This is a genomic window from Pseudoroseomonas sp. WGS1072 (genome assembly GCF_049340465.1).
GTDB lineage: Bacteria > Pseudomonadota > Alphaproteobacteria > Acetobacterales > Acetobacteraceae > Pseudoroseomonas.
In genome coordinates this window covers 2,825,617-3,210,000 of record NZ_JBMPSU010000001.1, presented here as the reverse complement: position 1 = coordinate 3,210,000, position 384,384 = coordinate 2,825,617, and the positions used below count along the sequence as shown (strand labels likewise).

352 protein-coding genes, 4 tRNA genes, 3 pseudogenes, 1 CRISPR repeat array and 1 other annotated feature (2 of these 361 cut by a window edge) are annotated in these 384,384 nt (G+C 70.9%); of the genes and pseudogenes, 180 read left to right on the top strand and 179 right to left on the bottom strand.

Translation table 11 applies throughout. From position 1 onward, the window contains the following. Positions 1-2,111: the 5' portion of an ATP-dependent chaperone ClpB gene (gene clpB / locus ACF3NH_RS15075; RefSeq protein WP_422923860.1), read on the bottom strand. Its footprint begins 457 nt before the window's first position; only the first 2,111 of its 2,568 coding nucleotides appear in the window; its start codon is at positions 2,109-2,111; its stop codon lies off the left edge, out of view. A 140-nt stretch (positions 2,112-2,251) separates the two neighbouring features. Between clpB and ACF3NH_RS15070 the strand changes: the two genes are divergently transcribed. After that, entirely contained in the window at positions 2,252-3,013 is a 762-nt protein-coding gene (locus ACF3NH_RS15070) for an MOSC domain-containing protein (protein WP_422923858.1), read from the top strand. Positions 3,014-3,074: 61 nt separating this feature from the next. Here ACF3NH_RS15070 and ACF3NH_RS15065 read toward each other — a convergent pair whose 3' ends face one another. The 8 genes from ACF3NH_RS15065 to ACF3NH_RS15030 form a co-directional block, all read right to left on the bottom strand. After that, positions 3,075-3,515, bottom strand: coding sequence for a DUF4167 domain-containing protein (locus tag ACF3NH_RS15065; protein WP_422923856.1), 441 nt, complete (start codon positions 3,513-3,515; stop codon positions 3,075-3,077). Between the two features lie 224 nt (positions 3,516-3,739). Continuing rightward, entirely contained in the window at positions 3,740-4,609 is an 870-nt protein-coding gene (gene prmC, locus ACF3NH_RS15060; RefSeq protein ID WP_422923854.1) for a peptide chain release factor N(5)-glutamine methyltransferase, read from the bottom strand. Beyond that, a complete protein-coding gene (prfA, locus tag ACF3NH_RS15055) occupies positions 4,602-5,669 on the bottom strand; it encodes a peptide chain release factor 1 (protein WP_198367948.1) in 1,068 nt (355 codons plus the stop codon). The genes prmC and prfA overlap by 8 nt, the downstream gene beginning before the upstream one ends. Further along, positions 5,666-6,988, bottom strand: coding sequence for a histidine--tRNA ligase (gene hisS / locus ACF3NH_RS15050; RefSeq protein WP_422923851.1), 1,323 nt, complete (start codon positions 6,986-6,988; stop codon positions 5,666-5,668). Before hisS ends, prfA begins: the two co-directional genes overlap by 4 nt. A gap of 5 nt (positions 6,989-6,993) precedes the next feature. Continuing rightward, positions 6,994-8,118 carry a flavodoxin-dependent (E)-4-hydroxy-3-methylbut-2-enyl-diphosphate synthase gene (gene ispG, locus ACF3NH_RS15045; protein WP_422923849.1) on the bottom strand — a complete coding sequence of 375 codons (1,125 nt, stop codon included), beginning with the start codon at positions 8,116-8,118 and terminating at the stop codon, positions 6,994-6,996. A 76-nt stretch (positions 8,119-8,194) separates the two neighbouring features. Beyond that, on the bottom strand, positions 8,195-9,196 hold the full coding sequence (locus ACF3NH_RS15040; protein ID WP_422923847.1) for a helix-turn-helix domain-containing protein: 1,002 nt from the start codon (positions 9,194-9,196) through the stop codon (positions 8,195-8,197). Between the two features lie 167 nt (positions 9,197-9,363). Beyond that, positions 9,364-10,413: an NAD(P)H-dependent flavin oxidoreductase gene (locus tag ACF3NH_RS15035; RefSeq protein ID WP_198367952.1), complete on the bottom strand. Its 1,050-nt coding sequence runs from the start codon at positions 10,411-10,413 to the stop codon at positions 9,364-9,366. Next, on the bottom strand, positions 10,413-11,648 hold the full coding sequence (locus ACF3NH_RS15030; protein WP_198367953.1) for an aspartate kinase: 1,236 nt from the start codon (positions 11,646-11,648) through the stop codon (positions 10,413-10,415). The genes ACF3NH_RS15035 and ACF3NH_RS15030 overlap by 1 nt, the downstream gene beginning before the upstream one ends. A 151-nt stretch (positions 11,649-11,799) precedes the next feature. On the opposite strand from ACF3NH_RS15030, the gene ubiG reads away from it, so the two are divergent. Continuing rightward, a complete protein-coding gene (gene ubiG, locus ACF3NH_RS15025) occupies positions 11,800-12,540 on the top strand; it encodes a bifunctional 2-polyprenyl-6-hydroxyphenol methylase/3-demethylubiquinol 3-O-methyltransferase UbiG (protein ID WP_422923844.1) in 741 nt (246 codons plus the stop codon). 16 nt (positions 12,541-12,556) lie between these two features. On the opposite strand, the gene ACF3NH_RS15020 is transcribed toward ubiG, so the two are convergent. The 3 genes from ACF3NH_RS15020 to ACF3NH_RS15010 form a co-directional block, all read right to left on the bottom strand. Next, positions 12,557-13,015, bottom strand: coding sequence for a DUF1178 family protein (locus ACF3NH_RS15020; protein WP_422923842.1), 459 nt, complete (start codon positions 13,013-13,015; stop codon positions 12,557-12,559). Between the two features lie 54 nt (positions 13,016-13,069). Then, complete coding sequence (gene grxC, locus ACF3NH_RS15015) at positions 13,070-13,330, bottom strand: glutaredoxin 3 (RefSeq protein WP_198367956.1); 261 nt, start codon at positions 13,328-13,330, stop codon at positions 13,070-13,072. Positions 13,331-13,404: 74 nt separating this feature from the next. Beyond that, entirely contained in the window at positions 13,405-14,211 is an 807-nt protein-coding gene (locus ACF3NH_RS15010; RefSeq protein WP_422923840.1) for a ComF family protein, read from the bottom strand. A 77-nt stretch (positions 14,212-14,288) separates the two neighbouring features. On the opposite strand from ACF3NH_RS15010, the gene ACF3NH_RS15005 reads away from it, so the two are divergent. Further along, on the top strand, positions 14,289-15,188 hold the full coding sequence (locus tag ACF3NH_RS15005) for a methyltransferase domain-containing protein (RefSeq protein ID WP_422923838.1): 900 nt from the start codon (positions 14,289-14,291) through the stop codon (positions 15,186-15,188). Between the two features lie 80 nt (positions 15,189-15,268). Further along, positions 15,269-16,075, top strand: coding sequence for a type I methionyl aminopeptidase (map, locus tag ACF3NH_RS15000; RefSeq protein ID WP_198367959.1), 807 nt, complete (start codon positions 15,269-15,271; stop codon positions 16,073-16,075). A 50-nt stretch (positions 16,076-16,125) separates the two neighbouring features. On the opposite strand, the gene ACF3NH_RS14995 is transcribed toward map, so the two are convergent. Both ACF3NH_RS14995 and ACF3NH_RS14990 read right to left on the bottom strand, forming a co-directional pair. Then, positions 16,126-17,499 carry an ABC1 kinase family protein gene (locus ACF3NH_RS14995; RefSeq protein WP_422923836.1) on the bottom strand — a complete coding sequence of 458 codons (1,374 nt, stop codon included), beginning with the start codon at positions 17,497-17,499 and terminating at the stop codon, positions 16,126-16,128. Beyond that, positions 17,492-19,327: a M3 family oligoendopeptidase gene (locus ACF3NH_RS14990; RefSeq protein ID WP_422923834.1), complete on the bottom strand. Its 1,836-nt coding sequence runs from the start codon at positions 19,325-19,327 to the stop codon at positions 17,492-17,494. Before ACF3NH_RS14990 ends, ACF3NH_RS14995 begins: the two co-directional genes overlap by 8 nt. Positions 19,328-19,506: 179 nt before the next feature. On the opposite strand from ACF3NH_RS14990, the gene ACF3NH_RS14985 reads away from it, so the two are divergent. Continuing rightward, a complete protein-coding gene (locus ACF3NH_RS14985; RefSeq protein WP_422923832.1) occupies positions 19,507-21,213 on the top strand; it encodes an AMP-dependent synthetase/ligase in 1,707 nt (568 codons plus the stop codon). A 19-nt stretch (positions 21,214-21,232) separates the two neighbouring features. Here ACF3NH_RS14985 and ACF3NH_RS14980 read toward each other — a convergent pair whose 3' ends face one another. Together ACF3NH_RS14980 and ACF3NH_RS14975 are read right to left on the bottom strand one after the other, a co-directional pair. Further along, complete coding sequence (locus tag ACF3NH_RS14980; RefSeq protein WP_422923830.1) at positions 21,233-21,385, bottom strand: hypothetical protein; 153 nt, start codon at positions 21,383-21,385, stop codon at positions 21,233-21,235. Positions 21,386-21,657: 272 nt separating this feature from the next. Beyond that, positions 21,658-23,058, bottom strand: coding sequence for an MFS transporter (locus ACF3NH_RS14975; RefSeq protein ID WP_422923828.1), 1,401 nt, complete (start codon positions 23,056-23,058; stop codon positions 21,658-21,660). 192 nt (positions 23,059-23,250) lie between these two features. Between ACF3NH_RS14975 and ACF3NH_RS14970 the strand changes: the two genes are divergently transcribed. Further along, positions 23,251-24,228 carry a Bug family tripartite tricarboxylate transporter substrate binding protein gene (locus ACF3NH_RS14970; protein ID WP_422923826.1) on the top strand — a complete coding sequence of 326 codons (978 nt, stop codon included), beginning with the start codon at positions 23,251-23,253 and terminating at the stop codon, positions 24,226-24,228. Between the two features lie 36 nt (positions 24,229-24,264). Here the strand turns inward: ACF3NH_RS14970 and ACF3NH_RS14965 are convergent, their stop codons facing one another. Then, positions 24,265-24,567: a DUF2312 domain-containing protein gene (locus ACF3NH_RS14965; RefSeq protein WP_198367965.1), complete on the bottom strand. Its 303-nt coding sequence runs from the start codon at positions 24,565-24,567 to the stop codon at positions 24,265-24,267. 342 nt (positions 24,568-24,909) lie between these two features. Next, positions 24,910-25,218 carry a DUF1244 domain-containing protein gene (locus ACF3NH_RS14960; RefSeq protein WP_198367966.1) on the bottom strand — a complete coding sequence of 103 codons (309 nt, stop codon included), beginning with the start codon at positions 25,216-25,218 and terminating at the stop codon, positions 24,910-24,912. Positions 25,219-25,373: 155 nt separating this feature from the next. Here ACF3NH_RS14960 and ACF3NH_RS14955 point away from each other — a divergent pair, with 155 nt between their 5' ends. After that, positions 25,374-26,387 carry an LLM class flavin-dependent oxidoreductase gene (locus tag ACF3NH_RS14955; protein ID WP_198367967.1) on the top strand — a complete coding sequence of 338 codons (1,014 nt, stop codon included), beginning with the start codon at positions 25,374-25,376 and terminating at the stop codon, positions 26,385-26,387. A gap of 48 nt (positions 26,388-26,435) precedes the next feature. Here the strand turns inward: ACF3NH_RS14955 and ACF3NH_RS14950 are convergent, their stop codons facing one another. Beyond that, positions 26,436-27,620, bottom strand: a complete 1,185-nt coding sequence (locus tag ACF3NH_RS14950; protein WP_422923823.1) for a pyridoxal-phosphate-dependent aminotransferase family protein — start codon at positions 27,618-27,620, stop codon at positions 26,436-26,438. Between the two features lie 166 nt (positions 27,621-27,786). Between ACF3NH_RS14950 and ACF3NH_RS14945 the strand changes: the two genes are divergently transcribed. The 4 genes from ACF3NH_RS14945 to ACF3NH_RS14930 all read left to right on the top strand — a co-directional run bounded on the left by ACF3NH_RS14945 (position 27,787) and on the right by ACF3NH_RS14930 (position 34,627). Then, complete coding sequence (locus ACF3NH_RS14945; RefSeq protein ID WP_422923821.1) at positions 27,787-30,705, top strand: FAD-binding and (Fe-S)-binding domain-containing protein; 2,919 nt, start codon at positions 27,787-27,789, stop codon at positions 30,703-30,705. Continuing rightward, positions 30,702-31,277 (top strand): DUF924 family protein, encoded by a 576-nt coding sequence (locus ACF3NH_RS14940; protein WP_422923819.1) that lies wholly within the window; start codon positions 30,702-30,704, stop codon positions 31,275-31,277. Before ACF3NH_RS14945 ends, ACF3NH_RS14940 begins: the two co-directional genes overlap by 4 nt. A 395-nt stretch (positions 31,278-31,672) precedes the next feature. After that, entirely contained in the window at positions 31,673-32,875 is a 1,203-nt protein-coding gene (locus ACF3NH_RS14935; protein WP_422923817.1) for an OmpA family protein, read from the top strand. 84 nt (positions 32,876-32,959) lie between these two features. Beyond that, entirely contained in the window at positions 32,960-34,627 is a 1,668-nt protein-coding gene (locus ACF3NH_RS14930) for a carboxylesterase/lipase family protein (protein WP_422923815.1), read from the top strand. Positions 34,628-34,654: 27 nt separating this feature from the next. Here ACF3NH_RS14930 and ACF3NH_RS14925 read toward each other — a convergent pair whose 3' ends face one another. Beyond that, positions 34,655-34,879 carry a hypothetical protein gene (locus ACF3NH_RS14925; protein WP_422923813.1) on the bottom strand — a complete coding sequence of 75 codons (225 nt, stop codon included), beginning with the start codon at positions 34,877-34,879 and terminating at the stop codon, positions 34,655-34,657. A 172-nt stretch (positions 34,880-35,051) separates the two neighbouring features. Between ACF3NH_RS14925 and ACF3NH_RS14920 the strand changes: the two genes are divergently transcribed. The 5 genes and pseudogenes from ACF3NH_RS14920 to ACF3NH_RS14900 all read left to right on the top strand — a co-directional run bounded on the left by ACF3NH_RS14920 (position 35,052) and on the right by ACF3NH_RS14900 (position 40,253). After that, positions 35,052-35,807, top strand: a complete 756-nt coding sequence (locus ACF3NH_RS14920; protein WP_422923811.1) for a DUF1194 domain-containing protein — start codon at positions 35,052-35,054, stop codon at positions 35,805-35,807. A 97-nt stretch (positions 35,808-35,904) separates the two neighbouring features. Beyond that, a complete protein-coding gene (locus ACF3NH_RS14915; protein ID WP_198367975.1) occupies positions 35,905-37,257 on the top strand; it encodes an MFS transporter in 1,353 nt (450 codons plus the stop codon). A 32-nt stretch (positions 37,258-37,289) separates the two neighbouring features. Then, positions 37,290-37,523: pseudogene (locus tag ACF3NH_RS14910) on the top strand (DUF3253 domain-containing protein); the annotation flags it as partial. A 67-nt stretch (positions 37,524-37,590) separates the two neighbouring features. Then, positions 37,591-39,324 (top strand): ABC transporter ATP-binding protein/permease, encoded by a 1,734-nt coding sequence (locus tag ACF3NH_RS14905; RefSeq protein ID WP_422923809.1) that lies wholly within the window; start codon positions 37,591-37,593, stop codon positions 39,322-39,324. Between the two features lie 92 nt (positions 39,325-39,416). After that, positions 39,417-40,253 (top strand): VOC family protein, encoded by an 837-nt coding sequence (locus tag ACF3NH_RS14900; RefSeq protein WP_370592083.1) that lies wholly within the window; start codon positions 39,417-39,419, stop codon positions 40,251-40,253. Here ACF3NH_RS14900 and ACF3NH_RS14895 read toward each other — a convergent pair. Next, positions 40,243-40,974 carry a GntR family transcriptional regulator gene (locus ACF3NH_RS14895; protein ID WP_422923807.1) on the bottom strand — a complete coding sequence of 244 codons (732 nt, stop codon included), beginning with the start codon at positions 40,972-40,974 and terminating at the stop codon, positions 40,243-40,245. The two genes, ACF3NH_RS14900 and ACF3NH_RS14895, sit on opposite strands and share 11 nt — an antisense overlap. 175 nt (positions 40,975-41,149) lie before the next feature. Between ACF3NH_RS14895 and ACF3NH_RS14890 the strand changes: the two genes are divergently transcribed. The 4 genes from ACF3NH_RS14890 to ACF3NH_RS14875 are packed head-to-tail and all read left to right on the top strand — an operon-like array spanning position 41,150 to position 45,652. Then, the gene (locus ACF3NH_RS14890) at positions 41,150-42,109 is read left to right on the top strand and encodes a 2-hydroxyacid dehydrogenase (protein ID WP_422923805.1); all 960 of its coding nucleotides are present in this window, start codon (positions 41,150-41,152) and stop codon (positions 42,107-42,109) included. Positions 42,110-42,125: 16 nt separating this feature from the next. After that, positions 42,126-43,877, top strand: a complete 1,752-nt coding sequence (gene araD / locus ACF3NH_RS14885) for an L-arabinonate dehydratase (protein ID WP_422923803.1) — start codon at positions 42,126-42,128, stop codon at positions 43,875-43,877. A 34-nt stretch (positions 43,878-43,911) separates the two neighbouring features. Continuing rightward, entirely contained in the window at positions 43,912-44,631 is a 720-nt protein-coding gene (locus ACF3NH_RS14880; RefSeq protein WP_422923801.1) for a ribonuclease activity regulator RraA, read from the top strand. 40 nt (positions 44,632-44,671) lie between these two features. Then, entirely contained in the window at positions 44,672-45,652 is a 981-nt protein-coding gene (locus tag ACF3NH_RS14875; protein ID WP_422923799.1) for a Bug family tripartite tricarboxylate transporter substrate binding protein, read from the top strand. A gap of 46 nt (positions 45,653-45,698) precedes the next feature. On the opposite strand, the gene ACF3NH_RS14870 is transcribed toward ACF3NH_RS14875, so the two are convergent. After that, positions 45,699-47,189 (bottom strand): amidase, encoded by a 1,491-nt coding sequence (locus tag ACF3NH_RS14870; protein WP_422923797.1) that lies wholly within the window; start codon positions 47,187-47,189, stop codon positions 45,699-45,701. Positions 47,190-47,251: 62 nt separating this feature from the next. After that, positions 47,252-48,874, bottom strand: coding sequence for a gamma-glutamyltransferase (gene ggt, locus ACF3NH_RS14865; protein WP_422923795.1), 1,623 nt, complete (start codon positions 48,872-48,874; stop codon positions 47,252-47,254). A 132-nt stretch (positions 48,875-49,006) separates the two neighbouring features. Between ggt (ACF3NH_RS14865) and ACF3NH_RS14860 the strand changes: the two genes are divergently transcribed. Both ACF3NH_RS14860 and gpt read left to right on the top strand, forming a co-directional pair. Then, entirely contained in the window at positions 49,007-49,348 is a 342-nt protein-coding gene (locus ACF3NH_RS14860; RefSeq protein WP_198367985.1) for a tRNA-binding protein, read from the top strand. 2 nt (positions 49,349-49,350) lie between these two features. Further along, on the top strand, positions 49,351-49,830 hold the full coding sequence (gpt, locus tag ACF3NH_RS14855) for a xanthine phosphoribosyltransferase (protein WP_198367986.1): 480 nt from the start codon (positions 49,351-49,353) through the stop codon (positions 49,828-49,830). Positions 49,831-49,929: 99 nt separating this feature from the next. Here the strand turns inward: gpt and ACF3NH_RS14850 are convergent, their stop codons facing one another. Next, positions 49,930-50,922, bottom strand: coding sequence for a D-2-hydroxyacid dehydrogenase (locus ACF3NH_RS14850; protein WP_422923792.1), 993 nt, complete (start codon positions 50,920-50,922; stop codon positions 49,930-49,932). Positions 50,923-51,196: 274 nt separating this feature from the next. On the opposite strand from ACF3NH_RS14850, the gene ACF3NH_RS14845 reads away from it, so the two are divergent. Then, on the top strand, positions 51,197-51,934 hold the full coding sequence (locus tag ACF3NH_RS14845) for a prephenate dehydrogenase/arogenate dehydrogenase family protein (protein ID WP_422923790.1): 738 nt from the start codon (positions 51,197-51,199) through the stop codon (positions 51,932-51,934). 4 nt (positions 51,935-51,938) lie between these two features. Here the strand turns inward: ACF3NH_RS14845 and ACF3NH_RS14840 are convergent, their stop codons facing one another. After that, positions 51,939-53,120 carry a beta/alpha barrel domain-containing protein gene (locus ACF3NH_RS14840; RefSeq protein ID WP_370592079.1) on the bottom strand — a complete coding sequence of 394 codons (1,182 nt, stop codon included), beginning with the start codon at positions 53,118-53,120 and terminating at the stop codon, positions 51,939-51,941. A gap of 10 nt (positions 53,121-53,130) precedes the next feature. Continuing rightward, on the bottom strand, positions 53,131-54,510 hold the full coding sequence (locus ACF3NH_RS14835) for a class II 3-deoxy-7-phosphoheptulonate synthase (RefSeq protein ID WP_198367989.1): 1,380 nt from the start codon (positions 54,508-54,510) through the stop codon (positions 53,131-53,133). Positions 54,511-54,649: 139 nt separating this feature from the next. Here ACF3NH_RS14835 and ACF3NH_RS14830 point away from each other — a divergent pair. Beyond that, positions 54,650-55,867, top strand: a pseudogene (locus ACF3NH_RS14830) (amidohydrolase family protein); the annotation flags it as partial. Positions 55,868-56,019: 152 nt separating this feature from the next. Here ACF3NH_RS14830 and ACF3NH_RS14825 read toward each other — a convergent pair. Beyond that, positions 56,020-57,468, bottom strand: coding sequence for an N-acyl-D-amino-acid deacylase family protein (locus tag ACF3NH_RS14825; protein WP_198367991.1), 1,449 nt, complete (start codon positions 57,466-57,468; stop codon positions 56,020-56,022). Between the two features lie 150 nt (positions 57,469-57,618). Here ACF3NH_RS14825 and ACF3NH_RS14820 point away from each other — a divergent pair, with 150 nt between their 5' ends. The 3 genes from ACF3NH_RS14820 (at position 57,619) to ACF3NH_RS14810 (ending at position 61,921) form a co-directional block, all read left to right on the top strand. Then, entirely contained in the window at positions 57,619-58,380 is a 762-nt protein-coding gene (locus ACF3NH_RS14820; protein WP_198367992.1) for an IclR family transcriptional regulator, read from the top strand. 110 nt (positions 58,381-58,490) lie between these two features. After that, positions 58,491-60,869, top strand: coding sequence for a penicillin acylase family protein (locus ACF3NH_RS14815; protein WP_422923787.1), 2,379 nt, complete (start codon positions 58,491-58,493; stop codon positions 60,867-60,869). Between the two features lie 71 nt (positions 60,870-60,940). Then, complete coding sequence (locus tag ACF3NH_RS14810; RefSeq protein ID WP_422923785.1) at positions 60,941-61,921, top strand: aldo/keto reductase; 981 nt, start codon at positions 60,941-60,943, stop codon at positions 61,919-61,921. 7 nt (positions 61,922-61,928) lie between these two features. On the opposite strand, the gene ACF3NH_RS14805 is transcribed toward ACF3NH_RS14810, so the two are convergent. Then, entirely contained in the window at positions 61,929-62,417 is a 489-nt protein-coding gene (locus tag ACF3NH_RS14805; protein WP_422923783.1) for a YaiI/YqxD family protein, read from the bottom strand. A gap of 161 nt (positions 62,418-62,578) precedes the next feature. Here ACF3NH_RS14805 and ACF3NH_RS14800 point away from each other — a divergent pair, with 161 nt between their 5' ends. Next, positions 62,579-63,619: an amino acid ABC transporter substrate-binding protein gene (locus tag ACF3NH_RS14800; protein ID WP_422923781.1), complete on the top strand. Its 1,041-nt coding sequence runs from the start codon at positions 62,579-62,581 to the stop codon at positions 63,617-63,619. A 42-nt stretch (positions 63,620-63,661) separates the two neighbouring features. On the opposite strand, the gene ACF3NH_RS14795 is transcribed toward ACF3NH_RS14800, so the two are convergent. After that, entirely contained in the window at positions 63,662-64,933 is a 1,272-nt protein-coding gene (locus tag ACF3NH_RS14795) for a hydantoinase/carbamoylase family amidase (RefSeq protein ID WP_422923779.1), read from the bottom strand. Beyond that, entirely contained in the window at positions 64,926-65,714 is a 789-nt protein-coding gene (locus ACF3NH_RS14790) for an SDR family oxidoreductase (RefSeq protein WP_198367998.1), read from the bottom strand. The genes ACF3NH_RS14795 and ACF3NH_RS14790 overlap by 8 nt, the downstream gene beginning before the upstream one ends. Before the next feature lie 174 nt (positions 65,715-65,888). Here ACF3NH_RS14790 and ACF3NH_RS14785 point away from each other — a divergent pair, with 174 nt between their 5' ends. Genes ACF3NH_RS14785 through ACF3NH_RS14775 form a run of 3 tightly spaced genes read left to right on the top strand, consistent with a single transcriptional unit; the run spans position 65,889 to position 68,525 of the window. Then, the gene (locus tag ACF3NH_RS14785; RefSeq protein WP_422923776.1) at positions 65,889-66,872 is read left to right on the top strand and encodes a 2-hydroxyacid dehydrogenase; all 984 of its coding nucleotides are present in this window, start codon (positions 65,889-65,891) and stop codon (positions 66,870-66,872) included. 6 nt (positions 66,873-66,878) lie between these two features. After that, entirely contained in the window at positions 66,879-67,847 is a 969-nt protein-coding gene (locus ACF3NH_RS14780) for a 2-hydroxyacid dehydrogenase (RefSeq protein WP_198368000.1), read from the top strand. A gap of 33 nt (positions 67,848-67,880) precedes the next feature. Then, entirely contained in the window at positions 67,881-68,525 is a 645-nt protein-coding gene (locus ACF3NH_RS14775; RefSeq protein ID WP_422923774.1) for a flavin reductase family protein, read from the top strand. Positions 68,526-68,549: 24 nt separating this feature from the next. Here the strand turns inward: ACF3NH_RS14775 and ACF3NH_RS14770 are convergent, their stop codons facing one another. Together ACF3NH_RS14770 and ACF3NH_RS14765 are read right to left on the bottom strand one after the other, a co-directional pair. After that, positions 68,550-69,581 (bottom strand): AbrB family transcriptional regulator, encoded by a 1,032-nt coding sequence (locus tag ACF3NH_RS14770; RefSeq protein ID WP_370592081.1) that lies wholly within the window; start codon positions 69,579-69,581, stop codon positions 68,550-68,552. 217 nt (positions 69,582-69,798) lie between these two features. After that, complete coding sequence (locus ACF3NH_RS14765; protein ID WP_198368002.1) at positions 69,799-70,857, bottom strand: glycosyltransferase family 4 protein; 1,059 nt, start codon at positions 70,855-70,857, stop codon at positions 69,799-69,801. 131 nt (positions 70,858-70,988) lie between these two features. On the opposite strand from ACF3NH_RS14765, the gene ACF3NH_RS14760 reads away from it, so the two are divergent. The 6 genes from ACF3NH_RS14760 (at position 70,989) to ACF3NH_RS14735 (ending at position 78,477) form a co-directional block, all read left to right on the top strand. Then, the gene (locus ACF3NH_RS14760; protein WP_422923771.1) at positions 70,989-72,794 is read left to right on the top strand and encodes an ABC transporter ATP-binding protein; all 1,806 of its coding nucleotides are present in this window, start codon (positions 70,989-70,991) and stop codon (positions 72,792-72,794) included. Positions 72,795-72,810: 16 nt separating this feature from the next. After that, positions 72,811-74,223, top strand: coding sequence for an alpha,alpha-trehalose-phosphate synthase (UDP-forming) (locus ACF3NH_RS14755; RefSeq protein ID WP_422923769.1), 1,413 nt, complete (start codon positions 72,811-72,813; stop codon positions 74,221-74,223). An 80-nt stretch (positions 74,224-74,303) separates the two neighbouring features. Next, positions 74,304-74,864, top strand: coding sequence for a nucleoside 2-deoxyribosyltransferase (locus tag ACF3NH_RS14750; protein WP_422923767.1), 561 nt, complete (start codon positions 74,304-74,306; stop codon positions 74,862-74,864). A 102-nt stretch (positions 74,865-74,966) separates the two neighbouring features. Next, entirely contained in the window at positions 74,967-75,449 is a 483-nt protein-coding gene (dps, locus tag ACF3NH_RS14745) for a DNA starvation/stationary phase protection protein Dps (RefSeq protein ID WP_198368005.1), read from the top strand. Positions 75,450-75,573: 124 nt separating this feature from the next. Next, the gene (parE, locus tag ACF3NH_RS14740; protein ID WP_422923765.1) at positions 75,574-77,547 is read left to right on the top strand and encodes a DNA topoisomerase IV subunit B; all 1,974 of its coding nucleotides are present in this window, start codon (positions 75,574-75,576) and stop codon (positions 77,545-77,547) included. A 264-nt stretch (positions 77,548-77,811) separates the two neighbouring features. Further along, positions 77,812-78,477: a hypothetical protein gene (locus tag ACF3NH_RS14735; RefSeq protein ID WP_099095918.1), complete on the top strand. Its 666-nt coding sequence runs from the start codon at positions 77,812-77,814 to the stop codon at positions 78,475-78,477. Positions 78,478-78,740: 263 nt separating this feature from the next. Here ACF3NH_RS14735 and ACF3NH_RS14730 read toward each other — a convergent pair whose 3' ends face one another. Next, positions 78,741-78,974, bottom strand: a complete 234-nt coding sequence (locus tag ACF3NH_RS14730) for a hypothetical protein (RefSeq protein WP_099095917.1) — start codon at positions 78,972-78,974, stop codon at positions 78,741-78,743. A gap of 112 nt (positions 78,975-79,086) precedes the next feature. Between ACF3NH_RS14730 and ACF3NH_RS14725 the strand changes: the two genes are divergently transcribed. Further along, positions 79,087-79,407, top strand: coding sequence for a hypothetical protein (locus tag ACF3NH_RS14725; protein ID WP_141563148.1), 321 nt, complete (start codon positions 79,087-79,089; stop codon positions 79,405-79,407). A gap of 444 nt (positions 79,408-79,851) precedes the next feature. On the opposite strand, the gene ACF3NH_RS14720 is transcribed toward ACF3NH_RS14725, so the two are convergent. Further along, entirely contained in the window at positions 79,852-80,214 is a 363-nt protein-coding gene (locus ACF3NH_RS14720) for a hypothetical protein (protein WP_099095914.1), read from the bottom strand. A 200-nt stretch (positions 80,215-80,414) separates the two neighbouring features. On the opposite strand from ACF3NH_RS14720, the gene ACF3NH_RS14715 reads away from it, so the two are divergent. Then, complete coding sequence (locus ACF3NH_RS14715; protein ID WP_232477424.1) at positions 80,415-80,693, top strand: SOS response-associated peptidase; 279 nt, start codon at positions 80,415-80,417, stop codon at positions 80,691-80,693. Positions 80,694-80,820: 127 nt separating this feature from the next. On the opposite strand, the gene ACF3NH_RS14710 is transcribed toward ACF3NH_RS14715, so the two are convergent. After that, the gene (locus ACF3NH_RS14710) at positions 80,821-81,426 is read right to left on the bottom strand and encodes a hypothetical protein (protein WP_099095913.1); all 606 of its coding nucleotides are present in this window, start codon (positions 81,424-81,426) and stop codon (positions 80,821-80,823) included. After that, positions 81,423-81,617 carry a hypothetical protein gene (locus ACF3NH_RS14705; RefSeq protein WP_141563147.1) on the bottom strand — a complete coding sequence of 65 codons (195 nt, stop codon included), beginning with the start codon at positions 81,615-81,617 and terminating at the stop codon, positions 81,423-81,425. The genes ACF3NH_RS14710 and ACF3NH_RS14705 overlap by 4 nt, the downstream gene beginning before the upstream one ends. A gap of 216 nt (positions 81,618-81,833) precedes the next feature. Between ACF3NH_RS14705 and ACF3NH_RS14700 the strand changes: the two genes are divergently transcribed. From ACF3NH_RS14700 to ACF3NH_RS14685, 4 genes are read left to right on the top strand one after another with little or no spacing between them, the layout of a single operon-like run. Then, the gene (locus ACF3NH_RS14700; protein ID WP_099095912.1) at positions 81,834-82,256 is read left to right on the top strand and encodes a PadR family transcriptional regulator; all 423 of its coding nucleotides are present in this window, start codon (positions 81,834-81,836) and stop codon (positions 82,254-82,256) included. 55 nt (positions 82,257-82,311) lie between these two features. Continuing rightward, positions 82,312-83,775 carry an FAD-dependent oxidoreductase gene (locus ACF3NH_RS14695; RefSeq protein WP_404700455.1) on the top strand — a complete coding sequence of 488 codons (1,464 nt, stop codon included), beginning with the start codon at positions 82,312-82,314 and terminating at the stop codon, positions 83,773-83,775. Next, entirely contained in the window at positions 83,772-84,998 is a 1,227-nt protein-coding gene (locus ACF3NH_RS14690) for an MFS transporter (protein WP_176559832.1), read from the top strand. The genes ACF3NH_RS14695 and ACF3NH_RS14690 overlap by 4 nt, the downstream gene beginning before the upstream one ends. A 33-nt stretch (positions 84,999-85,031) precedes the next feature. Next, positions 85,032-85,604: a GNAT family N-acetyltransferase gene (locus ACF3NH_RS14685; RefSeq protein ID WP_007002444.1), complete on the top strand. Its 573-nt coding sequence runs from the start codon at positions 85,032-85,034 to the stop codon at positions 85,602-85,604. 193 nt (positions 85,605-85,797) lie between these two features. Here ACF3NH_RS14685 and ACF3NH_RS14680 read toward each other — a convergent pair whose 3' ends face one another. After that, positions 85,798-86,202 carry a MerR family transcriptional regulator gene (locus tag ACF3NH_RS14680; RefSeq protein WP_007002445.1) on the bottom strand — a complete coding sequence of 135 codons (405 nt, stop codon included), beginning with the start codon at positions 86,200-86,202 and terminating at the stop codon, positions 85,798-85,800. Positions 86,203-86,287: 85 nt separating this feature from the next. Between ACF3NH_RS14680 and ACF3NH_RS14675 the strand changes: the two genes are divergently transcribed. Together ACF3NH_RS14675 and ACF3NH_RS14670 are read left to right on the top strand one after the other, a co-directional pair. Then, positions 86,288-86,668, top strand: a complete 381-nt coding sequence (locus ACF3NH_RS14675) for a mercuric transporter MerT family protein (protein ID WP_245538228.1) — start codon at positions 86,288-86,290, stop codon at positions 86,666-86,668. A 7-nt stretch (positions 86,669-86,675) separates the two neighbouring features. After that, positions 86,676-86,909 (top strand): GDCCVxC domain-containing (seleno)protein, encoded by a 234-nt coding sequence (locus ACF3NH_RS14670; protein WP_081798710.1) that lies wholly within the window; start codon positions 86,676-86,678, stop codon positions 86,907-86,909. Between the two features lie 37 nt (positions 86,910-86,946). On the opposite strand, the gene ACF3NH_RS14665 is transcribed toward ACF3NH_RS14670, so the two are convergent. The 7 genes from ACF3NH_RS14665 to ACF3NH_RS14635 all read right to left on the bottom strand — a co-directional run bounded on the left by ACF3NH_RS14665 (position 86,947) and on the right by ACF3NH_RS14635 (position 93,920). Continuing rightward, complete coding sequence (locus ACF3NH_RS14665; RefSeq protein WP_007002448.1) at positions 86,947-87,924, bottom strand: arsenic resistance protein; 978 nt, start codon at positions 87,922-87,924, stop codon at positions 86,947-86,949. A gap of 307 nt (positions 87,925-88,231) precedes the next feature. Further along, on the bottom strand, positions 88,232-88,870 hold the full coding sequence (locus ACF3NH_RS14660; RefSeq protein ID WP_007002449.1) for a cation diffusion facilitator family transporter: 639 nt from the start codon (positions 88,868-88,870) through the stop codon (positions 88,232-88,234). A 232-nt stretch (positions 88,871-89,102) separates the two neighbouring features. After that, positions 89,103-90,002, bottom strand: coding sequence for an MBL fold metallo-hydrolase (locus ACF3NH_RS14655; RefSeq protein WP_007002450.1), 900 nt, complete (start codon positions 90,000-90,002; stop codon positions 89,103-89,105). Between the two features lie 194 nt (positions 90,003-90,196). Next, positions 90,197-90,934: a cytochrome c biogenesis CcdA family protein gene (locus tag ACF3NH_RS14650; RefSeq protein ID WP_007002451.1), complete on the bottom strand. Its 738-nt coding sequence runs from the start codon at positions 90,932-90,934 to the stop codon at positions 90,197-90,199. 13 nt (positions 90,935-90,947) lie between these two features. Then, positions 90,948-91,466: a signal peptidase II gene (lspA, locus tag ACF3NH_RS14645; protein ID WP_007002452.1), complete on the bottom strand. Its 519-nt coding sequence runs from the start codon at positions 91,464-91,466 to the stop codon at positions 90,948-90,950. Further along, positions 91,459-93,651, bottom strand: coding sequence for a heavy metal translocating P-type ATPase (locus tag ACF3NH_RS14640; protein WP_457485300.1), 2,193 nt, complete (start codon positions 93,649-93,651; stop codon positions 91,459-91,461). Before ACF3NH_RS14640 ends, lspA begins: the two co-directional genes overlap by 8 nt. Before the next feature lie 23 nt (positions 93,652-93,674). After that, positions 93,675-93,920 carry a heavy-metal-associated domain-containing protein gene (locus ACF3NH_RS14635; RefSeq protein ID WP_007002454.1) on the bottom strand — a complete coding sequence of 82 codons (246 nt, stop codon included), beginning with the start codon at positions 93,918-93,920 and terminating at the stop codon, positions 93,675-93,677. Positions 93,921-94,010: 90 nt separating this feature from the next. Between ACF3NH_RS14635 and ACF3NH_RS14630 the strand changes: the two genes are divergently transcribed. Further along, on the top strand, positions 94,011-94,427 hold the full coding sequence (locus ACF3NH_RS14630; protein ID WP_007002455.1) for a MerR family transcriptional regulator: 417 nt from the start codon (positions 94,011-94,013) through the stop codon (positions 94,425-94,427). 74 nt (positions 94,428-94,501) lie between these two features. On the opposite strand, the gene ACF3NH_RS14625 is transcribed toward ACF3NH_RS14630, so the two are convergent. The 5 genes from ACF3NH_RS14625 to ACF3NH_RS14605 form a co-directional block, all read right to left on the bottom strand. Next, positions 94,502-95,599: a YncE family protein gene (locus ACF3NH_RS14625; protein ID WP_007002456.1), complete on the bottom strand. Its 1,098-nt coding sequence runs from the start codon at positions 95,597-95,599 to the stop codon at positions 94,502-94,504. Between the two features lie 188 nt (positions 95,600-95,787). After that, positions 95,788-96,525: an arsenical resistance protein ArsH gene (gene arsH / locus ACF3NH_RS14620; RefSeq protein WP_099095909.1), complete on the bottom strand. Its 738-nt coding sequence runs from the start codon at positions 96,523-96,525 to the stop codon at positions 95,788-95,790. A 52-nt stretch (positions 96,526-96,577) separates the two neighbouring features. Next, positions 96,578-97,891, bottom strand: a complete 1,314-nt coding sequence (locus tag ACF3NH_RS14615; RefSeq protein ID WP_099095908.1) for an arsenic transporter — start codon at positions 97,889-97,891, stop codon at positions 96,578-96,580. 108 nt (positions 97,892-97,999) lie between these two features. Further along, positions 98,000-98,425, bottom strand: a complete 426-nt coding sequence (arsC, locus tag ACF3NH_RS14610; protein ID WP_099095907.1) for an arsenate reductase (glutaredoxin) — start codon at positions 98,423-98,425, stop codon at positions 98,000-98,002. Further along, the gene (locus tag ACF3NH_RS14605) at positions 98,422-98,775 is read right to left on the bottom strand and encodes an ArsR/SmtB family transcription factor (RefSeq protein ID WP_099095906.1); all 354 of its coding nucleotides are present in this window, start codon (positions 98,773-98,775) and stop codon (positions 98,422-98,424) included. The genes arsC and ACF3NH_RS14605 overlap by 4 nt, the downstream gene beginning before the upstream one ends. Before the next feature lie 265 nt (positions 98,776-99,040). Between ACF3NH_RS14605 and ACF3NH_RS14600 the strand changes: the two genes are divergently transcribed. The 11 genes from ACF3NH_RS14600 (at position 99,041) to ACF3NH_RS14550 (ending at position 110,372) form a co-directional block, all read left to right on the top strand. Next, positions 99,041-100,269 (top strand): IS3 family transposase gene (locus ACF3NH_RS14600; protein ID WP_422921654.1). Its coding sequence is split into 2 segments (ribosomal slippage): positions 99,041-99,338 and positions 99,338-100,269, totalling 1,230 coding nucleotides; the frame shifts between segments, so codons are not numbered across the junction. Beyond that, positions 99,325-99,441, top strand: a sequence feature (AL1L pseudoknot). (Overlaps the previous gene by 117 nt.) Before the next feature lie 1,385 nt (positions 100,270-101,654). Continuing rightward, positions 101,655-102,814, top strand: a protein-coding gene (locus ACF3NH_RS14595) for an IS3 family transposase (protein ID WP_422924805.1) whose coding sequence is annotated in 2 segments (ribosomal slippage) — positions 101,655-101,916 and positions 101,916-102,814 — 1,161 coding nt in all. Because the reading frame shifts where the segments join, the coding sequence is not laid out codon by codon here. Between the two features lie 255 nt (positions 102,815-103,069). Then, positions 103,070-103,639 carry a cupredoxin domain-containing protein gene (locus ACF3NH_RS14590; RefSeq protein ID WP_099095904.1) on the top strand — a complete coding sequence of 190 codons (570 nt, stop codon included), beginning with the start codon at positions 103,070-103,072 and terminating at the stop codon, positions 103,637-103,639. A 45-nt stretch (positions 103,640-103,684) separates the two neighbouring features. Continuing rightward, positions 103,685-105,640 (top strand): copper resistance system multicopper oxidase, encoded by a 1,956-nt coding sequence (locus tag ACF3NH_RS14585; RefSeq protein WP_109517868.1) that lies wholly within the window; start codon positions 103,685-103,687, stop codon positions 105,638-105,640. 5 nt (positions 105,641-105,645) lie between these two features. Continuing rightward, entirely contained in the window at positions 105,646-106,401 is a 756-nt protein-coding gene (locus tag ACF3NH_RS14580) for a copper resistance protein B (RefSeq protein WP_109517882.1), read from the top strand. Beyond that, complete coding sequence (locus ACF3NH_RS14575; protein WP_109517867.1) at positions 106,365-106,871, top strand: plastocyanin/azurin family copper-binding protein; 507 nt, start codon at positions 106,365-106,367, stop codon at positions 106,869-106,871. The genes ACF3NH_RS14580 and ACF3NH_RS14575 overlap by 37 nt, the downstream gene beginning before the upstream one ends. After that, positions 106,852-107,619 carry a response regulator gene (locus tag ACF3NH_RS14570; protein WP_109517881.1) on the top strand — a complete coding sequence of 256 codons (768 nt, stop codon included), beginning with the start codon at positions 106,852-106,854 and terminating at the stop codon, positions 107,617-107,619. The genes ACF3NH_RS14575 and ACF3NH_RS14570 overlap by 20 nt, the downstream gene beginning before the upstream one ends. A 41-nt stretch (positions 107,620-107,660) precedes the next feature. After that, positions 107,661-108,851, top strand: a complete 1,191-nt coding sequence (locus ACF3NH_RS14565) for an ATP-binding protein (protein WP_422923753.1) — start codon at positions 107,661-107,663, stop codon at positions 108,849-108,851. Positions 108,852-108,861: 10 nt separating this feature from the next. Next, positions 108,862-109,335: a DUF411 domain-containing protein gene (locus tag ACF3NH_RS14560; RefSeq protein WP_109517865.1), complete on the top strand. Its 474-nt coding sequence runs from the start codon at positions 108,862-108,864 to the stop codon at positions 109,333-109,335. A gap of 179 nt (positions 109,336-109,514) precedes the next feature. Beyond that, positions 109,515-109,841, top strand: coding sequence for a hypothetical protein (locus tag ACF3NH_RS14555; RefSeq protein ID WP_109517864.1), 327 nt, complete (start codon positions 109,515-109,517; stop codon positions 109,839-109,841). Between the two features lie 168 nt (positions 109,842-110,009). Further along, positions 110,010-110,372 carry a hypothetical protein gene (locus ACF3NH_RS14550; protein WP_099095897.1) on the top strand — a complete coding sequence of 121 codons (363 nt, stop codon included), beginning with the start codon at positions 110,010-110,012 and terminating at the stop codon, positions 110,370-110,372. Positions 110,373-110,462: 90 nt separating this feature from the next. Here the strand turns inward: ACF3NH_RS14550 and ACF3NH_RS14545 are convergent, their stop codons facing one another. Then, positions 110,463-110,666 carry a heavy-metal-associated domain-containing protein gene (locus tag ACF3NH_RS14545; RefSeq protein ID WP_099095896.1) on the bottom strand — a complete coding sequence of 68 codons (204 nt, stop codon included), beginning with the start codon at positions 110,664-110,666 and terminating at the stop codon, positions 110,463-110,465. 164 nt (positions 110,667-110,830) lie between these two features. Between ACF3NH_RS14545 and ACF3NH_RS14540 the strand changes: the two genes are divergently transcribed. Further along, positions 110,831-113,197, top strand: coding sequence for a heavy metal translocating P-type ATPase (locus tag ACF3NH_RS14540; protein ID WP_109517863.1), 2,367 nt, complete (start codon positions 110,831-110,833; stop codon positions 113,195-113,197). Between the two features lie 408 nt (positions 113,198-113,605). Here ACF3NH_RS14540 and ACF3NH_RS14535 read toward each other — a convergent pair whose 3' ends face one another. Further along, on the bottom strand, positions 113,606-113,839 hold the full coding sequence (locus ACF3NH_RS14535) for a hypothetical protein (protein WP_099095894.1): 234 nt from the start codon (positions 113,837-113,839) through the stop codon (positions 113,606-113,608). A 202-nt stretch (positions 113,840-114,041) separates the two neighbouring features. Between ACF3NH_RS14535 and ACF3NH_RS14530 the strand changes: the two genes are divergently transcribed. The 7 genes from ACF3NH_RS14530 (at position 114,042) to ACF3NH_RS14500 (ending at position 119,764) form a co-directional block, all read left to right on the top strand. Then, positions 114,042-114,299: a four-helix bundle copper-binding protein gene (locus ACF3NH_RS14530; protein ID WP_422923749.1), complete on the top strand. Its 258-nt coding sequence runs from the start codon at positions 114,042-114,044 to the stop codon at positions 114,297-114,299. Positions 114,300-114,396: 97 nt separating this feature from the next. After that, positions 114,397-115,926, top strand: coding sequence for an IS21 family transposase (gene istA, locus ACF3NH_RS14525; RefSeq protein WP_419900794.1), 1,530 nt, complete (start codon positions 114,397-114,399; stop codon positions 115,924-115,926). After that, on the top strand, positions 115,916-116,698 hold the full coding sequence (gene istB / locus ACF3NH_RS14520; protein ID WP_419900795.1) for an IS21-like element helper ATPase IstB: 783 nt from the start codon (positions 115,916-115,918) through the stop codon (positions 116,696-116,698). The genes istA and istB overlap by 11 nt, the downstream gene beginning before the upstream one ends. 858 nt (positions 116,699-117,556) lie before the next feature. Further along, on the top strand, positions 117,557-118,090 hold the full coding sequence (locus ACF3NH_RS14515) for a hypothetical protein (protein ID WP_099095876.1): 534 nt from the start codon (positions 117,557-117,559) through the stop codon (positions 118,088-118,090). Positions 118,091-118,176: 86 nt separating this feature from the next. Further along, a complete protein-coding gene (locus tag ACF3NH_RS14510; RefSeq protein WP_141563146.1) occupies positions 118,177-118,686 on the top strand; it encodes a hypothetical protein in 510 nt (169 codons plus the stop codon). Positions 118,687-118,854: 168 nt separating this feature from the next. Then, complete coding sequence (locus tag ACF3NH_RS14505) at positions 118,855-119,148, top strand: hypothetical protein (RefSeq protein WP_141563145.1); 294 nt, start codon at positions 118,855-118,857, stop codon at positions 119,146-119,148. 127 nt (positions 119,149-119,275) lie between these two features. Beyond that, positions 119,276-119,764 (top strand): hypothetical protein, encoded by a 489-nt coding sequence (locus tag ACF3NH_RS14500; protein WP_099095873.1) that lies wholly within the window; start codon positions 119,276-119,278, stop codon positions 119,762-119,764. A gap of 221 nt (positions 119,765-119,985) precedes the next feature. On the opposite strand, the gene ACF3NH_RS14495 is transcribed toward ACF3NH_RS14500, so the two are convergent. Further along, on the bottom strand, positions 119,986-121,914 hold the full coding sequence (locus tag ACF3NH_RS14495; RefSeq protein ID WP_099095872.1) for a competence protein CoiA family protein: 1,929 nt from the start codon (positions 121,912-121,914) through the stop codon (positions 119,986-119,988). A 282-nt stretch (positions 121,915-122,196) separates the two neighbouring features. Beyond that, on the bottom strand, positions 122,197-123,273 hold the full coding sequence (locus tag ACF3NH_RS14490) for an IS5 family transposase (protein WP_422922789.1): 1,077 nt from the start codon (positions 123,271-123,273) through the stop codon (positions 122,197-122,199). Between the two features lie 178 nt (positions 123,274-123,451). Here ACF3NH_RS14490 and ACF3NH_RS14485 point away from each other — a divergent pair, with 178 nt between their 5' ends. Further along, on the top strand, positions 123,452-123,745 hold the full coding sequence (locus ACF3NH_RS14485) for a hypothetical protein (protein ID WP_099095871.1): 294 nt from the start codon (positions 123,452-123,454) through the stop codon (positions 123,743-123,745). Between the two features lie 40 nt (positions 123,746-123,785). On the opposite strand, the gene ACF3NH_RS14480 is transcribed toward ACF3NH_RS14485, so the two are convergent. Then, the gene (locus ACF3NH_RS14480) at positions 123,786-125,462 is read right to left on the bottom strand and encodes a hypothetical protein (protein WP_099095870.1); all 1,677 of its coding nucleotides are present in this window, start codon (positions 125,460-125,462) and stop codon (positions 123,786-123,788) included. Between the two features lie 270 nt (positions 125,463-125,732). Between ACF3NH_RS14480 and ACF3NH_RS14475 the strand changes: the two genes are divergently transcribed. The 8 genes from ACF3NH_RS14475 (at position 125,733) to ACF3NH_RS14440 (ending at position 139,053) form a co-directional block, all read left to right on the top strand. Then, the gene (locus tag ACF3NH_RS14475; RefSeq protein ID WP_422923744.1) at positions 125,733-127,709 is read left to right on the top strand and encodes an SIR2 family protein; all 1,977 of its coding nucleotides are present in this window, start codon (positions 125,733-125,735) and stop codon (positions 127,707-127,709) included. Continuing rightward, the gene (locus ACF3NH_RS14470) at positions 127,693-129,477 is read left to right on the top strand and encodes a hypothetical protein (RefSeq protein WP_109517857.1); all 1,785 of its coding nucleotides are present in this window, start codon (positions 127,693-127,695) and stop codon (positions 129,475-129,477) included. Before ACF3NH_RS14475 ends, ACF3NH_RS14470 begins: the two co-directional genes overlap by 17 nt. A gap of 698 nt (positions 129,478-130,175) precedes the next feature. After that, positions 130,176-130,547 carry a DUF6634 family protein gene (locus ACF3NH_RS14465; RefSeq protein ID WP_099097337.1) on the top strand — a complete coding sequence of 124 codons (372 nt, stop codon included), beginning with the start codon at positions 130,176-130,178 and terminating at the stop codon, positions 130,545-130,547. A gap of 4 nt (positions 130,548-130,551) precedes the next feature. Further along, entirely contained in the window at positions 130,552-132,768 is a 2,217-nt protein-coding gene (locus ACF3NH_RS14460; RefSeq protein ID WP_146201917.1) for an AAA family ATPase, read from the top strand. 373 nt (positions 132,769-133,141) lie between these two features. Next, positions 133,142-133,906, top strand: coding sequence for a hypothetical protein (locus ACF3NH_RS14455; RefSeq protein ID WP_109517855.1), 765 nt, complete (start codon positions 133,142-133,144; stop codon positions 133,904-133,906). After that, the gene (locus ACF3NH_RS14450) at positions 133,903-136,146 is read left to right on the top strand and encodes a hypothetical protein (protein WP_146201916.1); all 2,244 of its coding nucleotides are present in this window, start codon (positions 133,903-133,905) and stop codon (positions 136,144-136,146) included. Before ACF3NH_RS14455 ends, ACF3NH_RS14450 begins: the two co-directional genes overlap by 4 nt. A 5-nt stretch (positions 136,147-136,151) precedes the next feature. Next, on the top strand, positions 136,152-137,183 hold the full coding sequence (locus ACF3NH_RS14445) for a TniB family NTP-binding protein (protein WP_181378191.1): 1,032 nt from the start codon (positions 136,152-136,154) through the stop codon (positions 137,181-137,183). A gap of 31 nt (positions 137,184-137,214) precedes the next feature. After that, positions 137,215-139,053 (top strand): TniQ family protein, encoded by a 1,839-nt coding sequence (locus tag ACF3NH_RS14440; protein WP_181378190.1) that lies wholly within the window; start codon positions 137,215-137,217, stop codon positions 139,051-139,053. Positions 139,054-139,520: 467 nt separating this feature from the next. Here ACF3NH_RS14440 and ACF3NH_RS14435 read toward each other — a convergent pair whose 3' ends face one another. Together ACF3NH_RS14435 and ACF3NH_RS14430 are read right to left on the bottom strand one after the other, a co-directional pair. Continuing rightward, positions 139,521-139,940 (bottom strand): hypothetical protein, encoded by a 420-nt coding sequence (locus ACF3NH_RS14435; protein ID WP_109517850.1) that lies wholly within the window; start codon positions 139,938-139,940, stop codon positions 139,521-139,523. A 21-nt stretch (positions 139,941-139,961) separates the two neighbouring features. Next, positions 139,962-140,372, bottom strand: a complete 411-nt coding sequence (locus ACF3NH_RS14430) for a hypothetical protein (protein ID WP_146201915.1) — start codon at positions 140,370-140,372, stop codon at positions 139,962-139,964. A gap of 268 nt (positions 140,373-140,640) precedes the next feature. Between ACF3NH_RS14430 and ACF3NH_RS14425 the strand changes: the two genes are divergently transcribed. Together ACF3NH_RS14425 and ACF3NH_RS14420 are read left to right on the top strand one after the other, a co-directional pair. Further along, positions 140,641-141,093: a helix-turn-helix domain-containing protein gene (locus ACF3NH_RS14425; protein WP_181378189.1), complete on the top strand. Its 453-nt coding sequence runs from the start codon at positions 140,641-140,643 to the stop codon at positions 141,091-141,093. A 21-nt stretch (positions 141,094-141,114) separates the two neighbouring features. Continuing rightward, complete coding sequence (locus ACF3NH_RS14420; protein WP_109517847.1) at positions 141,115-141,696, top strand: PIN domain-containing protein; 582 nt, start codon at positions 141,115-141,117, stop codon at positions 141,694-141,696. A gap of 18 nt (positions 141,697-141,714) precedes the next feature. Here the strand turns inward: ACF3NH_RS14420 and ACF3NH_RS14415 are convergent, their stop codons facing one another. Together ACF3NH_RS14415 and ACF3NH_RS14410 are read right to left on the bottom strand one after the other, a co-directional pair. Beyond that, positions 141,715-142,629 (bottom strand): hypothetical protein, encoded by a 915-nt coding sequence (locus ACF3NH_RS14415; RefSeq protein WP_422923738.1) that lies wholly within the window; start codon positions 142,627-142,629, stop codon positions 141,715-141,717. A 45-nt stretch (positions 142,630-142,674) separates the two neighbouring features. Further along, positions 142,675-143,874, bottom strand: coding sequence for an IS256 family transposase (locus ACF3NH_RS14410; RefSeq protein WP_422921854.1), 1,200 nt, complete (start codon positions 143,872-143,874; stop codon positions 142,675-142,677). A 271-nt stretch (positions 143,875-144,145) separates the two neighbouring features. Between ACF3NH_RS14410 and ACF3NH_RS14405 the strand changes: the two genes are divergently transcribed. Further along, entirely contained in the window at positions 144,146-144,625 is a 480-nt protein-coding gene (locus ACF3NH_RS14405) for a hypothetical protein (RefSeq protein WP_198368135.1), read from the top strand. A gap of 506 nt (positions 144,626-145,131) precedes the next feature. Here ACF3NH_RS14405 and ACF3NH_RS14400 read toward each other — a convergent pair. After that, positions 145,132-145,569, bottom strand: a complete 438-nt coding sequence (locus ACF3NH_RS14400; RefSeq protein ID WP_099097328.1) for a hypothetical protein — start codon at positions 145,567-145,569, stop codon at positions 145,132-145,134. Between the two features lie 213 nt (positions 145,570-145,782). Here ACF3NH_RS14400 and ACF3NH_RS14395 point away from each other — a divergent pair, with 213 nt between their 5' ends. The 3 genes from ACF3NH_RS14395 (at position 145,783) to ACF3NH_RS14385 (ending at position 149,329) form a co-directional block, all read left to right on the top strand. Next, positions 145,783-146,805, top strand: a complete 1,023-nt coding sequence (locus ACF3NH_RS14395) for a TniQ family protein (RefSeq protein WP_422923736.1) — start codon at positions 145,783-145,785, stop codon at positions 146,803-146,805. Positions 146,806-147,464: 659 nt separating this feature from the next. Next, positions 147,465-148,679, top strand: a complete 1,215-nt coding sequence (locus ACF3NH_RS14390; RefSeq protein ID WP_422923734.1) for an MFS transporter — start codon at positions 147,465-147,467, stop codon at positions 148,677-148,679. Positions 148,680-148,708: 29 nt separating this feature from the next. After that, the gene (locus tag ACF3NH_RS14385) at positions 148,709-149,329 is read left to right on the top strand and encodes a GNAT family N-acetyltransferase (protein WP_422924802.1); all 621 of its coding nucleotides are present in this window, start codon (positions 148,709-148,711) and stop codon (positions 149,327-149,329) included. A gap of 27 nt (positions 149,330-149,356) precedes the next feature. Here ACF3NH_RS14385 and ACF3NH_RS14380 read toward each other — a convergent pair whose 3' ends face one another. Further along, on the bottom strand, positions 149,357-150,286 hold the full coding sequence (locus ACF3NH_RS14380) for a LysR substrate-binding domain-containing protein (protein WP_422923732.1): 930 nt from the start codon (positions 150,284-150,286) through the stop codon (positions 149,357-149,359). 105 nt (positions 150,287-150,391) lie between these two features. Here ACF3NH_RS14380 and nhaA point away from each other — a divergent pair, with 105 nt between their 5' ends. After that, positions 150,392-151,597, top strand: coding sequence for a Na+/H+ antiporter NhaA (gene nhaA, locus ACF3NH_RS14375; RefSeq protein WP_422923730.1), 1,206 nt, complete (start codon positions 150,392-150,394; stop codon positions 151,595-151,597). Positions 151,598-151,610: 13 nt separating this feature from the next. Then, on the top strand, positions 151,611-152,636 hold the full coding sequence (locus tag ACF3NH_RS14370; RefSeq protein ID WP_422923728.1) for a class 1 fructose-bisphosphatase: 1,026 nt from the start codon (positions 151,611-151,613) through the stop codon (positions 152,634-152,636). Positions 152,637-152,706: 70 nt separating this feature from the next. Here the strand turns inward: ACF3NH_RS14370 and chrA are convergent, their stop codons facing one another. After that, positions 152,707-153,960 carry a chromate efflux transporter gene (gene chrA / locus ACF3NH_RS14365; RefSeq protein ID WP_422923726.1) on the bottom strand — a complete coding sequence of 418 codons (1,254 nt, stop codon included), beginning with the start codon at positions 153,958-153,960 and terminating at the stop codon, positions 152,707-152,709. 270 nt (positions 153,961-154,230) lie between these two features. Between chrA and ACF3NH_RS14360 the strand changes: the two genes are divergently transcribed. The 4 genes from ACF3NH_RS14360 to ACF3NH_RS14345 all read left to right on the top strand — a co-directional run bounded on the left by ACF3NH_RS14360 (position 154,231) and on the right by ACF3NH_RS14345 (position 158,542). Next, positions 154,231-154,617: a CoA transferase gene (locus tag ACF3NH_RS14360; protein WP_422923724.1), complete on the top strand. Its 387-nt coding sequence runs from the start codon at positions 154,231-154,233 to the stop codon at positions 154,615-154,617. 79 nt (positions 154,618-154,696) lie between these two features. Beyond that, positions 154,697-156,304, top strand: a complete 1,608-nt coding sequence (locus ACF3NH_RS14355; protein WP_422923722.1) for a carboxyl transferase domain-containing protein — start codon at positions 154,697-154,699, stop codon at positions 156,302-156,304. A 10-nt stretch (positions 156,305-156,314) separates the two neighbouring features. Then, positions 156,315-156,521 carry a Clp protease/crotonase-like domain-containing protein gene (locus ACF3NH_RS14350; RefSeq protein ID WP_422923720.1) on the top strand — a complete coding sequence of 69 codons (207 nt, stop codon included), beginning with the start codon at positions 156,315-156,317 and terminating at the stop codon, positions 156,519-156,521. Between the two features lie 14 nt (positions 156,522-156,535). Then, a complete protein-coding gene (locus ACF3NH_RS14345) occupies positions 156,536-158,542 on the top strand; it encodes an acetyl/propionyl/methylcrotonyl-CoA carboxylase subunit alpha (RefSeq protein ID WP_422923718.1) in 2,007 nt (668 codons plus the stop codon). 378 nt (positions 158,543-158,920) lie between these two features. Here ACF3NH_RS14345 and ACF3NH_RS14340 read toward each other — a convergent pair whose 3' ends face one another. Then, positions 158,921-159,403: a DUF4347 domain-containing protein gene (locus ACF3NH_RS14340; RefSeq protein WP_198367845.1), complete on the bottom strand. Its 483-nt coding sequence runs from the start codon at positions 159,401-159,403 to the stop codon at positions 158,921-158,923. A gap of 235 nt (positions 159,404-159,638) precedes the next feature. Between ACF3NH_RS14340 and ACF3NH_RS14335 the strand changes: the two genes are divergently transcribed. From ACF3NH_RS14335 to ACF3NH_RS14325, 3 genes are all read left to right on the top strand, one after another. Then, positions 159,639-160,589, top strand: a complete 951-nt coding sequence (locus ACF3NH_RS14335) for an ABC transporter substrate-binding protein (RefSeq protein WP_198367846.1) — start codon at positions 159,639-159,641, stop codon at positions 160,587-160,589. 67 nt (positions 160,590-160,656) lie between these two features. Next, entirely contained in the window at positions 160,657-161,430 is a 774-nt protein-coding gene (locus ACF3NH_RS14330) for an ABC transporter permease (protein WP_232477398.1), read from the top strand. Continuing rightward, on the top strand, positions 161,430-162,221 hold the full coding sequence (locus tag ACF3NH_RS14325; RefSeq protein WP_198367848.1) for an ABC transporter ATP-binding protein: 792 nt from the start codon (positions 161,430-161,432) through the stop codon (positions 162,219-162,221). The genes ACF3NH_RS14330 and ACF3NH_RS14325 overlap by 1 nt, the downstream gene beginning before the upstream one ends. Here the strand turns inward: ACF3NH_RS14325 and ACF3NH_RS14320 are convergent. The 3 genes from ACF3NH_RS14320 to ACF3NH_RS14310 form a co-directional block, all read right to left on the bottom strand. Continuing rightward, on the bottom strand, positions 162,163-164,769 hold the full coding sequence (locus ACF3NH_RS14320; protein WP_422923714.1) for a PAS domain S-box protein: 2,607 nt from the start codon (positions 164,767-164,769) through the stop codon (positions 162,163-162,165). The genes ACF3NH_RS14325 and ACF3NH_RS14320 overlap by 59 nt on opposite strands. Before the next feature lie 64 nt (positions 164,770-164,833). Beyond that, positions 164,834-165,049 carry a DUF1289 domain-containing protein gene (locus ACF3NH_RS14315; RefSeq protein ID WP_255528794.1) on the bottom strand — a complete coding sequence of 72 codons (216 nt, stop codon included), beginning with the start codon at positions 165,047-165,049 and terminating at the stop codon, positions 164,834-164,836. Positions 165,050-165,118: 69 nt separating this feature from the next. Beyond that, complete coding sequence (locus tag ACF3NH_RS14310; RefSeq protein WP_422923712.1) at positions 165,119-165,670, bottom strand: putative glycolipid-binding domain-containing protein; 552 nt, start codon at positions 165,668-165,670, stop codon at positions 165,119-165,121. Between the two features lie 86 nt (positions 165,671-165,756). Between ACF3NH_RS14310 and ACF3NH_RS14305 the strand changes: the two genes are divergently transcribed. The 7 genes from ACF3NH_RS14305 to ACF3NH_RS14275 all read left to right on the top strand — a co-directional run bounded on the left by ACF3NH_RS14305 (position 165,757) and on the right by ACF3NH_RS14275 (position 171,498). Continuing rightward, positions 165,757-166,530, top strand: a complete 774-nt coding sequence (locus ACF3NH_RS14305; RefSeq protein WP_422923710.1) for an SDR family oxidoreductase — start codon at positions 165,757-165,759, stop codon at positions 166,528-166,530. Continuing rightward, entirely contained in the window at positions 166,527-166,916 is a 390-nt protein-coding gene (locus tag ACF3NH_RS14300; RefSeq protein WP_232477401.1) for a dihydroneopterin aldolase, read from the top strand. Before ACF3NH_RS14305 ends, ACF3NH_RS14300 begins: the two co-directional genes overlap by 4 nt. 489 nt (positions 166,917-167,405) lie before the next feature. Next, positions 167,406-169,472, top strand: a complete 2,067-nt coding sequence (gene uvrC / locus ACF3NH_RS14295; protein WP_370592076.1) for an excinuclease ABC subunit UvrC — start codon at positions 167,406-167,408, stop codon at positions 169,470-169,472. A 1-nt stretch (position 169,473) separates the two neighbouring features. After that, entirely contained in the window at positions 169,474-170,109 is a 636-nt protein-coding gene (pgsA, locus tag ACF3NH_RS14290; protein WP_198367854.1) for a CDP-diacylglycerol--glycerol-3-phosphate 3-phosphatidyltransferase, read from the top strand. A gap of 58 nt (positions 170,110-170,167) precedes the next feature. Continuing rightward, entirely contained in the window at positions 170,168-170,779 is a 612-nt protein-coding gene (locus tag ACF3NH_RS14285; RefSeq protein ID WP_198367855.1) for a hypothetical protein, read from the top strand. 2 nt (positions 170,780-170,781) lie between these two features. Further along, the gene (moaD, locus tag ACF3NH_RS14280; protein WP_198367935.1) at positions 170,782-171,033 is read left to right on the top strand and encodes a molybdopterin converting factor subunit 1; all 252 of its coding nucleotides are present in this window, start codon (positions 170,782-170,784) and stop codon (positions 171,031-171,033) included. 3 nt (positions 171,034-171,036) lie between these two features. After that, on the top strand, positions 171,037-171,498 hold the full coding sequence (locus ACF3NH_RS14275; protein ID WP_422923706.1) for a molybdenum cofactor biosynthesis protein MoaE: 462 nt from the start codon (positions 171,037-171,039) through the stop codon (positions 171,496-171,498). Between the two features lie 13 nt (positions 171,499-171,511). On the opposite strand, the gene ACF3NH_RS14270 is transcribed toward ACF3NH_RS14275, so the two are convergent. From ACF3NH_RS14270 to ACF3NH_RS14250, 5 genes are all read right to left on the bottom strand, one after another. Continuing rightward, the gene (locus ACF3NH_RS14270; protein WP_422923704.1) at positions 171,512-172,357 is read right to left on the bottom strand and encodes an SDR family oxidoreductase; all 846 of its coding nucleotides are present in this window, start codon (positions 172,355-172,357) and stop codon (positions 171,512-171,514) included. After that, positions 172,354-173,694, bottom strand: a complete 1,341-nt coding sequence (gltX, locus tag ACF3NH_RS14265) for a glutamate--tRNA ligase (protein WP_198367858.1) — start codon at positions 173,692-173,694, stop codon at positions 172,354-172,356. The genes ACF3NH_RS14270 and gltX overlap by 4 nt, the downstream gene beginning before the upstream one ends. Next, positions 173,691-174,089 carry a hypothetical protein gene (locus tag ACF3NH_RS14260; RefSeq protein ID WP_422923702.1) on the bottom strand — a complete coding sequence of 133 codons (399 nt, stop codon included), beginning with the start codon at positions 174,087-174,089 and terminating at the stop codon, positions 173,691-173,693. The genes gltX and ACF3NH_RS14260 overlap by 4 nt, the downstream gene beginning before the upstream one ends. A 4-nt stretch (positions 174,090-174,093) precedes the next feature. Continuing rightward, a complete protein-coding gene (locus ACF3NH_RS14255; RefSeq protein ID WP_422923700.1) occupies positions 174,094-174,891 on the bottom strand; it encodes a hypothetical protein in 798 nt (265 codons plus the stop codon). Positions 174,892-175,465: 574 nt separating this feature from the next. Beyond that, complete coding sequence (locus ACF3NH_RS14250; protein ID WP_422923698.1) at positions 175,466-176,377, bottom strand: EamA family transporter; 912 nt, start codon at positions 176,375-176,377, stop codon at positions 175,466-175,468. Positions 176,378-176,618: 241 nt separating this feature from the next. On the opposite strand from ACF3NH_RS14250, the gene ACF3NH_RS14245 reads away from it, so the two are divergent. The 4 genes from ACF3NH_RS14245 (at position 176,619) to ACF3NH_RS14230 (ending at position 179,150) form a co-directional block, all read left to right on the top strand. Further along, entirely contained in the window at positions 176,619-177,122 is a 504-nt protein-coding gene (locus ACF3NH_RS14245) for a type III secretion system chaperone family protein (RefSeq protein ID WP_198367861.1), read from the top strand. Next, positions 177,119-177,952, top strand: coding sequence for a pyrroline-5-carboxylate reductase (gene proC, locus ACF3NH_RS14240; protein WP_422923695.1), 834 nt, complete (start codon positions 177,119-177,121; stop codon positions 177,950-177,952). The genes ACF3NH_RS14245 and proC overlap by 4 nt, the downstream gene beginning before the upstream one ends. A 74-nt stretch (positions 177,953-178,026) precedes the next feature. After that, positions 178,027-178,650 carry a TetR family transcriptional regulator gene (locus ACF3NH_RS14235; protein ID WP_198367863.1) on the top strand — a complete coding sequence of 208 codons (624 nt, stop codon included), beginning with the start codon at positions 178,027-178,029 and terminating at the stop codon, positions 178,648-178,650. Between the two features lie 68 nt (positions 178,651-178,718). Then, positions 178,719-179,150, top strand: coding sequence for a phasin family protein (locus ACF3NH_RS14230; protein ID WP_422923693.1), 432 nt, complete (start codon positions 178,719-178,721; stop codon positions 179,148-179,150). A gap of 43 nt (positions 179,151-179,193) precedes the next feature. Here the strand turns inward: ACF3NH_RS14230 and ACF3NH_RS14225 are convergent, their stop codons facing one another. From ACF3NH_RS14225 to ACF3NH_RS14215, 3 genes are read right to left on the bottom strand one after another with little or no spacing between them, the layout of a single operon-like run. Next, a complete protein-coding gene (locus ACF3NH_RS14225; protein WP_422924800.1) occupies positions 179,194-180,579 on the bottom strand; it encodes an ATP-binding protein in 1,386 nt (461 codons plus the stop codon). Positions 180,580-180,590: 11 nt separating this feature from the next. Beyond that, entirely contained in the window at positions 180,591-181,328 is a 738-nt protein-coding gene (locus ACF3NH_RS14220; protein WP_198367865.1) for a response regulator, read from the bottom strand. Then, entirely contained in the window at positions 181,325-181,879 is a 555-nt protein-coding gene (locus ACF3NH_RS14215) for a MarR family winged helix-turn-helix transcriptional regulator (RefSeq protein ID WP_198367866.1), read from the bottom strand. Before ACF3NH_RS14215 ends, ACF3NH_RS14220 begins: the two co-directional genes overlap by 4 nt. 115 nt (positions 181,880-181,994) lie before the next feature. On the opposite strand from ACF3NH_RS14215, the gene ACF3NH_RS14210 reads away from it, so the two are divergent. The 3 genes from ACF3NH_RS14210 (at position 181,995) to pyk (ending at position 185,733) form a co-directional block, all read left to right on the top strand. Continuing rightward, positions 181,995-182,903 (top strand): branched-chain amino acid aminotransferase, encoded by a 909-nt coding sequence (locus tag ACF3NH_RS14210; RefSeq protein ID WP_422923690.1) that lies wholly within the window; start codon positions 181,995-181,997, stop codon positions 182,901-182,903. Positions 182,904-182,970: 67 nt separating this feature from the next. Further along, complete coding sequence (locus tag ACF3NH_RS14205) at positions 182,971-184,254, top strand: glycerate kinase type-2 family protein (RefSeq protein ID WP_422923688.1); 1,284 nt, start codon at positions 182,971-182,973, stop codon at positions 184,252-184,254. Between the two features lie 45 nt (positions 184,255-184,299). Next, positions 184,300-185,733 (top strand): pyruvate kinase, encoded by a 1,434-nt coding sequence (gene pyk / locus ACF3NH_RS14200; protein WP_198367869.1) that lies wholly within the window; start codon positions 184,300-184,302, stop codon positions 185,731-185,733. A gap of 12 nt (positions 185,734-185,745) precedes the next feature. Here the strand turns inward: pyk and ACF3NH_RS14195 are convergent, their stop codons facing one another. Beyond that, entirely contained in the window at positions 185,746-186,327 is a 582-nt protein-coding gene (locus tag ACF3NH_RS14195; RefSeq protein ID WP_422923685.1) for a tetratricopeptide repeat protein, read from the bottom strand. Positions 186,328-186,588: 261 nt separating this feature from the next. Between ACF3NH_RS14195 and osmF the strand changes: the two genes are divergently transcribed. From osmF to ACF3NH_RS14175, 4 genes are read left to right on the top strand one after another with little or no spacing between them, the layout of a single operon-like run. Next, complete coding sequence (osmF, locus tag ACF3NH_RS14190) at positions 186,589-187,545, top strand: glycine betaine ABC transporter substrate-binding protein OsmF (protein ID WP_422923683.1); 957 nt, start codon at positions 186,589-186,591, stop codon at positions 187,543-187,545. 1 nt (position 187,546) lies between these two features. After that, positions 187,547-188,749: an ABC transporter permease subunit gene (locus tag ACF3NH_RS14185; RefSeq protein ID WP_422923681.1), complete on the top strand. Its 1,203-nt coding sequence runs from the start codon at positions 187,547-187,549 to the stop codon at positions 188,747-188,749. Next, positions 188,746-189,678, top strand: a complete 933-nt coding sequence (locus ACF3NH_RS14180; RefSeq protein WP_422923679.1) for an ABC transporter ATP-binding protein — start codon at positions 188,746-188,748, stop codon at positions 189,676-189,678. Before ACF3NH_RS14185 ends, ACF3NH_RS14180 begins: the two co-directional genes overlap by 4 nt. After that, entirely contained in the window at positions 189,675-190,397 is a 723-nt protein-coding gene (locus ACF3NH_RS14175; protein ID WP_422923677.1) for an ABC transporter permease, read from the top strand. Before ACF3NH_RS14180 ends, ACF3NH_RS14175 begins: the two co-directional genes overlap by 4 nt. Positions 190,398-190,412: 15 nt before the next feature. Here the strand turns inward: ACF3NH_RS14175 and ACF3NH_RS14170 are convergent, their stop codons facing one another. From ACF3NH_RS14170 to ACF3NH_RS14145, 6 genes are all read right to left on the bottom strand, one after another. After that, complete coding sequence (locus tag ACF3NH_RS14170; RefSeq protein WP_422923675.1) at positions 190,413-191,414, bottom strand: branched-chain amino acid ABC transporter permease; 1,002 nt, start codon at positions 191,412-191,414, stop codon at positions 190,413-190,415. Between the two features lie 3 nt (positions 191,415-191,417). Continuing rightward, a complete protein-coding gene (locus ACF3NH_RS14165) occupies positions 191,418-192,305 on the bottom strand; it encodes a branched-chain amino acid ABC transporter permease (RefSeq protein WP_198367875.1) in 888 nt (295 codons plus the stop codon). 63 nt (positions 192,306-192,368) lie between these two features. Next, positions 192,369-193,622 (bottom strand): ABC transporter substrate-binding protein, encoded by a 1,254-nt coding sequence (locus tag ACF3NH_RS14160; protein WP_198367876.1) that lies wholly within the window; start codon positions 193,620-193,622, stop codon positions 192,369-192,371. A gap of 125 nt (positions 193,623-193,747) precedes the next feature. Continuing rightward, entirely contained in the window at positions 193,748-194,452 is a 705-nt protein-coding gene (locus ACF3NH_RS14155; protein WP_198367877.1) for an ABC transporter ATP-binding protein, read from the bottom strand. Next, complete coding sequence (locus tag ACF3NH_RS14150) at positions 194,445-195,221, bottom strand: ABC transporter ATP-binding protein (protein WP_198367878.1); 777 nt, start codon at positions 195,219-195,221, stop codon at positions 194,445-194,447. Before ACF3NH_RS14150 ends, ACF3NH_RS14155 begins: the two co-directional genes overlap by 8 nt. Positions 195,222-195,350: 129 nt before the next feature. Beyond that, positions 195,351-195,806, bottom strand: a complete 456-nt coding sequence (locus ACF3NH_RS14145; protein ID WP_422923672.1) for an RrF2 family transcriptional regulator — start codon at positions 195,804-195,806, stop codon at positions 195,351-195,353. Between the two features lie 46 nt (positions 195,807-195,852). Between ACF3NH_RS14145 and cysK the strand changes: the two genes are divergently transcribed. Both cysK and ACF3NH_RS14135 read left to right on the top strand, forming a co-directional pair. Continuing rightward, entirely contained in the window at positions 195,853-196,842 is a 990-nt protein-coding gene (gene cysK, locus ACF3NH_RS14140; protein WP_198367880.1) for a cysteine synthase A, read from the top strand. Between the two features lie 85 nt (positions 196,843-196,927). Continuing rightward, the gene (locus ACF3NH_RS14135) at positions 196,928-198,403 is read left to right on the top strand and encodes a methyl-accepting chemotaxis protein (protein ID WP_198367881.1); all 1,476 of its coding nucleotides are present in this window, start codon (positions 196,928-196,930) and stop codon (positions 198,401-198,403) included. Between the two features lie 45 nt (positions 198,404-198,448). On the opposite strand, the gene ACF3NH_RS14130 is transcribed toward ACF3NH_RS14135, so the two are convergent. From ACF3NH_RS14130 to ACF3NH_RS14095, 8 genes are all read right to left on the bottom strand, one after another. Next, a tRNA-Pro gene (locus ACF3NH_RS14130) sits at positions 198,449-198,525 on the bottom strand. A 79-nt stretch (positions 198,526-198,604) separates the two neighbouring features. After that, complete coding sequence (locus ACF3NH_RS14125) at positions 198,605-199,030, bottom strand: MerR family transcriptional regulator (protein ID WP_198367882.1); 426 nt, start codon at positions 199,028-199,030, stop codon at positions 198,605-198,607. Positions 199,031-199,085: 55 nt separating this feature from the next. Further along, complete coding sequence (locus ACF3NH_RS14120) at positions 199,086-199,397, bottom strand: integration host factor subunit alpha (RefSeq protein ID WP_198367883.1); 312 nt, start codon at positions 199,395-199,397, stop codon at positions 199,086-199,088. A 170-nt stretch (positions 199,398-199,567) separates the two neighbouring features. Further along, positions 199,568-200,131: a GNAT family N-acetyltransferase gene (locus ACF3NH_RS14115; protein ID WP_198367884.1), complete on the bottom strand. Its 564-nt coding sequence runs from the start codon at positions 200,129-200,131 to the stop codon at positions 199,568-199,570. Positions 200,132-200,165: 34 nt separating this feature from the next. Further along, positions 200,166-201,476, bottom strand: coding sequence for an RsmB/NOP family class I SAM-dependent RNA methyltransferase (locus ACF3NH_RS14110; RefSeq protein WP_422923668.1), 1,311 nt, complete (start codon positions 201,474-201,476; stop codon positions 200,166-200,168). Positions 201,477-201,485: 9 nt separating this feature from the next. Then, a complete protein-coding gene (gene guaB / locus ACF3NH_RS14105; RefSeq protein ID WP_198367886.1) occupies positions 201,486-203,009 on the bottom strand; it encodes an IMP dehydrogenase in 1,524 nt (507 codons plus the stop codon). A 154-nt stretch (positions 203,010-203,163) separates the two neighbouring features. Then, positions 203,164-203,847 carry an RlmE family RNA methyltransferase gene (locus ACF3NH_RS14100; protein ID WP_422923665.1) on the bottom strand — a complete coding sequence of 228 codons (684 nt, stop codon included), beginning with the start codon at positions 203,845-203,847 and terminating at the stop codon, positions 203,164-203,166. A gap of 29 nt (positions 203,848-203,876) precedes the next feature. After that, positions 203,877-204,956, bottom strand: a complete 1,080-nt coding sequence (locus ACF3NH_RS14095; protein ID WP_422923663.1) for a Ppx/GppA phosphatase family protein — start codon at positions 204,954-204,956, stop codon at positions 203,877-203,879. A gap of 191 nt (positions 204,957-205,147) precedes the next feature. Here ACF3NH_RS14095 and ACF3NH_RS14090 point away from each other — a divergent pair. Then, positions 205,148-205,221: transfer RNA gene (locus tag ACF3NH_RS14090), tRNA-Gln, on the top strand. A 39-nt stretch (positions 205,222-205,260) separates the two neighbouring features. Here ACF3NH_RS14090 and ACF3NH_RS14085 read toward each other — a convergent pair. Genes ACF3NH_RS14085 through ACF3NH_RS14075 form a run of 3 tightly spaced genes read right to left on the bottom strand, consistent with a single transcriptional unit; the run spans position 205,261 to position 208,000 of the window. Then, the gene (locus tag ACF3NH_RS14085) at positions 205,261-205,632 is read right to left on the bottom strand and encodes an AtuA-related protein (protein WP_422923661.1); all 372 of its coding nucleotides are present in this window, start codon (positions 205,630-205,632) and stop codon (positions 205,261-205,263) included. Further along, positions 205,629-207,014, bottom strand: coding sequence for an acyclic terpene utilization AtuA family protein (locus tag ACF3NH_RS14080; protein WP_422923659.1), 1,386 nt, complete (start codon positions 207,012-207,014; stop codon positions 205,629-205,631). Before ACF3NH_RS14080 ends, ACF3NH_RS14085 begins: the two co-directional genes overlap by 4 nt. A gap of 5 nt (positions 207,015-207,019) precedes the next feature. Beyond that, on the bottom strand, positions 207,020-208,000 hold the full coding sequence (locus tag ACF3NH_RS14075) for a Bug family tripartite tricarboxylate transporter substrate binding protein (protein WP_422923657.1): 981 nt from the start codon (positions 207,998-208,000) through the stop codon (positions 207,020-207,022). A gap of 396 nt (positions 208,001-208,396) precedes the next feature. On the opposite strand from ACF3NH_RS14075, the gene ACF3NH_RS14070 reads away from it, so the two are divergent. Further along, complete coding sequence (locus ACF3NH_RS14070) at positions 208,397-208,669, top strand: hypothetical protein (RefSeq protein WP_422923655.1); 273 nt, start codon at positions 208,397-208,399, stop codon at positions 208,667-208,669. A gap of 100 nt (positions 208,670-208,769) precedes the next feature. Here ACF3NH_RS14070 and ACF3NH_RS14065 read toward each other — a convergent pair whose 3' ends face one another. Continuing rightward, positions 208,770-209,795 (bottom strand): hypothetical protein, encoded by a 1,026-nt coding sequence (locus tag ACF3NH_RS14065; protein ID WP_422923653.1) that lies wholly within the window; start codon positions 209,793-209,795, stop codon positions 208,770-208,772. A 190-nt stretch (positions 209,796-209,985) separates the two neighbouring features. On the opposite strand from ACF3NH_RS14065, the gene ACF3NH_RS14060 reads away from it, so the two are divergent. The 3 genes from ACF3NH_RS14060 to ACF3NH_RS14050 are packed head-to-tail and all read left to right on the top strand — an operon-like array spanning position 209,986 to position 212,175. After that, a complete protein-coding gene (locus ACF3NH_RS14060) occupies positions 209,986-210,657 on the top strand; it encodes an amino acid ABC transporter permease (protein ID WP_422923651.1) in 672 nt (223 codons plus the stop codon). 10 nt (positions 210,658-210,667) lie between these two features. Next, positions 210,668-211,318 carry an amino acid ABC transporter permease gene (locus ACF3NH_RS14055; protein ID WP_198367895.1) on the top strand — a complete coding sequence of 217 codons (651 nt, stop codon included), beginning with the start codon at positions 210,668-210,670 and terminating at the stop codon, positions 211,316-211,318. 29 nt (positions 211,319-211,347) lie between these two features. After that, on the top strand, positions 211,348-212,175 hold the full coding sequence (locus ACF3NH_RS14050) for a transporter substrate-binding domain-containing protein (protein WP_422923649.1): 828 nt from the start codon (positions 211,348-211,350) through the stop codon (positions 212,173-212,175). A 74-nt stretch (positions 212,176-212,249) separates the two neighbouring features. Here the strand turns inward: ACF3NH_RS14050 and ACF3NH_RS14045 are convergent, their stop codons facing one another. Next, positions 212,250-212,498 (bottom strand): hypothetical protein, encoded by a 249-nt coding sequence (locus tag ACF3NH_RS14045; RefSeq protein WP_198367897.1) that lies wholly within the window; start codon positions 212,496-212,498, stop codon positions 212,250-212,252. Positions 212,499-212,910: 412 nt separating this feature from the next. Between ACF3NH_RS14045 and ACF3NH_RS14040 the strand changes: the two genes are divergently transcribed. The 6 genes and pseudogenes from ACF3NH_RS14040 to ACF3NH_RS14015 all read left to right on the top strand — a co-directional run bounded on the left by ACF3NH_RS14040 (position 212,911) and on the right by ACF3NH_RS14015 (position 219,270). Next, complete coding sequence (locus tag ACF3NH_RS14040) at positions 212,911-213,888, top strand: Bug family tripartite tricarboxylate transporter substrate binding protein (RefSeq protein ID WP_422923647.1); 978 nt, start codon at positions 212,911-212,913, stop codon at positions 213,886-213,888. Positions 213,889-214,038: 150 nt separating this feature from the next. After that, positions 214,039-215,316, top strand: a complete 1,278-nt coding sequence (locus ACF3NH_RS14035; RefSeq protein ID WP_422923645.1) for an ABC transporter substrate-binding protein — start codon at positions 214,039-214,041, stop codon at positions 215,314-215,316. Then, positions 215,316-216,251: a carbohydrate ABC transporter permease gene (locus ACF3NH_RS14030; RefSeq protein WP_198367900.1), complete on the top strand. Its 936-nt coding sequence runs from the start codon at positions 215,316-215,318 to the stop codon at positions 216,249-216,251. The genes ACF3NH_RS14035 and ACF3NH_RS14030 overlap by 1 nt, the downstream gene beginning before the upstream one ends. Beyond that, positions 216,248-217,081: a carbohydrate ABC transporter permease gene (locus ACF3NH_RS14025; RefSeq protein WP_422923642.1), complete on the top strand. Its 834-nt coding sequence runs from the start codon at positions 216,248-216,250 to the stop codon at positions 217,079-217,081. Before ACF3NH_RS14030 ends, ACF3NH_RS14025 begins: the two co-directional genes overlap by 4 nt. Positions 217,082-217,104: 23 nt before the next feature. Further along, a complete protein-coding gene (locus tag ACF3NH_RS14020; protein WP_422923640.1) occupies positions 217,105-218,190 on the top strand; it encodes an ABC transporter ATP-binding protein in 1,086 nt (361 codons plus the stop codon). 84 nt (positions 218,191-218,274) lie between these two features. Beyond that, positions 218,275-219,270, top strand: a pseudogene (locus tag ACF3NH_RS14015) (Bug family tripartite tricarboxylate transporter substrate binding protein). A 45-nt stretch (positions 219,271-219,315) separates the two neighbouring features. Here the strand turns inward: ACF3NH_RS14015 and ACF3NH_RS14010 are convergent. From ACF3NH_RS14010 to ACF3NH_RS13980, 7 genes are all read right to left on the bottom strand, one after another. Next, positions 219,316-220,734, bottom strand: coding sequence for an amidohydrolase family protein (locus ACF3NH_RS14010; protein WP_422923638.1), 1,419 nt, complete (start codon positions 220,732-220,734; stop codon positions 219,316-219,318). After that, entirely contained in the window at positions 220,718-221,575 is an 858-nt protein-coding gene (locus ACF3NH_RS14005) for an ABC transporter substrate-binding protein (RefSeq protein ID WP_422923636.1), read from the bottom strand. The genes ACF3NH_RS14010 and ACF3NH_RS14005 overlap by 17 nt, the downstream gene beginning before the upstream one ends. Before the next feature lie 66 nt (positions 221,576-221,641). Continuing rightward, positions 221,642-222,526 carry a polysaccharide deacetylase family protein gene (locus ACF3NH_RS14000; RefSeq protein WP_422923634.1) on the bottom strand — a complete coding sequence of 295 codons (885 nt, stop codon included), beginning with the start codon at positions 222,524-222,526 and terminating at the stop codon, positions 221,642-221,644. Then, complete coding sequence (locus ACF3NH_RS13995; protein ID WP_198367907.1) at positions 222,513-223,337, bottom strand: ABC transporter substrate-binding protein; 825 nt, start codon at positions 223,335-223,337, stop codon at positions 222,513-222,515. The genes ACF3NH_RS14000 and ACF3NH_RS13995 overlap by 14 nt, the downstream gene beginning before the upstream one ends. Before the next feature lie 12 nt (positions 223,338-223,349). Continuing rightward, a complete protein-coding gene (locus ACF3NH_RS13990) occupies positions 223,350-224,141 on the bottom strand; it encodes an amino acid ABC transporter ATP-binding protein (protein ID WP_422923632.1) in 792 nt (263 codons plus the stop codon). Further along, positions 224,138-224,989 carry an amino acid ABC transporter permease gene (locus ACF3NH_RS13985; RefSeq protein ID WP_422923630.1) on the bottom strand — a complete coding sequence of 284 codons (852 nt, stop codon included), beginning with the start codon at positions 224,987-224,989 and terminating at the stop codon, positions 224,138-224,140. Before ACF3NH_RS13985 ends, ACF3NH_RS13990 begins: the two co-directional genes overlap by 4 nt. A gap of 4 nt (positions 224,990-224,993) precedes the next feature. Beyond that, positions 224,994-225,947, bottom strand: a complete 954-nt coding sequence (locus tag ACF3NH_RS13980; RefSeq protein WP_422923628.1) for an N-carbamoyl-D-amino-acid hydrolase — start codon at positions 225,945-225,947, stop codon at positions 224,994-224,996. Positions 225,948-226,216: 269 nt separating this feature from the next. On the opposite strand from ACF3NH_RS13980, the gene cysS reads away from it, so the two are divergent. After that, on the top strand, positions 226,217-227,650 hold the full coding sequence (cysS, locus tag ACF3NH_RS13975) for a cysteine--tRNA ligase (RefSeq protein WP_422923626.1): 1,434 nt from the start codon (positions 226,217-226,219) through the stop codon (positions 227,648-227,650). 27 nt (positions 227,651-227,677) lie between these two features. Here the strand turns inward: cysS and ACF3NH_RS13970 are convergent, their stop codons facing one another. Next, entirely contained in the window at positions 227,678-228,658 is a 981-nt protein-coding gene (locus ACF3NH_RS13970; RefSeq protein ID WP_422923624.1) for a protein-methionine-sulfoxide reductase heme-binding subunit MsrQ, read from the bottom strand. Positions 228,659-228,859: 201 nt separating this feature from the next. Between ACF3NH_RS13970 and copM the strand changes: the two genes are divergently transcribed. From copM to ACF3NH_RS13955, 3 genes are all read left to right on the top strand, one after another. Beyond that, entirely contained in the window at positions 228,860-229,228 is a 369-nt protein-coding gene (gene copM, locus ACF3NH_RS13965) for a CopM family metallochaperone (RefSeq protein ID WP_422923622.1), read from the top strand. A gap of 73 nt (positions 229,229-229,301) precedes the next feature. Continuing rightward, positions 229,302-230,135: an RNA methyltransferase gene (locus tag ACF3NH_RS13960; RefSeq protein WP_198367913.1), complete on the top strand. Its 834-nt coding sequence runs from the start codon at positions 229,302-229,304 to the stop codon at positions 230,133-230,135. Between the two features lie 52 nt (positions 230,136-230,187). Beyond that, positions 230,188-231,789: an ABC transporter substrate-binding protein gene (locus ACF3NH_RS13955; protein ID WP_422923620.1), complete on the top strand. Its 1,602-nt coding sequence runs from the start codon at positions 230,188-230,190 to the stop codon at positions 231,787-231,789. A 36-nt stretch (positions 231,790-231,825) separates the two neighbouring features. Here ACF3NH_RS13955 and ACF3NH_RS13950 read toward each other — a convergent pair whose 3' ends face one another. The 3 genes from ACF3NH_RS13950 to ACF3NH_RS13940 all read right to left on the bottom strand — a co-directional run bounded on the left by ACF3NH_RS13950 (position 231,826) and on the right by ACF3NH_RS13940 (position 235,009). Next, complete coding sequence (locus tag ACF3NH_RS13950) at positions 231,826-232,014, bottom strand: hypothetical protein (RefSeq protein WP_198367915.1); 189 nt, start codon at positions 232,012-232,014, stop codon at positions 231,826-231,828. Positions 232,015-232,024: 10 nt separating this feature from the next. Beyond that, positions 232,025-233,386, bottom strand: coding sequence for a glutathione-disulfide reductase (gene gorA / locus ACF3NH_RS13945; protein WP_422923618.1), 1,362 nt, complete (start codon positions 233,384-233,386; stop codon positions 232,025-232,027). Positions 233,387-233,530: 144 nt separating this feature from the next. Next, the gene (locus ACF3NH_RS13940; protein WP_422923616.1) at positions 233,531-235,009 is read right to left on the bottom strand and encodes an NAD-dependent succinate-semialdehyde dehydrogenase; all 1,479 of its coding nucleotides are present in this window, start codon (positions 235,007-235,009) and stop codon (positions 233,531-233,533) included. 194 nt (positions 235,010-235,203) lie between these two features. Between ACF3NH_RS13940 and ACF3NH_RS13935 the strand changes: the two genes are divergently transcribed. Beyond that, positions 235,204-235,356: a DUF3309 family protein gene (locus tag ACF3NH_RS13935; protein ID WP_198367917.1), complete on the top strand. Its 153-nt coding sequence runs from the start codon at positions 235,204-235,206 to the stop codon at positions 235,354-235,356. A gap of 24 nt (positions 235,357-235,380) precedes the next feature. Here the strand turns inward: ACF3NH_RS13935 and ACF3NH_RS13930 are convergent, their stop codons facing one another. The 3 genes from ACF3NH_RS13930 to glmU form a co-directional block, all read right to left on the bottom strand. Continuing rightward, positions 235,381-235,809, bottom strand: a complete 429-nt coding sequence (locus tag ACF3NH_RS13930; RefSeq protein WP_422923614.1) for a hypothetical protein — start codon at positions 235,807-235,809, stop codon at positions 235,381-235,383. Positions 235,810-235,949: 140 nt separating this feature from the next. After that, on the bottom strand, positions 235,950-237,773 hold the full coding sequence (gene glmS, locus ACF3NH_RS13925) for a glutamine--fructose-6-phosphate transaminase (isomerizing) (RefSeq protein ID WP_422923612.1): 1,824 nt from the start codon (positions 237,771-237,773) through the stop codon (positions 235,950-235,952). Continuing rightward, entirely contained in the window at positions 237,773-239,095 is a 1,323-nt protein-coding gene (gene glmU, locus ACF3NH_RS13920) for a bifunctional UDP-N-acetylglucosamine diphosphorylase/glucosamine-1-phosphate N-acetyltransferase GlmU (protein WP_422923610.1), read from the bottom strand. Before glmU ends, glmS begins: the two co-directional genes overlap by 1 nt. Positions 239,096-239,185: 90 nt before the next feature. Between glmU and ACF3NH_RS13915 the strand changes: the two genes are divergently transcribed. Then, the gene (locus tag ACF3NH_RS13915; protein WP_422923608.1) at positions 239,186-239,836 is read left to right on the top strand and encodes an HAD-IA family hydrolase; all 651 of its coding nucleotides are present in this window, start codon (positions 239,186-239,188) and stop codon (positions 239,834-239,836) included. Here the strand turns inward: ACF3NH_RS13915 and ACF3NH_RS13910 are convergent. Then, positions 239,822-240,607, bottom strand: a complete 786-nt coding sequence (locus ACF3NH_RS13910; RefSeq protein WP_422923606.1) for a DUF3108 domain-containing protein — start codon at positions 240,605-240,607, stop codon at positions 239,822-239,824. The two genes, ACF3NH_RS13915 and ACF3NH_RS13910, sit on opposite strands and share 15 nt — an antisense overlap. A 98-nt stretch (positions 240,608-240,705) precedes the next feature. On the opposite strand from ACF3NH_RS13910, the gene ACF3NH_RS13905 reads away from it, so the two are divergent. Continuing rightward, positions 240,706-240,780 (top strand) — tRNA-Val (locus ACF3NH_RS13905). Positions 240,781-240,916: 136 nt separating this feature from the next. After that, positions 240,917-241,855 (top strand): hypothetical protein, encoded by a 939-nt coding sequence (locus ACF3NH_RS13900; RefSeq protein ID WP_198367922.1) that lies wholly within the window; start codon positions 240,917-240,919, stop codon positions 241,853-241,855. Between the two features lie 108 nt (positions 241,856-241,963). Here ACF3NH_RS13900 and ACF3NH_RS13895 read toward each other — a convergent pair whose 3' ends face one another. Both ACF3NH_RS13895 and ACF3NH_RS13890 read right to left on the bottom strand, forming a co-directional pair. Continuing rightward, complete coding sequence (locus ACF3NH_RS13895; RefSeq protein WP_422923603.1) at positions 241,964-242,449, bottom strand: EF-hand domain-containing protein; 486 nt, start codon at positions 242,447-242,449, stop codon at positions 241,964-241,966. Positions 242,450-242,563: 114 nt separating this feature from the next. Beyond that, positions 242,564-243,748: a D-alanyl-D-alanine carboxypeptidase family protein gene (locus ACF3NH_RS13890; protein WP_422923601.1), complete on the bottom strand. Its 1,185-nt coding sequence runs from the start codon at positions 243,746-243,748 to the stop codon at positions 242,564-242,566. A 362-nt stretch (positions 243,749-244,110) separates the two neighbouring features. On the opposite strand from ACF3NH_RS13890, the gene ACF3NH_RS13885 reads away from it, so the two are divergent. From ACF3NH_RS13885 to ACF3NH_RS13865, 5 genes are all read left to right on the top strand, one after another. After that, entirely contained in the window at positions 244,111-244,695 is a 585-nt protein-coding gene (locus ACF3NH_RS13885; protein ID WP_198367925.1) for a phasin family protein, read from the top strand. A 315-nt stretch (positions 244,696-245,010) separates the two neighbouring features. After that, entirely contained in the window at positions 245,011-245,376 is a 366-nt protein-coding gene (gene clpS, locus ACF3NH_RS13880; RefSeq protein WP_232477408.1) for an ATP-dependent Clp protease adapter ClpS, read from the top strand. Positions 245,377-245,562: 186 nt separating this feature from the next. Beyond that, on the top strand, positions 245,563-247,914 hold the full coding sequence (gene clpA / locus ACF3NH_RS13875) for an ATP-dependent Clp protease ATP-binding subunit ClpA (protein WP_422923599.1): 2,352 nt from the start codon (positions 245,563-245,565) through the stop codon (positions 247,912-247,914). Positions 247,915-248,265: 351 nt separating this feature from the next. Beyond that, entirely contained in the window at positions 248,266-249,096 is an 831-nt protein-coding gene (locus ACF3NH_RS13870; protein ID WP_232477409.1) for an aspartate dehydrogenase, read from the top strand. A 79-nt stretch (positions 249,097-249,175) separates the two neighbouring features. Next, positions 249,176-250,447 (top strand): M20/M25/M40 family metallo-hydrolase, encoded by a 1,272-nt coding sequence (locus ACF3NH_RS13865; protein WP_422923596.1) that lies wholly within the window; start codon positions 249,176-249,178, stop codon positions 250,445-250,447. A gap of 22 nt (positions 250,448-250,469) precedes the next feature. Here ACF3NH_RS13865 and ACF3NH_RS13860 read toward each other — a convergent pair whose 3' ends face one another. Together ACF3NH_RS13860 and greB are read right to left on the bottom strand one after the other, a co-directional pair. Further along, positions 250,470-251,405: a DMT family transporter gene (locus ACF3NH_RS13860; RefSeq protein WP_422923594.1), complete on the bottom strand. Its 936-nt coding sequence runs from the start codon at positions 251,403-251,405 to the stop codon at positions 250,470-250,472. A gap of 105 nt (positions 251,406-251,510) precedes the next feature. Further along, positions 251,511-252,050 carry a transcription elongation factor GreB gene (gene greB, locus ACF3NH_RS13855; RefSeq protein ID WP_422923592.1) on the bottom strand — a complete coding sequence of 180 codons (540 nt, stop codon included), beginning with the start codon at positions 252,048-252,050 and terminating at the stop codon, positions 251,511-251,513. 122 nt (positions 252,051-252,172) lie between these two features. Here greB and pip point away from each other — a divergent pair, with 122 nt between their 5' ends. Continuing rightward, on the top strand, positions 252,173-253,120 hold the full coding sequence (pip, locus tag ACF3NH_RS13850) for a prolyl aminopeptidase (protein WP_198367930.1): 948 nt from the start codon (positions 252,173-252,175) through the stop codon (positions 253,118-253,120). Positions 253,121-253,145: 25 nt separating this feature from the next. On the opposite strand, the gene ACF3NH_RS13845 is transcribed toward pip, so the two are convergent. Next, on the bottom strand, positions 253,146-254,957 hold the full coding sequence (locus tag ACF3NH_RS13845; protein ID WP_422923589.1) for an ABC-F family ATP-binding cassette domain-containing protein: 1,812 nt from the start codon (positions 254,955-254,957) through the stop codon (positions 253,146-253,148). Between the two features lie 181 nt (positions 254,958-255,138). On the opposite strand from ACF3NH_RS13845, the gene ACF3NH_RS13840 reads away from it, so the two are divergent. After that, positions 255,139-256,248: an NAD(P)/FAD-dependent oxidoreductase gene (locus tag ACF3NH_RS13840; RefSeq protein ID WP_198367932.1), complete on the top strand. Its 1,110-nt coding sequence runs from the start codon at positions 255,139-255,141 to the stop codon at positions 256,246-256,248. A 130-nt stretch (positions 256,249-256,378) separates the two neighbouring features. On the opposite strand, the gene ACF3NH_RS13835 is transcribed toward ACF3NH_RS13840, so the two are convergent. Genes ACF3NH_RS13835 through ACF3NH_RS13825 form a run of 3 tightly spaced genes read right to left on the bottom strand, consistent with a single transcriptional unit; the run spans position 256,379 to position 258,623 of the window. Next, the gene (locus ACF3NH_RS13835; RefSeq protein ID WP_422923587.1) at positions 256,379-257,755 is read right to left on the bottom strand and encodes a TolC family outer membrane protein; all 1,377 of its coding nucleotides are present in this window, start codon (positions 257,753-257,755) and stop codon (positions 256,379-256,381) included. A 29-nt stretch (positions 257,756-257,784) separates the two neighbouring features. Beyond that, entirely contained in the window at positions 257,785-257,985 is a 201-nt protein-coding gene (locus tag ACF3NH_RS13830) for a hypothetical protein (RefSeq protein WP_198367240.1), read from the bottom strand. An 11-nt stretch (positions 257,986-257,996) separates the two neighbouring features. Then, entirely contained in the window at positions 257,997-258,623 is a 627-nt protein-coding gene (locus tag ACF3NH_RS13825) for a TetR family transcriptional regulator (RefSeq protein ID WP_422923585.1), read from the bottom strand. Between the two features lie 99 nt (positions 258,624-258,722). On the opposite strand from ACF3NH_RS13825, the gene ACF3NH_RS13820 reads away from it, so the two are divergent. The 3 genes from ACF3NH_RS13820 to ACF3NH_RS13810 all read left to right on the top strand — a co-directional run bounded on the left by ACF3NH_RS13820 (position 258,723) and on the right by ACF3NH_RS13810 (position 264,514). Further along, entirely contained in the window at positions 258,723-259,868 is a 1,146-nt protein-coding gene (locus ACF3NH_RS13820) for an efflux RND transporter periplasmic adaptor subunit (protein WP_198367242.1), read from the top strand. 3 nt (positions 259,869-259,871) lie between these two features. Further along, complete coding sequence (locus tag ACF3NH_RS13815) at positions 259,872-263,045, top strand: efflux RND transporter permease subunit (protein WP_422923582.1); 3,174 nt, start codon at positions 259,872-259,874, stop codon at positions 263,043-263,045. A gap of 125 nt (positions 263,046-263,170) precedes the next feature. After that, positions 263,171-264,514 carry an NAD(P)/FAD-dependent oxidoreductase gene (locus tag ACF3NH_RS13810; protein WP_198367244.1) on the top strand — a complete coding sequence of 448 codons (1,344 nt, stop codon included), beginning with the start codon at positions 263,171-263,173 and terminating at the stop codon, positions 264,512-264,514. Between the two features lie 27 nt (positions 264,515-264,541). Here ACF3NH_RS13810 and purU read toward each other — a convergent pair whose 3' ends face one another. After that, entirely contained in the window at positions 264,542-265,426 is an 885-nt protein-coding gene (gene purU / locus ACF3NH_RS13805) for a formyltetrahydrofolate deformylase (protein WP_422923580.1), read from the bottom strand. A 124-nt stretch (positions 265,427-265,550) separates the two neighbouring features. Here purU and ACF3NH_RS13800 point away from each other — a divergent pair, with 124 nt between their 5' ends. Continuing rightward, on the top strand, positions 265,551-266,795 hold the full coding sequence (locus ACF3NH_RS13800; RefSeq protein ID WP_422923578.1) for a BaiN/RdsA family NAD(P)/FAD-dependent oxidoreductase: 1,245 nt from the start codon (positions 265,551-265,553) through the stop codon (positions 266,793-266,795). A 9-nt stretch (positions 266,796-266,804) separates the two neighbouring features. Here the strand turns inward: ACF3NH_RS13800 and ACF3NH_RS13795 are convergent, their stop codons facing one another. Further along, a complete protein-coding gene (locus ACF3NH_RS13795; protein WP_198367247.1) occupies positions 266,805-269,135 on the bottom strand; it encodes a mechanosensitive ion channel family protein in 2,331 nt (776 codons plus the stop codon). 373 nt (positions 269,136-269,508) lie between these two features. Here ACF3NH_RS13795 and ACF3NH_RS13790 point away from each other — a divergent pair, with 373 nt between their 5' ends. Beyond that, positions 269,509-270,903, top strand: a complete 1,395-nt coding sequence (locus ACF3NH_RS13790; protein ID WP_422923576.1) for an ethanolamine ammonia-lyase subunit EutB — start codon at positions 269,509-269,511, stop codon at positions 270,901-270,903. Continuing rightward, on the top strand, positions 270,900-271,661 hold the full coding sequence (gene eutC, locus ACF3NH_RS13785; RefSeq protein WP_422923574.1) for an ethanolamine ammonia-lyase subunit EutC: 762 nt from the start codon (positions 270,900-270,902) through the stop codon (positions 271,659-271,661). The genes ACF3NH_RS13790 and eutC overlap by 4 nt, the downstream gene beginning before the upstream one ends. An 18-nt stretch (positions 271,662-271,679) precedes the next feature. Here eutC and ACF3NH_RS13780 read toward each other — a convergent pair whose 3' ends face one another. From ACF3NH_RS13780 to ACF3NH_RS13770, 3 genes are all read right to left on the bottom strand, one after another. Next, complete coding sequence (locus ACF3NH_RS13780) at positions 271,680-272,480, bottom strand: DUF2272 domain-containing protein (protein WP_422923572.1); 801 nt, start codon at positions 272,478-272,480, stop codon at positions 271,680-271,682. A gap of 124 nt (positions 272,481-272,604) precedes the next feature. Next, positions 272,605-273,267 (bottom strand): DedA family protein, encoded by a 663-nt coding sequence (locus tag ACF3NH_RS13775; RefSeq protein ID WP_422923570.1) that lies wholly within the window; start codon positions 273,265-273,267, stop codon positions 272,605-272,607. 169 nt (positions 273,268-273,436) lie between these two features. Then, complete coding sequence (locus ACF3NH_RS13770) at positions 273,437-275,002, bottom strand: glycosyl hydrolase (protein ID WP_422923568.1); 1,566 nt, start codon at positions 275,000-275,002, stop codon at positions 273,437-273,439. A 924-nt stretch (positions 275,003-275,926) separates the two neighbouring features. On the opposite strand from ACF3NH_RS13770, the gene ACF3NH_RS13765 reads away from it, so the two are divergent. After that, on the top strand, positions 275,927-276,700 hold the full coding sequence (locus ACF3NH_RS13765) for an SH3 domain-containing protein (RefSeq protein WP_422923566.1): 774 nt from the start codon (positions 275,927-275,929) through the stop codon (positions 276,698-276,700). A gap of 28 nt (positions 276,701-276,728) precedes the next feature. Here ACF3NH_RS13765 and ACF3NH_RS13760 read toward each other — a convergent pair whose 3' ends face one another. Next, positions 276,729-277,370 (bottom strand): TetR/AcrR family transcriptional regulator, encoded by a 642-nt coding sequence (locus ACF3NH_RS13760; protein ID WP_422923564.1) that lies wholly within the window; start codon positions 277,368-277,370, stop codon positions 276,729-276,731. 77 nt (positions 277,371-277,447) lie between these two features. Here ACF3NH_RS13760 and ACF3NH_RS13755 point away from each other — a divergent pair, with 77 nt between their 5' ends. After that, the gene (locus tag ACF3NH_RS13755) at positions 277,448-278,617 is read left to right on the top strand and encodes an efflux RND transporter periplasmic adaptor subunit (protein WP_422923562.1); all 1,170 of its coding nucleotides are present in this window, start codon (positions 277,448-277,450) and stop codon (positions 278,615-278,617) included. Positions 278,618-278,620: 3 nt separating this feature from the next. After that, entirely contained in the window at positions 278,621-281,809 is a 3,189-nt protein-coding gene (locus ACF3NH_RS13750; RefSeq protein ID WP_422923560.1) for an efflux RND transporter permease subunit, read from the top strand. Between the two features lie 42 nt (positions 281,810-281,851). Here ACF3NH_RS13750 and ACF3NH_RS13745 read toward each other — a convergent pair whose 3' ends face one another. The 7 genes from ACF3NH_RS13745 to ACF3NH_RS13715 form a co-directional block, all read right to left on the bottom strand. Next, positions 281,852-282,466 carry a 2-dehydro-3-deoxy-6-phosphogalactonate aldolase gene (locus ACF3NH_RS13745; protein WP_422923558.1) on the bottom strand — a complete coding sequence of 205 codons (615 nt, stop codon included), beginning with the start codon at positions 282,464-282,466 and terminating at the stop codon, positions 281,852-281,854. Between the two features lie 10 nt (positions 282,467-282,476). Continuing rightward, positions 282,477-283,427, bottom strand: coding sequence for a 2-dehydro-3-deoxygalactonokinase (locus ACF3NH_RS13740; RefSeq protein ID WP_422923556.1), 951 nt, complete (start codon positions 283,425-283,427; stop codon positions 282,477-282,479). Positions 283,428-283,450: 23 nt separating this feature from the next. Then, positions 283,451-283,846: a hypothetical protein gene (locus ACF3NH_RS13735; protein ID WP_422923554.1), complete on the bottom strand. Its 396-nt coding sequence runs from the start codon at positions 283,844-283,846 to the stop codon at positions 283,451-283,453. A gap of 149 nt (positions 283,847-283,995) precedes the next feature. Continuing rightward, positions 283,996-285,333 (bottom strand): oxygen-independent coproporphyrinogen III oxidase, encoded by a 1,338-nt coding sequence (gene hemN / locus ACF3NH_RS13730; RefSeq protein ID WP_422923552.1) that lies wholly within the window; start codon positions 285,331-285,333, stop codon positions 283,996-283,998. Next, on the bottom strand, positions 285,330-285,461 hold the full coding sequence (gene cydX, locus ACF3NH_RS13725; protein ID WP_198367261.1) for a cytochrome bd-I oxidase subunit CydX: 132 nt from the start codon (positions 285,459-285,461) through the stop codon (positions 285,330-285,332). Before cydX ends, hemN begins: the two co-directional genes overlap by 4 nt. Positions 285,462-285,473: 12 nt before the next feature. After that, positions 285,474-286,622, bottom strand: a complete 1,149-nt coding sequence (cydB, locus tag ACF3NH_RS13720; protein WP_422923550.1) for a cytochrome d ubiquinol oxidase subunit II — start codon at positions 286,620-286,622, stop codon at positions 285,474-285,476. A 25-nt stretch (positions 286,623-286,647) separates the two neighbouring features. Further along, a complete protein-coding gene (locus ACF3NH_RS13715) occupies positions 286,648-288,231 on the bottom strand; it encodes a cytochrome ubiquinol oxidase subunit I (protein WP_422923548.1) in 1,584 nt (527 codons plus the stop codon). Between the two features lie 142 nt (positions 288,232-288,373). Between ACF3NH_RS13715 and cydD the strand changes: the two genes are divergently transcribed. Further along, positions 288,374-290,158, top strand: a complete 1,785-nt coding sequence (cydD, locus tag ACF3NH_RS13710) for a thiol reductant ABC exporter subunit CydD (RefSeq protein WP_422923546.1) — start codon at positions 288,374-288,376, stop codon at positions 290,156-290,158. After that, positions 290,155-291,819: a thiol reductant ABC exporter subunit CydC gene (cydC, locus tag ACF3NH_RS13705; protein ID WP_422923544.1), complete on the top strand. Its 1,665-nt coding sequence runs from the start codon at positions 290,155-290,157 to the stop codon at positions 291,817-291,819. Before cydD ends, cydC begins: the two co-directional genes overlap by 4 nt. Here the strand turns inward: cydC and ACF3NH_RS13700 are convergent. Further along, complete coding sequence (locus ACF3NH_RS13700; protein WP_422923542.1) at positions 291,780-292,553, bottom strand: helix-turn-helix domain-containing protein; 774 nt, start codon at positions 292,551-292,553, stop codon at positions 291,780-291,782. The genes cydC and ACF3NH_RS13700 overlap by 40 nt on opposite strands. A gap of 116 nt (positions 292,554-292,669) precedes the next feature. Here ACF3NH_RS13700 and ACF3NH_RS13695 point away from each other — a divergent pair, with 116 nt between their 5' ends. Then, positions 292,670-293,671: a 2-hydroxyacid dehydrogenase gene (locus tag ACF3NH_RS13695; RefSeq protein WP_422923540.1), complete on the top strand. Its 1,002-nt coding sequence runs from the start codon at positions 292,670-292,672 to the stop codon at positions 293,669-293,671. A gap of 107 nt (positions 293,672-293,778) precedes the next feature. Then, the gene (locus tag ACF3NH_RS13690) at positions 293,779-294,174 is read left to right on the top strand and encodes a hypothetical protein (RefSeq protein WP_422923538.1); all 396 of its coding nucleotides are present in this window, start codon (positions 293,779-293,781) and stop codon (positions 294,172-294,174) included. A gap of 27 nt (positions 294,175-294,201) precedes the next feature. Here ACF3NH_RS13690 and ACF3NH_RS13685 read toward each other — a convergent pair whose 3' ends face one another. Then, positions 294,202-294,339, bottom strand: coding sequence for a hypothetical protein (locus ACF3NH_RS13685; RefSeq protein WP_198367269.1), 138 nt, complete (start codon positions 294,337-294,339; stop codon positions 294,202-294,204). Between the two features lie 197 nt (positions 294,340-294,536). Between ACF3NH_RS13685 and ACF3NH_RS13680 the strand changes: the two genes are divergently transcribed. The 8 genes from ACF3NH_RS13680 (at position 294,537) to ACF3NH_RS13645 (ending at position 301,337) form a co-directional block, all read left to right on the top strand. Then, the gene (locus tag ACF3NH_RS13680; RefSeq protein ID WP_422923536.1) at positions 294,537-294,749 is read left to right on the top strand and encodes a hypothetical protein; all 213 of its coding nucleotides are present in this window, start codon (positions 294,537-294,539) and stop codon (positions 294,747-294,749) included. A gap of 72 nt (positions 294,750-294,821) precedes the next feature. Continuing rightward, positions 294,822-295,184: a hypothetical protein gene (locus ACF3NH_RS13675; protein ID WP_422923534.1), complete on the top strand. Its 363-nt coding sequence runs from the start codon at positions 294,822-294,824 to the stop codon at positions 295,182-295,184. Positions 295,185-295,381: 197 nt separating this feature from the next. Beyond that, on the top strand, positions 295,382-297,607 hold the full coding sequence (locus ACF3NH_RS13670) for a DUF3141 domain-containing protein (protein ID WP_422923532.1): 2,226 nt from the start codon (positions 295,382-295,384) through the stop codon (positions 297,605-297,607). A gap of 77 nt (positions 297,608-297,684) precedes the next feature. Then, a complete protein-coding gene (locus ACF3NH_RS13665; protein ID WP_459077147.1) occupies positions 297,685-298,572 on the top strand; it encodes a phosphate acetyltransferase in 888 nt (295 codons plus the stop codon). Next, positions 298,569-299,765, top strand: a complete 1,197-nt coding sequence (locus ACF3NH_RS13660) for an acetate/propionate family kinase (RefSeq protein WP_422923528.1) — start codon at positions 298,569-298,571, stop codon at positions 299,763-299,765. Before ACF3NH_RS13665 ends, ACF3NH_RS13660 begins: the two co-directional genes overlap by 4 nt. Beyond that, the gene (fabI, locus tag ACF3NH_RS13655) at positions 299,762-300,553 is read left to right on the top strand and encodes an enoyl-ACP reductase FabI (RefSeq protein WP_198367274.1); all 792 of its coding nucleotides are present in this window, start codon (positions 299,762-299,764) and stop codon (positions 300,551-300,553) included. The genes ACF3NH_RS13660 and fabI overlap by 4 nt, the downstream gene beginning before the upstream one ends. 40 nt (positions 300,554-300,593) lie before the next feature. Then, positions 300,594-301,055 (top strand): hypothetical protein, encoded by a 462-nt coding sequence (locus ACF3NH_RS13650; protein WP_422923526.1) that lies wholly within the window; start codon positions 300,594-300,596, stop codon positions 301,053-301,055. Positions 301,056-301,145: 90 nt separating this feature from the next. Next, entirely contained in the window at positions 301,146-301,337 is a 192-nt protein-coding gene (locus ACF3NH_RS13645; protein WP_198367276.1) for a hypothetical protein, read from the top strand. Positions 301,338-301,355: 18 nt separating this feature from the next. Here the strand turns inward: ACF3NH_RS13645 and ACF3NH_RS13640 are convergent, their stop codons facing one another. Then, a complete protein-coding gene (locus ACF3NH_RS13640; RefSeq protein WP_422923524.1) occupies positions 301,356-302,330 on the bottom strand; it encodes a Bug family tripartite tricarboxylate transporter substrate binding protein in 975 nt (324 codons plus the stop codon). Between the two features lie 45 nt (positions 302,331-302,375). Beyond that, complete coding sequence (locus ACF3NH_RS13635; RefSeq protein ID WP_422923522.1) at positions 302,376-304,022, bottom strand: thiamine pyrophosphate-binding protein; 1,647 nt, start codon at positions 304,020-304,022, stop codon at positions 302,376-302,378. 69 nt (positions 304,023-304,091) lie between these two features. On the opposite strand from ACF3NH_RS13635, the gene ACF3NH_RS13630 reads away from it, so the two are divergent. Continuing rightward, positions 304,092-305,054, top strand: coding sequence for a LysR family transcriptional regulator (locus ACF3NH_RS13630; protein ID WP_422923520.1), 963 nt, complete (start codon positions 304,092-304,094; stop codon positions 305,052-305,054). A 210-nt stretch (positions 305,055-305,264) separates the two neighbouring features. Here ACF3NH_RS13630 and ACF3NH_RS13625 read toward each other — a convergent pair whose 3' ends face one another. From ACF3NH_RS13625 to ACF3NH_RS13560, 14 genes are all read right to left on the bottom strand, one after another. Next, positions 305,265-305,624, bottom strand: a complete 360-nt coding sequence (locus ACF3NH_RS13625) for a DUF4440 domain-containing protein (protein ID WP_422923518.1) — start codon at positions 305,622-305,624, stop codon at positions 305,265-305,267. Between the two features lie 340 nt (positions 305,625-305,964). Continuing rightward, positions 305,965-308,220, bottom strand: coding sequence for a CRISPR-associated endonuclease Cas3'' (locus ACF3NH_RS13620; protein WP_422924797.1), 2,256 nt, complete (start codon positions 308,218-308,220; stop codon positions 305,965-305,967). Between the two features lie 132 nt (positions 308,221-308,352). Beyond that, a CRISPR array of direct repeats spans positions 308,353-313,681; the repeat unit is 32 nt; unit sequence GTTTCGATCCACGCTCCCGCACGGGGAGCGAC. Positions 313,682-313,910: 229 nt separating this feature from the next. Next, positions 313,911-314,201: a CRISPR-associated endonuclease Cas2 gene (cas2, locus tag ACF3NH_RS13615; protein WP_198367281.1), complete on the bottom strand. Its 291-nt coding sequence runs from the start codon at positions 314,199-314,201 to the stop codon at positions 313,911-313,913. A 10-nt stretch (positions 314,202-314,211) separates the two neighbouring features. Continuing rightward, positions 314,212-315,243: a type I-C CRISPR-associated endonuclease Cas1c gene (gene cas1c / locus ACF3NH_RS13610; protein WP_422923515.1), complete on the bottom strand. Its 1,032-nt coding sequence runs from the start codon at positions 315,241-315,243 to the stop codon at positions 314,212-314,214. A gap of 11 nt (positions 315,244-315,254) precedes the next feature. Then, positions 315,255-315,896, bottom strand: coding sequence for a CRISPR-associated protein Cas4 (cas4, locus tag ACF3NH_RS13605; RefSeq protein WP_422923513.1), 642 nt, complete (start codon positions 315,894-315,896; stop codon positions 315,255-315,257). 4 nt (positions 315,897-315,900) lie between these two features. Then, on the bottom strand, positions 315,901-316,839 hold the full coding sequence (cas7c, locus tag ACF3NH_RS13600) for a type I-C CRISPR-associated protein Cas7/Csd2 (RefSeq protein ID WP_422923511.1): 939 nt from the start codon (positions 316,837-316,839) through the stop codon (positions 315,901-315,903). Next, positions 316,832-318,667, bottom strand: coding sequence for a type I-C CRISPR-associated protein Cas8c/Csd1 (cas8c, locus tag ACF3NH_RS13595; protein WP_422923509.1), 1,836 nt, complete (start codon positions 318,665-318,667; stop codon positions 316,832-316,834). Before cas8c ends, cas7c begins: the two co-directional genes overlap by 8 nt. Beyond that, complete coding sequence (gene cas5c, locus ACF3NH_RS13590) at positions 318,664-319,341, bottom strand: type I-C CRISPR-associated protein Cas5c (RefSeq protein ID WP_422923507.1); 678 nt, start codon at positions 319,339-319,341, stop codon at positions 318,664-318,666. The genes cas8c and cas5c overlap by 4 nt, the downstream gene beginning before the upstream one ends. 612 nt (positions 319,342-319,953) lie before the next feature. After that, a tRNA-Glu gene (locus ACF3NH_RS13585) sits at positions 319,954-320,029 on the bottom strand. Between the two features lie 106 nt (positions 320,030-320,135). Further along, the gene (recJ, locus tag ACF3NH_RS13580; RefSeq protein WP_422923505.1) at positions 320,136-321,932 is read right to left on the bottom strand and encodes a single-stranded-DNA-specific exonuclease RecJ; all 1,797 of its coding nucleotides are present in this window, start codon (positions 321,930-321,932) and stop codon (positions 320,136-320,138) included. After that, positions 321,925-322,905, bottom strand: a complete 981-nt coding sequence (gene glpX, locus ACF3NH_RS13575) for a class II fructose-bisphosphatase (RefSeq protein ID WP_198367288.1) — start codon at positions 322,903-322,905, stop codon at positions 321,925-321,927. The genes recJ and glpX overlap by 8 nt, the downstream gene beginning before the upstream one ends. A gap of 52 nt (positions 322,906-322,957) precedes the next feature. Then, entirely contained in the window at positions 322,958-324,256 is a 1,299-nt protein-coding gene (locus tag ACF3NH_RS13570; RefSeq protein WP_422923503.1) for a homoserine dehydrogenase, read from the bottom strand. Beyond that, positions 324,253-325,491 carry an LL-diaminopimelate aminotransferase gene (locus ACF3NH_RS13565; RefSeq protein WP_198367290.1) on the bottom strand — a complete coding sequence of 413 codons (1,239 nt, stop codon included), beginning with the start codon at positions 325,489-325,491 and terminating at the stop codon, positions 324,253-324,255. Before ACF3NH_RS13565 ends, ACF3NH_RS13570 begins: the two co-directional genes overlap by 4 nt. An 82-nt stretch (positions 325,492-325,573) precedes the next feature. Beyond that, positions 325,574-326,134: a hypothetical protein gene (locus ACF3NH_RS13560; RefSeq protein ID WP_422923500.1), complete on the bottom strand. Its 561-nt coding sequence runs from the start codon at positions 326,132-326,134 to the stop codon at positions 325,574-325,576. A 313-nt stretch (positions 326,135-326,447) separates the two neighbouring features. On the opposite strand from ACF3NH_RS13560, the gene ACF3NH_RS13555 reads away from it, so the two are divergent. After that, positions 326,448-328,265 carry a PHA/PHB synthase family protein gene (locus ACF3NH_RS13555; RefSeq protein WP_422923498.1) on the top strand — a complete coding sequence of 606 codons (1,818 nt, stop codon included), beginning with the start codon at positions 326,448-326,450 and terminating at the stop codon, positions 328,263-328,265. 45 nt (positions 328,266-328,310) lie between these two features. Here the strand turns inward: ACF3NH_RS13555 and ACF3NH_RS13550 are convergent, their stop codons facing one another. Then, positions 328,311-329,678 (bottom strand): DEAD/DEAH box helicase, encoded by a 1,368-nt coding sequence (locus tag ACF3NH_RS13550; RefSeq protein WP_422923496.1) that lies wholly within the window; start codon positions 329,676-329,678, stop codon positions 328,311-328,313. Between the two features lie 338 nt (positions 329,679-330,016). Between ACF3NH_RS13550 and ACF3NH_RS13545 the strand changes: the two genes are divergently transcribed. Then, positions 330,017-331,027 carry a tripartite tricarboxylate transporter substrate binding protein gene (locus ACF3NH_RS13545; protein ID WP_232477263.1) on the top strand — a complete coding sequence of 337 codons (1,011 nt, stop codon included), beginning with the start codon at positions 330,017-330,019 and terminating at the stop codon, positions 331,025-331,027. A gap of 5 nt (positions 331,028-331,032) precedes the next feature. After that, on the top strand, positions 331,033-332,010 hold the full coding sequence (locus ACF3NH_RS13540) for a hydroxyacid dehydrogenase (protein ID WP_198367294.1): 978 nt from the start codon (positions 331,033-331,035) through the stop codon (positions 332,008-332,010). Between the two features lie 96 nt (positions 332,011-332,106). On the opposite strand, the gene ACF3NH_RS13535 is transcribed toward ACF3NH_RS13540, so the two are convergent. After that, entirely contained in the window at positions 332,107-332,580 is a 474-nt protein-coding gene (locus ACF3NH_RS13535) for an Hsp20 family protein (protein WP_198367483.1), read from the bottom strand. A gap of 212 nt (positions 332,581-332,792) precedes the next feature. Beyond that, positions 332,793-333,023 (bottom strand): 50S ribosomal protein L31, encoded by a 231-nt coding sequence (gene rpmE / locus ACF3NH_RS13530; protein ID WP_160939158.1) that lies wholly within the window; start codon positions 333,021-333,023, stop codon positions 332,793-332,795. A gap of 197 nt (positions 333,024-333,220) precedes the next feature. Between rpmE and ACF3NH_RS13525 the strand changes: the two genes are divergently transcribed. Together ACF3NH_RS13525 and pdxY are read left to right on the top strand one after the other, a co-directional pair. Further along, complete coding sequence (locus tag ACF3NH_RS13525) at positions 333,221-333,973, top strand: SDR family oxidoreductase (RefSeq protein WP_422923493.1); 753 nt, start codon at positions 333,221-333,223, stop codon at positions 333,971-333,973. A gap of 26 nt (positions 333,974-333,999) precedes the next feature. Next, entirely contained in the window at positions 334,000-334,860 is an 861-nt protein-coding gene (gene pdxY / locus ACF3NH_RS13520; RefSeq protein ID WP_198367296.1) for a pyridoxal kinase PdxY, read from the top strand. A 12-nt stretch (positions 334,861-334,872) separates the two neighbouring features. Here the strand turns inward: pdxY and ACF3NH_RS13515 are convergent, their stop codons facing one another. The 8 genes from ACF3NH_RS13515 to ACF3NH_RS13480 form a co-directional block, all read right to left on the bottom strand. After that, the gene (locus tag ACF3NH_RS13515; RefSeq protein ID WP_422923491.1) at positions 334,873-336,459 is read right to left on the bottom strand and encodes an ABC transporter substrate-binding protein; all 1,587 of its coding nucleotides are present in this window, start codon (positions 336,457-336,459) and stop codon (positions 334,873-334,875) included. 72 nt (positions 336,460-336,531) lie between these two features. Continuing rightward, positions 336,532-338,496 (bottom strand): methyl-accepting chemotaxis protein, encoded by a 1,965-nt coding sequence (locus ACF3NH_RS13510; RefSeq protein WP_422923489.1) that lies wholly within the window; start codon positions 338,494-338,496, stop codon positions 336,532-336,534. 49 nt (positions 338,497-338,545) lie between these two features. Then, on the bottom strand, positions 338,546-339,202 hold the full coding sequence (locus tag ACF3NH_RS13505; RefSeq protein ID WP_422923487.1) for a hypothetical protein: 657 nt from the start codon (positions 339,200-339,202) through the stop codon (positions 338,546-338,548). Between the two features lie 80 nt (positions 339,203-339,282). Beyond that, positions 339,283-339,831 carry a gamma carbonic anhydrase family protein gene (locus ACF3NH_RS13500; protein ID WP_422923485.1) on the bottom strand — a complete coding sequence of 183 codons (549 nt, stop codon included), beginning with the start codon at positions 339,829-339,831 and terminating at the stop codon, positions 339,283-339,285. A gap of 60 nt (positions 339,832-339,891) precedes the next feature. Then, positions 339,892-340,896, bottom strand: a complete 1,005-nt coding sequence (gene argC / locus ACF3NH_RS13495; protein ID WP_422923483.1) for an N-acetyl-gamma-glutamyl-phosphate reductase — start codon at positions 340,894-340,896, stop codon at positions 339,892-339,894. 126 nt (positions 340,897-341,022) lie between these two features. After that, a complete protein-coding gene (gene rpsI / locus ACF3NH_RS13490) occupies positions 341,023-341,526 on the bottom strand; it encodes a 30S ribosomal protein S9 (protein WP_198367302.1) in 504 nt (167 codons plus the stop codon). Positions 341,527-341,530: 4 nt separating this feature from the next. After that, a complete protein-coding gene (gene rplM, locus ACF3NH_RS13485) occupies positions 341,531-342,001 on the bottom strand; it encodes a 50S ribosomal protein L13 (protein ID WP_198367303.1) in 471 nt (156 codons plus the stop codon). A gap of 113 nt (positions 342,002-342,114) precedes the next feature. Further along, positions 342,115-342,831: an extensin-like domain-containing protein gene (locus ACF3NH_RS13480; RefSeq protein WP_422923480.1), complete on the bottom strand. Its 717-nt coding sequence runs from the start codon at positions 342,829-342,831 to the stop codon at positions 342,115-342,117. Between the two features lie 111 nt (positions 342,832-342,942). On the opposite strand from ACF3NH_RS13480, the gene ACF3NH_RS13475 reads away from it, so the two are divergent. From ACF3NH_RS13475 to ACF3NH_RS13465, 3 genes are read left to right on the top strand one after another with little or no spacing between them, the layout of a single operon-like run. Then, positions 342,943-344,130, top strand: a complete 1,188-nt coding sequence (locus ACF3NH_RS13475) for a M20 aminoacylase family protein (RefSeq protein WP_198367305.1) — start codon at positions 342,943-342,945, stop codon at positions 344,128-344,130. A 4-nt stretch (positions 344,131-344,134) separates the two neighbouring features. Beyond that, positions 344,135-344,467, top strand: coding sequence for a DHCW motif cupin fold protein (locus ACF3NH_RS13470; protein WP_198367306.1), 333 nt, complete (start codon positions 344,135-344,137; stop codon positions 344,465-344,467). Between the two features lie 2 nt (positions 344,468-344,469). Further along, on the top strand, positions 344,470-345,186 hold the full coding sequence (locus tag ACF3NH_RS13465) for an SOS response-associated peptidase (protein ID WP_422923477.1): 717 nt from the start codon (positions 344,470-344,472) through the stop codon (positions 345,184-345,186). Here the strand turns inward: ACF3NH_RS13465 and ACF3NH_RS13460 are convergent. The 3 genes from ACF3NH_RS13460 to ACF3NH_RS13450 are packed head-to-tail and all read right to left on the bottom strand — an operon-like array spanning position 345,180 to position 347,880. Next, positions 345,180-345,962 (bottom strand): phytanoyl-CoA dioxygenase family protein, encoded by a 783-nt coding sequence (locus tag ACF3NH_RS13460; protein WP_422923475.1) that lies wholly within the window; start codon positions 345,960-345,962, stop codon positions 345,180-345,182. The genes ACF3NH_RS13465 and ACF3NH_RS13460 overlap by 7 nt on opposite strands. A gap of 22 nt (positions 345,963-345,984) precedes the next feature. Beyond that, entirely contained in the window at positions 345,985-346,434 is a 450-nt protein-coding gene (locus tag ACF3NH_RS13455) for a hydroxyisourate hydrolase (RefSeq protein WP_422923473.1), read from the bottom strand. 3 nt (positions 346,435-346,437) lie between these two features. Next, positions 346,438-347,880: a SidA/IucD/PvdA family monooxygenase gene (locus tag ACF3NH_RS13450; protein WP_422923471.1), complete on the bottom strand. Its 1,443-nt coding sequence runs from the start codon at positions 347,878-347,880 to the stop codon at positions 346,438-346,440. A 326-nt stretch (positions 347,881-348,206) separates the two neighbouring features. Between ACF3NH_RS13450 and sugE the strand changes: the two genes are divergently transcribed. Further along, positions 348,207-348,521: a quaternary ammonium compound efflux SMR transporter SugE gene (gene sugE, locus ACF3NH_RS13445; RefSeq protein ID WP_198367311.1), complete on the top strand. Its 315-nt coding sequence runs from the start codon at positions 348,207-348,209 to the stop codon at positions 348,519-348,521. A gap of 15 nt (positions 348,522-348,536) precedes the next feature. Here sugE and ACF3NH_RS13440 read toward each other — a convergent pair whose 3' ends face one another. The 4 genes from ACF3NH_RS13440 to ACF3NH_RS13425 all read right to left on the bottom strand — a co-directional run bounded on the left by ACF3NH_RS13440 (position 348,537) and on the right by ACF3NH_RS13425 (position 353,093). Continuing rightward, a complete protein-coding gene (locus ACF3NH_RS13440) occupies positions 348,537-350,378 on the bottom strand; it encodes an FUSC family protein (protein ID WP_422923469.1) in 1,842 nt (613 codons plus the stop codon). Continuing rightward, positions 350,375-350,845 carry a MarR family winged helix-turn-helix transcriptional regulator gene (locus tag ACF3NH_RS13435; protein WP_422923467.1) on the bottom strand — a complete coding sequence of 157 codons (471 nt, stop codon included), beginning with the start codon at positions 350,843-350,845 and terminating at the stop codon, positions 350,375-350,377. The genes ACF3NH_RS13440 and ACF3NH_RS13435 overlap by 4 nt, the downstream gene beginning before the upstream one ends. Before the next feature lie 65 nt (positions 350,846-350,910). After that, positions 350,911-351,495, bottom strand: a complete 585-nt coding sequence (locus tag ACF3NH_RS13430) for a YcbK family protein (RefSeq protein ID WP_422923465.1) — start codon at positions 351,493-351,495, stop codon at positions 350,911-350,913. After that, the gene (locus tag ACF3NH_RS13425; RefSeq protein WP_422923463.1) at positions 351,495-353,093 is read right to left on the bottom strand and encodes a L,D-transpeptidase family protein; all 1,599 of its coding nucleotides are present in this window, start codon (positions 353,091-353,093) and stop codon (positions 351,495-351,497) included. The genes ACF3NH_RS13430 and ACF3NH_RS13425 overlap by 1 nt, the downstream gene beginning before the upstream one ends. 150 nt (positions 353,094-353,243) lie before the next feature. Here ACF3NH_RS13425 and ACF3NH_RS13420 point away from each other — a divergent pair, with 150 nt between their 5' ends. Continuing rightward, complete coding sequence (locus tag ACF3NH_RS13420) at positions 353,244-354,569, top strand: aspartate aminotransferase family protein (protein WP_422923461.1); 1,326 nt, start codon at positions 353,244-353,246, stop codon at positions 354,567-354,569. Between the two features lie 12 nt (positions 354,570-354,581). Here the strand turns inward: ACF3NH_RS13420 and ACF3NH_RS13415 are convergent, their stop codons facing one another. From ACF3NH_RS13415 to ACF3NH_RS13405, 3 genes are read right to left on the bottom strand one after another with little or no spacing between them, the layout of a single operon-like run. Then, positions 354,582-355,055 (bottom strand): GNAT family N-acetyltransferase, encoded by a 474-nt coding sequence (locus tag ACF3NH_RS13415; RefSeq protein WP_422923459.1) that lies wholly within the window; start codon positions 355,053-355,055, stop codon positions 354,582-354,584. A 17-nt stretch (positions 355,056-355,072) separates the two neighbouring features. After that, a complete protein-coding gene (locus ACF3NH_RS13410) occupies positions 355,073-355,618 on the bottom strand; it encodes a glutathione peroxidase (protein ID WP_198367318.1) in 546 nt (181 codons plus the stop codon). Continuing rightward, entirely contained in the window at positions 355,611-356,309 is a 699-nt protein-coding gene (locus ACF3NH_RS13405) for a sulfite oxidase-like oxidoreductase (RefSeq protein ID WP_422923456.1), read from the bottom strand. The genes ACF3NH_RS13410 and ACF3NH_RS13405 overlap by 8 nt, the downstream gene beginning before the upstream one ends. A gap of 107 nt (positions 356,310-356,416) precedes the next feature. Here ACF3NH_RS13405 and ggt (ACF3NH_RS13400) point away from each other — a divergent pair, with 107 nt between their 5' ends. Both ggt (ACF3NH_RS13400) and ACF3NH_RS13395 read left to right on the top strand, forming a co-directional pair. Next, the gene (gene ggt, locus ACF3NH_RS13400; RefSeq protein ID WP_422923454.1) at positions 356,417-358,126 is read left to right on the top strand and encodes a gamma-glutamyltransferase; all 1,710 of its coding nucleotides are present in this window, start codon (positions 356,417-356,419) and stop codon (positions 358,124-358,126) included. A 97-nt stretch (positions 358,127-358,223) separates the two neighbouring features. Continuing rightward, a complete protein-coding gene (locus tag ACF3NH_RS13395) occupies positions 358,224-358,568 on the top strand; it encodes an antibiotic biosynthesis monooxygenase family protein (RefSeq protein ID WP_198367321.1) in 345 nt (114 codons plus the stop codon). Positions 358,569-358,697: 129 nt separating this feature from the next. Here ACF3NH_RS13395 and ACF3NH_RS13390 read toward each other — a convergent pair whose 3' ends face one another. Next, positions 358,698-360,380 (bottom strand): thiamine pyrophosphate-dependent enzyme, encoded by a 1,683-nt coding sequence (locus ACF3NH_RS13390; RefSeq protein WP_422923452.1) that lies wholly within the window; start codon positions 360,378-360,380, stop codon positions 358,698-358,700. Positions 360,381-360,601: 221 nt separating this feature from the next. On the opposite strand from ACF3NH_RS13390, the gene ACF3NH_RS13385 reads away from it, so the two are divergent. From ACF3NH_RS13385 to ACF3NH_RS13375, 3 genes are all read left to right on the top strand, one after another. Beyond that, entirely contained in the window at positions 360,602-360,856 is a 255-nt protein-coding gene (locus tag ACF3NH_RS13385; RefSeq protein WP_198367323.1) for an Lrp/AsnC ligand binding domain-containing protein, read from the top strand. A gap of 116 nt (positions 360,857-360,972) precedes the next feature. Then, positions 360,973-362,043: an amino acid ABC transporter substrate-binding protein gene (locus ACF3NH_RS13380; protein ID WP_198367324.1), complete on the top strand. Its 1,071-nt coding sequence runs from the start codon at positions 360,973-360,975 to the stop codon at positions 362,041-362,043. Positions 362,044-362,146: 103 nt separating this feature from the next. After that, on the top strand, positions 362,147-362,434 hold the full coding sequence (locus tag ACF3NH_RS13375; protein WP_422923449.1) for a hypothetical protein: 288 nt from the start codon (positions 362,147-362,149) through the stop codon (positions 362,432-362,434). Between the two features lie 79 nt (positions 362,435-362,513). Here the strand turns inward: ACF3NH_RS13375 and ACF3NH_RS13370 are convergent, their stop codons facing one another. Continuing rightward, positions 362,514-363,236 carry a GntR family transcriptional regulator gene (locus ACF3NH_RS13370; RefSeq protein ID WP_198367326.1) on the bottom strand — a complete coding sequence of 241 codons (723 nt, stop codon included), beginning with the start codon at positions 363,234-363,236 and terminating at the stop codon, positions 362,514-362,516. A gap of 122 nt (positions 363,237-363,358) precedes the next feature. Between ACF3NH_RS13370 and ACF3NH_RS13365 the strand changes: the two genes are divergently transcribed. After that, positions 363,359-364,558, top strand: a complete 1,200-nt coding sequence (locus tag ACF3NH_RS13365) for a CaiB/BaiF CoA transferase family protein (RefSeq protein ID WP_198367327.1) — start codon at positions 363,359-363,361, stop codon at positions 364,556-364,558. Positions 364,559-364,630: 72 nt separating this feature from the next. Here the strand turns inward: ACF3NH_RS13365 and ACF3NH_RS13360 are convergent, their stop codons facing one another. Continuing rightward, complete coding sequence (locus tag ACF3NH_RS13360; protein WP_422923445.1) at positions 364,631-365,083, bottom strand: DUF3597 domain-containing protein; 453 nt, start codon at positions 365,081-365,083, stop codon at positions 364,631-364,633. Between the two features lie 235 nt (positions 365,084-365,318). Between ACF3NH_RS13360 and ACF3NH_RS13355 the strand changes: the two genes are divergently transcribed. The 5 genes from ACF3NH_RS13355 (at position 365,319) to ACF3NH_RS13335 (ending at position 371,332) form a co-directional block, all read left to right on the top strand. Continuing rightward, positions 365,319-366,530 carry an NADP-dependent isocitrate dehydrogenase gene (locus ACF3NH_RS13355; RefSeq protein ID WP_198367329.1) on the top strand — a complete coding sequence of 404 codons (1,212 nt, stop codon included), beginning with the start codon at positions 365,319-365,321 and terminating at the stop codon, positions 366,528-366,530. 117 nt (positions 366,531-366,647) lie between these two features. Then, positions 366,648-367,352: a DUF599 domain-containing protein gene (locus ACF3NH_RS13350; protein WP_198367330.1), complete on the top strand. Its 705-nt coding sequence runs from the start codon at positions 366,648-366,650 to the stop codon at positions 367,350-367,352. A gap of 321 nt (positions 367,353-367,673) precedes the next feature. Then, the gene (locus ACF3NH_RS13345) at positions 367,674-369,467 is read left to right on the top strand and encodes an ABC transporter ATP-binding protein (RefSeq protein ID WP_422923442.1); all 1,794 of its coding nucleotides are present in this window, start codon (positions 367,674-367,676) and stop codon (positions 369,465-369,467) included. 128 nt (positions 369,468-369,595) lie between these two features. Beyond that, the gene (locus tag ACF3NH_RS13340) at positions 369,596-370,714 is read left to right on the top strand and encodes an NAD(P)/FAD-dependent oxidoreductase (protein WP_198367331.1); all 1,119 of its coding nucleotides are present in this window, start codon (positions 369,596-369,598) and stop codon (positions 370,712-370,714) included. Positions 370,715-370,774: 60 nt separating this feature from the next. After that, the gene (locus ACF3NH_RS13335; RefSeq protein ID WP_198367332.1) at positions 370,775-371,332 is read left to right on the top strand and encodes a hypothetical protein; all 558 of its coding nucleotides are present in this window, start codon (positions 370,775-370,777) and stop codon (positions 371,330-371,332) included. A 63-nt stretch (positions 371,333-371,395) separates the two neighbouring features. On the opposite strand, the gene ACF3NH_RS13330 is transcribed toward ACF3NH_RS13335, so the two are convergent. After that, positions 371,396-372,283 (bottom strand): LysR substrate-binding domain-containing protein, encoded by an 888-nt coding sequence (locus ACF3NH_RS13330; protein ID WP_422923439.1) that lies wholly within the window; start codon positions 372,281-372,283, stop codon positions 371,396-371,398. 128 nt (positions 372,284-372,411) lie between these two features. On the opposite strand from ACF3NH_RS13330, the gene bla reads away from it, so the two are divergent. Continuing rightward, complete coding sequence (gene bla / locus ACF3NH_RS13325) at positions 372,412-373,254, top strand: class A beta-lactamase (RefSeq protein ID WP_422923437.1); 843 nt, start codon at positions 372,412-372,414, stop codon at positions 373,252-373,254. A 106-nt stretch (positions 373,255-373,360) separates the two neighbouring features. Here bla and ACF3NH_RS13320 read toward each other — a convergent pair whose 3' ends face one another. Next, positions 373,361-374,836, bottom strand: coding sequence for a helicase HerA domain-containing protein (locus ACF3NH_RS13320; RefSeq protein ID WP_198367334.1), 1,476 nt, complete (start codon positions 374,834-374,836; stop codon positions 373,361-373,363). A 336-nt stretch (positions 374,837-375,172) separates the two neighbouring features. On the opposite strand from ACF3NH_RS13320, the gene ACF3NH_RS13315 reads away from it, so the two are divergent. Continuing rightward, on the top strand, positions 375,173-377,563 hold the full coding sequence (locus ACF3NH_RS13315) for an EAL domain-containing protein (protein WP_422923435.1): 2,391 nt from the start codon (positions 375,173-375,175) through the stop codon (positions 377,561-377,563). Between the two features lie 31 nt (positions 377,564-377,594). Here the strand turns inward: ACF3NH_RS13315 and ACF3NH_RS13310 are convergent, their stop codons facing one another. The 6 genes from ACF3NH_RS13310 to ftsH all read right to left on the bottom strand — a co-directional run. After that, positions 377,595-378,788: a phosphoserine transaminase gene (locus ACF3NH_RS13310; RefSeq protein WP_422923433.1), complete on the bottom strand. Its 1,194-nt coding sequence runs from the start codon at positions 378,786-378,788 to the stop codon at positions 377,595-377,597. Positions 378,789-378,847: 59 nt separating this feature from the next. After that, positions 378,848-379,696, bottom strand: coding sequence for a PhzF family phenazine biosynthesis protein (locus ACF3NH_RS13305; protein WP_198367337.1), 849 nt, complete (start codon positions 379,694-379,696; stop codon positions 378,848-378,850). A 72-nt stretch (positions 379,697-379,768) separates the two neighbouring features. Then, a complete protein-coding gene (thiD, locus tag ACF3NH_RS13300) occupies positions 379,769-380,584 on the bottom strand; it encodes a bifunctional hydroxymethylpyrimidine kinase/phosphomethylpyrimidine kinase (RefSeq protein WP_198367338.1) in 816 nt (271 codons plus the stop codon). Next, positions 380,584-381,984, bottom strand: coding sequence for a phosphoglucosamine mutase (glmM, locus tag ACF3NH_RS13295; RefSeq protein ID WP_422924795.1), 1,401 nt, complete (start codon positions 381,982-381,984; stop codon positions 380,584-380,586). Before glmM ends, thiD begins: the two co-directional genes overlap by 1 nt. Before the next feature lie 137 nt (positions 381,985-382,121). Next, complete coding sequence (folP, locus tag ACF3NH_RS13290; RefSeq protein ID WP_198367340.1) at positions 382,122-383,171, bottom strand: dihydropteroate synthase; 1,050 nt, start codon at positions 383,169-383,171, stop codon at positions 382,122-382,124. A gap of 81 nt (positions 383,172-383,252) precedes the next feature. After that, positions 383,253-384,384, bottom strand: the 3' portion of a protein-coding gene (ftsH, locus tag ACF3NH_RS13285; protein WP_422923430.1) for an ATP-dependent zinc metalloprotease FtsH. It continues 794 nt past the right edge of the window; only the last 1,132 of its 1,926 coding nucleotides appear in the window; its start codon lies off the right edge, out of view; its stop codon occupies positions 383,253-383,255.

The following is a 384,384-nucleotide window of genomic DNA, read 5'->3' as shown; positions in this document are numbered from 1 at the left end:
GTCCGCCCCTGCCCGTCCGTCAGCCGCCCATCATCCAGCACCTGCAGCAGGACGTTGAACACGTCCTCGTGCGCCTTCTCGACCTCGTCGAAAAGGATCACCTGATAAGGCCGCCGGCGAACCGCCTCGGTGAGCGCGCCGCCCTCCTCATAGCCGACGTAGCCCGGAGGCGCGCCGATCAGGCGACTGACCGCGTGCTTCTCCATGTACTCGGACATGTCGATCCGCAGCAGCGCCTTCTCGTCGTCGAAGAGGAAGCTGGCTATGGCCTTGGTCAGCTCGGTCTTGCCGACACCGGTCGGGCCCAGGAAGAGGAAGCTGCCGATCGGCCGGTTCGGATCCTGCAGGCCGGCGCGAGCACGGCGCACCGCCTTGGAAACCGCCTCCAGGGCCTCCTCCTGCCCCACCACGCGCTGCCGGAGCGAGTCCTCCATGCGCAGCAGCTTGGCGCGCTCGCCCTCCAGCATCTTCTCGACCGGGATCCCGGTCCAGCGGCTGACCACCGCGGCGATGCCCTCCTCGGTCACCGCCTCGTTGACCAGCTTGCCGCCCTCGCCTCCGGCCTCGGCGATCTGCCGCTCCAGTCGGGGAATGACGCTGTAGGTCAGTTCGCCGGCGCGGGCATAGTCGCCCTTGCGCTGCGCCACCTCCACCTCGGTGCGGGCGCGGTCCAGCTCCTCCTTGGCCTTCTGGGCCGAGTTCAGCTTGTCCTTCTCCGCCTGCCAGGACGCCGCCATGGCATCGGACCGCTCCTCCAGATCGGAGATCTCGCGCTCCAGCTTGCCCAGGCGATCACGGCTGGCCGCGTCGTCCTCCTTCTTCAGTGCCTCGCGCTCGATCTTGAGCATCATCAGCCGCCGGTCGACCTCGTCCAGCTCCTCCGGCTTGCTGTCCACCTGCATGCGCAGGCGGGATGCCGCCTCGTCCACCAGGTCGATGGCCTTGTCGGGCAGGAAGCGGTCGGTGATGTAGCGGTTGGACAGGGTCGCCGCCGCCACCAGGGCGCTGTCGGCGATCCGCACACCGTGGTGCAGCTCGTACTTCTCCTTGATGCCGCGCAGGATGGAGATGGTGTCCTCCACCGTCGGCTCGCCGACGAAAACCGGCTGGAAGCGCCGCGCCAGGGCGGCGTCCTTCTCCACGTGCTTGCGATACTCGTCGAGCGTGGTGGCGCCGATGCAGTGCAGCTCGCCCCGGGCCAGGGCCGGCTTCAGCAGATTGGCCGCGTCCATCGCGCCATCGGCCTTGCCCGCCCCCATCAGCGTGTGCATCTCGTCGATGAAGAGGACGATCTCGCCCGCCGCGCTCTCCACCTCGGACAGCACGCCCTTCAGCCGCTCCTCGAATTCGCCGCGATACTTGGCGCCAGCCACCATGGCACCGAGGTCGAGCGCCAGGACGCGCTTGTTGCGCAGCGCCTCCGGCACGTCGCCATTGACGATGCGAAGCGCCAGGCCCTCGACGATGGCCGTCTTGCCGACACCCGGCTCACCGATCAGCACCGGATTGTTCTTGGTGCGCCGGGCCAGCACCTGGATGGCGCGGCGGATCTCCTCGTCGCGGCCGATCACCGGATCGAGCTTGCCCTCGCGCGCGGCGGCGGTCAGGTCGCGGGCATACTTCTTCAGCGCGTCGAAGCTCTGCTCTGCGCTGGCGCTATCCACCGTCCGGCCCTTGCGGATGGTGGCGATGGCGGCATCCAGCTTCTGCGCCGTGGCGCCGGCGGCGACCAGCGCCTTGCCCGACGGGCTGTTGCTGGCCGCCAGCGCGGTCAGCAGCCGGTCCTGGGCCACATAGGCGTCGCCCGCCTTTCCGGCCTGCTGCTGCGCGGCGTCGAGAACGCGGACGATATCGGGCGTGAACTGCGGCTGCCCGGCGCCCGCCCCTTCGACGCGCGGAAGCCGGTCCAGCTCCTGCTGCACCGCCGTCTGAACCGGCTTCGGATCGGCGCCGGCGGCGCGGATCAGCCCGGCCGCGGCGCCCTGCTCGTCGTCGAGCAGCGCCTTCAGCAGATGCTCAGGCGTGATGCGCTGATGGTACTCACGTATGGCGATGGTCTGTGCGGCCTGCAGAAAGCCCCGGGCGCGCTCGGTGAATTTCTCGATGTCCATAGAATCTGGTCCCTCCACATGAGGCAACCGTCGCCCGGTGTCCCGCAAGGCAACACCCGGTGCGGCATCCTGTCCGGGATGTGGTAAGGGAAGCGACGCGCCTTCAAGGGGTTGGCGCCAAAAAAGCAGGAGCTGAACCGATGCGTGTCGAGCATCTCTACCGCTATCCGGTGAAGGGTCTTTCGGCCGAGGCGCTGGAGCAGGTGGAGCTCCGGGAGGGGGAATGCATCGCCCATGACCGGCAATTCGCCCTGGTGCAGGGCGACGCGCCCTTCGACCCGGCCGCACCGCGCTTCCTGCCCAAGCAGAACTTCGCCTGCCTCATGGTCAATGCCCGCCTGGCGCTCGTCGCCTCCGCCTATGACGGGCGTAGCGGGCAGCTCTCGCTTTCCGTTCCGGGCGCGGCGCCGCTGCTGGCGGATACGCGCAGCCCCGAGGGGCGCGCCAGCATCGCCGCGCTGCTCAGCCGCTACATGGCCGATGAGGCGCGGGGCAACCCCTACTTCACGGAGGCGTCGGCGCACAACTTCACCGACCAGAAGACCAAGGGCATCTCGCTGATCAACATGGCCAGCCTGGAAGCCCTGGAGGCCGCCGTCGGGCAGAAGCTCGACCTGCTCAGGTTCCGGGCCAATCTCTATTTCACCGGCCTGCCGGCCTGGGCGGAGTTCGACTGGGTGGACCGGGAAATCCTGGTGGGCGGCGCGCGGCTGCAGGTGTTCAAGCGAACGGTGCGCTGCCCGGCCACGCAGGTGAACCTGCGGACCGGCGAACGCGACCTGGATATCCCGCGCCTGCTGCGCCAGCACTTCGGCCATGCCGATCTCGGCGTCCATGCCCGCGTGCTGGAAGGCGGGCGCGTCGCGCTGGGAGACTCCCTGGAGGCACCCCTCGACGCCTGAAGCGGCCCCCGCCGGCGAGGCCGGCGGTCACACCGCCCGGCCCCGGACGACGGGCTCCGGCCTACTGGATGGTCTCGCGCTGATCGGCGTCGCTGGCATCGGCGTCGCCTCCGAAGCCGGACTGGGAGTGGCCGTTCATCTCGCCCTCCCCCTCACCGCCTTCGCTGCCCTCGCCATTCGAAGCCCGGCGAGGCTGGCCCTGCTGGGCCGCGGCGGCCGCCTGGGCCATGGCGTTGAGAATGCGGAAATAATGCTCGGCGTGCTGGAAATAGCTCTCGGCCATGACCCGGTCACCGGAGCCGGTCGCGTCCCGGCCGAGCTGAAGGTACTTCTCAAAAAGCTGCTGCGCCGTGCCACGCAGCCGCATGTCCGGACCGCTGGAGTCGAAGACATGGTTGCGGTTCATCGGCTGATGGCTGGGCTGGCGGAACTGTCCGCCCCCGCCGCTGCCGCCGCCACCATGGCGATGGCCGCCACGGCCGCGCATGCGTTTCATATTCATCGGTGTTGCGTTCGCCGTCTCATGCTCGCGCCATGCAGCGCATCTGTCCAAAGGGACAAGCACACCGCGGGGCTTGCTGATGGTGTTGCATCGCTGCGGCGCCGGAGAAGGGCATGGCCAGTCTGCCATGCCAGATCATCCCGGCGGGTCCAGCCGGGGGACTCAACCGCCCGGGGCCGCCTCGGCACCCTAGCCGCGCACCGCAGCGCAGCCAAACGGTTTTTTCACCGTCTGGCCAGAACCAGGGCACGCTCGATGCCCGAGAGATCGGTTCTGATGTCGCGAATCGCAAGCCCCGCCCTTTCCGCCAGGGTGGAAACCGGCCTGGCCTGGCCTTGCCCCAACTCCAGCACGGCGCAGCCTTGCGGTGAGAGCAGGGCCGGCAACGCGCCGGTCAGGCTCCTGTAGGCCTCCAGCCCGTCCGCGCCGCCATCCAGCGCGCGTGGCGGCTCATGTTGGGACACCTCGGGCATCAGGGCGGCCAGCGCCCCGCTCTCGATATAGGGCGGGTTCGACAGCACCAGGTCGAACCCGCCCCTCAGCGATGCCGCCCAGTCGCCGGCCAGGAAGGCGGCGCGGTCCGCCAGCCGGTTGCGGGCGGCATTGCGGGCCGCCAGCGCCGCCGCCCCCGGCGAAAGGTCCACGCCGACGCCGAAGGCCAGGGGCCATTCGGACAGGACGGCCAGGAGCAGGCAGCCCGTCCCGGTCCCGAGGTCCAGCACGCGATGAGCGCCGGCCGGCATCGCGGCCAGGGCGGCCTCGACCACCGCCTCGGAGTCGGCGCGGGGGATCAAGGTGTCCGGAGACACCTCGAGGTCGAGGCTCCAGAAGCCCTGGTGGCCCAGGATGAAGGCCATCGGCTCGCGTGTCAGGCGCCGCCGCAGCATGGCGGCGAAGCGGCCGGCCGCCGCCGGCGGCACCGGGGCGCGGGCCATGCCGAGCAGCGCCGCCGGCTCCCGGCCCATGGCCTCGCCCAGCAGGAGGCGGGCTTCCAGCCTGGGATTCTCGATGGCGGCGGCGCGAAGATGCTGGCCGGCGCGGCAGAGGAAGGCGCCGACCGACCCCGCGGGATCGGCGCAGCCGCCGTCAGACATCCGCCGCCGCCAGCCGCGCCGCCTCGTCCTCGGCGGTCAGCGCGTCGATGATGTCATCGAACTCGCCCTGCATCACGCGGTCGATCTTGTGCAGCGTCAGCCCGATACGGTGGTCGGTGACGCGGCCCTGGGGGAAGTTGTAGGTGCGGATGCGCTCGGAGCGGTCGCCGGTGCCGACCTGGGAGCGGCGGTCGGAGGAGCGGGCGCTATCCGCCGCCGAGCGCTGTTGCTCGTAGAGCCGGGCGCGGAGCACCTTCATCGCCTTGGCGCGGTTCTTGTGCTGGCTGCGCTCCTCCTGCATCGCCACCACCGTGCCGGTCGGCAGATGGGTGATGCGGACGGCGCTGTCCGTCTTGTTCACGTGCTGCCCCCCGGCGCCAGAGGCGCGGTAGGTGTCGATGCGCAGATCGGACTCGTTGACCTGCACATCCACCTCGGCCGGCTCCGGCAGGACGGCCACGGTCACGGTCGAGGTGTGGATGCGGCCCTGCGTCTCGGTGGAGGGAACGCGCTGCACGCGGTGCACCCCGCTCTCGAACTTCAGGCGGGCGAAGACCCCCTGGCCCTCGACCTCGGCCACCGCGCCCCGGATGCCGCCCAGCTCGGACTCGTCGTATTCCAGCACGCCGAACCGCCAGCCGCGCTGGGCGGCATAGCGCTGATAGGCGGCGAAGAGCTCGGCGGCGAAGAGGCCGGCCTCATCGCCGCCCGCGGCGGGGCGGATCTCCAGGATGGCGCTGCCGGCGTCGGCGGCGTCGCGCGGCAGCAGCAGCAGGCGGATCTCCCGCTCCAGCGCCGGCACGGCGTCGCGCTGGCTGTAGAACTCGGCCTCCGCCAGCTCGCGCATCTCGGGATCGGCCAGGAGCTGCTCGGCCTCGTCCCGCGCCTGTTCGGCGGCGCGCAGCGCCCGCACCTTGGCGACCACCGGCTCCAGCTCGGAAAGCTCCCTGGCCAGGGCGCCGATCTGCGTGCCCTCCGCCGTCTCCAGCAGGGCGCGGATCTCGTCGGCCCGGTAGAGCAGGCGATCGAGCTTGCCGGCGAGCGTGCTGCCGCCGCTCATTCCTCGCCCGGCTCGTCATCCTCGGCGGCGAGTTCCAGCCCCTCCACCACCTGCTCAAGCATGGCATCGACCACGCCCGCGGCGGCGAGGGCCGAGAGCAGCCCCGCCGTGCCAACCCGCTCCTGCGACCCGTCCGCAAGGTTGCGCACCAGCACGACGCCCTCCGCCACCTCGCTCTCGCCCAGGATCACTGCCGCCTGGGAGCCGATCCTGTTGGCCCGCTCCATGCGCCGCTTGAGATTGCCCTTGTAGGCGATCTCGGCCGGGACGCCGGAGGCGCGCAGCATCTGCAGCAGCTCGATGGCCGGCGCCTCCTCCGCCTCGCTGACCGGCAGGATGGCGACGGGCCGCGTCGGCTCCGGCGATTCCGCCAGAAGCTCGGCCAGCCGCTCGACCCCCGCCGCCCAGCCGACCGAGGGCGTGGGCGGCCCGCCCATCTCGCTGACCAGCCCCTCGTAACGGCCGCCGCCCATCACGGTGCCCTGGGCGCCCAGGCGATCGGTGACGAACTCGAAGGCGGTGTGGCTGTAGTAATCCAGCCCGCGCACGATCCGAGGGTTTCGGCGGTAGGGCACGCCGAACAGGTCCAGATAGGACAGAACCTTGTCGAAGAAGGACTTCGCCTCGGGCGTCAGATGCGCATCGATGGTCGGCGCGGCCGCGACCAGCTTCTTGTCACCCTCATCCTTGCTGTCCAGGATGCGCATCGGGTTCTTCTCGAGCCGCGCCTGGCTGTCGGCGGAGAGCTGCCCGGCATAGGCCCGGAAATAGGCGACCAGGGCGGCGCGATAGGCATCGCGGCTCGGCGTGTCGCCCAGCGTGTTGATCTCCAGCACCACGCCGTCATCGATGCCCAGCTGCTGGAGCAACTGCCAGCCCATGGCGATCACCTCGGCGTCGGCCAGCGGCTCGGCGGCGCCGAGCACCTCGACGTCGATCTGGTGGAACTGCCGGAAGCGACCCTTCTGCGGCCGCTCGTAGCGGAACATCGGGCCGGTGTAGAACACCTTGCGCGGCAGGCCGCCCTGGGTCAGCCCATTGGAGACCAGCGCGCGGCAGATGCCGGCCGTGGCCTCGGGCCGCAGCGTGATGGAATCGCCGCCGCGATCCTGGAAGGTGTACATCTCCTTGCTCACCACGTCGGAGGTGTCGCCCAGGGACCGGGCGAACACCGCCGTGTCCTCGAAGATCGGCGTCGCCCATTCCTCGAAGCCGTAGAGGCCACTGACGTGGCGCGCCGTCTCGACGATGTGGTGGTGGCGGCGGAAGGTTTCGCCGATCAGGTCCCTGGTGCCGCGAACCGGCTGCATGCCGCTCAAGGTGCTTACTCCGCCGCCTGCTTGGCCAGAGCCTCCGCCGCCTGGATCTCGGCGGCCTTCCTCTCGACCAGTTCCACGATGTGGTCGACCATCCGCGCATCCTCCACGGTATGATCGGTCCGGCCGGCGCTATAGACCATATGGCGGCCGGCGCCACCGCCCGTGACGCCGAGATCGGTCATCAGCGCCTCGCCCGGCCCGTTGACGACGCAGCCGATGATGGAGAGCGTCAGGGGCGTCTCGATATGCGCCAGCCGCTCCTCCAGGGCCTCTACCGTCCGGATGACGTTGAAGCCCTGCCGCGCGCAGGACGGGCAGGAGATGATCTTCACCCCGCGATGCCGGATGCCGAGCGACTTCAGGATATCCCAGCCGACATGCACCTCCTCCTCCGGCTCGGCGGAGAGCGAGACGCGCAGCGTGTCGCCGATGCCGGCCCAGAGCAGCGAGCCCAGGCCGATCGAGGACTTCACCGTGCCGGTGCGCTTGCCGCCCGCCTCGGTGATGCCGATGTGCAGCGGGTGGTCGCAGGCCTCCGCCAGCTGCTGGTAGGCGGCGACGGCCAGGAACACGTCCGAGGCCTTCACGCTGATCTTGAACTCGTGGAAGTCCAGCTCCTGCAGGTGCGCGGCGTGCCAGAGCGCGCTTTCCACCAGCGCCTCCGGATTGGGCTCGCCATACTTCTCCAGGAGATGCTTCTCGAGGCTGCCGGCATTGACGCCGATGCGGATCGAGCAGCCGTGGTCGCGGGCGGCCTTCACGACCTCCTTCACCCGCTCCTTGCTGCCGATATTGCCCGGGTTGATGCGCAGGCAGGCGGCGCCGGCCTCGGCGGCCTCGATGGCCCGCCGGTAATGGAAGTGGATGTCGGCCACGATCGGCACGTTCACCTCGTGCGCGATCTCCTTCAACGCCGCCGTCGCCTCCTCCGTGGGGCAGGAGACGCGGACGATGTCGACTCCGGCCAGTTCGGCCCGGCGGATCTGGGCGATGGTCGCCTCGGCATCCTCGGTCGGCGTATTGGTCATGGTCTGGACGGAGAAGGGCGCATCCCCGCCCACCGGCACCTTGCCGACCCAGATCTGGCGGGACTTGCGGCGCTGGATCTGCTGATAGGGACGATAGGACATTGGCGGTCAGGCCTCCCGCTTCGGCATGCCGCCGATATGGCAGCATGCCGGCCGGTGGCCAAGCGATAACCGGAATTCAGCGGAAGGGAAGCTGCCCCGGCGGCGCCGCGCGGAGGCGCTCCGCATCCAGCGCGACATCACGCCGGACGCCGGTCAGCCCCTGGGTCGCGGCCGAGGCGACGCCGCCGACCTGGATGGCCAGCGCCTCGATGCGGCCGGTGTTGAGCAGCAGGCCGGGGGGCTCGGGCGGCACCTCGAAGGTCTCCCCCGGCTGCAGCAGGCGGCTCAGCAGGATGCGGCCCGAGCGGGGATCGCGGATCTGCACCCAGCACTCCTGCTCCGCTCTCAACACCACGGCATTGGGCGCCGGGGTGGCGTGCGTCTCGGCGCCTACGGCCGGTCCGGCGGGAGCCCCGATGGGAGTCCCGGTGGGCGCCGGCGGCGCGGGCGCGGCCGGCGGCTCAGCGGGCGGGGCGCCGGAGGGGACGGCCGGCGCGCCCTGAGGGGGCGGCGCGACCGGCGCCACGGCGAGCGGCGGCACGGAGACGGGGGGCGCGGCGGCGAGCGGCGGGGCGGAAGGCGCCGGGGCCACGCCCCCGCCGCCCGGCGGCACCTGTGGGCGAGGCAGCGGCGGCTGTCCCGCCTGCCGCGCCGTCTCCTCGAGGCGCGGCGGCAGGTCGGGGACGGCATCCACCGTCCGGAGGCCGGCGCCGTTCCATTGATACCAGGCGAAGTAGCCACCACCGGCCAGCAGCGCGCCCAGCAGGATCAGGAGGCCGGTCGGGACGCCGCGGTCCGGGACCGGCTCGGGGAAGATCAGCTCGCGACCCTGCTGCGGCGCTCCGGCCGCCTCCCGGAAGCGGCGCACCAGATCCGGCGCGTCCAGGCCCATGGCCTCGGCATAGCTGCGCACGAAGCCGGCGCCGTAGGCGGTGCCGGGCAGATCCTCGGGCCGTCCCTCCTCCAGCGCCGCCATGTAGCGCATGTTGATGCGCAGCCTCTGGGACATGTCCTCCAGGCTGAGGCCGAGCGACATCCGGGCCTCGCGCAGCGCCTGGCCAACGCGAGCCGCCTCCATGCCGGAGGCTTCCATCCGGGTCTGCCGCTTGCTGTCCTGAAGCACGGGACGAATGACCTCAGCGCTGGGCGGAAAGGCGATTCCGCATACACGCATGAGGCCATGTCTTGGCGGTGGCCGCAACCTCAAGCCATGCGGACCCGCGCCCGCGGCGGCCCCGCGGAGACTTAGTGGCCCGCGGCGCGCGCCGCCACGGCCGCTTCCGCCTGATCGAGCAGCTCGCCGATGATCTCGGCCACCGGCTGCTCCCGCGTCACCATGCCCACGCTCTGGCCGGCCATGAGGGAGCCGTTCTCGACGTCGCCGTCGATCACCGCCCGGCGCAGGGCGCCGGCCCAGAAGTGCTCGATGTCGAGCTGGGCGGCCTCCCGCGTCAGCTCTCCCCCCTTGTAGCGCCGGATCACCTCGGCCTGATGCGCCAGGAAGCGCTTGGTCCCGTCATTCTGCAGGGCGCGGACAGGAATGACCGGAAAGGCGTCGTCCAGCTGCACGGTGGGCATGGCGTCCCGCGCGGCGCCGCGCAGGAAGGCCCGCTTGAAGTTCGGATGCGCGATGCTCTCGGTGGCGCAGACGAAGCGGGTGCCGATCTGCACGCCGGCCGCGCCCATCTCCAGATAGGACAGGATGGCCTCGCCCCGGCCGATGCCGCCGGCCACGAAAACTGGCACGTCGCGGATGTGCGGCAGGATCTCCTGCGCCAGCACGGTCAGGCTGACCGGGCCGATATGCCCGCCGGCCTCGGAGCCCTCGATGACCAGGGCATCGGCGCCGGAGCGGACCAGCTTCTTCGCCAGGGCCAGGGCCGGGGCGAAGCAGATCACCTTCGCGCCGCCTTCCTTCGCGGCCTTGATGGCCGGGCCCGGGGGAATGCCGCCGGCGAAGACGACATGGCCGACCTTCGCGTCCAGGCAGACCTGCACCAGCTCCATCAGGTTCGGATGCATGGTGATCAGGTTGACGCCGAAGGGCCGGTCGGTCAGGGCCTGGGTGGCGGCGATCTCCTCGGCCAGACGCTCGGGCATCATGGCCCCGCAGGCGATGACGCCGAAGGCCCCCGCATTCGACAGGGCGGCGACCAGGTTGCGCTCGCTGACCCAGCTCATGGCGCCGCCGAGGATGGCGTGGCGCGAGCCGAGGAAGGCCGCGCCGCGCGCCATCAACGCCTCGACGGAGCCGGGCCGCACCGCGGCGGAACCGGCCTGCTCCTGGAGGGCCATCAGCCCTCGGCGTCCAGGCCGTAGGCGGTGTGCAGGGCCCGCACGGCCAGCTCGGTGTACTCGGCGCCGACCAGCACGCTGGTCTTGATCTCCGAGGTCGAGATGACCTGGATGTTGATGCCCTTCTCCGACAGCGCCTTGAACATCGTCGCCGCGACGCCGGCATGGGAGCGCATGCCGATGCCGACGATGCTGATCTTGGCGACATCCGGATCGGTCAGCATGGCCTCGAAGCCGATGGTGGCGCGCGCCTTCTCCAGCACGTCCTTGGCGCGCGGCAGATCGGTCTTGCCGACGGTGAAGGTCATGTCGGTGGTGCCGTCCGCGCCCAGGTTCTGGACGATCATGTCGACATTCACATTGGCGGCCGAGAGCGGCACGAAGACCTCGGCGGCGACGCCCGGCTTGTCCGGCACCCGGCGCAGCGTCACCTTGGCCTCGTCGCGGGAATAGGCGACACCCGTCACCAGCGGCTGTTCCACGATCTCATCCTCATCCACGACCAGAGAACCAGGGAGGGGCTCGCCCGGCTTGTCCTCGAAGGAGGACAGCACCTGCACCCGCACCCGCTGCTTCATCGCCAGCTCGACCGAGCGGGTCTGCAACACCTTGGCGCCGACCGAGGCCAGCTCCAGCATCTCCTCATAGGCCACCGCCGGCAGCTTGCGCGCGCGCGGCACGATGCGCGGGTCGGTGGTGTAGATCCCGTCGACATCGGTGTAGATGTCGCAGCGGTCGGCCTTCACCGCGGCGGCGACGGCGACGGCGGAGAGATCCGACCCGCCGCGCCCCAGCGTGGTCACGCGATTGTCCGGCCCGACGCCCTGGAAGCCGGCGACCACGGGCACCTGGCCCATCCGCATCCGCTCGATCAGGACGGCGCCCTCGATCTCCTCGACCCGCGCCTTGCCGTGCGCGGCGTCCGTGCGGATGGGGATCTGCCAGCCCTGCCAGGAGCGGGCATCGACGCCGATGGTCTGGAGCGCGATGGCCAGCAGGCCGATCGTCACCTGCTCGCCGGTGGCCACCACCGTGTCATACTCCCGCGCGTCATGCAGCGGCGAGAGCTCCTGGCACCATTTCACCAGCTGATTGGTGACGCCGGACATGGCGGACACGACGACGGCGACCTCGTTCCCGGCGTCGACCTCGCGCTTGACCCGGTTGGCGACGTTGCGGATACGGTCCAGATCGGCGACGGAGGTGCCGCCGAACTTCATCACGATACGGGCCATGCGGGTCTGAAGGATCGCTTCCGGTGGGGCTTCGGGGGCCGGCCACGGTTGCAGCCGGCGAAGGGCTGGGACAGATAACCAAGGCCGCGCCCCGCCGCAACCTGCAACCGCAGGCCGCCGCCGCGCCGGCGCCATGTCCGGAGGCCCTGCCATGCCCGCCAGCAATACCGCCAGCAATACCGCCATGGCCGGCGAGATCGCCAAGTTCGACGCCCTGGCGGCGCGCTGGTGGGACCCGGCGGGGCCGATGGCGCCGCTGCACCGGATGAATCCGCTGCGCTGCGGCTGGATCGCCCGCCGCCTGGCCGCCGCGACCGGGCGCGCCGGCGAGGATCTCTCCGGCCTGGCCATCCTGGATGTCGGCTGCGGCGCCGGGCTGGCCAGCGAGGGGCTGGCGCGGAAGGGCGCGGCGGTGACCGGCCTGGACGCCGCCGGCGAGGCGCTGGCGGCGGCCCGCGCCCATGCGGCGGCGGGCGGGCTCTCCATCGACTACCGCCAGGGCCTGCCGGAGGATCTCGCCGCCGAGGAGCGGCGTTTCGATGCCGTGGTGGCGCTGGAGGTGATCGAGCATGTGGCCGACCGCCCGGCCTTCCTGGCGGCCCTGGCGGCGGTGACCAGGCCGGGCGGCATGGTCTTCCTCTCCACCCTGAACCGCACGCCGAAAGCCTTTCTTTTCGCCAAGCTGGGGGCCGAGTACCTGCTGCGCCTGCTGCCGCGCGGCACGCATGACTGGCGGATGTTCGTGACGCCGGCCGAGGTGGGCGCCGAGGCCCGCCGGGCCGGCCTGCGGACCACCGACATCGCCGGCATGGTGCCCGGCCTTCCGCGTCAGGAATGGCGGGAGAGCCGGGACGTCTCGGTCAACTACATCGTGGCGATGCGCCGGGACTAGCGCGGCGCCGGGGGCCTCAGCCGTCCGCGCGCGGCACCCAGGGGAGCCGCGCGATCTCGATGCCCTCGTCCCGCAGGGCCTCGGCCTCGGCGTCCGAGGTCTCGCCGTAGATGCCGCGATGGTCGCTTTCGCCCCGGCGCATCCGGCGCGCCTCCTCCGCGAAATCGGCACCGACGTCCTCGCAGTGCCGCTCCACCTCGGCGCGCATCCTCTGCAGCAGGGCGAGCATCTGCGCCGGCATGGGCCCGGCCACGGCGGGCGCGCCGGCCTTGGGAGCCACGGGGGGCGGAGGCGCTGGCTCGGCCACCTGCCCCTTGCCGATGGCGGGCGCCATCAGGGCGCGCGAGACCCTGGTGCCGCCGCAGACAGGGCACTCGATCAGCCCGCCGCGGGCAAGCTTCTCGTAGGCCTGGCTGTCCTTGTACCAGCCATCGAAACCGTGGTCCTGATCGCAGCGCAGCTGATAGTGGATCATGCCTTCGCCAAGCCAATGACAGGGAGGAAGGGGCGGCTGCCGCCGGGACCGGCCTCAGCCGCCCTGCAGCATGGCATCGAGCTTGCCGGTACGGTCCAGCGCGAAAAGATCGTCGCAACCGCCAATCGCCTCGCCGTCGATGAAGATCTGCGGCACCGTGCTGCGGCCGCCGGAGCGCCGGATGGCTTCCTGCCGCTCCGCCGAGCCGTGCGGGGAATCGTATTCCCGGAAATCGACGCCCTTGCGGCCCAGCAGCAGCTTGGCGCGGGAGCAGTAGGGGCAGAAGGCGGTGGTGTAGATTTCGACCTGGGCCATGCAGCACAGATCGTCTCGCTCCAGGCGACGGTCAAGGGCGTTTCACACCCGTGGCCACACTGGAGCACGGGCTGTCACTGCCCCGCCGCGCGGGACGCCGCGGTGCGCGACGCCGCCAGCACATCCACCGAGGCGGCGCCGGCGGCCAGCAGCAGCCGCGTGCAGCCCCCCACCGTCGCGCCGGAGGTCAGCACGTCATCCACCAGCAGCAGTCGGCGGCCCTCGATCCGCCGTGCCGCCCCGGCCGAGAGGGTAAAGGCCCCTTCCAGCACCAGGGCGCGCTGCGCCGCGCCGAAATCGGCCAGCGGCGGCGTGCGCCGGGCGCGGAGCAGCAGATCCGGCGCCCAGGGCCGGCCGGAGAGGCGCGACAGGCGGCGCGCCAGCAGCGCCGCCTGGTTGTAGCGTCGCGTCAGCAGGCGGCTGCGGTGCAGCGGCACCGGGAGGATCAGCTCCGCCTCCGCCAGCAGTTCCCGCCCGGCCCGGACCATCTGCCGCGCCAGCAGGCCGGCCAGTTCGGTGCGGTCGCCATATTTCAGGGGCAGGATGAGCCGCCGGGAGCCCTCGTCATAAAGAAGAGCCGCACGGGCACGGCCGTAATCCGGTGGCCGCACCAGGCACTGCGCGCAGGCGAGCCCCTCCCCTTCCGCCGCTGGCAGGCCCTGGCCGTCATGCTGGAAGGGCAGACCGCAACGGTCGCAACAGGGCGAGTTGATCAGCGTCGTGGCGCGGAAGCAGGCGGTGCAGAGCGTGTCGTGGTCGAGCACCGGCTCGGCGCAGGCCATGCAGCGGGGCGGGAGCAGCAGGTCGATCGCGGCGGCGCCCAGGCGGCGCAGACCGGTGGAACAGGCGGGCGCGACCCAGCGGCGAAGCGTATTCACCATTTTGTGAGATTAGGCCTGCATCCCGATGGCGCACAAGCCGCCTTGCACGTCGCCGCTCCCGAGGGCATCTGCCCGGCATGGCGGATGCGATGCAGGTTTTCGATCGGGCTCTGGTGCGCCGCCGGCGGGACCGCGCGGCGGGCGGGATCGGCGCTGTCGCCCCCATCCTGGAGGCGGCGGCGGCCCTGTTGCTGGATCGGCTGGACGACACCACGCGCCGCTTTCACCGCGCGCTCGACCTCGGCGGCCGTGGCGTGGTGGCTCCCGCGCTGCGCGCGCGCGGCATCGGGCAGGTGGTGTCGATGGATCTCTCAGCCGCCATGGCGCGCCGGCCGGAACCGGAGGAGGGCATCCTGCCCCTGGCCGGGGATGAGGAGTGGCTGCCCTTCGCACCCGGCAGCTTCGACCTGGTCCTGGCCAACCTCTCCCTGCACTGGGTGAACGATCTGCCGGGCGCCCTGCTGCAGCTCCGCCGCGCCATGGCGCCGGATGGCCTGTTCCTGGCCAGCCTGCCGGCGCTCGGCACCCTGCAGCCGCTGCGCGAGGCCCTGGCCCGCGTCGAGAGCGAGCTGCGCGGCGGTCTCAGCCCGCGCGTCTCGCCCTTCCCGGAGCTGCGCGATGGTGCTGCGCTGCTGCAACGGGCCGGCTTCGCCATGCCGGTCGCCGACCGGGACCGGCTGGACCTGCGCTACCGCAGCCCGCTCGCGCTGCTGCGGGATCTCCGCGCCGCCGGAGAGGGCAATGCGGTCCTGGCGCGCGACCCGCGCGTTCCGCCCCGCGCGCTGTTCCCCATGGCGCTGGCGGCGCTGACCCCCGGCCCGGATGGCTTGGCCATGCCGCTGGAGATGCTGATCCTGACCGGCTGGGCCCCCGGCCCGGACCAGCCGCGCCCTGCCCCCCGCGGCAGCGCCGGCCTGCGCCTCGCCGATGCACTGGGGACGGTCGAGCACGGGACCGGCGAGCGGCCCGGGAACTAGGAGCGCATTCCTGCCGCCGGTGGCAGCCCTGCGCAGGCATGGCTTGCAACACTGCCCGTTGGCGCGCATTTTTCCCCGTCATGGAACAGTCTGGTGCAGAGGCGCGGCGGATCACCCTGCACGCGCCTGAGGATTTCGAAGGGATGCGGCGCGCGGGGCAGTTGGCCGCGGCCACGCTCGACATGATCGCCCCGCATGTCCGGCCGGGGGTGAGCACGGGCGAGTTGGATCGTCTCTGCGATGCCTTCATCCAGGAGAACGGCGCGGTCTCGGCCTGCCTCGGCTACCGGGGCTATCCGAAGTCGGTCTGCATCTCGCTCAACCACGTGGTCTGCCATGGCATCCCGGGCGACCGGGTCCTGGTGGACGGCGACATCCTGAACATCGACGTCACCGTCATCCTCGACGGCTGGTACGGCGACACGAGCCGCATGTATGTCGCCGGCACGCCCAGCACCAAGGCCCGGCTGCTGATGGACGTGACCTATGAGAGCCTGCTGCGCGGCATCAAGGTGGTGAAGCCCGGCGCCCGGCTTGGCGATATCGGCCACGCGATCCAGAGCTACGTGGAGAAGAACCGCTTCAGCGTGGTGCGGGATTTCTGCGGCCACGGCATCGGCCGCACCTTCCACGCCTCGCCCAACGTGCTGCATTTCGGCCGCCCCGGCGAGGGGCCGGTGCTGAAGCCCGGCATGTTCTTCACCATCGAGCCCATGGTGAACATCGGCCGCCCGGAGGTGAAGGTGCTCGATGACGGCTGGACCGCCGTGACGCGGGACCGCAGCCTCTCCGCCCAGTTCGAGCACATGGTGGGCGTCACCGAGACCGGCTGCGAGGTCTTCACCTTCTCCCCGGCGGGGCTCGACAAGCCGCCCTACGCCGTCTGAGCGGCGGGTGGAGCCCCAGGCGGCTCCGCCCTGCTCCCCTCAGCTCCCCCTCAGGGCGCGGTGGCCGGCACGCCGGCCTCGCGCAGCGCCTCGGCCTGGCGCGCCGCCAGTTCCTGCTCGTTGAAGTCGGCGATCAGCTCCTGGAACAGGCGGTGCCAATTGAGTTCGGCGCGCAGCCGCATGAAGGCGCTGCCCAGGCCGACCGCGCCACGATCCACCAGCACGAATTCGCGCGGCGGCTTGACCCCTCCGGTGCGCTTCAGCCCGGCATGCACCTCGGCCGCGACCTTGCGGCCGAAATCCGGGTCGTCCACCTCCTGGATCGGCCGCACGCGGTCGTCGAGCAGGGGTTCGTGCAGGAACCGCGCCCAGAGGCCGAGCACCTCCATCTTCTCCTTCGACAGGTTGGTGAAGCCCCAGATCCGGTAGGCCTCGGCCGCCTTGTCCCGGTCCTCGTCGCGCAGCGCCTCGTACAGCATGATGACGCCGCGCAGGAAGGCGGGGGGGAAGACCCGGATGGCGCCGAAGTCGAGGAGGTTGATGCCCGCCGGCCCCTCCTCCGAGGGCTGCCGCACCTGGTAGTTGCCGAGGTGCGGATCGCCATGGATCACGCCGTAGCGGTAGAAGGGCAGATACCACGCCTTGAACAGCGCCGTGGCATAGGCGTTCCGCTCCTCCTGCGAGGGCTCCTCCGCCAGCCGCTCGAGGATCGGCCGGCCGTCGAGCCAGCTCATGGTCAGCAGGCGGCGGGTGCAATACCCCTCGACCGGGCTGGGCGTGCGCACCTCCGGCACCGGCGCCAGCATCCGGTTGTAGAGCCGCATCTGCGCCGCCTCCCGGCCATAGTCCAGCTCCTCCCGCAGCCGGTCGCACAGCTCGACATAGACATCGTCGTGCTGGATGGCATCGTCCATCCGCGCGAAGATCCCCATGGCCAGCTTGAGCTGGCGGAGGTCCGCCTCCACCACGCTGGCCATGTCGGGGTATTGCAGCTTGCAGGCCACCAGCCGGCCATCGGGCAATGTCGCGCGATGCACCTGGCCGAGGCTCGCCGCCGCCGCCGCCTCCTGGCCGAAGCTGGCGAACTTCGACTGCCAGGCCGGCCCCAGCTCGGAGGACATCCGGCGGCGCACGAAGGCCCAGCCCATCGGCGGGGCATTGGCCTGCAGCGCGGCCAGCTCCTGCGCATATTCCGGCGGCAGGGCATTGGGCACGGTGGTCAGGAACTGCGCCACCTTCATCAACGGGCCCTTCAGCCCGCCGAGCAGCGCCTTGAGGTCGCCCGCATGGGCATTGCGGTCGGTGCGGATACCGAGGAACCGCTCCCCCGCCACCCGTGCCGCGATGCCGCCCACCGCGCCCGAGGTGCGTGCCATGCGGCGGATCTCGCCAAAGAGGCTGCTCGCCTCGCGGTCGTCAGCCATCGGCACGCTCCAGTTCGTCGATGAAGCCGGAAATGACGTTCAGCCCCTTGTGCCAGAAGGCCGGGTCCGAGGCATCGAGGCCGAAGGGCGCCAGCAGCTCGCGATGCCGCAGGGTGCCGCCCGCGCGCAGCAGTTCGAGATACTTGCCCTGGAAGTCCGGCACGCTGCCCTCCTGATAGACGCCGTAGAGCGCGTTCACCAGGCAATCCCCGAAGGCATAGGCATAGACATAGAACGGCGTGTGGACGAAATGCGGCACGTAGGACCAGAAGATCTCGTAGTCCGGCGTGAACTCGAAGGCCGGGCCGAGGCTTTCGGTCTGCACCTGCATCCAGAGCGCGCCGATCTCCTCGCGCGAGAGCTCGCCCCGGCGGCGGGCGTCGTGCAGCAGGGTCTCGAAACGGTAGAAGGCGATCTGCCGCACCACCGTGTTCAGCATGTCCTCGACCTTGCCGGCCAGCAGCGCGCGGCGGCGGCGCGGATCGGTCTCGGCGTCCAGCACGGCGCGGAAGGTCAGCATCTCGCCGAAGACGCTGGCGGTCTCGGCCAGGGTCAGCGGCGTGCCGGACATCAGATAGCCCTGCTTCGCCGCCAGCACCTGGTGCACACCGTGGCCCAGCTCATGCGCCAATGTCATCACGTCGCGCGACTTGCCGTGGTAGTTCAGCAGCAGATAGGGATGCGCCGAGGGCACCGTGGGGTGGGCGAAGGCACCGGAGGACTTGCCGGGGCGCAGCGCCGCGTCGATCCAGGGCCGGTCGAAGAACTCTCGCCCGACGCGGCCGAGCTCCGGGCTGAAGGCGGAATACGCCGCGAGCACGCGCTCCCGCGCCGCGTCCCAGGGGATCCGGCTGTCGTCCTCATCCGGCAGGGGCGCGTTGCGGTCCCAGTGCTGTAGCTTCGGCAGCCCCAGCCACCGCGCCTTCATGGCGTAGTAGCGGTGCGACAGCGCCGGGTAGCTGGCCGTCACGGCCGAGACCAGGGCGTCCACCACCTCGTCCTCGACCATGTTGGCGCGGTTGCGGCTGCTGCCGGGCCGCGGATACTTCCGCCAGCCGTCGATGATCTCCTTGTCCTTGGCGAGGGTGTTGGTGATCAGGGTGAACAGCCGCGCCTTGTCCCCGAAGGCGGCGGCGACGCCCTTCGCGGCGGCCTCGCGCACCGATCGGTCGCGGTCGGAGAGCTTGTTCAGGGCGCCGGAGACGTTCAGCGTCTCGCCCTTCACCGTCACCTGCATGGCGGTGATGGTCTCGTCGAACAGGCGGTTCCAGGCGGAGCGCCCGGTCACCTCCTTCTCGTGCAACAGGCGCTCGACCTCGTCCGAGAGCTGGTGCGGACGGAAGACGCGCAGGTCGCGCAGGAAGGGCCGCCAGTGGCGCAGGGCGGCCGAGCCGGCGAACTTCTCCTCCAGCCTCGCCTCCTCGAGCCGGTTCAGCTCCAGCGTGAAGAACAGCAGATGGGTGGAGATGCCGGTCACTCGCTCCTGCATGTCCTGGTAGAAGCGGCCGTTGGCGGGGTCCTGGGAGTCTCCCGAGAACAGCAGCTGGGCGAAGGACATCACCCGTCCCAGCACCTCGTCGATTCGCTGGTACGTCGCGATGGCCTCGGCCAGCCTGTCGCCGGAGAGGCCCTGGAGTTGCCCGGCATGCCCTTCGGCGAAGGCCCGGGCCTCGATCTCGGCGCGGGCGAGATCGGCCTCCAGCGCCGGGTCCGCGGTGCCGTCATAGAGGTCGGAGAGATCCCAGACCGGCAGCCCCGCCGCATCCTTTCCCCCCTGGGAGCGGGCGGCGGTGTCTCGGGTCGGATGGCGGAGAGAGTGAAGCTGCACGGGAGGCCCTGCGGTTGTGAGATTTGCTCCCGTGGATATAAGCCCATGGATGGGGAGGCCAAGCGCCCCCCGTCCGATTGCCGCCCGCCGCCAACCGACGCGCGCGCCATGAAGCCGGCCGCAGATCGGCTGCGCCCCGATTCCGACAGGCCCATCTCTGACAGGACGCTGGACGACCCATGCCCGAGCAGGACAAGAGCCACAGCATCCCCGCGCTGCTGCTGAACCAGGCCCGCCGCTGGCCCGACAGGCCGATGCTGCGCTACTGGCGCGACGGCGGCTGGCGGCGGATGCGCTGGGCCGAGTTCGCCCTGCAGGTCGCAGCCGTGGCGGCCGGGCTGCGGAGCCACGGCGTCGCTCCCGGTGACCGGGTGCTGCTGCTGGCGGAGAACCGTCCGGAGTTCCTGATCGCCGATACGGCGCTCATGGCGATCGGTGCCGTCACCGTGCCTGCCTACACGACCGGCACGGTCGCGGATCACGGGCATATCCTGCGGGACGCCGGGGCGCGCTGCGCCATCGTCTCCACCGCCAGGCTCGCCGCCAGCCTGCGGGAGGCCGCCGGCGCTGGCGGCCTGGATCTGATGGTGACCATGGAGCCTGTCGAGGAGGCTGTGGACTGGTCCGATCTGGCGGCGGCAGGCGGCGACCTGGCCATGCTCGCCGCCGAGGTGGATCACATCCCCGATGGCCGCCTGGCCTGCCTGATGTACACCTCCGGCACCGGCGGCCCGCCCAAGGGCGTCATGCTTCCGCATCGCGCCATGCTGGCCAACCGCCGCGGCATCGAGAGCTTCATCCGGCGGCTGAACCTGCCCGAGGATGGCTGCTACCTCTCCTTCCTGCCGCTGTCGCACGCCTATGAGCACACGGTGGGCTACCTGCTCTGCTCCTTCGGGATCGAGCTGGTGTTCAGCCGCGGCGCCGAACGGCTGGCCGCCGAGCTGACCGAGATCCGCCCGCATATCGTGACCGCGGTGCCACGGCTGTTCGAGGTGCTGCGGGCCCGCATCCTGGCCGCCGCCGAGAAGCAGCCGCCGCGGCAGCGGATGCTGTTCGAGGCGGCGCTCCGCCTCGGGCTGCGGCGCCTGGACGGGCCGGCGCTCGGCCTCTGGGAGCGGCTGCAGGACGCGGTGCTGGACCGGCTGGTGCGCCGCCGCATCCGGGGCCGCTTCGGCGGACGCATGATGGCCCTCGTCTCCGGTGGCGCGCGCCTCGACCCGGACCTGTCCGGCTTCTTCCTCGCCCTCGGCCTGCCGGTGCTGCAGGGCTACGGGCAGACGGAGGCCGGGCCGGTGGTCAGCGTCAACCTGCCCTGGGACAACGACCGGCACAGCGTCGGCCGCCCCCTGCCCGGCGTGACCCTGCGCATCGCCGAGGATGGCGAAGTGCTGGTCCAGGGGCCGCTGGTGATGGATGGCTACTGGGGCAATGCCCAGGCCACCGCCCAGGCGCTTCGCCCCGATACCCCGGAGGGGCCGCCCTGGCTGCACACCGGCGACACCGGCCGTCTGGAAGGAGGCCGGCTCTACATCACCGATCGCAAACGGGATTTCATCAAGACGGCGGGGGGCGAGATGATCAGCCCGGCCCGCATCGAGAGCCTGCTGATGGCCGAGCCGGAGATCCAGCATGCCGTGGTCGCCGGCGAGGGACGCCCGGGCATCGTCGCCCTGATCGTCCCGGCCGAGAAGGTGCCGGAGAAGGCGGTGGAGCAGGCGGTGGGGCGGGTGAACCGCAGGCTGGGCGGGCCCGAGCGGATCCGCCGCTTCGCGACCGTGGAGCCCTTCCGGGTCGAGGACGGGCTGCTGACCCCCACCATGAAGATCAAGCGCCGCGCCGTCCTGCAGGCGCGGGAGGAGCTGATCGCCAACCTCTATCGCTGAGGCTGGCGCGCCGCTGGCCTCAGCCGATGGTCTCGAGCACCAGGCGGCGGATCTCGGCCTGGCTCATCGAGGGGCGCGGCTTCGCCTGCCGCAGCAGGGCGGCGGGCAGGCCGGTCTGGAGGATGGAAGGGGTATGGGACGTGTCGTTGTTGTTCTTGTGAATCATGGTCACGCTAGTCATCTTTCCTGGCGCCCGCCGCAGCGGGCCGCCATGTCATCAACAGGTTAAGGATCGTCCTTCGGCCCAGGGGCCGGGATCCGTGAAAAGCCGCGGGTCCCGCGCAGGTTTCAGCGCGGACGCACGGCACCGACATCATCTTCGGGAGAAGGGCCGATCCGCCGCGACAGGCGCGGACAAGGCAAATGCCAGGGGCAGATGCCCGGGAGCGGCCTGAAACGGAGACGGATCAGACAGTATCTACTTGGCACTCCTGATCCGGGATATCAAGCCTGCCGGTCGGTTTCGCCGGCCGGAGCGGCAGCGGGCCGGCCCGGCGGGGCCTCGCCGTCTTCTGCCACCGTGCCGGCCTCCTCCGCCTGGGCGATCTCCTCGCGCTCCACGGCGGCCTCCTGCGCCACCGCCACGAGTTCGGTGCTGACCGGCTGCACCGGCATGACCAGGAAGTCCTCCTTCGCCTCGGGCGCGCTGCGCTGGCGCATGCGGTAGAGGCCCCAACCCGCGATCAATGCCTGCGCCGAGAGGATCAGCCAGCCCAGGCCGGACGGGCCGAGGCGCCCCATGGCGAGGCCGCCGGCGAAGGGCCCGAGGGCCGAACCGGCGCCCCAGAGGATCAGCAGCCCGCCCGAGGCGGCAGCGAATTCGGAAGGCGAGACATGGTCGTTCACATGCGCCAGCACGAGGCTGTAGGCCGGGATGACCATGGCCCCGAAGGCGGCGACCAGGCTGTAGGACAGCCAGCGCGGCGGATGGTCCGGCACCAGCAGGATCATGGCGAGCAGCGCCATCGCCGCGGCGCCGGCCAGGCTGACGACAAGCAGGCGGCGGTCGATCCGGTCCGAGAGCCAGCCGGCGGGCCAGGTCGCGGCGAAGCCGCCGAGCGACCCGCAGGCCATGAAGATGGCGACCGAGCCGGCATCCAGCCCGATGCGCTGCGCGAAGAGCGGGCCCAGGGAGTAGTAGGCACCCGTGCTGACGCCGATCAGGAAGGCCGCGACCACGCCGAAGGGCGACTGCTCGTAAAGCCGCCGCAGGTTCAGCTCGGCGGCGCCCTCGGCCTGCGCCGGCGCCTGGGCGCGGGAGAGCACGACCGGCACCAGGGCGAAGGAGATGATCATGGAGATCAGGCAGAACAGCACGAAGCCCCGTGGCGGGGCGGCGGTCAGCAGCATCTGGCCGCAGACGCCGGCGATCATGCCGGTCATGCCGTAGATGCTGAGGATGCGGCCGCGCACCGCCGAGGCCGAGGCCCCGTTCAGCCAGCTTTCCACCACGATGAACAGGCCGGCGAAGCAGAAGCCGGTCAGCGCCCGCCCGACCGGCCAGAGCCAGGGATGGATCAGCATCAGATGCAGCAGCGGCACCGAGGAGGCGATCGCCGCCAGTGCCGCGAAGGCCCGGGTGTGCCCCACCACCCGCACCAACTGCCCGCCGCGCAGCGAGCCGAGCATCAGCCCGATGTAGAACCCGCTGCCGACGAGGCCGATCTGCGTCGCGGTGAAGCCCTCCAGCCCGCCGCGCACCGTCAGCAACGAGGATTGCAGCGTATTGCCCATCTGCAGCATGGCATAGCCGAACAGCAGGGCGATGACCGGCGCCAGCGTGGCGGAGAGCGAGGCCACCGGCGCGGTGGCCATGGCGGGGGAGGAAGAGGAGGTAGAGGCCACTCGGCACTCCGCGGGCAGAGGGTGGATACCGCGGGCGGGGTCGCCCGGCGGGTCGCGGCCCGGCCGGCATAACCAGGGACGACCGGCACTTCAAGCCGCGGCCCTGACCACCTCTCGCAGGGTTGCGGATTGGGCCATCGCCGATAAAACCCTGGAAAATTTCCCTGGAAAATAAAAGGAAGGAAACGTCGCATGATCCGCTGGACCACCGGCCGCCGCGCCACGCTCGCGCTGCCGCTCCTCGCCCTCGCCCGCCCCGCCCTGGCCCAGGCGGCCTGGCCCGCGCGCGCGGTCTCGATGGTGACGGGCTATGCCCCGGGCGGCCTGACCGATGTCACGACCCGCGCCATCGCCCAACGGATGGAGCAGGAGCTGGGCCAGCCCATCGTGGTGGAGAACCGGGTGGGGGGCGCCACCTCCGTCGCCGCCACCTATGTCGCCCGCGCCGCGCCGGATGGCTACACGCTGCTGATGGGCGCCTCCTCCCTGGCGATCAACCCGGCGCTGCAGCCTGAGTTGACGCCGCGCGATCCGCAGCGGGAGCTGGAGGCGCTGGGCCTCGCCTACCGCAGTGCCTTTGTGCTGCATGTGCATCCCGACCTGCCGGTGCGCAGCACCGCCGAGTTCATCGACTACGCCAAGGCCAATCCCGGCAAGATCAACTTCGGCAGCAGCGGCACGGGCGCGGTGAATCATCTGGCGCTGGAACTGCTCCGCAAGCGGGCGGGAATCGATGTGCTTCATGTGCCCTATCGCGGCGGCGTTCCGGCCCTGACGGACCTGCGGACCGGCCGGATCCAGGCGATGTTCCAGGCGGCGCTGGAGGCGATGCCGGTGATCCGCGAGGGCGTGACGCGGGCCATCGCGGTGAGCAGCGCGCAGCGGATGGCACTGTTGCCGGACGTCCCGGCTGTGGCGGAGACCCTGCCCGGCTTCGACGCGGTCTTCTGGCAGGGCCTGTTCGCGCCGCCCGGCCTGCCTCCCACCGTGGTCGCGCCCCTCTCCGCCGCGCTGACGGCCGCCACCGAGGACAAGGGGCTGCGTGCGCGGATGGCCGAGCAGGGCGTCGCCATCGAGACCGGCGACGCGGCGGTCATGCGCCGCATCCTGGCCGAGGACAGCACGCAATGGGGCACGCTGATCCGCGAAGCCGGCATCCGGCCGGAATAGCCGAGAGGCCCGCCGTCACGGCGGCGGGCCCGGCCCTCACATGCCGAGGGCGCGGCGGTACAGATCGAGCAGCGTCTCCTGCTCCTCGATCTCCGCCGGCTCCTGCTTGCGCAGGCGGATCAGCTGCCGGACGACCTTGACGTCGAAGCCAGCGGACTTGGCCTCGGCGAAGATGTCCTTGATGTCGTCGGCCAGCGCCTTGCGCTCTTCCTCCAGCCGCTCCACCCGCTCGATGATCGAGCGCAGGCGATCGACGGCGATGCCGCCGACCTCGGATTCGGGATCGGCGGCCTGACGGTCACGGCTGGCCTTGGCGTCCTGCTCGTCGAAATCGCTCATCAAGGGTCTCCGGGCTGCCGAACACGACCGGCTCCAGGAAGCGGGCCGGGGCGGCGGCATATAACCGGCGGCGCCAGCGGGGGCAAATCCGGGCGCATTCAGATGGCGCCCCTCAACCCTCAGTCATCGCCGACGCGATTTCCGCCAGGAACGGTGGCCCAGCCGCCCTGCGCCAATAAAGAACGCGATGCAGGCAAGTTCCTGTTGTCCGCCCCTTCTGGCGGTCCTGGTACATCCCCGGGCGTCTGGTCACTCCATCTTCACGCCTCGGCCTGTTCCGCCGCTGTCCGGCTCCACGTGACTTCCGGGAGACTTCCATCGGGCATTCCGGCGCCGGGGATGTCAGTGCCCCGGGCTGGTGGCGGCGAACCTGGCCTTCTGCTCGGGCGTCGCCTCCTTCTGGTGGAGGGCCTGCCACTCCTTGTAGGGCATGCCGTAGACGATCTCGCGCGCCGCGGGGTCCGGCAGGTCCAGCCCCCGGGCCTCCGCCGCCTCCCGATACCAGCGGCTCAGGCAGTTGCGGCAGAATCCGGCCAGATTCATCAGGTCGATGTTCTGCACATCGCTCCGCTCGCGCAGATGTTCCAGCAGGCGGCGGAAGGCCGCGGCCTCCAGCTCCGTGCGGGTGGCGGGGTCGTTGACATCGGTCATGGGCGGGCCCTCCTTCCACCCCAAGGTGGGGTCGCCACCGCCCCTCTGCCAAGCCGGCCGCATCATCGCCCCTGCCTTTGCCTCCCCCGCCTCCCATATGCCCCGTGACCGCCCTTCCCCAGGGCCCGCCTCACACGCAGCCGGGAGACCGCCGCATGATCCGCTATTCCGTCCTGGACCTCGCCCCGATCAATCAGGGCGAGGAGGCCGCCGACGCCTTCCGCCATTCCGCCGACCTCGCGCGCCATGCGGAGGACTGGGGCTACCACCGCTTCTGGCTGGCCGAGCACCACAATATGCCGGGCATCGCCAGCGCCGCCACGGCGGTGGTCATCGGCCACGTCGCCGCCGCCACCCGCCGCATCCGCCTGGGCTCGGGGGGCATCATGCTTCCCAACCACGCGCCGCTCATGGTGGCCGAGCAGTTCGGCACCCTGAACGCCCTCTTTCCCGGCCGCATCGACCTCGGCCTCGGCCGCGCCCCGGGCACGGACATGCGCACCGCCCGCGCGCTGCGCCGCAATCTCTCCGGCGACGCCGACAGCTTCCCGCAGGACGTGGTCGAGTTGCAGAACTGGTTCGCGCCCGTGCAGCCCGGCCAGCCGGTGCAGGCCGTGCCCGGCGGCGGGATGGAGATCCCGATCTGGATCCTCGGCTCCAGCCTCTACGGCGCGCAGCTCGCCGCGATGCTGGGCCTGCCCTTCGCCTTCGCCTCGCATTTCGCGCCGCAGATGCTGGACCAGGCACTGGCGGTCTATCGCGAGGGCTTCCGCCCCTCCGAGACGCTGAAGCGGCCCTACGCCATGGCGGCGATGAATCTCTTCGCCGCCGCGACCGATGCCGAGGGGGAACGCCTCTTCACCTCGCTGCAGCGCCAGTTCCTCAACCTGCGGCGGGGCACGCCGGGCAAGCTGCCGCCGCCGGCGGAGGATATCGCCGCCCTGCAGCAGGAGGCGCGGCTGGCCGGGGTCGGCCACAGCCTCTCCTGCTCGGCGGTCGGCGCGCCCGCCACGGTACGCGCCGCCATCGAGGGCTTCCTCGAGCGGACCGGCGTGGACGAGCTGATGCTCACCGGGCAGATCTTCGACCATGCCGCGCGGCTGCGCAGCTTCGAGATCGGCGCCGAGGTGTGTCGTGCCCTGGCGCGGGAGCCGGCGGCCTGCGGCTGAGGCGGGCGAAAGGGGGAGCCGGCCAGGCCCCCCGCCGCCGCGGACGTGTCAGGCGTTGCCGGAGAGATAGTCCATGGCCGCCTTCACGCCCGCATCCTCGTGCGGCACCCCGGCGATGCGCAGCCCCATCTCGACGCCCGACAGCGTACCCATCAGGGTCAGGTCGTTGAAATCGCCCAGATGACCGATGCGGAAGACCCGGTCGTTCAGCCGGCCGAGCCCGTTGCCGAGCGACATGTTGAACCGCTCCAGGATGGCGGCGCGCAGCGCATTGGCCGAATGCCCCTCCGGCAGGCGCACCGCGGTCAGCGCCGAGGAATAGTGGCGCGGCTCGGCGCACTGCACCTCCAGCCCCCAGGCGCGCACGGCCCGGCGCGTGGCCTCGGCATGGCGGTCGTGCCGGGCGAAGACATTCTCCAGCCCCTCGGCCAGCAGCATGTCGAGCGCGGTATCGAGCGCGTAGAGCATGTTGGTCGCGGGGGTATAGGGAAAGTAGCCGGTGGCATTGGAGGCCAGCATCGGCTTCCAGTCCCAGAAGCTGCGCGGCAGCCGCGCCGTCTCGCTGGCCTTCAGCGCCTTCTCCGAGATGGCGTTGAAGGACAGGCCCGGCGGCAGCATCAACCCCTTCTGACTGCCGGCCACGGTGACATCGACGCCCCATTCGTCATGGCGGTAGTCGATCGAGCCCAGCGAGGAGATGGTGTCCACCAGCAGCAGCGCCGGATGCCCGGCCTCATCCATGGCGCGCCGCACCTCGTCGATGCGCGAGGTGCAGCCGGTGGAGGTCTCGTTGTGCACCACGCAGACGGCCTTGATGGCGTGGCCCCTGTCGGCGCGCAGCCGCTCGCCGATGGCCTCGACATCGGCCGCGCGGCGCCAGTCGGTCTGGATCAGCTCCGGGCGCAGGCCCAGGCGCTCGGCCATCTCGCGCCAGAGGAAGGCGAACTGCCCGGTCTCGCACATCAGCACCGTGTCGCCCGGCGAGAGCGTGTTGACCAGCGCCGCCTCCCAGGCGCCGGTGCCGGAGGCCGGGTAGATGATCACCGGCTGCCGCGTCGCGAAGACCGCCTTGACCTTCTCCAGGATCTGCGCGCCGAGCTTGCCGAAATCCGGGCCCCGATGGTCCATGGTCGGGTTGTCGAGCGCGCGCAGCACGCGGTCCGGCACGTTGGTCGGGCCCGGGATCTGCAGGAAATGGCGGCCGGCGGTGGGCCTGGACTGGAAATAGGCCATGATGGTTTCCTCCTCGGGGTCCGATGCGCCGAGGGTTAGGCGTAATCCATGCGTTTCGCCAATGAGTTCGCGTTGTCGGATTGATGAGCATTATAGATCGGACAGGCCTGCCGGCGCGCGCTAGACAGGGGCAGGACGAGACGACCGGAAGCGCCAGGAAGCCAAGATGAACGCCATTCACCAGTCCCGGGTGCGGCCGGGTGATACTGCCCTGGCGGCTCGGCTGCGCCGGGAGACCGCGGGCGAGGTGAAGTTCGCCCCGGCCGATCGTGGCCGCTACGCCACCGATGCCAGCATCTACCAGGTGGAGCCCATCGGCGTGCTGGTGCCGCGGAGCATCGAGGATGTGGCGGCGGCGCTGGCGATCTGCCGCGAGGCCGGCGTGCCGGTGCTGCCGCGCGGCGGCGGCACCAGCCAGTGCGGCCAGACCGTCAACCGCGCCCTGGTGATCGACTGCACGAAGTTCCTTCGCGAGGTGATCTCGGTCGATGCCGCGGCGGGCATCGCGCGCGTGCAGCCCGGCATCGCGCTCGGCGCGCTGAACGACGCGCTGAAGGCGCACAGGCTGTTCTTCCCGGTCGATCCCTCCACCTGGGCGCGCTGCACCATCGGCGGCATGGCGGGCAACAATTCCTGCGGCAGCAAGTCGATCCGCTACGGGCTGATGGCCGACAACGTGCTGGCCATCGACGCGCTGCTGGCCAGCGGAGAGCGCTTCACCTTCCGCGAGCTGGGCGACAATCTGGGCGATGACGTCCCCGCCGATGTCGCGGCGCTGATCCAGTCCCTGCGGGCGCTCGGCGCGCGCGAGGCGGAGGAGATCGCGGCGCGCTTCCCGCGGCAGCTCCGCCGTGTCGGAGGCTACAATATCGAGGCGCTGACGCCGGCGGCGCGGGCGGCGGGGCGTGGCAATCTCGCGCGGCTGCTGGTCGGCAGCGAGGGAACGCTGGCCTTCTCCGCCACGCTCGACCTCAAGCTCTGGCCGATCAAGCCGCGCAAGGTGCTGGGCATCTGCCAGTTCCCCACCTTCCGCGCCGCCATGGCGGCCAGCCAGCATCTGGTGACGCTCGACCCCGAGGCGGTGGAGCTGGTCGATCGCACCATGATCGATCTCGGCCGCTCCATCGCCCTCTATCGCGACACCATCGAGCGCATCCTGATCGGCGAGCCCGACAGCCTGCTGATCGTCGAATTCCATGGCGACGACGACGCGGCGCTGACGCGCGATCTCGACCGCCTGGAGGAGATGATGGGCGATCTCGGCTATCCCGGCCAGGTCGTCCGCGTCACCGACAGCGCCTTCCAGGCCAGTGTCGCCGAGGTGCGCGAGGCCGGGCTGAACATCATGATGTCGATGAAGGGCGACGGCAAGCCGGTCTCCTTCATCGAGGACACCGCCGTCGATCTCGCCGATCTCGCCGACTACACCGAGCGGCTGAACGAGGTCTTCGCGCGGCACGGCACCAAGGGGACGTGGTATGCCCACGCCTCGGTCGGCTGCCTGCATGTGCGGCCGGTGCTCAACATGAAGGACGGCGCGGAGGTGGCGAAGATGCGCGCCATCGCCGAGGAATGCTTCGCCCTCGTCCGCGCGTACAAGGGCAGCCATTCGGGCGAGCATGGCGACGGCATCGTGCGCTCGGAGTTTCACGAGCCGATGTTCGGCGCCCGCATCGTCCGCGCCTTCGAGGCGGTGAAGGACAGCTTCGATCCCGACGGGCTGCTCAATCCCGGGCGGGTCGTGCGCGCGCCCCGCATGGATGACCGCAGCCTGTTCCGCTACCCACCCGGCTACCGCGCCGAGGAGGGCATCAGGCCGGCGCTCGACTGGTCCGCCTGGCCGGGTCCGCAGGGCGGGTTCCTCGGCGCCGTCGAGATGTGCAACAACAACGGCACATGCCGGAAGTTCGACGCCAACGTCATGTGCCCTTCCTTCCGCGTCACGCGGGAGGAGCAGCACCTGACGCGCGGCCGCGCCAACACGCTGCGCCTGGCGCTGACCGGCCAGCTCGGCGCGGACGCGCTGGCCGGCGACGAGGTCGCGGAAGCCATGTCGCTCTGCGTCTCCTGCAAGGGCTGCAAGCGCGAATGCCCGACCGGCGTGGACATGGCGAAGATGAAGATCGAGGTGCTGCACGCGCGGGCCCGGCGCCACGGCATCCGGCTGAAGGACCGCCTGATCGCCGAATTGCCGCGCTGGGCGCCCTGGGCCGCGCGCCTGCCCTTCCTCGCCAATGCGCGGGACAGCATTCCCGGCCTTCCCGGCCTGACCGAGCGCTGGCTCGGCCTCGCCGCCGGGCGCAGCCTGCCGAGGTTCCGTCGCGACCGCTTCCGGGATGCCGAGGCGGTGCGGGAGGGGCCGGGCCGCGAGGTGCTGCTCTTCGCCGACACCTTCAACCGCCATTACGAGCCCGAGGTGCTGCGCGACGCGGTGAAGGTCCTGGCCCATGCGGGCTACCGGCTGCGTCCCGCCGCCGCGCCGGACGGGCGACCGCTCTGCTGCGGCCGCACCTATCTGGCCGCCGGCATGGTGGAGCGCGCCCGCGCCGAGGCGCGGCGGACGCTGGAGGCGCTGTCGGCCAGCGACGCGCCGGTGGTCGGGCTGGAGCCTTCCTGCCTGACCACGTTGCGCGACGAGTTCCTCTCGCTGCTGCCCGGTGCCGCGGCCGAGAAGCTCGCCGCCCGCGCCTTCCTGGCCAGCGAATTCCTGGAGCGCGAGGGCGCCGCGCCACCGCTGCGCGAGATCGGCGCCGCGCGGGCGCATATCCATGGCCATTGCCATCAGAAGGCCTTCGGCGCCTTTCCCGCGGCGGTGAAGGCGCTGCGCCGCATCCCGGGACTGGAAGTGACGCCGATCGCCTCCTCCTGCTGCGGCATGGCGGGCAGCTTCGGCTACGAGGCAAAGAACCTCGAGACCAGCAAGGCGATGGCCGGTCTCTCCCTGCTGCCCGCGGTACGCGCGGCGGCGCCGGGAGATGTGATCGTTGCCGACGGCACCTCCTGTCGCCACCAGATCGGCGACCTCGCCGGTCGCGAGGCCGTGCATTCCATCCGGCTGCTGGCGCGGGCTATCCCCCCCGCATGACCCAGCCGAACGACATCCTCGACTTCTGGTTCAGCGAGGGCCTCGACACCCCCCGCGCCGCCTGGTTCCAGCGCGACGATGCCTTCGACGCCGACATTCGCCAGCGCTTCGGCGATCTCCTCGCCCCGGCGCGCGAGGGCGCGCTGGACGGATGGACGGCGCGGCCCGAGGGCACGCTGGCGCTCCTGGTCCTGCTCGACCAGTTCCCACGCAACCTGCATCGCGGCCGGCCGGAGGCCTTCGCCAGCGATGCCAGGGCGCGCGAGGTCGCGCGCCAGGCGGTGCTGGCCGAGGCACAGGATCTGCGGCTGCCGCCCGCGGCGCGGAGTTTCCTCTATCTGCCCTTCGAGCATTCCGAGGCGATGGTGGACCAGGATCTCTCCGTCACCCTGTTCGAGGGGCTGCGCGACGAGCCGGCCTCGCGCGCGGCGGGCGGCAGCATCGACTATGCCTGGCGGCACTGGCGGGTGATCCATGCCTTCGGTCGCTTTCCGCACCGCAACGCGGCACTGGGCCGGGCCAGCACGGCGGCGGAAGAGGTTTATCTCACCCGCCCCGATGCCGGATTCTGAAGGCGCGCGGAAATCCGGGACCGGCCGGTTTCGGCGGGTCTCTTCACAAGTGAGTGCGTGGATGGACGCCCTGGGGGCCCGCTCCCTCCGTTAAAGGCGCAATCCGGCCCCTGACCAAGCCGATCGGCCCCGCGCGTGTGTTGCCGCCTGCCTCATCTATCGAAAGCTTTACCGCCGAGCCTCTGCCATCCGAAGGATATTCCATTTATCAAGGATTTGCGGGCGGTTTCCGGCGGCCACCCGCGACGGAGAGGTTCCGCCGCCCCGACCACCTCAAGTCTGTGTTCTTTCTGCCACAGTTCGCCGCGATTGCAGGAGGGAACCGCAACCTGGACCTGCAACCCCGGTTTTCTCGTCGCCCGCTCCAAAGCGTTGCGTTTCAAGGGACCACAACAATGACGCTTCGTCGCATCCTGCTTGCTGCCACCATTCTTTCCGTGCCGGGTGCCGCCATGGCGCAGGACGCCTGGTATTCGCCGACCTCCTGGCTGCCCACCGCCGCTGCTGAGCCGATTCAGGGCGTCTATCTCGGTGCCGGCGCCGGCTGGAACCATTCCGATCGCCGTGGCCTGACGGCACAGGGCGGAGCGGCCAACTACTTCGACTCCACCTTCAGCAACCGTCAGGGCAAGCTGGGCTTCGAGGAAGGCGCCATCGGCGTGCTCTCCCTCGGCTACGGCTTCGGCAACGGCTTCCGCACGGAGATCGAGGGCAGCTACCGCTACAACAGCGTCGACCGCATGGGCGGCTTCCAGAACCGCATCGGCGGCCAGCCCGGCGTGGCGATGAACAGCATCGACGGCGAGCAGCACCAGTACGCCGTGATGGCCAACCTGTTCTACGACTTCCAGCTGCCGCGCTGGTTCCCGAACATGCCGGTGGCCGTGGTGCCCTATATCGGCGGCGGCGTCGGCTATATGTGGACCGACATCAACAGCAGCGGCACGCAGATCGGCGCCGCGGGCAACCGCGTCGTGGTCGATGACAGCGCCGGCTCCTTCGCCTACCAGGGCATCGCCGGCCTGTCCTTCCCGATCACCGCCGTTCCGGGTCTGTCGATCACCGCCGAGTACCGCTACACCGGCGCCCTGCAGACCAAGTTCGACGGCAACGTGACCAGCCCGACCGGCGTGCGCTCGAACGGCAAGTTCGAGATGGATCAGGCGCACAACCACTCCGCCCTGATCGGCGTGCGCTACGCCTTCAACCAGCCGGTCCCGCCGGCCCCGGTTCCGGTCGCTCCGGCTCCCGCCGCCGCCCCGGCCCCGGCCCGTACCTATCTCGTCTTCTTCGACTGGGATCGGTACAACCTGACGGAGCGCGCCCGCCAGATCATCGCCGAGGCGGCGCAGAACGCCGGCCGCGTGCAGACCACCCGCATCGAGGTGGCCGGCCACGCCGACCGTTCGGGCTCGCCGCAGTACAACCAGCGCCTGTCGCAGCGTCGCGCTGACGCCGTGGCGGCCGAGCTGGTCCGCCTGGGCGTGAACCGCTCCTCCATCATGGTCGAGGCCTTCGGCGAGAGCCGCCCGCTGGTGCCGACCGCCGATGGCGTGCGCGAGCCGCAGAACCGCCGCGTCGAGATCGTGCTGCGCTAAGCAGCACGCTTCGATCGGAGCTGGAGGGAAGCGCCACGCGGCGCTTCCCTTTTTTCATGCGCCCTCTCCGGATAAAGGCGAGGCATGCCTTCGCGTCCTTCCGCCGGACCCCGTGCCCTCATCCGGGGCCGCCTGGCCGGCCTGGCCGGCCTGCTGCTGCTCGCCGCCTGCGGTCCGGACCCGGCGGCCGTGCCTCATCTCACCCAGGCCGTCGACGCCCGGCCCCATGTGGTCCCGACCCGGCAGGGACCCGTGCGCGGCGTCGCCACCCCGGAGGGGCAGGCCTTCCTCGGCATTCCCTTCGCCGCCCCGCCCATCGGAGAGCGGCGCTGGCGCGCACCCGGTCCGGCCGAGCCCTGGACGGCGGAGCGCGACGCGACGCAGCTCGGCCCCGGTTGCCTGGAGAACTACAGCCCGGCCTATCAGCGGGGCGGCTCCTCGCGATGGCTGATCCGGGGCGACGAGGACTGTCTGAACCTCAATGTCTACGCCCCCGCCTCCGCTCGGCCCGGCGACCGCCTGCCGGTCATGGTCTGGCTCTATGGCGGCGGGCTGGTGCTGGGCAGCAACAGGCAATACGATCCAAGCCACCTGGCCCAGGCGCAGCGGGTTATCGTCGTGGCGCCCAATTACCGGCTCGGCACGCTGGGCTTCCTGGCGCATCCCGGGCTGCGTGGGGAGAACGGCACGGCCAATGCCGGGCTGCTGGACCAGCAGGCGGCGCTCCGCTGGGTTCGCGACAACATCGCCGGCTTCGGCGGCGATCCGGGAAATGTCACGCTCTTCGGCGAATCCGCCGGAAGCTGGAGCGCCTGCTTCCAGATGGCCTCGCCCGGTGCCGCCGGGCTTTTCCACCGCATCATCCTGCAGAGCGGCGTCTGCACCCTGCCGATCTCGACCGTTCCCCTGGCCCGCGCCGAAGCCGCCGGCGCGGCCCTGGCGCGGGAGCTGGGGTGCGGCGAGGGCGAGGCGGGCGTGGCCTGCCTGCGCCGCAAGCCGGCGGCGGAGTTGGCGGCGGCGGCGGCGCGCACGCCTGGCATGCTGGGGGTCAGCAGTTGGGGGCCGGCGCACGGCGATGCCGTGTTGCCCCTCGCACCCGGCGAGGCCTTCGCCCGGCCGGACTTCCATGGCCCCCCCGTCATCAACGGCACCACGCGGGATGAGGGCCGGCTCTTCGCCGCCTTGTATCGAATGACCGGCGCGCTTTTCACCGAGGCCAGCTACGAGGCCGCCGTGACCCGCCTGCTCGGCGACCGCGCCGTGGCGGCGCTGCGGGCCTACCCTTCGTCACCCTCGGGCGGGCCGGCGCTCGCCTTCGCCCAATTGGTGACGGACGGCATATTCGCCTGCCCGGCCCTGCGCCTGAACCGCCTGCTGGCGGCCCGCCTGCCACTGCGTGCCTATCAGTTCGCCGATCCCAGCCCGGTCTCCAGCCTCCCGGCCCTGCCCTTCCTGCCGCCGCTCGGGGCGTATCACGCCTCGGAGATCCCCTTCATCTTCCGGACCCGCTGGATCCTGGCCGATCCGTCGGAGTTCTCGCCCGCGCAGCACGCCCTGGCGGAGAGGATGCAGGCGGCCTGGGGGCGGTTCGCCCGGAGCGGCGACCCCAATGGCGGTGACCTGCCGGCCTGGCCCCTCTATCGGGAGGATGAGGACACCACCCTGGCGCTTCGGCCGGCCGGCATCGGGCTGATCGGGCCGGATCTCTGGCAGACGCACCGCTGCGGCGTCTGGGAGGCCCTGGGCCTCTAGGTCCGGGCTCCCGGTGCGCGCGGGAGGTCAGACCCGGATCGGAGGCTCCAGCGGGGGATCGCCCACCGGGGGGATGTCCGGCGCGTCGGGCGTCGGTTCGTCGGGGCCCGGCGGGTCCTGGATGGGCGGCTCCGGCAGGTCCGGGCCGGGGGGCTCCGGCGGCATGGGCGGCACCGGGCTGGGCGGATCGCTCGGCGGAATGGGGATCTGCGCCCGCAGGGCGTCAGGGGCGGCGTCGGCCGGCGCGGTCATGGCATGCCCTCTCCTTCTTCGTCTCGAAGGGAGAAGAGGGGCAGGGCCCGTGAAGTTGCCAAGGCGTCCCCACTCCCTGCGATGCGGCAGTTTTTGTTGCAATGCACAATCCGCTTCGTCATAGAGTTGAAAAGGGAGGAACCCGTCCGCGGCTCCGCAAGCGGAGGTTCCCATGCGACGACGAAGTCTCCTGTGTCACGTCTCGGCCGGGCTGCTGGCCGCCCCGGCCCTTCTCCCCAGCGGCCGTGCCCGCGCGGCGGAGCCGGTGGATGTTGAGCTGGTCCTGGCCGTCGATGTCAGCCGGTCGATGGACAGCGAGGAGCAGGAGATTCAGTTCCAGGGCTATGCCCGGGCCTTCCGCGACGCCCGCCTGATCGACGGCATCGCCCATGGCGCGATCGGCGCCATCGCCGTCTGCTTCTTCACCTGGTCCGACTGGAACGTGCAGGAGCTGCTGGTGCCCTGGCGGCGGATCGACGGCCCGGCCAGCGCGGAGGACTTCGCCCGCGCCATCGAGGCCGCACCCCGGCGGACCCACCTCTACACCTCGATCTCCGCCGCCATCGACTACGCCTCCGGTCTCTTCGGTCAGGGCTATGAGGGCACCCGGCAGGTGGTCGACATCTCCGGCGACGGCGTCAACAACTCGGGCCGCCCGCTCGATCTGGCGCGTGCCGAGGCCCTGCGGAAGGGCATCGTGCTCAACGGCCTGGCGGTGCTGGACCACACCCCGCCCTCGCCGCAGTTCGCCGCGCTGCAGCCGCCGCTGGACGAGTACTACCGCGACCAGGTGATCGGCGGGCCCGGCGCCTTCCTGATGGTGGCCGAGGGCTTCCAGGCCTTCGAGGGCGCCGTCCGGCGCAAGATCATCCGCGAGATCGCCGCCCGCCCGGCGCCGGCCCCCCTGGTGGAGCGCGCCACCGCCTGACGCGGCGGCGGATGGCTGCCCTGCCCTCACCCCCCCTGGCGCGCCGCCGTGCCCCGGCGCAGTTTTCCGCCTGGACGACAAGGGACTCAGGGGCGGAATGGAGCGGGACACGGACGGGCTGCCGCAGCCGGAGCGGTTCTGGGCGGTGCTGGCGCTGGCGGCCTCGATCGCCCTCTCGGTGATGGACAGTTCCATCGCCAACGTGGCCCTTCCCGCGATCGCCGCCGACCTCGGGGTGGCGCCCGCCGATGCCATCCTCGTGGTGAACGCCTACCAGATCGCCGTGGTCATGTCCCTGCTGCCGCTGGCCTCCCTGGGCGAGCTGCTCGGCTACCAGCGGGTCTATCGCGCCGGCTTGGTGCTGTTCATCGGCGCCTCCTGCGCCTGCGCCCTGTCGGAGTCGCTGACCGGGCTGACCATCGCCCGCGCGGCCCAGGGGCTCGGCGCCGCTGGGTTGATGAGCGTCAACACCGCGCTGGTGCGCTTCATCTATCCGCAGCGCCTTCTCGGCCAGGGCATGGGGGTCAACGGGCTGGTGGTCGCGCTGTCCTCGGCGCTCGGGCCGACGGTCGCGGCCGGCATCCTGAGCGTGGCGCACTGGCCCTGGATCTTCGCGGTGAACATCCCCATCGGGCTGGTCGCCCTGGCGCTGGCCTGGCGCTTCCTGCCGCAGACGCCGCGGGCCAGCCGGCGCTTCGATGCCGCCAGCGCCCTGCTCAGCGCCGCCACCTTCGGCCTCTTCATGACCGGGGTGGAACAGGGGACGCGCGGCGGCGGCTGGCTGTCCGCGCTGCCGCTGCTGGGCGGCGGCATCCTGGCCGGCTTCCTGCTGGTCCGGCGGCAGGCGGGGCGGCCGGCGCCGCTGCTGCCCGTGGACCTGCTGCGAATCCCCATCTTCGCCCTGTCCGTCCTGACCTCGATCAGTTCCTTCGCGGCGCAGATGCTGGCCTTCGTCGCCCTGCCCTTCTTCCTGCAGCACGGGCTGGGGCGGAACCAGGTCGAGACGGGGCTGCTGATGACGCCCTGGCCGGTCATGCTGGTCATCATCTCCCCCCTCGCCGGACGCCTGTCGGACCGCATCTCCGCCGGCCTTCTCGGCGGCATCGGGCTGGCCGTGATGGCCTGCGGCCTGTTCCTGCTGGCCGGGCTGCCGCCCGCGCCGACCGCGCTCGACATCGGCTGGCGGATGGCCCTCTGCGGCCTCGGCTTCGGCCTGTTCCAGAGCCCGAACAACCGCGCCCTGCTCTCCTCCGCCCCGCGCGAGCGCAGCGGCGGCGCCAGCGGCATGCTCTCGACCTCGCGCCTGATCGGGCAGACCACCGGCGCCGCGCTGGCGGCGCTGGTGCTGCGCCTCTCGGGCACCGACGGCACCGGCACGGCGCTCACCGTGGCCGGCGGCATCGCCGCGGCCGCGGCCCTGATCAGCTTCAGCCGCCTGCGCGCCGGCTGAACCCCTCCCGCCTCTGCAACGGATCCCTGCCCATGTCCTCTGATACTCCGCAGCCTTCTCCCGAACTCCTGGCGGCCGAGATCCTGCGCCAGACGACGGCGCGCGGGCTGGAGAAATCCGTCTGTCCCAGCGAGGTCGCCCGCGCCCTGGCGCCGGGCGAGGCGTGGCACGGCCTGATGGGGCCGGTGCGGCGCGCCGCCATCGCGCTGGCCGAGGCGGGGCGCATCGAGATCCTGCGCAAGGGCAAGCCGGTACCGCCCGAGGCGGTGCGCGGCGCCCGCCCCCCGGCTGCCCCCCCCCCCCCCCCCGCCCGCGGGAAGGAGCCCCCCGCCGATGGCCATCCCCCGCTTCCCCTTCCTGCGCGACGCCTGGGCCCTCGCCCGGCCCTACTGGAGCAGCGAGGAACGCTGGCGGGCGCGCCTGTTGCTGGCCGTCGTCGTCGCGCTGAACCTGGCGCTGGTCGGCATGGGCGTGCTGCTCACCTTCTGGAACCGCCAGTTCTACAACGTGCTGGAGGCCCGGGACGCCGAGGCCTTCGGCGCCCTGCTGCTCCTCGGCCACCGCGGCGCCGGCGGCTTCATGCCGGGATTCGCGGTGATCGCCCCGCTGTACATCCTGGTCGCGGTCTATGCGCTCTACCTGCAGATGGCCCTGCAGATCCGCTGGCGCCGCTGGATGACCGAGAAGCTGATCGAGGGCTGGCTGGAGCACCGCGCCTATTACCGCATCGCCCTGACCGATCGCGGCACCGACAATCCCGACCAGCGCATCGCCGAGGACACCCGCCTCTTTGTCGATGACACGCTGAGCCTCGGCCTCGGCCTGATGAACGCGGTGGTGACGCTGGTCTCCTTCGTCTTCGTGCTCTGGAGCCTGTCGGGGCCGATGGAGATCCTGGGCGTCAGCATCCCCGGCTACATGGTCTGGGTGGCGCTGCTCTATTCCGTCATCGGCACCTGGCTGGCCCATCTGGTGGGGCGACGGCTGATCCGGCTGAATTTCCTGCAGCAGCGGGTCGAGGCGGATCTGCGCTTCGCCCTGGTGCGCTTCCGCGAGAACATGGAGGGCATCGCCCTCCAGGGCGGCGAGGCGCGGGAGCGGCAGGGGCTGCTGGCGCATTTCCACGCGGTGCTGGAGAACTGGTGGGGCATCATGCGCGTCACCAAGCACCTCACCTTCTTCACCGCCGGCTTCACGCAGGTCGCCATCGTCTTTCCCATCCTCGTCGCCGCCCCGGCCTTCTTCGCCGGGCGCCTCGACCTCGGCGGGCTGATCCAGACCTCCTCGGCCTTCCAGGAGGTGCAGGGCTCGCTCTCCTGGGCGATCAACAACTACGGCCAGCTGACCGGATGGCGCGCCACGGTGGAGCGGCTGACCGGCTTCAGCCGGGCCATCGCCCTCGCCCACGCCGCCGCCGGGGAAGGGCCGCGCCGCGTGGCGACGCCGGGGCCGGGGCCGGAGCTGCGCGCCGAGCAGCTCGACATCCATCTCCCCGATGGCCGCAGCCTGACGCGGCAGGCACGGCTCTTGGTGCGGCCGGGCGAGGCGGTGCTGATCACCGGCGCCTCGGGCAGCGGCAAGTCCACCGTGTTCCGCGCGCTGTCCGGCATCTGGCCCTTCGGTTCGGGCGAGATCGCCACCCCGCCCGGCGAGGCGCTGTTCCTGCCGCAGCGGCCCTACCTGCCGCTCGGCACGCTGCGCGCCGCCGTGACCTATCCGCGCGACCCGGCGGAAGTGCCGGAGGCGCGGCTGCGCGCGGTGCTGGAGCAGGTCGGGCTGGGGCGGCTCCTGCCCCGGCTGGACGAAGCCGAGACCTGGGACAAGCGGCTCTCGGGCGGCGAGCAGCAGCGCCTGGCGATCGCCCGCGCCCTGCTGCTGCGCCCGCGCTGGCTGTTCCTCGACGAGGCCACGGCCAGCCTCGACCCCGAGGCGGAGGAGGCGCTCTACGCCCTGTTGCGGCGGGAACTGCCGGAGACGGGGATCCTGTCCATCGCGCATCGCCCCGCCGTCGCGCGGCATCACGACCGCGTGTTGCGCCTGGAGGAGGGCGTGCTGCGCCCGGTTTGACGCCGGGCATCGCCGGAGGGGGCTTCGCGGCACCGGAAAAGCCGTCCATAGCTGGGGCGCCTGCCGCGCGAAGGAGCCTCGCCTTGAGTGCCGTGCTGACGCCTGTCATCGATCATGTGGTCGTCTCCGTCGGGGACCGTCTGGACGAGGCGGCCGAGACCTATCGCCGCCTGGGCTTCACGCTCACCGAACGCGGGCACCACAGCCTCGGCTCCAGCAACCACCTGGCGGTCTTCGGCACGGACTATCTGGAACTGCTCGGCCACGAGCCGGCCCGGCTGCAGGGCGCCGCGCCGCCCTGGCAGATGCCCGATGGCCTCGGCGGACTGGTCTTCAAGCCGCTGCCGACGGAGGACTTCGCCAGGCGGATCGCCGAGGCCGGCGTGCCGGTCGGCGAGTCCCGCGACTTCGCGCGCCCCGTCGCGCTGCCCGGCGGCGGCGCGCGGGAGGCGCGCTTCCGCGTCACCCACCTCGCGGCCGGGGCCAGCCTGGGCGGCCGCGTCTTCTTCTGCCACCACCACACGCCCGAGCTGGTCTGGCGGCAGGAATGGCAGCGCCACGACAACGCCGTGACCGGCGTGGCCGAGTTCGGCGTGACGAGCGGCGAGCCGGCACGGACGGCGGCGCCCTACCGCGCGCTGTTCGGCAAGGCCGTGGCCGAGATCCCCGGCGGCGTGGCGATCGCCGCGGCGGGGGCGCGGGTGTTGATCCTGACACCGGAGGCCGCGCGGGCCCGCTGGGGCCGGGCCCTGCCCCGGCTGCCGTCGGACGGCCGGGAACGCATGGTGGCCCTCGGCCTGCGCAGCGCCCGCCTCGAGGACAGCCGCGACCTGCTGCGGCGGTCCGGCTTCCGGCCCCGTGAGAAGGAAGGCCGCCTGTTGCTGCCCGCCGCGGAAACCGGCGGCCTAGCGCTCAGCTTCAGCGGCTGAGGGGCGCCTCGCTGGCCTCGGTGAAATAGCCGGCATGCCGGGCCTGGATCTCCGCGATCCGGCCCAGCGTGTCCGAGAGGTGGCGGCGCAGGCCGGCCACCGCCGCCTCCACCCGCCCCGCCAGGATCGCGCCGGCCAGCGCCTCGTGCTCCGCGAGGATCGCGGCGGCCTTCCCCGGAGCCGGCAGATGGAGGCGGCGCAGCCGGCGCAGGTGGCCGCTCCGGGCCTGCGCCAGATCCCAGAGCCCCGCGACGCCGGCGGCGGCATGCAGCTCGGCATGGAAGGCGTCGTCGGCGGCCGCGAAGGCATCGTGATCGCCCCCCTCGAGCAGCCTCCGCTGCTCCCGCAGATGCTCCTGCAGGCCGGCCCGCAGTCCGGTCGGGGGGGCCTCCGCCAGGTGCCGGACCGTCTCCAGCTCGATCGCGCGGCGCAGGAAGAGGGCCTCGCGGGCGCTGGCGAGATCGATCCGCGCCACCCGCGTCGAGGCGCTGGGCACCACCTCCACCAGCCCCTCGGCCTGCAGCCGCATCAGCGCCTCGCGCACCGGGGTCTGGCTGAGGCCGAGCTGCGCGGCGAGGGCGGCGCGCGACAGCACCGCGCCGGGCGCCAGGGTGAGGACCAGGATCGCCTCGCGGAGTGCGCGGTAGGCGAACTCTCCCGCCGAGGGCGGGCGGCCGAAGGGTCGCAGGGCGGCGATCGGCAGAGGCGCGTTCTGGTCCATGGCCCTTTATATCGTTCTTTACCGAAATCCGAAATATCGGCTGCTTGCCTGACAAGCTGATGTCCGGTATCAGGAACGGCAAGGCCCTGCTGCCAAGGGCCGATCATTGGGGGATGGACGTCAGGACGGTCCCGCGGGCCCACTGGCACCCCTGCCCTGCGCCGAGGAGTCCGCCATGCCCCTGCCCCGCATCGTCGTCGCCCGCCGTATCACCGAAGCCGCCGCCGCCCGTGCCCGCCAGGACTTCGACGCCCTGATGGCCGAGCACGACATGGACGCCGCGGAAACCATCGCCGCCGCGGCGGCGCACCGCGCCGAGGCCATCCTCATCGGCGGCACCTCGAAGCTGGACGCCGCCGCCATCGCGCAACTGCCCGATCATGTCCGGCTGATCGCCAACAGCAGCGTCGGCTACGACCACATGGACGCCGCGGCGGCCAAGGCGCGTGGCATCCTGGTCACCAACACGCCGGACGTGCTGACCGACTGCACCGCCGATCTCGCCTTCATGCTGCTGCTCGGCGCCTGCCGCCGGGCGCATGAATACGACGCCCTCATGCGGGCCGGCTGGCGCAAGAAGCTGGGTCTGCCCGACATGCTGGGAGTGAAGCCCTCGGGCAAGGCGCTGGGCATCGTCGGCATGGGGCGCATCGGCCGCGCCATGGCCCAGCGCGCGCGCGGCTTCGGCATGACGGTGCTCTACCACAACCGCAACCGCCTCCCCCCGGAACTGGAGCAGGGCGCGCGGTACTTCGCCGACCTGCGGGAGATGCTGCCGCATTGCCAGATCCTGTCGCTGCACCTGCCGGGCGGCGCCCCCAGTGGAACGATCATGACGCGCGAGACCTTCGCCCTGCTTCCCCGCGGCGCCGTCTTCGTCAACACCGCACGCGGCTCGCTGGTCGATGAGGAGGCGCTGCTGGAGGCCCTGACGAGCGGCCAGCTCTTCGCCGCCGGGCTCGACGTGTTCCGCAGCGAACCCGACTACGACACGCGCTTCGCCGAGTTGCCCAATGTCCTGCTGGCGCCCCATGTGGCCAGCGCCACGATCGAGACACGCGACGCCATGGGCTTCCGCGCCCTCGACAACATCGCCGCCGTCACCGCGGGCCGCGCCCCGATCGACCCTGTCTGAAGCCGGGATCCAACCCATGAGCCAGTCTCCCCTGCCCCGCGTCAAAACCGTCGAGGAGTTCCGCAGCCGCCGCTGGTTCGGTCCGGCCGACCTGCGCAGCTTCGGCCACCGCTCCCGCGCCATGCAGATGGGCTACGCGCCCGAGGAATGGACCGGCAAGCCGGTCATCGCCATCGTCAACACCTGGTCCGACCTGCAGCCCTGCCACGCGCACTTCAAGACCCGCGTCGATGACGTGAAGCGCGGCATCCTGATGGCTGGCGGCTTCCCGGTCGAGCTGCCGGCCATCTCGGTTTCCGAGAGCTTCGTCAAGCCGACCACCATGCTCTACCGCAACATGCTGGCCATGGAGACGGAGGAGCTGCTGCGCTCGCACCCCGTCGACGGCGTGGTGCTGATGGGCGGCTGCGACAAGTCGACCCCCGCCCTGCTGCTGGGCGCCACCAGCATGAACATCCCGGCGATCTTCCTGCCGGCCGGCCCGATGCTGCGCGGCAACTGGCAGGGCAAGGTGCTGGGCTCGGGCTCAGATTCCTGGAAGTACTGGGACGAGCTGCGCGCCGGCAAGATCACCGACCAGGACTGGCTGGGCGTCGAGGGCGGCATCGCCCGCAGCTATGGCACCTGCATGACCATGGGCACCGCCTCGACCATGACCGCCATCGCCGAGGCGGTGGGCATGGTGCTGCCGGGCGGCTCCTCCGTCCCCGCCGCCGATGCCGGGCATATCCGCCTGGCCAGCGAGAGCGGGCGGCGCATCGTCGAGATGGTCTGGGAGGACCTGACGCTGCAGAGGATCCAGACGCGGGAGGCCTTCGAGAACGCCATCGCCGTCGCCATGGCCATGGGCTGCTCGACCAACGCCATCATCCACCTGATCGCCATGGCGCGCCGCGCCGGCCAGGAGATCGGCCTCGACGACTTCGAGCGCTTCAGCCGCAAGGTTCCGGTCATCGGCAATGTGCGCCCCTCCGGCAATGCCTACCTGATGGAGGACTTCTTCTATGCCGGCGGCATCAGGGCGCTGATGGGCAATATCCGCGAGCACCTGCATCTCGACTGCCTGACCGTGACCGGCCGCAGCCTCGGCGAGAACATCGAGGGCGCGCGCGTCTACAACGACGATGTCATCCGCGGCACCGCCAATCCGATCTATGGCGAGGGGTCTCTGGCGGTGCTGAAGGGCAACCTCGCTCCCTCCGGCTGCGTCATCAAGCCGGCCGCGATGGACCAGAAGTTCCTGAAGCATTCCGGGCCGGCGGTGGTCTTCGACGACTATCCCTCGATGAAGAAGGCGGTGGAGGACGAGAGCTTCCCCTTCACGCCCGATACGGTGATGGTGCTGCGCAACGCCGGCCCGCAGGGCGGCCCCGGCATGCCGGAATGGGGCATGCTGCCGATGCCGAAGAAGCTGCTGAAGATGGGGCTGCGCGACATGCTGCGCCTGTCGGACGCGCGCATGTCCGGCACCAGCTATGGCGCCTGCGTGCTGCATGTCGCGCCCGAATCCTATATCGGCGGCCCGCTCGCGCTGCTCCGCACCGGCGACATCGTCGAGGTGGATGTCGATGCGCGCAGCATCAACATGCGGGTCCCGGACGAGGAACTGGCCCGCCGCCGCGCCGAATGGGTGCCGCCGCCGGAGCGCTACGGCCGCGGCTATGGCTGGATGTTCTCGAAGCATATCCGCCAGGCCGACGAGGGCTGCGACTTCGACTTCCTGAAGACCGAGTTCGGCCCGCCGGTCCCCGAGCCGGCGATCTTCTGACCGCCACGCCCCCTTTCGCCCGGAGCAACCAACGATGAGCAAACTCAAGCCCGAGACCCGCGACAAGCTGAAGCAGGTCAGCACCGCGACCCTGGCCACGGCGCTGTTCAAGCGCGGGCTGCGCAACCAGATGATCCAGGGGGTGCAGCCGCTGCGCCCGATGGCGGAGAGCATGGTGGGCGAGGCCTTCACCCTCCGCTACATGCCGGCACGCGAGGATCTCAACAGGATCGACGTCTTCCGCGACCGCGCCCACCCGCAGCGCAAGGCGGTGGAGGAGTGCCCGCCCGGCGCCGTGATGGTGATGGACAGTCGCAAGGACCCGCGCGCCGCCTCGGCCGGCGGCATCCTGGTGACGCGGCTGATGAAGCGCGGCGTCGCCGGCGTCGTCACCGATGGCGGCTTCCGCGACAGCGCCGAGATCGCCTCGCTCGAGATGCCGGCCTTCCACACCCGCCCCTCGGCGCCGACCAATCTGACGCTGCACCAGGCGATCGACATCAACGTGCCGATCGGCTGCGGCGACGCGCCGGTCTTCCCGGGCGATGTCATCGTCGGCGACAATGACGGCGTCATCGTCATCCCCGCCGAGCTGGCCGACGAGCTTGCCCAGGAAGCGACGGAGATGACGGCCTTCGAGGACTTCGTCACCGAGCAGGTGCGCGGCGGCCGCTCCATCCTCGGCCTCTATCCGCCGACCGACGAGCAGTCGCTCGCCGATTTCGCCGCCTGGAGGAAGGAGAAGGGGCGCTAGCCGCCGCCTCCCGCTTCCACGTCCGAGGAGATCAAGAAGAATGCACCGTCGCACCCTGCTGCGGGCCGGCTCGCTCGCGCTGCCGGCCCTGATCCTGGGCCGCCAGGCTCACGCCCAGGCCTGGCCGAACCGGCCCACCACCATGATCGTGCCTTTCGCCCCCGGCGGCTCCTCCGACATCATCGGCCGGGCCGTGGCGCAGCGCATGACCGAGGCGCTGGGCCAGCCGGTCGTGGTGGAGAACCGCCCGGGCGCGGCCGGAGAGGTTGGCGCGCGGCAGCTTGCCCGCGCCACGCCGGATGGCCACACGCTGCTGGCAGCGCCGATCAGCACCTTCGCCATCAACAAGGCGCTGCGGCCCAAGCTCGGCTACGATCCGGAGACGGATTTCACCAACCTGACGCTCTCCGTGACCACGCCGAACGTTCTGGTGGTCAATCCGAAGCAGGTTCAGGCCAACGACCTGAAGGCCCTGATCGCCTGGCTGAAGCGCGCGGGGGCGCAGGATTCCTACTCGACCAGCGGCGTCGGCTCGTCCGATCATCTCACCATGGAGCTGTTCAAGCAGCTCACCGGCACCCATGTCGCGCATATCCCCTACGCCGGCGGCTCGCCCGCGACGACCGACCTGATCGCCGGCAATGTCCAGCTGTCCTTCCAGAACCTGGGCTTCATCACGCCCTTCATCCAGGACAGGCAGGTCAAGCCGATCCTGGTGACCTCCGAGAAGCGGCATCCGCTGCTGCCGGACGTCCCGACCGCCGCGGAGGCCGGGCTCGAGGACTTCGTCGTCTATTCCTGGCAGGCCATGGCCGGGCCGCCGAAGATGGAACCGGCGCTGATCCAGCGCGTGCATGCCGCCATCGTCGCCGGGCTGAAGCACCCCGAGACCGTGAAGCAGATGGACCGTATCGGCTTCAGCGTCGTGGGCAACAGTCCGGAGGAGTTCCAGGCGTTCCAGCGCAAGGAGATCGCGCGCTGGACCGATGTGGTGAGGCGCGGCAACATCGAGGCCGCCTGACCCTCCGGAGGTTGAGGGTGGGCCGTGCGCCCCGCCCACCCTCCCCTCAGTCGAAGCTCAGGAAGCCCGGCATCTCGCGGATCGGCCGGGCCGCCTTCAGCTTCGCCAGATCGGGCACCGGCCGCGCGAGGGTGGCGTCGCCGCTCACCGCCGCCTCGATGGCCGCCGCCACGGCGATGACCTGCGCATCCGCCCCGCGCGCGCCGACGATCTGCAGCCCGAAGGGCATGCCGGCGCGGTCGACGCCCAGCGGCAGGCTGATCGCCGGATGCGCCGGAAGGGTCACGGCATAGGCCAGGGCCAGCCAGTGGAAGTAGCTCTTGGTCGGCTGGCCGTCGATCTCGGCCGGATAGAGCTCGCTCCACGGGCGCGGCGAGAGGGTGATGGCCGGCGAGAGGATGACATCCACGCCGGTCTCGAAGAAGGCCTGCCAGGCGCGGTAGATCCGGGTCTGCAACACCGAGGCGCGCGCCACGTCGCTGGCGCTGTAGCCCCAGCCTTCCTCGACATTGGCGCGCACGTTCGGGCCCACATCCTGCGGGCGCGCGCGCACCTTCTCCTCATGCCCCGCCAGGAAGCTCAGAGCCCGCAGGATGGCGAAGGCCTCGTCGTAGCCGCCGCATTGCGGGTGCTTCTCCTCGACCCCCGCGAAGAGCGGGCCGAGCGCCTTCACGCGCTCGGCGAAGACCTCGCGGATATGCCGCTCCGTCGGCGCGAAGCCGAAATCCGGCGTGGCGGCGACGCGGATCGTCGAGAGGTCGATCGCCTCATGCAGCGCCATGCCGCGCCGCACATCGATGTCGGGCAGCGTGTAGGCCAGCGGGTCGACGCCGTGGTCGGCCGCCATGGCGGAGAGCATCAGCGCCAGATCGCCGGTGTCGCGCGCCATCGGGCCGAGCACCGAGAGGGCCGACCAGCCCAGGGCCCGCCGCTCGGCCGGCACCACGCCGGGGCTCGGGCGGAAGCCAACGATGCCGTTGAAGGCCGCCGGATTGCGCAGGGAGCCTCCGGTGTCCGAGCCACTGGCCAGCGGCACCATGCCGCAGGCCAGCGCCACGCCTGATCCGCCCGAGGAGCCGGCCGCCGAGCGGGCCGGGTCGAAGGGATTGCCCGTCGCGCCATAGACGGCGTTGCGGGTATTGGCCCCGGCGCCGAACTCCGGCGTGTTGGTCTTGCCGAGGACGATGCCGCCGGCCTGGCGCAGATCCGCCACCATCGTGGAATCGCGCTTCGGCACGTTGTCGCGAAAGATCGGGCTGCCGAAGGTCGTGGCCAGCCCCTCGGTGTCGTCGAGATCCTTGATGCCGAGCGGCAGGCCGTGCAGCAGACCGAGCGCCTCGCCCCGCATGACCGCGGCCTCCGCCGCCTTGGCCTCGCGCCGCGCGCGGTCCTCATCCATCGCCACTATGGCGTTCACGGCATGGTTCACCGCGCCGATGCGGGCGATGCAGGATTCCAGCAGTTCGACGGGGGAGAGCTTCTTCTCGCCGATCAGGCGGCGGGCGGTGACGGCGGAGAGGTCGCAGGCTTCGGTCACGCGGAACGTCCTTCGGGCAAAGCGGGTGGGGAAGCGGGGCGCGCCGGGCGCCCCGCCGGAGTTCAGTAGCCGAGCGCGCAGCCATCCTTGCGCGGGTCGGATCCGCCGATCAGCACGCCGCGCCGGTGATCGATCAGGATCGCCTGGCCGCCGCCATGCGGCTTGTTGATGAACTCGCACTGGTGACCCATGCGGTTCAGCCGGTCGATCACCGCGGCCGGGATGCCGCGCTCCACCTGCACCTTGCCCTGGTAGGGGAAGAGCCGCGGCAGGTCGAGCGCCGCCTGCACGTCGAGGCCGAACTCGAAGTGGTTGGAGAGGAAAAGCGTCTGGCCCATCGGCTGGAAATGCCCGCCCATGACGCCATAGGGCATCAGCGCGCGGCCGTTCTCCATCACCATGCCGGGGATGATGGTGTGCATCGGCCGCTTGTTCGGCGCGATGCAGTTCGGGTGGCCCTCCTGCAGGCGGAAACCGAAGCCGCGGTTCTGCAGCATGACGCCGCTCTTCTCGGCCAGGATGCCGGAGCCGAAGCTCTCGAAGAGCGAGTTGATGAAGGAGCAGGCATTGCCCTCGGCATCGACGACGCAGAGATAGACCGTGTCGCGGTGCTTCGGCAGCATCTCCGCCATGCCGGCCGGCGGCAGCTCGCGCATCGCGACATCGTCGCTGATCAGCGCGCGCAGCTTGCGGGTGTAGTCCTCGCCGGTCAGCTTCGCCACCGGCACCTCGACCTGCGAGGGATCGGCCAGGAAGCCGTCCCGGTCGCGATAGGCGAGGCGCGCCGCCTCGACGTGGCGGTGCAGGCGCTCGGTGGAGAGCGGCCCCTGCTCGGGCGTCTCGAACTGACCGAGCACGCCGAGCATCTGCAGCACCAGCAGGCCCGAACCGTTCGGCGGGCACTGATAGACGTCGAGCCCGCGCCAGCGCGTCTGAATCGGCTCGACGAACTCCGCGACGTCGAGGCCGCGGGCGAAGTCGGCCTCGGTGTGGGTGCCACCGGCGGCGCGCAGGGTCGCAACCATGTCGGCCGCGACCTCGCCCTCGTAGAACGCCTTCGCGCCCTGCTGGCCGATGGCGCGGAGGGTGCGGGCCAGCGCCGGCTGGGCGAAGATGTCACCGATGCGGAAGGGCTTGCCGTCCTTCAGGAAGTGCTGCGCGGCCGCCGGATGCTTCGCCAGCTTGCCCACCGCCGCCTCCCAGTCCGAGGCGACGCGCGCGTGCACCGGGTGGCCCTCCTCGGCGAGCTTCGCCGCCGGCTCCAGGATCTCGGCGAGCGACAGCCGGCCGTGCGCCGCGTTGAGCTTGGCCCAGGCCGAGACGGCCCCCGGCACCGTGACCGAATGGGCCGAGGTGTTGACCATGGCGGTCAGGCCGTCGGCGCGCAGCTTCTCCGGCGTGGCGCCGGCCGGGGCGCGGCCGGAGCCGTTCATGGCCACGACCTTGCCGCCGCCCGCCGGGGCATACAGGCAGAAGCAGTCGCCGCCGATGCCGGTGGACTGCGGCTCGATCACCGCCAGCACGGCGGCGGCGGCGATGGCGGCGTCCATGGCGTTGCCGCCGCGGCGGAGAATGTCGATCGCCGTCAGCGTCGCCGCGGGCATGGAGGTGGCCGCCATGCCATGGGTCGCCAGGACCGGGCTGCGGCCAGGGGCATGGAAATCGCGGGTCGGGTAGTCGCGCATTGTTCTCTTTCGCGTCGGACGTTGAGGCACAGCAGCTTACCGCGCCCCGCCGGCCACCACCACCTGCGCGCCGGCACGGCGGGGGATGGCTTGCCACTTCCCTCGCCCAGCCCGCCGCGCTATCCGGAGACCATGGCAGCCACCGCAACGATCGAAGATTTCGACCGCCTCGACATCCGTGTCGGCACGGTGGTCGACGCGCAGCTCCTGGAGGGGGCGCGCAAGCCGGCCTACCGGCTGGAGATCGATCTCGGCCCGGAGCTCGGCCTCCGCCGTTCCTCGGCCCAGATCACGGCGCATTACAAGCCCGACCAGTTGATCGGCCGGCAGGTGCTCTGCGTGGTGAACTTCCCGCCCCGCCGCATCGCCGGCTTCGAGAGCCAGGTGCTGACCCTTGGCCTGCCTGACACCGAGGGCGCCGTCGTCCTGCTCAGGCCCGATATCGCCGTGCCCAACGGCGGCAGGATGTTCTGAGCATGGCACCGCGCTACTACACCGTCACCTGGGACCAGCTGCACCGCGACGGCAAGGCGCTGGCCTGGCGGCTCATCGCCAAGGGGCCCTGGAAGGGCATCGTCGCCATCACGCGCGGCGGGCTGATCCCGGCCGCCATCGTGGCGCGCGAGCTGGACTGCCGGCTGATCGAGAGCGTCTCCATCGTCACCTACGACGAGGAGACGCGCGGCGAGCCGGTGGTGGCCAAGGCGCCCGCCGCCGCCGGGGATGGCGAGGGTTGGCTGGTGCTGGACGATCTGGTGGACACCGGCACCACCCTCAGGGTCGTGCGCGGGCTGCTGCCGAAGGCGCATTACGCCACGGTCTACGCCAAGCCGGCCGGCAATCCCCTGGTCGATACCTTCATCACCGAGGTCAGCCAGGACACCTGGATCCTCTTTCCCTGGGACACCGAGCCGCAATTCGTGGCGCCGATCGCGCGCTCGGCCCCGCCGCAGTGAGGCGACCGGGGGCCGGCGGTCCCCGGCGCGGCACCCGGAGCAGATCCTGATCAGGTGGAAGCGCCTGATCGGGTGAAGCTGCCCGCAAAAACAAATGCTCTAGTAGCCGCGGTCCGGCCGCACCTGGTTCGGCCAGCCCTGGCCGGCGCGATGCGCCCGGATGTTCTCGAACAGGATGTCCAGGCTGATGTCGTTGTAGGTGTCCGGATTGTCCGAGGACATATGCGGCGTGACCAGCAGGTTGGGCGCCCGCCAGAGCCGGTGCTCCGGCGGCAGGGGCTCCGGCGTGGCCACGTCGGTCACCGCCCCACCGAGATGGCCGCCCTCCAGAAGGTCGCACAGCGCGTCCTGGTCCCACAACGCGCCACGGCCGATATTCACCAGCCGCGCGCCCGCGGGCAGCAGCGCGAGGCGGCGGCGATCCATCAGGCCGCGCGTCTCGGGCGTCAGCGGGCAGGCCAGCACGAGGTAGTCGGCGCGCGGCAGCACGCTGTCCATATCGCCCTGCGCCACGACCTCGTCGCACGACTCGTGCGGCGTCGCGCGGCTGCGGACCCCGATCACGGTCATGCCGAAGCGCTTCGCCCAGCCCGCCACGGCGCCGCCCAGCGTGCCGAGGCCGACGACGCAGACGGTGCGCCCCGCCAGCAGGGTGGCGAAGCGCGGGCGCCACTCGCCCCGCTGCTGCGCCTGGGCGAAGGTCGGGATATGGTTGGCCAGCATCAGCAGGGCCATGATGCCGTATTCACCGGCCTTGGCCCCATGAGTGCCGCGGTTGTTCAGCAGCGCCGTCCGCGCCGGCAGCCAGTCCATCGGCAGCAGTCGGTCCACCCCGGCGGAGGTGCAGAAGATCGCCTTCAGCCCGGGCGCGCGCTCCGGCGGCAGCTTGCCCTTCAGGCGCCGGTCCACCTCGGAAACCCAGGTGAGAAGGATGTCCGCCTCGCCCAGGCCGGCGGCGAAGCCGGCATCGTCATCGGCGAAGCTGACGGTCAGGCCGGTCATGTCCGGATGGCGGGTCAGCGCCTGGCGCCACTGCGCCTCCGTGATCGGAAACAGGGTTTCGCCGGCGGGATTCTGGACGTGGATGCGCATGGCGCGAAGCCTCGCATGGCGGGCGGCCACGTCAAGGCCGTTGCACAGGCGGAAGGCCTCCGGCGCGCCTGCCCTCGACGGTCCTTCCCGCGGCGGCTTTGATGCGGCCATGACCCCGGCCGCGCCCGCGCTGCGATCCTATTACCGGCTCTCCGCATAGAGAGCGGCCCGGTCGTCCCTGCCTTGAACGAGACACCCTGCCGCCCACCGGGCGGCAGTGTCATTTCGGACCCCTGGCCTTTCCGGTGGCGGCGCCAGCCCGCCGAGGATGCCAATGTCCCGCCTTCCCCGCCTCCGCTTCGGCCTGATCGGCCTCGGTGCCTTCGGCGCCTTCTGCCGGCCGCATCTGGAACGTCTCGGCCCCGTCGCCGGGCATGATCCCGCCTGGCCCGGCTCGGACTCCCTGGCCGAGGCCGCGAGCCGGGATATCGTGGTGCTGGCCGTTCCCGTCGCCCGGCTGGCCGAGGCGGCCCGTGCCATCGCGCCGCATCTGCGGCCGGGCGCCGTGGTGGTCGAACTCTGCTCGCTGAAGACGCGCCCCCTGGCGACGCTGCGCGCCCTGCTGCCGCGCCATGTCCGCGTCCTGGGGCTGCACCCCCTCTTCGGACCGCAAAGCGCGCGGGACGGGATCGTCGGGCTGCGCGTGGTGGTCGATCCCTCCGGCGGCGCCGCCGCCCGCCTCGCCGCGCGGCTGCTGCACCGCCTCGGCCTCGCCGTGGTCTGGATGACGGCCGAGGAGCATGACCAGCAGATGGCCTGGGTGCAGGGGCTGACCCATCTGCTGGCCCGGCTGGTACAGGGGCTGGACATGCCCGAACTGCCACACCGGACCCGCAGCTTCGATCGGTTGATGGACGCGCTCGGCATGGTCTCGCAGGACAGCGAGGCGCTGTTCCGCACCATCACCGAGGAGAACCCCTTCATGCCCGAGGTGAAGGCGCGGCTGCTGGCCGGGGCCGAGGCGCTGCTGCGCGCGCCCGCGGACCAGGGCGAGGACACCCTGGCCGCGTGAGGCCTCAGCCTCCCGAGTTCCGCTGCCGCTCCCCATGGCGGTGCAGCAGGAACTCGCGCCCCAGCTTGACCCGCGCCACGCCGTCATAGGCGACGATATCGGCGGTGGCGTAGGTCTCGCTCCAGGTATCGGGGATGAAGCTGCCGGTGCCGACCACGTCGATCGGCGCCCGGGCCTGCTGCATCACCCGGCACTTGCCGACGCCGAAGCCGGAGGAGGCGACGATCCGCACGCGGGGGAAGCCCGCCTCGTCCAAGGCCTCGCGCATGCGCCAGATCGCCGCCGCTGAGACGCCGGTGCCGACCAGGTGGCGCAGCTCGGTCTCCGAGCGGTAGCGGCGGATGGCGCCGGGCGCGTGCCGCTCCAGCACCGCGTAGGAGGCCGCCGGGTCCAGCCCTTCGAGGAAGCGGCCGCCATGGGTGTCGATCCGCACCGAGAGCCGCCCCTCCGCCGCCAGATCCGGAAAGCGCTGGCAGAGCGCCAGCGTGTCGGTCACCTCGCGGCCGAAATAGTCGACCAGCACGGTGAGCGGCTCGTCGGGGAAGGTCTCGTGGAACATCTCGGCGGCGCGTACGGTGCTGCGGGCATAGCCGATCAGGGCATGCGGCATGGTGCCATAGCCCCGCCCCTGACCGAACCAGTGCGCCGTGGCGTCATTGGCATTGCCGATGAAGCCCTTGGCCCCCTCCCGCTGCGCCGCGCGGCTGCCGACCGAGGCGGCATAGGCCATCATCTCCTGCATCTCGGCCCCGGCGCAGTGCCGGGCCTCCATGGCCAGGAAGGCGGCGCCGGGCAGTTCCAGGCACATCTGATAGGCGTTGTGCGCCGCGACGCAGGGCGGGCCGAGCTTCTGCAGGTAGAGCGTCTCGAGGTCGCCCAGCTGCACCAGGGAGCCGGTCAGGTAGAGGATCGGATCGCCCGCGCCGATCCACTCCCCTTCCTTGTGCATCAGTTCGATGCCGATCTCGATGCCGCGCGCCGCCGCCACGCGCTCCAGCCATTCGACCATCAGCCGCGGCGCCGAGACCACCGGCCGGCGCATGAAGACGGCATAGGTGACGCGGGCATCGCCGAAGCGGGCGACGATGGCCTTGGTGCGGTTGAAATAGGCGTCGGTGAGGCCGGCGATGGCCTCATCCGACGTCATCGAGCCGTGCAACGGCCCGGCCCCGGGGGGCTTGGTCATGAGGCCTCGCTCACTGCGCCGCGATGGAGGGGAAGGCCACCCCCTCCGGCCGCCGCGCCTTCAGCTCCTCGGCGACCAGGAAGGCTAGCTCCAGCGCCTGCTCGGCATTGAGGCGGGGATCGCAGAAGGTGGCGTAGTTGGCGGAGAGGTCGGCCTCGGTCAGCCGGTGCGCGCCACCGACGCATTCGGTGACCTCGCTGCCGGTCATCTCGACATGCACGCCGCCGGCCCAGGTGCCCTCGGCCTGGTGCGCGTCGAAGAAGCCGCGCAGCTCCGCCAGGATGGCGTCGAAGGAGCGGGTCTTGTAGCCGCCGGCGGTGTGGGTGTTGCCGTGCATCGGGTCGCAGATCCAGACCACCTCGCGCCCGGCCCGCTTCACCGCGCGCAGCAGCGGCGGCAGCTTCTCCATCACCTTCTGCGCCCCCATGCGGCTGATCAGCGTCAGCCGGCCGGGGCGGTTCTCGGGGTTCAGGATCTCGGTCAGGCGCACCAGCTCCGCCGCGTCGGTGGTCGGGCCCACCTTCAGGCCGAGCGGGTTGCGCACGCCGCGCAGGAACTCGACATGCGCGCCGTCCGGCTGCCGCGTGCGGTCGCCGATCCAGAGGAAGTGGGCGGAGCAGGCATACCAGTCGCCACTGGTGGAATCGACCCGGGTCAGCGCCTGCTCATAGGGCAGCAGCAGCGCCTCATGGCTGGTGTAGAACTCCGTCTCGCGCACCTGCGGCGCGTTCGACATGCCGCAGGCGCCCATGAAGCGCAGCGTCTCGTCGATGCGGGCGGCAAGGTCCTGGTAGCGCTCGGCCAGCGGCGAGCGGGCGACGAAGCCGAGGTTCCAGCGGTGCACCTCGTGCAGGTCGGCGTAGCCGCCCGTCGCGAAGGCACGCAGCAGGTTCAGCGTACCGGCTGACTGCATATAGGCGAATTCCATCCGCCCCGGATCGGGCACCCGCGCCTCGGCGGTGAATTCCGGCCCGTTGATGATGTCGCCCCGATAGGAGGGCAGCGTCACGCCATCGACCGTCTCGGTGTCCGAGGAGCGCGGCTTGGCGAACTGGCCGGCCATGCGCCCGAGCTTCACCACCGGCAGCGAGCCGCCGAAGGTCAGCACCACGGCCATCTGCAGCAGCACGCGGAAGGTGTCGCGGATGGTGTTGGCGCGGAAATCGTTGAAGCTCTCGGCGCAATCGCCGCCCTGCAGCACGAAGGCCCGCCCCTGCCCGGCCAGGGCCAGGGACTGCTGCAGCCTGCGGGCCTCACCGGCAAAAACCAGAGGGGGAAAGCTCGCCAGACGGGATTCCATGGCATTCAACCTGGCCTGGTCCGGATAGTCCGGGACTTGCCGGATCGGCATCTCCCGCCAGCTTCCGGGCTGCCACCCGCGCACCGTCATGACACTGAGCGTCCTCACTAGAGTTTCTGGCCGGCCAGAATAGACCGAGCCTGCCCCGCCGGGCTACGCCCCATCCGCAACCCAGCGTCCTGCCGGCTATTATGAACCGCGGTTCATTCAACAGGAAGGCAACTCCCCCATGCATCTGAGCCGACGCGCCTCCATGCTGGCATTGACGGGGCTGTGCCTGGCCTCGTCCCGCCCCGCGCGGTCCCAGCCCATGCCGCCCACCGCCCTGACGGGCGCGCGGCCTTTCGATGGCGAGCGCCTGGGGGAGCCGGCGACCGTCCTCATCCAGGACGGGCTGATCCGCGCCATCGGCCGCGAGGCCCCTCCCGAGGGCGCGCGGCGCGTCGACCTCACAGGGCATTGCCTGCTCCCCGGCATGACGGCGGATCACATCCACATCGGCCACACGGCCGGCGGGGCCTCGGGCCGGCGCTTCTACACGCGGGAGAACGTGCAGGCCCAGCTGGAGCTGTACCGCAATTTCGGCGTCACCAACGTCGCCGCCCTCGGGCTCAACCCGCCGCCCTTCCATGCGCTGCGGCAGGACAGCCGGGAGGGACGCCTGCCGGGCGCCCGCTTCCTGGGCGCCGGGCCCGGCATCGGTGTCCCCGACGGTGCCCCGCCCTCCGGGCCGATGCAGCTGTCGGAGGACCAGGTGGCGCGGCCGGACAGCGTGGAGGCGATGCGCCGCGCCGTCGATGCCATGGCGGAGCAGGGTGTGGATCTCATCAAGATCTGGGTGGACGGTCTGGGCGGCACCCTGCCGCAGATGCCGCCCGAGATGGTGCGCGCCGCCGTCACCGCCGCCCATGCGCGCGGGCTCAAGGTGGTGGCGCATATCCACGACCTGTCGCAGGCGCGGCTGGCGGTCGAGAACGGCGTCGATATCCTGGGCCACGGCATCCGCGACCGCGAGGCCGACCCGCCGCTGATCGAGGCGATGCGCCGTCAGGGCACATGGTACATTCCGACCATCCAGATCGACGAGGCCGAATACATCTACGCCGATCGGCCGGAGCTGCTGGAGGATCCCTTCTTCCGCGCCGCCGCCAATCCCGCTCTGATGGCCCGCCTGCAGGACCCCGACTGGCGGCGGAGCCAGCTGGAGAAGGCCGGCCCGCGCCGGGCCGCGGTGCGGATGAACCAGCGCAACCTGAAGCTTCTGCACGAGGCCGGCATCCGCATCGGCTACGGCACCGATTCCGGCGCGACGCCGCTGCGGGTCCAGGGCTTCGCCGAGCACCGCGAACTCGAACTGATGGTCGAGGCAGGCCTGACGCCGGCCCAGGCTCTGCGCATCGCCACCCAGGAGGCGGCGGCCCTGCTCGGGCTGGAGGATCGCGGCGCCCTGCGGCCCGGCCTGCGGCGGATCTGGTGGTGCTGGCCGCCGACCCGACGCGGGACATCCGCGCGACGCGCCGCATCCGCGCGGTGTGGCAGGGCGGGCAGGAGGTGGCGGGCCCCCTTGCCTGAGGACGCGGCGGGCCCGGAGCCGGTGGCTCAGCGCCCGCGCGTCACCACCCGCCCCGGCTTCTCCCCTGTTTCCCGGCCCCTGGCGAAGGTCGCCACGCCATTGGTCCAGACCTCCTCGATGCCGACGCTCATCTGCACCGGATTCTCGAAGGTGGCATTGTCCATCACCGTCGCCGGGTCGAAGAGCACCAGATCGGCATAGGCGCCCTCGCGCAGTTCGCCACGGTCCACCATGCCGAAGACCTGCGCCGCCCGACCGGTCATCTTGTGGATCGCCGTCTCCATGTCGAACAGGCCGAGCTGGCGGGTGTAGAGGCCGAGCACGCGGGGGAAGGTGCCCCAGAGGCGCGGATGCGGCTTCTCGTCATGCGGCAGCCCGTCCGAGCCGATCATCGAGAGCGGATGGCGCATGATGCGGCGCACATCCTCCTCGTCCATCTGGAAGGTGACGGCGCCGGCGGGCGTCAGCCGCTCAGCGGCGGCACGCAGATCGGTGTTCCAGCCCCGCGCGATCTCCGAGAGGTCGCGCCCCGCCATCTCCGGATAGGGCACCGACCAGGTGATGATGACACGGGTCTCGTCGCGCACCTTCTCCGGCATCAGCACGGTGGAGCCGGCGGGATAGGGATAGACGTCGAAGGCCACCTCCTGCATCGCTGCAGCCGCGCCGATCAGCGCCAGCGTCTGGGTGCTGCGGCCGTAATTCTCCGGCATCGAGCACTTGTGGTGGCTGATATGCACCGGTACGCCGATCCGGCGGCCGATCTTCAGCGTCTCCTCGATCGAGGCGCAGACCTTGTCGGCCTCGTCGCGCATGTGCGTGACGTACATGCCACCCGAGGCGCGCAGCGCCTCGCCGACCGCGATCACCTCCTCGGTCGTGGCCTGGGCGTTCGGCGGGTAGTAGAGGCCGGTCGAGAAGCCGGAGCCGCCCTCGGCCAGCGCCTGCTTCAGCCGCGTCTGCATGCGCAGGATCTCGGCATCCTTGGCCGGGCGGTAGACATCGCCGCCCATCGCCTCCATGCGCAGCGTCTGATGGCCGATCAGGGCATAGGTGTTCACCTCGCAGCCCTGGCTCTTCAGGGTCCGGGCATAGTCGCCGAAGCTGTCGAAGGTCCACCAGCTCTCGTCGCCCAGCAGGTCGAGCGGCGGCGGCGGGCGCCGGCTCATGCGCGCCGGCGAGAGGCTGATGCCGCAATTGCCGACGACGACGGTGGTCACCCCCTGGCTGACCTTGCAGAGCATGCATTGCGGCCCGCAGAGCACGGCGCGGTCGTCATGCGTGTGCGCGTCGATGAAGCCGGGCGCGATGGCCTTGCCGGTGGCGATCACCTCGCGATCGGCGCTGGCGCCGCCGAGGTCGCCGACGCCCACGATGCGGTCCCCGCTGACGCCGACATCACCGAGCCGTCGCGGGCCGCCCGTGCCATCGAAGATCGTCGCGTCGCGGATGATGAGGTCGCAGCGGAGCGCCATGCGGGCAATCCTTCACCGGTGCAGGGGAGAGGACAGGGATCATGCCCCGTCCCGGCCCTCCGATCCAGCCGCCGCCGGCGGATTTGCCACGCCCCGGCCTTGCGCCCGGCCCGCGCCAGCCTCAAGACCCTGCCAGGAGGAGGCTGCGCCATGGCGGAGGACCGGCTGTTCGTGCAATCGCTGCAGAAGGGGCTGGCCTTGCTGGAGGCCTTCGGGCGCCAGCCGGGGGAACTCAGCCTGAACGAGCTGGCGCATCTCTCCGGCATCGACCGCAGCTCGGCGCAGCGCATGGCGCACACCCTGCTCAAGCTCGGCTACCTGGAGCGCGGTGCCAACGGCCGCGGCTACACGCCCGGCCGCCGGATCCTGGACCGTGGCTTCGATTTCCTGCGCAGCCGCCCGCTGATCGAGCGCGCCAGCCCGGTGATCAACGAGTTGCAGCGCAACACCGGCGAACGGGTGGATCTGAGCCTGTTCGATGACGACACCATCGTCTATGCGCTGCGGCGGCAGAGCAAGCGCGAGACCTTCTATGCCACGCTGGTCGGCCGTCGCCTGCCGAGTTTCAGCACCACCGGGGGCCGTGCCTGCCTGGCGCAGCTGCCGCGCGACGCGGTGGCATCCTTGTTGCAGCGCACCACGTTGCGCCCGCATACGCCCAAGACCATCCTCGACCCCGATATCATCATGGCGCGCATAGACCAGGCCCGGCGCGAGGGCTTCGCCATCGTGCTGGAGGAGATGCTCATCGGCGAGATCGTCGTCGGCGCCGCGATCGTCGACCATGCCGGCCGGCCGGTGGGCGCCATACACCTCGCCGGCTCGCTCGCGGAATGGCCGGCGGCGCGCTTCGTTCCCCGCTTCGCGCCGCTGGCGGTCGAGGCCGCCCGCGCGCTGAGCGGCCTGCGCTGACATCGCGATGCGATACCACCCCGGCCGATCTGTGCCGGCGTGGATTGCGCGCGGCGCCCGCGGCTTCTAGCCTCCCCGGCTTCCGCGACCAGTGAGGGACGTGCCGGAGCATGATCGATTCCGCCAGCCAGGACGAGACCATCGCGCTGGAAGGATTGCGGCAGCCGGCCTCCATCCATATCGACCGCTGGGGCGTCGCGCATCTGCGCGCCGAGAACGAGCATGACCTCTTCATGCTGCAGGGCTTCAACGCGGCGCGCGACCGGCTTTGGCAGATCGACCTCTGGCGCAAGCGCGGCCTCGGGCTGCTCGCCGCGGATTTCGGTCCCGGCTACCTGGCGCAGGACCGCGCCGCGCGCCTCTTTCTCTATCGCGGCGACATGGAGGCGGAGTTCACCGCCTATGCTCCCGATGCCCGCGCCATCTGCGAGGCCTTCGCCGCCGGCATCAACGCCTATGTGGCGCTGACCGAGGCCGAGCCGCACCGCCTGCCCGTCGAGTTCGTCGCCATGGGCACGCGGCCGGCGCGCTGGGCGGCGGAGGATGTCGTGCGCATCCGCAGCCACAGCCTGACGCGCAACGCGATCTCCGAGGTGCTGCGCGCCATCGTGCTGTCGCGCGCCGACCTGGCGACCGACCTGCTGCGCAAGGATCTCGAGCCGATGCGCGAGCCGGTCCGCGCCGAGGGCCTCGACCTCTCTGCCCTCGGCACAGAGGTGCTGACGCAGTTCAGGCTCGCCACCGCCGCCGTCACCTTCTCCCCGGAGCGGCTGGCGGCGCCGCTCGAGGCGTGGCGCCGCTGGACCGGCATCACCGATCTCGGCGAGGTCGTGCAGGGCGCCGAGATGGAGGGCTCCAACAACTGGGCGATCCATGGCAGCCGCACCGAGAGCGGCCGGCCGATCCTGGCCTCCGATCCGCACCGCGCCCATGCCGCGCCCTCGCTGCGCTACATCGTTCATCTGGAGAGCCCGGGCTTCAACGCCATCGGCGCCGGCGAGCCGGCGGTGCCCGGCATCTCGATCGGCCATAACGGCACGGCCGCCTTCGCCCTGACCATCCACGGCGCCGACCAGGAGGATGTCTACGTCTACGAGACCGCGGCGGAGGACCCTGACCTCTACCGCTACGGCGACGGCCAGGAGGCGATGACGGTGCTGCGCGAGCGCTTCGCCGTGAAGCATCATCCCGACCAGGAGTTGTCCCTCCGCTTCACCCGGCACGGGCCCGTCATCGCCGAGGACCGCGCGGCGCGGCGCGCGGTCGCCATCCGCAGCGTCTGGTCCCTGCCCGGCTCGGCCCCCTATCTCGCCAGCCTCACCGCCATGCGGTCGCGCAGCCTCGAGGAGTTCCGCGCCGCGCTGCGCCGCTGGGGCACGCCCTCGGTGAACATGGTCTACGCCGATACCGGCGGCACCATCGCCTGGTCGCCGGCCGGCTACGCGCCGCAGCGGCCGAACTGGGACGGGCTGCTGCCGGTGCCGGGCGATGGCCGCTACGAATGGTCCGGCCTGCTCGACCCGGCGGAGCACCCCTGGCGCGTCGATCCGCTGGAGGGCTTCGTGCACAGCGCCAATGAGCAGAACCTGCCGCCGCACTGGCCGCATGCCGAGAAGACCTATGGCTATGAATGGACCGAGGCTTCCCGTGCCCGGCGCATCCGCGAGGCGCTGACGCGCGGCCCGCTGCTGACGCTGGAGGATTCGGCGGCGCTGCAGACCGACGTGACCTCGCTGCCGGCCCGCCGCCTCTGCGCCCAGCTGCTCTCGCTGCCCCGCGGCGGGGCGCCGGAGCTCTGGGCGGCGCAGACCCTGCTGGAGGACTGGGATCACCGGCTGGACGCCGACAGCCCCGCCGCCGCGCTCTTCGAGGTCCTGCTGACCCGGCACCTGAAGCCGCGCCTGCTGGCCGCGCTGGTCCCGGACGAGTCGCTGCACCCCCTGCTGGTGCCGCAGGACATGGAGAGCCTGCTGCGCGCGCTGGAGCAGCCCGATGACCGTTTCGGCCCCGATCCCGCCCGGGCGCGGGACGCGCTGCTGGCCGAATGCCTGATCGCCGCCTTCCGCGATTGCGAGAGCCGCATGGGCCTCTCGCCGGAGACGTGGCAATGGGGGCGGCTGCATCATGGCTATTTCAGCCATGCCCTGACCGGGCTGGCCAGCGAGAGGGCGGGCTCCCTCGCCGGGCTCGATGTCGGCCCCTACCCCGTCGGCGGGAGCGCGCAGACGCCGATGCACACCGGCTACCGGGCCACCGACTTCCGCTGCAACTACGGCGCCTCGGTGCGGCTGGTGATGGATGTCGGCGCCTGGGACAACAGCCTCTGCATCAACGCGCCCGGCCAGTCGGGCGACCCGGCCTCGCCGCATTACGCCGACCTGGCGCCGCACTGGGCGCGTGGGGAGTACGTGCCCCTGCTTTATACGCGCGAGGCGGTGGACCACATGGTGATGCGCTGCATTCACCTGGAGCCGGCCGGTCCGGACTGACGCTCCGCGACGCAACCCGGGGGCCGGCCTGGGTGTCTGCACCGCAGGAAGTCCCGCAGAGGAGTCACCCCATGGCCACGACACGCTTCGCACCCCCGGGCCCGCTCGGCTTCGGCGGCGCCCCGCTGGGCGACATGTTCGACAAGGTGGACGAGGCCACCGCCCAGGCCACGCTGGAGGCGGCCTGGGACAGCGGCATCCGCTACTACGACACCGCGCCGCATTACGGCGCCGGCCTGTCCGAGTTCCGCTTCGGGCAGATGCTGCGGCAGCGCCCGCGGGACGAGTATGTGCTCTCGACCAAGGTGGGGCGCCTTCTGGTGCCGGACGTCGAGGGCGAGATCGCGCATCCCTTCCGCTCCGCCATGGCCTTCCGCCGCGTGCAGGACTACTCCGCCGCCGGCGCCCGCCGCTCGGTGGAGGACAGCCTGCAGCGCATGGGCATCGGGCGGATCGACATCGTCTACGTCCATGACCTGGCCGCCGACCACCTGAGCGATGCCTGGGAGGAGGCTTTCGCCACCGCACGCGAAGGAGCCTTCAGGGAGCTGATCCGCATGCGCGAGGAGGGGCTCATCAAGGCCTGGGGGATGGGCGTCAACCTCACCGAGCCCTGCATCCGCGCGCTGAAGGAGTCCGACCCCGACGTCTTCCTGCTGGCCGGGCGCTACAGCCTCATCGACCTGGCCGGGCTTGACGAGCTCTTCCCGCTCTGCGCCGAGCGCGGCGCCCATATCGTCGTCGGCGGGCCCTACAATTCCGGGCTGCTCGCCGGCGGCACCACCTTCAACTATGTCGAGGCCGCGCCGGCAGAGGTCGAGGCGCGCAACCGCATCGCCGCCGTCTGCCAGGAGCTTGGCGTCGATCTGCGGGCCGCGGCCTTGCAGTTCTGCGCCGCGCATCCGGTGGTGGCGGCGGTCATCCCCGGCGCCAAGCACCCGGACCGCGTGCGGCAGAACGCGGCGCTGATGCGGGCCCGCATTCCCTCCGCCTTCTGGGCGGCGCTGAAGGCCAAGGGGCTGCTGCCGGAGGATGCACCCACGCCGGGCTGAGGATGGCCTAGTCCCAGTCCGTCAGGGGGCGCCAAAGGGTGATCGGCGGCGCGGCGGCCTCGCGGATCGCCGCCTGCACCTCGGTCTCCAGGGCGGCGAGAAAGCGCGAGCGGTCCGATCCGGCCATCGGCGCGGGCCCGCGCGTGGCGGCGCCGATCTCGCGCAGGTGGCGCGCCACCTCCCGCCCCGCCAGGGCGCTGCCGATGTTGTCGCGTGTCCAGACGCGGCCGTTCGGGGCGAGCGCGCGCGCCTGCCGCGCCAGGCAGCGCGAGGCCAGCGGAATGTCGGCGGTGACGCAGACATCCTGGGCGGCAATATGCTCCGCGATCCAGTCGTCCGCCGCATCGGCCCCTTCGGCCACGATGACCCGACGCACCCAGGGCACGTCCGGCAGGCGGATGCCGCGCGAGCCGTTGGAGACGACGTGCACCACGCGGCCGAGCCGCCCGGCCACGCGAAAGACTTCCTCCCGGACCGGGCAGGCGTCGCCGTCCACCCAGATCTCCGGGCCTTCCCGATCCGCATTCATGACCCGCAGGCATAGACGAGGAGCCGCCACGGGCCAAGCGGGCGGATCCGGGATGTATCTGGCCCGATCATTGCTTGGCCTTCATCAACCAACGCCACCCACACGGGCTCTCCATCAGGGATGCCCTCATGCTCCGACTGCGTCTGCCTGCCCTCGCGGCGCTGCCTCTCCTCGCCACCATGGCGCTGGCTCCCCCGATCCAGGCACAGCCTGCCCCCGCCGGATCAACCCTGGCCGCCGTGCGGGCCAAGGGGCTGCTGGATTGCAGCGCCAACCAGGGTTCGCAAGGCTTCGGCGTGCCGGACAGCCGGGGAGAGCAGCAGGGGCTGGACCCCGACATCTGCCGCGCCGTCGCCGCGGCCGTCCTCGGCCCCGACGCCCGCATCCGCTGGACGGTGCTGACCAGCGCGACCCGCGTCACCGCCCTGCAATCAGGGCAGGTGGACCTCGTCGCCCGTACCTTCACCTGGACCCATGCGCGGGAGATCAGCGCCGGGCTGCAATTCGGCCCCGTGACCTTCTATGACGGCCAGGGCTTCATCGTGCCGAAGCGCAGCGGCGTGAAGCGCGCCGTGGAACTGGACGGCGCTTCGATCTGCGTCAGCGCCGGCTCGACCAACGAGCTGAACCTGGCCGACTGGGCACGCACCAACGGGGTGCGCGTCAACCCCGTGGTCTTCGAGAACCCCACCGACACCCGCTCCGCCTACACCAACAGCCGTTGCGATGCCTATACGCTGGATGCGAGCCAGCTCGCCGGCTTCATCACCAGCCTGCCGCGCGACGAGCACGTCATCCTGCCCGACATCATCTCGAAGGAGCCACTGACCCCGGCGGTGCGCAAGGGCGACGGGCAGTGGTACGACATCGTCCGCTGGACCGTCTTCGCCCTCATCCTGGCCGAGGAGCACGGCATCACCCGCGCCAATGTGGATGCCATGCTGGAGAGCCAGAACCCGGAAGTGCGGCGCCTGCTCGGCGTGGCGGGGGATCACGGGCCGGCCATGGGGCTGGACCGGCGCTGGGCCTACCACGCCATCAAGGCCGTCGGGAATTACGGCGAGATCTTCGAGCGGCACCTCGGCCAGGATTCGCCGCTCGGGCTGGAGCGCGGGCTCAACGCGCTCTGGAACAAGGGAGGGCTGATGTACGCGCCGCCCATCCGCTGAAGCCGGCGCCGGAGGGCGGCCACCGCCGCCCCCCGGCCCGTCTCAGGCCGCGGCCTCGCGCAGCCACTCCGTCATCACCCCGCAGGCGGCGGAGAAGTCCTCCATCCGCATCGCCTCGTGCGGATTGTGGCTGCCGTTCTGGTTGCGGACGAACAGCATGGCCGCCGGAATGCCGGCCGCGGCGAAAGCGGCCGCGTCATGTCCGGCGCCCGAGGCCATCTCCAGGCTCGCGACCCCCGCCGCGCCGGCCGCCCGGGCCAGGGCGGCGCGCAGATCCGCATCCATCGGCGCCGCCACGGAGCCGGTCTCGGGGCCAAGCTCGAAGCGCACGCCGCGCCGCGCCGCGATCGCCGTCACCTGCCGGGCCAGCTCGTCGAAGATGGCATCGACACTGGCCGGGTTCACGCTGCGCACATCCAGCATGAAGGTCGCCTCGCCGGGGATCTTGGTGAAGCCCGCCTCGGCGGTGGTGGCCAGGGTGCAGAAGGTGCAGACCAGCCGGTGGCCCTCCGCCTCCAGCGCGGCCCAGCGGTCGTCCAGCGCCACGGCCAGCTCGGCCAGCGCGATGGCGGCGTCGCGGCGGTAGCGGCGGGGCGTGGCGCCCGAATGGTTGTACTCGCCCAGCACACGGCCCTGGCGCAGCCGCCGGCTGCCCGGAATGCCGGTGACGATGCCGAGCGGCACGCCCTCGCCCTCCAGCACCGGGCCCTGCTCGATATGCAGCTCCAGGAAGGCGGCGGTGTTCTCGGGCGTGATCACCGCCTCGCCGCGCGCGGCGAAGCCGGGATCGAAGCCTTCCTCACGCATGTGCTCGGCCAGGCTGCGGCCGCTGTCCTGGCGCTTCAGCTCGAGCTCGGCCGCCTTCAGCCGCCCGAGCGCGCCACGGCTGCCGGGATAGGAGGTCGGGAACCAGGCCCCCGCCTCCTCCGCCCGCAGCGCGATCACGGTGATGTCGCGCGCCGGCCGGAAGCCGCCCCGCTTCAGCCCGGCGACGGCGGCGAGCGCCGAGAGCACCCCCGCCGCGCCGTCGAAGTTGCCGCCATTCGGCACGGAATCCATATGGCTGCCGAGCAGCAGGCGCTTCGCCGCGCGATCGGCGCCCGGCAGCGTCATGTGCAGGTTGCCGACCGGATCCGCCGAGACCTCCAGCCCCAGGGCCCCGGCCTCGCGCCGCAGCACCTCATGCGCCATGCGCTCGCCGGGGCCATAGGCCTCGCGGGTGATGCCGATGCCGTCGAAGCTCCGCTCGCGCAGCTCGTCGAAGAGCCGCGCGGCGAGGCCGACATCCGGCACCAGGTTCAGCCGTTCAGACACAGCGCACGGCTCCGCCGTCGATGATATGGACGCGGCCGGTGGTGTAGGCGGCGCGGTCCGAGGCCAGGAAGGCGCCCATCGGGCCGAACTCCCGGGGCTCGCCGTAGCGTCCCACGGGAATGGCGGCGGAACGCTCGGCGACCAGGGCCTCGATGCTCTTGCCCGTCTTCTGCGCCGCCGCCGCCAGGGTCTCGCGCGTGCGGTCCGTGGCGAATGCGCCGGGGGCCAGGATGTTGCAGGTGATGCCCTCGCCGGCCAGCTCGGCCGAGAGCGTCTTGTTCCAGCCGACGATGGCGGCGCGCAGCGTGTTGGACAGCGCGAGACCCGGCAGCGGCTGCACCATGCCGGTCGAGCCCACGGCCAGGATGCGGCCCCACTTCCGCTCGCGCATGGCGGGGAGCAGCCGGTTGGCGATGCGGATCGGCGAGAGGACGATGCGCTGGAACCAGGTGACGAGGTCCTCCTGCTTCATCTCCAGCGCCGAGCAGGTTGGCGGGCCGCCATGGTTGAGCACCAGGATATCGACGCCGCCCAGCGCCGCCACGGCCGCATCGGCCAGCCGGTCCATCTGCGCACCCTCGGCGACATCGGCCGGAATGCCGACGGCCTGCGGCGCGCCCAGCGCCATCAGCTCCGCGGCCACGCGATCCAGGCTTTCCTGGCTGCGGCCCGAGACGGCGACCGCCACGCCTTCCGCCGCCAGCGCGTCGGCAATCGACCGGCCCAGCCCCTTCGAGGCCCCCATCACCAGGGCGCGCCGCCCCTGCAGACCCAGATCCATGGTCCCGCTCCTCATCGCGTGTTTCGCGCCGGACCCTGGACGCTTCGCCGCCACCTGACAACTCCCCTTCGTTTACAATCCTCTCCGGTCCCGCGCCCTCCCGTCCCAACGCCTCTGGCCAGATGCCGGCCGGCGGGTAAGCTGGACGACAAGCCTCGGGAGGAAAGAGAGACCATGGGAGCCACCGCCATGCCGCGACACCGGCTGGTCTGCGTCCGCCGCCTGCCGCCCGCCGTGGCCGCCAGGGCACGCGCGGAATACGACGCCGTGCTGTTCGACGATCGCGACATCGGGCGGGAGGAGTCGCTGGAGCTGCTCGCCGGCCGGGGCGCGGAGGCGCTGCTGTTCAGCTCCGGCTTCGCGCTGGACGCCGCCTATATCGCCGCCCTGCCCGACAGCGTGCGGGTCGCCGCCACCTGCTCGGTCGGCTTCGACCATGTCGACGTGGTGGCGGCGAAGGCGCGCGGCCTCGTCGTCACCAACACCCCCGACGTGCTGACCGGCTGCACCGCCGACCTCGCCTTCTCCCTGCTGCTCGCCGCCGCCCGCCGCCTGCCCGAGGCCGACCGGATGATGCGGCAGGACGCCTGGGGCCCCCGCTCGATGGGCGACTTCCTGGGCACCCGCGTCTGGGGCAAGACGCTCGGCATCATCGGCATGGGGCGCATCGGCCGGGCCGTGGCGCGGCGGGCGCGCGGCTTCGACATGCGCGTGCTCTATCATGACGTCGCCCCCCTGCCCCCGGCGCTGGAGGAGGGGGCGCATCACGTGCCCGACCTCGCCGAGCTGCTGCGCCGCAGCCAGTTCGTCTCGCTGCACTGCCCGCTGCTCCCCTCGACCCGGCATCTCCTGAACCGGGAGACCCTCGCCCTGCTGCCACCCGGCGCCATCGTGGTGAATGCCGCGCGTGGCGGGCTGATCGAGGAGGCGGCGCTGATCGAGGCGCTGCGCGAGGGCCGCCTCGCCGCCGCCGGGCTCGATGTCTTCGAGGGCGAGCCGCGCTTCGACCGGCGCTTCATCGACCTGCCCAATGTCGCGCTGGCGCCGCATATCGGCAGCGGCACGGTGGAGACGCGAGACGCCATGGGTTTCCGCTGCCTCGACAACATCGCCGCCGTGCTCGCCGACCATCCCGCCATCGACCCGCTCTGGAGCTGACCCCGCATGAGCAAGCCCGTCCTGCTTCTGACCCGGCGCTTCCCCGAGGCCGTCGAGGCCCGTGCCCAGCGCGACTACACCACCATCCCCAATCCGGCCGACACGGTGATGGACGGCCCCGCCATCCTGGCCGCGGCGCGTGACGGCGCGGCGGAGGGCATCCTCTGCGCCGCCGGCGACCCGCTCTCGGCCGAGACCATCCAGGCGCTGCCGGACAGCGTCAGGATCATCGCCACCTTCAGTGTCGGCACCGACCATATCGACCTGGCGGCGGCGAAGGCGCGCGGCATCCATGTCACCAACACGCCGGACGTGCTGAGCGTCGCCACCGCCGAGATCGCCATGCTGCTGATCCTGACCGCCGCCCGGCGCGGCGGCGAAGCGGAACGGATGCTGCGCGCGCGGGAATGGACGGGCTGGGCGCCGACGCAGCTCATGGGCGTGACGCTGGAGGGCAAGACGCTCGGCATCCTCGGCATGGGGCGCATCGGCCAGGCCCTGGCCCGGATGGCGCGCGGCTTCGGCATGGCGGTGCACTACCGCAACCGCAGGCGCCTCTCCCCGCAGGAGGAGCAGGGCGCGGTCTATCACGACAGCGACGAGGGCTTCCTCGGCGCCATCGACGTGCTGTCGATGCACATCCCGGGCGGCGCTGCGACGCGGCACTGGCTGAACGCGGAACGCATCGCACGGCTGAAGCGCGGCGCCATCGTGGTGAACACCGGCCGTGGCACCACCGTCGATGACGCCGCCCTCTGCGCCGCGCTGGAAGCGGGGCATCTGCGCGCCGCCGGGCTCGATGTCTTCGCCGGCGAGCCGCACATCTTCGAGGGCTACCACACCACGCCCAACCTGGTGCTGCTGCCGCATCTGGGCAGCGCCACCATCGAGACCCGTGACGCCATGGGCTTCCGCTGCCTCGACAATCTGGACGCCGTGCTGCGGCGCGGCGCGGCGCCGCTGCACCCCGCCTGACGGCCCCCTCCCCTCCCTGAACAGGACGCCCGCATGCTCTTCGACTTCGACAGGATCCCGACCCGCGAGGCCTACAAGCTCATGGTCTCGACCGTGGTACCGCGCCCGATCGCCTGGGTCGTCAGCCAGGACAAGGCCGGGGTGGTGAACGCCGCCCCCTTCTCCTTCTTCAACGCCTTCGGCGACGATCCGCCGGTGGTCGGCTTCTCCTGCGGCCCGCGCCCCGACGGGCCGGCGGCCAAGGACACGCTGAGCAATATCGAGGCGACCGGCCAGTTCGTGGTCTGCCTGGTGAACGAGGCGATGGGCGAGGCGATGAGCGCGACGGCCGCCGATTTCCCGCCCGAGCTGGACGAGCTGGCCGAGGTCGGCCTCACCGCCGTGCCGAGCACGCGAGTGGCGCCGCCGCGCATCGGCGAAAGTCCCGTGGCGATGGAATGCGAGACCTTCCAGATCGTCCCGGTCGGCCATCACCGGCTGATCCTCGGCCGGGTGCGGGCGCTGCATGTGCGGGACGACTGCGTCTCCAACCCCGAGAAGTACTATATCGACACGCCGAAGCTGGAGCTGCTGGGCCGCATGCATGGCCGTGGCTGGTATGCCCGCACCACCGACAGGATCGATATCCCGCGCGTCAGCTTTGCCCAGTGGCAGGAGAGGAAGGCCGGCAAGGGCTGAAGCCGCCCCCCGGCGCGCCGCCTCTCAGGGCCCGCGCTTCGTCGCCGCCGGCAGGCGCGCGGCGACGAAGCGCGCGATGGCCGGGCTGACCAGCATGACGATGAGGAAGCGGGCTGTCTGCATCGCCATGACGAAGGCGAGGTCGGCGCCGCTGGCGGCGGCGATGATGGCCACCGAATCCAGTCCGCCCGGGCTGGTGGCGAGATAGGCGGTGAGCGGGTCGATCCCCATGACGGCGCTGAGCAGCAGGCCGAAGGCGCCGCAGAAGGCGATGAGCGCCAGCATGGACGCTGCGATGCGCGGCAGGGCCCGCGCGACATGCAGCAGGATCTGCCGGGTGAAGCGCAGCCCGATGCTCCAGCCGATGGCGGCATAGCTGATCGCCAGCAGCCAGGGGGGCAGGACGATGGTCAGCATCCCGGCCGATTGCAGCGCCGCCGCCAGCGCCATCGGCAGCAGCACCGGGCCGGCGGGAATCGGCAGCACCTTCCCCAGCGCGGCGCTGCCCAGCCCGACCGCCAGGACGGCGGCGAGGTCCGCCGGGTCGACCGCGGGGAACCAGGGCACCGCCGCCACATCGGGCACCGGCAGGGCCCAGAACCGCGCCACCAGGGTGGCCGCCAGAGCGACCAGCACGACCCGCAGATAGATCATCACCGCCACCAGGCGGACATCGGCGCCATGCGCCTCCGCCATCACCATCATGGCGGAGGCCGCGCCGGGCGCCGAACCCCAGACGGCGGCGGTGCCCGGCAGGACCTGCCGCCGCGCCAGGAGCCAGCCGAGGAAGCTGCTGGCGCCGATGGCCGAGAACACGCCCAGCAGGAAAACCGGCCAGTCGGCCGCGATCTCCCTCAGGATGTCCGGCGTGATGGCACGGGCGATCAGGCAGCCGATCACCCCCTGGGCCAGGGCGAAGGGCCAGGGGCCGAGGCGCAGCCCGGTATCCCCCATGGCGACCAGGATGGCAGCGCCCATGCAGCCCAGCAGCATCGCGGCCGGCAGCCCCAGCAGCTCCAGCATCAGCACCACCGGCACCGAGACCAGGAGCAGCACGGCCCACTGCCCCGCCAGGGGAAGACCGCGAAGGCTGGGGAGACCGCCCTGTCTCAAGAGGACGGCGCCTCAGCGCGGGGCCGAGGCGGCACGGGGCACGCGGCTCAGGCAAGGGGTCATGAGGGTATCCAACATCCGAAGGTCGGGCCGCCCGGTATGCTGCGCCGCACACCGGACGGTCAAGCCTGGCCCCTTCCTCCCCCCTTGGAGGGGCGGCTCAGGCGCCGATGGCGCGCAGCCTCGGCTTGCGGCTGGCCTCGATCAACTCCTCATAGACGGAGACATAGTCCTCGGCCATGCGGCGGGCGGTGAAGCGCTGCTCGAAGCGGGCCCGCACCTGGCCGCGGTCCAGCGAGGGGATGCGGGCGACCGCCGCCACCGCCTCGTCCTCGTTCTCGACGATGAAGCCGGTCAGCCCGTCCTCCATCACCTCGGGCACCGAGCCCCGACGCATGGCGATGACCGGCGTGCCGCAGGCCATGGCCTCGATCATCACCAGCCCGAAGGGCTCCGGCCAGTCGATCGGGAACAGCAGGGCATGGGCGCCGGAGAGGAAATCGGGCTTCTGGCAGTCGCTGATCTCGCCGATGAACTCGACATGGCCCTGGCCCAGCAGCGGCGCGATCTCGCGCTCGTAATAGGCACGGTCGGCGCTGTCGATCTTGGCGGCGACCTTCAGCGTCACCCCGGCGCGGGCGGCGATGCGGATGGCCTTGTCCAGCCCCTTCTCCGGCGAGACGCGGCCGAGAAAGGCGAAGTAGCTCTGGTCGACCGGCTGCGGCGTCAGTCGGTCCTTCGGCATGCCGTGCAGCACGGTGCGCACCCAGTTCAGATCGGGGATCGGCAGGCGCTGGTGATCGGAGATGGAGACATAGGGCGTGTGGCCGTAGGTCTCGTAGATCATCTTGAACTCGGGCAGATCGAGCCGGCCGTGCAGCGTCGTCAGGAAGGGCGTGCGCTGACGGTCGAGCAGGCCCAGCGGGAAGTAGTCGATATGGGAGTGGATGACGTCGAACTCGCCGGCGCGCTGCGCCACCTGCTCGACCATGCGCATGTAATGCGCCACCCAGTCCTTCACCGTCGGGTCGAGACGCAGCGCCTCGCCGCGCATGGCGGCGAGCTTGGCCGCCGTCACGGAATCCCCGCTGGCGAAGAGGGTGACGTCGTGGCCCATGGCCACCAACTCTTCCGTCAGCGAGGACACCACCCGCTCGGTGCCGCCGTACAACTTGGGCGGAACGGCCTCGAACAGCGGCGCGATTTGAGCGATACGCATCTAGCGATCCCTTTTTCTCAGCACGGAGACTACCGTTACTTGAAACAGGCGCCGTTTGACTTGACCGAACGGGAGACTACCTGTACTCAGCCGGTAAACTACAAATCCAATATGGCGAAAAGTGGGCTGTCTTGACTGCGATCCCACCCCTGCGGCGCTCGGCCACGGCCTTCCTCCTCGACTATGTGGCCCGCCGGAAGGCGGGACATGCCCTGGTGTTCGGGACGGTCCTGGCCGCCATCCTCTGCGCGGTTTCGACGCAGTATGGGCTCAAGCACCTCATCGACCGGCTGGCCGCCGGGCCCGTCGGGTCCCTGGATGGAATCTGGCCCGCCTTCCTGTTCCTCTGCGCCCTGATCCTGGCCGACAGCCTGCTCTGGCGCCTGGCCGGCTGGGCGGCCGCGCGCAGCTTCACCGCCGTCGGCGGCGATATCCGCCGTGACCTGTTCGGCCATCTGGCCGGCCAGGACCCCGGCTACTTCGCCGACCGGCTTCCCGGCGCCCTGGCGGCGCGCGTCTCCGCCACCGCCCAGGCCGCCTTCACGGTGGAGAACACCCTGGCCTGGAACGTGGTTCCACCGCTCGGCGCGATTCTCATCGCCATCGGCTTCACCGCGACGGTCCATCCGCCCCTGGCCCTCGCCCTCGGGCTGCTGGCCGGGCTGATCGCCGCGCTGATGTACCGCCTGGCGCGGCGTGGCATGCCGCTGCACCGCCGCCTCGCCTCGCGCAGCGCCATGGTGGACGGGGAACTCGTGGATGTCGTGGGCAACATCGGCACCGTGCGCGCCTTCGGCGCGCTGGGGCGGGAGAAGGCGCGCCTGACCGGCTTCATCGGCGCCGAGATCGCCGCGCACCGGGCCAGCCTCTACAACATGGAGAGGCTGCGGCTGGTTCATGCGCTGCTCACCGCCCTGCTGACCGCCGCCGTGCTCGCCGCCGCGCTCGCCCTCTGGCAGCAGGGCCGCGCCAGCATCGGCGACGTCGCGCTGCTCGCCACCCTGTCGCTGACCATCCTCAACGGCACGCGCGACATCGCCGTGGCGGCGGTCGATCTCACCCAGCAGATGGCGCGGCTGGCCGAGGCCACCGAGACGCTGCTGATCCCGCATGCCCTGGCCGAGCGGCCGGACGCGGTGCCGCTGCGCCGTCCCGCTCTCCCGGATGCCCTCCCTGGCGCGGTCCCTGGCGCGGTCGCCTTCGAGGCGGTGCGCTTCGCCTATCCCGGGCGGCCCGCCGTGCTGGACGGGCTCAGCCTCGCCATCCCCGCCGGGCAGCGCGTCGGGCTGGTGGGCCATTCGGGCGCGGGCAAGTCCACCCTGCTCGCCCTGCTGCAACGCTTCCACGACCCGGCCGCGGGCCGTGTCATGATCGACGGGCAGGATCTGCGCGGTGTGACGCTGGACAGCCTGCACGCCGCCCTGGCGGTGGTGCCGCAGGACACGGCGCTGTTCCACCGCTCGGTGCTGGAGAACATCCGCTATGGCCGGCCTGGCGCGGACGAGGTGGCGGTGCGGCAGGCGGCCGAGGCGGCGCAATGCCTCGGCTTCATCGAGGCGCTGCCGCAGGGCTTCGACACGCTGGTCGGCAATCGCGGCGTCCGGCTGTCGGGCGGGCAGCGCCAGCGCCTGGCCATCGCCCGGGCGCTGCTGAAGGACGCGCCGATCCTGCTGCTCGACGAGGCGACCAGCGCGCTGGACAGCGAATCCGAGCGGGCCGTCCAGGCGGCTCTGGACCGGCTGATGCGGGGCCGGACCGTCATCGCCGTCGCCCACCGCCTCTCGACCCTGCAAAATTTCGACAGAATCATCGTGATGAATGCCGGCAGGATCGAGCAGGACGGCGCTCCCCAGGAGCTGGCCGGCCGGCCCGGTCCCTATCAGGAATTGCTGCGGCGGCAGCAGGCCGGCCTCCTGCCGGAGCTGCCCGCGGTCTGAGGGACGAGGCACGCGCATGTCGCGACTGGTCGTGGTTTCCAACCGTGTCGCCCCGATCACCGAGGGCGAAGCCACCGCGGGCGGCCTCGCCGCCGGCGTGATGGACGCGCTGCGCCACAGCGGCGGCTTGTGGTTCGGCTGGTCCGGCAACACGGTGCCGGACGTGGTGCCGCCGGGCACCCTGCCCCCCGGCCTGCCCCCGGCCATCGCCCGCAGCGGGCCGGTGACGCTCTACACCACCGACCTGACGCGCCGCGACTACGATGACTACTATCGCGGCTTCGCCAATGGCACGCTCTGGCCGATCCTGCACGACCAGACGGCGCTGTCCCGCTTCGATCGCGGGGAGTTCGCCGGCTATCGCCGGGTCAACGCGCATTTCGCCCGTCATCTCGCCGATCTCATCGGCCCGGAGGACGTGATCTGGGCGCATGACTACCACCTGCTCGGCCTGGCCGAGGCGCTGCGCGCGCTGGGCGTCACGAACCGCATCGGCCTGTTCCTGCACACGCCCTGGCCGGCTCCCTCCGTGCTGATGGCGGTGCCGGCCCATGCCGAGCTGCTCCGCGCCATGACGCATTATGACCTGATCGGTTTCCAGACGGAGCGCGACCGCCAGGCCTTCGGCGATTACGTCCGCCGGGAGATGGGGGGAGAGGAGCTGCCGGGCGGGGTGTTCCGCGTCCGGGAGCGGAGCCTGCGGACCGGCGTCTATCCGATCGGCGTGCAGGTGGAGGCGCTGCGCGCCGAGGCGCGCACCGCCGGGGCGGAACGGCTGCCGGCGCTGCGCGCCAGCCTGGCCGGGCGCTCCCTGGTGATGAGCGTCGACCGCCTGGATTACTCGAAGGGGCTGCGGCAGCGCTTCCGTGCCTATGAGCGCTTCCTCGCCGAGCACCCGGACTGGCACCGCCGCGTCGAGTTCCTGCAGATCGCCCCGCCCTCGCGCGCCGATGTCGAGGCCTACCAGGTGATCCGCCGCGAGCTGGAGGGCGAGGCCGGGCGCATCAACGGGCGCTTCGCCGAGCTGGACTGGACGCCGCTGCGCTATCTGAACCGGAGCTTCCCGCGCAACGCGCTAATGCCGCTCTACGCCGCCGCGCGGGTCGGACTGGTGACGCCGCTGCGCGATGGCATGAACCTCGTGGCCAAGGAGTATGTCGCGGCGCAGGACCCGGAGGACCCCGGCGTGCTGGTCCTCTCGCAGTTCGCCGGCGCGGCCTGCGAGATGGCCTCGGCCCTGCTGGTCAATCCGCATGACGAGGCGGGCGTCGCCGCCGCTCTGGAGCAGGCGCTCGCCATGCCGCTGGGGGAGCGGCGGGAGCGGCATGCCGATCTGCTGGCGGTGATGCGGCGGAACAGCCTGGAGCGCTGGCGCGACCGTTTCGTAGCCGATCTCCGGGGCCTTCCCACAGCGGCCCAGGCCGCCTGAAACCGCCATCCGGCGGGCGCCATGTTCTTTTTTTGATCCCTCCCCTGGCCGGCCGGCGAAGGCCGGGGCAAAGTGCCGGCATGCGCATCTATCTCGCCGGCCCCGACGTTTTCCTGCCCGATGCCGCCCTGGTGGCGGCGCAGAAGAAGCGTATCTGCGCGGAGCATGGCGCGACGGGCGTCTTCCCGACCGACCCGGTCGAGGACGCCGCCGCCGATGCCGCGACCGAGCGGTTTCTCGAGATCTATCTGCGCAACGAGGCGCATATCCGTGCTTGCGATGCGCTGATCGCCAACCTGACCCCCTTCCGCGGGCCCTCGGCCGATGCCGGGACGATCTATGAACTCGGCTTCATGCGCGCCCTCGGTCGGCCGGTCCATGGCTATGCCAATGTCGCGCAGGACTTCACGTGCCGCACGCGCGCCTTCCTCGGCCCTCTGGCGCGGCAGGATGCCACGGGCCGCTGGGTCGATGAGGAAGGGCTCCATCTGGAAGACTTCGGCTGCCACGACAATCTGATGATCGATGGCGGCATCCGCGCGGCGGGCGGCGCGCTGTTCGCCCGGGCGGTGCCGCCGGAGCGCCGCTGGCACGATCTGGAGGCCTTCGAGGCCTGCGTGCGCGTCCTGATGGAACGCTGACCGCGAATCATCACGCGCCTCCCGCCATGGCCCCCCTGGCATCGCCGCAAGGCAACTCCATCTGAGCTTCAGCGTTACATTGTTCAAAGAGGAGTATCGCTCATGGCCCTGCATGCCACCCGCAACGACCTCGGCGAGAATGCCAAGAAGGTCGCCGTCAATGTCCTAAATGGCACCCTGGTCGACATGAACGACCTGACCAACTGCGTCCGCATGGCGCACTGGACGATGAAGGGTCCGAACTTCATCGGTCTGCACACCATGCTGGAGGGCTTCTACAACGAGCTCTTCGCCGGCGCCGACGACGTGGCGGAACGGATCGTCCAGCTGGGCGGCACGCCCGACGGCACCAGCCAGCTGATCAGCGACAAGAGCCGGCTCAAGCCCTATTCGCAGGCGACCACCTACACGATGGACCATGTGAAGGAGCTGGCCGACCGTTTCGCCGCCTTCGCCAAGTCCGTCCGCGAGGGGATCGACAGCACCGATGAGGCGGGCGACGCCGACACCGCCGATCTCCTGACCGCCCTGTCGCGCGACATCGACAAGAAGCTCTGGATGCTGGAAGCGCATCTGGAGAAGTAAGGCGGCACCCCGCCGCGGGCGGACGCGTCGAGGGGCCGGGGATTTCCCCGGCCCCTTTTTCCTGCCGGGGTTGCGGGGTCCGGCCTCCCTTCGCTAGTTTGCCCGGCGAAGGTGTGAACAAGACATGAACGATCTCTTCGGCGGCCGCGGCGCCAAGTCCCAGCCAGGCACATCCTACTCGGCCAAGGACATCGAGGTTCTGGAGGGGCTGGAGCCCGTGCGGCGCCGGCCGGGCATGTATATCGGCGGCACGGACGAGAATGCGCTGCACCACCTCGCCGCCGAGGTGCTCGACAACGCCATGGACGAGGCCGTGGCGGGCCACGCCGACCGCATCGAGGTCACGCTCGAGGCTGGCAATCTGTTCACCGTGCGCGACAACGGGCGCGGCATCCCGACCGACCCGCATCCGAAGTTTCCCAAGCTTTCCGCCCTGGAGGTGATTCTCACCACCCTGCATTCGGGCGGCAAGTTCTCCGGCAAGGCCTATGACACCTCCGGCGGGCTGCACGGCGTCGGCAGCTCTGTGGTCAATGCCCTGTCGGAGCGGCTGGAGGTGGAGGTGGCGCGCGACCGCACCCTCTTCACCCAGGCCTATGCGCGCGGCAAGCCGCTGGGGCCGTTGAAGAACGCCGGGCCGGTGCACAACCGGCGGGGCACCACCATCCGCTTCCGGCCCGATCCGGAGATCTTCGGCGCGCAGCAATTCTCGGCGACGCGCCTGTTCCGCCTCTGCCGCTCGAAGGCCTATCTCTTCCGCGGCGTCGAGATCCGCTGGTCCTGCGATCCGGCCCTGGTGAAGGACGACACCCCGTCACAGGCGATCCTGCACTTCCCGGGCGGCCTCTCGGACTTCCTGGCGGCCGCGGTCGAGGCCGCCGGCACCGTCATCCCCACCCCCTGGGCTGGCGAGACGAGCTTTCCGGGCGGCGCCGGGCGGGCCGAATGGGCGGTGACCTGGCTGGAACGGGGCGAGGGCTTCCTCCACACCTACGCCAACACCATCCCGACGCCGCAGGGCGGCACGCACGAGGCCGGCCTGCGCGCGGCACTGGTGAAGGGGCTCCGCGCCTATGGCGAGCTGAAGAAGGAGCGGCGCGCCGCCAGCGTCACCGCCGAGGATATCCTGGGCGGCCTGGCCGGCATGCTGTCGGTCTTCATCCGCGAGCCGCAGTTCCAGGGCCAGACCAAGGACAAGCTGACCTCGCCCGAGGCGGCGAAGCTGGTCGAGGCCGGCCTGCGCGACCACTTCGACCACTGGCTGGCGGGCGATCCGGCCACCGCCGGCAATCTCCTCGCCTTCGCCATCGAGCGGGCCGAGGAGCGCATCCGTCGTCGCGAGCAGAAGGACACGCCCCGCAAGACCGCGACCCGCCGCCTGCGCCTGCCCGGCAAGCTCGCCGACTGCTCGCGCGAGTCGGCGGACGGCACGGAGCTTTTCCTGGTCGAGGGCGATTCGGCCGGTGGCTCGGCCAAGCAGGCGCGCGACCGCGAGACCCAGGCGGTGCTGCCCCTGCGCGGCAAGATCCTGAACGTCGCCTCGGCCAGCGCCGACAAGCTGCGGCAGAACCAGGAGCTGAAGGACCTGATCGAGGCGCTGGGCTGTGGCGCCGGCGAGCGCTTCGACCTCGCCCGCCTGCGCTACGGCCGTGTCGTCATCATGACCGACGCCGATGTGGACGGCGCGCACATCGCCGCCCTTCTGATGACCTTCTTCTACAAGGAACTGCCCGAGCTGGTGCGCCAGGGCCGGGTCTATCTGGCGCAGCCGCCGCTCTACCGCCTCGCCACCGCCGGCAAGACCCTCTACGCCATGGATGACGCGGAGCGCGAGAAGCTGCTCAGGAAGGCGTTCAAGCCGAACCAGAAGGTCGAGGTGAGCCGCTTCAAGGGCCTGGGCGAGATGCCGCCCGCCTCCCTGAAGGAGACCACCATGGATCCGCGCAAGCGGACCCTTCTGCGGGTGGTGCTGCCGCCGGAGGAGCGGGCCGCCACCTCCGAGCTGATCGAGGCCCTGATGGGCCGCAGGCCCGAGCTGCGCTTCCGCTTCATCCAGGAGAATGCCGCGCGCCTGGACCTGGAGGCGGTGGACGCCTGATTATAAGCGCGCACCAAACGGGAGACTCCGGCGCCATTCAGTAGACTGGCGCTCTCCTAACCCGTTGCTTTCATTGACAAAGGGCGCGGAATCCTCGCGCCCTTTTTGCTTGCCGAAACGCGGCGAGACCCTGCGCAAGCAGAGTCACCCGGCGCTGGCCTTCCGCCCAAGGAAAACGACAGGTTTCACCCTGCGCGTGCTGCAACCGGCGCCAGAGTCTCCCGTTTACCTTGCGTTATGGGAAGCAGCTCTGAACCCGGCGCCGTGATCGCCAATGAACTCGACGCCCTGCTCGCCAGCGTCCCCCCGCTGTTCGCCGAGGGCATCTCGACGTTTGCTTATGAAGTGGTCGAGCTCGAGATGGAGCAACTGGCTGCAGCGCGGGCGAAGGCGACGGCGTGGCTTGAGAAGGCACGTATCCGCAACGACGGTAACGATGTGGCATGCATTGCGGCGATTGCGGTCCTGGATGCCCGACAGGCACGAGTTATGGAGGGGCTCCGCACCCTATTGCGGCTGCAAGCGTACCTCGAGCGCAGGCGCGACCACATTGTGCCGCCATCGTCGGTGTCGCCCAAGAGCAAGCCTGACAGCAAGAACAGCCGCGTGCGAGATCGGGTCGCCGCCATCCTTGCAGAAGGCGGCCCGACACACCGGACGGAGCTCCTCAAGGTCGTACTGGCGGACGGTCTCCTGGGTGCGGAGCAACGCCCCATGAATCGACTGGCATCAATTCTGGCCAGCAATGGCCACCTATTCGGCTCCGACTCCAGGGGGACATACTTCCTGTTGAGCCCCGAGCCCGAGGAACAGACCCGGTCGCCTAGTCGTACCGGTCTGTCAGCGGGACGCCGCCCGGCGTTTCCCACGTCGCAACCGGAGCAAGGAGATGATGGCCATGCGAGCGCGTGCGCCGTTTATAATACCTAAGGCGGGCCTTCCCGCCTGAAATCCAGACTGTAGCCGCAGACTGAACGCAAGAAGGCACCCCTACCTGGATCTGACCATCCAGGTAGGGGCACCTCTTGTCTTAGCGCCTAGTCGCACCGTCATCAGAACGTGGCCAGGATCCCTTGGGTTGCACAGATGGCACCGGCAACCCGGTTCCTGAGGTTCTCCGGACAACCTGACGCGCCACCTCAATCATGTGGTGACTGCACCTCGTCCCATCTTCGCTGCCGCAGCCCGGCCCGCTACTCGCGCCAGTACGCCCAGGCGAGCCACAACAGCCCGGCTATTCCGCCCGCCGTCGCCGCCGACCCGGCCACCGTGAACACCACCACGGTCGCGGCCTGCCCCACGGTGGCGCCCGGATCCACGATGCCGTCCAGCCAGCCAGCAGGCATTGGCTCACCGCCGAAGACCAGAATCGCAGCGGCTAGCGCTGACACAGCCGCCATCTTCAGTGTGTAGGTTGCCAGCCCCATCGGTCGCTCCCTTGCCCCTGGCATCGAAACGTCCGGGCAGCATAGGAGGTTCATTGCCGCTTGCCAGGGCTCATGGCACCGGGGCTAGGCTCGGTCCGCAGGAGGACCGCCCATGCCGCCCTACCCAAGTGACCCAGCCATCCAAGCCGAGGCCCGGCGCCTCGCCTCCGAAGACCTGGACCGTGACCTTGGCGCCGTCGCCGAGATGCTGGCCGAGCGTGGCCATCATGGTCCCGATGGCAGGCCATACGCCGCACGCACCGTGGCCAACTTGCTCGACGAGGAACTCGTCCATAGGCGCGAGGACCGACAGCGGGCGCTCAGGGCCGAGGCAGGTGCCGACTTCAACCGCTGGCTTGCCCAGCATGGCCAGGGGTTCGTCGCGGGTGGTGCGGATGCCTTCCTTCAGAAGGCAGCCTCGCCCGAGCGCTGATTTCCTGACCTCCGACGAGGCCCTTGTCTGGCGGCGTGACCATCCCGTCCTGCACGATCTCGTCGCCGGTCGACTGGTCCGCCTGCCAGGTACGAAGCAGGCCGAGCTCCGGGAGGTCCCGGCCACCCTCGCCGCCGCGGTGTGGATGGTGGCGAGCCACCTCACGGCGAGCCGTCGGTGGGTGGCGCGGCCAAAGGACGAGTTTGGCGCCGTGCCACTCGGCGTGGCGGCGAAGGACTGTAGCGGTCTCACGCAGTTGCTGCGGTTGCCGGAGGCGATCTGGCCCGGCTGCACCGCTCCAACCCCGTTATGGCGCCGTTCGAGGTAGGCTTCCCGGGCGCCAGCTTGCTACGGGACAGCGGACGCTTTGCCGCTGTGGAAGTTCACCGCCGCTAACGAGTCGAGACGCTTGCGCCTTCGGCTCCGATGACGAGGGTCACACCCTCAATCAAGCGAGTACATCGTCATCGTATCCCTAGCGGACGCCTTCACCTCCAAGCTTAACCTCGAGCTCGCCACGAAGGAACGAATGACCCGCTTGGCAAACTCCTCATCCTCGAAGCCGTCCCGATAGAGCGCGCCAATCGCGGTCACGGCCATGATGGACTTCGCAGAGGGGCGGGAGACGCCAACGTCTGACATGCGCCATTCAAAGCTTGTCTGCGAGCCGTCTATCGCCGCCTGCAAAGTGGCGTCGTCACCATCCCGCTGCACCACGAAGATCTCGCTCCAAAACTCGTTCGCAGCGGCGAAGGCCCGAGGATACTTGTCCTCGCCCTTCATGAGGGACCCAATCACGTCCAGCATCTACACCTTCCAACGGCTCAGCCCAAGCAATGGAGATGGGGGGCAGCTTTGGCGCTTTCAATGAACACGTGCGCGACGGGCAAGTCTTCACATGGTCCAGTCTGGGCCACCTTCTGCTTCCGGAGGGTACGACCTCGTACTCGGCTCGTGCTCCTCGCTCGCGCCTCTTCAACAGCGTGGGGCAGTGAACCCAGGCATCGGTGACCGATGCGTGCGGTGCGGCCTATCCGGGCGCCGGATCCGCCCGGTTCCCCCTCGACACAATGAGCATGTCGGCATCCGGCAGTGGCCTCTGGAGTTGCTGGGCGACATCCCAGGGCGCCATCCACCTCAAGGCGATGCCGGTGATGCTGACGACACCGGACGAGATAGACACTTGGCTGCAGGCGCCGTGGGGGATCGCCCGCGAGCTGCAGCGACCATTGCCGGACAACGACATGCTCATCGTGAGCAAGGGTAACCGCAAGGATCCGGCCTAGCCTGGCGCGACCTGATTGGCGGGTCGTCTGGCTGGCAAGCGGCGACTGCACCTCCACACCACCCCTCGGTCATCCACGGATTCCGATTCGGCCCGGCTCTCAGGCGAACGCACCTTGAAGGTAGCAGTCAACGCGGCAGGAACAGGCCCTTGATGCAGGCGGAATTGCAGACGGCAATCTGGGTATGGGTCTTCAAGTAAAAGCCTCCGTCCGGGTAGACGGGCTCGCCTTCGGTGAGGAGACCGCGGACGGTGTCGAACGGGCCCGGCTTCTCGCTTCCGGCAGGCAGATCGTAATCCTCCTCCAAGATGGCATGGAGGCGGCGGATCACGGCGCAGTCCAGGTTGCGGAGCAGCTTGTCGTTGGTCGTGCTGCCCCTGACATCCCTATTACGAGGCAGCGCCTGCCCGCTCTTCTCCCGCGTGGCCACCAGACTGTCATAGGCGTTTCTCAGGAGATTGAGGTTCTCGCGGACCAGAAGGTCCAAGCAGTTGCCCAGGTCGATGACGGCACCCAGAACAAAGGGCTTCTTGTAATCGCCACGGGCGACCTTGTCCTCGGCCCACTCCAGTGCGCGTCCGGGATCGCCCTCCCAGAAGTAAACACCGGGGCCGAGCCAATCATAATCTTTCTCACTCCGCAGCAGGTTCACCTCACCTGCAAGGGCCTTCCTGCCCACCTTCTCATCGCAGTCGTGGTAGCCCAATACGAAGGAAGTGGCGTAGCGACTCAACTACGAGCTGCGGTTGGCTTCTTCGACGGCTTCTTCGGCGCCGGGCCACCGTATTCGGGGGCAAGACGACCATCGGCCGTCCGGATGCCCTCGCGGACCAGCGCTTCACGGGCAACGGCACGGGTGGTCGTGTTCACCTCGGTGTACCGCCTCGCCATGATCTCGAAGGTCTTGCGCTGGGCTTCCGTCATCTACCGCTCCTGTTGCCGGATAACCTAGTGCGCCCCAAGGCTTGAAACGACATCCGCGAGGCTTCCCCCGCAGCCCCACTCCGGGCGCAGGCGGTAACGGGCGTGCAAGGTATAGGACTGATTCAGCGGTGTCTCGCGCCATCCCAGGCGCCAGAGTCGCCCATCACTGTCCAATGTAGCCTTGATACCTCGCCCTCCAAGGCATAGGGTTCCGACATGTCGAAGGAACCCACCCTCCGCGCCGTCGCCCGACCTTCCCCGGACTTCACGGACCGGGCCTACTGGGCCGGGACCATCAAGATGGCGCTCAGCCGTTTCTTCGTCCTCCAGGTGCTGCACGACGGCCCGGCGCACGGCTACGACATCGCCCGTGCCGTCGAGCGGACCACCAACGGCTGCTGCTCGCCCTCCGAGGGTGCCCTCTACCCGACGCTGCGCGAGTTCGAGCAGGGCGGCTACCTGACATCCGCTTCGGAAATCGTCTCCGGTCGCGAGCGCAAGGTCTACACGCTGACCGACAGGGGCCGCGACGCCTTCAAGGTCGGCCTGGAGGCATGGATGGACGCCACGGCGGCCCTGACCGAGACCGACCGCGCCGCTGCTGCCCGCGACCAGGCCAAGGGTGCCTGCCGATGCTGACCGTTGGCTTGCCCACATACATCGCCCACCGAGGCATACCCAAGGGGAACGTCAAATGACGTCTTGCTGCTCCGCCACGCCGCGCCCTCAGAACAGGGCCTCTGAGGGCCACGCCGCCCTCGGATCGCTACCTGTCGCCATCATCGGCGGCGGTCCGGTCGGCCTCGCCGCCGCAGCGCATCTGCTGGAGCGTGGCCTCGAGCCGGTCATCCTGGAAGCCGGTCCCTCGGTCGGCACGGCGCCGCTTGCCTGGGGCCACGTCCCCATGTTCTCCCCCTGGCGCTACAACATCGACCGGGCGGCCCAAGCCCTGCTGGAGCGGCACTGCTGGATGGCGCCTGACGCCGATGGCTTCCCGACCGGACGCGAACTCGCCGACGACTACCTGGCGCCGCTCGCCGCGCTGCCGGAGATCGCTGGCCGCCTGCGCCTGAACACGCGGGTGACCGGCGTCGTCCGGCAACGCGTGGGCAAGGTCCGCGACGCCGGGCGCGAGGACCAGCCCTTCGAGGTCAGGTTCCAGGCCGACGGACGCGAGGGCCGCCTCCTCGCTCGCGCCGTCATAGTGGCCACCGGCACCTGGGGCAGTCCCAGCCCGGCCGGTGCCTCCGGTATGCCCGCCGTGGGCGAACGCGAGGCCGCCGAGCGAATCCGCCACGGCATGCCGGACGTGCTGGGCGCCGACCACGGCCGCTACGCGGGCAAGCGCGTCCTCGTCGTCGGGTCGGGCCACTCGGCCGTTGGCACCCTCATCGACCTCGCCCGCCTGGCCGAACAGGCGCCGGGCACGGCTGTCCTGTGGGCGGCCCGCGGCGCCGACCTGACGCGGGCCTACGGCGGTGGCGCCGCCGACCAGCTGCCGGAGCGCGGCGCCCTCGGCCAACGGCTGCGGCGCCTCGTGGAGGCCGGTGCCGTCGAGCTGCTCGCGCCCTTCGCGGTGGATGAGGTTCGCCGGGGCACCGGTGGTTCCCTGCAGGTCAAGGGTCTCGAAGGCAGGACGGTGGCGGCGGACGAGATGGTGGTCGCCACCGGCCTACGGCCCGACCTCGGAATCCTTGGCGAGGTCCGCCTGGACCTGGACCCGGCGCTGGAGTGCCCGCGCGTGCTGGCGCCGCTGATCGATCCCAACCTGCACTCCTGCGGCACCGTCCGGCCGCACGGCGCCTTCGAGCTCCAGCAGCCGGACAGCGGGCTTTTCCTTGCCGGGATGGCCAGCTACGGGCGGGCGCCCACCTTCCTGCTGGCCACCGGCCACGAGCAGGTGCGCTCCATCGCCGCCTTCCTCGCGGGCGACCTCGAGGCCGCGCGCCGTGTCGAGCTCGATCTGCCGGAGACCGGCGTCTGCAGCTCGAGCCGCGTGCTGCCCGGCGCCGCCGACGTGGTGTCCTCTTGCTGCGCTCCCGCGGCACCCCCGGTCGCCTGCTGCTCCTCGCGGCCGGAGCAGGAGCTGGTCAAGGAAACGACGTGCTGCGGGACCAACACCGCGCGGGCGACCGTACCGTCCGAGCCCGCCGAATGAGCCAGGCCACGACACCGGGAAGCGCCCTTGCCGGTGCGGCAGCAGGCCGCAACCGGCTGACGGTCGTCTCGGCCATCGGCGTCGGCCAAATCCTTGCCTGGGGTTCCTCCTACTACCTGCTAGCCGTCCTGGCCGGACCGATTGCCGCGGACACCGGCTGGCCGCTCACCTGGATCATGGGCGCCCTGTCTATTGGCATGCTGGTGTCCGGCTTGGCTTCGCCGCGCATCGGCCACCTGATTCACCGGCACGGCGGCCGCCCCGTGCTCGCCGCCAGCGCCGTCCTGCTCTCCGCGGGCCTGCTGCTGCTCGGGCTGGCGCCGAGCCTGCCGGTGTTCGTAGTCGCCTGGGTGGTGCTCGGGCTGGCCATGGGGGCCGGGCTCTACGACCCGGCATTCTCGACGCTGGGGCGTCTCTGTGGCGAGCAGGCGCGCTCGGCCATCACCCACGTCACCCTGTTCGGCGGCTTCGCCAGCACGGTCTGCTGGCCGCTCAGTGCCTTCCTGGTTGACCACCTGGGCTGGCGCGGCGCCTGCCTGACCTACGCCGCCATCCACCTCGCCGTGGTGCTGCCGCTCTACCTGTTCGGCGTGCCGCGCGAGTTGGCCAAGCCCGCTGCGGCACCCACGGCCGCCAAGGCTGCCGTGGCGCCAGGCCATGTGCAGGCGGGCCAGCGCTACGCCTTCGTCGTGCTGGCAGCGGGGTTCACCCTGGCGGCGGTCATCATGACCGTCATCTCCGTCCACCTGCTGACACTGCTGCAGTCGCAAGGGCTGGCGCTGGCGGCGGCCGTCGCCTTGGGCACGCTGATCGGCCCGGCGCAGGTCGGCGCCCGCGTGCTGGAGATGCTGTTCGGCAAGAAGGCGCATCCCATCTGGAGCCTGGTCGCGTCCGCGGTGCTGGTGGCGGTCGGCCTGGGCATGCTGGTGGGTGCGCCCGGCGTCGTGGCCGCAGGCATCGTCATGTACGGCATGGGCAGTGGCGTCCGCTCCATCGCCCGCGACACGGTGCCCTTGGCCCTGTTCGGCAAGGAGGGCTACGCCGTGCTGATGGGCCGCATCGCCATGCCGACCCTCATCGCGCAGGCAGCCTCGCCCTTTCTCGGCGCCTGGCTGCTGGACAGCTTCGGCACGCAGGCGACGCTGGCTATCCTGTGCGGGGCAGCGATGCTGAACATCCTGATGGTGCTGGCACTCGTGCCCAATGCGCTCCGGCGTTCCTGACAGTCATCCTCCATCCAAGAAAACGAGGTTCCCGTGCCTGAACTGATCACAACCGCCCTCACCAATCAGCCCGCCGAGGTGACCATCCGGCCTGCCAGAGAGGCCGACATGGACGCTGTTGCCACCATCTATCGGCACCACGTGCTCCATGGCACCGCCACCTTCGAGACAGAGGCACCGACGGCCGAAGATATGCGGCAGCGACGCATCGCCATCACCGAACGCGGGCTGCCCTACCTGGTGGCCGAGGACACCGATTGTCGCGTGCTCGGCTACGCCTACGCGGGCGCTTATCGGCCCAGGCCTGCCTACCGGAATACACTCGAGAACTCGGTCTACATCAGCGAGGAGGCCCGAGGGCGCGGCATCGGCCGCCGCCTGCTCGAGGCCCTCATCCAGGAGTGCGCCGCACTCGGCTACCGGCAGATGGTGGCCGTCATCGGCGACAGCGCGAACGAGGCGTCCATCCGCCTGCACAAGGCGTTCGGATTTCAGCCGATCGGCACCTTGCGCTCGGTTGGCCGCAAGCACGGGCGATGGCTGGATACTGTGCTGATGCAGTTGGCTTTGGGGGACGGTGACGAGACGGCACCCGAGGTGGAGTAAGGGCCTTCCCCCTGACATCCTTCGCCAGCAAACTGGCGAAGGCGGTACTCGGCATGGTGGGAACCAGCCTCCGCATCAGCAAATGCAGATCAGCTTGGCGACGCTGCCGATTTGGCCGCTATGCCCGACGCAATGGCCGCCACGACCACTCACAGCAATCGACTGCTAGCCCATGGCCCTCCTTGCGCTGCGCCTAGGTAGTGGCCGCTGTTCCCGACAAGGTCTCAATCAGTGGGCATGTGGCCTGCTCCCCGGATTGACATTGCTGCACGGCACCATCCAGTACACGCTCCATCGCCTGGAGGTCGGCAATTCGGGAGCGGACATCCGCGAGGTGTGCTGCGGCGATGCCATGGACCTCGGTGCAGGCGCCTGCACCAAGTTCGAGGAGCGCGCCCACCTCGTTCAGGGTGAAGCCAAGCTCCCGCGCGCGCCGCACGAACCTCAGCCGCCTGATGTCCTCCTCACCGAAGAGGCGGTAGCGCCCCCGGCGGGCCGGTATTGGAAGCAAGCCAATCCGCTCGTAATAGCGGATCGTCTCGATGTTGCAGCCCGTCCGCCGCGAGAGTTCACCGATGGCAACGCCGCTCTGCCCCATCCCATGCGCCTCCTCAGAAAGGACTTGAGTCTGTAGTCGCTACAGACGGTAGGTAGGCTGCATAGCTGAGACAAGGAGGCCGACCGTGTCCGACACCCAAGTGAATGCTACCCCGGCACATGGGGCGGTCCAGGAAGCCGGTGCGATGGTGCTGACGACGACGGGCATCGCCGCAGCCTTCGGTGCGGCCTCCTGCTGTGCGCTGCCGATGCTTCTTGGCTCCCTCGGGCTGGGAAGCGCTTGGCTCTTCGGGCTGGCGGTCCTTCTGGGGCCGTACCGCACGATCCTGCTCGCCGCCGCAGCCGCGTGCCTGGCTGGCGGAGCGGTCCTGCTCTGGCGCCAGCGGGCAGCGGTTGCCTGCGAGCCGGGCTCCGCCTGCTCCCCCAACCCAGCCCTCCGGCTTGTCGTTCCGGCAGGTTTGGCGGTCGGGATCATCCTGTTGGTGCTCGGTTATGCGTACGTGTGAGGACCCGATGATCCTGGAGTCGACAATCACCTGCCCGCACTGCGGCACGGCGAGAACCGAGACAATGCCGACCGATGCCTGCCAGTACTTCTATGACTGCACCGGCTGCGGAACGCTGCTCCGGCCCAAGCAGGGCGACTGCTGTGTGTTCTGCTCCTACGGCACGGTGCCGTGCCCGCCTGTCCAGGTGGACGGGAAGGGTTGTTGCCACGCGGAAGATCCGCCGCCAGCGGCTGGCTGACCCTTTCCCCGCGTGGTCGGCAACGGCGGGATGACCGTCACTCCGCAGCAAGGCCGGGGTTGGCGGGCACCAGCCTCGGCACCCAGCGGATGTAGACCAGCATGGCGACGAGTTCGACGAGCGTCTGCGTCACCACCGCGGCAGGCAGCAGCGCACCGGCTTCCGGGATAGCGAAGGCCAGCGGCAGGACGACCAGGGAGTTCCGGGTGCCGCCGCTGAAGGTGACCGCCCTCGCCGCGCCCGCCTCCAGGCCCGCATACCTGGAGATGACGCTACCTACGACCGGCATCAGCGCGGCGAAAGCGACGTAGACCGGCACCAGCATGGCGACGGAGCCTGCCTGGGCCGCCACGTTCGGGGCAACGGCCGCGATGACCACCAACAGCACCACGGCCATCAGGGGAACGGGCAGCCATCCCATGGCGTCCGCGACCGCCTTCCCGGCGCCGAAGCGCGCCGCCCACGCCTGAGTGGCCGCGGCGAGAGCCAGGGGCACGGCGATCAGCCAGACGAAGGCTTCGATGAAGGGACCGGGCTGCATCATCGCCATGGCCCGCTCGCCGATGAACAGGCCGAGGTAGACGGGGAGCAGCAGCATCTGCGCCACCAGCAGCACCGGCGTCGCCGCCAGGATGAGGCGGGCGTCCCCGCGGCCGAGGTGGGTGAACACGACCACGTAGTCGATGCAGGGCGCCAGCAGCACCATCAGGACACCCAGGCGCAGCACCCATTGCTCGCCGGGCAGCATGGAAGCCAGGGCGAACGCCACCAGGGGCGCGGCAACGAAGTTCACCGCCAGCAGCGTCAGCAGGAAGCGCCCGTTGGCCAGGCTCCTTCGCAGGTCCGCCAGCGGCACCTGGAGGAAGGTCACGTACAGCAGGGCCGCGAGGGCGGGGTTGATGACCGCCCCCCACGCCGCGCCGGGCGCGGCGACGGCCGCGATCGCGCCCGCCACGACGGCGGCGAAGTAGATGGCGACTTGGTTCTCTTCCAGGCCGGTGCGGGTGATGGCCAAGTTGTCGGCTCCTCCGTGGTGAGCGGGCAACCGATGTCACGCCGCGGGTGTGGTGACGTGGTTAGGCTCGCCAGCCGCAGCAGGCAGCCCGCTTTGCAAGGACCGGAACGGAAAGGTCTTCCAGGAAGGTGCACCGGCTGGCCGGGCCCCGGCGCAAGCCGCCGTGCCATACCCCAGGAAGCCGCGCCCTCGCTGTGGCGCCTGCCCACCTGCTGCTCCTGCCAAGGGCAGCAACGATGGGCAGCGCCGTTATCATCATGCCTGTTGCATGCACCACCAAGCAGGCAAGCTGATAAGTTGATGGCGGCTATCGGTCGGACTGCTGTTCTCCCTGGCCTGCCTTATCAAGGTCGCTACGAGCATCACGGATGATTGCCCAGGCGGATTGCAGGAACAGCCCGGCGATGACGAACGCCACGGCGAGGTCTGGCCACGCAGTTTCGGTCCACCAGACCAGGCCCGCCGCGACCACCACGGCCAGGTTGCCGATGGCATCGTTGCGACTGAACAGCCAGACGGCCCGGACGTTGGCGTCGCCCTCGCGGTGCGGCATGAGGACCGCTGCGGAGGCCACGTTCACCACCAGCGCGACGGCGCCGAAGAGGCCCATGAGCTCGGCCTCGGGCTGGTTCAGCACCAGCACCCGATAGCCGGTGGTGGCGAGCACGCCCACGCCAAGCACGGCAAGAAACAGGCCCTGAATGAGGGCGGAGCGGGCACGCCAGGCGAGGCTCCAGCCGATCGCCAGCAGGCCAAGGAAGCTGATTAGGCCATCGCCGAGGAAGTCGAGGGCGTCCGCCTTGAGCGCCTGGCTGCCGGAGATGAAGCCGCCGACCATCTCCACCAGGCCATAACCGACATTGAGGCCGACCACGATCCAGAGCGCCCGGCGGTAGGCGGGCGTGATGTGGGCGAGGTCCTTGGGCAGGTCGTCGTCGTCGCTCATCCGATGCTCCCGAGCCAAGACCGTACCGATACGTTCAGGGGGTGCCGGATCTGAAATAGCGGACCGGCGCGGCGCCCATGGCCATCAAGATGTCGCGTGCTACGAGGTGACGGGCGCCTTTCGTACATTGGAAAGACCTCAGCACCGCCACCCAGATGCACGGCCCAAGATGACCGTGAGCTCAATGCTGGGATCGCTGGCCGCTTCGGAGAGGCCGTCCAAAACCGGCCGATCATTCTGCGTCCATCGCCCTGGCAGCGCTCGTTCGAAAGCGGTCAATCGGCAGCTTCAGGTATGAGGTGCCATTCGCTTCCGGCTTCGGCAGACGTCCGCCGCGGAGGTTCACTTGCAATGCAAAGAGCATCATCGCTGGCAGAGGAAGCGTTCGATCACGTTCCTCCCGCAGCCGAACGAACCCGTCCTCTCCGCCGCTGTCCCGTAGGTGAATGTTGGTTGCCCGCTGCTCCGCTACGGTGGACTCCCAACGCGGTTCGCGCCCGCCCGGACGGTAATCGTGGCCGGTGAAGAGGCGTGTCGTCGGTGGCAACGCGAGGATGCTCTGGATGCTGCGGTACAAGGCCCGCGCGTTACCACCAGGGAAGTCGGCTCGTGCCGTGCCCGCATCCGGCATGAAGAGGGTGTCATGCACGAACGCGGCGTCGCCAACGACGTAGGTGACCGAGGCCGCGGTGTGGCCTGGGGAAAAAATCACCCTCACTTCCGAGGCGCCAAGATTGAAGCAGTGACCATCTGCAAACATGTGGTCCCAATAGTCGCGGCCACCGACCTCGAGATCGGGGATGTTATAGATGTCCGACCAGATCGCCTGAACTGCGAGGGTCTGTTCGCCAATGCCTGTTGGCACGCCAAGGCGCTCGCCCAGGTAGGCGACGGCAGAAAGGTGGTCAGCATGCGGGTGGGTGTCGAGCACCCATTCCGGGATCAGTCCGCGCTCCCGGATATGGGTGGCAATCTCGTCGGCTGGCTGGGTCGCAAGGCTGCATGAATTGCGGTCGAAGCTTAACAAGGGATCGATAACCGCGCATTTCTTTGTTTGCGGATCCGCCACGACGTAGGAGACGCTTCCGGTCTGATCATCGTAAAAGCCCCGTACGATCGGCTGAGACGGCATTCTGTTCTCCCTGTTTTTGCGCGGTGTCGCGGAAGCCGCGATGGTGGCCACCTTGGGACACCGAGCACGATGTCTTTCGGCAAGGGCGCACCCGGCGAGGGCCGAGGAGCGCTAAACCCAGCCGGGCGGAGTTGCATGCTTCGCGGTGTGGCTGACGGCGTATTAGGCGCGCTTCTTAGAATCCGCGGCGCCGCTCATCCGATGCTCCCGAGCCAGGGGAAGAGTTGGAGCATCAGGATGGCGAAGTCAGTCAGGTGGCCGGTAATCATTGCCACCCCCATCGCCACCATGATGCCACCCGCCACGATCTGAAGAACGCGCCCGACGCGTCGCAGGCTGCGGAACGGGCCGCGTAGAAAGGCGTCGGCGAAGGCGGCCACCAGCAGGAAGGGCACGCCCAGCCCGGCCGCATAGGCGGCCAGGAGCATGATGCCGAGGTGGCTGATTTCGCTGGTGGCGGTCAGCGCCAGGATGGCGCCCAGCACCGGACCGATGCAGGGCGTCCAGCCGAAGGCAAAGGCCAGCCCGAGCACGTAGGCGGAGAGCGGCGTGCCGCCGCTGAGAGTCGGCATGAAGCGGAGGTCGCGTTGTAACGGCATCAATCGCAGAACACCCGCAGTCATCAGGCCGAACAGGATAACGACCACCCCGCCCACGATCCCAGCCTCGTAGCGGTAGCGCAGCAGGGCTTGGCTCAGCGCCGAGGCGCCCGCGCCCATCGCCACGAAGACGGTCGCGAAGCCCAGGACGAAGCAGAGGCCGAGGCCGACCGTGGCGAGGCGATCCGGCGCGGTGCGCTCGGCGGCGACCGAGCGCCCGGCGACATAAGAGACGTAGCCGGGCACCAGCGGCAGCACGCAGGGCGAGAGGAAGGAAACCATCCCCGCCAGGAAAGCGGTCAGGAGGCCGGACATCTGGAGGAGCGGGTTCACGCCGGTCCCGCCCTCAGGGTCGCGCCACGGAGGTCGGCGCGCCCGCCGGTTCGCGCCGCCCGCTGACGAGGAGCAGGAGCGCAACGCCGACGAAGATCGCGCTGTCGGCGAGGTTGAAGGCGGGCCAGTGGTAGCCAGCCACGTGGAAGTCCAGGAAGTCCGTCACGGCGCCGTGCCGCAGCCGGTCGACGACGTTTCCCAGGGCGCCACCGACGATGAACCCGATCGAAGCCGCCATCCCGGGGCGCCGGTCGCGCGTCGTCCAGACGACGAGGCCTGCGATGACGGCGAGCGCGAGGGAGGACAGGAGCCAGGGCGTCGCGGGGTGGTCCGCCGACAGCAGGCCGAAGCTGACGCCCCGGTTCCATGCCAGCACCAGGTTGAAGAACGGGGTGACGGGGATGACGCGGGGCGGATCCATGAGATGGGCCAGCACCCACCACTTCGTCGCCTGGTCCAGCGCGAAGGCCAGCGCGGCCGTCCCCGCGCCCCAGGTCCAGGCGAGCCGCGCCCTAAGCAGGCCCTCAGCCATGCGCCATGCCCTTGAAGCGGTACCCGAGCAGGCGCATGGCGTTGAGGGTCACCAGCACCGTGGCGCCGGTGTCGGCCAGCACGGCGGGCCAGAGGCCGGTGATGCCGACCACCGTCGTCACCAGGAAGACCGCCTTGAGGCCGAGGGCGATGGCCACGTTCTGGTGGATGTTGGCCAGAGTCGCGCGCGACAGCCCGACCAGGGCGGCCACGTCCACGACACGGCTGTTCAGCAGCGCCGCGTCGGCGGTCTCCAAGGCCACGTCGGTCCCGCCACCCATGGCGATGCCGACCGAGGCGGCGGCGAGCGCGGGCGCGTCGTTGATGCCGTCGCCGACCATGGCCACGGGCGCCTTTGCCTTGAGGGCGCCGATCTCGCGCAGCTTGTCCTCCGGCAGCAGCCCCGCCTTCACCTTGAGGCCGAGCGCTCCGGCGATGGCCTGACCCGTGCGGACGTTGTCGCCGGTCAGCATGACGGCCTCGACGCCGAGGGCGTCGAGCGCCCGGATGCCCGCGGCCGCGTCCGGCCGGGGCTCGTCGCGCACCGCGACCAGGCCAGTGGGCGCGCCGTCCACAGAGACGACGACCACGGTCTTTCCTTGATTCTCCCACTCGGCGACCGTCCGCGTTGCGTCAGCCGTGAGCGGCGCCTGAGCGGCAGCGTGGGTGGGTGAGCCGACCGTCACGCGCTTGCCGGTCACGACGGCTTCGACGGCCTTGCCGGGGATGGCGCGGGACTCCTTGGCCGGGCGGAGCGGGATGCCGTCCGCGTCCGCCCGCTCCAGGATGGCGCGGCCGAGCGGATGGCTGGAGCCGTTCTCCACCGCGGCGGCGAGGCCAAGCATCGTGCGTTCCGAGCCAGACAGGGCGAGGAGGTCGGTCACGCGCGGGCGTCCCTCGGTCAGGGTGCCGGTCTTGTCGAAGGCGACGGCGCGGATCCGGCCGATGGTCTCCAGGGCGCCGCCGCCTTTCACCAGCAGGCCCCGCCGGGTGCCGACGGCGAGGCCGGAGGCGATGGCCGCGGGCGTCGAGAGGACGAGGGCGCAGGGGCAGGCGACCAGCAGCAGCGCCAGGCCGCGGTAGATCCAGGTGTCCCAGTCCGCGCCGACGATAAGCGGCGGCGCGACGACAACCAGGGCCGCCACGGCAACTGCGATCGGCGTGTAGATGGCCGAGAACCGCTCGATGAAGCGGGCGGTCGGCGCCTTGGCGTCCTGCGCCTCCTCCACCAGGCGGATGATGCGGGCGATTGTGTTGTCGGAGGCAGGCTTCGTCACCCGGACCTGGAGCGCACCGGAGGCATTGATGCTGCCCGCGAAGACAGGGGCGCCCTCCGCCTTGGGAACGGGGATAGACTCACCGGTCACCGGGCTCTCGTCGACCTCGGATTCGCCCTCGGCCACATCGCCGTCGGCGGAGACGCGGTCACCCGGGCGGACCAGGACGAGGTCGCCGACCTTGAGGCTGGCGGCGGGCACCTCCCGTGCCGTGCCGTCTTCGATGCGCAGCGCGGTCCTCGGCACCAGGGCGCCGAGCGCCTCGATCCCCGCGCGGGCGCGCCCGGCCGCGATGCCCTCCAGGAGTTCGCCGACAGTGAACAGGAACACCACCACGGCCGCCTCGGAGGTTGCTCCGATGGCGATGGCGCCGACAGTGGCGATCGACATCAGCATCTCGATGCTGAAGGGCGAACCGGCGCGCGCCGCGGCGATGGCCTTCCTGCCGAAAAAGACGAGCCCGATCAGGGCGGCGGGTACGTAGGCCCAGTGGTCCAGCGACGGGACGGCGAGCGAAGCGGCGAACCCGGCCACCATGAGGGCGCCGATCGCCGCGGCAAGCCGCGCCTTCTTCCCCTTCCACCAGGGCTGGCGTGGGCGAACGAGCGGTACGTCGGCGGCGACCGCGCCAGGCTCGCCCGCGACCACCCGCGGCGCCTCGACCGGGGCGACGCCGTAGCCGAGCTTGCGGATCCCCTCCTCGACGGACGAACGCGGGGTCGCCGCCTCGTCCAGCCGGAAGGCCAGGACCTGGCTGTGGTAGTTGACCCGGATGTCCTCGGCCCCGCCGAAGCGGCCAACGGCAGTTTCGATCTTCGAGGCGCAGGACGGGCAGTCCATGCCCTCCACGTGGTATCGCAGGGCCGCCCTGGACTTGGGGGCTAGTTGAGCCGTTCCGCCGTCAGCCATGGCTGTCATCCTGTTCCTGTTGGTTACGCCAGGGCCGCGACACCGTAGCCCAGACCGCGGATCTTCTCCTCGACGGCCGAGCGTGGCGTGGTCGCCTCATTCAGGCGGAACTCCAGGGTCTGCGTCTTGTAGTTGACCTGGATGTCCTCGGCGCCGCCGATCTGCTCGACCGCACCCTCGATCTTCAGGGCGCAGCCGGAGCAATCCATGCCCTCCACCCGGTAACGCAGGTCGACCGATGTTCCTGCTGCCGTGTCACCATTCGCCATCGCTTGCCTCCTTCGCAGGTGGGTCCCCGCTGGTTGCGGGGAACTGATGACGTCTTATATAGACCCTGTAGTCGCTACAGGGTCAAGGTGATGTCTTTGGAGAACTTGCTGAACATCGGCGCTCTCGCCAGGGCGACCGGGACGAAGGTGGAAACCATTCGCTGGTATGAGCGTGTGGGGCTGCTCCCGGCCCCGGCCCGCAGCGCCGGGAACTACCGGACCTACGGCGAGGCCCACCTTGGCCGCCTGAGCTTCATCCGGCGTGCGCGGGACCTCGGCTTCTCGCTGGATCAGATCCGCACACTGCTCGACTTGGCCGAGGACCGCGAGCGCTCCTGCGACGCGGTGGACGTCATCGCCAGCGAGCACCTGGAGGATGTGGACCGGAAGATTGCCGACCTCCAGGCACTGCGCCGCGAACTGGATTCCCTCATCGGACAGTGCCGCCACGGCAAGGTGGCGGAGTGCCGCATCATCGAAGCCCTCGGTCCCAGCACTGGCGCCTGACCGTTCACACGGCTCTTCCCAGCCGTGTCCACTCCGGGCCGTTTCAGCGGTTGCCCGCCGGAACGGCCATGATCTTAGGCGCGGATCAGGCTCACCGTGTCACCGTTCGGGTCCTCGGGCGCCGGGGCCGGAGGCTGGCCCTGGGCAGGACGCGGCGCCGAGCGGGCTTTGTTGCTGACATAGGCGAGCCCCGTGCGCCGATCCACGGCCACGGTGTTCGGGTGCGTGCCGGTCTGCAGGCTCGCCAGCACGGTCAGCGCGCGCGTGTCCACCAGGCTGACCGTGCCAGCCCCACGGTTGGTGACATAGGCCAGCGCACCGTCGGTCGAGAAGGTGACGGCCAGCGCGCCCGCACCTGTCTCCAGCACCTTGACCGGCTGGCCGGACGCGGCATCCAGCACGGCCAGTTGGCCGCTCTTCTGGTTGGTGCAGAACAGGCGCCCGCTGGCGGCGTGGAAGGCCAAGTTGATTGGCCCGTCCCCGCCGGAGGCGAAGCGGCGCACCCCGGCGCGGCGGGCAAGGCTCACTTCCACCACCTCGTTCGTCTGCAAGGCGGCCACGAAGACCCGGTCTCCCGCAGGGTCATGGGTAAGGCCCGAGATACCCCCTTCCAGCCCTTCCGTGATGACGCTGGCGAGGGTGTTGGCAGCCGTGTCCACCACCCACACGGCGCTCGGCTTCTCCCGGAAGCCGAAGTTGGAGACGAAGGCGCGGTTGCGCGCCTCGTCCACGACGACCTGCCGCGGATGGTTGTTCTCGCCCTCGCCGATCTCCGTCTTGACCTTGCCGGTGCGGAGGTCAATGGCGAGCACCCTGCCTTTGCGCGTGCCGGTGCCGAACAGCATGCCGGTGCTGTCGTTCACGCCGAGGCCGAAAGCTGTGTTCGCGCCGAGCTCGATGGTGGAGCGGACCTCCAGGGTACGCGGATCCAGGCCAAGGATCTTGGCGTCGTCGGCGCCGCGCGGGCCGGTGCTCGCCACATGCACAAGGCCTGTGGTGGTGCTGACAACCAGTTCGCAGAGGCCGGGCGCCAGCTTCACGCTCTTCTCCACCGCGGCGGCACGCGCCGGTGCAGTCCGCAGGGCAAAGCCAGCCGCGCCGAGCAGCGCGAGCGCGTGGCGGCGGCGAAGCGTGGGCATGGCGGGATAGGTGACGGAGTTCGTGTTTGTCATGGCGGGCCTTTCCCGGTGGACGGGTAGCTGAGATTAACTCTCGTTAACAATAACGCGCCGCACCAACAATCCTGTCAGCTACCTGAGCCCGGCCTTCTCGTGGGCTTGGTGTCAGTGGAAACGTCTTTATCCGTTCACGAGCAGAGGTTGTCCTCTCTTGCCTACTGTCCGCACGAGAGCTCCAGCGCCTATCCGACGGCGCCCGAGAGCTTAGCCAAGTCCGCCTTGGCCTGCTTCTCCGCCCGCTCCTTGCGCTCGCTGTAGCGGTCGGTCAGGTGGCTCGAAATGTCACGAGTCAGCAGGGTGAACTTCACCAGTTCCTCCATGACGTCGACGACGCGGTCATAGAGCGGCCCCGGCAGCATGCGTCCCGCCTCGTCGAACTGCTCATGCGCTTTGGGCACGGAGGATTGGTTGGGGATGGTGATCATCCGCATCCAGCGCCCGAGCAGGCGCAGGGTGTTGACGCTGTTGAAGCTCTGGCTGCCGCCGGAGACCTGCATCACCGCCAGCATGCGCCCCTGGGTCGGACGGACGCCGCGGCTCTCCAGCGGCAGCCAGTCGATCTGGTTCTTCAGGATGCCGGTGACGGCGCCGTGCCGCTCCGGGCTGCACCAAACCTGGCCCTCGGACCACAGGGACAACTCTCGGAGTTCCGCCACCTTGGGGTGGTCGGCGGGTACGCTGTCGACCACCGGCAGGTCGCGGGGGTCGAAGACCCGCGTCTCGGCGCCGAGGCGGCGGAGGATGCGCACGGCCTCCAGCGTCAGGAACCGGCTGTAGGACCGCTCCCGCAGCGAGCCGTAGAGCAGCAGGATGCGCGGTGGGTGCGTGCTGGCGCCGGGAATGCCGAGCCGGGTGAGATTCGGCATCTGCAGATGGTCGTCGGCAACGTTGGGCAGCGTGAGGTCGAGGTCGGATGGCATTAGGGTCTCCCCGTCGTCAGGAACGGACGGATGGCGCGCTTGGTCGTGTTGCTCACGGCGTACCCACCACGGGCAGCCAAAGCGCCAGGGCGGCCAGCACGGCCAGAAGCACCGGAGGCGTGATGACGAGGCCGACCTTCATGTATTGCCCCCAGGTGATGGTAGTGCCCTTGCGCGACAGCACATGCAGCCAGAGCAACGTCGCCAGGCTGCCGATGGGGGTGAATTTGGGCCCCAGGTCGCAGCCGATGACGTTGGCGTAGACCATCGCCTCGCGGATGGCGAGCGGGATGCCCCGCGCCTGCTCGATAGCCAGGGCGCCCACCAGCACGCTCGGCATGTTGTTCATCACGGAGGAGATCAGCGCGGCGCCGACGCCCGTGCCGATGGTGGCGGCCCAGAGGCCATGCCCGGCCAGCCATTCCAGTGCGCCAGCCAGATGGTCCGTCAGCCCGGCGTTCCGCAGGCCATAGACCACCAGGTACATGCCGAGCGAAAACACGACGATCTGCCAGGGAGCCTCGCCTAGTACCTTGCGGATGGAGACAAGGGCGCCCTGCCCTCCCCGGTGCCAGCGCCCGGCCAGCACCAGCAGGAGGAGCGCTGCGGCGCCGGTCACGGCCGCCACCGGCACGCCGAGCGGTGCCAGGACGAAATAGGCCAGCAGCAGCACCGCAAGCAGCGGAAAGGCCGCCCGGAAGACGAGGTGGTCGCGGATGGCGGCGCCGGGCCGCTCCAGTCGGTCCAACGCATAGCTCGCGGGCACCTGGCGGCCATAGTAGGCCCAGAGCACGCCGAGTGTTGCCACCAGCGCCACCAGGTTCACCGGCACCATCACCGCCGCATAGCGGTCGAAGCCGATGCCGAAATAGTTGGCCGAGACGATGTTGACGAGGTTGGAGATCACCAGCGGCAGGCTGGTGGTGTCGGCCACGAAGCCGCAGGCGACGATAAAGGCGAGCGTGGCGCCTGCGGAGAAGTTCAGCCGCAGCAGGATGGCCATGACGATGGGCGTCAGCAGCAGGGCGGCGCCGTCATTGGCGAAGAAGGCAGCGATGAGCGCGCCCAGCACCACGACAAGCGGAAACAGCCGCCGCCCGTTTCCGCCGCCCCAGCGCGCCACGTGCAGCGCGGCCCACTGGAAGAACCCGGCCTCGTCCAGCAGAAGCGAGATGATGATCAGCGCCACGAAGGTGAAGGTGGCGTCCCAGACGATGTCCCAGACCACAGGGACATCGGCCCAGCCGATGACGCCCGTCAGGAGCGCCAGCACGGCGCCGCCCATGGCGCTCCAGCCGATGCCGATACCGCGTGGCTGCCAGATGACCAGGACGAGAGTGAGGACGAAGATGGCCAGGGCCAGCATGAAGGGCGTGTTCTCTCGGGCGTCAGGGCGCGCCGGACCATCCGCTGTCAGCGATGGTCAGCGGCTTGGCTCGTCGGTCCCCGGAATGGGAGGGCGCGGGCGCCCGACTCAGATCAGGCGGTGGCCCGGTTCACCGACGACCTTCTCGCCGTCCTCCTTGGTGAAGGCGCCCTGCTGCGGGTTCGGCAGGATGTCGAGCACCGCCTCGGACGGCCTGCACAGCTTCGCGCCGAGCGGTGTCACCACGATGGGACGGTTGATGAGGATGGGGTGCGCCACCATGGCGTCGAGCAACTGGTCATCGGTCAGGGACGGATCACCGAGGCCAAGCTCTTCGTAGGGTGTGCCCTTCTGGCGCAGGACGTCGCGCACCGGGACGCCCATGCGCCGGATGAGGTCGGCCAGCACCTCCCGCGTCGGCGGCGTCTTCAGGTACTCGATAACCTTCGGCTCCTCGCCGCTGTTGCGGATGAGGGCCAGCGTATTGCGGGACGTCCCGCAAGCCGGGTTGTGGTAGATGGTGACGTCGCTCATGGGGTGGCCTTCTCGGGCGGGCAGCAGGGAAGCAGGTCGGCGACCAGGGGCTGGCACAGGTCGGCGCGTCCGCCGCAGCAGTCCTTGACGAGGAACAGCATCATCTCCCGCAGGCGCTCGGCATCGGCCCGGTAGACGATGGACCGGCTGTGGCGCTCGGAACGAAGCAGGCCAGCGCGCGTCAGCACCGCCAGGTGCGTGGACATCGTGTTTTGGGGAACCTCGAGCTGTCGGGCGACCTCGCCCGCAGGCAGGCCCTCGGGCTCATGGCGCACCAGCAACCGGAAGGTCTCCAGCCGGGTCGACTGTGACAGGGCGCCAAGGCACGCGAGGGCGTCTTCCGATTCCATATATCGAGTATCGCCGATATGTTGGCGCAGTCAAGCTCATGCGGAGTGCTTCGCCGCATGAAGCAGGTGTCTGCTTCCCAGGCGAGCCTACCCCGGAAGCGGCCTGTCCGTGCCCGGCCAGACCCGGCCATGACGGCTGTGCGCCCACAGCAGCCGGACCTTCAGTGCAAGCCACTTCCCAGAAACCGACATGGCTCACCCTGACCGGCACGAACTGAACCGCCCCGGGTTCCCCGGAGGCTCCAACTCTTGAGAAGGTGGAGCCATGACGAAGAAGACTTCGAACCGATATTCGCCTGAGGTCCGGCAGCGGGCGGTACGGATGGTGCTGGAGCATGGAGGCGACCATGCCTCGCAATGGGCGGCGATTGGCTCGATCGCGCCCAAGATCGGCTGCACGGCGGAGACGCTGCGCGGCTGGGTGAGGCAGGCCGAGCGCGACCAGGGGCTGCGGCCTGGCCCAACCAGCGCGGAGGGGGAGCGGATCAAGGCTCTGGAACGCGAGGTCCGCGAGTTGCGGCAGGCCAATGAGATCCTGCGCAAGGCGTCGGCATATTTCGCGTTGGCGGAGCTCGACCGCCGCTCGAAGCCATGATCGCCTTCATCGACGATCATCGCGAGGTCTACGGTGTCGAGCCGATCTGCAGGGTGCTGCCGGTCGCCCCGTCGACTTACCACGCCCATGTCGCCCGGCGCACTGATCCGGCCAAGGCCTCGCCCCGCACCCGGCAGGATCGGGTGCTCATGGAGAGCATCCGACAGGTGCATGCGGCCAATTTCGGGGTCTATGGCGCCCGCAAGGTCTGGCGGCAGCTCGGCCGCGAGGGCATCGTGGTGGCCCGCTGCACGGTGGAGCGGCTGATGCGTGCCATGGGCCTACGGGGTGCGGTGCGCGGGAGGGAGATGAGGACCACCGTCTCTAACCCGGCCACGCCGTGTCCGCTGGATAAGGTGAACCGGCAGTTCCGGGCGTCGGCGCCGAACGTGCTGTGGCTGTCGGATTTCACCTACGTCGCGACGTGGCAAGGGTTCGTCTACGTCGCCTTCGTCATCGACGCCTTTGCCCGCCGCATCGTCGGCTGGCGGGTGTCACGGGCGGCCAGTGCAGGCTTCGTCCTCGACGCACTGGAGCAGGCCATCCACGACCGGCGTCCCGTGAAGGGCGGCCTGACCCACCACAGCGACCGCGGGTCGCAATATGTCAGCATTCGGTACACGGAACGGCTGCTCGACGCCGGGATCGAGCCGTCCGTCGGGAGCGTTGGTGATTCCTACGACAACGCACTGGCCGAGACGGTGATCGGACTGTTCAAGACCGAGGTCATCCGCCGCCGCGGCCCGTGGCGGTCGCTGGAAGCCGTCGAATACGCCACCCTCGAGTGGGTGGCCTGGTTCAACATCCACCGCCTCCTCGAGCCGATCGGAAACGTCCCTCCCGCCGAAGCCGAGGCGCGTTACTATGCTGCGGGGGATGCACCAGCCCTGGCCGCTTAACCCAAACCAACCAGCCTCCGGCAAACCCGGGGCGGTTCAAACGCCTTCGGGGCGGAGGGACGGCGCTCCAGGACGATGAGCGGGAAGTGCCGCCACTCAAGCATGTCGCCACGCCGGAGCCACCGAGCGCCACGCCCCAGGCCCAACGGAGCCATGGTGCTCGCGTGGTTCTCCTGGGGAGGCAGACGCAGTTCAAGCAAGGACCACAGGTACCCGCGTTCATACGGGTTTAAGGGGGATTACTTGCGCTTGGGGGCCTCACCTCTTGACGCTGAGGCTAACTGAACATACCTTCAGACTGCACTTGGAACGCTGGTTTGAGCCACTTGGTTCAATCCTAACGGGTGCCCCAGCCTGTGGAAGCAGGTATCTGCGGCACTATCGCGGATCAAATTGGGTATCTATTTACACGGAAGTGTTGCGGAGGGGTCAGGCCGACGGGTCTGGCCCCAAAGCTTTTTCGGGCTATCTGACGCCGTAGAGCTGTCCCGTCTGACGCGTCCTATGAGCAATGTACGCGAAGTTCTCCTCTCTCCCGCCCTTTATCGGGTCGCCGGTGAGGTAAGACGTTTCCACGCTAGCGATAGCGCAGCCGTTGGGCGGGCCAGGCATGAACTTCAGGAAAACGATCCAAGTGTGCGAAATGCCAGGCAGCTTTGTGTGGAGTACCCACTGATAGTTGTTGATGGGCGCCAAGCGCCCGCTCATGGCGCTTCTCAACGTTTCCTTCAGGTTCCGGCTGGCAAACCAGCGAACTGGACACAGGCGCCGCCTCTCTTCCGGCCGCTCGCTTTCAACCACAAGGTCTCCCAAGCCAAGCCTTGTCGAATCCTTGTCCGTGCAGCAGTGATAGCTGAACTTGAAGCAAATGGGCATCCGAACCTTCTCACTGCCCGCCGAACCTTCAGGGCCGGGTGAGCCGGGCGCCAAGATGGTGGTGTTCCATGGCTGGAGATGGGTCAGGTCGTAGACCCCTCCATCGTATCTCGGCTGGCTCTGCCAATAAGGCATAGGCTGCGACAAGGTGCGCTCCGTCGACGACGTTTCCCTAAACCCTCGGGCAAACGGCGCCTGACAGCAGGGACTCAGCCGTTATCAGCAAAGCCAGCGGCCTTGCACCTTGGTCGGAAGACGAACTTGGCCGCGGAAAATACACGACGGAATCGTCACTACAAGTTGATATCTGAGCCTCCTCCACTTTCAGGGGGGGTGCCTGAACAGAGCCTACCGCCAGGCTGGCTGCACCCAGATTGTCGAGGTTCAGGGATTGGGTGGGCAGGTCGCTTCCTGGATCAACCCCGCCTTAGCCCGGTCACCTGTAGCGCGATCTGTGGAGTTGACCCGGTTTCGTGGATACCCCGAGGCTTGAGATGGAGGTGTCGAAGATGCCGAAATTCAGGGTGCCCTACCCGCCAGAGTTCCGGCGGCAGATGGTGGAGTTGGTCCGATCGGGACGAACGCCGGAGGATCTCTCCCGCGAGTTCGAGCCGACGGCGCAGTCGATCTGGAACTGGGTTCGTCAGGCTGAGCGCGACGGTGGAGCTCGCAAGGATGGCGGCGTGAGCAGCCCGGAGAGGGAGGAGCTGACGAAGCTCCGGCGTGAGAATCATCGCCTGCGCCAGGAGCGCGACATCTTGGCAAAGGCGGCGGCCTGGTTCGCGAGGGAGAGGACCCCGAACGGGTCTTCGAGTTCATGAGCGCGCACCAGGCCGAATTCGCCATCGCCACCATGGCCCGCGTGCTGGGCGTCTCTGCGTCCGGCTACTACGCATGGCGCAGCCGACCGGCATCAGCTCATGCCATGAGCGACGCGACCCTGCTGCGCCGGATCCGCACCATCCATACGGCCTCTCACGGCACCTACGGCGCGCCGCGGGTGCACGCCGAATTGCAAGCCGAGGGTACTGCCGTGGCCCGCAAGCGGGTGGCGCGGCTGATGCGCGGCGCCGGGCTGCGCGGCGTCTCCAGGCGCCGCTTCCCGACGACGACGCAACGGGAGCCGCGCCACAGGCCCGCCAACGACCTCGTTAGCCGCGACTTCCGCGCGGCAGGTCCGAACCGGCTCTGGGTGGCCGACATCACCTACGTGCCGACCGCGGCGGGCTTCCTGTTCCTCGCCGTCGTTCTCGATGTCTGGTCGCGCCGGATCGTCGGCTGGGCCATGGCGACTGACCTGCGCACGCGCCTCGTGCTGGACGCGCTCGACATGGCGGTGACGACGAGGAAGCCCGCCGATGTCGTCCACCACTCTGACCAGGGCAGCCAGTATACGTCGGTAGCCTTCGGCTTCAGATGCAAAGAGGCGGGTGTGCGCCCCTCCACCGGCTCGGTCGGTGACGCCTATGACAACGCCATGGCCGAAGCGTTTTTCGCCACTCTCGAGTGCGAACTCCTGGACCGGCGCAGCTTCAGATCCCAGGCCGAGGCCCGGATGGCGGTGTTCGCCTTCATCGAGGGCTTCTACAATCCCACAAGGCGCCACTCGGCCCTGGGCTACCTCTCGCCCATCGAATACGAAGCCAGAGCCATGGCCGAGAACGACTAATCCTTACCCACTAACCGTCTACGGAAGTGGGGCAACTTCACTGTCCCCCTCACGGTGAAGGTTTGAGTGGCAGGCTGGACACCGTGCCGCTGTGGGCAGGCCCATGTCACGAACCGCGCTGCGCTCCCTCACCTGAAATATCTTGTCACACTTGGGCAATCTCGGGCTCGCACTCGGAGGCCATCTTGGCCGCATCGAGTTCACGCGGCAGGCCACCGACCTGCCCCTGCTTGCACAGACCGGGGAAGCTCACCGATGCGCCTTGCCACCTCCATCGCGGCCGCCATCCTGGCCGCCATCGCTGCGGCCCAGATTCAGCCTGCCTCTGCGGACTCGGCCTACCAGGCATTCGGCACCCGTGGCCGTGCCCAGGACGTCAGGCGGACGATCGACATCGTCATGCGGGACAACAGCTACCAGCCGCAGCGCATCCAGGTCCGGGCCGGGGAGACCGTCCGCTTCCGGGTGCGCAACGCTGGCGAGCTCCTGCACGAGTTCAACATCGGCACCGCCGTCATGCACCAGCAGCACCAGCGCGAGATGCGGGCCATGTTCGACAGCGGCATGATGTCGGCGACCAGCAAGGATGCCATGGCTGGCATGGACCACTCCAGGATGCCGGGCATGAACCATGGCGCCATGGGACACGGCGGCATGGATCACGGCGCGATGCGCCACGATGACCCGAACGCCGTTCTGGTCGACCCCGGCAAGACGGGGGAGATGGTCTTCAAGTTCACCAGGGCCACCAGCCTGGAGTTCGCCTGCAACATCCCGGGCCACTACGAGTCCGGAATGGTGGGCAACGTCACCTTCTCGCGCTGACCGGCAAGACCAGCCCGCAGTGGACGTGGCCAAGGGGACCGAACGATGACCAATGACAAGCTGAGCAGGCGGCGGGCCCTGGGCCTCGGGGTCGCCGCCCTGGCGTTCCCGGCCGCGTCCGGCGCCTCGGCGCAGCCCGCCGTCGGCCGGGCGATGCCGCGCGAGTTCAACCTGACCCTGTCGCACGTGACGGCCAACATCACCGGGCGCCGCCGCCCGGCCATGGCCATCAACGGGCAGATCCCGGGTCCCGTCCTGCGCTTCCGCGAGGGCGAGGAGGTGGTGATCAACGTCACCAACCGGCTGCGCGAGCACACCTCGATCCACTGGCACGGCCTGATCCTGCCGAGCAGCCAGGACGGCGTACCGGGCATCAGCGACGGCTTCCAGGGCATCGACGCGGGCGGGACGCACCAATACCGCTTCCCGCTCGTCCAGGCTGGCACCTACTGGTACCACAGCCATTCGGGCGTGCAGGAGCAGTCCGGCATCTACGGCTCCATCGTCATCGACCCCGCGACGCCGGAACCCTTCGGCTACGACCGCGACTACATCGTCCAGTTGTCGGACTGGACGGACGAGACGCCGAGCCACGTCATCGCCAACCTCAAGCGCGATCCCGGCTACTACAACTACAACAAGCGCACCCTGGCCAGCCTGGTCGGCGAACTCCGCCGGGCGCCGGACGGCGCCGCGCGGTCAGCCATCGTCTCCGACCGCGTCATGTGGGGCGACATGCGGATGGACCCGACCGACATCGAGGATGTCGGCGGCTACACCTACCTGGTCAACGGCCACACTCCGGCACAGAACTTCACGGCGCTCTTCCGGCCCGGCGAGACGGTGCGCCTGCGCTTCATCAACAGCGGCGCCATGACCCACTTCGACGTGCGCGTCCCCGGCCTCGAGATGACCGTGGTGCAGGCGCATGGCAACAACGTCCGCCCCGTCACCGTGGATGAGTTCCGCATCGCACCGGCAGAGACCTTCGACGTCCTGGTCCGCCCGCGCGACGGGCGCCAGTACCAGGTGCTGGCGGAATCCATGGGCCGCCAGGGCTTCGCGCAGTTCAGCCTGGCCACGCGGGAAGGCCTGCCCGCCCTGCCTCTGCCGCCGCACCGTCCGCGCCCGGTTCTGACCATGGCCGACATGGGCATGAACTACGGGCCCAGCGGACTGGACCGCGGCACACCGATGCCGGAGGTTGACGCCCCGGGCCACGTCGCGCCGATGGACATGGGGGGCATGGATCACTCCGCCATGCAGATGCCCGCCGGGGGTTCCCAGGGCATGCAGGGCCAGTCCATGGGCGGCATGAACCATGGAAACATGGCTGGCATGGGCCACTCCTCCATGTCGGGGATGAACCAACCGGCGATGCCCGGGATGGATCACTCCAGCATGCGGGGCATGGCCCCCTCGTCCATGGCCGGGATGAACCACGGCAACATGCCCGGCATGAATCATGGCTCGACGGGCGCCGGTGCCATGGGCGGCATGGACCACGGCGCCATGGCGATGCCAGACCCCCTGGTGAACGATGTCGGCGCGCCGCCGGGTGCTCGCGTTCTGTCCTACCGCAACCTCCGGGCCGCCAAGCCGCTCTACCCGGTCCGGGAGCCAACCCGCATCATCGAGATCCGGCTGACCGGCAACATGGAGCGGTACTTCTGGTCCATCAACGGCAACAGCTTCAGCCAAGCGCAGCCCATCCAGCTCCACCTCGGCGAGCGTGCGCGCTTCCGCTTCGTCAACGAGACGATGATGAGCCACCCGATGCACCTGCACGGCATGTGGATGATTCCGCAGGTCGGCAACGGGGCCGAGAATCCGCTGCTGCACACCGTCAACATCAAGCCGGGCTCGACGCTCGACGTCGACATCGAGGCGGACGCGCCCGGCGGCTGGGCCTTCCACTGCCACATGCTCTACCACATGGAGACTGGGATGATGCGCAAGGTATCTGTGGTCTCGGCACGCCAGGCGGCTTCGGCGCGGTGACGGTCATGAAGACCAAGAGCATCCTGACCGCCGCCGCCTCGGCCGTCCTGGCCATCGGCGCGCTCCAGGCCGCACCGGCGCACGCGCAGGCGATGCCGCACAGCACCGAGCCCCCGTTCAGCCACGAGGTGTTCACCGGCGCCGTGCTGTTCGAGAAGCTGGAGTACGGCTGGGGGTTGGACGGCCCCAACATCGGCCGCTGGGACGGGCAGGCCTGGTATGGCGGCGACGTCAACCGGGTTTGGCTGAAGACCGAGGGCGAGACGGCGCGGAACGGCCGGGTCGAGAGCGCCGAGATCCAACTGCTCTACTCGCGCCTGATCGGCTATTACTGGGACCTCCAGGCCGGTGTCCGCTACGACATCCGCCCCAGGCCGGACCGCTTCTACGGCGTCATCGGCCTGCAAGGGCTGGCGCCCGGCATGTTCGAGGTCGACCTCCAGGGTTTTGTCAGCGAGCGCGGCGACCTGTCGGCGCGCGCGGAGGTGTCCTACGACGCCTACATCACGCAGCGCCTGGTGCTCCAGCCCAACATCGAGGCCAATTTCGCGCTCCAGAAGGTGCCCGAACTTCACGTCGGCAGCGGCATCAACGACATCGAGGCCGGGCTGCGCCTGCGCTACGAGTTCACGCGCGAGGTCTCACCCTACATCGGCGTCAGCTACGAGCGGAAGCTTGGTGACACGGCCCGCTACGCCCGCAACGACGGTGAGGATGTGGGCGGATGGACCTTCATGACCGGCATCCGGCTGTTCTTCTAAGACGAGACAAAACCATGATGATCCGCACGACCCTTGTCGCGTTGCTGATGATGACGGGGCTGGCCAGCGCCGCTGAGCCAGCCGCCACGGTCCGCCAGTTGAACCGCGGTCCCGTGGCAGGCGACACCTTCGCCTACGATCCCGCTCTGGTGCGGGTCCCGGTGGGCGGCTCCGTCCGCTTCGAGCCCACCGACAAGGGTCACAACGTCGCCCCCATTCAGTCGCTTTGGCCTGCGGGCGCGCCGCCGCTCACCGTGCCGTTCAACAGCGAGGCAACGGTGACCTTCGACCGGCCCGGCGTTTACCCCGTGCAGTGCACGCCCCACACTGGTCTGGGCATGGTGGCCCTGATTGTGGTGGGAGACGCTGACATGACCGAATTCGCAGCGAAGGCTGCATCCGCCCCCGGCCTGGCTCCGAAGGCACGGGCGAAGCTGGGTGTCCTCGCCGGTGCCGCCGGTCAGTCCTGACACGGAGCGGGAGGGGCGGGGCAGCCCGCTCCCCCTCGAGGCTCACATTCTCGTCGTCGAGGACGACGGGGAGATGCGCACGCTCATCGCCAAGTTCCTGCGCCAGAACGGCTTCCGGGTCACGGGGGCGCGGAACGGCGCGGAGATGTGGGACACTATCTCGCTGTCCCCGGTGGACCTGGTGCTGCTGGACGTGATGCTGCCAGGCCAGTCGGGGCTCGACCTGTGTCGGATGCTCCGAGCGAGGTCCGAGGTCCCGATCATCATGGTGACGGCCCGCGGCGAGGAGGCCGACCGGGTGGTGGGCCTCGAACTCGGCGCCGACGACTACCTCCCCAAGCCGTTCAGCCGTCCAGAACTCCTGGCCCGGATCCGGGCCGTCCTGCGGCGCGCCCAGGCCGGGGCAGCCCGGACGGGGCTCGTCACCGGCGACAGGATGGTCTTCGCCGACTGGCTCCTCGACACCCGGCGCCGCGAACTGGCGGCACCCGACGGCTCGGCGGTTGATCTGTCCAGCGGCGAGTATGACCTGCTCCTGGCTTTCTGCGAGCACCCACAACGCGTCCTGTCGCGCGACCAGTTGCTGGACCTCGCCCGCAACCGGATCTCGGGCAGCATCGACCGCTCGGTGGACGTCATGGTCAGCCGCCTCCGGAGAAAGCTGGAGCCGCTGTCGGACAGCCCCGCCATCATCAAGACTGTTCGGGGCGCAGGCTACATGTTCGTCCCTTCGGTCGCGCGTCGATGAGGCGGCTGCTCCCCAGCACCCTGGCTGGCCGCATCATCCTGGTGCTGCTGGTCGGCTTGATGGCGTTCCATGTCGGCAGCCTGTGGCTGCACCAAACAGGCAGCGATATCCTGCTGGGAAGCACGCAGCAGAAGGTCACTGGCGAGCGGGTCGCCGCGGCCGCCCGCGCCATCGGCATGGTGCCGCCGGATGCCCGCGAGGCAGTGGCCCAGGCACTGTCCTCCCCGGGCTTCCAGGTGCGCTGGCGACCCGGTGTCGCAGTGGGGGCCGTGACGGCCCAGAATCTTACCGCCAGCGGCCATCTGGAGGCCGAAGGTGCGGTCAGTCTGCCGGACGGCGGCCATCTCTGGTACCACGCCGACCCGCTGCAAGCGCAGCCGGAGCACGCCACACTCCTCTCCACCACCGCCATGGCCATCGGCATTTTGGTGCTGGGCCTACTGGTCGTGCGCCTCATCGCGCGGCCGTTGCGGGAGCTTTCCAGCGCGGCCGACCGCATCGGCAGGCCCGGGCAGACGGTCACCGTGCCCGAGGAGGGACCCCGCGAGGTTCGGCAGGCGGCACAGGCGTTCAACCGCATGCAGGCGCGCATCGACCGCCTCATTGCCGACCGGACACAGGCGCTCGCGGCCGTCAGTCATGACCTCCGGACCCCATTGGCACGGCTGCGCCTGCGCGCGGGCTTCCTGGACGACGCCGAGGCGCAACGGCAGATCGACGCCGACCTCGACGAGATGGATGCCATGATTGCCTCCACGCTGGCCTACCTGCGGGGCGACGAGGAGCAGGAGGAGGTCCGGTCCGCCGACATCGCAGCGATGCTCCAGACCCTCTGCGGCGACGCTGAGGACATGGGCAAGTCGGTGACCTATGAGGGGCCTTCGCAGGCGCGGCTTCCCTGCCGGGCCATCGCCCTGAAGCGCGCCTTCGCCAACGTCATCGACAACGCGCTGAAGTACGGCCTCTCGGCCCGGGTGACCCTGTCCGACCTGGGGCAGGAACTCGTGGTTCATGTGGACGACATTGGGCCGGGGGTTCCCGAGGCGCAGCTGGAGAGCGTCTTCCAGCCCTTCTACCGCCTCGAGGAGTCCCGCAACCGCAGCACTGGCGGCTCCGGCCTCGGCTTGGCCATCGCACGGCAGGCGGTCGGCCGCCATGGCGGGTCGGTCGCGCTTCAGAACATCACAGGCGGGGGGCTGCGCGCCAGCATCATCCTGCCTAGACCAGCCTAGGAGCGCGAATATGCGTATCGTCACCACCCGTCGAGGTCTCACAAGCGGCCTACTTGGCTTGGCACTGCTGCCCACGGCCTGTGGCGGGCCGCCCAAGGTCGAAGCTTGGCGGGATCGCACCTGCGGCTGCTGCGGTGGCTGGGTCGCGCACTTGCGGGCCGAGGGCTTCGAGGTCGACGACAAGGTCGTGGATGCGGTCGGGCCATACCGGCAGGCGCTTGGCACACCCTCGGACCTGCTCTCCTGCCATGCCGGGAAGACTGGTCGTTACGCCATGGAAGGGCATGTCCCCGCCGCGGCAATCCGGCGCCTGCTCAAGGAAAGGCCCGACGGCGTTGCTGGGCTTTCCGTGCCCGCCATGCCGATCGGCGTGCCGGGCATGGAGGTGCCGGGCGCGGAGCCCTCGACCTACGACGTCGTCGCCTTTGGCCGCGACGGCGCCTGGCGGCCGTGGATGCGGTTCCGCGGACTGGAAGCCCTATGAGCGAGTCCCCCGCCGTCTCAACCTGCAACATGCTGCCTCGAAGCATGCTGCCGTTCCACGTCATGCAAGGCGCGTCGGTCACCCCCTGTGACCGCCTGCTCGCCGTGCAACGTCGTCGCCCCAGCCCGCCGAGGCGGGCCGGGGCGCCTGCCGAACCCCTGCCATCTCAAGGAGGACACATGGTCCACATGACTTCGAAGGCGATCGGGAAGGTCGCATTGGCTGCAACGCTGCTGCTCGGCGTGGCCGCCTGCGCGCAGCCCGGCGGCCCGCCTGCGGCGACCCCGACCTCGTCGCAGATGTCCTTGCCTCCGACATCCACGACGCCGCCGGGTTCGTCCGCCGCCCAGGGCAGCATGGGCTCCATGCAGGGTCACAACATGGGAGGCATGAACATGCAGCAGATGATGCAGCACTGTCAGCAGATGCGGGCGCAGGCCCAGCAGGGCACGATGTCGCCGCAGATGCAGCAGATGATGCAGCACTGTCAGATGATGAACCACTGACGAGATGGGGCGGGACGCCCCAGGGCGTCCCGCCTCGCACCGCGTGGAAGCCGGGGTGCAGTTCCGCTGACATCAATTGATAAGATGGCGCAAGCGGGCTGACACAGTGGCGGCCCATCCTCTCCAGGTGCCGGACGAGAAACGGCAAACCTGATTGAGGATCTCGCTATGACACCCCGCTTCCAATCCGCGCTTTTCGCCCTCTCCCTGTTTGCGGCGATCGGCACTTCCGCCGCGGTAGCGCACGCCAACGGGCCCATCGAGGTTGTTGGGCAGGGCGAGAACTTTGCCGTGGTCTACCCGCCCGGCCATGACGAGAACGTCGTGGGTGGCGGGCGTGTCGCCGTTGCCGGGGGCGGGGAAAACCTGAGGATTCGCTACCTCGATCCCGGCGCCGCGCACCCGGTCCCCGGCGTTCCGGTTCCGACTGGCGGAGAATCGAGCGGCGTCGCCTACATCCAGCCCGACCACCACTACGGTGCGAAGACGGCCGAGGTGATGAGCAACCCGCACGTCCGGCATCACATGTAGCACCGGCCGACGCTGGCGCAGGACGGCATCACAGTCGCCGGAGCAGCCTGCTCCGGCTACGGTGTCCGGCGCAGCTCGTTGCCGGGAAGCTCAGGCGGGCACGGGCTGGTTGGCGTAGCCCGCTTCCTGGATGGCCGCGGCGAGCTCCGTCTGGGATACCGAGGAGATCACGGTCACCCGCCTGTTCTCCACGTCAGCGCTGAACTCGGCAGCGGTGTCCTTGGCCTTGATGGCGCCCTCTACCTTCTTGGCGCAGCCACTGCACTTCATGCCGGGAACGTCGAAGCGGTACATCGTGCTCTCCTCCTCAATGACCGTCCAACAGGTGGGGCTTTCCACTATGGGAAGGTCAAGGCCAGCAGGGTGTCCGATCGGCGCCCTTGACCTTCCCACAATGGGAAACCCCACCTCCTAGAGCACCGAACGTCGAGCACAGCAGTCTTGGAGGAGTCCCGCAGATGGGAGAGCATCACCACCATCACCATGGTCACGGCGCTCATACGCCAGCTAACGACGACCAGACTCTGGTGCGCGACCCGGTCTGCGGGATGACGGTTGACCCTGCCAAGACGCCGCACCACGCCCACCACGGCGGCGCCGCGTTCCATTTCTGCTCGGCTGGATGCAAGGGAAAGTTCGAGGCTCACCCGGACAGGTACCTGAAGCCGGAGAAGGCTGTCGCGCCGACGGCTGCGCAGAAGGCCGCCATCTACACCTGCCCCATGCACCCGGAGATCCGGCAGCAAGGCCCGGGCAACTGCCCCATCTGCGGCATGGCCCTGGAGCCGCTGGAGATTACTGCCGAGGCCGCGCCCAACGAGGAACTCGCCGACATGACGCGGCGGTTCTGGATCGGCCTGGTGCTGACCCTTCCTGTCCTCGTCCTGGAGATGGGCGCCCACATCCCGGGCCTCGGCATCCATCACCTGGTGCCGCCCAGGGTCTCCGTTTGGGTCCAGTTCCTGCTCGGGACGCCGGTCGTGCTCTGGGCGGGCTGGCCCTTCTTCGTGCGCGGCTGGCAGTCGTTCAGGAACCGCAGGCTGAACATGTTCAGCCTGATCGCCCTCGGGACCGGCGCCGCCTACCTCTATAGCCTGGTCGCGACCTTCGCGCCTGGCGTCTTCCCCGAGGGCTTCCGCGGCATGGACGGCACCGTCGCCGTCTACTTCGAGGCGGCCGCCGTCATCACGGTGCTCGTCCTGCTCGGCCAGGTGCTGGAGTTGCGCGCCCGCGAGCAGACTGGCGGCGCCATCCGCGCCCTGCTGAACATGGCGCCCAAGACGGCGCGGCGCCTCAAGGAAAGCGGCGAGGACGAGGAGATCCCGCTGGCCGAGGTGAGCGTCGGTGACCGGCTGCGGGTGCGTCCGGGCGAGAGCGTGCCGGTGGACGGCGCGGTGCTGGAAGGGAGCGGCGCCGTGGACGAGTCCATGGTCACCGGTGAATCCCTGCCGGTCGAGAAGGCGCCGGGGTCCAAGGTCATCGGCGGCACCGTGAACGGCACCGGCGCGCTGGTCATGCGGGCGGGCAAGGTCGGCTCCGACACCATGCTGTCCCGCATCGTCGCCATGGTCGCCGAGGCGCAGCGCAGTCGGGCGCCCATCCAGCGCATGGCCGACACGGTCTCCGGTTACTTCGTCCCGGCGGTCATCGCCGTGGCGGCGCTGGCCTTCGTCGCCTGGGCAGCCTGGGGCCCGAGTCCCGCGCTCTCCTACGGGCTGATCGCGGCCGTCTCGGTGCTCATCATCGCCTGCCCCTGTGCGCTCGGCCTGGCAACGCCCATGAGCATAATGGTCGGCGTCGGCAAGGGCGCGTCCGCGGGCGTGCTCATCAAGAGCGCCGAGGCGCTCGAGCACATGGAGAAGGTCGACACCCTGGTCGTGGACAAGACCGGCACGCTGACGGAGGGCAAGCCCAAGGTCGTGGCCGTGGTCCCGGCACCCGGCCTGACCGAGGCCGAGGTGCTGCCGCTGGCCGCCAGCCTGGAGCGGTCCAGCGAGCACCCGCTGGCGGCCGCGGTCGTGGCCGCCGCCAAGGAACGCGGCATGGCCTTCCGCGAGCCTGCCGACTTCGCGTCCGTCACGGGCAAGGGCGTGACCGGCACGGTGGGGGGGCGCCAAGTCGCGCTGGGCAACGCGCGGCTGATGCAGGAGCTTGGTGTCGACCTGGGTGGTCTCGCCACCCGGGCCGACGAGCTCCGGCGTGAGGGCGGCACGGCGCTCTTCCTGGCCGTGGACGGCAGGCCGGGCGGCGTCATCGCGGTGGCCGACCCTGTCAAGCAGAGCACGCCCGCCGCGCTGGAGAGCCTGCGCGCCAGCGGCATCCACATCGTCATGCTGACGGGCGACAACCGCACGACGGCGGAGGCGGTGGCCCGCAGGCTCGGCATCGAGGACTTCCAGGGCGACGTCCTGCCCGAGGACAAGCACCGCATCGTCCGGGAGCTCCGCGCCAAGGGGAAGGTCGTCGCCATGGCGGGCGACGGCGTGAACGACGCCCCGGCGCTGGCGGAGGCCGACGTCGGCATCGCCATGGGCACCGGGACGGACGTCGCCATGCAGAGCGCGGGCGTGACCCTGGTGAAGGGCGACCTCGCGGGCATCGCGCGGGCGCGGCTCCTGTCGCGCGCGGTGATGCGCAACATCCGGCAGAACCTGTTCTTCGCCTTCGTCTACAACGCGGCCGGGGTGCCCCTGGCGGCGGGCGTGCTGTACCCGGTCCTGGGCCTGCTGCTCAGCCCGATCGTGGCGGCCCTGGCCATGGCGCTGAGCTCTGTCTCGGTCATCGGCAACGCGCTGCGCCTGCGGGCCGTCCGCTTGCAGGATTAGGCCCGCCTGGTCCTGTGAAGGCATCGGCGTGCTCGCCCCCGGCCGCCAGGGCGAGCACGCCGGTGCTGCAAGGCGACAGCAATGACATCCGGCCTGCGATGCCCCGCAGCTCCAGGCGTCGTGGTCGCATTCGAAGCGAGGTTAAGCGAGGCAGCGCAGGTGCGGAAATCTCCGATGTGCCGCGTTCTTCGCAAGCCGAATAGGAAACCATCCGGCAGACGGACGCTTACTGGCGAAGGCTCGTAGGGCGGATGAACCGATGCGCTGGACGGAAAGCGCGATCCAGGCTGTGACTGCTTTGGTGCTCGCCATATGCGTGTCCATCCTTGCTGTGCCTGCGGTGGCACATAACGCCATGTCCCCGACGTCCCCCCCTGCGGCCCTCACCCAGGCGTCCGCGTACGCTGGTCACGCCACGCCCGCTCCCCACCATGCCCGGATGTCTGGTCCGGCTGCGAAGGCAAGGACGGCAGGCAAGAAGTGCTGCCCGAACTGCGACGGCGATGCCGTCCGGCCAGGCTGCTGCGTCATCGGGCACTGCGGGAGCGGCGCTGCCCTCCTGCCGCCGGTCAGCCCGCAGGTCACGCTCCTGGTCAGCGGCAGCGATTTCTTTGCCATGCCGCCACCTTCGATCGCGGGCATCTTCTCCGACCTTCCTTCTCCACCACCCCGATAAGGCGTCCTGAGCGTCTCCGCAGAGCCCCAGGGCCTGCGGAAGGCGGAGCATGGCCGAGCCCTCCGTCCAACGGGCGCCCGCACCCACGCTCGTCACCTCAATTGGGCAGCCGACCTGCCGAGCAGGCTGGCGAACCCCGCCTCACGGACATCCTAACGGAGAAGAAAGATGCATCAGATGACCCCCGCCATGCAGGCTTGCATCGAGGAATGCCTGCGCTGCCACTCCACCTGCCTGGGCACGGCCATGAACCACTGCCTGGAAGCGGGCGGCAAGCACGTGGAGCCGCATCACTTCAGGCTGATGATGGCCTGCGCCACCATCTGCCAGACCTCTGCCGACATGATGCTGATCGGCACGCCCCACCATAAGCACACCTGTGCCGAGTGCGCCGAGATCTGCGAGGAGTGTGTTGATTGCCACTGAGAGCTGACCCGGTTTGGGGTGAAATTGCCACTGAGAGTTGACCCATGTTCGGACGCTAGCCTCAGCCTTTTGGGCGGGGGCAGCGGGAGTGTTGGACATGGCGTTGTTGAGCGTGATCCGGCGCTGGCATTTCCGGGAGCACCTGTCGATCCGCGCGATCGCCCGCCGGACCGGCCTGTCGCGGAACACCATCCGCAAGTACCTGCGGTCCGAGGCGGTGGAGCCTGTGTTCAGGACCCCCGATCGGCCCAGCAAGCTGGATCCTTTTGCCGAGCGGCTGGCCGCCTGGCTGCGGACGGATGGCCGGAGGCCACGTAAACAGAAACGCACCGCGCGGCAGTTCCACACCGAGCTGGCCGGGCTCGGCTACGACGGCTCGTACCGGCGGGTCGCCGCCTTCGTGCGGGCCTGGCGCGACGACTGGCTTCGCCAGCAGCAGACTTCCGGCCGCGGTGTCTTCGTGCCGCTGGCCTTTGGCCCAGGCGAGGCGTTTCAGTTCGACTGGAGCGAGGAGCATGCCGTCATCGGCGGCGAGCGCACCAAGCTGCAGGTCGCCCACCTCAAGCTCTGCCACAGCCGGGCCTTCCTGGTACGAGCCTACCTGCTGCAGACGCACGAGATGCTGTTCGACGCCCACAACCACGGCTTCCGCGTGCTGGGCGGCGTGCCGCAGCGCGGCATCTACGACAACATGCGCACCGCCGTGGACCGGATCGGCCAGAGCCGGGAACGGCAGATCAACGCCCGCTTCCTGGCGATGGCCAGCCACTATCTGTTCGAGCCCGAGTTCTGCAATCCAGCTTCGGGCTGGGAGAAAGGTCAGGTCGAGAAAAACGTTCAGGACACCCGGCACCGGCTGTGGCAGCCGATGCCGCAGGTCGCCAGCCTGGCGGCGCTGAATGCCTGGCTGGAGCAGCGATGCCTTACCCTCTGGCAGGAGATGCCGCACGGGGTGGAGCCCGGCAGCGTCGCTGCAGCTTGGCGGCAGGAGGTGGACTGCCTGATGCCGGTCCGGCGGGTGTTCGACGGCTTCGTCGATGAGACCAAGCGGGTTTCGCCCACCTGCCTCGTGCACTTTGATCGCAACCGCTACAGCGTGCCCGCCTCCTTCGCCAACCGGCCGGTCAGCCTGCGGATCTACCCCGACCGCATCCTGGTGGTGGCCGAGGGGGCCGTCGTCTGCGAGCACCAGCGGATCATCGAGCGGTCGCACCACGGGCAAGGCCGAACCGTCTACGACTGGCGCCACTACCTGGCGGTGGTCCAGCGCAAACCCGGTGCTTTGCGGAACGGCGCCCCCTTCGCCGAACTGCCGGAGGCGTTCCGGCAGCTCCAGCGTCAGCTGCACGGCAGGTCCGGCGGCGACCGGGAGATGGTCGAGATCCTCTCCCTGGTGCTGCAGCACGACGAGCAGGCCGTTCTGGTCGCCGTGGAGATGGCGCTGCAGGCCGGGGTCGCCAGCAAGACCCATATCCTGAACCTGCTGCACCGGCTGACCGATGGCACCGCGTCCCAGGCGCCGCCGATCGAGGCGCCCCAGGCCCTGGTGCTGGAACAGGAGCCCAAGGCCAATGTGGCCCGCTACGACAGCCTGCGCCCGAGGCAGGGAGGCCGCCATGCGTCATGACCCGGCGGCCGCCGCCATCGCCATCATGCTGCGCAGCCTCAAGATGCACGGCATGGCCCAGGCCGCGGCCGAACTGACCGAGCAGGGCGCGCCTGCCTTCCAGAGCGCGATCCCCATCCTGTCGCAGCTGCTCAAGGCCGAGATCGCCGAGCGCGAGGTCCGCTCCATCGCCTACCAGCTCAAGGCTGCCCGGTTCCCTACCTACAAGGACCTGACAGGCTTCGACTTCGCCAGCAGCCACCTCGACGAGGCCCTGGTGCGCCAGCTCCACGCCGGTGCCTTCATGGACAGCGCCGACAATATCGTGCTGGTCGGCGGACCGGGCACCGGCAAGACCCACGTGGCCACCGCGCTCGGCGTCCAGGCGGTCGAGCACCACCGCAAGCGGGTGCGGTTCTTCTCCACGGTGGAGCTGGTCAACATGCTGGAGCAGGAGAAAGCCGCCGGAAGGGCCGGACAGATCGCGGCCCGCCTGCTCCATGCCGACCTGCTGATCCTCGACGAGCTGGGCTACCTGCCGTTCAGCGCCTCAGGCGGTGCCCTGCTGTTTCATCTGCTCAGCAAGCTCTACGAGCAGACCAGCGTCATCATCACCACCAACCTCAGTTTCAGTGAGTGGGCGGCGATCTTCGGAGATGCCAAAATGACCACCGCACTCCTCGACCGGCTCACCCACCACTGCCACATCCTGGAGACCGGCAACGACAGCTTCCGCTTCAGGAACAGCTCCGCCACCCAGGCCCAGCCTGAAAGGAAACCACAGCCGACCTGACGAGATCTGAAAACCCCGCATCCACAACCCGGGTCAGATCTCCGTGGCAACCCCGGGTCAGCTCTCAGTGGCAATCAACACTCTCGGGTCTCGGCCTGCGCGGGCGCGGCCACCCCGAGGAAAGCCGCCGCGGTCCCCGCCAGCGCGAGCAGCCTACCCGCCCGCGGCACCAAGGCCCCTGCCCGGTTTGGCTTCGTGGTCCCGGCCGCTGTGGCGCCGGACGTCGGCTTCGACGACATCGCCGTGAACTCCTGCTTCGCGCATATCGAACGTCGGTTCGATATTTGTGGAAACGTCGTATCATCTCGCCAAGAAGCTGTCTGTTTCAGTTCCGTGAACTCTCCCCGTCGGGGGAGGGGCATTTGATGCCAGTTGATGGCGGGCGTACGGCGCATCAGCGAAGCCCTGGCGGGCTGCCAGCCGTCCTGCCCGCGCCTGGCGGAAGCCGGATGGGAGCCTCCGCGCAGCCAACGACGTGCGCGGAACCCAGAGCGGTCAACCCTGTTTCTCGGCCTGCCGCCGCACCTCGTCGCTGGCCGACTAAGGCATGCCGAACCGGCGGCGCGCGGTCCCCCTGGAATCTATTCAAGATTCGGAGCCGATTCCGCTCGCGGAATCAGTCGGTTACGGGGCTCTTCCCCTACGGATCGCGCGGAACTTCACTACGGATCGCGCCGGAATGGCTTCCCTGGACGCAGTGACGCCGACGCGGCGGCGCCGGTGGCCGATTGACCCTGCGCATTTACCGTGGAGCTCCACGCCCTGTGGGGCGGCGCTTGCTGGCCGTGGAGTTCCACGGTATTCGCGTTGCCCCTTGGCACCGTCGAGGTCCGCCGAGAAACAAGGATTGGGCGCTGCATGGGCACGCCACCGATAGCAGAACGCGACAAGGAACTGCTGCGGCTGCTGCGGTCCGAGTTCGGGTTCGACCTCGAAGGCTGGCTGCGGGCGCACGGCGCCAAGCTGTACTCGGACGCTCTCAGGAGCGTCCTGCACGCGTACTCGCGCGGCCCCGTCGCGGCCAGCGGCGGGTCGGAGCCGATAGGCGAGGCCGCCAGGCAAAGATTTCTCCGGTCGCGCCAGCGCCACGAGGACGATTGGCTGCTGCGCCACGTGCTGGACCCGGTTTCCCCTGACTGCCTGCTTCCTCCGGACCGGGCGAAAGCGCTGCGCGCCCGGCTGCTGGCCAAGCTCCGCGACCGGGCGCGGATCGCCCGTGGCCCTGTCCTGACGGTCCGCGTTTCCGAGGAGACGGCCCTCGGGCTGGACGAGATCGGCCGCAGGCTGTTCGGGTGCACGAGCCGCTCGGAGACGGTGAAGGCGATGGCCCGGGTCGCGACCACGCACCTGAGGTCATCAGAAGGAAAACGGGATGGGTCGGGCGCCGGGTAACCGGGGCTGCCCGCCGCCACGCCGTCGGGGAAAGGACAACCACCATGGGCCGCCGCACGACGCCGAGGCGTGAGAGGATGGCCGCCATGCTGCTCCAGCAGGAGGTCGGCGACGATTGCTTCGCGTGGCTGGCCAAAGCTGGCGTGGCGATGCGGCACCCGGGCGTGCTGAGGCGCGTCGGGCAGTACCGGGAGGCTGGGGGGCCGGAACCCATCCTGGCCTTCCCGCCCGAGGCGACCGACGAAGAGCACAACGCGCTCGCAGATTCATTCCCGGTGCGCCGCACGGCGTGGCGCGCAGCACGTGGCGCCGCGCAGGCGGATTGGCTGACCCGGCACGTGCTGAATCCGCACTCGCCCGACTTGCTGGTGACCGAGAAGTTCGCCGTGGCCACGCGGGCGCGGCTGCTGGCGAAGCTGCGTGACGAGGTGCGCCGGGCAGAGGATTTCCGCACCATCCGAATAGACGCCGAGACTGCCGGATGGCTGGACACGCTGGCCAGTTACAACGGGCTGGGCAGCCGGTCGGCGGCCGTCGAGATGATGGTCCGTGTCGTCATGGAGGCGTCCGGCGGCAAGGCGTCCGCGAAGGATTGACGCCCGGTCATGCGGGCCGTCGCGCGGCCGTCGCCTCCGTCCCGCCGCGCGGCGCCGTTCCTGTGATTGGACCGGCGATCGCGTCGGCGCCACCTTCGCCGCCGCACGCCAGCAAGGCTTGGTCGTTGGTCACCAAGGACGGCGTGCGCGGAAGCAGAAGGAATGCGCATGCCCGGCAAGGACACGACGTTCATCGGCCACACCCCTGCCCCGCTGGCACGCCCGGAGGGACAGCCGCCGGTGGTGCAGGGCGCCGACGGGTCCTGGATGCTGGAGCTGTCGCGGGGCCCCGAGGGCGCGTTCGCTTTCGCCTACGAGCGGGTCGGCGGCATCGTCCGCGTGACCGGCCAAGCGGTGCTGCGGCATCCGGCCGGTCATGTGCTCCAGCCGGTCACCGTCGTTCTGCGCGAGGAGGACGCCGGGAAGCTGGGCGCAGGAATCCTTGGCATCATCGGATCATGAGAGCCGATAGGCGGTCGCGTCGAGACGCGGCGGGCCACAGCCAAATCGGCATAACCCTCTGTGACATTCGCCTGTCGCCGCCCGAGCCAAGCGACTATAGGCTGCCGGGAATTCGCGGATGGCATCCATGGCCGACGACAGCATTGAAACCCCGGCAAAGCCTGGAACCTACCGGCCCGGCGTCGTGATCGGCGCAAGGGTCGCCCTCGCGCACATCACGGAGACTGCTCGAGAGCCCTGCTACGCCATCACCTTCCGGCATCCTCCCCTCTCGGACAGGACGCTCGCGTTCACATCGAGGGGACGCGATCAGCTCATCGATGCGCTCGGCTCCGCACCTGTCGGGCACCTGGTGACCCGGGTGGCGGGCTCGGACATGGCCGCTTTCGATGCGGGGATGGCTGCATTCCAGCAGGCGTCCAGCGGCATGGGATCGGCCGCCAATGCCGGGAACATCAATGACTACGCGACCCGGTCGATGGTCGCCGAGGTGAGCGCCTCGCCGACTTCAAACGATCTCGTCCTCGTCTCTGGACGGCTTCATGAAGGCGGCACCTTCGACATCATCTTGCCGCCGCACGTGGTCCCCGTCCTGATCGGGATGCTGCTCGACTGAGACGCAAGCGAGGCGAGGTGCGGCACCCTCAAGCACGATAGTTCCCAGCGTAATCCTCTGCGGAACGTACGGCCTCGCCCTCTCCACGAGGCGAGCCATCTCGGATGTGGGATCGATCATCGGTTGTCCTCCTGACCTGCCACAACGGAGCAGCGTGCCCCATGTTCGGTCATGGGGGCTGGAAATGGAGCCCTCCAAGCTATCGGCCCGTGCCGATCACCTTACCGCCGCCTGCCCTTAGGCCGCGCCGCATCGAGCAGGCTCCTGCAGCGTTCGAGCGTCCGTTCGTCGACGCACTGTTCCCAGGGCGACCGGCCCAATGCGGGGTGCTTGCCGCGTAGCCACATGTGCGCCCAGTCCGGCTGACCGGGGAAGCGGGCCATCACCTCCGCCTCCAGCCTGCTCCGGCAGCCTGCCACAACGGCGGCAGCCTCCGCCTCCTTGTCGAGGCGGCGCCTCTCGGCTTCCCGGGTCGCCATGATGCGGTCCCGCTCGCCCGCCATCGCCTCGCTGATGCGGTTCCTCGCCTGCCAGTCCAGGGCGAACTGCCCCTCGTCGAGGGGCAGCCCGGTTGCGGCGCTGACCGCATCACAGACCCAGGTCGTGCCCGCATGTTGACCCATCAAGGCGACGGCTCGTGTCATCAGGGTGCCCACGAAGTCCCCTGACTCTTGGCGGCGGCGTTCCGCAGCCTGCCGCGCGAACTCCTCGCGCTCGAGGCGTGCGGCCTCCTGCCGGGCACGCGCCTCGTCCCGGCGCCTCAGCCGCACCGCATCCAGCGGCAGGCCCAGCAAGCCGCCCTCGTACGGACTGGCTTGCGGCTGGACCATCCTCTCGAGCTCATCGAGCCTTCGCATGAGGCGCCCGAAGCCCTCGCCGCCCTCCTCGGCCAGCACACGAGGCACCGCACCGAACTCGGGGACAGCCCTCTCCAGCCAGCCTGCCGTGTCCGCCCAGGGCAGCCCAGCCGCCTTCAGCATGGTGCCCAGCTTGTCCTGGAGTTCACCTTGGCGGCGCCTCGCCTCACTCGCCGCCTCCATCCGCTGCCTGGCTTCCCACCCGACGGTCTGGGCGGCCACCCAGCCCTGGCGGACGCGCATCAGCAGGCCGCGCTCCGCCAGCCAGTCGGCGTAGTCGGCGATGACCTCGTGGGGCGGGCGGAAGCCCGGCACGCGCTCCTGGATGTGCGCGACCAGCTCCGGCTCCCAGTTCCGCCGGATCTGGAACGGCGCCTTGAGCATCTGCCGCTTCTGGAGGGTCCTGAGCGCGGCGTCGCCCGTCACCCAGTGGCCAGCGGCGCCAATGGCGACATGGTCCAGGAACGCCGCCTGCCACGTCTCGGCGACTACCGCGAAGCATCCGTCACCGGGGACGGCCCGGCCGACGAACCCGCCGAAGCCAGCGTCCACGGCCCTGATGCGCCAGCTGGAGTGGCCAGGGCTCACCGGCTCAACCCAGGCGCCCGCGATCTCGTCGGCGATCCGGCCATGGAGCCGCTGCAAGCGCCGCTTCTCGACTGCCGCCCGCTCCGCCGCGATGCGCCGCAGGCGCTCCTCCTCAACGGCGACCTTGGCGTTGTGCAGCCAGTGGCGGGGCGCCGCGCGCAGGACATGCTCGGCGTGCTCGGCACGGGAGGCGTGCCGGGGAACACGGGAGAGGTCTATCTCGACCGCGGGCAGGTTCCGCTCCCGCAGGAGGGCCAGCTTCTCGGGGCCGCAGGGATGGCGGACGTGGAACTCGAGGAGCAGCTCCCTGCCCCGGCCGCGGATGACGGCATCGGGCCGCAGGCCACCCATGTCGACCTCGGCCTCCGCCGCCTCGTAGGGGAAGACGGTGGCGAAGGCGACGTCCTGGCGCAGGCCGTCGACCTCGGCCACCGCGTCCGGCAGGAGGATGTCGCGGGCTTCCAGCACGATCTCCTTGGCCAGCCGGTGCAGGGTGGTTTCCCATGCGCCGACGCAAGCGCGGTCCACGTGGTGGGCGAAGTGGTGGACCTTGATGGCACCCTTGCGGGCCACCAGCCGCTCGCCGCAGCCTGGGCAGCGGCACCGGCACGCCAGCCCCGAGGCCACCTCCGACACGTGGGCCAGGCGGCCATCCTCGGCCAAGCCGTAGGGGAGCCGGGTGCCGTCCCTGTCCAAGTCATGCATCGCGGGAGGCTGGCAGCTGGTTGGTCCGTCCATGGCGCCGGTGAGCTTCGGGGAGGCGGCAGCATAGCATCAACTCGCTGGTTCGGAGCCCCGCCGGACGAGCAGGTCGGCCCCCGCGATGGCTTTGGCTGCCCCGCGGAGGCCATCGGACACCTCGAACTACCCGCTGCTGCATGGCCTTCGCGTGCAGGATGGTCGCCTCAGGCCGTGACGTGCCCCTGTTGACCCGGCTGGGTCACCGGCTTTGGGCGGCGGGTTCTGCCCTTCGTGGACGCTGTGGGGTTATGCGGGCGCAGCTCGGGCGCTGAGCCAGGCCAGGCGGGTGAAGTTGTAAGCCAAGTTGGCGATGCCGATCTTCACCTGGGCCCGGGCCAGGCCGATGGTGCGGACGAACAGCGCCATGCGGTGTTTCTGGGCGGCAAAGACATGCTCGATGCCGGAGCGGATCCGGGCGCGTGATGCATTGGCTTTCGCCTGCTGCTCAGGGAGTTCGCGCCGTGGCGGTCTGCGGAACAGGATGCGCTCGCTCAGCCCGCGCCGTTCCAGCGCTTCCAGATTGCGCTTCGTGCGGTAGGCCGTGTCCGCCCAGACGCGGCTGGCCGTGTTCTCGGGATCGAGCAGGGCAGGAAAGCTACGGCTGTCGTGCTGGGCGGCATCAGTGACCGTCCAGCGGCGGATCAGCCCGTACCGCCGGTCGATGCCGATATGGCTCTTGTAGCCAAAAACCGGCACCGCGATCTGAATGGCTTGGCGCTGCGCACCTTCTGGTTTGGGTTTGGTTCTGCCGCGCTTGAGCGTCCAACGCGCGTCGCGATCCTTCTGCGCCCGCTTGGCCTTTGACCAGTGCGTCGGCGTGTTGCCCTCACGAATAGTGGCTTTCTCATCGAGGGTGAGCTTCTGGCGTGGCGCGGCGATCAGGGTCGCGTCGATGATCTGCCCGCCCATGGCCAAATAGCCTTGCTCGACCAGCACCGCGTCGAAGCGGCGGAACAGCCCTTCGATGGCACCCGCCTGCTTGAGCTGCTCGCGATAGAGCCAGATCGTCTTGGCGTCGGGCACTGCCTGGTGCAGGCCGAGACCTGCGAAGCGCATGAAGGACAGCCGGTCCCGCAATTGGAACTCGGTCTGCTCGTCGGAGAGGCTGTAGAGCGCCTGCAGCACCAGGATGCGGAACATCAGCACCGCGTCATAGGGCGGGCGACCACCGCGGCTGCGATCCGACCGCGCCAGCGCCGCCTCCAGCACGGGCCGGAAGACCTCGAAGCCGACCGCGGCCGCAAGACGTTCCAGCGGATCGCCGGCGGCAGAGAGGGCCGCATACCGCTCATCGACATCGAAGAAGCCAGGCTGACCCGCCATCGCCACTGCCTCCGCTGACCGGAGCCAGTGAATCACCTCAGCGCACTAGCAGCGAGGTATTTCGAAGTGTCCCATCGTTCAGCCCAACAGCCGACAAGCTGTCCTGCGACTTTGCCAGCCTCGGCATCCCACCGTGGAGGTTCAGATGCGTCGGATCGTAGTGGCGGCAGCAGCCGCAATGACAGCGAGTCTGCTCACGCTGGCGGCGCACAACGCGTCCGCGGCCCCTGCCGCCAGCATCCTGGCTGCCCCGCCAGCCGCTGCCCAGACCGTGCAGTACTGGGACCAGCGGCCGTACGACGGCAACTGGGAGCGGCGCCAGCAGTGGCGGGAGTGGCGCCGGGAGCGGGACGAGGCCCTCATCGCCGAGGCCGCGCGGCGCGAAGCCTGGCGCATCGAGCAGGAACGCGAGCAACGCCGGGCGTGGCGGCACCAGCAAGGTTATGGCCCGCGCTACGAACGCGGTTGGTGATTGGAGGCTAGGAAGCGGCACCTCTAGGGAAGCCGCCCCTTCACCCAGTTGAAGGGCCGAAAAGCGCTGCGCGTACCAGAGCCTCGGTGTCCTCATCGCGCACTGAGATGCGCACCGGCACGTCCCTCGTAAATGGCCGCTTCAGGTTCCGTGCATGCACCTCAACCCGGATCGAGCCGCCGTTTCCGGGGAGGCGGTCGAGCCGCGCCACCACGGCCTGCGTCCATACCCTCGGTTGGACGTGATGGCGGAGAAGCTCGCATTCGAGATCCCATCGCGCCTGCAGGCGTACAGGCGCTCCACCTCGCCAGTAGAAATCCTCCGGATCCCGCGGTTTGGGTTGGCGCGGGAACAAGGAATCCACGGGAACTCGCAACTCCTCCATTGGACTGCGGTAGCCCAAGCCGCTGAGCATCTCGCTACCGTGCAAGCCAGGCATTCCCGGCAGGGGCCCAAGACCGGCATCCCGCATGATCTTCTGCATGCGTTCGTGCTCCGCCAAAGCGGATCCGTATGCGCCGCCCGCCTCGGCAATGCGCATGGCCTCGAGAACTGACATCGTCCTGTTCGGCTTCACAGTGTCCGGGGTCGGCTGGGCCACCTCTCGGTAGATTTTACGCCAGCCGGGGGCTTTGGGCGGCGGCCGGAGCGACGTCGGAACAGGCTGCGCAACAGCATTTGCCTTCCCCGCCGCCTTCTTCTTGGGACCATCATCGAGATCCTTGAGAAGCAGTCCGGCTGTTGCCTCCAGGGATACCCGAACACCTTCTGCGGCAGCGACACCGACGTTCTCCAGGCAGAATTTGAATGATGCGTCGAACTCCGGCCGCTGCCGCTGCTTCGGCAGGTTGTCGATGAGGGCGCGTGCCTCTTCAAGCCAGGTGTCGTACGCGGTGTTGTAGGTGGCGAGCTGCTTCTCCGTCGGCCCAACCCAGTCGAACGGTCCCTCGAGTTCCGCGAGGTCGAAGGGCTGGCCTGCGGCAGGTGTGAACGGATCCTTTTCGTCCGCCTCGGTTGGCCTGGGGAACTCGACCACCCGCGGGTGTCGAGCCTGGAGTTCCGCCAGCAGAGCCTCTACCCGTTCCTCGGCCAGGACCGGGTATCGCACCACATCAAGCGGAACGACCCTAGCTGGGGCATCTTGCAGGCGCACCTCGACCGCGATGGCTGGACCATCGCCCTCCATCTCCTCCAGGCGCCTTTCCAGCTCCTTGATCCGCTTGTCGCGCGTGTCCGGCTCGTCGGGCAGTTGCCAGCCCGGTCGCGTGGTACGCACCACCGGCAGACCGTGGCCCGCCGCCTTTTCGAGAGGCCCGCTGTCGGCGGTGAGGACGGTGCAGTCCTCGCCGATCACGTCGCGGAAGTGCAAGACATCGGCGACGAAGGCATCATCCCCAAGGATGAAGGGAGCCTCCAGGTCAGGCGGCACTGCCCAAGCCCCAGGGCGCGGTGGCGCCATCTCAAGGGTCACCCTTGGATCGGCGGCCCGCAGCTCCACCGGCTGCTTCGTCTCCACCACCTCGGCGATGACAGCCGCGTACTTGCGCGCCCTCTTCTGCGGGCGCCCCTGTAGCTCGAACTTCTTCTTGTCAAGTTCCCGAGCGGTGTTGCGGCAGATCACCAGTCTGATGTGGTCGTCCCCAGTGATCTGCGCCCACGGGATAGCTGCCGGATCTTGGTGGTGCAGGAAGAAGTTGGTGTCGGGGAAGACGATCATGGGCGAGCTCCGGCGGCAGCGTCCGGCGACTGGAAGCCGCAACTGCGCTGCCATGGAATCTGCCTCGTTTCTCGGCTGCGATCCAGCCGGTGTTTCACGTTTCAGAAGGCTCGTCACCGGGATCAGCAAGGCGCCACGCCCGCCACGACGCACGTCGTGATGGTGGGGGCTCCCGGGTTTGAATCCTTGTTGTATTGTTGACGGAGCACGCCGCCGGGCGCCGCTGCCCGCCGGTGGGCAGGCCCGCGCGCGGCGGGACCGGATGTAACCATGCGCTTCGTGGCCGACGGCCCTGACATCCCCGACGCCGTCCGGCGCGCCCTGGAGGACGAGGAACTGGTCCTGTTCTGCGGAGCAGGTGTGTCCATGTCCACCGGGCCCGGCGTCGCCGGAATGCCTTCCTTCAGCCAACTGGTGAACAGCGTCACGGGGGCGCTGCGGCAGGTCCTAAATGACCAGGAGCAGGCTGCCCTCACGGGGTACCAGTACGATCGCGCCCTACACCTGCTGGAGCAGCGCCTGGGCCGAAACCGGGTGCGGCAGGCGGTTGTCGACGTGCTGACGGTCACGGCGCCGTTCGAACGCCACAAGGCGGTGCTCGAGTTGGCCCGGCTGCGGGACGGCGGCTTCCGCATGGTGACCACCAACTTCGACCCGCAGTTCGACCATGCTGCCAAGGCCCTGGGCTACGAGGTCACCAACGACGTCGCGCCCATGCTGCCCGTGCCGAAGCAGCACCGTTGGCGCAGCGTCGCCTACCTTCACGGCAAGATCGCACCCGGCGCCACGGGCGAGCACACGTCGGTGCAGTCACTGGTCTACAGCACCGGCGACTTCGGGCTGGCATACCTCACCGAGCGCTGGGCCAGTCGGTTCGTCACCGACCTGTTCACCAAGTACCCGGTGCTGTTCGTGGGATACAGCGTCGACGACCCGGTGATGCACTACCTGATGGACGCCTTCGCCGCCGAGCGTCAGCTTGCTGGGTCATCAGCCAAACCGTCGCCACGAGCCTGGGCATTCGCGCCCTACCAGGATCCGACGGCCATGGCCCAGGAGGAGGAGGCGTGGCGCGCGAAGGGCGTCGAGCCCATCCCGTACGCGGCGCCCAATCACGACCACTCGCTGCTCTACGACACCCTCGCCGAGTGGGGGCAGCGGAAGAAGTTCGGGCTCACGGCACGCATCCGTGCGGCCGAGCGGGCCTCCGACATCATCCCGGTCCCCCCCTACTCCGTCGATCACGAGGTGGAGGCGGTGCGCTGGGCGCTGGAGGAACCGGCTGCCGTTCTCAGCTTCGCCAAGGCCGAGGTGCCTGCCCCGATCCAATGGCTGCCGGTGCTCGAGGAGTGGCAACTCCTCGGCGTGCGCGCAAGCCTCCCCGCGACGGGTGCGTCGGTGTCCCAGACCGCCCAGGACGTGGCGGCACGCTGGGTCTCGCCAACCCACTTCCAGCTGATGGTCTGGCTGACGCGGCACCTGGACAAGCCGGAGCTGCTCGACTGGGTGCTGAAAGGTGGCAGCCCTCACCCCGCCCTGCAGACGGCGATCTTGGACCGCTTGGATGAACCCGCCGCCGCGCCGGGTGCCGTCGCGAAGCCGAACGAGAAACCTCATCTCGACACCGGGTTGGAGGCGGCCTGGCGCCTGGTCGCGCATCCTATGGCCCGCGCGCCCATGGCGGACCTCGCGGACGTTCATGCGTGCTGGACGCGCCTCAAGGGCGGGGCGGACGACCATGTCACCCGGCAGGACTTCACGCGGATGATGGCCCCTATCCCACGGATCAAGCGCACCCATCCGTTTTTCGAGCCGAGTGTGTCGCCTCCTGGAGGAACCGCCTCCTTCCGTCTGCCAACGGCTGGAGACCACGTCGCCATCGACATCGAGCTGGCCTGCGGCGACATGCTCGAATCCCTGCTCGAGGCAGTCCGGGGCCGGACGGCCTTTCTCGCGGCGGTGGCGGATGACCTGACCAGCCAGCTGAAGCGCGCGCTCGACCTGTTTGCCCTGGTGGGGCAGGCGGGCGAAACCAGCGATCCGCTCCCTGTCATGTACCGCCCGGTCCGACCCGGCCCCGAGGCCCGTGGTTACGAGGACTGGACGCGGTTGATCGACGTGACGCGGGATTCGATGGAGGCGTTGAGGGAAACGAACGCCCAGGCGGCGGATGCCCTTCTGCTCCGCTGGCGGGCGCTCCCTTACGTCCTGTTTCAGAGGATGGCTCTCGATGCCTACGCAGTCTGAAGCGCGCTTGGCGGCAGGTCTCGACTACCTGCTGTCCGGCGACATCCTGTGGTCAAGGCGTCACGAACCGGAAAGCATGCGCCTCCTGGGGCGGCTCTGGCGGGAACTGCCCGAGGAAAGCGCCGCCCGGCTGGCCGGGAGGGCTGTCGCCGGTCCACCAGATGTCGAGGATGCCGACCGGCGGGCGTGGCAGCTCGCCTCGAGGCTGGCCGAGATGCGCGACGCGGGCGACAGACCGCTGCCGCCCGAAGCATCCGCTCTCCTTGCGGCCTACGAGGCGGCGCACGGCCCCGTGGAAGCGCCGTCGTCGGTGAGGCTCGGGTTCGAGTTCGAACGCCTGGGCGTGCCTGATCGCGCGGGCGTGTCGGAGAGGGAGATGCGCGCGCTGAAGCTGGAGGAGCTCGTCTCGCTCCTGCAAGAGCCCGCCGTCCGCCAGCACCGCGCCTTCGACGACACGCGAGAATCCCTGATGGCGCTCTGGGGCGAGGTGGTTCCGTCACGGCCAAAGGCGGCTGCGAGGGTGCTCGAGCAGCTCGCGGCCCGGGGGATTTGGCCGGGTGACACCTGGCAGGCCACGCTGGTTGCCTTCAGCGGGATGAAGCGGGGTTGTGCCAAGGCCGCCCTGTTCCGCCGAATGGCTCCCCTCCTGCTCCAGGCGCCGGACTCGTTCCTCCAGAACCGGGAAGTCGCCTGGGCCATCGGGTACTGGCTTCCGGGAGCCACGCGAGTAACCGCAGCGGATCCGGCCGACCTTTTCTGGCAGCTCTGGGACCGGCTGGCTCCGATCTTCTTCGCGCTACCTGTCTCTCTCGGCCCGGATACCAGCCCCCTGGACGCCGCGATCAACGAGCCGCCGGGGCGCCTGACCGAGGCGCTCCTGCACCGCTTCTTTGCCTACCAACCGAAAGTGGGCCAGGGCATTCCGGCGGAGGCGGAACTACGCCTGCGTCAGGTGACGTCCGGCGGCGGGGACGGCTTTCTGCTTGGACGCGTGATCCTGGCGCGCCACCTGACCGCCCTGTTCATGACACAGCAGGACTGGGCGCAGCAGCACTTGGTCCCGAAGTTCAGCTGGACGGTACCCCGCGAGGCCGCGGCCCTGTGGAAGGGCTTCATCGCCGGGGGTTCCATTCACCCCAAGGTCTTGTCGGCGCTCAAGGACGATCTCCTGGATACGCTGCGCCATCACGACAGCGAGGTGCACCGCTCGAAGGAGCAGCTCTGGTCGCTTTTGGTGATGGCGTGCATCGAGGTTCCCGGTCTCATCGAGGCAAAGGAAGCCCAATCCCTGCTCCGGTCGGCAGATCCGGAGGCACGCCGCCACGCCGCGTTCCAGTTGTACCGCATGATGCCGGATGACGCGGCGAAGGCGGCGGCTTTCTGGGAAGCCCGACTTGGCCCCTGGATCGACGAAGCCTGGCCCAAGGATGTCGGCCTGCGCGACGCGGGCAGTTCCGAAAACCTCGCACTGGCGGCAGCCGCTAGCGGGGAGGCTTTCCCGCTGGCCGTGGACCTGATCGCGGGCACGGTGGTCCGGTGCAACCAGCACTTCCGCCTTGTCCACAACTTGGCCGAGAACGACCTCCCCGAGCGGTTCCCAAATGACGTTCTGAAGCTACTCGACGCGATTACAGATGGCTTGGGGAACTCCTGGGATGGGCTGGGGCTACGCCGCCTGCTGAGACGCGTCTTGGACGCCAATCCGGATCTGAGCACGGATCCCCGGTACACTCAGCTGGACGCGAACCTGCGCCGACAGGGTGGTTGAGGCGGCACCCTGCGGCGACGCCATGAGAAGGCCATGTGGCAGCCCATGTGCAACCTTGCTGCCCACAGGCGCGGGGCGCCACCGGATCGGAGTTTTGCCGCACCGCGGTTTTCGCTGGATGAGCCGCTGTTCACGATCCGCGGAGCGACATGCCGCATCCGAATGACGATGGGCGCCCAGGTACATGCCTTTTGGGGCCGTTTTGAGAGTCTGCGCCCCGGCCGGTGGTCGGCGCACGGTCTCTGGAATGGCGTACTCGGCGCCCACTGCTAGGCATCTGATCCTACGAGATTTCGGGCATGGCCGTCGGTAGCCAGCGACACCGAACGCGTCGTGTCGGCCCGCGACGCCATGAATGTTGCAAGGAAAACCACAAGGATTCAGGGCGATAGATCGGCTTGCGGGAGGGATTGTCACCCGGTCTCAAGGCAGCTGGTGATGCCTCCTTTGCTGGCAAATCACACCGACGCATGCCTATTGCGCCGGGCGAGATGTTCCGCTTCTGTTCTGGGCATGACGACCGCCCTTCCCTTCCCTGAGGCGACTGAACCGGGTCCCCCTGGCCCGGCGGGGTACGTCGGCGGGCGCGAAAACGGGCACTGGGTCGTCATCCCCGCGCCCGCATAGGGCGCCCGGCGGCCCCTCCCGCGGGCCGCCATCAACACACCGACAACCACCCATCAGAGACAGGAGGCACCATGCTCATCATCGGTGAACGAGGAACCGTGCGCGGCGACGTCGAGGCGGAAGCCAGCAGGCTGGAGGCACTGGCGGCGGACCTGCGGCGGCTCGCGGCGGCCGGGATGCCGTCGGCGGCGGAGCTGTCGGAGGCGCCGCTGCTGGAGGGATGGGCCGTGACCTCGCGCCCGGTCATGTGCCTTGTCGGCGCCGTCACCGGCCATCCGCTGCTGGACGGCCCCTACTGCCGGACCTCAGACCTTTGGGCCTTCGCGCCGACCGTGGGCTGGGCGCGAACGTTGAACCGCCTCTATCGCCTCGGCGCCCCGCGCGCGCCCATGCCGGTCGTGCCGCCGCCCGCCGACCGGACCTGCTCCCTGGGCCTGCGGTGACACCATGCCAAACCCCATCCCCAGCATCTCCGCATCCGCCCCCTCACCTGCCCTGCCGCCCGGCAGCATGGGTGGCGCCGCCGCCCTGACCGGCGACGCGCTGGACCTCGCTATCGAAGGGCTGGCCGAAGCCGTCGAGGAGGAGATCGGCCACGAGCCGTTCCACCTCGGTCCCGTTCCGCCGCAGGCGCGGAAGCCAACGCCCCCGCCCGTCCACCAGCCATCGCGCGTGCGCCTGGAAGACCCTGCCGAGGCCGCAGCCCACGCCATGCTCCGGCGCCTGCTCGAGGCCGATCCGACCCTGCACGGCAGGGCGCGGGAGCCGGGCGCGGTCCTCGTGGTCGAGGTGCCGGACGCCGAGTGGGTCGTCCCCGTCGCCGAGACCTGGCGCATGCTGATCCAGGGCACGGACGAGGTACCGTTCGACGGCGACGACGCCCAGGACCGGCCATACCGGCGGATCAGCAAGATTGAGCCGAGCTGGGCCGAGTTCCGCCGCGACGGCTCCGACCGCTGGCACCGCCCCGAGGACGGCAACGGCGCCGTCCGCACCATGGTCGCCAGCGGGCGCCCGGTCTACGGCTTCAGCCCGGCGCCCGCCCGCTGCCTGCCATCCGATCTGCTGCGGGCCGCCACGGCGACGGTGACCGTCGGCCCGCTGGATCCGGCCGCGCTGGCCGAGGCGGCGACCATGTTGACGGGCGCCGCGCCGGTCACCGCGTCCGTACCGCCGGAGGTGGCGCGGCTGGTCACCGTCGGTGACCTGTGGCTGGCCCGGCTGCCCCACCAGGATGCCGACGACTACCTCCGGCGGCTGGCGGAGCTGGCGTCGCAGCGGCTCTCCGTCCGCCCGCTGACGCTCGACGGCCTGCACGGGATGGACGAGGCCGCGCGGTGGGGCAAGGACGTCGCGCGGGATCTCACCGACTACGCCCGCGGCGCGTTGCCGTGGCGCGACGTGGACCGCGGCGCCGTGCTGGTCGGTCCCACCGGCACCGGCAAGACGACCTTCGCCAGGGCGCTGGCGGCGCAATGCGGGGTGCCGCTGGTGACCGGCTCGCTGGGCCAGTGGCAGGGCGCCAAGGACGGCCACCTCGGCACGACCCTCGGCGCCATGCGCGGGACCTTCGAGGCGGCGCGCAAGGCGGCGCCTTGCATCCTGCTCGTGGACGAGATCGACAGCTTCGGCAACCGCACCACCTTCCGCCACCACGACCGCGACTACTCGGTCCAGGTGGTCAACGCCTTCCTCGAGGAACTGGACGGCGCCGCCGGGCGCGAGGGCGTGGTCGTGCTGGGCTGCTGCAACGACGCCAGCCGCATCGACCCGGCCATCCTGCGGCCGGGCCGCCTGGAGCGCCTGATTGGGGTGCCGCTGCCGGACCAGGCGGCACTGGCCGCCATCCTGCGCCACCACCTCGGCGGCGACCTGCCCGGCGCCGACCTGTCGCGTCTCGCGCTGCTGGGCCTCGGGTCCACCGGCGCCGAGGCCGAGCGCTGGGTGCGCGGCATGCGACGGCGGGCGCGGCACGACCGGCGCGAGCCGACCCTGGCCGACCTGGAGGCGGAGCTGCGCGGCAAGGGGTCGCGCCCGGCTCCGGAGGTGCTGCGCCGCGTGGCCATCCACGAGGCCGGGCACGCGGTGGTGGCGGCGCTTGGGCGGCCCGGTGCCCTGATCTCGGCCACCGTGCTGGCGCAGGGCGACCGCGCGGGCCGGGTGCTATGGACGGAGCCTGCGGATGGCCAGGCCACGGTCACCCGTGCGGCCCTGTCAACATTGCTGCGCGAGGCGCTGGCGGGCCGGGCGGCCGAGGAGGAGCTGCTCGGCGAGGCATCGGGCGGGAGCGGCGGCGGCGCCGAGAGCGACCTCGCCACGGCGACGCGCCTCGCGACGGCGGCGGTGACCGCGCTCGGCCTCGACAAGGGCGGTGGCGCCCTGGTCTGGCGCGGCTTGCCGGAGGCGGCCGGTGTCCCCGCGCTGCTGGCGGCGCGGCCCGACGTCGCGCGCCGGGTCGGCGAGATGCTGGACGCGGCCTACGCCGAGACGCGGTCGGTGGTCCGGCACCACGGCCTGGCCATCTGCCGTCTGGCGGACATGCTGGTCGCCAAGGAGACGGTGCCGGGCGCCGAGATCGAGGCCCTGGTCGCGGCGTCCGGGGCGGCCGCGAAGGATTGCCGACCGCCAGGCGCCGGTCGCCGCCCCCGGAGGGTGCGGCCATGACCGGCCCCGACCCGGACGCCTCGCCAGAGCCGTCCATGAAAATGGCAAGGGGGCGCGAAACCAATCCAGGCGCCAGCCGTCTCTGCAGCCATGATCTCCACGAAGCGAATAGCCACGGACTGAGGATTTGCGGCACGGCGCCCACGTCGCTGTGCCCGCCTGCAGCTTTCCTGGCCTCACCGCTGAGGACATCATGCACCACCACAAATCCTTTGCGCCGACGACGGCGCGGCGCACGCCGCCGCGTGGCGCGCGCGGCTTCCTTCCAGGCTTCCGGGCCAAGTTCCGGCTCCCCACCCTGATACGTCGTTCTCGCGCCGTCTGACGCCGCCCACCGGCGGCATCCCGAACGCTCAAACGATTGGAAGCCACGATGCGCAGATTCGCATTGGGGGCAGTGCCGACGCGCGGCAACTGGAACCCCAAATTCCCGTCCAAGCCCCCCAAGGGGAAGGCCAAAGGCAAGATTGTCAGCAAGGAAGCCGGGGGCGAGGAACCCAAGGAAGAAGAGCAGGACCAACCGAAGGCTCGGACACAGGTCCCGACTTACTACCCGCCAGCCAAGGGCAAGCGGCGTTACGAGCACCTGCGGAGTTATCACCATCGCGACGCCGCGTTCCTCTTGGACGCCCGGCACGAGGTGCTGGGCTGGACCTCCACAGCCGAGGCCATCGAAGTCCACTGGGAATGCAAGGACTTCAAATTCGTCCCCGACTTCATCGTGCATGAGGAGACGCGCTCCTACGCGCTGACAATCCTGCACCCGCTGGCCAAGCCGGACGCGCGCCGCAAGAAGCGCCTCGCCGCCATGCGCGCGGCCTGCGAGCGCCAGGGTCTTGGCTTCGTTCACCTGAACCGCGACGAGGTCACCGAGGACGTCGCGCTGCCCGGTGCCAAGGACCTGTTCTATTACCGCTACTGGCAGTGGCCGGACTCCCTGCCCTTCTCGGTGTCGACCGTGGCCGAGCGTCACGCCCCTGCCACCCTTGGGGAGTTGCACCGGCTGCTGGATGGCCTCGCCACCTGGCATCAACTGCTGTCCATGGTCGCGAACGGGTTCGTGGTTGCCGACATCTCGGCCGGGCTCGGACCGGACACCCCCGTGTTGGCCTGGCGGACTAAGGGGTGGCGCACATGAGCAACCGATACCTGCCCCGACTGGGCCAGATCGTCCGTTGGGACGGCCACCCGTGGATGGTGGAGCGCCTCGACAACGACGGCCTCGACCTGCGCAACCGGATGACCGGCGAGGTCCTGACCTGGGGCCTCGCCTCCTGGATCCTGCACTGGCAGAACGGCAGCCTGCGCCAGCCAACCGTCCCGGAGCCGCTGGACCGGCGGCGCCTCGTCCGCGGCACCTACATCCGCCGCCAGGGCAGCGTCTGGCGCGTGAAGCTGTTCAAGAGCGGCCTGATCCACCTGGAGAATGTCAAGACCGACGAGACCGCCGTCGTCAACAACATCGCCTGGCAGGAGGAGTGCTGGCGCGGCGAGAGCTGGGTCGTCGATTCACCTGACGCGGACCTGCCGGAGCGCATCCGGGAAGTGCTCCGCGTCCCGCTCGACGGCTTGCCGAGCTCGATGAAAGCCAAGGTGCAGTGGAGCGCCGTTTTCGTGGAGGCGTACCGTGACCCGGAGCGCTTCTACCGCGAGAGGATGCCGGACCTCCCCGTCGCCGAGCGCATCGACCTCAGCGGCCGCGTCTCCAAGGCGACCCTCCTCGCCTTCCTGAAACAGGTCGCGAAGGCGACCGGGCAGAAAGCCCCGGGCGTCAGCACGTTCTACGGCTGGCTCAACACGTTGAAGCAGGCAGGCGGGGACATCCGCGCCCTCGCGCCCCGCTTCGACAGGCAGGGACCGCGGGGGCGCAAGATGCCCGCTATGGTCGAGCAGTGGCTGATCGAGACCATCACACTAGTCTGGCTCACGCGGCAGGAAAACCGCAAGTCGAAGGTCTGGAGCGCGCTCAACGACCGGGTGACGAACTGGAACACGGCGAACCCGGACAACCAGCTCTGGTGTCCGAGCGAAAGCCAGGTGGCCCGCTATATCCGCGAGGAAGTTGACCAGCACGTCGCCGTCCGCCGTCGCAAGGGCAAGAAGGAGTTCGACAAGGTCCGCACCATCGGCAACGGTGTGGTCACGACGTTCCCGCTGGAGCGTGTCGAGGTCGATCACTTCCGCCTGCGGCGGATCAGGGTGCTGGACGACCGGAGCGGCCTGGACATGGGCGGCGCCTGGGTCTCCATCGCCTACGACCACTTCACCCGCATGCCGCTCGCGCTGATCGTCCATTTCGCGGGCGAGACCCTCGGCATCGGGTTCAGCGTCCTGCGGATGACGATGACGCCCAAGGGCTTCCTCAAGAAGCTCGTACCGAACCTCGACTACGAGTTCCCGACCGGCGTTCCGATGTCGTTCTTCTTCGACCAGGCCGCGGCGACGAATAATGACCACGTGCGCAACGCGTCCCTGGTCCTGGACATGATCATGGACTACGCCGAGGGCGAGAACCCGCAGCTCAAGGCGTGCATCGAGCGCTTCATCCGGAACTTCCGCGAACAGGCGGAGCGGCCGCTTGCGGGACCCAACCCGCCCAGCCACCGCGAGGATAACGACCCCGAGAAGCCGGATGCCATCATCCGGTACTCCGACCTCGTGCGTCGCCTCTGGACCTGGGTCGCCATGGTCTACGCCAAGTCGTGGCACACTGGGATCGACGACGTGCCCCTTCGCCGCTGGCAGGAGCACACGGACAGGCACCCGCCCCGGGCACTCCGCAGCGAGCACGACCTGACTGTGCTGCTCACCCACCGGCACATGTGCCTGCCGCTGCGCGGAAGGGTCACCACCCAAGGTCTCACGTGGCACGGCGAGGCCATCCGGCAGATCGTCGCCAACCCGAACTACCGCAAAGGCACGAAAATCCAGGTCCTCTTCGACGAGCACGATGTGTCGCAAGCCTGGGTCGTCAACCCATTCACGGGTGCGATCGCAAAGGTCGAACCCTTCAATCGTCGCCTGATGGTCGGTCTCACCCTTCACCAGCACGACATCACTCTCAAATTCAATAGGCGCCTGGAGCGGACCTACGACACCGACGAATTGCGGGCCCTCAAGGCCGCCCTGCTCGAGGACGCCACGCGGCTGCTGGCCAGCGGCAAATCGCTGTCCAAGCTCAAGCGGAATGCCCTGGTCCGCTTCCTGATGATGAACAGCAACCAGCCGTCCGGCGACGACACCGGCGACGTGCAGCCGCAACCGGACGCCAGCGAGCCGCAGGCGGCGCCCGAGAAGTCGGAGAACACAAGCGACGAGGGCCGCGCGGCACGTCCGCGGCGGCAGGCGAAGCGCATGCGCGGCGACGAAGGGCAATGAGCACCATGGACCAGAACGAAATCGACCGTCTCGTCAGGCTCTCGGGCAGGTTCCGCGAGCTCTACCTGCCGACTGACAAGTCGGACGAAATCCAGCGAGATATTCGTCGCCTCCACCACCGCGACCATGGGTCGTCTGGCGAGGCTGGCATCCTTCTCCTTGTCGGGGGGTCAGGCAGCGGCAAGTCAAAGCTCGTCCTGGACTACACCAGCCAGTTCCCCGACCAACCCCGAGCCATCGCTGGCCCGGATGGCGCATTCGCTGACCGCAAAGACGTGTTGTACTTCAAAGCGCCGAACGGAAGCGAGAAGGACGTCGCCGAGGTCTGGTTCGCCGCGCTGACCGGCCAGAGCATCGATCACGTCGTAGGTCGGGGCCGGAAGCGCCTCGTCATCCAGGAGGACATTGTCGCAGTAGGACGCGAAGTGGGGAACAGGCTCGTCGTCGCTGACGAGTTCAGCCAGTGCCTCGAAGGCAAGGACACCGCTGCCATCAAGCGCATCGCGAGTCTCTGCCGGTACATCGTGAACGCCAAGGGCGGACCGTCCCTCATCATCGCCGGTACGGCATCCGTCCTACTGCTCAGGGAGGCCGACGCGGAATTCCGAAGGCGGGCGAGCATCCGGCACGAACTCCTGCCGCTGGACTGGGACATCGCCGAAAGCCGCGAATTCCTGCAGGACGTGTTGATGGAATGGGATGAGTTCCTCCGGGACAACGTCTTCGGCGTGCTGTCCGGCCTCGCAGGAGCCAAGATGGCCTATCCGCTGTGCCGTGCCGCATCGGGATATCTCGGCGACATGGCGACCCTCATCGAGACCGCCGCTGCGGAGGCCGTCTACGACGTCGCGGCCGGGAAGGCGGACAGGCTGACCTACGCCCACCTGGTGAAAGCATACGGCAAGTCGGCAGTGTGGACGGCGGAGCGCCCCGCCTTCCCCGAGGCAGTCGGGCCTACCATCGACACGGGACCCGAAAAGACCCGCCTGCGCGGCCGTACCCGCCGCAGCGACCGCCACCATAACTTCCGGCCCTGAGCACATGGGCATACAGCCACTCTCGCTCGGCATGGGCATCGTGCCGGGCGAGAGCATCCCTGGTTTCATGATGCGCTTCGCGGGCCGCGCCCGCTTCCCCGGCGCCGACCGCCTCGCCATCCATGTCGGCCTGCGCCAGCCTGGCTCCGCCACCTCTGGGGATGACATACGCGGCCTCGCGACCCTGTCCGGCGCCGATCCCGCCGCTCTCGAAGCCGCCACCTACCGCCCCACAGGTCGCCTCGCCCACCACCGTTTCCTTGGCGGTGAGCTCCACCGCGAGTTCATCGACATCTCACGGCGGCGCGCCTGCCCAGCCTGTCTCGTCGCGGCGCCCATCCAGCGTGCCGCCTGGGACTGCGCCCTGGTGACCGCCTGCTCCCACCACGCCCTGCGCTTCGTGGACAGGTGCCACAGACCTCGCTGTCGGGGGCTGGGGTGGAATGTGGCCGACGTCACCCGCTGCGCCTGCGGAACCGACCTTCGGGCGCTCGCCGGAATGCCGGTCCCCTCCGACGAGGCAGAGGCGAGCGCCCGCGTGCTGGCGCTGGCCACGGGCGAGACGATCCCGTGGTTGCCCCCTGCCCTGTCGGCCGTCGGACCGGCCGACCTCGTGCGCCTGGTCATGGTCACCGGCATGTTCCTGACCGCTTGGCACAAGGAAAGACGCATCGAGACCCTCGTCGCGTCCGGGCCGGACGCCGTGGCCCGCGTCGTCGGCGCTGGCCTTGCCGCGGTCGAGGCATGGCCTGTTCCCCTTCACGGATTCCTTGCGGCGACGCGGGCCGTGGAGGCCGCCCGTGCCGGACGCTTCGGCGCCACCAAAACCATGGGCGCCTACTACGGCTGGCTGTCGATGCTGGAGGCCGGGCCGTTCCGCGACGCCCTGGCCGAGGCGACCCGCCAATTCCTTGCCGCCGACCCAGTGCTGGGCCGCCGGATGCACCGCTCGCTGCTGCTGGGCGTCCAGGGTGACGGCGTCGCCTTGAAGGAGGTCGCGCGCATGGTGGGCAGATCCTTGCCCACGACCAAGCGGCTCGCGGAGGCTGGCCTGCTGCCGACGCCTGACGGCACGGGGCGCGGCCTACCAGCGGTGATCGGCCGCGCGAAGGTGGAAGGATTGGCGGCCGAACTGCGCGACGCGCTGACGCTGGACGAAGCCTCAGCCGCCCTAGGGGTGTCCAGGGCACGGGTGCGGCGGCTGGCGGAGGCAGGCGTTCTCGAGGCGGTGCACCGGGCAGCGGCCGATGGCTGGGGCCGCTGGGCGTTCCGGCGCGCCAGCATCGAAGGGCTGCCGGGGCGCATGGCGGCGGGCGCCCCGATCGACACCGGCCTCGAGCGAGGGCTCGTGGGCTTCGAGGTGGCGGCCGAGACGATGCGGCGGCGCGGCGTCGGGCTGGCGGACTTCGTAGGCATGGTGCTCTCGGGCAACCTGCCGGTGGCGGCCCTGGACCATGCCGCGGTCGGCCTCAAGCGCCTGCGGTTCGACCGGGCGGCCGTGCGTCGGGCGGCGGCCCCTCTCGAGCGGGGTCCGTTCAGCGCCTACGCCACCGCTGCGTTGCTCGGCCTCAAGCGCGAGGTGGTGGCCCACCTGATCCGGCGTGGCCTGCTCCGGACCGAGGGCGGCGCCGTCACGGCCACCGAGCTCGACCGCTTCCGGACGGCGTACGTGTCCGGCGCGGAGCTGGCGCGCGAGCGCGGCACGTCGCCGCGGAAGCTGGCGGCAGACCTGCGGGCTGTGGGGGTGCTGCCGGTGACGGGGCCGGGGGTGGACGGCGGGCGGCAAGCGTTTTTCAGGAAAGGACTCGTGGAGGATGGGTCCGGAACCGGATTAAAGCAGCCTGTTGTCGCACCGGACACCGAGGATTAAGAAAGCGCGCTCGACTTGGGGAAGAACATGGCCTCTCGGCAGCTACCGTGGTGGCTCGACTATGACAATGTACCTCCCGAGGATGCCTCGGCACAGGTAATCTGGATCTCGGGTCGATGGCGATACATCCCGTTTGCCTTTGGCCGCCCTCTGGCACGTAAGTGCGGCACCCTTGACGAGGCGCACGAAGCGGTATTCCAGTTCGAGACCGACATCCACGCGAAGGTGGATGAGATTGCGGACCTCCGTGCGGGCGGCCAGGACTCCTAAGCGGATGAAAAGCAGGCCACGCTTGAAATCTATCAGTCCGAGAACCTCGCGGTCGAAGTTGCTATCGATCCAACGGACGTGCCTTACGATGTGGAAATCTACTCGCTGGGAGCCGGTGCACCCAACGAACCGTGCATCATTGTCGATGTTAGCAAGCCTGAAGAAGGCCGCATTCTCTTTCGAGATGCGGCCGCCAACTATTCATCGGCCTTTGAACAAATTGCACGCGGTTCCCCCCGCATGCATTCCAGGTGAGGGCTGTACCGTGACTGCAATCCTCTCCAACGCATTTCCTGTTCATACCTCACGATTTCCGGGGCGGTGCGGTCGAGCAGGCTGAAACGACCATGGACGACCTCGTGCGTCAGGAGCTTTTGTAGTTTCATCGAGGCCAGCCGGACGCGGTCCATGATACTGTTATCCGGACTAGCCTCGAGCACAGTGGCCCAATCCCTCAGGTACCGAACGGCAAGGTCAGAGTCGCCGACCTCAAGCGCGCGTTCAATCAAGCCCAGTTTGCCCGCATCTCCCAAGGACTGCCGAACCCGACGGACGGCCAAGTCGAGGGGCCCGCGGTGGGTTTCCGCGCGCACGGTGACTATCTCGATGTCATGCATTGCGTCTCTCCCTCAACACGATCATCCGCCAGAAGCGTGGGAAAAGGAGCCCAGGAGGGACGAACGCATTTCCTCAGGCGAGACTTCAGACATTAACTCGCTCAGCGCTTCCGACTGGCGCTCGTCATCTGGGCGGAGCGCGATGCCCCCCGTCTCTGGGCGCTGTTTCCCAATACTGTCCCAAAATTTGCGCCACGACCTTGCGGTCCTGCCGTCGACCTCGGCAATCCAAGCGGTGCATCCGGGGGCACCAAGCGGAACTTCGTAGCCATCGCTCACCCGCTTGGGATGCTCGAGACGCAGCGAGGCATCCAGCAAGAGCATGTTGCGGGCGGCCGCCATGACATCATCCATGTCCGCAGGGAGTTGAACCGCCTCGCAGCACTCTTCGAGCGGCAACGCTTCGGTCGAGGAAACCTCGATCAGCAGCACCCTCGGCATGTCCATACCCTTTCGCCTGCGGGGCTTCAGGTTACGGCGTGTCGTGGCAATGGAGAGGTCGCGTGGACGGCGGGCGGCAGGCGTTCTTCAGGAGGAGGGCTGTGTACGATGCCTGAGTGGGTGCGTCTCAGGACACCTGTTCCAAGGTCCAGTCCGCCTTGGTCCCGCCTAGCGCCTCAGGCGTTCGGTCATTCATTTACTGCAAACCTTGCAATTAATGCAGATAACCTCCAGATTGGAGCCGAAATTGGAGGTAGCCATGGCGACCCAGGTTGAGATGCAGGCCAGTGCGGAGGAACTTGACCGCGTCAGGCGGGAGGTGAGGGCGCTGCGGTCGACCGTGGCGCGAGCGCGGGGGAACGCGAAGGTGGAGGTGAATTCCGGCACCCTGCGCGTCCTGCTCAAGGTCTTAGAGGGCATGACCTTCAAGGGTCCGGCGGGAGCCGGTGCAGTGGCGTCCAGGCTCCCGAAGGCGGAGCAGCAGGCACCCCTCCCCGATGAAATCAGCCCGCAGGAGGCTGCCGCTATCCTGCAGATGTCCCGCCCCTCCGTCATGAGGCTGATTGAGAAGGGATTGCTGCATCCGCGCAAGGTTCACAGCCGGAACAAGCTATCCCGCACCGAGGTGCTGGCTTACCAACGGGCCCACACTAAAACTCAGAGGGAAGCACTCGACAGCATCGCTCAACTGACGGATGAGTACGACTTCTGAACGAGGGTAGTCCGAAGCTAGATGGAAGTCGCCGTCTTAGATGCCTGCATCCTGTTCCAAGGCAAGCTGACCGATCTCCTGCTCTGCCTCGCCGAGGCAAAAGCTTTCGAGCCGGTTTGGTCCGACGAAATTCATCTCGAATGGAAGAGGAACTTGGCCCTGAGCATGAGCATCCCGGTGGACAAGATTGATTATCGGCACGCGGAGATGGAGAGGGCCTTTCCGGCCGCCAATGTACCAGGCGACGCTTCTCTGACGGCCACCATCCAGGCGATGTGCAAAACCGCCGCGCAGCGCAAGGATGCCCACGTCGTCGCCAGCGCGGTCAACGCAGAAGCGGGCAGCATCGTGACCCACAACATCAAAGACTTTCATGGAACCGTGCTCGCGCACTACCGCCTGGCGAAGCACAGGCCGGATCCATTCTGCGCCGGTCTACTCGCCAGTCAGCAGGCGGAGGCCCTCGCGGGCCTCCGGGCACACCGTGCCAGCCTCAAGAGGACACCCATGAATGCCACGGAGTATGTCAATTATCTTGCGGGGCCCAAGTTCGGGATGGCGAAACTCTCCACGGCACTCCGGGATCACCTCGGTTCCATCTGAGACAAGGCGCCTGGTGCACTACTGACTGGCTATGACGCCCAGCAACATCCCTGACGTCTCCATCAAATAGGTCTCCGTCGCCGCCAGGAGCTCCAGGTGCTCGCCCCCGGCCTCTGCACGCGACAGGCCCGGCTGCACGATGAAGACGGCGAACTCCCGCTCGGCGCTGCGGATCATGCTCTCTAGCTTTCGCAGGGCGACCAAGTTGCCCCGCTCGAACCGGCTCGGGGCCGCCCACGCCAGGCGCTTGCCCTCGCGTGACAGAAGGTGGCGGAACAGTGCCTCGGCGTCGTCCCGCCAGCGGACGCACTTCTGCGCCTGGCCGCAGACCACGTAGAGGTCGTCCAGCCTCGCGCCCGGCTTCGCCCCTTCGGAGTACTTGCAGTGGTAGAGGTGCACGACGATGCAGTCGGGCGTGGCCCTGATGGCGACCACGTCGGCGGCCTCGCCCGCGTCGTCGTCATCGAAGACGATGTCGAACGCCTCGTTCCCCGTCTGCGCGAGCAGGTGCCGGATCACCTTGTGCTGCACCGCGTCGGGGCGCTTCTGCGCCTTCTGCGACTCCTTGCGGATGGCGGTGCCCGTCCAATCCCAGGCGGCGATGCGCTCGCGGGGGTACGGGATGCGCCCCGTCATGCCTTGCGGGAAGAACAGCTCATTATCGAGCAGCACGGCGCCGTTCGCGAAATGGACCCAGGGGGGATTGTCTGCCAGCCAGTCGCCGAGCGGCGTACGCCTGCCGCCGATGTTGATGTAGGCCGGTGGGCCGCCTGCGGGGAAGTAGCGGACGCCGTTTGCCCCGAACCGGAATTCGAAATCGGCGGATCTGGAGTCGTCGCCCCCTGCCGGAGGCGTGCTTGAGGCGACACAACCCGGCCCGATATGCGCCGCAACGATTGCAGCGTAGCTCCCGAAGCCCTGATCGTGTCCCACCCTGTGGTGTAGGAGCGGCGCTCCTCAGCGGGCTGAGCCGCGGTGTCAGGCTGCCGCGGCGGGCAGGCTGACGGGGGCAGTATCGCTCACAGCGCCGATGGTCTCCAGCGTCATGTAGCGCGACCGCTGTGTGGCCCATTCGTCGGACTGCTCGAGGAGCAGAGCGCCGACGAGCCTGGTGATGGCGGCTTCGTTGGGGAAGATGCCGACGACGTCGGTGCGCCGCTTGATTTCGCCGTTGAGGCGCTCGATGGGGTTGGTGCTGTGGAGCTTGGCGCGGTGCTCCCGCGGGAAATCCATGAAAGCCAGCACGTCCTCCTCGGCCGCATCCATCAGGCTGGCGAGTTTCGGCACCCTGGGGCGGAGCTGGTCGGCCACGGATCGCCACTGGGCATGGGCGGCCGCGGCATCGGCCTCGGCATAGGCGGTGCCGATCCAAGCCGAGACGATGCGGCGCTGGGTCTTGCCCGCATGGGCGGCGGCGTTTCGGCCGAAATGCACGCGGCACCTTTGCCATGTGGCCCGGAGCACCTTGGCCACTGCGGCCTTGAGGCCCTCATGGGCGTCGGAGATGACCAGCTTGACGCCGCGCAGGCCGCGCCGGGTCAGGCCGCGGAGGAAGTCCGTCCAGAAGGTCTCCGCCTCGGAGGCGCCGACCGCCATGCCGAGCACCTCGCGGCGTCCGTCACTGTTGACGCCTACCGCGATGGTGACCGCGACCGAGACAATGCGGCCAGCCTCGCGCACCTTCACGTAGGTGGCGTCGAGCCACAGGTAGGGCCAGTCGCCCTCGATAGGGCGGCCCAGGAAGTCCTGCACCCGGCCGTCGATCTCGGCGCAGAGCCGGGAGACCTGGCTCTTGGAAATGCCCTCCATCCCCATGGCCCGGACCAGGTCGTCCACCGAGCGCGTGGAAATGCCCTGGACATAGGCCTCCTGGATGACTGCCGTCAGCGCCTTCTCCGCCAGCCGCCGAGGCTCCAGGAAAGCCGGGAAGTAGCTGCCCTTGCGGAGCTTGGGGATGCGAAGCTCCACCGTGCCGGCTCGGGTCTGCCAATCCCGCTCGCGATAACCGTTGCGCTGGTTCACCCGCTCGGCGCTGCGCTCGCCATGCCCCGCACCGCAGCGGCCGTCCGTCTCCAGCTCCATCAGCCGCTGGGCGGCAAAGCCGATCATCTCCCGCAGAAAAGTCGCGTCAGAGCCCTTCTCCAGAAGCTCGCGAAGGGCAATCCTCTCGTCGGTCATCGTGGCGTCCTTGCGTCAGAGTTGCGTGTTGCAACACAACCCTACCGAGGATCACCGCGATGGCCGCCCTAACTTGGGCGGCTGCCTCCTACACCACCACCCGGGGCACGACCGAAGCCCTTCAGCCCCGTCCCCGGCTTCCCACCCTCGGACATGGGAGCGGTAGGGCCGATTAGTAGCCATTTAGGTCCATGGCGCGGGTGAAAGGGCTCCCCTTACTGCCTCTCTCCCTTATCATGGGAGGCGAATGGATGCAGCTGGAGGCACGAAGATGGCACCGCGACAGAGATGGGCGTCCGACGCAGCTCGCCTTCTCAATGCCTACGAGGGCGCTGTGCAGAGCGGTAGCTTCTGGCTCATCGCCGAAGGTCTGGCAGATCCGAGCCGCGCGGAGATTCTGAAAAGAATCCGGGCGCCAAAGGCGAAGGAGCGGCTTGAGAACATCATCGCCGCGTTGGAAGCGGCAAAGGCTTCTGGGCAGCTCCTGCCGAAGGATCAGCCAACACCGCATCCGTTCTGGACCATGGACAATCTTCGCGGCGCCCTGAGTTGGTACGAGACGCCCGAAGGCCTCAGGCAGTTGGCGCACAGTGCGCTCGCCCGTGACACTCAGAGGCGACTGATGGCCTTCACGGAGCGGCTGCGATCAGATGGTGGCGATCATCGACCGAAGGGACGGTGCTCCGGCTCGGATGATGTCTCGGATAATTGCCGCTCGATGGCCGCATCGACTTCCTTGTCCGTGGCGTAGTATCCAATCCGCTGCGGAGCGCCCCCAGGAATGTACAGGAACAATACAAAGGCCGAGGGAACAGGAGGCTCAAGGCGATAAACGAGGAATGGCCACCGCGAGCTGTTGAGCAAGGTCTGCTTCTGAACGCTGCTCAGTTTTGCGTTACGGGTGTCATCGCCAGTGCCCTGCGATTTCATCGCCTGCAGATCTTTAAGAATAGCTTCCCTGACCTGGCGCCGAAGTTTCGAACGCTCCATTGCATTGAGGTGACCGGAGGCAGCACCGGATCCAGATCCGGATCCGCTTTCGGCCTCTCCGCCAGAACCACCGTTGCCAGACTTGCCCGTCGCCGAACCGTCCTCATCCGCCGCTTGCTTTGTGCCACGCGCTCGCGGATCTTCGTTACTCGCCAACTCAGTTCCCCTTCGATGGAGAGGCGAAGCATTATCAAGGGAAGGCATACCTGTCGACGTGACCAGGCTGCGACTGCTTAGGCTGACTTCCGCTTGCGGCCCTCGTGATCGTCAATGAAACCAGGGCAGAACCAGACGGCGGCGTCCCAGCTCAAACCCTGCAGGATCCGCCCACGACACCCTCGCGGCTTCCGCCGCCGCTCCCGGTGCCTGCCACTCGGAGGCACCCTTGCTAACCTTGGTCCAAACTGCGCCGAGCTCCGCGGACTGCGCCGCCGGGTCGGCAGGCAGGCGCCCGGGCCTGCAGACCAGAGCTTGCTCGAATCCTTCGTCACCCCTGGGCTTCCGGTCCAGCAGCAGGGTGGACCCGCCCCCCTCGATGTCGAGGGTGAAGCCGTCTGGCGCACCCCGGGCGTTCAGGCGGCGGGCAGCAACCGTGGCGGTCCGGGCCAGGTGCAGCAGCTGGCGGATGGGGTTCCCGGCGACCTGCTCGTCCAGGGCGTACTGGTGGGGCAACGTCAGCCTGTCGCCAATCTTCAGCTCAGCCATCGATGACCCCGCGCGCGACCGCGCCCGGGATGGGCCGCCAGCAGCCGAAATGACGCCAAAACCTATCCTTGTTTCCTAATCGGAATTGCGTCGCCTAAGGCTTGCGTCGGGCTACGTTGGGCGACGTCGAGCGTGTGGCGGTAGGATTAGGGGACTGTTCGCCCTCGCCTGCCGATCGACTGTAGGCGTGCTGTCCTTGTAGTGTGCGGCGCCATGCCGCTACCGCCACAGCCGCGCCTCCCGCCAGGCTACCTGTCGCCAGAGGGTGCGCCACGTCCACACAGCCTTGGCCTGACACCGTCCGCGGACGAAAGCCTCCAAAGCTACATCTTCCGTCTCGCCAATCGGCGGCGGACAGAGACGCCGAAAGCCCTGGGTGAGCGATTGGGCTTCAAGGGACTCGCGTCACGTGCGTCTCTCAACTCTGTCGAGAGGCTTGCCTTGGAGGCGTCGGTTCCCTTTGAATCCTTGCTGCCGCTCTGGCGCGGCGACCCGCACTCCCCCTTTGTCCTGTTCTGGAACCACGAGCTTCCCGGCAGCGCTTTGGACTTCGGGTTGCAAGAGGGGCGCAAGGTGTGCCCCGAGTGTCTGGCTGAACGCGGACGGCACCTAGCCGTCTGGGACCTGTCCTTTATCTCAGCATGCCCGGTCCACCGCAAAGCCCTCGTGGACAAGTGTCATGCGTGCGAGAACCCGATCAAGTGGAAAGGCAACGGTTTAGCATGGTGTGGCTGCCGAAAGGGCGGCGACCTGACGAAAGCCCCGGCGGCGCCGGTCACGCCTGAGCAGGCGAACGCCACGGCCTGCGTCCAGGGATTGTTGGGCGATCCTCAGTTCACCGAGGAGGGGACCGGCGTCCTGGCCCTGCCGCCGTTCCGTAACATGGCGCACGCCCAAGTTATCGAGTTCCTGGTCCGCCTTGGGCTCGACGCGGCCGCGACGCGCCCGCGGCGGTATTTCTTCGGCTTCGAGAACATGGGCGACGTCGAGGTGCCGCCGCATGAGGCGCTGGCCCGCTCTTTGGCAGCGGTCCGGAACTGGCCCGCGGGATTTCACGCCGAACTCGACAACATGCGGAGGCTCCATCTCACGGACGTCACCACGGCGACGCAAAAGGTGACCAAGGGCATCGTGCGCTGGGCGACGCCGCTGCCCAACGGTGGCGGGAAGGAGGTCGTGCGCGCGGTGGCGGAGTGGAGGCGGGCGGCGCGGGAATTGGCGGCCGGGACGCCGTGAGGGTGAGCTCGATTGGGATGCCTAATCACCGGGACTAGGGTCGTGTGCGGCCCCGGAGCGGCCTTCGGTGAGGCGGGGCAGCTCCCGTATCCAGCCGCATAGTGGATGCTTCGGCTTCAGCTGCTCGAGTTCCTATCCCGTACGGCACCACAACTCGCCGCGCGCTGCAGGCTGCAAAGGACTCGCCGTCACCAGGCTATCAACACCCTGACATCATTGGCAGATTTTCTGGTCTCGGGATTGGCGCACTCGTTGGCTCTGGGTCTGAAGAAAGCCGTACGCCTGTCCGTGGAACGTGCAGAGGCGCACGCCGCAGATCAAAGGGTTACGGCGTGCGCAGTCCATCTAAGTGCGCGCCGTTATATGATCGTCTCCATTCCCTTTCCGGAGAAGGCACAGGGCGGGAACGCTTCGGCGTAAAGCCGCCTTGATACCTGGCCCCCAAGGCATAGCCTGCTTCCATGTCCAGGGAACCTGCCCTCCGCGCCGCCCGCCCTTCCCCGGACTTCACGGACCGGGCCAAGGGGACCTGCCGATGCTGAGCCTCGCCGCGACTTCCTGCATCGCCCGCCGGGGCAGCCCCGCGGAGACCGCCAGATGACTTCCCGCTGTTCCGCCGCGGCTGCGCCGGCCGGCGCAGCCGGATGAGCCAGGCGACGATGCCGGAAGACGCTTCCCCTTCCCCTGCGGCGGCGCGCCGGAACCGGCTGGCGGTCGTCTCGGCCATTGGTGTCGGCCAGATCCTGGCCTGGGGGTCCTCCTACTACCTGCTGGCGGTGCTGGCGGGGCCGATCGCCGCCGACACCGGCTGGCCACTGACCTGGATCATGGGCGCCCTCTCCGTCGGGATGCTGGTGTCCGGCCTGGTGTCGCCGCGCATCGGCCATTTCATCGACCGGCGCGGCGGCCGCCCTGTGCTCGCGGCCAGCGCCGCCCTGCTCTCCGGCGGCCTGCTCCTGCTCGGACTGGCGCCCGGCCTGCCCGTTTTCGTGCTGGCCTGGGTGGTCCTTGGCCTGGGCATGGGCGCCGGGCTCTACGACCCGGCCTTCTCGACGCTGGGGCGGCTTTACGGCGAGCAGGCGCGCCCGGCCATCACCCACCTCACCCTGTTCGGCGGCTTCGCCAGCACGGTCTGCTGGCCGCTCAGCGCCCTGCTGGTGGACCAGTTGGGCTGGCGCGGCGCCTGCCTGACCTATGCCGCCCTCCATCTCGCGGTCGTGCTGCCGCTCTACCTGCTCGGCGTGCCGCGCGAAGCCGCCAAGCCCGCCACGGCACCCACGGCCGCCAGGGCCGCCTCGGCGCCGGGCCATGTGCGGGCGGGCCAGCGCTACGCCTTCCTCATGCTGGCGGCGGGGTTCACCCTGGCGGCGGTCATCATGACCGTGCTGTCCGTCCACCTGCTGACGCTGCTGCAGTCGCAAGGACTGGCGCTGGGGACCGCCGTTGCCCTGGGCACGCTGATCGGCCCGGCCCAGGTCGGCGCCCGCCTGCTGGAGATGCTCTTCGGCAGGAAGACGCACCCGATCTGGAGCCTGCTCGTCTCCGCGGTGCTGGTGGCGGTCGGGCTCGGCATGCTGGCCGGCGCGCCGGGGGTCGCGGCGGCGGGCATCGTCCTGTACGGCATGGGCAGCGGCATCCGCTCCATCGCCCGCGGCACCGTGCCGCTGGCCCTGTTCGGCCAGGAAGGTTACGCCGTGCTGATGGGACGCATCGCCATGCCGACCCTGGTCGCGCAGGCCGCCTCGCCCTTTCTGGGAGCCTGGCTGCTGGACGGCTTCGGCGCCTCCACCACGCTGGCCGTGCTGTGCGCGGCTGCCGGGCTGAACATCCTGATGGTGCTGGTACTGTTGCCCCATGCGCTTCGACGCTGTTGATCGCCACCCCGAACAAGGATGAGGCTTTCGTGACCGCTCCGAACACAGCCGCTCCTGCCGGCCAGCCCGCCGCGGTAACCGTCCGGCCCGCCACGGAGGCCGACATGGACGCAATCGCCACCATCTACCGGCACCACGTGCTCCATGGCACCGCCACGTTCGAGACGGAGGCACCGTCGGCGGAGGACATGCGGCAGCGCCGGACCGCCATCCTGGAGCGCGGCCTTCCCTATCTTGTCGCCGAAGGCGCCGACGGCAGCGTGATCGGCTATGCCTATGCAGGCGCCTACCGACCTCGGCCGGCCTACCGGAATACGCTGGAGAACTCGGTCTACATCAAGGAGGAGGCCCGGGGCCGCGGTATCGGCCGCCGCCTGCTTCGAGCGTTGATCGAGGAATGCACCGTGCTCGGCTACCGGCAGATGGTGGCCGTCATCGGCGACAGCGCGAACGAGGCGTCAATTCGCCTCCACAGGGCGTTCGGCTTCGAGTTGACCGGCACGTTGCGGTCAGTGGGGCGGAAGCATGGACGCTGGCTCGACACTGTGCTGATGCAGAAGGCGCTCGGCGATGGCGACGGATCCGCGCCCGCCGCCGAGCAGTTGCCGGGGGACGGATTGCCCGGCCCGCATGGACAGGAGCCGCGCTAGGGCGGCCTGTCGTGGCCAGCCGACACACTACGAGACCGGGTTGCCTTGCTTCTCCAACCCCCACGGTGCGATGCACTCCCTGATGCTGGCGGCCAGCAGGGCGTAGGTCCTGTGCCGGGGAGAGGTGCTGCGCCAGGACATGGTGAGGTTCCTGACCGGTGCCCCGGACGACAGCGGGCGGGCGACGACGAGCTTCTCCCGCAGAACGTCGGACCGGACGTAGAGCGCTGGCAGCAGGGTGATGCCCATGCCGGTCGCCACCATCAGGCGCAGCGTGTCCAGCGTCGTGCCGGCGTAGTCGCGCGCATGGATCGCGCCCACCCTTTCGCAGAGCGCCGCGATGGGGTCGTGGATGCGATGCCCGCGCTCCATCGTCAGGATGGTCTCTCCCGCGAGGTCCTCCGGGTCGATCATCTCGCATCTGGCCAGCCGGTGATCCGATGGCAGCACGACGTGCAGCGGTTCCCGCAGGAGCCGCACCGAGGTGAAATCGGCGTGGACAGGCTCGTCCGCCATGAGCAGGGCCTCGAAGGTGCCGTCGGAGAGTTTCTCGGGCAGGTTCTCCATGCGGTCCTCGCGGACCCTGATGCGCAGGTTCGGGAACCCGGCCTTGAGGGTGGGCATCGCGACCGAGAGAACATAGGCGCCGACGGTCTGAACGACCCCGAACAGCAGGGTGCCCTGGAGCGCCTCGGGATCGTCCCGCCGCGCGATCTCCCGGATGTCCTCCACTTCCGCCAGGATCGTCCTGGCCCGCCGGGCGATCTCGGCGCCGGCCGGCGTCAGGATGACGCGGGCGCGTGTGCGCTCGATCAGCCGGGCGCCCAGCCGGTCCTCCATTTCCTTCACCTGCATGCTCAGCGTCGGCTGCGTGACGTGGCAGGCTTCGGCGGCCCGGCTGAAGCTCAGGGTGTCGGCGATGGCCACGAGGTAGCGGAGCTGCTGGATGCGGGGCATGGCCGACTTATAGAGAATTTCTATAAGGGAAGGCAGAACTTCCGATTTCTCCCCGGGGACCGGGTGTGGCTATTCGCCTTCGCCGAGCACCACGAGGTTCCCGCCGTGCCAGAAGCCGACACCATTCAGGCAACGGGGCGCAAGCCCTCCCTGTTCCGCTCCTTCCTCGACCACAGCGCCTCCGGTGGGCTGGTGCTGATGTTCGCCTCGGCCCTCGCCCTCCTGGTTGCCAATTCCGGTGCGGCACCGGGCTACCACGCCGCCCTGCGCGCCTATATCGGCCCGCTCAGCCTGCTGCACTGGATCAACGACGCCCTGATGGTGCTGTTCTTCCTGATGGTCGGGCTGGAGATCAAGCGCGAGATGCTGGACGGCCAGCTGGCCACCTGGGGCCGCCGTATCCTGCCCGGCATCGCGGCGCTCGGCGGCATGGCGGTCCCGGCGCTGGTCTACGTCGCCTTCAACCTCGGCAATGCCGAAGCCCTGCGGGGCTGGGCCGTGCCCGCGGCCACGGACATCGCCTTCGCGCTTGGCGTGCTGTCCCTGCTGGGGCCGCGCGTGCCCGCCTCCCTCAAGGTGTTCCTGGCCGCGCTGGCCATCCTCGACGACCTCTGCGCCGTCCTGATCATCGCCGTGTTCTACACCGCCGAGCTGTCGCTCCCGATGCTGGGCGGCTCGGCCGGGGTGGTGGCCCTGCTCATCGGCCTGAACCGGGCGGGGGTGACGCGCCTCTGGCCCTACCTGGCGCTCGGCGTCTTGCTCTGGATGCTGGTGCTGAAGTCGGGCGTGCATGCCACCCTGGCGGGCGTGGTGCTGGCGCTGGTCATCCCGCTGCGGAACCGCAAGGGCATGCCGGACGACACGACCATCTCGCCGCTGCACCGGCTGGAGCACGCACTGCACCTGCCGGTGGCCTTCATCGTCCTGCCCATCTTCGGCTTCGCCAATGCGGGCGTGTCCTTCGGCGGCGTGGCGCCGGAGGTGGCGATGGGGTCGGTGTCCATCGGCGTGGCCGCCGGTCTGTTCCTGGGCAAGCAGCTCGGCGTCTTCGGCGGCACCTGGCTGGCCCTGCGCGCCGGGCTGGCCGCGGCCCCGGCGGGCGCGACGATGCTGCAACTCTACGGCACGGCGCTGCTTTGCGGCATAGGCTTCACCATGAGCCTGTTCATCGGCCTGCTGGCCTTCCCGGACCAACCCGGGATGCAGGACGCCGTGAAGATCGGCGTCATCGCCGGGTCGGTCCTGTCCGGTGTCCTGGGCGCGGTGGTGCTCGCCCTTGCGGCCCAGGGCCGTCGCTACGCCAATGCCTGAAGGAACCGACCGGATGCAGCGCGTCACCCTCTCCCGCTTCCTGATCGAGCAGCAACGGGAGGGCGGCGACCTGCCGCCGCAGCTTCGCCTGCTGATCGAGGTGGTCGCCCGCGCCTGCAAGGCGATCAGCCACACCATCAACAAGGGCGAGCTCGGCGGCGTGCTCGGCAGCCTCGGCCAGGAGAACGTCCAGGGCGAGGTGCAGAAGAAGCTGGACGTCATCGCCAACGACATCCTGCTGGACGCCAACGAGTGGGGCGGCAACCTGGCCGCCCTGGCCTCCGAGGAGATGGAGGCCATCCACCCCATCCCGCACCGCTACCCCAAGGGCGAGTACCTGCTGGTCTATGACCCGATCGACGGCTCCAGCAACATCGACGTCAATCTGAGCGTCGGCACCATCTTCTCGGTGCTGAAGGCGCCGGAGGAGGCATCCGGGCGTGCCGTCACGGAGGCCGACTTTCTCCAGGCGGGGCGGCAGCAGGCGGCGGCGGGCTATGCCATCTACGGCCCGCAGACCGCGCTGGTGCTGACCTTCGGCAAGGGCGTGTTCGGCTTCACCCTGGACCGCGAGGTCGGCTCCTGGGTGCTGACGCAGCCGAACATCACCATCCCCGCCGGGTACCGGGAGTTCGCCGTCAACATGTCCAACCAGCGGCACTGGGCGCCGGGCGTGCAGCGCTACGTCGCGGATTGCCTCGCCGGGAAGGACGGGCCGCGCGGCGTGGATTTCAACATGCGCTGGACCGGGTCCATGGTGGCCGACGTGCAGCGCATCCTGACCCGCGGCGGCATCTTCCTCTATCCCTGGGACGCGCGGGAGCCGGGCCGTTCGGGCAAGCTGCGGCTGATGTACGAGGCCAACCCGCTGGGCATGATCATCGAGCAGGCGGGCGGCGCGGCCATCGACGGCACCGGCCGCATCCTCGACATCGTGCCGACGAGCCTGCACCAGCGCGTCGCGGTCATCACGGGCTGTGCCGCGGAAGTGGCCATGGTGACGGAGTATCTCACTCCCGGGCATGACGCGGCGGGTTGAGGGCAGACAGCGGGGCCGAAGAAGCCGGCGGAAGGCCTGCGATCGCCTGCCGACAGCGGGGTGAGCCTCCTCACGCGCCGCCGAGCAGGGTGGATACCGCCCAGCCCGCGATACCGGTCATCACCACCACCAGCCACGCCGGAACCTGCCAAAGGACCAGCGCGGCGAAAGCCGTCAGCGCGACCGCGAAGTCCGCCGGAGTCCGAACGGTCGACGTCCAGATCGGGTCGAACAGTGCTGCCGCCAGGATGCCGACCACGGCGGCGTTCACGCCCATCAGGGCGGCACGCGCGCCCGGGCGCCCCCGCAGGGCATCCCAGAAGGGCAGCATGCCGTACATCAGCAGGATCCCGGGCAGGAACACCGCCAGGAGCGCAAGGAGGCTGCCCGGCACGCCATTGGGCCAAAGGGCCTGCGCCGCGCCGAGGAAAGCCGCAAAGGTGAAGAGCGGGCCGGGCACGGCCTGGGTGACGCCGTAGCCTGCCAGGAAACCATCCGCCGAGATCCAGCCGGCCGGCACCATGGCCCGCTCCAGCAGCGGCAACACCACATGGCCACCCCCGAAGACCAGGGAGCCGGCACGATAGAAGGCGTCCACCGTCGCCACGGCATGCGACCCGGTTGCCACCGCCAGAAGCGGCAGGCCGACCAGCAGAACAGGGAACAGCGCAAGGGCGGACAGCGCGGCGGCGCGCGGCACCCGGAAGGGCAGGTTGACGTCGGATCCCGCCGCCGCCACGTGGCGGTACAAGGCCATGCCGATCACGGCACCGACCAGGAGGACGCCCAGCTGGGTCACTGCCGAAGGAAGGAGAAGCAGGGCAATGGTGGCCAGGACGGCCAGGGTGGCGCGGGGTCGGTCCGGGCAGAGGCCATTTGCCATGCCCCAGACCGCCTGCGCCACCACGGCGACGGCCACCAGCTTCAGGCCATGCACGACGCCCGCGCCCGCGCCGCCGGTCAGGGCATCGACACCGTAGGCGGCCAGCAGCATCACGAGCGCGGAGGGCATGGTGAAGCCGAGCCATGCCGCCGCGCCTCCCGGCAGGCCGCCGCGCAGCACACCGAGCGCGAAGCCGACCTGGCTGCTGGCCGGGCCGGGCAGGAACTGTCCAAGGGCCACGAGATCGGCATACCCCGTCTCGTCGATCCAGCGGCGCCGGGTGACGAACTCCTCGCGGAAGTACCCGATGTGGGCGATCGGCCCGCCGAACGAGGTCAGCCCGAGACGAAGAAAGACCAGCAGGATCTCGAGAAAGGAGCTCCGCGCCGGAGCTTCTCCCTCCCCGTCGGGTCCGGTGGTGGAGCGAGCAGATGTGTCCATGGGTGGGCCCTCGGCGATTCTTCCGGCAGATCATGCGCGGCCGAAGCCTACACTCCAGTGACAGTCCCGATGGGAGTTGGCCTGGGGGCGCTGATGCGGCGGGACCGTGCCATCTGGGAGCCGATCGTGCGGAATCTGGGGCTGACCGCGCAGTAGGCCGGTGTGGGAGGGAGCCGTCGTGGATCAACCGATGCAGCAGGGCGCCACGGCCGGGGACGAGGCCGTCGCATGGGGAGGCCCGCTCGCGGGGCTTCGGGTGCTGGACCTGACGTGCTGATCGAGAACTTCCGCCCGGGCGTGATGGGGCGCCTCGGCCTCGGCGCCCGCACCCGCACGCGCAGGGTCGCGGAATGGCAGGCCATCCTGGAGGCGCATGACGTTCCGCATGCCCCGGTGCTCGGCGTGCGGGAAGCGCTGTCCCACCCGCATGCGCGGTCGCGCGAGATGGTGGTGGAGGTGCCGCATGAGAGCCTGGGCGCGGTCCGGGTGCTCGGGCACCCCATCAAGTTCCCCGGCAGCCCGCAGGCGCCGCTGGCCGCGCCGCCGCTGCTGGACCAGCACATGGCGGACATCCTCCGGCGCGAGTTGAACTACTCTGAGGAGGCAATCCGGGCGCTGCGCGAACGGGGCGCCATCGACAGGGGGACCGGGAAGTGACCGCACAGGGCAGCGCGCGACGAAGGCGGCATGGAAGAACAGGGCCGCTCACGGTGCCGATGACGGCGGGGAGGAGCTGATGGCGGTGCTGCAGACGGAGCTGGACGCGCGCTCGCCGGAATGCGCCGCGAACGCGCGCCACATGCGCTCGCTGGTGGAGGACCTTCGCGCGCAGGCGGAGCGGGTTCGCCTCGGCGGCGGGCAGGTGTCGCGTGAACGGCACCTATCGCGCGGCAAGCTGCTGCCACGCGACCGTATCCGTGCGTTGATCGATCCCCTCTCGCCGTTCCTGGAAGTCGGGCAGTTCGCCGCGCACGGGATGTATGGCGACGAGGTGCCGTCGGCCGGGATCATCACCGGCATCGGCCGCGTGGCGGGGCGGGAATGCATGATCGTGGCCAATGACGCCACGGTGAAGGGCGGCACCTATTTCCCGCTGACGGTGCAGAAGCACCTGCGGGCGCAGGAGATCGCGCAGCAGAACCGGCTGCCCTGCATCTACCTGGTGGACAGCGGCGGCGCCAACCTGCCGAACCAGGACGAGGTGTTCCCCGGCCGCGACCATTTCGGGCGCATCTTCTTCAACCAGGCCAATATGTCGGCGCAGGGCATCGCGCAGGTGGCGGTGGTGATGGGCTCCTGCACCGCGGGCGGCGCCTACGTGCCCGCGATGTGCGACGAGAGCATCATCGTGCGCAACCAGGGCACCATCTTCCTGGCCGGGCCGCCGCTGGTGAAGGCGGCCACGGGCGAGGTGGTGAGCGCCGAGGAACTGGGCGGCGCCGAGGTGCACAGCCGCATCTCCGGCGTCACCGACCATTTCGCGGAGAACGACGCGCACGCGCTCGGCATCGCTCGGCGGGTGGTGGCGGGGCTGAACACGGTGAAGCGTCCCGCGTTGACGCTGCGCCAGCCCGAGCCGCCACGCTACGCGCCCGAGGAGCTGTATTCCGTCGTGCCCGCCAACGCGCGCACGCCCTATGATGTCAGAGAGGTGATCGCCCGCCTGGTGGACGGCAGCGCGTTCGACGAGTTCAAGCGGCTCTACGGCCCGACGCTGGTCTGCGGCTTCGCCCACATCTGGGGCTATCCTGTCGGCATTGTCGCCAACAACGGCATTCTGTTCTCGGAATCCGCGCAGAAGGGCGCGCATTTCATCGAGCTGTGTTCCCAGCGCGGCATCCCGCTGGTGTTCCTGCAGAACATCACCGGCTTCATGGTGGGCCGGAAGTACGAGGCGGGCGGCATCGCCAAGGACGGCGCCAAGATGGTGACGGCGGTGGCCACCTCCGCCGTGCCGAAGTTCACGATCATCATCGGCGGCTCCTTCGGCGCCGGGAACTACGGCATGTGCGGCCGTGCCTATTCGCCGCGCTTCCTGTGGATGTGGCCCAACGCCCGCATCGGCGTGATGGGTGGCGAGCAGGCCGCCGCCGTGCTGGCCACCGTGCGTCGCGACGGCATCGAGGGCCGCGGCGGCACCTGGTCGGCCGAGGAGGAGGAAGCCTTCAAGGCGCCGATCCGCGAGCAGTACGAGCGGCAGGGGCACCCCTACTATGCCAGCGCCCGCCTCTGGGATGACGGGGTGATCGACCCGGCGGACACGCGGCGTGTCCTCGCGCTCGGCCTCTCCGCCAGCCTGAATGCACCGATCGAGCCGACGCGCTTCGGCGTGTTCCGGATGTGAGGGCGGGCCGATGAGCAGCATCGTCCCGCTCCAGGGCGCCCCGGGCGCGCAGGCCGACGCCAAGGACCTCGTCTTCCTGTGCGGGGGACGGCCGGTGGATGCGGCGCTGGGGGAGGAAACAGGCCGGCGCATCACCTCGCGCCGGGCCTCCGCCGAGGGGCGGGAAGGCATTGCCGCCTTTCTTGGCAAGCGCCCGCCCGCCTGGCGGCAGGGCTGAGGGAGGGAAAGCCCATGTTCCGCAAGATCCTGATCGCCAACCGCGGCGAGATCGCCTGCCGCGTGATCGCCACGGCCCGGCGCCTCGGCGTGGCGACCGTGGCGGTCTATTCCGAGGCCGATGCCGGGGCCCGGCACGTCCGGCTGGCCGACGAAGCCTGGCCCATCGGACCCGCGCCCGCGCGCCAGAGCTACCTGGTGGGCGAGCACATCCTGGAGGTCGCGCGCCGATCGGGCGCCGAGGCGATCCACCCGGGCTACGGCTTCCTGTCGGAGAATGCCGACTTCGCGGCGGCCTGCGGCGAGGCGGGCGTGGTGTTCATCGGCCCGCCCGCATCGGCCATCCGCGCCATGGGCTCGAAGGCGGAATCCAAGGCGCTCATGGAGCGCTCCGGCGTGCCGCTGGTGCCGGGCTATCATGGGGAGGCGCAGGATCTGCCGCTGCTGGCGCGGGAGGCGGCGCGGATCGGCTATCCCGTGCTGATCAAGGCTTCAGCGGGGGGCGGCGGCAAGGGCATGCGGATTGTCCCGTCGGCAGGCGAGCTGGAGGCCGCCATCGAGGGCGCGAAGCGCGAGGCGCTGGCCTCCTTCGGCGACGACCGCGTGCTGATCGAGAAGTACCTGACGCGTCCCAGGCACATCGAGATCCAGGTCTTCGCCGACACGCAGGGCAACACGCTCTCGCTGTTCGAGCGGGACTGCTCCATCCAGCGGCGGCACCAGAAGGTGATCGAGGAGGCCCCCGCCCCCGGCATGGACCCGATGCGGCGCCGGGCGATGGGCGAGGCCGCCGTCGCCGCGGCACGGGCCGTCGGCTATGTCGGCGCGGGCACGGTGGAGTTCATCGCCGAGGGCGACGCCTTCTTCTTCATGGAGATGAACACCCGGCTGCAGGTCGAGCATCCGGTGACGGAGATGGTGACCGGGCTGGACCTGGTGGAATGGCAGCTCCGCGTGGCGTGCGGCGAGCCCCTGCCGGTGCGGGAGGACGGTCTCCGGCTGCACGGGCACGCGATCGAGGCGCGCGTCTATGCCGAGGACCCCGCGCGGGACTTCATGCCCGCCGTGGGCACCCTGACCCACCTGCGCCAGCCCGGGGAAGTGCCGGGTGAGGTCCGGGTGGACACCGGCGTGCGCCAGGGTGACAGCATCACGCCCGACTACGATCCCATGATCGCCAAGCTGGTGGTCCGGGGCGAGGACCGCCCCGCCGCCGTCCGGCGTCTGGCCGCCGCGCTGGCGGAGTACGAGGTGGTCGGCCTGCAGACGAACCTGGAACTGCTGCGCGCCATCGCCGGGCATAGGGCATTCGCGGCCGCGGAACTGGACACCGGCTTCATCGCGCGCCACGCGGCCGCGCTCATGCCCGTGGCGGCGGCCCGGACTGACGATGCCATTGTCTGGGCGGCCGCGGCTCTCACGGCATTGAAGGATCAGCAGGCGGCGTCGCGGGCCGGCGACGGCGACCCGTGGTCCCCCTGGGCGCAGGCCGATGCGTGGCGGATGAACGGGGAGGGCTACCAGGACCTGCACATCCGGCAGGCTGACGACGAGCGGGTTGCCATCCGCGCCCGCCCCATGGCCGCGGGGCGCTATCGGCTGGATCTGCCCGGCGGGCCGGTGACAGCCGAGCTCGCGGAGGAGCAAGACGGATCGGTTCTGCTGCTGGATGGCGTGGCGCGCCGCCTGCGGGTGGTGCGGCAGGGCGCAACGCTGACGGTGGTGCTGAAGGGCCGCAACCATGTGCTGGAGGTTGTGGACCCGCTGGCGCCGCCACGAACGGAGACGGCGGGCAACGACCGGGTCCGGGCTCCCGTGCCTGGGCGTATTGCCCGCGTGCTGGTGCGGCCCGGCGACGTCGTGGCGAAGAACGCGCCCCTGGTGGTGATCGAGGCGATGAAGATGGAGCTGACGCTGCGCGCGCCCATGGATGGCTGCGTGGAAAGCGTGCGCCATCAGGCCGAGGAGATGGTGGAGGAAGGGACCGAGCTGGTGACCTTCGCCGCGGAGGCGGCCTCGTGAGCGGGCCCCCGCCGGTGGGCGTGGTGGAGGTCGGGCCGACGGGCATCGAGACGGGCGGCTTCGTGTCGCCCTGATGGATGCCGCCGGCTCGGCTGCCGGTCCGGCGCCAGAAGGCCTCTCGCAGGGGAACATCAACTGCTCGGTCGAGAAGATCCTGCGGCGCCTCGGGCCGGTGGCGGCCCAGGCGCGGGGACACGGGTTACGCGTGCGCGGCCACGTCTCCTGCGGGCTGGGCCGCCCCTAGGAGGGCGAGGGGCTGCCGGCCAGCAGACACAGCACCGCGTCGGAGGGGGTCAGCGGCATCCGCCCCATCCCCCGGAGGACAACGCTTCGCGCAGGCGTCCCAGGACTTCCGACGCCGGAGCCGTGGACATTCCTTCAATGCAGGAGGGCACGCGGGCTGCCGGGCAGGCCGGGCCCGGCCCAGGCGATGGGCATGCCCGGTTGGGCGCGGCGCGCTCCGGGCGCGCGCACATCGCGGCCCAGGGCACGGGCGAGCATCGCCATCAGCCGCGCGCCGACGCTGCCGCCGGCGTTGCTGCCGCCGATCCGCAGCGTGCCGTCCGGCGTCAGGCAGCGGCCCAGCTCTTCCAGAAGGTCCTCCTGGCCGCCAAGGCTCTGGGCGTCCAGGATGCAGGTGCCCAGGACGATGCGGCCGGCGCCGCCATGCTCGGGCAGGTCGATGATCTCGAGCGGCGCCAGCTCCGCCGCCAGCTCCAGGACCTGGCGCAGGCCGTCGCGCCGGCTGTCCAGCACCTGCACCATGGTGTCGGCGGCGGCGGCGATCACCGCCTGGGACCATCCGGCCTGGCGCGGATCGAGGACGGTGAGGCGGGTGATGCGGGGTTCATTCTGAACCATGGCTGAGCGCTCCGTTCTGGATGTGCCTATTCTGTTCCTCACCCATGAAGGAATCGCTGACAGCCGGAAGATTTTCCGGAGGCTCGCGCTACTGGGCGGCGCGGCGCCCTCCGGCCTCCCTTCCAGCGCATGGGCCCGGCGAACGCCCCCGCCTGAGCCGGCGATTCCATCCGGGCGGGATCTGCTCTAGGCTGCCACCCGGGAGAGGCCGCCAGGCCCTGAGGAGAAAAGATCCATGCAACGCCGCCTGTTCCTGGGCGCCGCCGCCGGCGCGCTCGCCCTTCCCGCTGTCCTGCGTGCGCAGGCCATGCCCAGGATCACCATCGGCATGTCGGGCTGGACCGGCTTCGCGCCGCTGACCCTCGCCGAGCAGGCCGGGCTGTTCCGGGCGAATGGCGTCGAGGTGGAGACCCGCTTCGTGCCGCAGCGCGAGCGCAACCTGGCCCTGGCCGCCGGCGCGCTGAACTGCGTCGTCACCACGGTCGACACCATGATCCTCTGGGGCAGCACCATGCCGCTGGTGCAGGTGCTGGTGCTCGACCGGTCGAGAGGGGGCGACGGCATCGCGGTGCGGCCCTCCATCGGCGGCTGGGCGGGGCTCAAGGGCAGGACCGTCGCGGTCGACGGCCCCGGCACCACGCCCTATTTCGTGCTCGCCTATATGCTGCGCGAGAACGGCATGTCGGTGAAGGAGGTGCAGGCCGCGACGCTGGCGCCGCAGCCGGCCGCGCAGGCCTTCGTCGCCGGGCAGTTCGACGCCTGTTCGACCTATGAGCCCTACCTTTCGCAGGTTCGCGGCATGGGCGAGGACAAGGGCCGCATCCTTGCCACCACGAACGACTATCCCTGCGTCGTCGATACCCTCGCCTTCACGCCCGACTTCGTGGCGAAGAACGAGCCGGCGGTGAAGGCGGTGATCAAGAGCTGGTACGACGCGCTGGCGATGATCGCGCGCGAACCCGCGACATCGCATGAGATCATGGGCAAGCGCGTGAACCAGAGCGCCGAGGCCTTCAGGGCCAGCGCGCAGTTCATCGAATGGCAGGACGCGGCGAAGAACCGCGCCTATGTCGCCGACGAGTTGCCGAAGTTCATGACCAAGGCGCTGGAGGTGCAGAAGGAGGCGGGCGTGGTGCGCCAGTCGCCGGACCTGGCGAAGCTGCTCGACACGCGCTTCCTCGGCTGAGGCCATGGCGGGGCCGCCGGCCGGCCCCCCTCCCCGTCCCGCCCGACCCCATCCTCCGCGAGGCCGCTTGGAACCGCTCAAACCCGTCTCCGCCCCCCTGCGCGCCGCGCTGGGCCTGGGCTTCTTCCTCCTGTTCCTCGGCCTCTGGGGCCTCGTCACCTATGGCGGCTATGTGCAGCCGCTCTTCCTGGCCTCGCCGGGGCAGGCGCTGGCCGCCGGCTGGACGCTGTTCACCGAGTACAACTTCGCCGGCGACATCGGCATGACTGTCTGGCGCGTGGTGGGGGGCTTTCTGCTCGCGGCCCTGCTCGCGGTGCCGCTCGGGCTGCTGATGGGCGCCTACAAGCCGGTCGAGGCCTTCTTCGAGCCCTTCATCTCCTTCGCCCGCTACCTTCCGGCCTCGGCCTTCATCCCGCTCCTCATCCTCTGGGCCGGGGTGGGCGAGGCGCAGAAGCTCTCGGTCATCTTCCTCGGCAGCGTCTTCCAGATCGTCATCATGGTGGCCGTCATCGCCGGCGGCACGCGGCGCGACCTGGTGGAGGCGGCCTATACCCTCGGCACGAAGGGCAGCGGCATCCTGCGGCGGGTCATCATCCCCGCCGCCGCCCCGCAGGTCATGGAGGCGCTCCGCCTGGTGCTCGGCTGGGCCTGGACCTATGTCATCGTCGCCGAGCTGATCGGGGCGCAGAGCGGCATCGGCCACATGATCATGGACAGCCAACGCCTGCTCGATACCGGCCAGATGATCTTCGGCATCGTCGTCATCGGCCTGATCGGGCTGGTCACCGACTTCCTCTTCAAGGCGCTGAACCGGCGCCTGTTCCGCTGGGCGGCGCTGTGATGGCGCTCTCGGTCCGCGGCCTGACCCGCACCTTTCCCGGCCAGGGCGGCAACGCGCCGACCCTGGCTCTGCAGCCGACCGACCTCGACGTCGCGCCCGGCGAGTTCGTCTCCATCCTGGGGCCCTCGGGCTGCGGCAAGTCCACCCTGCTGCGGATCGTGGCCGGGCTCGACCGGCCGACGGGCGGCAGCGTCACGCTCAATGGCCGCAGGGTCAGCGGGCCAGGGCCCGACCGCGGCATGGTCTTCCAGTCCTACACGCTCTTCCCCTGGTTGACGGTGGAGCAGAACATCCGCTTCGGCCTGCGCGAGCGGAAGCTGCCCGAGGCCGAGATGCGCGAGACCGCCGCCCGCTTCATCGCCCGGACCGGCCTGCGGGGCTTCGAGAACCACTGGCCACGCCAGCTCTCCGGCGGCATGCAGCAGCGCACCGCCCTGGCGCGGGCGCTGGCCAACGATCCTGAGATCCTGCTGCTCGACGAGCCCTTCGGCGCGCTCGATCACCAGACGCGCGAGTTGATGCAGGAGCTTCTGCTGGAGGTCTGGGGCAGCGACCGGCCCGAGGCCCGCAAGACCGTGCTGTTCGTGACGCATGACATCGACGAGGCCATCTTCCTCGCCAACCGCGTCCTGGTGATGTCGGCCCGGCCGGGCCGGGTGAAGGCGGAGGTGGCGGTCCCCCTGCCCTATCCCCGCGACTGGACGGTGAAGACGGCACCGGAATTCGGCGCGCTCAAGGCCCGGCTGATGGGGGAGATCCGGGAGGAGGTGCGAAAGGCGGCGCTGGGCTGAGCGGGCGCGGGCCCTCCGGTGGCGGCCGATCGGGGCGGCCGCCCGCCAGCATGGCCTGCACGCGGCGCGCCAGCGCGGCGATGGCGAAGGGCTTGGTGAGCATCTCCATGCCCGGCTCGAGGAAGCCGTCGGCGCTGGCGGCGACCTCGGCATAGCCGGTCATCAGCAGGACGGGCAGGCCCGGGCGCTGGCGCCGCGCCTCCGCGGCGAGCCGCCGGCCCTGGAGGCCCGGCAGGCCGATATCGGTGATCAGGAGGTCGATCCTCCTCGCCTCGCGCAGAAGCCGCAGCCCGCCGGGGCCATCCTCCGCCACCCGGGCCTCGTAGCCCAGATCGGCCAGCACCTCGAGCACCAGCGCCCGCACCACCGGCTCGTCCTCCACCACGGCGACCACCTCGCCCCTGCCGCCGGGCACGGCCTCCGCCTCGGCCGCCGCCGGCGGCAGCACGCCGTGATGGCGGGGCAGCAGGAGATGGACCGTGGTGCCCTGGCCGGGGCTCGATTCGATGTGGGCAGCGCCGCCCGACTGGCGGGCGAAGCCGTAGATCATCGACAGGCCGAGGCCGGTGCCACGGCCGGGCTCCTTGGTGGTGAAGAAGGGTTCGAAAGCGTGCTCCAGCACCTCGGGCGGCATGCCGCGGCCGGTGTCGGAGACACCGATGACGATGCTCTCGCCATGCGTCCCGCCGCCCGGCCGGCATCGCGTCGCCAGGCGCAGCACGCCCCCGTCCGGCATGGCGTCCCGTGCGTTGATCGCCAGATTGAGGATGGCGTTCTCAAGCTGGTTCACGTCGCACCGCGTGAGCCAGAGGTCCGGCGCCAGGTCGAGCTCCAGCCGGATGCCCTCTCCGATGGTCCGGCGCAGCATGTCCGCCATGGAGGCCAGGAGGTCATTGGCCTGGACCGGCCGGGGATCGATGGGCTGCCGGCGGGCGAAGGCCAGCAGCCGGTGCGTGAGGGAGGAGGCCCGCCGCGCCGAGGCGATCGCCCCTTCCAGGAAACGCTCCACATGGCGGTCGCTGCGGAGCTGCCGCTGCGCCAGCTCAAGCGATCCCTGAATACCTTGAAGCAGATTGTTGAAATCATGGGCGATACCGCCGGTGAGCTGACCGATCGCCTCCATCTTCTGGGACTGCCGCAGAGCCTCCTCCGCGCGGCGCAGCTCGGCGGTGCGATCGGCGATGCGCCGCTCCAGCTCGTCCGCGGCGAGGCGCGCCTCGGTGATGTCCGCCGCCGTGCCGAGGTAGCCGAGAAAGGCCTCGCCCTGGTGGCGGGGCAGCGCCTGGCAATCGAACCAGCGGACCCGCCCGGCGCCATCCGTCACGCGGACTTCCTGGCGGTAATGCCGGCGCGCCTGCCATGCCCGCCCGAAACTCTTCCGCACGCGCTCCCGGTCCTCCGGATGGAGCCGCGCCAGCCAGTCCTGCTCCCGCAGCTCGGCGACCGGCAGGCCGAAGGTGATCTCGAAGCGGCGGTTGAGGAAGGTCATGCCGCCGCCGGCGTCCATCGCCCAGATCAGCACCGGCGCGCTGTCCGCCACCTCCCGGAACCGCTCCTCGCTCTCGCGCAGGCGGGCCGCCGCCTGCCGGCGCTCCTCGACGCCCCGCACCCGCCGGCCGACCTCGCGGAACAGGGCCAGGTCGGCCTCCTCCCAACGGCGCGCGCGCCCGCTGGCGGCATAGAGGATGGCCGGCGGGCGCCCCTCGGGGGCCAGGAGGAAGAACAGGGCCGCGCGCACGCCGTTCCGCAGCAGTTGCGGAGCGACCTCGGCCATGAGGGCGTCCGTCTCCACCTCCCCGACCGCCAGCATGTCCTGGCCCCGCAGCGTCTCCAGCAGGCGGGTGCCACCCGTGCCGATGCGGTGCTCCCCCAGCCCGCTGGACCGGTGGGCGCTCCATTCGCGCTCGATACGGATCCAGCCATCACGGTCGAGGCTCGCGGCGCCGATCCTGTCGGCCGAGAGGGCCTGTCCCATCCTCTCCGCCAGGCCGAAAATGACGACCTCGACATCCTGGTCCTGCTGCAGGCGGTTGCTCAGCTCCGAGAGAAAGGCCTGGCGGCGCTCCGCCATCACGCGCCGCGTGGTTTCGAGGCAGGTGCAGAGCATCCCCGCGACCTGACCGGAATCGTCGCGGATGGGGATGTAGGAGAAGACGAAGTAGGCTTCCTCGGGAAAGCCGTTACGGTGCATCGTCAGCCGCAGATCGTCGGCGTAGCTGGCCTCCCCCGCATAGGCGCGGTCCATGATCGGGCCGACATCGGCGATGATGTCGTGCCAGACCTCCTCGAACCGCCGCCCGAGCGCCCAGCCCTGCTTCAGGCCGAGCATCGGCGCATAGCCGTCATTGTAGATGATGATGCGATCCGGCCCCCAGGACACGAACATCGGCTGCGGCGTGCCGAGCATCACGACCAGCAGGGTGCGGAGTGTCGGCGGCCAGGCCTCGGGCGGGCCCAGCGGCGTGGCGGTCCAGTCCTTCGCGCGGATGCGCCCGCCCATCTCGCCGCCACCCTGGAGGAAGGAAAGGTGATCTTGTCCTGGCGACACCCTGGCTTCCCTCTTCCCTGACGGCTTCGAAAGACCTGAGCGAATCCGGCCCGGCCCCGCCCCTCTAAGCCTTATCCGATTTCCTCCGTTTCGCGGCCTCTCCGACGACATGTCCGGCCATCTCCATGGCCGACAGCCGGGCCGGGAGGCCGGTCAGGATCGCCTCGCGATAGGCGGGAACCCGCTTCCACGCCTTGCGCTCCGGCTTGGTCATGCCGCAGCCGCGGCACCAACCGCTCTGCTCGTCGAAATCACAAACCTTGATGCAGGGACGTTCCATGACGCAGAGATGGGGCGGCGGGAGGAGATGGCAATTCTCGCCGGCGGCCACCCCGGCAGGCCGAGCGGGTCAGGCCGGCTGCGGCACCAGGCGCCGGAAGCGCCCCGGCCAGGCGGTCACCAGCAGATTGTCTTCCACCTCGAACTCCGTCTCCTCCGGCGTGTCGAGGCGGTAGCGACGTCCGCGGTCGAGGCAGGCCAGGCGGCGTTCCACGCGGCGGAAGACCAGGCGGTCCGCGTCGAGCTGCACCATGGCCAGGCTCGCCGTCTCGCCGCTCCGCAGGCCCAGCCGATGGAGCGCGAGCGTGGTGGTGAAGGGTGTTACGCCGATCTCGAGGTCGAGCGCACCCTGCAGTTCGGGCAGGGGCCGGCCGACGCCGTCCGTCCAGCGGCCCAGCCCGTCGGCGCGCAGTTCGACCGCCAGATCCTGCCCGATGCGGTGCAGCCGGGCGGAGCGCGTCCGCCAGCCGAGGTCGCAGACCAGGGCGTATTGCCAGGCCGCCGTGCCGGGCCCGATCACCACCGACTGCACCAGGCGCAGGCCCGAGCTCTGCCGCAGCACCAGATGCTCCACACCCTGGCCGTGCCAGTCCGTCCAGCGGGCGATGAGGGGTGCGGGCATGCGGAACTCCTGCTGCCGTCCGGTCCGGAGCGACGACAGCAGGATATAGGCTGGACGCCGCCCGCTGTCCCCGCCATCTGTGCCTCATGCAGATTCCAGAGAGCATCCCGCGGGTGGCCCTGGTCACCGGCGGCGCGCGCCGGATCGGTCGGGGCATCGTCCTGGCGCTCGCCGGCGCCGGCTTCGATGTCGCGTTGCAGACCCGTGCCCCTGCACCGGAGGCCGAGGCGGTGGCCGAGGCGGTGCGGGCGCTGGGCCGCCGCGCCGTGGTCCTGACCGCGGAACTGTCGCGCGAGGCGGAGGTGGCGGCGCTGCTGCCGGCCGCCGCCGCCGCGCTCGGCCCGGTCGGCGTGCTGGTCAACAACGCCTCGGTCTTCGAGCGCGACGAATGGCACGACGCCACGCGGGAGAGCTGGGACCGCCACCTGGAGCCCAATCTGCGCGCGCCCTTCGTGCTGATCCAGGCCCTGGCCCGCGCCCTCCCCGACACGGCCGAGGGGGTCGCGATCAACCTGCTGGACCAGCGGGTCTGGTCCCTGACGCCGCATTTCGTCAGCTACAGCCTGTCCAAGGCGGGGCTCTGGGCGCTGACGCAAAGCCTGGCGCTGGCGCTGGCGCCGCGCATCCGGGTGAACGGCATCGGCCCCGGCCCGGCCCTGCCCAGCCCGCGCCAGAGCCCGGAGCAGTTCGCGGCGCAATGCGCCAGCACGCCGCTCGGCCGTGGTACCGGGCCGGAGGAGGTGGCGCGCGCCGTGCTCGCCATCCTCGCCCTGCCGGCCATGACCGGGCAGATGATCGCCCTCGATGGCGGGCAGCACCTGCAATGGTCGCCCGCCCGCGGCGCGGGGCAGTCCGAATGAGCTACCACCCCGACGCCGCGCGCGGGCTGCGCCGTGTCTTCGTCCGGCGCCTCGCCGTCGCGGCCCGGCTCGGCATCCATCCGGAGGAGCGTGAGCCGCAGCGGGTGCTGATCGACATCGAACTGCTGGCGGAGGACGACGCCGCGCCGCATGGCCAGGGCGCCGACCGGCTGGAGCGCGTGGTCGACTACGAGGCGGTGGCCAATACCGCGCGCCGCATCGCGCTCTCCGGCCATGTCCGGCTGGCGGAAACCCTGGCCGAGCGGATCGCCCTGGCAGTGCTGGAGGTGGAGCGGGTGCGGGCCGTCCGAGTAACGGTGGAGAAGCCGGACATCATCGCCGATGTCGGCGGCGTGGGCGTGACGGTGGAGCGGCTGCGGCGCTGACCCCCGCAAGGCCCGGCCGGCCACCTGCCCATCGGCGCGGCAATCGGGAAGAACGGTGTGACGGTCAGCGAAGTTTTCGTTTGGCACCCCATCGTCCACAGGCTTTTCCCCAGGAGCGGTGGACAAACCGCTCCCCATCCGCCGCAACGTCACCGCCGAAGCTCGCGAAAAGGATCGTTTTTTGCCTCGGGCGTGAGCGCGGACAAAATTTCGTCCACCGCGCCGAAGCCACAGTCCACCCTCCTCGTGCCGTCAACAGCAAGAATATGCTTGACCGGGCCTAAACGATAAATTTTCCCTCTTGCCAAGCAAAAACAGCGACTTACCTTTTTGCCCAAAGCTTAGGCAACGTCATGTGACCCGCAGATGACAGCCATTTAGCTATGGTCACCCACCAGCCATCCACAAGGTTATCCACAGGATTTGTGGGAAACTGCCCCGCCGCCCCCGCCCCTTGAGCCGCATCCTGCGGCGTGCTTGACCCCACCGATGCAGCAGCCGAGCGACCCGCCCGCCGCGCCCGAGGCCGTGCCCGATCCCTCCCCGTCCGCCGGCCTGTCCGCCGAGGGGCCGGTGATGGAGGGGCTGGCGGTGATCGAGGCCGCCCTGGCCACCATGCCGCTCGTCCCGGGCGTCTACCGCATGCTCGATGGCAAGGGAGATGCCCTTTATGTGGGCAAGGCGCGCAGCCTGAGGAAGCGCGTCACCGCCTATACGCAGATCGCCCGGCTGCCGGAGCGGCTGCGCCGCATGGTGCATGCCACGCGGCGGATGGAGATCATCACCACGGGCAGCGAGGCCGAGGCGCTGCTGCTGGAAGCCAACCTGATCAAGCGGCTGAGGCCGCGCTTCAATATCGTCCTGCGGGACGACAAGTCCTATCCCTGGCTGGTGCTGACCGAGGACCACCCGTTTCCGCAGATCGCCAAGCATCGCGGCGAGAAGCGCAAGGGCGCCAGCTACTGGGGGCCCTTCGCCAGCGCCTGGGCGGTGAACCAGACCATCACCGCGCTGGAGAAGGTGTTCCTCCTGCGCTCCTGCCGCGACACGGTGTTCGAGAGCCGCGACCGGCCTTGCCTGCTCTACCAGATCAAGCGCTGCTCCGCGCCCTGCACCGGGCGCATCGGGGCCGAGGACTATGCCGGCCTGGTGCGCGATGCCCGCAAGTTCCTCTCCGGCGAGACGCCGTCGATCCAGAAGCGGCTGGCCGCCGAGATGGAGCAGGCTGCGGAAGCCCTGGAGTTCGAGCGCGCCGCGGCGATCCGCGACCGGATCCGCGGCCTCACCCATGTGCAGGGGCAGAACAGCATCAACCTGGAGGGCGTCGGCGATGCCGATGTGGTGGCGCTGCACCAGATCGCCGGCCAGTCCTGCGTCCAGGTGTTCTTCTTCCGGGGCGGCCGCAACAACGGCAACCGCGCCTTCTTCCCCGCCCATGCCCGGGACGATGCCGAGGGGGCCGAGGTGCTCTCGGCCTTCCTCGCCCAGCTCTATGACGACCTGCCGCCGCCGCCGCTGGTGCTGCTCTCGCACGAGGTGGCCGACGCGGCGCTGATCGCCGAGGCGCTGAGCCTGAAGGCCGGGCGGAAGGTCGAGCTGCACCGGCCGCAGCGGGGCGAGAAGCGCGCCGCGGTCGAGCATGCCGCGACCAACGCGCGCGAGGCGCTCGAGCGCCGCCTGGCGGAAGGCACCGCCCAGGCCGCCCTGCTGGAGGGCGTGGCCCGCCTCTTCGACCTGCCGGAGACGCCCCGCCGCATCGAGATCTACGACAACAGCCATATCCAGGGCAGCCATGCCTATGGCGTGATGGTGGTGGCCGGGCCCGAGGGCTTCCTGAAGAGCGCGTACCGCAAGTACGCCATCCAGGGCACGGCCCGGCCGCGCATTCCGCCGCCGATCCTGGCCGAGGTGCCGGGCGCGGCGGCCGAGACCCGCGCCGCCGGCGGCGGCGACCGGATGGCCAGCGGCGGCGGCGACGACTTCGCCATGATGCGGGAGGTCTTCGAGCGCCGATTCGGCCGCGCCCTCAAGGAGGATCCGGAGCGGACGGGGGAAGGCTGGCCGGACCTGGTGCTGATCGATGGCGGCGCCGGGCAGCTCTCGGCGGCCAGCGAGGTAATGGCCGAGCTCGGCCTGGGCGACCTGCCGCTGGTGGCCGTGGCCAAGGGGCCGGACCGGGACGCCGGGCGGGAATGGTTCCACCGGGCCGGCGCGGCGCCCCTGCAGCTGCCGCCGCGTGATCCGGTGCTCTACTACCTGCAGAGGCTGCGCGACGAGGCGCACCGCTTCGCCATCACCACCCACCGCGCCGGCCGCTCCAAGGCGATCAGCCGCAGCGAGCTGGACGAGATCCCCGGCATCGGGACCGCCCTGAAGCGGCGCCTGCTGAACCATTTCGGCTCGGCCCGCGGCGTGCGCCAGGCGGGTCTCGAGGACCTGCGCAACTGCCCGGGCGTCGGCCCGGCCATGGCCGCCCGCATCCATGAGCATTTCCACCCTGGCGCCATGACGGCTAGTTTGGGAAAGCCCCGCGCGGCCCCACCGGGAAGACACTGAATTGCCGACCGACCTGCCCAACCTGCTGACACTCTCCCGCATCGCCGCGGTGCCGCTGCTGGTGCTGCTGGCCGCGCTCCAGGCGCCCTGGGCGGATCTCGGCGCCTGCGCCGTCTTCTCCATCGCCGCCATCACCGATTATTTCGATGGCAAGATCGCGCGCGAGCGGCAGCTGATCTCGGCCTTCGGCCGCATGCTGGACCCGATCGCCGACAAGCTCCTGGTCGCTGCCGCCCTGATGCTGCTGGCCGGCCTGTCGCGCCTGTCGCTGCTCGGGCTGCTGCCGGCCATCGTCATCATGCTGCGCGAGATCCTGGTCTCGGGCCTGCGGGAGTATCTCGCCGGCCTGGCCGTCGGCCTGCCGGTGACGCGCCTGGCCAAGTGGAAGACCGGCGTGCAGATGACCGCCCTGGGCGTGCTGCTGGCCGGCGATACGGGTGCCTCGGTGATCGGCCTGGGCCTCCTTCCGGTGAGCGCCATCGGCGAGGCGCTGCTCTGGCTGGCGGCGATCCTGACCCTGGTGACGGGCTGGGACTACCTGCGCGCCGGGCTGCGCCATGCGGAGGCGCAGGACACGGCCCGGCTCACCCGCCCGGACCAGCCGGTCGCGGGCACGAAGGAACTCTCCCGGCCTTGAGCCAGGGCGCCCGCCACCGCATCTTCGTCAGCATGAGAACGAGCCAGGAGCAGCCGTCATGAGCCAGCCGACACGCATCGCGGCGGGGAGTTCCGGAAGGGTGCGCCCCCTCGGACTGGCCCTGCTGCTCGGCCTGGGCGGCTGCGCCCAGATCCTGACCGGCGAGCAGGTGGTGGTGCCTTCGGACAGCCTGACGGCGCAGCGCATCCTCGGCGTCGACGTCGCGATGGACCCGCTGCTGCCGGTGGCCGGAAACGTCTGGCCGGAGGGCGAGCCGGAGCGCACCACGCTGGCGACGCCCGACACCCCCTTCCGGCCCGACGCGGCCGATTCCGCGACGGTGCCGCGGGCCGCGCCGCCGCGCCGGGGCTCCTCCACGCCCCCCGCGCTGCTGGAGCCCGGCACCACGGTGGGCCGCCGCATGGTGGACCAGCAGGCGCCGATGACGCTGATGGCGCCGCCCCCGCCGCCCGCCGCCGCGCCGGTGCCGCGCTATGACGGGCAGGTGATCCAGACGCCGAACGGCCCGGCCGTGACCAGCGGCGGCGGACCGGCCTACCGTACCTACAACCTGCCTGGCGGCGGCTCGGGGATCGCGACTCAGCAGGGCGGCACCACCACCCTGCTCGGCGCCGATGGCAGCATCACCCAGGTTCCGACGCCGCGCTGACCATGCAGATCCTGTATTTCGCCTGGGTGCGGCAGAAGGTCGGCCTGGCCGAGGAGCGGCTGGAGCCCCCGGCCGAGGTGCGGGACGTGGAGGGGCTCATGCGCTGGCTCGCCGGGCGCAGCCCCGGCCACGCCGCCGCCTTCGCGCAGGCGGATCAGATCCGCGCGGCGGTGAACCAGGAGTTCTGCGGGCGGGGGCAGCCGGTCGCGGCGGGGGACGAGGTCGCCTTCTTCCCCCCCGTGACGGGCGGCTGAGCCATGCCGACAATCCGCGTGCAGGAGGCGGCGATCGACCTGGGCCGGGAGAGCGCCGCCCTCTCGGCCGGCCGGGCGGACGTCGGCGGCATCGCGAGCTTCCTCGGCCTCTGCCGCGCCGATGACGGCATCGCCGCCCTGGTGCTGGAGCACTATCCCGGCATGACCGAGCGGGCGCTCGCCGCCATCGCCGCCGAGGCCGAGGCACGCTGGCCACTGACCGGCTGCACCGTGGTGCACCGCGTCGGGCGCATCCTGCCGGGCGAGCCGATCGTGCTGGTGCTGGCGGCCAGCGCGCATCGCGCCGCCGCGCTGGAGGCCTGCGCCTTCCTCATCGACTGGCTGAAGACCCGCGCCCCCTTCTGGAAGCGCGAGGAATTCGCCGATGGCCGGGAACGCTGGGTCGAGGCCCGTGCCGGCGACGACGCCGCCGCCGCCCGCTGGCGGGACGCGGCGCCCGGCTAGAAAAGCAGTCCGGTCAGGCCGCCCCGAAGGTCTCGGACAGGCCGGCCGTCAGGGACCGCGGCGAGACGCCAAGCTCCCGCCGCATCGGGCCGATGTCGAAGGCCTTGTCCTCGGTCAGCCGGCGGATCTCGTCGGGGCCGATCTCCGGCAGGCCGGGCAGCCGCGCGCTCAGGCGCGCCAGGAGGCGCAGCGGCGCCGCCGGCACCGGCAGGACCGGCCGCATGCGCAGCCCGGCGGCCGCCGCCACCGCGGCCAGGAAGTCGCGATAGGCCAGCGGCTCCGGCCCGGCCACGACCAGGGCCTGCCGCCCCTGCCAGTCGCGCAGCAGGGCGGCGAGCAGGCTGGCGGTGACATCGCCCTGATGGATCGGCTGCACCAGGGCGCGGCCACCCCCCGGCAGGGGCGCCACCGGCAGGCGGCGCAGCAGCGCGGCCAGCCGCTGCACGTTGTTCTCGCCCTGGGCGCCGTAGATCATCGTCGGGTGCAGCATCACGCCGCGATGCGCCCCGGCCAGGAAGGCGGCCTCGCCGGCCCGCACGCCGTCCCCATGTGCGTCCGGCCAGCGCGAGAAGCGGCGGGTGGAGCCCATCAGCACGAGCTGCGCCGCGGGCGGCGCCGCCGCCAGGATGGCCGGGGTCCAGCGCGCATGCGCGCAGCTCGCCACCCGCCCGACACCGGCCAGCGCGGCGCGCAGCGCGCCGGCATCCTCCAGCCGGGCGACGCGCGGCGTCCCGCCCAGGCCCAGCGCCGCCCATCGCGCCGGATCGCGCACCACCGGAACATACTCCAGCCCGCGCGCCGCCAGCGCCCTGCAGAGCGCGGCCCCCGAGCGGCCGGAGGCGCCGATGACGGCGATCACGCGGCCGCCCGCAGCCGCTCGGCCGCGCGCTCCGGCCCGATCACCGGCAGGAAGAGCCGCAGCTCCGGCCCGTGCTCCTCGCCGGTCAGGGCCCGGCGCAGCGGCAGGAACAGTGCCTTGCCCTTGCGGCCCGTCGCGGCGCCCAGGGCACGGGTCCAGTGGCCCCAGCTCGTCTCGTCCCAGGGACCGGGGGGCATGCAGGCCAGGGCGGCGCGCAGGAACTCCGCCTCCTCCGGCTGCGCCGGCACCTCGATCGGCTCGCGCGCCACGGCCCACCAGTCGCGCGCCTCGGCCAGCAGGTCGAGATTGCCGCGCACCGCCAGCCAGAAGGCCTCGTCGGCGCCCTCGGGCAGGCGGTCGCGCACCGCGGCGAAGTCCAGCCCGTGCAGGTGGCGGCGGTTCAGCGCCAGGAGCTGGGCGGGATCGAAGCGGGCGGCGCTGCGCGAGAAGCGGCTCAGATCGAAGTCGCCCGCCAGTTCCGCCGGCGCGGCGGCGACCGGATCGCGTGAGGAGCCGAGGCTTGCCAGATAGCCCACCAGCGCGGCGGGCTCGATGCCGTCCCGCCGCAACTGGCGCAGGCCCATGGAGCCGAGCCGCTTCGAGAGCTGGCCGCCCTCGGCATCGGTCAGCAGCGGCAGATGGGCGAAGCGGAGGGCGCCCGGCCTGCCCTGCGCCCGGCCGCCCAGCGCCTCCAGGATATCGATCTGCACGCCGGTGTTGGTGACATGGTCCTCGCCGCGCAGGATATCTGTGATGCCGGTCTCCAGATCGTCGACCACCGAGGTGAAGGTGTAGAGGAAGGAGCCGTCGGCGCGGATCAGCACCGGGTCGGAGATGGCGGGCAGCTTGACCTGCCGCCGGCCCAGCACCCCGTCCTGCCATTCCACCGTGCGAAGCGACAGCCGGAAGCGCCAGTAGGGCTGCTTGCCGTTGTCGAGGGCGCGCTGCAGCTGCTCCGGCGTCATCTTCAGGGCGGCGCGGTCGTAGACCGGGGGCCGGCCCTGGCGCTGGCGCTGCTCACGCTTGAAGCGCAGCTCCTCCTCGCTCTCGAGGCAGGGGTAGAGGTGGCCGCTCGCCTTCAGCCGCTCGGCCGCCGCCGCGTACCGCTCCAGCCGGTCGGTCTGGCGGAAGCTCTCGTCCCAGTCGAGGCCGAGCCAGCGAAGGTCCTCCTCGATGGCCGTGGCGTATTCCGGCTTGCTGCGCCCGATGTCGGTGTCATCAAGGCGCAGGATGAAGCGGCCGCCATGCCGCCGCGCCAGCAGCCAGTTGGCCACCGCGACGCGGGCATTGCCGACGTGGAGATAGCCCGTGGGGCTCGGGGCGAAGCGGAGCCTCACGCTCCCTCTCCCGCCTCGCCGTCCTCATCCTCCTGGCGGCGGGGGTCGAGCACGCGCCAGTTGCGCTCCTCCGCGTCGCGGCAGGGCTCGGCGGCGAAGCCGCGGATCTCGCCGCCGCTCTGCCAGCCCTGGCTGTCCCCGGCCCCGACCACCTCGGCATCCTCGCCGAAGGCGAACCACGCGGCCAGCACCTCCTCCGGCGTCAGGTCAGGGGCGCGGCAGCGCTCGATGCTGTCGCGCACATAGCGCCGGGCGAAGGCATTGGCCTGGGCCAGGCTCGGGAAGCCGCGCACCGTCTCCAGCGGCTCGGCGCCATTGGCCCCGGAGAGGTCGCGGATATGCACGCTGAACCCGCCCTGCGGCGCGAAGAGTGTGGTGTCGAAATCGCCGCTCATGCCGTCACGCCCATTCATCCGGTTCATCGGGGCCGGGCAGCGCCGGCGGATACCGCCGGTCATGGCCGAAGGCCCGCCCGCTCAGCCGCAGCCCCGGCGGCGCCCGGCGCCGCGCGGCCTCGGCCGCCAGCATCCGCCGCCACAGCGACCGCACCCCGGCGGGGTCGTATCCCCCGGCGGCGATGGCGTCCACACCCTTCTCGCCCCGCAGCAGGGCCTCGAGGACCGCCTCCAGGGCCGCATCGGCGGGCGGTGCCGGCAGGCCGCGCGCCCGGGCCAGCGCCGCCCATTCGCCGCGCCACAGATCCCGCAGGGGCGCGAAGCCCTCCCCCGCCCCCGCCCCTGATCCGCCCACAGCCCGGAGCTCCAGGGCCATGGCGGTCTTGTCGAGGCCGTGGAGCCGCAGCGGCCGGCGCGGCCCAGGGTGGCGCGGCCCAGGGTGGCGCGGAGCGCAGGCCGCCGCCAGGGCGGCCAGCAGCGGGGCGGCCTCGCCCTCCGTCGCCACGGTGATGCCGTCATGGCCGCCCGCCCGGATCTCCGCCCGCAGGCCGCAGTACAGCGCCCGCCAGAGCCGGTCCATCGCCGTCTCCTCCGGCGGCAGCGGCGCCATCCCGGCCTGCCAGCCGCCGGCTTCCGCCTCCAGCGTGACCGGCAGGGCCTCCGGCGTGAAGTCCGGCAGGCGCGCCGCCAGACGCCGATCGGCGTTCAGCGCGAAGGCGCCGCCGGGAAAGACCAGCCCCTCGGCCGAGCCCAGCAGGCCGAGCGACAGCCAGGGCAGGCCAGTCTCCACCACCCGCGCCACGGCACGATCGATGGCGCCGTCCGGTGGCGCCGTCGAAGGGCCGCGCCCGCAGGTGGAGCAGGAGTTCGGCGCCGGTCTCCGCCAGGGTCTCGGCCACGGCAGGGTCCTCGGCATCGGCGCCGGTCAGGACGCCGAGGCGAAGGCCGCGAAAGGCCATCGGCCCCGGCGCCGGACCGGGTGCCAGCCCTGGCGCCGGCACGGGCGGATCCGGCGTTGCGCCGGGCGGCGCGTGGGTGGCGCGCCGGGCCAGGATGCGGCCGCCATCGATCAGCACCGCGCCCTCCCGCGCCGCCCCGCCGTCCGGCCCCCTCTCTGGCCAGAGCGCGCCCAGCAGCAGGCCCGGCCCGCCGCCGGCGGTGAGCGCTGCGAGGCGCCGCAGGCAGGCCTCGCAGCCGGCCAGGAAATCCGGCTGCCGGCCGAGGTCGCCGAGCGGCGCGCCGGTCAGCGCCGCGCGCGGCAGGACCAGCAGATCGGCCCCCGCGGCCTGCCGCAGGGCGGCGGCGATCCGCGCGGCATTGCCGTCCGGGTCTCCCGGGCGCGGCGCGAAGGGCAGCAGCAGGAGGCGCTGCACGGCTCAGCGCCCGCCGCCGAGGACGCCCAGCATCATGCCCGCCGAGACCAGCACGACGCCGAGCAGCCCGGCCGCGCCCAGCGGCTCGCCCAGCAGCGGCCAGGCCAGCAGCGCCGCCAGGGCGGGCACCAGGGCGGTGATGGTCGTTGTCGTGGCGCCCCCCAGCGCGGTCACGGCCCGGGTGAAGAGGAAGCCCGCCACCGCCACGGCCAGGACACCCTGGTAGACCAGGTGATAGGCCAGGGTGAGCCCTCCCACGCCCTCGAACGGCAGGCCGCGCAGCAGGAGCCAGGGGGGCAGGTAAAGCAGCGGCGGGTAGAGGGCGAGGATCGTGGCCGCGGCGGTGGCCGGCACGCGCCACAGCCGGAGCATGACGGTGAAGGCCGCCCAGGACAGGCAGCCCAGCAGGAAGATCAGATCCCCCCGCCAGGCGCCGGGGTGCAGACCAAGGCTGCCCAGGGCCAGCAGGCCGATGCCCAGCCCGACCACGCCGAGCGACAGCAGGCGCCGCCGGCTCCAGCCCTCGCCCAGCACCAGGGCCGCCAGCAGCGCCGTGGCGAAGGGCAGCAGGCCCGTCATCAGCACGCCGCCATGCGCGGCGGGGGCGTAGCGGGTTCCGACATAGGCGGCGAAGGGGAAGCCGAAGGCGGCGGTCGCCATCAGTGCCAGGGTGCGGCGCCAGGGAAGGCGTGGCCAGCCGAAGGCCGCGGCCATGGCCAGCCCGACCGGCAGCGAACCCAGATAGCGCAGCGCCGCCAGGTCCCAGGGCAGCAGGCTCTGCTGGGTGGCGAGGCGGGCGGAGAGGATGAAGCCGGTCCAGATCGCCAGCACGCCCAGGGCGCAGGCGAGGCCGATGCCCCGTTCACCGCGGGCGGCGAGCGCGGGGGCGGCCAGGCTGGCGGAGTCGGCGGACATGCCGGCCAGCTTAGGGCTTCCCGACCCCGTATCCAGGCCCCACGCCACGGCGGGATGGCCGGCCTGTGTCACCGGCATGCTGCAGCGCCAAAAAAACCTTGCGCCGCAGCAGGAGACTCGTCTCTTCGCTCTTGCGGCGGGAATTGCCGGCGCGATAAGCAATCCATTGTGGTGCGGGCATTTGGCTTCACCCAAGATCTGGGTGGCCCTGTCCCCCTCGACCCGGGAAGGAGGTGCCGCGATGTCCGGCCTGCAAACCGTCGACCGCGAGCGTGCAATCAACCCGCTCGACGTCCTGGAGCAGATCGTGGCCGCCAATGAGTGGGTGTTCGAACGCCGCTCCGATGGCGAGATGGCCGTGGAGGTTCCCGGCAAGTGGTGCGACTACGGCCTGTTCTTCTCCTGGTCGCAGGAGATCAGCGCCATGCATTTCACCTGCGCCTTCGACCTGAAGGTGCCGGCCAACCGCCGCGGCCCGCTCTACGAACTGCTGGCGCTCGCCAACGAGAAGCTCTGGATCGGCCATTTCGGCATCGACAGCGATGACGGAACCCCCGTCTACCGCCATGCCGTGCTGCTGCGCGGCGCCTCCGGCGCCAGCGCGGAAAGCCTGGAGGACATGGTGGACATCGCCATCACCGAATGCGAGCGGTTCTTCCCCGCCTTCCAGTTCGTGCTCTGGGGTGGCAAGCCGCCGGCCGAGGCGCTGTCCGCCGCCATGCTCGACTGCGTCGGCGAGGCATGAACGAGGAGGCCGCCGCCCCTCCGGCCCCGCTGCCGCCGATCCTGCTGATCGGCTGCGGCAAGATGGGCGGCGCCATGCTGCAGGGCTGGCTGGAGCGCGGCGTGGAGCGGGTGGTGGTGATCGAGCCGCATGGCGAGGCAACCGCCGCCTTCGCCGGCCGCGTCACCCGCCTGGCCGAGGCCGCGGCGCTGCCGGCGGAGTTCCGCCCGGCCGCCGTGGTGCTGGCCACCAAGCCGCAGCAGGCGGAGGCGGCGCTGCCCGCCCTTGCCCGCCTCGCCGGGCCGGAAACCCTGTTCCTCTCCATCATGGCCGGCAAGACCGTGGCGGGGCTGGCCGGCCTGCTCGGAGGTGACGCCCGGCTGGTCAGGGCCATGCCCAACACGCCGGCGGCGGTGCGGCAGGGTTTCACCTGCGCCTGCGCCGGACCGGGCGTGACCGAACCCCAGCGCCAGCTCGCCGATGCGCTGCTGGCGGCGGTGGGCGAGGTCGCCTGGGTGGAGCGGGAAGGCCTGCTCGATGCCGTCACCGCCGTCTCGGGCGGCGGACCCGCCTATGTCTTCCTGCTCGCCGAAGTGATGGAGCAGGCTGCCGTCACCCAGGGGCTGCCGCCGGATCTGGCGCGCCGCATGGCCCGCCGCACCGTCGCCGGCTCCGGCGCGCTGCTGGCCGCCAGCCCGTTGGATGCCGCCGAGCTTCGCCGCAACGTCACCAGCCCCAAGGGCACCACCGAACGGGCGCTCGCCGTGCTGATGGCACCCGAGGCCTGGCCCCGCCTGATGTCGGAGGCCATCGCCGCCGCCACCGAGCGTTCGCGCGAACTGGCCGGATAGGCCGGGCGATTTTCCCGGGCATTCCGGCCGGACGCCCCATTGGCGAAACCGGCCGGCGGCCCCACACTCCCTGCATGAACGACACGCAATCCCCGATCCGCGACGAGGCGCTGATCGATGCCCTCTGGCCGCTGGTGGCCGAGCGCGGCTGGAACGGCTTCGGCCTGCAGGATCTGGCCGGGCGCGCGGGCATCACGCTGGAAGCGCTGCGCGGACGGGTGCCCGGCAAGTTCGCCCTGCTCTGCCTGCATGCGCGGCTCGTCGATCAGGCCGTGCTGCGCGATGCCGGCCTCAATCCCAACGGGACCCCGCGCGACCTCCTCTTCGATGCCCTCATGCGACGCATCGACCTGCTGCAGCCGCACCGCGCCGGCATTCTCCGCCTGGGGCGCGAGATGCGGAGCAACCCGGCCCTGGCCCTCGCCCTGGCCCCGGTCCTGGCCGGCTCGATGGCCTGGATGCTGGAGGCGGCGCGGCTCGGCGCCTGCGGCCCCGCCGGGCTGCTGCGGACCAAGGGGTTGGTGACCGTCTGGCTCGCCACCCTGCACGCCTGGGAGCGCGACGACAGCATGGATCTCGGCCCGACCATGGCGGCGCTCGACCGCGCCCTGGACAAGGCCGACCGCGCCGCCCGCCTGCTGCGCCTGGGCGGCGCCCAGCCGGAGGAGGCCGCCGCCGCGGGAGGCGCCGCCGCCTGAGGGCATCCCGCCTCCTGGCGGAGATGGCCGGCACACAAGACCCGCAGGAACAGAGAAGGGACGCGACCATGTCTGACGCCAAGAATTCGGGCCCGGAGACGGACATCATGCGAATGCTCTCGGAGTTCAGGCTCCCCGCCATGCCCGATGCCGAGGCCCTGGCGGCGGCGCAGCGTCGGAACTTCGAGGCCCTCTCGGCGGCCAACCGGATCGCGATCGAGGGCGCCCAGGCCGTCGCCCGCCGGCATATGGAGATCCTGCAGCAGTCCATGCAGGAGATGACCCAGGCGATGCAGAGCGTCACCGCCGAGGGCGACCCGCAGGACAAGGCGGCGCGCCAGGCCGAGTTGCTGAAGTCCACCTACGGCAAGGCGGTGTCGAACATCCAGGAGATCGCCGAGCTGATCCAGAAGTCGAACGCGGAGGCGCTCGGCCTGCTGAACAGGCGCTTCGCCGAGGCGATGGACGAGGTGAAGGGTCTCATGTCCAAGCCGGGCTGAATCGCCCGGGCCCCGGGCCGCCAGGCCCGGGGCCGCCCCTACCTCATGCCGGCAGACGCACCCGCGCCCGCAGCCCGCCGAGCGGACTGGCCTCAAGGGAGATATCGCCGCCATGGGCGCGCGCGATGTCGCGCGCGATGGCCAGTCCCAGCCCGGTACCGCCGCTCGAGAAGCTGGTGAAGGGCTTGAACGCCTCCTCGCGCGACACCTCGGGAATGCCGGGCCCGTCATCATCGACGGTGATCTGCACCCAGCGCCCCGGTGCCCGCCCGCCTTCCTGGCGCATGGTCTCGTCGATCGCCACGGCGATGCGCCGGGCATGGCGGCGGGCATTGTCCAGCAGGTTGCCGAGGCAGCGCCGCAGCGCGTCGATCCGCACCGGCAGGACCAGCGCCTCCGGCGTGTCCACGGACACCGCCGCGCCGTCCTTGCGGGCCCGTTCGGCGAGGTCGCGCACCATCTCCGCCAGATCGGCGGGCTGCGACTGCTCCAGCCCCTCCCCGCGCGCGAAGGTGAGGTAGGTCGCGATCATCCGGTCCATCTCCGCCACATCCTCGGTCATGGCGGCCGCGTCCTCCTCGGCGCCGGGCGGCAGCATGGCGAGGCCGAGCCGCAGCCGCGTCAGCGGCGTGCGCAGATCGTGGCTGATGCCGGCCAGCATCTCGGTCCGCTGGCTGATGAAGCGGCGGATGCGGCCCTGCATCTGGTTGAAGGCCGCCGCTGCCTGACGCACCTCGCGGGCGCCCTCCGGCTTGATGGGCCCCACCTCCCGCCCGACGCCGAAGGCCTCCGCCGCGCTGGCCAGCCGGCGGATGGCGCGCACCTGGTTCTTCATGAACAGCGCGGCGACGATGAAGAGCAGCAGCGAGGTGCCCACCAGCCAGATGACGAAAAGGTAGAGCGTGCCGAAGAAGAGGCGCTTGCGGGGCGCCTCGACATGCAGCAGCCCGTCCGGCATCTGCACGCGAATGATCACGCTGCGCGGGTCGCTCTGCCAGTCGGTGTCGAAGGGAAGCCCGACGCGCTCCTGCAGCGCCTGGTTCAGGTCCCCCTCCAGCGGCAGGATCGGCAGCCAGCTCTGGCGCGCGGCGCCGGGCGCGATCACCGCCCCCGGCTCGAAGGCCAGCGACAGGTCGAGCCGCCAGGCGGCCTCGCGGAAGATCCAGCCCCGCTCGCTCTCCAGCGGATGCCGCGACAGCAGCTCGACCACCATGCCGACATCGCCGGCGACGCCGCCGGCGAGGCGCCGCGAGATGACGTCGAGATGCCCGCCATAGAAGAGCTGCAGCGCCACGCCCTGAAGGATCAGGAGCGGCAGCAGGATGATGAGCAGGGCGCGCCCGAGCAGGCCGCGCGGCAGGATCAGCCGCAGCGGCGCGCCCAGGGCCCGCAGCGGCGCCCGCAGCAGGCGGCGCAACGGCGGCATCATGCGCATCGTGCTCAGGTTCCGGGCCTCAGCACATAGCCCCGGTGCCGGACGGTCTGCAGGAAGCGCGGCTCGCGCGGATCGGGCTCGATCTTTCGCCGCAGGCGGGTGACCTGCACGTCGATGGCGCGCTCGCCGGCCTCCGGCGTGCCCAGGGCGGCGGCGATCTCCTCGCGTGTCAGCACCTCGCCGGCGCGTCGGGCCAGGGCGCAGAGCAGCGCCGCCTCGCCGCCCGTCAGGCGCTGCGTGCCGTCCTGGCCGCGCAGCTCTCCCCGCTCCGGGTCGAACCAGTGCGCGCCGAGTTGCACCGGGGCCAGCGGCAGGTTGGCCGGCAGCGCCGGCGCGGCGCGCTTGAGGATGGTGCGGATGCGCAGCGCCAGCTCGCGCGGCTCGAAGGGCTTGGCCAGATAGTCATCCGCGCCGTGCTCGAAGCCGGCGATGCGGTCGTCCGGCGCGCCGGCGGCGGTCAGCATCAGGATCGGCACCTCATGCCCCTCGCGCCGCAGGCGTTCGGTCAGCTCCAGGCCGGATTCCCCCGGCATCATCACGTCGAGCACCAGCAGGTCGAAGGCCATGGACTGCAGGGCCTGCCGGGCCACGGCGGCGTCCGCCGCGGCGGTGACGCGGAAGCCCTGCTCGGCCAGGAAGCGTTGCAGCAGGTTGCGCAGCCGGGCATCGTCATCGACGACCAGCAGATGCGGTTCGGCGCCCGCGGCCGGCAGGGCGGCCGGCGCGCTGCCAGGCTGGCTCATGCGACTTTCCTCGATCCCGCGCCTCCGGGCGGCACCGGCCGGGTCTCGGGCAAGGCGCGGTCGAGCTGCGTCCGCGCATCCTCACCCATCAGGCCGCGCATCACCCGGCGGAAGCCCTCCACCGACACCGGCCCGGCCTCGCGATAGGCCCGCATCACCCACTCCTTCTGCCGCTCGAACAGCCGGCGTTCCAGCGCCTGCCCCGCCTCGGTCAGGGAGAGGAGGCGCTGGCGCCGGTCGTTCCGGCCCGGCGTCTGGACAACGTAGCCCTCCTCGACCAGCGGCGTCAGCACCCGGCCCAGCGACTGCTTGGTGATGCCGAGAATAGCCAGCAGGTCACCCACGGTGATGCCGGGACGGCGGCCGACGAAATGCAGCACACGATGATGTGCGCGGCCCATTCCGAGCTCGGCCAGCAGCGCGTCCGGCCCCGCCGTGAAGTCGCGATAGCCGAAGAAAAGCAGGTCCTGCGCCAGCCGCAACTCCTCCTCGCGCAGGAAAAGGAGCTGGCGGCCGGCGCCCACGGGCTTGGCGTCCGGTGTCTCGGGCATTCCTGGCATGCGTCCCCGTTTGGTCAGATTTGTTGACATATTATTGCCGATAGTTTTACCCCTTTAGCTGATAAGGAAATAAAATTTCTTATTCAATGGTTCAAGGAGCATGAACATGAGTCTGGTCCCCTTCGACGATCGTGACGGCTGGATCTGGTTCGATGGCAGGATGGTGCCCTGGCGGGAGGCCGGCCTGCACGTTCTGTCGCACGGGCTGCATTATGCCAGCGCGGTCTTCGAGGGCGAACGGGCCTATGGCGGAAATATCTTCCGTCTGCGCGCGCACACCGAGCGGCTGCTGGCTTCCGGCCGCCTGCTGGGCTTCGAGATTCCCTGGTCCGCCGAGGCCATCGACGCCGCCTGCCGGGAGGTGCTGTCCCGCAACGGCCTGAGCGATGGCTATCTCCGCCCCATCGCCTGGCGCGGCTCGGAGCGGCTCGCCATCGCGGCGCGCGACACGCGCATCCATCTCGCCATCGCCGCCTGGGCCTGGCCCAACCTCTTCGGCGAGGACCGCCTGCGCGGTATCCGCCTCGGCATGGCGCGCTGGCGGCGGCCGGCGCCGGACACCGCGCCCACGGCCAGCAAGGCCTCGGGCCTCTACATGATCGGCACGCTCGCCAAGCACGCGGCGGAGGAGGAAGGCTTCGACGACGCGCTGATGCTCGACTTCAAGGGCGATGTGGCCGAGGCGACCGGCGCCAACATCTTCTTCGTCATGGACGGCGCGCTGCACACGCCGGAGCCGTCCTGCTTCCTCGACGGCATCACGCGGCGAAGCGTCATGGCGCTGGCGCGGCGCCGACAGATCGACGTGGTCGAGCGCCGCATCGCTCCGGAGGAGATCGCACGCGCCAGCGAGGCCTTCCTGGCCGGCACGGCGGCCGAGGTGACGCCGGTGCGCGCCATCGGCGACAGGACCTTCACCACCTCCGCCATGACCGAGGCCCTGCTCGGCGACTATGAGGCGCTGGTTCGGCTGCCGCCCGCCGAGGTCGCCGCCCGCCTCGGCACGGCGGCCTGAGCCCCCCGCCTTCCGCGCGGCGGGGCTTCGGGCCAGTATGGCGGCGAGGATTCCCGGGGGATGCCGCATGAGCTGGACCGACGACACCGCCCGCGACGCGTTGCGCCGCCTGTTCGACGCGGCCGTCCGCGCCGCCGATCCGCGCGCCATCCTGGCCGGCCACCTTCCGGCTCCCCCGGCGGGGCGGGTGGTGGTGGTGGGCGCCGGCAAGTCGGCGGCGGTGATGGCGGCGGCCGTGGAGGCGGCCTGGCCGGAGGTGGCGCTGTCGGGGCTGGTGATCACCCGCTACGGCCATGCCGTGCCGACGCGCCGCATCGCGGTGGTGGAGGCGAGCCACCCGGTGCCGGACGCGGCCGGCGAGGCGGCGGCGGCGAGGGTGCTGGCCGCGGTCCAGGGCCTCGGCCCCGAGGATCTGGTGCTGGCGCTGATCTCGGGCGGCGGCTCGGCACTGATGGCGCTGCCCGCGGCCGGCCTGACGCTCGCGGACAAGCAGGCGGTGAACCGCGCCCTGCTTGCATCCGGCGCCACCATCCAGGAGATGAACTGCGTCCGCCGGCATCTCTCCGCCATCAAGGGCGGACGGCTGGCGGCCGCGGCGGCGCCGGCCCGGCTGCTGACGCTTGCCATCTCCGACGTGCCGGGCGACGACCCGGCGGTGATCGCCTCCGGCCCCACCGTGCCCGATCCCTCGACCTTCGCCGAGGCGCGCGCCATCGTGGCGCATTACGGCATCGACCTCCCGCCCGCCGTGGCCGCGCATCTGGAGGCCGCCGCCGGGGAGACGCCGAAGCCCGGCGACGCCTGCTTCGACCGCGCCACCTTCCGTCTGATCGCGGCGCCGCAGAGGGCGCTGGAGGCCGCCGCCGCCGAGGCCCGCGCGCTCGGCCTGACGCCGCTGCTGCTCGGCGACGCGCTGGAGGGGGAGGCCAGCGTGCTCGGCACCGTGCTGGCCGGCATCGCCCGCAGTGTCCGCGCCCATGGCCACCCCCTGCCCGCCCCCGCCGTGCTGCTCTCGGGCGGCGAGACCACCGTCACTCTCCGCCCCGGCCAGAGGAGCGGCCGGGGCGGGCGCAACCTGGAGGCGCTGCTGGGCTTTACCCTGGCCGCCGCCGGCGCGCCGGGGCTCTGGGCGCTGATGGGGGACACCGACGGGATCGACGGTTCGGAGGACAATGCCGGTGCCATCGCCACGCCCGACACGCTGGCGCGGGCGGCCGCCGCCGGGCTGGATGCGCGGGCGCTGCTTGCGTCACATGACAGTCACGGGTTGTTCAGCCCGCTGGGCGATACCATCGTGACGGGCCCGACCCTGACCAACGTCAATGATTTCCGCGCCATCCTGATCGCCTGAGGCCCCGATCCGCCTCCGGCCCGACTTCCAGAAGGATTTCCGCCTTTGCCGCCGCGCATTCCGCTTCGCCGCCGCCGCCGCACCAAGATCGTCGCCACGCTCGGCCCCGCCAGCTCCACGCCGGAGGTCATCGAGCGTCTCTATCGTGGCGGCGCAGACGTCTTCCGGCTCAACTTCAGCCATGGCAGCCATGAGGACCACGCCCAGCGGATCCAGATGATCCGCGCGCTGGAGAAGAAGGTCGGGCGCCCGATCGGCATCCTGGCCGACGTCCAGGGGCCGAAGCTCCGCGTCGGGCGCTTCCAGGGCGGGCGCGTGCAGCTGCAATCGGGCCAGCACTTCCGCCTCGACCTGAGCGCCACGCCGGGCGACGTGCGCCGCGTGCAGCTGCCGCATCCGGAGATCATCGATGCCGCCCGCATCGGCACCACCCTGCTGCTGGATGACGGCAAGCTCCGGCTGCGCGTCCTGCACAAGCGGGACGACCATCTGGAGACCGAGATCCTGGTCGGCGGCCCGCTCTCCGACCGCAAGGGGGTCAACGTGCCGGACGTGGCGCTGCCGATCCCGGCGCTGACCGAGAAGGACCGCGCCGACCTCGACTTCGTGCTGCCGCTCGGCATCGAGTATATCGGCCTCTCCTTCGTGCAGCGCCCGGAGGATGTCGCCGAGGCGAAGCGCATCGCCGATGGCCGTGCCTGGGTCATGGTGAAGATGGAGAAGCCGCAGGCGGTCGAGAACCTGGAGGGCATCCTCGGCGAGACCGACTGCGTGATGGTGGCGCGCGGCGATCTCGGCGTCGAATGCCCGCCCGAGGAGGTGCCGCTGATCCAGAAGCGCATCGTGCGCGAGGCGCGGGCGCGCGGCCTGCCCGTCGTCGTCGCGACGCAGATGCTGGAGAGCATGATCACCGCGCCGGCGCCCACCCGCGCCGAGGCCTCGGACGTCGCCACGGCCGTGTTCGACGGCGCCGACGCGGTGATGCTCTCGGCCGAGAGCGCCGCCGGGCAGTACCCCTACGAGGCCGTCAACATGATGGACCGCATCCTCTCCCGCGTGGAGCAGGACGGCGGCTGGCGGCAGATCACCGATGCCGCCCGGCCAGCGCCGGAGAAGAATTCCGCCGGCGCCATCGCCGCGGCGGCACGGCAGGTCGCGGAGACGATCGGCGCCGAGGCCATTGCCACCTTTACTGCCACCGGGTCCACGACGCTGCGCGTCGGGCGCGAGCGCCCCGCCTGTCCCATCCTGGGCCTGACCTCGAGCGAGGCCACGGCGCGGCGGATGGCGGTGATCTGGGGCGTGCATCCGCTGCTCTCGCATGAGCCGCACAGCATGACCGACATGGTGCAGAAGGCGGTGCGCGCGGCGCAGACCGAGGGCTTCGCGCAGAGCGGTCAGGAGATCGTCGTCACCGCCGGGGTGCCCTTCGGCACGCCCGGCACCACCAATGCGTTGCGGGTCGCGACGGTGAAGTAGGGGGCAGGCGGCTCAGGCGTCCTCGCCCAGCGCCCGCCGGCGCAGGGCGCGCAGCCGCTCGGCCCCGCCGCCGATCCAGGGATGCAGGGAGACGGCCTCCTGCATGGCCCGCAGCGCCCCCTCCCGATCGCCGGCCTGCTCCCGGACCATCGAGAGCAGGGTCAGGGCGCCGAAGTGGCGCGGCTGCAGGACCAGGGCCTGGCGCAGGTCCTGTGTCGCCGCCGCGAGGTCGCCCAGGACCAGCAGCGCCTGCGCCCGCATCAGCCAGGCCTCGGCATAGGTCGGTTGCAGCACCAGGGCGGCATCGAAATCCTCGACGGCGTCGCCGGCGGCCTCGGTCTCCAGGTTGCGCTGGCCGCGCCGCATCAGCAGCGCCACCGCCGGCGAGGCCTGCTGGGCCCAGAGCCCCCGGATGCGGGCCTCCAGCGCCCGGCCCGCCGTCTCGTCGGGCGCCGCCGGCAGGGCGTCCAGCAGCCGCTCCACCTCGCCCCGTCGCGCCTCCGGCGCGGGTGTCTGGACGAGCGTCTGGGCCGGCGCCAGTACCGGGCAAAGGGCGGACAGCAGCAGGGAGCACAGAAGCGGACTGGCGCGCATACCGCCAGTTTGAGGCCGCGGGCGGCGGAAAGCGCAAGGGAAAACCCCGCACTTCACGGTGCCCATCGGTGCCGGAAACGTGTCTCGCGCCCCGGAGGGCGCACCGCCGCGCGGGCTTGGCAGCGGCCGCGTCCAGCCGGCAGCATGACGGGCCGCCACCATCGGGCGGCTCAGGCGTTGCCGCTGTCATGATGCCCATCGGCCTCCCAAGAGGGTCCCCCAAGGAGGCCGACCGGTGGGCCAACGATCGGAGAGCACCCGGTGAACCCTTCCCGCCTCGCCCGCCGCACCCTCCTGACCGCCGCGCTGGCCGCCGGGTTACCATTGGGGCTGCTCACCCCGATGTCCCGCTCCGCCCGGGGCCAGACCGGGCAGCCGGTCACCGTCGCCTCCAAGCTGGACACGGAAAGCGCCCTCCTCGGTGAGATGATCGCGCAGGTTCTGGAGGCGAAGGGGGTCGCCGTGCGGCGGCGCCTTCAGCTCGGCCCGACGCGCATCCTGCGCGAGGCGATCCTGGCCGGCGAGGTCGACATCTATCCGGAATACACCGGCAACGGCGCGTTCTTCTTCCAGATGGAAACCGATCCGGCCTGGCACGACGCCGAGCAGGGTGCGGCCAAGGTCCGGGCCCTGGATGCCGAGCGCAACAACCTCGTCTGGCTGCGCCCGGCCGCGGCCAACAACACCTGGGCCATCGCCGTGCGGCGTGACCTGGCGCGGCAGGCGAAGCTGGCCGGCATGGCGGATCTGGCACGGCATCTCGCCGCCGGCGGGGCCTTCAAGCTGGCCGCCTCGGCCGAGTTCGTGGAGAGTCCGGCCGCTCTTCCCGCCTTCCAGAAGGCCTATGGCTTCACCCTGCCGCCGGAGCGGCTGCTGGTTCTCTCCGGCGGCGACACCGCCGTCACCATGCGCGCCGCCGCGGAGGGGCTGAACGGCGTCAACGCCGCCATGGTGTACGGCACGGACGGCGCCATCCAGGCGCTCGACCTCGTGGTGCTGGACGATCCGAAGGGGGCGCAGGTGGTCTACCGGCCGGCGCCGGTGGTGCGCCGCCCGGTGGCCGAGCGCCTGCCGGAGCTGGCCGCCTGGCTCGATCCGGTCTTCGCCTCGCTCGGCCTGGAGACCCTGCAGACGCTGAATGCCCGCATCGTGGTCGAGGGCCAGCCGGCGCAGGAGGTGGCGCGCGCCCATCTCGGCGGCCTCGGCCCGGCCCGCTGAGATGCCGCGCCCCCTGGCGCTGGCGGTGCCGGAAGACCGCGCCCGGCCCGCGCCGCCGCGCGAGGCCCTGGCGGTGGCCATCCTAGCCGCGCTCGCCGCCCTCTGCCCTTTCCTGCTGGGCTGGATCTCCCTCGCGCCCAACCGCCTGTTGAGCCCCCGGCCCGTGGCCTTACCGATGCAGGCGGGCACCGGCATCGCGGTGGCCTGCTTCCTCGCAGGCTGCCTCGGCATGGTGCTGCTCTCGCGGCGCGGGCGCGGCCTGCCCTGGGCCGAGCTTTCCGCCGCCCTGGCCTTCGCCGGGCTGCTTGGCGCGATCGGCCTGGGCGCCGGCGCGGTGCTCGGGGAGGCGCCCCGCATGGCCCGCGCCATGCCGGCGGCGGGCTTCTGGCTGGCCGTTCTGCTGCTGGCCCTCGGTGCCGGAAGCTGCGCCGCCGGGCGGGGCGCGACTCCGTCCCGCTTCCTGGCCCTGGCGGTGGTCGGCGGCGGCCTCTTGCTGGCGCTCGGCCTGCTCGACGGCCTGTCGGTGGTGCGCGAGGGTCAGGCACGGGGCGAGGAGCTGCGCACGGCGCTGGTCGGCCATCTGGCGCTGGCCGGGGGTGCGCTGGGGCTGGCGCTGCTGGTGGCGCTGCCGCTCGGGCTCCTGGCCCTGCGGCAACCGCGGCTCGAGATGGCGCTCATGACCCTGGCCAACGGCTTCCAGGTGGTGCCGTCCATCGCCCTCTTCGGTCTGCTGATGGCGCCCCTGGCCAGCCTCGCCACCACTTGGCCGGCGCTGCGGAGCTGGGGTATCGGCGGCATCGGCGCCGCCCCCGCGACGCTCGGAATCGCCGCCTATCTCCTGCTGCCGCTCGCCAGCGGTCTGCTGGCGGGGCTGCGGGTCGCGCCCCCCGCGCTGGTCGACGCCGCCCGGGGCCAGGGCATGACGCCGTGGCAGATCCTGCTGCGCCTGCGCCTGCCGCTCGGCCTCGGCGTCATCCTCGGCGGACTGCGCCTGGCGGCGGTGCAGGCTGTGGGCCTCGCCACGCTGGCGGCGCTGATCGGCGGCGGCGGGCTGGGACGGCTGGTCTTCCAGGGCATCGGCCAGCTCGCCACGGATCTGATCCTGCTCGGCGTGATGCCGGTCGTGGCCCTGTCCCTGCTGGTGGATGCGGGGCTGGCGGCGCTGCAGGCCCGGCTCGGCGCGGCGGGGAGTCCGGGCCGGTGATCCGCTTCGAGGGGGTGACCCGGCGCTATGGCGAACGGGCGGCGGTGGACCATGTCACGCTGGAGGTGGCCGAGGGCAGGCTCTGCGTGCTGCTGGGCGAATCCGGCTCGGGCAAGTCCACGCTCCTGCGGATGGTGAACCGGCTGGCCGAGCCCTCGGCCGGCCGCGTGCTGCTGCGCGGACGCGACGTGGCGGGGATCGAGCCGGAAACGCTCCGCCGGGGGATCGGCTATGTCATCCAGTCGGTCGGGCTGTTCTCGCACTGGCAGGTGGCGGAGAACATCGCCACCGTGCCGCGCCTGCTGGGCTGGGAGGCGGGGCGCATCGCCGCGCGGGTGGATGCGCTGCTGGCGCTGGTCGGGCTCGACCCGGCCCGCTTCCGCGACCGCTACCCGCACGAGCTGTCCGGTGGCCAGGCGCAACGCGTAGGGCTGGCCCGGGCGCTCGCCGCCGACCCACCGGTGCTGCTGATGGACGAGCCCTTCTCCGCGCTCGATCCCGGCACCCGGCGCGACCTCCAGCGGGAGCTGCGCCGCATCCATGGGGAGACCGGCAAGACCATCCTCTTCGTCACCCATGACGTCGAGGAGGCGCTGGCGCTGGCCGACCTCCTGGCCGTGCTGGAGGATGGCCGGCTGATCGCGCAGGGCCGGCCCGCCCAGGTGATGGAGCAGGACGGCGAGCGCAGCGTGCGCCGCCTCTTCGGCGAGGAGAGCATGGCCTTCCACCGCCTCGCCACCCTCCCCGCCCAGGCCCTGGCACAGCCGGAGGACGCGGAGGACGACCTGCCCGTGCTGCCGGCCGGGGCCAGCCTGAAGCAGGCGCTGTTGCTGATGCTGGAGCTGGGCGCCGACCGGGTGGCGGTCCTCCCCGATGGCCCGCATGGCGGCGGCACCCTGTACTGGGCCGATCTGGTGCGGGCGGCATGAGGCGGCCGGGGCTGGCGGGGCTGGGCGTGAACCTGGCGGGCTTTCTTCTCGCCCTCTGGGCGGCGCCGCGCCTGCCGGGCCTGTGGCGCGCCCTGTTCCCGGAGATCGCCCGGCCCGTCTGGGAGAGCCAGGGCTGGTTCGCGCTGCTTTTCGAACATCTGCTGCTGGCGCTCGGCGCCGCTGCCCTGGCCACGCTGATCGGGCTCGGCGCCGGCATCGCCTGCACCCGCGGCGCGGGGCGCCGGCTGCGCCCGGTCTTCGACGCCGCCTTCGCGCTGGCCCAGGCCATCCCGCCCGTGGCGGTCATCGCGCTTGCCCTGCCCCTGCTCGGCTTCGGCGCGGCGCCGACGCTGCTGGCCCTGGTGCTCTACTCCGCCCTGCCGGTGATGCGGAGCACGGTGACCGGGCTGGATGCCGTGCCGGCCACCGTGCTGGACGCCGCGCGCGGCCTCGGCATGGGGCCGGGGCGCATCCTGGCACGGGTGGAGCTGCCGCTCGCCCTGCCGGTCATCCAGGCCGGGCTGCGCGTCGCGGTCGTGCTCGCCATCGCCACCACGGCGGTGGGCGCGGTGGCCGGGGCGCAATGCCTCGGCACGCCGATCGTCACCGGCCTCGCCAACGGCAACACCGCCTGGGTGCTGCAGGGCGCGGTCTTCACCGCCTGGCTGGCGCTGATCGCCGACCAGGCGCTGCGGCTCGGTCTCGCCCCCCCGCGCTGAGCGCGGCGTGGCGCGTCAGAGCCGGACCTTCAGCAACCGCGCCAGCTCACCCACGATCCCGGCGCGGAAGGCCAGCACGCAGGCGACGAAGATGCCGCCCTGGATCACCGTCACCCAGGCGCCAAACTCGGCCAGGTAGTTCTGCATGGTCACGATGACGGCGGCACCGACCACCGGGCCGAAGACCGTGCCAAGGCCGCCCAGCAGCGTCATCAGCACCACCTCGCCCGACATGGCCCAGTAGACATCGGTCAGCGTGGCGATCCCGAAGACGAGCGCCTTGGTGCCACCGGCGATGCCGGCCAGCGTCGCCGAAAGGGTGAAAGCCATCAGCTTGTAGTCGTCCGCCCGGTAGCCGAGGGAGATGGCACGCGGCTCGTTCTCGCGGATCGCGGTCAGCACCTGGCCGAAGGGCGAATGGACCGCGCGGTTGATGAAGAGGAAGCCGGCCAGGAAGACGGCGGCGACGACCCAGTAGAGGCTCATGTCCCGGCCGAGATCGATGACGCCGAGAAGCGCCCCGCGCGGCACCCGCTGAATGCCGTCCTCCCCGCCGGTGAAGGGCGCCTGCAGGCAGAAGAAGTAGACCATCTGCGCCAGCGCCAGGGTGATCATGGCGAAGTAGATGCCCTGCCGCCGGATGGCGATCCAGCCGGCGACCACGCCGAGCCCGGCCCCCACCGCGCCGCCGGTCAGGATGGCCAGCTCCGGCGTGAAGCCCCAGACCTTGGCCGCATGCGCCGCGAGATAGCCGCCCATGCCGAAGAACATGGCATGGCCGAAGGAGAGCAGCCCGACATAGCCGATCAGCAGGTTGAAGGCGCAGGCGAAGAGGGCGAAGCAGAGCAGCTTCATCAGGAAGACGGGGTAGAGGAAGAACGGCCCGGCGATCAGCAGGGCGAGCAGGATCAGGAAGGCGATGCTCTGCGCCCGGTTGAAGCCGAGCGCGGAGAGGCCCGGCAGGCCCGGCGCGTCCTGCGCCACCGGCGCGGCGATGGTGCTGGCATGGCTGGCCATGGTTCAGGCCCTCCCGAACAGGCCGGCCGGCCGCGCCAGCAGCACGATGGCCATGATGACGAAGATTACGGTGGAGGAGGCCTCGGGATAGAAGACCTTGGTGAGCCCCTCGACCAGGCCGAGGCCGAAGCCGGTCAGCACCGAGCCCAGGATCGAGCCCATGCCCCCGATCACCACCACGGCGAAGACGACGATGATGAGGTTCGAGCCCATCTGCGGATTGACCGAGTAGATCGGCGCCGCCAGCACGCCGGCGAAGGCGGCGAGCGCCACGCCCGCAGCATAGGTCAGCGTGACCATCCGCGGCACGTTGACACCGAAGGCCTGGACCAGCGCGGCATTCTCGGTCGCCGCGCGCAGATAGGCGCCGAGCCGCGTCTTCTCGATCACCAGCCAGGTGGCGAGGCTCAGGACCAGCGCCGCGGCGACGACCCAGAGGCGGTACTTCGGCAGGAACATGAAGCCGAGATCGACCGGCGGGCCGGCGAGCGAGGCGGGCGGCGAATAGGGCAGGCCGGAGGAGCCGAACTCGTTGCGGAAGATCCCCTCGATGATCAGCGCCAGGCCGAAGGTCAGCAGCAGGCCGTAGAGATGATCGAGCTTGTAGAGCCGGCTGATCATCGTCTTCTCCAGCAGCACGCCGAAGGCGCCGACGATCAGCGGCGAGAGGATCAGCGCCGGCCAGTAGCCGATGCCGAACCAGTTGAGCAGCATCCAGGCGACGAAGGCACCCATCATGAACTGGGCGCCGTGCGCGAAATTGATGACGTTCAGCATGCCGAAGATGACGGCGAGGCCGAGCGAGAGCAGCGCGTAGAAGGCGCCGTTCACCAGCCCGAGCACGACCTGCGGCAAGCCGAGTTCGAGTTGGAACAGGAGATCTTCGAACACCGGTGGGCTTCCTGGGCGAGAAGAGAGCGGGATGGCCGGCCGCGCGGGCGCCCGGCCGCAGGATCAGCTACGGACCAGCGGGCAGCTGCCCTCTGCGAGGGGGCGGAAGGCCTCCTCGGCCTCCGTCGTCTGCAGCAGCTTGTAGTAGTCCCAGGGGCCGCGGGATTCCTCGGGGGTCTTGACCTCGAAGAGATAGGCCGGGTGCAGCTTGCGCCCGTCCTCGCGGATGCGGCCCTTGCCGAAGGCGTCGTCATCCGTCGGCATGGCCTTCATCCGCGCGACCACATCGGTGCCGCTGGCCTTGGCCGCCGGGGCGCCCATGTCGGCCACGGCCTTGAGGTAGTGCAGCACCGAGGCGTAGCAGCCGGCATGCGACATGGCCGGGTAGTTGCCGGCGAGGCTCCCGCGAACGCGTTCGGTGAAGGCGCGGGTGCGGTCGTTGAGGTCCCAGTAGAAGCTCTCGGTGCAGACCAGCCCCTGCGCCGCCTTCAGGCCGAGGCTGTGCACATCGTTGATGAACATCAGCAGCACGGCGATCTTGGTGCCGCGCCGGGTGACGCCGAACTCCGCCGCCTGCTTGACACTGTTGATGGTGTCGGTGCCGGCATTGGCGAGGCCGATCACCTTGGCCCGGCTCTGCTGCGCCTGAAGCAGATAGGAGGAGAAATCGGTCGATTGCAGCGGATGCCGCACGGAGCCCAGCACCTTGCCGCCCGCGGCCTGGATGAAGCCGGTGGTGTTGCGCTCGAGGTCGTGGCCGAAGGCGTAGTCGGCGGTGATGAAGAACCAGCTGTCGGCGCCGGTCTTGACCATGGCGCCGCCCGTGGACCGCGCCAGCATGTAGGTGTCGTAGGTCCAGTGGACGGTGTTCGGGCTGCACTGGCGCCCGGTCAGCTCGGTCGTGCCGCCGGTGGAATTCAGATAGACCTTGTTCTTCTCGCGGACGATGCCGTTGACCGCCAGCGCCACCGCCGAATTCGGCACGTCGACGATGACATCGACGCCGTCCCGGTCGATCCACTGGCGCACGATGGTCGAGCCGACATCGGCCTTGTTCTGGTGGTCCGCCTGCACGACCTCGACCGTGACGCCCTTGGCGGCGATGCCGCTGTCCTGGATGGCCTGGCGGACGCAGGCCGTCGAGGTGGGGCCCGACACCTCGCGGTAGACGCCGGACTGATCGTTCAGCACGCCGATCTTCAGCGTCGTCGGCTGCGCCCGGGCGGGGCGGGGCATGGCGGCCAGCCCGGCGCCGAGGCCGGGCAACAGCGCGGCCGCGGCGGCGGTCTTGAGCAGGCTGCGGCGGTCTTGTGTCATCGGACTCTCCCTTTTTTTCCCCTGTTGAGACCCGCGGGGCGGGTGGCATGGGGCATCTCCGGCCCGTCAGGCACGGCATCGTCCATACTTCTGGTGGCGGGAACCTCTGCCCCGGCGCCGGGCACTCAGACGCCGAGATACTCGTGCAGACGGTCCATGGACGAGGCGAGCTCGGCATTGCTGACGGCGTCCACGACCCGGCCATGCTCCATGACGTAGTGGCGGTCGGCCACGGTCTGGGCGAAGCGGAAGTTCTGCTCCACCAGCAGCACCGTGAAGCCGCGCTGCTTGATCTCGCGGATGGTGCGGCCGATCTGCTGCACGATGACCGGGGCGAGGCCCTCGGTCGGCTCGTCCAGCATCAGCAGCCGCGCGCCGGTGCGGAGGATCCGCGCGATCGCCAGCATCTGCTGCTCGCCGCCGGACAGCTTCGTGCCCGGGCTGCGGGCCCGCTCCTTCAGGTTGGGAAAGAGCGTGTAGATCGCCTCGAGATCCATCCCCCCCGGCCGGACCACCGGCGGCAGCAGGAGGTTCTCGGTCACGTCGAGGCTGGCGAAGATGCCGCGCTCCTCGGGGCAGAGCGCGATTCCGGCGCGGGCGATCCGGTCGCTGCGCGCGTCGATCATCTCCCGGCCCTCGAAGCGCACGCTGCCGCTGCGCCGGCCGACCAGCCCCATGATGGACCGTAGCGTGGTGGTCTTGCCGGCGCCGTTGCGGCCGAGCAGCGTGACCACCTCGCCCTCGCGCACCTCGATGCCGACACCGTGCAGGATGTGGCTCTCGCCATACCAGGCCTGCAGGTTCTCGACCTTCAGCAACGGATCAGCCATGCGCCTGTCCTCCCGAGATGCCGGGATCGGCGCCGAGATAGGCGGCGATGACCTCCGGGTTGCGCGAAACCTCGGCATAGCCTCCCTCGGCCAGGACGCGGCCGCGGGTCAGCACGGTGATGGTGTCGCACAGCCCTTCCACGACCTTGAGGTTGTGCTCCACCATCAGCACGGTGCGCCCCTCCGCCACCCGCTTCACCAGGGCGACGATGCGGTCCACGTCCTCGGCCGTCATGCCGGCGGTGGGTTCGTCGAGCAGCATCATCACCGGGTCGAGGGCCAGGGTGGTGGCGATCTCGAGCGCGCGCTTGCGGCCGTAGGGAAGCTGGCCGGCGGTCAGGTGGGCATAGCCGGACAGGCCGACATCCTCCAGCAGCTCGCGCGCCCGGGCGTCGTAGCGCCGCAGGACGGCATCCGACCGCCAGAAGTCGAAGCTGGCCCCCCGCTCGCGCTGCAGGGCGACGCGAACGTTCTCGAGCACGGTCAGGTGCGGGAAGACCGCCGAGATCTGGAAGCTCCGCACCAGGCCGAGCCGGGCCACATCGGCCGGCTTCAGGCTGGTGATGTCCCGGCCGTCGAAGCGGATGGCCCCGTGGGTCGGCGGCAGGAACTTCGTGAGCAGGTTGAAGCAGGTGGTCTTGCCGGCACCGTTGGGGCCGATCAGGCCATGGATGCTGCCGCGCCTGACCTTCAGCGAAACATCGCTGACGGCCTTGAAGCCAAGGAACTCCTTGGACAGGCCTGTCGTCTCCAGGATGGTTTCGTGCACCCGAGGCTCTCTCCGCTTTCTCGTCCGTTCCGTGGATCAATTTCGATCCTGTTGCTGCGGAGCATGACGAGGCCTTGGCGGCAGCGCAAGAAAAGCTTGGGGAGCCGGAAGGCCTTCTCCCGGGCGGACCTAGATGGCGAAATTGAGCGCCTCGGGGGTTGGGCGGCGCAGGCCGGCCGCGGCGGCCCGTCGCAGCAGCTCCGCCACGCTGAGCCGCGACAGCTCCTCCATCACCGCGCCCTCCAGCTCGGTCCAGAGCGGCAGCATGACCCGGGCCTGCAGCGGCGAGGTCGGCGCCGCCTCCGGCTCCGGCGTTCCGTCCGGCGCCAGCACGGCGGCCACGACATCGGCGAGGGTGATGTCGCGGGCGGCGCGGCCCAGCCGGTAGCCGCCCTTCGGCCCGCGCGTGCTGCCCAGGATGCCGGCGCGGGACAGGGCCTGCAGCACCGGCTCGATGCCGCGCCGCGCCTCGCTCAACCGGTCGGCGATGTCGCCGGCGGGCACCGTGCTGCCCCGGCCCGCGTGAAATGCAACGTCCAATACGATGGAGACAGCCGTCATCGCCCGATCTCGCCGCAGCAGCATCGAATCACCCCTGAACCACGCTTCCGATCCGTGATATAATCCGCTTATGCCCGAAGGAAACACCCTCCCTGGCACCGGCGCCGCAACCTCGCCGAAGCCGGGCCGCATCTATGACAGCATCCTCGACACCATCGGCCAGACGCCGCTGGTCCGCCTGCCCCGCCTCGAGGCGGCGCGGGGGCTGCGCGCGCGGCTGGCGATGAAGCTGGAATTCTTCAATCCGCTGGGCTCGGTGAAGGACCGGATCGGCCTCGCCATGGTGGAGCAGGCCGAGAGGGACGGGTTGATCCGGCCGGGCGAATCCGTGCTGGTCGAGCCGACCTCCGGCAATACAGGCATCGCCCTCGGCTTTGTCGCCGCCGCGCGCGGCTATCGGCTGATCGTCACCATGCCGGACGGGGCGAGTGTGGAGCGGCGCAAGATGCTGCGCCTGCTGGGGGCCGAGGTGGAGCTAACCCCGGCCGGCCAGGGCATGACCGGCGCCATCGCCCGTGCCGAGGCCATCGTCGCGGGCACGCCGCAGGCCTGGATGCCGCGGCAGTTCGACAATCCGGCCAACCCCGCCATCCATGCCGCGACCACGGCGGAGGAGATCTGGGCCGACACCGCGGGCGAGGTGGACGCGGTGGTGGGCGGGGTCGGCACCGGCGGCACCCTGACCGGCATCAGCCGCCAGCTGAAGCCGCGACGGCCGGCGCTGCGCGTCATCGGCGTCGAGCCGGCCGAATCCGCCGTCCTCTCGGGCGACGATCCCGGCCCGCACGAGATCCAGGGCATCGGCGCCGGCTTCCGCCCGGCCGTGCTCGACCTGGCGCAGATCGACACGGTGCGCCGCGTCACCGAGCGCGAGAGCTTCGCCGCGGCGCGGCTCTGCGCCCGCACCGAGGGACTGCCCATCGGCATTTCCTCCGGCGCGGTGCTGCACGCCATGCTGGAACTCGCCGAGGCGCCCGAGATGGAGGGACGGCTGATCGTGGGCATCGCCGCGTCCTTCGCCGAGCGCTACCTGTCGACGGATCTGTTTTCCGGCCTGTGACCGGGGGCCGCGAAGTCCTTCCTTAACCCGTGCGGGTCCATACCAGGGGCATCGGGAGTTAGCCCCCTACGAAGGATCCGCTACGATGTTCCGGTCCCGTCAGCACAAGGGCGATCATCTGCGGCTCATGGCCCTCGACGCCCTTGAGCAGAATGTCATGGTTGCCGATCGGGATCTCAGGATCCTCCATATCAACCCGGCGCTGAAGGCCCTCCTGTCCCGGGCCGAGGCCGAACTCCGCGAGGCGCTTCCGGCCTTCGCCCTGGACCGGCTGGTCGGCAGCAGTATCGACGTCTTCCACAGGAATCCGGCGCATCAGCGCCAGCTGCTGGGCCAGTTGCGGCAGCGCCACCGCGCGACGATCAGCGTGGCCTCCTGGCGCTTCGACCTCATCGTCTCGCCGCTTCCGGGTGGCGAGGCCAATGCCGGCTATGTCGTCGAATGGGCCGATGCGTCCATCCGCCTGCAGAACCTCGACTACCGCGGCCAGCTCGAGGCCATCCGGCGCTCGCAATGCGTGGTGGAGCTGTCCCTGGACGGCACGGTGGTGGACGCCAACGAGAACTACCTCGCGCTGGTCGGCTACCGGCTGGAGGAGATCCGGGGCAAGCCGCACCGCCTGCTGGTCGATCCCTCGGAGAGCGCCGGCCCCGCCTACGCCGCCCTCTGGGATGCGCTGCGCGCGGGCCGCCCCCAGGCCGGCCAGTTCCGCCGCATCGGCGCAGGCGACCGGGACATCTGGATCAACGGCGCCTACAACCCGATCCTGGACGAGGCCGGAAAGCCCACGAAGGTAGTCAAGTTCGCCAGTGACATCAGCGCCCAGCGCCAGTTGCTGGGCCGGCTGAAGACGCTGATCGAGCAGAACTTCCAGGAGGTGGAGGAGGCGATCCGCCGCGGCAACGGCGAGGCCGGCTCGGCGGGGCAGGCCGCCGGCCAGACCTTCGGCAATGTCCAGATGGTGGCGGCCAGCGCGGAGCAGCTCGCCGCCTCGATCGCCGGGATCGCGCGCAGCATGAGCCAGTCCCGCCAGGCGGCGGAGAACGCGCATGACCAGACCGTCGCGGTCAGCCGCAGCACGGAGGCGATGGCCAGCGCCTCGCAGGCCATGAACGGGATCGTCGGGTTGATCCGCGACATCGCGGGGCAGATCAACCTGCTGGCACTGAACGCGACGATCGAGGCGGCCAGGGCCGGCGAGGCCGGCAAGGGCTTCGCGGTGGTCGCGAGCGAGGTCAAGAACCTGGCCAATCAGGCCGCACGCGCCACCGAGCAGATCAGCCGGGAAATCGATTCCATCCAGGGAACGGCGCAGGACGTGGCGGCGACCATCGGCACCATCCGCGACTCGGTCGGCCTGGTCCGGGAATCCGTCGCCGTCACCGCCTCGGCGGTGGAGGAGCAGAACGCGGTCACCCGCGATGTGTCGGACAACATTCGCCAGGCCTCGGAAGCGGTGGCGATGGTGGCCGGCAATATCCGCGCGATCGATACGGCGGTGGCCGATGCGGCCCGGGCCGCCAGCATCGCGAGGACAGCGGCCCGTGATCTGGTCGCCTGACGGCGGCGGCAGGCCGGATCCTGATGTGGTCGGGATGGCGGGGAATGGTCGGAACGGCGGGATTTGAACCCACGACCCCTTGTCCCCCAGACAAGTGCGCTACCAGGCTGCGCTACGTTCCGTTGCGGCGGGGCATAGCATCGGCGCCCCGCTGCCTCAAGCCTCGCCGCCGGGGAAAAATGGCGTCGGGCCCTGCTGCCCTCAGCGAGGCGGCGTGGCCAGGGTCCGCAACTCCTCCGCCAGGCCTTCCAGCTCGGCCAGGATCGATCGCAGGCCCGGCGCGGCGGAGTCCCCCGGCCCCTCGCCCTCGGGCAGGTCGGCCTCGGGCAGATCGCTCCCGGCATCCCGCAGGAGGCGCTGCACGCCCTTGATCGTGTAGCCCTGCGTGTAGAGCAGATCGCCGATCCGGCGCAGCAGCGCGATATCCTCGGGACGATAGTAACGGCGGCCCCCGCCGCGCTTCAGCGGCTTGAGCTGCGGGAACTTGGTCTCCCAGAACCGCAGGACATGCTGCGGGATCTGCAGATCCTCGGCCACCTCGCTGATGGTGCGGAAAGCCGTGGGCGCCTTACGCAGGCGGCCCGGCGTGTCGGCATCCTCGCGCATCGGCGTCACCCCATCGTTCATCGCTGGCATTCCTCAGCGCTTCGGCGCGGCCAGGGGCCGGCGGGGCGAAGCGGGATCAGGACTCGTCAATCGCGGACACGGTCTCGCCGTTCAGGCGGGCCCTCAACACCTGGCTTGGCCGGAAGGACAACACGCGGCGCGGCATGATCGGCACCTCGACCCCGGTCTTCGGGTTGCGGCCCACGCGCATGCCCTTCTGCCGCACCGAGAAGGTCCCGAAGGCCGAGATCTTCACGGCCTTCCCCCCCTCCAGGGCGGCGGAGATGCGCTCCAGCACGTCCTCGAGCAGGGCGGCGCTTTCGTTTCGCGACAAACCGACCTGCGCATAGATGGCCTCGGCCAGTTGCGCGCGCGTGATCGTGTTCATGGTCAGGCGCGGCCCATGGCGGTGAGACTCCTCGCAACCCCTTCTTCTTGCAAGAGAACCGGCAGCGAGGCCCAGCGTCAACCATGACGGAGGGTGTGGCGCAAAAGCTTCAAAGGAGTGATGCGGATATGCCACAGGCCCACTCGGCCGGACCGGCGCCGCCCCCAGGCCTAAGCTCGGTCGGCACGGGCCGTGGCGGCGAGAAGAAGCTCGATCGGGTCCCAGAGCATGGCCGTCCGGCGCACCGATCGGCCGGCGAAGTGGATTTCGTCCGCGCCGACGTTGCGGCCGCCCAGATGGCGGTAGAACCAGCGCGAGGGATTCTCGCTGAGAACCCACAGCATGGCCGAGCCGCAGCCGATGGCGGAAAGATGGGCGGCCGTCGCGCGCATCAGGCGCCGCCCCAGCCCGAGGTCGCGCCAGTCATCGAGGACGTAGAGCAACTCGATCTCGCCCTGTGCCAGCCCGGGGTGCCGGCAGCGGCCGCCGAGCGCGAAGCCGACGACGGCCGGCGCGCTCCCCGTCTCGGCCGGCGTCGCGACCGCCACGAACATCGCCTCCCCATCGCGCCGCTCGACCAGCGCCCGCTGATAGAAGGGCAGGATGCGCTGCACGGAGAGCGTGGCGAGGTAGGTGTCCGGCAGGAGCCCCGGATAGGAGGTGCGCCAGGTGGCGACGTGCACGGCGGCGATGGCGGCGGCATCGGCCGGGCGGGCACGGCGGATGTTGATCATCCCGCTTGCCTCCTCTCCTATCGGCGATGCCTCGTCAGGCCTGGCGCTGCAGGACGGCGGCGAAGAAGCCGTCCGTGCCGTGGCTGTGAGGGGCCAGCTCCATCCAGAGCCCCTCGCAGGGCGGCGGCCCCGCCTCCGGCATGGCCTCGCGCCACGCCTCGGCGAGCGGCACCGCCACGAAACCCGCATGGCGGGAGAGGAACTCCTGCACCTGCATCCCATCCTCCTCCGGGAGAACCGAGCAGGTAGCGTAGACCAGCCTGCCGCCGGGGCGAACCAGTTCGGCAGCCGTATCGAGGATCGCGCGCTGCTTCGTGATCAGTTCCCCGAGATCGCGCGACGTGGTCCGCGTGCGCGCGTCGGGGTTGCGGCGCCAGGTGCCGGCACCGGTGCAGGGAGCATCCACCAGCACACGGTCGAACTGGCCGGCGCGGCGCCGGGCCCAGCGATCGCCCGGCGCCAGGAGGTGCCGTTCGGCATTGTCGACCCCGGCGCGGCGCAGGCGGCGCGCGGCGCCCTCCAGCCGGGTGGCCGAGACGTCGCAGGCGGTGATGCGGCCACGATTGCCCATCATCGCCGCCACCGCCAGCGTCTTGCCCGCGGCGCCGGCGCAGTAGTCGGCGACGCGCATGCCGGGCCTCGCGCCGGTCAGCAGGGCGATGAGCTGGCTGCCCTCGTCCTGGATCTCGATCAGGCCCTCGGTGAAGGCCTTGCTGGCCAGAATCGGGCGGCGGTCCGGCACGCGCAGGCCCCAGGGCGACCAGGGCATCGGCTCGGCCGGTATGCCCTCGGCGGCGAGTGCCGCCCTCGCCTCCTCCCGCGTGCCGCGCAGCAGGTTGGCGCGCAGGTCGAGCGGCGCGGCTTCGTCCATCGCCGCCGCCGCCGCCGGCAGCTCGTCGCCGAAGCGCGCGCGGTAGCCCGGCAGGGCCCAATCGGGCAGGTTGTGGCGCGGGCCCTCCGGCATCTCCGGGTCGATGAGGGGGTGGCCGTCCAGGGCTTCGATGACACTCATCTCGCCCGGATCGGGCGGCCCGGCGTGGAAGCGGCCGCCGGGGAAGGCCTGCAGCACGCCCTGGCGGTCCCAGCGCTCCACCAGCAGCAGATAGGCCATGACCAGCAGGCGGGGCGTGGCCGGCATGCCGCCGGCGGCGAGATGCCAGTCCAGCCGCAGGCGCTGGCGCAGCACACCCCAGGCGCGCTCGGCCACGGACCGGCGGTCGCCGCTGCCGATGTAGCGGCGTTCCCGGAAGAAGGCATTGGCGGTGGCGTCCGCCGGGCGGCGTGGCGCGGCCGCCACCTCTCCCAGCAAGGCCACCGTGGCGGCGATCCGCGCTGCGGGTGTCATGCGCGGGGATCAGCCATCCTGGCGATAGTTCGGCGCCTCGCGCGTGATCGCCACGTCATGCACGTGGGATTCCCGCAGGCCGGCGCCGGTGATGCGGCGGAAGGTGCAGTTCTGCTGCATCTCGGCGATGGTGGCGTTGCCGGTATAGCCCATGGCGGACTTCAGGCCGCCCACCAGCTGATGGATGACATTGCCGACCGGGCCCTTGTAGCCGACGCGCCCCTCGATGCCCTCGGGCACGAGCTTGAGCTGATCCTGCACTTCGGCCTGGAAATAGCGGTCGGCCGAGCCGCGCGCCATGGCGCCGAGGCTGCCCATGCCGCGATAGGCCTTGTAGGAGCGGCCCTGGTAGAGGAACACCTCGCCCGGCGCCTCGTCCGTGCCGGCGAAGAGGCTGCCCATCATGACGCAATCGGCGCCGGCCGCGATGGCCTTGGCGAGATCGCCCGAGGAGCGCACGCCGCCATCGGCGATGGCGGGCACGCCCTTCTCGTGCGCGGCGGCGGAGGCTTCCATCACCGCGGTGAGCTGCGGCACGCCGACGCCGGCGACGATGCGGGTGGTGCAGATGGAGCCCGGGCCGATACCGATCTTGACCGCGTCGGCCCCGGCCTCCACCAGCGCCCGCGCCGCCTCGGGCGTCGCCACGTTGCCGGCGATGACCTGCACGCTGTTGGACAGGCGCTTGATCGTCTCGACCGCCTTCAGCACCCCGGCGGAATGGCCATGCGCGGTGTCGACGACGACGACATCCACCTCCGCCTCGACCAGCAGCTCGGCGCGGCGGAGGCCGTCCTCGCCGGTGCCGGTGGCCGCCGCGGCGCGCAGCCGGCCCATGGCGTCCTTGGCGGCGTTGGGATTGGCCTGGGCCTTGTCCATGTCCTTGACGGTGATCAGCCCGGTGCAGCGGTACTGGTCATCGACCACCAGCAGCTTCTCGATGCGATGCTTGTGCAGCAGTTCCCGCGCGCGGGCGGGCGAGACGTCGCTCGTCACCGTCACCAGGTTCTCCCGCGTCATCAGCTCGTAGACGCGGGTGCCGGGGTCGGTGGCGAAGCGCACGTCGCGATAGGTCAGGATACCGACGAGGCGCTTGCTCTCCCGCTCCACCACGGGGATGCCGCTGATATGGTGGGCGGCCATCAGCCCCTGGGCATCGGCCAGGGTCTGGTCCGGATGAATGGTGACCGGGTTCACCACCATGCCGCTCTCGAACTTCTTCACCTGGCGCACGGCGGCCGCCTGCTCCTCGGGGGAGAGGTTCTTGTGGATCACGCCGATGCCGCCGGCCTGCGCCATGGCGATGGCCATCGGCCCTTCCGTGACCGTGTCCATGGCGGCGGAGATCACCGGCATGTTCAGCGAGATGTCCCGGGTCAGCCGGGTGCGGACATCGGCGTGGCTGGGCAGGACGGTGGAATAGGCCGGCACCAGCAGGACATCGTCGAAGGCATAGGCCTCCGCGATCAGGGTGCGGCGCGGCGCGGCGCCGCCTTGAGCGGGGCCGTTGGTCGTGGTCGTTTCGGATGCCATGGCGGAGCCTTTCGCAGAACTCTGAGGCGCGTTCCGCAGCCTTGGCGCGTCCCCCTAGACCAGAATCGCGCCCCGCTGCAAGCGCGGCGCGCCCGTCGCCGGTGCGGCCCTGCCCTGCGCCGGGGCATGGCCGCGCCGGAGGCCGGCCTTCTTCTTAGCCCCCGCCGGCGCCGCGGAAGCCCTGGGCCACCACATACATCTCGGCGCTGTCCTTCCGGCTGGCCGGCGGCTTGGCGTGCCGCACCGTGGCGAAGTCCCGCTTCATGCGGTTCAGCAACTCCCGCTCGGTGCCGCCCTGGAAGACCTTGGCGACAAAGGCGCCGCCGGGCGTCAGCACCTTCCCGGCGAAGTCCAGCGCCAGCTCGATCAGGCCGAGGATGCGCAGGTGATCGGTGGCATTGTGGCCGGTGGTGTTGGGCGCCATGTCGGACAGCACCAGATCGGCCGGCCCGTCCAGCGCCTCCAGCACGCGCTGCTCCACCTCCGCCTCCTGGAAGTCGCCCTGCAGCAGGATGGCGCCGGCGATCTCGTCCATCGGCAGCAGGTCGAGGCCCACCACCTTGCCGCCCTCCCCCACCCTCTGCACCGCGACCTGCGTCCAGCCGCCCGGCGCGGCGCCGAGGTCCACCACACGCTGCCCCGGATGGAACAGCCGGTACTTCTCATCCAGCTCCAGGATCTTGAACGCGGCCCGGGACCGCCATCCGGCCGCCTTGGCGGCGCGGACATAGGGGTCGTTCAACTGCCGCTCCAGCCAGCGCTGGCTGGCGGTGCTGCGGCCCTTGGCTGTGCGCAGGCGGGTGGTCAGGCCACGGGCGCCCTCGGTCGGCGACTTCACGGTATGTCCAGTCCTTGGAACGACGGGGATCAGGAGGCCGGGTATGCCGCCGGCCTGAAAGGATGGGCCTGTGCCGCCACGCGGCGCGAGGGGAGACGCTCCTGCCGCATCATGCGCAGCAGCATGCCTTCCCGCAGGCCGCGATCGGCCACGGTGACGCAGGAGGAGGGCCAGATCCTGCGGATGGCGGCATAGATGGCGCAGCCGGGCAGGACGTAATCCGCCCGTTCCGGCCCGACGCAGGGATGCTCGCGCAGGCCGTCCCGCCCGAGCATGAAGAGGTCCCGCAACGCCTGATCGGCCTCCTGGATATCGAGCACGCGCCCGTCGATCAGGGGCCGGGAATAGCGCGGCAGGGACAGCGCGACGCCGGCCAGGGTGGTGACGGTGCCGCTGGTGCCCATCAGCCGCACGCCGCCGGCGCGCATTTCCTGGCCGATGCAATGCACCCGGTCGAAGCGGGCGAGCTCGGCCGCCACCTCCACCACCACCCGGTCGAAGCCCTCCGGCGTGTAGCAGCAGAGGCCGGCGCGCTCGGCCAGGGTGACGACGCCGATCGGCAGCGAGACATAGCCGATCAGCTCGGGCAGGCCGTTCGGAGCGCCACGGATCCAGGCGATCTCGGTGCTGCCACCGCCGATGTCGAAAAGCAGCGCCCGCCGATCCTGCGCGCGCAGCAAGGGCGCGCAGGATTCCATCGCCAGCTCGGCCTCCTCCCGCGCCGAGATGACGCGGATGGGCAGGCCGGTGGTCTCGCGGGCGCGGGCCACGAAGGCGGCGCCATTCGCGGCTTGGCGGCAGGCCTCGGTGGTGACGGCGAGCAACCGCCGCAGCGGCCGGCGCAGCAGCTTCTGCGCGCAGGCCTGCAGGGCGGCCAGGGCCCGCTCCATCGCGCCCTCGGAGAGGCGACCCTGCTGCGCCAGCCCCTCACCCAGCCGGACGACCCGGCTGTAGCTGTCGAGCACCCGGAAGGAGCCCGCGGGGGTCGGCGTCGCCACCAGCAGCCGGCAATTGTTGGTGCCGAGATCCAGGGCGGCGAAGACACCCCCGGCGGTACCACAGGAGGGGCGGGTCGAGGCGACGGCAGGATTGGCTATGAGATCTGGCATGGTGTTCGGGGCTTCCCTGGCGCCGCCATGGCGGCAGCGCCCGGGCCAGCTGCCCCATGATCCGGCGAGCCGGCCCCGGGGGCAAGCGATTTTGCTCCCCGCCGCGAAACACGCGCCCACACGACTTGATCCGTCCGGACGGCAATGCTAAGTGCCCCGCCACGCCGCCGGACCCGCTCCGACGGACCCGTTGGGGAATAGTTTAACGGTAGAACTCCCGACTCTGACTCGGGCAGTCTTGGTTCGAATCCAGGTTCCCCAGCCAAACTCCACCCCGTTCCGGCTTACACCACCTCGCCCCTGCTCATGAGGGGCCGGGCCGGGAGACTTCCCCTCCGCCCAGGGCCTCCTCCGGCACCTCGACCGTCAGGCCCAGCAGCCGGAAGGAGAGCGTCTTGCCGTGCCCGTCCAGGTTCAGGGCCCCGTTGACGCCGCCCTGCAGAACGTCGTCGATCACGAAATTGCATCCGCCGAGGCGCGGCAGGTCGTAGCGCCGCACGCGGGTCGCGCCCCGATGCGCGAAGAGCGCCAGGATCCTGGCCTCGTCCAGCTGCGGCGCCAGCACCGGCCACAGCGCCGGATCATAGGCGAAGACCGCCACGTTGAGACGATTGCCCTTGTCCCCCGCCCGCGCATGCGCGACGCGGTGCAGCGGCACCTCCACCCGCCGGCTCATGCCACATCCTCCAGCCCGAGAAACGACACCCGTGGCCGGACCCGCTCGCGCGGCACCATGAAGGACAGGGTGCGGATGCGGTCCACCACGCGGGTCCTGGCACCGCCGCCGCCCGCCGGCCCGCAGCACAGGAGGGAGAGCACCTCGCGCGCCGCGCGCTCCGCGGCCTCGCGCGTTTCGGTGGCGACGGCGAGGCGCAGCCGGACATCCTCCGGCACATCCTTGGGCGCCAGGGCCGCAGCCTCACGCAGCAGGCCGGCATCCCCGTCCAGAACGCTGACCACACCGATCAGGTCGACGCGCACGCGCCCCTCGATGCCAAGCAGCGCCAGCCGGTCGCGCAGGGTCCGGCCGGCCAGGGCGGCGCGGACGCGGGCATGGGGCCCCGCATAGGAGATCTCGCCCTCGCCCAGCCAGCCGCCCGGCAGGCTGACCGTGGCCTTGAGCCGCTCCGGCCGCGGCCCGCCCCGCGCGCCGCTGACCCGGACCCGGTCGCGGCCCTCCTCGGCCAGGTCCACCGCCGTCACGTCCAGCGTGACATCGGGGGTGAGATAGGCGGCGGGGTCGTGCAGTTCGTAGAGCAGCTGCTCCTTCACGGTGCGCAGATCGACCAGCCCGCCACTGCCCGGCGGCTTGGTGATGACGAAGCCGCCATCCTCCCGCATCTCGGCGATGGGGAAGCCGATCCGGTGCGGCTCCGGCACCTCCTTCAGACCGGGATCGGCGAAGTATCCGCCGGTGACCTGGCTGCCGCATTCCAGCAGGTGGCCGCAGGCGGTCCCGGCGGCGAGGCGCGGCCAGTCGTCCTCGGCCCAGCCGAAATGCGCCAGCATCGGACCGAGCGCCAGCGCCGGATCGGCGGCGCGGCCGGTGATCACCACCTGCGCGCCGCCGCGCAACGCCTCGGCGATCGGGGCCGCGCCCAGATAGACATTGGCGGCGATGACCGCCGACGGGTCCAGCACCGCCCCCTCGTCGCCTTCCCAGGGCTCCAGGTCATCCAGCGCATCGGTGCCGCGCAGGTCGTCGCCCTCGACGATACCGACCCGCAACGCCCCCAGGCCCAGCTCGCGGCCGAGGCGCAGCACCGCGCGCGCGGCGCCGGCCGGATTGGCCGCGCCGCCATTGGTGACGATGGGAATGCCATGCGCCACGCAGTCGCGCAGGACAGGCCGCAACAGCGCCTCCAGGGCCGGCTCGTAGCCGCCCTCCGGATTGTGCCGCCGGTCGCGCTGGGCCAGGGCCAGGGTGCGCTCGCCCAGGACCTCCAGCATCAGCGCCGCGGGTCCGCCGGCCGCCACCAGCGCCGCCACCACCGGCACCGGCGCGTCCAGCCGGTCGCCCGAGAAGCCTGAGCCGCAGCCGATCCTCAGCATCTCCATGGCGCTCAATCCGCCCGCGCGCCGGAGATGCGCACCACCTCGGCCCATTTGGCGATGTCGGCGCGCAGGAAGGGCACGAAGTCGTCGGGCGGCAGGCCGACCGGCTCCAGCCCCTGCTCCACCAGGCGCGGACGGACCTCGGGCGAGGCCAGCGCAGCCTGCAGCGCGGCGAAGATGCGGTCGCGCACCGGGCCGGGCAGGCCGGCAGGCGCGAAGAGACCGTGCCAGGCGCTGACGTCGAAATCCTCGACCCCCTGCTCCATCGCGGTCGGCACATGCGGCGTCCATTCCAGCCGCTTCGCCGAGGTGGCGGCCAGGGCGCGCAGCGTGCCGTCCCGCACGAAGGGCAGCACCGCCGTCACCTGATAGATGGTCATCGGCACGTTGCCGGCGATGACATCGGTCACCGCCTGCGCGCCGGAGCGGTAGGGCACGTGCTCGAGCGGCGCGCCGCTGCGCAGCTTCAGCAGCTCTCCGGCCAGGTGCGAGGAGGTGCCGTTCCCGGCCGAGGCGTAGCTGACGCCGCGCTGCGTCCGCGCCCAGGCGAGGAACTCCGGCAGGGTCCTGGCCGGGACCGAGGGATTCACGACCAGCAGGTTCGGGGCCATCGTCACCAGCGAGATCGGCGTGAAGTCCCGCAGGACGTCGTAGGGGATCGAGGGCATCAGCGACATGTTCACCGAATGCGAGGCGATGCTGCCCATGCAGAGCGTGTAGCCATCCGGCGCGGACTTCGCGACCGCGTCGCTGCCCACCACCCCGCCGGCCCCGGCCCGGTTCTCCACCACCACCGGCTGGCCGAGGCCGCGCGACATCTGCGGCGAGACCAGGCGGGTCATGATGTCGGTGCTGGTGCCGGCGCCGAAGGGCACGACCATGCGGATGGTCCGGGCCGGCCATTCCGCCTGGGCGTCGGCCCGTCCGGGCAGCAGGGCCACCGCGGTCGCGCCAAGCAGCAGCCGGCGCGTGCCGATGATCCGTCGCATCGCGATCCTCCCGTTTTGCCACGCCGGAAGTCTCGGCGGGACTTCAGACATGCCAAGCGGCCGGTCATCGTACAATGGAAATGATCCGATCCTTCCCCAGACCGTCCCCATGCAAGCCGGTCCGCGCCGCCAAGGCGCTGGCCCGCCTGACCCCGGAGCCGGGGATGGCGCGGCGGGTCCTGCTGCCGCCGGCCGCTCACTCTCCCCGGCGGCCGAGGCCTTCGCCATGGCACTCCGCGCGGCCGCCCGGAAGGCCCGGCCCGCGGACCCTTAACAGGTTGGAATCCTGCGCGTAGAACCCCGGCCACCCCTGATGGCGGCAGGCCGCCGGGCCGCCGCGAACCGGATCGATGAGCTTGCCATGCCGAGACTGACAACGCGGAGCGACCGTCCCCGATGAGTGGCAAGGCCCAGGCCCGTTCCACCACGCCGCGCCGCCGCGCCGCTTCCGCCAAGTCGCCGGCGAAGGCGCCACGCCGCGCCGCCGGGACCGAGAAGGCCGCACAGCCCGCCAAGGCGGGCCGGCGCAAGCCGGCAGCGGCCAGGCCACCCGCCAGGCCGCCGGGCGGCGGTCTGCGGCGGCAGGTCGCTGACTACCTGCTGGGCGTGCTGATGCTGGGCGCGGCGACCTGGGGGCTGATGTCCTTCCTCGGCGTGTCGCCGTTCTGATCGCCCGGCCGGATGGCTCCGCCGCTGTTCAGCCGGACGGCTCCGCGGTTGTTCAGCCGGGCGGCTCCGCCGTCGTCTAGCTGGGCGGCTCCGCCGTCGTCTAGCTGGGCGGCTCCGCCGCGGTCGCCAGTTCCCGCAGCAGGCCGGGCTGCCCCACGCCGGAGCGCTGGAAGATCACGCCGGTCCCGTCCAGCAGGCCGCCGCGCAGCCGCAGGAAGGGCAGGCCCTGCGGGATCAGCCCCTCGACCCGGAGCGACTCCGCCCCCAGCACGCCGGCCAGTCCGCGCAGCGTATCGCCGCCGCTGACCAGCAGCGTGGCGGGCGGCGGCAGGCGGCGCAGCAGCGCGCCGAAGGCCAGCTCGGCGCGCCGCGCCGCCTCGCCAGGCGAGGTCGTGGCCGCCAGGTTCAGGCGCAGGAAGGCGGCGCCGTGCCGCTCCAGGCGCCGCTGCACGCGTTCCGGCTTCTCGTTGTCGGCCAGCGTCATGGACATGGGCGAGGCCTCGGCGAACTGCGCCGTGCTCATCGGATGCAGGGCGCCGAGCAGGCCGAGCAGCGGCAGGACGGGGCGGACCGGGCAAGGCGGAAGGTCGGCCAGGGCGGCGGCCAGCGCGAGGCCGCCGGACCACAGCACCGGTCCCTCGATCGCGCGCCCGGCGGCCACCACCTGCTGCAGCTCCGCGGCGTCCCTGACCAGCCAGAGGCTGGCGCCCTCCGGCACCGGATCGCCCGGCATGGCCAGGGCGGCGGGCAGCCCGGCACCGGCCAGGGCGTCGCGCAGCCCCGCCACGGCCTGAAGGCCCGGCCCGGCATCCGGCACCAGGATGACGCGCCGGAACGGGCCGCTGCCGAACAGCGCCGCGATCTCCGCCGCCGGACTGCCGCGCAGCCGCGCGTCCAGGACGTGGAAGGCCAGCTCGCCCTCCGCCAGGGTCGGCGCCCAGGCCCGGAAGCGGGCGGCGGCCAGATGCGGCGCGCGGTCCCGCGTGCGGGCGTCCAGTCCGGCGGCCTCGGGCAGGGCCGCGGTGCTCCAGCCGCAGCTCACCGGGCCGGCCGCGCCCGTGAACCGCGCGGCGGTTTCCAGGGTTCCGGCGAGGTCATCGGCCAGCAAGCGAATGCGCAGTGTCATGCCGAGCGGATTAGCGCCTCGCCCCCCCTTCCGCCAACAGCCGATGCGGCCGCCTTGCCAGCCGCCGCGTTCCGGTCCAGCCTCGGCGGCGGACCGGCTCCCCGAAGGCCGGCACGGGAACGGATCAGGAGGGACGGCCGATGCCAGGCCAGAGTCCAGGGGCGGCGGCCCCACGGCCAGAGGCGGCCGGATGACCTATGTCTTCGAGTTCGGTCAGGTCTTCGCCGCCTGGGACGAGCTGCTGGCCGGCGCGCTGCGCACCCTCTGGCTCTCCGCCGCCTCGATGGCCATCGGCCTGGTGCTGGCCATCCTCGGCGCGCTCGGCAAGACCAGCGGCCCCACCTGGCTGCGCTGGCTGCTCGACGCCTATATCGAGCTGATCCGCAACACCCCCTTCCTGATCCAGATCTTCCTGGTCTTCTTCGGCCTGCCGGCCATCGGCCTGCGACTGGAGGCCGACCAGGCCGCGCTGCTCGCGATGGTGATCAACGTCGCGGCCTACGGCATCGAGATCATCCGCGCCGGCATCGAGAGCATCGGCAAGGGGCAGATCGAGGCCGGACGGGCGCTCGGGCTGCATTCCCTGCAGATCTTCCGCCACATCATCCTCAAGCCGGCGCTGCAGGCGATCTACCCGGCGCTCACCAGCCAGTTCATCCTGCTGATGCTGAATTCCAGCGTCTGCTCGGCGATCGCGGCCAGCGAGCTGACCGCGGCGGCGAACGACATCCAGGCGCGCAACTTCCGCAGCTTCGAGGTCTATTTCGTCGTCACCGGCATGTACTTCGCCATGTCGCTGATCTTCTGGGGGATCTTCGCCGTGATCGAGCGCGCCTTCCTGCGCCGCCCGGCGACGCGCTGAGGCGGCGGGCATGCGCGAGTTCGGCCTCAACGAATTCTGGTTCATCCTCCTGGCGGTGCGCTGGACGCTGCTGCTCTCCGTCGCCGCCTTCCTCGGCGGCTGCCTCGGCGGCCTCGCCATCGCGCTGATGCGCACCAGCCACCTCGCCGCGCTGCGCTGGCTCGCCATCGGCTACATCAAGCTGTTCCAGGGCACGCCGCTGCTGATGCAGCTCTTCCTGGCCTTCTTCGTGCCCGGCATCTTCGGCTTCGACGTCGATCCCTGGGGGGCGGCGGTGCTGGGCCTCTCGCTGCATGCCAGCGCCTTCCTGGGCGAGATCTGGCGCGGCTGCATCGAAGTGGTGCCGCGCGGGCAATGGGAGGCCTCGGCCGCGCTCGGCCTGCGCTACTGGAACCAGATGCGGCACATCGTGCTGCCGCAGGCCTTCCGCATCGCCATCCCGCCGACCGTGGGCTTCCTGGTGCAGCTCATCAAGGCGACCTCGCTCGCCTCGATCATCGGCTTCGTCGAGCTGACCCGCGCGGCGCAGGTGATCAACAATGCCACCTTCGAGCCCTTCACCATCTTCGGGCTCGTGGCGCTGATCTACTTCCTGCTGTGCTGGCCGCTCTCGGCCTACAGCCGGCGCATGGAGAGGAAGCTCGCCGTGGCGACACGGTGAGCGGTACAACAGGGACAAGGAGACGAGCCATGGACGTGACGCTTCGGATCGGCCGCCGCCGCCTCGCCAGCCTGCTGGCGGCGGGCGGGAGCGTGGCGCTGCTGCCCGCCCTCACGCGGCCGTCGCAGGCCGCGACGCCGGCGGAGATCCGCCAGCGGGGCCGCATCTCCGTCGGCGTGCTCACGGACTACCCGCCCTTCGGCGGCACGGATGCCGAGCAGAAGCCGGCGGGCTACGACGTGGATGTCGCGCGGCTCTTCGCCAAGGAACTCGGCGTCGAGCTGCAGCTGGTGCCGGTGACGGGCCCGAACCGCATCCCCTTCCTGCTGACCAACAAGGTGGACATGCTGATCGCCACCTTCGGCATCACCGAGGAGCGCGCCAAGCAGGTGCTCTTCTCGCACCCCTACAGCGCCTTCACCACCTACATCCTGGCGCCGAAGTCGGCCGCCATCTCCGGCCCCGACGACCTGAAGGGCGTGCGCGTCGGCGTGGCGCGCGCCAGCACGCAGGATCTCGCGGTGATGGCGATCGCGCCCAAGGAGATCCGCATCATGCGCTTCGATGACGATGCGACGACCACGCAATCCCTGATCTCGGGCCAGACACAGGCGATCGGCGCCAGCAGCACCGTGCTGGCGCAGCTTCGGCAGAACTATCCGAAGCTGGAGATCGAGCCGAAGTTCACGCTGCGCGCGCAGGCCAATGGCATGGCCTTCCGCAAGCAGGACGAGGCGCTCCGCGACTTCAGCAACGACTTCATCAAGCGGCTGGTGGACAGCGGCGAGCTGGGCCGGATCTATGAGCGCTGGTTCGGCGCGGCGATGGACCCGCTGCCGCCGATGCCGCAGTTCTAGATCGGAGCGATGATCGGGGGCGAAAGGGAGGGCTTCTCCTCCCTGCCCCTACCCCCGATGCCCGAAGGAGGCTGTCAGCCAGCCGCCATGTCGGCGACGGCCTTGCCTCCGCCATGCTGGATCAACCAGAGCTGGTGATGCGCTTCGACCAGCGCCTCCAGCCCCTGGCGGCGGTTGATGTCGGAAGGGTTGCGGTGAAGGCTGTGCTCCAGCACTTCCAGCAATTGACGCGCGACCGCGATCTCGCCCTGGGCACAGGCCTGCTGGAAGGCGAGGAGGATCTTGTCGGAGAGCCGGCGCGTCGTAGGGGTAAAGCGGAGCATGAAGGCCCTGCATCCTGCGTGACGATGGGTCAGCGAACGGTTCGATCGCCAACGGCACTATAAGCGCATGCCATGCAGTTTGCACAAGGTAAATTGAAGTCGACCGTTGAGCAAGAAAATTCGTCTTCGTCTCAGTTTTTTTTGATCGCGGCCTGATGACGTCACCGAACCGCCGACATTCTTTCACGCATCGTCTTGCATGATGTCTGACAACTCGCCTATGCATCACCGCCCTGCGACCCGCCCATCCGGCCCGGCGCCAAGTCCGCCAGGTTTGTAAAGCGGAGAATTGCAACCGTTGCGGGAGGAAGCGATGCCGGCGAGACCGATGACATTTCGGCGGACCGGCGCCTCCCGGCTTTCGCCCCGGGCAAGTCCGCCCGGCGGCAGGACCGATGGAGGAAGCAAGTCCATGAATGCCCTGTTGTCCCGCAGAACCCTGGCGCTGGCCGCCCTCCTGGGCGCCGCCGCGTGGCCGGCCCAGGCCCAGCAGCGCGCCTATCCCACCCAGCCGATCCGCGTCATCGTGCCCTTCTCCGCCGGCACCTCGGACACCGTGGCGCGGCTGGTGACACAGCCCATGGGCCTGGCGCTCGGCCAGCCCTTCGTGGTGGAGAGCCGGCCGGGCGCTGGCGGCAATATCGGCAGCGAGGCCTGCGCGCGCGCCCCGGCCGATGGCTACACCATCTGTCTCGGCACGATCAGCAGCCACGCCATCAACCCCGCCACCTATGCGAAGATGCCGTATGACAACCTGAAGGACTTCGCGCCGATCACCCAGCTCGCCGCGCAGCCGAACGCCCTCGCCGTCCGCATGGACCTGCCGGCGAAGACGGTGGCCGAGCTGATCGAGATGATGAAGAAGAAGCCCGGCGACTTGAACTACGGCTCCTCCGGTGTCGGCACCTCGGTGCATCTCGCCGGCGCGCTCTTCACGCAGATGACCGGCACCGAGGCCGAACACGTGCCCTATCGCGGCAGCGGACAGATCGTGACGGCGCTGCTCGGCGGCGAGCTGCCCATGGCCTTCGACAACTTCTCCTCCGTCTGGCCCTTCGCACGGGACCAGAAATTGCGCATCCTCGGCGTCACCTCGCTCCAGCGCAGCCCGGCCGCGCCGGACATCCCGGCCATCGCCGAAACCCTGCCCGGCTTCGAAAGCCTGTCCTGGCACGGCCTCTTCGCGCCGGCCGGCACGCCGCCCGAGATCGTCGCGCGGCTGCAGCAGGAGGCCAAGGCGGCCCTGGCCACGCCGACGGTCGCAGCACGCTTCCAGGAACTCGGCATCACGCCGGTCGGCAGCGATCCCGAGACCTTCGGAAAGTTCGTCGCCAGCGAGACCCAGCGCTGGGGTGCGGTGGCGCGCAAGGCGCAGATCCGCATCGACTGAGCCAGGCGGCGTTGCGGCGGGGTTGCATCCTCGCCGCGACGCGGCTAGCCGTTGGGCACGGGCGTGGCGTCGACGCCCCGCTTCCGGATGGGCAACACCTTCCTTCGGTCCTGCCGCGACCATCCGGCAAAGATCCAGGGAGGAGCCCCGATGCCGCGCATCCGCGCTGCCATCCTTTCGGGCCTGCTGCTGAGTATCCTTGGCGTGACAGGCCCCGCGCACCGCGCCGCCGCCGCGGAGATCACCATCGCCTGCGGCGCGCTCGGCCAGGAACTGGAATTGTGCCGCGACGGCGCCGAGGCCTGGGCGAAGCGCACCGGCCACACGCTGAAGATCGTCTCGGTGCCGAATTCCGCGAGCGAGAGGCTGGCGCTCTACCAGATGATGCTCGCAGGGGGCGCCTCGCAGATCGACGTCTATCAGATCGATGTCGTCTGGCCCGGCATCCTCGCCAACCACTTCATCGATCTGAAGCCCTACAGCGGGGGTGCGGAGAAAAGCCACTTCCCCGCCATCGTGGAGAACAACACCGTGGACGGCCGGCTGATCGCCATGCCGCTCTACACGGACGCCGGCGTCCTCTACTACCGCAAGGATCTGCTGGAGAAGCACGGCCGCCCGGTTCCCGCCACCTGGCAGGAGATGACCGAGACCGCGCGCCTGATCCAGCGGGCCGAGCGCGGCGGGGGAGAGGCCGGGCTCTGGGGATATGTCTTCCAGGGCCGCGCCTATGAGGGGCTGACGGTGAACGGGCTGGAATGGATCGCCAGCTCCGGCGGCGGCACCATCGTCGACGCGGAAGGCCGCATCACCATCGACAATCCGCGCGCCGCCGAAGCACTCGCGCTCGCCGCGAGCTGGATCGGCGACATCACGCCGGAAGGCGCGCTGACCTACACCGAGGAGGAGGCGCGCGGCGTGTTCCAGTCCGGCCACGCCGTGTTCATGCGCAACTGGCCCTATGCCTGGGCCCTGGCCCAGGGCGAGGACAGCCCCGTGCGCGGCCGGACCGGCATCGCCGCCCTGCCGCATGGCGAGGGGGGCAGGCCCGTCGGCATCCTCGGCGGCTGGAATCTCGCCGTCTCGCGCTATTCGCGGCATCCGGACGAGGCCGCGGACCTCGTCATGGCGCTGGCCGGGCCGGAGGAGCAGAAGCGCCGCGCCATCCTCGCCGCCTACAACCCGACCCTCCCCGCGCTCTACGAGGATGCCGAGATCCTGGCGGCCAATCCCTTCTTCCGGACGCTTCACGCGACCTTCAGCCAGTCCGCCGCGCGGCCCTCCCGCGTCACCGGCACCAAGTACAACCGGGTGTCCCACACCTTCTGGACACGCGCGCATGAGGCGCTCTCGGGCCGGATGACGGCCGCGGCCGCCGTGGCGGCGATGCGGCATGACCTGCGGCGCCTGAGCCGGCGGGGCTGGTGATGACGCGGCACGACGATGCCCTGGGCCTGGCGCGCATCCGCATCCGCGCCGCTTGGATGTTCCTGGCGCCGACCCTGATCGTGCTGGCGGCGGTGGCCGGCTGGCCGCTGCTCCGCACCATCTGGTTCAGCTTCACCGATGCCGAGCTTGGCAACCTGTCCGGCTACCGCTTCATCGGCTTCGCCAACTACCTAGAGCGCTACGAGGGGGAATGGCTGGGCCTGCTCGCCGATCCGGCCTGGTGGGGCGCCGTGCGGCGGACCATCTGGTTCGCCCTCGTCTCCGTCTCGCTGGAGGCCGTGCTGGGCATGATCGTCGCGCTGGCGCTCAACGCCCGCTTCCCCCTGCGCGGCCTGGTGCGCGCCGCCATCCTGATCCCCTGGGCCATCCCGACCATCGTCTCCGCCCGGATGTGGGCCTGGATGCTGAACGACCAGTTCGGCGTCATCAACCACGCCCTGCTGGCCCTCGGCCTGATCGACGCGCCCGTGGCCTGGCTGGCCGATCCCGACCTCGCCCTCTGGGCCGTGGTCATCGTCGATGTCTGGAAAACCACGCCCTTCGTGGCGCTGCTGATCCTGGCCGCGCTGCAGATGCTGCCCGGCGACTGCTACGAGGCGGCGCGCGTCGACGGCATCCATCCGGTGCGCGTCTTCTTCCGCGTCACGCTGCCGCTGATCCGGCCGGCGCTGGTCGTCGCGCTGATCTTTCGCGCCCTCGACGCGCTGCGCGTCTTCGACTTGGTCTATGTGCTGACCTCGGGTTCCGCCGGCACCATGTCCATGTCGGTCTATGCGCGGCAGCAGCTGGTCGACTTCCAGGATGTCGGCTACGGCTCCGCCGCCTCCACCCTCCTGTTCCTGGTCATCGCCCTCCTGACGCTGTCGGTGGTGGTGCTCGGGCGGCTTCGGCTGGATGGGGAGGCAGGCCGATGAACGCCGCCCGCCTCGCCGGCCGGCTGGCCTTCGCCCTGCTGCTGCTGGCCATCGTCCTCTTCGCGCTGTTCCCCTTCTACCACGCGCTGGTCACCTCCTTCCGCTCGGGCAGCGAGCTCTTCATCCCCGGCCTGTTTCCGGCCGCGCTCGACCCCCGCAACTACGCGCTGGTCTTCACCCAGCAGAATTTCGGCCGCACGGTGCTGAACTCGGTGCTGGTGGCGGTGGCCGTTGTCGGCTTCTCCATGCTGCTCGCCGTGGCCGCGGCCTATGCGCTGGGCCGCGTGCGCTTCCGCGGGCGCGGCGCGCTGATGCTCACCATCCTCGGCGTCTCGATGTTCCCGCAGGTCGCCGTGCTGTCCGGCATGTTCGAGCTGATCCGCGCCCTCGGCCTGTACGACACGCTTCCGGGTCTGATGCTGGCCAATCTCGTCCTCACCCTGCCCTTCACCGTCTGGGTGCTCACCACCTTCATGCGCGAACTGCCGAAGGAGCTGGAAGAAGCGGCCTATGCCGACGGCGCCTCGCCGCTCACCGTGGTGCGCCGGGTCTTCCTGCCGCTGCTCTGGCCCGCCATGGTGCCGACGGCCCTGCTGGCCTTCATCGTCTCCTGGAACGAGTTCCTCTTCGCCTTCACCTTCACCCTCTCGGCGGAGACGCGCACGGTGCCCGTCGCCATCGCCCTGCTCAGCGGTGGCAGCCGCCAGGAACTGCCCTGGGGGCTGGTGATGGCCGCCTCCGTCATCGTCACCCTGCCGATCGTCGCGCTGGTGCTCGCCTTCCAGCGCAAGATCGTCTCGGGCCTCACCGCCGGCGCGGTGAAGGGCTGACACCAAGGATCGGGAATCATCACATGGCCGGAGTGTCCCTGCGCCGGGTCCGCAAGAGCTTCGATGGCCAGACGGTCATCCGCGACATCGACCTCGACATCGCCGACGGGGAGTTCTGCGTCTTCGTCGGCCCCTCGGGCTGCGGCAAGTCGACCCTGCTGCGGCTGGTCGCCGGGCTGGAGACGGTGAGCGGCGGCGCCGTCCTGATCGGTGGCGAGGACGTGACCGCGGCGCCGCCGCGCGCGCGCGGCATCGCCATGGTCTTCCAGTCCTACGCGCTCTATCCGCACATGACCGTGCGCGAGAATATCGCCTTCGGCCTGGAGACGCGCCGCGCGCGCAAGGCGGAGATCGCCGCGCGGGTCGAGGCGGTGGCGAAGCGGCTGGAGCTGGAAGGGCTGCTGGAGCGCCTGCCGAAGCAGCTTTCCGGTGGGCAGCGCCAGCGCGTCGCGATCGGCCGGGCCATCGTGCGCGAGCCGCGCGTCTTCCTCTTCGACGAGCCGCTCTCCAATCTCGATGCCTCGCTGCGGGTGCAGATGCGGATCGAGATCGCCAGGCTGCATCAGTCGCTGCGGACGACGATGATCTACGTCACCCACGATCAGGTCGAGGCGATGACGCTGGCCGACAAGATCGTCGTGCTGAACGCGGGCCGCGTCGAGCAGGCCGGCGCGCCCACGGAGCTTTATCGCCATCCCCGCAACCTCTTCGTCGCCGGCTTCATCGGCAGCCGGCGGATGAACTTCCTCCCCGTCCGGGCCGAGGGGATGCGGGACGGCGCGGTGGAGGTCCTCCTGCCGGGCGGCGGCCGCCTCGCCGTGCCGGTCGCCGGAGAGGGTGCCCAGGCCGGAGAGGCGCTGACCCTCGGCATCCGGCCGGAGCATCTGCGCCTGGCCGGCGGTGCGCCGGATCTCGCCGGCCCGGTCGAGGTGGTGGAGGAGCTGGGCGACGAGCAGCTTGCCTATCTGCGCCTGCCGGATGGCGGCCTGGTCACGGCGCGGCTCGAATCCGGCACGGCGCCGCGCGAGGGCGAGACGGGCGCGCTCGAACTTCCGCCTGCCGAATGCCACCTCTTCCGCGCGGATGGCAGCGCCCTCGGCCGCCCCTGAGCGCGAGGGCTGGACGCCCTCTCCGCTCTGACCGATCCTGCCTCTCCGCGCCGCAACGACGGCGCGGCACGGGAGAGACGGATCATGACCCAACGCCGCGCGCTGCTGCGCGCCAGCCTCGCCGCGCCCCTGGCCCTCGCCTGCCCCGCCCTGGTCCGCCCCGGCCTGGCCCAGGTCGGCTGGCCGCAGCGGCCCATCCGCCTGATTGTCCCCTTCCCGCCCGGCGGCTCGACCGATGTCATCAGCCGCCTCTACGCCGAGCGCATGGGCGCCTTGCTCGGGCAGCCGGTGGTGGTGGAGAACCGACCGGGCGCGAGCGGCAATCTGGGCATCGACGCCGTGGCCAAGGCCGCGCCGGACGGACACACCCTCGGCGCCGCCACGGTGAGCATCCTCGCCATCAACCAGTATCTGTTCGGCAGCATGCCCTTCGATACGGAGAAGGACGTGATGCCGGTCGGCCTCGCCTGGGAGACACCGAACGTCGCCGTCGTCGCGCCGCAGCACAATCCGGCGCGGACGCTCGGTGAGTTCCTAGACTGGGCCAGGAAGAAGCCCGAGGGCATCACCTACGGCTCGACCGGGATCGGACAGACCACGCATCTCTCCAGCAGCATGCTGTTCAGCCGCACCGGGGTGAAGGCGACGCATGTCCCCTATCGCGGCGCGGCGCAGACGGTGCCAGCGCTGCTGGCGGGGGATGTCGATATCGTGCTGGACAACCTCGCCTCGCAGATCGCGCTGATCCAGGAGGGACGGATGCGCGGGCTGGCGGTCACCAGTGCCGGGCGCTAGCCCACCCTGCCCCAGGTGCCCACCATCAGCGAGGCCGGGGTGCCCGGCTTCGTCATCAGCGTCTGGGGCGCCTTCGTCGCCCCGGCCGCCACGCCGGCACCCATCGTGGAGCGGATCAACGTGGCGATGCGGCAGGTGGGCGGGGACGAGGCAATGCAGCGGCGGCTGCTCCAGGGCGGCGCCCTGGCGCTGTCGGGCACCGCGGAGGAGGCCGCGGCCCGCGTCGCGCGGGAACGGCCGATGTGGCGGCAGGTCGTCCAGGAGTCCGGCGCCCGCGCCGACTGAGGCGGGCGGCGGATGCCGCACCGGCCCAGGCCGGCGGGGCATCCCTCACAGGTCGAGCCAGGGCAGCTCCTCGCGCGGGCGCGCCAGGTCGGGGTTCTGCGCGATCATGCGTTCCCAGACCCGTCGCGTGACCGACTGCGCCTCGCGCAGCAGGGCGGGCTCATCCACCGTCAGGACCCGGCCGTCGCGCAGGACGAAGTCGCCATCGACCATCACGGAGCGGACGGTGCCGGGGTGGCCGTAATGGACGATGTTCGAGACCAGCCGCACGACGGGCCGCATCGCCGGCGTGTTCAGGTCGATGAAGGTCAGGTCGGCCTTCTTGCCGGCCTCGATGCTGCCGATGTCCGACGCGGCGCCGAGGCTGGCTGCGGCGTCGCGCGTCACGGCATCGAGGATCGTCTGCGGCCCCGGCAGCACGCCGCCTTCCCGCTCCCGGCCCCGGCCGGTGCGATGCAGGATCGAGCCGATGCTCATGGCCTGGAACATGTCCTCGGTCATGTTGTCCGTGCCGATGGCGACACGCACGCCGGCGTCACGGATCAGGCCGAGCAGGGCGGGATGCATGCCGCGCCGGCGCGAGATGCTGGCCGGGGTGTGCGCCATGGTCACGCCGCGCGCGGCGAGCAGCCCGATATCCTCCGGCGTGCAGAAGGTCCAGTGCGCCGCCGTCAGATCGGAGCCGAGAAATCCCTCGCGGTCCAGATAGGCGGCGGAGGTGGTGCCGCGCGCCGCCTTCACCGCCGCCACCTCGCCCGGGCTCTGCGACAGGTGCACGGTGCGCGTCAGCCCGTGCCGGGCCGCGAGATCCAGCAGCTTGCGCAGCATGGCGGGCGAGCAGTTGTCCGGCGCATGCGCCGCCACCTGGCAGCGCACGCGGTCGCCGTGGCTGCCATGCAGCGCCTCGATCATCGCCTCGGCGCGGTCGAGGAACTGCGCGCCGAAGGCCGGGTCCTCGCGGTAGTCGCCGTGGCGGATCCGGCGCGTGTCGATGTCGGCGCAGCTTTCCGAGAGCCACAGCCGGAGGCCGGTCGCCGCCATGGCCTCCGCATAGGAGGCGACGTGCCGGAAGGGATCGACCAGCGTCGTCGTGCCGCTGCGGATCGCCTCCAGGCAGCCGAGCGCCGCCATGACCGAGCGCTCCTCGCCCGACATGGTGTAGGAGACGGGCGACATGTAGCCGTAGATCATGTCGCCGTCCCAGTCCTCCACCGTGCCCCGCAGCACGGTCAGGACGGTGTGGGTATGGGCGTTGACCAGGCCGGGAAGCACGGCCAGCCCCCGCGCGTCGATGCGCTCGGCGCCGGGATGCGCGGCCTCCAGCACCTCGGCGGGCGCCACGGCGGCGATGCGCGCGCCGCGCAGCAGAATGGCCTGGCCCGCCAGCACGCGGCGCTCCGCGTCGCAGGTGACGATCGCCGCGCCGGTGATCAGCCTCTCCATCGGCTCAGTTCTCGCCGGCATCGATGCTGATCCGCTGCAGGGCCTGGCGCTCCAGGCCGTGCTTCCTCAGGATCTCCAGATAGGTGCCGTTGGCCACCAGGCGCTGCAGCGACGCCGCCACGGCATCGCGCAGGTCGGTGGTGTCCTTCGGGAAGGCCATGCCGGAGAGGTTGCGGGTGATCGGCTCGCCCACCTCGACGAAGGCGCCCGGATTGAGCTGGCGCAGGTAGACGACATATTCGGCGCCGAGGATGGCGCCTTCCGCGCGTCCCTGCTGCAGGTCCGTGCGCGAGGCGGCGGCGCCTTCCGTGCCGATCACCTGCATGGCCGGCCTGCCGGCGGCGACGCAGTTCCTCTCGCTCCAGGCCTGGGCCGAGGGGAAGTAGTTGGTGGTGCGCGGCGTCGCCACGCTGCGGCCGCAGAAGTCGGTGGCCTTCTCCGCGCCCTTCCGTTGGGCCGCCGTGGTGAAGATCTGCGCGCCGGTGCTGACGTAATCGACGAAGCTCAGCCGCTCGCGCCGCGCCGGAAGGTCGGTCATCGAGCTGCCGCTGAAATCGACGCGGCCGGTGGTGATGGCCGGAATGAGTTGGGCGAAGGCCATCTCCTCCCAGCGGATCTCGACGCCGAGATCCTTGCCGATGGCGGTGACGAGATCGACGTTGACGCCACGCCGCTCATTCGTCGCCGGGTCCTTGTAGGCCATCGGCGGATAGGTGGCCTCGATGCCGACGCGGAGATAGCCCTGCTGGCGGAAGCGCTCGGGCAAGGATGCCTCCTGCGCCGCCGCGGATCTCGCGGCCGGAACGGCGGCGACCAGGCAGGCCAGGGCCGCGACGGCCAGGCGACGGAGCGGACGGGACATGCAACCTCCTCCATGAAAAAGGCCGAATGAAAAAGGCCGGGGCGCCGTGCCCCGGCCCATCGACGCTCAGCCGGCCCGCGCCTCGCAGGCGGCGAAGTGGTCGGCGATCTCCCCGCCCGTCGCGATCCAGACATCGCCGCAGGATCGGGCATAATCGAGGAAATGGCGCAGCAGCCGGAGGCGCATCGGCCGGCCGCTGCATTGCGGATGCAGCACGGTGGTGACCATGCCGCCCCAGTCGCGGATCTCGTCCAGCTCATCCTGCCAGATCGACAGCACCGCCTCGCGCGGCTGGATGGTGTGGCGGCTGTAGCGATGCGACAGGCCGAGCAGCCAGTCGTCATAGCAGGCCGTCACCGGCAGCTCGATCAGGCCGGGCGTGCCATCGTCGAGCAGGTGGCGATAGGGCCGGACATCGTCACGGAAGGAGGAGGTGTAGAGCAGGCCGCGCCGCTTCAGCAGCACGCGAAGCTCCTCGCAGAACTCCCCGGAGGGCGCGCGGTAGCCGCGCGGCACCACGCCGAGGCGCCGCTTCAGCACCTCCAATCCGCGCTCCACCTCCTCCGCCAGCATCGGATCGCCCGGCTTCGGCATCAGATGGTGGAAGCCGTGGTGGCCGATCTCGTGCCCCTCGGCCAGGATCGCCTCGCACATCGCCGGATGCGCCTCGACGGACCAGCCGGTGATGAAGAAGGTCGCCTTCAGCCCCTGCTGGCGCAACAGCTCCAGCAGCTTGCGCGTGCCGACGCGGGCCTCGTAGCCGCCGAAGGACATGGTGACGAGCTCGCCGTAGCGAGCGGGGTCGTTGCCGGTCCAGGCCGTCTCGGCATCCACGTCGAAGGAGAGGAACATGGCCGCGCGATGGCCGCCGGGCCAGGGGAATTCCGGCGCCAGGGGCGCGCGGTTGGCGGGCGCCAGCGGCACCCGCTCGGCCGGTTCACTCACCGCCATTGACCTGGATTTCCGGGATGGCGCTGGGCGTGAGCTGCCACTTGGCCAGCAGCCTCGCATAGGTGCCATCGGCCATCAGCGCCTTCAGCCCCTCGACCAGGGCCTGCTGCAGCTGCGTCTCCTCCTTGCCGGTGGCGATGCCCATCAGCGTGTAGCGCACCGGCTCGCCGATCGGCGCATAGGTGTTGGGCTCCTGCCCCATGATGTAGGGCAGCGTCTCGCCCCCCTGCATGGCGGCATCGATGCGGCCCTGGCGAAGCTGGGTGCGCGCATCGGCCGAGCCCTCGGTCGGCACATAGACGATGGCGGGCCTGCCCTTGCCCTCGCACTCGGCCTCGCTGAAGGCCTTGATGTCGTTCGGCAGCGCCGTGCGCCGGCTGGCGCCGACGCGCTTGCCGCAGAGCGCCTGCGGCTCCGGGAACTCGGCGGCGCGGCTGTGCTGGGTGAAGAACTGGCTGCCGGAGCGGAGATAGTCGATGAAGGTGGCCGTCTCCTGCCGGCTCTTCAGGTCCGACATGCCGGAGAGGATGATGTCGACCCGGCCGGTGCGCACCGAGGCCAGCATCTGGTCGAAGCTGGTCTCCTGCCACTGCATCCTGACGCCGAGCTTCTCGGCCAGGGCCTGGCCGAGCTCGACGTCGAAGCCGGTCAGCTCATTGGTCTGCGGGTCGCGCAGCTCGAGTGGCGGGTAGTTCGGCACGATGGCGGCGACGATCGCCCCGCGCGAGGTGATGCGCGCGGGCAGCTCCGCCGCCTGCGCGGCGGCGAGAGGCGTCAGCATGGTGGCGGCGAGCGCCAGAGCCTTGAGCATCGTGGATGTCCTTCAGGAGAGAACGGCGGAGAGGAAGGCCTTCAGCCTGTCCTCGCGGGGATTGGCGAGCACCTCGGCGGCAGGGCCGGATTCGACGATGGCGCCGCGGTCCATGAAGACCACGCGGTCACCCACCTCACGGGCGAAGCCGAGCTCGTGCGTCACCACGATCATGGTCATGCCGGTGGCCGCCAGCTCCTTCATCGCCGCCAGCACCTCGCCCACCAGCTCGGGGTCGAGGGCGCTGGTCGGCTCGTCGAAGAGCATCAGCTTCGGCTTCATGGCCAGCGCGCGGGCGATGGCGACGCGCTGCTGCTGCCCGCCCGAGAGCTGCGCCGGATAGTTGCCGGCCTTGTCGGCCAGGCCGACGCGCTCCAGCAGCGCCTTCGCCTCGCGCACCGCCTCGGCGCGGTTGCGGCCCTGCACCTGCACCGGGCCCTCGATGACGTTCTCGAGCGCGGTCATGTGCGGGAAGAGATTGAAGCGCTGGAAGACCATGCCGGTCTTGAGCCGCTGCCGCGCGACCTCCTTCTCGGAAAGGCTGTGCAGCCTGTTCCCCGCGATGCGCCAGCCGGTCAGCTCGCCATCGACCCAGATGGCGCCGCTGTCGATGGTGACGAGCTGGTTGACGCAGCGCAGCAGTGTCGTCTTGCCGGAGCCCGAGGCGCCGATGATGCAGACCACCTCGCCGGTCCGGACGTCGAGGGAGACGCCGTCGAGCGCCTGGAAGTCGCCAAACTTCTTGCGCACGTCGACGATCGAGACAAGAGGTGGGGAGACAGGAGAAGCGGGTTGCGCGCTCATCGGCCACCTCCCGTGCCGCGCGCGAAGCGGCGTTCGAGCAGCATCTGCAGCGGCGTCAGGATCGAGACGACGACGAGGTACCAGATGGCGGCGACGATCAGCAGCTCGATGACGCGGGAATTGGCGTAGTAGATGTTCTGCGCCGCGTGCAGGATCTCGGCGAACTGGATGACGCTGGCGAGCGAGGTCAGCTTCACCATGCCGATGAACTCGTTGCCGAGTGGCGGGATGACGACGCGCATGGCCTGCGGGAAGACGATGCGGCGCAGCGCCTTCATCCGCGTCATGCCGATCGCCTTGGCCGCCTCGTACTGCCCGGCATCGACCGAGAGCATGCCGGCGCGGATCACCTCGGAGGTATAGGCCCCCTGGTTGATGCCGAGGCCGAGAAAGGCGGCCAGCGCCGGCGTCATGACATCGACGGTCCGCATCGACCAGTCGCCGAAGCCGAGCGTCGGGAAGATCAGCGCGATGTTGAACCAGAGCAGCAGCTGCAGGATCACCGGCGTGCCGCGGAACAGCCAGGCGTAGCCCATGGCCACGCCCTGCAGCACGGGGTTGGGCGACATCCGCATCACCGCGGCGGTGACGCCGAGGAGGATGCCGAGGCCCATGGCGGCGAAGGTCATCCAGATGGTGTTGACCAGCCCGGTCATGATCGCCGGCGCGGTCAGGAAGCGGCCGACGAAATCCCATTCGATCTGGCCGACGGCGAAGGCGCGCGCCAGCCCGGCCAGCAGCAGCACAATGATGGCGACGGCCAGCCAGCGCCCCCAGTGCCGGTCCGGCACATGGGTGAAATGCGCGATGTCGGGCAGGGCCGGGGAAGAGTGGGGTGCCGCGCTCATCCGCTCAGCCGGCCTTGCGCGGCGGCGCGATGGCGCCCTTCTGCGAGGAGATCAGCCCATAGGTCTCGGGGCGGCGGTGCATCTCGAAGTTGAACATCTTGGTCTTGCCCTGCAGGCAGAGGTCGAGGTCACACTCTGCGACGACCACCTCGTCGGCCAGCGTCCGCGTCTCGGCAACGATGCGGCCGTTCGGATCGACGATGCAGGAGCCGCCGATCAGCCCCGAGCCGTCCTCCTCGCCGGCCTTGGCCACCGCCACCGCCCAGCACGCGTTCATATAGGCGTTGGCCTGCGCGGCGAGCTGCGAATGGAAGGTGCGCAGGCCCTGATCCTCGGTCTCGCCGCCGTTCGGATCGTAGGCCGCGGAGTTGTAGCCGACGAGCATCATCTCCATGCCCTGCAAGGCATAGACGCGCCAGGCCTCGGGCCAGCGGCGGTCGTTGCAGACCAGCATGCCGAGCACCGGCTCCCCCCAGCCTTCCGGCCCCCGGAAGGCCGGGAAGCCGAGGTCGCCATACTCGAAGTAGCGCTTCTCGAGCTGCTGGAACCGCGCGCCCTCGCGCGGCTCCACCGAGCCTGGCAGGTGCATCTTGCGGTACTTGGCCAGGATCGTCCCGTCCGGCCCGACGGTGACGGCGCTGTTGAAGCGCTTCCCCTCCGGGGTCTTCTCGGCATAGCCGATATAGAAGCCGACACCGAGCTCGCGCGCCCTGTCGAACAGCGGCTGGGTTTCCGGCCCGGGCAACGCCGCCTCGTAGTAGGGATCGAGCGCCGCCTCATCGAGCAGCCAGCGCGGGAAGAAGGTGGTGAAGGCCAGTTCCGGGAACACCACCAGCTGGGCGCCCTCCGCCGCCGCGCGTTCCAGCAGGGCGATCAGCCGGTTCAGGGTCTGCGAACGGGGATCGGCCTTCTGGGTCGGCCCCATCTGGGCGGCGGCGACGCGGAGAATTCGGGGCATGCTCGGGACCTTCAGCTTGGGGCCGCCGCTCAGGGGGCGGGACGGAGAATGCGAGGGCTATTCTGTCGCACAGAAATCAGGCAGCGCAATTGATCCGTCTATAAGAAATCGCGACTTATCATAAAGGTTCGTTATGGTATGGCGCGAAGACAGGCATAGAGGTCCGTGAGCCGCCCGTGCGGGGAGGCTCGGCCGAAACGGTTGACGGGACCGGGCGATCTGTCACACCTCGCCAGCTTGTGCCGACAACCAGCCGACAAGGCAGCGTGATGACCGAACTGGCCTTCCACAATAGCGCCACGCGCCGGCGGGAGCCGTTCCTCCCGATCGATCCGCAGCATGTGCGCCTCTATGTGTGCGGGCCGACGGTCTATGACCTGGCGCATCTCGGCAATGCCCGGCCGGTCGTGGTCTTCGACGTGCTGGCCCGGCTGCTTCGCCGCCGCTACCCCCGCGTCACCTATGTCCGCAACATCACCGACGTGGACGACAAGATCAACGCCCGCAGCCAGGAGAGCGGCGAGCCGATCGCGGCCATCACCGCCCGCACCACGGCCGATTTCCACCGCGACATGGCCGCCCTCGGCTGCCTGCCGCCGGATGAGGAGCCGCGCGCCACCGACAATATCGGCGCCATGATCGCGCTGATCGAGCGGCTCATCGCCAATGGGCATGCCTATGCGGCGGAAGGCCATGTGCTCTTCTCGGTGTCGAGCTTCGCCGATTACGGCCGCCTCTCCGGCCGCAGCACGGAGGAGCTGCTGGCCGGGGCGCGGGTCGAGGTCGCGCCCTACAAGCGCGAGCCGGGCGATTTCGTGCTGTGGAAGCCCTCGGAGGAGGCCCAGCCGGGCTGGGACAGCCCCTGGGGCCGGGGCCGGCCGGGCTGGCACATCGAATGCTCGGCCATGTCCTGGCGTTATCTCGGCCCCGATTTCGACATCCATGGCGGCGGCCACGACCTGCTCTTCCCGCATCACGAGAACGAGGTGGCGCAGTCGCTCTGCGCCTTTCCCGGCTCACGCTTCGCGCACACCTGGCTGCACAACGGCATGCTGCTGGTCGATGGCGAGAAGATGTCGAAGTCGCTTGGCAACTTCCTCACCGTCCGCGACATCCTGGCGCATGGCCCCTGGGCCGGCGAGGCCTTCAGGCTGCTGCTGCTCAAGACGCACTACCGCGCCGCCCTCGACTACACCACCGAGCGGCTGGAGGACGCCAAGGCCGAGCTGGATGATTTCTACGCCCTGCTGGCACGCGATCTGCCGGCCGCAGAGGAGGGCGACGCCCTGGTGTCGGAGATGGCGGACTGGGCTTTGGAGCCGCTGGCCGACGATCTCAACACCCCCCTCGCCCTGACCCGCCTGCGTGACCTGCGCACGCTGGAGAATGTCGCCACGGTCGGCGGCTCGGCGGCCTCGGTGCTGCACCGGATCGGCCGCAACTGGCAGCCGGGGTCCGGACAGGCGGCGGCGGCGCTGCGGCGGGCCGCCGCCGTGCTCGGCCTGCTGGGCGGCGATCCGCGCGCCTGGCGCCAGGGTGGCGACGATGCCGAGGCCGGGGAGATCGAGACCGCCATCGCCGCCCGCCTCGCGGCGCGGCAGGCCAGGGACTGGGCGGCGGCCGACCGCATCCGCGCCGAACTCGCGGCGCGCGGCATCGTGCTGGAGGACGGACCGGGCGGCACCACCTGGCGCCGCGCCTGAGGCCACCGACGGGCGGCCGACGGGGCCTCAGGCTTCGGGCTGGCGCCGGGCGGCGGAGCGCCGTGCCGGCGCCTCGCCCGCCAGGCGCTCGCGGAGCAGCCGGGCGGCCCGCAGCCCCAGCATCCCCAGCCCGGCCAGGCCGACCCAGACCGCCGGACGCGGGCCGAAGGCGAGATCGAGATTGGCCAGCAGCACCGGCCCCGGCGGCACGCCCGAGGCCACCGCGTACCACCCCGCTTCCAGCAGCGCCGTTGCCAGGGCCGCGGCCAGGGCGAGCAGCAGCAGGCGCCCCGGCCCCGGCACGCCCTGCCGGGATGCCCCGGACCTCGAGGGCGCCAGAGGCCTTGAGGGCACCGGGGACCTTGAAAGCGCCGGCCCCGGCCTCAGCAGGCGATAGCCCATCAGCCAGAGGAAGAGGCCGCTCATCAGAATGGCCTCGGTCACGTCGATCTTCGATTGCAGGGCGAAATGCACCAGCGCGAGGACAGCGATGCCATAGACGGCGCGGTGCAGCGCCTGCCAGCGGCGCCCGCCCAGCCGCCGCACCCATCCGTCGGTGGAGGTGGCGCCCAGCACGGCCAGGCCCAGCAGGGCGAGGAAGCCGATGGTGAGATAGACGCGGAGCGCGATCTCGGAGGCGATGCGCGGCAGGTCCCATTGCAGATCCAGCGCGTAGAGCAGCAGGTGCAGCAGAGCATAGGCTAGGGCGCCGAGGCCGAGCATCCGCCGCACCAGCATCGCCTCCGGCCAGCGCAGCAATTGCCGCAGCGGCGTCACCAGCAGGGAGATGAGCAGGATCCGCACCGCCCAGAGGCCCGTGCTGTGGATCGCCTCCATGATCGGTCGGCCGCCCAGCGCCCCTTGTCCGGCCTGCGCCGCCAGCCACAGGCCGGGCAGGAAGAGGCTCGCCAGGACCATGGCCTTCAGCGCCGAGAAACGGCCCTGGCGGTCGCGCCATGGCCAGGGGAAGGTCCGCCTCGGCGGCGGCGCCGTGATCTGCCGGGTCATGCCGCCTCCGTCCCTGCGCAGGGCGCATGTGGGGGCGTCGGCGCCCCGCGCCAGTCCAAAAGTTGTGGCAAGGGCGCCACGGCGTCTTGCCTTCCCCCCGTGTCAGGGTGACACCACGGGCGCGGCGCCACGCGCCACCCCCTTTCCGCCGCGCCTCCTGCCGGCGGGACTTCGCTTCTTCCAGACCGGAGGCACGACATCATGCCCCTCTGCATGCCCTTCTGCGCTTCCCTGCGACTCGCCGCCCTCGCCGGCCTGCTCCTCGCCGCGACGCCCGCCTGGGCCCAGCATGCCCAGCATGGCGCGGCCTCCGCCGCCTCCCCCTCCACCGCCGAACTCCAGGCCGCCAGCCAGCGCATGCACAAGGCGATGGACATCCCGCTGACCGGCGACCCCGACCGCGACTTCGCCGCCGCCATGATCCCGCACCACCAGGGCGCCATCGACATGGCCCGCATCCAGTTGAAGTATGGCAAGGACCCGGTGCTGCGGCAGATGGCGCAGGAGATTATCGAGGCGCAGGAGAAGGAGATCAGCATGCTGAAGACCTTCCTGCAGCCGGGGCGCTGAGCCCCTTTCCTTGCGGCGCGGCCCGGTTTATCGGGGCCGCACCGCAACCGGGACCCCCGAGGATGACCCTGCCATGACCGGCCGCGAGGGCGGCGCCGACCTGAAGCCGCTGCCGGGCGAGAGCCCGATCGTCGTGCTGGTGCGCCCGCAGCTCGCCGAGAACATCGGCACGACGGCGCGGGCCATGGCCAATGGCGGGCTGTTCCACCTGCGGCTGGTGGCGCCGCGCGATGGCTGGCCGCAGGAGCGTGCCTGGTTCGCCTCCTCCGGCGCCGACCGCATCCTCGACGCCGCCACGGTGCACGGCACCCTGGCCGAGGCCTTGTCCGACTGCCACCGCGTCTTCGCCACCTGCCCCCGGCCGCGCCATATCGTGGCGCCGCTGCGCACCGCCCGCGCCGCCGCCGAGGACCTGGTGGAGATCTGCCGCGGCCGCGGCCTGCGCAGCGCCGTGCTCTTCGGCCCCGAGCGCACCGGCCTCGACAATGACGACATGGCGCATGCCGATACCTGGGTGCGCTATCCCCTGAACCCGGACCATATGTCGCTGAACCTGGCGCAGGCCGTGATGATCCTGGCCTATGAGTGGTGGAACGCCGCCGAGGACCGCACGCCACCGCGCCAGCTCGTCACCAACGAGACCCGCGTGGCGACGAAGGGGGAGCTGGAGGGCCTGCTCGGCCGCCTCACCGCCGAGCTGGATGCCTGCGGCTTCCTCGACAACCGGCAGAAGCGGCCGGGCATGGTGCGGAACCTGCGCCACTGGTTCGAGCGGGGCGAGGTGACCGAGCAGGAGTTGCGCACCCTGCATGGCGTGGTCACGGAACTGTCCCGCGGGCGGATGCGGCGCGGCCGGCCGGCGCCGGAGGACCCGCCGCCGCCCTGGGCGGAGCCGCCCCTCGCTTGACCTCCGGTCGGGCCGCTGCCTAGCCTCCCTGCCAAAATCGGGAGGAACCATCATGCGGCGTCGCTCGCTTCTGCAGGGGGCCGGCCTGGGCGGCCTCGCCCTCACCCTGCCCTCGCTTGGCGCGCCCGCCCTGGCCCAGGGCAGCCGCGCCAGTACCCTGCGCTTCGTGCCCCAGGCCAATCTGACGGCGCTGGACCCGATCTGGACCTCGGCCATCGTCACCCAGATGCATGGCTACCACGTCTATGACACGCTCTACGCCGTCAATGGCGCGCAGGAGCCGCAGCCGCAGATGGCCGAGGGCCACACGGTCTCGGACGACCGGCGCGTCTGGCGCATCCGCCTGCGCGAGGGGCTGCGCTTCCACGATGGCGAGCCGGTGCGGGCGCAGGATTGCGCCGCCAGCCTGGCGCGCTGGGCGAAGCGCGATCCCTTCGGCCAGTTGCTGGGCAGGGTGGTGGAGCGCTGGGGCGCGGCGGATGACCGCACGGTGGAGATCCGGCTGACCAGGCCCTTCCCCATGCTGCTCGACGCCATCGCCAAGCCCGATGCCAATGTCGCCTTCATCATGCCCGAGCGGCTGGCCGGGACCGATGCCAACACGCAGATCGCCGAGGTGATCGGCTCCGGCCCCTTCCGCTTCCGTCCCGGGGAATTCGTCAGCGGCAGCCGGGCCGTCTACGAGAAGTTCGATGGCTATGTCCCGCGGTCCGAGGCGGCCGACTGGGCCAGCGGCGGCAAGGTGGCACATTTCGGCCGTGTCGAATGGCACATCATGCCGGATGCGGCGACCGCCGCCGCGGCGCTGCAATCGGGCGAGGTGGACTGGGTCGAGCAGCCGCTGAACGACCTGCTGCCGACCCTTCAGCGCGCCCGCAACCTCCGGCTCGATACCCTCTTCCCCACCGGCTCCCTGAGCCTGATGCGGCTGAACCACCTGCATCCGCCCTTCAACGACCTGAAGACGCGACAGGCCGTCGCCCTGGCGGTCAGGCAGGCGGACTACATGCAGGTGACGATCGGCGAGGATCGCTCGCTCTGGCGGGAATGCCGCAGCCTCTTCCCCTGCGGCACGCCCTATGGCACCGAGGATCTCTCGGAACTGGCACGGCCCCCGCGCGACCTGGCGCGCGCCAAGGCGCGGCTGGCGGAATCCGGCTATTCCGGCCAGCCGGTGGTGATCATCAACCCGACCGACTTCCCGCTGATCGGGCCGCACGGCCAGCTCACCGCCAGCGTGCTGCAGGATCTGGGCATGACGGTCGACCTGCGGGACTCCGACTGGGGCACGGTGGTGCAGCGGCGCGTCAGCCAGGAACCCGTCGAGAAGGGCGGCTGGAGCATCTTCCACACCTACGGCTCGGCGATGGCCTATGCCAATCCGGGCGCTTCCTCCCTGGTCAAGGGCACCGGACGGCAGGGCTGGTTCGGCTGGTACGAGAACCCGGCCATCGAGGCCATGATCCAGGAATGGCTCGACGCGCCGGACGCCGACCGCCGCAAGACGGTGGCCGACCAGATCAATAAGCTGGCGCAGGACGACGTCGCCACCATCCCGCTCGGCCAGTTCGTCACGCGCACGGCCTATCGCAGCGACCTGAGCGGCTTCGTCAAGGGCAGCATGCCCTATTCCTGGGGCGTCCGGCGCGGCTGAGCGCCGCGCCCTCGGGGCCGGAAGCCGATCGCGCTCTCAGGGCAGCCTGTGCCCGATCGGGGCGCGATCGACCCGCCAGGATTGCGGCCAGTAGCCCGCCTTCTCGGTCCAGGCGAGGCCGAGCGCCACGGCCAGGACCACCAGCATCACCACCGCCTTGCGCCGCGCCGGCGGGCGCCGGAGCAGCTGGCCGATGAAGACGGTCAGCCGCAGCAGCGGCCCCATGGCGCCGGCCTCAGCCGCCGACGCGGCGCGTCATCGTCCGCATCGTGACGAATTCCTCGGCCGCCGTCGGATGGATGCCGACGGTGCGGTCGAAATCCTCCTTGGTCGCGCCGGCGACGATGGCTACCGCGATGCCCTGCATGATCTCGGCCGCGTCCTCGCCCAGCATATGCGCGCCGAGCACACGGCGGGTCCGCTCGGCCACGACGAGCTTCATCAGGGTCCGGCGCGGCTGGCGGCTGATGGTGTGGCGCATCGGCGTGAAGCGGGCGATGTAGATCTCGGCCGGTCCCAGCCGCGCCGCGGCCTCCTCGGTCAGCCCCACCATGGCGGCGGGTGGCGAGGTGAAGACGGCGGTGGGCACATTCTGGATGCTGGCCCGCCGCGGGGTCTTTCCGAACAGCGTATCGGCCAGGGCATGGCCGATGGCGGTCGCCACCGGCGTCAGGTTGAGCTGGTCGGTGACGTCGCCGATGGCGAAGATATGCGGCTGGGTCGTCGCCTGATCGGCGGTGACCGGAATGCAGCCCGAGCGGCCGGTCTCGATGCCGGCCTTCTCCAGCCCCAGCCCCGAGGTGTTGGGCAGGCGCCCGACGGCGAGCTTCACCTGGTCCGCCACCAGGCTCAGCCCCGGCCGCGTGGTCAGCCGGATGCCGCCCTCCGCGCGCTCCAGCGCGGCCATCTCCTGGCCGGGGTGCAGGCGGATGCCCTGGTTGATCAGCGCCTCGGCCATGGCCTCCCGCAGATCCTCGTCGAAGCCCCGCAGCGGCAGCGGCTGGCGGTAGACCAGATCGACCTCGGCCCCGAGGCCGCGGAGCAGGCTGGCGAATTCCAGCGCGATATAGCCGCCGCCGGCAACGATGACCCGCCGTGGCAGGGCCTTCAGGGAGAAGAGGTCGTCCGAGAGCAGGCCCAGCTCGGCGCCGGGGATCTCGGGGCGCATCGGCTTGCCGCCGACGGCGATGACGATGCGCTCGGCGGTGACGCGCCGCCCGCCCACCTCCAGCGTATGGGGGTCGATGAAGGTGGCGCGGGCGTCGAAGCGCGTGACGCCGGCATTGCCGAGCAGGCGCTCGTAGATGCCATTCAGGCGGGCCACCTCGGCATCGCGCGCGGCGGCGAGCTTCGCCCAGTCATGCGGGCCCCGCACCGTCTCCCAGCCGAAAGCCGCCGCCTCCTCGGCCCATTGCCCGTACTCGGCGGCATGCACCATGATCTTCTTGGGCACGCAGCCGACATTGACGCAGGTGCCGCCCCAGAAGCGCTCCTCGGCCACCGCGACCCTCGCGCCATGGCCGGCGGCGATCCGGGCGCAGCGCACGCCGCCCGACCCCCCGCCGATGACGAAAAGGTCGAAGTCATACTGGCTCATTGGCGGGCGCCCTCGTCATTGCTGCGATCCACCGGCAAGAAGGGGCGCCGGGAGGGCGGCGTCAAGAAGCGGAAGCGCGGGCGCCTGCCCCGCCTCCGCCGCATGCCCTGGAGACGGGGCCCCGCCGCGGGGCCCCGCCTCGCCTCAGCTGCCGATGCCGCCGAGCGCCAGGTACTTCATCTCCAGATATTCCTCGATGCCGTGGCTCGACCCCTCGCGGCCGAGGCCCGACTGCTTGAAGCCGCCGAAGGGCGCCTCGGCGGTGGAGATGATCCCCTCATTGATGCCGACGATGCCGTATTCCAGCGCCTCCGCTACCCGGAAGACGCGCCCGACATCGCGGGAGTAGAAATAGGCCGCGAGGCCGAACTCCGTGTCGTTGGCGAGCTTCACCGCCTCCTCCTCCGTCTTGAAGCGGAAGAGCGGGGCGACGGGGCCGAAGGTCTCCTCGCGGAAGATCACGGCGTCATGCGGCACATCGGCCAGCACGGTGGGCTGGAAGAAGTTGCCGCCGCGCGCATCGGGCTTGCCGCCCGTCACCACCTTGGCGCCCTTGGCCAGTGCGTCGGCGATATGCGCCTCCACCTTCTTCACCGCGTCGCCGTTGATCAGCGGGCCCTGGGTGACGCCCTCTTCCATGCCATTGCCAACCTTCAGCTTCTGCACGGCCGCCTTCAGCTTCTCGGCGAAGGCGTCATAGACCCCTTCCTGCACCAGGATGCGGTTGGCGCAAACGCAGGTCTGTCCGGTGTTGCGGTACTTGGAGGCCATGGCCCCCTTCACCGCCTCGTCCAGGTCGGCGTCGTCGAAGACGATGAAGGGCGCGTTGCCGCCCAGCTCCATCGAGGTCTTCTTGATGGTCGCGGCGCACTGCTCCAGCAGCACGCGGCCGACCTCGGTCGAGCCGGTGAAGGAGAGCTTGCGCACCAGCGGATTGCCGGTCAGCTCCTTGCCGGTGGCGGAGGACGGGCCGGTGACGATGTTGCACACGCCCTTGGGCATGCCGGCGCGCTCGGCCAGCACGCCGATGGCCAGCGCCGAGAACGGGGTCTGGCTGGCCGGGCGGATGACGCCGGTGCAGCCCGCCGCCCAACCGGGGCCCGCCTTGCGGGTGATCATGGCGGAGGGGAAGTTCCAGGGCGTGATGGCGGCGAAGACGCCGATCGGCTCCTTGGTGACGAGGATACGGCGACCCTTGGCGTTCTGCGGGATGGTCTCGCCATTCACCCGGCGCGCCTCCTCGGCGAACCAGTCGATGAAGCTGGCGGAATAGACCACCTCGCCCTTCGATTCCGCCAGCGGCTTGCCCTGCTCGGCGGTCATGATGGCGGCGAGGTCGTCCGAATTGGCCAGCATCAGCGCCGCCAGCTTCTTCAGGATGGCGGCGCGCTCGCTGGCCAGCATGGCGCGCCAGGCCGGCCAGGCGGCATTCGCGGCCTCGATGGCGCGGCGCGTCTCGGCCTGGCCCATGGCGGGCACGGTGCCGACGAGTTCGCCATTGGCGGGGTTGCGGACCTCCAGCGTCTTGCCGCTCTCGGCCTGCACCCAGGCGCCATCAATGAGATTGGCCTGCCGCAGCAGATCGGGATCCTTGAGGGGCAGCTTGGCGACAGCATCCAGCATGGCGGACTTCCTTCCTGATCGATGTCTTGGGCGCGGGAGACCGCGCGGGCATCGGCGGAGAAGTTAGGCATGCCCGAAGGCGCTGTCAGCCCGCCTCGCCACGCTTTCGCGCCAGGGCGCCTGCAACAGAACGGTCATGCTGGCGTTCAGCCGGAACCGGGGGCATTCGGCCCGCGGCACAGACGGAGGATGCCATGGGCCTGATTCTGCTGATTATCGTGATCCTGCTGCTGGTCGGTGCCCTGCCCCGCTGGGGCTACAGCAGCGGCTGGGGCTATGGCCCTTCCGGCGGCCTCGGCCTTATTCTGCTGATCCTCATCGTGCTGCTGCTGATGGGCCGGATCTGACCCCGCGGCGGGGCCGGCCACGGGTCAGGCGGCACCCGTGGCCGGCAGCCGCGTCACCGCCAGGTCGAAGGCCTCCATCACGCTTCCGGCCCTGAGCGCCTGGGCGATCCGCCGCGCGGTCAGCAGGCGGGGGCCGGAGCGCTCCATCACGATGGCCGCCCAGATGGCGACCCCGAGTCCCACCAGGGGCGCCAGATGCAGATGCAGCAGCGCCACCAGGATGCCGCCATGGACGGGCGCCAGCCAGGCGGTCACGACCACGGTGAGCGCGGCGATGGTGAGACCGACCGCCAGCGTCAGATCCAGACGGGCCAGCCGGCAGGCGGCGGTCACTTCCTGGCGCAGCCGGGGCAGCGCGACCCGCAGCGGATCATCGACCATCGGCGCCGCGCCACGGCTCGCAAGATATCGTCGCGCCAGAAGCTCGGCCTGGGCGGAGTCTTTTCGGGACATCGGCCGGGGCATGGGCCATCTCCACTCGCGATCTGCGTCTGCTGCAACGCAGCATAAGACTGCCCCCTCGGCGCTGCCAAGCGCCGCGATCCGCTGCCCGCGCGGATCATCCGCGCGGACGGGATATCCGTTCCGCCGCCCTACTCAACCGTCACCGCCTTGGCGAGGTTGCGCGGCTGGTCCACGTCCGTCCCCTTGAGCACCGCGACATGATAGGCCAGCAACTGCACCGGGATGGCGTGCAGGATGGGCGCGACGAAGGGGTCGACCGCCGGCACGACCACCACCCGCTCGGCGAAGCGCGACAGGGCGGGCGCGCCGGCGGTGTCGGTGAAGGCCATGATGCGGCCGCCGCGCGCCGCCGCCTCTTGCAGGTTGGAGGCGGTCTTCTCGAACAGCGGGCCGGAGGGGCAGAGGGCGATGACGGGTACGCTGTCGTCGATCAGGGCGATGGGGCCGTGCTTCATCTCGCCGGCGGCATAGCCCTCGGCATGGATGTAGGAGAGTTCCTTGAGCTTCAGCGCGCCTTCCATGGCGATCGGGTAGAGACTGCCGCGGCCGAGGAAGAGCACATCCCGCGCCTGCGCCACCTCGCGCGCCAGCTCCTGGATCTCCGCGCCATCCTCCAGCAGGGCGGCAGCATGGCCCGGCACCTCGAGCAGGGCGGCGGTCAGCCGGGCCTCCTCCCCGGCGCTCAGCGTGCCCCGCGCCCGGCCGAACCCCAGCGCCAGGCTGGCCAGCACGGCGAGCTGCGCGGTGAAGGCCTTGGTGGAGGCGACGCCGATCTCGGGCCCGGCCACCGTCAGCACCGTGCCGTCGCTCTCCCGCGCCATGCTGCTCTCGCCGACATTGACCACCGAGAGCACGCGCTGGCCGCGCGCCTTGAGCAGGCGCAGGGCCGCCAGGGTGTCGGCGGTCTCGCCGCTCTGGCTGACCAGCAGCGCCCCGCCCCCCGCCGGCAGCGGCGGATCACGGTAGCGCAACTCGCTGGCGATGTCGGAATCGACCGGGATGCGCGACAGCTCCTCCAGCCAGTAGCGCCCGACCTGGGCCGCCAGATAGGCCGATCCGCAGGCCGAGAGGGTCAGCTTGGGCAGCGCCACCGGGTCGAAGGGCAGGTCCGGCAGGGCGACGGCGCGGCTGGCGGGGTCGATGTACTGGCGCAGCGTGTCGCCCAGCACCACCGGGTGCTCATGCAGCTCCTTCTCCATGAAGTGCCGGTAGTTGCCCTTGCCCACGGCGGCGCCGGAATAGGCGGTGAGCCTGACCGCGCGCTCCACCGGCCGGTCGGCGGCATCGAAGAAGCGGGCCTCCATGTCGGAGAGCACCACCCAGTCGCCCTCCTCCAGATAGGCGACGCGGCGTGTCAGCGGCGCCAGGGCCAGGGCGTCGGAGCCGACATACATCTCGCCCTCGCCATAGCCCACGGCCAGCGGGCTGCCCTGGCGCGCCGCGATCAGCAGGCGCGGATGCCCGGCGAAGACCATGGCCAGGCCGAAGGCGCCGCGGATGCGCTTCAGCGTGGCGGAGACCGCCTGCTCCGGCGAGGCGCCGGCGCGCAGCAGATGATCGAGCAGCTTGGCCACCGTCTCGGTGTCGGTCTCGGTCTCGAAGCCGACGCCCTCCGCCTCCAGCTCGGCGCGCAGCTCGGCGTAGTTCTCGATGATGCCGTTGTGCACGACGGAGACCAGCGGCGTGCCGTGCGGATGCGCGTTGCGCTCGGTCGGCGCGCCATGCGTCGCCCAGCGGGTGTGGCCGATGCCGGTGGTGCCGCCGAGCGGTCGCGCTTCCAGCACGGCGGCGAGGTTGGCGAGCTTGCCCTCGGCGCGGCGCCGCTCGATATGCCCCTCCACCAGCGTGGCGATGCCGGCGCTGTCATAGCCGCGGTACTCCAGGCGGCGCAGCGCCTCCAGCAGGCGCGGCGCCGCCGCCTCGCGGCCCACCAGCCCGACGATGCCGCACATCAGCGCTTCTCCTTGCGGCGGGCCGCGCGGAACGTGGCGGCGGCGCCGGCTTTCTCGGTGGGGCGGGCGCGGCCGAAGGCCATGGCATCGGGCGCCACGTCATGGGTCAGGGTGGAGCCGGCGGCGGCGAAGGCGCCGTCGCCCAGGCGGATCGGCGCCACCAGCGTGGTGTTGGAGCCGACGAAGACGCCCGCCCCGATCTCGGTGCGGTGCTTGGCGAAGCCGTCATAGTTGCAGGTGATGGTCCCGGCGCCGATATTGCTGCCCGCGCCGATCGCGGCATCGCCCAGATAGGCCAGGTGGTTGGCCTTGGCGCCCTCGCCGAGGACGGCGTTCTTCAGCTCGACGAAATTGCCGACATGCGCGCCCTGGCCGACATCGCTGCCGGGCCGCAGGCGGGCGAAGGGGCCGACCACCGCGCCCTGCCGCACCACGCACCCTTCCAGATGGCTGAAGGCGCGGATCTCGACACCGTCCTCCACCGTCACGCCGGGGCCGAAGACCACGTTCGGCCCGATGGTGACGTCCTGGCCGAGCCGCGTGTCATGGCAGAGCACGACGCTCTCCGGCTGGATCAGCGTGGCGCCGCCGGCCATGGCGGCGCGGCGCAGGGCGCCCTGCACCTCGGCCTCGGCGGTGGCCAGCTCGGCGCGGCTGTTGATGCCGCGCAGCTCCGCCTCCGGCGCCTCGACCGCCCGGACGCGCCGGCCCTCGGCGACGGCGAGCGGCACGACGTCGGGCAGGTAGTACTCCCCGGCCCGGTTGTCGTTGCGCACGCCGCCCAGCCAGCGGAAGAGGTCCGCCGCCGGCGCGCAGAGCACCCCGGCGTTGCAGAGGCCGATGCCGCGCTCGGCCTCGGTCGCGTCGGCATACTCGACGATGCGGGCGACATCGCCCGCCGCGTCCTGGACCACCCGCCCGTACCGCGCCGGATCGGCCGGGCGCATGGCCAGCAGCGTCAGGCCCGCTTCGGCCCGCGCGGCGCGCAGCCGCCGCATCGTCTCCGGCGTGATCAGCGGATTGTCGGCGTAGAGCACGGCGACATCGCCGGGGAAATCAGCCAGCAGAGGCGCCGCCTGCAACGCGGCATGGCCGGTGCCGAGACGCTCGGCCTGCACCACCGTGGCATGCGGCGCGGCGGCACGCTCCAGCGCCGCCATCTCCGGCCCGACCACCACCACGATGCGGTCGAACACCGCCTCGCAGGCGGCGATCAGATGGTTGAGCATGGGCCGGCCGGCGATCGGATGCAGCGCCTTGGGAAGGCGGCTCTTCATGCGGGTCCCGAGCCCGGCGGCGAGCAGGATAGCGGCAGCGGTCATGCCGCGCATCTGCCCGGAAAACCGCTTTCCGGGCAAGGAGATCCCGTGTCACATCGCATTGCCGCGCGAAACATGGCAAGAGCGCCGGTCATGCAACGCACCGTGATCTTCGACCTCGACGGCACGCTGGTGGACAGCCTGCCCGACATCCAGGGCAGCCTGAACCGGCTGATGCAGGCGCGTGGCCTCGCGCCCTTCCCGGCCGAGGCCGTGCGGCGCTTCATCGGCGACGGCCTACGGGTGACGCTGGAGCGCGCCTTCACCGCCCGCGGCCTGCCCGCCGAGCCCGGTGCCGAGGCCGCCTTCCTGGCCGATTACGAGGCCCGCGCCAGCGAGCGGACCCGCCCCTTCCCCGGCATCCCCGAGGCGCTGGAGCGGCTGGCGGCGGAAGGCTGGACCATGGCGGTCTGCACTAACAAGCCGGAGAAGGCGGCGCGGCTCCTGCTCGAGGCGCTCGGCCTCACGGACCGCTTCGCCGCGCTCGGCGGCGGCGACAGCTTCCCGGTGCGCAAGCCGGACCCGGCGCATGTGCTGGCCACCCTCGAGGCAGCCGGCGGGCGGAGGGACCGCGCGGTGATGGTGGGCGATCACCACAATGACGTCGCCTCCGGCCGGGGCGCCGGCCTGCCCGTCCTGTTCTGCGCCTGGGGCTACGGCCTCCCGGAGATGGCGGACGGGGCCGCCGTGGTGCCGGCGCCCGAGGATCTGCCGGCGGCGCTGGGCCGCCTATTGCCCGGCTGAGCCGGCCAGCGGCGCCGCCTCCAGGAGATAGCCGGTCAGCCGGCCCAGCCAGCGGCCCGGCATCTCGACCCGCACCGGCACGATCGGCGCGCCGGGCCAGGGGCTGGCCATCCAGGCGAGCCCCTCCTGTGGCTCGCGCGCCTCCTGTCCATCCTCGTGGCGGAAGCCGGCGATCTGCCGTCCGGTGAAGCCACAGCGCACCGCTTCGCCGCTCCAGGCCCCGCCCCAGGGCGCCAGCCGGTCGCGACCCAGGGTCCGGGCGGCGAGATCGGCCCGGCGGCGGCCGTCGAAGATCGCCATCTGGCCCTCGCAACGACCGGTCCGCGCCAGGTTGCGGGTCAGCTGCGCCAGAGCCGTCAGGGAATCGACGGTGTTGTGCCGCAGCCCCGGCGGCACGCTCTCCCGATCGGGCTCCTCCGCCGGCGACAGCCGCAGCAGGGCCGGATGGCCTTCGCGATAGCCGATCTCCACCCGCCGGGCCTCACCGCGCCAGAAGCCGTCGCCGGTGAAGCGGATCGGCCAGGCCTGGTCCCCCGCCCAGACGCCCTCCACGCGATTGGACTGCCGGCCCTGGCTCAGCCAACCCGCCACGCCGGTCAGGCTGAGCCGGCTCTCGATCCGGTAGCGGGCGGGATCATCGAGGGCGAAAATCACCTCGACTCGCATCACCTGCATGCCGGCCGCCTGCACGCCATAGACGGCCCGCAACGGTTCCGCCCGCGCCGGGAGCGTGAGAAGCAGCGGCAATGCGGCGGCGATGGCAAGACGCATGGAGAAGAGATGATGCCTGGACGCGGCGTGTGAAGGGGGGCCCGGAAGGCCTGCTTGACAGCCCCCGCGCCCGCCAGTATTTCCCGCCCCACTTCGATGGGTGCGTAGCTCAGCGGTAGAGCATCGCCTTCACACGGCGGGGGTCACAGGTTCAATCCCTGTCGCACCCACCATCGAAGCCTTCCAGAATCGTGTGAATATCCCGGATCAAGGCCATTTTCGCGGCCCGACTCTCAATTTTTGGCGTTTCTCTTGCGACAGTAGATGGCTTTGGTCATGCTGTGGGCAGTCACAGCCCCCGGGAACGCCATGGCCAGAAATTACATCGAACCGATCCAGAACATCATTGGCACGCCCGCCAGCGAGGAACTCCGCGGCGGCGCGGGTGCCGACTATATCTATGGTGACAACGGAAACGACTATCTGATCGGTCTCGGCGGTGCCAACTTCATCGATGGCGGCCCCGGATTCGACACCGCCGGCTATGCCGACGTCCGCCTCTTCTACACCATCACGGTCACGGGCGGCGTGGTCACCGTCGAGAACGCCATCACCGGTGATCTTGACCGGCTGGTCGGCGTCGAGCAGTTGAACTTCGCCGACCAGGCGGTGGCGCTGGGAACCCTGCCGGACTTCCAGCCGCAGCTCTACCTGGCCTCGAACCCCGATGTCCTGACCGTCGGCGAAGGCGTTTCCGCCCTGGCCGCATGGCACTATGGCGAGTTCGGCTTCGCCGAGGGCCGGCCGACGGCCAGCTTCCAGCCCTTCTCCTACATCGCCTCCTATGGCGACCTGATCGCCGCCCTGGGCACCAACCGGGACGCCGGCGTCTATCACTTCGTGTCGGCCGGACATGCCGAGGGCCGCACCGTCAGCTTCGACGGCCTCTCCTACCTCGCTGCCAATGCCGATGTCCTGAACGCGGTCGGCCCGAACGCCGAGAACGGCGCCGTCCACTACATCCAGTTCGGTGCTGGCGAGGGTCGCGCCACGACCTTCAACTGGCTGGAGTACATCGCCTCCTATGGCGACCTGATCACCGTGCTGGGAGCCGATGCGGCGGCGGGCCGGGCCCATTATGCCAGCAACGGCATCGCCGAGGGCCGGGCGCCGGACACCTTCGATGCCGCCGCCTATCTCTCCAAGTATGCCGATCTCCAGGCTGCCTTCGGCACCGACCTGGCCGCGGCGACGCAGCACTTCATCGCCTTTGGCTATGGGGAAGGCCGCTCGGACGACCTCGTCTGAGACGGCTCGCCGGCGGCGGACAGCCGCCGGCGCCCCATCTCCCTTCCAGGCGGTTCGCGGGACCGCCCGGCATCGAGTGTCAGGAACCGCGCATCCGCGCTGCCGGAGCTATCGGTCGCGCTGGGGCCTCTCGCCGCGGCGGGGACCCTGCAACTCCCCCTGCTCCAGCTGACCATCCCCATTCGCATCGGCCGCCCGGAACAGGGCGAGCGTCACGGGACGGACCTCCGCGATGCTGAGCCGACCGTCGCGATCCGCGTCGGCGGCACGGAACATGGCCTCCGCCTGCTTCGGCAGGCTGTCACCGGCCTTCGCCGGACCGGGGCGCGCGGAGGCGGGACGGTGCGCCGCCATGAAAGCCGCGATCTCCCCCCGCTCCAGCTGACCGTCGCCATTCGCATCGGCCTCGGCGAAGCGGGCCGAGAGAAAGTTGAGCGCCTCGGCCTCGCTCACCCGCCCGTTCCGATCGGCATCGGCCTGCTGGAACAGCCTGCCGGCCATCCCCTGGCGGCTCGTCTGCTGCGGCTGCGCCAGAGCCGGCGCGGCCATGATCAACGAGAAGCCAAACAGGGCCAGCGCATGCATGGTTTTCATCTTGGTCCTTTCCCGGCTCGGCCACGTCGTGCGGCCATGACGGGAAAGGTGGGAAGTCCATGTAACGGGCGCGTTGCCGCGGCGCCGGTCCGCGGTGATGAAGTGTGACAGGACTCAGCGCGACGGGCGCGCCGGCCTCGCCGGGTTGCGGCGGGCAGGCGCGGCCCGGACACGGCCGCCGCCATCGCCCTGCTCTACCACCGTGCGGTTCCTTCGCGCCTGGGCCACCTTCGCCGCCGGCCGGGCACTGGCCAGGACGGGACGGGACGGGCGGGCGGCCGCCTTGCGGGCGGCCTGCGGGGCCGGTGCCGGCCGGGCCGTCACGGTCCGCCGCGCAGGCGTGGCGGCCGCGGCGCGGGCCACCAGCCCCGTCCCCCGGACCGGCCGGGCCGCCAGCGCGGCGCCACCGACGGCGGCCATGGCCAGGCCGGTGGAAGGCGTCGCGCGGGCGAAGTAGTCCGAGCCTCCCACGCCGATCTGCGCGAAGCCGCGGTCGAGCAGGGCGGCGGCATGGCGGTCCCGCTCCACCCAGGAACTGCCTCCGAACACGGCGACGATCAGCCGGGCGTTCTGGCGCCTGGCGCTGCTGACGATGTTGAAGCCGCTGGCGGTGATGTAACCGGTCTTGATGCCATCCACCCCCTCGTACTCGCCGAGCATGCGGTTGTGGTTGCGCAAGGTGATGCTGCCCATCGAATGCTGACGGGTGCCGAAGTAATGGTAGTACTCGGGAAAATCCTGCTGCAGGCGCCGCCCGAGCGTGGCCATGTCATGCGCCGTGGTGATCTGGTCCGGGTCCGGCAGGCCCGAGGCATTGCGGAAGGTGGAACCGCTCATGCCGAGGGAGCGCGCCCGCAGCGTCATCATCTGCGCGAAGCGGGATTCGCTGCCGCCGCCCAGGGTCTCGCCCAGCAGCGAGGCGACGTCATTGGCGGACTTGGTGACCAGCGCATAAATCGCGTTCTCGACGCTGATCGTCCGCCCCGGCGGCAGGCCGAGCTTGGACGGCGGGCGCATCGCCGCCGTGTCGGTCATCATCAGGCGCTGGTCGAGGTCGAGCTGGCCCCGGCGCAACGCGTCGAAGACGAGATAGAGCGTCATCATCTTGGTCAGCGACGCAGGATGGCGCGGCGCGTCGGCGTTGCTGCCGAACAGCACGGTCCCGGTCCGTGGGTCCATGACCACGGAGGCGTAACGTTCGCTGCCGATCTGCGCCCTGGCGGCGCCAGGAAGCGCGGCGGCGAGGAGCGCCGAAGCGGCAAGCAGCCCCAGCTGCCGCATCGCGCGGGTCAGTTGCATGAGAATCCCCCAAAAGTCCTCACCCCCCAGTGAGGTGGAGGCATCCTAACGGGATGCGTGCAGAGCTGTCATCGAGAACTGAACAGGAACTCAGGCTTCTAACAAGAGGTTAAGAGACATTTCTTACAGTTGGCGCAACGCCACCTTCACGGCTCCGTGACTTTCTTCGTTCGGAGGTGGAAAAGAATTCTTGTGCGCTGCAAAATAAGACTCGACAGCGCGCCGGCTCGTTGCCATATCGGCTTTATGTTGCGCTGCACAAAAGGCGTAAACAAGGGTTCCCCCGGCTCCGGGGCCCTGCCGACCCGCCGGATGCACCGGCTCCTTCCCGGTTCTGGAGCCAGAGTTCGAGGAGAGCGCCCATGGCCAGTGAAGCCAAGGTGACCAAGCTGACCACGGAGAAGGCCCAGGCGGGCGTCGCGGCGGCCGAGAAGCTGACCGAAACCGCCGTGCAGGCGACGGAGGAGGCGGTGCGTAACCCCACCGCCGCGCCGAAGCTGGCGACGGATGTTGTGAACGAAGGCGTGGCGCAGGCCCGCACGGCAATGGAGAAGAACATGGAACAGGTGACGCGTTCGGCCGAGGGCTTCTACAAGGCGAGCGAGGACGTGGTGGAGTTCAGCCGCGGCAATATCGAGGCGGTGACCAAGGCCACCCAGACCTATGTGGCCGGCCTCCAGGACCTCAGCAAGCAGGCCTTCGCCGTCTTCCAGGCGCTGAACGAGCAGGCCGTGCAGAACGCCAAGGCCCTGTCCTCGGTCAAGAGCATCAAGGAAGCCGCCGAGATGCAGACCAGCTTCGCCAAGGCGCAGCTGGAGAAGACGATGGCCGAGACCACCAAGCTGAACGAGGCGGCCTTCAAGCTGGCCGAGCAGTCCTCGGCCCCGATCGCCGCCCGCATGACGCTGGCCTTCGAGAAGCTGAGCCGTCCGGCCGCCTTCAACTGAGAAGGCCATCGGGGGAGGCGCGGCCGGACCGCCGCCTCCTCCACCGGCGATGACGAGGGGGCCGGCGGCACAAAGGTGTCGCCGGCCCTTGGCGTTCCGGGCCTCCTGGCGTCGCGCCGGACATGGGTCCGTCCCGCGATGATGGCCGGTTTTCCCTCGCCGGACCGCGTGGCCCTTCACCTGGCCCCTTTCGCTCCGATATCCTGCGGGCTAACGGGAGGCTCTGCGGAACGGCGATGGCGCTGGCGGCGTGCGTCAGCCAGAGTCAGAATCGGTTTCCGGCATGACGAACAAGGGTGGGCTTTCGGCGGAATTATGATGGATCAGGACAAACGCCCCATCCGCGGCGCCAGTGGAGGGGCGGGGCAGGACGGCGGCGGCGAGGGCACGGCCACCGGGGTCGTGGTCAAGCCCCGCGCCCGCACCCGCAAGCCCGCCATGTACAAGGTGCTGATGCTCAACGACGACTACACGCCGATGGAGTTCGTCGTCCATGTGCTCGAGCGCTTCTTCCAGAAGAACCGGGAGGAGGCAACCCGCATCATGCTGCATGTGCATCGCCGGGGCGTGGGCGTCTGCGGCGTCTATACCTATGAGGTGGCGGAAACCAAGGTCACCCAGGTGATGGACCTCGCCCGGCAGAATCAGCACCCCCTGCAGTGCACGATCGAAAAGGAATGATCGTGCGGAAAATGATGCATCGCACGCTCATCTCTGTGTAACCTGCTGAAACTAAGAATACCCCTCGCCGTCTTGAGGGTGAGGAACCACATTACGGTTATCCGGATCATCCGATCCGTTCCTGTCCTGCGGCGATGGCCGATCACCCCGGCTGCGCCGTGCTCTTGAAGGGGAGCGTCGTACCGCATGCTGTCCCGCAACCTCGAACAGACGCTCCATCGGGCCCTCGGGCTCGCCAATGACCGCCGGCATGAATATGCCACGCTGGAGCATCTCCTCCTCGCCCTGGTCGACGATACGGACGCCGCCACCGTGCTGCGCGCTTGCGGCGTCGATCAGGACAAGCTGAAGCGCGACCTGACCGAGTTCCTCGACAAGGACCTGGCCGGCCTGGTGACCGAGCGCTCGGGCGATCCCAAGCCCACCGCCGGCTTCCAGCGCGTGGTGCAGCGGGCCGCCATCCACGTCCAGTCCTCGGGACGCGACGAGGTGACGGGCGCCAATGTCCTCGTCGCGCTGTTCAGCGAGCGCGAGAGCCACGCCGTCTACTTCCTGCAGCTGCAGGACATGACGCGGCTCGACGCGGTGAACTTCATCAGCCATGGCATCGCCAAGGCCCCCGGCCGCAGCGCCAGCCGGCCGGTCCAGGGTACGCCCGCCACGCCTCCCTCCAGCCCGGAGGAGCCCGGCGAGAAGGAGGACAAGCCTCAGGGCCGCCGGGGTCAGGACGCGCTGTCGAACTACTGCGTGAACCTCAACAAGAAGGCACAGCAGGGCAAGATCGACCCGCTGATCGGGCGCGACCACGAGATCGAGCGTACCATCCAGATCCTCTGCCGCCGTACCAAGAACAACCCCCTTTATGTGGGTGATCCGGGCGTCGGCAAGACCGCCATCGCTGAGGGGCTGGCCAAGCGGATCATCGAGGGCGAAGTGCCCGAGGTGCTGCTGAAGTCGACCATCTACGCCCTCGACATGGGCTCCCTGCTCGCCGGCACACGCTACCGCGGCGACTTCGAGGAGCGGCTGAAGGCGGTGGTGAACGAGCTGGAGCAGCAGCCAGGCTCGATCCTGTTCATCGACGAGATCCACACCGTGATCGGCGCCGGCGCCACCTCGGGCGGGGCGATGGATGCCTCGAACCTGCTGAAGCCGGCCCTGGCCCAGGGCACTCTGCGCTGTGTCGGATCGACCACCTACAAGGAATACCGGACCTACTTCGAGAAGGACCGCGCCCTGGTCCGCCGCTTCCAGAAGATCGACGTCAATGAGCCGACGGTCGAGGACGCGGTGAAGATCCTGACCGGCCTCAAGACCAACTACGAGAAGCACCACAAGGTCAAGTACACGCCCGAGGCGATCCGCGCGGCGGTGGAGCTTTCCGCCAAGTACATCCATGACCGCAAGCTGCCCGACAAGGCGATCGACGTCATCGACGAGGTCGGCGCCTCGCGCATGCTGCAGCCCGAGGGGAAGCGGAAGAAGACCGTCACCCTGAAGGATGTCGAGGATATCGTCGCCAAGATCGCCCGCATTCCGCCCAAGAGCGTCTCCTCGGACGACAAGGAAACCCTCCGCAACCTGGAGCGCGACCTGAAGTCGATGGTCTTCGGCCAGGACAACGCGATCGAGGCCCTCTCGGCCGCGATCAAGCTGTCCCGCGCCGGGCTGCGGGATGCCGAGAAGCCGATCGGCAACTACCTCTTCTCCGGCCCCACCGGCGTCGGCAAGACGGAAGTCGCCAAGCAGCTCGCCAAGACGCTGGGGATCGAGCTGATCCGCTTCGACATGTCCGAGTACATGGAGCGGCACAGCATCAGCCGGCTGATCGGCGCGCCGCCGGGCTATGTCGGCTTCGACCAGGGCGGCCTGCTGACCGACAGCATCGACCAGCATCCGCACGCCGTGCTGCTGCTGGACGAGATCGAGAAGGCCCATCAGGACCTCTACAACATCCTGCTGCAGGTGATGGACCACGGGAAGCTGACCGACCACAACGGCAAGACCGTCGATTTCCGCAACGTCATCCTGATCATGACGACCAATGCGGGCGCGGCGGACATGGCCAAGTCCGGCATCGGCTTCGGCCGGGAGGAGCGGAAGGGTGAGGACGAGGAGGCGGTGAAGCGCCTCTTCACCCCCGAGTTTCGCAACCGCCTCGACGCCGTGGTGCCCTTCGGCAACCTGACGCCGGAGATCGTCGGCAGTGTGGTGGAGAAGTTCGTGATGCAGCTGGAGGCCCAGCTCGCGGATCGCAACGTGACCATCGAGCTGTCCTCCGCCGCCAAGGAGTGGTTGGCGGAGAAGGGCTACGACCGTCTGTATGGCGCCCGCCCGCTGGCGCGTGTCATCCAGGAGTACATCAAGAAGCCGCTGGCCGAGGAGTTGCTCTTCGGCAAGTTGGCCAAGGGTGGCGCGGTCAAGGTGGGCAAGAAGGACGATGCCCTGACCTTCGAGTTCATCGAGGCATCGGTCCCGGCTCTTCCGCGGCCGGATGGCGATGGCGAGAACGAGCACGCCCCGGAGGCCGCCGGCTAGGACAGCGCCTGACCGGCGCGCAGACGAGGAAGGCCGGGACATGTTCCGGCCTTTTTCACGTTCGCGTGATTCATGACCGCGCCATTATTTGGCCTTTGGCAATTGTCGCGGCACCCCGTAAGTCCCCCCGCGCCGGCCGCCTCTCCCCCCCTTTGTGGCGGCCAGCCCGGTTGGCGCTGGCGGTTCCCCCAAACCGCCCCCAGGCGCCAGCCTCGCCGCGAGGAGGCCTTCCGGGCCTCCTCGCGTCCTGAATCCGCTCCTCGCCGAAGCACCGGAGCCTGGGCCGAATCCAGAAAGGCTTTGCCGCCTCGTGTCGTCCGGGCTTTTCTGCCGCGCCACATGAGGTTGCCGATGAACGCCATGACCCCGCTTCGCCGCCCCCCCCTTCGTATCGCCATCGCCGGCTTCGGCGCCGTGGGAATGCGCATCGCCCAGGCGCTCGACGAGGGGCTGCCGGGCTGCGAGCTGACCGCCGTTTCCGCGCATGACCGGGCGGCGGCCTCCCGCCGCATGAACCGCCTGCGCAACCCCGTGCCGGTGCTGGCGATCGCGGAACTCGAGCCGCTGGCCGATCTCGTCGTCGAATGTGCCCCCGGCGCCCTGCTTCCCGAGATCGTTTCCCCCTTCCTTTCCGCCGGCAAGAAGGCGGTGGTCCTGAGCGCCGGCGCGCTGTTGTCGCATGAAGGGCTGGTGGAGCTGGCGCGCGCGAACGGGGCGCAGCTGATCGTGCCGACGGGCGCCCTGATCGGCCTCGACGCCGTCTCCGCCGCGGCGGAGGGTGAGATCCGCTCGGTGAGGATGGTGACGCGCAAGCCGGTGCGCGGGCTGGAAGGCGCACCCTATCTCATCGAGAAGGGCATCGCGATTTCCGACATCCGCGAACCCCTTCGCATCTTCAAGGGCACCCCGCGCGAGGCGGCGGTGGGCTTTCCCGCCAATCTCAACGTCGCCGTGGCCCTGTCCCTGGCGGGCATCGGGCCGGACCGGACGGAGCTGGAGATCTGGGCCGATCCCGCGTTGACCCGCAACGTCCACCGTGTCGAGGTGGAGGCGGATTCGGCCAGCTTCTCGATGAGCATCGAGAATGTCCCGAGCGAGAATCCGAAGACCGGCCGGATCACCGCCCTGTCCGTCATCGCCTGCCTCCGCAAGCTGTCCGCCCCGCTTCGGGTCGGCACCTGAGGCGCGGCCCGGGCGCGGCGGCTTGACCCCGGCGCCCCGGCGCCGGAGGTTCCGGCCCCCGTCCAGCCGAGGCTCCGCCATGACCGATCAAGCTCCCGCCCTCCGCCGCCATCTGCTCGCCACCGAGGGTGGCGACGCCGCCGCCGAAGCTGCCTCCCTGCTGTCCGCACCCGGCTTCGCCCGCCTGGTTGCCGCCCTGGAGGCGGATCACGACCATTTCGTCGAGCAGCTCGTCGCCCTGACCGAGATCCCCTCGCCCCCCTTCGGCGAGGCTCGGCGGGCCGCCGCCTATGCCGAGCTTCTGCGGGGCCAGGGGCTGGAGCAGGTGGAGACGGATGACGAGGGCAATGTCACCGCCCTGCGCCCCGGAACGGACCCGGAAGCCGGCGTGATCGTGCTCTGCTCGCATCTCGACACGGTCTTTCCCGCCGGCACCAATGTCACGGTGCGGCGCGAGGGCACGGTGCTGCGCGCGCCCGGCGTCGGCGACGACACGCGTGGTCTGGCCGTGCTGCTGGCCATGGCGCGCGCCCTGGATGCCGCCGGCCTCCGCACCCGGGCCGGACTGCTGCTCCTCGCCTCGGTCGGCGAGGAGGGCGCGGGCGACCTGCGCGGCGTGAAGGCCTTCTTCGGCCGCAGCCGCTGGCGCGAGCAGGTGGCCGGCTTCATCGCCATGGACGGCATCAATCCCGCGCGGCTGGTGCACGCGGCGGTGGGCAGCAAGCGCTACCGCGTCACCTTCCGCGGGCCGGGCGGCCATTCCTTCGGCGCCTTCGGCCTGGTCAACCCGGCCTTCGCCCTGGCGCGCGCGGCGGACGGGCTTTCGCGCATCCGCGTCCCGGCCTCGCCCAGGACCACCTATTCCATCGGCAGGCTGGGCGGCGGCACCTCGATCAACGCCATCCCCGAGGAAGCCTGGATGGAGGTCGATCTGCGCTCGGCCTCGGCCGGCGGGCTGGCGGCGCTGGAGGCCCGTTTCCTCGATCTGCTGCCGCAGGCGGCGGCGGATGAGAATGCGGCGCGGGACACGGCCAGGGGCGAGATCAAGGTGGAGGTGACGCGCATCGGCGACCGCCCCGCCGGGGTGACGCCCCGCGACTCCCGCCTCGCCCGCATCGCCGCCGAGGTGATCCGCGCCCAGGGCTACGACCTGGTGCACGAGGCCTCCTCGACCGACAGCAACATCCCGATCAGCCTGGGCATCCCGGCGGTGACGCTCGGCACGGGCGGCAGCGGCGGGCGCGAGCACTCGCTGGAGGAATGGATCGATGTCGAGAAGGGGCCGAGCGTGAAGGGCGTGGCGACGGCGCTGGCCACCATCCTCTCGGTCGCCGGCATCACCTCGAACTGAGGCCGGGAGGGGCGGCGGCGGCTCAGCCCCGCCCCGCCGCCTCCCGCCGCGCCATCCAGGTCGCGGCGGAGAAGATCACCAGCGCGCCGAGCACCGTCGCCCAGCCGGGCCTGTCGCCGAAGACCACGAGGCCGAGCAGCGCCGCCCAGGCAAGGTCGAGGAACTTCACCGGCTGCGTGGCGGAGACGTCGGCCAGGCGGAAGGCCTCGGTCAGGCACCAGTGGCCCAGGCTGCCGAGCAGGCCGCCGAGCGCGAACCAGGCGAGCTGGGTCGGCGTCGGCCAGCTCCAGAAAGCGATGGCGAAAGGCAGGGTGAAGGCCGAGATCGTCACGCATTGCCAGAGGACGATCACCTCCGGCCGGTCCCGCCGCGTCAGGGCCTTGGTGATCAGGAAGGAGGCGGCGAACAGCGGCGAGGATGCCAGCATCACCAGCGTCCAGCCACCGCCGCCGCCCGAGAGCTTCGGCCCCAGCACGATGGCGACGCCGAGGATGCCGATGGCGGCGGCGATCCAGCGCGAGGGCACGACCTTCTCGCCCAGGAAGATCACCGCGCCGATCATGATGAAGATCGGCGAGGTGAAGCCGAGCGCCGTGACGTCCGCCAGCGGGATATGGGGCAGCGCCAGGAACCAGAGCAGCAGCCCCGCCGTGTGCACCACGCCGCGCCACAGCTGCCCGCCCATGCCGCGCGGGGCATAGCCGGACAGGCCGGTGCGCCAAACCAGCGGCAGCATGACGAGCAGGCCGAAGAGATAGCGCAGGAACTGCGTCTGAAAGGCATGCAGCTCGCGCGAGAGCGCGGCCATGATGGCGTTCAGCAGGCAGAAGAGCAGGCCGGAACAGCCCATCCAGACCATGCCGCGGAGCGTCGGCGACAGGCCCTTCCAGCGCGTGCCGAGGCGGCCCCGCAACCGCAGACCGGTCCAGGAGGGCGGTGTGGCGACAGGCTGTGACATGGCTTCAGGGGTTCCGGCGTTTCCCGGCGGCGCGGTTCCGCCGCCCGTGCGAGCATGCGACGCCCCCGCCTCCACCGCCAGGGCCAAGCCGGCGCAGCCCGGGATTTATTCCGCCGGGTCCGGGTAGCTGATGGCCACCACCTCGATCTCCTCGCTGCCGCCGGGCATCCGCGCCCGGACCAGATCCCCCACCCGCGCCCGCAGCAGCGCCCGCGCCACCGGCGAGACCCAGGAGATGCGCCCGCGGTCGAGGTCGGTCTCGTCGATGCCGACGATGGTGATCGTCACCTCCTGGTCGTCCTGCCGCGCATAGGTCACGGTGGCGCCGAAGAAGACCTGGTCGCGCCGGGGCTGCGCCGCCGGATCGACCACCTGCACCCGCTCCAGCCGCTTGCGCAGGAAGCGCACCCGGCGGTCGATCTCGCGCAGCCGTCGCTTGCCGTACTGGTAGTCGGCGTTCTCGCTGCGGTCGCCCAGGCTGGCCGCCCAGGAGACGATCTCGACGACCTTCGGCCGTTCCTCGTTCCAGAGCCGGCGCAACTCAGCCTGCAGCGCCTCGTGGCCGGCCGGCGTCATGTAGAAGGGCGTGCCCGGCGGCAGGCCCGGCGGGCCTTCCTCCTCGTCGTCCTGCTCGGTACTGGCCATGCGGGCTCCGGCTCTGTGGTTCCCGCCGGTTAGCGCGAAGCGACCGGCCCGTCAGCCCCAATGGCCAGCCCGAATGGGCGGCCCCACTCGCCAGACGCGCCGCGTCACGCTTCACTGGCGGCATGACACAGCCCGGCCATCCCGAATCCCCCGTCCGACGCTCCGGCCACCTCGATGTCGGCCAGGGCCACAGCCTGGCCTGGTGGGAGCATGGGCGCCCGGACGGCCCGCCGGTGGTGATCCTGCATGGCGGCCCCGGCGCTGCGAGCAGCCCGGCCGCGCTGCGCTCGCTCGACCCCGGACACTGGCGCATCATCGCCTTCGACCAGCGCGGCTGCGGCGACTCCACGCCCCATGCCAGCCTGGAGGCCAACACCACCTGGCATCTGGTGGAGGATCTGGAGGCGCTGCGCCGGCATTTCGGCCTCGAGGCCTGGACGGTGGCCGGCCACAGCTGGGGGTCCTGCCTCGCCCTGGCCTATGCACAGACGCATCCGGAGCGGGTCCGCGGCCTTCGCCTCTCCGGCATCTTCACCGCCCGGCGCCCGGAAGTGGCGTGGTGGTTCCATGGCGTGCGCGCGCTGTTCCCGGACCACTGGGCGGAGTTCGCCGCGCAGGTCCCGGAGGCCGAGCGCGGCGATCTCCTCGCCGCCTATCATCGCCGCCTGATCGATCCCGACCCGGCGGTGCACCTGCCGGCGGCCCTGGCCCTGCGCGGCTTCTCGGCCCGGACCCAGACCTTCCGCCCCGATCCGGCCCATGTGGCGCGGCTGACCGAGCCGGACCGGGCGCTGGCCGTCGCCCGCCTCTTCACCCACTACTGCACCCATGGCGCCTGGCTGCAGGAGGGGCAGTTGCTGCGCGGGGTGGCGGCGATCCGCGCGATCCCGGCCGAGATCGTCCAGGCGCGCTACGATGTGGTGACGCCGGCCGTCACCGCCTTCGAGTTGCACCAGGCCTGGCCGGAGGCGGGCTTCACCCTGGTCAATGACGGCAACCACACGACGACGGAGCCCGAGGTGCTGGCGGCGCTTTGCGCCGCGGCCGAGCGGCTGGCGCGGCGGGCCTGACGCCGCCTGCCCGCGCGGCGGCGCCCTATCCGCCCAGTTCCTCGCGCAGCATCTCGAGCTCGAGCCAGCGTTCCTCGGCTTCCGCGAGCGCCGCCTCGGACTTCCCCAGCAGCTCGGTCGCCTTGTCGAAGCGGGCCCGGTCGCGCGCATAGAGACCGGGATCGGCCAGGATCTCCCTCAGCTTCGCCGCCTCGGCCTCTAGCTTGCGCATCCGCGCCGGCAGCGTCTCCAGCTCATGTTGATCCTTGAAGGAGAGCTTCCTTCTCGCCGGACCCGGCACGGTGCCGCCGCCGGGTTTCGGCGCGGCCGGCGTGGGGCTGGCCGCCCCGGCCCGCGCCCGCACGCCATGCCCGCGCTGCGCCACCATGTCGGAATAGCCGCCGGGATAGTCCTGCCAGCGCCCCTCCCCCTCCCAGGCGATGACATTCGTGCAGACACGGTCGAGGAAGTCGCGGTCGTGGCTGACCACCAGCACCGTGCCCGCGTAATCGGCGATCTGCTCCTGCAACAGGTCCAGCGTCTCGAGGTCGAGGTCGTTGGTCGGCTCGTCCAGCACCAGCAGGTTGGAGGGGGTGGCGAAGGCGCGGGCCAGCAGCAGCCGGCCGCGCTCGCCGCCCGAGAGGGCCGCGACCGGCGTGCGCGCCTGCTCGGGCAGGAACAGGAAGTCCTTCATGTAGCCGATGACGTGGCGCGGCTGGCCGCCGATCCAGACCTGGTCGCCACGGCCGCCGGTCAGGCTGCCGGCGACGGTGGCCTGCGGGTCGAGCGCGGCGCGGCGCTGGTCCAGCGTCACCATCTCCAGGTTGGTGCCGAGCCGCACCACCCCCTCGTCCGGCGCCAGCGTTCCGGTCAGCATGGAGAGCAGCGTCGTCTTGCCCGCCCCGTTCGGCCCGACGATGCCGACGCGGTCGCCCCGCAGGATGCGGGCCGAGAAGTCCCGCACCACCACGCGCCCGCCGAAGCTCTTGCCGAGCCCCTCGGCCGAGACGACCTGCGTGCCGGAGCCCTCGCCCTCGGCCGCCGCCATCCTGACCCCGCCCTGGGCGGCGCGCCGCTCCCGCCGCTGCTGGCGGAGCGCCGCCAGCTCACCGACGCGGCGCATGTTCCGCTTGCGCCGGGCGGTGACGCCGTAGCGCATCCAGTCCTCCTCCCGCGCGATCTGCCGGTCGAGCTTGTGTGCCTCCAGCTCCTCCTGAGCCAGCACCTCGTCGCGCCATTCCTCGAAATGCGCGAAGCCGCGCGCCAGGCGCCGGGTGAGGCCCCGATCCAGCCAGACCATCTCGCGCGTCATGCTCTCCAGGAAGCGGCGGTCGTGGCTGATCAGCACCAGCGCCGAGCGCATCGCGCCGATCTCGCTCTCCAGCCACTCGATGGCCGGCAGGTCGAGGTGATTGGTCGGCTCGTCGAGCAGCAGGATGTCAGGGCTGGGCGCCAGGGCGCGGGCCAGCGCGGCGCGGCGCGCCTCGCCGCCCGAGAGGCTGGCCGGAGGCTCCTCCCCCGAGAGGCCGAGCTGCTCCAGGAGATAATGCGCCCGGTAGGGATCGTCCCCCGGCGCCAGCCCGGCCTCGACATAGGCCAGCACGCTGGGGAAGGCCGAGAGGTCGGGCTCCTGCTCCAGATAGCGCAGCGTCGCGCCCGGCTGGACGAAGCGTGTGCCGGCATCGGCCTGGGCCAGGCCGGCGGCGATCTTCAGCAGGGTGGACTTGCCGGAGCCGTTGCGGCCGATCAGCGCCAGCCGCTCCCCCGGGGAGACGGAGAGCGTCGCGCCGCTCAGCAGCGGCGTGGTGCCGAAGCCGAGGCGGATGTCCTGGAGGAGAAGGATCGGGGGGGCTGCCATGGCGGCTGTGGGTGCGGCGGCGCGGGCATGGCGTCAAGCCCCATCGGCGGCGGCCGCGGCTCCCGCGGGGGGAGTCTCGATTTTGATCGCGCCCGCCGCCGGAAACCGCAACCGGGAGGCGACGCCGTCACCCGGGCGCGCTAGAGAGATCCTCCCCGCCGAAGACGGGAGGAGAGAGGTCTTGGAAGAAGTTGACTGCGTCGTCGTCGGCGCCGGAGTGGTGGGCCTGGCCGTGGCGCGCGAGCTGGCGCTGGCCGGGCGTGAGGTGCTGGTGCTGGAGGCCGCGGAAGGAATCGGCACGGCGACCTCCTCGCGCAACAGCGAGGTGATCCACGCCGGCATCTATTACCCCAAGGACAGCCTGATGGCGCGCTTCTGCGTGGCGGGGAAGCGGATGCTCTACGCCTACTGCGCCGAGCGCGGCGTGCCGCACCGCAACTGCGGCAAGCTGATCGTCGCCACCAACGAGGAGGAGCAGGGCAAGCTTGCCTCGATCCAGGCGCGGGCCGCCGCCAACGGCGTGCCCGACCTCGCGCTGCTGGACGCGGCCGAGGCGCGCGCCCTGGAGCCCGCCATCTCCTGCGTCGCGGCGCTGAACTCACCCTCGACCGGCATCATCGACAGCCACGCCTACATGCTGGCCCTGCAGGGCGATGCCGAGAATGCGGGCACGGTCTTCGTCTTCCACAGCCCCGTCACCGGCGGGCGGCTCCTGCCGGAGGGCGGTGCCGAGCTCAGCGTCGGCGGCGCCGAGCCGATGGAGCTTCGCTGCCGCCTGCTGATCAACGCCGCCGGGCTGCACGCGCCGCGCCTGGCCGGCAGCCTGGCCGGCATGCCGGCGGAGCATGTCCCGCCCACCTTCTACGCCAAGGGGAACTACTTCACCCTCACCGGCCGCTCCCCCTTCACCCGGCTGATCTATCCGGTGCCGGTGCCGGGCGGGCTCGGCACCCACCTGACCATCGACCTGGGCGGCCAGGCGCGGTTCGGTCCGGATGTCGAATGGGTGGAGCAGATCGCCTACGAGGTCGATCCGCACCGGGGCGAGGGCTTCTACGCCGCCATCCGCCGCTATTGGCCGGAGCTGCCGGATGGTGCCCTGCAGCCCGGCTATTCGGGCATCCGGCCGAAGATCGTCGGGCCCGGTGTCGCGGCGCAGGACTTCGTCGTGCAGGGCCCGGACACGCATGGCAGGCCGGGGCTGGTCAACCTGTTCGGCATCGAATCCCCCGGCCTGACCGCCTCGCTCGCTCTGGGCGAGCATGTGCGCCGCATGGCGCTGGGCGGCTAGCCGCCTGCCGGCCCGCCGACGGCGCCCCCGCCGGTGGCCCCGGCGGCACGCCGAAAGGTGGGAGCCCCGGCGGGCCGGCCCAGGGGTGGCGGCGCCTGGGGCTCCCTTCTCCCGGGGGGCGGGAGAACCGTTACCGCTGCTCCTCGGCGTAGTTCCCCGTACCGAACCACTTGGACCTGACGGTCTGGTAGTAGGTGTCCATGTCGTAGAGGGCGACGGGGAGGGCGAGGTCGCGTGCGGTGAGGCGTCCGAGGGAGGCGGCGACGGTGTAGCTGGCGGTGACCACGCTGGAGAGCGCCTGGACCAGGCTGACGCGGGCGTTGAGCAGTTCCTGCTCGGCGTTCAGCACGTCGAGCGTGGTGCGGCTGCCGACCACCGCCTCGCGCTGCACGCCGTCGAGGGCGATCTCGGCGGCGCGGATCTGCGAGCGCACGCTCTCCACCTGGGCGCGCGCCGATTGCAGCTGCTCCCAGGCCTGCGTCGCCTGCTGCATCGCCTGCCGCCGCTGGTCGTCCACCACCTGGCGCAGCCGCACCGCGTCCTGCCGCGCCTGCCGCACCGCCGCGTGCTCGGCGCCGCCCTGGTACAGCGGCACCGACAGGTTGGCGGTGATCTGCTGCCCAGTCACCCGGCTGTGCGGCTGCTGGCTGTTGTCCTGCCGGAAGGCCTGCGCCTGCAGGCTCAGCTGCGGCAGCAGCGCCGCCATCTGCACATCCACCGCGTCGCGCGCCGCCGCCTCGTCGAACAGCGAGGCCACCACCGCGGGGTTGTTGCGCATCGCCAGCTCCGCCGCCTCGCCCCCGGCGCGCACCGGCACCGACAGCGGCTGCGGCGCCACCAGCCGCTCCGGCGCCAGCCCGACCACCCGCCGGAAGGTCGCCCGGCTGGTCTGCAGCGTGCCCTCGGCATTGGCCCGCGCCGAGCGCGCCCCGGCCAGCCGGCTCTCCGCCTGCGCCACGTCGGTGCGCGTGATCTCGCCCACCCGGAAGCGCTCGTTCGTCGCGTCCAGCTGGCGCTGCAGCACCTGCACGTTGTTCACGTTCAGCCGCAGCGTCTCCTGGTCGCGGATCACCGCCACATAGGCCGCCACCACATCGGCCAGCACCTGCTGCTCCGCCGCCAGCAGCCGCGCCCGCTGCGCCAGCACCTGGTTCTCCGCCCGCTTGGTCGCGGCCATCGTCCGGCCGCCCTGGTACAGCGGCTGCGTCAGCGTCGCCGTGGTGCCCAGCGTCTGGCGGTCCACATCCGCGTAGATCCCGCGTGAGCGCGCCTGCGCGTCGATGTAGCCGACATTCCCCGCCACCACCACGCTCGGACGCCACCCCGCCAGCGCCTGCGGCACGTTCTCGTCCACCACGCGCAACTGCGCCCGCGCCGTCTGCAGCGCCGGGTTGTTCGCATAGGCCTGCGCCAGCGCCTCCTGCAGGCTCTGGCCCAGCGCAGGACCCGCCACTCCCATCAACGGCAACGACAGCAGGGCCGTGGTCCAGAACCGGAATCGCGGCATGCGGAGATATCCTTTGTCGATAGAAAAGGTCATGGCGCTCGTCGCGGCTCCTGCAGCCCGTCGGCCCAGATATTGCCGCTCTCCGGGCGCAGGGGCGCGAAGCCGGGATCCACCCCGCGGATGGCGTTGACCGTGGGACCGCCAACCTCCGGCGGCGCCGGCGGGGCATGGCCGCAGGCGGCCAGTCCCATCGGCAGGAATGCGGTCGCGATGAGCAAGGTTCGCCGCATGCTACGACTCCTCAGGAAGCGGGTTGTTGAGCCACGCAGGCCAGAAAAGTGCAAACCGCAGGGCCCACCTCGGCGGCGAGCTCGAAGCCCGCGTTTCCGCGGAGCCATTCGTTCAGGAACCCTGAAATCAGAGCATAGAAGAAGAAGGCCGCGCGTTCAGGCTTCCAGTTCGGCGCCAGCTCGCCGCGCAGCTCGGCGCGCTCGAAGTGTTCGCGCAAAGTTGTCCGGAACGCCAGATCGGCCGCGCGCCGGCGTTCCAGGGCCGGCACCATTTCCTCGACATACTCGCAGCGCTGCAACATGATCGTGAGCAGCCGCTTGCGTCGCGGATCCCTCTCGAGATCGTCCATGGCCGCCGAGATGGCATAGGCCATATGCTCCAGCGGGGGGCGATTCGGATCGCAGCAGAGGCGCTCGCGCAACTCGTCCTGCAGAAGGACCAGCCGCTCGTCCAAGGCCAGAAACAGACCCAGCTTGTCACGGAAATGCCAATGCACCGCACCACGGGTACAACCCGCGGCCCTCGCGATCTCGTCCAGCGAAGCCCTGGCCACGCCACGCTCCAGGAAGACCTGCTCGGCCGCGTCCAGCAATGCCTCGCGTGTCTCGTCGGCTTCCTGTTTGGTGCGGCGCGCCATCTCTGACCTTGCGACTAGCGATCTGCCCTTTTATATACATACAGGAAGGTATCTTTACAAGCTGCCGGTCGCGACGCGCCGGGCTTCTCTGGAGGATCCATGCAGCTCCTGTTCCGTCGCGGATCGGCCCTTGTGGGCCTGTTCCTGCTGGCTGCCGTGCCGGCCCTGGCCCAACCGGGGCCGGGTGGCCCACCGGCCGTCGGCGTCATGCCGGCGGCCAAGCGCGCCGTCACCGAAAGCAATGAGTTCATCGGCCGGATCGAGGCGCCGAACCGGGTCGAGATCGTCGCGCGCGTGACGGCCTTCCTGGAGCAGCGCGCCTTCGAGGAAGGCGCCGAGGTCAAGGCCGGCGACCTGCTCTACCGCCTCGAGCGAGGGCCCTTCGAGGCGCAGCTCGACGTGTCCAAGGCCGCCGTGGCCGAGGCCGAGGCACAGCTCACCAACGCCAACATCACCCTCAGCCGCGCCCAGGCGCTGCTGAACACGGTCGCCGGTCAGCGCTCCAATGTGGACAATGCCCTGGCGGCCCAGCGCACCGCCCAGGCCCAGGTGCTCTCCGCCCAGGCGCAGCAGCGCCAGGCGCAGATCAATCTCGACTACACCGAGATCCGCTCCCCGATCGACGGCCGGATCGGCCGCACGGCGGTGACGGTGGGCAATGTGGTCGGGCCGAATTCCGGCGCCCTGACCACCATCGTCAGCCAGGATCCGATGTATGTGAGCTTCACCGTCCCGGTGCGGACGCTGGTCGACCTGCGGGTGCGCTACGCCGATCGCGGCGGGCTGAGCGCCGTGCAGATCCGGCTGCGCATGCCGAACGGCGAGCTCTACGACCAGCCCGGCAGCATCGACTTCACCGATAACGAGATCGGCCGGGATACCGACAGCGTGCTGCTGCGCGGGCGCATCCCCAACCCCCCCCGCCCCGCCGGCTACCGCACGCTGACGGCCAACCAGTTCGTCAATGTCGTCGTTGAGGCGATCCAGCCGGTGCAGATGCTGACCGTGCCGCGCGCGGCGGTGCTCAGCGACGCCCGTGGCGACTTCGTCTATGTCGTCGGTGAGAACAACGTGGCCGAGCGCCGGGCCATCCGCATGAGCAGCCAGTCCACCCCCGAGCTGGCGGTGATCGACGATGGCGTGCGGGAGGGCGAGCGCGTCGTGGTCCAGGGCCTCCAGCGCGTCCGTCCGGGCAACCCGGTCAATGCCGCGCCGGCCGCCAACGCCGCGCCGCAGGGAGGCTGATCCGTGCTGTCAGCCGTTTTCGTCGACCGGCCCCGCCTGGCGATCGTCATCGCGATCGTCATGAGCATCGCCGGTGCGCTGTCGCTGCTGCGCATCCCGGTCTCGCAGCTGCCCGACATCGTGCCGCCACAGGTCCAGGTCTCGGCCACCTATCCGGGCGCCTCCGCCGACGTGGTGGAGAGCGCCGTCGCCCAGCCGCTCGAGGCGCAGGTCGTCGGTGTCGACGGCTCGATCTACATGAAGAGCAACAGCGGCAGCGATGGCAGCTACTCGCTGACCGTCAGCTTCGAGCTCGGCACCGACCCGGACATGAACACGGTGAACGTGAACAACCGTGTCCAGGCGGCGATGGCGCTGATGCCCGAGGAGGTGCAGGCGCAGGGCATCAGGGTGGAGAAAAGCTCCTCCTCGATCCTGCAGGTGCTGTTCATCTACTCCGAGGACCCCGAACGGGGCTACGATCCCCTCTTCCTCACCAACTACGCCACCCTGAACCTGATCGACGAATTGTCGCGCACCGATGGTGTCGGCTCGGCGACGCTGTTCAGCCGCCAGAACTACGCCATGCGGATCTGGTTCGACACGCGGCGCCTGGTGAGCCTCGGCCTTAACCCGTCGGATATCGTGAGCGCCATCCGGGCGCAGAACCTGCAGGCGCCGGCCGGGCGCATCGGCGCCCCGCCGGTGCCGGACGACCAGCAGATCCAGATGAACGTCCTCACCCAGGGCCGCCTGGAGACGCCCGAGCAGTTCGGCAATATCGTGCTGCGGGCCAATCCGGATGGCTCGGTGCTGCGCGTGCGCGATGTGGCGCGGGTCGAGATGGGCGCCCAGAACGAGGACGCCATGACCCGCCTCAACGGCGGCGACGGCGTCGGACTGGCCGTCTACCTGTCGCCCGGCGCCAATGCGGTGCAGACGGCGGCCGCCGTCGAGGCGACGCTGGAGCGGGTGCGTTCGCGCATGCCCGAGGGCATGAACGTCCGGCCGGTCTTCGACACCACCATCTTCGTCAACGACACCATCTACGAGGTGATCAAGACCCTGATCGAGGCCTTCGTCCTGGTCGCGCTCGTGGTCTTCCTCTTCCTCGGCAACGTCCGCGCCACCGTCATCCCGATCGTCGCCGTCCCGGTCAGCCTGATCACCACCTTCGCGGTGCTGCTGGCCCTGGGCTACTCCGCCAACACCGTCTCGCTGCTGGCCATGGTGCTGGCCATCGGCATCGTCGTCGATGACGCCATCGTGGTGGTGGAGAATGTCGAGCGCGTGCTGGAGGAGGAGCCGGACATCACCCCGGCCGAGGCGACCAAGAAGGCGATGGCGCAGATCACCGCCCCGATCATCGCCATCACCCTGGTGCTGCTCTCGGTCTTCGTCCCGATTGGCTTCATCCCCGGCCTCTCGGGCGAGCTGTTCCGCCAGTTCGCGGTGACCATCTCGGTCGCGATGGTCTTCTCGGCGATCAACGCCCTTACCCTCTCTCCCGCCCTCTGCGCCGTCTTTCTGCGGCATGAGGGGCCGAAGAAGGGGATCATGGGCTGGGTGCTCCGCCGCATCGACAATGTGCGCGACGGCTACGCCTCCATCGTCACGCGGCTGCTGCGCCTGTCCATCCTGTCCGTGGTGCTGGTCGGCGTCTTCGCCTTCGGCGCCTACACGGTCGCCAACCGCACGCCGGCGGGCTTCCTGCCGCAGGAGGACCAGGGCGCCTTCATCATCGCCTTCCAGCTTCCGGACGGCGCCTCGGTCGCGCGCACCAGCCGCGTCGTCGCGCAGATGGAGGCGCAGCTGAAGGAGATGCCGCAGGTCCGGGATTCCATCTCGATCATCGGCTTCTCCCTGCTCGACGGCGGCGCCAGCGCCTCGGCGGCGACGATGTTCGTGCAGCTCAAGCCCTTCTCCGAGCGCGGAGGGCCGGGCGACAACGTCAACGCGCTGATCGGCCAGATCTTCGTGCAGAGCCAGCAGATCCGCGAAGCCCAGATCATCCCGATCAACCTGCCCCCGGTCATCGGCCTTTCGACAGGCGGCGGCTTCGAGTATCAGCTGGAATCGCTGGAGGGCGCGTCGCCCGCCGAGATCGGCAACGTCATGCAGGGGCTGCTGGCCGCGGCCAATCAGGATCCGCGCCTGAGCCAGGTCTTCTCGACCTTCAGCTCCCGCTCGCCTTCGCTTTATCTCGACATCGACCGGGACAAAGCGCAGGCCCTCGGCCTACAGATGAGTGACGTCTTCTCGGCGCTGCAAACCACGCTGGGCAGTGCCTTCGTCAACAACTTCAACCTCTATGGCCGCACCTGGCAGGTGCTGGTGCAGGGCGAGGCGGCCGATCGCCGAGACCCGAGCGCGCTGTGGCGGATCGAGATCCGCAACAGCCGTGGCGTGATGGTGCCGCTGCGCTCCATCGCCACGGTGAGGACGGTGGTCGGCCCGCAGACCATCACGCGCTACAACAACTATCGGTCGATCACCATCAACGGCAATCCGGCGCCCGGCGTCTCCTCCGGCGCGGCCATGGATGCCATGGAGGAGATCAGCCGCGACACCCTGCCGGCCGGCTATACCTTCGAATGGACCGGCACCGCCTATCAGGAGCAGCAGGCGGCGGGGCAGACCGGCATCATCCTGGCGCTCGCCGTGCTCTTCGCCTTCCTCTTCCTGGTGGCGCTGTATGAGAGCTGGGTGATCCCGATCCCGGTTCTGCTGTCTGTCACGGTGGGCATCCTCGCCGCCGTCTCGGCGATTCTCCTCGCCGGACTGCCGCTCGACCTCTACGCGCAGATCGGCCTGATCGTGCTGATCGCGCTGGCGGCGAAGAACGGCATCCTGATCGTGGAGTTCGCCAAGGAACAGCGCGAGGCCGGGCTCGGCATCGTCGAGGCGGCGGCCCAGGGCGCCAAGATGCGGTTCCGCGCCGTGATGATGACCTCGATCGCCTTCATCCTGGGCCTGGTGCCCCTGGTCTGGGCCTCGGGTGCCTCGATGCTGGCGCGGCGCGCCGTCTCGACCCCGGTCTTCGCCGGCATGATCGCGGCCTCGACCATCGGCATCTTCCTGATCCCCATGCTCTACGTGGTGTTCCAGGGGATGCGCGAGGCCACCCATCGCCGCTTCGGCCGGGGCCGCCACGCCGAAGCCGCCGCGGGGCGGGAGGGCGGCAAGGCGGCGCATTGACGCACCCGGGCAACCCCGGCCCGGGCCGGCGGTTGGCCTGCATCATGACGACGGCGTGAGAAGGGGCGCCCCCCGGCCGGGGAGCGCCCCTTTCCGTCAGCAGAGGGAGACGAGACATGGCAGGCATGGCCCAGACCCCGGTGCCCAGGGATGGCCAGGAGAAAGGCCGCCGGGGGCCCCACAGGATCCTGATCGTCGGCGGCGGGGCCGGCGGCATCCATCTGGCGACGCGTCTCGGCCGCCGCCTCGGCCGCGAGGGGCGGGCGGAGATCCTGCTGGTGGATCGTGACACCGCGCATATCTGGAAGCCGCTGCTGCACGAGGTGGCGGCCGGCACGCTCGACACGGGGGCGGAGCAGATCGGCTTCGTCGCCCATGCCCGGCGACATGGCTTCCGCTACTGGCCCGGTGCGATGGAGGGGCTGGACCGCGCGGCGAAGCGGGTCCGCCTGGCCCCGCTCCGGGACCGGGACGGCGCTGAGATCCTCGGCGCGCGCGACCTCGCCTACGACACGCTGGTGATCGCGGTGGGCAGCCAGGCCAATGATTTCGGCATCCCCGGCGTCCGCGAGCACTGCGCCTTCATCGATAGCCGCGAGCAGGCCGAGGACTTCAACGAGGCGCTGCGGGCCGCCGTGCTGCGCTGCATCGCCGGGCCGCCGGACGCCACCCTCGATATCGCCATCGTCGGCGCGGGGGCGACGGGCGTCGAGCTCTCGGCCGAGATCGCCACCGCGCTCGACCTGGCCGGCGGCTATGGCTTCCCCGGGCTGCGTCGCCAGTTGCGGCTGACGCTGATCGAGACCGCGCCCCGCATCCTGGGCGCGCTTCCGGAAAAGGTGGCCGAGGCGGCGCGGGCGGAGCTGGAGCGGCAGGGCGTGACCGTGCTGACCGGCGCCGAGGTGGTCGCGGTGGATGACCACGGCATCCGCCTCAAGGACGGTCGCAGCATCCCCGCCACGCTCCGCGTCTGGGCGGCCGGGATCAAGGCGCCGGCCTTCCTGAACGGGCTCGACGGGCTGGAGAGCGCGCGCAGCGGCCAGCTCGTGGTGCGCCCGACCTTGCAGACAACGCGCGACGACGCGGTCTTCGCCATGGGCGACTGTGCCTTTCTCAAGCCCGAGGGGGCCGAGCGGCCGCTGCCCGCCACCGCCCAGGTGGCGCAGCAGCAGGCGGAGCATCTCGCCCGCGCCCTCCCCGACCATCTCGCCGGCCGCCCCCTGACGCCCTTCGCCTATCAGCACAAGGGCGCGCTGGTGGCGCTCGGGCGGTACAACGCCTTCGGCAGCCTTGGCCGGCGGGGGCTGCTCGGCGGCGGCCTGTTCATCGAGGGCAGGTTCGCGCAGTTCAGCTACGCCTCGCTCTACCGGCGCCACCAGCTCGGCCTGCACGGCTTCTGGCGTTCGCTGCTCTATTGGGCGGCTGATCTGCTCCGCAAGGCCAGCGCCCCCGGCGTGCGCATGGAGTGAGGCGGCGCCGGCACCCCGCCAGGCGCCTCAGCCGCTGAAGACGACGGTCTTGTTGCCGGTCAGGATCACCCGGTCCTCCAGGAAGAAGGTGATGGCGCGGGCGAGCACGCGGCGCTCGATGTCGCGGCCCTTCCGCACCAGGTCCTCGGCCGTGTCGTTGTGGCTGATGCGCTCGACATCCTGCTCGATGATCGGCCCCTCATCGAGATCGGCGGTGACGAAATGCGCCGTGGCCCCGATCAGCTTCACGCCGCGCGCATGCGCCTGGTGATAGGGGCGGGCACCCTTGAAGCCGGGCAGGAAGGAATGGTGGATGTTGATGCAGCGCCCCGGCAGCTTGGCCGAGAGCCCGTCCGACAGCACCTGCATGTAGCGCGCCAGCACCATCAGGTCCGAGCGCGTCTCCTGGAACAGGCGCCAGATCTCCGCCTCCTGCTCCATCTTGGTCGCCCGCGTCACCGGCAGGTGGTGGAAGGGCACGCCGGTGAGGTCGAGATGCGCGTAGGTCTCCCGCGGGTGGTTGGAGATGATGCCGGTCAGCTCCATCGGCAGCTCGCCGATGCGCCAGCGGTAGAGCAGATCGGCCAGGCAGTGGTCGAAGCGGCTGACCAGCAGCATGACGCGGCGCTTCTCCGAGCGGTCGCGCAGCGTCCACTGCATGCCGAAGCGCGCCGCCACGCCCGCGATCGTCTCGCGCAGCGCCGCCTCGCCCTCGGGCGGGATGCCGTTGAAGACGACGCGCATGAAGAAGCGGCCGGTGGCCGTGTCGTCGAACTGCTGCGCCTCGCGGATGTCGCCGCCGGCCTCGTAGAGCGCTCCCGCCACCGCGGCGACGATGCCGGGGCGGTTGGCGCAGGCCAGGGTCAGCACATGGCCGGCGGGAAGGCTGGTCTGGGTTGGGGCAAGGGTCATGGTCGGCTCGGTCCTGGCGGCGGGGGCGGCATCTCGGGGCCAGGGGTTATGCCGCCCCGCCCGCCCTGCCAATGGCCTATCGCATGCGATAGGCGGATGGCGCGGTTGCGGGCATAACGCTGCCGTGCAGACCAAGCCCCCCTCCCCGATCGCTGTCATCGGCGCCGGCCCGGCCGGCCTGATGGCCGCCGAGACCGTCGCCGCCGCGGGCCTGCCCGTCCTGGTGCTGGAGCGCATGCCCTCCGTGGCGCGGAAGTTCCTGATGGCCGGCCGGGGCGGCCTGAACATGACCCATTCGGAGCCCCTGGCCGATCTCCTCGGCCGCTATGGTGCCGCCACGGCCCGCCTGGCGCCGGCCATCGAGGCCTTTCCCCCCGCCGCGCTGGCGGCCTGGTCCGCCACGCTGGGCCAGGAGGTCTTCACCGGCAGCTCCGGCCGCGTCTTTCCCCGCGCCCTGAAGGCCTCGCCGCTGCTGCGCGCCTGGCTCGCCCGCCTGGCCTCCCAGGGCGTGGAGATCCGCACCCGGCATCGCTGGCTGGGCTTCGCGCCGGAGGGCGGCCTGCGGGTCGAGGGGCCGGACGGGGAGAGCCTGCTGCGCCCGGCCGCGACGATCCTGGCGCTGGGCGGCGCCTCCTGGCCCCGGCTGGGCAGCGACGGGGGCTGGACCGGCCTCTTCCCAGGCGATGGGGTGGCGCCGCTGCGGCCGGCCAATTGCGGCTTCCGCCTGGTCTGGTCGCCCCACTTCGCGGAGCGCTTCGCCGGCACGCCGCTGAAGCGCATCGCCCTCGCCTTCGAGGGCCGCACGATCCGCGGCGAGGCCATGATCACGCGGGAGGGGATCGAGGGGGGTGCCGTCTACGCCCTCTCCGCCGCCCTGCGCGAGGCGATCGCCGAACGGGGGGTGGCGATGCCCTGTCTCGACCTCCGCCCCGACCTCCCGGCCGCGGAGGTGGGACGCAGGCTGTCGCAGCCGCGGCGCGCCCAGTCGCTCTCCACCTTCCTGCGCAAGAGCCTGGCCCTGCCGCCGGTGGCCATCGGCCTGGTGCAGGAGGCCCTGCGCGGCGGCATGCCCGCGGAGCGGCTGCCGGAGCTGGTCAAGGCCCTGCCCCTGCGCCTGGTCGCGCCGCAGGGGCTGGAGCGGGCGATCTCGACGGCCGGCGGCCTGCCCCTCGAGGCCCTCGACGAACGCTTCATGCTGCGGCGCCATCCCGGCGTGTTCGCCGCCGGCGAGATGCTGGACTGGGAGGCGCCGACGGGCGGCTACCTGCTCCAGGCCTGCTTCTCCACCGGCCGGGCTGCGGCGGAGGGGGCGGTCTCCTGGCTGCGCGACACCGCGCCCCCGCCCGGCGGCCCGCGCGTGATCGACTGAGGCGATCGCTCACCCCGGCTGGTGGGCGCCCTCCCCCGCCTCGTTCCCCACCTCCGGCTCGGGCCAGAGGCCACGCGCCGGCAGCATCACGGTCGGGCGCGGCGGGGTGAGCGCGATGCCCGCCTCGTCGAAGCGCTGCTTGAGCCGCAGGTTGAAGGCACGGCCGACACCCCATTGCTGCAGCGCCCGCGTCCGCAGCCCGCCCATGATGGTGACGCCCTCGGGCGTGAACTGATCGACGCCCCAGATCTGCAGGCCGGTCATCATGTTGTCGCGGAAGTCGGGATCCTGCCGCATCTCCTCGCCGACCTCGTTCATGATCTCCATCACCTTGTTCAGGTCGGAATCGTAGCCGACCACCACCTTCACCGTGTAGACGCCGAAGCCGCGCGAGCGGTTCTTCAGCGCCTTGATCTGGCTGAAGGGAATGGTGTGCAGGGCGCCGTCGCCATCGCGGATGCGGACGGTGCGGATGGTGACGCTCTCCACCGTGCCGGCGCGGTCGCCGGTATCGATGGTGTCGCCGATGGCGATGGTGTCCTCGATCAGCATGAACAGGCCCGTGATCACGTCCTGCACCAGCTGTTGCGAGCCGAAGGAGATGGCGAGGCCGATGACGCCGGCACCGGCCAGCAGCGGCGCGACATTGATGCCGAGATTGCTCATCACCGCGATCACGGTCAGCACGCAGAGCACGACGAAGGCGAAGTTGCGCATCATCGGCAACAGGGTGCGGGCCCGCGTGCTGTGATCCCAGCCGCGGCTGCCCTCCTTGGGCGCCAGCGCGTGCTCCACCGCCGTGTCCACCGCCACCCAGACGACCCAGCCGATGGCGACGGCGACCAGGATGGAGGCGATGGGCCGCAGGATGGCCAGGCCGATGCCGGCGCTGGCCCAGGCGACGATGTCGAAGTCCCACAGCCGCAGGCAGAACACCAGGATGGCGATGGCGGCGACGAAGCGCAGCGCCTGGCGGATCAGGCCCAGGTAGCGCCACTGCAGCTGCCGCGCCAGGCTGCCGCTCGCCTGCTGGCGCCCTTCCAGGAACCGCTTCAGCAACCCGTTCATGGTGAAGGTGACCACCAGGATCAGCACGATCACCCCGATGGTCAGGAGGGCGCGCCCCAGGAAGAAGCCATGGCCGAGGCCGAGGAAACGGGAGAACACATGGCCGAGGATCAGGGCGAAGCCGAGCAGGTGCCAGTTGCTGGCCAGTTGCCCGCCGACGGAGCGCAACGCGCTGCGTGGCTCCTCCGACCCGGTATGCCGTCCCGCCAGCAGGCGGCGCACGCCACCACGCCGGCGCAGGATGAAGAGGAAGGCCACGACGGCCAGCGCCAGATCCACCGCTCCGCCCGCCAGCATGGCCACATCCGGCCCGATGATCCAGCGCAGCTCCGCCTCCTGGAGCGAGGTGCTCGCCACCGCCAGGGCGGACAGCGCCACCAGCCAGGGCAGGATGCGGCGGCGGGCATAGCGCACCGTGCTCCAGCCCCGGATCGGGCCCAGCAGGTAGAGCAGCGGGAAGCCCAGGCGCCACGTCAGCGCGCCCACCAGGAAGGGCATGGCGATGGTGAGGAACAGGCGCGTCTCCTCCCAGCCGCGCGGCCAGAGCACTGGCCAGGCGAAGATCAGCAGTGTCGCCGGCAGCAGGGGCAGCAGCCGCCGCGCCGCCTCCAGCCCGGCCGTGCGCCAGAGCGCCGCGCGGCCGGAGGCGCGGAAGCGTTCGGCATCCGGGCGGGGACGCAGCCAGGGCAAGGCGGAGATGCCGTAGAGAAGAGCGGCGGCGACACCCCAGCCGAGCCCCGCCCAGGCCAGGAAGGCCCAGAGGTCGCCGTCCTCCCAGGCATCCTGGAAGCGGCTGCGGATCTGGCTGCCGGCGGCGTTCAGCCGGAAGATCAGGCTGCCGCTGTTCAGCTGGTCCCGCACCGTGTCCCCGACATTGTTCAGCCCCACCGCCACGGCGCCGAGCAGGCCCGAATCCGGCGGCGGCGAACCTGCTTCGGCGGCGGGAGCGGCGGGCTCGCCCCCCGGCGCTGCCCCCGGCGCGTCGCCCGCCGACGGCGCGGCCGAACGGGCGGCCAGGCTGGTCCGCAGCTCCTCGAGCTGGCGGACGAAGGCGGCGCGCTCCTGATCGCTGCGCAGCGTGGCCAGGATGCCGTCCAGCGCCGCCACCGGGTCCGCCACCGGGTCCGCCACTGGGTCCGCCGGCGTCTCCGCCGGGCTTTGCGGGGCAGCCGGCGCCGCGCCCTGAGCCAGGGCGGCCGGTGGAAGCAGCGTCGGCGGAAGCAGGGCCAGCAGAAGGGCCAGCAGAAGGGAGAGGCGGATGATGCGAGGCACTGTCGGTCCTTCGGCGAAGAGCGGCGGCCAGTGGCAGCCGGAAGGATAAGGACGCCCGATCCGGCATCCGGGTTGCCCGCCGGGGCGGCGGGCCACTCACCCGGCGGACGAGCCGCCCGCCGGTGGGCGGAATGTCGGGGAAGTGCCGGAGGATGGCAAGCGGGAGCCCGGCCGCCCCGATACGCCATCAGGGCGCGCCATCAGAAGGCGTGCCGATGCGCGGCATCAGGGGGAACCCCGTTCCTCGGCCAGGCGACAGCCTCGGCCGAACCGCAGCCGCCGCCGGATCCCCTCACCCCGCCGGAGCTGGAAACCCCGTCCGGAGGCCGCCAAAGGAACTGACCGCGCGCGTCGGTCGTGGCAGGCTGCCGGCATGACCAGCCGCACCAGCCTGGCCGGTGGCGAGCGCCACCGCTTCGAGGATCTCAGGGCCCTGCTTGCCGCCGCCTCGCCGCGCCGCTCCGGGGACGAGCTGGCCGGGCTAGCGGCGGACAGCGATGCCCGCCGCGTCGCAGCCCGCATGGCGCTGGCCGACCTCCCGCTCGCCGTCTTCCTCAACGAGGCCCTGGTGCCTTACGAGGCCGATGAGGTGACCCGGCTGATCCTCGACCGGCACGATGCCGCGGCCTTCGCCCCGGTCCGCGCCATGACGGTCGGCGGCTTCCGCGACTGGCTGCTCTCGCACGCTGCCGATGGCGCCGCCCTGGCCGCCCTGGCGCCGGGGCTGACGCCCGAGATGGTGGCCGCCGCCAGCAAGCTGATGCGCAACCAGGATCTGATGGCGGTGGCGCGGAAATGCCGCGTGGTCAGCGCCTTCCGCACCACCCTCGGCCTGCCCGGACGGCTGGCCAGCCGGCTGCAGCCGAACCACCCGACCGACGACCCGCGCGGCATCGCGGCGGCCGTGCTGGACGGGCTGCTGCTCGGCAGCGGCGACGCGGTGATCGGCATCAACCCGGCCACCGACAACCTGCCCAACTGCATGCGCCTGCTGGACATGCTCGATGAACTGCGCCAGCGCCACGCGATCCCGACCCAGAGCTGCGTGCTGACCCATGTGACCAGCGCCATCGAGATCATGCGGCGGGGCGCGCCGGTGGATCTGGTCTTTCAGTCGGTCGCCGGGACCGAGGCGGCGAATGCCGGCTTCGGCGTCAATCTCGCCGTGCTGCGGGAGGCGCATGAGGCGGCGCTGGCGCTGGGGCGCGGCACGCTGGGCGACAACGTCATGTATTTCGAGACCGGCCAGGGCGCCGCCCTTTCGGCCGGAGCGCATCACGGCCTCGACCAGCAGACCGCGGAGGCGCGCGCCTATGCCGTGGCGCGGGAGTTCCGCCCCCTGCTCGTCAACACCGTGGTCGGCTTCATCGGCCCGGAATATCTCTATGACGGCAAGCAGATCATCCGCGCCGGGCTCGAGGACCACTTCTGCGGCAAGCTGCTCGGCCTGCCGATGGGGGTGGACGCCTGCTACACCAACCACGCCGAGGCCGACCAGGACGACATGGACCAGCTGATGACGCTGCTCGGCGTGGCCGGCGTGAACTTCCTCATCGCCGTGCCCGGCGCCGACGACATCATGCTGAACTACCAGAGCCTCGCCTTCCATGACGTGCTGGCGCTGCGCGATCTGCTCGGCCTCCGCCCCGCCCCGGAATTCGAGGCCTGGCTGGAACGGATGGGCATGCTGACGCCCGAAGGCCGGCTGCGCGCCCTGGCGCCCGACACCGCCCCCCTGGCTCGCCTGGCCGCCGAGGCTGGCGCGTGAGCGACGGGTGGGAGCGCCTGCGCCGCGCCACCCGCGCCCGGATCGGCCTCGGCCGCAGTGGCGAGGCGGTGACCATCCGCGACGTCCTGGCCTTCCAGATGGCCCACGCCCAGGCGCGCGACGCCGTGCACGCGGCCCTCGACCCTGGCGCCCTGTCCGAGGCCCTGTCCGACGACCCCGGGCCCGGCGTGCCCCTCCTCCTGCACAGCGCCGCGCCGGACCGCGGCACCTATCTGCGCCGGCCGGATCTCGGCCGCAGGCTGGCGGCGGAGAGCGCCGCGGCCATTCCCCGGGGCGAGTGGGACATCGCCTTCATCATCGGGGACGGGCTTTCCGCCACGGCGGTGCAGCGGCATGCCGCGCCGGTCCTCCAGGCGGCGCGGCGGCGCCTGCACGGCCTGCGCCTGGCGCCGCCGGTGATCGCCCTGCAGGCGCGGGTGGCGCTGGGCGACGAGATCGGCGCCCGGCTCGGGGCGCGGCTCGCCGTTATGCTGATCGGCGAGCGTCCCGGCCTCAGCGTGGCCGACAGCCTTGGCGCCTATCTCACCTTCGGCCCCCGTCCGGGACGGGCCGATTCGGAGCGGAACTGTGTCTCGAACATCCACGGCGCCGGCGGGCTGAGCCACGCCGGCGCCGCCGACAGGATCGCCTGGCTGGCGCGGCAGGCGCTGACGCTGGGCCTGACCGGCGTGGCGTTGAAGGAGGACATGCAGCCCGCCCTGCCCGACGTCTCCGCCACGCTGTCTCCGCCCGGCTGAATCCCCTGCCCGACTGAATCAGGGCATCCGGTCGAGCCGGTTCTCGAAGACCAGGAAGAAGGGAGGCTTGTCGAAAGGCGGTGGCAGGACATGGCCCCGCGAATCGGCCGGGAAGCGCCGCAGCACCGTGGCATCCAGCACATTGCCGCCGACCGCCTGCACCAGCCCGCCGCCGGCGGCCACCACGATGTCGCAATGCAGGGGGCGGAACTGCCCGGCCTCGGCCAGCCGGTCCTGCCAGTGCAGCAGCGGCAGGCGCGACCGGTCGGCGCAGAGGAGATCGCCGGGCGCGGGAGCGTAGCCGGCCGGGTCGTGCGGCAGGAAGGCCGCCCCGGAGGGGTTCCAGGCGGCCTCCGACAGCAGCCGGTCGATGTACCAGGCATGGGCCGCGGCCGCCGGGAAGACCGAGGGCGGCACGCCGGCTCGCTGCAAAACCGCGCTGACGAAGGCCGCCGACCAGGCGGGATAGGCCCAGAGGGAGATGGAGGGCTGCGGCGGCGGGGCGCCCGGCGGCGTCGCCTCCAGCAGCGCCAGCATCATCGAATCATGCGTATTACGCAGCCGGCTGGCGACCGCCGGCCCCTCGGGCGTGGACGACCAGTAATCGAGGATGCGCGTGTAGTTGTCGGGATCGGCCGGCCGCGGCAGCGCCTCCGGCCAGCCATCCACGACGAGCTCGCCCCAGGCCCGCCATTCGGTGAGGGCAGCCCGGACGAGGCGCCCTCGCCAGGGTGACAGGGCTTCCGTCGCCTCCGGCTCCGGGAGCGGGCGAACGGGAGCCGAGCAGGCGGCGCAGGCCAGGAGGAGAAGGGCGATCAAGCCGGTTACGCACCGGCGGCCTTGAGGCATTCCTGTCGTTCCCGAACGCGGTTGCGGGCAGGAAACGCCGTGAAGCGTCCAAGGTCACGTCAGGATATGCAAGCGTCAGCCGGGCAGGCGCCGGTCAGATGGCGACGCGCTTCAGGGTCGCACCCTTGGTCACGCCCTTCTCGGACGGCGGCCTGCTGAACTCCTGCGCCCGCGCGACCGGCGGCAGCTCGGGGGCCTGGACAGGCGCCGACGGGCGACGCCACAGGCGGACGACCTTGTAGGCCAGGAAGCAGACGACGAGGGCACCGATGCCCATCAGCGCGTAGCTGGTGTACTCCTCGCCCAGCCAGGCCACGGCATACCAGCCGGCGGCGACGAAGGAGCCGGCCCAGAGGCCGGCGGCGATGAAGTTCAGGATGGCGAATCGGCTGTGCTTCATGCCGGCGATGCCACAGGCGGCCGAGGCCACGTTGCGAACGCCATAGACGAAGCGGAAGGTCAGGACGAACAGCGTGCCGTAGCGTTCCAGGAAGCGCAGGGCCTTGGCGACCTTGCGCTCCGCCGCGGGCAGCTTGCGCAGGGCCCGCACGCCATAGCGTTGACCCAGGGTGAACCAGAGCTGATCGCCCAGGAAGGAGCCGATCCAGACCGAGATCATGAGGAACCAGGGGTTGATCAGTCCGGTCGCCTGACCGGCGGCGGCGGCGAGCAGGACGAAGGTCTCGCCCTCGAAAAACGCCCATGCCGCCGCGGCCAGATAGGCCAGCAAGCCCCAATCGGCCCAGAACTCTGCCACGCAGTCCTCCCCAGTCACGGCAATGAGAGACGATGAGGGAGAACGAGCCTGAAAGGGAATAGGTATCGGCGACCGACAGTAAAAAAAATCGCGCCGCGTGGCGGAAAATCAGCCAAGTCCAGGGCTGCGGCCGGCGCCCCATGGAAGCGCCGGACCGCGAGGTCGTGGCTCAGCCGAAGAAGTAGTCCGAAGCGGACAGGCCGGTGACGCCCTTCAGCGTGACATGGGATTCCCATCCGTTGCCATCGGAGATCGTCGCCACCCCGCCGGAGAAGGACAGCTTGGCGTCGCCGGAGAAGCCGCTGAGCTGCAGCTTGTCGGTGCCGCGCGCGAAATCCGTGATGGTGTCGTGGCCGGCGCCCTTGGCGATGACGAAGATATCCGCCCCCCGCCCGCCGGTGAGCACATCGTTGCCGCCACGCCCGTCCAGGACGTTGCTGCCGTCGTTGCCGATGATGATATTGGCCAGGCCGTTGCCATAGCCCTTGGAGTTGCCGTAGCCGGTGAAGGTGAGGTTCTCCACCTGGTCCGGCAGGGTGTAGCTGTGCAGCCAGGTCTTCACCGTATCGGTGCCCTGCCCGGCATACTCGACGACGCGGTCGCTGGCTGTGTTGACGATGAAGGTGTCATCGCCCTTGCCGCCATACATGGTGGCGTTGCTGCGGGCCGAGAACTGCTCGTTGGCGTCGCTGCCCCAGAGGCTGACCCCGGCATGATTGCCCCAGACCACCTTGCTGGGCGCATCGGAGGCCTCCGCGCTGGTCACGGCGGGCTGCGACGGCGTGGTCGGCGGCGTTACCACCGGCGATCCGCCGGAATTCCCGCCAGAGGAACCATTGCCCGAGGAACCATTGCCCGAGGAACCGCCGGTCGATCCGCCGACCTCCGGCGCGCCCGAGCCGCCGCCGCCGAAGGCGGCCTTGTAGGCGGCGCCGGTCCGGGGCTCGGTGCCGTCGGAGATCTTGCCCGGGAAGGCGTCGTTGGAATCCCAGTAGGTCTGGTAGACGACGTCGTGGCTCTCGAACCAGTCCTGCACCAGCTTGATGTAGGGCGCGGCGGTGTCGGTCTTGACGCCCCATTCCGAATAGGCGGTGGGCTTGCCATGCGCGTCGGCGAAGTTCTCGAGCCATTTCAGCCCGTACTTCAGGTCGCGCACCGTCTCGAAGGCCTTGACCGGATCGTTGCCGGTGTATTCGGGCTTCCAGTAGAAATCCATGCCGATGATGTCGACATAGTCGTCACCCGGATAGGCTTTGGCCGGGTCGATCCCGCCGGACGCCTCATTGACGTTCCACTCGAACTTGAAGCGGTCGGAGACCGAGCGGAAGGCCTCGACGAACTCGCGGAAGGCGCCGATGAAGGCCTGCTCCTTGCCGATGGCATTCCAGTAGAACCAGTTTCCGTTGAATTCCCAGCCGGTGCGGACATAGATGTCGTCGCTACCGGGCGTGCCGTTCACCAGCGTCTGCGCCACCGTGCGGTAGTACTGGTTGTAGTCGCCATTCGCGGCGGAATAGAGGTTGGCGTCCCGCGTGATCAGCGGCACCGACCAGAAGAGGTCGCGCCCCGTCGGCTTCCAGAGGTCGTTGACCATCCACCTGGCGCTGCTGACGAAGTCGTTCCAGTTGGCGAAGCCGACGACGGCATGGATGCCGTCCACCTCGTGTCCCAGCCATTTCTCGAAGTTGGAGACCTGGTTTCTGTCATTGCCGACATACACGCCGAGAAGTGCCATGGGGGCATCCTTTGGGCTGAGCGGTCCGATCCCGGAAGCTTCCCTGCGTTCACGGGAAGGCCGGTCGTCGCGCGGAGTGTCCAGAGGGATGACGCCGGGCCGGAACAGCCCCGCGCCGCTCGGTCACGGCCAGGCACGGGCCGATGCGTCCCGGCGTATCGGGAGCGTCGCGCCTCTCGCCAGGCCATGGCCTGAACCGAAGGTGTGCGCCAGGGCTGGGCGCGCGATGGCGCGGCAGTGTCCTCTGCGCTCACGGCATGCTTGGCGTCACCCTCCCACGAGGGATGGCCTTCACCAGGCATTTAGTTACGATATAGTAACTATTGATTTGGCATGCGGCTACGAGGGGGATCTGAATGTCTCTTCCGCAGAATGCCTTCCGCCAGGACTGATCCGGATGACGACCGCCCGCCGGTGCGGCGCGATCTTCTCCTCAGCAGCAGCTCGAGAAAATATGCCGGCCCTTCTGGCCTTTGCCGTGCTCCCTGTGACAGAGTTCACTCACGATTGAGCGATCTTCGAATGTTTGTGTAAGCACCCTCGTAACGTATTGCAACCTGAAATTTGTCGAGACCCAGGTTGCGATATGAAAGCGCAGAAGATGCTGCCGCCATCGCGGGATTTCGCGAGACGCAACTCTCGCGTTGCAGGAGGCCCTTCGCCGCCTGCCGAAGAATGCTGGTGCAGACTTCAATTTCTTCGTTTGCTGCTCATCGTTCCCGTCACGACCACGTGGCGCAGGTTGTGAATCCCCGCTCGCCGCCATCATGTCCCGACGACCGTGGCGCGATGGCGTGGCCAAGGTCGCTGTGGTGTTCCGCTACCTCACTGGCGGCGTTAGAAGAACTTCATCAGGCTCCGGGCGCCCCGCCAGAAACCTTGAGCGCGGAATGGTGCTGATCGGTGACAAGGAGAGGTCTTCCCATGCGGCACCCATTCTCGAGGCCGCGGCAGGCGGCGCTGCGACGGGCCCTGCGGGCAGGCGCCCTTCTGCTCCCGTTCGTCCTTCTCGCCGCCTGCGACGATCCCAAGCCGACCCAGCAGCAGGGCTTCGCCTCCGAGGCCCGCGCGCTGTCTGAGGAGCGGCTGCGCGCCCGGGCTAAGGGGCCCGGGGCCAGCTTCCGCGCCGTGCAGGTCTATCCGCAGGCCAGCTCCGGCGCGGTCGCCGTCTGTGGCCAGATGAACCTGACCGGCGCCACCGAGGAGGCCTTCATTCCTTTCGTCTCGGTCGTCACGCCGGCGGCCGAAGCGGGCGCGACGCCTCAGATCGAGCAGTTCCTGGCCGCCAGCACGGTGGAAGCCACCCGGACCTATATCGAGATGCTCGATCGCTGCCGCGAGAACGGTGGCCCGTCGCCGGGCGGCCGTCCCGGCGCGCAGCCCCTGCCCCCCGTGCCCGGAAGCTTTCCGAGCCACACCCCCGCCCCGCCCACCCCGCCGGCGCCCCAATCGACGCCCCCGTCGGCATCCGCCCCTCCCGCGCCCGGCCCTGCCGCGGCCACCCCGGCGGAGGGCAGCGCCTTGGCGCGGCAGAACGCCAATCTCCGCGCCAGCCCCCTGGGCGGGGGCGAGGTGCTGCGCGTGGTGCCGCGCGGCACCGGCCTGACAATTTTCGGACGCGCGCCGGGCGGATGGTACCAGGTCGGCACGGGGCAGCCCGAGGGCTGGGTCCACGGCAGCATGCTGCAGGTTCAGTAAAGCCGGTGCGGCGGCCCTTCCGGCGGGCTCAGGGCTCCAGGAGCCGCAGCACCGCCGCGATATGCGACTCGCGCTGCGCCCTGACCTCGGCCTCGGCGGGGCGGCCGAGGATCATGTCCCAGATCCCCCCCAGGAACAGCGGCGCCAGCAGCACATGCGCCAGGCCGGAATCCGTCGCCACGCCGGCGCGGAACTCGCCCGCCGCCTCGCCTTCCCGCAACACCGCCTGAAGCAGGCTGATGGCGGGATCGAGGATCTCGGCGCGGTAGGAGGCCGCGAGCTCGGGAAAGGCGCCGGATTCGCCCACCATCAGCTTCAGCAGGATGCGGTCGCGCCGGTCGTCGCGCAGCCTGTCCTCGTAGGCGAAGCGAAACATCTCGACGAGCTGCGCGCGGCGCGAGCCGAAGAAGGTCAGGCGCAGCCGTGCCAACTCCTCGAGGGTGGAGCGGGCGCAGGAGCCGATGGCGGCCCGGAAGAGGTCCGCCTTTCCGCCGGGATGGTAGTGGTAGAGCAGGCCCTTGGTCACCGCGGCGCGGCGCGCCACCGCCGCCATCCGCGCGCCGGCATAGCCGCGCTCGGCGAATTCCTCCACGGCCGCGGTGAGGATCTGGGCCTGCCGTTCCTCGACGGGCAGGCGGCTGCGGGCGGGGCGCTCGGCAGGCGGGGGCATGATGCGCTGATAGCACTATTGACCAATCGGTCAATAGCCGGGATGATGCGGCCCGCGGACCCTCTCGCAGGTTGAGCATGCTCGAAACTTCTCCCGCCGCCACGGCGCGCCGTGCCGGCCCGCCGGCCCCCGCGCGATGGCGCCGCAGGTGGCTGCCCGGGCTGCTCCTGCTGCTCGCCGCCGCCGCGGCGGGCTGGTACCTGCTGCGGCCCGCCGCCGGCCCTCCCCCTGTTCCTCCCCTTGCCTCGCCCCCGCTCACCGCCGCGCCGCCCCCCGTGCTGACCGTGGCGACGGCCCCGGTGGTCCTCCGCCCGATGGAGCGCCTGGTCGTCGGCGATGGCTCCGTCGTCCCCTGGCAGGAGCTGGTGCTGGGGGCGGAGGCCGGCGGCCTCCGGGTCGAGGCCGTGCTGGTGGAGGAAGGCGACGCGGTCCGCGCCGGCCAGGTGCTGGCACGCATGGACGACCGGCTGCCGGCTGCCCAGCTCGGTCAGGCCGAGGCCGGCGTCGCCGAGGCCGAGGCGGCGCTCGACATCGCGCGGACCGACCTGCGCCGTGCCGAGGAGCTGGCGCGCAGCCAGAACACGCCGCGCCAGGTGCTGGACCAGCGCCGGGCGGCCGCCCGCCAGGCCGAGGCCCGCCTCGCCGCCGCCCGGGCGAGCCGGGAGGAGCTGGCGGCGCGGCTGGCGCAGGCACGCCTCCTCGCCCCGGCCGATGGCATCGTCCTGCGCCGCGCCGTGCTGCCGGGCACCGTGCTCACCGCCGGCCAGGAGATGTTCCGCCTGCTGCGCGAGGGCCGGCTGGAGCTGGACGCGCGGGTGCCGGAGCTGGATCTCTCGCAGGTCCGTCCCGGCCAGGCCGTCCGTATCCGCCATGGCGAGCGCCTCGTCGAGGGCAGGGTCCGGGCCGTGGCGCCCGGCGTCGCGCCGGAGAGCCGGCTCGGCACCGTGCATGTCGCCCTGGGCCCGGATGCGGGGCTGCGGCCGGGCATGTTCGCCCGCGCCGAGATTGGGGCGGGGGCGCGGGACTGGCCGGCGGTGCCGCACGAGGCCGTGGTGTTCCGCGATGGCGGGCCGGTCGCCTTCGTGCTGGAAGGCGAGCAGGTCCGGCTGCGCCGCCTCGCCACCGGCCCGCGGGACGGGGGATGGATCGCCGTGGAAAGCGGCCTGGCCGCGGGCGAGCGCGTCGTCGTGCGCGGCGCCGGCTTCCTCGCCGATGGCGACCGCGTGCGCAGCGCCGGGGCGGACTGAGCCATGCCCCGCTCCCCGCAGGACCCCGGCCACCGCAACATCTCGGCCTGGGCGATCCGCAATCCGGTGGCCACGGCCGTTCTCTTCCTGCTGCTCACCATCGCCGGGCTCGCCAGCTATCCGCTGCTGCGGATCAACAACACGCCCGATCTCGACCTGCCGGTGGTGATCGTCACCGTCGCGCAGCCGGGCGCGGCGCCCAGCGAGCTGGAGACCCAGGTGACGCGCCGGGTGGAGGACGCCATCGCCGGCCTCGGCGATGTGCGGCACATCATCTCCACCGTCGTCGACGGCGCCTCCACGACCGCCGTGGAATTCGCCCTTGGCAAGAACATCGACCGCGCCACCAACGATGTGCGCGACCGCATCGCCCGCATCCGCGCCGACCTGCCGGCGGAGATCCGCGATCCCGTCATCTCGCGCCTGGAAGCGACCGGCGGCGCCATCCTGACCTACACGGTCGCCGCGCCGCAGATGTCGCCGGCGGCGCTGAGCTGGTTCGTCGAGGACGTCGTCGCGAAGTCGCTGCTCTCGGTGCGCGGCGTGGCCGAGATCAACCGCGTCGGCGGCGTCGAGCGCGAGATCCGCGTCGCGCTGCGGCCGGACCGCATGCTGGCGCTCGGCATCACGGCGGCGCAGGTGAACGAGCAGCTGCGCGCGCTCAACCTCGACCTGCCCGGCGGGCGCGGCACGCTGGGCGGCGAGGAGCAGACGATCCGCACGCTCGGCGCGGCGCAGAGCGTCGAGGCCCTGCGGGCGCGCAGCATCGTGCTGCCGAACGGCCGCGCCGCCCGGCTGGAGGAGCTGGCGGTGGTCAGTGACGGCACCGCCGAGGTGCGCACGGCCGCCCGCCTCGACGGCCGGCCGGTGATCGCCTTCGAGGTGGTGCGCACGCGCGGCTCCTCGGAGGTCGCGGTGGCCGAGCAGGTGGCGGCGCGCGTGGCGGAGCTGGAGGCCGCCCATCCCGGCGTCGCCATGACACGCGTCGCCTCCACGGTCGAGTTCGTCCTGGCCGGCTATCACGCGGCGCTGGAGGCGCTGGCGGTGGGCGCGCTGCTCGCCATGCTGGTGGTCTGGGTCTTCCTGCGCGACTGGCGCGCCACCTGGATCGCCGCCATCGCCATGCCGCTCTCGCTGATCCCGACCTTCGCGGTGATGTGGGCGGCGGGCTTCTCGCTCAACAACGTCACCCTGCTCGGCCTGACGCTGGTGGTCGGCGTGCTGGTGGATGACGCCATCGTCGAGATCGAGAACATCGTCCGCCATCTGCGCGCGCATCCCGGGCGCGGCGTGATGCGCGCGGCCTTCGACGCCTCGGACGAGATCGGCCTCGCCGTCATCGCCACCACCGCCACCATCCTGGCGGTCTTCGTGCCGGTGGCCTTCATGCCCGGCATCCCGGGTCAGTTCTTCCGCGAGTTCGGCCTCACCGTCGCCGCCGCCGTCGCCTTCTCCCTGGTGGTGGCGCGGCTGCTCACGCCGCTGCTCGGCGCCTACTTCCTGAGCGAGCGGCCCTCCGGCCAGGCCCAGGCCGAGGATGCCCAAGGGGATGCCCAGGGCCCGTTCGGCCGGCGCTACATGGCGCTGCTGCTCTGGTGCCTGCGGCATCGGCTGGTGACGGTGCTGGCCGGCATCGGCTTCCTCGCCGTCTCGCTGGCCCTGCTGCCCCTCATCCCGCAGGACTTCGTGCCCGGTGCCGATCGCAGCCGCTCCTCCATCGCCATCGAGCTGCCGCCCGGCGCGACGCTGGCCGAGACCGACGCGGTCGTGCGGGAGGCGACCGCGCTGCTGCGGGCGCGGCCTGAGGTCCGCACGGTCTTCGCCTCGCTCGGCACCGTCAGCAGCGGCGAGGGCGTCATCGGCACCAGCACCCATGCCGGCGACCCCCGCCAGGCCAACCTCACCGTCGGGCTGGTGCCGCCCGGGCAGCGCCGCCTGACGCAGCAGCAGTTCGAGACCGCGATGCGCCCCCTGCTGGAGGGCCTGCCGGGCGCGCGGGTCCGCTTCGGCGCCGACGGGCAGAGCGGCTCGCGCCTGCAGGTCACGCTGGTCGGCGAGGATGCGGCGGCGCTGGACGCCACGGCACGGCGGCTGGAGGCCGAGATGCGCGGCCTGCCGCAGCTCTCCGGCGCGCGCTCCACCGCCAGCCTGGCGCGGCCTGAACTGCAGATCCTGCCGATCGAGGGGCGGCTCGCCGATGCCGGCGTCTCGGTCGCGGCCCTGGCCGCCACGGCGCGCATCGCGACGACCGGAGACATCGACCAGAACCTGGCGCGCTTCAACCTGCCCGAGCGGCAGATCCCGATCCGCGTCATGCTGGACGAGCCGGCGCGCGGCGAGCTGGAGCGGCTGCGCGCGCTGCGGGTCGAAGGGCGCGGCGGCATGACCGTGCCGCTCGGCGCCGTGGCCGAGATCCGCCACGGGGCGGGGCCGGCCCAGATCGACCGCCTCGACCGCGTGCGCAAGGTCACGGTGGAGGCGGAGCTCGGCGGCCTGCCGCTCGGCGCCGCCAACGCGCTGGTCGATGCGCTGCCGGTGATGCGGGACCTGCCGCCCGGCGTGCGTCGCCAGGCGGTGGGCGACAGCGAGGTGATGCGCGAGCTGTTCGAGGGCTTCGCCTATGCCCTCGGCGCCGGCGTGCTGATGGTCTATCTGGTGCTGGTGCTGCTCTTCGGCGGCTTCCTGCAGCCGGCGACGATCATGTCGGCCCTGCCGCTCTCCCTCGGCGGCGCGCTGCTCGCCCTGCTCCTGGCGCAGAAGTCGCTCGGCGTCTCGGCGGTGATCGGCGTGCTGATGCTGATGGGCATCGTCGCCAAGAACTCCATCCTGCTGGTGGAATACGCCGTCCTGGCGCGGCGGGAGCGCGGCCTCGGGCGTGACGCGGCGATCGTCGAGGCGGCGCGCAAGCGGGCACGGCCGATCGTCATGACCACCATCGCCATGTGCGCCGGCATGGCGCATATCGCCAGCGGCATCGGCGCCGACAACGAGTTCCGCGCGCCGATGGCGCTGGTGGTGATCGGCGGGCTGCTCACCTCGACCCTGCTGAGCCTGGTCTTCGTGCCGGTGGCCTATTCCTACATGGACGGGCTGGAGCGGCGGCTCGCCGGATGGCTGGGGCGCGGCCTGCTGGCGGAACGCGCGCAGGCCGGGCGCGATGCCGCGCCGCCCGGGGCCGCCCCGGAGGCCTGAGGCCGCTCTCTCCCGGAGGGGGGAGGAAAAGGCCGGCGGCGCTCAGCCTCGCAGCGCCGCCACGAAGGCCGCGGCGCGCGCCGCCACCTGCTCCGGCGCGTCGCCCGGCCTGTAGAGCGCCGAGCCTAGCCCGAAGCCGGCGGCGCCCGCCTCCAGGAAGGGCGCCATCCCCTCCGGCGTGATGCCGCCGACGGGCAGGAAGGCGGTCCCGGTCGGGAAGACGCTGCGCCAGGCCTTGAGCACGGCGGGGCCCAGCGCCTCGGCGGGGAACAGCTTCAGCGCGTCGGCGCCGTTCGCCAGGGCGGCGAAGCCCTCGGTCGGGGTCGCGACGCCGGGGGCGCAGAACAGGCCGGCCTGCTTCGCCGCGCGCACCACGGCGGGATCGCTGTGCGGCATGACGATCAGCCGCCCGCCCGCCGCGGCCACCTCGGCCACGGCGGCGGGGCTGGTCACCGTGCCGGCCCCGATCAGGGCCCGGTCGCCGAAGGCCTCCTGCAGGCGGCGGATGCTCTCCAGCGGCCGGGGCGAGTTCAGCGGCACCTCGATGATGGCGAATCCCGCCCGTACCAGCGCCTCGCCGACGGGGACCGCCTCCTCCGGCCGCAGGCCGCGCAGGATGGCGATCAGGGGCAGGCGTTCGAGATGGCTGCGGAACATGGCTTCCTCCTCAGCGGGCCAGCAGGCCGGCGGCGCGGGCGACGCGCAGCAGGCCGGCGATGGTGGCACCCTCCAGCCAGCACGGCTCCGCCAACCCGAACAGGGCGAGCGCGCGCCGGTAGCGCGCGCAGAGCGCATCCTCGCCGATCAGCGTGATCCGGGGCGGTGCGCCGCCGGCGAGGCCGCAGCGCAGTTCCTCGCCGATCAGCAGGCCGGAGAGATAATCCAGGCTTTCGGCGGCGCCGAGGCGTCCCGCCAGGACCAGCGCACGGGCCGAGAAGAGCCGCGGCGCCAGCCCCTCGCCCCCCTCCCGCACCGCCGCCACGCCGCGGTCGAAGGCGCGGGCGGCGGCCTCGGGCGCCGCCGCCTCGGCGCCCTGGGCGGGGCGGCCCAGAATGGAATGGCCCCGCAGCACCGAGAACAGCTCGCCGGTCATGAAGGTGCGGAAGGAGCGGATGCGCCCGTCCTCCACCCGCACCCACTTGCTGTGCGTGCCGGGCAGGACCAGCAGGGCGGAGGCGGCCATCTCGGGATGCAGCGCCAGCGCCCCCGCCACCTGCGTCTCCTCCCCGCGCATGACGTCCGGCAGGGCGTCGAAGCGGGCGACGCCGGGGATGACATGCAGCGCCCCACCCCCGGGCAGCGGCACGCGGGTCAGCGCCCCGGCCAGATCCTCCGGCCCCGCGGGGCATTCGCGGTAGGGCGCTTCCCGCCAGCCCTGGGCGCTGCCCACCATGCCGGCGGCGAGGGCGGGAAGGCCCGGATGGGCCGCCCGCCAGTCGCCCGCGATCGCCGCGAAGGCCGCCGGGAAGCCGCCCTCCGGCAATTGCATGATCCCGTGCGGCGCGGCGCGCGCGGCCAGCACCCCGCCCGCGGCATCGAGCAGCCAGGCGCGCAGCGAGGTCGTGCCCCAGTCAAGGCCGATCAACGCCGCCCCGGCCCGGGCCTCGGTTCCAGCCATGGCGCCCCTCCCCTGCGCCCGCCTCAAGGGCGGGACGGCTCCGTCTGGCAACGCTCGAAGACGTAGAGCAGGCCGTGATCGCGCGCCAGGGCTGGCTCGGCGCGGATGCCGGCGCCGCTGATGGTCAGAGGGGCGTGGAAGCCCTGGAAGCCGGACCGCCCTGCGCCGGCCTCGAGCTGGCCGCACAGGGCGCGATTCCCGTCCCGGTCCTCCACCACCCTCAGATGCCGGAAACGGACGGTGCCGGGCAGCCGCGCCGCGACGGCCTTCTGGTAGCGCCGGATCTCCTCCGGCGCCACGGCGACCCGGGACAGGCGGGACGCGGGCGCGGACGGCGGCGGCTCCGGCGGCGCGGCCGGCGCGGCGCAGGCGGACAGCAGTGCCATAAGGGCCAGGAGGCGAGCCCGCCGCAGCGTCATTCAGCCCGCATCCGGCGTTCACGGAACCGGGATGAAGGGACAGTGCGGGGCATGTCGGTCGATCCAGGCCAGGAGGGCTAAGGCCGGCCTATGCCGGCCCTTCCTGATCTATAGGACGTACCGCGCACGGGTGAGAAGGGTGATGCCGGTCACACGGCGAGGCTGAAGCCGCCCCCGCCGCCTTGGCGGAAGGCATCGAAGACCGAGGCCACCAGCCGCACGAAAGGCCGCCCGGCGGCGGTCATCGCAAGGCGGCGGCCGCTCAGCGTCAGCAGCCCCGCGGCGACATAGGGGCGCAGCAGCGCCAGCTCGTCGGCGAAGCCGGCGCGCGGCGCGACGCTGTCCAGATCCACGCGGAAGTTGCACATCAGGTGCTCGATGATCGTCGCGCGCTGCTGCGCATCGGCATCCAGGGGGCAGCCGCGCTGCGTCGCCAGCCGGCCGGCCCGCACCCGCCGGACATAGTCGGGGACATCAGCGACGTTCTGCGCGTAGCCATCCGCCAGGCGGGAGACGCTGGAGGCGCCGAAGCCGATCAGGATCGGCCGGTCGTCATCGGTATAGCCCTGGAAGTTGCGGTGAAGCCGCCCCGCCCGGGCGGCGGCGGCCAGCGGGTCCTCCGGCCGGGCGAAGTGGTCGATGCCGATCGGCACGTAGCCGCCCATGACCATGAGGTCGGCGATCAGCCGCGCCTGCTCGAAGCGCTGGCCGCTATCGGGCAGGATGCTGGCGTCGATGAGCTTCTGGTTGGCGCGGCGTCCCGGCAGGTGCGCGTAGCCGTAGCAGGCGATCCGCGCGGGATCGAGCGCGATCACCGCCTCGCAGCTGCGCCGCAGGGTCTCCGTCGTCTGCCGCGGAAGGCCGTAGATCAGGTCGAAGTTGATGCGGTCGAGGCCGGCGCCGCGCAGCGCCGCGACCGCCGCGCGCACCGTCTCCTCCGGCTGGATGCGGCCGATCGCTTTCTGCACCTCGGGGTCGAGGTCCTGCACGCCGAGACTGACGCGGTTCACCCCGAGCGCCGCGAGCTGCGCCGCCAGGTCGGCATCGACATGGCGGGGGTCCAGCTCGATGGCGTGTTCCATCTCCGGCAGCGGATCGAAGTGGCGGTGCAGGCAGGCCAGCACGGACCCCAGCCCCTCGCCGCCAAGGATCGAGGGCGTGCCGCCGCCCCAGGCGATGCGCGCCACCCGCAAGCGCCCGGGCAGGTGCCGCGCCACCAGCGCGATCTCCTCCTCCAGCGCCTCGCGGTAGCCCGTGATGACCTCGTCGCGCCGGACGAGCTTGGTGTGGCAGCCGCAGTAATGACAGATCTGCCGGCAGTAGGGCACATGCAGGTAGAGGGAGACGCTGTCCTCGCGGTCGAGGCGGCGAAGCCAGCGGAGATGATCCTCAGGCGCCACGGCGACGAAGTCGGCCGCCGTGGGATAGGAGGTGTAGCGCGGCACCGCGATCGCGGCGAGGCGGCGGATCTGCTCCTGGCCGATCATGATGCCCCGTCCTCGCTGGCGAGCGGCACGCTCTGGCGCCGGTCCTCGCGCATCTCGAACCACATGGCGTTGAGGATGGCGAAGGCGCAGGCCAAGCCGACGCCGAGGATCCAGGAGAAATACCACATGTCGCGCGCTCCTCAGTAGGCGTTCGGGTTGCGGCCGATGCTCTCGGCATTCACCGTGCCGCGCATCACGCGATAGACCCAGGCGGTGTAGGCCAGGATGATCGGCATGAAGACGAGCGTGGCGCCGAGCATGATGAACAGCGTCAGGTGGCTCGACGAGGCGTCCCACACCGTCAGGCTCACATCGGGGTCGATGCTGCTTGGCATCAGGAAGGGAAACAGCGACAGCCCGGCGGTGGAGACGATGCCGAAGATGCCGAGCGCCGCCGCCAGGATGGCCGCGACGCGGGCCCGCGCCGCCAGCGCCACCGCCGCCAGCAGCGGCATGGCGAGGCCCAGCGCCGGCGCCGTCCACATCCAGGGATGCGCGGCATAGTTGTTCATCCAGGCTCCCGCCTCCGTGACGACGGTCTTGCCCAGCGGGTTGGAGGGGCCGACGGTCGAGGGCAGCGAGGAGATCACGTAGCCCTCGATCCCGTAGGCGACCCAGACGCCGCCCAGGGCGAAGATCACCGAGGTGGCCAGGCCGGCGATGGCGCCTAGGCCGCGGGCACGGTCGGCGAGGTCGCCCTCCGTCCGGGCGGCGATGACAGCGGCGCCAAGCGTCACCATCATGCCGAGGCTCACCAGCCCGGCGAGCAGCGGGAAGGGCCGCAGCAGGCCGAAGAAGTTGCCGGCGTAGGAGGGCCGCAGCGTGGCATCGAGGCCGAAGGGCACGCCGAGCAGGATGTTCCCGACGGCGACGCCGAAGATCAGCGCCGGCACGAAGCCGCCGATGAACAGCGCCCAGTCCCAGGTGGCGCGCCAGCGCGGATCGGCCACCTTGCCGCGGAACTTGAAGCCCACGGGCCGCAGGATCAGCGCCAGCAGGATGGCGATCATCGCCAGGTAGAAGCCGGAGAAGGAGGCGGCGTAGAGCGCCGGCCAGGCGGCGAAGATGGCGCCGCCGCCGAGCACCAGCCAGACCTGGTTGCCCTCCCAGGTCGGGCCCACGAGGTTCAGCAGCACGCGCCGCTCGGCATCGGTCCGGGCGACGGCGGGCAGCAGCGCGCCGACGCCCAGATCCTGGCCGCCCATGATGGCGAAGCCGATGAGCAGGACGCCGAGCAGCGCCCACCAGATCAGCCGCAGGGTTTCATAGTCGAGGGGGATGGCATGCATGATGGCTTGCTCCGCGATGGGCGGCTCAGTGGTCGGGATGGGCGGCGGCGCCCGCGGGGATGCGTCCGTTGCCGCCCGGCGCGCCTTCCAGCGCGATATGCGCGGAGGGGCCGGCCTTGATGACCTTCAGCATCAGCAGCACCATGACGACGGCGAGCGCGGTGTAGACGACGAGGAAGAAGGTGAGGCTGATGGCCAGGTCGGTCAGCGTCAGGCCGGAGGCGGCGTAGAAGGTCGGCAGCACGCCCTCCACCGCCCAGGGCTGACGGCCGTATTCGGCGATGAACCAACCGGCCTCGATCGCCACCCAGGGCAGCGGCAGGCTGAACAGCGCGATCCAGTTGAAGGTGCGGCTGTCGCCCAGCTGGTGGCGGCAGGAGAGCCAGAAGGCGATGGCGAAGTAGAGGATGAAGTAGAACCCGCAGGCCACCATGATGCGGAAGCTCCAGAACAGCGGCGCCACGCCCGGCACCGTGTCGAAGGCGGCCTGGGTGATCTCCTCGCCGGTGGCGTTGCCGATGTCCTGGCGGTAGCGCTTCAGCAGCAGCGCGTAGCCGAGATCCCTCCAATGCGCCTCGAAGGTCGCGCGCGCGGTCTGATCGGTGCCGTCGGCGCGGATCCTCTCGAGCGCCTCATAGGCGATCTGGCCGTTGCGGATGCGCTCGCCCGCGCGCTGCACCAGCTCCAGGATGCCCGGGATCTCGCCGCTGATCGAGCGCGTCGCGATCAGGCCCAGCGCATAGGGGACCTTGACCTCGAAGCTGTTCTCCTGGTCGCCCGGGATGGCGAAGAGGCTGAAGCCCGCGGGCGCCGCCTCGGTGTGCCACATCGCCTCGATGGCGGCGAGCTTCATCTTCTGATGCTCGGTCGCCGCATAGCCGCTCTCGTCGCCCAGCACGACGACCGACAGGGCCGAGGCGAGGCCGAAGCTCGCCGCCACCGCCATCGAGCGCCGCGCCAGCGCAACATGGCGCCGGGTCAGCAGGAACCAGGCGCTGACCGCCATGACGAACATCGCTCCGGTCACGTAGCCGGCGCTGACGGTGTGCACGAACTTCGCCTGCGCCACCGGATTGAAGATCACCGCCATGAAGTCGGTGATCTCCATCCGCATCGTGTCGGGGTTGAAGACAGCGCCGACGGGGTTCTGCATCCAGCCATTGGCGATGAGGATCCACAGCGCCGAGAAGTTGGCGCCGAGGGCCACCAGCCATGTCACGCAGAGATGGCCGACGCGCGAGAGGCGGTCCCAGCCGAAGAAGAACAGGCCGATGAAGGTGGCCTCGAGGAAGAAGGCCATCAGCCCTTCGATGGCCAGCGGCGCGCCGAAGATGTCGCCGACATAGTGGCTGTAGTAGCTCCAGTTCATGCCGAACTGGAATTCCATCACGATGCCGGTGGCGACGCCCATGGCGAAGTTGATGCCGAAGAGCGTGCCCCAGAACAGCGTCATCCGGCGCCAGATCTCCCGGCCCGTCATGACGTAGACGCTTTCCATGATGGCCATCAGGAAGGAGAGGCCGAGCGTCAGGGGTACGAAGAGGAAGTGATACATCGCGGTCGCCGCGAACTGCAGCCGTGAGAGATCCACGACGGTCATGTCGATCATGGCAGGCACCTTGTCGGTCTCCGGCGGGGTGCCGGCATGGTCGGACCCTACGCCCCCGCCCCGCCCGCCGCCTTGATCCTGATCAAGGCGGCGGCCAGGCGGGCGGGCTATGCCGGGACACCCGTCATGGCAGGAGGACCGCATGCCCGAGACCGAGACCTCCGCCGCAGCCCTGAAACCCGCGGCCGACCGCGCCATCGGGCGCTGGCTGACGGGGCTGCGGCGCCAGGCCGGCGCGGCCCTGCCGCTGGCGGTGCTGGCACCCCTGCTGGGCGGCGGCCTGCTGGTGCTGCAGGCCTGGCTGCTCGCCACCGTGCTGGACCACGCCATCGCGGGCGGCGCGGCGGCGGAGGCGCTGCTGCCCGGCCTGCTCTCGATCGGCGCGCTTATCGCGGCGCGGGCCCTGCTCAGCGGCATCGGCGAGGCGGCGGGCGCCCGCGCGGCCGAGCGGATCAAGCTGGCGCTGCGCCGCCGCCTCTTCGCCGATCTGCTGGCCCGCCGCCCCGACTGGACCGCCGCCCGCTCTTCCGGCGCGCTGGCGGCCGCCCTGGTGGAGCAGGTGGAGGCGCTGGACGGCTTCTTCTCCCGCTTCCTGCCCGCCATGGTGCAGGCCGCCCTGCTGCCCCTCGCCTTCGCCGTCGTCATCCTGCCGGTGGACTGGGTGGCGGGACTGCTCTTCCTGCTGACGGCGCCGCTGGTGCCGCTGTTCATGGCCCTGGTCGGCTGGGGGGCCGAGGCGGCCAGCCGCCGCCAGGCCCAGGCTTTCGCCCGCCTGTCCGGCTACTTCGCCGACCGCCTGCGCGGCCTGGTCACGCTGCGGCTCTTCGGCCGGGCGGAGGCCGAGACCGCGGCGGTGCGCGACGCCGCCGAGGCCCTGCGGCAGCGCAGCCTGGCGGTGCTCCGCATCGCCTTCCTCTCCTCCGCCGTGCTGGAGCTCTTCGCCGCCCTCGGCGTCGCCGGCATCGCGCTCTATGTCGGGCTGAGCTATCTCGGCCTGATCCACCTGCCCGGCACCGCGCTGACCCTGCAGACCGGCCTGTTCTGCCTGCTGATGGCACCCGAGGTGTACCAGCCGCTCCGCCTGCTGGCGGCGCACTACCACGACCGCGCCAATGCCCGCGCCGGCGCCGCGGAGATCGAGGCCGTGCTGGGCGGGCTGCCGGTCGCGTCGCGCCCGGCCACCGTCGCCGCGCCGCCCACCCGGCCAGTGGCGCCGCCGCCCCGCAGCGCCATCGCCGTCGCCATCGAGGACCTCGTGCTGGACACGCCGGATGGCGGCCGCCGCCTGCTCGACCATGCGGGGCTGCGTCTGGCCGCCGGAGGCAGCCTGGCCATCCTCGGCGCCAGCGGCATCGGCAAGTCGAGCCTGCTCGAAGCCCTGGCCGGGCTGCGGGCGGCGGAGGGCCGCATCCTGCTGGGTGGCGTTCCGCTCGAGGCGCTGGACGAGGCGAAGCTGCGCGCCCGGGTCGCGATCCTCGGCCAGCGGCCCCGCATCTTCCAGGGCAGCATCGCCGACAATCTTCGCCTGGCCCGGCCCGGCGCCTCGATGGCCGAGCTCCGCCTCGCCGCGGGCCTGGCCGATGTGCTCGGCTTCGCCGACGCGCTGCCGCAGGGGCTGGACACGCCGGTCGGCGACGGCGGGCTCGGCCTCTCGGGCGGCGAGGCGCAGCGCGTCGCCCTGGCGCGGATCTTCCTCCGCAACCCCGACATCCTGCTGCTGGACGAGCCCACCGCGCACCTCGACGCGGTGACCGAGGCCCGGGTGCTGGATGGCATCCTGCGCTTCTCCGCCGGGCGCACCCTGATCGTCGCCACCCATTCCACCGCCGTCGCCGCCCGGCTGGAGCGCGTCCTGCGCCTGGCCGGCGGCGACCTGCTGCCGGCACCCCATCCGGTCCGGCGCTTCGCCCCGGGGTCCGCCGCATGAGCAACCTGCTGTTCTTCGCGCCGCTGTTCCGCCGCCAGGCCGGCCGTCTCGGCCTGGCGCTGCTGCTGGCCATTGCCACCCTCGCCTTCGGCGCGCTGCTGCTCGGCGTCTCGGGCTGGTTCCTGACCGCGGCCTTCCTGACCACGGCCGCGGCCGGGTTCAACCTCTTCGGCCCCTCCTCCCTGGTGCGCGGCCTCTCCCTCGCCCGCATCCTCTCGCGCTACGCCGAGCGGCTGGTCGGCCACGACGCGACGCTGCGGCTGCTGGCCGAGATCCGGGCATGGCTCTTCGCCAGCCTGTTCCCACGCATCCCCTTCGCCGGTGCGGGCGCGCCGCGGCGGGGCGAGCTGGTCAGCCGCCTCACCGCCGATGTCGAGGCCCTGGACACCGCCTTCCTGACCGCGGTGATCCCCCTGGCGGGCGCCTGGGCCCTGGGTGGCGCCACCGCGGCCCTGCTGGGCTGGCTGCTGCCCGCCGCCGCGCCCGCCTATGGCGCCGCCCTGCTGCTCTCGGCGGGGCTGCTGCCGGCCGCCCTGGCCCTGCGCTCGCGCCGCGAGGGCGGCGTGGTGGTCGAGGCCTCCGGGGTTCTGCGCAGCGCGGTGCTCGATGGCATCGAGGGCCATGCGGAGCTGATCGCCTTCAGCGCCACTGGCCGCGCCGAGGCGGCCCTGGCGGGCGCGGCGCGGCGGCTGGCGGCGGCGCGGCGCCGGCTGGCGCGCCATGCCGCCATCGCCGCCGCCGGCGCCCAGCTCTGCGGCGGGCTGGCGCTGCTGTCCGTGCTCTGGTTCGGGCTGCGGGCGCTACAGGCCGGCGAGATCGGCGGCCCACTGCTGGCCGGCCTGCTGCTGGCGACCCTCGGCAGCTTCGAGGCGCATGCCGCCCTGCTGCGCAACGTGGCGCGGCTGGGCTCCGCCACGGCGGCGGCGGGCCGGTTGCGCGCCATCGGCACCGCGCCCCCCGCCGTGGCGGAACCGGCACGCCCCGTCCCGCTTCCCCCCGGCGCGGAGCTGCGGCTGGACGGCGTGACCTATGGCCACGACCCGGCCCGGCCGGTGCTGCGCGGCCTCGACCTCGTGGTGCCCGCCGGCACGCGCATCGCCATCCTGGGACCGAGCGGCAGCGGCAAGTCTACCCTGCTGGCCCTGCTGCTGCGCCTGGCCGACCCCCAGCGCGGCGTGGTCCGGCTGGCGGGGACCGACCTGCGTGCCGTGCCCCTGGCCGAGCTGCACGCCCGCATCGCCCTGCTGTCCCAGGACGCGCCGGTCTTCCTCGACACGCTGCGTCAGAACCTGCTGATCGGCCGTCCCGACGCCACCGACGCCGACCTCTGGCAGGCGCTGGAGGAGGCGCGGCTGGCCGATTTCGCGCGCAGCCTGCCGCAGGGGTTGGAAACCCCGCTGGGCGAAGCGGGCCGCAGCCTCTCGGCCGGACAGGCGCGGCGCCTCTGCCTGGCCCGCGCCCTGCTCAGCCGGGCCGCCATCCTGGTGCTGGATGAGCCCACCAGCGGCCTGGATCCCGAGACCGAGCATGCCTTCCTGGCCGATCTGTCGCGGGCGGCGCGCGGGCGCAGCATCGTCATCGCCACCCATGCCATGCTGCCGCCCGGCGCGGTGGACCGCCGCTACCGCTTGGTGGAAGGCGTGCTGGAGCCGCTGGACTGAGGCTCCATCCCGGCGACGGCGGCCAGCGCGCCGCGGTCGACGATCTCGACGCGGTGAGCGTCGGGCAGGCGGATCAGCCCCTGCTGCCGCAGCTTGGTGAAGCTGCGGCTCACGGTCTCCACCGTCAGTCCGAGGTAATCCGCGATGTCGGCGCGCGTCATGGCCAGGGGCACGGTGTCCGAGACCGGCCTGCCGGAGGCCTGCCGGGCCGAGAGCACCAGCAGAAAGCTCGACACCTTCTCGACCGGGGCGAGGCGGCCCAGCACGAGCTGGTTGTCCCAGGCCTGGCGCAGGGCCGCCTTGGTCATCTGGTGCAGACGGTCCCTCAGACGGGGATAGCGCTCCATCAGGTCCTGCATCTGCGGCACGGGGAAGCCGCAGAGCACGGAAGGCACCACGGCCTCGGCGGTCAGGGTATGCGTCGCCTCGTCCAGCAGCCCGAGATAGTCGCCCGGCAGCAGGAAGCCGGTGATCTGCCGGCGGCCGTCCGGCAGGGCCGTGAGCAGCCGCAACATGCCGGAGGTGAGGCTGAAGACGCGGCGCCGTGGCGCGCCCTCCTCCACCAGCATGGCATTGGCCTCGAGCCGGACGGAGCCCATGATGCGCTCCAGCGCCACGACCTCGTCATCCTCGAGAGCGGCACAGACCGCGGTGCGGCGCACCTCGCAGTCGGCGCAGGCGCCGCAGGCCTTGCGATGCGGACGAATGGCGACCACGGTGGCACTTCTGGACATGATCGGCAGGCCTGCCCTGTTGTGTCACAAGGGATGTCCCACGGATCCTAGCCGAGGGCCATCCGCTTTCCAAACCAACGGCCCGATACCAGGGCCGCAGCCAGCGGGAACCGCCGATGCGTGTCGCCGTCTTCTCGACCAAACCCTATGACCGGCGGTTCCTCGATGCCGCCAATGCGGGGCGACACGAGCTGTTGTTCCTGGAGCCGGGCCTGACGCCCGCCACCGCGCCGCTCGCGGCCGGCGCCGATGCCGTCTGCGCCTTCGTCAACGACGATCTCGGCGCCGGGGTGCTGGAACTGCTGCGGCAGGCCGGCATCCGCCTCGTCGCGCTGCGCTGCGCCGGCTTCAACCGCGTCGACCTGGAGGCGGCGCGGCGCCTCGGCCTCACCGTCAGCCGCGTCCCCGCCTATTCGCCCGAGGCGGTGGCCGAGCACGCCCTGGCGCTGATCCTGACGCTGAACCGCAAGATCCACCGCGCCTACAACCGCGTGCGCGAGGGGAACTTCGCGCTCGACGGCCTGCTCGGCTTCAACCTGCAGGGCCGCACGGCGGGCGTCATCGGCACCGGCCAGATCGGCCGCTGCACGGCGCGCCTGCTGGCCGGCTTCGGCTGCCGCATCCTCGCCCTCGACCCTTATCCGCATGCCGACATCACCGCCCTGGGCGGGCGCTACGTGGACAAGGCGACGCTGCTGGCCGGGTCCGACATCGTCACGCTGCATTGCCCGCTGACGCCGGAGACGCATCATTTCATCGATGCCGGAGCCATCGCCGCCCTGAAGCGGGGCGCGATGCTGGTGAACACCAGCCGCGGCGCGGTGATCGACACGCGCGCCGCCATCGAGGGGCTGAAGTCCGGCGCCATCGGCAGCCTCGCGCTCGATGTCTACGAGGAGGAGGGCGATCTCTTCTTCCGCGACCTCTCCTCCACCGTCATCCGCGACGATGTCTTCGCCCGGCTCCTGACATTTCCGAACGTGCTGGTCACCGGCCACCAGGCCTTCTTCACCGTCGAGGCGATGTCGGCCATCGCGGAGACGACGCTGCGCAACATCACGGAGTTCGCCCGTCATGGCGTGGCACCGGACGCCCTCTCGGTCGAGAAGCTCGCCTGAGCCGGGCGCTGGTCGCGTAGGGCCCCGGGAGGGGGGCCTGGGACGCGGGGGGCTGATCTGCTAAGGCCGGCGGATGGCGGCAACTCCCCCTGGACTGCGAGATGCGGATGGCTGAACAGACCGAGATCCCTCACCCCGCCTCCGAGCCCTCCGCGCTGGAGAGCCGGCTGGAGCAGCTCGAGGCCCTGGTGGAGCAGCTCTCCCTCCGGCTCTCCGCCCTGCAGGCCGAGCGCGTGGCGCAGCGCCAGCAGGCCGATGCGCTGCGGCAGGAAATCGCGGAGGCGCAGGGGCGCTGGGCCGTGGAGGCCATGCACGCCGCCGGGTTGGCGGCGCAGGCCACGCATCTCCTGGCGATGGGGCCGGAAGCGGCGGTGGCCGAGAGCGAGGCCGCCTATGCCGATGGCTCGCCGAAGTCCCGGCTGGCGGTGATCTACGAACAGGCCTTCGATGCCCGGGGCCGCGAGCTCGGCATCGACGATCCGGCCAGCTTCCGGGCCGGCTGAGGGGCAGATGCGGCCTGCCTGCCACCCCTAGAGCCCATCGAAGCCCTTTTTCGCCTCTCGCCAGTCCTCCGCCGGATGGAAGGGGGCGCGCGGGCCCGCCTGGCCCGAAAAGTACAGGCATTCCTGGTGGAAGGCGGCGAGGAGGAGGCCGAAGGTCACCAGCATCAGCAGGATCAGACGGGACGTGCTCAGGTTCGTTCTCCTGGAAGAACGCTCTATGCCCAATGACGCGGGCCGTCATCCTCCAAACTGAGGATGGCTGCCCTGACGTATCATTGGGGCAACGGAAAGGGGGCCGGGGCCGTTGAGGCACCACGGCAGGTCAGGGTCGTCCCGGCGACCTGACAAGGGGGAGGACGGTGATGCCTGAGGCGATGGTGCGCGTGCCCCGGGGGGACTTCGACGCGGCGATGCTGGAGGTGCCGGACGTCGCCCTGCGTTATCTGAGCCTCGATACGCTCAGCGTCCGCGCGGCGGACCCGGCCCGGCTGGCCCAGGGTCTCGCGCTGCTGCGCCTCGCCGGTTGCCGGCCCCTTCCCCTCCGCCGATGCGGGCGCCTGCCGCCATTCTCTTGAAGATTTCCAACGTTCTTCTTATGTTCCTGACGCCCGCACCCCCCTCGCGGGATCCCGCCAGGAGTGCGCGCCATGCCCGCCCGTATCCTGAACACCTCCCTTCCGTTCAACGGCCCCACGGCCAACCGGACACTCGACAGCCCGCTGTCCTTCTGGCGCGAATGGCGGCTGCGCGTGCGGTGCGGCAATCCGGATTGCGCGTCCCACAGCCTGCGCCCCGTGGCCGAGCTGCTGCCCCGGCATGGCGGCCTGACCGTTCGCGAGGTGGCCCGACGGCTCCGCTGCAGCCACTGCGGTGAGACATCGGCCCGCCTGGCCTTCGTCGGCCGCGCGGAGGGCAGGCGACGCGTCCATCCGGTGCGCGGCGAGGCCTGGCCGGCGCCGCGGCCCCGCCCGGCCGCCGCCAGCCCGGCCGTGACCCGGACCGTCGGCTGATCAGGCTTCCGTGGGGCGCGTCGCCGTGGATTGAGCATGGTGGCCATCCGGCCTAGGTTGCAGCGCAGCATATCGTTGACGGACCTGACTGGAGGGATTGCCCAATGTCATGGACCACCGGCCTTCCGGGTGCCTCGCCCTGGCTTCGGGCCTCTCCCTGGTTGTCTCCGTGGTCATCCCCATGGGCCACGCTCTGCATGGAGGCTGCGGATTACGCGCTCGACAGCTGGCAGCGCGGCATCCTCTTCCTGGACGTGCTGCGGCAGCGTGGCGACCAGTACCACGAGCAGCAGCGGCTGGCGGCGCCCAATGTCCTCAGCTTCGAGGGCGATGTGGTGCTCAGCGGGCGTGACCTGCCGCGACCGGTCAACTACCGGCTGATCCGCATCCGTCCGCCCGAGGGGCTGGAGACCAATCCCCGCAAGCGCCCCTTCGTCATCGTCGATCCGCGGGCGGGGCACGGCCCCGGCATCGCCGGCTTCAAGGCCGACAGCGAGATCGGCGTGGCGTTGCGGGCCGGCCATCCCTGCTACTTCGTCGGCTTCCTGCCCCGGCCGGAGCCGGGCCAGACGGTGGAGGACGTGACGCGGGCCGAGCAGGCCTTCGTCGCCCATGCCGCCGCGGCGCATCCGGAGGCGGAAGGCAAGCCGGTGGTGATCGGCAATTGCCAGGCGGGCTGGCAGGTGATGATGGGCGCGGCGACCCGGCCCGAGGTCTTCGGCCCCCTGATCGTCGCCGGCGCGCCGCTCTCCTACTGGGCGGGATGGCGCGGGATGAATCCGATGCGCTACACCGGCGGCCTGCTCGGCGGCACCTGGATGACGGCCCTGGCGGGCGATCTGGGCGACGGGCTCTTCGACGGCGCCTGGCTGGTGCAGAACTTCGAGAACCTGGACCTCGCCAACACCTGGTGGACCAAGCAGTACACCGTCTACGACCGCATCGACACCGAGCCGCCACGCTACCTCGCCTTCGAGAAGTGGTGGAACGGCCATATCCTGACCAATGCCGGCGAGATGCAGTACATCACCGACAACCTCTTCGTCGGCAACAAGCTCTCGACCGCCGAGCTGACCACCTCGGACAAGATCCGCATCGATCTTCGCGAGATCCGGTCCCCGATCGTCGTCTTCTGCTCGCGCGGCGACAACATCACCCCGCCGCCGCAGGCCCTGGGCTGGATCCTCGACCTCTACGACAGCGTCGACGACATCCGCGCGCATGGCCAGACCATCGTCTACACCGTGCACGAGAGCATCGGCCATCTCGGCATCTTCGTCTCCGGCAAGGTGGCGCGGAGGGAGCACGAGGAGTTCGCCTCCAACATCGACTTCATCGACGTGCTGCCTCCGGGCCTCTACGAGGCGGAGATCCTGGACGCGGAGGGCGCCGAGGGCGGCGAGTACGTGCTGCGCTTCGCCGGCCGGTCGCTCGACGATATCCGCGCCATCGTGCAGCCCCGCCCGGAGGACGACCGCCGCTTCGCCACCGTCGCCTGGCTGTCGGAAGCCAATCTCGGCCTCTACCGCCACCTCCTGCAGCCGCTGGTGCGGGCCCTGGTCACGCCGCAGCTGGCCGAGACGATCCGCGGCCTGCAGCCGCTGCGCCTGCAGTACAACAGCTTCTCCAGCCGCAATCCCTGGCTGGCGCCCATCACGGCGCTCGCCGGGCCGGTGCGGCAGGAGCGCCGCCCCGCCGCCGAGGACAATCTCTTCCGTCGCCTGGAACACCTGGCCTCGGCACAGATCGTCGCCGCGCTGGACCGCTACGGCGACTGGCGCGACGCCGGCTACGAAGCCGCCTTCCTGGCGCTCTACAGCCATCCGCTGCTGCAATCCCTGGCCGGGCTGATGGCGCGCGACATGCCGCCGCGCCGCCAGCCGGGCGCCGAGCCGGAGCTGCGCGATTTCCTCGAGCGGCGCATGGCGGAGCTGCGCGCCGGCATCGCCGAGGGGGGCGCCTACGAGGCCTGCCTGAGGGCGCTGATCTATATCGGCCTGGCCGACCGCGTCGCCGATGCGCGCAGCTTCGCCATGCTGCGCAACCTGCGGCGGGAGGAGGGGCAGGAGATGAGCCTCGCCGCGTTCAAAGCGGCGCTGCGCGAGCAGTTCTTCATGCTGCGCCTGGACCAGGCGGCGGCGCTGGCCGCCCTGCCCCGACTGCTGCGGACCTCGACGGCGGCGGAGATCGAGGCGCTCATCGCCGAGATCCATCGTGTCGAGGAGGCGGCGCCGCTGAGCGAGGCCGCTCGGCAGCGCCACGCCGAGATCGAGGCGATACTCCAGCAGGTCCTGGCCGGCGCACCGCGCGCCGGGGAGCCCGAACCCCCCGCGGAGGCGCAGCCGGCGCGCGGCGAGCCGGCAGCGCCACCTCGCCGCCATGCCCGGCTCCGGGCGCGCGACCGCAAGGGATCCGGCCGGTGACGGCCGACAGCCTCGGCGCGCCGCCTGCCGCGCCGCGCCATCCGCACTACGATGCGCTGATCGAGCGCACGGCCGGGATGGCGGCGGTGCCCTGCGCCGTCGCGCATCCCTGCGACGCATCGGCGATGGAGGGCATCGCCGATGCCATGCGCCATGGCATCATCGCGCCCATCCTGGTGGGTCCCGCGCGGAAGATCGCAACCGCCGCCGCGGCGGCGGGGCTCGATCTCGCGGGGATCGAGGTCATCGACGCACCGCACAGCCACGCCGCCGCCAAACGCGCCGTCGCGCTGGTGCACGAGAACCGCGCAGAGCTGCTGATGAAGGGCAGCCTGCACACCGACGAGCTGATGTCGGCCGTGGTGGCGCGCGAGGGCGGGCTGCGCACCGAGCGGCGCATCAGCCACGTCTTCATCATGGACGTGCCCAACTACATCCGCCCGCTTTTCATCACCGACGCCGCCATCAACATCGCGCCCGATCTCTCCGCCAAGGCCGATATCATCAGCAACGCCATCGACCTGCATCACGGCCTCGGCCTGGGCATCCCGCGCGTCGCCATCCTCTCCGCGATGGAGACGGTGAGCCCGAAGCTGCCCGGCACCATCGAGGCGGCGGCGCTGTGCAAGATGGCCGAGCGCGGGCAGATCCAGGGCGGCATCCTCGACGGACCGCTGGCGCTCGACAACGCGGTGAGCCCGGAGGCGGCGCGCATCAAGGGCATCCGCTCCGAGGTGGCGGGCCGCGCGCAGATCCTCGTGGTGCCGGATCTCGAGGCGGGCAACATGCTGGCGAAGAACCTGACCTTCCTGTCGGGCGCCGACGCCGCAGGCATCGTGCTCGGCGCGCGGGTGCCGATCGTGCTGACCAGCCGCGCCGACAGCACCCGTACCCGCCTCGCCTCCTGCGCCGTCGCCGCGCTCTACGCGCGCTACCTGGCCGAGCGGAGGCCGGTGGCCGCATGAGCGAAGGCATCCTGGTCCTCAACGCCGGCAGTTCCAGCATCAAGTTCCAGCTCTATGCCGTGGGCGGGGATGACAGCCTGACCCGGCGCTTCAAGGGCCTGCTGGGCGGCATCGGCACCGCCCACGCCCGGCTGCAGGTCTGGGACGCGGGCGATGCCGTGATCGCCGACGAGCGCCCCGAGCCCGCGCGGATGCGGGATGTCGCCGCCGCGCAGGAGGTGCTGGGTGCCTGGTTCCTCGGGCATATCGGCACGCCGCCGCTGGCGGTCGGCCACCGCGTCGTGCATGGCGGACCGGACTTCGCGGAGCCGGTGCTGATCGATGACGCGGTGCTGGCGCGGCTGGACGCGCTGGTGCCCCTGGCGCCGCTGCACCAGCCCAACAACCTGGCGCCGATCCGCTCGATTCGCGCGCGCCGGCCGGAGCTGCCGCAGGTCGCCTGCTTCGACACCGCCTTCCATCGCGGCCATGGCCCCCTCGCCGAGCGTTTCGCCATCCCCGAGGCTCTCTACCGCCAGGGCGTCCGCCGCTACGGCTTCCATGGCCTGTCCTACGAGTACATCGCCGGCCACCTGAAGGATCTCGATCCCCTGCTGCCGGAGCGGCGCGTGGTGGCGCTGCACCTGGGCTCCGGCATGTCGGCCTGCGCCCTCCGGGCGGGCCGCAGCATCGACAGCACCATGGGCTTCACCGCGCTGGACGGCCTGCCCATGAGCACGCGGCCGGGCCAGCTCGACCCCGGCGTGGTGCTCTACCTCCAGGAGCAGGGCATGACGCCCGCCGCCATCGAGCATCTGCTCTACCATGAATGCGGGCTGAAGGGCCTGTCCGGCCTCAGCGGCGACGTGCGCGACCTGCTGGCCAGCGACAGCCCCCCGGCGCGGCTGGCGCTCGACCACCTCGCCTATCACGCCGCCGGCGCCATCGCCGCGCTGGCCAGCAAGATGGGCGGGCTCGACGCCATCGTCTTCACCGCCGGCGTCGGCGAGAACGCGGCGCCGGTGCGGGCGGCGATCGGCGCCCGCTGCGCCTGGCTCGGCCTCGTCATGGACGCCGCGCGCAACGCCGCCCATGGCCCGCGCATCTCCGCCGATGGCAGCCGCATCGCCGCCCATGTCCTGCCGACCAATGAGGAACGCATGATCGCGCGCCATACTCTCGACCTGCTGCGCGGCTACAGGACGGTCTGGTGAGCCCGCGTCCCCTCCCCAGCCTGCAGGGCCGCCGCGGCCTGGTGACGGGCATCGCCAACGACCAGTCGATCGCCTGGGGCTGCGCCCGCGCCTTCCGCGACCTCGGCGCCGAGCTGGCCGTGACCTACCTGAACGAGAAGGCCCTGCCGCATGTGCGGCCGCTGGCCGAGGCGGTGCAGGCGCCCATCCTGATGCCGCTCGACCTGCGGAACGAGGGTGAGCTGGAGGCTGTCTTCGAGCGCATCGCCGCGGAATGGGGGCAACTCGACTTCCTGCTGCATTCCATCGCCTTCGCCCCGCGCGAGGATCTCCAGGGCCGCGTCACCGACTGCTCGCGCGAGGGCTTCCTGCAGGCGATGGACATCTCCTGCTGGTCCTTCATCCGCATGGCCAAGCTGGCCGAGCCGCTGCTGGCCAAAGGCGAGCATCCCGGCGGCGCGCTGTTCTGCATGAGCTATTACGGCGCCAGCATGGTGGTCGAGCACTACAACATGATGGGGCCGGTCAAGGCGGCGCTGGAGAGCGCCACGCGCTACCTCGCGACGGAACTCGGGCCGCAGGGCATCCGCGTGCACGCCATCTCGCCCGGGCCGCTGAAGACCCGCGCCGCCTCCGGTCTGCCGGACTTCGACGCCTTGCTGGCCCGCGCCCAGTCCAAGGCCCCGGCCCGCAGCCTGGTGAGCATCGAGGATGTCGGCATGGCCACCGCCTATCTGGCCACGGATGCCGCCCGTTTGATCACCGGCCAGACGCTTTACATCGACGGCGGCTATCATATCGTCGACTGAGGCGCCGCAGCCGGCGGCCGGAAAGAGGAGCGAGATCGCCATGGCGGAGCAGGGATTCCTCAGCCGCTTCAGCGCGCCTGAGATTCGCGCCTGGATGCAGCGCCAACGCGAGGCCAAGCTGGACGAGGAGCGGCGGGAGCGGGAGCGCCAGCGGGACGAGCGCGAGGCGCTGCGCCGCGCCTTCCAGGACCGCGACATCCCGCCCGATGCGCTGGAGCGCCTGATGCTCATGGTGCGCCGCGCCGCCGCTGATGGCGAGAACGAGGTGATGGTGCTGCACTTTCCCTCCGCCTGGATGAAGGACAGCGGCCGCTCCATCACCAGCGGCCAGGATGACTGGGCGCTGTATCTCGATGGCTTCGCCGCCAAGGCCCATGCCTTCTACCGGCGGGAGCTGGAGCCGCGCGGTTTCGGCCTGCGCGTGGCGATCCTGGACTACACCGATGGAATGCCGGGAGATGTCGGTATTTTCCTGAGCTGGAAGGAGGCGGGGGCGGGCTGAGGACGCCCCCTTCCCGTCGCCTGTGTGACTTCGGTCACAGAAACCGCCCCGCTTCTGCCGTATCCGGGAAGCGTAACGGAGGTTTCCGCCATGCAGGACTGTGCCATCCGCAGGCTTCCCGAGTTCCTCGCCCTGGCCCATGAGAGGCTGATCGCGCTGATGCGCGAGCATGCGGAAGCGGACGACGACCAGCGTGTGGTCATCCTGGGCCAGATCCGCCAGACCTTCGAGCAGATCGAGGCGGCCATGGCGCTGTCCGAGCTGCTGGGCCTGGAGGGCTAAGCCCGGGCGGCGGCCCGCCTACTCGATCCGCAGCCCCGCCTCGCGCACCACACGGCCCAGTTCCTCGACATCCCGCCGCGCCAGAGCCTCCATCTCCGCCACCGTGAGCGGCTTCAGCACGACCCCCGAGGCGGCGGCGACCTCCCGCAGCCGGGGCATCGCGGCCGCCTCGCGCAGGGCGGCATTGATCCTCTCCCGGATGGCCAGCGGCACGCCCGACGGCGCGAAGACGGCAAACCAAGCATCCACCATGTAGCCCGGCAGGCCGGCCTCGGCCGTGGTCGGCACCTCCGGCAGCGCCGGCAGGCGCGTGTCGCTCGCCACAGCGAGGGCCCTGAGCCCACCGCCCTGCAGGAGCGACAGGGCGGAGGACGGGGTGGTGATGAAGATGTCCACCCGGCCGCCGACCACGTCCTGCAGCGCCGGCGCGGCGCCGCGATAGGGCACGTGCAGCATCGGCGCCCCGACCCGCCGCGCGAGTTGCAGCCCGGCGATGTTCTGGATCGAGCCGGTCCCGGCCGAGGCGTAGGTGACGCGGCCGGGATTCTCCCGGATGTGCGCCACCAGCTCGGCCAGCGTTGCGGCCCTCACGGCGGGACCGCTGAAGATGACATGCGGCGCGATGGTGGCCATGCCCACGGCGGCAAGATCCCGGTTCGGATCCCAGCCGAGATCCGGCGTCAGCGCCGGATTGGCGCCATGATAGCCGGAATACTGCAGCAGCAGCGTATAGCCGTTCGCCTCGGCGCGGGTCACCGCCAGGATGCCGACATTGCCGTTGCCGCCGGAACGGTTCTCGATCACGACCTGCTGCCCCAGCGCCCGGCCCAGCGGGTCCTGGAACAGCCGCGCCGCGAAGTCCGTGCCGCCGCCCGGCGGATTGGGCACGACCAGCGTGATCGGGCGGTTCGGCCAGCCGGTCTCGGCCCGGAGCGGCCGCACGGCGAGGCCCAGCACGGCGGGCGCCGCCAGGCGGCGCGGAATCTTCAGCATCGGACGTTCCCTTCCCTGATGGGTTCTTGGCGCCCCCTGAGGGGCTCAGCCCGCCTCCGGCACCGTGGCGTGCACGGGCAGGACCGACTGAAGCGAGGTGCGGACCACGGCGACCATAGGCCCGGGGGCGCGCAGCGCCGCCGCCAGGGCGGGCAGATCGGCCTCCTCCCTCACCCGGAGGAGCGGCGCGCCGAAGGAGGCGCACCAGAGGCCGAGATCGGGATTGACGAGATCCGTGCCCGAGACCCGGCCGGGATGCCGCTGCTCCTGATGGATGCGGATGGAGGCGTAGCTGCCATTGTCGGACAGCAGGAGCTTGATGGGCAGGCCGCGCGCCATGCCCACGGCCAGTTCATTGCCGGTCATCAGGGCACCGCCATCCCCCACGGCGCAGATCACGCTTCGCTCCGGGTGCCGCAGGGCGGCGGCGACGGCGGCCGGCACGCCGAAGCCCATGGCGCCCGAGATCGGCGCCAGCAGGCGCTGCGGCGGCGTCCAGGGAAGCTTGCGGTAGAAGGGGGCGGCGAAGGTGCCGGCATCGAGCGTCACGATCGCATCGGCCGGCGCGACCTCGCCGACCAGCTGCGCCACCCTGGCGAAGGCGAGGCCATCCGCGGCATCGAACGTCACGGGCTGGCTGTCCGCCTCCTGCAGCCGGCGCAGGCGCCGGTTCCACGCCGCCCGTCCCTCCGGCACCGCCCTGCCCTGGCGTGGCATCGCACCCAGCACGGCCAGCGCATCGGCGGCAATGGCCATCCCGGCCGGGAACTGCCAGCCCAGGAAGCGCGGGTCGGCGCAGACATGCACCAGCGTCTGCCCCGGCGCCGGCCAGCTGTAGCCCTGGGTGGTGATGTCGGTGAGCCGCGTCCCCAGGGCGAGGACCAGATCCGCCTCGGCGAAGGCCTGGCGCTGCGCGTCCGGATTGCGCAGGCCGAGGTCGCCCGCATAGAGCGGATGCCGGTTCGGGAACAGGTCCTGGCGGCGGAAGGACGCCGCGACGGGGAGCCGCCATTCCTCCGCGAAGGCCAGCAGGGCCTCGCGCCCGCCCGGAACGTCCAGCCCGTGCCCGGCCAGCAGGATCGGGCGCTCGGCGCGGCGGAGCATCTCCGCCAGGCGCTCCGCCTCCGGCGCCGCCAGCGCGGCCGGCACCGCGGCCGTGATGGCCGGGGCGGAGGCCGCGCAGGGCGCCGCCAGCACATCCTCCGGCAGGGAGAGCACGACCGGCCCCGGCACCCCCTGCACCGCCATGCTCCAGGCCCGGGCGATCAGCTCGGGCACCTGGTCCGGATGGGTCGCCTCGCCGACCCATTTGGCGATGCCGCCGAACATGGCGGCGTAGTCGATCTCCTGGAAGGCGCGGCGGCGCAGATCCCTCTGCTCAACCTGGCCGATCAGCAGGATCAGCGGCACGGCGTCCTGCTCGGCGGTGTGCAGCGCGATGGCGGCGTTGCAGGCGCCCGGGCCGCGCGAGACCAGGACCACGCCCGGCCGGCCGGTCAGCTTCGCGTCGGCCACCGCCATGAAGCCGGCGCCGCCCTCTTGGCGGCAGGTGACCAGATCGATGGAGGGATGCGCGTGCAGGGCATCGAGCAGGGCGATGTAGGATTCGCCCGGGACGCAGAAGGCCCGGTCGGTGCCGCGCGCGGCCAGGGCGGCGAGGAGGGTCTCGGCGGCGGTCTTGGCGTTTTCCATCTCCGCCCCATAGCCCGCCGGGCATGTCCCGCCTCCCATTAGCAGCTATAGTCGCAGGCTATGGATCCGATGCGGCTGCGCTCCCTCGTGGCGATCGCCGAGCACGGTGCCTTCAGCCGCGCGGCCTCGGTCCTGGGCCTGGCGCAGCCCAGCTTGTCCCGGCAGATCGCGCTGCTGGAGCAGGAGGTCGGGCGCCCCCTCCTCTACCGCCATGGCCGCGGCGCGCGCCTCACCGAGGACGGCCGGCGCCTGGTCGAGGCCGCCCGGCCCCTGCTCGCCGCGCTCGACAACCTCCCGGCCAGCCTGGACGACCCGGTTCCGCGCGGCCAGGTGGTGCTGGGCGTGCCGACCTTCATGTCGGCGCATCTGGCGGCCTCGCTGTTCGGCGAGCTGCGCCAGCGCCACCCCTTCCTGCGGATCCGGCTGGTCGACGGCTTCAGCGGCTTCGTGAACCAGTGGCTGACCGAGGGGCGCCTCGACATCGCCATCCTCTATGACAGCCGGCGCAGCCGGGCCATCGCCGCGGAGCTGCTGGCCCAGGAGGAGCTGCTGCTCTTCGCGCGCCGCCGCCGCGCCCGGGACCTGCCCGGCGAGGGTCCCGTTCCGGTATCCTGCCTGTCGCGGCTCGATCTGGTCCTGCCCGATCCGCAGCACGGCTTGCGGCGCGCCCTGCACCGCGCCGGAGCGCATCCCGATCCGGCCCGCCTGCTGGAGGTGGACAGTCTGGCGGCCATCCGCAGGCTGGTCGAACTGGACATCGGCTGGAGCGTGCTGCCCCGCGCGGCTCTGACGCGCGAGGCGCTGGACCGCCGATACATCCTGAGAGGCATCGCCGATCCGCCACTCCGCGCGCGCCTGATGGTGGCGATGAGCCCGACGCGCCCCGCGACCCCGGCCCTGCGGGCGGTGCTGGCTCATCTCCATGCGACGGTCGCCAGGCTTCAGCAGAGCGGGATCATGTCCCCCCTGCCAGTCGACGGCCGAGGTCCGGCCTCATCCGCCCACGGGTCCGCCACGCAGAAGGCACCCTGATCGCCGCCCTGGGCGACCGGCGTCCCACTCTCGGCCAGCAGGCCTGTCCTATGCCGGCGGACATCTCCATTGCCGAGGTGAGCCGGGAGGATGAGCGAGGCGGCTGGAAGGATCGCCGCCACTCTGCCGTGACGGTCGTGACCGCCTCGGCGGGATGAAGGCGTGTGACCGGCCTTGCGTGACCGCTCCAGACCCTCCACCGCCGCCCTGTCAGCTCTTCACCAGCGGCGGCGTCTGCTGGTGCTGCACCACGCGCCACTCCTCGTGTGCCAGGCGGCGATAGGTCGAGGTACAGTGCGCCTCGTAGGGCGCCGTGCCATCCCGCTCCGCGCGGGCATGGTAGGCGACCACGATCAGCCCCTCCTGCGGCCGGGCGATCTGCCGCTCGGAGATCTCCACTTTCGTCCAGCGCGGCGTGTCCGCGACGGCGGCAATGGCGTCCTGGCCGCTCATCACGAAGGGCGGCTGCGGCAGCACCATCAGGCACGCATCATCGATCGAGGATCGGTAGTGCTCGGCGTCTCCGGTCCACAGGCTTTCCTCGAACGCCCAGACGCGATCGTCTTCCATCGGTGCCTCCCTGGTTGCCGAGATCAGGTGGTGCGGCCTGGGCGGCTGCCTAGGATGACGTTTTCGGCATTGGCACGCGCAGAAGGCGATGGCTCGGTCTGCTCCGCCGAACCGAAGCGCGCGATCCGGATCCCACCGCCGCGACGCCTCGACCAAGGCCTCCCGCAGCCCCGTGCGCGCTGGTGCGCCCTTCTCCTGCCCATACCGGGTCCCCACGTCACGCGGCTCGCCACGCGTGGGCGGCGGGGGTCCGCATAGGCGGCCTCGGAAGCTTTGGACACTGCCGAAACGCGCAGAACCTCGGTCGCCTGTGCAGTCTCACCCGTTGTGAAGCGGGCTCTCAGAACAGGTTGCTCTCCACCTGCCGGTACTCCGGCCTGGCCAGATCCAACCCCGTCTCCGCGTCATAGTGCTCGGTATTCTCGAAGGCGAGCAGCGCGTCGCCCAGTGCCCGGCTTACCGGCCGCAGCGCCCCTCGCCCCAGCCAGTCCCGCCGCGCCTGGGCCGGAATGCTGATGGTATAAGGCTGCAATGCCCGCAGCATCCGCCCTGAAGGCTTGTCGACCCGTGCCACGAGTTGCAGCGCCGCCCGCGCCGCGTCGTCCCACGGCACGACCACCGGCTCCATCGTCTCGTCGATCAGGCGGAAGGCGTCGGCCAGGCTGCGGAAGGGAAAGCGGCTGTCATCCTTATGCGTCTCCAGCGCCGGCAGCGCGCCTGGCCTGAAGCCCTCCAGCGCCAGGGCATCCAGCGCGCCCTGCCCTTTCTGCCAGTACAGGGTGCGAAAGTAGTCCCGCACGGCCTCCAGCCCCAGCAGGTCGTCATGCCGCCGCAGCACTTCCCGTGTGGCCTGATGGAACTCCCGCGCGAAGCGCGGCACCGACGCCTCCGCCGGCTCGAACACCACCGTGCGCCCCATGGGCAGGAGACCATTGCGGTTGCAGCGCCCCGCTGCCTGGGCAATGGAATCAACCCCGGACACCGCGCGCCACACTTCCGGCAGATCCAGATCCACACCGGCTTCGATCAGGGACGTGCTGACCACGCGCACCGGCTCCCCGGCCTTCACCCGGCGGCGGACCTCTTCCAACACCCGGCGGCGGTGGCGCGGCACCATCAGCGTGCTGAGATGCACGGCACCTTCCTGCTCCCGGATGGCGCCATGGAGATCCCGCGCATGAGCACGGCTGTTGACGATGCACAACATGCGCGGCACCTCGGCGAAGCGTGCCGCCACCTCGGCATCCGTCACCTTGTCCGGCCTCACCTCCACCCGCACCCGCCGCAGGGCGGCGTAGAGGGCCGGCGGGTCGGGCGCGATCTCGCGTTCCGGCGGAATGTCGAGCCCGCCATCCAGCCCGTCCTGCACACGGATCGCCGGCTGCGTGGCGGTGCAGAGCACCACCGTGGCACCATAGGCCCGCGCCAGCTCGGCCACTGCCGCCAGGCAGGGGCGCAGCAGCCCCACCGGCAGGGCCTGCGCCTCGTCCAGCACGATCACGGAGCGCGCCAGGTTGTGCAGCTTGCGGCAGCGGGGCGGGCGGTTGGCGAAGAGGCTTTCGAAGAACTGCACGGCGGTGGTCACCACCACCGGCACATCCCAGTTCTCCGCGGCCTGCCGCAACTTACGCTCGCCCCCTGGTCCTTCCTCGTCGTCGGTCTCGCGCCAGGCGGCCTGGGCGTGGTGCTCCAGCACATCCTCCTGCGTTGCCAGCGCGGTACGGAACACGGCGGCGGTTTGCTCGATGATGGCGCTGAAGGGTGCGACATGGATCACACGACGCAGGCCGTGCCGCGCCGCATGCTCCAACGCGAAGGACAGGGAGGCCAGGGTCTTGCCGCCGCCCGTCGGCACGGTCAACGTGAACAGGCCGGGCGGCATCGCCGCCTTATCCCGTGCCGCCGCCAGCACCTGGGAGCGGGCATGGGAGACGGTGCTGTCGCTGCGTCCGTCGATCCCGGCCATATGCACGCGCAGCCGATCGCGCAGGTCCGGGATCGTGCTGTGGCCGCCCCGCGTTTCAGGCTGCCCTTCGGCGCGACGATGGAACGCCTCGGTCTCCAGGAAATCCGCGTCGACCAGGCAAGAGAACAGCATGCGGCCGAGAAAGGCCTTGCCGAAGCCGGATGGCGGAGCGCCGCCCGGCCAGGGCGGAGACGGCAGAAGGCCGCGCGTCTGCGGCAAAGGCCCGGCATGGGCTTCCCAACCATCATAGGGGAAAATCGGGTGGTGTTCCGGCGAGAGCCGTCGTTCCAGGTCCTCCGCATCAGACAATCCGCCATGGTGCCCGGCCACGATGTTGGCGAGGAGCAAGCCGAAGGGTCCTGGGGACAGGCGGTAGGCCATGCGGGCCCCGGCGGTGGAATGGTCCGGCCCCTTGGCGGCACCTTCACCGCGCGGCGTGGCGATGTAGGTCTGGAAGGGAACGGACACCTTGCCAATGTCGTGCAGACGGCCCAGAGCACGTGCAGCCTCGGCCCAGCCGAACCATGCGGCAAACTCTGCCGCGCGCTGACCGACAGCCACCAAGTGATCCGTCAAAAGCTCCCAGTTGGCAGGGGGCTTCGCAGGCAGCGAATGCGCGAAGACTGGCATGGTCTGCATTGAATACATTCAGAATGCATTGATCCAGAAGAGAATGGTGGCGACAAGGCGGATGGCAGACATGCCACGCTCCCGCACGGGGAGCGACTGCAGCATCACGCCGCGCACGCCGCCGCCCTGCTCGTTTCGATCCACGCTCCTGCACGGGGAGCGACCGCTGGTGCCGGGGCTGTTGGCGGTTTCCTCGACGTTTCGATCCACGCTCCCGCACGGGGAGCGACCGGCGTCGGTGAGCCCGTAGGTGCGGAACCGGTGCGTTTCGATCCACGCTCCCGCACGGGGAGCGACCGGCGTCGGTGAGCCCGTAGGTGCGGAACCGGTGCGTTTCGATCCACGCTCCCGCACGGGGAGCGACCTGGGCGCATGACGAGACGCCGGAACGGCATCTGGTTTCGATCCACGCTCCCGCACGGGGAGCGACCCCATCCGTGTGGCACAGCCGAATGACCGAGCGAGTTTCGATCCACGCTCCCGCACGGGGAGCGACGCGCGGACGAAGGCGCCCCCATCGAAGGGAGCCATGTTTCGATCCACGCTCCCGCACGGGGAGCGACAGGCCGCGGCCGGCTGGCTGGATCGGCAGTCAACGTTTCGATCCACGCTCCCGCACGGGGAGCGACCCGTCCAGGCGCGGCCCTCGGCCTCGGCCTGGTGGTTTCGATCCACGCTCCCGCACGGGGAGCGACAAGAAATCCGCCGCAGATAACGGCGCCGTGAGCGTTTCGATCCACGCTCCCGCACGGGGAGCGACGCCATCCTCTACGCGACCGACGGCGCCGTGACCCCGTTTCGATCCACGCTCCCGCACGGGGAGCGACCATGGCGGTGATGCAGCTGGTCCAGCCGACGAGGGTTTCGATCCACGCTCCCGCACGGGGAGCGACGGCGCCGCTGGCCCAGCCCTTGGCACCGCCCTGCTCGTTTCGATCCACGCTCCCGCACGGGGAGCGACGCTCCCCCTGGGAGACATGTGGCGCGAGGCTCGCGTTTCGATCCACGCTCCCGCACGGGGAGCGACGATCACGCCGGACGGGCGCATCCCGTTCGCGTAGTTTCGATCCACGCTCCCGCACGGGGAGCGACTTTTCGGCGCCCGGCTCCTGGCCGCCCGGCTGGCGGTTTCGATCCACGCTCCCGCACGGGGAGCGACCGCCGCCGCGTTCAGATGCGCCACCATGGCGTCGTGTTTCGATCCACGCTCCCGCACGGGGAGCGACGGCGTCGGTCCACCATGTCAGGCCGGACAGGCGGTTTCGATCCACGCTCCCGCACGGGGAGCGACCGGGCGCCTTCCACGTTGCGGCTGCTGCCTTCCAGTTTCGATCCACGCTCCCGCACGGGGAGCGACGCGTCGATGACGGTGAGCGCGTCGGTGGTCTTGGTTTCGATCCACGCTCCCGCACGGGGAGCGACTCCGACGCGCGGAAGATGGCGGTCGCCTCCGTCTCGTTTCGATCCACGCTCCCGCACGGGGAGCGACGGGCCGGCGCTGTCCACCAGCGCGCCCCACTCGCCGTTTCGATCCACGCTCCCGCACGGGGAGCGACTGGCTGTCCGACTACGACTGCTGGCTCATCAAGGGGTTTCGATCCACGCTCCCGCACGGGGAGCGACCGTGAAGGCCAGGAACTCGGCGCGCATGCCGCGGTTTCGATCCACGCTCCCGCACGGGGAGCGACCACGGTTGACGTTGCCGTAGGCGTCCAGAGGCGCGTTTAGATCCACGCTCCCGCACGGGGAGCGACTGCGCCACAGCCGGCATCGCGCAATGCATTCCGGGGTTTAGATCCACGCTCCCGCACGGGGAGCGACCAGCAGCTGCCGCTGCTGCCGGCCGGCGAGCTGGTTTAGATCCACGCTCCCGCACGGGGAGCGACCGCCTACGAGGCCGCCGCGCTGCCCACCGGCTGGTTTCGATCCACGCTCCCGCACGGGGAGCGACGTCGCCCTCATGCGATCAGCGGGCGTCGGTCAGGGTGTTTCGATCCACGCTCCCGCACGGGGAGCGACGATGTCCGACAGAGCCGACACCGGCGACGATGTGTTTCGATCCACGCTCCCGCACGGGGAGCGACCGCTGTCGGGCAGGGCCTGCACGAATGCGCGGATGTTTCGATCCACGCTCCCGCACGGGGAGCGACGACGCGCGGACGCGAGCGCAGGCGGCTCTGCAAGTTTCGATCCACGCTCCCGCACGGGGAGCGACCATCTTGCACAGCGACGAACTCGTCCGGGTTATCGTTTCGATCCACGCTCCCGCACGGGGAGCGACCTGACGATCCCTGTGCATCAGGACCTCAAGGCAGTTTCGATCCACGCTCCCGCACGGGGAGCGACCACCGGCGCGGCCCTCTACGGGCCGCTCAACTGGTTTCGATCCACGCTCCCGCACGGGGAGCGACTAGCGCAATCGAGGGATGGACCGGATATGTCACGGTTTCGATCCACGCTCCCGCACGGGGAGCGACCTCGACACGGTAAGTCTCCATGCCGTGCGTCGCTGTTTCGATCCACGCTCCCGCACGGGGAGCGACCACGCTGACGCCGCTGCTGCTCAGGGCTTTGGAGTTTCGATCCACGCTCCCGCACGGGGAGCGACTCTGGCCTATCGGGCGAAGATGATCGCGCGCACGGTTTCGATCCACGCTCCCGCACGGGGAGCGACCACGCCGGAGCGGCCGAGGGGATCGGTCATGGCGGTTTCGATCCACGCTCCCGCACGGGGAGCGACAAAGAGCGTGCGCTCCGCTCGGCCGTCCCGCTCGTTTCGATCCACGCTCCCGCACGGGGAGCGACAGGAGGCGGGCGCAGGCGCCGGAGCGGGGGCTCCGGTTTCGATCCACGCTCCCGCACGGGGAGCGACCCCGCCGAACCCGGCATTGCCATTGCCCCGCGCCCCGTTTCGATCCACGCTCCCGCACGGGGAGCGACGATGGTCTTCAGCTTGTCGTTGACCAGCCGTGCGTTTCGATCCACGCTCCCGCACGGGGAGCGACCAGGCCGCTTCGGTAGCCTGCACATCCGCCTCAGGTTTCGATCCACGCTCCCGCACGGGGAGCGACCAGGCCGCTTCGGTAGCCTGCACATCCGCCTCAGGTTTCGATCCACGCTCCCGCACGGGGAGCGACGAGGGCGGGCTGACGGGCGACCGCTACAGCCGGGTTTCGATCCACGCTCCCGCACGGGGAGCGACGTCACCGGCCGGATCAGCGTCTCGTCATCCGTCAGCCGGTAGAGGTTTCGATCCACGCTCCCGCACGGGGAGCGACTTCCACATCTCATTCCAGTTGGTCTCGGTGCCGTTGTTTCGATCCACGCTCCCGCACGGGGAGCGACCAGGCCGCTTCGGTGGCCTGCACATCCGCCTCGGGTTTCGATCCACGCTCCCGCACGGGGAGCGACCCGCCCATGTTGCGGGCCTGCTCCAGCTGATAGGCGTTTCGATCCACGCTCCCGCACGGGGAGCGACAGTTGCTGAGCATCGGCTCAAGCTTCTCTCGGTTGTTTCGATCCACGCTCCCGCACGGGGAGCGACCGGCCATCACCGCATTCCCCCGGACCACGCCGCATGTTTCGATCCACGCTCCCGCACGGGGAGCGACTCGTGCTGCGCCCCGAATGGTGGGGGGCGATCCCGTTTCGATCCACGCTCCCGCACGGGGAGCGACCTGCCGGCATCGATTTCGACAATTTCCGGCTGCAGTTTCGATCCACGCTCCCGCACGGGGAGCGACTGTGGCGCAGCGTGTGGGGTGAGTGCTCCGGCCGGTTTCGATCCACGCTCCCGCACGGGGAGCGACCGGACGAGGAGCTGGCGGCGATGTACACGTTCCTGTTTCGATCCACGCTCCCGCACGGGGAGCGACCCGAGGCGGTGCCGAACAGCCCCGGCTGCTGGGTGTTTCGATCCACGCTCCCGCACGGGGAGCGACTCATGCTGCCTGCTCCGCGTGGCAGGGGATGGGAGGTTTCGATCCACGCTCCCGCACGGGGAGCGACAGCGGCCCGTAGAGGGCCGCTCCGCTGTCGCGTAGTTTCGATCCACGCTCCCGCACGGGGAGCGACGGGCGATGATGTGCTCGGCCTGGGTCATGTGCGGGTTTCGATCCACGCTCCCGCACGGGGAGCGACCATTGGCCGCATTGCTGGCGGTGCTGTTGCCGAAGTTTCGATCCACGCTCCCGCACGGGGAGCGACGCCGCTGGCCACCGCCGCTCCGGCGCGGCACGAAGTTTCGATCCACGCTCCCGCACGGGGAGCGACCGCCGGGCTTCCACCGGCTGCTGAGGGCAGTCTCGTTTCGATCCACGCTCCCGCACGGGGAGCGACGGGCGGGGGGGAGGGAAGCAACCTGCGGTTCGTCGTTTCGATCCACGCTCCCGCACGGGGAGCGACCGCGCGCGCTCGGCGTCGCGCCCGCGGAGGTACTGGTTTCGATCCACGCTCCCGCACGGGGAGCGACGCGCACCGGGATCTGCTCTCGCGCCAAGATCGAGTTTCGATCCACGCTCCCGCACGGGGAGCGACCATCAGGGCTGGCAAGATCGAGGTGCGGCAGGAGTTTCGATCCACGCTCCCGCACGGGGAGCGACTTTTTGGTACAACGATATTGCCGCATGTGGTGGGGTTTCGATCCACGCTCCCGCACGGGGAGCGACGCGTGCCGCTATCGAGCTCAATTAGCCATCCACTGTTTCGATCCACGCTCCCGCACGGGGAGCGACTTTGGACAACTGCGTCAAGATGCTCGACGCCCTGTTTCGATCCACGCTCCCGCACGGGGAGCGACCGCTGGGCAGCTGAAGAAGCCGATTGCCCTCTCCGTTTCGATCCACGCTCCCGCACGGGGAGCGACCTCGGCGCGGCGGCCATAAGGCAGCACGGGTGCGTTTCGATCCACGCTCCCGCACGGGGAGCGACGCGAGCGGCTGGCCGCGCTGGCGCCGCTCGAAGGGTTTCGATCCACGCTCCCGCACGGGGAGCGACGTCTCCAGCAGCGCGTCACGCAGGGCATCGCCCATGGTGTTTCGATCCACGCTCCCGCACGGGGAGCGACTGCCGCCCCCTACGACGCGCGACTGGCGTTCAGGGTTTCGATCCACGCTCCCGCACGGGGAGCGACCGCCACCTCGCCCGACTGGCAGCGGTTGCGGCAGTTTCGATCCACGCTCCCGCACGGGGAGCGACCCGGGGTGGCGCGCCATCGGCAGGGTCTCCTCCGAGTTTCGATCCACGCTCCCGCACGGGGAGCGACTCCTCGAAGAGCCGTCGCCGTTGGAGCGGGCCTGGTTTCGATCCACGCTCCCGCACGGGGAGCGACCCTGCATGACGGCGCCGGTCAGCAGCTCGGGCAAGTTTCGATCCACGCTCCCGCACGGGGAGCGACGAGGGCGGTGAAGGAGGTGACAATCATCCATAGCGTTTCGATCCACGCTCCCGCACGGGGAGCGACCCCTTATGGTCTAACTCACGAAAGGAGCGCTCTGAAGTAGGCTGTGATCGCGAACATTCTGGAACCAGCCTCCGTATGTGGAGGCCGTGCAGAGGCATAGTCTCCAAGTCCCTGAAATCATAGCCAATTGCTGACGCGCGAACCTTGCCCGGTTGCGATGAGTGCTTCAGGGTCGCGCAGTGCTGACGATAACAGAAAGGACCGGACCTGATGAGGCGGTCGACAGTCGTTAGAACACCAGCGGCTTGTCCAGATCCAATGCAGGCTTGGCACCCACATGTTCGACCTTGCGCCGCCCGTCTGCGCCCAGTCGGTAGAAACGCAAGCTGTCGGTTAGAGGGTCAACTTCCTCAATCAGCCTCGCCCGCAACTGCGTCCACTGCGCCGGGTCCACCTCGCATTCGAAGACTGAGTTCTGGACGCGCTGGCCCCAGTCCAGGCAGGCGCGAGCAACGCGCCGCAGGCGGCGGCGTCCCTCTGCTGTTTCGACATTAACATCATAGGTCACCAGGACCAGCATCGACGTTGCCTTATCGCCATATGAAGGGTGGGTACCCGTCCAGTTCGCCACGCAGGTGCCGGGCCAGCAACTGGGCCTGTATATAGGCCACCAAGCCAAGCGGCATGGCCTCGCCCAGGAAGGGATGGCGCAGTTCGTCCCGCTTGCGTTCCTGCCACGCCACCAGCACGCTGCGGCGGGCCTCGTCGGTCAGTCGCACGCCACCGGCCTCCTCGAGGATGAAGTCATCGGCACCGAGCTGTCCGCGGTTGAGCAGGCTCAGGGCGAGACGATCGGCCAGGACGGGACGTAGCTCTTCCATCAGATCGAGTGCGAGACCGGCGCGACCGGGACGGTCGGCGTGGAGAAATCCGACTTGCGGATCGAGCCCGTGGGCCTCCAGCGCCGCGCGGCAGTCATGGCCCAGCATGGCGTAGAGAAAGGACAGCAGCGCGTTCACCCGGTCCAGCGGCGGGCGGCGGGATCGTCCGCCAAAGCGCAATGCCGGGTCCGGGCGGCGGATCAGGCTATCAAAGACGCCGAAGTACAGGGCGGCGATCTCCCCTTCTATTCCGCGCAGCCCCACCACATCCGAGACCGTAAGCGTTCGCCGCGCCGCATGGCCGATCCGCCGTTCCACCTCCTCGAGGGCCAAGCGAGTCGCGGGTTCCATCGCCGCGCCGTGGTCGCGCAGGGCCCGCAGCAGAACCTGGCGCTGGTTCGCCGCCTTGCCGGCCACGACGCCGCGCACGATCGGACCATGCCGCGCCTCGTCATCCGCCACCCGGTGCTGGATACGCCGCAGCAGCACGTTGCCGCTGCGCGCGCCCTCCACCCGCGCCAGGAAGCGGCCGTTCGGCTCCAACAGGGACAGGGCGATTCCCGCCTGGGCACAGGCGGCCATCAGGGCTGGGGAACAGCCGGGGCGGCCAAACCCCACCACTCCTTCCAGCATGTGCAACGGCACGCGGCCGACCTCGGACCCCTCCACCTCCACCACGAGGTTGGCGCCATCCTTGCGGAGCCAGGCACCTTCGCTGGTGACGTAGATGGTGTTGAGCATCCGCCGCATGATCAGCCCCGCAACTGCTCGGCCAGCCAGCCCGTGACCGAAGGTGGCGCCTGCAACCGCTCCGGCTGGCAAAGGTCGTGCAGGGAGCAGGCGCGGCAGCCCGGGAACAGTCTTGGCGGCGGCGTGTGCCGGGCCAGGATGTTGCCCCGCGCCTCCTCCGCGGTTCGCATCGTCAGCGCGCGGAGCGTCTGGTCAAACAGCACGGGCAGGCGGCGGCGCGTGGTGCCGTAGAACAGCGCCCCTTGCGGCACCGGCACACCGAAGGCCTCCTCCAGGCAGATCGCCTGGGCGCAGAGCTGTACCTCGTCGGCCCGGTGCGCCTTGGGCTTGCCGCGCTTGTACTCCACGGGAAAGGGCTGCGGTGGGCGGCCGCGAAACTCCACCGCATCCGCCTTGCCTGCAACGCCGAGCGTGAGGGAACGCAGCGCGATGCCGCGCGCGACCCGCACCCCGGGCCGCGTTTCCGGGCGGCCCGCATCCACCCGCTCATGCAGCAGCCGCCCCTCGGCGGTCGCGCCATCCTCCGCCCAGAGTCCTTCCACATGGATCAGGGCGGACTGGCGCGGGCAGAACAGATGGTGCTGGAGAGCGGAAAGCGGGATCAGCTCGTCCTCGGCCGCCGTGTCCGGGGTCGCCGGCGGCATCGGCTCAGCGCTCGATCACCTCGACACCATCCGGCAATCCGCCCCGATCCACAGCGATGGCGTAGTCCTGGAAGCGACGGGCGGCAGGCCAGTTGTCGGTGCGGGGGTCGCCGATCGGATGCGTCTCTCCCTGGTGGTGCCGGCGCGCCGTCACGCGGTCGAACAGCGTATGGGCCTGAGCATTGCCGAGCGCGCCGGCATGGCGGAACACCACCAGCTTGCGGGTTGCCATCTCGCCACGGGCGGCGGAGCGGTCGTGCTCGAACATGCTGCCCAGCGCCTCGAAGAGCAGTTCCAGATCCGCCTCGGAGAAGCCGGTGCCCTTGGCCGGGTGGCTGGCCAGCGGCGCCGAGACGAAGCCATGGGCACGGTACAGACCGTAGGGCACGATATGCTTGCGGCCCATGGTGCGACCGCCCTTCTCCTCCGCGTCCTTTTCCGTGGTCGCGGCGAGGCGGGTGATGGAGACTTCCAGCGGCAGCACCGGCTCAACCGAGGTCGCGAAGGTGATCTGCACCGGCCCGCGCACCTGCCCGGCATTGACGCCCGTGGTCATCACCGCGCCGAAGGCCCGGATGTCCCAGAAATTGGCGCACATCCAGCGCGTCAGCTCACGGGACTTTTCAGCGTCCCTCGGCAGGCGCTTGCGGTCCTCGTCCTTCGTCACCTCCGGCAGCACCGCCGTCCAGGCGCGCTTGTGCTCGAGATTCAGCGTGGCGCCATCGCGCATGTAGATCTCGTGCCCCGGTGCCTCCGGGCGCGCCAGCGCGACGTAGTTGCGGATCTTGCGCTTGATGGCGACGTCGGAGACGAGGCCGTGATTGGTCTCCGGGTCCAGCCGTGGCAGGTTGCCGGCATCCGGGTCGCCGTTCGGGTTGCCATTGGTGACGTCGAAGAACAGCACGAAATCGTGGCGGCGCGTCAGCGCGGCGGTCTCACTCACTGGCGTCATCCCCCTCGGGTGCTTCCTCGTCCGCGATCTGCACGATCGCCTTGCCGGCGACCCTTGCCTGCCGCTGGTGGTAGTAGCCGATCACGAAGCGGCCCTGCTCCTCCAGCCGCAGGGCGCGCGGCAGGGCGGGTGGCAGCATAGCCGCGATCTGGTCCATCTCGCGCTCCACGAAGCCGCCCTTGCGGTCCTTGCGCAGCTTGGAGAGATGGTTCTGCATCCCGCGCAGCAGTAGCGGGAAGACACTGGCCGGCGTGGCGGAGGCCGCGCCGAAATAGCGATCGCGGATGGTCGCGTTCACCGTGCCGAGCGCCATGCGCTGGGCGATCTCCGCCATGGCGAACATGCGGCCCAGCTGGTAGGCGGCATTCGGTTCCTCGCGGTCGAGGCTCACGGGCGGGTCCTCCTTTCGGTCTTCTTGGCGGCGCCTGAGGCGATGCTCGCGGGCCAGAACGGCGCGGATGGCGGCGGCGTGCCAGCCGGTGGCGGGATCGTCCCCCGCCCGCGGCCGCAGGATCGCGGCCGAGAGCAGGGTGCGTGGATAGGGGGCGCCGGAGAGAACAGCGCGCGTCACCTCGCCCGCCAGCAGGGGTGGGATGTTCTCGAACTTGCCCTGCAGCGCGGTGGTGCGCATCAGCAGCCAGTTGACGGAGGGCGGCGCGCGCCAGGGCAGAGGCTCGATCGCGAGGTCCTGGTAGTGCCGCGCCAGGCAGCGCGCGAAGGCCCCGAAGGAATCGCTCAGCCAGAAGCGCACCGACAGCCGCGCGGCATTGGGCGAGAGGCCCAGCACATGGAAGCGCACGTCCTCATCCAGCCGCGGGTCCATCTCCCGCAGCGGCCTGCCCTCCGACAGCGCGGCCAGCACCTCCTGTACGCGGCGTGTGGCGGCGGCATCCTTGTCCAGCCCGGCCTCGGCGCCAGCGACGGCAGGGGCCGGCGGGTCGCCCAGCAGGGCGAAGATGTCCTCGGCCGCCCGCGCCGCCGCCTCCGCGGCCGGGCTGGCATCACGCGCATCGGCCCAGAACACCACGGTGGCGTCGCCCAGCGGGCGGCGCAGGCGGTTGGCGCTGCCGCGATCCAGCAGCCGGTTCAGCGCGGCGCCGTAGCGGAAGGCGGCGGCCTCCGAGGTCGGCGCGTTGTCGCCCTGCGCCTTGCCATAGGAGGTGAAGGCATCAAGGTTGAAGGACACCAGCGCGGCGCCGGAGGATTGCGCACCCTCCACACCCTTGATGACCGGGTGCAGGCGCCGTGCCGGGCCCGGCTGGCCGGTTACCAGGCAGAGTATCGTGGGCGCATCGCCGCCAGCCCGCTGTTCCACCAGAGCCCGCGCCGCCGCGCGCTGATGGATGAAGCCGGCCTCGCCATCCAGGCGGAACACGATATTGGCGTCCAGCATGTCCGGCAGAAAAGGCGGCGCATCGAAGCGCTCCGGCTTCCAGTCCTCCAGGAAGCGCCGAAGCGCCAGGAGACCCTCGTCATCGGTGCCGGTCAGCAACTGCGTGTGCGAGGCCTGGAAGGCGGCGTGCTCGGCGGCCGTCCGTTTGCCCTCGCCCGCCGTGCGACCGAGCGCATAGGCCGATTTGTCCCATAGCAGGTTGGGTAGGATGCCCACGGTGCGCTTGACCGCCGCCGGCACTTCCTCCAGCCGCGGCACAAGCTTCTTGCCCGATGCCACCCGCAGGTCGAGCACAGCCACCGGCTCCCCGGCTGGGGACAGCACGATGGCGAAGCCGATCTTCTCGCGCGAGAAACCCGGTGCCTCCGCCTCCCCCCGCGCCGCCATCCGCCCGTAATAACGGTCCAGCGACTGCAGGATCGTCATGCCGTGCTGCCCTGCGCCAGACAGGCCCGCACATCCACCACCCCATTCTCCAGCCTGGCCCGGAAGAAGCGGGAGGCGGCGCCGGCATCATGGTCGATGTCGTACAGCATCCAGCCGAGATCCTGGTCGCGCTGGCCGGGCAGCAGTTTGCTCTCCGGCAAGGGCGCGCCCTCCGGGATCAGGGCGAAGTCGGCGGCGAATTCCCGGGTGCCCAGGCAGGGGCGGTGAAAGCACTGCCCGGAGGCCGCGCGGCGGTTGAACATGGCGGCGTGCTTGGCGGGCGTGTCTTCCACCCCAGCGCGCGGCGTCATCTCGAAATGCGCCTCGATCACATAGGCCACGTCCACCAGCAGGGTTGTGGCACGCTGCTGCCGCACCTCCTCCGCCACCAGACCCAGCCCTAGCGTGGTGCCGGCGCGCATGGCCCGCTCGGCCGTCGCGGTGCTGGCCTTGGCGCTGACCTCGTTGCGGCGGAAGGACTGGAAGCGGATGGGCCGCAGCACGTGGATGCGGTCCACCACCCAGCGCAATGCAGGCTTCCAGTGAATGGCTTCCAGGATTCCGCGCGCGGCGGAGGGTGTCATCACGTCGTAGGAGACGCGCTCGACCTTCATCTCAGGTCTGGTAAAGCAGGCGCGGGGACCCCAGACGTGCAAGCGAATGCCGTAGGACATTGTCCTCCTACCGCGGCGCCATAGCACCACCGGTTGCTTTATATAAATGGTAATATCATGGAATCGATATAAGCTGAAGCCGGAAATGCTCAGGGCCCGCTTCATAATGGTCGTGGCATTCGCCGGACGAGCATGAGGGTGGCTGTCAGGTTAAAGAGTGCCGAGGAAAGGTGGACATCCTTCTCGTGGCGAGTGGCAACGGCGCCATTCCTTCAGGCGCACCCAGAGGTTGGGGTGCCTGCCGCCGCAGCCAGACGCTTCGGCCAGGGTGGTCAGAGGCGCCTGTCTACCTCCGTCGACTCCCAGTTCCTTCTATTCGCGTCGACAAGTGCGATAAGGGCGGACCGATCCTGGCGCAAAGCGACATGGTCATGGGCTGGAAGGATCGGACCAACTGGGAGAGGCTATTTTCGTCGGAGTCGAAACCCAGCGAGCAGACCTGAGGACCAGGAACACCTCTCGGGGCTAGGCGGTAGCAAACTGCCTGGAGTCAAACCCCCTGCGCCCGGATGCCTTGGACAGGTATCCGACAGCCACTCGTGAACGATTGTGGGGGTAACTGTGGGGTCTAGGGGCTGAATATCCCCTAAACTCTTGTATTTAAACGCATCCTGGCGTCCCCAACGGGATTCGAACCCGTGTTACCAACGTGAAAGGCTGGTGTCCTAGGCCTCTAGACGATGGGGACCCGAACGCGACGCGCGGCCATGGCAGCGCAGGCGGGCGGTTACTAGCCCAGGCCCGGCAGGGCGTCCAGACTATCGGTACTGTTTTCTTTCATGAGAACAACGGCCTCACGCCGCCGGAGCGCCATCCTGCACATGCAGGCTGGCCGTCACCGCGCCATTCCAGGCCTCGGCGCGCAAAGCACCGCACAGATGCAGCGGCGCGCCCCGGCTGTTCAGCAGCAGTTCCGCCAGCGGCCCCTCCTTGGCGCGGAAGCACACCGCCTTCAGGCGGCCACCCCCCTCGCCCTCGAGGAAGGCCCGCACGGTGTTGCCCTCCTTCCCCACCCGGTCGGCCCGCGCCACGCGCACGCGCGGCAGCACGAAGAGCGGCTCCTCATGGCCGGCGCCGAACGGTCCGAGGCGCGCGATCTGCTCGGCCAGGGCCGCCGTCGCCGCCGGTACCAGCAGGGTACCGTCCAGCAGGAGGTCGGCGCTGGCCGGCAGATCGGCGGCATGCGCGAGGCGCTCGTTGAGGAAGGCGTGCACCCTCTCCCGCTGCCCGGGGCGGAAGGAGAAGCCGGCGGCCATGGCATGCCCGCCGCCGGTCTCGAACAGGCCGGATTGCCGCCCGGCGATCACCGCCGCGCCCAGATCGACCCCGGGCACGGAGCGCCCGGAGCCCTTGGCCAGGCCATCGGCCAGGCCGGCGACGCAGGTCGGGCGGTTGAAGCGCTCCTTCACCCGGCCTGCGACGATGCCGACGACGCCCGGATGCCACCCCTCCCCCACCAGCAGCAGCACCGGATGCCCGGCCTCGACCTGGGCCTCGGCCTCGGCGAAGGCGGCGGCGAGCACCTCGCCCTCCACCTCCTGGCGGCGGCGATTCACGGCATCGAGGCGCTCGGCCATGGCACGGGCCTCCACCGGGTCGTCGCAGGCCAGCAGCCGCAGGCCGAGATCCGGCTCGCCGATCCGCCCGGAGGCGTTGATGCGCGGCCCGAGCAGGAAGCCGAGCGTATAGGCCGAAGGGGCGTCCCGTGCCTGCGCCACCTCGAGCAGCGCGGCGATGCCGGGCCTGGCGCCGCGGGCCATCACCTTCAGGCCCTGGGTGACGAAGGCGCGGTTCAGGCCGGTCAGCGGCATCACGTCGCACACGGTGGCGAGCGCCACGAGATCCAGCAGGTCGAGCAGCCGGGGCTCGGGCCGGCCGGAAAAGAAGCCGGAGCGCCGCAATTCGCGCAGCGTCGCCACCGCCGCCATGAAACCGACCGCCGCGGCGCAGAGGTGCCGCAGACCCGAGCCGCAGTCGAGGCGGTTCGGATTGACCGCCGCCACCACCGCCGGCACCGGCCCTTCGGCCTTGTGATGGTCGAGCACCACGACATCCGCCCGGCCCTCGGCCGCGCGCAGCGCCTCATGGGCGGCGATGCCGCAATCGACGCAGACGACGAGCGTGGCGCCCTCGGCGCAGAGGGCGGCGATGGCGGCGGGATTGGGGCCGTAGCCCTCCTTCAGTCGGTCCGGCACGTAATGCCGCACCGGGCAGCCCAGCTCGCGCAGGAAGCGCAGCATCAGCGCGCCGGCGCAGGCGCCGTCCACGTCGTAATCGCCGAAGACCGCGACCGGTTCGCCGCGCCGCACCGCCGCCGCCAGGCGTTCGGCGGCGCGGTCCATGTCGAGCAGCACGGAAGGATCGGGCAGCAGGGCCCGCAGCGTCGGCTCCAGGAACAGCGGCGCCGCCTCGAGATCGATGCCGCGCGCCGCCATGAGCTGCCCGACAAGCTCGGGCAGGTCGAGGCGCTGGGCGATGGCCAGGCCGGTCCGCGCGTCCCCCTGCCGCCACAGCCAGCGCCGCCCGAGGGCGGAGCGGGCCACGCCGAGGACCAGCCCGGGCGCCGCCACCTCCGCCGGCAGGTCAGTCAACGAAGGCGCTCGGCTTGAGGGAGAAGTTGTGGTGGCCCTCGATGTAGCGGACGGTGCCGGTCTTGCTGCGCATGACGATCGAATGGGTGTAGGCCCGCCCGCCCTTGCGCCGCACGCCGTGCAGCATCGGTCCGCCGGTCACGCCGGTCGCGGCGAACATCACCTCGCCATGCGCCAGGTCCTCGGCGGTCAGCTTCCGGTGCGGATCGGTCAGGCCCATGCCGCGGGCGCGCTCGATCTGCGTCTCGTCCTCGTAGAGCAGCCGCCCCTGCATCTGGCCGCCGATGCAGCGCAGCGCCGCCGCCGCCAGCACGCCCTCCGGCGCGCCGCCGGAACCGAGATACATGTCGACGCCCGTGTCCGCCTGGGAGACGGCGATCAGGCCCGCGACATCGCCATCGGGGATCAGCATGATGCGCGCGCCCGCCTCGCGGCACTGGCGGATGATGTCCTTGTGCCGGTCACGGCCGAGGATGCAGACGACCAGGTCGTTGATCTCGACCTGCTTGGCCTTGGCCAGCTCGCGCAGGTTCTCGCCGGGCGTCGCATCCAGGTCGACGATGCCGGCCGGCAGGCCGGGCCCGACGGCGATCTTGTCCATGTAGATGTCGGGCGCGTGCAGGAAGCCGCCATCCTCGGCCACGGCCAGGGTGGCGATGGAGTTCGGCCCGCCGGTGGCGCAGATGTTGGTGCCTTCCAGCGGATCGACGGCGATATCGACCTTCGGACCGCCGGTGCCGACCTTCTCGCCGATGTAGAGCATCGGCGCCTCGTCCATCTCGCCCTCGCCGATGACGACGGTGCCGCTGATGGCGATGGTGTCGAAGGCCTTGCGCATGGCGTCCACGGCGGCGCCGTCGGCGGCGTTCTTGTCGCCCCGCCCGATCCAGCGGCTGGCGGCCAGCGCCGCCGCCTCCGTCACGCGCACCAGTTCCAGGGCGAGGTTGCGGTCAACGGGTGTGCTGTCGCGCATGATGGGCTCCTGTTTGTACCCTGTCCGGGGCTTCGCCTGCCCCAACGCCTGTTCAGAAGGTTTCGATGCGGATCAGCGCCGGCGGCTCCAGCACCGCCTCCAGGGCGACGATCCGCTGCAAGGCCGCGCGCATGGCCGATTCCTGGCAGTCATGGGTGGTGAGCACGACCGGCACGGCCTCGCCCGGCGCGCGGCCCCGCTGGATCATGGATTCGAGGCTCACCCCATGATCGCGCAGCACGCCCGTGACATCGGCGATGACGCCGGGCCGGTCGAGCACCATCAGGCGCAGGTAGTAGGCGCCGCGATGCGCGCTCATCGGCTGCGCCGGCGCCGCGGAGAGCGTGCTCGCGCCCCAGACCGGTGTGTGGCGCCCGCGCGCGATGTCGATCAGGTCGGCGGCCACGGCGCTGGCCGTGGGCCCCGCGCCGGCGCCGCGTCCTTCCAGCACGACGCGGCCGACGAAGTCGCCCTCCGCCACCACGGCGTTGAACACACCGTCGACCTTGGCGATGGGATGGTCGACCGGCACCATGCAGGGATGCACGCGCGTGGCGATGCCGCCCTCGGCCCGCTCGGCGATGCCGAGCAGCTTGATCCGGTAGCCGAGTTCCCGCGCCAGGCTGATGTCGAGCGCGGAGACGCCGCGGATGCCCTCGACATGCACCGCCTCGAAGGCGACCGGCCGGCCGAAGGCCAGCGCCGCCAGGATGGCGAGCTTGTGCGCCGCGTCGATGCCGTCCACGTCGAAGGAGGGATCGGCCTCGGCGTAGCCGAGCTTCTGCGCCTCGGCGAGCACGTCGGCGAATTCGCGGCCCGCCCCCTGCCGCTCGGCCTGCATGCAGGTCAGGATGTAGTTGCAGGTGCCGTTCAGGATGCCGGTGACGCGATCGATGCGGTTGGCCGCCAGCCCTTCGCGCAAGGCCTTGATGGCGGGGATGCCGCCGGCGACCGCCGCCTCGTAGGCCAGCGGCACGCCCGCCGCCTCGGCCTGGGCGGCCAGCGCGACGCCGTGCAGCGCCAGCAGGGCCTTGTTGGCCGTCACCACCGGGCGGCGGGCGCCGAGCGCCGCCTCGACCGTGGCACGGGCCGGGCCGGCGCTGCCGCCGATCAGCTCCACCACCACATCGGCCGGCGCCTCGGCGGCCATGGCCACCGGGTCGTCGTACCAGCGCAGCCCCTCGAGCGGGACGCCCCGGTCGCGGCCGCGGTCCCGGGCCGAGACGGCGGTGACGACGATGGGCCGCCCGGCGCGGGCCGCGATGAGCTCGGCGTTCTGCCGCAGCAGGGCCAGGAGCCCGGCGCCGACCGTGCCCAGGCCGGCGACGGCAACGGAAAGCGGGCGCGTCATGCGTTGTTCACCAGATCGGAGGAGGTCAGGCCGAGGGGCTCGGCGGCCGGCCCGCCATTGTCGGCCTGGAGGAAGGTGCGGATGCCGCGCAGCGCCTGCCGGATGCGCTGCGTGTTCTCGACCATGGCGATGCGCACATGGCCGTCGCCGTGCTCGCCGAAGCCCAGGCCCGGCGCCACCGCCACCTTGGCGCGGGCCAGCAGCAGCTTGGAGAACTCGACGCTGCCGAGATGGCGGAAGCGCTCGGGGATCTCGGCCCAGACGAACATGCCGGCCTCGGGCACCGGCACGTCCCAGCCAGCCTGGCGCAATCCCTTCACCAGCACGTCGCGGCGCTCGCGATAGAGTCGGCGCATGTCGTCGATGCAGTCCTGCGGCCCGTTCAGCGCCGCCGTGGAGGCGACCTGGATCGGCGTGAAGGCGCCGTAGTCCAGATAGGACTTCACCCGTGTCAGCGCCGCGATCAGCTTCGGATTGCCGGCGGCGAAGCCCATGCGCCATCCGGCCATGTTGTAGGTCTTGGACATCGAGGTGAACTCGACCGCCACGTCCCGCGCGCCCGGCACCTGCAGGATCGAGGGCGGCACGCGCGCGCCGTAGTACAGCTCGGCATAGGCGAGGTCGGAGAGCACGTAGATCTCGTGCTGCTTCGCGAAGGCGACGATCTCGCGGTAGAAGTCGAGATCGGCCATCAGGCCGGTCGGGTTGGACGGGTAGTTGATGATCAGCGCCGTCGGCTTCGGCACCGAGTGGCGCACCGCGCGGTCAAGGGCGCGCAGCATCTCCTCGTCCGGCGTGTGCGGGATCGAGCGCACCGAGGCGCCGGCGATGATGAAGCCGAACTGGTGGATCGGGTAGGACGGGTTGGGCACCAGGATGGTGTCGCCCGGCGAGGAGATGGCGGCGGCGAGATTGGCCAGCCCCTCCTTCGAGCCCAGCGTCGCCACCACCTCGGTGTCGGGGTTCAGCGTCACCTCGAAGCGGCGGGCATAGTAGTTGGCCAGGGCGCGGCGCAGGCCGGGAATGCCCTTGGAGGCCGAATAGCCGTGCGTGTTCGGGTTCTGCACCGCCTCGACCAGCTTGGCCACGATGTGCGGCGGCGTCGGGCTGTCCGGATTGCCCATGCCGAGATCCACGATGTCCTCGGCCGCGGCGCGGGCCTGGGCCTTCGCCTGGTTGACCTCGGCGAAGACATAGGGCGGCAGGCGGCGGATGCGGTGGAATTCCTCGGTCATGGCCTTCTTGGGTCCGGAGTGGCGAAGGGGGCAGGATAGAGCGGCCGGCCGCGGCGCGGAATGGCGGGACGGAGATGCCGTGCTACAGCCGGGGCGGCGCCGGCGCCAGCAGTTCCGGCGCCGGCGGGGCCGGGGCGAGGAACTCCGCCGGCGGCGGGGCCGGGGCGGCGCCGGGGTCCTCCGGCAGCGGTGCCGCGGGCGTGTCCGGCGAGGCCGGCTGCCGGCCGACGGGCGGGGCGGCGGCGAGGCGGGCAGGCGCCGGCGGGCTCAGCGGGATGATCTCCGCCCCAACGGCGCCGGTCGGCGGCGGCGGCACGGGCTGCCCGGGCACCACCGGATCGCGCGACTGGCCGCGGGCCTCAGCCAGGCTGCGGCTCAGCGCCTCGCGGGCGGAGGGCGCGCCGCGGGCCGGGGCCGGCGGCACCGAGGCCAGGTTGGGATAGCCGCCATCGCTGCCGGGCGGCAGCGGGCGGCCCTGCAACGGCTCGCCGAAGGCGTTGCGGTAGAACTCCACCGGCCCCTCGCCCGGCGAGCCGACGCAGCCGCCGAGAGACGCCAGGGCCAGCAGCAGCGCCGGCCATCCGCCGGCGCGCCGGGCCGGACCGGGGCACCCGTTTCCCTCGCGCTCGCTCCGCTGCCGCATCCATCCACCTCCGATCCGCTCCCCCGGCATTACCCCGGATCGCCAGCCGGGGGAAAGGCCGCCCCGGGAGAGCCCCCCGGGGAGAGGCGCCGGCGTGGCATGCCCGCTTGCCGTGGCCGGGAACTCGGCGGAGACTTCCGCCGGGGCGGCGGCGCCGCGCGGGACCCGGAGCGCCGAGACGGACCGGATCTGGCGGCGGGCCGCGTCATGCCCCAGATATGCTCAGCCCTCCACCCACGGCCGGCGATCCGGCGGGGGCGCGGGGCCAACACAGAGGCGCCGCCTTCATGCAGATGACGGCGCGGAGGGACGCATGGCTCACGACGACACCCCCCCGGACCCCGCTGCCTTCCGCATGCCCGACCCCGCCGTGGTCTCGCGCACCATGGCGGACGTGGCGGAGCGGGGCCAGCGCATCGTCGCCGACTTCCTGCGCCGCCAGTCCGGCGACACGCCTGGCCGCCCGGAAGGCCCGGACCCCGCGCATATCGGCGCCGCCTTCATGGAGATGACGGCGCGGCTGATGGCCAACCCGGCCCGCCTGATGCAGGCGCAACTCGGCTTCTGGCAGGACTATCTGACGCTCTGGCAGAACACCGCGCGCCGCATGTGGGGCGAGGAGGTGCCGCCGGTCATCGCCGAGGACAGCAAGGACCGCCGCTTCAAGGACGAGGCGTGGCGCGAGAACGAGGTCTTCGACTTCATCCGCCAGTCCTATCTGCTCTCGGCGCGCTACTTCACCAACGTCGCGCACGCGGCGGACGATCTCGACCCCAAGACGGCGCAGAAGGTCGATTTCTACACGCGGCAGTTCGTCGATGCGATGAGTCCGTCGAACTTCCTGATGACCAACCCCGAGGTCCTGCGCAAGACCGCCGAGAGCGGCGGCGAGAACCTGCTACGCGGCCTGCAGAACCTGCTGTCCGACCTGGAGCGCGGCAAGGGCAAGCTGCGCATCCGTATGACCGACGAGAGCAAGTTCAGGATCGGCGAGAACATCGCCGTGACGCCGGGCAAGGTGGTCTACCAGAACGATCTGATGCAGCTCGTCCAGTACACGCCGACCACGGAGAAGGTGCTGAAGCGGCCGCTGCTGATCATCCCGCCCTGGATCAACAAGTTCTACATCCTCGACCTGCGGCCGAAGAACAGCTTCGTGCGCTGGGCGGTGGCCCAGGGGCACACCGTCTTCGTCGTCTCCTGGGTCAATCCCGACGAGCGGCTGGCCCAGAAATCCTTCGAGGACTACATGCTCGAAGGCCCCTACGCGGCGCTCGACGCGATCGAGAAGGCGACCGGCGAGAAAGGGGTGAACGTCATCGGCTACTGCCTTGGCGGCACGCTGCTGGCCTCGACCCTGGCGCACATGGCCGTCAAGCGCGACACCCGCATCCGGTCCGCCACCTTCTTCACCACCATGGTGGACTTTAAGGAGGCGGGCGAGCTCTCCGTCTTCATCGACGAGGAGCAGCTGAAGTCGCTCGAGGAGCGGATGCAGAAGCGCGGCTATCTCGAGGGCCGCGAGATGGCGACGACCTTCAACATGCTGCGCGCCAACGACCTGATCTGGTCCTTCGTGGTGCAGAACTACCTGCTCGGGCAGGAGCCCTTCCCCTTCGACCTGCTCTACTGGAACGACGACAGCACGCGCATGCCGGCGGCCATGCACAGCTTCTATCTGCGCCGCATGTACCAGCAGAACGACCTGGTGAAGCCCGGCGCCATCACCCTGGCCGGGGTGCCGCTCGACCTCGGGAAGATCAGGACACCCGCCTATATCCTGGCGACGCGCGAGGACCATATCGCGCCCTGGACCAGCGCCTACCGCGCGACGCAGATCTATCAGGGGCCGGTGCGCTTCGTCCTCGCCGCCTCGGGACATATCGCCGGCGTGGTCAATCCGCCGGACTCGGGCAAGTACAGCCACTGGACCGGCGAGGAGATGCCGCCCCGCCCCGAGGACTGGTTCGGCAACGCCACGGAGATGGCCGGCTCCTGGTGGCCGGACTGGCAGCGCTGGATCACCGCGCAGGACAAGGCCCAGGTGCCGGCGCGCCAGCCCGGCGACGGCGCCCTGCCGGTGCTGGAGGATGGCCCCGGCAGCTACGTGAAGGTGATGGCGACGGATTGAGGCCGCCCCGCGCCGGCCCTCGCGCCGGCGCGGGACAGGGGGTGCTCAGCGCGGGTCGCGGAAGTCGCCGTCGCGCCAGTTGCGGTCCTTGCGCCCGGCGCCGTCACGGGCCGGCGCGGCGCTCCGCCCGGCGCCACGCGGCGCGCCCGACCCGTTGCCCGGCCCATTGCCCGGCCGGCCCGGGCGCTGGCCGCCACGGGGCTGCCCCTGCGCCGCGGGCCGCCCACGGCCGCCACGCGGCGGCTGCGGCTTCGGCGCCTGCTGGGCCGCCTCGGCCCGGCCCGCATCGCTGCGCCGGTCCTCGGCGGGGATCTTCATGGAGATCAGCTTCTCGACCGCCTTCAGCTTCGCCACTTCGTCCGGCGCGCAGAAGGCGATGGCCTCGCCACTGGCGCCCGCGCGAGCGGTGCGGCCGATGCGGTGGACATAGGCCTCCGGCGTGTCGGGCAGGTCGAACTGGAAGACATGCGTCACACCGTCCACGTCGATGCCGCGGCTGGCGATATCGGTCGCCACCAGGATCGGCGCGCGGCCGGTGCGGAACTCGGCCAGGGCGCGCTCGCGCTGGCCCTGGCTGCGGTCGCCATGGATGGCGTGCGCGTTGATGCCGTCCAGCACCAGGTGCTTGGCGACGCGGTCGGCGCCATGCTTGGTGCGGGCGAAGACCAGGGCCCGGCCGATGCCCGGCTGGCGCAGCATCTCCGAGAGCAGCACGCGCTTCTGCGCGGCGTCGATATGGATCAGCCGCTGCTCGACCCGCTCGGCCGTCGAGGCCACGGGGGTCACGGAGACCTTGGCCGGATCCTTCAGCAGCTCGTTGGCGATCCGGGCGATCTCGGCCGGCATGGTGGCGCTGAAGAACAGCGTCTGCCGCTTCGAGGACATCAGGCCGGTCAGCTTGCGGATCGCCGGCCAGAAGCCGCGATCCAGCATCTGGTCGGCCTCGTCCAGCACCAGGATCTCGACACCCTGCAGGCGGGCGGCGCCGGTCTGCACGTGATCGAGCAGGCGGCCGGGCGTCGCCACCAGGATATCGACGCCGCGGCTCAGCGCCTGGATCTGCGGCCGCGCGCCGACACCGCCGAAGATGACGGTGGTGGACAGGCCGAGGAAGCGGCCATAGGCACGGATATTGTCGTGGATCTGCGAAGCCAGCTCACGCGTCGGCGAGAGGATCAGTGCCCGGCAGCCGCCGCGCGGCGCCTGCGCCCGGCGTGCCGCCAGATGGTGCAGCATGGGCAGCGCGAAGGCCGCCGTCTTGCCGGTGCCGGTCTGGGCGATGCCCAGCAGGTCGCGCCCCTCCAGCACCAGCGGAATCGCCTGGGCCTGGATCGGGGTCGGGGTGGTGTAGCCCTCCTGCTCCAGCGCGCGCAGCAGCGGTTCGGCCAGGCCAAGGGCAGTGAAATCGGTCATTCAGGACACATCCAGTCTTCGGCGCGCGCCATGACGGCCGCACCGGTTGCGGGTCAGGACGCCCCGCGTGGATGGGTCGTACCGGGAGGAAGAGGTTCCGGGAGGCTCGCCCGGGGTCCTGGCCTGGACCGGTGCCCGCGATCGGGCCGGTCATTCACGCAACCAAGACTCAAGACCAAACCCGGGAAGCCGGGCCGGCGGGGCTCATATGCGCGCCTTGGGGCCATGATGCAAGCGCGAAGGTGCCGCGCCCGCGCCATGGCCAGGCCGCGGCCCGGCGTCTAGGCTGCGCCGGGCCCGTCGCTCACGGGCCACAGGATCTCCAAGGAACGTTCCCGATGCCGACCCGTCGCGGTTTGAACACCATGCTGCTGCCGGGGCTCGCCCTGGCCGCCGCCCCGGCCGCCCTCCTGGCCCGCCCGGCTCTCGCCCAGTCCGGTGGCGCCGCCGAATGGCCCGCGGCCCGGCCGATCGAGATGATCGTCCCCTATCCGCCGGCCGGCGGCATCGACATCATGGCCCGTCTCGCGGCGAAGCATCTTCCGAACCACCTGCCGGGCGCGCGTTTCGTCATCACCAACCGCGTCGGCGCCGGCGGGCAGACCGGCACGGAAGTGATCTATGCCGCGCGGCCGGACGGGCTGACCCTGGGCGCCATCGCCAGCCTCGGGCTCAGCGCCAAGCCGCTCGAACGCCCCGTGCGCTGGACGCTCGAATCCTTCACCTATCTGGCGCAGCTGGTCGACGATCCCTGCGCCTTCTGGGTGCGCGCCGATTCGCCGCTCAGGACCCTGGACGATCTCGTCGCCGCCGCCAGGAAGGGTGCCGAGACGGTGTCCGTCGGCACCGCGGCGGGCGTGGGATCGGACGATCACCTGCTGCTGCTGGCCTTCGAGGAAGCCACCCGGATCCGCACCCTCCACGCCCCCTATAACGGCACCGCGGTCGCCATCCGCGACCTGCTGGGCGGGCAGTTGGATGTCGCCTCCTACAATCTGAGCGAGGGGCTCTCCCTGCTGCGCGAGGGCCGCACCCGCTGCCTGGGCGCGGCGGCGCCGGAGCGCTGGCCGGCCATGGCCGAGGTGCCCACCTTCCGCGAGCAGGGCTTCGACGTGCTGGGCGGCTCGGCGCGCGGCTTCGTCGGCCCGCCCGGCCTGCCGGCCGAGATGGAGGCCAGGCTGGTGGAGGCCTTCCGCGCCTTGCTCGCGGACCCCGGATTCCAGAAGGAGGCGGCCGAGCTCAACCTGCCGCTGCGTCCCTTCGTCGGCGCCGAGTATCGCGAGGCCGTGCTGCAGGAGGCGGCGGTCGTGCGGGACCTGTTCCGGCGCCGCCCCTGGGGGGACCAGTGAGCACCATGCCGAGCAAGGTCCTGGTTCCCGATCCCATCCACGCCGACGGGCTGGCCCTGCTGCGCGCCGAGCCGGGCGTCCTGCTCCTGACGCCGGAGGAGCTGCCTCCGGCGGCGCTGGAGGCGGAGCTGGCCGAGGCGGAGGCCATGATCGTCCGTGGCCTGACGGTCGACCAGGCCCTGCTCGACCGCGCGCCGCGGCTGCGCTTCGTCTGCCGCCACGGGGTCGGCTACGACAATGTGGATGTCCCGGCGCTGACCGCGCGCGGCGTCCTGCTCTCCGTGACGCCGGAGGCCAATGCGGGCTCGGTGGCCGAGCACACGCTGATGCTGATGCTGACCCTGGCGCGCCAGGTGGTGGCCTTCAACGCGGGGGTGCGGCGCGGCGAGTGGCGGGTGCCCGGCCAGTCGCAGACCTTCGATCTCGCCGGCCGCAGCGTGCTGATCCTGGGCTTCGGCCGGATCGGCACGCGGGTGGCGCGGCTCTGCGCCGCCTTCGGCCTCCGGGTGCTGGTGCACGACCCCTTCATCCCGGCCAATACGATCCGCGGCCTGGGCTACGAGCCGGCGCGGGACCGGGCGGCCGCGCTGGCCGAGGCCGATATCGTGACCCTGCACTGCCCTTCCAACGCGGAGACGCGCGGCATGGTCGATGCCGGCTTCCTGGCGGCGATGAAGCCGGGCGCGCAGCTGATCAATGCCGCCCGGGGCACGCTGGTAGACGAGGCGGCGCTGGAGGCCGCGCTGCGCTCGGGCCGGATCGGCGGCGCGGGGCTGGACGTGGTGGCGGTGGAGCCGATGCCGGCGCCGATCCCGCTGCTCTCCTTGCCCAATGTCGTGATGACGCCGCATGTCGCCGCGAGCACCGCCCAGGGGCTGCAGCGGATGGCCACCGCGGCGGCGCGCAATGTCATCGACTTCCTGGCCGGTGCGCCGGACCCGGACGCCATGATCAATCCGGAAGCGCTGCGCCGAAACGCCTGAGCCCGGGCATCCGGGCATGAAAAAGCCGGGGCATCTTCGCCCCGGCCAAGGATCGGGCCGGCCATGAGGCCGGCCCGGCGTGTCAGGCAGTCCCCGTCAGGCGGCCAGCGGCGCCGCCTGGCCTTCCAGGACCGGCTGCGCGGAGCGACCGGTCGCGATCTCGATGCGGCGGGGCTTCAGAGCCTCGGGCACCTCGCGCTTCAGCGCCACATGCAGCAGGCCATTGGCCAGATCCGCGCCCTCGACCTGGATGTGGTCGGCCAGGACGAAGCGGCGCTCGAAGGCACGGCCGGCGATGCCACGGTGCAGATAGCGGCGCTCCTGCTCGGGCTGCGGGCTGGCCTTGCCGCTGACCAGCAGGACATTGTCCTGGGCGGTGATCTCCAGATCCTCCGGCGCGAAGCCAGCGACCGCCATGGTCAGGACATAGGAGTCCTCACCGGTCTTCTCGATATTGTAAGGGGGATAGGCGGGCCCCTCCGCCGCGGCGCGGGCGGTGTCCAGCAACCGGCCCAGCCGGTCGAAGCCGATGGCGGTGCGGAACAGGGGAGTGGTGTCGAACGACGTCATCATGGAGAGCCTCCTCGAAGCGAAGCAAGGGTCCGTTGCGTTGCGATCCGGCGCGGCTTCAGGCCCCCGATCGGGCGACCTTCTCGCAGCGGGATCACGCCTGCGGCCCCGAAAACCGGGCGCCGCTGGCACCATCGCATATGGAAAGCGCCACCCCCCTTTTCAAGGGAGTGGCGCCCGGAGCCTGGCTCTTTCGCGCGGGAGGCGGCAGCTCAGGCCTTCTTGCGCGCGCCGATGCCGGCGAACTTCTTGTTGAACTTGGCGATCTGGCCACCGGTGTCGATGATGCGCTGCTGGCCGGTCCAGGCGGGGTGCGACTTCGGGTCGATATCCAGCCGCAGGGTGTCACCTTCCTTGCCCATGCAGGACTTGGTCTTGTAGGTGGTCCCATCGGTCATGATGATGGTGATCTCGTGGTAGTCCGGATGGATATCGGGCTTCATCGTGGAGGCTTTCTGTCTGGAGCAGCCGATGCCGACCGGCCGCGCGTGAAGGCGGGCTTGTAGCCAGAAGCGCGCGCCGAAGCAACAGAAGCGCCCTCGCCGGCGCCCGGATTGACCGCGCGCCGCCGATCCCCGACCCTCCCCCGCCTCGACGCCGGCATCGCGGCGGATTCCAGGGCGGAAGGGAAGGAAGCCTCATGCGCCTCAAAGACAAGATCGCCCTCGTGACGGGCGCGGCCTCCGGCTTCGGCCAGGGCATCGCCGAACGCTTCGGGCGCGAGGGCGCCCAGGTGGTCGTCGCCGACATGAACCGGGAGGGCGCCGAGGCGGTGGCCCGCTCGATCGGCCACGGCGCCATCGCCGTCGGCGGCGACGTCTCCAAGGGGCCGGACGTGCAGGCCATGGTGGACGCGGCGGCGAAGGCCTTCGGCGGCCTGGACATCGTCGTGAACAACGCCGGCACCACGCACCGCAACGGCCCGATCCTCGACGTGGACGAGGCGACCTTCGACAAGGTCTATGCCGTCAACGTCAAGTCGATCTTCTGGATGACCAAGGCGGCGGTGCCGCTGCTGCGCCAGCAGGGGCGCGGCGGCTCGATCATCAACATCTCCTCGACCGCCGGCATCCGGCCGCGGCCCGGCCTTGTCTGGTACAACGGCACCAAGGGCGCGGTGAACACCATCACCCAGGCGATGGCGCAGGAGCTGGCGAAGGACAACATCCGCGTCAACGCCATCTGCCCGGTGATGGGCGCGACCGCCCTGCTGACGGACTTCATGGGCGTCGAGGACACGCCCGAGAACCGCGCCCGCTTCGTCGGCACCATTCCGCTCGGCCGCATGTCCACGCCGCACGACATCGCCAATGCCTGCGTCTGGCTGGGCGAGGAGCAGTCGAGCTTCATCACCGGCGTGCTGCTGCCGGTGGATGGCGGCCGCACCGCCTAGAGCAACCACCCGCCGCCGGAGGCCGCATGAACATCCTCTCCATCCAGTCCTGGGTCGCCTATGGCCATGTCGGCAATGCCTCGGCGGTGTTTCCGCTGCAGCGGCTGGGGGCCGAGGTGTGGGCGGTGAACACGGTGCAGTTCTCGAACCACACCGGCTACGGTTCCTGGCGCGGCCAGGTCTTCGGCGCCGATCTGGTGCGGGATCTGGTGCAGGGCATCGAGGACCGCGGCGCCCTGCCCGGCTGTGACGCGGTGCTCTCCGGCTATATGGGCGACGCGGCCATCGGCGAGGCCATCCTGGACGCCGCCGCGCGGGTGAAGGCGGCCCATCCCGGCGCCGTCTATTGCTGCGACCCGGTGATCGGCGATGTCGGGCGCGGCGTCTTCGTCCGCCCCGGCATCCCGGACTTCATGCGCGACCGCGCCCTGCCCGCCGCCGACCTGCTGACGCCCAACCAGTTCGAGCTGGAATGGCTGACCGGCCGCAAGGTCACGACCCTGGCCGAGGCCAAGGCCGCGGCGGCGGCGCTGCAGGCCCGGATGGCGCCGGGCGGGCCGCGCAGCATCCTCGTCACCTCGCTGCAGGTGGCCGAGACGCCGGAGGATCAGATCGAGATGCTGGCCGCCGAGGGGGGCGCCTTCCACCGCATCCGCACGCCGATGCTGCCGCTCTCGGTGAACGGCGCCGGAGATGCCATCGCGGCGCTCTACCTGTTCCACCGGCTGCGCTCGGGCCAGGCCGAGGCGGCCCTCGGCGCCGCGGCCTCCTCGATCTACGGCCTGCTGCGCCGCACCGCCGAGGCCGCCTCACGCGAGATCCTCACCGTGGCGGCGCAGGAGGAGTTCGTGGCGCCCAGCCGCGTCTTCCGCCCCGAGCCCTGCTGAGCCGCCCTCGCGTCAGGCGCGGCGCACGTTCAGCGGCAGCGCCATGCCGCGCCGGTGCCCGGTGAGGGTGCTGCGCCAGGCGCTGTCGATCAGGTACTGCCCGAGCGGATAGAAGGGCACATCCTCGAAGAAGCGCGCCTGGATGTCGCGCGCGATCTCCTGCTGCGCCGACAGGTCGGGCGCATCGAACCAGGCATCGCGCAGCTCCTCGAGCCGCGGGCTGGTGGGCCAGCCGAACCAGGCCTTCTCGCCATTGGCGCGCAGCAGCGGATGGCCGCCGGGATTAGCCAGGTCGATGCCGCCGAACAATACGATCAGCGCGCTCCAGCCGCCCTGCGCGGGCGGATTGCGGTTGGAGCGGCGCTGCAGCAGCGTGCCCCAGTCGGAGGTGGCGCTCTCCACCGACATGCCCACCTTCTGCAGCATATCGGTGGCGACGGCGGTCAGGTTGTTGTTGTTCACCACATCCGTCGGATGCAGCATCACCACCTTCTCGCCACGGTAGCCCGCGGCCTTCACCGCCCGGCGCGCCGCCTCGCTGTCGCGCGGGCCGGTCAGCGCCGCCATGCCGGCCGTGGAGGCCATCGGGCTGCCCTCGGGGAAGCAGCCGATCTCGTCACGCCAGAGATCGCGGTTGTCGCCCATGATGGCGGTCATGAAATCGGCCTGCCGGATCGCCGGCCACAGCGCGCGGCGCAGCGCCGGGTCGTTGAAGGGCGGGTGCAGGTGATTCGGGCGGAGCATGGCCACGAGGCCGCCGACATCCAGCCGCTCGACAACCAGGCCGCGATCGCCCCGCAGCAGCGGCCGCAGATCGGGCGCGACCTGCTCCCACCAGTCCACCTCCCCCGCCTGCAGGGCGGCGGCGGCCGTCGCGGGGTCGGGGATGTTGCGCCATTCCAGCCGCTCGAAATGCGCCAGCTTGGGGCCGGCGGTCAGGCTCACCGCGCCCGAGGCGGGGCTGTAGCCGTCGAACTTCCGGTAGACCACGTGGCTGCCCGAAACGCGCTCCTCCGCCACGAACCGATACGGGCCGGAGCCGACCACCTCGGTCAGGGCCCGGCCGGGATCCTGGCTCGCGAAGCGCTCCGGATAGATGAAGCAGGGGTAGGAGGAGACCTTGGCCAGGGCGTCCAGCATCGGGCCGAAGGGCCGGTTCAGCCGGATCTCGAAGCGGCGATCGTCCAGCGCGCGGATCTCGTCCAGGCGCTGCGCCAGCGTCTGGCCGTGGGTGTCGCGCAGCATCCAGCGGCGGATCGAGGCCACGGCATCGCGCGCCAGGACCTTCTCGCCGTCATGGAAGGTCGGGCCATCGCGCAGGGTGAAGGTCCAGCGCCGCCCGTCATTCTCGACCACATGCCCGGCCGCCAGTTGCGGCTGCGGGCGGAAGTCGAGATCCAGGCCGTACAGCGTGTCCCAGCACAGATGGCCGTGGTTGCGCGTCGGGTAGGCGGTCGTGTTCAGCGGATCGAGGATGCTGAGATCGGCCTGCGGGATGAGGCGCAGCACATGCGCCCCCTGCCCCTGCGCCAGGGACGGCCTGGCCAGGGCGGCGGCGCTCAGCCCCGCCGCACTGGTCAAGAAGCTCCGTCGCTGCATAGATCCCTCCACCCTGTGACCTCATGGCATTCTGCACATCCGGAGCGGAGAGGAAACGCCGGCCGGCCCGTCTCAGGCGGCGCGCAGCCGGCCCAGCAGCCCGTCCAGCTCCTGCCGCAGGCGCCCGCCCTGGGCGGCGAGGTCCTGGCTCAGCGCCGTCAGCCCCTCCGCCGCCTGCGTCGCCTCGCGCGTCGCCTGGCTGACCGCCGCCACTTCCTGGGTCACCCGGCCGGTGCCGGCGGCGGCCTCGCCGACATTGCGGGCGATCTCGCGCGTCGCCGCCCCCTGCTCCTCCACCGCCGCAGCGATGCTGCCGGCGATATGGTCCACTTCCGTGATGACCCCGGCGATGCCGCCGATCGCCTCGGCCGCGTCGCGCGCCGCCTGCTGCATGGCGCCGATCTGCGCGCCGATCTCGTCGGTCGCCCGCGCGGTCTGCGCGGCCAGCGACTTCACCTCGCTCGCCACCACCGCGAAGCCCTTGCCGGCCTCGCCCGCCCGCGCCGCCTCGATCGTCGCGTTCAGCGCCAGCAGGTTGGTCTGCCCGGCGATGTCGCCGATCAGGCGCACCACCTCGCCGATGCGCTCGGAGCTGTTGGAGAGGAGCTGCACCGTGGCATCGGCGGCGCTGCTGCGCTCCAGCGCGCGGCGCGCCACCGCCGCGGCCTCGGCCACCTGGCGGGTGATCTCGGCGATGGCGGCGGAGAGCTGCTCGGCCGCCGCGGCGACGGTCTGCACATTGCCCTCCGCGTCCTCCGCGCCACGGGCCGCGCCCAGGCCGCGCTGCCCGGCGGTGGCGATGCCGGCCGCCAGATCGTCGGCCCGCTGGCGCAGCAGCGCGGCACTCCGGGCCAGCTCACCGCCGACGCCCCCGATCGCGTGCTCGACCTGCTCGGCCAGGGCCAGCGTGGCCTCGCGCCGCGCCTGCTCCGCCTCGGCCCGGGCGGCCGCCTGCGCGCGGCGCAGGGCCTCGGCCTCGGCGCTGCCCTGGCGCAGCACTTCCATGGCCTGGGCCACGGCACCGATCTCGTCCCGCCGCTCCTGGCCGGGTACGGTGATGTCGACGCGGCCGCCGGCGAGATCCCGCGCCGCGGCGGCCAGGGCCTGCAACGGCCGCGCCAGGCGCGCCGCCAGCAGCAGACCGGCGAACAGCGCCATCAGCGCCGCGCCCAGCGTCGCCAGCAGGGCCTGCCGGTCGGCGCTCTCGGCCCGGGTCAGGCGGTCCTCGATATCGACGCCGATCTCGACCAGCCCCAGCACCTGACCGTCGATGCCGAGCAGCGGCTCGGCGGCGGCCTGGAAGCGCCGTCCGCGATACTGCGCCGCGCCACCCTGGGATCCTGAGAAGGCCGCCTCCAGCTCGGCCGGGCTCAGCAGCGGCTGGCCGCCGGTGGTCGAGCCGATCGACGCCAGGGACTGGCCGTCGCGGCGATAGAAGGTCAGTTCCGCCTGCCCCGCCTCACCCGCGCGGCGCGCCAGCCCCTCGCCGATGGCCAGGCCCAGATCGACCACCGCCGCCACGCGGCCGTCCCGCATCACGGGCGCGCCGGCGAAGACGCTGATATTGTCCCGGCCCGGCTCCAGCCCGACCACCGACCTGCCCTGGCGATAAGCCTCGCGCACCACGGTCCGGCGGTCGACATAGCGGTCGCCATGCGCCGCCGGATCGTGCGCGCGCAGCAGCACCACGCCCGGCGCCTGCGACACCGTCAGGATGATGCGGCCCAGGCTCTGCGCCAGCGCCTTGTGGACCGGGGCGAGCTGCGCCAGCAGCGCCGCGCGGTCGCCGTCCAGGATGGCGGAGGCGACCGCCGGGCTGCGCGCCAGGCTCTCGGCCAGGGCGGCGGCGAGGCGCTTCTCCTCCTCCAGCGCGTTGCGCACGGCGGCGGCCTGGCGCGCCACGGAGGTTTCCAGATCGGCACGGGCCTCGCCCGCCCGTTGCACGGCATTCAGCCCGAACAGCAGGGCCGAGGCCCCGAGGCTCGCCGCCATGATGGCGCCCGCGATTCTGATCCGCACCGAGTTGAAGTTGGGCATCCTGGCTTTCCCGACCCGTTTTCCGAGCCGCCAGAGTGCCGTCGCCGCCTTAAGGGGAGGTTGACATGGCCCCCAGCGGCGACAGTCCGCCCGGCCGGCGGCCCCACCCGCCCTCGCGGTCCATCGCCGCCACCGCCTCCTCCAGGCGCCCCGTCGCGATCGCGGCCTCCGGCAGCGGGCCCGGCTCGGCCAGCCTTTGCCGCGTGCGTTCCGGACCGGCCGGAAAGAGCGTCTCGGGAAAGGCGCCGCCGCTCCCGCCGCCCGCCTCGATGGCGCGGGCGGCGGCGGCCAGGGCGCCGATGGCCTGGTCCGGCAGGGCGGTCTCGGACAGGCCGATGGCCTGCCGCACCTCGGCCACCGCGCCGCGCAACGCCATCACCATGCCGGGCGGAAAGTCGCTGTAGCGCGGATCGGTGGCGATGGCCTGGGCGAGGAATTCCAGCCGGGCGGCGGCCTTTGCCGTCTCGGCCGGGCGGCCGTTCAGGCCGGCGGCCTGGTCGGCGAAGTCCCGCGCCGCCAGCCGCACGGCGCTGCGGAAGGGGTCCTGCGCCGCGGGGACCAGATCGAGCGGCAGTTCGGTGCGCGGCGGCGGCGTGCGTAACTCGGCGCAGGCGGGCAGCAGCAGCGCGGCCAGCGCCAAGGGAAGACAGGACGGAAGGCAGAGCGACAGGCGAAGGGGCGGCGGGACGGCGGCGAATCGGCGCATTGCGGCGGCACTCCAGACAGGTCGGCGGGAGGATGCCGCAGGCCGGGCGGCGGCCAAAGCCACGCGCCGCCGCCGCCCGCTCAGCCGACCGGATTGAGGATCAGCGCCGGCGTCAGCGAGGTGGTGTGGCGCTTGGCCAGCTCGACGTAATGCGCCGCGGTGCGGTCCCAGCGGGCGCGCTCCTCGGCGTCCATCACCCGCACCAGCCGCGCCGGAGCGCCGAGCCACAGCTCGTTGGGGCCGATGCGCTTGCCGGGCGCCAGCAGCCCGCCGGCGCCGAGCATGCCGCCCTCCTCGATCACCGCGCCGTCCAGGACGGTGGCGCCCATGCCGACGAAGGCGCGGTTCTTCAGCGTGCAGGCGTGGATGATGCAGGCATGGCCCACCGTCACGTCATCGCCCAGGATGGCCGGCTGATCGCCGGCATTGACGTGGACGATGGTGCCGTCCTGGACGTTGGTGCGTGCCCCGATGCGGATGAAGTTCGTGTCGCCGCGCAGCACGCAGTGGTACCAGATGCTGGAATCGGCGCCGAGTTCGACATCGCCGATCACCGCCGCGCTGGGCGCCACGAAGGCGGTGGGATCGATGCTGGGCAGGCGGCCCTCGAAGGGAAAGAGCGGTGCCATGGTCCTGTCGTCATCCTCCTGCTGCGGCGCGGCGGTCGTCGCCGCCGCGCATCCCTGGTTTCAGGCAGCTTGCGCCTTCCCGCTCCCGCTGGCCAGAGGGGGGGAGGACGGGACGGCCCGGCTGGCGGCATCCTCCACCGGGATGCCGAGCATGAGGCCGATGTTCTGCACCGCGGCGCCCGAGGCGCCCTTGCCCAGATTGTCCAGCCGCGCCACCAGCACGGCCTGCCGCCGCCCGGCATTGCCGAAAACCCTGAGCTCCAGCCGGTTGGTGTCGTTCAGCGCCTCCGGCTCCAGCTTCCCGTTGCCCTCGGCCGGCACCACGGAGACATAGTCCGACCCCCGGTAATAGGCGGAGAGCGCCGCCTCCAGCTCGGCCGGGGAAGGATGGCCCGGCAGGGTGTCGAGGTGCAACGGGATGGAGACCAGCATGCCCTGGCGGAAGTTGCCGACGCTGGGGACGAAGATCGGCCGCCGGGTCAGGCCGGAATACTGCTGCAGCTCCGGCAGATGCTTGTGCTCCAGGCCAAGGCCGTAGAGCTCGAAGTTCGGCGCCGCCTGGCTCTCATAGGCCTCGATCATCGCCTTGCCGCCGCCGGAATAGCCGGAGACGGCGTTGACCGTGATGGGATGGTCGGCCGGGATCAGCCCGGCCGCGACCAGCGGGCGCAGCAGCGCGATGCCGCCGGTCGGGTAGCAGCCCGGATTGGCCACGCGGGGCGCAGCGGCGATCAGCCCGGGCTGCTCCGGGGAGAGTTCGGGCACGCCATAGACCCAGTCGGGATCGACCCGATGGGCGGTGGAGGCGTCGAGCAGCTTCGGCGCGGCCGCGCCCAGGCTGGCGGCCAGCGCGGCGGTCTCCTTCGCCGCCGCGTCGGGCAGGCAGAGCACAACCAGATCCACCTCCGCCAGCAGCGCCGCCTTGGCCGCAGGATCCTTGCGCTGCGCCGGGTCGATGGAGCGCAGCGCGATGCCGGAGATCCCTTCCAGCCGCTGGCGGATGCCAAGGCCGGTAGTGCCGGCCTCGCCGTCGATGAAGATCGCGGGAATGGTGCCCTTGGCCATCTGGAGCCCTCCTTCGGGGATGATGAGGATAGCACGAAAGCAGAAAGGGCGGGCCCTTGCGGACCCGCCCTCGCCGATGAAACAGTCCGTGTCCCGGACCGGCGCCGAGCGCCGGTCCGCCCAGCGTCAGCGCTTGCTGAACTGGAAGGAACGTCGGGCCTTGGCCTTGCCGTACTTCTTGCGCTCGACGACGCGCGGATCGCGGGTCAGGAAGCCGGCCTTCTTGAGGATCGGGCGGAGCGCCGGCTCGAAGTTCGTCAGCGCCCGGCTGATGCCGTGGCGGACCGCGCCGGCCTGGCCGGAAAGGCCGCCGCCGGTGACGGTGCAGTAAACGTCGAACTGCTGGTAGCGGTCGGCCACCAGGAAGGGCTGGGTGATCAGCATCCGCAGCACCGGGCGCGCGAAATACTTCGACGCGGCGCGGCCGTTGATCTCGATCGTGCCCTTGCCGGGCTTCACCCACACGCGGGCCACGGCATCCTTACGGCGGCCGGTGGCGTAGGCGCGGCCGAACTGGTCCTTCTTCGGCTCGCGCGGGGCGGAGGCCTCGCCGGCGGCCGGGGTGCCGGCGACCAAGGTCTTCAGCTCGGCCAGCGAGGAGACGCTGTTGGAGGTCGTCTGTTCGCTCATGATCTCAGGCCACCGTGTTCTTGCGGTTCAGGGCGGCGACGTCCAGCGCCTCGGGCTGGGCGCCGGCATGCGGATGCTCGGGCCCGGCATAGACGTGCAGGTTCTTCATCTGCCGGCGGCCGAGCGGGCCACGGGTGATCATCCGCTCCACGGCCTTCTCGATGACACGCTCCGGGAAGCGGCTCTCGAGGCGCTCCCGCAGGGTGCGCTCCTTGATGCCGCCCGGATAGCCGGTGTGCCAGTAGAAGACCGACTGCTCGGCCTTGTTGCCGGTGACCTTCACCTTCTCGGCGTTGACGATCACGACATGGTCGCCGCAGTCGACATGCGGCGTGAACTGCGGCTTGTGCTTGCCGCGGAGGCGATTGGCGACCAGGGCGGCGAGGCGGCCGAGCACGAGGCCCTCCGCGTCGATCAGCACCCAGTTCTTCTTCACCTCCGCCGGCTTCAGCGAGCGGGTCTGCGTTTGCAGCACGGTCTCTATCCTGAACAATGGCGGTCTGGAAATCGGTGGCGGCTTATCGCCGCGGAACCCGCGCAGGTCAAGGGAAAAGCCGGGTTTTCCTTTGGTGGTATCAAGATACCACATCAGCTGCAGCGGCTCCAGCGCCCCCGGTCCAGGTGGAAGTGATCGGCATGCGCGGCGTTGTAGTCCGGCCCCAGCACTGCCTTGAACCAGCGGCAGGCGCCATCCCGCGCCTCGCGCAGGAAGCCGCCGGGCGTCCCCGGCGTGGCGCTGTCCTCGCTGCCCCAGTCCCGCGGCAGCCGGATCTCGCGCCCGTTGGCCAGGGTGAAGCCGGCGATGTCGATCGCGTTGGCCGTGGCGTGCTGGCTGCGCCGGCCTTCCGCGCGGCCATAGACATTGCGGCAGTTGTAGGTGCCGAGATGGCGCACGGCGGTGACGCGGCTGCCGAAATGCCGCTCGGCGGCGGGCTGCAGCCCGTGCCGCTCGAACAGCGCCCAGGCCGCCGCCAGCGGGCAGGTCACCACGGGCTGGTTCGGCTGCAGCCTGGCCCCCTGCCCGGCCAGGCGCACCGTGTTCTCCAGAGGGCAGCCCACCTCGGAGGGACGGTCCGGCAGGCGCTCCAGCGTCAGGCCCGACGCGGCGAAGGCGGCGGCGCAGGCGCCCTCCTCCCACTCCATCCGCGCCAGCTTCCAGCCGGTCATCAGGTTGGGCGCGTCGCGGAAGTCGAGGGGCGCGCGCGGGTCCCAGCGCGGCGGCAGCTGAAGCGCGCCGCCGAGATAGGCGCCAAGCAGCGCCAGCGGCGCGAGCAGGAGGATCGGGACCAGGAGGCGGCGGAGCATCCCCTCTCAGATGGCCCCGTCCGGCCCGCCGGAAAGGGTGCCCCCCTTGCCGCGGCGGCGGCGCGGACGCAAAGCTGCCCCTGTCCCGAGACCTGACCGGAAGGCCCCGCCATGCCCGTGCTGAACCGCATCGCCGATTTCCACGAGGAGATGACCGCCTGGCGGCAGGACTTCCACCGCCACCCCGAGCTGGCCTTCGAGGAAGCGCGGACCAGCGGCATCGTGGCGGAGAAGCTGCGCGCCTTCGGTGTGGACGAGGTGGTGACCGGCATCGCCGGCACCGGCGTCGTGGGTGTCATCCGCGGCCGCGGGGAGGGCGGCGCGATCGGCCTGCGCGCCGATATGGACGCGCTGCCGATCCTGGAGGAGAGCGGCGCCCCCCATGCCTCCACCGTGCCCGGCAAGATGCATGCCTGCGGCCATGACGGGCACACCTCCATGCTGCTCGGCGCCGCCAGGTACCTGGCCGAGACGCGCAACTTCGCCGGCACCGTCCATGTGATCTTCCAGCCCGCCGAGGAGATGGGCGGCGGCGCCGAGAAGATGGTGCAGGAGGGATTGTTCGAGCGCTTCCCGATGCGGCATGTCTTCGCCCTGCACAATTGGCCGAACCTGCCGGCGGGCGAGATGCACTGGCGCGCCGGGCCTGTGATGGCGGCGGTGGCCGATATCGAGATCACCATCACCGGCCATGGCGCGCATGGCGCCATGCCGCACATGGGCAACGACCCGGTGGTGATCGCGGCGCAGATCGTCACCGCGCTGCAATCCATCGTCGCGCGCAACGTGGAGCCGGTGGAGGCGGGCGTCGTCACCATCGGCAGGATCGAGGGCGGCAACGCCTTCAACGTGATCCCCGAGACGGTGCACCTGCGCGGCACGGCCCGCTGGTTCCGCCCCGAGGTGGGCGACGTGCTGGAGCGGAAGGTGACGGAGATCGCCTCCGGCATCGCCATCGCCTTCGGCGCGCGGGCCGAGGTGCGCTTCACCCGCATGTATCCCGCCACCGTCAACGAGGCGGAGGCCACGGACCTCGCCGCCCGCGCCGCCGCCGCCGTGGTGGGCGAGGCGCGGACCCACGAGATGCCGAAGCCGACCATGGGCGGGGAGGATTTCGCCTTCATGCTGAACCGGACGCCGGGCTCCTACCTGATGCTGGGCAGCGGCCGGACGGCCAGCGATCCGGGCCTGCATCACCCGCGATACGACTTCAACGACGCGGTCCTGCCGGTCGGCGCCAGCTTCTTCGCCACGCTGGCCGAGCAGCTCCTGCCCCGCGACGATTCGGACAGGGGCTGAGGCCGTGAAGATCCCTCCCCTTCCCTTCACCGTCACCGACTGGTCGAAGGTCGAGCCGAGCCGGCACGAGGGCGAGACCGGCTTCGCCCTCTGGCGCAGCTTCACCATCGGTGACATCCGCGTCCGGCTGGTCGAGTACTCGCCGGGCTATGTCGCCGATCACTGGTGCGACCGGGGGCACATCATCTACGTCGTCGCCGGTGAGCTGGTCAGCGAGCTGAAGGACGGGCGGCGCCACGCGCTGAAGGCGGGCATGAGCTACATGATGTCCGACTTCGGCGATGCGGCGCACCGCTCCGTCACCGAGGGCGGCTGCACCCTGTTCATCGTCGACTGAGCATGTGCGGGCGGTATTTCCTCCAGCGCACGCCGCAGGAGCTCGTGCGGTACTTCGAGGCGGTGGAGCCCTTCCCGAACTTCCCGCCCAACTTCAACACCGCGCCGACGCAGGAGGCGCCGGTGCTGCGCCGCCACCCCGGGACCGGCGCCCGGCATCTCGGCCCGCTGCGCTGGGGGCTGGTGCCGCGCTGGGCCAAGGACGCCTCCGGCGCGGCGAAGCTGATGAACGCCCGGGCCGAGGGCGTGGCCGGGAAGCCCTCCTTCCGCGAGGCCTTCGCCCGGCGGCGCTGCCTGGTGCCGGCGGACGGCTTCTATGAGTGGCGGCAGGAGGGGGAGCGCAAGCAGCCCTATGCCGTCGCCCTCGCCTCGGCCGAGCCGATGGCGCTCGCCGGCCTCTGGGAGGGCTGGCAGCAGCCGGACGGCGCGTGGCTTCGCACCTTCACCATCATCACCACCGAGGCCAATGCCAAGCAGGCCCTGGTGCATCACCGCACGCCGGTGATCCTGCCGCCCGAGCTGTGGCCGGCCTGGCTGGGCGAGGAGGAGGCCACGACGGAGGAGCTGCTCGACTTCCTGCAGCCCTGCCCGCCGGAGGAGTTGGCCTGCTGGCCGGTGGCGGTGCGGGTCGGCAAGTTCAGCGAGAACGATGCCGGGCTCCTGGCGCGCGACCCGACCGCGACGCCGCCCCCCGAGCTGGACGACCGGCCGGTCTATTGACCGGCCGGCGGCGCCGGAGCCAGGCCGCCGAGCCGGCGCCCCGCCACCGCCTCCTGGGCGGGTCTCTCCCGCAGCGCCACGGCGGCGTCCCCCGCCTGCAGGATGATGTTCCGGCGCGGCCGGGCGGAGCGGTTCATGCCGCCCCCGTGCAGCACCTTCGGATGGATCAGCACCATGTCGCCCGGGGCGCAGGGGAGCGTGACGGCGCCTTCGGGGCTCCATCCCGCCGGCCGGCGTGGCGCCGCGCGCGCCGCCGCGTCGGTCAGCGCGTGCGAGCCGGGCAGGAAGGCGGTCGCGCCCCCCGCCTCCGTCATGCCATCCAGGCAGATCATCGCGCGCAGGAAGCAGGAGGCCTCCGGGCAGGCATAGCCGTTCGGATAATCCCGGTGCCAGCCGATGCTCCGGCCGAAGCCGGGATGCTTGATGGTGACGTTCATGAAATGCGCCACCGCCTCCGACACGCCCAGCGCGGCGCGGATCGGGCCGGTCACCGCCGGATGGTCGAGCAGGGCCCCGAAGACCAGGGCGAAAGCCGGGGGATCGCCCAGGATGAAGATGGCGTCGCCCACCTCCGAGGCGGCGATCCCGTCGCGGCGGTCCTCCGTCAGGTCCCGCTCCAGCGTCAGGCGCTCGCGCAGTCCGGGCGCCAGGCCGGGAACGGCCGCCTGCACCGCGTCCACGGCCTGGCCCAGCGCCGCGAGGAGCGGGCCGGTCACGGCGCCCCGGACCAGGGCGAAGCCGTTCCGCGCGTAGTCCGCCCTGTCGTCATCCTGCATGGATTCGCGGCGCCTGCGGCCCTCAGGAGCCGCGATAGGTGCTGTAGGACCAGGGCGAGCAGAGCAGCGGCACATGGTAATGCCCCTGCCCTTCCGAGAGGCCGATGTTGAGCACCACCACGTCGAGGAAGCGCTCGGCCGGCGGCGGGTCCACCCGGCGCGGCTCGGCCAGGGGATCGAGGAGACGGAACTCGGCGGTCTCCGAGGGCGGCGGCGGCGGCGCGACCTTGGCGAAGGCCCCACGGGCGGCGAAGTAGTCGCCGATGGCGAAGCGCAGCTCGTAGCGGCCGGGGCGGAAGGTGCCGGCGGGCAGCAGCGTGCCCTCCGTCCGGCCATCGGCATCGGTGACGGCGGCGGCGATCCGCTCCGGCTCCGGCCCCATCCGCCACAGCTCCACGGCGACCCCCTCCGCGGGGATGCCCTCGGCGGTGTTCAGCACATGGGTGGAAAGGGCGCTCGGCTTCTGGCTCATGCTCTATTCCGTGGCATCGGGGGCATCGGGAAGCTCCTGGGGGATGGCGGAGGTGAGTTCCGGCAGGTCGAAGGCCCGGAGGGCGGCCAGGTGCCGCTCGGCATCCTCGCGCCAGAAGGCGCGGCAGATCCCGTCCACCAGCCGGGGCACGCCGTACTTCATGCCGCTGATGCTGGCGCCCGAGAGGCCCATCGACAGGGTTGCCGCATAGGTCATGCAGTGGATGCGCGGCAGCAGCGGCGCGGCGCCCGGCGTCTTCTCCTGGAAACTGAAATCGTCCGACAGATAGGGCGAGGCGGCGCAGACGGCGCTCTCCTCGCCCGGCGGCGGCGCGAAGGCGTCGGACCAGAGCCGGATCTGGCGGGCGAAGGGTGCCAGTTCCGGCCGCAGCGCGTGATCGATGACGAAGCCGGTGCCGAGGAGGACGGCATCGGCCCGGAAGGCGCCGCGCGGCGTCTCCAGCACCACCTGCCCCTCCGCCTCGCGCACGGCCTCGACAGGCGCGCCCATGACGAGGCGGAAGCGCGGATCATCGCAGACGCGGTTCCAGCTCTCCTGCGGCGGCGGCTGGTTCAGCTCGAAGATGTGCCGGGTGAAGCGCCATTTCAGCAGGTCCGGCAGGGCATGGTACTGGCCGAGATAGCCGGCCTGCTCCATCCAGCGGAACGGGTTGACGCGTGGCATCCGCCGCCGCCGCACCAGCATGGTGGCGCTCCCCGCGCCCGCCTCCAGCGCCACCGCCAGATTGTCGAAGGCCGAGGCCCCGGCCCCCACCACCAGCAGGGACTTCCCGGCCAGCGCCGCGAAGTCGATGGCCTCGGCGGTGTGCAGCACGCGGTCCTTCGGCAGGCGGTCGAAGGGCGGCGGCACCGCCCAGGCGCCGGCCCCGTCCATGCCGGTGGCCAGCACCAGCCGGCGGGCGCGGATCACCCGCTCTCCCTCTGGCGTGGCGAAGCGGAGCGCCAGCAGCACCGTCGGCCCCGCCGCCGCCGGAGCGATCTCCAGCAGCCTGTGTTCGTGCCGCACCGGCAGGTCGAGCACGGCGGCATACCAGTCGAGGTAGCGCTGCCAGTCCGCGCGGCCGATCTTGTGCAGCCGGTCCCAGGCCTCGACGCCGTCGCGCGCGGTGAAGAAGGCGCGCGGCGTCAGCGCCGGCACGCCGAGATCGGGGCCGGTGACGTGCTTCGGCGTGCGCAGCGTGCGCATCCGGGCGAAGGTGGTCCAGACACCGGTGCCGCCCGGCGGGGCGGCGTCGAAGAGGGCGATATTGCCGACCTTCTGCCGGCGCAGGCCGAAGGCGGTGGCCAGTCCGGTCTGCCCGGCGCCGATGATGGCCACGTCCAGCACACCCTCCGCTGATGCCGGCATCCAGTCCGGCGCCGGATAATCCAGCAGCGCCAGTTGCTGGCGGACGGCCTGCTCCAGGGTGGCGAGCGGTTCGGGCATGGTGCGGGGCCTGTCGGCGAGGGTGCGGGCCTGGCATGTTGCCATGCACAAGACCGCCCCGCCATGCTCCCGCCGCGGCACCCGCTTCAGGGAGCCGTGACCCCGGCTCCCCGGTGGCGCCGACCCCCCGCGCCCGGGCGCCCTGGGCCAGGTCGTCGGTCCCTCGGCGAGGTCATCGACAATTCGCCGTCGGACCTTCCCCACCCCCGCATGGGGTCCTATATGGATCGTGGCAGGGGCGATGCCCCCGGAGGGACGACCCTCCCCGGACAGGGTTCCGGCGCCTGCGGCAGGGACGGCCCGGCCTTCGGAGACGGAGGACCGTCATGGCCTGGATCACCCTCTTCCTCGCGGGACTTCTCGAGATCGGCTGGGCCGTCGGGCTCAAGTACACGCACGGCTTCACGCGGCTGGTGCCGACCCTGTTCACCGTGACCTGCATGGCCGCCAGCCTCGGCCTGCTGGGCCTGGCGCTCCGCGCCCTGCCCCTCGGCACCGCCTACGCGATCTGGACCGGCATCGGCACCGTGGGCACGGCCCTGCTCGGCATCCTGCTCTTCGGCGAGGCGGCGACCGCCGCGCGGCTCGCCTGCATCGTCATGATCGCCGGCGGCATCATCGGGCTCAAGCTGGTCGGCTGAGGGCCGCCCGCCCGGTCATGGCCGGGGCGCCGGTTCCGGCGGCGCGGCCGCGGAGCCCGGCAGGCGGCGGAGCGCGGGCGCCACCGGGCGCAGGACCGGCGCCGCCGCCTCCAGCGCCGTGGCGGCGGACCGCATGAGGCTGCCGGCCTCGTCCGCGCCGGCGCCGCCGCGCAGGGCCGCCGGCGCCCCGTCCCATGCCGCGGCCGGCTGGCGCAGCACCGCCGCCGCCGCGCAGCCGGCGCCGCCCAGCAGACGCAGCGCATCGCCCAGGCGCAGCACGGCGAGCCCTTCCGCCGCCCGGTCCGGAGCCTGCTGCGTCAGCCGCAGCACGCGGTGATCGAGCCGTGCCCGCCCCCGCGCCAGGGCGGCGGCATCGCGCCCCGCTGCCAGGCCCGCCAGATCGCGCCGGAGCGCCACCGGCAGGCCGCGCAGCCGGTCCCCGCGCAGCAGCCAGAAGATCGACAGCGTGGCGGCGATGCTGAGGGGGATGGCCAGCCCGCCCTGCACCAGCATGGCCGGCGTGCCGTGCAGGGGCAGCATCGGCTGCGCGGCCAGCATGAAGACCATGTTCGCGTCCATGGCGGGCTTGCCGAGGACCGGATGCGCCTGGGCCAGGCCGCCCAGCGCCATGAAGGGCGCCAGGGTCAGCAGCAGCTGACCCATCCCGGCCTCCTGCGGCAGCAGGACCAGACGGCAGAGCAGCGCCGCGACGAGGCCGGCGCAGGCCCCCATCAGCACGCCGCGCAGCGCCGCGACCGGCTGCGGATGCCCCGAGAAGGCGCTGGCGAAGATGCTGCCGCCCATCACCAGGAACGGCCCGAAGCTCCAGCCGCTGAGCAGCCAGGCGGCACCCAGCAGCCCGACGGCGGCCACGCCGCGCAGGGCTGCGGCCAGGGCGGCGGGCCAGTCGCGGTGGAAGGGCATGCGGCGCGGCGGCGCGGCGGGCGCGGAGTCCAGCGCCGCCAGGGCCTGGCGCAGCGCCACCACCGCCTCGGCCAGCGCCGCAGCGGTGCGCCGCGCGGCCGGAGGAGGCGCACCGGCCGCCGGCGCCGCCGCCGTGCCCAGGCGGCAGGCCAGATCCTCGCACCAGGCCGCCAGCCCCGGATCGGGCGGCAGTTCCGCCAGCCGTGCCTGCAGCAGCCGCGCGGTGGAGATCACCGACAGCAACGCCGCGACCACGCCGCGCAGCGCGCGGATGCGCGCATAGGCGCGGGGCGAGCCGGCGGCGAGCTGATCGGCGCCGTCCTCGATCCGCGCCAGCTCCACCAGCAGCGCCTGCTCGCGCGCCGCGAGACCCGGCGCCGGCAGCGTGTCGCGCAGGCAGTCGGCGGCCCAGGCGAGGCCGTCCCGGCCCAGTTCGCCCATGCGGCGCAGCGTGGCCTCGCGGGGCGAGTCCGGCGTCAGCAGCCAGGTCACGATGGCCGAGACCAGGACCCCCAGAATCGTCGCCAGGATGCGCGCCGCCGGAAGGTCATGCGGCGGCAGGCCGGGGATGAACTCGGGCAGCACGACGATGCCCGCCGTGTAGCCGGCCAGCAATGTGCCATAGGCGAGGGAGTGCCGCAGCAGGTTGCCGGCGGCGATGCAGAGGCCGAGCCAGAGCGCCAGCGCCGCCACCACCAGGACCGGCTCATGCGTCGCGCGCAGCAGCAACAGGCCGACGGCCGCGCCCGCCACGGTGCCGAGCAGGCGGAAGGCCAGCCGTTCGGCCAGCATGCCGCGCGTCGGCTGCGCCGTGATCCAGACCGTCATCGCCGCCCAGTAGGGATTGGGCAGGCCCAGCGCCAACGCCAGCGCCAGCGCGATGAGGGCGGCCAGGCCGAGCCGCAGCCCGTAGCCGATCCGGTCCCGGCTCACCGCGCGCCGCCTCGCTCTTCCTCCCGCCGGGCCATCAGGCGGGCTTCCAGACGGGCCATCAGCGCCGTGCAGGCGGCAAGGTCGGGGCCAGGGATATCCCGCAGCCACTCCGCCTCCACGCCGCGCAGCCGGGCCTCGATCCGCACCGCGGCGGCGCGCCCCTCGGGCGTCAGGCTCAGCCGGCGCGCGCGGCGATCCGTGGCATCCGCCACGCGGCGCAGCAGGCCGGCGGCCGAGAGGCCGTCGAGCAGGCGGACCAGGCTTGGCCCCTCGATGCCCATGGCCGCCGCGAGATCCTTCTGCCGCAGCTCCTCGCCCGCGCGATGCAGCCAGAGCAGGGCGCGCCAGCCAGCATCGGGGAAGGCATCCTTGCGGATCTCGGCATCCACGGCCTGCCGCCAGAGGCGGCCCAGCTGGAGCAGGCGCAGGCCGAAGCCGGCGCGCAGGGTATCGTCCGGGGAGAGCATCCCGGATGGATAGTTTGCCAGCTATCTAAATGGCAAGCGCCTTCCCACCCGCGCGGTCTGGCCCCTCACCAGCGGCGCGGCGGGCCGCAGTCCAGATGCACGAAGCCGTCCCGGCGGTAAAGGCCGACGCCGCCCACCTGCATCTCGGCCGCGATCCGGGCGACGCCATAGGCGTTGCTGCCGGGCAGGCGGAAATCCGCCGCCATGCCCGACATGTGCAGGCTGACGGTGGACACGCGCGAGGTGCGCAGCGCGCTGTTGCGCTCCGGCGTGCGATAGCCGCTGGAGATCTGGTAGAATTCGCTGTTGTCGAGCGCCTCCGCCACGCTGTGCAGCACGTCGAAGAGGCGCGGGTCCATCGGCGTGACCTCGGCGGCCGAGAGATCCCGGAACACCCAGTCGAGCTGATGCAGTGCCTGCCGGTCGTAGCGGCCGTCGCGGAAATAGACGCCGTCGAAGCTGTCCTCGGTGAGCACCCGCTGGACGCGCAGCCGCCGCACCGGCGCCAGCGGCGGCTGCGCCCGCGCGCTGCCGGGCATCGCGGCGGTACAGGCCAGCAGGCCGAGGCCGGCGGTGATGATCTCGCGCCGGCTCGCCAGGGCCGGGTCGCAGCAGGGGCAGGTATCGGCGGGATGTCGTCGGAAGCGCATCACTCGATCTGGGCTGTGGGGGTTGGAACAGGCCCGGCAGGGGCAGGCGCGGAAGCGCGGGCGGGAGTGGCCGGCCGCCGCGGCGCCGCGGCGGCCAGCGCCGGCTCGGCGGCCGGGGCCGCGCGGCGCTGATCGAGCAGGCGGAGATAGGCGGCATCCAGCCCGTAGAGATCGGGCCGCAGCCGGACCTCGCCCTCCTCCACCGTGACGGTCTCGTAGGCCAGGCGCACCGGCAGCGGCCGGCTCAGGCCCAGGAAGCTGGTCTGGCGGCTGTCCAGGGCCTTCTGCGCGCGCGCCCGGTCCCAGCCCGGCGCCCCGGCCAGCACCAGCTCCAGGAGTTCCATCGGCTGGCTGAGGCGGATGCAGCCGGAGGAAAGGGCCCGCTCCGCGCGGTTGAAGAGATGGCGGTCCGGCGTGTCGTGCAGGTAGATGTCGTCGCCATTGGGCATGACGAACTTCAGCCGGCCCAGGGCGCTGGCGTCGCTGGCGTCCTGGCGGATGATGTAGGGGAAGCGGGTGCCGCCGATGGCGCCCCAGTCGATGGTGGTCGGGTCGATCTCGACGCGCTCGCCGCCGATCACGCTGTAGACGCGGAAACCCTTCTCCATCATGGCGCGCGGATCGCGGCGGAAGCGCGGCAGCAGGTCCTCCCGCGCGTTGCGCTCCGGCACGCCCCAGGGCGGGTTGAACTGCACCGCCGTCATGCGGACATCGAGCGGCGGCGTGGCGCGCGCCGGCTTGCCGACGATGACCCGCATGGCCAGGAGCACCCGGCCGCCCTCCATCACCCGCAGCGCATAGGCCGGGATATTGACCTCGACGCGGCGGCCCGGCGGCGGCGGCGCCAGCCCGCGCCGCATGTCCATGGCGACGCGGATCTGCCCGACCACCGCCTCGACGGGACGGTTCATCAGGCGCTGCGTGGCGCGGCCGACCCGACCGTCCGGCTCCAGCCCCTGGGCCGCCTGCCAGCGGCGGACCGCCGCCTCGAGGGCCGGGTCGTAGAACTCCGGCGCCTCGGGGGTCAGCGCCGCCAGCTCGGCATCCTCGGCGGCGAGGCGGGCGCGCAACGCCGGCACCCGCGCGGCGTCGGCCATGCCGGGGTCCAGCGTCTCGCCCAGGGGGATGGAGGGCCAGCCGCCGGCCTCGACCCGCGCGCGGGCCGCCCGCAGCGCCAGGCGGAGCGCGGGCATGTCGGCCGGCTGCAGCGCCGCGCGCTCGATCACCTCGGCGGGCTCGGCGCTGGCCCGCAGCGCGGCCTGCCAGGAGGGTAGGAGCGAGGCCGCCGGGTCGCGCCGCAGATCGGGACGGCCGGCGGGCGCCACCACCCGGCCCAGCACCAGATCCGCCAGCACGGCCTGCGCCGCGGCCCGCAGCGCGGCGGCATGACCCGATGGATCGGCCGCCGCGCGGCTGTCGGGCGGGATGGCGTAGTGGCCCGGCGAGAGCCCGTCCTGGTCCACCGCCCGCAGCCGCCCCGCCAGGCGCAGCCACGCCGCGCTATCGGCCGGCCAGGTCTGCGGCGGTGCCGCCCGGCCGGGCCGCGCGACCGGCACGGCCGCCGCCGGCAGCAGGGCAAGGAGATCTCTGCGGCGCATCCACGCCTCCTTACAGTTCATGGCACTTCACCGCCAGCCTTGATAGTCCGTTGTTACGCAAGGATAGACATGGCATGGCCAGGCCCAGGCTTGACCCGGGGCGGGACCCGCCGCAGCCTGACCGGCAGCGTCGCCAAGGAAGCCCTTACCATGCCCGCAGGCCCCTCCGCGCCTCTGCGCAACAGCGATCTCCCGGCCCTGCTGGCCGAGGCACGGGACGCCTATGCGCAGGCGAGACCCGCCTCCGCCGCCCTGCACGAGACGGCGCGCCAGAGCCTGGCCGGCGGCAATACCCGCAGCGTCCTGTTCTACACCCCCTTCCCCACGGCCATGGCGCGGGGCGCGGGGTGCCGGCTCTGGGATGTGGACGGGCATGAGTACATCGACTTCTGCGGGGAGTATTCCGCGGGGCTGTTCGGCCATTCCGAGCCGCGCATCCAGGCCGCGCTGCGCGCCGCGATGGAGAGGGGGATGAACCTCGCCGCGGTCGGCGCCGACGAGGGCCGGCTGGCGGCGCTGATCCAGGCGCGCTTCCCCTCGATCGAGCGCGTGCGCTTCACCAACAGCGGCACGGAGGCCAATATCATGGCCCTCACCGCCGCGCGGAACTTCACGGGGCGCCCCGGCATCCTGGCCTTCCGCGGCGGCTACCACGGGGGGGTCCTGCTGTTCACGCCGGGGGCCGAGGCGGTGACCCTGCCGCTGCCCTTCACCCTGGCCGACTACAATGACGGGCCGGGTGCCGCCGCGCTGATCCGCCGCCATGCCGACAGCATCGGCGCCGTCATCGTCGAGCCGATGATGGGCGCGGGCGGCTGCATCCCGGCCAGCGCCGAGTTCCTGCAGGCGCTGCGCGAGGCCGCCTCCGAGACCGGCGCCGTGCTGATCCTCGACGAGGTGATGTGCAGCCGCCATTCCGAGGGCGGGCTGCAGGCGCGGCTGGGCATCACGCCGGACATGACGACGCTCGGCAAGTACATGGCCGGCGGCATGAGTTTCGGCGGCTTCGGCGGCCGGGCCGACATCATGGCGCAGTTCGACGGCCACCGCCCGGGCAGCCTGCCGCATGCCGGCACCTTCAACAACAACGTCTTCTCCATGGCCGCCGGGGTCGTGGCGCTGGGCGAGGTCTTCGGCGCCAGCGAGGCCGCCGCGCTCTATGACCGTGGCGAGGCGCTGCGCGCGGCACTGAACGAGGCGGCCGAGGGCAGCGGGCTGCACTTCACCGGCGCGGGCAGCATGATGGCGCCGCATTTCCGCCCCGGCCCGCTTCTCCGCCCCTATGCATCCACGGCCGAGGAGGAGCAGCTGCGCGAGCTGCTCTTCCTCGACCTGATGGCGGAGGGCCTCTACCTGGCGCGGCGCGGCATGATCGCCCTGAGCCTGCCGATCGGCGAGGCCGAGTGCGACTGGCTGGCGGCGGCGGTGCGGCGCTTCTGCACCGAACGCGCGGCGGTGCTGCCCGGATTGCGCTGAGCCGGCGCCGCCTCACCCGGCCAGCGGGCGTTCCATGAGGCAGGCCTCCGCGTCATAGCTCCGCAGCTTGGCGGCGAGGCGCGGCTCCCGCACCACCGAGAAGCCCTGCCGGCGCCAGAAGGGCACCGAGCCGTTCACCGCGACCAGGGACATCCCCGGCAGGCCGCGCGCCTGCTCCGCCAGCAGCGTCACCAGCCGGCCGGCGGCGCCGCCGCCGCGCGCGCCGGGCAGCAGGGCGAGGTCGTGGATGTAGTAGGTGTCGGGCCGCGCGGGGAGGGCGCCGAGCAGGCTGTTCAGCGCCGGCGGCTCGCCCCGCCGCCAGGGATGCGTGATGGCGTAGCCCAGCGCCTCGCCCTCCCCCACCAGCAGGCGGCAGCCCTCCGGATACAACGCGAGGCGCTCGGCGAAGACCGCCTCGTCCTCCGGGAGGTCCGGATGCACCACGGCGGCGATGCGCTCCGCCGCCGGCAGGTCCACGGGCCGCATCGGCCGCCATTCCGCCGTCACGTCAGCGCCGCCTCGATCGCCTGGCGGAAGGAGGGCGCGTCCGGCCCGGTGGCGCTCGGGAAAGCCTGCAGCAGGCGCCCGTCCTTCGCCACCAGGTACTTGAAGAAGTTCCAGCGCGGCGCCGTGCTGCGGGCCGCCGCCCAGGCGAAGAAGGGATGGGCTTCCGGCCCCTTCACGTGGCAGGGCGCCGCCATCGGGAAGTCGACCCCCCAGGTGGCCTCGCAGAAGGCCTTGATCGCCGTGCTGTCGGCATTCTCCTGGTTGAAGTCGTTGGACGGCACGGCCAGCAGGAACAGGCCGCGCGGACCGTAGCGTTCGTGGATCCGCTGCAGCCCCGCGAACTGGCTGGCGAAGCCGCAGAAGCTCGCGGTGTTGATCACCAGCAGGGGCCGGCCGCGCTGCGCGCCCAGGTCGATCTCGCCCCCCTCGATGGCGGGGAAGCGGAAATCGTGTCCCCGCGCCGCCGCGGGATCGGGCGCGGCGGGGGCCGCCGCCAGCAGCAGGGGTGCGCCGAGCAAGGCGCGGCGGGTCGGGTCAGCCATAGCGTTCCTCCAGCCAAGGGTCGCCCCGGTCGTGATAGCCGCGCACCTCCCAGAAGCCCGGCTGGTTCCGGTTGGTGAAGGTGATGCGGCGCACCCATTTGGCGCTTTTCCAGAGATAGAGATGCGGCACCACGATGCGCAGGGGTCCGCCGTGCTGCCGCGTCAGCGGCCGGCCCTCCCAGCTGTGCGCCAGCAGGTTCTCCGGGCGGGCGAAGTCGTCCAGGCGGAGGTTGGTGGTGTAGCCGTCATGCGCCTCGAAGCTGACGAAGGCGGCGCCCGGCTTCAGCCTCACCAGGTCGAGCAGGGCCGGAACCGGCACGCCGCTCCAGCGGTTGTCGTAGCGCGACCATTGCGTGACGCAATGGATGTCATTGACCCGCTCCTCCTGCGGCAGTTCCTGCAGCCAGGCCCAGTCCAGCGTCACCGGGCGCTCGACCAGCCCCTCCACCTTCAGCCGGAAGGCCTCCCGCGTCACCGCGGGCTGCAGGCCGAGATCGAGCACCGGGAAGTCCGCGACCCGCCGCTGGCCCGGCGGCAGCCGCGGGCGCGACCCCTCCCCTGCCGGGATCTGCCCTGGGGCCTGCCCTGGGGCCTGCCCGGTCAGCAGCCGGCCCTCGCGCGCCCAGCGCTGCTTGCTCTCCACCAGTTTGCGCCGGACGCCCTCCGGCAGCGCCTCATCCTCCGGGGCCATCGCCCTTCCTTCCGCCATGCCGCGACGAGAGGTCACATCACCGGGGGGCGGGATGCAAGACCGCCCCGGCGCGGACTATCCTGCCACCCCCGGCAGGAAGAATGGCGATGCGGCGACATCTCGGAAGGCTCGGCCTCATGGCGCTGCTGCTGGCGCCCGCCGCCGCCGCGCAGGAGGCCCCGCGCCCGCCGGCGCGGGCCGAGCGCCAGATGGTCGCCGCCGCGCATCCGCTGGCGGCGGAGGCCGGGCTGGCCATGCTGCGGCAGGGCGGCGGCGCGGTGGATGCCGCCGTGGCCGTGCAGGCGGTGCTGACGCTGGTGGAACCGCAATCCTCCGGCATCGGCGGTGGCGCGCTGCTGCTGCACTGGCGGGCCGAGGGCAGCCTCCTCACCGCCTGGGACGGGCGCGAGACGGCGCCGGCCGCCGCCACGCCCGCCCTGTTCCTGCGCCCCGACGGCACGCCGCTCAGCTTCTACGAGGCCGTGCTGTCCGGCCGCAGCGTGGGCGCACCCGGCGTCATGCCGATGCTGGAGGCCGCCCACCAGGCGCAGGGCCGGCTGCCCTGGGCCACGCTCTTCGCGCCGGCGATCCGGCTCGCCGAGGAGGGCTTCCCGGTCTCGCCGCGCCTCGCCGCGCTGATCGGGGAGGACGCGGAGAGGCTGCGGCGCGACCCCGGTGCGCGGGCCTACTTCTTCGCCGCCGACGGTACGCCCTGGCCGGCCGGACATGTCCTGCGCAACCCGGCGCTGGCCCGCACGCTGCGCGCCCTGGCGGAGCAGGGCGCCGCCGCCCTGCAACGCGGCCCCATCGCCGAGGCCATCGTCGCCGGCATCGCCCGGCATGGCGATGCGGGGAACGGCATAACCCTGTCCGACCTCGCGGCCTATGTCCCGAAGCCGCGCGAGCCGCTCTGCCGGCCCTACCGCCGCTGGCGCGTCTGCGGCTTCCCGCCGCCCTCCTCCGGCGGCGTCGCCGTGGCACAGATCCTCGGCCTCCTGGAGCATCTGCCCATGGCGCGGCTCGATCCGCGCGGGGCCGACGCGGCGCATCTTCTGGCCGAGGCCAGCCGTCTCGCCTTCGCCGACCGCAACCTCTACCTGGCCGATGCCGACTTCACCCCCGTGCCGGTGCGCGGCCTGACGGAGGACGGCTACCTCACCCTGCGCGCCCAGCTGATCGACCGCGACCGCGCGCATCCCGCGCCCCGCCCGGGCCTGCCGCGCTGGCGGGAGGGGCGGCTGGCGCCGCAGCCGATGCAGCCGGAGTTCGGCACCAGCCAGGTTTCCATCGTCGATGCCGCCGGCAATGCCGTGTCGATGACCACCACCGTCGAGGATGCCTTCGGCGCGCGGCTGTTGGTCGAGGGCTTCTTCCTCAACAACGAGTTGACCGACTTCTCCTTCCGTCCGGAGATCGACGGCCGGCCGGTGGCCAACCGGGTCGAGAGCGGCAAGCGGCCGCGCTCCTCCATGGCGCCGAGCCTGGTCTTCGACCGGGACGGCAGGCTGGTGGCGGTGCTGGGCTCCCCGGGCGGGGCGCGCATCATCGGCTATGTCGCGCAGACGCTGCTCGGCCTGCTGGACTGGGGGCTGGACCCGCAGGCGGCGGTCTCCCTGCCCCGCATCGGCAGCCTCGGCGCCACGGTCGAGCTGGAGCAGGGCAGCGCGGCGGCCGCCCTGGCGCCGGCGCTGGAGGCGCGCGGGCACAAGGTGGATGTGCGACCCATGACCTCGGGGCTGCAGGCCATCACGGTCACGCCGGGGGGATTGCTGGGCGGGGCCGATCCGCGGCGGGAGGGGGTGGCGATCGGTGACTGAGCCGTCGCCGCCGCTTCGCTCCGGAGGGGTGGCGCTTCATGAAAACCGGCCCCGGCCTCCGACGGCCAAGGGGCCTCCATCCGACAGGAGGCTCAGCGTGATCGCGGTGCTCTTCGAGGTCCGCCCGGCCGAGGGCCATCAGGACCGCTATCTCGAGATCGCGGCCCGGCTCAGGGCCGAGCTGGATACCATCGACGGCTTCATCTCGGTCGAGCGGTTCCGCAGCCTGAGCGATCCGGGCAAGCTCCTGTCGCTGTCCTTCTTCCGGGACGAGGCGGCGGTGCGTGCGTGGCGCAACCTGCCCTCGCACCGCGCCGCGCAGGCGGCGGGGCGTGGCGGGGTCTTCGCCGGATACCGGCTGCGGGTGGCCGCCGTGATCCGCGACTACGGGCTGGAGGAGCGCGACGAGGCTCCGGCCGACAGCCGGGCGCGCCACGGCTAGAGCGGATCCCGATCAGGTGGAAGCACCTGATCGGGTGAAGATGCTCGTCAAAGCGAATGGCTGGAGCGTTTGCCGTGAGCCAGGGCGAACGGAAAGCGTTCTAGCGGGCGCTCCCGGCCATGGCCTGGCTCAGTGCTTGCCGCCGCCCTGCCGGCGCAGCTCCTCGATGGTGGCGCGGTTCGTGACCTGCTCGGGGTTCATCCGGATCTCGATCACCGCCGGCTTGCCGCTGGCCACGGCGCGCTGGAAGGCCGGCACCAGCTCGCCATCCTTCTCCACCACCGCGCCATGGCCGCCGAAGGCCTCGATGAACTTGGTGAAGTCCGGGTTGGTCAGCTTCGTGCCGGAGACGCGACCGGGATAGGCTCGCTCCTGGTACATGCGGATGGTGCCGTACATGCCGTTGTTGAACACCAGGATGACCGGCGCCACGCCATCCTGGAAGGCGGTCGCGATCTCCTGCCCGGTCATCAGGAAGCCGCCATCGCCGACCAGCCCGATGACCGTGCGCTCCGGGAAGGTGATCTTGGCGCCGATCGCCGCCGGCACGGCATAGCCCATGGCGCCGTTGGTCGGGCCCAGGAACTCCTGCTCCGCCGTCATGTGCATGAAGCGGTTCGGCCAGGTGGCGAAATTGCCGGCATCGCAGGTGAAGATCGTGTCGGCCGGCAGGATCTTCTCCAGCGCCTGCAGCTCGCGCGCCAGGTTCAGCGGCCCGGCATAGTCCGGCGCCTCCGCCTGCTTCACGCGGGCGGCGTGCACCTCCCGCGTCCAGGCCGACCATTTCGCCGCGCCCTGCGGCGCCGGCAGCTTCGCCAGGGCCTCGGCGAAGGCGTTGATCTCGGCGGTGATGCCGAGCGCCGGGCGGTAGACGCGGCCGATCTCGGCCTGGTCGGGATGGATATGGACGATCTTCTGGCCCGACTGCCCCGCCATGTCGAACAGGGTATAGCCCTGGCTGACCGGCTCGCCGATCCGGGTGCCGATGGCCAGGATCAGGTCGGCCTGCTTCGCGCGGGCCACCAGCCCGGCATCGGCGCCGACGCCGAGGTCGCCGGCGAAGTTCGGCAGGGTGCAGTCATAGAGGCTCTGGCGGCGGAAGGCGACGGCGACCGGCAGGTCGCGCGCCACGCAGAACGCGCGGATGATGCGCCGCGTCTCCGCGCTCCAGCGCGAGCCGCCCAGCACCACCAGCGGCCGCTCCGCGGCGTCGAGCAGGGCCAGCATCTTGTCCAGCGCCGCCGGCGAGGGCGAGGCCGGCGCCACCTCGGCTGGGCCGATATCCGGCACCGCCACGCGGGCCTTCTGCATCTCCTCGGAGATGGCGATCACCACCGGGCCGGGGCGGCCGGAGGTGGCGACGTCGAAGGCATGCGCCATCAGCTCGGGGATGCGCGCGGCGTCGTCGATCTGCGTCACCCACTTGGCGACGGAGCCGAACATGCGGCGGTAGTCCACCTCCTGGAAGGTCTCACGATCGGTCTCGGCGAAGGGGATCTGGCCGACGATCAGGATCAGCGGCGTGCTGTCCTGGTAGGCGACATGCACGCCGATGGCGGCATGGCAGGCGCCGGGGCCGCGCGTGACCAGCGCCACGCCGGGGCGGCCGGTCAGCTTGCCATGGGCCTCCGCCATGTTCACCGCGCCCGCCTCGAAGCGGCAGGTGGTCAGCGCGATCCGGTCGCTGTTGGCATAGAGCCCGTCCAGCAGGTCGAGATAGGACTCGCCCGGCACGCAGAAGGCCTGCGTCACGCCCTGGGCCACCAAGGCATCGGCCAGAAGCTGGCCGCCCGTGCGTGTCGTTGTGCTCATCCCGTCCATCCCGGCCCGTTCCTCGTTGCAGTCATCACACAAGTGGCGGCAGGCTAGCCGAGGCGCCGTGCCGCGGCTACCCGCGCCCGACGGGAATTCAAATCCGCCGGAATTCAGGCCCGCCGGGAATCGGGACACGGGATCCCGCCGCCCCCTTCCCCCGGGGCCGGGGCCACGTCATGGTGCCGGCCGAGCAACCGGGCACCAGCGGGAGGCCAGCCATGCGCGCCATATTCGTCATGATCAAGTGCGAGATGGGCCGCGCCTACGAGGTGGCGCGGGAGATGGCCGACACCATCGAGGAACTCTCCGAGATGCATTCCATCTCGGGGCAATACGATTTGCTCGGCAAGTTCTACCTGGAGGGCGACCGCGACATCGGGCTCTTCGTGGTCGAGCGGGTGCAGACCGTGGCCGGGGTGAAGGACACCTATACGCTGCAGACCTTCAACGCCTTCTCCGGCGCGCGTGGCTAGCTCCGCGGCGGACAGCGCCTGGCGTGCGGTGTCACGCGGCGCGCTTCTGCTCTAGCCTGCCCTCCCCCGCCGGCCCGTCCCGGCCGGCCAGGACAGCCATGAGGCGCGACCCAAGCATGACCCTCACGACCCCGACGCGGCGTCCCGCCGTCTCCCTCCGCCGCGCGCTGCGATGCGGCGCGGCCCTGCTCGCCGGCCTGCTCGGCACCGGCACGGCCCTGGCCCAGCCCGCGCCCCCCAGCGGCTCCGCCACCCTCGACGCCATCCGCGCGCGGGGCAGCGTCATCTGCGCCATGCAGAACGACAATCCGCCCTTCTCGCTGCCCGACAGCCAGGGCGTCTGGCGCGGCATGGACGTCGATTCCTGCCGCGCCCTGGCCGCCGCCGCGCTGGGCGACGCGAGCAAGGTCACCATCCGCCCGGTCACCGGACTGACGCGCTTCCCCTCCCTGCAGAGCGGCGAGGTCGATGTGCTGTTCGGCAGCACCACCTGGGTGACGACGCGGGAGAGCGCGCTCGGCCTCAGCTTCGCCGCGCCGAACTATTTCAGCGGCCAGGGCTTCGTCGTGAAGACCGCGCTGGGCGTCACCAAGGTGGCGGAGCTGGACGGGGCCAGCATCTGCGTGCCGCCGGGCTCGACCACGGAGCTGATCCTGCAGGACTATTTCCGTCGCATCGGGGCGAAGTTCACGCCGGTCATCATCGACGATCCGAACCAGATCCAGTCCGCCTTCCTCAGCGGCCGCTGCGATGCCTTCACGCGCGACGTCACCGGCCTGTCGGGCTTCCGCCACAGGCGGGAGAAGCCGGAGGAACTGCTGGTGCTGCCGGAGGTGATCTCGATGGAGCCGCTCGGCGCCTTCGTCCGCAAGGGCGACGACCGCTGGTTCGACATCGTGCGCTGGACCCAGCTGGCGCTGATCGCCGCCGAGCAGCTGGAGGTCACGGCGGAGAAGGTGGACAGCCTGGCCACGTCCTCCTCCCCGGATATCCGCCGCCTGCTCGGCACCGATGGCGAGGTCGGTCCCTCCCTCGGCCTGGACCGGCGCTGGGCCGCCCTGGCCATCAAGGCGGTCGGCAACTACGGCGAGATGTGGACCCGCAACATCGAGCCCATGGGCCTGCCGCGCGGGATGAACCGTCTCTGGAACGACGGCGGCCTGCAATACGCCCCGCCCCTGCGCTGAGCCGTGCCCGGGCGGGGGACGGCTGCCCTCATGCGGCCGGATTCCCGCCATGGCGCCGCCTTGCCCGGGGCCCAGCCTCCCCGCATCGGAGGAGGTTCCCCCCATGCGCCGCATGCTTCCCGTCCTCGCCCTCGCCGCCGGCCTGATCCTCGGCGGCTGCCAGAACCCTGACGGCTCGACCGACTGGGGCAGCACGCTGGCGCTTGGCGCCGGCGCGGGGCTGGCGACCGCGCTGATCGCGGGCTCGCTGAGCGACGATGACGACCGCCACTATCGCCGCCGCTCCCACCGCCGCGACTACGGCTACGGCTACGGCTATGGGCGCGGCTCACCCTACCGGGGCGGCTATTACGGCCCGCCCCGCCGCCATGGCTACGGCCCGCGCTGGTAGCGGGTCCGGCCGTCGGCGGCGTGGCCCGGTACCCCCGTCCGGTGCCACGCCGCGCGGCATCCCTCTCCGGCGTCAGGCCTCAGGCCGGCTGCTGCCGCCGGCGCGGGGCGGTGGCCGGCGCCGCGCCGTTGTCCAGCGGCAGGGCCAGGAAGCGCTGCTTGCCGCCGCGGATATGCGCCTCGCCGGCGGCGCGGGCGGCCTGGGCGTCGCCGGCCAGCAGCCCGCGCAGGATGGCCATGTGCTCGCCGTTGGATTCGCGCATCCGCTCCGGCGCCACCAGCCCCTTGCGGCGGATCAGCGTCAGCTCCTTGCCCAGGTCGCCGTAGAACCGCACCGCGCGCTGGCTTCCGCCCATGCTCATCAGCGTATTGTGGAAGGTGATGTTGAGCGCGAAGTACTGCGCCGCGGCATCGGCCTCGGCGGCGACATCCATCTCCCGGACCAGGCGGGACAGCTCCTCCAACTCCTCCTTCGTGGCGCGGCCGGCGAGGCGTTCGCAGGCATAGCCGATCAAGGCCGCGCGGAGGTCGAAGACGTCCAGCGCCTCCTCGACGCTCAGCTGGCGCACGAAGGAACCCTGGTTCACCACGGTGACGACCAGCCCGCTGCGGTCCAGCCCGCGCACCGCCTCGCGCACCGGGCCGCGGCTGACGCCGAGGCGGGCGGCCAGGGCCTGCTCGTTGAGGCGGCTGCCCGGCGGCAGCTCGCCACTCAGGATCATGCGCTCCAGCTCGCCCGCGACCAGCGAGGCCAGGGATTGCGTGCGCACGATGTGCAGGGGGGAAGCGGAGATCTCGGCCATGCCACAGGATGCCCGGTCCGCCGCCGTCGTGTCTACTGTCAGCAGAACGGGCAGGAGTTCTGTTGACAGTTTTCATTTCCGGCGCGATCCTCCGGCGTCGCAAGGCGAGGAGAACCGACACGATGCCGTCAGCCGCCCCCAAAGCCTCGGAAGCCTTGGCGCGCTTCACCGTGCTGGACCTGACCCGGGTCCGCTCCGGTCCGACCTGCGTGCGCCAGCTGGCCGACTGGGGCGCCAATGTCATCAAGGTCGAGATGCCGGAAGGCCTCGATGCCGGCGACCCGATGGGCGGCCCCCGGCTCGGCCCCGACTTCCAGAACCTGCACCGCAACAAGCGCGCCATCACGCTGAACCTCAAGGACCCCGACGGCGTCGCCCTGTTCAAGCGGATGGTCGAGAAGGCCGATGTGGTGGTGGAGAATTTCCGCCCGGATGTGAAGCAGCGCCTCGGCATCGACTACGAGGCCCTGTCCGCCGTCAATCCCCGCATCATCCTCGCCTCGATCTCCGGCTTCGGCCAGGATGGCCCCTATGCGAAGCGGCCGGGCTTCGACCAGATCGCCCAGGGCATGGGCGGGCTGATGTCGATCACCGGCCTGCCCGGCCAGGGGCCGGTGCGCGTCGGCATCCCGATCGCCGACCTGTGCTCCGGCCTCTTCGCCGCTCAGGGCATCATGGTGGCGCTGCTGGAGCGGGAAGTCAGCGGCAAGGGCCAGTGGGTGCAGACCTCCCTGCTGGAGGCGCAGATCTTCATGCTGGACTTCCAGGCGTCGCGCTGGCTGCAGGCGCGGGAGGTGCCGAAGCAGGCCGGCAACAACCACCCGACCAGCATCCCGACCGGCGTGTTCAAGACGCGGGACGGGCACATGAACATCGCCGCCTCCGGGCAGCGTATCTGGGAGCGGCTCTGCCAGGTCCTCGGCAAGCCGGAATGGACCACCGATCCGCGCTTCTCCAACGGGCAGGCGCGCAGCGACAACCGGGACGCGCTGAACGCCGAGATCGAGGCGGTCACCCTCACGGACGACATGGCGGCCTGGGTGGAGAAGATGAACGCCGCCGGCGTGCCCTGCGGCCCGATCTACACCATCGATCAGGTCTTCGCCGACGAGCAGGTGCAGCACCTCGGCATCGCCCGCCATCTCAACGGCGGCAGCAACCAAGCGCAGGACTATGTCGGCCAGCCCTTCCGGCTGAGCCGGACGCCCAGCGAGGTCGTCAGCCACCCGCCCGCCCTGGGCGAGCACACCGACGCCGTCCTGGCGGAGATGGGCCTCTCCGCCGATGAGATCGCCGGGCTGCGGGCGCGTCAGGTGGTGTGAGACGGCCGGCGCCGGGCTTCGCATGACGTGGCCGGGGGGGCACCTTGCCCCCCCGGCCGGCGACGTGGTTGCTCAGCCCTTGAGCTCTTCCGGAACCTTGCCGCCATTCTCGGCCAGCTTGGTCATGACCTGCTTGTGCAGCCAGATGTTCATGGACGCCGAATCGCCGGTGTCGCCGCTGTAGTTGAGCTCCTTCGCCAGCTCCTTGCGGTTCTCCAGGCTGCTGTCCAGGCCGAGCAGCTTCATCAGGTCGACGATCGACTCCCGCCAGTTCAGCTTCTGCGGGTTCTTCGCCGCCATGTCGCTCAGCACGGCGGAGACATCGACCGGTTGCGCCGGCGCGGCGGCCGGTGCCGCCCCCGAGGTCGCACCAGGGGAGGTCGCACCAGGGGGCGTGCCCGCGGTGGCGCCCGGACTGGCTTCAGGCGCGGCGCCGGGGGCCGGCGTGGCCCCTGCCTCGGGCGTCGCCGCCTCGGCCGTCTTGTGCCCGAAAATCCTGGACATGATGGAACTGAAGACGCTCATGGCTAGGCCCCTCCTGAAGGCTTTCCTGCCGGACCGCTGCGGCCCGCATTCACCGCCCGGCTAACGCCTGGGGAGTGGCGTAAGTTTTTCCTGCCTTCCCGCTGGCCGGCCGGATGACCTGTGCCCCCGCCCTTGCCCAGCCCTGCCCCGGATGCGATTGTCCGGCCGACCCAGCCGCCGGGCGGGCCCAGCGGGCCTCCGGCTGCTACCGCAAGGCGTCCAGACGAGGATCAGCATGGCCAAGATCAAGGTGAAGAATCCCGTCGTCGAGCTCGACGGCGATGAGATGACCCGCATCATCTGGGGGTTCATCAAGGACAAGCTGATCACCCCCTATCTCGATATCGACCTGAAGTACTACGACCTCGGCATCGAGTACCGTGACCAGACGGACGACCAGGTGACGGTCGACGCCGCCAACGCCATCAAGCAGTACGGCGTCGGCGTGAAGTGCGCGACCATCACCCCGGACGAGGCCCGGGTGAAGGAGTTCGGCCTGAAGAAGATGTGGAAGTCCCCGAACGGGACCATCCGCAACATCCTCGACGGCACCATCTTCCGCGAGCCGATCATCTGCCAGAACGTGCCCCGCCTGGTGCCGCACTGGTCGAAGCCGATCGTCGTCGGCCGCCACGCCTATGGCGACATCTACCGCTCGGTCGAGATGAAGGTGCCGGGCGCCGGCAAGCTCAGCATGACCTTCACGCCCGAGGGCGGCGCGCCGCAGGAGATCGGCGACTTCGTCTTCAAGGGCCCGGGCGTGGGCATGATGATCCACAACCTCAACAAGTCGATCGAGGGCTTTGCCCGCGCCTCCTTCAATTACGGCCTGGCGCGCAACTACTCGGTCTATTTCAGCCACAAGAACACGATCCTGAAGGCCTATGACGGCACCTTCAAGGACATCTTCCGCAAGATCTACGACGAGGAGTTCAAGGCCGAGTTCGAGAAGCGCGGCATCACCTACGAGGACCGCCTGATCGACGACATGGTCGCCTCCGCGCTGAAGTGGGAAGGCGGCTATATCTGGGCCTGCAAGAACTACGACGGCGACGTCGAATCGGACATCGTGGCGCAGGGCTTCGGCTCGCTCGGCCTGATGACCTCCGTCCTGCTCTCGCCCGACGGCAACACGGTGGAGTCCGAGGCGGCGCACGGCACCGTCACGCGCCACTACCGCGAGCACCAGAAGGGCCGCGAGACCTCGACCAACCCGATCGCCTCGATCTTCGCCTGGACCCGCGGCCTCGCCTATCGCGGCAAGTTCGACGGCACGCAGGACGTGGTGGACTTCGCCAACGCGCTCGAGCAGGTCTGTGTCGAGACGGTCGAGAGCGGGCACATGACCAAGGACCTGGCGGTGCTGATCGGCAAGGGCCAGCCCTGGCTGAACACCCAGAACTTCCTGGCCAAGCTGGACGAGAACCTGAAGAAGAAGATGGGCTGAGGCGCCGGCCTCTCCCCGGACCGGGCGGGCTCCCTCCAGGAGCCCGCCTTTTTCGTGCCGGCGCGGCCATGGCGCGAATCACCGCGCAGGTCCCGGGCTTGATGCTATGCAGCGGTCATGACCCTGCCGCTCACCCCGCTCGACTGGATCGCCCTCGCCGTTTTCGTCCTCTGCTGGATGGGCTATGCCACGGTGGTGGACCGCGTGCCGGCGATCCGCGCCCGCAGCGTCATCGCCGCGATGGACGAGCACCGCCGGATCTGGATGCGCGCCGCCATCACGCGCGAGAACCGCATCAGCGACATCAGCATCATCGGCAACCTGATGTCCTCGACCTCCTTCCTGGCCAATACCAGCATCTTCATCCTGGGCGCGCTGGTGGCGATGCTGGGCACGCCGGACCTCGGCCGGCGCATCTTCAGCGCCGTGCCCTTCGCCGCCGTGCCGCCGGAGGACAGCGCCTGGGAGATCCGCGTTTTCCTGCTGATCTTCATCTTCGTCCGCGCCTTCTTCGAGCTGACCTGGGCGCTGCGGCAGTTCAACTACACCAGCATCTGCGTCGGCGGCCTGGGCGGCACGCCCGACAGCGTGCCGCAGGCGCTGGTGGCCGCGGAGGTCGCCAACCGCGCCGCGCGCCACTTCAACACCGGGCTGCGCGCCTATTACTTCGGCCTCGCCGCCCTCGCCTGGATCCTGCATCCGGCGGCGCTGATCCTGAGCAGCCTGCTGGTGCTGCGCGAGTTGCACCGCCGGGAGTTCCGCTCGGTGGTGCGCGAGGCCCTGGCGCTGCGCGATCCGCCGCCGGACAGGCACGCGGCCTGAGGCGGGACGCTCGCGCAGCCGTGTGCCGCGGCCGGCTTGCCGCCCCGCCCGCCCTTCGCATAGGTTAATCTATCGCAATCTTCCCGGCAGGAGGGCCGCCATGACAGATCCGCGTCGTCAGCAGGCGCCCCTCTCGCCGCAGCCGCGCTTCGCGGGGCCGCCCGGCCGCCGCCGCCGCTAACGCGCGCGCGGCCCGCCCGCCGGGCCCCTCCCCCGCCTGAACCCTTGTCCCTGAGACCGACGGCGCGGCCGCTTCAGCCTGCGGCCGCCTGCCGGCTTCCTCCGTGAAGGGCCGCCCGCATCGCCGGGCGATAAGACATCGTGACCGTTCAATCCCAGGGCGCGGGGCCGTTCCGCGCCGTCCTCACCTTCCTGGCGCGCCGGACGCTGCGCCATCCCGTCCTGCTGGCCGCCATACTGGCCGGCATGCTCCTGGCCACCCTGGCCGATGTGCTGGTGCCGCTCTATGCCGGCCGCCTTGTCGATGCCCTGGCACGGGCCGGCGACGCCGGGCGCGAGGCGGCGCTCGAGGAAGCGCTGCGCGCGCTCGGCATGCTCGCCCTGCTGGGGCTGGCGGTGCTGGGTGGCCGGACAGGCGCCATCCTCGCCATCATCGCGCTGTCGCTGCGTCTCATGTCGGCCGCCGGCGCCGAGGCCTTCCAGCGCGTGCAGCGCTTCTCCGCCGACTGGCACGCCAACAGCTTCGCCGGCTCGACCGTGCGCCGGATCAGCCGCGGCATGTGGGCGATCGACACGGTGAACGACACCGTCCTGATCGCCCTGCTGCCCTCCGCCATCATGCTGCTGGGCGCGACGCTGCTGCTCGGCTGGCGCTGGCCGCTGATGGGAGCGCTGGTGGCGGCGGGCGGGCTGATCTACGTCGCGCAGACCCTGCTGCTCTCGCTGCGCTGGGTGGCGCCGGCCGCGCGCCTGTCCAACAGCTGGGACACGCGGCTCGGCGGCGCCATGGCCGATGCCATCGGCGCCAACGCGGTGGTCAAGGCCTTCGGCGCCGAGGCGCGGGAGGATGCGCGGCTCGGCGCGATGATCGGGAAATGGCGCCGCCGCACCGCCCGCACCTGGAACCGCAGCGCCACCTCCGAGGGGGCGCAGATCGTCACCATGACGCTGCTGCGCACCGCCGTCATCGGCGCCGCGCTCTGGCTCTGGTGGCGCGGCGAGGCCAGCGCCGGCGACCTCACCACCGTGCTGACCATGTTCTTCCTGGTGCAGGGCTATCTGCGCGATGTCGGCTACCACATCAGCAATCTGCAGCGCGGCGTGAACGAGATGGAGGAGATGGTGGCGCTGCACGCCACGCCGCTCGGCATCGAGGACGGGCCAGGCGCCACGCCGATCGCCGTGACGCGGGGCGAGATCGCGTTCGAGCGCGTCACCTTCCGCTACGGCGGCCACACCACCCCGCTCTACCGCGACCTATCGCTCCGGATCCGCGCCGGCGAGAATGTCGGGCTGGTCGGCCCCTCCGGCTCCGGCAAGACCACGCTGGTCAAGCTGATCCAGCGGCTGCACGACGTGACGGAGGGCCGCGTCGTCATCGACGGGCAGGACGTGCGGCAGGCCACCCAGGCCTCGCTGCGGCGGCAGATCGCCATCGTGCAGCAGGAGCCGGTGCTGTTCCACCGCTCCCTGGCCGAGAACATCGCCTATGCGAGGCCCGGCGCGACGCCCGAGGAGATCCGCCGCGCCGCCGCGCTGGCCAATGCCGACGACTTCATCACCCGCCTGCCGCGCGGCTACCGCACGCTGGTGGGCGAGCGTGGCGTGAAGCTCTCCGGCGGCGAGCGGCAGCGCGTGGCCCTGGCCCGCGCCTTCCTGGCCGATGCGCCGATCCTGATCCTGGACGAGGCGACCTCGGCCCTGGACTCGGAGAGCGAGGCGGCGATCCAGGAGGCGATGGGGCGGCTGCTGAGGGGCCGCACCGCCATCGTCATCGCGCACCGCCTTTCCACCGTGCGCGCCATGGACCGCATCCTGGTCTTCGACCGCGGCGCGGTGGTGGAGGAAGGGCGGCATGAGGCGCTGGTGACACGGCCGGGCGGGCTGTACCGCCGCCTCTTCGAGCGGCAGGCGCTGGAGCTGACCGGCGGCTGACGGGCGCCGCCCCGGCCGGCCCGGATCCGACGGGGAACCGCCTTCACCCGAACGGCTTCATCCGGCCGGGCTTTGCTCTAGGCTCCGCCCACAGCATCCCGGCCGGGCCGGGGAAAGGAAGCGGAAGCATGCGCATCATCGTTCTCGGCGCCGGGATCTTCGGCGCCAGCACCGCCTATCATCTGGCCGGCGCCGGCGCCGAGGTCATCATCCTCGACGAGGATCACGCGGGCCGCGCCACGGCGGCGGGGGCCGGGATCATCAACCCCTGGTCGTCCGAGCGGGAGGACGAGGCTTGGTACGCCATGGCCAATGCCAGCGCCCGCGCCTATCCGGCGCTGATCGAGGAGCTGGCCGGGTTGGGCGAGACGCAGACCAGCTACGGCCGCGTCGGCGCCATCTGCGCGCCGGCCGATCCCGCCCAGCTCGCGGCGACGGAGGCGCGCACCCGGGCCCGCGCCGCCACGGTCCCGGAGGCCGGCGCCATCACCCGCCTCTCAGCCGCCGAGGCCCGCGCCCTGTTTCCGCCGCTGCGGCCGGGCCAGCCGGCGCTGCATATCGCCGGTGCGGCGCGGGTGGATGGCCGCAGGCTGACCGAGGCGCTCCGGCGCGCGGCGGTCCGGCGCGGCGCGACCGACCGCATCGCCGGCGTCGCGGCCCTGGTCTCGGCCGGGACGCGCGTGCTCGGCGTGATGCTGAAGGACGGCAGCCGGCTCGATGCCGACGAGGTGGTGCTGGCCGCCGGGGCCTGGGCGCCGCCCCTCCTGCAGCCACTCGGCCTGCGTCTCGCCGTGGTGCCGCAGCGGGGGCAGATCGTCCATCTGCGGATGGAGGGGCAGGACACCTCGGCCTGGCCCGTGCTGCTGCCGATGAGCAGCCATTACCTGCTGGCCTTCGGCGAGGGCCGGGTGGTTGTCGGCGCCACCCGCGAGACCGGCTCCGGCTTCGACCACCGCCTCACCGCCGGCGGCATCGCCGAGGTTCTGAACAACGCCCTGTCCGTGGCGCCCGGCCTCGCCCAGGCGACCCTGCTCGAGACGCGCATCGGCTTCCGCCCCATGGGCCCCGACCTGGCGCCGCTGCTCGGCCGCCCGGCCGGCTGGGAGGGGCTGGTGATCGCCAATGGCCTCGGGCCCGGCGGCCTGACCATGGGCCCCTATGCCGGGAAGCTCGCGGCGCAGCTGGCTCTCCGCCAGGCGCCGGAGATGGACCTCGCCCCCTACGATCCGCTGCGCGGTGCCGCCTGATCCGCGGGGAAGGCCCCGCCGCGCTTTACAGCGGGGCGGCGGCGGCCTTCCCTGCGCCGCATGAGAACAGCCCTTGTCCGCGTCCTGCTCTGCCTGTCCCTGATGGCGCCCCTGCTCCCGGCCGTGGCGGCGCCCCTGCGGGATGTCGCCAGCGGCCTCGGCGTGGCGCCACCGCCGGGCTACACCGCCGAGCCGATCCCCGCCCAGGGCGACCAGACGGCGCGCTTCGCCCTGCGCCGGCCGACCGACCGGGACACCGGATGCCAGGTCGCCTATGTTCCGGCGCCGCAGAACGCCGCGATGAGCCAGGAGCAGCTCAACCGGCTGATGGCCACGCCGCGCTGGCAGGAGCTGGTCCTGGCCACCCTGGCGCCGCGCTACACGCCGCTGCGGAGCGCGCCCTACGCCCATGCCGGCATCGGCGGCCTCAGCCTGGTCGCGGACTTCCGCCCCGGCCAGGGCCTGCCGGACCGCGCCGGGGCGGTTCGCAGCCTCTTCGTCATCCAGGAGACGCCGAAGGGCCGCACCACCCTGGTCTGCCTCGGCGAGAAGGCGGAGTTCGCCGCGCGGGAGGCGGAGTTCCTGGCGGTGGCGCGCGGGATCACCCCGCCCCGCTAGGGGGCGGCCCCTGATCGCCGGGTCCGGCCGGCGGCAGGCCGCGGGGCGTCCCCGCGCGGACGCTCAGCCCCCCGTGCCTTGGGCGGGGTCCCGGCAGGCGTCCAGCAGCCAGTCGCGGAAGGCGGCCATCGCCACCGTCTCGGCGCGGGAATGCAGCCGCGTCAGCCAGTAGGCGCCGAGGGCGATCTCGGTGCCGAAGGGCCGCGCCAGCCGGCCGTCGCGCAGGGCCCGACCGAACATCCGCGCCGGCAGCAGGGCGACGCCGGCGCCCTGGCCCGCGGCCTCCGCCATGGTCAGCGAGGAATCGAAGACGAAGCCGCGCACCGGGGGCGGCGCCAGCCCCGCCGCCGCGCACCAGCGCGGCCATTCATCGAGCCGGTAGGAGCGCAGCAGCACCTCGCGCCGCAGGTCGGCCGGCTGGCGCAGCCGCGCGGCGATCTCCGGCGCGCAGAGCGGCGTCAGCGGCGCCGCGAACAGCGCCAGCGCCGACGTCCCGTGCCAGGCGCCGTCGCCGAAGCGGATGGCGAGGTCGAGCCCCTCGCCCGCCAGGTCCACCCGGTTGTTGTTGGTCATCAGCCGCAGGTCGATGAAGGGATGCGCCGCGCGGAACGCCGGCAGGCGCGGCAGCAGCCAGCCGGTGACGAAGGTGCCAACCGCGCCCAGCGTCAGCACCTCGCGCATCCGCCCGCCCTCGAACCGGTCGAGCGTCGCGCCGATGCGGCGGAAGGCATCGGTCAGCACCGGCAGCAGCGCCTCCGCCTCCTCGGTCAGGGCCAGGCCGCGCGGCAGCCGGCGGAACAGCGGCACCCCCAGGATATCCTCCAGCGAGCGGACCTGCTGGCTGATCGCCGCCTGGGTGACACGCAGTTCCAGCCCGGCGCGGGTGAAGCTGAGATGCCGTGCCGCGGCCTCGAAGGCGCGCAGCGCGTTCAGGGGAAGATGGGACGCCACGGGCCGGATCCATAAGTTTTGCTTGGGCTTGCCCCGGGAATTGCCCGTTTGTCCAGCTCAGGCCGCGCCGGCAGTCTCCGCCGCCTGACGACAATGGGAGACGCGCGATGCGCGGAAGGCGGGACTGGATGGCGATGGCCCTGATGCTGCCCGGGGGGGCTGCGGCGGCGCGCGCGGCGGAGACTCTGCCGCGCCGCTTCGCCGCCATCGAGGCCGGCACCGGCGGCCGCCTCGGCGTGGCGGTGCGGGTGGGCCTGGGTCGGCCGCTGGCCTGGCGCGGCGAGGAGCGCTTCCCCATGACCAGCACCTTCAAGACCCTGGCCGCCGCCGCGACGCTGCACCGGGTGGATGCGGGCCAGGAGAGTCTGAGCCGCCGCGTCGTCTTCGGGTCGGAGAAGCTGGTGCCCTATGCGCCGGTCACCGGTACGCGGGTGGGCGGCGACGGCATGCGGGTGGAGGAGCTGTGCGAGGCGGCCGTCACCCGCAGCGACAATGTCGCGGGCAACCTCCTGCTGGAGGGGCTGGGCGGGCCGGAGGGGCTGACCGCCTGGCTGCGCCGCATCGGCGACCCCGCCACCCGCCTCGACCGCTGGGAGACGGCGCTGAATGAGGCGCGGCCGGGCGACCCGCGCGACACCACCACGCCCCTCGCCATGCTGGACACCCTGCACGGGCTGCTGCTGGGCGAGGTGCTGAGCGCCGTCTCGCGCGCGCGGCTGCTGGCCTGGCTGGCGGGCAATCTCACCGGCGATGCGCGGCTGCGCGCCGGCCTGCCCGCCGGGTGGCGCGCGGCCGAGAAGACCGGCAGCGGGGAGCGCGGCAGCACCAACGATGCCGGCCTGCTCCTGCCGCCCGGCGACGCCCCGCCGATCCTGGTCGCCGCCTATCTGACCGGCAGCGGGGCGCCGCTCGCCGCGCGCGAGGCGGCGCTGGCCGAGGTCGCCCGCGCCATCGTGGCGGCGGCCGAATGAGGCGCGCAACCTTGCGCGAGGCCATCCGCACCGGCCCGCATCCGGGCGGCACACGCCATGCCGGCACAGGGGACGGTCCACGGCTGAGCCCGGCGCGCGGGATTCCTCACGCCGCCGCCTCTCCCGGCGCCGTCTCCCACCCCAGCCCCACCAGCGCGACGATGCGCCGCCCGGCCGCATCCGGGCGCTGCACGATCGCCCCCTGCTCCTCCAGCCAGCTCAGCAGCCGCCGCGCCCGCCCGGCCGAACGCGTGCCATAGGCCTCCGCGATGGTCGCGTCCGACGGGCAGGGCAGCCGGTCGAGCGCCGCGCGGGCCAGCAGCAGGAACACCCCCTGGGTGTCCTCCGGCAGGGCGGCGGCGCGGGATTCCACCGCCTGCCACGCCTCCCCCTCGGCGGCCTCGGCGCTGATGCCGGCGCGGGCCACGGAGAGCATGCGACGGAAGGCCGGGATCTCCGGCGGCTTGCCGGGGATGGCGTGGATGCGGAGCCGCACCAGGAAATCCTGGTACAGCACCGAGCCGTTGCGGAAGGCGGCCTCGGGCTCGGCCAGGATCTGCCGCAGGATCTCGTCCATCCGCCGCCGCCGCTCGGCCTGTTCCTCGGCGGTCATCGCCGGTTCTGCGCGGGGTGTCGCCACCGCCGGGCGGGCCTGGGCCAGCTGTGCCAGGATGTCGGGCGGCGGCGACGGAGCCCGCCGCACCGGGCGCGGCACGGGGTCCGGTTCCGCGGTCGCGGCCAGGACCAGTTCCCGCGCCGCCTCCGGCGCGGTCTGCGGCAGGGGGATCAGCCCCGGATTGGTGCCACGCGACTCGGTCTCCACCGCGCCGATGGTGACCGGCAGCGGCCGGCGCGACAGGGCGGGGCCGAGCGCCACGAAGCTGCCGCGCGGCAGGTCGCGGAACATCTCCGCCTGCCGCCGCTCCATCCCCAGCAGATCGGCGGCGCGGGCCATGTCGATGTCGAGGAAGGTGCGCCCCATCAGGAAGTTCGAGGCCTCGGCGGCGACGTTCTTGGCCAGCTTGGCCAGGCGCTGGGTGGCGATGACGCCGGCCAGCCCGCGCTTGCGCCCGCGCGACATCAGATTGGCCATGGCGCCCAGCGAGGCGCGGCGGGCCTCGTCCGACACCTCGCCGGCGGCGGCGGGGGCGAAGAGCTGCGCCTCATCCACCACCACCAGCATGGGCGACCAGTGGTCGCGGTCGGCGTCGAACAGCCCGCCCAGGAAGGCGGCGGCGTGGCGCATCTGCCCGTCCGCGTCCAGCCCCTCGAGGTTGAGCACGACGGAGACGCGATGGGCACGCACCCGGTCGGCGGCGCGCTGCAGGGCCGCCTCGTTGTGCTCGGCGGCGTCGATGACCAGATGGCCGAAGCGGTCGGCGAGCGTGACGAAATCGCCCTCCGGGTCGATCACCGCCTGCTGCACCCAGGGGGCGGACTGCTCCATCAGCCGGCGCAGCAGGTGCGACTTGCCGGAGCCGGAATTGCCCTGCACCAGCAGGCGGGTGGCCAGCAGTTCCTCCAGGTCGAGGAGCGCGGGCTGCCCGCCGGTCGTCCGGCCCATCTCGATGCCGACTGTCATGAAGTCCTCCGCGGTGACGGGGCGGAGCTATAGCGCCCGATCGCCGCGGCGGGTATCGCCAGAGGGAGACACGGCCTCGGCATATCGGCATGGCCGGCCACGACCCGGCGCGGGCATGAGCCCTCCAGCGCCGCCTCCGCCACGATCTTATCGATGCTGAAAGCCCTTGCTGTGTAGTCTGACACTACAACATGGGGTTGTACTGCCTGCCCATCCCGCAATGATTTCCCTGTTTTTCTCCGTCATCCCTCGATGCCGGCCCAGCAGGCTCCTGCACGGAGGGATGGTTCCGGACAGGGGAGAGCGTCTTGAGGTGGCATCGATAAGGAGGCTTGCTTGTACGACGCCTGGACATGCCTGCGCGAGCATGATGCCGGCACCCTGGGGGTCGCTGTCGCCATCTGCCTGCTGACCAGCCTCGCCGCCAGTTTGAAGGTCGGCGTCGTCGAGACGCCGCAGGGCCGGATCGAGCGCCTCCTCATCACCCTGATCGCGCTTCCGCTGGGGTCGGGCGTCTGGGCGACCCATTTCGTCGCCATGCTCGCCTATGACACGCGGAACGTGTTCTCCTATGCACCGCTGGCCACCGCCGTCTCCGGCGCCATCATCATCCTCGGCACCGGGATCGCCCTGAACGCCCAGTTCTTGGCGCCGCAGCGGATCTGGCGACCGCTGTCGGGCGTGATCTTCGGCCTGTCCGTCGGCATCATGCACTTCTACGGTATCCAGGCCGTGATCTTTCCCGGCGTGGTGGCCATCGACACCACCGGCGCGGCCGTGGCGGTCCTGGCCGGCGCGGGCTTCAGCGCGCTCGCCTTCACCCCGCCGGAAGGCCTCTGGCGCGGCCGGATCTGGACCGCCGGCTTTCTGGTCCTCGGCATCATCAGCCTGCACATGGGCAGCATGACCGCCACCGAATTCGTGCCGCTCGGGATTCCCACCCCCGCGGACTGGGCCCTGCGGCAGGGCGAGATCCGCCTCGCCGCCGGCTTCATGGCGATGCTGCTGCTCTCGGTTCCCGGCATCATCTGGCTGCGCAGCCGGCTTGCCCTGGAACATGCCGCGCTGCGCCTGCACGGCCTCGCCGAGGCCGCCTTCGACGGGCTGGCGATCTGCGACGACAGGCTCGTCATCCGCCACGGCAACCACAACCTCGCCGCCCTGCTGGGCGCCGATCCCACGGGAACGTCCCTGGCCGAGCTGCTGTCCCTGCCCCAGCCCCGCATGGAGGAGGTGCTGAAGGAAGGGCAGCGGAGCCCCGTGCTGGTCGGCCTGCGCGGCCCGGAGGGGCCGGTGCCGGTCGAGCTGCGCGCCCGCCGCATCGAACTGGCCCGGCAGCAGAGCGGCTTCGCCGTGGCGCTGCGGGACATGCGGGAGCGGATCGCGGCCGAGGCCAGGATGTACAGCCTGGCCCACCAGGATTCCCTGACCGGTCTGCACAACCGGCACAGCCTGCAGACGCGCCTGGCCCGCGCCGTCCTCCGCGCCCGCTCGGGCCAGAGCGGCCTCGCCGTGTTCTGCATGGACCTGGACCATTTCAAGGACGTCAACGACGAGCATGGCGATACCGCGGGCGACCTCCTGCTCCGCGCCGTCGCCAAGCGCTGCCTGGACGAGATCCGCCAGGGCGATGTCCTGGCGCGGCCCGGAGGCGACGAGTTCGTGCTCGTGGTCGAGGGCGAGGTCTCGCCCGGCATGGTCGAGGAACTGGCGAACCGGCTGCTCCGGCGGATGGCCGAGCCCTTCCAGCTCCGGGAGGATCTTCGCCTCCGTATCGGCGCCTCGATCGGCGCCGTCCTTTTCCCCACGCCCGGCCTGAGCGGCCTCCATCTCCTGGCCAAGGCCGATGTGGCGCTCTACGAGGCCAAGCGCCTCGGCCGCAACCGCCACGCCATCTACACCACCGAGATGGACCGGGAGCGGCACGACCAGAAGGCCCTGCAGGCCGACCTGACGATGGCCCTGCAGCGCGGCGAGATCAGCCTCGCCTACCAGCCGCAGGTCGAGGCCGCGAGCGGCGCCGTGATCGGCTTCGAGGCGCTGGTGCGCTGGCGCCATCCCGTCCGCGGCCCGATCCCGCCCGATGTCTTCATCCCCATGGCGGAGGCCAGCGGCTTCATCCGCAGCCTGGGCGCCTGGGTGCGCGAGACGGCCTGCCGCGAGGCGGCGGGCTGGGAGCGGCCGCTGCGGATCGCGGTCAACGTTTCCGTCGCCGAGCTGCGCAAGGCCGAATTCGCCCCCTCCGTCCTGCTGCTGCTGGAACAGACGGGCCTGGCGCCGTCGCGGCTGGAGATCGAGGTGACGGAGACGATGCTGATCTCCGGCAATACGCAGGTCCTGGCCAATCTGGAGCGGCTGCGCCGCTGCGGCGTGCATGTCGCCATGGACGATTTCGGCATCGGCTACTCCTCGCTGAGTGCCCTGCGCGCCTTTCCCTATTCCCGCATCAAGCTCGACCGGGGCTTCATCCAGGATCTGGAGAACCGGCAGAGCCTGGCGATCATCCGCGCCGTGATACGGCTCGGCCAGGAGCTTGGCATGCCGGTGATCGCCGAGGGCGTCGAGACGGAAGCCCAGCGCGCTCTGCTCGCCGCGGAGGGCGGCGACGAGTTCCAGGGCTACCTGTTCGGCCGACCGCTGCCGATCGAGGCCTATCGCGAGGCCACGCGGATGCCCACGGCGGGGCGGCAGGACATCCTGGCCCTCTCAGCCTCGGCGGGCGGCTGAGCCAGCCCTCCAGGCCTCGGCGATGGCTGCCTCAGGCGCCGAACTGCGCCTCCACCTCGGCCAGCGCCCAGTCGATCCAGGGGAACAGGGCGCGGAGATCCTCGGTCTCCACCGTCGCGCCACCCCAGAGCCGCAGACCGGGCGGCGCGTCGCGATAGGGCGCGGCATCCAGCGCCACCCCTTCCCGCTCCAGCGTCGTGGCCAGAACCCGGCTGGCGGCGGCCTGGCCATCGGCGGTCAGGGCCGTGAACCAGGGCGCGACGATGCGCATGCAGATCGAGGTGCAGGAGCGCGTCTCCGGCCGCTCGGCCAGGAAGGCCATGCGCCGCGAGCCCTCCGGCTGGCTCTCCACCCAGGCCGTCACCGCCGCCAGATTGGCTTCGGACCGGGCGATGAGGGCCGGCAGCCCGCCGATCGATTCCGCCCAGCGCAGCCCGTCCAGCGCATCCTCGACGCAGAGCATGGAGGGCGTGTTGATGGTGTCGCCCTGGAAGATTCCCTCGATCAGCCTGCCCCCCCGCGTCAGGCGGAAGATCTTCGGCAGTGGCCAGGCGGGCGTGTGGCCTTCCAGCCGGGCCACGGCGTGCGGAGAGAGCGCCAGCATGCCATGCGCCGCCTCGCCGCCCAGCGCCTTCTGCCAGGACCAGGTGACGACATCGAGCCGGTCCCAGGGCAGGTCCATGGCGAAGGCGGCCGAGGTGGCGTCGCAGATGGCGAGGCCCCGGCGGTCCGGCGCAATCCAGCCGGCATCCGGCAGCCGCACGCCGCTGGTGGTGCCGTTCCAGACAAAGACCAGGTCGCGCTCCGGCGAGACATCGGACAAGTCGGGCAGGCTTCCATAGGGCGCCTGCCGCAGCCGCACGTCCTCGAGGCGGAGCTGGCGGGTGATGTCGTTGGCCCATTCGCCGGAGAAGCTCTCCCAGGCCAGCACATCCACCCCGCGCGGGCCGAGCATCGACCAGAGCGCCATCTCCACCGCACCGGTGTCGGAGGCCGGGACGATGCCGAGCCGCCAGTCCTCCGGCATGCCCAGCACCGCCCTGGAGCGGGCGATCACCTCGGCCAGGCGCGCCCGGGGCTCCGCGGCGCGGTGGCTGCGGCCGAGCAGCGCGCCCTCGAGCGCGGCCAGCGACCAGCCGGGCCGCTTGGCGCAGGGGCCGGAGGAGAAGGCCGGGTTGGCCGGGCGCCGCGCGGGGCGCGGATTGGCCGGGTTGTCCTGTGCCATGGCGGTGGGGTCCTCGGATCGCGGATGGGGGGGCGGTTTGCGCCGCCTGTGGCCCGGGATCAAGCGGCGGGCAGCAGTACCTCGCCGCGGGCATAGAGCACGGCGTCGCCGCCCATCCGCACGCGGTCGCCGCGCCGCTCGCACCAGAGCGTGCCGCCGCGCGCGCTGGCCTGATGGCAGACCATGCTCTCGCGCCCCAGGCGGTCCGCCCAGTAGGGCACGAGCTGGACATGCGCGGCGCCCGTCACCGGATCCTCGTCGATGCCCACGCGGGCGGCGAAGTAGCGGGAGACCACGTCGTGCCGGCCGTCATCTCCCGGCGCGGTGACGACGACGCGCGCCGCCTGGCCGCCCGCCGCGCTGTCGGGCAGGCTGGCGATGCGCCGATGGTCGGGCTGCAGCGCGCGCACCGTCTCGGCGCTGTCGAAGACGCAGATCCAGTCCCGCGCCTTCCAGACCTCGCGCGGCACGGCGCCCAGCGCGGCGGCGAGGCCGGGCGGACCGCCATGGGCGCGGCGCGGCGGATTGGCCGGGAAATCGAGGATGAAGCGTTCCTCCGCCTGGTCCACGCGCAGCTCGCCCGAGGCGGTGCGGAACCGGAGCGTGCCGGCCTCGCCGAACTCCCGCGCCAGCACGCAGGCGGTCGCCAGGGTGGCATGGCCGCAGAGCGGCACCTCCATGCGCGGCGTGAACCAGCGCAGGTGCCACCGGCCGGGGCCGTCGGGCACCAGGAAGGCGGTCTCGCTGAGGTTGTGCTCGGCCGCCATGGATTGCATCAGCGCCTCCGGCAGCCAGGCTCGCAGCGGGATCACGGCCGCCGGATTGCCCCGGAAGGCATGACTGGTGAAGGCATCGACCTGGAAGAAGGGTACCCGGCTGGGCAGGGCGTCGGTCGGCGGCGGGGTCATGGCGGCTCTCTGCACGGCTGCGTCACGCCCGAGCTTGCCCGGGAAGGCGGGGGCCACGACACCCCCGCCCGCTCATGCCAGGGTTGCGAGCCGCGCCGGATCGAGCGTCACGGCGTGATCGAGCGGCCCATGCCCGCGGCCGAAGCCCGGAGCGGCCAGCAGCGCGGCGCGGACATAGGCGCGGGCGCGGACCACCGCGTCACGCAGGGAGAGGCCCTGGGCGAGGCCGGCGGCCAGGGCCGAGGCCAGGGTGCAGCCGGTGCCGTGGGTGTTGCGGCTGTCGATGCGCGCGCTCTCGAAGCGCTCGATGCCCTCGGATGTGGCCAGGATATCGACCAGCCGCTCGCCTGGCAGGTGGCCACCCTTCAGCAGCACGGCCGGCACGCCAAGCTCCAGGATGCGCCGCGCCGCCGCCGGCATGTCCTCGATGCCGGCGATGGGCCGCCCGCCCATGATCTCCGCCTCGGGCAGGTTCGGCGTGACGACGCTGGCGAGGGGCAGCAGGCGCCGCTTCAGCGTCGCCACCGCCTCCGGCGCCAGCAGGGCGTGGCCCCCCTTGGCCACCATCACCGGATCGGCCACCAGCGGGATGCGGGCGGGATGCGCCGCCAGCGCGTCGCAGGCGGCCTCGATGGTCGGGCTGTCGGCCAGCATCCCGGTCTTGAGGGCGTCGGCGCCGATGTCCTCCAGCGTCAGGCGGATCTGCTGGCGGATGAAGTCCGGCGGGACCGGATGCACGCCATGCACGCCCAGCGTGTCCTGCGCCGTCAGCGCCGTGATCGCCGTGGCGGCATAGGCGCCGAGCGCGGTGCAGGCCTTGATATCGGCCTGGATGCCGGCACCACCACCGGAATCGGAGCCGGCGATGATCAGGACGCGGCCGCGCATCAGGCCCCCCCCGCCACGGCTTCCGCGCGCGCGGCCTTGCGCGGGCCGGCGGCGGCCCGGGCGCGAATCAGCGCCGCCAGCCCCTCCACCGTCTCCTCGACCAGCGCCTCCTCCTCCGCCTCGGCCATGACGCGGATCATCGGCTCCGTGCCGCTGGCGCGGATCAGCACCCGGCCCCGTGCGCCGAGGCGGGCCTCGGCCGCCGCGATGGCCTCGGCCACGGCGGGATCGGCGAGCGGGGTCGGCCCGGCGAAGCGGACGTTCACCAGGCGCTGCGGCAGGGGCGTGAAGCGGCGGCAGACCTCGCTCGCCGGCCGCTTCTCCTCCGCCAGCACGGCCAGCACCTGCAGCGCCGCCACCAGCCCGTCCCCGGTGGTGCCGAAATCCGACATGATCATGTGGCCGGACTGCTCGCCGCCCAGGTTGCAGCCGGTCTCGCGCATCCGCTCCGAGACATAGCGATCCCCCACGCGGGTGCGGTCGAGCCGCAGGCCGAGGCCGGCCAGGTAACGCTCCAGCCCCAGGTTCGACATGACCGTGGCCACCACCGCGTCGCCGCGCAGCCGGCCCTGCGCCGTCCAGGACCGCGCGATCACCGCCAGGATCTGGTCGCCGTCGATCACCTGCCCCTGCTCATCGGCCAGCACCAGCCGGTCTGCATCGCCATCCAGGGCGATGCCGAGATCCGCGCGGCGCTCACGCACCAGCTCGGCCATGCGGCCCGGCGCCGTCGAGCCGCAGTCGCGGTTGATGTTGAAGCCATCCGGCGCCACGCCGAGCGGCACCACCTCGGCGCCGAGCTCCCACAGCACGGTCGGCGCGACCTTGTAGGCCGCGCCATGCGCGCAATCGACGACGATGCGCATCCCGGCCAGGCTGTGGCCCTTCGGGAAGCTGGCCTTCACGGCCTCGATATAGCGGCCGGGCGCGTCCTCCAGGCGGCTGGCGCGGCCGAGACGCGACGGGGAGACCAGCTGGGCGCTGAGATCGCCGGCCATCAGCGCCTCGATCTCGGCCTCCTCGCGGTCCGACAGCTTCAGCCCGTCCGGCCCGAAGAGCTTGATGCCATTGTCCTCGAAGGGGTTGTGGCTGGCCGAGATCATGACGCCGAGATCGGCGCGCAGGCTGCGGGCGAGCATGGCGATGGCCGGCGTCGGCAGCGGCCCGACCAGCACCACATCCATGCCGGCGCCCACGAAGCCGGCGGTGAGCGCCGGCTCCAGCATATAGCCGGAGAGCCGGGTGTCCTTGCCGACGACCACCCGGTGCCGGTGCGCCCCGCGATTGAAGAAGCGGCCGGCCGCCTGACCCAGGCGCAGCGCCGTCCCCGCATCCATCGGCGCGCGATTGGCCACGCCGCGAATGCCGTCCGTGCCGAAAAGGCGGCGCTGGGTCTCCATCATGCCTGGGCTCCCTCCCCGTCCGCGGGCGCCCTGTCGCCGCTCGCTCCCGGCCTGTCATACAGGCAGGCCGGCGGGCGACCAAGCGGCGCGATGCGCCGCCGCCAGCCCTTCAGGCACCCCCCCAGGCAGCCCTCTCAGTCCAGCGCGGCCGAGCGTCCCTCGGCGCAGGCCCGCCACATGCGCAAGGCCTGCGCCGTCTCCGCCACATCGTGCACGCGCAGGATCGTGGCCCCGGCCGCGGCGGCGGCCAGCGCGACCGCCAGGCTCCCCGCCTGCCGGCCGGCCGGCGTGGCGACGCCGGTCACGCTGCCGACGAAGCGCTTGCGCGACGCGCCGACGAGGATCCGGCAGCCGATGCCGGCGAGCAGCGGCAGGCGCTCCATCAGGGCCAGGTTCTGCGCCGCCGTCTTGCCGAAGCCCAGCCCCGGATCGATGGCGATGCGCCCGCGCGGAATGCCCAGCGCCTCGGCCGTCTCGACACGCTGGCGCAGGAAGCGCGCCACCTCCAGCACCACATCGGCATAGCCCGTGGCCTCCTGCATGCGGCGGGGGTCGAGCACGGGCATGTGCATCAGCACCACCGGCGCCCGCGCCTCCTGCACCAGCCGCACCGAGGCCGCGTCCTGCCGCAGGGCGGTGATGTCGTTGACGATCTCGGCCCCCTCCTCCAGCGCCATGCGCATGGTGGCGGCGTGGCGGGTGTCGACGCTGACCACCGCCGCCTTGGCCAGCTCGCGCAGGATCGGGCGGATGCGGGCGATCTCCTCCTCCGGCGTCACCGGCGGCGCGCCGGGGCGGGTGCTCTCGCCGCCGATGTCGAGGATATCGGCCCCGGCCTCCAGCATGGCATGGCCGGCGGCGATGGCGGCGGCGGGGTCCAGGTGCTGGCCGCCATTGGAGAAGCTGTCCGGCGTGGCGTTCAGGATGCCCATGACGAGGGGTCGGTCGTCCGGAAGGCCGGCGAAGGCCTGGGGGCGGCGAATCAGGGGCGGCAGCAGCGCCTCCCAGCCCGGCGGCAGGCCGCGGGCGGAATGGATGCCGAGGTCCCGCCGGTCCTCGATCAGGCGGACCAGGGCAAAGGCCGCCGGGCCGCCCGCCAGCGGCAGGGCATGACCATCCCGCACCGCCTGGAGCGCGGCGGCGCCCTGCAACAGGCCCAGCGGCTCGATCCAGCGCTCGGCCATCCCGGCCATCTCCCCGAATGAAAAAAGGACCCCAGAGGGGGTCCTTCTTAACGCAGGCCGGTCGTGGAGGCGACGGGCGGCTCAGGTGCCCGGCTGCGGCGCCGGGCTCAGGCCGGGACCGCCGCCGGGGCGCGGCCGGCCGGAACTCGGCACGCTGCCCCGCCCGGCCGGGGTGGGCTCGTCGGGGCGGTTGCGCACCACCGGCTCGCCGCGGATCACCAGCCGGATCTCATCGCCCGAGAGGGTCTCGTGCTCCAGCAGCCCCTTGGCCAGGGCGTGCAGCTCCTCGATATGGGTCTGCAGCGTGTGCTTGGCGCGGGCGTAGCTGTCGTCGATGATGCTGCGGATCTCGGCGTCGATCTCGCGCGCCGTGGCCTCCGAGACGTTCTTCGACTGGGTCACGGAATGGCCGAGGAAGACCTCCTGGTCGTTCGACCCATAGGCGATCATGCCGAGCTTCTCGCTCATGCCCCATTCGGTGACCATGCGGCGGGCCTGGTCAGTGGCCATCTTGATGTCGCCCGAGGCGCCGTTGGACACCTTGTCGGAGCCGAAGATCAGCTCCTCGGCGACACGGCCGCCCATGGCCATGGCGAGCTCCGCCTTCAGCTTGCTCTTGTGCTTGCTGTAGCGGTCGCCGGCCGGCAGGGACATGACGAGGCCGAGCGCCCGCCCGCGCGGGATGATGGTGGCCTTGTGCACCGGATCGCATTCCGGCTCATGCAGGGCGACGAGGGCATGACCGGCCTCGTGATAGGCGGTCATCTTCTTCTCGTCGTCCGACATCACCAGGCTTCGGCGCTCGGCGCCCATCAGCACCTTGTCCTTGGCCATCTCGAACTCGTGCATGCCGACGGTGCGGCGGCCGCCGCGGGCGGCCAGCAGGGCCGCCTCGTTCACCAGATTGGCGAGATCGGCGCCCGAGAAGCCCGGCGTGCCGCGCGCGATGGTCTTCGGATCGACGTCGGAGGCCAGCGGCACCTTGCGCATGTGCACGCGCAGGATCTTCTCGCGGCCCTGCACGTCCGGGTTCGGCACCACCACCTGGCGGTCGAAGCGGCCGGGGCGCAGCAGGGCGGGGTCGAGCACGTCGGGGCGGTTGGTGGCGGCGATGAGGATGACGCCCTCATTCGCCTCGAAGCCGTCCATCTCGACGAGCATCTGGTTCAGCGTCTGCTCGCGCTCGTCATTGCCGCCGCCGAGGCCGGCGCCG

Coding starts and splice junctions, on each gene's coding strand:
- ACF3NH_RS13715 (WP_422923548.1), bottom strand. CDS start 288,231: ATGATCGACATGACCGTCGTGGATCTCTCACGGCTGCAGTTCGCGGCG.
- ACF3NH_RS14705 (WP_141563147.1), bottom strand. CDS start 81,617: ATGACGGAAGCCCAGCGCAAGACCTTCGAGATCATGGCGAGGCGGTAC.
- ACF3NH_RS13460 (WP_422923475.1), bottom strand. CDS start 345,962: ATGCAGGATGACGACAGGGCGGACTACGCGCGGAACGGCTTCGCCCTG.
- ACF3NH_RS14435 (WP_109517850.1), bottom strand. CDS start 139,940: ATGCATGACATCGAGATAGTCACCGTGCGCGCGGAAACCCACCGCGGG.
- ACF3NH_RS13740 (WP_422923556.1), bottom strand. CDS start 283,427: ATGGCTGGAACCGAGGCCCGGGCCGGGGCGGCGTTGATCGGCCTTGAC.
- ACF3NH_RS15065 (WP_422923856.1), bottom strand. CDS start 3,515: ATGAATATGAAACGCATGCGCGGCCGTGGCGGCCATCGCCATGGTGGC.
- sugE (WP_198367311.1), top strand. CDS start 348,207: ATGGCCTGGATCACCCTCTTCCTCGCGGGACTTCTCGAGATCGGCTGG.
- thiD (WP_198367338.1), bottom strand. CDS start 380,584: ATGCGCGGCCGCGTCCTGATCATCGCCGGCTCCGATTCCGGTGGTGGT.
- ACF3NH_RS14965 (WP_198367965.1), bottom strand. CDS start 24,567: ATGAGCGATTTCGACGAGCAGGACGCCAAGGCCAGCCGTGACCGTCAG.
- ACF3NH_RS14305 (WP_422923710.1), top strand. CDS start 165,757: ATGCAGATTCCAGAGAGCATCCCGCGGGTGGCCCTGGTCACCGGCGGC.
- ACF3NH_RS13365 (WP_198367327.1), top strand. CDS start 363,359: ATGCCGTCAGCCGCCCCCAAAGCCTCGGAAGCCTTGGCGCGCTTCACC.
- ACF3NH_RS14185 (WP_422923681.1), top strand. CDS start 187,547: ATGCCGCGCCCCCTGGCGCTGGCGGTGCCGGAAGACCGCGCCCGGCCC.
- ACF3NH_RS14535 (WP_099095894.1), bottom strand. CDS start 113,839: ATGCCCGCGATCGAAGGTGGCGGCATGGCAAAGAAATCGCTGCCGCTG.
- ACF3NH_RS14495 (WP_099095872.1), bottom strand. CDS start 121,914: ATGCATGACTTGGACAGGGACGGCACCCGGCTCCCCTACGGCTTGGCC.
- pdxY (WP_198367296.1), top strand. CDS start 334,000: ATGAACATCCTCTCCATCCAGTCCTGGGTCGCCTATGGCCATGTCGGC.
- ACF3NH_RS14145 (WP_422923672.1), bottom strand. CDS start 195,806: ATGCTGCTGCGGCGAGATCGGGCGATGACGGCTGTCTCCATCGTATTG.
- ACF3NH_RS13935 (WP_198367917.1), top strand. CDS start 235,204: ATGGGCCTGATTCTGCTGATTATCGTGATCCTGCTGCTGGTCGGTGCC.
- ACF3NH_RS13645 (WP_198367276.1), top strand. CDS start 301,146: ATGCAGGACTGTGCCATCCGCAGGCTTCCCGAGTTCCTCGCCCTGGCC.
- istA (WP_419900794.1), top strand. CDS start 114,397: ATGGCGTTGTTGAGCGTGATCCGGCGCTGGCATTTCCGGGAGCACCTG.
- ACF3NH_RS14555 (WP_109517864.1), top strand. CDS start 109,515: ATGGTCCACATGACTTCGAAGGCGATCGGGAAGGTCGCATTGGCTGCA.
- ACF3NH_RS13385 (WP_198367323.1), top strand. CDS start 360,602: ATGCGCGCCATATTCGTCATGATCAAGTGCGAGATGGGCCGCGCCTAC.
- gorA (WP_422923618.1), bottom strand. CDS start 233,386: ATGAGCCAGTATGACTTCGACCTTTTCGTCATCGGCGGGGGGTCGGGC.
- ACF3NH_RS14490 (WP_422922789.1), bottom strand. CDS start 123,273: ATGGCGGGTCAGCCTGGCTTCTTCGATGTCGATGAGCGGTATGCGGCC.
- ACF3NH_RS14475 (WP_422923744.1), top strand. CDS start 125,733: ATGCGCTTCGTGGCCGACGGCCCTGACATCCCCGACGCCGTCCGGCGC.
- ACF3NH_RS14055 (WP_198367895.1), top strand. CDS start 210,668: ATGCGCGAGTTCGGCCTCAACGAATTCTGGTTCATCCTCCTGGCGGTG.
- chrA (WP_422923726.1), bottom strand. CDS start 153,960: ATGGACACATCTGCTCGCTCCACCACCGGACCCGACGGGGAGGGAGAA.
- ACF3NH_RS14175 (WP_422923677.1), top strand. CDS start 189,675: ATGAGGCGGCCGGGGCTGGCGGGGCTGGGCGTGAACCTGGCGGGCTTT.
- ACF3NH_RS13465 (WP_422923477.1), top strand. CDS start 344,470: ATGTGCGGGCGGTATTTCCTCCAGCGCACGCCGCAGGAGCTCGTGCGG.
- ACF3NH_RS15070 (WP_422923858.1), top strand. CDS start 2,252: ATGCGTGTCGAGCATCTCTACCGCTATCCGGTGAAGGGTCTTTCGGCC.
- ACF3NH_RS13565 (WP_198367290.1), bottom strand. CDS start 325,491: ATGACCGAGGAATTCCACCGCATCCGCCGCCTGCCGCCCTATGTCTTC.
- ubiG (WP_422923844.1), top strand. CDS start 11,800: ATGCCCGCCAGCAATACCGCCAGCAATACCGCCATGGCCGGCGAGATC.
- ACF3NH_RS13700 (WP_422923542.1), bottom strand. CDS start 292,553: ATGTCCAGAAGTGCCACCGTGGTCGCCATTCGTCCGCATCGCAAGGCC.
- ACF3NH_RS13915 (WP_422923608.1), top strand. CDS start 239,186: ATGCAACGCACCGTGATCTTCGACCTCGACGGCACGCTGGTGGACAGC.
- ACF3NH_RS13480 (WP_422923480.1), bottom strand. CDS start 342,831: ATGCTCCGCCGCCTCCTGGTCCCGATCCTCCTGCTCGCGCCGCTGGCG.
- ACF3NH_RS14335 (WP_198367846.1), top strand. CDS start 159,639: ATGCAACGCCGCCTGTTCCTGGGCGCCGCCGCCGGCGCGCTCGCCCTT.
- parE (WP_422923765.1), top strand. CDS start 75,574: ATGAACGATCTCTTCGGCGGCCGCGGCGCCAAGTCCCAGCCAGGCACA.
- ACF3NH_RS13980 (WP_422923628.1), bottom strand. CDS start 225,947: ATGCCCCGAATTCTCCGCGTCGCCGCCGCCCAGATGGGGCCGACCCAG.
- ACF3NH_RS13675 (WP_422923534.1), top strand. CDS start 294,822: ATGCCCGCCCGTATCCTGAACACCTCCCTTCCGTTCAACGGCCCCACG.
- cas4 (WP_422923513.1), bottom strand. CDS start 315,896: ATGCCGCCGGCGACCCCGGACACGGCGGCCGAGGACGAGCTGATCCCG.
- ACF3NH_RS14410 (WP_422921854.1), bottom strand. CDS start 143,874: ATGACCGACGAGAGGATTGCCCTTCGCGAGCTTCTGGAGAAGGGCTCT.
- lspA (WP_007002452.1), bottom strand. CDS start 91,466: ATGGCTGAGGGCCTGCTTAGGGCGCGGCTCGCCTGGACCTGGGGCGCG.
- ACF3NH_RS14960 (WP_198367966.1), bottom strand. CDS start 25,218: ATGACCGATGTCAACGACCCCGCCACCCGCACGGAGCTGGAGGCCGCG.
- ACF3NH_RS14585 (WP_109517868.1), top strand. CDS start 103,685: ATGACCAATGACAAGCTGAGCAGGCGGCGGGCCCTGGGCCTCGGGGTC.
- ACF3NH_RS14285 (WP_198367855.1), top strand. CDS start 170,168: ATGAGCCAGCCGACACGCATCGCGGCGGGGAGTTCCGGAAGGGTGCGC.
- ACF3NH_RS13885 (WP_198367925.1), top strand. CDS start 244,111: ATGGCCAGTGAAGCCAAGGTGACCAAGCTGACCACGGAGAAGGCCCAG.
- ACF3NH_RS14940 (WP_422923819.1), top strand. CDS start 30,702: ATGACCCAGCCGAACGACATCCTCGACTTCTGGTTCAGCGAGGGCCTC.
- ACF3NH_RS14395 (WP_422923736.1), top strand. CDS start 145,783: ATGCCGCTACCGCCACAGCCGCGCCTCCCGCCAGGCTACCTGTCGCCA.
- ACF3NH_RS14010 (WP_422923638.1), bottom strand. CDS start 220,734: ATGCCGGCGAGAACTGAGCCGATGGAGAGGCTGATCACCGGCGCGGCG.
- ACF3NH_RS14785 (WP_422923776.1), top strand. CDS start 65,889: ATGGGAGCCACCGCCATGCCGCGACACCGGCTGGTCTGCGTCCGCCGC.
- ACF3NH_RS14500 (WP_099095873.1), top strand. CDS start 119,276: ATGGCCGACGACAGCATTGAAACCCCGGCAAAGCCTGGAACCTACCGG.
- ACF3NH_RS13375 (WP_422923449.1), top strand. CDS start 362,147: ATGCGCCGCATGCTTCCCGTCCTCGCCCTCGCCGCCGGCCTGATCCTC.
- ACF3NH_RS13335 (WP_198367332.1), top strand. CDS start 370,775: ATGAGAACAGCCCTTGTCCGCGTCCTGCTCTGCCTGTCCCTGATGGCG.
- bla (WP_422923437.1), top strand. CDS start 372,412: ATGGCGATGGCCCTGATGCTGCCCGGGGGGGCTGCGGCGGCGCGCGCG.
- ACF3NH_RS13515 (WP_422923491.1), bottom strand. CDS start 336,459: ATGCAGCGACGGAGCTTCTTGACCAGTGCGGCGGGGCTGAGCGCCGCC.
- ACF3NH_RS14065 (WP_422923653.1), bottom strand. CDS start 209,795: ATGACACTGCGCATTCGCTTGCTGGCCGATGACCTCGCCGGAACCCTG.
- ACF3NH_RS13310 (WP_422923433.1), bottom strand. CDS start 378,788: ATGGCACAGGACAACCCGGCCAATCCGCGCCCCGCGCGGCGCCCGGCC.
- ACF3NH_RS14505 (WP_141563145.1), top strand. CDS start 118,855: ATGCCCGGCAAGGACACGACGTTCATCGGCCACACCCCTGCCCCGCTG.
- ACF3NH_RS13625 (WP_422923518.1), bottom strand. CDS start 305,624: ATGGAAGACGATCGCGTCTGGGCGTTCGAGGAAAGCCTGTGGACCGGA.
- rpmE (WP_160939158.1), bottom strand. CDS start 333,023: ATGAAGCCCGATATCCATCCGGACTACCACGAGATCACCATCATCATG.
- ACF3NH_RS13930 (WP_422923614.1), bottom strand. CDS start 235,809: ATGTCCCGAAAAGACTCCGCCCAGGCCGAGCTTCTGGCGCGACGATAT.
- ispG (WP_422923849.1), bottom strand. CDS start 8,118: ATGTCCTATCGTCCCTATCAGCAGATCCAGCGCCGCAAGTCCCGCCAG.
- ACF3NH_RS14730 (WP_099095917.1), bottom strand. CDS start 78,974: ATGGGGCTGGCAACCTACACACTGAAGATGGCGGCTGTGTCAGCGCTA.
- ACF3NH_RS13350 (WP_198367330.1), top strand. CDS start 366,648: ATGACCCTGCCGCTCACCCCGCTCGACTGGATCGCCCTCGCCGTTTTC.
- purU (WP_422923580.1), bottom strand. CDS start 265,426: ATGACCCTTGCCCCAACCCAGACCAGCCTTCCCGCCGGCCATGTGCTG.
- ACF3NH_RS13865 (WP_422923596.1), top strand. CDS start 249,176: ATGACCGATCAAGCTCCCGCCCTCCGCCGCCATCTGCTCGCCACCGAG.
- glmS (WP_422923612.1), bottom strand. CDS start 237,773: ATGTGCGGCATCGTCGGGCTGGTGGGCCGCGAGGCGGCGGCGCCGCGC.
- ACF3NH_RS13845 (WP_422923589.1), bottom strand. CDS start 254,957: ATGGCAGCCCCCCCGATCCTTCTCCTCCAGGACATCCGCCTCGGCTTC.
- ACF3NH_RS14810 (WP_422923785.1), top strand. CDS start 60,941: ATGGCCACGACACGCTTCGCACCCCCGGGCCCGCTCGGCTTCGGCGGC.
- cas5c (WP_422923507.1), bottom strand. CDS start 319,341: ATGTCCTACGGCATTCGCTTGCACGTCTGGGGTCCCCGCGCCTGCTTT.
- ACF3NH_RS13835 (WP_422923587.1), bottom strand. CDS start 257,755: ATGCCGCGATTCCGGTTCTGGACCACGGCCCTGCTGTCGTTGCCGTTG.
- ACF3NH_RS13685 (WP_198367269.1), bottom strand. CDS start 294,339: ATGCTGGTGACCTTCGGCCTCCTCCTCGCCGCCTTCCACCAGGAATGC.
- ACF3NH_RS14420 (WP_109517847.1), top strand. CDS start 141,115: ATGGAAGTCGCCGTCTTAGATGCCTGCATCCTGTTCCAAGGCAAGCTG.
- ACF3NH_RS13505 (WP_422923487.1), bottom strand. CDS start 339,202: ATGCGCCGATTCGCCGCCGTCCCGCCGCCCCTTCGCCTGTCGCTCTGC.
- ACF3NH_RS14660 (WP_007002449.1), bottom strand. CDS start 88,870: ATGAGCGACGACGACGACCTGCCCAAGGACCTCGCCCACATCACGCCC.
- ACF3NH_RS14780 (WP_198368000.1), top strand. CDS start 66,879: ATGAGCAAGCCCGTCCTGCTTCTGACCCGGCGCTTCCCCGAGGCCGTC.
- ACF3NH_RS14480 (WP_099095870.1), bottom strand. CDS start 125,462: ATGATCGTCTTCCCCGACACCAACTTCTTCCTGCACCACCAAGATCCG.
- ACF3NH_RS14005 (WP_422923636.1), bottom strand. CDS start 221,575: ATGTCCCGTCCGCTCCGTCGCCTGGCCGTCGCGGCCCTGGCCTGCCTG.
- ACF3NH_RS14820 (WP_198367992.1), top strand. CDS start 57,619: ATGGCGGAGGACCGGCTGTTCGTGCAATCGCTGCAGAAGGGGCTGGCC.
- ACF3NH_RS13680 (WP_422923536.1), top strand. CDS start 294,537: ATGCCTGAGGCGATGGTGCGCGTGCCCCGGGGGGACTTCGACGCGGCG.
- ACF3NH_RS14075 (WP_422923657.1), bottom strand. CDS start 208,000: ATGCGACGGATCATCGGCACGCGCCGGCTGCTGCTTGGCGCGACCGCG.
- ACF3NH_RS13435 (WP_422923467.1), bottom strand. CDS start 350,845: ATGCTCTCCCCGGACGATACCCTGCGCGCCGGCTTCGGCCTGCGCCTG.
- ACF3NH_RS13670 (WP_422923532.1), top strand. CDS start 295,382: ATGGAGGCTGCGGATTACGCGCTCGACAGCTGGCAGCGCGGCATCCTC.
- ACF3NH_RS13525 (WP_422923493.1), top strand. CDS start 333,221: ATGCGCCTCAAAGACAAGATCGCCCTCGTGACGGGCGCGGCCTCCGGC.
- cas2 (WP_198367281.1), bottom strand. CDS start 314,201: ATGCTGGTCCTGGTGACCTATGATGTTAATGTCGAAACAGCAGAGGGA.
- ACF3NH_RS14275 (WP_422923706.1), top strand. CDS start 171,037: ATGCCGACAATCCGCGTGCAGGAGGCGGCGATCGACCTGGGCCGGGAG.
- ACF3NH_RS14880 (WP_422923801.1), top strand. CDS start 43,912: ATGAGCAAACTCAAGCCCGAGACCCGCGACAAGCTGAAGCAGGTCAGC.
- ACF3NH_RS14775 (WP_422923774.1), top strand. CDS start 67,881: ATGCTCTTCGACTTCGACAGGATCCCGACCCGCGAGGCCTACAAGCTC.
- ACF3NH_RS14800 (WP_422923781.1), top strand. CDS start 62,579: ATGCTCCGACTGCGTCTGCCTGCCCTCGCGGCGCTGCCTCTCCTCGCC.
- ACF3NH_RS14915 (WP_198367975.1), top strand. CDS start 35,905: ATGGAGCGGGACACGGACGGGCTGCCGCAGCCGGAGCGGTTCTGGGCG.
- ACF3NH_RS14950 (WP_422923823.1), bottom strand. CDS start 27,620: ATGGCCTATTTCCAGTCCAGGCCCACCGCCGGCCGCCATTTCCTGCAG.
- ACF3NH_RS14440 (WP_181378190.1), top strand. CDS start 137,215: ATGGGCATCGTGCCGGGCGAGAGCATCCCTGGTTTCATGATGCGCTTC.
- ACF3NH_RS14195 (WP_422923685.1), bottom strand. CDS start 186,327: ATGCGCGCCAGTCCGCTTCTGTGCTCCCTGCTGCTGTCCGCCCTTTGC.
- ACF3NH_RS15010 (WP_422923840.1), bottom strand. CDS start 14,211: ATGGTGAATACGCTTCGCCGCTGGGTCGCGCCCGCCTGTTCCACCGGT.
- ACF3NH_RS14945 (WP_422923821.1), top strand. CDS start 27,787: ATGAACGCCATTCACCAGTCCCGGGTGCGGCCGGGTGATACTGCCCTG.
- ACF3NH_RS13620 (WP_422924797.1), bottom strand. CDS start 308,220: ATGCCAGTCTTCGCGCATTCGCTGCCTGCGAAGCCCCCTGCCAACTGG.
- ACF3NH_RS14425 (WP_181378189.1), top strand. CDS start 140,641: ATGGCGACCCAGGTTGAGATGCAGGCCAGTGCGGAGGAACTTGACCGC.
- ACF3NH_RS14345 (WP_422923718.1), top strand. CDS start 156,536: ATGTTCCGCAAGATCCTGATCGCCAACCGCGGCGAGATCGCCTGCCGC.
- ACF3NH_RS14205 (WP_422923688.1), top strand. CDS start 182,971: ATGAGCTGGACCGACGACACCGCCCGCGACGCGTTGCGCCGCCTGTTC.
- ACF3NH_RS13500 (WP_422923485.1), bottom strand. CDS start 339,831: ATGGCACCGCTCTTTCCCTTCGAGGGCCGCCTGCCCAGCATCGATCCC.
- ACF3NH_RS14230 (WP_422923693.1), top strand. CDS start 178,719: ATGTCTGACGCCAAGAATTCGGGCCCGGAGACGGACATCATGCGAATG.
- ACF3NH_RS13545 (WP_232477263.1), top strand. CDS start 330,017: ATGCCGACCCGTCGCGGTTTGAACACCATGCTGCTGCCGGGGCTCGCC.
- ACF3NH_RS14955 (WP_198367967.1), top strand. CDS start 25,374: ATGATCCGCTATTCCGTCCTGGACCTCGCCCCGATCAATCAGGGCGAG.
- ACF3NH_RS13790 (WP_422923576.1), top strand. CDS start 269,509: ATGACCAGCCGCACCAGCCTGGCCGGTGGCGAGCGCCACCGCTTCGAG.
- ACF3NH_RS13415 (WP_422923459.1), bottom strand. CDS start 355,055: ATGCGGCCCGTGGACCTGCCGGCGGCGGAGCGCATCGCCGCCGTGGTG.
- arsH (WP_099095909.1), bottom strand. CDS start 96,525: ATGCCATCCGACCTCGACCTCACGCTGCCCAACGTTGCCGACGACCAT.
- grxC (WP_198367956.1), bottom strand. CDS start 13,330: ATGGCCCAGGTCGAAATCTACACCACCGCCTTCTGCCCCTACTGCTCC.
- ACF3NH_RS14790 (WP_198367998.1), bottom strand. CDS start 65,714: ATGGATCTGGGTCTGCAGGGGCGGCGCGCCCTGGTGATGGGGGCCTCG.
- ACF3NH_RS13900 (WP_198367922.1), top strand. CDS start 240,917: ATGGCCAGAAATTACATCGAACCGATCCAGAACATCATTGGCACGCCC.
- guaB (WP_198367886.1), bottom strand. CDS start 203,009: ATGGCATCCGAAACGACCACGACCAACGGCCCCGCTCAAGGCGGCGCC.
- ACF3NH_RS13895 (WP_422923603.1), bottom strand. CDS start 242,449: ATGAAAACCATGCATGCGCTGGCCCTGTTTGGCTTCTCGTTGATCATG.
- ACF3NH_RS14060 (WP_422923651.1), top strand. CDS start 209,986: ATGACCTATGTCTTCGAGTTCGGTCAGGTCTTCGCCGCCTGGGACGAG.
- ACF3NH_RS14580 (WP_109517882.1), top strand. CDS start 105,646: ATGAAGACCAAGAGCATCCTGACCGCCGCCGCCTCGGCCGTCCTGGCC.
- ACF3NH_RS14625 (WP_007002456.1), bottom strand. CDS start 95,599: ATGACAAACACGAACTCCGTCACCTATCCCGCCATGCCCACGCTTCGC.
- ACF3NH_RS13450 (WP_422923471.1), bottom strand. CDS start 347,880: ATGCCCGAACCGCTCGCCACCCTGGAGCAGGCCGTCCGCCAGCAACTG.
- ACF3NH_RS13830 (WP_198367240.1), bottom strand. CDS start 257,985: ATGCGGCGAACCTTGCTCATCGCGACCGCATTCCTGCCGATGGGACTG.
- ACF3NH_RS14750 (WP_422923767.1), top strand. CDS start 74,304: ATGCGCATCTATCTCGCCGGCCCCGACGTTTTCCTGCCCGATGCCGCC.
- ACF3NH_RS14080 (WP_422923659.1), bottom strand. CDS start 207,014: ATGGAGATGCTGAGGATCGGCTGCGGCTCAGGCTTCTCGGGCGACCGG.
- ACF3NH_RS14315 (WP_255528794.1), bottom strand. CDS start 165,049: ATGGAACGTCCCTGCATCAAGGTTTGTGATTTCGACGAGCAGAGCGGT.
- ACF3NH_RS14545 (WP_099095896.1), bottom strand. CDS start 110,666: ATGTACCGCTTCGACGTTCCCGGCATGAAGTGCAGTGGCTGCGCCAAG.
- clpS (WP_232477408.1), top strand. CDS start 245,011: ATGATGGATCAGGACAAACGCCCCATCCGCGGCGCCAGTGGAGGGGCG.
- ACF3NH_RS13455 (WP_422923473.1), bottom strand. CDS start 346,434: ATGAGCCAGAAGCCGAGCGCCCTTTCCACCCATGTGCTGAACACCGCC.
- ACF3NH_RS13695 (WP_422923540.1), top strand. CDS start 292,670: ATGCGTGTCGCCGTCTTCTCGACCAAACCCTATGACCGGCGGTTCCTC.
- ACF3NH_RS14260 (WP_422923702.1), bottom strand. CDS start 174,089: ATGAGCGGCGATTTCGACACCACACTCTTCGCGCCGCAGGGCGGGTTC.
- ACF3NH_RS13550 (WP_422923496.1), bottom strand. CDS start 329,678: ATGACCGATTTCACTGCCCTTGGCCTGGCCGAACCGCTGCTGCGCGCG.
- ACF3NH_RS13765 (WP_422923566.1), top strand. CDS start 275,927: ATGCGGCACCCATTCTCGAGGCCGCGGCAGGCGGCGCTGCGACGGGCC.
- ACF3NH_RS14115 (WP_198367884.1), bottom strand. CDS start 200,131: ATGATCAACATCCGCCGTGCCCGCCCGGCCGATGCCGCCGCCATCGCC.
- ACF3NH_RS13750 (WP_422923560.1), top strand. CDS start 278,621: ATGCCCCGCTCCCCGCAGGACCCCGGCCACCGCAACATCTCGGCCTGG.
- ACF3NH_RS14905 (WP_422923809.1), top strand. CDS start 37,591: ATGGCCATCCCCCGCTTCCCCTTCCTGCGCGACGCCTGGGCCCTCGCC.
- cydX (WP_198367261.1), bottom strand. CDS start 285,461: ATGTGGTATTTCTCCTGGATCCTCGGCGTCGGCTTGGCCTGCGCCTTC.
- ACF3NH_RS14085 (WP_422923661.1), bottom strand. CDS start 205,632: ATGAGCCGGCGGGTGGAGGTGCCGCTGCACCGCGTCGCGCATGCGCGG.
- gpt (WP_198367986.1), top strand. CDS start 49,351: ATGGCACCGCGCTACTACACCGTCACCTGGGACCAGCTGCACCGCGAC.
- ACF3NH_RS13570 (WP_422923503.1), bottom strand. CDS start 324,256: ATGACGCGCCCGCTTTCCGTTGCCGTCGCCGGCCTGGGCACGGTCGGC.
- moaD (WP_198367935.1), top strand. CDS start 170,782: ATGCAGATCCTGTATTTCGCCTGGGTGCGGCAGAAGGTCGGCCTGGCC.
- arsC (WP_099095907.1), bottom strand. CDS start 98,425: ATGAGCGACGTCACCATCTACCACAACCCGGCTTGCGGGACGTCCCGC.
- map (WP_198367959.1), top strand. CDS start 15,269: ATGGAACAGTCTGGTGCAGAGGCGCGGCGGATCACCCTGCACGCGCCT.
- ACF3NH_RS13320 (WP_198367334.1), bottom strand. CDS start 374,836: ATGACAGTCGGCATCGAGATGGGCCGGACGACCGGCGGGCAGCCCGCG.
- ACF3NH_RS14485 (WP_099095871.1), top strand. CDS start 123,452: ATGACAGCGAGTCTGCTCACGCTGGCGGCGCACAACGCGTCCGCGGCC.
- ACF3NH_RS13355 (WP_198367329.1), top strand. CDS start 365,319: ATGGCCAAGATCAAGGTGAAGAATCCCGTCGTCGAGCTCGACGGCGAT.
- ACF3NH_RS14700 (WP_099095912.1), top strand. CDS start 81,834: ATGTCGAAGGAACCCACCCTCCGCGCCGTCGCCCGACCTTCCCCGGAC.
- ACF3NH_RS13410 (WP_198367318.1), bottom strand. CDS start 355,618: ATGGCTGACCCGACCCGCCGCGCCTTGCTCGGCGCACCCCTGCTGCTG.
- cydD (WP_422923546.1), top strand. CDS start 288,374: ATGCCCGAGACCGAGACCTCCGCCGCAGCCCTGAAACCCGCGGCCGAC.
- ACF3NH_RS14895 (WP_422923807.1), bottom strand. CDS start 40,974: ATGGACCAGAACGCGCCTCTGCCGATCGCCGCCCTGCGACCCTTCGGC.
- glmU (WP_422923610.1), bottom strand. CDS start 239,095: ATGACCGCTGCCGCTATCCTGCTCGCCGCCGGGCTCGGGACCCGCATG.
- ACF3NH_RS14050 (WP_422923649.1), top strand. CDS start 211,348: ATGGACGTGACGCTTCGGATCGGCCGCCGCCGCCTCGCCAGCCTGCTG.
- rpsI (WP_198367302.1), bottom strand. CDS start 341,526: ATGAGCGAACAGACGACCTCCAACAGCGTCTCCTCGCTGGCCGAGCTG.
- ACF3NH_RS15030 (WP_198367953.1), bottom strand. CDS start 11,648: ATGGCCCGTATCGTGATGAAGTTCGGCGGCACCTCCGTCGCCGATCTG.
- ACF3NH_RS14985 (WP_422923832.1), top strand. CDS start 19,507: ATGCCCGAGCAGGACAAGAGCCACAGCATCCCCGCGCTGCTGCTGAAC.
- copM (WP_422923622.1), top strand. CDS start 228,860: ATGCCCCTCTGCATGCCCTTCTGCGCTTCCCTGCGACTCGCCGCCCTC.
- ACF3NH_RS14550 (WP_099095897.1), top strand. CDS start 110,010: ATGACACCCCGCTTCCAATCCGCGCTTTTCGCCCTCTCCCTGTTTGCG.
- istB (WP_419900795.1), top strand. CDS start 115,916: ATGCGTCATGACCCGGCGGCCGCCGCCATCGCCATCATGCTGCGCAGC.
- araD (WP_422923803.1), top strand. CDS start 42,126: ATGAGCCAGTCTCCCCTGCCCCGCGTCAAAACCGTCGAGGAGTTCCGC.
- ACF3NH_RS14835 (WP_198367989.1), bottom strand. CDS start 54,510: ATGACGGTGCGCGGGTGGCAGCCCGGAAGCTGGCGGGAGATGCCGATC.
- ACF3NH_RS13535 (WP_198367483.1), bottom strand. CDS start 332,580: ATGACGTCGTTCGACACCACTCCCCTGTTCCGCACCGCCATCGGCTTC.
- ACF3NH_RS14640 (WP_457485300.1), bottom strand. CDS start 93,651: ATGGCTGACGGCGGAACGGCTCAACTAGCCCCCAAGTCCAGGGCGGCC.
- proC (WP_422923695.1), top strand. CDS start 177,119: ATGAACGAGGAGGCCGCCGCCCCTCCGGCCCCGCTGCCGCCGATCCTG.
- cas1c (WP_422923515.1), bottom strand. CDS start 315,243: ATGCTCAACACCATCTACGTCACCAGCGAAGGTGCCTGGCTCCGCAAG.
- cydB (WP_422923550.1), bottom strand. CDS start 286,622: ATGCATGCCATCCCCCTCGACTATGAAACCCTGCGGCTGATCTGGTGG.
- glpX (WP_198367288.1), bottom strand. CDS start 322,905: ATGCGCGACAGCACACCCGTTGACCGCAACCTCGCCCTGGAACTGGTG.
- ACF3NH_RS13940 (WP_422923616.1), bottom strand. CDS start 235,009: ATGCTGGATGCTGTCGCCAAGCTGCCCCTCAAGGATCCCGATCTGCTG.
- ACF3NH_RS14465 (WP_099097337.1), top strand. CDS start 130,176: ATGCTCATCATCGGTGAACGAGGAACCGTGCGCGGCGACGTCGAGGCG.
- ACF3NH_RS14135 (WP_198367881.1), top strand. CDS start 196,928: ATGTTCCGGTCCCGTCAGCACAAGGGCGATCATCTGCGGCTCATGGCC.
- ACF3NH_RS14510 (WP_141563146.1), top strand. CDS start 118,177: ATGCTGCTCCAGCAGGAGGTCGGCGACGATTGCTTCGCGTGGCTGGCC.
- ACF3NH_RS14875 (WP_422923799.1), top strand. CDS start 44,672: ATGCACCGTCGCACCCTGCTGCGGGCCGGCTCGCTCGCGCTGCCGGCC.
- ACF3NH_RS15035 (WP_198367952.1), bottom strand. CDS start 10,413: ATGGCCCTCCAGGAGCAGGCCGGTTCCGCCGCGGTGCGGCCCGGCTCC.
- ACF3NH_RS13735 (WP_422923554.1), bottom strand. CDS start 283,846: ATGACGCTGCGGCGGGCTCGCCTCCTGGCCCTTATGGCACTGCTGTCC.
- ACF3NH_RS13370 (WP_198367326.1), bottom strand. CDS start 363,236: ATGGCCGAGATCTCCGCTTCCCCCCTGCACATCGTGCGCACGCAATCC.
- ggt (WP_422923795.1), bottom strand. CDS start 48,874: ATGCGCGACTACCCGACCCGCGATTTCCATGCCCCTGGCCGCAGCCCG.
- ACF3NH_RS14930 (WP_422923815.1), top strand. CDS start 32,960: ATGCCTTCGCGTCCTTCCGCCGGACCCCGTGCCCTCATCCGGGGCCGC.
- ACF3NH_RS14605 (WP_099095906.1), bottom strand. CDS start 98,775: ATGGAATCGGAAGACGCCCTCGCGTGCCTTGGCGCCCTGTCACAGTCG.
- ACF3NH_RS14020 (WP_422923640.1), top strand. CDS start 217,105: ATGGCCGGAGTGTCCCTGCGCCGGGTCCGCAAGAGCTTCGATGGCCAG.
- ACF3NH_RS13860 (WP_422923594.1), bottom strand. CDS start 251,405: ATGTCACAGCCTGTCGCCACACCGCCCTCCTGGACCGGTCTGCGGTTG.
- ACF3NH_RS14460 (WP_146201917.1), top strand. CDS start 130,552: ATGCCAAACCCCATCCCCAGCATCTCCGCATCCGCCCCCTCACCTGCC.
- ACF3NH_RS14755 (WP_422923769.1), top strand. CDS start 72,811: ATGTCGCGACTGGTCGTGGTTTCCAACCGTGTCGCCCCGATCACCGAG.
- ACF3NH_RS14030 (WP_198367900.1), top strand. CDS start 215,316: ATGACGCGGCACGACGATGCCCTGGGCCTGGCGCGCATCCGCATCCGC.
- ACF3NH_RS14455 (WP_109517855.1), top strand. CDS start 133,142: ATGCGCAGATTCGCATTGGGGGCAGTGCCGACGCGCGGCAACTGGAAC.
- ACF3NH_RS14450 (WP_146201916.1), top strand. CDS start 133,903: ATGAGCAACCGATACCTGCCCCGACTGGGCCAGATCGTCCGTTGGGAC.
- ACF3NH_RS14470 (WP_109517857.1), top strand. CDS start 127,693: ATGCCTACGCAGTCTGAAGCGCGCTTGGCGGCAGGTCTCGACTACCTG.
- ACF3NH_RS14695 (WP_404700455.1), top strand. CDS start 82,312: ATGACGTCTTGCTGCTCCGCCACGCCGCGCCCTCAGAACAGGGCCTCT.
- ACF3NH_RS13640 (WP_422923524.1), bottom strand. CDS start 302,330: ATGCTGAAGATTCCGCGCCGCCTGGCGGCGCCCGCCGTGCTGGGCCTC.
- ACF3NH_RS13425 (WP_422923463.1), bottom strand. CDS start 353,093: ATGCGCCGCAGAGATCTCCTTGCCCTGCTGCCGGCGGCGGCCGTGCCG.
- ACF3NH_RS14845 (WP_422923790.1), top strand. CDS start 51,197: ATGTCCCGCCTTCCCCGCCTCCGCTTCGGCCTGATCGGCCTCGGTGCC.
- ACF3NH_RS14400 (WP_099097328.1), bottom strand. CDS start 145,569: ATGGCTGAGCTGAAGATTGGCGACAGGCTGACGTTGCCCCACCAGTAC.
- ACF3NH_RS13475 (WP_198367305.1), top strand. CDS start 342,943: ATGCCCGTGCTGAACCGCATCGCCGATTTCCACGAGGAGATGACCGCC.
- ACF3NH_RS14120 (WP_198367883.1), bottom strand. CDS start 199,397: ATGAACACGATCACGCGCGCGCAACTGGCCGAGGCCATCTATGCGCAG.
- ACF3NH_RS13995 (WP_198367907.1), bottom strand. CDS start 223,337: ATGCTCAAGGCTCTGGCGCTCGCCGCCACCATGCTGACGCCTCTCGCC.
- ACF3NH_RS13950 (WP_198367915.1), bottom strand. CDS start 232,014: ATGGGGCCGCTGCTGCGGCTGACCGTCTTCATCGGCCAGCTGCTCCGG.
- ACF3NH_RS14170 (WP_422923675.1), bottom strand. CDS start 191,414: ATGGCCAGCCATGCCAGCACCATCGCCGCGCCGGTGGCGCAGGACGCG.
- ACF3NH_RS14970 (WP_422923826.1), top strand. CDS start 23,251: ATGATCCGCTGGACCACCGGCCGCCGCGCCACGCTCGCGCTGCCGCTC.
- ACF3NH_RS14935 (WP_422923817.1), top strand. CDS start 31,673: ATGACGCTTCGTCGCATCCTGCTTGCTGCCACCATTCTTTCCGTGCCG.
- ACF3NH_RS14355 (WP_422923722.1), top strand. CDS start 154,697: ATGGCGGTGCTGCAGACGGAGCTGGACGCGCGCTCGCCGGAATGCGCC.
- cas8c (WP_422923509.1), bottom strand. CDS start 318,667: ATGACGATCCTGCAGTCGCTGGACCGTTATTACGGGCGGATGGCGGCG.
- ACF3NH_RS14025 (WP_422923642.1), top strand. CDS start 216,248: ATGAACGCCGCCCGCCTCGCCGGCCGGCTGGCCTTCGCCCTGCTGCTG.
- ggt (WP_422923454.1), top strand. CDS start 356,417: ATGCGGCGACATCTCGGAAGGCTCGGCCTCATGGCGCTGCTGCTGGCG.
- ACF3NH_RS14615 (WP_099095908.1), bottom strand. CDS start 97,891: ATGCTGGCCCTGGCCATCTTCGTCCTCACTCTCGTCCTGGTCATCTGG.
- ACF3NH_RS14040 (WP_422923647.1), top strand. CDS start 212,911: ATGAATGCCCTGTTGTCCCGCAGAACCCTGGCGCTGGCCGCCCTCCTG.
- ACF3NH_RS13890 (WP_422923601.1), bottom strand. CDS start 243,748: ATGCAACTGACCCGCGCGATGCGGCAGCTGGGGCTGCTTGCCGCTTCG.
- ACF3NH_RS14575 (WP_109517867.1), top strand. CDS start 106,365: ATGGACCTTCATGACCGGCATCCGGCTGTTCTTCTAAGACGAGACAAA.
- ACF3NH_RS14515 (WP_099095876.1), top strand. CDS start 117,557: ATGGGCACGCCACCGATAGCAGAACGCGACAAGGAACTGCTGCGGCTG.
- ACF3NH_RS14210 (WP_422923690.1), top strand. CDS start 181,995: ATGAGTCTGGTCCCCTTCGACGATCGTGACGGCTGGATCTGGTTCGAT.
- ACF3NH_RS15005 (WP_422923838.1), top strand. CDS start 14,289: ATGGCGGATGCGATGCAGGTTTTCGATCGGGCTCTGGTGCGCCGCCGG.
- ACF3NH_RS14155 (WP_198367877.1), bottom strand. CDS start 194,452: ATGGCTGATCCGTTGCTGAAGGTCGAGAACCTGCAGGCCTGGTATGGC.
- ACF3NH_RS13650 (WP_422923526.1), top strand. CDS start 300,594: ATGGCGGAGCAGGGATTCCTCAGCCGCTTCAGCGCGCCTGAGATTCGC.
- cysK (WP_198367880.1), top strand. CDS start 195,853: ATGCCCGAAGGAAACACCCTCCCTGGCACCGGCGCCGCAACCTCGCCG.
- ACF3NH_RS14725 (WP_141563148.1), top strand. CDS start 79,087: ATGCCGCCCTACCCAAGTGACCCAGCCATCCAAGCCGAGGCCCGGCGC.
- ACF3NH_RS13960 (WP_198367913.1), top strand. CDS start 229,302: ATGACCGGCCGCGAGGGCGGCGCCGACCTGAAGCCGCTGCCGGGCGAG.
- ACF3NH_RS13380 (WP_198367324.1), top strand. CDS start 360,973: ATGACCCTCACGACCCCGACGCGGCGTCCCGCCGTCTCCCTCCGCCGC.
- ACF3NH_RS14380 (WP_422923732.1), bottom strand. CDS start 150,286: ATGCCCCGCATCCAGCAGCTCCGCTACCTCGTGGCCATCGCCGACACC.
- ACF3NH_RS13985 (WP_422923630.1), bottom strand. CDS start 224,989: ATGAGCGCGGCACCCCACTCTTCCCCGGCCCTGCCCGACATCGCGCAT.
- ACF3NH_RS13955 (WP_422923620.1), top strand. CDS start 230,188: ATGCGGCGTCGCTCGCTTCTGCAGGGGGCCGGCCTGGGCGGCCTCGCC.
- ACF3NH_RS14670 (WP_081798710.1), top strand. CDS start 86,676: ATGATCCTGGAGTCGACAATCACCTGCCCGCACTGCGGCACGGCGAGA.
- ACF3NH_RS14325 (WP_198367848.1), top strand. CDS start 161,430: ATGGCGCTCTCGGTCCGCGGCCTGACCCGCACCTTTCCCGGCCAGGGC.
- ACF3NH_RS14095 (WP_422923663.1), bottom strand. CDS start 204,956: ATGCCAGATCTCATAGCCAATCCTGCCGTCGCCTCGACCCGCCCCTCC.
- ACF3NH_RS13745 (WP_422923558.1), bottom strand. CDS start 282,466: ATGTTCCGCAGCCATCTCGAACGCCTGCCCCTGATCGCCATCCTGCGC.
- ACF3NH_RS14765 (WP_198368002.1), bottom strand. CDS start 70,857: ATGCGTATCGCTCAAATCGCGCCGCTGTTCGAGGCCGTTCCGCCCAAG.
- greB (WP_422923592.1), bottom strand. CDS start 252,050: ATGGCCAGTACCGAGCAGGACGACGAGGAGGAAGGCCCGCCGGGCCTG.
- ACF3NH_RS14225 (WP_422924800.1), bottom strand. CDS start 180,579: ATGATGCCGCCGTTGCGCCGCCTGCTGCGGGCGCCGCTGCGGGCCCTG.
- ACF3NH_RS13665 (WP_459077147.1), top strand. CDS start 297,685: ATGGCGGCGGTGCCCTGCGCCGTCGCGCATCCCTGCGACGCATCGGCG.
- ACF3NH_RS14125 (WP_198367882.1), bottom strand. CDS start 199,030: ATGAACGATGGGGTGACGCCGATGCGCGAGGATGCCGACACGCCGGGC.
- ACF3NH_RS13910 (WP_422923606.1), bottom strand. CDS start 240,607: ATGCGTCTTGCCATCGCCGCCGCATTGCCGCTGCTTCTCACGCTCCCG.
- ACF3NH_RS14540 (WP_109517863.1), top strand. CDS start 110,831: ATGGGAGAGCATCACCACCATCACCATGGTCACGGCGCTCATACGCCA.
- ACF3NH_RS14340 (WP_198367845.1), bottom strand. CDS start 159,403: ATGGTTCAGAATGAACCCCGCATCACCCGCCTCACCGTCCTCGATCCG.
- ACF3NH_RS13820 (WP_198367242.1), top strand. CDS start 258,723: ATGCAGCTCCTGTTCCGTCGCGGATCGGCCCTTGTGGGCCTGTTCCTG.
- ACF3NH_RS14720 (WP_099095914.1), bottom strand. CDS start 80,214: ATGCTGGACGTGATTGGGTCCCTCATGAAGGGCGAGGACAAGTATCCT.
- ACF3NH_RS13870 (WP_232477409.1), top strand. CDS start 248,266: ATGAACGCCATGACCCCGCTTCGCCGCCCCCCCCTTCGTATCGCCATC.
- ACF3NH_RS13560 (WP_422923500.1), bottom strand. CDS start 326,134: ATGCGGCAGCGGAGCGAGCGCGAGGGAAACGGGTGCCCCGGTCCGGCC.
- ACF3NH_RS13430 (WP_422923465.1), bottom strand. CDS start 351,495: ATGCGCTTCCGACGACATCCCGCCGATACCTGCCCCTGCTGCGACCCG.
- ACF3NH_RS14235 (WP_198367863.1), top strand. CDS start 178,027: ATGAACGACACGCAATCCCCGATCCGCGACGAGGCGCTGATCGATGCC.
- ACF3NH_RS13690 (WP_422923538.1), top strand. CDS start 293,779: ATGGCTGAACAGACCGAGATCCCTCACCCCGCCTCCGAGCCCTCCGCG.
- ACF3NH_RS14815 (WP_422923787.1), top strand. CDS start 58,491: ATGATCGATTCCGCCAGCCAGGACGAGACCATCGCGCTGGAAGGATTG.
- ACF3NH_RS14635 (WP_007002454.1), bottom strand. CDS start 93,920: ATGGCGAATGGTGACACGGCAGCAGGAACATCGGTCGACCTGCGTTAC.
- ACF3NH_RS14035 (WP_422923645.1), top strand. CDS start 214,039: ATGCCGCGCATCCGCGCTGCCATCCTTTCGGGCCTGCTGCTGAGTATC.
- cydC (WP_422923544.1), top strand. CDS start 290,155: ATGAGCAACCTGCTGTTCTTCGCGCCGCTGTTCCGCCGCCAGGCCGGC.
- clpA (WP_422923599.1), top strand. CDS start 245,563: ATGCTGTCCCGCAACCTCGAACAGACGCTCCATCGGGCCCTCGGGCTC.
- ACF3NH_RS13305 (WP_198367337.1), bottom strand. CDS start 379,696: ATGACCCCGCCGCCGACCGACGCCCTGCCCAGCCGGGTACCCTTCTTC.
- ACF3NH_RS14445 (WP_181378191.1), top strand. CDS start 136,152: ATGGACCAGAACGAAATCGACCGTCTCGTCAGGCTCTCGGGCAGGTTC.
- argC (WP_422923483.1), bottom strand. CDS start 340,896: ATGGCCAAGGGCACCATTCCCGCGATCTTCATCGACGGCGAGGCCGGC.
- ACF3NH_RS14370 (WP_422923728.1), top strand. CDS start 151,611: ATGCAGCGCGTCACCCTCTCCCGCTTCCTGATCGAGCAGCAACGGGAG.
- ACF3NH_RS15020 (WP_422923842.1), bottom strand. CDS start 13,015: ATGATCCACTATCAGCTGCGCTGCGATCAGGACCACGGTTTCGATGGC.
- ACF3NH_RS14405 (WP_198368135.1), top strand. CDS start 144,146: ATGGCACCGCGACAGAGATGGGCGTCCGACGCAGCTCGCCTTCTCAAT.
- ACF3NH_RS13540 (WP_198367294.1), top strand. CDS start 331,033: ATGCCGAGCAAGGTCCTGGTTCCCGATCCCATCCACGCCGACGGGCTG.
- ACF3NH_RS14250 (WP_422923698.1), bottom strand. CDS start 176,377: ATGTCCGCCGACTCCGCCAGCCTGGCCGCCCCCGCGCTCGCCGCCCGC.
- ACF3NH_RS13660 (WP_422923528.1), top strand. CDS start 298,569: ATGAGCGAAGGCATCCTGGTCCTCAACGCCGGCAGTTCCAGCATCAAG.
- ACF3NH_RS14350 (WP_422923720.1), top strand. CDS start 156,315: ATGAGCAGCATCGTCCCGCTCCAGGGCGCCCCGGGCGCGCAGGCCGAC.
- ACF3NH_RS14245 (WP_198367861.1), top strand. CDS start 176,619: ATGTCCGGCCTGCAAACCGTCGACCGCGAGCGTGCAATCAACCCGCTC.
- ACF3NH_RS13760 (WP_422923564.1), bottom strand. CDS start 277,370: ATGCCCCCGCCTGCCGAGCGCCCCGCCCGCAGCCGCCTGCCCGTCGAG.
- folP (WP_198367340.1), bottom strand. CDS start 383,171: ATGGCCGAGCGCTGGATCGAGCCGCTGGGCCTGTTGCAGGGCGCCGCC.
- ACF3NH_RS13390 (WP_422923452.1), bottom strand. CDS start 360,380: ATGAGCACAACGACACGCACGGGCGGCCAGCTTCTGGCCGATGCCTTG.
- ACF3NH_RS14000 (WP_422923634.1), bottom strand. CDS start 222,526: ATGGCGGTGAGTGAACCGGCCGAGCGGGTGCCGCTGGCGCCCGCCAAC.
- uvrC (WP_370592076.1), top strand. CDS start 167,406: ATGCAGCAGCCGAGCGACCCGCCCGCCGCGCCCGAGGCCGTGCCCGAT.
- ACF3NH_RS13810 (WP_198367244.1), top strand. CDS start 263,171: ATGGCCCAGACCCCGGTGCCCAGGGATGGCCAGGAGAAAGGCCGCCGG.
- hemN (WP_422923552.1), bottom strand. CDS start 285,333: ATGATCGGCCAGGAGCAGATCCGCCGCCTCGCCGCGATCGCGGTGCCG.
- ACF3NH_RS14220 (WP_198367865.1), bottom strand. CDS start 181,328: ATGAGCCAGCCTGGCAGCGCGCCGGCCGCCCTGCCGGCCGCGGGCGCC.
- ACF3NH_RS13755 (WP_422923562.1), top strand. CDS start 277,448: ATGCTCGAAACTTCTCCCGCCGCCACGGCGCGCCGTGCCGGCCCGCCG.
- glmM (WP_422924795.1), bottom strand. CDS start 381,984: ATGGAGACCCAGCGCCGCCTTTTCGGCACGGACGGCATTCGCGGCGTG.
- ACF3NH_RS13970 (WP_422923624.1), bottom strand. CDS start 228,658: ATGACCCGGCAGATCACGGCGCCGCCGCCGAGGCGGACCTTCCCCTGG.
- prfA (WP_198367948.1), bottom strand. CDS start 5,669: ATGAGCGGCGGCAGCACGCTCGCCGGCAAGCTCGATCGCCTGCTCTAC.
- ACF3NH_RS14925 (WP_422923813.1), bottom strand. CDS start 34,879: ATGACCGCGCCGGCCGACGCCGCCCCTGACGCCCTGCGGGCGCAGATC.
- ACF3NH_RS14920 (WP_422923811.1), top strand. CDS start 35,052: ATGCGACGACGAAGTCTCCTGTGTCACGTCTCGGCCGGGCTGCTGGCC.
- ACF3NH_RS14160 (WP_198367876.1), bottom strand. CDS start 193,622: ATGACACAAGACCGCCGCAGCCTGCTCAAGACCGCCGCCGCGGCCGCG.
- ACF3NH_RS14300 (WP_232477401.1), top strand. CDS start 166,527: ATGAGCTACCACCCCGACGCCGCGCGCGGGCTGCGCCGTGTCTTCGTC.
- ACF3NH_RS13555 (WP_422923498.1), top strand. CDS start 326,448: ATGGCTCACGACGACACCCCCCCGGACCCCGCTGCCTTCCGCATGCCC.
- ACF3NH_RS14825 (WP_198367991.1), bottom strand. CDS start 57,468: ATGGCGCTCCGCTGCGACCTCATCATCCGCGACGCGACGATCTTCGAT.
- ACF3NH_RS14995 (WP_422923836.1), bottom strand. CDS start 17,499: ATGGCTGACGACCGCGAGGCGAGCAGCCTCTTTGGCGAGATCCGCCGC.
- ACF3NH_RS14690 (WP_176559832.1), top strand. CDS start 83,772: ATGAGCCAGGCCACGACACCGGGAAGCGCCCTTGCCGGTGCGGCAGCA.
- ACF3NH_RS13990 (WP_422923632.1), bottom strand. CDS start 224,141: ATGAGCGCGCAACCCGCTTCTCCTGTCTCCCCACCTCTTGTCTCGATC.
- ACF3NH_RS14045 (WP_198367897.1), bottom strand. CDS start 212,498: ATGCTCCGCTTTACCCCTACGACGCGCCGGCTCTCCGACAAGATCCTC.
- ACF3NH_RS13420 (WP_422923461.1), top strand. CDS start 353,244: ATGCCCGCAGGCCCCTCCGCGCCTCTGCGCAACAGCGATCTCCCGGCC.
- ACF3NH_RS14630 (WP_007002455.1), top strand. CDS start 94,011: ATGTCTTTGGAGAACTTGCTGAACATCGGCGCTCTCGCCAGGGCGACC.
- ACF3NH_RS14655 (WP_007002450.1), bottom strand. CDS start 90,002: ATGCCGTCTCAGCCGATCGTACGGGGCTTTTACGATGATCAGACCGGA.
- ACF3NH_RS14215 (WP_198367866.1), bottom strand. CDS start 181,879: ATGCCCGAGACACCGGACGCCAAGCCCGTGGGCGCCGGCCGCCAGCTC.
- ACF3NH_RS14560 (WP_109517865.1), top strand. CDS start 108,862: ATGCGTATCGTCACCACCCGTCGAGGTCTCACAAGCGGCCTACTTGGC.
- ACF3NH_RS14390 (WP_422923734.1), top strand. CDS start 147,465: ATGCCGGAAGACGCTTCCCCTTCCCCTGCGGCGGCGCGCCGGAACCGG.
- ACF3NH_RS14590 (WP_099095904.1), top strand. CDS start 103,070: ATGCGCCTTGCCACCTCCATCGCGGCCGCCATCCTGGCCGCCATCGCT.
- ACF3NH_RS13635 (WP_422923522.1), bottom strand. CDS start 304,022: ATGGAAAACGCCAAGACCGCCGCCGAGACCCTCCTCGCCGCCCTGGCC.
- ACF3NH_RS14680 (WP_007002445.1), bottom strand. CDS start 86,202: ATGGGGCAGAGCGGCGTTGCCATCGGTGAACTCTCGCGGCGGACGGGC.
- ACF3NH_RS14110 (WP_422923668.1), bottom strand. CDS start 201,476: ATGACACCCGCAGCGCGGATCGCCGCCACGGTGGCCTTGCTGGGAGAG.
- ACF3NH_RS14310 (WP_422923712.1), bottom strand. CDS start 165,670: ATGCCCGCACCCCTCATCGCCCGCTGGACGGACTGGCACGGCCAGGGT.
- ACF3NH_RS13510 (WP_422923489.1), bottom strand. CDS start 338,496: ATGCCCAACTTCAACTCGGTGCGGATCAGAATCGCGGGCGCCATCATG.
- ACF3NH_RS13405 (WP_422923456.1), bottom strand. CDS start 356,309: ATGGCCCCGGAGGATGAGGCGCTGCCGGAGGGCGTCCGGCGCAAACTG.
- cysS (WP_422923626.1), top strand. CDS start 226,217: ATGACCGAACTGGCCTTCCACAATAGCGCCACGCGCCGGCGGGAGCCG.
- ACF3NH_RS13340 (WP_198367331.1), top strand. CDS start 369,596: ATGCGCATCATCGTTCTCGGCGCCGGGATCTTCGGCGCCAGCACCGCC.
- ACF3NH_RS14840 (WP_370592079.1), bottom strand. CDS start 53,120: ATGACCAAGCCCCCCGGGGCCGGGCCGTTGCACGGCTCGATGACGTCG.
- ACF3NH_RS14070 (WP_422923655.1), top strand. CDS start 208,397: ATGAGTGGCAAGGCCCAGGCCCGTTCCACCACGCCGCGCCGCCGCGCC.
- ACF3NH_RS13630 (WP_422923520.1), top strand. CDS start 304,092: ATGCGGCTGCGCTCCCTCGTGGCGATCGCCGAGCACGGTGCCTTCAGC.
- prmC (WP_422923854.1), bottom strand. CDS start 4,609: ATGTCTGACGGCGGCTGCGCCGATCCCGCGGGGTCGGTCGGCGCCTTC.
- dps (WP_198368005.1), top strand. CDS start 74,967: ATGGCCCTGCATGCCACCCGCAACGACCTCGGCGAGAATGCCAAGAAG.
- ACF3NH_RS14890 (WP_422923805.1), top strand. CDS start 41,150: ATGCCCCTGCCCCGCATCGTCGTCGCCCGCCGTATCACCGAAGCCGCC.
- ACF3NH_RS13360 (WP_422923445.1), bottom strand. CDS start 365,083: ATGAGCGTCTTCAGTTCCATCATGTCCAGGATTTTCGGGCACAAGACG.
- ACF3NH_RS15040 (WP_422923847.1), bottom strand. CDS start 9,196: ATGGAGGCGGCTCGCGTTGGCCAGGCGCTGCGCGAGGCCCGGATGTCG.
- ACF3NH_RS13825 (WP_422923585.1), bottom strand. CDS start 258,623: ATGGCGCGCCGCACCAAACAGGAAGCCGACGAGACACGCGAGGCATTG.
- ACF3NH_RS13770 (WP_422923568.1), bottom strand. CDS start 275,002: ATGGCACTTCTCGGCGTGTATGTCGGCAATGACAGAAACCAGGTCTCC.
- ACF3NH_RS14530 (WP_422923749.1), top strand. CDS start 114,042: ATGCATCAGATGACCCCCGCCATGCAGGCTTGCATCGAGGAATGCCTG.
- ACF3NH_RS14850 (WP_422923792.1), bottom strand. CDS start 50,922: ATGCGCATCCACGTCCAGAATCCCGCCGGCGAAACCCTGTTTCCGATC.
- ACF3NH_RS14860 (WP_198367985.1), top strand. CDS start 49,007: ATGGCAGCCACCGCAACGATCGAAGATTTCGACCGCCTCGACATCCGT.
- pip (WP_198367930.1), top strand. CDS start 252,173: ATGACACAGCCCGGCCATCCCGAATCCCCCGTCCGACGCTCCGGCCAC.